The organism is Neobacillus sp. DFD-2R (assembly GCF_057747865.1).
Window position 1 is genome coordinate 1495762 of the sequence record NZ_CM173228.1, and the last position, 461373, is coordinate 1957134.

The 461373-nt window shown below is 37.6% G+C and carries 498 protein-coding genes, 1 other RNA gene, 9 pseudogenes, 3 riboswitches and 3 other annotated features (2 of these 514 cut by a window edge); of the genes and pseudogenes, 400 read left to right on the plus strand and 108 right to left on the minus strand.

What is annotated here, in order from left to right; genetic code table 11:
* A protein-coding gene (gene holA, locus AC3ANV_RS07250; RefSeq protein WP_488312962.1) for a DNA polymerase III subunit delta crosses the window boundary here: on the plus strand, window positions 1-874 show its 3' portion. Its footprint begins 143 nt before the window's first position; the window shows 874 of its 1017 coding nt (coding positions 144-1017); its start codon lies beyond the left edge, outside the window; the stop codon is at window positions 872-874.
* 77 nt (window positions 875-951) lie between these two features.
* Here holA and rpsT read toward each other — a convergent pair whose 3' ends face one another.
* Window positions 952-1212 carry a 30S ribosomal protein S20 gene (gene rpsT, locus AC3ANV_RS07255; RefSeq protein ID WP_488312963.1) on the minus strand — a complete coding sequence of 87 codons (261 nt, stop codon included), beginning with the start codon at window positions 1210-1212 and terminating at the stop codon, window positions 952-954.
* A 217-nt stretch (window positions 1213-1429) separates the two neighbouring features.
* Here rpsT and gpr point away from each other — a divergent pair, with 217 nt between their 5' ends.
* From gpr to deoC, 12 genes are all read left to right on the plus strand, one after another.
* Entirely contained in the window at window positions 1430-2554 is a 1125-nt protein-coding gene (gpr, locus tag AC3ANV_RS07260) for a GPR endopeptidase (RefSeq protein ID WP_488312964.1), read from the plus strand.
* 23 nt (window positions 2555-2577) lie between these two features.
* Complete coding sequence (locus tag AC3ANV_RS07265; protein WP_488312965.1) at window positions 2578-2898, plus strand: DUF3679 domain-containing protein; 321 nt, start codon at window positions 2578-2580, stop codon at window positions 2896-2898.
* 138 nt (window positions 2899-3036) lie between these two features.
* Entirely contained in the window at window positions 3037-4872 is a 1836-nt protein-coding gene (lepA, locus tag AC3ANV_RS07270) for a translation elongation factor 4 (RefSeq protein ID WP_488312966.1), read from the plus strand.
* An 80-nt stretch (window positions 4873-4952) separates the two neighbouring features.
* Window positions 4953-6092 carry a radical SAM family heme chaperone HemW gene (gene hemW, locus AC3ANV_RS07275; RefSeq protein WP_488312967.1) on the plus strand — a complete coding sequence of 380 codons (1140 nt, stop codon included), beginning with the start codon at window positions 4953-4955 and terminating at the stop codon, window positions 6090-6092.
* 107 nt (window positions 6093-6199) lie between these two features.
* Window positions 6200-7231, plus strand: a complete 1032-nt coding sequence (hrcA, locus tag AC3ANV_RS07280) for a heat-inducible transcriptional repressor HrcA (RefSeq protein ID WP_488312968.1) — start codon at window positions 6200-6202, stop codon at window positions 7229-7231.
* Window positions 7232-7336: 105 nt separating this feature from the next.
* On the plus strand, window positions 7337-7927 hold the full coding sequence (gene grpE / locus AC3ANV_RS07285; RefSeq protein ID WP_488312969.1) for a nucleotide exchange factor GrpE: 591 nt from the start codon (window positions 7337-7339) through the stop codon (window positions 7925-7927).
* 36 nt (window positions 7928-7963) lie between these two features.
* Window positions 7964-9796, plus strand: a complete 1833-nt coding sequence (gene dnaK, locus AC3ANV_RS07290; RefSeq protein ID WP_488312970.1) for a molecular chaperone DnaK — start codon at window positions 7964-7966, stop codon at window positions 9794-9796.
* Between the two features lie 141 nt (window positions 9797-9937).
* Entirely contained in the window at window positions 9938-11065 is a 1128-nt protein-coding gene (dnaJ, locus tag AC3ANV_RS07295; RefSeq protein ID WP_488312971.1) for a molecular chaperone DnaJ, read from the plus strand.
* Between the two features lie 18 nt (window positions 11066-11083).
* Window positions 11084-12025 (plus strand): 50S ribosomal protein L11 methyltransferase, encoded by a 942-nt coding sequence (prmA, locus tag AC3ANV_RS07300; RefSeq protein ID WP_488312972.1) that lies wholly within the window; start codon window positions 11084-11086, stop codon window positions 12023-12025.
* A gap of 106 nt (window positions 12026-12131) precedes the next feature.
* On the plus strand, window positions 12132-12881 hold the full coding sequence (locus AC3ANV_RS07305; RefSeq protein WP_488312973.1) for a 16S rRNA (uracil(1498)-N(3))-methyltransferase: 750 nt from the start codon (window positions 12132-12134) through the stop codon (window positions 12879-12881).
* Between the two features lie 6 nt (window positions 12882-12887).
* A complete protein-coding gene (gene mtaB, locus AC3ANV_RS07310; protein ID WP_488312974.1) occupies window positions 12888-14258 on the plus strand; it encodes a tRNA (N(6)-L-threonylcarbamoyladenosine(37)-C(2))-methylthiotransferase MtaB in 1371 nt (456 codons plus the stop codon).
* A gap of 160 nt (window positions 14259-14418) precedes the next feature.
* Window positions 14419-15069, plus strand: coding sequence for a deoxyribose-phosphate aldolase (gene deoC / locus AC3ANV_RS07315; RefSeq protein ID WP_488314155.1), 651 nt, complete (start codon window positions 14419-14421; stop codon window positions 15067-15069).
* Between the two features lie 41 nt (window positions 15070-15110).
* Here deoC and AC3ANV_RS07320 read toward each other — a convergent pair whose 3' ends face one another.
* Window positions 15111-16037: a Na/Pi symporter gene (locus AC3ANV_RS07320; protein WP_488312975.1), complete on the minus strand. Its 927-nt coding sequence runs from the start codon at window positions 16035-16037 to the stop codon at window positions 15111-15113.
* A gap of 227 nt (window positions 16038-16264) precedes the next feature.
* Here AC3ANV_RS07320 and rpsU point away from each other — a divergent pair, with 227 nt between their 5' ends.
* From rpsU to AC3ANV_RS07445, 25 genes are all read left to right on the plus strand, one after another.
* Window positions 16265-16438, plus strand: coding sequence for a 30S ribosomal protein S21 (gene rpsU / locus AC3ANV_RS07325; RefSeq protein ID WP_007087607.1), 174 nt, complete (start codon window positions 16265-16267; stop codon window positions 16436-16438).
* Window positions 16439-16453: 15 nt separating this feature from the next.
* Window positions 16454-16900, plus strand: a complete 447-nt coding sequence (locus AC3ANV_RS07330; RefSeq protein ID WP_488312976.1) for a GatB/YqeY domain-containing protein — start codon at window positions 16454-16456, stop codon at window positions 16898-16900.
* Window positions 16901-17329: 429 nt separating this feature from the next.
* Window positions 17330-17962 (plus strand): NfeD family protein, encoded by a 633-nt coding sequence (locus AC3ANV_RS07335; protein ID WP_488312977.1) that lies wholly within the window; start codon window positions 17330-17332, stop codon window positions 17960-17962.
* Window positions 17963-17985: 23 nt separating this feature from the next.
* Window positions 17986-18975, plus strand: a complete 990-nt coding sequence (gene floA, locus AC3ANV_RS07340; RefSeq protein WP_488312978.1) for a flotillin-like protein FloA — start codon at window positions 17986-17988, stop codon at window positions 18973-18975.
* A 41-nt stretch (window positions 18976-19016) separates the two neighbouring features.
* A complete protein-coding gene (locus tag AC3ANV_RS07345; RefSeq protein WP_488312979.1) occupies window positions 19017-19481 on the plus strand; it encodes a hypothetical protein in 465 nt (154 codons plus the stop codon).
* A gap of 95 nt (window positions 19482-19576) precedes the next feature.
* Window positions 19577-19879, plus strand: a complete 303-nt coding sequence (gene yqfC, locus AC3ANV_RS07350) for a sporulation protein YqfC (protein ID WP_488312980.1) — start codon at window positions 19577-19579, stop codon at window positions 19877-19879.
* Window positions 19876-21069: a sporulation protein YqfD gene (yqfD, locus tag AC3ANV_RS07355; protein ID WP_488312981.1), complete on the plus strand. Its 1194-nt coding sequence runs from the start codon at window positions 19876-19878 to the stop codon at window positions 21067-21069. The genes yqfC and yqfD overlap by 4 nt, the downstream gene beginning before the upstream one ends.
* The gene (locus AC3ANV_RS07360; RefSeq protein WP_488312982.1) at window positions 21066-22034 is read left to right on the plus strand and encodes a PhoH family protein; all 969 of its coding nucleotides are present in this window, start codon (window positions 21066-21068) and stop codon (window positions 22032-22034) included. The genes yqfD and AC3ANV_RS07360 overlap by 4 nt, the downstream gene beginning before the upstream one ends.
* A gap of 543 nt (window positions 22035-22577) precedes the next feature.
* Complete coding sequence (locus AC3ANV_RS07365; RefSeq protein WP_488312983.1) at window positions 22578-24749, plus strand: HD family phosphohydrolase; 2172 nt, start codon at window positions 22578-22580, stop codon at window positions 24747-24749.
* Window positions 24746-25216, plus strand: coding sequence for an rRNA maturation RNase YbeY (gene ybeY, locus AC3ANV_RS07370; RefSeq protein ID WP_488312984.1), 471 nt, complete (start codon window positions 24746-24748; stop codon window positions 25214-25216). Before AC3ANV_RS07365 ends, ybeY begins: the two co-directional genes overlap by 4 nt.
* A 79-nt stretch (window positions 25217-25295) precedes the next feature.
* Entirely contained in the window at window positions 25296-25586 is a 291-nt protein-coding gene (locus AC3ANV_RS07375) for a diacylglycerol kinase family protein (RefSeq protein ID WP_488312985.1), read from the plus strand.
* 192 nt (window positions 25587-25778) lie between these two features.
* The gene (locus AC3ANV_RS07380; protein ID WP_488312986.1) at window positions 25779-26180 is read left to right on the plus strand and encodes a cytidine deaminase; all 402 of its coding nucleotides are present in this window, start codon (window positions 25779-25781) and stop codon (window positions 26178-26180) included.
* Window positions 26170-27093, plus strand: a complete 924-nt coding sequence (gene era, locus AC3ANV_RS07385) for a GTPase Era (protein ID WP_488312987.1) — start codon at window positions 26170-26172, stop codon at window positions 27091-27093. Before AC3ANV_RS07380 ends, era begins: the two co-directional genes overlap by 11 nt.
* Window positions 27094-27252: 159 nt before the next feature.
* Window positions 27253-27396: a YqzL family protein gene (locus AC3ANV_RS07390; protein ID WP_223591330.1), complete on the plus strand. Its 144-nt coding sequence runs from the start codon at window positions 27253-27255 to the stop codon at window positions 27394-27396.
* A gap of 33 nt (window positions 27397-27429) precedes the next feature.
* Window positions 27430-28182 carry a DNA repair protein RecO gene (gene recO, locus AC3ANV_RS07395; RefSeq protein WP_488312988.1) on the plus strand — a complete coding sequence of 251 codons (753 nt, stop codon included), beginning with the start codon at window positions 27430-27432 and terminating at the stop codon, window positions 28180-28182.
* Window positions 28183-28232: 50 nt separating this feature from the next.
* Window positions 28233-28418 (plus strand) — a binding site (T-box leader).
* Window positions 28419-28611: 193 nt separating this feature from the next.
* Window positions 28612-29994, plus strand: a complete 1383-nt coding sequence (locus tag AC3ANV_RS07400) for a glycine--tRNA ligase (protein ID WP_488312989.1) — start codon at window positions 28612-28614, stop codon at window positions 29992-29994.
* A 140-nt stretch (window positions 29995-30134) separates the two neighbouring features.
* Complete coding sequence (ccpN, locus tag AC3ANV_RS07405; protein ID WP_488312990.1) at window positions 30135-30767, plus strand: transcriptional regulator CcpN; 633 nt, start codon at window positions 30135-30137, stop codon at window positions 30765-30767.
* Between the two features lie 31 nt (window positions 30768-30798).
* Window positions 30799-31608, plus strand: a complete 810-nt coding sequence (locus AC3ANV_RS07410; protein WP_488312991.1) for a pyruvate, water dikinase regulatory protein — start codon at window positions 30799-30801, stop codon at window positions 31606-31608.
* Window positions 31609-32018: 410 nt separating this feature from the next.
* Complete coding sequence (locus AC3ANV_RS07415; protein ID WP_488314156.1) at window positions 32019-32273, plus strand: DUF188 domain-containing protein; 255 nt, start codon at window positions 32019-32021, stop codon at window positions 32271-32273.
* Between the two features lie 165 nt (window positions 32274-32438).
* Window positions 32439-34247, plus strand: a complete 1809-nt coding sequence (gene dnaG, locus AC3ANV_RS07420) for a DNA primase (RefSeq protein WP_488312992.1) — start codon at window positions 32439-32441, stop codon at window positions 34245-34247.
* A gap of 43 nt (window positions 34248-34290) precedes the next feature.
* Window positions 34291-35421 (plus strand): RNA polymerase sigma factor RpoD, encoded by a 1131-nt coding sequence (rpoD, locus tag AC3ANV_RS07425; RefSeq protein ID WP_307404038.1) that lies wholly within the window; start codon window positions 34291-34293, stop codon window positions 35419-35421.
* Window positions 35422-35801: 380 nt separating this feature from the next.
* Complete coding sequence (locus AC3ANV_RS07430; RefSeq protein WP_488312993.1) at window positions 35802-36941, plus strand: acyl-CoA dehydrogenase family protein; 1140 nt, start codon at window positions 35802-35804, stop codon at window positions 36939-36941.
* A 193-nt stretch (window positions 36942-37134) separates the two neighbouring features.
* Window positions 37135-37503: a cytochrome c550 gene (cccA, locus tag AC3ANV_RS07435; RefSeq protein WP_488312994.1), complete on the plus strand. Its 369-nt coding sequence runs from the start codon at window positions 37135-37137 to the stop codon at window positions 37501-37503.
* A gap of 120 nt (window positions 37504-37623) precedes the next feature.
* Complete coding sequence (locus tag AC3ANV_RS07440; protein WP_488312995.1) at window positions 37624-38355, plus strand: tRNA (adenine(22)-N(1))-methyltransferase; 732 nt, start codon at window positions 37624-37626, stop codon at window positions 38353-38355.
* Entirely contained in the window at window positions 38333-39448 is a 1116-nt protein-coding gene (locus tag AC3ANV_RS07445) for a Nif3-like dinuclear metal center hexameric protein (RefSeq protein ID WP_488314157.1), read from the plus strand. Before AC3ANV_RS07440 ends, AC3ANV_RS07445 begins: the two co-directional genes overlap by 23 nt.
* Before the next feature lie 23 nt (window positions 39449-39471).
* Here AC3ANV_RS07445 and AC3ANV_RS07450 read toward each other — a convergent pair whose 3' ends face one another.
* Complete coding sequence (locus AC3ANV_RS07450) at window positions 39472-40410, minus strand: 4-hydroxy-3-methylbut-2-enyl diphosphate reductase (protein ID WP_488312996.1); 939 nt, start codon at window positions 40408-40410, stop codon at window positions 39472-39474.
* A 306-nt stretch (window positions 40411-40716) separates the two neighbouring features.
* A complete protein-coding gene (vrrA, locus tag AC3ANV_RS07455) occupies window positions 40717-41373 on the minus strand; it encodes a VrrA/YqfQ family protein (protein WP_488312997.1) in 657 nt (218 codons plus the stop codon).
* Window positions 41374-41637: 264 nt separating this feature from the next.
* Between vrrA and AC3ANV_RS07460 the strand changes: the two genes are divergently transcribed.
* Both AC3ANV_RS07460 and AC3ANV_RS07465 read left to right on the plus strand, forming a co-directional pair.
* Complete coding sequence (locus tag AC3ANV_RS07460) at window positions 41638-42954, plus strand: DEAD/DEAH box helicase (protein WP_488312998.1); 1317 nt, start codon at window positions 41638-41640, stop codon at window positions 42952-42954.
* Window positions 42955-42976: 22 nt separating this feature from the next.
* The gene (locus AC3ANV_RS07465; protein ID WP_488312999.1) at window positions 42977-43870 is read left to right on the plus strand and encodes a deoxyribonuclease IV; all 894 of its coding nucleotides are present in this window, start codon (window positions 42977-42979) and stop codon (window positions 43868-43870) included.
* A gap of 52 nt (window positions 43871-43922) precedes the next feature.
* Here AC3ANV_RS07465 and AC3ANV_RS07470 read toward each other — a convergent pair whose 3' ends face one another.
* A complete protein-coding gene (locus tag AC3ANV_RS07470) occupies window positions 43923-44180 on the minus strand; it encodes a DUF2624 domain-containing protein (RefSeq protein ID WP_488313000.1) in 258 nt (85 codons plus the stop codon).
* A 175-nt stretch (window positions 44181-44355) separates the two neighbouring features.
* Between AC3ANV_RS07470 and AC3ANV_RS07475 the strand changes: the two genes are divergently transcribed.
* From AC3ANV_RS07475 to zur, 3 genes are read left to right on the plus strand one after another with little or no spacing between them, the layout of a single operon-like run.
* Window positions 44356-45135, plus strand: a complete 780-nt coding sequence (locus AC3ANV_RS07475) for a metal ABC transporter ATP-binding protein (protein WP_488313001.1) — start codon at window positions 44356-44358, stop codon at window positions 45133-45135.
* Window positions 45132-45977 (plus strand): metal ABC transporter permease, encoded by an 846-nt coding sequence (locus tag AC3ANV_RS07480; RefSeq protein WP_488313002.1) that lies wholly within the window; start codon window positions 45132-45134, stop codon window positions 45975-45977. The genes AC3ANV_RS07475 and AC3ANV_RS07480 overlap by 4 nt, the downstream gene beginning before the upstream one ends.
* Window positions 45978-45988: 11 nt before the next feature.
* Complete coding sequence (zur, locus tag AC3ANV_RS07485; protein WP_488313003.1) at window positions 45989-46402, plus strand: zinc uptake transcriptional repressor Zur; 414 nt, start codon at window positions 45989-45991, stop codon at window positions 46400-46402.
* Window positions 46403-46466: 64 nt separating this feature from the next.
* Here zur and AC3ANV_RS07490 read toward each other — a convergent pair whose 3' ends face one another.
* Window positions 46467-47075 (minus strand): superoxide dismutase, encoded by a 609-nt coding sequence (locus AC3ANV_RS07490; RefSeq protein ID WP_488313004.1) that lies wholly within the window; start codon window positions 47073-47075, stop codon window positions 46467-46469.
* 373 nt (window positions 47076-47448) lie between these two features.
* On the opposite strand from AC3ANV_RS07490, the gene AC3ANV_RS07495 reads away from it, so the two are divergent.
* Entirely contained in the window at window positions 47449-48144 is a 696-nt protein-coding gene (locus AC3ANV_RS07495) for a Crp/Fnr family transcriptional regulator (protein ID WP_488313005.1), read from the plus strand.
* A gap of 35 nt (window positions 48145-48179) precedes the next feature.
* Here AC3ANV_RS07495 and AC3ANV_RS07500 read toward each other — a convergent pair whose 3' ends face one another.
* Window positions 48180-48665 (minus strand): DUF456 domain-containing protein, encoded by a 486-nt coding sequence (locus AC3ANV_RS07500; RefSeq protein ID WP_488313006.1) that lies wholly within the window; start codon window positions 48663-48665, stop codon window positions 48180-48182.
* Between the two features lie 216 nt (window positions 48666-48881).
* On the opposite strand from AC3ANV_RS07500, the gene AC3ANV_RS07505 reads away from it, so the two are divergent.
* The 3 genes from AC3ANV_RS07505 (at window position 48882) to ispG (ending at window position 51287) form a co-directional block, all read left to right on the plus strand.
* Window positions 48882-49655 carry a DUF1189 domain-containing protein gene (locus AC3ANV_RS07505; RefSeq protein ID WP_488313007.1) on the plus strand — a complete coding sequence of 258 codons (774 nt, stop codon included), beginning with the start codon at window positions 48882-48884 and terminating at the stop codon, window positions 49653-49655.
* 88 nt (window positions 49656-49743) lie between these two features.
* Window positions 49744-50073 (plus strand): hypothetical protein, encoded by a 330-nt coding sequence (locus tag AC3ANV_RS07510; RefSeq protein ID WP_488313008.1) that lies wholly within the window; start codon window positions 49744-49746, stop codon window positions 50071-50073.
* A 116-nt stretch (window positions 50074-50189) separates the two neighbouring features.
* Complete coding sequence (gene ispG / locus AC3ANV_RS07515) at window positions 50190-51287, plus strand: flavodoxin-dependent (E)-4-hydroxy-3-methylbut-2-enyl-diphosphate synthase (protein ID WP_488314158.1); 1098 nt, start codon at window positions 50190-50192, stop codon at window positions 51285-51287.
* 136 nt (window positions 51288-51423) lie between these two features.
* Here ispG and AC3ANV_RS07520 read toward each other — a convergent pair whose 3' ends face one another.
* Entirely contained in the window at window positions 51424-51795 is a 372-nt protein-coding gene (locus AC3ANV_RS07520; protein ID WP_488313009.1) for a hypothetical protein, read from the minus strand.
* Window positions 51796-51999: 204 nt separating this feature from the next.
* Here AC3ANV_RS07520 and AC3ANV_RS07525 point away from each other — a divergent pair, with 204 nt between their 5' ends.
* The 17 genes from AC3ANV_RS07525 to AC3ANV_RS07605 all read left to right on the plus strand — a co-directional run bounded on the left by AC3ANV_RS07525 (window position 52000) and on the right by AC3ANV_RS07605 (window position 68458).
* Complete coding sequence (locus tag AC3ANV_RS07525) at window positions 52000-52596, plus strand: hypothetical protein (protein ID WP_488313010.1); 597 nt, start codon at window positions 52000-52002, stop codon at window positions 52594-52596.
* 74 nt (window positions 52597-52670) lie between these two features.
* On the plus strand, window positions 52671-53888 hold the full coding sequence (locus AC3ANV_RS07530) for an MFS transporter (protein ID WP_488313011.1): 1218 nt from the start codon (window positions 52671-52673) through the stop codon (window positions 53886-53888).
* A 231-nt stretch (window positions 53889-54119) separates the two neighbouring features.
* Window positions 54120-56225: a peptidoglycan D,D-transpeptidase FtsI family protein gene (locus AC3ANV_RS07535; RefSeq protein WP_488314159.1), complete on the plus strand. Its 2106-nt coding sequence runs from the start codon at window positions 54120-54122 to the stop codon at window positions 56223-56225.
* Window positions 56226-56589: 364 nt separating this feature from the next.
* Complete coding sequence (locus tag AC3ANV_RS07540) at window positions 56590-57516, plus strand: phosphate ABC transporter substrate-binding protein (RefSeq protein ID WP_488313012.1); 927 nt, start codon at window positions 56590-56592, stop codon at window positions 57514-57516.
* Between the two features lie 84 nt (window positions 57517-57600).
* Complete coding sequence (gene pstC, locus AC3ANV_RS07545; RefSeq protein WP_488313013.1) at window positions 57601-58521, plus strand: phosphate ABC transporter permease subunit PstC; 921 nt, start codon at window positions 57601-57603, stop codon at window positions 58519-58521.
* Window positions 58521-59408, plus strand: a complete 888-nt coding sequence (gene pstA / locus AC3ANV_RS07550) for a phosphate ABC transporter permease PstA (RefSeq protein ID WP_488313014.1) — start codon at window positions 58521-58523, stop codon at window positions 59406-59408. Before pstC ends, pstA begins: the two co-directional genes overlap by 1 nt.
* A 32-nt stretch (window positions 59409-59440) precedes the next feature.
* Window positions 59441-60247 carry a phosphate ABC transporter ATP-binding protein PstB gene (pstB, locus tag AC3ANV_RS07555; protein WP_488314160.1) on the plus strand — a complete coding sequence of 269 codons (807 nt, stop codon included), beginning with the start codon at window positions 59441-59443 and terminating at the stop codon, window positions 60245-60247.
* A gap of 11 nt (window positions 60248-60258) precedes the next feature.
* The gene (pstB, locus tag AC3ANV_RS07560; RefSeq protein ID WP_488313015.1) at window positions 60259-61032 is read left to right on the plus strand and encodes a phosphate ABC transporter ATP-binding protein PstB; all 774 of its coding nucleotides are present in this window, start codon (window positions 60259-60261) and stop codon (window positions 61030-61032) included.
* Window positions 61033-61045: 13 nt separating this feature from the next.
* A complete protein-coding gene (gene phoU / locus AC3ANV_RS07565) occupies window positions 61046-61705 on the plus strand; it encodes a phosphate signaling complex protein PhoU (RefSeq protein WP_488313016.1) in 660 nt (219 codons plus the stop codon).
* Between the two features lie 225 nt (window positions 61706-61930).
* Window positions 61931-62452 (plus strand): DUF4912 domain-containing protein, encoded by a 522-nt coding sequence (locus AC3ANV_RS07570; protein ID WP_488313017.1) that lies wholly within the window; start codon window positions 61931-61933, stop codon window positions 62450-62452.
* Window positions 62445-63713, plus strand: coding sequence for a glycosyltransferase family 4 protein (locus AC3ANV_RS07575; RefSeq protein ID WP_488313018.1), 1269 nt, complete (start codon window positions 62445-62447; stop codon window positions 63711-63713). The genes AC3ANV_RS07570 and AC3ANV_RS07575 overlap by 8 nt, the downstream gene beginning before the upstream one ends.
* Before the next feature lie 161 nt (window positions 63714-63874).
* Window positions 63875-64024, plus strand: coding sequence for a 50S ribosomal protein L33 (gene rpmG, locus AC3ANV_RS07580; protein WP_015594975.1), 150 nt, complete (start codon window positions 63875-63877; stop codon window positions 64022-64024).
* Window positions 64025-64084: 60 nt separating this feature from the next.
* Window positions 64085-64651 (plus strand): 5-formyltetrahydrofolate cyclo-ligase, encoded by a 567-nt coding sequence (locus tag AC3ANV_RS07585; RefSeq protein ID WP_488313019.1) that lies wholly within the window; start codon window positions 64085-64087, stop codon window positions 64649-64651.
* The gene (locus tag AC3ANV_RS07590) at window positions 64648-65427 is read left to right on the plus strand and encodes a DUF92 domain-containing protein (RefSeq protein ID WP_488313020.1); all 780 of its coding nucleotides are present in this window, start codon (window positions 64648-64650) and stop codon (window positions 65425-65427) included. Before AC3ANV_RS07585 ends, AC3ANV_RS07590 begins: the two co-directional genes overlap by 4 nt.
* Window positions 65428-65528: 101 nt before the next feature.
* The gene (locus tag AC3ANV_RS07595) at window positions 65529-66479 is read left to right on the plus strand and encodes an L-lactate dehydrogenase (RefSeq protein ID WP_488313021.1); all 951 of its coding nucleotides are present in this window, start codon (window positions 65529-65531) and stop codon (window positions 66477-66479) included.
* Window positions 66480-66533: 54 nt separating this feature from the next.
* Window positions 66534-66734 (plus strand): hypothetical protein, encoded by a 201-nt coding sequence (locus AC3ANV_RS07600; RefSeq protein WP_488313022.1) that lies wholly within the window; start codon window positions 66534-66536, stop codon window positions 66732-66734.
* 182 nt (window positions 66735-66916) lie between these two features.
* Entirely contained in the window at window positions 66917-68458 is a 1542-nt protein-coding gene (locus AC3ANV_RS07605) for a rhomboid family intramembrane serine protease (protein ID WP_488313023.1), read from the plus strand.
* Here the strand turns inward: AC3ANV_RS07605 and AC3ANV_RS07610 are convergent.
* Window positions 68442-69320, minus strand: coding sequence for a hypothetical protein (locus AC3ANV_RS07610; protein WP_488313024.1), 879 nt, complete (start codon window positions 69318-69320; stop codon window positions 68442-68444). The two genes, AC3ANV_RS07605 and AC3ANV_RS07610, sit on opposite strands and share 17 nt — an antisense overlap.
* A gap of 190 nt (window positions 69321-69510) precedes the next feature.
* On the opposite strand from AC3ANV_RS07610, the gene AC3ANV_RS07615 reads away from it, so the two are divergent.
* The 5 genes from AC3ANV_RS07615 (at window position 69511) to AC3ANV_RS07635 (ending at window position 73652) form a co-directional block, all read left to right on the plus strand.
* A complete protein-coding gene (locus AC3ANV_RS07615; protein WP_488313025.1) occupies window positions 69511-69726 on the plus strand; it encodes a YqgQ family protein in 216 nt (71 codons plus the stop codon).
* Window positions 69727-69731: 5 nt separating this feature from the next.
* Window positions 69732-70706 (plus strand): ROK family glucokinase, encoded by a 975-nt coding sequence (locus tag AC3ANV_RS07620; RefSeq protein WP_488313026.1) that lies wholly within the window; start codon window positions 69732-69734, stop codon window positions 70704-70706.
* Window positions 70707-70814: 108 nt separating this feature from the next.
* Entirely contained in the window at window positions 70815-72002 is a 1188-nt protein-coding gene (locus AC3ANV_RS07625) for a M14 family metallopeptidase (protein ID WP_488313027.1), read from the plus strand.
* Window positions 72003-72099: 97 nt separating this feature from the next.
* Window positions 72100-73257 (plus strand): YqgU-like beta propeller domain-containing protein, encoded by a 1158-nt coding sequence (locus AC3ANV_RS07630; protein WP_488313028.1) that lies wholly within the window; start codon window positions 72100-72102, stop codon window positions 73255-73257.
* A gap of 77 nt (window positions 73258-73334) precedes the next feature.
* Window positions 73335-73652 (plus strand): MTH1187 family thiamine-binding protein, encoded by a 318-nt coding sequence (locus tag AC3ANV_RS07635; RefSeq protein ID WP_488313029.1) that lies wholly within the window; start codon window positions 73335-73337, stop codon window positions 73650-73652.
* A 43-nt stretch (window positions 73653-73695) separates the two neighbouring features.
* On the opposite strand, the gene AC3ANV_RS07640 is transcribed toward AC3ANV_RS07635, so the two are convergent.
* Complete coding sequence (locus tag AC3ANV_RS07640) at window positions 73696-73872, minus strand: DUF2759 domain-containing protein (RefSeq protein WP_488313030.1); 177 nt, start codon at window positions 73870-73872, stop codon at window positions 73696-73698.
* Window positions 73873-74085: 213 nt separating this feature from the next.
* Between AC3ANV_RS07640 and AC3ANV_RS07645 the strand changes: the two genes are divergently transcribed.
* Both AC3ANV_RS07645 and AC3ANV_RS07650 read left to right on the plus strand, forming a co-directional pair.
* On the plus strand, window positions 74086-74721 hold the full coding sequence (locus AC3ANV_RS07645) for an MBL fold metallo-hydrolase (protein WP_488313031.1): 636 nt from the start codon (window positions 74086-74088) through the stop codon (window positions 74719-74721).
* Between the two features lie 153 nt (window positions 74722-74874).
* A complete protein-coding gene (locus AC3ANV_RS07650) occupies window positions 74875-75966 on the plus strand; it encodes a class I SAM-dependent methyltransferase (RefSeq protein ID WP_488313032.1) in 1092 nt (363 codons plus the stop codon).
* 57 nt (window positions 75967-76023) lie between these two features.
* Here the strand turns inward: AC3ANV_RS07650 and AC3ANV_RS07655 are convergent, their stop codons facing one another.
* The 12 genes from AC3ANV_RS07655 to AC3ANV_RS07710 form a co-directional block, all read right to left on the minus strand.
* Window positions 76024-76281: a DUF2626 domain-containing protein gene (locus AC3ANV_RS07655; RefSeq protein WP_488313033.1), complete on the minus strand. Its 258-nt coding sequence runs from the start codon at window positions 76279-76281 to the stop codon at window positions 76024-76026.
* An 83-nt stretch (window positions 76282-76364) separates the two neighbouring features.
* Window positions 76365-77060 (minus strand): helix-turn-helix transcriptional regulator, encoded by a 696-nt coding sequence (locus AC3ANV_RS07660; protein WP_488313034.1) that lies wholly within the window; start codon window positions 77058-77060, stop codon window positions 76365-76367.
* 348 nt (window positions 77061-77408) lie between these two features.
* A complete protein-coding gene (locus AC3ANV_RS07665) occupies window positions 77409-77594 on the minus strand; it encodes a YqzE family protein (RefSeq protein WP_488313035.1) in 186 nt (61 codons plus the stop codon).
* A gap of 85 nt (window positions 77595-77679) precedes the next feature.
* Window positions 77680-78060, minus strand: a complete 381-nt coding sequence (gene comGG, locus AC3ANV_RS07670; protein WP_488313036.1) for a competence type IV pilus minor pilin ComGG — start codon at window positions 78058-78060, stop codon at window positions 77680-77682.
* Entirely contained in the window at window positions 78057-78533 is a 477-nt protein-coding gene (comGF, locus tag AC3ANV_RS07675) for a competence type IV pilus minor pilin ComGF (RefSeq protein WP_488313037.1), read from the minus strand. Before comGF ends, comGG begins: the two co-directional genes overlap by 4 nt.
* Window positions 78481-78819 (minus strand): hypothetical protein, encoded by a 339-nt coding sequence (locus AC3ANV_RS07680; protein WP_488313038.1) that lies wholly within the window; start codon window positions 78817-78819, stop codon window positions 78481-78483. The genes comGF and AC3ANV_RS07680 overlap by 53 nt, the downstream gene beginning before the upstream one ends.
* Window positions 78803-79243 (minus strand): competence type IV pilus minor pilin ComGD, encoded by a 441-nt coding sequence (gene comGD / locus AC3ANV_RS07685; RefSeq protein ID WP_488313039.1) that lies wholly within the window; start codon window positions 79241-79243, stop codon window positions 78803-78805. Before comGD ends, AC3ANV_RS07680 begins: the two co-directional genes overlap by 17 nt.
* The gene (gene comGC, locus AC3ANV_RS07690; protein WP_488313040.1) at window positions 79243-79566 is read right to left on the minus strand and encodes a competence type IV pilus major pilin ComGC; all 324 of its coding nucleotides are present in this window, start codon (window positions 79564-79566) and stop codon (window positions 79243-79245) included. Before comGC ends, comGD begins: the two co-directional genes overlap by 1 nt.
* Before the next feature lie 18 nt (window positions 79567-79584).
* On the minus strand, window positions 79585-80619 hold the full coding sequence (gene comGB / locus AC3ANV_RS07695) for a competence type IV pilus assembly protein ComGB (RefSeq protein ID WP_488313041.1): 1035 nt from the start codon (window positions 80617-80619) through the stop codon (window positions 79585-79587).
* A complete protein-coding gene (gene comGA, locus AC3ANV_RS07700) occupies window positions 80603-81691 on the minus strand; it encodes a competence type IV pilus ATPase ComGA (protein ID WP_488313042.1) in 1089 nt (362 codons plus the stop codon). Before comGA ends, comGB begins: the two co-directional genes overlap by 17 nt.
* A 160-nt stretch (window positions 81692-81851) precedes the next feature.
* Entirely contained in the window at window positions 81852-82643 is a 792-nt protein-coding gene (locus AC3ANV_RS07705; protein WP_488313043.1) for a YqhG family protein, read from the minus strand.
* Window positions 82621-84309 carry a DEAD/DEAH box helicase gene (locus tag AC3ANV_RS07710; protein WP_488313044.1) on the minus strand — a complete coding sequence of 563 codons (1689 nt, stop codon included), beginning with the start codon at window positions 84307-84309 and terminating at the stop codon, window positions 82621-82623. Before AC3ANV_RS07710 ends, AC3ANV_RS07705 begins: the two co-directional genes overlap by 23 nt.
* Window positions 84310-84466: 157 nt before the next feature.
* A riboswitch (glycine riboswitch) is annotated at window positions 84467-84554 on the plus strand.
* A 156-nt stretch (window positions 84555-84710) separates the two neighbouring features.
* On the opposite strand from AC3ANV_RS07710, the gene gcvT reads away from it, so the two are divergent.
* Genes gcvT through gcvPB form a run of 3 tightly spaced genes read left to right on the plus strand, consistent with a single transcriptional unit; the run spans window position 84711 to window position 88635 of the window.
* Complete coding sequence (gene gcvT, locus AC3ANV_RS07715) at window positions 84711-85817, plus strand: glycine cleavage system aminomethyltransferase GcvT (protein ID WP_488313045.1); 1107 nt, start codon at window positions 84711-84713, stop codon at window positions 85815-85817.
* A gap of 18 nt (window positions 85818-85835) precedes the next feature.
* Window positions 85836-87182, plus strand: coding sequence for an aminomethyl-transferring glycine dehydrogenase subunit GcvPA (gcvPA, locus tag AC3ANV_RS07720; RefSeq protein WP_488313046.1), 1347 nt, complete (start codon window positions 85836-85838; stop codon window positions 87180-87182).
* Entirely contained in the window at window positions 87175-88635 is a 1461-nt protein-coding gene (gene gcvPB / locus AC3ANV_RS07725; RefSeq protein WP_488313047.1) for an aminomethyl-transferring glycine dehydrogenase subunit GcvPB, read from the plus strand. The genes gcvPA and gcvPB overlap by 8 nt, the downstream gene beginning before the upstream one ends.
* 114 nt (window positions 88636-88749) lie before the next feature.
* Here the strand turns inward: gcvPB and AC3ANV_RS07730 are convergent, their stop codons facing one another.
* Window positions 88750-89133: a rhodanese-like domain-containing protein gene (locus AC3ANV_RS07730; RefSeq protein ID WP_488313048.1), complete on the minus strand. Its 384-nt coding sequence runs from the start codon at window positions 89131-89133 to the stop codon at window positions 88750-88752.
* 202 nt (window positions 89134-89335) lie between these two features.
* Between AC3ANV_RS07730 and AC3ANV_RS07735 the strand changes: the two genes are divergently transcribed.
* From AC3ANV_RS07735 to AC3ANV_RS07750, 4 genes are all read left to right on the plus strand, one after another.
* Window positions 89336-90172 carry a lipoate--protein ligase family protein gene (locus AC3ANV_RS07735; protein WP_488313049.1) on the plus strand — a complete coding sequence of 279 codons (837 nt, stop codon included), beginning with the start codon at window positions 89336-89338 and terminating at the stop codon, window positions 90170-90172.
* Window positions 90173-90505: 333 nt separating this feature from the next.
* The gene (locus AC3ANV_RS07740) at window positions 90506-93064 is read left to right on the plus strand and encodes a vitamin B12-dependent ribonucleotide reductase (protein WP_488313050.1); all 2559 of its coding nucleotides are present in this window, start codon (window positions 90506-90508) and stop codon (window positions 93062-93064) included.
* 163 nt (window positions 93065-93227) lie between these two features.
* Entirely contained in the window at window positions 93228-93680 is a 453-nt protein-coding gene (locus AC3ANV_RS07745) for a C40 family peptidase (protein WP_488313051.1), read from the plus strand.
* Between the two features lie 181 nt (window positions 93681-93861).
* Window positions 93862-94746, plus strand: coding sequence for a patatin-like phospholipase family protein (locus AC3ANV_RS07750; protein WP_488314161.1), 885 nt, complete (start codon window positions 93862-93864; stop codon window positions 94744-94746).
* 13 nt (window positions 94747-94759) lie between these two features.
* Here the strand turns inward: AC3ANV_RS07750 and AC3ANV_RS07755 are convergent, their stop codons facing one another.
* Together AC3ANV_RS07755 and AC3ANV_RS07760 are read right to left on the minus strand one after the other, a co-directional pair.
* On the minus strand, window positions 94760-95152 hold the full coding sequence (locus AC3ANV_RS07755; RefSeq protein WP_488313052.1) for an SA1362 family protein: 393 nt from the start codon (window positions 95150-95152) through the stop codon (window positions 94760-94762).
* A gap of 57 nt (window positions 95153-95209) precedes the next feature.
* Entirely contained in the window at window positions 95210-96154 is a 945-nt protein-coding gene (locus AC3ANV_RS07760) for a DUF1385 domain-containing protein (RefSeq protein ID WP_488313053.1), read from the minus strand.
* Window positions 96155-96375: 221 nt separating this feature from the next.
* On the opposite strand from AC3ANV_RS07760, the gene AC3ANV_RS07765 reads away from it, so the two are divergent.
* The 16 genes from AC3ANV_RS07765 (at window position 96376) to AC3ANV_RS07840 (ending at window position 108610) form a co-directional block, all read left to right on the plus strand.
* Window positions 96376-96873, plus strand: coding sequence for a YqhR family membrane protein (locus AC3ANV_RS07765; protein ID WP_488313054.1), 498 nt, complete (start codon window positions 96376-96378; stop codon window positions 96871-96873).
* A gap of 70 nt (window positions 96874-96943) precedes the next feature.
* On the plus strand, window positions 96944-98005 hold the full coding sequence (locus tag AC3ANV_RS07770; RefSeq protein ID WP_488313055.1) for a M24 family metallopeptidase: 1062 nt from the start codon (window positions 96944-96946) through the stop codon (window positions 98003-98005).
* A 22-nt stretch (window positions 98006-98027) separates the two neighbouring features.
* The gene (efp, locus tag AC3ANV_RS07775; RefSeq protein WP_488313056.1) at window positions 98028-98585 is read left to right on the plus strand and encodes an elongation factor P; all 558 of its coding nucleotides are present in this window, start codon (window positions 98028-98030) and stop codon (window positions 98583-98585) included.
* A gap of 158 nt (window positions 98586-98743) precedes the next feature.
* On the plus strand, window positions 98744-99187 hold the full coding sequence (locus AC3ANV_RS07780) for a PCYCGC motif-containing (lipo)protein (protein WP_488313057.1): 444 nt from the start codon (window positions 98744-98746) through the stop codon (window positions 99185-99187).
* A 9-nt stretch (window positions 99188-99196) separates the two neighbouring features.
* Window positions 99197-99856, plus strand: coding sequence for a c-type cytochrome (locus tag AC3ANV_RS07785; protein ID WP_488313058.1), 660 nt, complete (start codon window positions 99197-99199; stop codon window positions 99854-99856).
* Window positions 99857-100305: 449 nt separating this feature from the next.
* The gene (locus AC3ANV_RS07790; protein WP_488313059.1) at window positions 100306-101346 is read left to right on the plus strand and encodes a hypothetical protein; all 1041 of its coding nucleotides are present in this window, start codon (window positions 100306-100308) and stop codon (window positions 101344-101346) included.
* Window positions 101347-101360: 14 nt separating this feature from the next.
* Window positions 101361-101822, plus strand: a complete 462-nt coding sequence (locus tag AC3ANV_RS07795; RefSeq protein ID WP_488313060.1) for a cytochrome c maturation protein CcmE — start codon at window positions 101361-101363, stop codon at window positions 101820-101822.
* A 26-nt stretch (window positions 101823-101848) separates the two neighbouring features.
* Window positions 101849-103834 carry a heme lyase CcmF/NrfE family subunit gene (locus AC3ANV_RS07800; RefSeq protein WP_488313061.1) on the plus strand — a complete coding sequence of 662 codons (1986 nt, stop codon included), beginning with the start codon at window positions 101849-101851 and terminating at the stop codon, window positions 103832-103834.
* A gap of 1 nt (window position 103835) precedes the next feature.
* Window positions 103836-104339 carry a cytochrome c-type biogenesis protein gene (locus AC3ANV_RS07805; protein ID WP_488313062.1) on the plus strand — a complete coding sequence of 168 codons (504 nt, stop codon included), beginning with the start codon at window positions 103836-103838 and terminating at the stop codon, window positions 104337-104339.
* A 12-nt stretch (window positions 104340-104351) separates the two neighbouring features.
* Window positions 104352-104726 carry a hypothetical protein gene (locus AC3ANV_RS07810; protein ID WP_488313063.1) on the plus strand — a complete coding sequence of 125 codons (375 nt, stop codon included), beginning with the start codon at window positions 104352-104354 and terminating at the stop codon, window positions 104724-104726.
* On the plus strand, window positions 104723-105718 hold the full coding sequence (locus AC3ANV_RS07815; protein WP_488313064.1) for a hypothetical protein: 996 nt from the start codon (window positions 104723-104725) through the stop codon (window positions 105716-105718). Before AC3ANV_RS07810 ends, AC3ANV_RS07815 begins: the two co-directional genes overlap by 4 nt.
* A 23-nt stretch (window positions 105719-105741) precedes the next feature.
* Entirely contained in the window at window positions 105742-106446 is a 705-nt protein-coding gene (gene ccmA / locus AC3ANV_RS07820) for a heme ABC exporter ATP-binding protein CcmA (protein ID WP_488313065.1), read from the plus strand.
* Window positions 106447-106448: 2 nt separating this feature from the next.
* Window positions 106449-107123: a heme exporter protein CcmB gene (locus tag AC3ANV_RS07825; protein WP_488313066.1), complete on the plus strand. Its 675-nt coding sequence runs from the start codon at window positions 106449-106451 to the stop codon at window positions 107121-107123.
* A 3-nt stretch (window positions 107124-107126) separates the two neighbouring features.
* Window positions 107127-107888 (plus strand): cytochrome c biogenesis protein, encoded by a 762-nt coding sequence (locus tag AC3ANV_RS07830; RefSeq protein WP_488313067.1) that lies wholly within the window; start codon window positions 107127-107129, stop codon window positions 107886-107888.
* Window positions 107889-107900: 12 nt separating this feature from the next.
* On the plus strand, window positions 107901-108026 hold the full coding sequence (locus AC3ANV_RS07835; protein ID WP_488313068.1) for a CcmD family protein: 126 nt from the start codon (window positions 107901-107903) through the stop codon (window positions 108024-108026).
* 77 nt (window positions 108027-108103) lie between these two features.
* Entirely contained in the window at window positions 108104-108610 is a 507-nt protein-coding gene (locus AC3ANV_RS07840) for a TlpA family protein disulfide reductase (protein ID WP_488313069.1), read from the plus strand.
* A gap of 59 nt (window positions 108611-108669) precedes the next feature.
* Here AC3ANV_RS07840 and AC3ANV_RS07845 read toward each other — a convergent pair whose 3' ends face one another.
* Window positions 108670-109341, minus strand: a complete 672-nt coding sequence (locus tag AC3ANV_RS07845; protein ID WP_488313070.1) for an SIMPL domain-containing protein — start codon at window positions 109339-109341, stop codon at window positions 108670-108672.
* A gap of 203 nt (window positions 109342-109544) precedes the next feature.
* Here AC3ANV_RS07845 and spoIIIAA point away from each other — a divergent pair, with 203 nt between their 5' ends.
* The 22 genes from spoIIIAA to spo0A all read left to right on the plus strand — a co-directional run bounded on the left by spoIIIAA (window position 109545) and on the right by spo0A (window position 129404).
* Window positions 109545-110468, plus strand: a complete 924-nt coding sequence (gene spoIIIAA, locus AC3ANV_RS07850) for a stage III sporulation protein AA (protein WP_488313071.1) — start codon at window positions 109545-109547, stop codon at window positions 110466-110468.
* Complete coding sequence (gene spoIIIAB / locus AC3ANV_RS07855) at window positions 110469-110984, plus strand: stage III sporulation protein SpoIIIAB (protein ID WP_488313072.1); 516 nt, start codon at window positions 110469-110471, stop codon at window positions 110982-110984.
* An 11-nt stretch (window positions 110985-110995) separates the two neighbouring features.
* Window positions 110996-111199, plus strand: coding sequence for a stage III sporulation protein AC (spoIIIAC, locus tag AC3ANV_RS07860; RefSeq protein ID WP_173070597.1), 204 nt, complete (start codon window positions 110996-110998; stop codon window positions 111197-111199).
* Window positions 111200-111213: 14 nt separating this feature from the next.
* Window positions 111214-111603 carry a stage III sporulation protein AD gene (gene spoIIIAD, locus AC3ANV_RS07865; RefSeq protein ID WP_488314162.1) on the plus strand — a complete coding sequence of 130 codons (390 nt, stop codon included), beginning with the start codon at window positions 111214-111216 and terminating at the stop codon, window positions 111601-111603.
* 39 nt (window positions 111604-111642) lie between these two features.
* On the plus strand, window positions 111643-112842 hold the full coding sequence (spoIIIAE, locus tag AC3ANV_RS07870; RefSeq protein WP_488313073.1) for a stage III sporulation protein AE: 1200 nt from the start codon (window positions 111643-111645) through the stop codon (window positions 112840-112842).
* Window positions 112843-112854: 12 nt separating this feature from the next.
* Entirely contained in the window at window positions 112855-113487 is a 633-nt protein-coding gene (gene spoIIIAF / locus AC3ANV_RS07875) for a stage III sporulation protein AF (protein WP_488313074.1), read from the plus strand.
* Entirely contained in the window at window positions 113480-114136 is a 657-nt protein-coding gene (gene spoIIIAG / locus AC3ANV_RS07880; RefSeq protein WP_488313075.1) for a stage III sporulation protein AG, read from the plus strand. The genes spoIIIAF and spoIIIAG overlap by 8 nt, the downstream gene beginning before the upstream one ends.
* 15 nt (window positions 114137-114151) lie before the next feature.
* Window positions 114152-114712, plus strand: coding sequence for a SpoIIIAH-like family protein (locus AC3ANV_RS07885; RefSeq protein WP_488313076.1), 561 nt, complete (start codon window positions 114152-114154; stop codon window positions 114710-114712).
* A gap of 257 nt (window positions 114713-114969) precedes the next feature.
* Window positions 114970-115476 (plus strand): acetyl-CoA carboxylase biotin carboxyl carrier protein, encoded by a 507-nt coding sequence (accB, locus tag AC3ANV_RS07890; RefSeq protein ID WP_488313077.1) that lies wholly within the window; start codon window positions 114970-114972, stop codon window positions 115474-115476.
* A 14-nt stretch (window positions 115477-115490) separates the two neighbouring features.
* Complete coding sequence (gene accC / locus AC3ANV_RS07895; protein ID WP_488313078.1) at window positions 115491-116846, plus strand: acetyl-CoA carboxylase biotin carboxylase subunit; 1356 nt, start codon at window positions 115491-115493, stop codon at window positions 116844-116846.
* Between the two features lie 18 nt (window positions 116847-116864).
* The gene (locus AC3ANV_RS07900) at window positions 116865-117272 is read left to right on the plus strand and encodes an Asp23/Gls24 family envelope stress response protein (RefSeq protein WP_488313079.1); all 408 of its coding nucleotides are present in this window, start codon (window positions 116865-116867) and stop codon (window positions 117270-117272) included.
* 266 nt (window positions 117273-117538) lie between these two features.
* Complete coding sequence (nusB, locus tag AC3ANV_RS07905; RefSeq protein WP_488313080.1) at window positions 117539-117937, plus strand: transcription antitermination factor NusB; 399 nt, start codon at window positions 117539-117541, stop codon at window positions 117935-117937.
* Between the two features lie 38 nt (window positions 117938-117975).
* Window positions 117976-118830: a bifunctional methylenetetrahydrofolate dehydrogenase/methenyltetrahydrofolate cyclohydrolase FolD gene (gene folD, locus AC3ANV_RS07910; RefSeq protein WP_488313081.1), complete on the plus strand. Its 855-nt coding sequence runs from the start codon at window positions 117976-117978 to the stop codon at window positions 118828-118830.
* Window positions 118831-119136: 306 nt separating this feature from the next.
* On the plus strand, window positions 119137-120495 hold the full coding sequence (xseA, locus tag AC3ANV_RS07915) for an exodeoxyribonuclease VII large subunit (RefSeq protein WP_488313082.1): 1359 nt from the start codon (window positions 119137-119139) through the stop codon (window positions 120493-120495).
* Window positions 120485-120718: an exodeoxyribonuclease VII small subunit gene (locus AC3ANV_RS07920; protein ID WP_488313083.1), complete on the plus strand. Its 234-nt coding sequence runs from the start codon at window positions 120485-120487 to the stop codon at window positions 120716-120718. The genes xseA and AC3ANV_RS07920 overlap by 11 nt, the downstream gene beginning before the upstream one ends.
* Window positions 120719-120720: 2 nt before the next feature.
* Window positions 120721-121614, plus strand: a complete 894-nt coding sequence (locus AC3ANV_RS07925) for a polyprenyl synthetase family protein (protein ID WP_488313084.1) — start codon at window positions 120721-120723, stop codon at window positions 121612-121614.
* Between the two features lie 195 nt (window positions 121615-121809).
* Window positions 121810-123705 carry a 1-deoxy-D-xylulose-5-phosphate synthase gene (gene dxs / locus AC3ANV_RS07930; RefSeq protein WP_488313085.1) on the plus strand — a complete coding sequence of 632 codons (1896 nt, stop codon included), beginning with the start codon at window positions 121810-121812 and terminating at the stop codon, window positions 123703-123705.
* Window positions 123706-123708: 3 nt separating this feature from the next.
* On the plus strand, window positions 123709-124548 hold the full coding sequence (locus AC3ANV_RS07935; protein ID WP_488313086.1) for a TlyA family RNA methyltransferase: 840 nt from the start codon (window positions 123709-123711) through the stop codon (window positions 124546-124548).
* Between the two features lie 131 nt (window positions 124549-124679).
* Window positions 124680-125129 carry a transcriptional regulator AhrC/ArgR gene (gene ahrC / locus AC3ANV_RS07940; protein WP_488313087.1) on the plus strand — a complete coding sequence of 150 codons (450 nt, stop codon included), beginning with the start codon at window positions 124680-124682 and terminating at the stop codon, window positions 125127-125129.
* Between the two features lie 15 nt (window positions 125130-125144).
* A complete protein-coding gene (gene recN / locus AC3ANV_RS07945; protein ID WP_488313088.1) occupies window positions 125145-126875 on the plus strand; it encodes a DNA repair protein RecN in 1731 nt (576 codons plus the stop codon).
* Window positions 126876-127022: 147 nt separating this feature from the next.
* Window positions 127023-128321 (plus strand): SpoIVB peptidase, encoded by a 1299-nt coding sequence (gene spoIVB / locus AC3ANV_RS07950; RefSeq protein ID WP_488313089.1) that lies wholly within the window; start codon window positions 127023-127025, stop codon window positions 128319-128321.
* Between the two features lie 291 nt (window positions 128322-128612).
* The gene (gene spo0A / locus AC3ANV_RS07955) at window positions 128613-129404 is read left to right on the plus strand and encodes a sporulation transcription factor Spo0A (protein ID WP_488313090.1); all 792 of its coding nucleotides are present in this window, start codon (window positions 128613-128615) and stop codon (window positions 129402-129404) included.
* Window positions 129405-129486: 82 nt separating this feature from the next.
* Here spo0A and AC3ANV_RS07960 read toward each other — a convergent pair whose 3' ends face one another.
* Window positions 129487-129624 (minus strand): YycC family protein, encoded by a 138-nt coding sequence (locus tag AC3ANV_RS07960; protein WP_488313091.1) that lies wholly within the window; start codon window positions 129622-129624, stop codon window positions 129487-129489.
* A 42-nt stretch (window positions 129625-129666) separates the two neighbouring features.
* On the opposite strand from AC3ANV_RS07960, the gene AC3ANV_RS07965 reads away from it, so the two are divergent.
* A complete protein-coding gene (locus tag AC3ANV_RS07965; RefSeq protein ID WP_488313092.1) occupies window positions 129667-130395 on the plus strand; it encodes a glycerophosphodiester phosphodiesterase in 729 nt (242 codons plus the stop codon).
* Between the two features lie 37 nt (window positions 130396-130432).
* Here the strand turns inward: AC3ANV_RS07965 and AC3ANV_RS07970 are convergent, their stop codons facing one another.
* Entirely contained in the window at window positions 130433-130705 is a 273-nt protein-coding gene (locus tag AC3ANV_RS07970; RefSeq protein WP_488313093.1) for a DUF2627 domain-containing protein, read from the minus strand.
* Between the two features lie 198 nt (window positions 130706-130903).
* Between AC3ANV_RS07970 and AC3ANV_RS07975 the strand changes: the two genes are divergently transcribed.
* The 8 genes from AC3ANV_RS07975 to AC3ANV_RS08010 all read left to right on the plus strand — a co-directional run bounded on the left by AC3ANV_RS07975 (window position 130904) and on the right by AC3ANV_RS08010 (window position 141134).
* Window positions 130904-132979 carry a sigma 54-interacting transcriptional regulator gene (locus tag AC3ANV_RS07975; protein WP_488313094.1) on the plus strand — a complete coding sequence of 692 codons (2076 nt, stop codon included), beginning with the start codon at window positions 130904-130906 and terminating at the stop codon, window positions 132977-132979.
* A 132-nt stretch (window positions 132980-133111) separates the two neighbouring features.
* Window positions 133112-134017, plus strand: a complete 906-nt coding sequence (gene yqiS / locus AC3ANV_RS07980; RefSeq protein ID WP_488313095.1) for a phosphate butyryltransferase — start codon at window positions 133112-133114, stop codon at window positions 134015-134017.
* A 28-nt stretch (window positions 134018-134045) separates the two neighbouring features.
* Window positions 134046-135149: a branched-chain amino acid dehydrogenase gene (gene bcd, locus AC3ANV_RS07985; RefSeq protein ID WP_488313096.1), complete on the plus strand. Its 1104-nt coding sequence runs from the start codon at window positions 134046-134048 to the stop codon at window positions 135147-135149.
* A 79-nt stretch (window positions 135150-135228) separates the two neighbouring features.
* Window positions 135229-136332 carry a butyrate kinase gene (gene buk / locus AC3ANV_RS07990; RefSeq protein ID WP_488313097.1) on the plus strand — a complete coding sequence of 368 codons (1104 nt, stop codon included), beginning with the start codon at window positions 135229-135231 and terminating at the stop codon, window positions 136330-136332.
* A 21-nt stretch (window positions 136333-136353) separates the two neighbouring features.
* Complete coding sequence (lpdA, locus tag AC3ANV_RS07995; RefSeq protein WP_488313098.1) at window positions 136354-137775, plus strand: dihydrolipoyl dehydrogenase; 1422 nt, start codon at window positions 136354-136356, stop codon at window positions 137773-137775.
* A 35-nt stretch (window positions 137776-137810) separates the two neighbouring features.
* Window positions 137811-138806 (plus strand): thiamine pyrophosphate-dependent dehydrogenase E1 component subunit alpha, encoded by a 996-nt coding sequence (locus tag AC3ANV_RS08000; RefSeq protein WP_488313099.1) that lies wholly within the window; start codon window positions 137811-137813, stop codon window positions 138804-138806.
* Window positions 138807-138818: 12 nt separating this feature from the next.
* Window positions 138819-139802, plus strand: coding sequence for an alpha-ketoacid dehydrogenase subunit beta (locus AC3ANV_RS08005; protein ID WP_488313100.1), 984 nt, complete (start codon window positions 138819-138821; stop codon window positions 139800-139802).
* A 15-nt stretch (window positions 139803-139817) separates the two neighbouring features.
* Window positions 139818-141134, plus strand: a complete 1317-nt coding sequence (locus tag AC3ANV_RS08010) for a dihydrolipoamide acetyltransferase family protein (protein WP_488313101.1) — start codon at window positions 139818-139820, stop codon at window positions 141132-141134.
* A gap of 224 nt (window positions 141135-141358) precedes the next feature.
* Here AC3ANV_RS08010 and AC3ANV_RS08015 read toward each other — a convergent pair whose 3' ends face one another.
* Genes AC3ANV_RS08015 through tenI form a run of 5 tightly spaced genes read right to left on the minus strand, consistent with a single transcriptional unit; the run spans window position 141359 to window position 145120 of the window.
* A complete protein-coding gene (locus AC3ANV_RS08015; protein ID WP_488313102.1) occupies window positions 141359-142378 on the minus strand; it encodes a thiazole biosynthesis adenylyltransferase ThiF in 1020 nt (339 codons plus the stop codon).
* Window positions 142375-143142: a thiazole synthase gene (locus AC3ANV_RS08020; protein ID WP_488313103.1), complete on the minus strand. Its 768-nt coding sequence runs from the start codon at window positions 143140-143142 to the stop codon at window positions 142375-142377. The genes AC3ANV_RS08015 and AC3ANV_RS08020 overlap by 4 nt, the downstream gene beginning before the upstream one ends.
* Window positions 143143-143144: 2 nt before the next feature.
* The gene (gene thiS, locus AC3ANV_RS08025) at window positions 143145-143348 is read right to left on the minus strand and encodes a sulfur carrier protein ThiS (protein ID WP_488313104.1); all 204 of its coding nucleotides are present in this window, start codon (window positions 143346-143348) and stop codon (window positions 143145-143147) included.
* 10 nt (window positions 143349-143358) lie between these two features.
* Window positions 143359-144498, minus strand: a complete 1140-nt coding sequence (gene thiO, locus AC3ANV_RS08030; RefSeq protein WP_488313105.1) for a glycine oxidase ThiO — start codon at window positions 144496-144498, stop codon at window positions 143359-143361.
* The gene (tenI, locus tag AC3ANV_RS08035; RefSeq protein ID WP_488313106.1) at window positions 144491-145120 is read right to left on the minus strand and encodes a thiazole tautomerase TenI; all 630 of its coding nucleotides are present in this window, start codon (window positions 145118-145120) and stop codon (window positions 144491-144493) included. The genes thiO and tenI overlap by 8 nt, the downstream gene beginning before the upstream one ends.
* 113 nt (window positions 145121-145233) lie before the next feature.
* A riboswitch (TPP riboswitch) is annotated at window positions 145234-145342 on the minus strand.
* 274 nt (window positions 145343-145616) lie between these two features.
* Here tenI and AC3ANV_RS08040 point away from each other — a divergent pair.
* The 6 genes from AC3ANV_RS08040 (at window position 145617) to AC3ANV_RS08065 (ending at window position 153189) form a co-directional block, all read left to right on the plus strand.
* Window positions 145617-147509: a methylmalonyl-CoA mutase family protein gene (locus AC3ANV_RS08040; protein WP_488313107.1), complete on the plus strand. Its 1893-nt coding sequence runs from the start codon at window positions 145617-145619 to the stop codon at window positions 147507-147509.
* Entirely contained in the window at window positions 147502-149700 is a 2199-nt protein-coding gene (gene scpA / locus AC3ANV_RS08045; protein ID WP_488313108.1) for a methylmalonyl-CoA mutase, read from the plus strand. The genes AC3ANV_RS08040 and scpA overlap by 8 nt, the downstream gene beginning before the upstream one ends.
* Window positions 149701-150825 carry a methylmalonyl Co-A mutase-associated GTPase MeaB gene (meaB, locus tag AC3ANV_RS08050; protein ID WP_488313109.1) on the plus strand — a complete coding sequence of 375 codons (1125 nt, stop codon included), beginning with the start codon at window positions 149701-149703 and terminating at the stop codon, window positions 150823-150825.
* 183 nt (window positions 150826-151008) lie between these two features.
* Complete coding sequence (locus tag AC3ANV_RS08055; RefSeq protein ID WP_488313110.1) at window positions 151009-151446, plus strand: BrxA/BrxB family bacilliredoxin; 438 nt, start codon at window positions 151009-151011, stop codon at window positions 151444-151446.
* A 211-nt stretch (window positions 151447-151657) separates the two neighbouring features.
* Window positions 151658-152653: an aromatic acid exporter family protein gene (locus AC3ANV_RS08060; protein WP_488313111.1), complete on the plus strand. Its 996-nt coding sequence runs from the start codon at window positions 151658-151660 to the stop codon at window positions 152651-152653.
* Window positions 152654-152676: 23 nt separating this feature from the next.
* On the plus strand, window positions 152677-153189 hold the full coding sequence (locus AC3ANV_RS08065) for a L,D-transpeptidase (RefSeq protein ID WP_488313112.1): 513 nt from the start codon (window positions 152677-152679) through the stop codon (window positions 153187-153189).
* Window positions 153190-153273: 84 nt separating this feature from the next.
* Here AC3ANV_RS08065 and prli42 read toward each other — a convergent pair whose 3' ends face one another.
* Complete coding sequence (prli42, locus tag AC3ANV_RS08070) at window positions 153274-153372, minus strand: stressosome-associated protein Prli42 (RefSeq protein WP_488313113.1); 99 nt, start codon at window positions 153370-153372, stop codon at window positions 153274-153276.
* Between the two features lie 152 nt (window positions 153373-153524).
* Between prli42 and mce the strand changes: the two genes are divergently transcribed.
* The 4 genes from mce to AC3ANV_RS08090 all read left to right on the plus strand — a co-directional run bounded on the left by mce (window position 153525) and on the right by AC3ANV_RS08090 (window position 158083).
* Window positions 153525-153947, plus strand: coding sequence for a methylmalonyl-CoA epimerase (mce, locus tag AC3ANV_RS08075; RefSeq protein WP_488313114.1), 423 nt, complete (start codon window positions 153525-153527; stop codon window positions 153945-153947).
* A complete protein-coding gene (locus tag AC3ANV_RS08080; protein WP_488313115.1) occupies window positions 153940-155490 on the plus strand; it encodes an acyl-CoA carboxylase subunit beta in 1551 nt (516 codons plus the stop codon). The genes mce and AC3ANV_RS08080 overlap by 8 nt, the downstream gene beginning before the upstream one ends.
* 119 nt (window positions 155491-155609) lie before the next feature.
* Window positions 155610-156731 (plus strand): tripeptidase T, encoded by a 1122-nt coding sequence (locus AC3ANV_RS08085; protein WP_488313116.1) that lies wholly within the window; start codon window positions 155610-155612, stop codon window positions 156729-156731.
* A gap of 77 nt (window positions 156732-156808) precedes the next feature.
* Window positions 156809-158083 (plus strand): DNA polymerase IV, encoded by a 1275-nt coding sequence (locus AC3ANV_RS08090; RefSeq protein WP_488313117.1) that lies wholly within the window; start codon window positions 156809-156811, stop codon window positions 158081-158083.
* A 39-nt stretch (window positions 158084-158122) separates the two neighbouring features.
* Here the strand turns inward: AC3ANV_RS08090 and zwf are convergent, their stop codons facing one another.
* Window positions 158123-159625, minus strand: coding sequence for a glucose-6-phosphate dehydrogenase (gene zwf, locus AC3ANV_RS08095; RefSeq protein WP_488313118.1), 1503 nt, complete (start codon window positions 159623-159625; stop codon window positions 158123-158125).
* Window positions 159626-159848: 223 nt separating this feature from the next.
* Between zwf and rnz the strand changes: the two genes are divergently transcribed.
* On the plus strand, window positions 159849-160766 hold the full coding sequence (gene rnz, locus AC3ANV_RS08100) for a ribonuclease Z (protein WP_488313119.1): 918 nt from the start codon (window positions 159849-159851) through the stop codon (window positions 160764-160766).
* 44 nt (window positions 160767-160810) lie between these two features.
* Here rnz and namA read toward each other — a convergent pair whose 3' ends face one another.
* The 3 genes from namA to proC form a co-directional block, all read right to left on the minus strand.
* On the minus strand, window positions 160811-161833 hold the full coding sequence (gene namA, locus AC3ANV_RS08105) for an NADPH dehydrogenase NamA (protein ID WP_488313120.1): 1023 nt from the start codon (window positions 161831-161833) through the stop codon (window positions 160811-160813).
* Window positions 161834-161906: 73 nt separating this feature from the next.
* Window positions 161907-163046 (minus strand): glycosyltransferase family 2 protein, encoded by a 1140-nt coding sequence (locus AC3ANV_RS08110; RefSeq protein ID WP_488313121.1) that lies wholly within the window; start codon window positions 163044-163046, stop codon window positions 161907-161909.
* A gap of 60 nt (window positions 163047-163106) precedes the next feature.
* Window positions 163107-163949, minus strand: coding sequence for a pyrroline-5-carboxylate reductase (gene proC, locus AC3ANV_RS08115; protein WP_488313122.1), 843 nt, complete (start codon window positions 163947-163949; stop codon window positions 163107-163109).
* A 488-nt stretch (window positions 163950-164437) separates the two neighbouring features.
* Here proC and AC3ANV_RS08120 point away from each other — a divergent pair, with 488 nt between their 5' ends.
* Both AC3ANV_RS08120 and AC3ANV_RS08125 read left to right on the plus strand, forming a co-directional pair.
* Complete coding sequence (locus AC3ANV_RS08120) at window positions 164438-165406, plus strand: MBL fold metallo-hydrolase (RefSeq protein ID WP_488313123.1); 969 nt, start codon at window positions 164438-164440, stop codon at window positions 165404-165406.
* A 32-nt stretch (window positions 165407-165438) separates the two neighbouring features.
* Window positions 165439-166236: an SDR family NAD(P)-dependent oxidoreductase gene (locus AC3ANV_RS08125; protein ID WP_488313124.1), complete on the plus strand. Its 798-nt coding sequence runs from the start codon at window positions 165439-165441 to the stop codon at window positions 166234-166236.
* Between the two features lie 45 nt (window positions 166237-166281).
* Here the strand turns inward: AC3ANV_RS08125 and AC3ANV_RS08130 are convergent, their stop codons facing one another.
* Window positions 166282-166473, minus strand: a complete 192-nt coding sequence (locus AC3ANV_RS08130; protein ID WP_488313125.1) for a YqzH family protein — start codon at window positions 166471-166473, stop codon at window positions 166282-166284.
* 161 nt (window positions 166474-166634) lie between these two features.
* Here AC3ANV_RS08130 and AC3ANV_RS08135 point away from each other — a divergent pair, with 161 nt between their 5' ends.
* Together AC3ANV_RS08135 and AC3ANV_RS08140 are read left to right on the plus strand one after the other, a co-directional pair.
* Complete coding sequence (locus AC3ANV_RS08135) at window positions 166635-167894, plus strand: Y-family DNA polymerase (RefSeq protein ID WP_488313126.1); 1260 nt, start codon at window positions 166635-166637, stop codon at window positions 167892-167894.
* A gap of 169 nt (window positions 167895-168063) precedes the next feature.
* Window positions 168064-168402, plus strand: a complete 339-nt coding sequence (locus tag AC3ANV_RS08140) for a YolD-like family protein (protein ID WP_488313127.1) — start codon at window positions 168064-168066, stop codon at window positions 168400-168402.
* A gap of 80 nt (window positions 168403-168482) precedes the next feature.
* Here the strand turns inward: AC3ANV_RS08140 and AC3ANV_RS08145 are convergent, their stop codons facing one another.
* Window positions 168483-168689: a CDGSH iron-sulfur domain-containing protein gene (locus AC3ANV_RS08145; protein ID WP_488313128.1), complete on the minus strand. Its 207-nt coding sequence runs from the start codon at window positions 168687-168689 to the stop codon at window positions 168483-168485.
* A 154-nt stretch (window positions 168690-168843) separates the two neighbouring features.
* Here AC3ANV_RS08145 and AC3ANV_RS08150 point away from each other — a divergent pair, with 154 nt between their 5' ends.
* Entirely contained in the window at window positions 168844-169176 is a 333-nt protein-coding gene (locus AC3ANV_RS08150; protein ID WP_488313129.1) for an iron-sulfur cluster biosynthesis family protein, read from the plus strand.
* A 21-nt stretch (window positions 169177-169197) separates the two neighbouring features.
* Here AC3ANV_RS08150 and AC3ANV_RS08155 read toward each other — a convergent pair whose 3' ends face one another.
* From AC3ANV_RS08155 to AC3ANV_RS08165, 3 genes are all read right to left on the minus strand, one after another.
* Window positions 169198-170121 (minus strand): alpha/beta hydrolase, encoded by a 924-nt coding sequence (locus AC3ANV_RS08155; RefSeq protein WP_488313130.1) that lies wholly within the window; start codon window positions 170119-170121, stop codon window positions 169198-169200.
* Window positions 170122-170232: 111 nt separating this feature from the next.
* Entirely contained in the window at window positions 170233-170376 is a 144-nt protein-coding gene (locus tag AC3ANV_RS08160; protein ID WP_488313131.1) for a hypothetical protein, read from the minus strand.
* Window positions 170377-170432: 56 nt separating this feature from the next.
* The gene (locus AC3ANV_RS08165; RefSeq protein ID WP_488313132.1) at window positions 170433-170669 is read right to left on the minus strand and encodes a hypothetical protein; all 237 of its coding nucleotides are present in this window, start codon (window positions 170667-170669) and stop codon (window positions 170433-170435) included.
* A 158-nt stretch (window positions 170670-170827) separates the two neighbouring features.
* On the opposite strand from AC3ANV_RS08165, the pseudogene AC3ANV_RS08170 reads away from it, so the two are divergent.
* The 3 genes and pseudogenes from AC3ANV_RS08170 to AC3ANV_RS08180 form a co-directional block, all read left to right on the plus strand.
* A pseudogene (locus AC3ANV_RS08170) lies at window positions 170828-170911 on the plus strand (succinyl-CoA--3-ketoacid-CoA transferase); the annotation flags it as partial.
* 23 nt (window positions 170912-170934) lie between these two features.
* Window positions 170935-171603 carry a 3-oxoacid CoA-transferase subunit B gene (locus AC3ANV_RS08175; protein ID WP_488313133.1) on the plus strand — a complete coding sequence of 223 codons (669 nt, stop codon included), beginning with the start codon at window positions 170935-170937 and terminating at the stop codon, window positions 171601-171603.
* 118 nt (window positions 171604-171721) lie between these two features.
* Entirely contained in the window at window positions 171722-171979 is a 258-nt protein-coding gene (locus tag AC3ANV_RS08180; RefSeq protein WP_488313134.1) for a YqkE family protein, read from the plus strand.
* A gap of 76 nt (window positions 171980-172055) precedes the next feature.
* Here the strand turns inward: AC3ANV_RS08180 and AC3ANV_RS08185 are convergent, their stop codons facing one another.
* The gene (locus AC3ANV_RS08185; RefSeq protein ID WP_488313135.1) at window positions 172056-172967 is read right to left on the minus strand and encodes an aldo/keto reductase; all 912 of its coding nucleotides are present in this window, start codon (window positions 172965-172967) and stop codon (window positions 172056-172058) included.
* A 65-nt stretch (window positions 172968-173032) separates the two neighbouring features.
* Window positions 173033-173164: a Z-ring formation inhibitor MciZ gene (gene mciZ, locus AC3ANV_RS08190; protein ID WP_488313136.1), complete on the minus strand. Its 132-nt coding sequence runs from the start codon at window positions 173162-173164 to the stop codon at window positions 173033-173035.
* 72 nt (window positions 173165-173236) lie between these two features.
* On the opposite strand from mciZ, the gene AC3ANV_RS08195 reads away from it, so the two are divergent.
* Together AC3ANV_RS08195 and AC3ANV_RS08200 are read left to right on the plus strand one after the other, a co-directional pair.
* On the plus strand, window positions 173237-173788 hold the full coding sequence (locus AC3ANV_RS08195; protein ID WP_488313137.1) for an NUDIX hydrolase: 552 nt from the start codon (window positions 173237-173239) through the stop codon (window positions 173786-173788).
* Complete coding sequence (locus AC3ANV_RS08200) at window positions 173785-174948, plus strand: endonuclease Q family protein (protein WP_488313138.1); 1164 nt, start codon at window positions 173785-173787, stop codon at window positions 174946-174948. The genes AC3ANV_RS08195 and AC3ANV_RS08200 overlap by 4 nt, the downstream gene beginning before the upstream one ends.
* Before the next feature lie 276 nt (window positions 174949-175224).
* On the opposite strand, the gene AC3ANV_RS08205 is transcribed toward AC3ANV_RS08200, so the two are convergent.
* Together AC3ANV_RS08205 and AC3ANV_RS08210 are read right to left on the minus strand one after the other, a co-directional pair.
* Window positions 175225-175398 carry a transposase gene (locus AC3ANV_RS08205; RefSeq protein WP_488314163.1) on the minus strand — a complete coding sequence of 58 codons (174 nt, stop codon included), beginning with the start codon at window positions 175396-175398 and terminating at the stop codon, window positions 175225-175227.
* Between the two features lie 23 nt (window positions 175399-175421).
* Window positions 175422-176030, minus strand: a pseudogene (locus AC3ANV_RS08210) (transposase); the annotation flags it as partial.
* 372 nt (window positions 176031-176402) lie between these two features.
* Between AC3ANV_RS08210 and spoIIM the strand changes: the two are divergent.
* The 17 genes from spoIIM (at window position 176403) to AC3ANV_RS08295 (ending at window position 191206) form a co-directional block, all read left to right on the plus strand.
* Window positions 176403-177050 (plus strand): stage II sporulation protein M, encoded by a 648-nt coding sequence (spoIIM, locus tag AC3ANV_RS08215; protein ID WP_488313139.1) that lies wholly within the window; start codon window positions 176403-176405, stop codon window positions 177048-177050.
* Window positions 177051-177157: 107 nt separating this feature from the next.
* Window positions 177158-177622, plus strand: a complete 465-nt coding sequence (fur, locus tag AC3ANV_RS08220; protein WP_488313140.1) for a ferric iron uptake transcriptional regulator — start codon at window positions 177158-177160, stop codon at window positions 177620-177622.
* 131 nt (window positions 177623-177753) lie between these two features.
* Window positions 177754-177981 (plus strand): YqzK family protein, encoded by a 228-nt coding sequence (locus tag AC3ANV_RS08225; RefSeq protein ID WP_488313141.1) that lies wholly within the window; start codon window positions 177754-177756, stop codon window positions 177979-177981.
* A gap of 5 nt (window positions 177982-177986) precedes the next feature.
* Window positions 177987-178880 (plus strand): site-specific tyrosine recombinase XerD, encoded by an 894-nt coding sequence (xerD, locus tag AC3ANV_RS08230; RefSeq protein ID WP_488313142.1) that lies wholly within the window; start codon window positions 177987-177989, stop codon window positions 178878-178880.
* A 221-nt stretch (window positions 178881-179101) separates the two neighbouring features.
* The gene (deoB, locus tag AC3ANV_RS08235; RefSeq protein ID WP_488313143.1) at window positions 179102-180286 is read left to right on the plus strand and encodes a phosphopentomutase; all 1185 of its coding nucleotides are present in this window, start codon (window positions 179102-179104) and stop codon (window positions 180284-180286) included.
* Window positions 180287-180453: 167 nt separating this feature from the next.
* Complete coding sequence (locus AC3ANV_RS08240; RefSeq protein WP_488313144.1) at window positions 180454-181287, plus strand: purine-nucleoside phosphorylase; 834 nt, start codon at window positions 180454-180456, stop codon at window positions 181285-181287.
* Window positions 181287-182591: a pyrimidine-nucleoside phosphorylase gene (locus AC3ANV_RS08245; protein ID WP_488313145.1), complete on the plus strand. Its 1305-nt coding sequence runs from the start codon at window positions 181287-181289 to the stop codon at window positions 182589-182591. Before AC3ANV_RS08240 ends, AC3ANV_RS08245 begins: the two co-directional genes overlap by 1 nt.
* Window positions 182592-182761: 170 nt before the next feature.
* Window positions 182762-183934 carry a D-alanyl-D-alanine carboxypeptidase family protein gene (locus AC3ANV_RS08250; protein WP_488313146.1) on the plus strand — a complete coding sequence of 391 codons (1173 nt, stop codon included), beginning with the start codon at window positions 182762-182764 and terminating at the stop codon, window positions 183932-183934.
* 139 nt (window positions 183935-184073) lie between these two features.
* Window positions 184074-184424, plus strand: a complete 351-nt coding sequence (gene spoIIAA / locus AC3ANV_RS08255; RefSeq protein ID WP_488313147.1) for an anti-sigma F factor antagonist — start codon at window positions 184074-184076, stop codon at window positions 184422-184424.
* Between the two features lies 1 nt (window position 184425).
* Window positions 184426-184866: an anti-sigma F factor gene (gene spoIIAB, locus AC3ANV_RS08260; protein ID WP_488313148.1), complete on the plus strand. Its 441-nt coding sequence runs from the start codon at window positions 184426-184428 to the stop codon at window positions 184864-184866.
* A gap of 12 nt (window positions 184867-184878) precedes the next feature.
* Window positions 184879-185637: an RNA polymerase sporulation sigma factor SigF gene (sigF, locus tag AC3ANV_RS08265; RefSeq protein ID WP_488313149.1), complete on the plus strand. Its 759-nt coding sequence runs from the start codon at window positions 184879-184881 to the stop codon at window positions 185635-185637.
* Between the two features lie 102 nt (window positions 185638-185739).
* Window positions 185740-186360, plus strand: a complete 621-nt coding sequence (locus AC3ANV_RS08270; RefSeq protein ID WP_488313150.1) for a stage V sporulation protein AA — start codon at window positions 185740-185742, stop codon at window positions 186358-186360.
* Window positions 186350-186775, plus strand: coding sequence for a stage V sporulation protein AB (locus AC3ANV_RS08275; RefSeq protein WP_488313151.1), 426 nt, complete (start codon window positions 186350-186352; stop codon window positions 186773-186775). Before AC3ANV_RS08270 ends, AC3ANV_RS08275 begins: the two co-directional genes overlap by 11 nt.
* Before the next feature lie 27 nt (window positions 186776-186802).
* A complete protein-coding gene (gene spoVAEA / locus AC3ANV_RS08280; RefSeq protein ID WP_488313152.1) occupies window positions 186803-187381 on the plus strand; it encodes a stage V sporulation protein SpoVABEA in 579 nt (192 codons plus the stop codon).
* Complete coding sequence (locus tag AC3ANV_RS08285) at window positions 187365-188855, plus strand: spore germination protein (protein WP_488313153.1); 1491 nt, start codon at window positions 187365-187367, stop codon at window positions 188853-188855. The genes spoVAEA and AC3ANV_RS08285 overlap by 17 nt, the downstream gene beginning before the upstream one ends.
* 160 nt (window positions 188856-189015) lie before the next feature.
* Complete coding sequence (gene lysA / locus AC3ANV_RS08290; RefSeq protein WP_488313154.1) at window positions 189016-190320, plus strand: diaminopimelate decarboxylase; 1305 nt, start codon at window positions 189016-189018, stop codon at window positions 190318-190320.
* A gap of 508 nt (window positions 190321-190828) precedes the next feature.
* A complete protein-coding gene (locus tag AC3ANV_RS08295) occupies window positions 190829-191206 on the plus strand; it encodes a GNAT family N-acetyltransferase (RefSeq protein ID WP_488313155.1) in 378 nt (125 codons plus the stop codon).
* Here AC3ANV_RS08295 and AC3ANV_RS08300 read toward each other — a convergent pair.
* On the minus strand, window positions 191203-191727 hold the full coding sequence (locus tag AC3ANV_RS08300) for a DUF309 domain-containing protein (protein WP_488313156.1): 525 nt from the start codon (window positions 191725-191727) through the stop codon (window positions 191203-191205). The two genes, AC3ANV_RS08295 and AC3ANV_RS08300, sit on opposite strands and share 4 nt — an antisense overlap.
* Window positions 191728-191837: 110 nt before the next feature.
* On the minus strand, window positions 191838-191933 hold the full coding sequence (locus tag AC3ANV_RS08305) for a YjcZ family sporulation protein (protein WP_488313157.1): 96 nt from the start codon (window positions 191931-191933) through the stop codon (window positions 191838-191840).
* 207 nt (window positions 191934-192140) lie between these two features.
* Between AC3ANV_RS08305 and AC3ANV_RS08310 the strand changes: the two genes are divergently transcribed.
* From AC3ANV_RS08310 to AC3ANV_RS08395, 18 genes are all read left to right on the plus strand, one after another.
* Window positions 192141-192911, plus strand: a complete 771-nt coding sequence (locus tag AC3ANV_RS08310) for a segregation/condensation protein A (protein WP_488313158.1) — start codon at window positions 192141-192143, stop codon at window positions 192909-192911.
* On the plus strand, window positions 192898-193485 hold the full coding sequence (scpB, locus tag AC3ANV_RS08315; protein WP_488313159.1) for an SMC-Scp complex subunit ScpB: 588 nt from the start codon (window positions 192898-192900) through the stop codon (window positions 193483-193485). The genes AC3ANV_RS08310 and scpB overlap by 14 nt, the downstream gene beginning before the upstream one ends.
* Window positions 193486-193592: 107 nt before the next feature.
* Window positions 193593-194012, plus strand: coding sequence for a hypothetical protein (locus AC3ANV_RS08320; RefSeq protein ID WP_488313160.1), 420 nt, complete (start codon window positions 193593-193595; stop codon window positions 194010-194012).
* Window positions 194013-194036: 24 nt separating this feature from the next.
* Window positions 194037-194525 (plus strand): YpuI family protein, encoded by a 489-nt coding sequence (locus tag AC3ANV_RS08325; RefSeq protein WP_488313161.1) that lies wholly within the window; start codon window positions 194037-194039, stop codon window positions 194523-194525.
* Window positions 194526-194675: 150 nt separating this feature from the next.
* A complete protein-coding gene (locus AC3ANV_RS08330; RefSeq protein WP_488314164.1) occupies window positions 194676-195566 on the plus strand; it encodes a superoxide dismutase in 891 nt (296 codons plus the stop codon).
* A 126-nt stretch (window positions 195567-195692) separates the two neighbouring features.
* Window positions 195693-196838 (plus strand): D-alanyl-D-alanine carboxypeptidase family protein, encoded by a 1146-nt coding sequence (locus AC3ANV_RS08335; RefSeq protein ID WP_488313162.1) that lies wholly within the window; start codon window positions 195693-195695, stop codon window positions 196836-196838.
* Entirely contained in the window at window positions 196831-197418 is a 588-nt protein-coding gene (locus AC3ANV_RS08340; protein WP_488313163.1) for a nucleoside recognition domain-containing protein, read from the plus strand. The genes AC3ANV_RS08335 and AC3ANV_RS08340 overlap by 8 nt, the downstream gene beginning before the upstream one ends.
* A 6-nt stretch (window positions 197419-197424) precedes the next feature.
* On the plus strand, window positions 197425-197961 hold the full coding sequence (locus AC3ANV_RS08345) for a spore maturation protein (protein WP_488313164.1): 537 nt from the start codon (window positions 197425-197427) through the stop codon (window positions 197959-197961).
* Window positions 197962-198209: 248 nt separating this feature from the next.
* Entirely contained in the window at window positions 198210-198947 is a 738-nt protein-coding gene (rluB, locus tag AC3ANV_RS08350; RefSeq protein WP_488313165.1) for a 23S rRNA pseudouridine(2605) synthase RluB, read from the plus strand.
* 98 nt (window positions 198948-199045) lie between these two features.
* Window positions 199046-199570: a thiol-disulfide oxidoreductase ResA gene (gene resA, locus AC3ANV_RS08355; RefSeq protein WP_488313166.1), complete on the plus strand. Its 525-nt coding sequence runs from the start codon at window positions 199046-199048 to the stop codon at window positions 199568-199570.
* 20 nt (window positions 199571-199590) lie between these two features.
* Window positions 199591-201201, plus strand: coding sequence for a cytochrome c biogenesis protein ResB (gene resB, locus AC3ANV_RS08360; protein WP_488313167.1), 1611 nt, complete (start codon window positions 199591-199593; stop codon window positions 201199-201201).
* A 12-nt stretch (window positions 201202-201213) separates the two neighbouring features.
* A complete protein-coding gene (gene ccsB, locus AC3ANV_RS08365; RefSeq protein WP_488313168.1) occupies window positions 201214-202401 on the plus strand; it encodes a c-type cytochrome biogenesis protein CcsB in 1188 nt (395 codons plus the stop codon).
* Window positions 202402-202580: 179 nt separating this feature from the next.
* On the plus strand, window positions 202581-203297 hold the full coding sequence (locus tag AC3ANV_RS08370) for a response regulator (RefSeq protein WP_488313169.1): 717 nt from the start codon (window positions 202581-202583) through the stop codon (window positions 203295-203297).
* A complete protein-coding gene (locus tag AC3ANV_RS08375; RefSeq protein WP_488313170.1) occupies window positions 203294-205078 on the plus strand; it encodes an ATP-binding protein in 1785 nt (594 codons plus the stop codon). The genes AC3ANV_RS08370 and AC3ANV_RS08375 overlap by 4 nt, the downstream gene beginning before the upstream one ends.
* A 236-nt stretch (window positions 205079-205314) precedes the next feature.
* Window positions 205315-205866, plus strand: a complete 552-nt coding sequence (sigX, locus tag AC3ANV_RS08380) for an RNA polymerase sigma factor SigX (protein ID WP_488313171.1) — start codon at window positions 205315-205317, stop codon at window positions 205864-205866.
* Window positions 205841-207034: a hypothetical protein gene (locus AC3ANV_RS08385; RefSeq protein ID WP_488313172.1), complete on the plus strand. Its 1194-nt coding sequence runs from the start codon at window positions 205841-205843 to the stop codon at window positions 207032-207034. Before sigX ends, AC3ANV_RS08385 begins: the two co-directional genes overlap by 26 nt.
* Window positions 207035-207209: 175 nt before the next feature.
* Window positions 207210-207980 (plus strand): peptidoglycan DD-metalloendopeptidase family protein, encoded by a 771-nt coding sequence (locus AC3ANV_RS08390; RefSeq protein ID WP_488313173.1) that lies wholly within the window; start codon window positions 207210-207212, stop codon window positions 207978-207980.
* A gap of 94 nt (window positions 207981-208074) precedes the next feature.
* Window positions 208075-208205, plus strand: a riboswitch (FMN riboswitch).
* A gap of 161 nt (window positions 208206-208366) precedes the next feature.
* The gene (locus AC3ANV_RS08395; RefSeq protein ID WP_488313174.1) at window positions 208367-208933 is read left to right on the plus strand and encodes an ECF transporter S component; all 567 of its coding nucleotides are present in this window, start codon (window positions 208367-208369) and stop codon (window positions 208931-208933) included.
* A gap of 108 nt (window positions 208934-209041) precedes the next feature.
* Here the strand turns inward: AC3ANV_RS08395 and AC3ANV_RS08400 are convergent, their stop codons facing one another.
* Complete coding sequence (locus AC3ANV_RS08400) at window positions 209042-209290, minus strand: ferredoxin (RefSeq protein ID WP_488313175.1); 249 nt, start codon at window positions 209288-209290, stop codon at window positions 209042-209044.
* 257 nt (window positions 209291-209547) lie between these two features.
* On the opposite strand from AC3ANV_RS08400, the gene AC3ANV_RS08405 reads away from it, so the two are divergent.
* From AC3ANV_RS08405 to AC3ANV_RS08425, 5 genes are all read left to right on the plus strand, one after another.
* Complete coding sequence (locus AC3ANV_RS08405; RefSeq protein ID WP_488313176.1) at window positions 209548-210594, plus strand: YpbB family protein; 1047 nt, start codon at window positions 209548-209550, stop codon at window positions 210592-210594.
* On the plus strand, window positions 210585-212093 hold the full coding sequence (locus AC3ANV_RS08410) for a RecQ family ATP-dependent DNA helicase (RefSeq protein ID WP_488313177.1): 1509 nt from the start codon (window positions 210585-210587) through the stop codon (window positions 212091-212093). The genes AC3ANV_RS08405 and AC3ANV_RS08410 overlap by 10 nt, the downstream gene beginning before the upstream one ends.
* Window positions 212090-212701 (plus strand): CPBP family intramembrane glutamic endopeptidase, encoded by a 612-nt coding sequence (locus AC3ANV_RS08415; RefSeq protein ID WP_488313178.1) that lies wholly within the window; start codon window positions 212090-212092, stop codon window positions 212699-212701. The genes AC3ANV_RS08410 and AC3ANV_RS08415 overlap by 4 nt, the downstream gene beginning before the upstream one ends.
* Window positions 212694-213419 (plus strand): LysM peptidoglycan-binding domain-containing protein, encoded by a 726-nt coding sequence (locus tag AC3ANV_RS08420; protein WP_488313179.1) that lies wholly within the window; start codon window positions 212694-212696, stop codon window positions 213417-213419. The genes AC3ANV_RS08415 and AC3ANV_RS08420 overlap by 8 nt, the downstream gene beginning before the upstream one ends.
* Window positions 213420-213511: 92 nt before the next feature.
* A complete protein-coding gene (locus AC3ANV_RS08425) occupies window positions 213512-213967 on the plus strand; it encodes a YpbF family protein (protein ID WP_488313180.1) in 456 nt (151 codons plus the stop codon).
* A gap of 228 nt (window positions 213968-214195) precedes the next feature.
* Here AC3ANV_RS08425 and AC3ANV_RS08430 read toward each other — a convergent pair.
* A pseudogene (locus tag AC3ANV_RS08430) lies at window positions 214196-214537 on the minus strand (manganese catalase family protein); the annotation flags it as partial.
* Between the two features lie 78 nt (window positions 214538-214615).
* Here AC3ANV_RS08430 and AC3ANV_RS08435 point away from each other — a divergent pair.
* The 14 genes from AC3ANV_RS08435 to dsdA all read left to right on the plus strand — a co-directional run bounded on the left by AC3ANV_RS08435 (window position 214616) and on the right by dsdA (window position 225367).
* Window positions 214616-215017, plus strand: a complete 402-nt coding sequence (locus AC3ANV_RS08435) for a recombinase family protein (RefSeq protein ID WP_488313181.1) — start codon at window positions 214616-214618, stop codon at window positions 215015-215017.
* Between the two features lie 168 nt (window positions 215018-215185).
* A complete protein-coding gene (locus tag AC3ANV_RS08440; protein ID WP_488313182.1) occupies window positions 215186-215479 on the plus strand; it encodes a recombinase family protein in 294 nt (97 codons plus the stop codon).
* Complete coding sequence (locus AC3ANV_RS08445; protein WP_488313183.1) at window positions 215476-215634, plus strand: recombinase zinc beta ribbon domain-containing protein; 159 nt, start codon at window positions 215476-215478, stop codon at window positions 215632-215634. The genes AC3ANV_RS08440 and AC3ANV_RS08445 overlap by 4 nt, the downstream gene beginning before the upstream one ends.
* Window positions 215609-216088, plus strand: coding sequence for a hypothetical protein (locus AC3ANV_RS08450; protein WP_488313184.1), 480 nt, complete (start codon window positions 215609-215611; stop codon window positions 216086-216088). Before AC3ANV_RS08445 ends, AC3ANV_RS08450 begins: the two co-directional genes overlap by 26 nt.
* A gap of 493 nt (window positions 216089-216581) precedes the next feature.
* Window positions 216582-217694, plus strand: coding sequence for an ABC transporter substrate-binding protein (locus tag AC3ANV_RS08455; RefSeq protein ID WP_488313185.1), 1113 nt, complete (start codon window positions 216582-216584; stop codon window positions 217692-217694).
* A complete protein-coding gene (locus tag AC3ANV_RS08460; protein ID WP_488313186.1) occupies window positions 217684-218517 on the plus strand; it encodes an alkaline phosphatase family protein in 834 nt (277 codons plus the stop codon). Before AC3ANV_RS08455 ends, AC3ANV_RS08460 begins: the two co-directional genes overlap by 11 nt.
* A gap of 179 nt (window positions 218518-218696) precedes the next feature.
* Window positions 218697-219551, plus strand: a complete 855-nt coding sequence (locus tag AC3ANV_RS08465) for an ABC transporter permease (protein ID WP_488313187.1) — start codon at window positions 218697-218699, stop codon at window positions 219549-219551.
* Window positions 219548-220420: an ABC transporter permease gene (locus AC3ANV_RS08470; RefSeq protein WP_488313188.1), complete on the plus strand. Its 873-nt coding sequence runs from the start codon at window positions 219548-219550 to the stop codon at window positions 220418-220420. Before AC3ANV_RS08465 ends, AC3ANV_RS08470 begins: the two co-directional genes overlap by 4 nt.
* Entirely contained in the window at window positions 220420-221433 is a 1014-nt protein-coding gene (locus AC3ANV_RS08475; protein WP_488313189.1) for an ABC transporter ATP-binding protein, read from the plus strand. Before AC3ANV_RS08470 ends, AC3ANV_RS08475 begins: the two co-directional genes overlap by 1 nt.
* Window positions 221434-221456: 23 nt before the next feature.
* Window positions 221457-222239, plus strand: a complete 783-nt coding sequence (locus tag AC3ANV_RS08480) for a DeoR/GlpR family DNA-binding transcription regulator (protein WP_488313190.1) — start codon at window positions 221457-221459, stop codon at window positions 222237-222239.
* A gap of 25 nt (window positions 222240-222264) precedes the next feature.
* On the plus strand, window positions 222265-223134 hold the full coding sequence (locus AC3ANV_RS08485) for a Cof-type HAD-IIB family hydrolase (protein WP_488313191.1): 870 nt from the start codon (window positions 222265-222267) through the stop codon (window positions 223132-223134).
* A gap of 73 nt (window positions 223135-223207) precedes the next feature.
* Window positions 223208-223543 (plus strand): DMT family transporter, encoded by a 336-nt coding sequence (locus tag AC3ANV_RS08490; RefSeq protein WP_488313192.1) that lies wholly within the window; start codon window positions 223208-223210, stop codon window positions 223541-223543.
* Window positions 223544-223569: 26 nt separating this feature from the next.
* A complete protein-coding gene (locus AC3ANV_RS08495) occupies window positions 223570-223890 on the plus strand; it encodes a DMT family transporter (RefSeq protein ID WP_488313193.1) in 321 nt (106 codons plus the stop codon).
* A 121-nt stretch (window positions 223891-224011) separates the two neighbouring features.
* Window positions 224012-225367, plus strand: a complete 1356-nt coding sequence (gene dsdA, locus AC3ANV_RS08500; RefSeq protein WP_488313194.1) for a D-serine ammonia-lyase — start codon at window positions 224012-224014, stop codon at window positions 225365-225367.
* 575 nt (window positions 225368-225942) lie between these two features.
* Here dsdA and cotJC read toward each other — a convergent pair.
* Genes cotJC through AC3ANV_RS08515 form a run of 3 tightly spaced genes read right to left on the minus strand, consistent with a single transcriptional unit; the run spans window position 225943 to window position 227019 of the window.
* The gene (cotJC, locus tag AC3ANV_RS08505) at window positions 225943-226512 is read right to left on the minus strand and encodes a spore coat protein CotJC (RefSeq protein WP_488313195.1); all 570 of its coding nucleotides are present in this window, start codon (window positions 226510-226512) and stop codon (window positions 225943-225945) included.
* Window positions 226513-226531: 19 nt separating this feature from the next.
* Window positions 226532-226792, minus strand: coding sequence for a spore coat protein CotJB (locus AC3ANV_RS08510; RefSeq protein ID WP_488313196.1), 261 nt, complete (start codon window positions 226790-226792; stop codon window positions 226532-226534).
* Window positions 226789-227019: a spore coat associated protein CotJA gene (locus AC3ANV_RS08515; RefSeq protein WP_488313197.1), complete on the minus strand. Its 231-nt coding sequence runs from the start codon at window positions 227017-227019 to the stop codon at window positions 226789-226791. The genes AC3ANV_RS08510 and AC3ANV_RS08515 overlap by 4 nt, the downstream gene beginning before the upstream one ends.
* Before the next feature lie 145 nt (window positions 227020-227164).
* Between AC3ANV_RS08515 and AC3ANV_RS08520 the strand changes: the two genes are divergently transcribed.
* From AC3ANV_RS08520 to fni, 14 genes are all read left to right on the plus strand, one after another.
* Window positions 227165-227797, plus strand: a complete 633-nt coding sequence (locus tag AC3ANV_RS08520) for a CBS domain-containing protein (RefSeq protein ID WP_488313198.1) — start codon at window positions 227165-227167, stop codon at window positions 227795-227797.
* Window positions 227798-227947: 150 nt separating this feature from the next.
* Window positions 227948-228733 carry a metallophosphoesterase gene (locus tag AC3ANV_RS08525; RefSeq protein ID WP_488313199.1) on the plus strand — a complete coding sequence of 262 codons (786 nt, stop codon included), beginning with the start codon at window positions 227948-227950 and terminating at the stop codon, window positions 228731-228733.
* 67 nt (window positions 228734-228800) lie between these two features.
* Complete coding sequence (locus AC3ANV_RS08530) at window positions 228801-229709, plus strand: MerR family transcriptional regulator (RefSeq protein ID WP_488313200.1); 909 nt, start codon at window positions 228801-228803, stop codon at window positions 229707-229709.
* A gap of 69 nt (window positions 229710-229778) precedes the next feature.
* Window positions 229779-230360 (plus strand): genetic competence negative regulator, encoded by a 582-nt coding sequence (locus tag AC3ANV_RS08535; protein ID WP_488313201.1) that lies wholly within the window; start codon window positions 229779-229781, stop codon window positions 230358-230360.
* A 426-nt stretch (window positions 230361-230786) separates the two neighbouring features.
* Entirely contained in the window at window positions 230787-232064 is a 1278-nt protein-coding gene (locus AC3ANV_RS08540) for a Glu/Leu/Phe/Val family dehydrogenase (protein ID WP_488313202.1), read from the plus strand.
* A 101-nt stretch (window positions 232065-232165) separates the two neighbouring features.
* Window positions 232166-233140, plus strand: coding sequence for a YpdA family putative bacillithiol disulfide reductase (locus AC3ANV_RS08545; protein WP_488313203.1), 975 nt, complete (start codon window positions 232166-232168; stop codon window positions 233138-233140).
* A gap of 83 nt (window positions 233141-233223) precedes the next feature.
* Window positions 233224-233913, plus strand: coding sequence for a glutamic-type intramembrane protease PrsW (gene prsW, locus AC3ANV_RS08550; protein ID WP_488313204.1), 690 nt, complete (start codon window positions 233224-233226; stop codon window positions 233911-233913).
* Between the two features lie 149 nt (window positions 233914-234062).
* Window positions 234063-234782, plus strand: a complete 720-nt coding sequence (gene sleB / locus AC3ANV_RS08555) for a spore cortex-lytic enzyme (RefSeq protein WP_488314165.1) — start codon at window positions 234063-234065, stop codon at window positions 234780-234782.
* A 13-nt stretch (window positions 234783-234795) separates the two neighbouring features.
* Entirely contained in the window at window positions 234796-236145 is a 1350-nt protein-coding gene (gene ypeB / locus AC3ANV_RS08560; RefSeq protein ID WP_488313205.1) for a germination protein YpeB, read from the plus strand.
* Window positions 236146-236157: 12 nt separating this feature from the next.
* Window positions 236158-236340 carry a YpfB family protein gene (locus AC3ANV_RS08565; RefSeq protein WP_488313206.1) on the plus strand — a complete coding sequence of 61 codons (183 nt, stop codon included), beginning with the start codon at window positions 236158-236160 and terminating at the stop codon, window positions 236338-236340.
* 219 nt (window positions 236341-236559) lie between these two features.
* On the plus strand, window positions 236560-237234 hold the full coding sequence (gene cmk / locus AC3ANV_RS08570; RefSeq protein WP_488313207.1) for a (d)CMP kinase: 675 nt from the start codon (window positions 236560-236562) through the stop codon (window positions 237232-237234).
* 2 nt (window positions 237235-237236) lie between these two features.
* Entirely contained in the window at window positions 237237-237818 is a 582-nt protein-coding gene (locus AC3ANV_RS08575; protein WP_488313208.1) for a lysophospholipid acyltransferase family protein, read from the plus strand.
* Between the two features lie 164 nt (window positions 237819-237982).
* Window positions 237983-239122 carry a 30S ribosomal protein S1 gene (gene rpsA, locus AC3ANV_RS08580; RefSeq protein WP_488313209.1) on the plus strand — a complete coding sequence of 380 codons (1140 nt, stop codon included), beginning with the start codon at window positions 237983-237985 and terminating at the stop codon, window positions 239120-239122.
* Between the two features lie 12 nt (window positions 239123-239134).
* A complete protein-coding gene (gene fni, locus AC3ANV_RS08585; RefSeq protein WP_488313210.1) occupies window positions 239135-240193 on the plus strand; it encodes a type 2 isopentenyl-diphosphate Delta-isomerase in 1059 nt (352 codons plus the stop codon).
* 194 nt (window positions 240194-240387) lie between these two features.
* Here fni and AC3ANV_RS08590 read toward each other — a convergent pair whose 3' ends face one another.
* A complete protein-coding gene (locus AC3ANV_RS08590; protein WP_488313211.1) occupies window positions 240388-240531 on the minus strand; it encodes a YpzI family protein in 144 nt (47 codons plus the stop codon).
* 106 nt (window positions 240532-240637) lie between these two features.
* Between AC3ANV_RS08590 and AC3ANV_RS08595 the strand changes: the two genes are divergently transcribed.
* The 29 genes from AC3ANV_RS08595 (at window position 240638) to AC3ANV_RS08735 (ending at window position 266421) form a co-directional block, all read left to right on the plus strand.
* Window positions 240638-241246, plus strand: coding sequence for a YphA family membrane protein (locus AC3ANV_RS08595; protein WP_488313212.1), 609 nt, complete (start codon window positions 240638-240640; stop codon window positions 241244-241246).
* A gap of 183 nt (window positions 241247-241429) precedes the next feature.
* A complete protein-coding gene (gene der, locus AC3ANV_RS08600; protein WP_488313213.1) occupies window positions 241430-242740 on the plus strand; it encodes a ribosome biogenesis GTPase Der in 1311 nt (436 codons plus the stop codon).
* Between the two features lie 20 nt (window positions 242741-242760).
* On the plus strand, window positions 242761-243816 hold the full coding sequence (locus tag AC3ANV_RS08605) for an NAD(P)H-dependent glycerol-3-phosphate dehydrogenase (protein ID WP_488313214.1): 1056 nt from the start codon (window positions 242761-242763) through the stop codon (window positions 243814-243816).
* 222 nt (window positions 243817-244038) lie between these two features.
* Window positions 244039-244224, plus strand: coding sequence for a DUF2768 domain-containing protein (locus AC3ANV_RS08610; protein WP_488313215.1), 186 nt, complete (start codon window positions 244039-244041; stop codon window positions 244222-244224).
* A 33-nt stretch (window positions 244225-244257) separates the two neighbouring features.
* Window positions 244258-244974, plus strand: coding sequence for a hypothetical protein (locus AC3ANV_RS08615; protein ID WP_488313216.1), 717 nt, complete (start codon window positions 244258-244260; stop codon window positions 244972-244974).
* Window positions 244975-245309: 335 nt separating this feature from the next.
* Window positions 245310-246788 carry a stage IV sporulation protein A gene (gene spoIVA, locus AC3ANV_RS08620; protein WP_307404270.1) on the plus strand — a complete coding sequence of 493 codons (1479 nt, stop codon included), beginning with the start codon at window positions 245310-245312 and terminating at the stop codon, window positions 246786-246788.
* Between the two features lie 369 nt (window positions 246789-247157).
* Entirely contained in the window at window positions 247158-247430 is a 273-nt protein-coding gene (gene hbs, locus AC3ANV_RS08625; protein ID WP_066060959.1) for a non-specific DNA-binding protein Hbs, read from the plus strand.
* A 236-nt stretch (window positions 247431-247666) separates the two neighbouring features.
* Window positions 247667-248233 (plus strand): GTP cyclohydrolase I FolE, encoded by a 567-nt coding sequence (folE, locus tag AC3ANV_RS08630; protein WP_488313217.1) that lies wholly within the window; start codon window positions 247667-247669, stop codon window positions 248231-248233.
* A 43-nt stretch (window positions 248234-248276) separates the two neighbouring features.
* Window positions 248277-248513, plus strand: coding sequence for a trp RNA-binding attenuation protein MtrB (gene mtrB / locus AC3ANV_RS08635; RefSeq protein WP_488313218.1), 237 nt, complete (start codon window positions 248277-248279; stop codon window positions 248511-248513).
* 265 nt (window positions 248514-248778) lie between these two features.
* On the plus strand, window positions 248779-249600 hold the full coding sequence (locus AC3ANV_RS08640) for a heptaprenyl diphosphate synthase component 1 (RefSeq protein WP_488313219.1): 822 nt from the start codon (window positions 248779-248781) through the stop codon (window positions 249598-249600).
* A gap of 4 nt (window positions 249601-249604) precedes the next feature.
* Window positions 249605-250309 carry a demethylmenaquinone methyltransferase gene (locus AC3ANV_RS08645; protein ID WP_488313220.1) on the plus strand — a complete coding sequence of 235 codons (705 nt, stop codon included), beginning with the start codon at window positions 249605-249607 and terminating at the stop codon, window positions 250307-250309.
* A 41-nt stretch (window positions 250310-250350) separates the two neighbouring features.
* Window positions 250351-251313 (plus strand): heptaprenyl diphosphate synthase component II, encoded by a 963-nt coding sequence (hepT, locus tag AC3ANV_RS08650; RefSeq protein ID WP_488313221.1) that lies wholly within the window; start codon window positions 250351-250353, stop codon window positions 251311-251313.
* A 106-nt stretch (window positions 251314-251419) separates the two neighbouring features.
* Window positions 251420-251866, plus strand: coding sequence for a nucleoside-diphosphate kinase (ndk, locus tag AC3ANV_RS08655; protein WP_488313222.1), 447 nt, complete (start codon window positions 251420-251422; stop codon window positions 251864-251866).
* Between the two features lie 165 nt (window positions 251867-252031).
* Window positions 252032-253204, plus strand: a complete 1173-nt coding sequence (aroC, locus tag AC3ANV_RS08660; protein ID WP_488314166.1) for a chorismate synthase — start codon at window positions 252032-252034, stop codon at window positions 253202-253204.
* Complete coding sequence (aroB, locus tag AC3ANV_RS08665) at window positions 253204-254274, plus strand: 3-dehydroquinate synthase (RefSeq protein WP_488313223.1); 1071 nt, start codon at window positions 253204-253206, stop codon at window positions 254272-254274. The genes aroC and aroB overlap by 1 nt, the downstream gene beginning before the upstream one ends.
* 17 nt (window positions 254275-254291) lie before the next feature.
* The gene (gene aroH / locus AC3ANV_RS08670; protein WP_488313224.1) at window positions 254292-254648 is read left to right on the plus strand and encodes a chorismate mutase; all 357 of its coding nucleotides are present in this window, start codon (window positions 254292-254294) and stop codon (window positions 254646-254648) included.
* Between the two features lie 61 nt (window positions 254649-254709).
* Window positions 254710-255798, plus strand: a complete 1089-nt coding sequence (hisC, locus tag AC3ANV_RS08675; RefSeq protein ID WP_488313225.1) for a histidinol-phosphate transaminase — start codon at window positions 254710-254712, stop codon at window positions 255796-255798.
* A gap of 35 nt (window positions 255799-255833) precedes the next feature.
* On the plus strand, window positions 255834-256940 hold the full coding sequence (locus tag AC3ANV_RS08680; RefSeq protein ID WP_488313226.1) for a prephenate dehydrogenase: 1107 nt from the start codon (window positions 255834-255836) through the stop codon (window positions 256938-256940).
* Between the two features lie 28 nt (window positions 256941-256968).
* Window positions 256969-258258 (plus strand): 3-phosphoshikimate 1-carboxyvinyltransferase, encoded by a 1290-nt coding sequence (aroA, locus tag AC3ANV_RS08685; RefSeq protein ID WP_488313227.1) that lies wholly within the window; start codon window positions 256969-256971, stop codon window positions 258256-258258.
* A gap of 105 nt (window positions 258259-258363) precedes the next feature.
* On the plus strand, window positions 258364-259263 hold the full coding sequence (locus AC3ANV_RS08690; protein ID WP_488313228.1) for a hypothetical protein: 900 nt from the start codon (window positions 258364-258366) through the stop codon (window positions 259261-259263).
* A 28-nt stretch (window positions 259264-259291) separates the two neighbouring features.
* Window positions 259292-260557 carry a tetratricopeptide repeat protein gene (locus AC3ANV_RS08695; RefSeq protein WP_488313229.1) on the plus strand — a complete coding sequence of 422 codons (1266 nt, stop codon included), beginning with the start codon at window positions 259292-259294 and terminating at the stop codon, window positions 260555-260557.
* Between the two features lie 33 nt (window positions 260558-260590).
* Window positions 260591-261154 (plus strand): ReoY family proteolytic degradation factor, encoded by a 564-nt coding sequence (locus AC3ANV_RS08700; RefSeq protein WP_488313230.1) that lies wholly within the window; start codon window positions 260591-260593, stop codon window positions 261152-261154.
* Between the two features lie 314 nt (window positions 261155-261468).
* Entirely contained in the window at window positions 261469-261969 is a 501-nt protein-coding gene (locus AC3ANV_RS08705) for a YpiF family protein (protein WP_488313231.1), read from the plus strand.
* Between the two features lie 126 nt (window positions 261970-262095).
* Window positions 262096-262599: a QcrA and Rieske domain-containing protein gene (locus tag AC3ANV_RS08710; protein WP_488313232.1), complete on the plus strand. Its 504-nt coding sequence runs from the start codon at window positions 262096-262098 to the stop codon at window positions 262597-262599.
* 3 nt (window positions 262600-262602) lie between these two features.
* Window positions 262603-263277 (plus strand): menaquinol-cytochrome c reductase cytochrome b subunit, encoded by a 675-nt coding sequence (gene qcrB / locus AC3ANV_RS08715; protein ID WP_307404299.1) that lies wholly within the window; start codon window positions 262603-262605, stop codon window positions 263275-263277.
* Between the two features lie 67 nt (window positions 263278-263344).
* On the plus strand, window positions 263345-264118 hold the full coding sequence (locus AC3ANV_RS08720; protein ID WP_488313233.1) for a c-type cytochrome: 774 nt from the start codon (window positions 263345-263347) through the stop codon (window positions 264116-264118).
* 90 nt (window positions 264119-264208) lie between these two features.
* On the plus strand, window positions 264209-264802 hold the full coding sequence (lhaT, locus tag AC3ANV_RS08725) for a lipoprotein heptaprenylglyceryl N-acetyltransferase LhaT (RefSeq protein ID WP_488313234.1): 594 nt from the start codon (window positions 264209-264211) through the stop codon (window positions 264800-264802).
* Window positions 264803-264882: 80 nt separating this feature from the next.
* On the plus strand, window positions 264883-265677 hold the full coding sequence (gene ypjB, locus AC3ANV_RS08730) for a sporulation protein YpjB (protein WP_488313235.1): 795 nt from the start codon (window positions 264883-264885) through the stop codon (window positions 265675-265677).
* A 60-nt stretch (window positions 265678-265737) separates the two neighbouring features.
* Window positions 265738-266421, plus strand: a complete 684-nt coding sequence (locus tag AC3ANV_RS08735; protein ID WP_488313236.1) for a zinc metallopeptidase — start codon at window positions 265738-265740, stop codon at window positions 266419-266421.
* Between the two features lie 28 nt (window positions 266422-266449).
* Here the strand turns inward: AC3ANV_RS08735 and AC3ANV_RS08740 are convergent, their stop codons facing one another.
* The gene (locus AC3ANV_RS08740) at window positions 266450-267322 is read right to left on the minus strand and encodes a YitT family protein (RefSeq protein ID WP_488313237.1); all 873 of its coding nucleotides are present in this window, start codon (window positions 267320-267322) and stop codon (window positions 266450-266452) included.
* 185 nt (window positions 267323-267507) lie between these two features.
* Here AC3ANV_RS08740 and AC3ANV_RS08745 point away from each other — a divergent pair, with 185 nt between their 5' ends.
* The 17 genes from AC3ANV_RS08745 (at window position 267508) to AC3ANV_RS08825 (ending at window position 282776) form a co-directional block, all read left to right on the plus strand.
* On the plus strand, window positions 267508-267852 hold the full coding sequence (locus AC3ANV_RS08745) for a nucleotide pyrophosphohydrolase (protein ID WP_488313238.1): 345 nt from the start codon (window positions 267508-267510) through the stop codon (window positions 267850-267852).
* Window positions 267853-267859: 7 nt separating this feature from the next.
* Entirely contained in the window at window positions 267860-268663 is an 804-nt protein-coding gene (gene dapB / locus AC3ANV_RS08750) for a 4-hydroxy-tetrahydrodipicolinate reductase (RefSeq protein ID WP_488314167.1), read from the plus strand.
* Between the two features lie 11 nt (window positions 268664-268674).
* Window positions 268675-269094 (plus strand): methylglyoxal synthase, encoded by a 420-nt coding sequence (gene mgsA / locus AC3ANV_RS08755; protein WP_488313239.1) that lies wholly within the window; start codon window positions 268675-268677, stop codon window positions 269092-269094.
* Window positions 269084-269794: a bacillithiol biosynthesis deacetylase BshB1 gene (gene bshB1, locus AC3ANV_RS08760; protein ID WP_488313240.1), complete on the plus strand. Its 711-nt coding sequence runs from the start codon at window positions 269084-269086 to the stop codon at window positions 269792-269794. Before mgsA ends, bshB1 begins: the two co-directional genes overlap by 11 nt.
* 2 nt (window positions 269795-269796) lie before the next feature.
* Complete coding sequence (gene bshA / locus AC3ANV_RS08765; RefSeq protein ID WP_488313241.1) at window positions 269797-270933, plus strand: N-acetyl-alpha-D-glucosaminyl L-malate synthase BshA; 1137 nt, start codon at window positions 269797-269799, stop codon at window positions 270931-270933.
* A gap of 1 nt (window position 270934) precedes the next feature.
* Window positions 270935-272134: a CCA tRNA nucleotidyltransferase gene (locus tag AC3ANV_RS08770; protein ID WP_488313242.1), complete on the plus strand. Its 1200-nt coding sequence runs from the start codon at window positions 270935-270937 to the stop codon at window positions 272132-272134.
* Window positions 272119-273096 (plus strand): biotin--[acetyl-CoA-carboxylase] ligase, encoded by a 978-nt coding sequence (locus tag AC3ANV_RS08775; RefSeq protein WP_488313243.1) that lies wholly within the window; start codon window positions 272119-272121, stop codon window positions 273094-273096. Before AC3ANV_RS08770 ends, AC3ANV_RS08775 begins: the two co-directional genes overlap by 16 nt.
* Before the next feature lie 244 nt (window positions 273097-273340).
* Window positions 273341-274177: a 3-methyl-2-oxobutanoate hydroxymethyltransferase gene (panB, locus tag AC3ANV_RS08780; protein ID WP_488313244.1), complete on the plus strand. Its 837-nt coding sequence runs from the start codon at window positions 273341-273343 to the stop codon at window positions 274175-274177.
* Window positions 274174-275025 carry a pantoate--beta-alanine ligase gene (panC, locus tag AC3ANV_RS08785; RefSeq protein ID WP_488313245.1) on the plus strand — a complete coding sequence of 284 codons (852 nt, stop codon included), beginning with the start codon at window positions 274174-274176 and terminating at the stop codon, window positions 275023-275025. Before panB ends, panC begins: the two co-directional genes overlap by 4 nt.
* 46 nt (window positions 275026-275071) lie before the next feature.
* Complete coding sequence (gene panD / locus AC3ANV_RS08790) at window positions 275072-275455, plus strand: aspartate 1-decarboxylase (protein ID WP_488313246.1); 384 nt, start codon at window positions 275072-275074, stop codon at window positions 275453-275455.
* Window positions 275456-275610: 155 nt separating this feature from the next.
* A complete protein-coding gene (gene dinG / locus AC3ANV_RS08795; protein ID WP_488313247.1) occupies window positions 275611-278412 on the plus strand; it encodes an ATP-dependent DNA helicase DinG in 2802 nt (933 codons plus the stop codon).
* A 390-nt stretch (window positions 278413-278802) separates the two neighbouring features.
* A complete protein-coding gene (locus AC3ANV_RS08800; RefSeq protein WP_307404335.1) occupies window positions 278803-278973 on the plus strand; it encodes a YpmA family protein in 171 nt (56 codons plus the stop codon).
* 16 nt (window positions 278974-278989) lie between these two features.
* Complete coding sequence (locus AC3ANV_RS08805) at window positions 278990-279463, plus strand: cell wall elongation regulator TseB-like domain-containing protein (RefSeq protein WP_488313248.1); 474 nt, start codon at window positions 278990-278992, stop codon at window positions 279461-279463.
* A gap of 32 nt (window positions 279464-279495) precedes the next feature.
* Window positions 279496-280683: a pyridoxal phosphate-dependent aminotransferase gene (locus tag AC3ANV_RS08810; protein ID WP_488314168.1), complete on the plus strand. Its 1188-nt coding sequence runs from the start codon at window positions 279496-279498 to the stop codon at window positions 280681-280683.
* A 131-nt stretch (window positions 280684-280814) separates the two neighbouring features.
* On the plus strand, window positions 280815-281516 hold the full coding sequence (locus AC3ANV_RS08815; RefSeq protein WP_488313249.1) for a DnaD domain protein: 702 nt from the start codon (window positions 280815-280817) through the stop codon (window positions 281514-281516).
* A 212-nt stretch (window positions 281517-281728) separates the two neighbouring features.
* Window positions 281729-282391 carry an endonuclease III gene (gene nth, locus AC3ANV_RS08820; RefSeq protein ID WP_488313250.1) on the plus strand — a complete coding sequence of 221 codons (663 nt, stop codon included), beginning with the start codon at window positions 281729-281731 and terminating at the stop codon, window positions 282389-282391.
* Window positions 282384-282776 carry a YpoC family protein gene (locus tag AC3ANV_RS08825; protein WP_488313251.1) on the plus strand — a complete coding sequence of 131 codons (393 nt, stop codon included), beginning with the start codon at window positions 282384-282386 and terminating at the stop codon, window positions 282774-282776. Before nth ends, AC3ANV_RS08825 begins: the two co-directional genes overlap by 8 nt.
* Window positions 282777-282834: 58 nt before the next feature.
* Here AC3ANV_RS08825 and AC3ANV_RS08830 read toward each other — a convergent pair whose 3' ends face one another.
* A complete protein-coding gene (locus tag AC3ANV_RS08830) occupies window positions 282835-285459 on the minus strand; it encodes a PBP1A family penicillin-binding protein (RefSeq protein ID WP_488313252.1) in 2625 nt (874 codons plus the stop codon).
* Between the two features lie 40 nt (window positions 285460-285499).
* Window positions 285500-286114, minus strand: coding sequence for a Holliday junction resolvase RecU (gene recU, locus AC3ANV_RS08835; RefSeq protein WP_488313253.1), 615 nt, complete (start codon window positions 286112-286114; stop codon window positions 285500-285502).
* Window positions 286115-286293: 179 nt separating this feature from the next.
* On the opposite strand from recU, the gene AC3ANV_RS08840 reads away from it, so the two are divergent.
* From AC3ANV_RS08840 to AC3ANV_RS08850, 3 genes are all read left to right on the plus strand, one after another.
* A complete protein-coding gene (locus AC3ANV_RS08840; protein WP_488313254.1) occupies window positions 286294-287271 on the plus strand; it encodes a DUF2515 domain-containing protein in 978 nt (325 codons plus the stop codon).
* Window positions 287272-287603: 332 nt separating this feature from the next.
* Entirely contained in the window at window positions 287604-287879 is a 276-nt protein-coding gene (locus AC3ANV_RS08845) for a hypothetical protein (RefSeq protein WP_488313255.1), read from the plus strand.
* 170 nt (window positions 287880-288049) lie between these two features.
* Entirely contained in the window at window positions 288050-288406 is a 357-nt protein-coding gene (locus tag AC3ANV_RS08850; protein WP_488313256.1) for a DUF1798 family protein, read from the plus strand.
* 37 nt (window positions 288407-288443) lie between these two features.
* Here AC3ANV_RS08850 and yppF read toward each other — a convergent pair whose 3' ends face one another.
* Window positions 288444-288656, minus strand: coding sequence for a YppF family protein (gene yppF / locus AC3ANV_RS08855; RefSeq protein WP_488313257.1), 213 nt, complete (start codon window positions 288654-288656; stop codon window positions 288444-288446).
* Between the two features lie 243 nt (window positions 288657-288899).
* Between yppF and AC3ANV_RS08860 the strand changes: the two genes are divergently transcribed.
* On the plus strand, window positions 288900-289397 hold the full coding sequence (locus tag AC3ANV_RS08860; protein WP_488314169.1) for a YppG family protein: 498 nt from the start codon (window positions 288900-288902) through the stop codon (window positions 289395-289397).
* Between the two features lie 103 nt (window positions 289398-289500).
* Here AC3ANV_RS08860 and AC3ANV_RS08865 read toward each other — a convergent pair whose 3' ends face one another.
* Window positions 289501-289983 carry an Hsp20/alpha crystallin family protein gene (locus AC3ANV_RS08865; RefSeq protein ID WP_488313258.1) on the minus strand — a complete coding sequence of 161 codons (483 nt, stop codon included), beginning with the start codon at window positions 289981-289983 and terminating at the stop codon, window positions 289501-289503.
* Window positions 289984-290169: 186 nt separating this feature from the next.
* On the opposite strand from AC3ANV_RS08865, the gene hcp reads away from it, so the two are divergent.
* Together hcp and AC3ANV_RS08875 are read left to right on the plus strand one after the other, a co-directional pair.
* Window positions 290170-291468: a hydroxylamine reductase gene (hcp, locus tag AC3ANV_RS08870; RefSeq protein WP_488313259.1), complete on the plus strand. Its 1299-nt coding sequence runs from the start codon at window positions 290170-290172 to the stop codon at window positions 291466-291468.
* Window positions 291469-292040: 572 nt separating this feature from the next.
* A pseudogene (locus tag AC3ANV_RS08875) lies at window positions 292041-292427 on the plus strand (transposase); the annotation flags it as partial.
* Window positions 292428-292957: 530 nt separating this feature from the next.
* Here the strand turns inward: AC3ANV_RS08875 and AC3ANV_RS08880 are convergent.
* The gene (locus AC3ANV_RS08880; RefSeq protein ID WP_488313260.1) at window positions 292958-293656 is read right to left on the minus strand and encodes a Crp/Fnr family transcriptional regulator; all 699 of its coding nucleotides are present in this window, start codon (window positions 293654-293656) and stop codon (window positions 292958-292960) included.
* A 232-nt stretch (window positions 293657-293888) separates the two neighbouring features.
* Here AC3ANV_RS08880 and AC3ANV_RS08885 point away from each other — a divergent pair, with 232 nt between their 5' ends.
* The 8 genes from AC3ANV_RS08885 to AC3ANV_RS08920 all read left to right on the plus strand — a co-directional run bounded on the left by AC3ANV_RS08885 (window position 293889) and on the right by AC3ANV_RS08920 (window position 303183).
* Window positions 293889-296183 carry a DEAD/DEAH box helicase gene (locus AC3ANV_RS08885; protein WP_488314170.1) on the plus strand — a complete coding sequence of 765 codons (2295 nt, stop codon included), beginning with the start codon at window positions 293889-293891 and terminating at the stop codon, window positions 296181-296183.
* The gene (locus AC3ANV_RS08890) at window positions 296183-297466 is read left to right on the plus strand and encodes a ribonuclease H-like domain-containing protein (RefSeq protein WP_488313261.1); all 1284 of its coding nucleotides are present in this window, start codon (window positions 296183-296185) and stop codon (window positions 297464-297466) included. Before AC3ANV_RS08885 ends, AC3ANV_RS08890 begins: the two co-directional genes overlap by 1 nt.
* A 459-nt stretch (window positions 297467-297925) precedes the next feature.
* Window positions 297926-298246, plus strand: coding sequence for a CotD family spore coat protein (locus AC3ANV_RS08895; protein ID WP_488313262.1), 321 nt, complete (start codon window positions 297926-297928; stop codon window positions 298244-298246).
* 118 nt (window positions 298247-298364) lie between these two features.
* Complete coding sequence (locus AC3ANV_RS08900; RefSeq protein WP_488313263.1) at window positions 298365-298925, plus strand: SLOG family protein; 561 nt, start codon at window positions 298365-298367, stop codon at window positions 298923-298925.
* 146 nt (window positions 298926-299071) lie between these two features.
* Window positions 299072-299374 carry a cell division regulator GpsB gene (gpsB, locus tag AC3ANV_RS08905; protein ID WP_307404374.1) on the plus strand — a complete coding sequence of 101 codons (303 nt, stop codon included), beginning with the start codon at window positions 299072-299074 and terminating at the stop codon, window positions 299372-299374.
* An 80-nt stretch (window positions 299375-299454) separates the two neighbouring features.
* Window positions 299455-299855: RNase P RNA component class B (gene rnpB, locus AC3ANV_RS08910), an RNA gene on the plus strand.
* A 149-nt stretch (window positions 299856-300004) separates the two neighbouring features.
* Window positions 300005-301153 carry a THUMP domain-containing class I SAM-dependent RNA methyltransferase gene (locus tag AC3ANV_RS08915; RefSeq protein WP_488313264.1) on the plus strand — a complete coding sequence of 383 codons (1149 nt, stop codon included), beginning with the start codon at window positions 300005-300007 and terminating at the stop codon, window positions 301151-301153.
* 104 nt (window positions 301154-301257) lie between these two features.
* Entirely contained in the window at window positions 301258-303183 is a 1926-nt protein-coding gene (locus AC3ANV_RS08920) for an ATP-dependent DNA helicase (protein ID WP_488313265.1), read from the plus strand.
* Window positions 303184-303244: 61 nt separating this feature from the next.
* Here AC3ANV_RS08920 and AC3ANV_RS08925 read toward each other — a convergent pair whose 3' ends face one another.
* Genes AC3ANV_RS08925 through AC3ANV_RS08945 form a run of 5 tightly spaced genes read right to left on the minus strand, consistent with a single transcriptional unit; the run spans window position 303245 to window position 306025 of the window.
* Window positions 303245-303544, minus strand: a complete 300-nt coding sequence (locus AC3ANV_RS08925) for a metal-sulfur cluster assembly factor (protein WP_488313266.1) — start codon at window positions 303542-303544, stop codon at window positions 303245-303247.
* A gap of 13 nt (window positions 303545-303557) precedes the next feature.
* Window positions 303558-304802: a hypothetical protein gene (locus AC3ANV_RS08930; RefSeq protein WP_488313267.1), complete on the minus strand. Its 1245-nt coding sequence runs from the start codon at window positions 304800-304802 to the stop codon at window positions 303558-303560.
* A gap of 14 nt (window positions 304803-304816) precedes the next feature.
* A complete protein-coding gene (locus AC3ANV_RS08935; protein ID WP_488313268.1) occupies window positions 304817-305023 on the minus strand; it encodes a DUF2249 domain-containing protein in 207 nt (68 codons plus the stop codon).
* A 21-nt stretch (window positions 305024-305044) separates the two neighbouring features.
* Window positions 305045-305281, minus strand: coding sequence for a DUF2249 domain-containing protein (locus tag AC3ANV_RS08940; protein WP_488313269.1), 237 nt, complete (start codon window positions 305279-305281; stop codon window positions 305045-305047).
* A 51-nt stretch (window positions 305282-305332) separates the two neighbouring features.
* On the minus strand, window positions 305333-306025 hold the full coding sequence (locus AC3ANV_RS08945) for a Crp/Fnr family transcriptional regulator (RefSeq protein ID WP_488313270.1): 693 nt from the start codon (window positions 306023-306025) through the stop codon (window positions 305333-305335).
* A 214-nt stretch (window positions 306026-306239) separates the two neighbouring features.
* Between AC3ANV_RS08945 and AC3ANV_RS08950 the strand changes: the two genes are divergently transcribed.
* Window positions 306240-308603 (plus strand): nitric-oxide reductase large subunit, encoded by a 2364-nt coding sequence (locus tag AC3ANV_RS08950; RefSeq protein WP_488313271.1) that lies wholly within the window; start codon window positions 306240-306242, stop codon window positions 308601-308603.
* Window positions 308604-308622: 19 nt separating this feature from the next.
* Here the strand turns inward: AC3ANV_RS08950 and AC3ANV_RS08955 are convergent, their stop codons facing one another.
* Window positions 308623-308775 (minus strand): hypothetical protein, encoded by a 153-nt coding sequence (locus tag AC3ANV_RS08955; protein WP_488313272.1) that lies wholly within the window; start codon window positions 308773-308775, stop codon window positions 308623-308625.
* 130 nt (window positions 308776-308905) lie between these two features.
* Here AC3ANV_RS08955 and AC3ANV_RS08960 point away from each other — a divergent pair, with 130 nt between their 5' ends.
* Window positions 308906-309139 (plus strand): DUF2249 domain-containing protein, encoded by a 234-nt coding sequence (locus AC3ANV_RS08960; protein ID WP_488313273.1) that lies wholly within the window; start codon window positions 308906-308908, stop codon window positions 309137-309139.
* Between the two features lie 234 nt (window positions 309140-309373).
* Here AC3ANV_RS08960 and AC3ANV_RS08965 read toward each other — a convergent pair whose 3' ends face one another.
* From AC3ANV_RS08965 to AC3ANV_RS08975, 3 genes are read right to left on the minus strand one after another with little or no spacing between them, the layout of a single operon-like run.
* On the minus strand, window positions 309374-311029 hold the full coding sequence (locus AC3ANV_RS08965; protein ID WP_488313274.1) for a b(o/a)3-type cytochrome-c oxidase subunit 1: 1656 nt from the start codon (window positions 311027-311029) through the stop codon (window positions 309374-309376).
* The gene (locus AC3ANV_RS08970; protein WP_488313275.1) at window positions 311029-311505 is read right to left on the minus strand and encodes a cytochrome c oxidase subunit II; all 477 of its coding nucleotides are present in this window, start codon (window positions 311503-311505) and stop codon (window positions 311029-311031) included. The genes AC3ANV_RS08965 and AC3ANV_RS08970 overlap by 1 nt, the downstream gene beginning before the upstream one ends.
* 21 nt (window positions 311506-311526) lie before the next feature.
* Entirely contained in the window at window positions 311527-311676 is a 150-nt protein-coding gene (locus tag AC3ANV_RS08975) for a cytochrome c oxidase subunit 2A (protein WP_488313276.1), read from the minus strand.
* 353 nt (window positions 311677-312029) lie between these two features.
* Here AC3ANV_RS08975 and AC3ANV_RS08980 point away from each other — a divergent pair, with 353 nt between their 5' ends.
* From AC3ANV_RS08980 to AC3ANV_RS09005, 6 genes are all read left to right on the plus strand, one after another.
* Window positions 312030-312155: a hypothetical protein gene (locus AC3ANV_RS08980; RefSeq protein WP_488313277.1), complete on the plus strand. Its 126-nt coding sequence runs from the start codon at window positions 312030-312032 to the stop codon at window positions 312153-312155.
* A gap of 248 nt (window positions 312156-312403) precedes the next feature.
* On the plus strand, window positions 312404-313492 hold the full coding sequence (locus AC3ANV_RS08985; RefSeq protein WP_488313278.1) for a type III polyketide synthase: 1089 nt from the start codon (window positions 312404-312406) through the stop codon (window positions 313490-313492).
* The gene (locus AC3ANV_RS08990; protein ID WP_488313279.1) at window positions 313493-314074 is read left to right on the plus strand and encodes an isoprenylcysteine carboxyl methyltransferase family protein; all 582 of its coding nucleotides are present in this window, start codon (window positions 313493-313495) and stop codon (window positions 314072-314074) included.
* A 362-nt stretch (window positions 314075-314436) separates the two neighbouring features.
* Window positions 314437-318096 (plus strand): dynamin family protein, encoded by a 3660-nt coding sequence (locus AC3ANV_RS08995; protein ID WP_488313280.1) that lies wholly within the window; start codon window positions 314437-314439, stop codon window positions 318094-318096.
* A gap of 19 nt (window positions 318097-318115) precedes the next feature.
* Complete coding sequence (locus AC3ANV_RS09000) at window positions 318116-318943, plus strand: sulfurtransferase (protein ID WP_488313281.1); 828 nt, start codon at window positions 318116-318118, stop codon at window positions 318941-318943.
* A 64-nt stretch (window positions 318944-319007) separates the two neighbouring features.
* Window positions 319008-319901, plus strand: a complete 894-nt coding sequence (locus AC3ANV_RS09005) for a 5'-3' exonuclease (RefSeq protein ID WP_488313282.1) — start codon at window positions 319008-319010, stop codon at window positions 319899-319901.
* Between the two features lie 66 nt (window positions 319902-319967).
* On the opposite strand, the gene sspL is transcribed toward AC3ANV_RS09005, so the two are convergent.
* Window positions 319968-320105 carry a small, acid-soluble spore protein L gene (sspL, locus tag AC3ANV_RS09010; protein WP_488313283.1) on the minus strand — a complete coding sequence of 46 codons (138 nt, stop codon included), beginning with the start codon at window positions 320103-320105 and terminating at the stop codon, window positions 319968-319970.
* Between the two features lie 84 nt (window positions 320106-320189).
* Here sspL and AC3ANV_RS09015 point away from each other — a divergent pair, with 84 nt between their 5' ends.
* Together AC3ANV_RS09015 and AC3ANV_RS09020 are read left to right on the plus strand one after the other, a co-directional pair.
* Window positions 320190-320681 carry a divergent PAP2 family protein gene (locus tag AC3ANV_RS09015; RefSeq protein ID WP_488313284.1) on the plus strand — a complete coding sequence of 164 codons (492 nt, stop codon included), beginning with the start codon at window positions 320190-320192 and terminating at the stop codon, window positions 320679-320681.
* 28 nt (window positions 320682-320709) lie between these two features.
* Entirely contained in the window at window positions 320710-320991 is a 282-nt protein-coding gene (locus AC3ANV_RS09020; protein WP_488313285.1) for a DUF6123 family protein, read from the plus strand.
* A gap of 95 nt (window positions 320992-321086) precedes the next feature.
* On the opposite strand, the gene AC3ANV_RS09025 is transcribed toward AC3ANV_RS09020, so the two are convergent.
* The gene (locus AC3ANV_RS09025) at window positions 321087-322010 is read right to left on the minus strand and encodes a DMT family transporter (RefSeq protein ID WP_488313286.1); all 924 of its coding nucleotides are present in this window, start codon (window positions 322008-322010) and stop codon (window positions 321087-321089) included.
* Between the two features lie 5 nt (window positions 322011-322015).
* A complete protein-coding gene (locus AC3ANV_RS09030; RefSeq protein ID WP_488313287.1) occupies window positions 322016-322423 on the minus strand; it encodes a reverse transcriptase-like protein in 408 nt (135 codons plus the stop codon).
* 207 nt (window positions 322424-322630) lie between these two features.
* On the opposite strand from AC3ANV_RS09030, the gene AC3ANV_RS09035 reads away from it, so the two are divergent.
* Complete coding sequence (locus AC3ANV_RS09035) at window positions 322631-323287, plus strand: reverse transcriptase-like protein (protein WP_488313288.1); 657 nt, start codon at window positions 322631-322633, stop codon at window positions 323285-323287.
* A 21-nt stretch (window positions 323288-323308) separates the two neighbouring features.
* Window positions 323309-323494, plus strand: coding sequence for a zinc-finger domain-containing protein (locus tag AC3ANV_RS09040; protein WP_488313289.1), 186 nt, complete (start codon window positions 323309-323311; stop codon window positions 323492-323494).
* An 87-nt stretch (window positions 323495-323581) separates the two neighbouring features.
* Here AC3ANV_RS09040 and cspD read toward each other — a convergent pair whose 3' ends face one another.
* Window positions 323582-323782, minus strand: coding sequence for a cold-shock protein CspD (gene cspD / locus AC3ANV_RS09045; RefSeq protein WP_071459908.1), 201 nt, complete (start codon window positions 323780-323782; stop codon window positions 323582-323584).
* A gap of 288 nt (window positions 323783-324070) precedes the next feature.
* On the opposite strand from cspD, the gene AC3ANV_RS09050 reads away from it, so the two are divergent.
* The 3 genes from AC3ANV_RS09050 (at window position 324071) to mntR (ending at window position 327197) form a co-directional block, all read left to right on the plus strand.
* On the plus strand, window positions 324071-324358 hold the full coding sequence (locus AC3ANV_RS09050) for a hypothetical protein (protein WP_488313290.1): 288 nt from the start codon (window positions 324071-324073) through the stop codon (window positions 324356-324358).
* Window positions 324359-324492: 134 nt separating this feature from the next.
* Complete coding sequence (locus AC3ANV_RS09055; RefSeq protein ID WP_488313291.1) at window positions 324493-326655, plus strand: DNA topoisomerase III; 2163 nt, start codon at window positions 324493-324495, stop codon at window positions 326653-326655.
* Window positions 326656-326774: 119 nt separating this feature from the next.
* Window positions 326775-327197, plus strand: a complete 423-nt coding sequence (gene mntR / locus AC3ANV_RS09060; RefSeq protein WP_488313292.1) for a transcriptional regulator MntR — start codon at window positions 326775-326777, stop codon at window positions 327195-327197.
* 31 nt (window positions 327198-327228) lie between these two features.
* Here the strand turns inward: mntR and AC3ANV_RS09065 are convergent, their stop codons facing one another.
* A complete protein-coding gene (locus tag AC3ANV_RS09065) occupies window positions 327229-327441 on the minus strand; it encodes a DUF3892 domain-containing protein (RefSeq protein ID WP_488313293.1) in 213 nt (70 codons plus the stop codon).
* A 289-nt stretch (window positions 327442-327730) separates the two neighbouring features.
* Window positions 327731-328639: a homoserine O-acetyltransferase MetA gene (gene metA, locus AC3ANV_RS09070; protein ID WP_488313294.1), complete on the minus strand. Its 909-nt coding sequence runs from the start codon at window positions 328637-328639 to the stop codon at window positions 327731-327733.
* A 235-nt stretch (window positions 328640-328874) separates the two neighbouring features.
* On the opposite strand from metA, the gene AC3ANV_RS09075 reads away from it, so the two are divergent.
* The 22 genes and pseudogenes from AC3ANV_RS09075 (at window position 328875) to AC3ANV_RS09180 (ending at window position 351764) form a co-directional block, all read left to right on the plus strand.
* Window positions 328875-330557, plus strand: a complete 1683-nt coding sequence (locus AC3ANV_RS09075; protein ID WP_488313295.1) for a formate--tetrahydrofolate ligase — start codon at window positions 328875-328877, stop codon at window positions 330555-330557.
* An 18-nt stretch (window positions 330558-330575) separates the two neighbouring features.
* Window positions 330576-331115 carry a hypothetical protein gene (locus AC3ANV_RS09080; protein WP_488313296.1) on the plus strand — a complete coding sequence of 180 codons (540 nt, stop codon included), beginning with the start codon at window positions 330576-330578 and terminating at the stop codon, window positions 331113-331115.
* Window positions 331116-331448: 333 nt separating this feature from the next.
* Window positions 331449-332191, plus strand: a pseudogene (locus AC3ANV_RS09085) (transposase); the annotation flags it as partial.
* Between the two features lie 421 nt (window positions 332192-332612).
* Window positions 332613-333464 (plus strand): DegV family protein, encoded by an 852-nt coding sequence (locus AC3ANV_RS09090; protein WP_488313297.1) that lies wholly within the window; start codon window positions 332613-332615, stop codon window positions 333462-333464.
* Between the two features lie 206 nt (window positions 333465-333670).
* Window positions 333671-334321 carry an HD domain-containing protein gene (locus AC3ANV_RS09095; RefSeq protein WP_488313298.1) on the plus strand — a complete coding sequence of 217 codons (651 nt, stop codon included), beginning with the start codon at window positions 333671-333673 and terminating at the stop codon, window positions 334319-334321.
* Complete coding sequence (locus AC3ANV_RS09100; RefSeq protein ID WP_488313299.1) at window positions 334318-336207, plus strand: ABC-F family ATP-binding cassette domain-containing protein; 1890 nt, start codon at window positions 334318-334320, stop codon at window positions 336205-336207. Before AC3ANV_RS09095 ends, AC3ANV_RS09100 begins: the two co-directional genes overlap by 4 nt.
* A gap of 25 nt (window positions 336208-336232) precedes the next feature.
* Window positions 336233-337369, plus strand: a complete 1137-nt coding sequence (locus AC3ANV_RS09105) for a conserved virulence factor C family protein (protein ID WP_488313300.1) — start codon at window positions 336233-336235, stop codon at window positions 337367-337369.
* Between the two features lie 64 nt (window positions 337370-337433).
* Window positions 337434-337868 carry a BrxA/BrxB family bacilliredoxin gene (locus AC3ANV_RS09110; protein ID WP_488313301.1) on the plus strand — a complete coding sequence of 145 codons (435 nt, stop codon included), beginning with the start codon at window positions 337434-337436 and terminating at the stop codon, window positions 337866-337868.
* Window positions 337869-338317: 449 nt separating this feature from the next.
* A complete protein-coding gene (locus AC3ANV_RS09115) occupies window positions 338318-339091 on the plus strand; it encodes a class I SAM-dependent methyltransferase (RefSeq protein ID WP_488313302.1) in 774 nt (257 codons plus the stop codon).
* A 187-nt stretch (window positions 339092-339278) separates the two neighbouring features.
* Window positions 339279-339875, plus strand: coding sequence for a YpjP family protein (locus AC3ANV_RS09120; RefSeq protein ID WP_488313303.1), 597 nt, complete (start codon window positions 339279-339281; stop codon window positions 339873-339875).
* A gap of 105 nt (window positions 339876-339980) precedes the next feature.
* Window positions 339981-340562, plus strand: a complete 582-nt coding sequence (locus AC3ANV_RS09125; protein ID WP_488313304.1) for a TerD family protein — start codon at window positions 339981-339983, stop codon at window positions 340560-340562.
* 78 nt (window positions 340563-340640) lie between these two features.
* Window positions 340641-341417, plus strand: coding sequence for a TerC family protein (locus AC3ANV_RS09130; RefSeq protein WP_488313305.1), 777 nt, complete (start codon window positions 340641-340643; stop codon window positions 341415-341417).
* Between the two features lie 85 nt (window positions 341418-341502).
* Window positions 341503-342690, plus strand: coding sequence for an HpcH/HpaI aldolase/citrate lyase family protein (locus AC3ANV_RS09135; RefSeq protein ID WP_488313306.1), 1188 nt, complete (start codon window positions 341503-341505; stop codon window positions 342688-342690).
* Window positions 342641-344014, plus strand: coding sequence for a phosphoribosyltransferase family protein (locus AC3ANV_RS09140; protein ID WP_488313307.1), 1374 nt, complete (start codon window positions 342641-342643; stop codon window positions 344012-344014). The genes AC3ANV_RS09135 and AC3ANV_RS09140 overlap by 50 nt, the downstream gene beginning before the upstream one ends.
* A complete protein-coding gene (locus tag AC3ANV_RS09145) occupies window positions 344002-345135 on the plus strand; it encodes a cysteine protease StiP family protein (protein ID WP_488313308.1) in 1134 nt (377 codons plus the stop codon). Before AC3ANV_RS09140 ends, AC3ANV_RS09145 begins: the two co-directional genes overlap by 13 nt.
* On the plus strand, window positions 345119-345919 hold the full coding sequence (locus AC3ANV_RS09150; RefSeq protein ID WP_488313309.1) for an HAD family hydrolase: 801 nt from the start codon (window positions 345119-345121) through the stop codon (window positions 345917-345919). Before AC3ANV_RS09145 ends, AC3ANV_RS09150 begins: the two co-directional genes overlap by 17 nt.
* A 456-nt stretch (window positions 345920-346375) precedes the next feature.
* Window positions 346376-348013: a YceG family protein gene (locus AC3ANV_RS09155; protein ID WP_488313310.1), complete on the plus strand. Its 1638-nt coding sequence runs from the start codon at window positions 346376-346378 to the stop codon at window positions 348011-348013.
* A 3-nt stretch (window positions 348014-348016) separates the two neighbouring features.
* The gene (locus tag AC3ANV_RS09160) at window positions 348017-349117 is read left to right on the plus strand and encodes a toxic anion resistance protein (RefSeq protein WP_488313311.1); all 1101 of its coding nucleotides are present in this window, start codon (window positions 348017-348019) and stop codon (window positions 349115-349117) included.
* A 51-nt stretch (window positions 349118-349168) separates the two neighbouring features.
* Window positions 349169-349774 (plus strand): TerD family protein, encoded by a 606-nt coding sequence (locus AC3ANV_RS09165; RefSeq protein WP_488313312.1) that lies wholly within the window; start codon window positions 349169-349171, stop codon window positions 349772-349774.
* Window positions 349775-349809: 35 nt separating this feature from the next.
* Window positions 349810-350388, plus strand: coding sequence for a TerD family protein (locus AC3ANV_RS09170; RefSeq protein ID WP_488313313.1), 579 nt, complete (start codon window positions 349810-349812; stop codon window positions 350386-350388).
* Window positions 350389-350487: 99 nt separating this feature from the next.
* Window positions 350488-351282 carry a thymidylate synthase gene (locus AC3ANV_RS09175; protein ID WP_488313314.1) on the plus strand — a complete coding sequence of 265 codons (795 nt, stop codon included), beginning with the start codon at window positions 350488-350490 and terminating at the stop codon, window positions 351280-351282.
* Window positions 351279-351764, plus strand: a complete 486-nt coding sequence (locus tag AC3ANV_RS09180) for a dihydrofolate reductase (RefSeq protein WP_488313315.1) — start codon at window positions 351279-351281, stop codon at window positions 351762-351764. The genes AC3ANV_RS09175 and AC3ANV_RS09180 overlap by 4 nt, the downstream gene beginning before the upstream one ends.
* Window positions 351765-351794: 30 nt before the next feature.
* On the opposite strand, the gene AC3ANV_RS09185 is transcribed toward AC3ANV_RS09180, so the two are convergent.
* Complete coding sequence (locus AC3ANV_RS09185) at window positions 351795-352037, minus strand: hypothetical protein (protein WP_488313316.1); 243 nt, start codon at window positions 352035-352037, stop codon at window positions 351795-351797.
* A 335-nt stretch (window positions 352038-352372) separates the two neighbouring features.
* Here AC3ANV_RS09185 and tatA point away from each other — a divergent pair, with 335 nt between their 5' ends.
* The 21 genes and pseudogenes from tatA (at window position 352373) to AC3ANV_RS09290 (ending at window position 370400) form a co-directional block, all read left to right on the plus strand.
* Window positions 352373-352567 (plus strand): twin-arginine translocase TatA/TatE family subunit, encoded by a 195-nt coding sequence (gene tatA, locus AC3ANV_RS09190; RefSeq protein WP_488313317.1) that lies wholly within the window; start codon window positions 352373-352375, stop codon window positions 352565-352567.
* A 70-nt stretch (window positions 352568-352637) separates the two neighbouring features.
* A complete protein-coding gene (gene tatC / locus AC3ANV_RS09195) occupies window positions 352638-353369 on the plus strand; it encodes a twin-arginine translocase subunit TatC (protein WP_488313318.1) in 732 nt (243 codons plus the stop codon).
* Window positions 353370-353600: 231 nt separating this feature from the next.
* Window positions 353601-354672 (plus strand): annotated as a pseudogene (locus tag AC3ANV_RS09200) (hydrogenase small subunit).
* A pseudogene (locus tag AC3ANV_RS09205) lies at window positions 354665-356383 on the plus strand (nickel-dependent hydrogenase large subunit). The pseudogenes AC3ANV_RS09200 and AC3ANV_RS09205 overlap by 8 nt, the downstream one beginning before the upstream one ends.
* Window positions 356384-356394: 11 nt before the next feature.
* Complete coding sequence (cybH, locus tag AC3ANV_RS09210; RefSeq protein WP_488313319.1) at window positions 356395-357186, plus strand: Ni/Fe-hydrogenase, b-type cytochrome subunit; 792 nt, start codon at window positions 356395-356397, stop codon at window positions 357184-357186.
* A complete protein-coding gene (locus AC3ANV_RS09215) occupies window positions 357179-357658 on the plus strand; it encodes a HyaD/HybD family hydrogenase maturation endopeptidase (RefSeq protein WP_488313320.1) in 480 nt (159 codons plus the stop codon). Before cybH ends, AC3ANV_RS09215 begins: the two co-directional genes overlap by 8 nt.
* Window positions 357655-358086: a hypothetical protein gene (locus tag AC3ANV_RS09220; RefSeq protein WP_488313321.1), complete on the plus strand. Its 432-nt coding sequence runs from the start codon at window positions 357655-357657 to the stop codon at window positions 358084-358086. The genes AC3ANV_RS09215 and AC3ANV_RS09220 overlap by 4 nt, the downstream gene beginning before the upstream one ends.
* A gap of 4 nt (window positions 358087-358090) precedes the next feature.
* Complete coding sequence (locus AC3ANV_RS09225; RefSeq protein ID WP_488313322.1) at window positions 358091-358447, plus strand: hydrogenase maturation nickel metallochaperone HypA/HybF; 357 nt, start codon at window positions 358091-358093, stop codon at window positions 358445-358447.
* Window positions 358447-359106: a hydrogenase nickel incorporation protein HypB gene (gene hypB / locus AC3ANV_RS09230; RefSeq protein WP_488314171.1), complete on the plus strand. Its 660-nt coding sequence runs from the start codon at window positions 358447-358449 to the stop codon at window positions 359104-359106. The genes AC3ANV_RS09225 and hypB overlap by 1 nt, the downstream gene beginning before the upstream one ends.
* The gene (gene hypF / locus AC3ANV_RS09235) at window positions 359091-360365 is read left to right on the plus strand and encodes a carbamoyltransferase HypF (RefSeq protein WP_488313323.1); all 1275 of its coding nucleotides are present in this window, start codon (window positions 359091-359093) and stop codon (window positions 360363-360365) included. The genes hypB and hypF overlap by 16 nt, the downstream gene beginning before the upstream one ends.
* Entirely contained in the window at window positions 360254-361390 is a 1137-nt protein-coding gene (locus AC3ANV_RS09240) for a Kae1-like domain-containing protein (RefSeq protein ID WP_488313324.1), read from the plus strand. The genes hypF and AC3ANV_RS09240 overlap by 112 nt, the downstream gene beginning before the upstream one ends.
* The gene (locus AC3ANV_RS09245) at window positions 361363-361599 is read left to right on the plus strand and encodes a HypC/HybG/HupF family hydrogenase formation chaperone (RefSeq protein WP_488313325.1); all 237 of its coding nucleotides are present in this window, start codon (window positions 361363-361365) and stop codon (window positions 361597-361599) included. Before AC3ANV_RS09240 ends, AC3ANV_RS09245 begins: the two co-directional genes overlap by 28 nt.
* The gene (gene hypD, locus AC3ANV_RS09250; RefSeq protein ID WP_488313326.1) at window positions 361571-362683 is read left to right on the plus strand and encodes a hydrogenase formation protein HypD; all 1113 of its coding nucleotides are present in this window, start codon (window positions 361571-361573) and stop codon (window positions 362681-362683) included. The genes AC3ANV_RS09245 and hypD overlap by 29 nt, the downstream gene beginning before the upstream one ends.
* On the plus strand, window positions 362683-363684 hold the full coding sequence (gene hypE / locus AC3ANV_RS09255) for a hydrogenase expression/formation protein HypE (RefSeq protein WP_488313327.1): 1002 nt from the start codon (window positions 362683-362685) through the stop codon (window positions 363682-363684). Before hypD ends, hypE begins: the two co-directional genes overlap by 1 nt.
* Before the next feature lie 200 nt (window positions 363685-363884).
* On the plus strand, window positions 363885-364136 hold the full coding sequence (locus AC3ANV_RS09260; protein WP_488314172.1) for a DUF2535 family protein: 252 nt from the start codon (window positions 363885-363887) through the stop codon (window positions 364134-364136).
* A gap of 142 nt (window positions 364137-364278) precedes the next feature.
* On the plus strand, window positions 364279-365121 hold the full coding sequence (locus AC3ANV_RS09265) for a DegV family protein (RefSeq protein WP_488313328.1): 843 nt from the start codon (window positions 364279-364281) through the stop codon (window positions 365119-365121).
* A gap of 226 nt (window positions 365122-365347) precedes the next feature.
* Entirely contained in the window at window positions 365348-366865 is a 1518-nt protein-coding gene (locus AC3ANV_RS09270) for a spore germination protein (protein WP_488313329.1), read from the plus strand.
* An 11-nt stretch (window positions 366866-366876) separates the two neighbouring features.
* Window positions 366877-367998 carry a GerAB/ArcD/ProY family transporter gene (locus AC3ANV_RS09275; protein WP_488313330.1) on the plus strand — a complete coding sequence of 374 codons (1122 nt, stop codon included), beginning with the start codon at window positions 366877-366879 and terminating at the stop codon, window positions 367996-367998.
* Window positions 367982-369142 carry a Ger(x)C family spore germination protein gene (locus AC3ANV_RS09280; RefSeq protein WP_488313331.1) on the plus strand — a complete coding sequence of 387 codons (1161 nt, stop codon included), beginning with the start codon at window positions 367982-367984 and terminating at the stop codon, window positions 369140-369142. Before AC3ANV_RS09275 ends, AC3ANV_RS09280 begins: the two co-directional genes overlap by 17 nt.
* Before the next feature lie 80 nt (window positions 369143-369222).
* On the plus strand, window positions 369223-369801 hold the full coding sequence (locus AC3ANV_RS09285; protein WP_488313332.1) for an SCO family protein: 579 nt from the start codon (window positions 369223-369225) through the stop codon (window positions 369799-369801).
* 20 nt (window positions 369802-369821) lie between these two features.
* The gene (locus AC3ANV_RS09290; protein ID WP_488313333.1) at window positions 369822-370400 is read left to right on the plus strand and encodes a YpmS family protein; all 579 of its coding nucleotides are present in this window, start codon (window positions 369822-369824) and stop codon (window positions 370398-370400) included.
* A 55-nt stretch (window positions 370401-370455) separates the two neighbouring features.
* Here AC3ANV_RS09290 and AC3ANV_RS09295 read toward each other — a convergent pair whose 3' ends face one another.
* A complete protein-coding gene (locus AC3ANV_RS09295) occupies window positions 370456-371208 on the minus strand; it encodes a DUF4397 domain-containing protein (protein ID WP_488313334.1) in 753 nt (250 codons plus the stop codon).
* 158 nt (window positions 371209-371366) lie between these two features.
* Here AC3ANV_RS09295 and msrA point away from each other — a divergent pair, with 158 nt between their 5' ends.
* The 15 genes from msrA (at window position 371367) to AC3ANV_RS09370 (ending at window position 385322) form a co-directional block, all read left to right on the plus strand.
* Complete coding sequence (gene msrA / locus AC3ANV_RS09300; RefSeq protein ID WP_488313335.1) at window positions 371367-371909, plus strand: peptide-methionine (S)-S-oxide reductase MsrA; 543 nt, start codon at window positions 371367-371369, stop codon at window positions 371907-371909.
* Window positions 371899-372336, plus strand: coding sequence for a peptide-methionine (R)-S-oxide reductase MsrB (msrB, locus tag AC3ANV_RS09305; RefSeq protein WP_488313336.1), 438 nt, complete (start codon window positions 371899-371901; stop codon window positions 372334-372336). The genes msrA and msrB overlap by 11 nt, the downstream gene beginning before the upstream one ends.
* Before the next feature lie 171 nt (window positions 372337-372507).
* Window positions 372508-372657: a YjcZ family sporulation protein gene (locus tag AC3ANV_RS09310; RefSeq protein WP_488313337.1), complete on the plus strand. Its 150-nt coding sequence runs from the start codon at window positions 372508-372510 to the stop codon at window positions 372655-372657.
* Window positions 372658-372892: 235 nt separating this feature from the next.
* On the plus strand, window positions 372893-374359 hold the full coding sequence (locus AC3ANV_RS09315; protein ID WP_488313338.1) for an NAD(P)/FAD-dependent oxidoreductase: 1467 nt from the start codon (window positions 372893-372895) through the stop codon (window positions 374357-374359).
* Between the two features lie 168 nt (window positions 374360-374527).
* Window positions 374528-375874: an aspartate aminotransferase family protein gene (locus AC3ANV_RS09320; RefSeq protein WP_488313339.1), complete on the plus strand. Its 1347-nt coding sequence runs from the start codon at window positions 374528-374530 to the stop codon at window positions 375872-375874.
* Window positions 375875-376567: a CoA transferase subunit A gene (locus tag AC3ANV_RS09325; protein ID WP_488313340.1), complete on the plus strand. Its 693-nt coding sequence runs from the start codon at window positions 375875-375877 to the stop codon at window positions 376565-376567.
* Window positions 376552-377217, plus strand: a complete 666-nt coding sequence (locus tag AC3ANV_RS09330; RefSeq protein ID WP_488313341.1) for a 3-oxoacid CoA-transferase subunit B — start codon at window positions 376552-376554, stop codon at window positions 377215-377217. The genes AC3ANV_RS09325 and AC3ANV_RS09330 overlap by 16 nt, the downstream gene beginning before the upstream one ends.
* A gap of 32 nt (window positions 377218-377249) precedes the next feature.
* A complete protein-coding gene (locus tag AC3ANV_RS09335; protein WP_488313342.1) occupies window positions 377250-378518 on the plus strand; it encodes a peptidase in 1269 nt (422 codons plus the stop codon).
* A complete protein-coding gene (gabT, locus tag AC3ANV_RS09340) occupies window positions 378511-379866 on the plus strand; it encodes a 4-aminobutyrate--2-oxoglutarate transaminase (RefSeq protein ID WP_488313343.1) in 1356 nt (451 codons plus the stop codon). Before AC3ANV_RS09335 ends, gabT begins: the two co-directional genes overlap by 8 nt.
* A 107-nt stretch (window positions 379867-379973) precedes the next feature.
* On the plus strand, window positions 379974-380828 hold the full coding sequence (gene ablB / locus AC3ANV_RS09345) for a putative beta-lysine N-acetyltransferase (protein ID WP_488313344.1): 855 nt from the start codon (window positions 379974-379976) through the stop codon (window positions 380826-380828).
* 66 nt (window positions 380829-380894) lie between these two features.
* Complete coding sequence (locus tag AC3ANV_RS09350) at window positions 380895-382292, plus strand: sigma-54 interaction domain-containing protein (protein ID WP_488314173.1); 1398 nt, start codon at window positions 380895-380897, stop codon at window positions 382290-382292.
* A 142-nt stretch (window positions 382293-382434) separates the two neighbouring features.
* Window positions 382435-383871, plus strand: coding sequence for a lysine 2,3-aminomutase (kamA, locus tag AC3ANV_RS09355; RefSeq protein ID WP_488313345.1), 1437 nt, complete (start codon window positions 382435-382437; stop codon window positions 383869-383871).
* A gap of 11 nt (window positions 383872-383882) precedes the next feature.
* Window positions 383883-384167 (plus strand): YokU family protein, encoded by a 285-nt coding sequence (locus AC3ANV_RS09360; protein WP_488313346.1) that lies wholly within the window; start codon window positions 383883-383885, stop codon window positions 384165-384167.
* Between the two features lie 114 nt (window positions 384168-384281).
* Window positions 384282-384503 (plus strand): YozE family protein, encoded by a 222-nt coding sequence (locus AC3ANV_RS09365; RefSeq protein WP_488313347.1) that lies wholly within the window; start codon window positions 384282-384284, stop codon window positions 384501-384503.
* 123 nt (window positions 384504-384626) lie between these two features.
* Window positions 384627-385322 (plus strand): hypothetical protein, encoded by a 696-nt coding sequence (locus tag AC3ANV_RS09370; RefSeq protein WP_488313348.1) that lies wholly within the window; start codon window positions 384627-384629, stop codon window positions 385320-385322.
* Here the strand turns inward: AC3ANV_RS09370 and AC3ANV_RS09375 are convergent, their stop codons facing one another.
* Window positions 385323-385493, minus strand: a complete 171-nt coding sequence (locus tag AC3ANV_RS09375; RefSeq protein WP_488313349.1) for a hypothetical protein — start codon at window positions 385491-385493, stop codon at window positions 385323-385325.
* Between the two features lie 185 nt (window positions 385494-385678).
* Between AC3ANV_RS09375 and AC3ANV_RS09380 the strand changes: the two genes are divergently transcribed.
* Entirely contained in the window at window positions 385679-385852 is a 174-nt protein-coding gene (locus tag AC3ANV_RS09380; protein ID WP_488313350.1) for a YozD family protein, read from the plus strand.
* A gap of 240 nt (window positions 385853-386092) precedes the next feature.
* The gene (locus AC3ANV_RS09385; protein WP_488313351.1) at window positions 386093-386404 is read left to right on the plus strand and encodes a YodL domain-containing protein; all 312 of its coding nucleotides are present in this window, start codon (window positions 386093-386095) and stop codon (window positions 386402-386404) included.
* A 40-nt stretch (window positions 386405-386444) separates the two neighbouring features.
* Here the strand turns inward: AC3ANV_RS09385 and AC3ANV_RS09390 are convergent, their stop codons facing one another.
* The gene (locus AC3ANV_RS09390) at window positions 386445-386573 is read right to left on the minus strand and encodes a hypothetical protein (protein ID WP_488313352.1); all 129 of its coding nucleotides are present in this window, start codon (window positions 386571-386573) and stop codon (window positions 386445-386447) included.
* Between the two features lie 157 nt (window positions 386574-386730).
* On the opposite strand from AC3ANV_RS09390, the gene deoD reads away from it, so the two are divergent.
* The 8 genes and pseudogenes from deoD to AC3ANV_RS09430 all read left to right on the plus strand — a co-directional run bounded on the left by deoD (window position 386731) and on the right by AC3ANV_RS09430 (window position 396813).
* Entirely contained in the window at window positions 386731-387435 is a 705-nt protein-coding gene (gene deoD, locus AC3ANV_RS09395; protein ID WP_488313353.1) for a purine-nucleoside phosphorylase, read from the plus strand.
* Window positions 387436-387562: 127 nt separating this feature from the next.
* Window positions 387563-388375 carry a M15 family metallopeptidase gene (locus tag AC3ANV_RS09400; RefSeq protein WP_488313354.1) on the plus strand — a complete coding sequence of 271 codons (813 nt, stop codon included), beginning with the start codon at window positions 387563-387565 and terminating at the stop codon, window positions 388373-388375.
* A gap of 299 nt (window positions 388376-388674) precedes the next feature.
* Entirely contained in the window at window positions 388675-391071 is a 2397-nt protein-coding gene (locus AC3ANV_RS09405; protein ID WP_488313355.1) for a heavy metal translocating P-type ATPase, read from the plus strand.
* Window positions 391072-391199: 128 nt separating this feature from the next.
* A complete protein-coding gene (locus tag AC3ANV_RS09410) occupies window positions 391200-392681 on the plus strand; it encodes a lmo1851 family serine protease (RefSeq protein WP_488313356.1) in 1482 nt (493 codons plus the stop codon).
* A 119-nt stretch (window positions 392682-392800) separates the two neighbouring features.
* Window positions 392801-393628: an LCP family protein gene (locus AC3ANV_RS09415; RefSeq protein ID WP_488313357.1), complete on the plus strand. Its 828-nt coding sequence runs from the start codon at window positions 392801-392803 to the stop codon at window positions 393626-393628.
* 344 nt (window positions 393629-393972) lie between these two features.
* Window positions 393973-394670 (plus strand): annotated as a pseudogene (locus tag AC3ANV_RS09420) (transposase).
* 318 nt (window positions 394671-394988) lie between these two features.
* A complete protein-coding gene (locus AC3ANV_RS09425) occupies window positions 394989-395921 on the plus strand; it encodes a CobW family GTP-binding protein (RefSeq protein WP_488313358.1) in 933 nt (310 codons plus the stop codon).
* 73 nt (window positions 395922-395994) lie between these two features.
* Window positions 395995-396813: a hypothetical protein gene (locus AC3ANV_RS09430; protein ID WP_488313359.1), complete on the plus strand. Its 819-nt coding sequence runs from the start codon at window positions 395995-395997 to the stop codon at window positions 396811-396813.
* Between the two features lie 252 nt (window positions 396814-397065).
* Here AC3ANV_RS09430 and AC3ANV_RS09435 read toward each other — a convergent pair whose 3' ends face one another.
* Window positions 397066-397311, minus strand: a complete 246-nt coding sequence (locus AC3ANV_RS09435; RefSeq protein ID WP_488313360.1) for a DNA alkylation repair protein — start codon at window positions 397309-397311, stop codon at window positions 397066-397068.
* Window positions 397312-397397: 86 nt separating this feature from the next.
* On the opposite strand from AC3ANV_RS09435, the gene AC3ANV_RS09440 reads away from it, so the two are divergent.
* Entirely contained in the window at window positions 397398-397688 is a 291-nt protein-coding gene (locus AC3ANV_RS09440) for a hypothetical protein (RefSeq protein WP_488313361.1), read from the plus strand.
* Between the two features lie 43 nt (window positions 397689-397731).
* Here the strand turns inward: AC3ANV_RS09440 and AC3ANV_RS09445 are convergent, their stop codons facing one another.
* Window positions 397732-398208 carry an Hsp20/alpha crystallin family protein gene (locus AC3ANV_RS09445; protein ID WP_488313362.1) on the minus strand — a complete coding sequence of 159 codons (477 nt, stop codon included), beginning with the start codon at window positions 398206-398208 and terminating at the stop codon, window positions 397732-397734.
* 227 nt (window positions 398209-398435) lie between these two features.
* Here AC3ANV_RS09445 and AC3ANV_RS09450 point away from each other — a divergent pair, with 227 nt between their 5' ends.
* Window positions 398436-399242 carry an SDR family oxidoreductase gene (locus AC3ANV_RS09450; protein WP_488313363.1) on the plus strand — a complete coding sequence of 269 codons (807 nt, stop codon included), beginning with the start codon at window positions 398436-398438 and terminating at the stop codon, window positions 399240-399242.
* 12 nt (window positions 399243-399254) lie between these two features.
* Here AC3ANV_RS09450 and AC3ANV_RS09455 read toward each other — a convergent pair whose 3' ends face one another.
* Window positions 399255-400622, minus strand: a complete 1368-nt coding sequence (locus AC3ANV_RS09455; RefSeq protein WP_488313364.1) for an MATE family efflux transporter — start codon at window positions 400620-400622, stop codon at window positions 399255-399257.
* 136 nt (window positions 400623-400758) lie between these two features.
* On the opposite strand from AC3ANV_RS09455, the gene AC3ANV_RS09460 reads away from it, so the two are divergent.
* Together AC3ANV_RS09460 and AC3ANV_RS09465 are read left to right on the plus strand one after the other, a co-directional pair.
* Complete coding sequence (locus AC3ANV_RS09460) at window positions 400759-400920, plus strand: YflJ family protein (protein ID WP_488313365.1); 162 nt, start codon at window positions 400759-400761, stop codon at window positions 400918-400920.
* A gap of 176 nt (window positions 400921-401096) precedes the next feature.
* Window positions 401097-401255 carry a hypothetical protein gene (locus AC3ANV_RS09465; protein WP_488313366.1) on the plus strand — a complete coding sequence of 53 codons (159 nt, stop codon included), beginning with the start codon at window positions 401097-401099 and terminating at the stop codon, window positions 401253-401255.
* Window positions 401256-401375: 120 nt separating this feature from the next.
* On the opposite strand, the gene AC3ANV_RS09470 is transcribed toward AC3ANV_RS09465, so the two are convergent.
* Entirely contained in the window at window positions 401376-401936 is a 561-nt protein-coding gene (locus AC3ANV_RS09470; protein WP_488313367.1) for a GNAT family N-acetyltransferase, read from the minus strand.
* Window positions 401937-402242: 306 nt separating this feature from the next.
* Window positions 402243-403370, minus strand: coding sequence for an amidohydrolase (locus tag AC3ANV_RS09475; RefSeq protein WP_488313368.1), 1128 nt, complete (start codon window positions 403368-403370; stop codon window positions 402243-402245).
* Window positions 403371-403558: 188 nt separating this feature from the next.
* Between AC3ANV_RS09475 and AC3ANV_RS09480 the strand changes: the two genes are divergently transcribed.
* From AC3ANV_RS09480 to dapF, 4 genes are all read left to right on the plus strand, one after another.
* The gene (locus AC3ANV_RS09480) at window positions 403559-403882 is read left to right on the plus strand and encodes a DUF4870 domain-containing protein (protein ID WP_488313369.1); all 324 of its coding nucleotides are present in this window, start codon (window positions 403559-403561) and stop codon (window positions 403880-403882) included.
* A gap of 139 nt (window positions 403883-404021) precedes the next feature.
* Complete coding sequence (locus AC3ANV_RS09485; protein ID WP_488313370.1) at window positions 404022-404894, plus strand: patatin-like phospholipase family protein; 873 nt, start codon at window positions 404022-404024, stop codon at window positions 404892-404894.
* 104 nt (window positions 404895-404998) lie between these two features.
* On the plus strand, window positions 404999-405784 hold the full coding sequence (locus AC3ANV_RS09490; protein WP_488313371.1) for a hypothetical protein: 786 nt from the start codon (window positions 404999-405001) through the stop codon (window positions 405782-405784).
* A 118-nt stretch (window positions 405785-405902) separates the two neighbouring features.
* On the plus strand, window positions 405903-406886 hold the full coding sequence (dapF, locus tag AC3ANV_RS09495) for a diaminopimelate epimerase (RefSeq protein WP_488313372.1): 984 nt from the start codon (window positions 405903-405905) through the stop codon (window positions 406884-406886).
* A gap of 7 nt (window positions 406887-406893) precedes the next feature.
* Here dapF and AC3ANV_RS09500 read toward each other — a convergent pair whose 3' ends face one another.
* Complete coding sequence (locus AC3ANV_RS09500) at window positions 406894-408738, minus strand: DNA ligase D (RefSeq protein ID WP_488313373.1); 1845 nt, start codon at window positions 408736-408738, stop codon at window positions 406894-406896.
* Between the two features lie 129 nt (window positions 408739-408867).
* Between AC3ANV_RS09500 and ku the strand changes: the two genes are divergently transcribed.
* From ku to AC3ANV_RS09520, 4 genes are all read left to right on the plus strand, one after another.
* A complete protein-coding gene (gene ku, locus AC3ANV_RS09505) occupies window positions 408868-409698 on the plus strand; it encodes a non-homologous end joining protein Ku (protein WP_488313374.1) in 831 nt (276 codons plus the stop codon).
* A gap of 103 nt (window positions 409699-409801) precedes the next feature.
* Window positions 409802-410761 (plus strand): nucleoside hydrolase, encoded by a 960-nt coding sequence (locus AC3ANV_RS09510; protein ID WP_488313375.1) that lies wholly within the window; start codon window positions 409802-409804, stop codon window positions 410759-410761.
* A 216-nt stretch (window positions 410762-410977) separates the two neighbouring features.
* Window positions 410978-411178 carry a cold-shock protein gene (locus AC3ANV_RS09515; protein ID WP_488313376.1) on the plus strand — a complete coding sequence of 67 codons (201 nt, stop codon included), beginning with the start codon at window positions 410978-410980 and terminating at the stop codon, window positions 411176-411178.
* A gap of 232 nt (window positions 411179-411410) precedes the next feature.
* Window positions 411411-411614, plus strand: a complete 204-nt coding sequence (locus AC3ANV_RS09520; RefSeq protein ID WP_307404653.1) for a cold-shock protein — start codon at window positions 411411-411413, stop codon at window positions 411612-411614.
* A gap of 55 nt (window positions 411615-411669) precedes the next feature.
* Here the strand turns inward: AC3ANV_RS09520 and AC3ANV_RS09525 are convergent, their stop codons facing one another.
* Window positions 411670-411963 (minus strand): DUF6509 family protein, encoded by a 294-nt coding sequence (locus tag AC3ANV_RS09525; RefSeq protein WP_488313377.1) that lies wholly within the window; start codon window positions 411961-411963, stop codon window positions 411670-411672.
* A 278-nt stretch (window positions 411964-412241) separates the two neighbouring features.
* Here AC3ANV_RS09525 and AC3ANV_RS09530 point away from each other — a divergent pair, with 278 nt between their 5' ends.
* From AC3ANV_RS09530 to AC3ANV_RS09545, 4 genes are all read left to right on the plus strand, one after another.
* A complete protein-coding gene (locus AC3ANV_RS09530) occupies window positions 412242-412994 on the plus strand; it encodes a DeoR/GlpR family DNA-binding transcription regulator (RefSeq protein ID WP_488313378.1) in 753 nt (250 codons plus the stop codon).
* A complete protein-coding gene (pfkB, locus tag AC3ANV_RS09535) occupies window positions 412991-413905 on the plus strand; it encodes a 1-phosphofructokinase (protein ID WP_488313379.1) in 915 nt (304 codons plus the stop codon). Before AC3ANV_RS09530 ends, pfkB begins: the two co-directional genes overlap by 4 nt.
* Window positions 413906-413917: 12 nt before the next feature.
* Window positions 413918-415780 carry a PTS fructose transporter subunit IIABC gene (locus tag AC3ANV_RS09540; protein ID WP_488313380.1) on the plus strand — a complete coding sequence of 621 codons (1863 nt, stop codon included), beginning with the start codon at window positions 413918-413920 and terminating at the stop codon, window positions 415778-415780.
* A gap of 115 nt (window positions 415781-415895) precedes the next feature.
* Entirely contained in the window at window positions 415896-416696 is an 801-nt protein-coding gene (locus tag AC3ANV_RS09545; RefSeq protein ID WP_488313381.1) for a DUF2935 domain-containing protein, read from the plus strand.
* Between the two features lie 42 nt (window positions 416697-416738).
* Here the strand turns inward: AC3ANV_RS09545 and bcbE are convergent, their stop codons facing one another.
* Entirely contained in the window at window positions 416739-418013 is a 1275-nt protein-coding gene (gene bcbE, locus AC3ANV_RS09550; RefSeq protein ID WP_488313382.1) for a bacillibactin exporter BcbE, read from the minus strand.
* A gap of 225 nt (window positions 418014-418238) precedes the next feature.
* Window positions 418239-418488: a binding site (T-box leader), on the plus strand.
* 39 nt (window positions 418489-418527) lie between these two features.
* Window positions 418528-418776, plus strand: a binding site (T-box leader).
* 60 nt (window positions 418777-418836) lie between these two features.
* Here bcbE and trpE point away from each other — a divergent pair.
* The 13 genes from trpE (at window position 418837) to odhB (ending at window position 433624) form a co-directional block, all read left to right on the plus strand.
* Window positions 418837-420225 (plus strand): anthranilate synthase component I, encoded by a 1389-nt coding sequence (gene trpE / locus AC3ANV_RS09555; protein WP_488313383.1) that lies wholly within the window; start codon window positions 418837-418839, stop codon window positions 420223-420225.
* Window positions 420222-420833 (plus strand): anthranilate synthase component II, encoded by a 612-nt coding sequence (locus AC3ANV_RS09560; protein ID WP_488313384.1) that lies wholly within the window; start codon window positions 420222-420224, stop codon window positions 420831-420833. The genes trpE and AC3ANV_RS09560 overlap by 4 nt, the downstream gene beginning before the upstream one ends.
* Complete coding sequence (gene trpD, locus AC3ANV_RS09565) at window positions 420805-421830, plus strand: anthranilate phosphoribosyltransferase (RefSeq protein ID WP_488313385.1); 1026 nt, start codon at window positions 420805-420807, stop codon at window positions 421828-421830. The genes AC3ANV_RS09560 and trpD overlap by 29 nt, the downstream gene beginning before the upstream one ends.
* Before the next feature lies 1 nt (window position 421831).
* Window positions 421832-422623 (plus strand): indole-3-glycerol phosphate synthase TrpC, encoded by a 792-nt coding sequence (trpC, locus tag AC3ANV_RS09570; protein WP_488313386.1) that lies wholly within the window; start codon window positions 421832-421834, stop codon window positions 422621-422623.
* Window positions 422620-423246 carry a phosphoribosylanthranilate isomerase gene (locus AC3ANV_RS09575; protein ID WP_488313387.1) on the plus strand — a complete coding sequence of 209 codons (627 nt, stop codon included), beginning with the start codon at window positions 422620-422622 and terminating at the stop codon, window positions 423244-423246. The genes trpC and AC3ANV_RS09575 overlap by 4 nt, the downstream gene beginning before the upstream one ends.
* The gene (trpB, locus tag AC3ANV_RS09580; protein ID WP_488313388.1) at window positions 423243-424442 is read left to right on the plus strand and encodes a tryptophan synthase subunit beta; all 1200 of its coding nucleotides are present in this window, start codon (window positions 423243-423245) and stop codon (window positions 424440-424442) included. Before AC3ANV_RS09575 ends, trpB begins: the two co-directional genes overlap by 4 nt.
* A 3-nt stretch (window positions 424443-424445) precedes the next feature.
* Window positions 424446-425231 carry a tryptophan synthase subunit alpha gene (gene trpA / locus AC3ANV_RS09585; RefSeq protein ID WP_488313389.1) on the plus strand — a complete coding sequence of 262 codons (786 nt, stop codon included), beginning with the start codon at window positions 424446-424448 and terminating at the stop codon, window positions 425229-425231.
* A gap of 276 nt (window positions 425232-425507) precedes the next feature.
* Window positions 425508-426587 carry a tRNA 2-selenouridine(34) synthase MnmH gene (mnmH, locus tag AC3ANV_RS09590; RefSeq protein WP_488313390.1) on the plus strand — a complete coding sequence of 360 codons (1080 nt, stop codon included), beginning with the start codon at window positions 425508-425510 and terminating at the stop codon, window positions 426585-426587.
* 378 nt (window positions 426588-426965) lie between these two features.
* Window positions 426966-427091: a hypothetical protein gene (locus tag AC3ANV_RS09595; protein ID WP_488313391.1), complete on the plus strand. Its 126-nt coding sequence runs from the start codon at window positions 426966-426968 to the stop codon at window positions 427089-427091.
* 39 nt (window positions 427092-427130) lie between these two features.
* Entirely contained in the window at window positions 427131-427808 is a 678-nt protein-coding gene (locus AC3ANV_RS09600; RefSeq protein WP_488313392.1) for a response regulator transcription factor, read from the plus strand.
* Window positions 427805-429220 (plus strand): ATP-binding protein, encoded by a 1416-nt coding sequence (locus tag AC3ANV_RS09605; RefSeq protein ID WP_488313393.1) that lies wholly within the window; start codon window positions 427805-427807, stop codon window positions 429218-429220. The genes AC3ANV_RS09600 and AC3ANV_RS09605 overlap by 4 nt, the downstream gene beginning before the upstream one ends.
* 290 nt (window positions 429221-429510) lie before the next feature.
* On the plus strand, window positions 429511-432354 hold the full coding sequence (locus AC3ANV_RS09610; protein ID WP_488313394.1) for a 2-oxoglutarate dehydrogenase E1 component: 2844 nt from the start codon (window positions 429511-429513) through the stop codon (window positions 432352-432354).
* A complete protein-coding gene (gene odhB / locus AC3ANV_RS09615; RefSeq protein ID WP_488313395.1) occupies window positions 432347-433624 on the plus strand; it encodes a 2-oxoglutarate dehydrogenase complex dihydrolipoyllysine-residue succinyltransferase in 1278 nt (425 codons plus the stop codon). The genes AC3ANV_RS09610 and odhB overlap by 8 nt, the downstream gene beginning before the upstream one ends.
* An 85-nt stretch (window positions 433625-433709) precedes the next feature.
* Here odhB and sda read toward each other — a convergent pair whose 3' ends face one another.
* Complete coding sequence (gene sda / locus AC3ANV_RS09620) at window positions 433710-433835, minus strand: sporulation histidine kinase inhibitor Sda (RefSeq protein ID WP_370876157.1); 126 nt, start codon at window positions 433833-433835, stop codon at window positions 433710-433712.
* Between the two features lie 296 nt (window positions 433836-434131).
* Between sda and AC3ANV_RS09625 the strand changes: the two genes are divergently transcribed.
* The gene (locus tag AC3ANV_RS09625) at window positions 434132-434338 is read left to right on the plus strand and encodes a DUF6501 family protein (RefSeq protein WP_488314174.1); all 207 of its coding nucleotides are present in this window, start codon (window positions 434132-434134) and stop codon (window positions 434336-434338) included.
* Between the two features lie 48 nt (window positions 434339-434386).
* Here the strand turns inward: AC3ANV_RS09625 and AC3ANV_RS09630 are convergent, their stop codons facing one another.
* Complete coding sequence (locus AC3ANV_RS09630) at window positions 434387-434971, minus strand: YhcN/YlaJ family sporulation lipoprotein (RefSeq protein ID WP_488313396.1); 585 nt, start codon at window positions 434969-434971, stop codon at window positions 434387-434389.
* 142 nt (window positions 434972-435113) lie between these two features.
* Here AC3ANV_RS09630 and crcB (AC3ANV_RS09635) point away from each other — a divergent pair, with 142 nt between their 5' ends.
* On the plus strand, window positions 435114-435509 hold the full coding sequence (gene crcB / locus AC3ANV_RS09635) for a fluoride efflux transporter CrcB (protein WP_488313397.1): 396 nt from the start codon (window positions 435114-435116) through the stop codon (window positions 435507-435509).
* Complete coding sequence (gene crcB, locus AC3ANV_RS09640) at window positions 435506-435865, plus strand: fluoride efflux transporter CrcB (RefSeq protein ID WP_488313398.1); 360 nt, start codon at window positions 435506-435508, stop codon at window positions 435863-435865. The genes crcB (AC3ANV_RS09635) and crcB (AC3ANV_RS09640) overlap by 4 nt, the downstream gene beginning before the upstream one ends.
* 111 nt (window positions 435866-435976) lie before the next feature.
* Here crcB (AC3ANV_RS09640) and yidC read toward each other — a convergent pair whose 3' ends face one another.
* From yidC to AC3ANV_RS09670, 6 genes are all read right to left on the minus strand, one after another.
* Window positions 435977-436768 (minus strand): membrane protein insertase YidC, encoded by a 792-nt coding sequence (yidC, locus tag AC3ANV_RS09645; RefSeq protein ID WP_488313399.1) that lies wholly within the window; start codon window positions 436766-436768, stop codon window positions 435977-435979.
* 30 nt (window positions 436769-436798) lie between these two features.
* The gene (locus AC3ANV_RS09650; RefSeq protein WP_488313400.1) at window positions 436799-437089 is read right to left on the minus strand and encodes a hypothetical protein; all 291 of its coding nucleotides are present in this window, start codon (window positions 437087-437089) and stop codon (window positions 436799-436801) included.
* A 196-nt stretch (window positions 437090-437285) separates the two neighbouring features.
* The gene (gene pflA, locus AC3ANV_RS09655; protein WP_488313401.1) at window positions 437286-438038 is read right to left on the minus strand and encodes a pyruvate formate-lyase-activating protein; all 753 of its coding nucleotides are present in this window, start codon (window positions 438036-438038) and stop codon (window positions 437286-437288) included.
* Between the two features lie 194 nt (window positions 438039-438232).
* On the minus strand, window positions 438233-440458 hold the full coding sequence (pflB, locus tag AC3ANV_RS09660) for a formate C-acetyltransferase (protein WP_488313402.1): 2226 nt from the start codon (window positions 440456-440458) through the stop codon (window positions 438233-438235).
* A gap of 334 nt (window positions 440459-440792) precedes the next feature.
* Entirely contained in the window at window positions 440793-441245 is a 453-nt protein-coding gene (locus AC3ANV_RS09665) for a cupredoxin domain-containing protein (RefSeq protein ID WP_488313403.1), read from the minus strand.
* Window positions 441246-441336: 91 nt separating this feature from the next.
* On the minus strand, window positions 441337-442038 hold the full coding sequence (locus tag AC3ANV_RS09670) for a DUF421 domain-containing protein (RefSeq protein ID WP_488313404.1): 702 nt from the start codon (window positions 442036-442038) through the stop codon (window positions 441337-441339).
* A gap of 252 nt (window positions 442039-442290) precedes the next feature.
* Here AC3ANV_RS09670 and mprF point away from each other — a divergent pair, with 252 nt between their 5' ends.
* Window positions 442291-444819, plus strand: coding sequence for a bifunctional lysylphosphatidylglycerol flippase/synthetase MprF (gene mprF / locus AC3ANV_RS09675; RefSeq protein WP_488313405.1), 2529 nt, complete (start codon window positions 442291-442293; stop codon window positions 444817-444819).
* 65 nt (window positions 444820-444884) lie between these two features.
* Here mprF and modB read toward each other — a convergent pair whose 3' ends face one another.
* Window positions 444885-445559 (minus strand): molybdate ABC transporter permease subunit, encoded by a 675-nt coding sequence (modB, locus tag AC3ANV_RS09680; protein ID WP_488313406.1) that lies wholly within the window; start codon window positions 445557-445559, stop codon window positions 444885-444887.
* 231 nt (window positions 445560-445790) lie between these two features.
* On the minus strand, window positions 445791-446054 hold the full coding sequence (locus tag AC3ANV_RS09685) for a hypothetical protein (RefSeq protein ID WP_488313407.1): 264 nt from the start codon (window positions 446052-446054) through the stop codon (window positions 445791-445793).
* Between the two features lie 197 nt (window positions 446055-446251).
* Here AC3ANV_RS09685 and AC3ANV_RS09690 point away from each other — a divergent pair, with 197 nt between their 5' ends.
* Both AC3ANV_RS09690 and AC3ANV_RS09695 read left to right on the plus strand, forming a co-directional pair.
* Window positions 446252-446743: an Hsp20/alpha crystallin family protein gene (locus AC3ANV_RS09690; protein ID WP_488313408.1), complete on the plus strand. Its 492-nt coding sequence runs from the start codon at window positions 446252-446254 to the stop codon at window positions 446741-446743.
* A 90-nt stretch (window positions 446744-446833) separates the two neighbouring features.
* Window positions 446834-447262, plus strand: coding sequence for a hypothetical protein (locus AC3ANV_RS09695; protein WP_488313409.1), 429 nt, complete (start codon window positions 446834-446836; stop codon window positions 447260-447262).
* A 29-nt stretch (window positions 447263-447291) separates the two neighbouring features.
* Here the strand turns inward: AC3ANV_RS09695 and AC3ANV_RS09700 are convergent, their stop codons facing one another.
* On the minus strand, window positions 447292-447534 hold the full coding sequence (locus AC3ANV_RS09700) for a YkuS family protein (RefSeq protein ID WP_488313410.1): 243 nt from the start codon (window positions 447532-447534) through the stop codon (window positions 447292-447294).
* A gap of 100 nt (window positions 447535-447634) precedes the next feature.
* Between AC3ANV_RS09700 and AC3ANV_RS09705 the strand changes: the two genes are divergently transcribed.
* The gene (locus AC3ANV_RS09705) at window positions 447635-447775 is read left to right on the plus strand and encodes a YuzL family protein (RefSeq protein WP_488313411.1); all 141 of its coding nucleotides are present in this window, start codon (window positions 447635-447637) and stop codon (window positions 447773-447775) included.
* A gap of 36 nt (window positions 447776-447811) precedes the next feature.
* Here AC3ANV_RS09705 and AC3ANV_RS09710 read toward each other — a convergent pair whose 3' ends face one another.
* The 3 genes from AC3ANV_RS09710 to AC3ANV_RS09720 all read right to left on the minus strand — a co-directional run bounded on the left by AC3ANV_RS09710 (window position 447812) and on the right by AC3ANV_RS09720 (window position 450730).
* A complete protein-coding gene (locus AC3ANV_RS09710) occupies window positions 447812-449431 on the minus strand; it encodes an ABC-F family ATP-binding cassette domain-containing protein (RefSeq protein WP_488313412.1) in 1620 nt (539 codons plus the stop codon).
* Window positions 449432-449859: 428 nt separating this feature from the next.
* The gene (locus AC3ANV_RS09715; protein WP_488313413.1) at window positions 449860-450459 is read right to left on the minus strand and encodes an SCO family protein; all 600 of its coding nucleotides are present in this window, start codon (window positions 450457-450459) and stop codon (window positions 449860-449862) included.
* A gap of 100 nt (window positions 450460-450559) precedes the next feature.
* Window positions 450560-450730, minus strand: a complete 171-nt coding sequence (locus tag AC3ANV_RS09720; protein WP_488313414.1) for a DUF1427 family protein — start codon at window positions 450728-450730, stop codon at window positions 450560-450562.
* A 287-nt stretch (window positions 450731-451017) separates the two neighbouring features.
* Here AC3ANV_RS09720 and AC3ANV_RS09725 point away from each other — a divergent pair, with 287 nt between their 5' ends.
* Window positions 451018-451314: a hypothetical protein gene (locus AC3ANV_RS09725; protein ID WP_488313415.1), complete on the plus strand. Its 297-nt coding sequence runs from the start codon at window positions 451018-451020 to the stop codon at window positions 451312-451314.
* Between the two features lie 17 nt (window positions 451315-451331).
* Window positions 451332-451625 carry a hypothetical protein gene (locus tag AC3ANV_RS09730; protein ID WP_488313416.1) on the plus strand — a complete coding sequence of 98 codons (294 nt, stop codon included), beginning with the start codon at window positions 451332-451334 and terminating at the stop codon, window positions 451623-451625.
* 214 nt (window positions 451626-451839) lie between these two features.
* Here the strand turns inward: AC3ANV_RS09730 and AC3ANV_RS09735 are convergent, their stop codons facing one another.
* A complete protein-coding gene (locus tag AC3ANV_RS09735) occupies window positions 451840-451986 on the minus strand; it encodes a hypothetical protein (RefSeq protein WP_488313417.1) in 147 nt (48 codons plus the stop codon).
* Between the two features lie 55 nt (window positions 451987-452041).
* Between AC3ANV_RS09735 and AC3ANV_RS09740 the strand changes: the two genes are divergently transcribed.
* A complete protein-coding gene (locus AC3ANV_RS09740) occupies window positions 452042-452272 on the plus strand; it encodes a cold-inducible protein YdjO-related protein (protein ID WP_488313418.1) in 231 nt (76 codons plus the stop codon).
* Between the two features lie 64 nt (window positions 452273-452336).
* Here the strand turns inward: AC3ANV_RS09740 and AC3ANV_RS09745 are convergent, their stop codons facing one another.
* From AC3ANV_RS09745 to yhfH (AC3ANV_RS09755), 3 genes are all read right to left on the minus strand, one after another.
* Window positions 452337-452522, minus strand: coding sequence for a hypothetical protein (locus AC3ANV_RS09745; RefSeq protein WP_488313419.1), 186 nt, complete (start codon window positions 452520-452522; stop codon window positions 452337-452339).
* Between the two features lie 133 nt (window positions 452523-452655).
* Window positions 452656-452790, minus strand: coding sequence for a protein YhfH (gene yhfH, locus AC3ANV_RS09750; RefSeq protein ID WP_488313420.1), 135 nt, complete (start codon window positions 452788-452790; stop codon window positions 452656-452658).
* A 180-nt stretch (window positions 452791-452970) separates the two neighbouring features.
* The gene (yhfH, locus tag AC3ANV_RS09755) at window positions 452971-453105 is read right to left on the minus strand and encodes a protein YhfH (protein WP_488313421.1); all 135 of its coding nucleotides are present in this window, start codon (window positions 453103-453105) and stop codon (window positions 452971-452973) included.
* Window positions 453106-453398: 293 nt separating this feature from the next.
* On the opposite strand from yhfH (AC3ANV_RS09755), the gene AC3ANV_RS09760 reads away from it, so the two are divergent.
* The 4 genes and pseudogenes from AC3ANV_RS09760 to AC3ANV_RS09775 all read left to right on the plus strand — a co-directional run bounded on the left by AC3ANV_RS09760 (window position 453399) and on the right by AC3ANV_RS09775 (window position 459243).
* The gene (locus tag AC3ANV_RS09760) at window positions 453399-455942 is read left to right on the plus strand and encodes a PAS domain S-box protein (protein ID WP_488313422.1); all 2544 of its coding nucleotides are present in this window, start codon (window positions 453399-453401) and stop codon (window positions 455940-455942) included.
* Window positions 455943-456134: 192 nt separating this feature from the next.
* Window positions 456135-456245: pseudogene (locus tag AC3ANV_RS09765) on the plus strand (hypothetical protein); the annotation flags it as partial.
* Window positions 456222-458192 carry a formate dehydrogenase subunit alpha gene (gene fdhF, locus AC3ANV_RS09770; protein ID WP_488314175.1) on the plus strand — a complete coding sequence of 657 codons (1971 nt, stop codon included), beginning with the start codon at window positions 456222-456224 and terminating at the stop codon, window positions 458190-458192. The pseudogene AC3ANV_RS09765 and the gene fdhF, both read left to right, overlap by 24 nt.
* Window positions 458193-458415: 223 nt before the next feature.
* Window positions 458416-459243 carry a 3D domain-containing protein gene (locus AC3ANV_RS09775; RefSeq protein WP_488313423.1) on the plus strand — a complete coding sequence of 276 codons (828 nt, stop codon included), beginning with the start codon at window positions 458416-458418 and terminating at the stop codon, window positions 459241-459243.
* Window positions 459244-459310: 67 nt separating this feature from the next.
* Here the strand turns inward: AC3ANV_RS09775 and AC3ANV_RS09780 are convergent, their stop codons facing one another.
* Window positions 459311-460612 carry a NarK family nitrate/nitrite MFS transporter gene (locus AC3ANV_RS09780; RefSeq protein WP_488313424.1) on the minus strand — a complete coding sequence of 434 codons (1302 nt, stop codon included), beginning with the start codon at window positions 460610-460612 and terminating at the stop codon, window positions 459311-459313.
* A gap of 230 nt (window positions 460613-460842) precedes the next feature.
* A protein-coding gene (locus AC3ANV_RS09785) for a nitrate/nitrite transporter (protein ID WP_488313425.1) crosses the window boundary here: on the minus strand, window positions 460843-461373 show its 3' portion. Its footprint extends 978 nt past the window's final position; only the last 531 of its 1509 coding nucleotides appear in the window; its start codon lies beyond the right edge, outside the window; it ends in the stop codon at window positions 460843-460845.

The following is a 461373-nucleotide window of genomic DNA, read 5'->3' on the forward strand; positions in this document are numbered from 1 at the left end:
TTTTTCCACTTATGATCTGGAGGAAACACCGATTGAGGTAGTATTGGAAGATGCGGAAACTTTTCCTTTTCTAGGTGAAAGAAAAGTGATTTTTTTACATAATCCATCGTTTTTAACAGCTGAAAGATCAAAAGAAAAGGTTGAACATAATTTATCAAGATTGGAAAACTATTTAAAAGAGCCTGCCCCCTATACTGTGATGGTAATTTCCGCTCCATATGAAAAGCTCGACGAACGAAAAAAAATCACCAAAGAATTAAAAAGAAATACAGTTTTAGTTGAAGCAAAAAAACTGAATGAGCCTGAACTAAAGAATTGGATTAAGGAAAGAGCAAAAGCAAACGGAATTGAATTCGAGCCCAATGCCCTTGATTTATTGCTTGCCCTTGTTGGAACAAATATGTTTATGATCTCAAGTGAAGTGGATAAGTTATCGTTATATTCTTCAGGAGAACAAAAGATTGGTATAGAACTTGTTGAAAAATTAGTGGCAAGATCACTAGAGCAAAATATTTTTACGCTAATTGAAAAAGTGGTCGGACGGAAGCTTGATGAAGCACTTCGGATTTACTTTGATTTGTTAAAGCAAAATGAGGAGCCGCTTAAGATTTTAGCGCTGCTTGCAGGCCAATTTAGGTTAATCTATCAAGTAAAAGAGCTGTCTCGTAGAGGGTATGGGCAACAACAAATTGCATCCTATCTGAAAATTCATCCATTCCGGGCAAAGCTTGCTGCGGGTCAAGCCGGTAAATTTACAGATGAAGAGTTGGCAAACTTAATGAAGCATCTTGCAGAAGCAGATTATCAGATGAAAACCGGGGGCATGAATAAGTCTTTATTGGTTGAAATGTTATTATTTCGATTAAAACGGTAAAGAGCTTGCCGATTGACGAACCCCTTAAAGCGAAAAAAAACGATTCCATTGAGGAATCGTTTTTTTTGTGCGCTTTATTATAGCGAGTTAGCTTTTTTCATTAGACGTGATTTTTTACGAGCAGCAGCGTTTTTGTGGATAAGACCTTTAGCAGCAGCCTTGTCTAATTTACTTGCAGCAGTTGCTAATACTTCATTAGCAGCAGCACCGTCGTTATTTGAAATAGCAGCTTCTACTTTTTTCACAGCAGTACGCATTGCAGATTTCGCAGTTGTATTTTGAGCATTACGAGCTTCGCTTGTTTTTACACGCTTAATAGCAGATTTAATGTTAGGCATTACTTTCACCTCCTACAAAGAATCGAGACTATATGAACTCGACTTAACATTCATTAACAATAATTCAGAACAAGAGATATTTTATCAAACGTGCTACTCTTTTGCAATAGTTGTTTGTAAAGGATAGAAATTATCAATTGCATGTTTTACAGAGATTAGGGAAAAATAGGAAATAGTTTCTATTTTTTAAGGAATTATGGATGGGAGCGTTGCGAATATGAAGGAATCAGTCGATTTAAGTAAATACTCTGTGCGTACAGATTTAGCTATTGAAGCAAGAGAGATGGTACTTGCAGGCAGGGGGGATACGGTCCAGCAAGAAGAAAACCTATCCCAAATTGAAGGAGTCATAATAAAAGAAAAAGATGTTGATGATATCAAAATTTCTTTAGTGGAAGTAACGAAAGAGGGGGAACAACAATTAGGGAAAAAAGCAGGTAGATATTTAACAGTTGAAGTGCAAGGAATCCGTGGGCAGGATACCGATCTCCAACAAAAAGTAGAGAAGGTTTTTGCAAATGAATTCTCTCATTTTTTGGAAGGGACCGGAATTAAGAAAACTGATTCTTGTCTGGTGGTCGGGCTCGGAAATTGGAATGTTACTCCGGATGCACTTGGACCGATGGTTTGTGAAAATTTATTAATCACCCGTCATTTATTTCAGCTGCAACCTGAAAATGTGGAAGAAGGCTATCGTTCCGTAAGTGCCTTATCACCCGGTGTAATGGGATTAACCGGGATCGAGACAAGTGATATTATTTTTGGTGTAGTAGAAAAAACAAAGCCGGATTTTGTCATAGCAATTGATGCATTAGCATCAAGATCAATTGAAAGAGTAAATTCTACCATTCAAATTTCCGATACAGGCATTCATCCCGGCTCCGGAGTAGGTAATAAAAGAAAAGAATTAAGTAAAGAAACCTTAGGAATTCCTGTTATCGCCATTGGTGTCCCAACCGTTGTGGATGCTGTTTCAATCACGAGTGATACGATCGATTTCATCCTTAAACATTTTGGGAAAGAGATAAGAGAAGGTAATCGCCCATCAAGATCGCTTGCACCTGCCGGGATGAGTTTTGGGGAACGCCGAAAGCTTACTGACGAGGATTTGCCGGAGGAGAAGCATCGTAAAACGTTTCTGGGAATGATTGGAACCTTAACAGACGAAGAAAAACGAAAATTGATTTATGAGGTCCTATCCCCAATCGGTCATAATTTAATGGTTACACCAAAGGAAGTGGATGTCTTTATTGAAGACATGGCAAACCTTATCGCCAATGGTTTGAATTCCTCACTCCACAGTGCAGTTGATCAGGAAAATGCAGGGTATTTTACGAAATAACTTAGATAGTTAGGAGCATTTTTATGAAGATGTTTATGTTAAAAAGCATTGGAATTGCTGCTCTCATGTTTATCTCAGTTTTAGCGGGAATGCAAATGGCAAATGGCGGCATTCATAAAATGAAGGGGTATAACGATCTTCAAGATGCCATTTCCATAAAAGAGAAGGACGATAAAGTAAATAAATCCTTTTCAGGAAAAAATCCCGCAGCTCATGATTTAAAAGCAAAGCAAAAAAAACTTGAGGAAATCAGTTCTTTTAATATTTTTTCCATGTTGGGTAAGAAGCTGTCGGACGGAATATCGGGTGCATCCGAAGAACTCGTCAATCGTATAACAAAATAATCCAGCCATAGCGGAACCACGTGGTCCCGCTATTTTTATGAGTAAAAACGCTAGATTCCAGTTTTCGTTGAATCTTGATTCCCGTGCTGATATAATCAGAAATAGTGTACATGTGCGAGTATAGTAGGAGTGAACGACATGAACAGAGAAGAAAAACTCAAACGACAATCTAAAATAAGAAATTTTTCGATTATCGCCCATATTGACCATGGGAAATCAACATTGGCTGACCGTATTTTAGAAAAAACAAATGCATTATCATCCCGTGAAATGAAAGACCAGCTTTTGGATTCGATGGACCTCGAACGTGAGCGCGGGATTACGATAAAATTAAATGCAGTACAGTTAAAATACAAAGCAAAAGATGGAGAAGAATACATTTATCACTTAATTGATACACCGGGACACGTCGATTTTACCTATGAGGTTTCGCGAAGCCTTGCTGCATGCGAAGGGGCTATTTTAGTCGTAGATGCTGCACAGGGAATTGAAGCACAGACACTAGCGAATGTTTATCTTGCACTGGATAACAACCTTGAGATTTTACCGGTAATTAATAAAATTGACTTACCGAGTGCTGAGCCTGAAAGGGTCCGCAATGAAATAGAAGAAGTCATTGGACTGGATGCCTCTGAAGCTGTATTAGCCTCTGCCAAAGCAGGGATTGGGATTGAAGAAATTCTTGAACAAGTAGTAAAAACCGTCCCTGCTCCATCCGGAGACCCGGAAGCGCCGCTTAAAGCCTTAATTTTTGATTCTTTATATGATGCATATCGTGGCGTTGTCGCTTATATTCGTGTCGTCGAAGGTTCAGTAAAGGTCGGCGATAAGATAAGAATGATGGCAACAGGTAAAGAATTTGAAGTGAATGAAGTCGGTGTATTTACTCCAAAAGCAGTATTGCTTGACGAGTTAAACGTTGGTGATGTTGGCTTCTTGACCGCATCCATTAAAAATGTCGGGGATACACGTGTTGGTGATACCATTACAAATGCTAAAAATGGTGCTGATGAACCGCTCCCTGGTTACCGTAAACTAAATCCGATGGTGTATTGTGGTCTTTATCCTATTGATACGGCTAGATTTAATGACTTGCGTGAAGCCCTTGAAAAACTTCAATTAAATGATTCTGCTCTCCAATTTGAACCTGAAACCTCCCAAGCTCTTGGTTTTGGTTTCCGTTGTGGATTTTTAGGACTTCTTCATATGGAAATCATTCAGGAACGGATTGAGCGCGAATTCAAAATTGATTTAATCACAACTGCACCAAGTGTTATCTATCATGTAAAAATGACAGATGGATCAGATTTGAAGGTGGATAACCCATCTGATTTGCCGGACCCGCAAAAAATTGATCGTATTGAAGAGCCTTACGTAAAAGCGACAATGATGGCTCCAAACGATTATGTTGGAGCGATTATGGAGCTTTGTCAGCTCAAGCGCGGAATCTTTATTGATATGCAATATCAAGGTGAAAATCGAGTTAGCATCATTTATGAAATTCCATTGGCTGAAATCGTTTATGATTTCTTTGATCAATTAAAATCAAGTACACGGGGTTATGCTTCCTTCGACTATGAGTTAATTGGTTATAAACCATCTAAGCTGGTTAAAATGGATATATTGTTAAATGCAGAAAAAGTGGATGCCCTGAGCTTTATTGTTCATAATGATTTTGCATATGAGCGCGGAAAAGTAATCGTTGAAAAGCTGAAGGAACTAATTCCGAGGCAGCAATTTGAAGTTCCTGTCCAAGCTGCAATTGGTCAAAAAATTGTCGCACGTTCAACCATTAAAGCGATGCGTAAAAACGTATTAGCAAAATGTTATGGCGGGGATATTTCCCGTAAACGAAAATTATTAGAAAAGCAAAAAGAAGGTAAGAAACGGATGAAGCAAGTTGGTTCCGTTGAAGTTCCTCAGGAAGCATTCATGGCTGTCTTAAAAATGGACGATACCAATACAAAAAAATAATCTAGCGGAGGTTAGGACAAGCCTGATTATAGGCAATCTTAGCCTCTTTTTGTTACATGTTAGGAGTGTTAATATTAAAAATGATTAAAGCAGCCTATCTCCATATTCCTTTCTGTGAGCATATATGTCATTATTGCGATTTTAATAAAATGTTTCTAAAAGGGCAGCCTGTTGATGAATATTTACAAGCACTGGACCAGGAAATGAGGATGACAATAAGCCAATATCCAACAGACTATCTTGAAACGATATTTGTTGGAGGTGGGACTCCAACATCATTAAATGAACGGCAACTTAATAGGTTTTGTGAAAATATAAACAAAAATCTCCCCAAAAGTGCAAATGTAGAATTTACCTTTGAGGCAAATCCAGGGGATTTAACAAAAGGAAAATTACAAATATTAAAGGATGCAGGGGTTAATCGTATTAGTCTGGGTGTCCAAACCTTTAATGAAGACCTATTACAAAAAATCGGACGTGTTCACCGAAAGAAAGACGTATATCAATCTATTGAAGATGCAAAAAAAGTAGGGTTTAAAAATATCAGTATTGATTTAATCTTTAGTTTACCGACACAAACACTTACTGATTTTAAAGAATCTTTAACAGAGGCTTTTTCTCTTGATATTTCCCATTACTCTGCATATTCGCTAATCATCGAACCAAAAACTGTTTTTTATAATTTAATGAAAAAAGGTAAACTGTTAACTCCGGGTGAAGATATCGAGGCTTCCATGTATGAACTTTTGATGGAGGAAATGGAAAAACACGGCTTTAAACAATATGAAATAAGTAATTTTTCAAAACCGGGCTTCGAAAGTAAACATAACTTGACCTACTGGAATAACGATTTCTATTATGGCTTCGGAGCAGGGGCCCATAGTTATCTAAATGGGCTGAGACGATCTAATTCCGGTCCGCTGAAAAAATATATCGACCAAATTAACAATGGAATGTTGCCTGTTTTTGAAGAGCATGAAGTAACAAAAGCTGAACAAATGGAAGAAGAGATGTTTTTAGGATTACGGAAAACCGAAGGAGTATCAGTTTCACATTTTATTCGTAAATTTGGAAAGAATCCACTTCAATTATTTGAAAATGAGATTGTAGATTTAGTGGAAAAACAATGGTTGGAAACGAGTGAAGATAATATACATTTAACTAAAAGGGGACGTCTCCTGGGAAACGAAGTTTTTCAATCCTTTTTAGGGACAGTCTAACTTCCGTTTTTCTTAGTATGTAATGATTGACACCATCCCCCCTTTTTTGATAATTTATTAATAGAATTAGCACTCGGCTGCTATGAGTGCTAACAGAGGTGATGCATGTGTTAACAGATCGTCAATTATTGATTCTTCAGGTTGTTGTTGATGACTTTATTCGATCTGCACAACCTATCGGCTCTAGAAGTTTGTCGAAAAAAGAGGAAATATCATTCAGTTCAGCGACTATTCGCAATGAAATGGCTGACTTAGAAGAGATGGGTTTTATAGAGAAGACTCATACCTCTTCAGGGCGTGTTCCTTCGGAAAAAGGTTATCGGTATTATGTCGATCATTTGCTTTCGCCTCAAGCATTGAATCAGCAGGATATTTCAATTATCCAATCGATTTTTGCTGAGAAAATTTTTGAGTTTGAAAAAATTATTCAAAAATCGGCAAAGATTTTATCCGATCTAACTAACTATACGTCAATTGTTCTTGGACCTGCAGTTAGTATCAATAAGCTAAAACGGATACAAATCATCCCTTTAAACAAAGAAACAGCAGTGGCAATTTTTATTACTGACACAGGTCATGTGGAAAATCGTACCTTTAATTTACCTGCAACTGTAGATGTCAGTGATTTGGAGAAAACGGTGAATATCCTGAACGAACGTTTAGCAGGGGTTCCGCTGGATGAATTAAATGATAAAATCTATAAAGAAGTTGCCATGCTGCTCAGGCAGCATATCCGTAATTACGATTTAATGATGAATACCATCGCTGAATCGTTTAAAATACCGGTAAATGAAAAACTTTTCTTTGGCGGAAAAACAAATATGTTAAGCCAGCCGGAGTTTCATGATATTACAAAAATTCGTACGCTTTTAAACATGATTGACCAGGAAGAATGGTTCTATAATTTAATTAGAAAAGAATCAGCAGGTATTCATGTGAAAATTGGCAGGGAAAACAATATAAGTGCAATGGATAATTGTAGTTTAATCACAGCGACATATTCAGTCGGAGCTGAAAAGATGGGGACGATTGCCATCTTAGGTCCAACAAGAATGGAATATTCCCGCGTAATTGGTTTACTGCAGTTTTTGAGCAAGGACTTGACTTCCGTGTTAACAAAGCTGTATCAAAATAATTAGCGCTGGAAATATTGAGTATGGGTGGAATCTATTTAAGTTTCACCCCTTTCTATGAAGATTAATTTCCACTTTATTTATAGAACCCTTTAAGGGAGGTGAGTAGGTTTGACGAATGAAAAAAACAATACGATCAATGAAGAAATTGAGTCACTAAGTAATGATAATGGTGAACTTACTGAAGAAAAAGCGGTAGAATCCGTTTCTGATGAAACAGAAACACTCGAGCAAAATGAAGTAAATCCTTACGAGGAAGAAATTCAAACTCTCAAAACCAAGCTGGAAGAAGCAGATAATCGTTATTTGCGCCTTCAAGCAGACTTTGATAATTTCCGCCGCCGTACAAGATTGGACAGTGAGGCGAGCGAAAAATATAGAGCTCAAAAATTGATATCTGATTTATTGCCTGCATTAGACAATTTTGAAAGAGCATTAAAAATGGAAGCAGAAAATGAACACACTAAATCATTGCTTCAAGGTATGGAAATGGTTTATCGCGGTTTATTGGAAGCTTTGAAAAAAGAGGGTGTTGAAGCAATTGAGGCTGTAAATAAAGAGTTTGACCCTCATTTGCATCAAGCAGTTATGCAGGCTGAAGATGAAAATTACGCCTCAAACATTGTTATCGAGGAGTTCCAAAAAGGTTATATGTTGAAAGACCGAGTGATCCGTCCGTCAATGGTAAAAGTAAGTCAATAAAGAAAGATTACATATTTTTTCAAGGAGGAAAAGGCAATGAGCAAAATTATTGGTATTGACCTTGGAACAACCAACTCATGTGTGGCAGTTCTTGAAGGCGGAGAACCAAAAGTAATTCCAAATCCGGAAGGAAATCGCACAACCCCATCTGTTGTATCGTTTAAAAATGGCGAACGTCAAGTAGGGGAAGTTGCAAAGCGTCAGGCAATTACAAATCCGAACACAATTATGTCGATTAAACGTCATATGGGTACTGCTTATAAGGTAGAAGCTGAAGGGAAAAATTATACTCCGCAAGAAATTTCAGCCATTATCCTTCAATATTTAAAATCTTACGCAGAAGACTATCTTGGCGAGACTGTAACGAAAGCTGTTATTACGGTTCCTGCATACTTCAATGATGCAGAGCGTCAAGCAACCAAGGATGCAGGTAAAATTGCCGGTCTTGAAGTAGAGCGTATTATCAATGAGCCTACTGCAGCTGCTCTTGCATATGGATTAGATAAAACCGAACAAGATCAAACAATCCTTGTTTACGACCTTGGCGGTGGTACGTTTGACGTATCAATCCTTGAACTTGGAGATGGCGTTTTTGAAGTAAAATCTACTGCTGGTGATAACCGTCTTGGTGGAGATGATTTTGACCAAGTCATTATTGATTATTTAGTAGACCAATTCAAAAAAGAAAATGGCATAGATCTTTCTCAAGATAAAATGGCATTACAGCGTTTAAAGGATGCAGCTGAAAAAGCAAAAAAAGATCTATCAGGTGTAATGTCAACTCAAATTTCTTTACCGTTTATCACAGCAGGAGCAGCAGGTCCGCTTCATCTGGAAGTCACTTTATCAAGAGCAAAATTCGACGAAATTTCAGCGCATCTTGTTGAACGGACAATGGGTCCGACCCGTCAGGCTTTAAGTGATGCAGGATTAACTCCATCACAAATTGACAAAGTCATTCTTGTTGGCGGATCAACACGTATTCCCGCCGTTCAAGAGGCTATTAAAAAAGCTACCGGACAAGAGCCGCATCGTGGCGTAAACCCGGATGAAGTTGTGGCAATGGGTGCAGCCATTCAAGGCGGAGTAATCACCGGAGATGTTAAGGATGTCGTATTACTTGACGTAACTCCGCTTTCACTTGGAATTGAAACAATGGGCGGTGTGTTTACGAAATTAATTGATCGTAATACAACAATCCCTACATCTAAATCACAAGTATTTTCAACTGCTGCAGATAACCAAACGGCTGTTGATATCCATGTTCTTCAAGGTGAACGCCCAATGGCAGCAAACAATAAAACACTTGGACGCTTCCAATTAAGTGATATTCCACCGGCTCCACGTGGGATTCCGCAAATTGAAGTAAACTTTGATATTGATAAAAACGGTATTGTAAATGTCCGTGCAAAAGATTTGGGAACAAATAAAGAACAGCAAATTACCATTAAATCTTCTACTGGTCTTTCTGATGAAGAAATTCAAAAAATGGTCAGAGAAGCGGAAGAAAATGCTGAAGCAGATAAACAGCGTAAGGAAGAAGTGGAGCTTCGTAATGAAGCAGATCAACTTGTCTTTACAACAGAAAAAACCTTAAAAGATCTTGAAGGAAAAGCGGATGCCGCTGAAGTAGCAAAAGCGAATGAAGCAAAAGATGCCTTAAAAGAAGCAATTGAGAAAAACGATCTTGCTGAAATTCGTGCTAAAAAAGATGCTTTACAGGAAATTGTTCAGGCTTTGACGGTAAAGCTTTATGAAGAAGCAGCGAAGCAAGCACAGGCTGCAGGTGGCCAAGAGGGCGCAACCGGTGCCGGCAAAGACGACAATGTTGTGGATGCAGAATTCGAAGAAGTAAAAGACGATAAATAATCGGCTGAAGAGCAAGAAAAAGTCAAAGTCAGTCATTCTGCTTTGGCTTTTTCTTTGCATTATGGGCAATGTTTTTTATTGCAATATACTTCACAAAGATGTTAAAATAATCTTTATGTGACAGATTCGGGAGTGGTAATCATGAGTAAACGGGATTACTATGAGGTGCTGGGGGTAAGTAAGGGCGCTTCAAAGGATGAGATTAAAAAAGCATATCGTAAGCTCTCTAAACAGTATCATCCGGATATTAATAAAGAGCCGGATGCTGCTGATAAATTTAAGGAAATAGCTGAAGCATATGAAGTGTTAAGCGATGATCAAAAAAAGGCCCATTATGATCAATTCGGTCATACCGATCCAAATCAAGGCTTTGGCGGCACCGGAGATTTTGGGGGCGGCTTTGGCGGTTTTGAAGATATATTCAATACCTTCTTTGGCGGCGGCGGTTCAAGAAGACGAGATCCAAATGCGCCAAGGCAAGGTGCAGACCTTCAGTACACAATGACCGTTTCTTTTGAAGAGGCAGCGTTTGGAAAAGAAACGGATATTGAAATTCCACGGGAAGAGACCTGTAATACTTGCAGCGGTTCCGGAGCAAAGCCCGGAACGAAACCTGAGACCTGTCAGCATTGTCATGGAACAGGTCAGTTAAACGTTGAGCAAAACACTCCGTTTGGCAGAATTGTGAATCGCCGAACTTGTCATCACTGTAATGGAACAGGAAAAGAAATTAAACATAAATGTTCAACCTGCGGTGGTACAGGAAAAGTGAAGAAGCGGAAAAAAATTCATGTTAAAATTCCTGCTGGCATTGACGATGGTCAGCAATTAAGAATGGCCGGTCAAGGGGAAGCTGGAATTAACGGCGGACCGTCCGGTGATTTATATATTGTCTTCCATGTCCGTGCACATGAATTTTTTGAAAGAGATGGCGATGATATTTATTGTGAAATGCCAATCACCTTTGTTCAAGCATCATTAGGTGATGAAATAGAGGTTCCAACTTTACATGGAAAAGTTAAGCTTAAAGTCCCGGCAGGAACGCAAACAGGAACCAAATTCCGTTTGAAGGGAAAAGGTGTTCCAAATGTACGTGGATATGGAGTCGGTGATCAGCATATTCTTGTACGCATTATTACTCCAACTAAGCTGACCGATAAGCAAAAACAACTCTTACGGGAATTTGGCGATATTAGCGGTTCTGCTCCAATTGGCGAGCATGAAGAAAGTTTTTTCTCAAAAGTAAAACGTGCCTTTAAAGGCGAGTAAGGATTGGAGTTGGTAGATTTGAAGTGGTCCGAAATTAGTATCCACACAACAAATGAAGCGATCGAACCTATTTCTCATATTTTGCATGAAGCCGGGGCGAGCGGTGTAGTCATTGAAGATCCGTTTGATCTTACGAAGGAAAGAGAAGATCAATTCGGGGAAATCTACCAACTCAATCCTGATGATTATCCCGAAGAAGGGGTAATCGTAAAAGCTTATTTACCGGTTAACAGTTTTTTAGGTGAGACGGTAGATGCGATTAAAGAATCGATCAATAATTTAATTATTTATAATATTGATATCGGTATTAACAAAGTAACCATTAGTGAAGTGAACGAAGAAGAATGGGCAACGGCTTGGAAAAAATATTATAATCCTGTTAAAATCTCCGAGAAATTCACGATTGTGCCAACCTGGGAAATCTATACACCTGTCAGTAGTGATGAACTAATTATTGAATTGGATCCGGGAATGGCCTTTGGTACAGGAACACACCCGACAACTGTTATGTGTATCCAAGCACTGGAACGAACCGTGCGTCCCCGTGATCGGGTGATTGATGTAGGAACAGGGTCAGGAGTTTTAAGCATTGCAGCCGCAATGCTAGGGGCTGAAGATGTCCGAGCTTTTGATCTTGATGAAGTTGCAGTCACAACTGCTCGATTGAACATCAAGCTAAATAAAGTCAATGAAGTTGTGACCACCTCACAAAACAACCTTCTTGATGGTGTGGAGGAAAATGCAGCAGATGTCGTCGTTGCCAATATCCTAGCTGAAGTTATTTTACGCTTTACAAATGATGTTGCCCGAGTGGTTAAGCCTGGAGGATCTTTTATTGCTTCCGGAATTATTCAACAGAAAAAAGACCAGGTTAAAGATGCTTTGGTTGAAGCGGGCTTTGAAATAACTGAAACCATTTTAATGGAAGATTGGGTTGCAATTATTGCGAATAGGAAATAATGATGAAAAAGGGGTGGTTTGAACCCCTTTTTCTATTTATCTCTTTTCAAAAATAACTTCATTTTAGTAAAATAAGGAGTAAAATGCTTTTAAGAGGGTGCATCGTGTGCAACGGTACTTTGTTAACGAACGAGTAAATGATAATCGTTTTTTTATAGGCGCAGAAGACCGCCATCATATCTTAAAGGTTATGCGCATGCAAATTGGTGACCAGATCGTCTGTGTGGATTCAGAAGGGAAATCAGCTGTCTGTAATATTGCAGAAATTACCGATGAACAAGTCATTGTAGACGTTGTACAATGGAAAGATGAGCGATCAGAACTGCCGATTTCGATTACGATAGCAAGCGGCTTGCCTAAGGGAGACAAGCTTGAATGGATTATACAAAAAGGTACGGAGATGGGTGCCCATGAGTTTCTTCCCTTTTCGGCTTCACGTTCAGTTGTAAAATGGGATGAAAAAAAGGCAGCAAAGAAAATAGAGAGATGGCAAAAAATTGCCAAAGAAGCTGCTGAACAATCTCATCGAGCTTTTTTGCCTGAAGTTGTTAATCCAATTAGCTTTAAAACGTTACTAAAAAAAAGCAAGGATTATCAATATAAATTAGTTGCTTATGAAGAAGAGAGCAGAAATGGGGAAACGTCGAATTTTCCCGCTACACTACAAAAAATGAAAAAAGGTGAGTCGCTCCTTTTGGTTTTTGGACCGGAAGGTGGTTTAACCGAAGAAGAGGTTACGTTTTTAAAGGAAAATGATTTTTCGCTTTGCGGGTTAGGCCCGCGTATTTTACGAACGGAAACTGCCCCATTATATACACTTGCGGCAATTTCTTATCATTTTGAATTATTGAGGTGAAAACATATGCCAACAGTCGCGTTTCATACCCTTGGATGTAAGGTGAACCACTATGAGACTGAAGCAATCTGGCAATTATTTAAGCAGGAAGGCTACGAACGGGCTGAATTTGAATCCCTTTCAGATGTATATATTATAAATACTTGTACAGTAACAAATACCGGTGATAAAAAAAGCCGTCAGGTAATTAGGCGAGCTGTGAGGAAAAATCCGGACGCTGTTATTTGTGTAACAGGGTGTTATGCTCAAACATCTCCTGCTGAAATCATGGCAATTCCTGGTGTTGATATCGTTGTCGGAACACAGGACCGTTCGAAAATGCTTGATTATATTGAACAATATAAAAATGAACGGCAGCCGATAAATGGTGTCGGCAATATTATGAAAAACCGGGTCTACGAAGAACTTGATGTTCCGGCATTTACCGACAGAACACGTGCATCTTTAAAAATTCAAGAGGGTTGTAATAATTTCTGTACATTCTGTATCATTCCATGGGCCCGGGGATTAATGAGATCGCGTGATCCGAAAGAAGTTATTCGTCAAGCACAGCAATTAGTCGATGCAGGATATAAAGAAATTGTCTTAACCGGTATTCACACCGGCGGATATGGAGAAGACATGAAGGATTATAATCTTGCCAAGCTGCTCCGTGATTTAGAGGCGGAGGTAAAAGGTTTGGAACGCCTTCGAATTTCTTCTATTGAAGCAAGCCAAATTACTGATGAAGTAATTGAAGTCATAAAACATTCCAATATTATTGTACGTCATCTGCATATTCCTCTTCAATCCGGTTCTAACACTGTTTTGAAAAGAATGCGCCGTAAATATACAATGGAGTTTTTTGGAGAAAGACTTGAACGTCTTAAAGAAGTGCTCCCCGGACTTGCAGTTACTTCGGATGTGATTGTTGGGTTCCCCGGTGAAAGCGAAGAAGAGTTTATGGAGACCTATAATTTTATAAAGAAACATAAATTCTCTGAACTTCATGTTTTCCCATATTCAAAACGTACAGGAACACCTGCTGCCCGTATGGATGACCAAGTCGATGAGGAAGTGAAGAACGAACGAGTGCATCGTTTAATTTCTCTATCCGATCAACTGGCGAAAGAATATGCTTCTCTTTTTGAAAACGATGTTTTAGAAGTCATTCCTGAGGAAGAGTACAAAGAAAAAGCCAATACTGGTTTATATGTTGGATATACAGATAATTACTTAAAGGTTGTTTTTCCTGCAACAGAGGATATGATTGGAAAAATTGTCAAAGTGAAAATCACAAAAGCCGGTTATCCTTATAATGAAGGGCAGTTTGTAAGAATTGTGGAAGATACATTTGTTAAAGATGAGGTTTTTGTAAAAGAAGAAGCGGCAATGTAACCTTTGAAGGACCCTGATTTTGGGTCCTTTTTCTTATGCAAATTTGGGCAAGCTGTTAATTAAGCAGCAAAATTTTTTTGATTCACTTCAAGATACTTTCTGTAATCTTAGAATGGATAAGAGAGGAGCATGAAATTTGGCTACCACGAATGTTGCTGAAATGATTGACCATACCTTATTAAAACCTGATGCAACGAAGAAGCAAATTGAAACGCTTTGCAATGAAGCACGGGAGTATAAATTTTTTTCTGTTTGTGTAAACCCTGCATGGGTCTCTACTTCAAAAGAACTATTAAAAGGCAGCGGGGTAAAGGTTTGCACAGTCATAGGATTTCCTTTAGGAGCAACAACTACAGAAACAAAAGCTTTTGAAACAAAAAATGCCATTGATCATGGGGCCGAAGAGGTCGATATGGTGATCAATATTGGTGCACTGAAGGATAAAAACAATGAATTAGTAGAAACCGATATACGCGCTGTTGTTGAAGCAGCTAAAGGCAAAGCTTTAACGAAAGTGATTATCGAAACAAGCCTTTTAACTAAAGAGGAAAAAATCAGAGCCTGCGAGCTTTCGGTAAAAGCAGGAGCTGATTATGTGAAAACATCAACCGGATTCTCTGCGGGAGGAGCAACTGTAGAGGATATTGAGTTAATGAGGAAAACAGTTGGACCTGACATTGGGGTAAAAGCATCGGGTGGGGTAAGAAGTACAGAAGATGCTCAAAATATGATTCAAGCAGGTGCGACAAGAATTGGCGCAAGTTCAGGTGTGGCCATACTAAATGGACTGACAGTAACTACAAATTATTAATAAAAATAAGACGGCTTTGGCCGTCTTGTTTGCACTATATTTTAAGATTTTTTTCCATGAAGGAATAAAATCATCTCTCCAAATTTCGTTGCAAAGGGTAATATCAGCAATGATGTTGCGACATTAAAGATGACACTGATATGTGCCAGTTGAACATCCTTATGGCTGGCTAGGAGAGCAGCGTGATCGGTTAAAATCGGAATAAGCGGTATAAAAAGCAATACCCCAAATACGTTAAGCCAAACATGCGCATATGCGGCAAGTCTGGACTCCTTTCCACCGCCTATGGAGGCAATGATGGCCGTAATACATGTGCCAATATTTGCACCTAGCATAATCGCAATTCCCGCATTTAGCTGCAATAGTCCGGCCGTTAAAAATCCCATGGCTATTCCTGTCATGGCCGTACTGGACTGGATAATGGCTGTAATAATTGTACCTGTTAATAGACTATAGAAAATACTGTCATTAATAGATAGGATAAATTTATTTATAAAGGGAAGAGTTGTTAATGGATGTGCCAAAATCTCGAATCCCTTCATCGCGGTAAAAACTGAGGCTATTCCAAATAAAAGCATTCCAATACTTCTTGCCTTTTTGTTTTTAAATAAAATAAGCAATGCTCCTCCGGTTGCCAGTGGAACAAGAATGGAGTCCAGGTTGAAGGTAATTAATTCTGTCTTAAACGTAGTCCCAATATTTGTCCCTAAAATGATCCCTATTGATTGAGGAAAGGTCATGATTTTGGCTGAAATCAATCCTATGGTAATTACCATCACAGCTGTGCTGCTTTGTAATAGTGCAGTAATGAATGTACCTGTTACCATTCCTTTTAAGGGTGAACTTGTCAGTTTGATCAGCCATAATCGCAATTTATCTGCTGACAGATTGAATAATCCAAATCTAATAATTGTCATACCGAAAATAAATAATAAAATGCAGAGCACAAATAATAAAATGTAAAGCATATCTTAGGCCTCCTCGATTCATTCTATGGTCAGGAAGGAAAGGACATGCCACAATTCAAGGGAAAATAAGACTTCTATATGAATAAATTACATTTTTATGAATAAAAATTTGAAAAGCTTGCTTTAACTATTCGAATTACAGTTGACCTTGTATCAAGGTTATATTATAATTGCAAGGTACATGGATTGAATGTAAGTGTGTTGTGTTTCGGAGGGAGGGAAAGAGAATGTCTAAAACCGTCGTTCGTAAAAACGAATCGCTTGAAGATGCTCTTCGTCGCTTCAAACGTACAGTATCAAAAACTGGTACTTTGCAAGAGGCAAGAAAGCGCGAATTCTACGAAAAGCCAAGTGTAAAACGTAAGAAAAAGTCTGAAGCAGCAAGAAAACGTAAGTTTTAAGAGAGGGTGTAATTTATGAGTCTTCTCGAGCGTTTAAATAATGACATGAAACAAGCGATGAAAAACAAGGAAAAAGACAAACTCTCCGTAATTCGGATGGTAAAAGCTTCGTTGCAAAATGAAGCGATTAAGCTCGGCACGAAAGAGCTTTCCGAAAATGATGAGTTAACAGTCCTTTCTCGCGAAGTAAAACAACGCAAAGACTCCCTCCATGAATTTGATAAAGCAGGTCGTGAAGACTTGGTTGATAAATTGCGTACAGAATTGACTTATGTTGAACTGTACTTACCGAAACAGCTTTCCGAAGAAGAGTTGACAGAAATCGTGAAAGAAACGGTCTCTGAAATCGGTGCAACATCAAAAGCGGATATGGGAAAAGTGATGGCTGCGTTGATGCCGAAGGTAAAAGGCAAAGCAGATGGGTCACTTGTTAATAAACTTGTACAACAACACCTTTCATAAGTATTCTGACATCAAGGCCGTAAGCATTTATGCTTACGGTTTTTATTTTAGATTAAAAAAATATATGTTGAACTTCGATTACTGTCCGGCTCCCGGCGATTCGTGTTTCCTTTATCTCATACGGTGCGCTCCAGTCCTGTCGTGCGCTAAACGGGCGCCTTTGCTTTTCTACATAAGAAAGTATAAATTTTGACTTTGAGAATTGTCTAGCTCCGGCGCCCAGCGGCTAGTGTACTTCGCTCACCTCCTTACGATAAGTCAACATCGAATCGTAAAAAACACGATTCGTGTTTCCTTTATCTCATACGGTGCGCTCCAGTCCATACGCCGCTAACCGGGCGCCTTTGCTTTTCTACAAAAAAGGTGAAACTTTATTGAATATTAAACGTACATATTAACGTCAGGTAAAAGATAGAAGGGGGGGTTTGTATGGTTGAATTTCTTACTGACCCGATTGTAGTGACCGTGCTTTTGACAATTGCCGGAGTCGGTATCGTAATTGAGCTTTTTTCTCCTAAATTTGGAGTGCCGGGATTTATTGGAGTAATTGCATTACTGTTATTTTTTTATGGACATTTTCAATCAGGTATGGCCGGATATGGAACACTCCTACTGTTTGGAGCAGGTATCCTTCTTATTTTTCTGGAGTTTTTTTTACCGGGTGCGATTTCAGGAACAATTGGAACAGCATTATTAATTTTGAGTCTTTTTATAGCGGGAGGGAATGCCCTGCAAATGGGGGTATCTATACTAATCTCTCTTTTCTTTACGATTTTAGCATTCTTTATGATGATCAAAGTTTTTGACAAGAAGTTAATTCTCTTCAATAAAATGGTTTTATTTGATTCAGCCCGGAAAGAAGATGGTTATGTTTCGAATATTAATCGTACTGACCTTTTGGACAAAGAAGGAATAGCTTTAACCATTTTACGGCCTGCAGGGACGGTTATTATTAATTCTGAACGGATTGATGCTGTGAGTGAAGGCGGGTTCATTGATCAAAACGCCAAGGTGAAGGTAATTAAGGTTGAAGGTGCCCGCATTGTTGTAAGAGAGATATAATTATTTTGGAGGAGGTTTTGGAGTTGGTAACAAGTGGAACCATTTTTATAATTGCGATTGTAATTGTTGTTTTAATCTTTTTAGGAATATTATTATCCTTTGTTCCGGTAATGCTTTGGATATCTGCCCTTGCCGCAGGTGTTCGTGTAAGTATTTTTACCTTAGTTGGAATGAGGCTGCGCAGGGTTACCCCAAGCAAAGTCATAAACCCGCTTATTAAGGCCCATAAAGCCGGCTTAAATGTAACAACCAATCAGCTGGAAAGTCATTATCTGGCAGGCGGGAATGTGGACCGTGTTGTGAATGCGCTTATTGCTGCCCATCGAGCAAATATTGAATTATCATTTGAACGCGGTGCGGCAATAGATCTCGCCGGACGCGATGTGTTGCAAGCGGTGCAAATGAGTGTAAATCCTAAAGTAATTGAGACACCATTTATACCGGGTGTTGCAATGAATGGTATTGAAGTGAAGGTAAAAGCAAGAATTACCGTACGTGCAAACATTGAGCGTCTCGTCGGCGGTGCAGGTGAGGAAACAGTTATTGCCCGTGTCGGTGAAGGAGTTGTGTCTACGATTGGTTCAGCGGACAGCCATTTCAAAGTACTGGAAAAGCCTGATTTAATTTCGCAAACAGTGCTATCAAAGGGGCTTGATGCAGGTACTGCATTTGAGATTCTTTCGATTGACATAGCTGATGTCGATGTTGGTAAAAACATCGGTGCTGAATTACAAACTGAACAGGCCGAAGCAGATAAGAAGATCGCACAAGCTAAAGCTGAAGAGCGCAGAGCTATGGCCGTTGCCCAAGAACAGGAAATGAAAGCAAAAGTACAAGAAATGAGAGCGAAGGTAGTAGAAGCTGAAGCAGAAGTTCCACTGGCAATGGCTGAAGCCCTTAAGTCCGGAAATATTGGTGTTATGGACTATATGAATATAAAAAATATTTCCGCTGATACAGACATGCGGGACTCAATTGGGAAGATAACAGGTGAGAAGAAGGACGATAAGTAACAACCACCATTCGGATATTTTTGAAAAAAGGAGGGTGGAAATTGAATACGTTAATTTTCATGATTATCGTTGGAATTCTCTCAACCATATATAGTAAAGCAAAAGGGAATAAGGGAACAGCCAAAAATAATCCATTTTCAGTCAATAATATAGATGATCTTCGGGAGAGGTTTAATAATAAAAAAACGACTAATCCTCCAAGACAAAAAAGCCCGATTCCATCTGTGAAATCAGAAAATCAGCCAGGTAATTTGGAAAGTATTGAAAAAAAATATTTAAAAATAAAACAAGTGTCTGAAGGCAATCCAGCTGATATGTCCACTCCTCTTCGTCCTGAACTAAAACAAATGGAACAAGTAAAAAAGACTTTCAACGATAGAAAAGAAGAAGAGGGTACGGTATTTTTAGAAAGTCCGGATGCCAAAATATTGGTCAATGGGATTATCTGGGCAGAAATCCTCGGAGAACCACGCTCGAAAAAGCCTTATTTTGTAAAAAATAAATAAATCCTTTTTAAATAAACAAGGATGTAAAAAGGAAAAAGATGTGCTAGAACCCCCTTTTATTTCATAAATATGAGATGAAAGGGGGTTCTTTTTTTATGGCAAAAACATTGGGCCAACGCGTCCGGAGCTGGATGGCAAAAAAAATGGATCTTCCTCAAGATGTCATGATGGATTTACCCCGTATAACGATGATAGGGCAGATTCATATATACATTGAAAATCATAGAGGTTTATTGGCCTTTACGGATAAAGAACTGCGCTTGTTGTTAAAACAAGGGCAGTTATTAATAAAAGGCAATGCATTCGTAATAAAGACAATTTTACCTGAAGAAATTTTACTGGAAGGCAAAATAGATCAGGTCATTTATATAAATGAAAATTCGGGAGGAACAAAATGAAAAACCAGTGGATCGAATTTTTATATGGCAGGGTAATAGTCAAGGTATCAGGAAGGGGAATTGAACGATTTTTAAATATTCTTACCAGAAATGGCCTCCATATTTGGAATGTAAGACGGCATGGTACCGAAACAGTTACATTCAAAATGAGGCTTCAGGATGCAAAGAACATTAGGCATTTCGCACGGAAAAGCGAATGCTCGATATCATTTTTACAGCGAAGCGGTATGCCGTTCTTAATAAAACGGTTGTTAAAAAACAGTGGATTTTTAGCAGGGGCAGCCGTTTTCTTACTAATCATTTTGTTTTTATCGAATGTCATTTGGGGAATTGAAATAAAAGGAGCAAAACCTGCAACAGAGTATCAAATCCGTAAAGAATTGGATAAGATGGGCGTTAAAATTGGTAAAGTGCAGTTTTTTGTCGACAATGTTGAAGGCATTCAGAGGAAGCTGACTAATAGCATTGGTGCACTAACCTGGGTTGGCGTGGAATTAAGAGGGACAACCTATCACTTTCAAGTAGTTGAAAAAAATGAACCGAAAAAACCTGAGCTATTATCACCTAGGAATCTAGTAGCAAAAAAGAAAGCCACAATAGTGAGGATGGATATTGATGAAGGCCAACAAGTTGTTAGTAAAAATGATCAAGTTCAACGGGGGCAATTACTCGTTTCCGGAGAAATAGGGCAGGAAGGGAATACAGAACTTGTACCGGCAAAAGGTGAAGTTTGGGGAGAAACATGGTATAAGAGCCATGTTGAGCTGCCGCTCCAAACAAATTTTAAAGTATTCAACGGGAAGGAAGAACAAAAATATTTCATTGAAATAGGTAAATTTGATTTACCGATATGGGGATTTGGAAAATCAAAATTTAAGGAATCTGAAACAGAAAAGAACGTTCACAAAATTCATTTTTTAAAATGGGAACTGCCCATTTCCTACGTTAACAAAACCATTCGTGAACGTGAAGAGATAACCCGTACCTATACAAATCAAGAGGCAGAACAAATAGCGCTTGAGATGGCTAAAAAAGAAATAAAAAGCCATTTAGATGAAGATGCTATCATTAAAGATGAAAAGATTTTACACAAAGCAATTGAAAATGGTAAAGTTATACTAGATATCCATTTTAAGATAATCGAAAATATTGCTGTCGGACAACCGATATCCAAGGAGACTCATGAATGACAGAAGAGCTAAAAACAATAAATGTACAACTGGAAAACCCTGCAGAAGCGATTTCTCTTTTAGGGAATTCGGATTCGAATATAAAAATTATTGAACAAGAACTGGATGTATCTATTGTCACTAGAGGTGAATCTGTTAGTTTGTCAGGTGATAAAGATCATGTAGAAATGGCAAGTCAAATTCTAAATAACCTAATTTTCTTAATCCGCAGAGGTGTAAATATTAGCCAGCGGGACGTTTTGTATGCAATTCAAATGGCTCAAAAAGGAACTCTCGAATATTTTGTTAATTTGTACGATGAGGAAATTGCCAAAAATGTAAAAGGGAAAACGATTCGTATTAAGACCCTTGGTCAAAGACAATATGTGATGGCAATCAAAAAAAATGACCTTGTCTTTGGAATTGGGCCAGCCGGAACAGGTAAAACCTATCTCGCTGTCGTAATGGCTGTTAATGCCCTTAAAAATGGTCAGGTCAATCGAATAATTTTAACAAGACCTGCTGTAGAAGCCGGTGAAAGTCTTGGATTTCTTCCAGGGGATTTAAAAGAGAAGGTCGACCCTTACCTTCGGCCACTGTATGATGCACTTCATGATATTCTGGGTACCGAACATACCCAGCGATTAATTGAACGCGGGACGATTGAAATTGCTCCGCTTGCTTATATGAGGGGCAGAACATTAGACGATGCTTTCGTTATTTTAGACGAAGCGCAGAATACAACTCATGCTCAAATGAAAATGTTTTTAACCCGGCTCGGGTTTGGTTCGAAAATGGTCATTACAGGCGACCAAACACAGGTGGATTTACCGAAAGGCGTAAAATCAGGTTTAATTGTGGCGGAGGAAATACTCCTGGACGTAAAGGGGATTTCGTTTGTGTTCTTAGAGCAAAGTGACGTTGTTCGCCATCCGCTCGTCGGTAGAATCATCGAAGCATACGGTAAGAAGACTGATCAAAAATAAAACTATGCAAGTAAAAGGATAAACCTTTAATTTGGTTTATCTTTTTTATTTTGGCTATGTTAAAGCTCAATGTTGATTTAGCTCCCTATGTTGATTGAAGCGGAAGGCACGAGACTCCTCGAAAATGCTATCGAATTTTCTTCGTGCGGTGAGTATTCGTGGAAGCCTATTCAAAGTCCTGCGGGAAAAGCAGGTCAAGGGAGACCCCGCAGGCGCTTAGCGCCGAAGAGGCTCCCGACCGCCCGCGGAAAGCGAGTGCCTGGAGCAGAAATCAACAAGCAAATTTAACAGAGTCTTTATTTTAAAAAAATGTGTATAATGAATCTTCTTTTAGCAGGTGAAAAGTCTCGGGAAAACTGTTATCATTTTACATAAAGTAAATTGTCAATAAAAATCTATTTTAAAACAAGGATTTTCTACAATTTCTACCTAAATGCAGTTTCTGTGAAAAAATTTATTTCGGGTTTGGATAGAAAGACCCGTCTAATGTCTAAGTGCCGCAATAATGGTATATTGCTTGTTAAGGGCCGTGGAGGGATTTAATTGGAAAAACTGCAGCAGCACTTCATTCAAATACGGAAGCTCCTTGATATTACTTTTTTTCGAGTATTATCTTTTCTTGTTTTAGGAATTGTCCTTTATGCTGCCATGTTTAGTAATGTAAAACCTGAAAAACTGGATTTGAATTTGTTTTCGATTGCTCAAAAAACAATTCGCTCACCCGGGACAGTCGAAGATAAACAAAGTACTGAAAAAAAGCGAAAAGAAGCTTTGGATCAGGTTCAAGATGTATATACCTTAAAAAAGGAGTATACTCAAAATCGAGTTGACTTAATTACCTCTATATTTGATTCAGCTTCTGAAGTGAATGAAGAAATTAAAGAGGAAATGAAGAAACAATCTGAAGCTTCTGCGGATAAATCTACAAAAGTTGCGGAACCAAGTGTTCCTGAAAAAGTAATAAAGTTAAAAGCAAAATTGACCCCGAGTGTGACCAAGGATCTTTCTGATCAGGTTTTTTCAGGAATCGTCCAAGCTGGAAAGGAAGATTTGTCAATCGCAAAAGATTTAACGGTGACAGCGATTAACAATGTAATGGCCAAAAGAATTTCTGCAGATGATGTTGAAAATGCTAAAAAAAGAGTAGAAGAAGAATTAAAATATTCTACTTTGAATGATGACTTAAAAAGTGCGGCAATTGAATTGGGAAGATATGCAGTTATTCAGAATGAATTTTATGACCCGGTAGCTACAGAGGAATTACGCCAGCAAGCAGCGGAAAGTGTCGAGCCGGTTAAGATTCTACAGGGGCAAATAATCGTTGAAGAAGGAGCATTAATTAACCGGGAAATTTATCGCCAGCTAAAGCTTGTCGGATTACTGGCCAATGAAAAATCTTTTAAGCCTTTTATTGGATTAGCATTTTTCATCATCCTTATTCTTTCAGCGATCTATTATTATTTTTATCAAATGAAAACAGACCCGGAAAAAAGGCAAACCAATCTACTCTTGTTCGGGATTATTTTCATTCTGGCTATTTTTTCCTTAAAGATAGTTAGCTTGCTACAAATATTTAATTATTCCGGTATTGGCTATCTGTTTCCTGCTGCCATGGGCGGCATGCTAATCAAGATATTAATTGATGAAAAGCTTGCGGTGCTCATGTCTATCATTTTGGCAGTCTGTGGTAGCGTTGTTTTTAATGAAGGGATTACGGGTACCTTTAATTTTTCGGAAGGGATCTATATTCTTTTCAGTGCGTTAGCGGGTATTCTTTTTTTAAGTAATCAAAATCAAAGGTCAAAAATTTTACAGGCCGGATCATTTGCAGCCGCGGTTAATCTCCTTACGATTTGGACCTTAATGCTTTTGCCTAATGGACAATTTTCCGGTCTCGAATATGGTTATTATTTTTTAACTGCCATTGTTTCCGGTATTGCTTCTGCAGTTTTAACGATTGGATTATTGCCATTCTTTGAGGCAAGCTTTGGAATTCTATCAACCATGAGGCTTATCGAACTATCGAATCCAAACCACCCGCTTCTAAGGAAGATTTTAATGGAGGCACCCGGTACTTACCATCATAGCGTGATGGTAGCTAACTTGGCAGAGTCCGCATGTGAAGCCATTGGGGCAAACGGGCTTTTGGCGAGAGTTGGAAGCTATTATCATGATATTGGAAAAACGAGACGCCCTAACTTTTTTATCGAAAATCAAATGCACCTTGATAATCCGCATGACCGTCTGCCGCCGGAAAAAAGTGCGAACATTATCATTGACCATGTGATAGAAGGCTCTACTATTTTGAAGAAATATCATATGCCAAAGGAACTGATTGAAATTGCCGAACAGCATCATGGAACAACCCTTCTTAAATTTTTTTACCATAAGGCTCTTCAGAATGGAACCGAAACAAAGGAAGAAGATTTTCGTTATCCGGGTCCTAAGGCACAGTCAAAGGAGTCTGCAATTGTTGGTATTGCAGATAGTGTCGAGGCAGCAGTGCGTTCGTTGACAACACCAACACCGGAGTTAATTGAGTCACTGGTTAAAAAAATCGTTGCGGATCGGCTTCAGGATGGACAATTGAATGAATGTGACCTAACATTAAAGGAACTTGAAACAGTGTCCCACACTCTATGTGAAACATTAAAGGGGATTTTCCACTCAAGGATCGAATATCCAGAATTGACGAAGAAGGTGAAACAAGCTTGAATTTAATGATAGATTTTTTAGATGAAACCAATGAAGTATCAGAAGAACAAATCCATGAAATAGAAAGTTTATTAAACTTTGCAGCAAAAAAAGAGAAGGTTGAAGAACAAAGCGAAGTTTCCGTTACATTTGTTTCTAACGAACGAATTCAGGAGATAAACAGTGAATATCGCCACAAAGATAATCCTACTGATGTCATCTCATTTGCAATGGAAGAATTGGGTGAAGGGGAAGTCGAATTAATAGGCGTTGAGATGCCTCGTGTTTTAGGAGATATTATTATTTCGGTTCCAAAAGCGAAGGAACAGGCGGAAGAATTTGGTCATTCCTTTTTACGTGAACTTGGTTTTCTATCGGTGCATGGTTTTTTACACCTTTTAGGCTATGACCATATGACCGAGGCTGACGAAAAAGTGATGTTCACCCTGCAGAAGGACATTCTAAACGAATATGGGCTCACACGGTAAACGAAAAGCCATTTCATTGTTGGAATCCTTCTCTTTTGCAATCAATGGCATCCGAACTGCAATCATAGCTGAAAGGAATATGAGAATACATCTATTTAGTTCTGTCATCGTAATCGGTTGTTCCATTTTTTTCTCAATATCGACGACTGAATGGCTTATTGTCCTAATACTGATTGGCGGTATGTTTGCCTTAGAATTAGTAAATTCAGGAATAGAGCGTGTAGTCGATCTGGTAACAGAGGAATACCACCCGTTTGCGAAACAGGCTAAGGATTTGGCTGCCGGTGCGGTCTTTATCTATGCAGTCGTTTCAGTAGTGATTGGGATTGTTATTTTTTTGCCGTATATTTTAAAAATGTTTGCAGATTAGTGTGTTTTAGAAGAAATTTGAAATGGGTTTATCATTCCGTTAAAATGATTTATCAAGAAGAATTACAAGTTGATTTAATTTATGAGAAAATTCAAAATTTTTATTACATTTTAGCTATAAGTAATGTTTTTATCTTCTTTTTGAGGTAAAATATAGATAACAGCAGATACCTGCTGGAAGGGAAGAATACGTTTGAACATTGATCAATTAATTGAAGAAGCAAAATCAGCAAGAGAAAAAGCCTATGTTCCATATTCTAAATTTGGAGTAGGAGCAGCCATTTTAACAAAAGATGGAAAAGTATATCGAGGATGTAATATAGAAAATGCAGCTTATAGTATGTGTAATTGTGCTGAAAGAACTGCCATTTTTAAAGCATATTCAGAAGGTGATCGAGATTTTCAACTTCTTGCAGTCGTTGCCGATACAGACCGCCCTTGCTCTCCATGCGGTGCTTGCCGCCAAGTAATTTCCGAATTATGTCCTAAAGATATGAAAGTGGTTTTAACTAATCTTAAAGGGGAAATAAAGGAATTTACTGTTGAAGAATTATTGCCAGGGGCTTTTTCACCGGAGGATCTCCATGCTAAATAATTGGGACGACAACAAGGGCTACAAATCAGGGTTTATTTCTATAATAGGAAGACCAAATGTAGGAAAATCGACATTTCTTAATCGGGTCATTGGCCAAAAAATTGCCATCATGAGCGATAAACCTCAAACTACACGTAATAAAATTCAAGGTGTTTTGACATTAGAAAATACCCAAATGATTTTTATTGATACACCGGGTATCCATAAACCAAAACATAAATTAGGCGATTTTATGATGAAAGTGGCACAAAACACGTTAAAAGAAGTGGATTTAATCTTATTTATGGTTAACGCTGCAGAAGGATTTGGACGCGGTGAAGAATTTATTCTTGAAAAATTCCAAACGGTAAACACACCTATCTTTCTTGTAATCAATAAAATTGATCAAATCCACCCTGATGATTTATTACCGATTATTGATTCATATAAAGAAAAATATCCTTTTAAAGAGGTTGTTCCAATATCTGCACTTGAAGGGAATAATGTCGACCGCCTTTTGGAACAAATTAAAACGTACCTGCCGGAAGGACCGCAATATTATCCTGCTGATCAGGTTACCGATCACCCTGAAAGGTTTATCATTACAGAATTAATTCGAGAAAAGGCACTGCATTTAACAAGGGAAGAAATTCCTCACTCTTTGGCTGTTGTTCTTGATAAAATCGAGAGACCTGAGGGGAAGGATATTATCAATGTGATGGCGACTGTCATTGTTGAAAGAGATTCACAAAAAGGAATTATTATTGGAAAAAAAGGCAGTATGCTTAAGGAAATAGGGATGCGTGCCCGTGTGGATATAGAAAATCTCCTAGGGTCTAAAGTTTTCCTTGAGCTTTGGGTAAAAGTCCAGAAGGATTGGCGAAATAAAATGTCCCAGCTTCGCGATTTCGGCTTTAATGAAGATGAATATTGATTAATAACCCTATCTAAAATATTTCACTATTTATAAAAATATGCATGGACAACATTAACAAATTTTTCGTCTTATGATTTTGGAAAGACAGGCTATGATAATTGTAAGGTTTGGGATTTTTAAAAAGGCTAGTCTAAATAATGAAAGGTGGGGTTTTCGATGATGGATTTTACGTGGAAAGTATTTACCCAGACAGGTAATATTGACACATATCTTCTCTTTAAAGAGCTTGAGAAGGAAAACCAAGAAATACCCGGAAATCTGAATGAAGAGCTAGCACAAATAGATTTTCCCGTTTCATAAGTATGTCTTTAGCCTGCACAGGATGTGATTTAAATGCTTCAAAAATGTGAAGGCATCGTTATTAGAACAACAGATTATGGTGAAACAAATAAAATTGTTACTTTCTATACACGGGAATGGGGGAAGATTGGCGTAATGGCAAGAGGCGCTAAAAAGCCCAATAGCCGCCTTTCCTCCATTACCCAGCTGTTTACTCACGGATATTTTCTTGTACAAAAAGGAACAGGCCTGGGAAGCCTGCAGCAGGGGGAAATTATAACCTCTATGCGTTCCATAGGCGAAGACATCTTTTTAACGGGTTATGCCAGTTATATTGTCGAATTAACGGATAAATGTACAGAAGATAAAAAACCAAACCCTTTTCATTTTGAATTACTTTATCAAACATTAAATTATATGAACGACGGCTTTGATCCGGAAGTATTGATGAATATTTATGAAATGAAAATGCTAAATGTTATGGGTATGTATCCAATATTAAATCAATGTTCCGTTTGCGGCAGTACAGACGGACTTTTTTCTTTTTCCATTAGAGAAGGCGGTATAATCTGTCACCGTTGTCTTGAAAAAGACCCGTACCATTTGAAAATATCACAATCAACTGTAAAACTATTACGGCTATTTTATTATTTTGATCTTTCAAGGTTAGGGAATATTTCAGTAAAAGAAGAAACAAAGGCTGAGTTAAAAAAAGTAATCTCAGCCTATTACGATGAATATTCAGGGTTATACTTAAAAACGAAGAAATTTCTCAGTTCGATGGATCAATTTAAAAATCTCTTATAGAAGACTTGTTGACAATTTTTCAAGTTTTCGTTAATATCTTTTTAATAAGAATAGTTGCTGTGACGGAAAATAGTACTTAGCACTCTCTATAAAAGCGAACCTAGGGCGGTGGAAGCTAGGGTATAGGGAACTAAGGAAGGCATTCCTGAGCAATCATGTGTTTATTTACACATTTTAAAGAGGCTGCTTTTGAAGCAGCAAATAGGGTGGAACCGCGGGTAACTCTCGTCCCTATGCTTACTAAGCATAGAGACGGGAGTTTTTTATTTAATAGCGGAAACGCCTTCGGAACAAGTACAGCGTGTTCCTGCGATGTTTATACTAAGGAACTTTTCTTAGTGGTTAGCCCCGACAAGCTTATTCGGGAAGAAAACAGGCTAGGCGCTGGAGCTGGAGCTGGATATTTTATCTTAAAAGGAGCGAGTAATAATGAATGTAACGATGGAGCAAATTGTTTCCCATGCAAAGCACAGAGGCTTTATTTTTCCAGGTTCAGAAATTTACGGGGGTCTTGCCAACACATGGGATTATGGCCCATTAGGTGTCGAATTTAAAAATAATATTAAACAAGCTTGGTGGAAAAAATTTGTTCAGGAATCCCCTTATAATGTTGGGTTAGATGCCAGTATCTTAATGAACCCAAGAACATGGGAAGCTTCCGGACATATCGGAAATTTCAATGACCCGATGATTGATTGTAAAAATTGTAAAGCACGCCATCGTGCTGATAAATTAATTGAAAATGCTCTTGAGGAAAAGGGCATTGAGATGATTGTCGATGGATTGCCATTTGAAAAAATGGAGGAATTAGTAAAAGAGCATAATATTGCTTGTCCGGATTGTGGCAGTCATGATTTCACAGGCATTCGCCAATTTAATTTAATGTTTAAAACATTTCAAGGTGTAACGGAAACAAGCACGAATGAGATCTTCCTTCGTCCTGAAACCGCCCAAGGTATTTTTGTTAATTTTAAGAATGTACAGCGTACCATGAGAAAGAAATTACCTTTTGGAATTGCACAAATCGGAAAAAGCTTTCGTAATGAAATTACACCAGGTAATTTTACTTTCCGTACAAGAGAGTTCGAACAAATGGAATTAGAATTTTTCTGTAAGCCGGGTGATGAATTGGAATGGTTTGATTATTGGAAGCAATTTGCTGAAAAATGGCTACTTTCATTAGGCCTTAATCGTGAAAATCTAAGACTTCGTGACCATTCAGAAGATGAACTTTCCCACTACAGTAATGCTACCACCGATTTTGAATTTAAATTTCCGTTTGGATGGGGAGAACTATGGGGGGTTGCATCGAGAACAGATTATGATTTGAAACAGCATATGCAATTTTCCGGTGAAGACTTCAATTATCTTGATCCGGAAACAAATGAAAGGTATATCCCTTACTGTATCGAACCATCATTGGGTGCTGACCGAGTGACTCTAGCCTTTTTAATTAATGCCTATGATGAAGAGCAGTTGGAGGATGGCACTTCTAGAACAGTTATGCATTTCCATCCTGCTTTAGCACCATTCAAAGCAGCGGTATTACCATTATCAAAAAAATTGTCTGATGAAGCAAAAGAGGTATTCACCACATTATCAAAACATTTCTTAGTTGATTATGATGAAGCAGGCTCTATCGGTAAACGTTATCGCCGCCATGATGAAATAGGTACTCCGTTCTGTATTACTTATGATTTTGATTCGAAGGAAGACCAAATGGTTACCGTCCGAGATCGTGATACGATGGAACAAAAACGAATCCCAATCACAGATCTTGTAAGCTTTATTCAAGAGAAGATTAACTTTTAAGAAAAAGGTGCGGAAAATCCCGCACCTTTTTCATAAGCGAAGTTCCGCCCCTTTTCCACAAAAAATAATTAGTATATAATATTGTTATTAAAGTATAACGTTTTCGTACGTGAAAGGTCTATACATAAAGGTTTGATAAGGTGGTGAGGGCAATAGAACTGACTAAGCGCCAGGAACTAATTTTGCAAATCGTTAAGGACAATGGTCCGATCACGGGAGAGCATATTGCAGATCAATTAAGCTTAACTCGGGCTACACTCAGACCCGATTTGGCGATTTTAACGATGGCAGGATATTTAGACGCTAGACCTCGGGTGGGGTATTTCTATACAGGAAAATCCGGGACTCAGCTTCTAACTGAAAATCTTCAAAAAATTTATGTAAAAGATTACCAATCAATTCCTGTTGTGGTTAATGAAAATGTTTCAGTATATGACGCTATCTGTACAATGTTCCTTGAAGATGTGGGAACATTATTTGTTGTAGACCAGCATTCCCTTTTAGTTGGGGTTTTGTCACGTAAGGATTTGCTAAGAGCAAGTATTGGCAAACAAGAGCTTACGACTATTCCTGTCAATATTATTATGACAAGGATGCCGAATATTACGATGTGTGAAAGGGAAGATTTGTTAATTGACATTGCGAAGAAATTAATTGATAAGCAAATTGATTCCTTACCGATTGTTAGGAAAGCAGATAAAGGGTACGAAGTGATCGGCAGAATTACCAAAACGAACATTACAAAAGCCTTTGTTGCACTTGGGAATGAATAACATAATATTTAAAAGGAGTTGTTAAGGGAGAATGAGTTTGCCGATTATATATGTCGTATCTGACTCTGTAGGGGAAACTGCTGAACTTGTGACAAAAGCGGCAATTAGCCAGTTTAATGGTTCAGGAATGACATTAAAAAGGTTCCCATATGTTGAAGACAAAGAACATATTGATGAAGTATTATCACTTGTTACGATGGACAAGGCAATGGTGGCTTACACACTGGTGAAGCCCGAAATGCGGGAATATATGAAAGAACAGGCAAATCAAGAGGGAATTCAAGCTGTGGATTTAATTGGCCCTGTAATGGATCAAATTCAAATATACAGTGGGAAAACACCTTTATGTGAGCCGGGGCTTGTTAGAAAACTGGATGAAGATTATTTTAAAAAAGTGGAAGCAATTGAATTTGCGGTAAAATATGATGATGGGCGTGATCCAAGAGGAATTTTAAAAGCAGATATTGTTTTAATAGGGGTTTCAAGGACATCTAAAACACCTTTATCACAATACCTGGCCCATAAACGTTTAAAAGTTGCCAATGTTCCTCTTGTACCGGAAGTGGACCCGCCTGAAGAACTATACAAGGTTCCGGTAGAAAAATGCTTCGGTTTGAAAATAAGCCCCGAAAAGTTAAATAATATTAGACGCGAACGGTTAATATCATTAGGGTTAAATGACCAAGCCAGTTATGCAAACATCGAACGGATTAAAGAAGAATTAACCTTCTTTGATAAAGTGGTAAGTAAAATTAATTGCCCAGTTATTGACGTAACGAATAAGGCGGTAGAAGAAACCGCAAATGTTATCCTTAATTACATTCAGAAAAGAAGAGCATAGCACATAATCATTGGATTATGTGTTTCTTTTTTGAAAGGCTATGTTAAAGCTCAATTTTGATTTTGCTTACTATGTTGATTGGAGCGGAAATCAACGGGCAAGTTTAATATCGCCTAAAAAAAGTTATAGCAAAATTAAAATGAATATACTATAATAAAAAATTGTGATAAAAATGAATCTTTTAGGTTTAGACTTGCATGTGAACGAATAAACTATTTATTGTTAGATGTCAAGGGAACCTAGTGAAAAAAATTCGACATAAATCCTTTTTATAAAAGTTAACGGTTAAAGAAGGAATATGTGGAGTGATGTAGAATTATTACTTATATTAAAGGCATTCCGACTATTTTTGTCGATACAGACTCCTGCACGGTAAAGAGGAGATTGTCGAAAGTGCTTCCGAATTTTCCATTAAAGTTCTATTTGTCCCTTCCTACCATCATCATGTAAGTAAGGAGAATACATATGTAACTTGGAAATATGTTGAGTCATGGAAGGAAGCTGCAGACATGTTCATTATGAACCATACCGTGAATGGAGATATTGTTATTACACAAAATATTGGACTTGCTACTACCTTTTTGCCTAAGGGTGTTCATCTTTTATCTCCAAGGGGGATTTTATTTGAGGAAAAAGAAATCCAAACTGCCCTTGATTTACGGTAGTTAAAGCCAAAGCGAGAAAAAGACGCGTATATGGAAAAGGACCAAAACCCTTTCATTCAGAAGATCGGGCAAAATTTATGATGGCATTAACAAAAATTTTGTCGAAATTTGCAGGGATTTAGTAATATTTGTTGAATACCTTTTAGTATAATTGGAGTTGTTTTCATGGCAGACCGTATTGCCGAAGAAAAAATTAATCAAATTCGTCAGGCTGTTGATATCGTCGAAATAATCAGCGATTATGTTCAACTGAAAAAACAGGGGCGAAATTACTTCGGATTATGTCCTTTCCATGGAGAAAATACCCCATCATTTTCCGTATCGCCCGATAAACAAATTTTCCATTGCTTTGGTTGCGGCGCTGGCGGAAATGCTTTCTCATTTTTAATTGAGCTTGAGGGGATCTCATTTCAGGAAGCTGCCATTAAACTGGCTACCAGGGCAAATATTGATCTTCAATTGAATTTCTCTACAGTTGGTAAAGAAAAAACAGTTTCCAAAGAGCTTCAAACCATGCTTGATGCACATGAGCTTTTACGTAAATTTTACCACCACTTACTGGTAAATACAAAAGAAGGTCAACATGCATTAGAGTATCTGCTTGAAAGAGGTTTTACTCGAGAATCTATTGATAAGTTTCAAATTGGTTATTCCTTGAATTCCTGGGATTTTGTTTGTAAGTTTCTTTTAAAAAGGGAATTTGCACCTGAATGGATTGAAAAAGCCGGATTGATTATTAAGCGTGAAAAGGATGGGACCTATTTTGACCGATTCAGGGATCGAATCATGTTTCCGATTTTTGATCGAAATGGAAATACGATTGCATTTTCCGGGAGATCACTTGGGGCCGAAGAGCCCAAATATTTAAATAGTCCCGAAACAGCAATCTTTAATAAAAGTAAAATTTTATACAATTTTCATTTAGCTAAACCCCATATGCGAAAAATGCAGCAAGCTGTTTTATTTGAAGGGTTTGCCGATGTAATCGCTGCAGCCAGATCCGGAGTGGAAAATGGGATTGCCACGATGGGGACATCATTGACGGAAGAGCATATTAACCTTTTAAGGCAAAACGTCCAATCCGTAATCATCTGTTATGATTCCGATAAAGCCGGGATTGAAGCTGCATATCGTGCAGGAAATCTTCTTGCAGATGCAGAAATTCAATTAAAAGTGGCTATGATGCCCAATGAACAGGATCCCGATGAATACATCAAAGTAAATGGTCCTGAAAAATTCCGCAACGAAGTAATTGGTGCCAGTTTAACCTGGATGTCTTTCAAATTTCTTTATTTTCGCAGAGGAAAAAACCTGCAGCTTGAAGGAGATCGTCTAGCGTATATCGAAGAAATACTGAAGGAAATCAGCAAATTGACAAAAGCTGTTGAAAAAGACCATTATCTCAGACAGCTTGCTTCTGAATTTTCACTTTCATTGGATGCGTTAAAACAGCAGCAAAAACAAATTTTCTTTGCTGACAAAAGAAAGTCCAATGGAAAAAATCAAACGGAAAATAGACCCTTGCAAAATTTTAGGCAAGTGAATGAATTAAAGCCTGCTCATTTTACAGCTGAGAGGCGTTTAATTGCCCATATGTTGAAAAATCGCGATGTGGCTTACAAAGTCCGGGATTTATTGAAAGGCAATACGTTTAATATTGATGAACATCAGGCAATAATTACCTATCTATTTGGATTTTACGAGGATCATTTTAATCCTGATTCCAGCGCGTTTTTAACCTATATTCAAGATGACAATCTTAGAAGGATGGTTGCCAACATAGAAATGATGTCCATTAATGAAGAGCTAAGCAACCAAGAATTAACTGATTATATCAAACAGGTGTTGAATTATCAAAAATTGTTAAAGATAAAAGAAAAAGAAGTGGAAGAAAAAGAAGCAGAACGTCAAAAGAATTATTCGAAAGCTGCTGCAATTGCAATGGAAATCCTTCAATTGCGTAAATCTCTATAGATGCCATTATGTAGTTTCTTTTATTCTGGAAGGAGGGGGACCTATGGCTGCTGAAAAATCAGCCCGTTCAAAAGAGGCCGAGAATGAATTGACCTTTGAACAAGTGAAAGACCAGTTAACAGAACTGGGTAAAAAAGTCGGCGTCCTTGCCTATGATGATGTTGCCGAAAAATTGGCAAATTTTGATTTAGAATCTGAGCAAATGGATGAATTTTTAGAATTTTTAGGTGATCAAGGAATAGAATTGGTAGGAGAAAATGAAGACGAAGATCCTGACATCAAAAAATTATCAAAAGAAGATGACGATGAATTTGATCTAAATGATCTAAGCGTTCCTCCCGGAGTTAAAATAAATGATCCGGTTCGTATGTACTTGAAAGAAATTGGCCGTGTTGATTTGCTTTCTGCTGAAGAGGAAATTAAACTGGCTAACCGTATTGAAGAAGGGGATGAAGAGGCAAAACGGCGCCTCGCTGAAGCAAACCTCCGCCTTGTAGTAAGTATTGCAAAGAGGTATGTAGGCCGTGGAATGCTATTTCTTGATCTCATTCAAGAAGGAAATATGGGACTTATTAAAGCAGTTGAAAAGTTTGATTACCGTAAAGGATTTAAGTTTAGTACGTATGCGACATGGTGGATACGCCAAGCGATCACAAGGGCAATCGCAGATCAGGCAAGAACCATCCGTATTCCTGTGCATATGGTTGAAACGATTAATAAACTGATCAGGGTTCAGCGTCAATTACTACAGGACCTTGGCCGCGAACCAACGCCGGAAGAAATCGGTGAAGATATGGATTTAACCCCGGATAAGGTGCGGGAAATTTTAAAAATCGCCCAGGAGCCGGTATCTCTTGAAACACCGATTGGTGAAGAAGATGATTCCCATCTTGGGGATTTCATTGAAGATCAGGATGCAACATCCCCGTCAGAGCATGCGGCTTATGAATTATTAAAAGAGCAGCTCGAAGATGTTCTGGATACATTAACAGACCGGGAAGAAAATGTTCTTCGATTACGGTTTGGTTTGGATGATGGACGTACGCGAACCCTTGAAGAAGTTGGAAAAGTTTTTGGGGTTACACGTGAGCGAATCCGCCAAATAGAAGCAAAAGCATTGCGGAAATTGCGCCACCCAAGCCGCAGTAAACGACTTAAAGACTTTTTAGAATAAAATATAATCCTTCAAAAGTTTACTCCTTAAAGGAGTAAACTTTTTTTGTCGTTTAAGAAACTATAAAATAATTTGGTGTGGATAATTTGAAAAAGTTATCTGAATCCGGCTCCACGCCTTTTGTTCCTTTAATGGGCCAAAAAATGAAAACGCTTTTTGTATTTGTCATTTATTTTACTGAATTGTCTTTCATTTTGCAAATGTACTTCAAAAATCTTTGCTCCCCGCCGCCCGCGGAAAGCGAGTGTCTGGAGCGGAAATCAACAGGCAGTTTAACAAAGCCTATTTTAAAAAAAATATTAATATTAAGAAATTAAGGCAATCCCTTATATAATAAATTAGAAGAAAGCGTATACAAAGTTTGTTTGAGGGGGATAAAAATGAATTTTGATTTAACTTCTGAACAAGAAATGATAAAACGGACTATTCGCGAGTTTGCCGACAAAGAAGTCGCACCTGGTGCGGTGGAGCGGGATCGAAATAAACAATTTCCTTTAGCCATATTTAAAAAGCTTGCAGAAATGGGCATAATGGGTCTTCCTTTCCCTGAAGAATATGGTGGAGGAGGCGCAGACACAATAAGCTTCGCAATTGTCACTGAAGAACTTAGCCGTGCTTGCGGTTCGACAGGAATTACGTATTCTGCTCATATTTCGTTAGGTGGAGCTCCAATTAATTTGTTTGGAACGGATGAGCAGAAGATTAAATATTTAACGCCAATTTGCACGGGTGAGTCATTTGGTGCCTTTGGGCTAACAGAACCAAATGCAGGGTCTGATGCCGGTGGGACAAGAACCTTCGCTAAAGAAGAAAACGGTGAGTTTATCATTAACGGCAATAAGTGTTTTATTACAAACGCGAGTTTCGCAAACCATTTAGCTCTTACTGCTGTAACCGATGTGAGAGATGGGAAAAAGGAAATAAGTGCAATTATCGTACCAACAAACGTAAAAGGGTTTACTATTATTGACAATTATGAAAAAATGGGCTTAAATTCCTCCAATACGACTGAGCTTGTTTTAGAAGATGTTAGAGTACCGGTTGATCATTTGTTAGGAAAGCGTGGAGAGGGCTTTAAACAATTTTTAATGACACTTGATGGCGGACGTATCGGCATTGGAGCAATGGCGGTAGGTATTGCTCAGGGAGCTTATGATAAGGCGCTTCACTATGCGAAGGAAAGAAAGCAGTTCGGCAAATCTATTTCTTCTTTTCAAGCAATTCAATTCAAGCTTGCTGATATGGCGATGAAAATTGAATTAGCCCGAAATATGGTATATAAGGCAGCATGGTTAAAGGATAAGGGAAGATCGTTTTCTAAAGAGGCAGTGATGTGTAAACTTTATGCCTCAGAAATTTGTATGGAAATTACCAATCAGGCGGTACAAATTCATGGTGGATATGGCTATATGAAGGAGTATCATGTCGAAAGAATGATGCGCGATGCGAAATTATTAGAAATCGGCGAAGGGACATCCGAGGTTCAAAGAATGGTAATCGCAAGAATTATTGGTTGTTAAAAAGAAAATAGGGAAAATTAACAAGAGGTTGATGATGATAAATTCATAATTCAGTCTCTTGTATTTTTTTTTACAAACTTTTTGGACAAAGTAAGTTTAGGTCTTTTCCTTCTGTCGATTTTCAAGTAAAATAATAGTTGTTTGTAAACGTTCTATAATTTAACAGTTGTACTTACATAAGGGAGGTTATATTATGAATCGAAATCCGGTCATTCCTTTCGTACTTATTATGGTTTTTGGTATCGCTCTAATGTTCTTTCTATCCTTTAAAGGCCTCGGTGATGCGAAAGAGGTAGCCAAGGATAAAGGCGGTTCAAGCAGCGAAAAAACGGAAACGGTTGCTTCAGCTAAACCTGAGGAGATTTATAAGTCAACTTGTATTGGCTGCCATGGCGATCAGTATCAAGGGGTTGTAGGACCATCCTTACATGGTGTTGGTAAAAAGTTTACTAAGGATCAAATTAAGGGCTTCATCACCAAAGGAAAAGGCAATATGCCTCCAGGTCTTGTTCCGGAAGCACAAGCAGATGCAATGGCCGCATGGGTCTCAAAAATTCAATAATTTGTTCCTAATAAAAAAGGTCCTTTGCATCTGTAAAGGACTTTTTTTATACTATAAGGAATGAACATCTATCATAATGATAGTGAGAAGTACTATACATAGAAGCGTGGTGGGGATTTTTTGAATACTGATAAATTATCGTTCCGTTTGGCAACAGTCGCCAAATATGTTCCTAAAAATGCGAAACTTGCCGATATTGGCTCTGATCATGCTTATTTGCCTTGTTTTCTTGCAAAGAAAGCAGGAATACCGTTTGCCATTGCAGGTGAAGTTGCAGTTGGCCCTTTTCAGTCGGCCGAAAGAAATGTTTTGTCCCAAGGATTATCCGGAGTTATTTCCGTCCGCATGGGTGACGGTTTGGATGTCCTCAAGCAGGATGAGATTGATTGTATTACGGTTGCAGGAATGGGTGGCGCGTTAATAGCCGACATTTTAGAAAGAGGTAAGGATAAGCTTACATCTGTTAAACGACTTGTACTTCAGCCAAATATAAGTGCGATTTCAATCCGAAAATGGTTTTTAGAAAACAACTGGGAGCTTGTTGCTGAAGAAATCATGGAGGAAGATGAAAAAATTTATGAAATTTTAGTAGCTGAAAAAGGGGAGCCTAAGAAGCCTTATAACCCTGGAAAGGTCGAACAGGGACTTTTATTAGGACCATTTTTGGTTCAACGTCAAAATCAAATCTTTAAGAAAAAATGGCTCTTTGAAAAGAATAATTGGCAAAGAATAGTTTCTCAGCTTGAAGGTGCTGCACCAACGACTGAAACAATCAAAAAAAAGGAAGAGCTTCTAGATAAAATAAAGCTGGTAGAGGAGGCGTTAAATGGTGAAGAAAGCGAACGGTTATGAAATCATTCAACTGTTTGAACAGTTTTCTCCTAAAGGATTGGCAATGGAAGGGGATAAGATAGGCTTACAAATAGGCCGTCTAAACAAAAAAATTGATCGGGTCATGATTGCACTTGATGTACTAGAGGAAGTTATTGACGAAGCAATTGAAAAAAAAGTTCAGCTCATCATTGCTCACCACCCGCCAATCTTTCGACCGTTAAAAAATGTAATCACAGATACGGTACAGGGCAGAATGATTGAGAAATTATTAAAACATGATATTTCAGTTTATGCAGCACACACTAACCTTGATGTTGCCAAAGGAGGGGTTAATGATTTACTTGCTGATGCACTTGGATTAGTAAACACAGAGGTCCTAGTACCTACATATGAAACAAAGCTCAAGAAAATCGTCATTTTCGTTCCAGCCAGTCATGCTGATGATATTAGACAAGTATTAGGAAAAGCTGGAGCAGGATTTATCGGTAATTATAGCCATTGTTCTTTTTCAACCGATGGAATGGGAAGATTTTTACCGGGAGAAAACTCGAATCCATATAATGGGGGTAAAGGACGTTTAGAAGCAGTCGAAGAAGTTCGGATTGAGTCAATTGTTCCTGAATCTTTACTTAAAAAGGCTATAACCGCAATGGTAAAAGCGCATCCATATGAAGAGGTTGCATATGATGTATACCCCGTTGAAAATAAAGGAGAAATTCTTGGTCTTGGCAGAATAGGGACAATCCCAGCGTTGACATTGGGCGAATTTGCGGAAAAAGTAAAAACAGCTCTTGAAGTTGATAATGTTCGAGTTGTCGGCGATTTAACCTCTATCGTTAAAAAAGTAGCTGTTTTAGGCGGGGATGGTAATAAATATTTCACACACGCTAAATATAAAGGAGCCGATGTGTACGTCACAGGGGATATATACTATCACACTGCACATGACGCTATGATGGAAGGGCTGAACATGATTGATCCCGGACATAATGTTGAAAAGGTCATGAAAAATGGGCTAACAGCAATACTTAAAAAAATGTGCCTGGAATCCGGATATGAGATAGAGATTTTTCCTTCAGAAGTGAATACTGATCCTTTTCAATATGTATAAAAAAACCGGTCCAAGACCGGTTTTTAATTTTTTACTTTTGGCAGGATTTTATTTAAGGGCACATTTTTTCTGCGGTCCCATGTTGCTTTATTATTTGGATCAAATTGTTCTAGGAAGGTAATAACTTCTTTAGTAATTGGTGTTGGTGTTGACGCACCGGCTGTTACTGCAACATTTTTGGCATCTTTAATCCAGTCGATTTCCAGTTCTGTGATATCAGCAATACGATAAGCCTTTGTTCCGGCAATTTCTTCGGAAACCTGTGCTAATCGATTGGAATTATTACTTTTGGGATCGCCGACCACAATCGTCACATCTGCTTCAGTTGCCTGTTCGGCAACTGCTTCCTGCCGAATTTGGGTTGCATGGCAAATTTCATTATAAACTTCAACATGCGGATATTTTTCCTGCACCTTCTTCATCGTATCCGCAACATCCCATTGACTCATGGTTGTTTGATTTGTGACAATGAGCTTTTCAGCATCAATCTTCAATGCTTCAACGTCAGCAGGAGTTTCCACGAGATGTACAGACTCCGGTGCTACACCGACTGCGCCTTCAGGCTCCGGATGGCCCTTTTTACCGATATAAATGATTTGGTATCCTTGTGTTGCTTTTTCGTGAATGATATCATGGGTTCTTGTTACGTCAGGGCAGGTCGCATCAATTGTCACCAGCCCTTTTTTCTTGGCAAGCTCCCGTACTTCAGGTGAAATACCATGAGCTGTAAAAATAACTGTTCCGGATTCTACTTTTTCAAGTATTTCCTTTCTGTTGCTTCCGTCAAGGGTGATAATTCCTTCTTCAGCAAAGGCATCGGTAACATGTTTATTGTGGACAATCATCCCTAAAATATAGATAGGACGAGGTAATGATTTATCTAAGGCAGCATTCCTTGCGACGACCATTGCATCGACAACACCGTAACAATATCCCCGTGGTGAAATTTTTATTATTTGCATACAAAGCCTCCATAAAAACAAATAACTAATAGTCTATGTATTGATTATATAAAACTAATAGATATAATACAAAGATACATTTTTTCCTTTTATTTTTAGGCTCTGTTAAATTTGCCTTTTGATTTCCGCTCCAGGCACTCGCTTTCCGCGGTCGGTCGGGAGCCTCCTCAAGCATTAAGCCTGCGGGGTCTCCCTTGACCTGCTTTTCCCACAGGAGTCTCGCGCCTTCCGCTCCAATCAACAATGAGCTTTAACATAGCCTTTTAAATATAAAAGAATGCTGTCACCAGCATCCTCCCCGAAATTTTAAATATATAGTTTAGGTACAGAAGAACCTTTCAGTGTACCGGATGCTTTGCTAGTTGTATTTTCTTTATTTCCGGACTGTTTATTTTTAGAAGAAACTTTTTCTTTTGATTCTACTTCCGAAGTCTCAGCTACTACTTCTGTTTTCTTAGCAGTATCATTCGTTGATTCATCAGTACTATCAGGTGCATTTTTTAAGCCACGGTACAATTTCCACATTGCAGGAAGATTTTTTACAATCGGACCATATTGTTGTATCATCGGGCCAATGGATTGAGCTGTTTTTAAAACTTGTTGGGTATTGTTTAGCATACTGGTAAGTCCGCCAGGATTACTCAACGATTGAAGTAATCCACCACCACCGCTTGTAGCAGTTCTTCCTGCTCCTTGCATAGCTCCCAGCCCTCTAACACCTGCAGCTTGATTTCCCCTTCCAAGAAGTTTTGAAAGTAAACCACCACCGCCTCTGCCCATTTGCCCACGTCCACCCATCATTGGGTTTCTCCCTCCAAGCAAATTGGAACCTGCCCCCATCATTGGGTTTCTGCCCCCGAACGGATTCATCATGGGTCCTCTTCCTCCAAATGGATTCGAACCGGGTCCCATCATTTGCGGTCCCATTCCCCCTTGCATCGGGATTCTTGGTCTTGGCTGCATAATTCTAGCCTCCTTTCGATTATACCTCATGCTTTAAAGTATGCATTTACCCTATTTTGGTTTAGGTCTTCTACACAGGACGAAGACTAAATTTTAATGATTAAAAGTTGCGGGAAAGTAAAAGATGATAATAAAAGAATAGATGGGTGGAGATTTGTCTTAAACTTATATATAATTACATGATGGAAATAAAAGTGGAAGCTCTTGCTAAAGGAAGAAAACCACTCCAAATACAGAAGATATTTAAAATTAAGGAGCAAATTCATGCAAGTAAATCGATTTGAGCGTTTTAAATTTCAACCTTTTATTATAGAAGCCATTAAAGAGTTCGGTTTTTATGAGCCGACAGAAATTCAGGAGCGAATGATCCCATTAGTTTTAAAAAAGGAAAGCGCGATAGGTCAATCGCAAACAGGAACAGGGAAAACACTTGCTTTTGTCCTTCCCATTCTTGAGAAAATTGATCCAAAACGCCAAGAAGTACAAGCGGTCATCACTGCCCCGACAAGGGAATTGGCCTCTCAAATCTATCACCAAATTTTAAAGGTGACAGAACATTGCAGTCCCGACAGTACAATCATGACCAGATGTTACATCGGCGGTACGGACAAGCAGCGCACGATTGAAAAATTAAAGGTTCAGCCGCATATTGTTGTTGGAACTCCCGGAAGAATTAAAGACCTTATGATTGATCAGGCACTTTTCATTCATACATCAGAAATCCTCGTTGTTGATGAAGCGGATATGATGCTGGATATGGGATTTATTGAAGATTTGGACCAAGTGGCTGCTAAAATGCCCGAAAACCTTCAAATGCTGGTTTTCTCTGCGACCATTCCTGAAAAACTTAAACCATTTCTTAAAAAATATATGGAAAATCCAAAAACGATTCAGATTGAATCAAAAAGAAAAACAGCTGAAAATTTACAACACTATCTTTTACCATCAAGGCATCGAAATAAAAAACAGCTTGTCCACGATGCCCTTATTCATTATAACCCCTACTTAGCCATTGTTTTTACGAACACCAAAAAAATGGCCGAGGAAGTGGCGAACTTTTTAATTGCCCAAGGTTTAAAGGTAGGACGTGTTCATGGGGATTTAACCCCGCGTGAGCGTAGAAAAATGATGAAACAAATTCAGGATTTGGAATTTCAATATATTGTTGCAACAGATTTGGCCTCTAGAGGAATTGACATTGAAGGAGTCAGCCATATCATTAACTACGAATTACCCTCTGACTTAGACTTTTACATCCACCGGGTTGGAAGAACGGCAAGAGCAGGGAATTCCGGTATCGCCCTTACAATCTATGATCTTTCCGATGAGGACGCTTTAAATCGATTGGAAAAGATGGGCATTCAATTCAAAACCGTGGATCTTAAAAAAGAGGGATTTGTGGAATTAGAAGATCGAAATAGACGGAAGAGCAGAGTAAAACAAGAGGATGCGGCAGATAAAGCAGCGAAATCGATGGTTCGTAAACCATCTAAAGTAAAACCGGGCTATAAAAAGAAAATGCAATGGGAAATGGATAAAATTAAGAAACGGCAAAGAAAAATAGATCAGAGAAAGAAATAATCAGAGAGGGGAGAGAGAGGGTATGTTAAAAATAGGGTCGCATGTTTCCATGAGCGGTAAGAAAATGCTGCTTGCCGCCAGTGAGGAAGCAGTTTCATATGGTGCTAATACCTTTATGGTTTATACCGGAGCGCCTCAAAACACAAGAAGGAAAAAAATTGAGGACTTGAACATTGAAGCAGGAAGAAGGCATATGGAGGAGAATGGGATTTCAGAAATCATTGTCCATGCTCCCTATATCATAAATATCGGGAATACCGTCAATCCGGATACATTCGAATTAGGGATTCGCTTCCTTCGGAGTGAAATCGAAAGGACTGAGGCAATTGGTGCCAAGCAAATAGTTCTTCATCCCGGTGCACATGTTGGTGAAGGTACAGAAGCAGGAATTAAGAAAATCATTGAAGGCTTAAATGAAGTTCTAACCGGGAAAGAACAATTGCAAATTGCACTAGAAACAATGGCCGGCAAGGGCTCGGAATGCGGAAAATCATTTGAAGAATTAGCAATGATCATCGATGGTGTAAACTATAGTGACAAGCTTTCCGTTTGTTTTGATACCTGTCATACTCATGATGCCGGTTATAATATTGTTGAGGATTTCGACGGGGTATTAAATGAATTTGATAAAATTATTGGCTTGGAAAAATTAAAGGTTTTGCATATCAATGACAGTAAAAACGCTATCGGTATGAGAAAAGACCGTCATGAAAATATCGGGTTTGGCCATATAGGCTTTAAGGCACTCAACTATATTGTTCATCATCCGCAGTTATCAAGTGTGCCAAAAATCCTAGAAACACCATATGTTGGCGAAGATAAAAACGATAAAAAACCGCCATACAAACATGAAATTGACATGCTTCGTGAACAGAAGTTTAATGAGAATCTGCTTGATTTAATTATCCAGTCGTAAAAATAAAAGCAAAAAGCTGTGCACGGGATGCGCAGCTTTTTGCTTTATTGATTCATGATTTTGTAAATTGCATAAATAATTTATTTACCTCACGAGCTGTTTCAGGACCTGCTGATTTGGCAATTTCTTTTACTAATGCGGCCCTTTGACTATCATCAAAAATATTAACATTCTTCCCTCTTAAATAACCGGCAATCTTATTTGCCTGCAGCCGATTTAAAGAGATATTAAATTGTTGGGCATACTTTAGCAGTTCATCCGCGGTTATCGTATTAATTTTATGATTAATGATGTTTTCAAAAATCTTCACCGTCATCACTCCTCCATCTTAATGTATGAAGGAGCATTTAGAATGTGACCAAAGAATAAAATAAATTAGATTATAGAATCCTAGTTTAACCATCAGACTTTACATATAGGGTGAGCTTATTGTATACTACTTGAAGTTAAATCGGAATGATTCTTAAAATTAAAGGTGTGAGTATATGACTTCACAATCAATTATAGATTTACAGCAAGTTTTCTACAGATATGAAAAGGATATCGTCCTTGAAAATATCAATCTTTCAATTCCGGATGGTTCTTTCTTAGCTATTGTTGGACCGAATGGATCAGGCAAATCGACACTATTAAAATTAATTTTAGGGCTATTAAAGCCGCAAAAGGGTGAAATATTTCTATTTGGGCAGGAACTGAATAAATTTAAAGATTGGCAAATGGTTGGATATGTATCACAAAAGGCAAATTCATTCAACACCGGCTTCCCTGCGACAGTTTTTGAAGTAGTTTCAAGCGGTTTAACTAAAAAGCTGGGAATGTTTCGATTCTTTAAAAAGGAACATAAACAAAAAGTAATGGAAGCTCTTGAGGCTGTTGGAATGGAAAAGTATAGCGGCAGGAACATTGGGGAGCTCTCCGGTGGACAACAGCAAAGAGTTTTTATTGCCCGAGCCCTTGTTAGTGAACCAAAGCTATTAATTCTTGATGAGCCGACTGTCGGGGTAGATGCAGAGAATGTTAATGCATTTTACCAAATGCTTGCTGATTTAAATAAAAGTCGAGGTATTACCCTTTTATTGGTAACGCATGACATTGGAACCGTCTCAGATAAGGTTACACATGTTGCATGCTTAAATAAACATTTGCATTTTCATGGTGAAACGAAAGAATTTGAACAGTTTAGCACTGACGGTGTGTCCGAATTTTATGGACATGGAGTCCACTTGCTTGCCCACCACCATGACCACGGAGGCGTTTTAAATTGATCCAGGGATTTTTTCATTATGAATTTTTACAAAATGCCTTCTTAACGGGAATTATGATTGGGATTCTGGCACCATTATTAGGCGTTTTTATCGTAGTCAGAAGACTGTCTTTAATTGCGGATGCATTAAGCCATGTCACCCTTGCAGGTATTGCTGCCAGTCTCCTTATTGAAAAAAATTTCGCGGTAATGGCCGGCTTAAATCCGCTTTATTTAGGGATGGCTTTCTCCGTTGGGGGCTCATTGTTTATTGAAAAACTTAGGGGAGTTTATAAACACTATCAAGAATTGGCCATTCCAATTATATTATCAAGCGGCATTGGCCTGGGTGTTATTTTTATTTCACTTGCAAATGGTTTCAATACCGATTTGTTTAGTTATTTATTTGGCAGTGTTTCTGCCGTTAGTCGTACAGATCTATGGGTGATATTCACGATTAGTATTGCCGTTATCTTCGTTATTTTTTTATTGTACAAGGAGCTCTTCCTATTGTCATTTGATGAAGAACATGCGAAAGCATCCGGAATTGCAGCCAAGAGTATTCATTTTATTTTTATAGTCATAGTTGCCCTTGTTATTGCCGCATCGATGAGAATTGTTGGAATCCTGCTGGTATCCTCGTTAATGACTTTGCCGGTTGCTGCAAGTATCCGTATTGCAAAAGGCTTTAAACAAACAATCCTTTTATCCGTCATTTTTGGTGAAGTGTCTGTGCTTGGCGGTCTTTTTACCGCGTATTATTTAAACCTGGCTCCCGGTGGAACGATTGTTATGATTGCAGTTGTTATTTTAATTATTGCCATTTTTTACAAAAAAATATCGATTAAAAACCAGGTTGAATAGGGGGTGTTCATGTGAACGTTGATGAGGCCATTCAATATTTAAAAGAAAAAGGCTTTAAACATACAGGAAAAAGGGAAGAAATTCTCCAATTGTTTGCGGATAATGATAAATATTTGACAGCAAAGGATGTTTTGGATCAACTAAAGGATAATTATCCCGGGCTGAGCTTTGATACCATTTATCGAAACCTTTCTCTATTTGTTAACATGGGGATCCTGGAAATGACGGAATTATCGGGAGAAAAGCATTTCCGTATTACATGTTCACGTCATAATCATCATCATCATTTTATTTGTCTTGATTGCGGTAAAACAAAAGAAATTGAAACCTGTCCGATGAATGGTTTAAGTGAAGATTTAAAGGGATATGATATTTCAGGCCATAAATTTGAAATATATGGGCGTTGTCCCGAATGCACGTTATAAAATGTTACTGAACATAAAAAAACGCCCATTGGGCGTTTTTTTATGTTCAGAATATAGAGTGTTATTATTTTGCTTGACTATAGCGTTTTGAAACTTCGTCCCAATTAACAACGTTCCAGAAAGTGTTGATGTAGTCAGGGCGTTTGTTTTGGAATTTTAAGTAGTAAGCATGCTCCCAAACATCAAGGCCAAGGATAGGAGTTTTTCCTTCCATTAATGGAGAGTCTTGGTTAGGAGTGCTGGAAACTTCTAATTCACCGTTGTTCACAGATAACCATGCCCAACCGGATCCGAAACGAGTAGTCGCTGCTTTTGCAAACTCTTCTTTGAAGCTTTCGAAGCTGCCAAATTTGCTGCTGATTGCGTCAGCTAATTCACCGGTTGGTGCGCCGCCGCCATTTGGAGAAAGAATTTGCCAGAATAAAGAATGGTTAGCATGACCGCCGCCATTGTTACGAACAGCTGTACGCGCAGCTTCAGGAACTGCATCTAAGTTTGAAATGACTTCTTCAACAGATTTAGAAAGTAATTCTTCATTACCTGCTAATGCATTGTTTAAGTTTGTCACATATGTGTTGTGGTGTCGGGTGTGGTGAATATTCATTGTTTCTTTGTCAATGTGTGGTTCTAATGCGTCTTCTGCATAAGGTAATTGTGGTAATTCAAATGCCATGATAATTCCTCCTATGTATACCTTTGTATTTTTTGGCTTTAGTTAGTCTCCAAATCGCAAAGATTTTTTGAATATTTCTAAAGCTTTGTAGCCTAAGAGTATCAAATTTGGGAAAGCGTTTCAAATAAAATGCTTGATACCAACATAAATACAATACCCATGGAGTGGAATTTTATTCATTGAAGCAAGATAAAATATTTTATTCAATTCCCTCCAATAACTTTCGAAATATTGTCAAATTCACTTAAATGGCATTCTGTCAACGATATTTGTCATAATCACATTCTTTCGCCTCCAAAGCAGGTTAAACCTCTATTGACATGTTGTTTATAATTCATTTTAATCAAATTGGAAGGGTAAAGGAGTGGGGAATATGCAGAAAAGTAGCTTTTCTATATATAGTTTACTAGTACAATTTTTTCAAGAAAAAGAGCAGGTTCAAAAAATAAAGTCAGGGACCGTTCTCTTTCAAGAAAAGGATTCTGTTGAGTATGTATATCTACTACTCAAAGGAAGTCTTGCACTTGGACGGGTCCATTTGCGTGGAAAAGACTTTATCCTGAAGATTTTAAATGATCGGGAATTAGTTGTAGAATATCAGCTTTTAAAACAAAATCCTTATTACCATTTTTACGCAAAAGCACTGTCAGACTGTGAACTGCTTCCTATTAAAAAAGACCAATTTGAAGAATTTGTTTTAAATGATCCTGAGGCAATGAATGCACTTGTTTTCTGGCTCAGCACCGGTTATTTAAAAGCACAAATGAAATGCCAGGATTTAATCATGAATGGAAAAAAAGGCGGCCTGTATTCGATTTTAATCCGTCTCTGTAATTCCTATGGGATTATGACGGAAGATGGAATACTTATCGATCTGCCGTTAACTCATCAGGAATTAGCCAACCTGACATATGGAACAAGGGAAGTTATACAGCGATCATTAAAAGAACTTCGCGAAAAAGATATTATCTCCTATGATCTGCAAAAATTCACAGTGAAAAAATTAAGCTATTTAAAAGAAGAAGTGGACTGCCAAAACTGTGCTTATGAAATTTGCGGCTTAAATTAAAAAAACGAGGCTGACTCACAGGAGCAGCCTCATTTCTATTTATGCACAACAATGAAGAAGTAACCGATCATAAATGCTTGTATGATGGTTTTCGTAATCACGCTGCTAATAAAACCTATGACCGATCCAAAGCCGATTTTTAAGCTGTCTTTTAGGCTTCTTTTATTCACCAATAATTCTGCAGAAATAGCACCAATAAAAGGTCCAATCAATATACCCAAAAACGGAATAACAAAAGGTCCGATTAAGATTCCTATCGTACTTCCCCATACACCGGCTTTTGAGCCACCATATTTCTTAATTCCGATAATATTTGCAATATAATCCGCTAAAAACAAAAGAATAATTAATAATCCCTGAATCAACCAAAAAAGTAAGCTAAACGGTTTAAAATTAAAAAAGACTCCATATAAAATAAAACCTGCTAATAAAAATAAAACACTTGGGATAATCGGATAAAACAACCCAACGAATGCAACAACAAACAAAATGATGATGATTGACCAATAAATAATAGCCATCTTTTCCCTCCTTTTTGCCCTCAATATTACCCGTCTGCAAATAGTTAGGCATCATTTTAATATTTAACAATAAACCATTCGCATCAAATATTAAAGATGTAAACAACGATAATCTCTAAATAATGGTTAAAATGCAAAGAGTTTCATGGTCAATTCTTGTATCTACCCCTTTCAAAAGCTACAATAGAATGGTGAATAAGAATAAGGGTGGTCAATATGAATATTTTCAAGCAATTTTTTAAAAGTATATACTCTCCAAAGGATATTGCCTTATTTCGTTTTCAAGGTATCGGAAAAACGATCTTGTATGTATTTTTCCTTACCTTCATCTCGATTTTACCGTCAATAGTAGACTTGAGTACTTCTTTAACTACGGGTATTAATACTGCTAAAGCAGTCATACATGATGAAATACCGTCTTTTTCAATAACAAATGGCCATCTTACTTCTTCTGCAAAAGTGCCAATCAATATCCATCAGGATAATTTCACAATTATACTTGATCCCACCGGCACGATAGCTGAAAAAGATGTTCAAGATGAACAGAATGCTTTTGCACTTTTGAATAATAAATTTGTCTTAGCAGCAGGCGGAAAGATACAAACCTATCCTTATTCCATGCTGGAAGGCATACCTGTAACAAAAAATGATTTTTTAAAATTCATTGATACACTGGAAGGAATTAAAGGGATAATTATCCCGGTCATATCGTTATTCCTTTATCTATTTTCAAGTGCATCTAACTTTATTGAAATTTCCGTATTGGCCTTAATCGGTTTAGCGATTAAAAATCTTTCAGGCAGAAAATTAAACTACCGTCAATTATGGAGAATGGCTGCATACAGTGAAACACTTCCTACATTATTTTTTACCATTATGTCGGCAATCAAAACAACTGTTCCGAACAGCTTTCTTATTAACTGGTTTGTCGTAATCATTGTTTTATATTTAGCGATAAATGAAATTCCTAAACCTAAAAAAGCGCAATAAAAAGCATCCGTTTTGGATGTTTTTTTGTTCTATTAAAAGGTGGACAAGCATACGAATGTACAAACTTTCCTTTTTGGGGGCTTGTACAATGAAAAAATTATTTGGCTTGTTATTTGCAATATTAATCATATATGTCATCTACATTGATTTAACTGTTGGCACACTGCCGACCACAACTCAAAAGGTTGAGGCTGAAACGAAAAACACTTCACAGTCAGTTACAGGGCTGCCATCATTCGCAGCAAAAGTCGAACCGGGTGAAACTGTCATCTCGATTGTGGAACACCATATAAAAAAAGCTCTTCCTGTATCAATTGATGATTTGATCCATGACTTTCGAACGCTTAATCCCGGGAAAACCCCTGAGAAAATTCAAATTGGATCTACCTATCAATTCCCGGATTACTCTAAGAAATAAGGCTTTAATCCTCTTTCTTGTCAAAATTAGTTGAAGACTGCTAAAATGGAATCGTATTGTTATTAATCCTTTTTATTCGAATTCCATTTTAAAGGAGCGAATTCCACGTGAGTGAAATTATACATCGCACGAAAACCCGTCCGATTAAGGTTGGAAATTTAACGATTGGCGGGAATAATGAAATCATCATCCAAAGCATGACCACAACAAAGACTCATGACGTAGAAGCGACAGTTGCCGAAATTAAACGTCTTGAAGAAGCAGGCTGCCAAATCGTCCGAGTGGCATGTCCGGATGAACGGGCTGCAAATGCAATCTCTGAAATCAAAAAAAGAATCAATATCCCGCTTGTTGTTGATATTCATTTTGATTATAAATTAGCGTTAAAGGCTATTGAAGGCGGAGCAGACAAAATCCGTATTAATCCAGGTAATATTGGAAAGCGTGAAAAGGTCGAAGCGGTGGTAAAAGCTGCAAAGGAACGTGGCATCCCAATTCGTATCGGGGTCAATGCCGGTTCACTTGAAAAAAGAATCATTGAAAAATACGGCTATCCAACTGCAGATGGAATGGTAGAGAGTGCTCTTCATCACATCAAAATTCTTGAGGATTTGGATTTTCACGATATTATCGTTTCCATGAAGGCTTCAGATGTAAATTTAGCCATTGAAGCATATGATAAGGCGTCTCGTGCTTTTGATTATCCATTGCATTTAGGTATTACTGAATCGGGAACACTTTTTTCGGGTACCGTCAAAAGTGCTGCAGGTTTAGGTGCCATTATTAGCAAAGGAATCGGAAATACAATCCGTATCTCCTTAAGTGCTGACCCTGTTGAAGAAGTAAAGGTTGCAAGAGAGCTTCTCAAGGTTTTTGGCCTTTCTTCCAATGCAGCAACGTTAATTTCTTGTCCGACCTGTGGAAGAATTGAAATCGATTTAATTAGCATTGCAAATGAAGTCGAAGAGTATATTCAAAACATTAAAGCTCCAATAAAGGTTTCTGTATTGGGATGTGCCGTTAATGGTCCCGGTGAAGCCAGGGAGGCAGATATTGGAATTGCAGGCGCCCGCGGTGAAGGCTTATTATTCCGTAAAGGGGAAATTGTCCGAAAGGTACCTGAAGCGCAAATGGTGGAAGAATTGAAAAAAGAAATCGACCAAATTGCCGAGGAATACTTTCAGAAAAAAGCGGCTGAAGAAATGAAAGCGTAGGCGCCCGTTTAGTGAAATACACTGGTCGCCGGGTGCCGGAGCCGGATAGTCATCGAAGTTCAATATTTTATAATCTCTAAAGAGGCTGACCTTAAAAAGGTCAGCCTCTCTGTTTTTGCTCCTTTTGCTGATATGGTTAAAAGAATGGAAGGATAAAGATGCCGATAACGATCGATACGGCACCAATGCCTATTGCCCACGCTCCAAGCCCTTCGGCTCCGCGACGACGGGCAACAAATCCTAACACAATACCTGCTGCACCAAAAAGAATGGGGAATACAAACAGAGATAAAATCGATAGTGCTAAAGCAACATACCCGGTGCCTGTTCCACCTTCTGTTCTTCCCCTAATGTCATCATAGCCCCTTCTTCGAACGATAGGAACAGGAGCAGCTATTTCTGCCGCTGTTTCTTCCCTAAACTCTGAAGGGTCATTAGGGATGTCATCGCCAATGTATGCACTTTGGCGATAATCACGCACATCTCTGTCTCTCTCTTGGTCTGCCATCGTGATCCCTCACTTTCAGTTATAGGAGCATTTATTATTGTTTGATGAGTCTCTTGTTTTTAATATGTTAATGTTTGTCTAAAATAGGTTTTTGTTTCATTTTCCGAAAAAAATTTTTTTTAACATTATTTTTAGTAAAGTAAGGTGCTTGTCTTTGGTAAAATATAATTAAATAGCAGATAGCAATACGAAGGTGAGACTATAATGAAAAAAAGATTTGGAATCGACATTGATGGTACTGTAACAACCCCCGATGCGATATTACCCTTTTTAAATAAAGCTTTTGGATTGAATGTCACATTGGCAGATGTTAAACAATACGATTTAAATCCGGTTGTCAACGTATCTGAAGAGGAATTCGCAAAATGGTTTGTCGAAAACGAACCGATAATCTATCAGGGGTCGCCGCTTGCACTGGGCGCAGAGACTGTTTTAAATACCTGGAAAAATCAGCATGAGTTATTTTTTATCAGCGCCCGTGGTCCCCATTTGCTTGATAATACTATAAAATGGTTTATTGATAAGGGGTTAACCTTTCATCATATTGAATTAATTGGTACGCACGATAAAATAGAATCAGTAAAAAGGCACCAAGTAGAAATTTTTTTCGAGGATAAACATGATAATGCGGTAATGATTCACGAAGAATGTCAAATTCCCGTTATTTTATTTGATACTCCTTATAATCAAGAACCAATCCCGGCCGGAGTCATCAGGGTAAATAACTGGAAAGAGGCCTTTATTTGGGTTGAACGATGGTTAAAAACCATGAGCGAAAAACCGCTTTTATCGGGAGTGTAACAAATCGCTTCTGAAAAATGAATAAGAAAAACTTGCTTGTTAAAGACTACCCTTATGAAAAAGGGGAGTTTTTTATGGCAAAAAAATTCAAGATTTTAGGTGAAGTAGAATTAACAAAAGATCTATCATTACTGTTAATCATTGGCGGTTTATATTCTTTAAGTGTGGCACTCTCGAACACATTTGTTAATATTTATTTATGGAAACAAACTGGAGCTTTCGCGGATTTAGCATTGTATAACCTCTCGATTGTTGTTTTACAGCCGTTAACCTTTATTTTAGCCGGCAGATGGGCCAAAAAAATCGACAGGGTGATTGTTTTACGAATTGGTGTCATCTTTTTGGCTCTATTTTACTTAACAGTCTTGCTGACTGGAAGACACGCTTCTACCTATTTACTTTTATTAGGCAGCCTGTTAGGAATCGGTTACGGCTTTTATTGGCTGGCCTATAACGTCTTAACCTTTGAAATAACCGAACCTGAAACAAGAGATTTTTTTAATGGCTTTTTAGGTATTCTATCTTCTACAGGTGGAATGATTGGACCGATAGCTGCAGGGATCATTATTACACGGTTTGAGAAGTTCGCAGGTTATTCAATTGTGTTTGGCATATCATTAGCCCTGTTCGGCCTTGCCGTTATTTTAAGTTTTTCTTTGAAGCCTAGACCTGCCCATGGGAAATATTGCTTTAAAAGGATTTTGGAAGAAAGAAAATTAAATGAAAATTGGCGTCTCGTTACGAATGCCCATTTTTTTCAGGGCTTAAGAGAAGGGACGTTTTTATTTATCATTTCTGTCTTTGTCTTCATCTCAACAGGAAGTGAGATGGCTTTAGGAACATTCGGGCTCATAAACTCAGGTATTTCATTCCTTGCTTACTATGTTGCATCCAGAATGATCAAAAAAAGAAATCGAAAAAAGGCCATTTTATTTGGTGGTGTGATTCTCTATTTAGCCATCCTGTTAATTGTCTGGGATATGAATTTTGTTAAACTTTTAATGTATGCCGGACTAATTGCTATTGCATATCCCATTTTGCTTGTCCCTTATATATCAACTACATACGATGTGATTGGAACAGGCTGGAATGCAGCCGAAATGAGAATAGAGTATATTGTCGTTCGCGAAATTTTCTTAAATGTTGGCAGGATTGTTTCAATATTATGCTTTTTGGCTGCGATTACTTGGTTTAATGAAGAAAAAAGCATACCTATCTTACTATTGTTTTTAGGTGCAGGTCATACATGTATTTACTTTTTCATAAAAAGAGTTCATCTGCCTACTGCATAGCTCGATGAGTAATAAAAATTACTCATCGTTTTTTTATGCAATTCTTTATAAGGTAAAAAATCCTTACGCATTTGATGATGTTGTTGTAAATTGGTAAGGGTTCTTCGTAGTAAAATTGTGCATTTTCTTATAAAATAGAGAGTATTATGTTGAGCATTTAAAAGGAAGTGTGAGATAGCTTTGAATAATAAAAAGAAAAAAAAGAAGACACATGTCCCATTTCGGTTAAACATGTTATTCTTTGTTGTATTTTTGCTGTTTTCGATTTTAATCCTAAAACTTGGTGTGGTTCAGATTGTTTATGGGGATGATTATAAACGCGAGCTCCAACGGACGGATGCGGTAACTACAAGTAATCCGGTCCCCCGTGGGAAAATGTTTGACCGAAATGGCAAGGTTATTGTTGATAATACCCCATTGAACGCCATTACCTATACCAAAAGCCAAAATACCAGTCAACAGGATATGCTAAATACCGCAGAGCATTTATCCAACTTAATCACAGTAGATACATCCAAACTACGTGATCGTGATTATGTTGATTTTTGGATTTTAAAAAATCCTAAAAAAGCAAAAAATTTAATTACTAAAAAAGAATGGACTCAATACTACGCAAAAAAATTGGATGACAAACAAATTTATAAATTACAGTTAAAAAGAATTAAAATTACACATGATGAAACTAACAAAATTTTGGTTACAAAGATTGAAGATTATCCTTTTTCTAACCATGATCGTAATATACTTGGCATTTTAAAACAATTTAACAACGGTTATGCATTAACACCACAAATCGTCAAAAATAAAGACGTAACACCTGAAGAATATGCTGTAGTCAGTGAAAATCTGGATAATCTCTCCGGAGTCGATACGACAACGGATTGGGAAAGAAATTATCTGTTTGGTGATACGTTAAAAACAGTTTTAGGTGATGTTAGTTCTTCGGAACAGGGTTTGCCGAAAGAACAGCTTGATGAATTCTTGGCCCGCGGTTACAGCCGAAATGAACGTGTAGGGAAGAGTTATATCGAACAGGAATATGAAGACGTTCTACAAGGGCAAAAAGCAAAAGTAAAAAATATAACGGATAAATCAGGAAAAGTCATTTCTACGGAAACCGTTTCTGATGGGCAAAGAGGGAAAGACCTAGTTTTAACTATTGATATGGATCTCCAGCAGCAAGTGGAGAAAATAATTGAAGATGAACTTTGGAAAACGAAACAAAAACCGAATACAGGTCTTTTAGATCGGGCGTTTGTTGTTTTAATGGATCCTCATACAGGTGAAATTTTAACGATGGCAGGTAAACAAATTGTTAAAAATCCGGCTACGGGAAAAGCTGAAATGAAAGATTTCGCTCTTGGAAACATCACAACCTCTTATAATGTTGGTTCGGCTGTAAAAGGTGCGACGGTCTTAACAGGCTATGAAACAGGCGCAATTCATCCAGGATCGACTCAGCTGGATGAACCGCTATTAATTAAAGGCACGCCTATGAAGAAATCTTATAAAACCTTTGGAGTTATCAATGACTTAAGAGCACTTCAAGTTTCTTCAAACGTTTATATGTGGAAAACGGTTATTGCTATGGCTGGCGGGCATTATGTCAGAAATGAACCATTGGATCTAAATTTATCTAAAACCTTTAATACGATGCGTCAATCCTTCAGTCAGTTTGGTCTGGGAGCGAGAACTGGAATTGATTTACCGAATGAAACAATAGGCTTCCAAGGAGCAGAACAAAAACCGGGGTTACTGCTTGACCTTGCAATTGGCCAATATGATACGTATACAACAATGCAGCTGGCCCAGTATGTTTCGACGATTGCAAATGGCGGTTATCGTGTTCAACCGCATATTGTAAAGGAAATTCGTGACCCGGAAATGGATAATAATCAATTAGGCCCGATTGTTGAAGAAATTCAACCGAAAATTCTAAATCGAATTGATGCGAAAGATGATTGGATAACACGCGTTCAAACCGGTTTTAGAATGGTTATGCAGCCGGGTGGAACAGCATATAGTTACTTCCAAGGTGTTAATTATAGTCCTGCAGGGAAAACCGGTACTGCCCAAGCTTTTGATCATGGTAAACCGGTTATGAACTTAAGCCTTATAAGCTTTGCGCCAGCGGATAATCCTGAAGTGGCACTTGCTGTCCTTGTCCCATCTGCTTATCAGGGAGCAACCGGTCCAAGTCCAAACGATGAAATTGGCCGACAAGTTTTGGATGCCTATTTCAATTTAAAAATACAACGTCAGCAACAAAATCAAAATGCTGCATCAACAGCTCAGAATAGTGGAAATCAAGCGGCAAATCAACAAGCCGGCCATTAACAAAGGCTATTTTCGCATAGATTGTTGTTTTTCGTATAAGTTCAACAACCCGTTTAATTTAGAAGCTTCGTGGCATCTTTTCGTAAGAACATTTGCGAAAATTGCCTAGAAACTTAGTAAATGAGCTTTATTAAGTTTCAAAAGCAATAAAGTTTACGAAAAGAGCCTTAACAAAAAAAACTTGTCTCATTAGAGACAAGTTTTTTTTGGTTTTGAGCATATTAACAATAGTATCGGTTTACAAAACAACAATACTTATTTACAAAACCTTTACATTGCGTTAAAACCAGGTTTACAGTCAAGCGTTATTCTAAAACATGTAAGGCAGAGCACACAACCAAATTTCGTAGGGGGAATTAAAGAAATGAAGAGTTTGAAAAAGTTAAGCCTGATCCCAATACTTGCAGCATTAATGGTAGTTATGGCTGCTTGCGGAGGGGCAACATCCACTGACAAATCGAATCAAACTGCAAAGAATGATACAACAAAAACTACTCAAACAAAAGAACTTTCAGGTTCATTAGTTATATCCGGTTCTTCTGCAATGCAACCATTAGTAGCAGCTGCAGCAGAAGAATTTATGAATAAAAATCCAAAGGTTTCGATCCAAGTAAATGCGGGCGGATCCGGTACAGGTTTATCCCAGGTTTCTCAAGGTGCAGTTCAAATTGGTAACTCTGACCTATTTGCTGAAGAAAAAAATATTCCTGCAGGCCAACTTGTCGACCATAAAGTTGCAGTTGTTGGTATGACAGCAGCGGTAAATCCAAAGGTTGGTATTAAAGATATTAAAAAAGATGATCTTATTAAAGTCTTCACAGGAAAAATTACTAACTGGAAAGAGCTTGGCGGTCCTGATCAAAAAATCACTTTAGTAAATCGTCCGGATTCTTCAGGTACACGTGCAGTATTCAATAAATTTGCACTTGGTGGTGCGAAGCCGGCTGAAGGAATTACAGAAGATTCATCAAATACAGTTAAAAAGATTATTAATGAAACTCCAGGTGCAATTGGTTACCTTGCATTCTCATACCTAACTGATAACACAGTAACAGCACTTTCAATCGATGGTGTAGAGCCAACTGCTGAAAATGTACAAACTGGTAAATTCCCGGTTTGGGCTTACGAACACTCTTATACAAAGGGTGAGCCAAACGAAGTGGCAAAAGCATTCCTTGACTATTTAATGAGCGATGAGGTACAAACCGGTATCTTAACTAAACAAGGTTACCTTCCTGTAACACAAATGAAAGTAGAACGCGATGCTACAGGTAAAGTAACAAACAAGTAAAAAATAAGATTGAAGAATTAAACAGGGTAAATGCGTAGCTGCATTTACCCTATTACGACGTAATATAGGGGTGTTTTATTTTTTATGGAAAAAGTGGCTCCGGCAAAAGAAAGATTATTAAAATCCGAGAAAAATTGGATGAATGGGGAAGTAAGAGGAAAAGTACTAATTTATTTATGTGCAGTAATTATGATTACAGCAACTATTGCGATAACGATTTTCCTTAGCACAAGGGGTTTGCAGTCATTTATTAAAAATGGTGTAAGTCTTATTGAATTCTTAACCAGTAAGCTTTGGAATCCGACAGACCAAGCAAAACCACAATATGGGGCATTGCCATTTATTTTTGGTTCTTTTGGCGTAACATTTCTTTCTGCGTTGATTGCAGCTCCTCTTGGTATTGGCGGAGCTATCTTCATGACAGAAATTGCTCCTTCATGGGGGAGGAAAATTTTACAACCGGTTATTGAGCTTCTTGTTGGTATTCCATCTGTTGTTTATGGATTCATCGGGCTTACAGTATTGGTTCCGTTTATTCGCGGGCATTTTGGCGGACTTGGATTTAGTTTACTTTCAGGTATGATTGTCCTTTCTATCATGATATTACCGACAATTACAACAATTGCCACAGATGCGATGAGTTCACTTCCAAAAACACTTCGGGAAGGTTCCTATGCATTGGGGGCAACTCGTTGGCAAACTATTAGGAAAGTACTTGTTCCCGCGGCCCTGCCGTCATTATTGACGGCAGTTGTCCTCGGTATGGCGAGAGCATTTGGAGAAGCTTTAGCAGTTCAAATGGTAATCGGTAACGTAAAAAACATGCCGCATAGCATTCTGGACGCATCAGCAACACTAACAACAATTATTACACTTAATATGGGCAACACGACATTCGGAAGTCCTGAAAATAATATCCTTTGGTCTATGGGTTTATTGCTTTTAATTATGTCTTTCGCCTTTATTCTTTTGATCCGGTACCTTTCAGCTAGGAGGAAAATTTAATGAACTCGAGAGTAGCCGATCGAATAGCGACTGGCGTATTTATAGCCATTGCTCTTGTTATTATTTCAATTTTACTGGGTTTATTTTCTTTTATTTTAATTCACGGTGTTCAGCATATATCAATTAAATTCTTAACCTCTCCTTCAAGTAATTTATTGGCGGGCGGGGGAATCCGGGATCAATTATTTAATTCGTTTTATGTTCTTTTTATTACGATGCTCATTACCGTCCCTCTTGGTGTTGGCGGAGGCATCTATATGGCTGAATACGCCAGGCCCGGAAAAGTAACCAATTTTATTCGTTCATGTATAGAGGTACTGGCTTCACTGCCTTCGATTGTTATCGGGATGTTCGGTCTCTTAATGTTTGTTACGTTAACAGGCTGGGGATATACCATTTTGGGAGGAGCACTTGCACTTACAGTTTTTAACCTTCCAGTAATGGTTCGGGTTAGTGAAGATGCCATTCGTTCCGTACCACGAGATCAAAAGGAGGCAAGTCTTGCTCTTGGAATCACGCATTGGCATACAATCAAAACGATTTTACTGCCAAGTGCATTCCCCACTATTTTAACAGGTGCCATCCTTGCAGCCGGACGAGTGTTCGGTGAGGCTGCTGCGTTGTTGTTCACAGCCGGCCTATCAACACCAAGGTTAGATTATTCTGATTGGAATCCTTTTTCGTCAACATCGCCATTAAATATTTTTCGTCCTGCCGAAACCTTGGCAGTTCATATATGGTCCGTTAACACACAAGGGTTAATCCCGGATGTTGCAGACGTATCAAATGGAGCTGCAGCTGTTTTAGTCATATCGGTTTTAATTTTTAATTTATTGGCAAGATGGATTGGCAGCCTGATTCATAAAAAAATTACGGCTACTAAATAAAGAATAGGTGAGAATAGATGGTGAATGCTATTATGGATAGACAATCAGAGATACAAACAACACAATTCAACGCCCAATTGCCTAAAGAACATATTTTACAGGTTAATAACTTAGAAATATTTTACGGGGAAAAACGTGCTGTTAATGGAATTTCATTGGATATCGAAAAAAACTCTGTAACAGCTCTTATTGGTCCCTCAGGGTGTGGGAAATCAACATTTTTACGCAGTATCAATAGAATGAATGATCTCATTCCGGGAGCCAGGGCTGAAGGAGAGATTATGTACGAAGGACTCAATATCTTATCCAATAAAATAAATGTAGTCGCTTTAAGAAAAGAAATTGGTATGGTTTTTCAAAAGCCTAACCCTTTTCCAAAATCCATTTATGAAAATATTACCCATGCATTAAAATTTGCCGGCCTTAGAAAGAAAAGTCAGCTTGATGAAATCGTAGAGGTTAGCTTGCAAAAGGCTGCATTGTGGGATGAAGTAAAGGACCGACTGCATAAATCGGCTCTTTCGCTATCAGGTGGACAGCAGCAACGTCTTTGCATAGCGCGAACGATTGCCATGAAACCGACAGTTATGCTCCTAGATGAACCTTCTTCTGCACTAGATCCCATTTCTAATGCCAAAGTTGAAGAATTGATTGTTGAGTTAAAAAAGGATTATTCAATCGTAATTGTAACGCATAACATGCAGCAGGCCTCCCGGATTTCAGATAAAACAGCCTTCTTTTTAAGTGGGGATGTTATTGAATACAACGTGACTGAAAAGATTTTTACCAATCCTGCTGTAAAAAAGACGGAAGAATATATCTCAGGAAGGTTCGGATAGGGGGAAAGGAAATGTCAGTAATTACTGCTCATAGAAATGTATTTCAAATAAATGACTTAAATTTATGGTATGGTGAGCATCATGCATTAAAGAGCATTAACTTTCCAATTATCAAGAAAGAAGTAACGGCGATTATCGGACCATCCGGCTGTGGAAAGTCAACTTTTATTAAAACTCTGAACCTGATGATTAATATGGTTCCAAATGTAAGGATGACCGGTGAAATTAATTTCAATGACCAAAATATTTTAAACGAAAAAATGGATCTTGTAGAGCTTCGCAAAAATGTTGGGATGGTGTTTCAAAAGGGAAACCCCTTTCCGCAATCAATCTATGATAATGTAGCGTATGGACCAAGGATTCACGGAATAAAAAAGAAAAAACATTTAGATGAGCTTGTCATTAAATCATTAATGGATGTAGCCTTATGGGAGGAAGTAAAGGACCGATTACATGCCCCGGCTTTAGGACTTTCAGGCGGACAGCAGCAAAGGCTTTGCATTGCAAGAGCGCTTGCCACCAAACCTGATGTGTTATTAATGGATGAGCCAACTTCTGCTCTTGACCCAATTTCTACATTAAAAATAGAAGAGCTAATTTTAGAATTGAAAGAAAAATATACGATAGTTATTGTGACCCACAACATGCAACAAGCGTCGAGGGTATCCGATAAAACAGCTTTCTTTTTAATGGGTGAATTAATTGAGCTCGATTCGACCTCCAAGATTTTCTCCCGGCCATCAGACAAACGTACCGAAGACTATATTTCAGGAAGATTTGGTTAATAGGGGTGCTAACATGAATACGAGATCAAATTTTGACAGTAATTTATTGCAACTAAAAGAAATGCTTTTAGAAATGGCCCGTAAATCGGAAGCTTCGATTAAAGAAGCGATAGCTGCATTAATTAATCAGGATATTGAAAAAGCTGAGCTTATTATAAATGGTGATGATGAAATTGATCAATTAGAACATGACATCAATGATAAAGCAATCGTGCTGATTGCAAAAGAGGCACCGGTCGCAAGGGACCTGAGAAAAATTATTGTGGCTTTAAAAATTTCATCTGAAGTGGAACGAATTGGGGATTTGGCTGTTAATATTGCTAAATCGGCTATTCATATTGGCAATGAAAAACATATTAAAGAAATCGTTGATATTCCGAAGATGATGGACATGGCCCTGGAAATGCTCTCGGAATCATTAACTGCTTTTTATTCTGAAGACACTGAACTTGCACAAAGATGTGCTGCAAAAGATGATCAAGTCGATGAGATGTACGGAAGATTAATCCGGGAGCTAATGGGGTATATTCAGCAGTATCCGAACAGTATAAATCAGATTACCCAATTGGCATTTGTTGCAAGATATATTGAAAGACTTGCTGACCATACAACGAATATTTCTGAGAACGTCATTTTCCTTGTTACAGGAAAACGCTATGATTTAAATGCATAATGAAAAAAGATGGAGCTGTTGCTTCATCTTTTTTCATAGCATTAAATAAAGTTTTTGATACGGGCGCTTCCGCTTTTCTTATTGTCGAGGACAAGCCATAAACCGACAATTTGTGTTCATTGTGCATGGACCATTCCGGTGTTAACATAAAATTAGCAACCTGTATGAATGATAAAGTATTTTTTGCACATATTGATTTATTTACAGATAGGAGGATTAGCTGTTATGAGTGAATCTGCGAAAAAACAAACTTCACTTGATTATGTACCAGTAAAGGGCGAGCTGCAAATGAAGCTTGTATCACCTCGAAAAATCATTCTATTCTGGGAAGTTTCTAAAATACCTGTAAAAGTAATCCAACTATTTTTTAACTGCCACCTTGAACAACTCATGCAAGTTGTAAGGATATATGATGTTACTGAAATTATCTTTAATGGCAAGAATGCACATCATTTTCATGAAATTGTCGTTCCTTATAAAAATGGACATTGGTTTATTAAAGGTTTGGTTTCAAATCGAAGTTATGTTGCAGAATTAGGAGTGAAAATGACAGCTAACGATTTTTTCCCTATTCTTCGGTCGAATACCCTTCAAACCCCTATGATGAAAATATCCAATGTAAATGAAATGAATCACGAACTATTACGATTTCAGCAAATTGAAAACCGTCCGCCAAAATGGATTGACCACGTAAGTACCTACAGTTATTATGGGGACCAAAAAACGATGGAGGCAAAAGATGAGTAAACCATTTTCACAACATGGAGAACTAGAACAGAATCCCGGCTCCGGTTGGCATTTGAAAATTCTAATGCTTTGTTGGGAGTATCCCCCCAACATTGTTGGCGGGCTATCAAGACATGTAAATGGATTATCTGTTCAATTGGCAAAAATGGGACATGAAGTACATGTCCTTACAGCGGGAAATGGAGATCTACCCTCATTTGAAAGAATGGATGAAGTATTTGTTCACCGCGTCAAACCATTAAACGAACTAGATAATCAATTCTTTTCCTGGATTGGCGGTCTTAATTTAGCGTTTGTTTTCAAAGCTGAAAAAATGGCAGAAGAAATTGGGTTTGATTTGATTCATGCTCATGATTGGCTGGTCGGAACTGCTGCTATTGTTTTAAAGGAAATGTTGTCTATCCCTTTATTAACAACGATACACGCTACAGAATATGGAAGGAATAACGGTATCCATACCAGTATGCAGCAATTTATTCATGATAAAGAGTATCAGCTTGTTGTTAAATCCGATCAAATAATTGTTTGCAGTGACTATATGAAGGATGAAATATTTACTGTTTTCAAAGTGTCAAAAAAAATTATTACCGTTATTCCAAACGGAATTGAGCCAATAACAATTGATCTGGAACCATTAAAAATATTCCCTTTTCTCAGTAATAAAAAATTTATTTTTTCTATAGGAAGAATTGTCCAAGAGAAAGGGTTTGAAACCATTATTGCTGCCGCATTGATTGTCAAAGAAAAAAATCCGGACATTTTTTTCGTTATTGCCGGAAAAGGACCGATGCTCGAAACCTATCGGCGTCTAGTAATTGAAAAAGAAGTAGAAAGCGTAATCTCATTTATTGGGTATATTAACGAAGAACAACGAAATGCTCTTATGCTAAAAAGTGAAATTGCTGTATTTCCAAGCTTGTATGAACCGTTCGGAATTGTTGCATTAGAGTCCATGGTCCTTGGAAAACCTACAATAGTTTCTAATACCGGAGGGTTAAAAGGGATTGTGAAACATTTGCAGACAGGATTATTAATGGAGCCCGGAGATCCTAAAAGCTTACTTGAGCAAATAGAATTTCTGATTCAAAATCCTAAGGATGCAAAAGAATTAGGCAGAAGAGGAATGCAGATTGTGAAAAGTTTGTATGGCTGGAAACGAATCGCAGCTGAAACAAGTAGAATCATGGAAGACACTCTTTTAGACAGACGGGTAAATGATGGTGAAAAAGCAGAAAAAAATGAATCACCAAATAATATATAACAAAAAAATTGAATAACCGGTGTATCAGTGGTCCGAACAAAAACGAAGTTATTTCCTTGGATCAAGCACTTTTAAAAAACAACTAGCATTTCCTTTTAAAAAATGATATTATAGAAAAGTCGTATGATTGAACTAGCTAAATGGTTTGGAGGGAAATAAACATGCGTGTGAATATTACATTAGCTTGCACTGAGTGTGGAGATCGTAACTATATTTCAACAAAAAATAAACGTAATAACCCTGATCGTCTTGAGCTTAAGAAATATTGCCCAAGAGAAAAGCGTACAACAGCACATCGTGAAACAAAATAAGCAGTAGGGCTTCCTGCTGCTTTTTTTGTTGTCTAAAAACAGAAATAAGGGGGTTTCCAAATGAATGACAAAACCACTCTTCGTAACCGGATGAAAGAAACACTGGCAAAGCTATCGAAACCATTATATGAAGACTATTCCTATAAAATTGCAACGAAATTATATGATGAATTAGCTTGGAAACAGGCAAAGGTTGTTGGAATTACAGTTTCAAAAGCTCCTGAAGCAGATACATATCAAATTATCAGGAAAGCATGGGAATTAGGAAAACAGGTAGTAGTTCCAAAATGTTATCCTAAAGAGAAAAAATTATCATTCCGTACATTATCGGAATTTTCCCAACTGGAGTCGGTTTTTTATGGCTTATTGGAACCGATTGTAAAGGAAACATGTGAAGTTGAGCCCGGTCAGATTGATCTTTTAATTGTACCGGGCCTTGTCTACACAAAAGAAGGCTATCGAATTGGCTTTGGCGGCGGGTATTATGATCGCTTTTTAAAGGATTTCACCGGCGAAACGATTTCCTTAGCTTTTACGGACCAAATAGTTTCACACTTTCTTGTAGAGGAACATGATATCCCTGTTTCGAAAATTATAACAAACGATGTGGTTCTAAAGACAAAATGACTGAAAGTATCTTGATTTTTACGGTAATAATTTTTACCGGTATAGCAGGTCTGTTACTTCGTTCATTGACTGTGTCAGGTACCCTTGCAGCTGTAATTGTGGGATTGGCTGTTTTTATAGGATTTGGTGCAAAAGGCCTTTTTCTGCTTGGGGTTTTTTTTGCGACCTCGAGTTTATGGTCTAAATACAAAAGTACATATAAAAAAGCAATAGAGGAAAAATTAGTAAAAGGATCAACGAGAGACTGGCGTCAGGTTTTCGCTAATGGCGGTTCGGCGGCACTATTAGGTATTATTTTTTATTTTCAACATAGCCAAATATGGTTGATTGGATTTGCAGTTTGTCTGGCCAGTGCCAATTCGGATACATGGGCCTCGGAAATTGGCTCGTTAAGCAGGAGAAATCCGATAAGTATTCGCACTTTTAAGCGGACAGAAAGAGGAACATCAGGTGCTATCAGTTTATTAGGAAGTGCAGCAGCTCTTTCAGGCTCATTATTAATTGCCTTAAGCAGCTCTTGGTTATTTCATTTGGATTTATACTTTAGTTTCATAGTGTTTCTTTTTGGTTTTATTGGTAATTTCATTGATACGTTGTTCGGTGCTTTTTATCAGCTATTATTTGTGTGCAGTCAATGTGGAATCGAAACAGAGAAAAAAATTCATTGTAAAATGCCGACAACTCGGATAAAAGGTCTGCATTTTGTTGATAATGATATGGTTAACTTTTTTTCCGGATTACTCGCAGCTGTTTTTGCAATGATGGTAATCAATTAACCAACTATTTAACTTGTTTTTATGCCAAGCATAAAGTGAACATGAAGTAACATATAGTGAAAATATTAAATATCAGCTAATCCCACAAGGAGGAAAACGATATGTTAAACCGGGTTAATCGAGTTGCTCTAATCGGAACAGGCTTTGTTGGTTCTAGCTATGCTTTTGCCCTATTGAATCAAGGGATTACAGAAGAGCTGGTTTTAATTGATATCAATAAAGAAAAATCAGAAGGGGACGCAATGGATTTAAATCATGGACTTCCATTTGCACCATCCCGGACGAAAATTTGGTTTGGCAGCTATGCGGATTGTGATCAAGCAGACCTAGTTGTTATTACTGCAGGGGCAAACCAAAAGCCTGGGGAAACACGACTTGACCTGGTAGAGAAGAACACGAAAATTTTTAAAGGAATCGTAGATGAGATTATGTCTAGTGGATTTGATGGGATTTTCCTGGTTGCAACAAATCCGGTAGATATCTTAACCTATGCAGTATGGAAATTTTCCGGTCTGCCAAAAGAGCGTGTAATTGGTTCAGGCACAATTTTAGATACTGCTCGCTTTCGCTTTTTACTTGGGGATTATTTTGATGTCGATACCCGTAATGTACATGCTTATATTATTGGAGAACATGGTGACACTGAGCTTCCTGTATGGAGCCATGCGGATATAGCTGGTACATCCATTTCTGAGTGGACGAAGAACAAAAATGGTTTTAACCAAGAAGACCTTGATCAGATTTTCCTAAATGTCCGTGATGCAGCCTACCATATAATTGAACGGAAAGGTGCTACGTATTATGGTATTGCGATGGGGCTGGTCAGATTAACAAAAGCTATTTTGCGTAATGAAAACTCTGTTCTAACCGTTTCTGCCTATCTAGCGGGTGAATATGGGCAAAAGGATATTTTCATTGGAGTCCCGGCAGTGGTGAACCGTACTGGAATAAGAGAAGTGGTAGAGTTTGAATTAAATGAAGAAGAAAAAGAAAAATTCACCCACTCTGTTCAAGTATTAAAGAAAACGATGGAGTCAGTGTTTAATAAATAATTTGTGGAATTGGGATAATTATTACCTATTCATAGCAGACTATGGATAGGAGGGATGATGATGTCACGCATGTTAACATCCATTTTTATGATTGGTTCAATTGGCTATTTTGCTTTTCGTTACCGATACCGGATCATCAATGTTTTGCTTGGATCCGGTTGGATGCGCCGTATTGCTGTTGGTTCAATAATGAGCATGCCGGGTGTAAAAAGAAAGATGATGCAGTCAGTATTTGGAGGACCATCTGAGTGGTGAAAACCGCAGATGGTTTTTACTTTGTCCAAAAGTTATTTACGTAAAATAAAAGCGCTAAGTCGTTAAATAAAAGTAACGTTATGAAATCGTTTATAATGAAGAATTAAGGTTAAACTGTGTAAACCAATTACCGTAATAATATACGGAGAAATAGTATTTTTTATAGAAAGTGTGGGGGGAACTTGAATAGTAGAGAGGAATTCGTTTTTTGGAGGTTGGCTTATTTTTTTATTTCTGACCATGGTTATCGGATTGTTCAATTATTTGAGAATCAAAAAGAATTATGGTTGGAAAAGTTGGAGAATAAGAAGGCACCAATTGTAAGATTGCTGCTTCATGATATCGATTGGAGCAATTCAATGCAAAGAGATATCGAGCTAACGGCTGCAAATGGGGAAAGAATTCGCAGACAAATTGGCCGTAGGGAAATAAATGTTGTGAATGTTTACATTAGTGAATTTCCACCTGTTGACGAATACGAATATCGCCTTGAAAAGCCATATATTTTTCCGGAAGGAAATAAAACGAGTGTTAGCTCCTTTTTATTAGCAAAGGGTATATATGAAAACGGTTTTGAAAGCCTGTCAAATCGATTAGAGAGAGAGGTATTCTTTCCAATAGAAAACGAACCAAAGGTTCAGGATGTCGAGTCAATAAAAAAAGAAGCTTTAGAGCACGCCATGATAAAAGCAAGATCGGAAAGGGCGGTTCTTGCAAATGGGAAACCATTTTTCACTTATCTTTTCATGATTATTCAAGTAGCAGTTTTTTTCTGGCTTGAGATGCATGGGGGAAGCACCAATAATTTCACTTTAATTAAATATGGGGCAAAATTTAATCCCTTAATCTACAATGGCGAATGGTGGCGGTTTATTACCCCTATTTTTCTCCATATCGGTTTTTTGCATTTAGCTACGAATACTTTGGCATTGTACTTTCTGGGAGAGGCAGTTGAAAGAATTTACGGTAATGTACGTTTTCCGTTTATTTATTTGTTTGCAGGAATTATAGGAGTTATTGCCAGTTTTTTATTTAGTCCAAACATATCTGCGGGAGCAAGCGGTGCAATTTTTGGTTGCTTAGGGGCTTTGCTTTATTTTGGTGTTATCTATCCGAAACTTTTCTTTCGTACTATAGGGATTAATTTAATAGTCATCTTAATAGTAAATCTTGTATTTGACTTTTCGGCTACAGGTATCGATAATGCAGGTCATTTAGGCGGTCTGGCAGGTGGCTTTCTCGCGGCTGGAATGGTCCACTTTCCAAAGCAGAAAAAGCCATTACTTCAATTGTTATTTTTCGTCTTATCTGTTTCGATTTTGTGGGGCTCTTTATTTTATGGCTTTAGCAGCACAGTAGGGTCACAGGATGAAAGCTCAAACTTATTGCTGGCTGAAGACTATATTAAACAAAGTAATTATGAACAGGCCTACAATGTTTTAAATAACTATTTAAAGAAAGCAAACCACCCCTCAGAGAAGGTGTATTTTCTTCTATCCTTTGCTGAAATAAAAAAAGGTTTGTTTCCCGATGCTAAAACGCATTTACAAAAGGCTATCCAACTTGACCCTAATTTTGATGAAGCCTATTATAATCTAGCAATTATTTATCTTAATGAAAAGGATATCGCTAATGCCAAAATAAACGCTGAAAAGGCAGCTGAATTAAAGCCGAAGGAAAAAAGATACTCGGATTTAGTGAGTAGAATTAATCAAAATCTTTAATCCTCTGGCGAAGGAGAATAGATTCACCATTTGCTGCTTCTGTCAACACCAATAAATGAGTTTTATCATTTGCCAATAAGATTAAAGGGATGGTGCTGCCGATTGGACTTATAATCGAGCCATCCGCTTTTTTTATTCCGAGGAAATAATTTTTATATAATCCCTCCCATAAATTACCGATTATCCTGGCGGTTTCAGCACTTGTAAAACCTGGTAGGGCATTCTTTGCCTTCTCGTTAAAAAGATTCAAAGGAAATGCCTGATAATTATTTAATGGGATCGAAAAATGTCGGATTCCTTTATTCCAACTGAACTGGAGAAGCATTCTTTTATTTTCATCTAAACGTTGTTTCCATTTACTTTCTTCATTAGACAGAGGGCTTCGAAAGGAACTATGCTTGCTTGGACCAGAGGGAATTACATATAAATAATCTTTTGACATCGACTGTGAACTAAATATTTGATCTCCTTTTTCATGTAACTCGGCATAATGAAAGGTGATTGCCTCGAATACGGCACTCTGCACGTTAACAACTTGTTTTTCTTGTTTTAAATTAGCTGTGTTTTGTTTCCAATCTCTAAGCTCCCCAACTAACCTGCCATTAGAAAACAATAATCCTGCATCCTGTCTTAAATAAGCGATACGATCAAGAGTTGATTTTATTGTCCAAAGCAAAGTATAAGGTTCAGCTGTTTTTTGGTCTATTAGTATTAAGGATGTATTTGTTATTTTGTATGTAACCTTTGGATCGATAGGAAAGTATGTAATGCTTTCTTGAATGTTTGGATTTTTATGTTCGTATAATACTGCGGATGTAAAAATTAATAGGAATAAACTAAGAATAATATATATTCTCTTCATTAACACTCATCCTTCCATGCCTAAAAAAACGATGTGTTTAACCTACTATTTTTTATATGGGGTTTCCCTGCAAGAAATGCCAAAAAAGTAGACTAGTTGTAAGATTTTCTTGAGGAGATTTTGGCCATGAGTTATACTTTTTCTTATATAGTTATTTGTTTTTTTCGATAATTTTTTTAAGGGGATCGTAATGAAAACGATTTTTGAAATTCAACAATATTTAAAAAAATTTGGCACGATCATTTATATTGGAGATAGAGTTGCAGACTTGGAATTAATGGAATCAGAAATTAATGAGCTGTATCAATCACAGCTTATTGAACCAAGAGAATACCAAACCGCACTTTTAATCCTAAGGCAAGAAATTCAACTTCAAAAAGAAAAAAGTCCAAGAAAAGATAGGTGATTCATGTGGGAGAGCAGTTGATTGTTGGCGTAGACCTTGGTGGGACAACCACAAAATTAGCTTTTATTAATATGGGTGGGGAAATTATCTATAATTGGGAAATACCAACCGATAATTCCAATGAAGGGCAAAATATTACGAAAAACATTGCAAACGCGATTAATGAAAAACTGGAGGCCCTTTCCTTCTCGAAAGATAATTTAATCGGAATAGGTATGGGTGCACCCGGTCCTGTTAATTACGAAACCGGTGTGATATTAAATGTTGTCAACTTAGGATGGAAGGATAACTTTCCATTAAAGGCAAGTCTGGAAGCAGCAACCTCCCTTCCTGCTGCTATTGAAAACGATGCTAATTGTGCAGCATTGGGTGAGATGTGGAAAGGGGCCGGAAATGGGGCAAAGGATCTTGTTTGTGTAACACTAGGTACAGGTGTAGGCGGCGGGGTTATTGCAAATGGGAATATTGTACAAGGTGTTAACGGTGCAGCCGGAGAAATTGGTCATATTACGTCCATTCCCGATGGAGGAGCAGCTTGCAATTGTGGTAAAACCGGCTGCCTTGAAACGGTTTCTTCTGCAACAGGGATTGTCCGTTTAGCTATGGTTGAGCTAAAAAAAGGTGAAAAAGCAGGAGCATTAGCCCGGAAGCTTAATGAAAATGGAACGATTTCTGCTAAGGATGTGTTCGATTCTGCCCGTGATGGTGATAGTTTGGCAATTAAAGTATTGGATGAGGTTTCCTTTCACTTAGGTTTCGCTTTAGCTAACATTGCAAACACACTTAATCCTGAAAAAATAGTTCTTGGCGGTGGTGTTTCAAAGGCAGGGCCGATTTTATTAGATTCTGTAAAGGAAAATTTTGCGAAATTTGCCTTTACTTCTGTAAGGGAATCGACCAAGCTGGCTCTTGCGACTTTAGGAAATGATGCCGGTGTTATTGGTGCCGCATGGCTCATTAAAAATAAGTTAAATAAATAGTAGTGTATTTCTGTATAAAACCTGCAAATGAAGCAGGTTTTTTTATTTGACAAAATCATCTTTTTTTCAGTTATGTCATAAAATTTTTATGACGGGAGGAATGAGAAAATGGAGGTTCTTGCACGTTCCGGAGACTCGTTATGGTATTACAGTAGTTTATTTATGATACCACTGAATCTCATAATCGCTTCAAACCCTGATGTAAATCCATCTAATATAAAAATTTCAGAAAAAGTAGCCATTCCTGGCTATCAATCGATTCCATATACAATTAAGAATGGAGATACAATTTTTAAAATCGCGGCATCGAAAGGATTAGCTTCCGATGCTTTAATGTTGCTAAACCAGGAGCTAATCCCCAATCAATTAACATCCGGAGAAATAATCCATTTGCCAAATAGAGTCATTCATCCAATCATAAGCACATTTTCTCCTTGGGATTTTAAAAAACTTAGTGAAATAATTAATGACCTAAATAAGATTTATCCTTTTATTACCGTTTCAAAAATTGGAAAAAGTGTATTAGGTAGCCCGATTCAAGAAATTCGTATTGGAAATGGCACGAAAAAGGTACATATGAATGCTTCTTTCCATGCGAACGAATGGATTACAACAATGGTATTAATGGTTCTCTTGAATAAATATTTACTTTCACTAACGAATGGAAGCCTAATGAGAGGTTTGAATAGCATTAATCTATTTGAAAATGTTGAGTTATCGATTGTTCCGATGGTAAATCCTGATGGAGTGGATCTTGTGCTAAATGGACCTTCATTAAACATTAAGGAAGAGGTTTTGAAAATCAATGAAGGCAGCGATAAGTTTATTCATTGGAAAGCAAATATTAGAGGAGTAGATTTGAATAAACAATACCCGGCCAACTGGGAGATTGCCAGCCGGAAAAAGCGGCCAATGTCACCGGCTCCGAGGGACTATCCCGGGAGTGCGCCTTTAACGGAACCGGAAGCCATTGCTATGGCAGATTTGGCAAAGAGGAATTTATTTGATTGTATTTTGGCCTTTCATACCCAAGGAGAGGAGTTTTATTGGGGCTATGAGGGGCATGAACCACCTGAATCAGAGTATTTAGCAAATGAGTTTGAACGTATAAGCGGCTATCAGTCTGTTCGGTACGTTAACAGTCATGCGGGTTATAAGGATTGGTATATTCAAGAGTTTAAGCGTCCGGGTTTTACGTTAGAGCTTGGCAGGGGAATTAATCCTTTACCACTTTCGCAATTTCCCGAAATTCTTAAAAGAGTGGAAGGGATTTTTATTGCTGCCTTGTCCATTTAATAATATCATCCTATTTGATTTATAATTTTGAAATAATTGTAACATTTAATTATAAAAAACGTTCTAATATATAAGATTAATTAGGAGGAGGGCAGTAATGGTTGTCTCGGAAGAAGAAAAAGTACCGAAATTTCTTTGTGTTATAATATTATTTTCTGTTTTGGTTTTCTTTTTAGGTGCTTGCTCGAATCAATTGCATTCGAAGCCTATATCTTCTACAAAGAATGAAAAGAGAAAGGCCCCACTTACTTCATCAGAAGGTGAAAATTGGAAATTGCCGATTTCCATTCCGGAAGGTGAATTTTATAAGATCAGTGGGTGGATTTCCGAGAACCAAGTCCTTTATATTACTAAACACAAACAAACTTCAAATGTCTACAGATATAATCTTTTATCCGGGAAAAGCGAATTAGTCTATAAAAGTGAGTATCCAATTGTAACTGTGCAAGTCAGTCCTTCTAAAAAGTATATTTTGATTCAGTCATCTTCTACTTCAAATGAAGGATTAGTGACCATCATTGATACTAAGGGATCCGAGATATGGAAGCAATCAATGGCAGCTTATGAGCTGGCCTTTGAATGGAATCCTTATAACGATTCTGAAATCCTTGTCTCTAAGTTTAATGAGGATTGGACCTATAAAATGCTGTTAGTAGACCTTAAAGGCAGCCCAAAAGCAACAGATATTACTTTACCGCAACCTTTTAATAAGTGGATCGACAAGGAGACAATTGCCTATATTAATTGGGACAATAATAAGCCATCCTTATTTGCCCCGCTTATGATGAAGAAATTAGGTGATAATAAGGAAAAAACAATCTCTCCTGCTGTCTTTCAATTTGCTGCATTTCGTCATTTGCTCTTGACGATTACTGCTAACCAGCAGGATCAATCAAAGGCAATTTATTCTTTTTATGATAAAGAAAAAAGACCTATCACCACGTTTACGGTACCTCAACTAACAAAGTACTCAGATTGGTTAGTTCCCTTTAATGACTATAATGACAAAAAGCAAGAATTTATTTCCTTTCGCCCGTTGAAAAATACGGAGGTTGATTCCTATACGGAAGGCTTTCAGCTAGTTTCTTATGATTTAAAGAAGGGAAGCAGCAAATTAATTTTAGCCGGGCTGAAAAATGAACCTATCAATTTTTCTCCTTCCGGTGAAGCCAGTTTATATGGAAACAGCTTTGAAAAAATCATTGATTTAAAAGCAAAAAAAATCTACGAGGTAATAAAGAATGCTCCAAAATGAGTCATTCTTTTTTTCTTTTCCATTAAGTATGTTAAAATCTTTTTGTCATGCAAAATTTTGAATAGAAGGTGGATTAAATGGCAATTGTTGATGTTACGGTCATCCCGCTTGGTACCGAAACACCCAGTGTTAGCAAGTATGTTGCAAGTGTTCATAAGGTTTTACAACGATATGAAGCAGATGGGAAAATTCATTTTCAATTAACGCCAATGAATACGATTATTGAAGGGGACCTACCCGTTTTATTTGAAGTCATCCAAGCGATGCATGAGGTACCATTCTCAGAAGGAATTCAGCGGGTCGCTACAACGATACGAATTGACGACCGCAGAGATGTTAAAAGAAGCATGGATTACAAAGTAGACAGGGTAAAGAGCCTGTTACATGAAAGTTGAATTGCAGACAAAAAGACTGCCCTAGGGCAGTCTTTTGTGATTCTTAGTGTGTTCCGGTAGGAATTCCATGATATAAAACGGTCATTACAGTAAACCAGCCAAAAACGAAGAATGAAGCAGCTCCCCAAAATGCACCCAAGAAATTTTTGCTTTTTAGTTGCTTAAATGCTCCATAAGCAGCAAGTAGGGTTATTAGAGTAAAAATAATAACTAATCCCATAAATAAAGCCCCCTTTATTAGATAATACGCAGGCAATTTGCCTAACATTTCAAAGAAAGTTATGTAGGAATATTATGTACATTCGTCTCTTATTTTATATTTTTTTAAATCATTTGTCGAGGTGAAAAAGTTACTTCAATGTAATAGCAGATTTTCTCTATTCGTAATATAGTGTAAAATAAGCCTATGCAATGTTCAAATGGAGGAATAAAAATGAAATGGTCTCAAATTCCCTTAGGAGTTCTTCAAACAAATTGTTACATAATCGAAAACACGGATCAAACCTGTTTAATTTTTGACCCCGGAAGTGAAGGAAAAAAGCTAATCAACTGGTTGACGAAGAGAAATCTAAAGCCTGTTGCGATCTTTTTAACTCATGCTCATTTTGACCATATTGGAGCAGTTGATGAAGTTAGGGATAAATATAAAATTCCTGTTTATATTCATGAAGAGGAAGAAAATTGGTTAGTGGATCCTAAGTTAAATGGCTCCAAATTTTTTACGATACAGAATAATATTCAAGCAAGACCTGCCGAATTTATTTTGAAAAAGGAAGAAGTAATGAAACTCGGTGATTTTGAGTTTTTTGTCTATGAAACACCGGGTCATTCTCCTGGAAGTGTTTCATATTATTTTGAAAAGGACGGGTTTGTTGTTTCCGGTGATGCGTTATTTAAAAACAGTATTGGTCGAACCGATCTTCCGGGTGGAAACCAATCACAGCTGTTAAAAAGCATACATGAGAAGCTTTTATTTTTACCGGAAGAAACGGAAGTATTATCAGGCCATGGACCAATTACCACCATTGGCGAAGAGATGGATAGCAATCCATTCCTAAATGGATTTTAATGAAATAAAAGAAAAAACCTTCTCATCTAGAGAAGGTTTTTTCTGGGGGATGTTCTATTCATTATAATTGGGAGGGGATATAGTTAAGCTACTAACTTTACAATATAATAAAGTTTTTACTGTGTCAATAGTGTTAAATAGAAAGGAGCCAATATGCTTACTTATTTAAAGGGTTTAATTTCGAACTCACCGACCAAGTTACTTACATATGCAGAATACATAGCAACAGCACTTTATCATCCTGAATTAGGCTTTTATATGAATAATAATCAGAAAATTGGACGGCTTGGTGATTTTATCACCACTAGTAATATTTCGGATGTCTACGGCAGAATGATTGCGAAATGGTTTTCAAGGATTTGTGCAAAAAAGGGACTCGCTCCCGTATTCTGCGAAATAGGAGCGGGCAATGGGCGCTTTGCAAAGGCTTTTTTAGAGGAATGGCATGATTCCATTAATACTCCATTACAATATGTTATCGTGGAAACCAGTCCGTTTCATCGGAAATTACAAACAGAATTATTAAAGCCTGATTATCCTATTGTTCAGGTAGAAAGTCTTGAGGAAATCAGTTCTTTTGAAGGAATGATTTTTTCAAATGAACTTTTCGATGCCTTACCGGTAAATGTTATTGAAAAAGAAAACGGACATTTGTTTGAAATTATGATCGGAATGGAAAATGACGTATTGTTTGAGGAAAAGGTTCCCTTAGTAAATCCGGAAATTCTTAGGTTTTTACGGGAATGTAAAATTGAATTAAATGAAAAACAGCGGGTAGAAATTCCGTTATTGATGGAGAAGATGCTGCAAGATATATCACATGTCTTAGCCAAAGGACTTGTGGTTACAGCTGATTATGGTTATACAATTGAAGAATGGATGGAGCCTGCAAGAGCAAGGGGAAGCCTTAGAGGATATTATCAACACAAGATGATTGAGGATGTCCTGAAGAATCCAGGGGAAATAGACATTACATCGCATATTCATTTTGATTATCTCATTCAAAAGGGCGAACAAGTTGATTTAAAAGGGCTGACGAAACTAAGGCAGGATGAGTTTTTATTAAAAACGGGTATTCTTCAGGAACTGGAAAACCATTATGACCCGAATCCGTTTTCAGAGGTTAGCAAACGGAACCGTGCCATCCGAAGTTTGATTATGCCATCCGGAATCAGTTCATATTTTCATGTTGTTATTCAACAAAAAGGATTTAAGATGACAAACAATGATTTGTTTGAATACTAAAAGAAAAAACGCCAGAGACACTCTGGCGTTTTAACGTACAAAATTTGCTTCTTATTGTCACAATGGTCCAACAGGTCCCATAGTTCCAAGAGGCATCATAAAAGTTGTCCAATAAGTGAAGCCTGCGAAAAAAATGGTTAAATACGCTGCGAAAATGTACATATACATACGCTCGGACAGTTTAAGATAGCTAAGCAGAACAAAGAATCCAGTTTGAGCTAAGAAAAGCAATGCTGTTTTATCCAAATGACCAAGATAAAACATTACAGTAAAAATACCCGTCCAGAAACCCAAAACTCTAAACATACGATCCATATGTATCCCTCCTTTTACCACATGATACCATCATTACAATATTATAAGGTAAAAGTAATAGTAATGTAAATAATGGTTTCAGATTAGTTTGTAACCAGTGCTTGATAGGAACAAGTATCGCATCCGGAAATGATGTTTTCTTTCTCAATTAGTTCTACAGAATCAAAAAGAGCTTCAAACATGCCTTTTAAAAACTCTTGATGCATGCTGCAAACTGATTCGTGATCCACTGCTACTTCTTTAAATGGACAATTAAAGATTTGGAAATAGATTTTTGTCTTTTCACCATTCGTTTCAAATTCCGGATAAAAACCGGCTAAGGTTGCAGCAGTTTTTAATATGTTTAGCTTTTGGTCAAATTCTAATGCACCACTAAGCGATCTTTTTGCCATTTCCTGTTCAATAATTTCAGAACCAAAACGCTTACCTGTTTGAAATAACGCTTTCCTGCCCGCTTCTCCCAGTGACATCATTGTTTGAATGGCAACCTTTGATAAAAGCATATAGTCGCGGAACGGAAAATGCAGTTGAATGACATCATCGGATAAACGATATAATCTGCTCGGTCTACCGCCTTTACCGGTTTTTTTTGTTTCCGATGCTAACATATTAACATCTTCAAGCTTTGATAAATGAAGTCTCGCTACATTTGGATGAATATTAAAATTGTCGGCAACCTCTTGGACGGTTACTTCCTGATGGCGTTTCGTAATGTATTGATAAATGTAGTACCGTGTTGGATCTGACAAAACGTTTGTTATCTTTAATGTTTGTTCCATATTGGCTCACCTCGGCTCCCCATAATTTATTCCAATTATAATACAGCCCTAATTGCATGGGAATGAGGTTAACAATGTTAACACTATATGTTTAGAAAATGTTCACAATTACCATCTTGGTAGTGGAAAATGATTATACAAATTATAAACAAATCATATACACGTTGTATGTCAATTACTAATTTTCAGGTGATATATATCTACCGTGTAAAAGTTAATATTTAAAATGTCAATGGGTAAGTTTTAATTTTTTTCTTTTGAATAGGTTAATTGGATGCTTTTTGTTTTTGATCTTGTAAATATTAAATAAAGGAAAGAAAAAAGAAGCAGGCTGAGTTATCTGCTTCTTTATCCCTTTTTCCTATTCTTAATTTCAGTATAGACGACATAGGGGAGAATCCCGAACCAACGATACCAAAAAGCTGCTTTTGCTTGCTTTCGTTCTATACGGTGTCTTTTCCGTTCATCCTTTGGCTGATCGGCATATTTAACGAGAGTTTGGGTCATGTATTTTACATAATCATTTGTTTTCATGGACACACCTGCCTTTTTGTTTCATCTTCAAGTATGTCCAAAAATAAAAATTCCAATCAGCTTTAATTCTGTGAAAAACGCATCATTAGTTCATTTCCACCCATTTAATCATCCTTTTAAGCTTAGTATCAAAATAGCCCCGTCCAATCACCGTTTCACCTGTATTTAGGCGCAGGGTGAAATTAATTTTTTGTGAGGTTCCAATGGGAGTCTCTGCCTGATAATCCATGGCCCCATAAGCATACTTATAGGTTCCCCTGATTTGAATACCTGTAGATTGGTACATAGATTCAATCTTTTTTACTGTAGTTAGATAATAATAATCCTGTTGTAAAATGATCGCTTTTTCATGAGCCATTTTCTTTTCCGTTAGTAACCGGTCAACTTGAAAGGAGAAAAATAATAGAAAAAGTATTAATATACATAATGTAAGCGGATAGGTAAATCCTTTTTCGTTTTTTCTCATGACGCTGGATTCCAATTGATTAAGGAATAGATAACGACTGAGTATTCTTTCCCCCAGAGGTCCTTAACCGTAACTTTTACAGCATTGTTCAAAATCGTAAAAGTAAATTCTGAAACATTTTGCAGTAAGGTTTCATTACCTGTATAATTCACACGCCTGCGCAGGTTATTTCCGTATTTTTCATAAAGAACGGTATCCGGGGCTTCTGTTAATACCAATCGGCCTGACACAACTTCAGCACGAGTACTCATCCGAATTTCTTTTTTTATTTGGCTGCAAAAAACCTCCCACTCCATTCCTTGTATTCTCGGCTGTGAATTTTTATTGTTTAACATAATTTGAAGAGTAGGGGTTATAAAAAAAACGATTATCGTAAAGACCGAGAAAGAAAAAAGAGCTTCAATGAGCGTAAAACCTTGTTCATTCCGGCATTGCGCATAATTCTGTTTTCGAATAGGACGAATTTTTTTCAACTTTTACGCACGCCTCCTTTTGTCCAAGGACTGAAGAATCTCTCCAATAGATTTTGAATTCTATTCCATTAAGAAATTTGGAGTAACTTGTGAAAGATTGTCCATCGATTAATTTTGCTTGAAGCTCCTCATACAAAAGTTGGCTGCTATAATTATCCACTTCTAATTGCCTGAATTGATTGGTCATATCCATTAACAACGGCATTAGAAACAGTCCCATTAAAAACCAAGCAGACAATGACAAAAGGAGTTCGAGCAAAAAGAATCCTTTATTCTTCGATAACATAAAACCGTCCCTTTCCAATCAATACGGTAAACCGATAATTCTTTTTACTGGATTTGATATAAAATGAACCAAATTTGTTCACATTTCCGTCCGGGAGGAATTTAAAAAATAAAGGAAGGGAACCACCATAGACAGTCATATTGGTTGAATAATTTCTCTCGATTATATTGGGAAGATCAGAGCGCATATAAATATTGTACTTATTTTGATCGGACATAAAAATAACGGTGACTTCATGTTGGTGGGAGATAGCGTATTGCTGTGCATAAAGTAAGTCCGTTTGAAGCTGGGATAAGAAAGCTTCATCGTCGATCGTTGAGTATTGCGGTTTAAGGGTGAAGGCTGTTATCGAGGAAATTATAATAAAGACAGAAAGTACGAGCAACGATTCAATTAATGTAAATCCCTCCTGCATGTTTTTCATTATGGAGCAGTTGTTTTTGCTACAGCTGTTACAGTTCCATCGGAATCGATTGTTATTTCTGTTTTACCATTTGGACATCCTTTAGCATCCTCCCTTAAATAACCTTCCGTTACAAGTTCATCTACACTTGTAGGAACTCGTTTCTTTTCCATCTCAAACGATTGCTCTTGTGCCTGGACCATTTTTACGAACGCCTGACAGCCTTTATCGTTAATATTAGCACTGTGTTTTGTAATATTTGGAATCGTAATGATTAATAGGACGGAAATAATCAGCATGACAATCATCATTTCAATAAGTGTAAAACCTTTTTCATTTTTCATTTTTTTAACCTCCATTTTTTAAATTCCATCCATTAGATGGAACATAGGTAATAATATTGCCAAATACATCGAGACAACGAGGAATGCGATAAAAAGGTACAGAATAGGCTGAATAAATTTGGAACTCTTTTCAATTTTTTCCTCCATATTGACAACACAATGTTGACTGAAAAAAAGTAATTCCTGTTCAAGTTTTCCATTTTCTTGACCGTGTTTGACAATGACGGAAAATTCTTTTTCAAAAAAAGAGAAAGTGGATAAAATAGTCTCAAGTTTTTCCCCGGAAACGAGTTTTAGTTTTATTTCCTTTCCAAGCTGGCTATAAAATGGCTGCTTAAGATTTTTTTCAAAGAGAAGTAAGGACTCAGAAACCGAAATACCTCCGGATAACAGGAAACTCAGTTGAACGGAAAAATAGTGGGTAAATAACAATTTGAGGATCCTTCCTGCAATTGGAATACGAACAAGATGGGACCGTTGCTTCAGAATTGAAAGCTTTCGAAAAACTAGAAAGTAGTAGATTGCGATGAATAAAAGAATGATAAAGAGAAAACCAATTGCCAAAGGGAAATATTGCCCAAAAATATAAATGACTTTTGTGAAAAAATTTGCTTCCAGGCCCATTGATTTAAAAAGAATTGTAAACCTTGGCAACAATGTATTTTCAACGAAAATAAATAAAAAGCCCGTAATAAAAATGAGTACCAGCGGATATTGCAGTAATTTTAAAAGTTTTCGAACATCTTTATCCTTTATTAGAGCTAATCCACTCCCTTCTAACAGTGCTTCCGCAAAACTGCCATGCTGTTCTGCAAAATAGACATAACCGATTAAGTCTTTGTGGAAACCAAGATTTTCTAAAGTCTCATGAAACGGCAATCCTTTTCTTAATTCAATTAAACACTCATATAACTCCTCCTTTCGATTGGAAGGCAAATGAAGGGATATGGATTCGATCGCTTCAGCAATCGGATATCCCCTTGCCAGTAATTCACCTGTTCTCTTCAAAAAAGTCGCTTGTTCATTCACAGACCATTTATGTCGTCGTTTCATGATCATACACCAGGCGTTCGTATTCAGACTCTTTAATATATCCGAGCGCTATTCCCTTTTTAATAACCTCTTTTATTGTCCTGTAGCGTGATTCAACATTTACACCCTTTGCCGCTTTCATGGCTGCACTCAAGTTTCTCCCTGATAAGAGTTCAAACACACTGGCCCTTTTCCATCGTCCATATGAATAACAATAAGGTGAACAATCATCTTTGCAAAAAGGGCATGTTAGTTCTACTAAACGTTGCGCTGTTACCGCAATTAGTGTTTGTTCCACTTCAAGCCAATTTACTCCAAATTCATGGAGTCGATAAACTGCGCCCTTTGCATCCCTTGTATGCATCGTAGAAAGCACCAAATGCCCCGTAAGCGCCGCACGAACAGCAATCTTCGCTGTCTCAGCATCTCTGATTTCTCCAACCATAATAATGTCAGGGTCATGGCGGAGAATGGCTTTTAGACCTGCTGCATACGTTACACCTGCTTTTTCATTTACTTGTACCTGTAAGACCGAATCATAGTTTTTTTCGATGGGATCTTCGAGAGTAATGACATTGCGATGAAAAAGGTGCGCAGTCTCATTTAATAAGGAGTAAAGTGTAGTCGTTTTTCCGCTTCCGGTTGGACCTGTGAAAATAATTAAGCCATGAGCGTGTTTAAGAAGTGCAAGGAGTTTTCTTGTCATAGAAGGGAATAAGGAAAGCTGATGAAAAGGGATCTGTTCTTGTTGGGGTAAAAGCCGAATAACAAGGCTCTCTCTGTTGTTCGAAGGAAGTGTTGAAAGTCTAAGTCCCATCAATTGTCCGTCTACTTCACAAACAATGGCTCCGTTCTGAGGGCGTCTTCTTTCCCCGATATCCATATTGGCAGTGAATTTAAAATGTGAAATCAATCGGTCGCATTCATCTTTTGGAAGGGTTAATCGAGGAATTAATTTGTTGGTTAAGCGAATTTGTACAAGCGTATCTTTCTTTCTCGGAACAATGTGAATATCTGTTGCCTGGTTTCTCGTGGCATCTGTGATGATCCTGTTTGCTAAAATTTCAATTGAACTAACAATGAGTAACACCACCTTTTTATTTTGTCTTGAATGTAATTCGACAATGTTCTATGTTTTCCTGCTATATTTTTAAAAAAAATAAACTTTTTTCAGCACCAAAAACATCCTTAATTTCCGGAGGAAAAGTTAAAGTAAACCGGAAATTAAGGATGTTTTTTGGGGGTTAACTAGGTTATATCGCCTTATCCGTCAAATAAAACAACCCGCCATTAATAAAAGAAATATGAATTTTTGGCTCATACTGCTCTTGGAGTGCCTTTTTTTCTGTTTCATAGCTTTCATTTTGTTCTTCTACTTCCTCATAAAAATGATCCAAGAGCTGTAAATCCTGATCCCATCGCTTTCTTGCTTCCTCTGCCCACGTATGGTCATCGGCTGCGATTACGGATTTAAGATAATTTTCGATTCTCGACATTCCACTTTTCGGCTTCACCAATGGCGATAAGGTAAAAGAATAATCAGGGATTTTCGGTGTTAAAGGAATCTGTAGTAACCGATCATGAAAATTTTCGACCATTTGTCCATTTATAAGCTGTAAGCCGATGGATTTAAAAATATCCCGCTTACGGTCACATTGATAGGATATTTTTACATTCATACAGAGCCATGGCAGCATGGGCGTTTGAAAATTAAAATGTCGGTGATTTTCGTATAAACGGATAAACCCTGCTAAATTTTTCGTTGATTCAAAAATCTGATGCAGCCTTGGGGAACCAAAGTAAATGGTTTCACCCTTTATATTTTCAGGGGCCATATCCCGGTTTGTAATGAAAGTCAGCCTCATTGGGTTAGGGATACCGCCTGTTTTCTCTAAATAGTGCCAGTAAAAAGGGCGGTTCATTAGCTCTTTATCAAGCTCAATGGTTAATTGTACGGTCAAAAACCCGCTTCCATTTTCAACTATTTCACATTCGTTGGCTTGAAAATAGCGGATAAGAAAATTATGAATTTCCTGCTGCTGCATGTGAATCTCCTTCCTTTATGTCCTTTGCAAATTCAATCATCGATGTTAAGTTGTCCATTTTTATTCTCATTTCACCCTCGGTACAGGATTGCCCGAAGATATCTATTAAGTGATCCTCGATATTACCAAATTCTAATTTGGTTAAGATGTCATCAAGTTCACCGATGACATGCTCAAATAATTCAATTTTTTCATATAAAAGCTTTAATATATGTTCTTCGACGGTGTTTTTTATTGCAAAATTATAGATCATTACATCTTTTTCCTGGCCGAGACGGTGAATCCTTCCGATTCGCTGTTCAAGCCTCATTGGATTCCATGGCAAGTCAAAATTAATAATGTGATTACAAAATTGGAGGTTAATCCCTTCTCCGCCTGCTTCAGTTGCAATTAACACCTGAGCATGTTTTTGAAAGAGCTCCCTCATCCAATCTTTTTTTCCGCGTTTAAAACCTCCGCGAAATGGGACAGAGGAGATACCGTGTTGTTTTAAAAACCATTGGAGATACAGCTGGGTTGCGCGATATTCTGTAAAAATAATGACCTTATCATTGACTTTTTGGATCAATTCAAGGGCTTTTTCTGCTTTTGAATTTTGCTGAACAGCTTCCACCTTTGAAATTAAAAATTGAATTTGCTCTTCGAATGGACGGGAGGGATTTTCCTTTTTCTGTAACATGTTTTTAAGTGTATAAAAAACAGCTTCCCTGCTGCTGCATGCTTCTCTTTGTAATGTCATGACAGAAAAGGCACTGGACTGGACCCAATCTCCTTCGCTTCTCAGTTCGGTAACAGCTTCATATAATTCTTTTTCTTGCGCTGTAAATTCAATCGGAATCGTTTCGACATGCCGTTTTGTCCATTCAATTCCTGTGTCGGCTCTCCGATTACGAATCATTACCTTGTTCACTAATTCCTTAAGATGCTCATCGTCATTTAATGACCGGGAATCACGTTTATATTTTTCAAAAAAGGCCGTTTCACTTCCCAAATGACCCGGTTTTAAAAGCGAGACAAGGTTGAAAATTTCCTCGATTCGGTTTTGAATAGGGGTTGCAGTTAACAATAAACAAAATTTCTTTTTCAAGTTTTGAACAAATTCATAGTTTTTCGTTTTATTATTTTTCAGCTTATGTGCCTCATCAATGATTATGAGGTCATAGTTTTGATTATAAATAATATCCCGATGCGGATTTCGTTTCGCTGTGTCGATAGATGAAACAACTACATCGCATTGGTCCCATACATAGCTTTTTCTTTGGGTAATGGCCGGAATGAAAAATTTACTATTAAGTTCTATTGCCCATTGAGTAACCAAGGATGCCGGAACAAGTATTAATACTTTTTTTACAAGTCCGCGAATCATGTATTCTTTTAAAATTAATCCTGCTTCAATTGTTTTTCCAAGCCCTACTTCATCCGCAAGAATGGCTTTACCGTTCATGTTTTCAATTACTTGCTTTGCTGTTTCGAGCTGGTGGGGAAGAGGGGTTAAATGCGGTAGATGACTTGGCGCCTGCAAGCCTTCAAATTCAGGGATCACAAGATGTTTTTCCACCCCGATTGCTAGTTTAAAAAGCTCCCAATTTCCCCAAGGACCATCTTGGTCAATTCGATGTAAAAAATCTTCCTGCCAAGAGGAATCAAATTCAATTTGAACCGACATGGTTTTCAGCTCCTTTTTGTGCATAAAATATATTGCTCAAAATATCGTTTTAATGGTAGGATGATAATAGCTTTGAAAGTTTTAAATATTGTAAAAAAGTAATTTATTTTAGTGGTATAATTTAGTATTACCTTATTGGAAAATTTTATAAATGCGAATGACAACAAGGGGAGAGACTACCTTTGTAGCGCCGAAGGAGCAAGCAGAATTGTGAATCTCTCAGGCAAAAGAACTCTTGTTTGACGCAGCTCTGGAGAGTGCTACCTATAGTGTGTAGCCACCAAAGGGGAAAGCCGTTTTCGGTAAACTTTCAGGTGCAAGGACAGAGACCTTCTACATTTCTTAGGGAGGTTTCTGTCCTTTTTTATTTTTAAAAAATAGCTGAAAAAGGGGAATTATTCATGCCGGAATTAAAACGTACTTCACTATTTAATGTTTATAAGGAATTCGGAGGAAAGACAATTGATTTTGGAGGTTGGGAACTTCCTGTCCAATTCTCAAGCATTAAAGAAGAACATGAAGCTGTCCGCACTAAGGCTGGTTTGTTTGATGTATCCCACATGGGTGAGGTGGAAGTAAAGGGGACCGACAGCTTAAATTACTTGCAAAAGATGATGACAAATGATGTTTCCAAATTAAAAAATGGCGGAGCACAGTACACTGCGATGTGCTATGAAAACGGCGGTACAGTAGATGATTTGCTCGTTTACAAACTCGAAGACAATCATTATCTGCTTGTTATTAACGCTTCGAATATTGAAAAAGATTACAAATGGCTCGAATCCCATTTAGCCGGTGATGTAAGGATTGAAAACTTATCTGAAAAAACGGCACAGTTAGCTATTCAAGGACCACTGGCTGAAAAAGTACTGCAAAAGCTTGTGGAGGGTTCCGATTTAAGTGAAATCGGCTTTTTCAAATTCCAACAAGCAATCAAATTAGCGGACAAAACAGCACTTGTTTCAAGAACAGGTTATACCGGTGAGGATGGCTTTGAAATTTATTGCAATTCTAATGATGCGGTTGAACTTTGGCGGGCTATTTTAAAAGCAGGTGAAACGGAAGGGGTTTTACCTTGCGGATTAGGGGCAAGGGACACTCTTCGCTTTGAAGCGAATTTAGCCCTATACGGTCAAGAATTATCACCTGAAATCTCCCCGCTTGAGGCAGGTATCGGTTTTGCAGTGAAATTAAATAAAGAATCAGATTTTATTGGAAAAGAAGTATTACTGACTCAAAAAATGAACGGAACACCAAGAAAAATAGTTGGGATCGAAATGATTGACCGGGGAATTCCTCGCCACGGATATCCCGTTTATAAAGGGGAAGAACAAATAGGGGAAGTAACCACCGGTACTCAATCGCTTACCTTAAAGAAAAATATTGGTCTTGCCTTGATTACATCAGAGTTCACGGGGCTTGATACGGAAGTAGAAGTTGAAATTCGCGGCAAACGATTAAAAGCTAAAGTAGTTCCAACACCTTTTTACAAAAGAGATAAGAAATAACAGAAGGGAGCTAGATTAATGAGACATCGTTATTTACCTATGACTGAAGAAGATAAGAAGGCTATGCTTGATACGATTGGTGTTTCCTCCATTGATGAACTGTTCAGTGATATCCCAGAAAAAGTAAAGTTCAAGGGTGAGTACAATCTTAAAGCAGCAAAATCTGAAACTGCTTTAATGAAGGAACTATTTAAGATGGCTAATCGTAATGCTGACCTAAAAAGAAATATATCTTTTCTTGGTGCAGGAGTTTATGACCACTACATGCCTGTTATCGTGGACCATGTTATTTCCCGCTCCGAGTTTTATACAGCCTATACACCATACCAACCGGAAATTTCACAAGGGGAGCTGCAAGCGATTTTTGAATTCCAAAGCATGATTTGTGAATTAACGGGAATGGATGTTGCCAACTCCTCTATGTATGATGGCGGAACGGCTCTAGCAGAAGCAGCCATGTTAAGTGCAGGACATACAAAACGGAAAAAAATTATTGTCTCAAGCGCAGTCCATCCGGAATCTCGCGATGTCCTTAGAACCTATGCAAAGGGACAATACCTCGAAGTAATTGAAGTCCCGGTTAAAGATGGTATTACAGATTTAGAGGCTTTAAAAGCATTAGCGAATGAGGAAGTTGCTGCTGTCATCGTTCAATATCCAAACTTTTTTGGCAGGATTGAGCCACTAAAAGAGCTTGAAGAAATCATTCATGAACATAAATCGATGTTTGTCGTTTCGAGCAATCCATTATCACTTGGCGTGTTAACACCACCTGGGAAATTTGGTGCGGACATCGTTATTGGTGATGCCCAGCCTTTTGGAATCCCAACTGCATTTGGCGGTCCACACTGCGGATATTTTGCAGTAACAACCAAGTTAATGAGGAAGGTTCCGGGCCGTCTTGTCGGGCAGACTACAGATGAACAGGGACGCCTCGGTTTTGTTCTAACTCTTCAAGCACGCGAACAGCATATCCGTCGCGATAAGGCGACATCAAATATTTGTTCAAACCAGGCATTGAATGCACTTGCTGCCTCAGTTGCAATGACTGCTCTCGGTAAAAAAGGCGTTCGTGAAATGGCTTCAGCAAATTTACAGAAGTCTCACTATGCAAAAACTGCATTTAAAGAAAATGGGGTAGAAGTTGTTTTTGATGGCCCTTCCTTTAATGAATTTGTAATTAACCTAAACAAATCTGTAAAGGAAATTAATCAAAAGCTATTACAAAAAGGGATCATTGGCGGTTATGATTTAGGACGTGACTATCCTGAACTATCTAATCATATGTTGATTGCGGTAACAGAACAAAGGACGAAGGAAGAAATTGATACTCTAGTGAAAGAATTGGGGGATTCTAATGCATAATCAAGACCAGGCACTCATTTTTGAACTTAGTACACCAGGACGAATCGGATACAGCCTTCCTGAAATGGATATTCCCGAATTAGAGCTTGGCAGCCTTCTTCCTGAAGGGTATTTACGTGTGGAAGAGCCTGAGCTTCCTGAAGTCTCTGAACTTGATATTATGCGTCACTATACGGCTCTTTCGAAAAGGAATCATGGTGTTGATTCAGGATTTTATCCACTTGGTTCTTGTACGATGAAGTACAATCCGAAAATTAATGAAAATGTGGCCCGCTTTAATGGATTTGCACATGTGCACCCGCTTCAAGATGAAAGCTCTGTCCAAGGGGCTCTAGAGCTTTTATATGACTTACAGCAGCATTTAATTGAGATTACCGGAATGGATGAAGTGACTCTTCAGCCGGCAGCAGGTGCACATGGTGAGTGGACAGGATTAATGATGATTCGAGCCTATCATGAAGCAAAGGGTGATCTAAAACGTACGAAGGTAATCGTACCCGATTCCGCGCATGGTACAAACCCTGCTTCAGCAACAATTGCAGGCCTGGAAACGATTACCGTAAAATCAAATGAAAACGGGCTTGTTGATCTTGAGGATTTAAAAAGAGTTGTCGGTGAAGATACTGCGGCCTTAATGTTAACGAATCCGAATACTCTCGGGCTTTTCGAAGAAAACATTCTTGAAATGGCTGAAATTGTTCACAGTGTAGGTGGAAAGCTTTATTATGATGGAGCTAACTTAAATGCTGTTCTTTCGAAGGCTCGTCCAGGGGACATGGGATTTGACGTTGTTCACTTAAATCTTCATAAAACATTCACAGGTCCTCACGGTGGAGGCGGTCCCGGTTCAGGTCCGGTTGGTGTAAAAGCAGACTTAATTCCGTTCTTACCAAAGCCGGTTATCGCCAAACGCGGTGAAGAGTACGTGTTTGATTATGACCGCCCACAATCAATTGGCCGTGTTAAGCCTTATTACGGTAACTTTGGCATTAATGTTCGTGCCTACACCTATATTCGTTCAATGGGTCCTGATGGCTTAAAAGCAGTAACGGAATATGCCGTATTAAATGCAAATTATATGATGAGAAGGCTTGCTGAACATTATGATTTGCCATTTGATAAGCATTGTAAGCATGAATTTGTTTTGAGCGGCAGACGTCAAAAAAAATTAGGCGTCCGAACGTTGGATATTGCCAAGCGTCTGCTTGACTTTGGGTACCATCCGCCAACCATTTACTTTCCATTAAATGTGGAAGAATGTATCATGATTGAGCCAACTGAAACAGAATCGAAAGAAACACTCGATTCATTTGTCGATATCATGATTCAGATTGCAAAAGAAGCGGAAGAGAATCCGGAAATCGTGCAAGAAGCACCGCATACGACTGTAGTTGGACGTATGGACGAAACTACTGCGGCAAGAAAGCCGATTTTACGGTATCAAAAAGCTTAACATTAAAAAAAGGGTCAGATTAGGAAAATCTAATCTGACTTCTTTTAACAGGTGAAACTTTAACAAAAAAAGGGCTTCTGCTTTTAAAACAGAAGACCTTACCGGATGGATACACTATTTCTTTGTTTTAACCTTTCCTGACCAGCCTTTAAAGCCGCCATGGAGCTGTGTTAGGTCTTTGTACCCTTTACGGTTTAAAAATTGTGCTGCACGTGCGCTGCGCATGCCGCTTTGGCAATATAAATAAACAGGCATATCGGAACGGATTTCCTTCATTCGCATTTTCATTTGTGACATGGGAATATTACGTGCTCCTAAAATATGCCCGGCCTCAAACTCATTTGGTTCACGGACATCAATTAACTGGGCCTTTCGGTACCCGGCACGAAACTCTTCTTCTTTAACTGTTTTTACAATTCTTTTTTGATAAAAATAAGTGAAAACAGAATAGATTACTACTACACCGACAATGAATAATAGAGGATAAAGTGAATTCAACTTCTTATTGCTCCTTTCAAGCTATGCTGCACTAGTTTTTATTATATAAGAAACCATTAAAGAGTAAAGATGAATAGCAAAAATTCTTTTCAGTTTGGCCTAATTTATTATACCGGAAACAGTTTGTTTTGAATTCATATCAGAATTTGGTAGACTTTAATTCGAATAAATTTATTAAACAATATACGAATGAGGGTTACATATGAAAAAAGAAGTCTGGCGTTTTATTGATACAGGTAATGGTTCACCATCTTTCAATATGGCTTTGGATGAAGCATTGTTAGATTGGCATAGCGAAGGGAAAATTCCTCCTGTGATTCGTTTCTACGGATGGGATCCTGCAACCTTATCAGTCGGTTATTTTCAAAAGGTGGAAAAGGAAATTAATATGGATGCGGTTAAAGCCCACCGGCTTGGTTTTGTTAGAAGACCAACAGGTGGCCGCGGTGTGCTTCATGAGCATGAATTAACCTATAGTGTTATTGTGTCTGAAGATCATCCTGAAATGCCGAAATCCGTTACAGAGGCTTATCGTGTAATATCCGAAGGGATTTTAAAGGGATTTCATCAACTGGGCCTTGAAGCTTATTTTGCTGTTCCGAAAACAGATGAAGAACGCAATGCATTGAAAAACCCACGTTCTGCCGTATGTTTTGACGCCCCCAGCTGGTATGAACTAGTTGTCGAAGGTCGTAAGGTAGCCGGCAGTGCCCAAACGAGGCAAAAGGGTGTAATATTACAGCACGGTTCGATATTATTAGATTTGGATGAGGAGAAGCTGTTTAGCTTATTTAAATATCCAAATGAAAGAGTAAAGGATCGGATGAAGAAAGCATTTAAGAGTAAGGCAGTTTCTATCAATGAAATTAGTCCGCGAAGGATTACGCTGGAGGAAGCAAAAGAAGCTTTTTATAAAGGCTTTGCAGAGGGACTGAATATTGAACTTGAGCCATATCAATTAACCGAGGAAGAAATGGCATACGTTCAAAAAATTGCAAAAGAACGATATGAAAATGATGAATGGAATTTTAAAAGATAGAAAGCGGCGTCTTGCCGCTTTTTCTATTTGTTGTAATTTCTCTATGCTATAATTCCTATTCTTTAAAAGAGCAACCTGTGAAAATTGTTGAAATTTCTTGTTTTTTGCCGAAAACAAGTAGAAAGCTTTCATTTACTCTTAATTCTATTTTCTTTTAAGTTTGACAAAATTTTTATTTTTTGAATTAAACACAATATATAGTGGTGTCGAAAATATTTTCGGTACTATATGTTGAATTGTGCTAACGAAATATGATAACTTATGTTTATCAAGTCAACTAGATATAAATTCTAGCAAAAAGATATAGATTTTATTTTTTAAGGAGTTGTTCTCATGTCTGTAGTTTTTAGACAACAAATGAATATCGATTTTGAAAGGTTGAATGAGGATATCCACTTATTTCCCCAGGTACACCCAGTTACCCCGGATATGAAAATTACTCACAAGGGTGTCTCACGTTTAGTAATGCTTGACCGCTACACCTTTAAAGACACTGAAAAGATTACCCTCACAAATGGCGACTTTGTTGTTCTTACAATTAAAGAAGATCCAAAATTTCCGGCACGCGGCCTTGGATACATCAAAGAAATAGACTGGGAAAATAAAAGGGCTAAGGTTTTAGTTGAAGAAGAATTTAGAGGAGTACTTGATGACTCAGAAGAAGCGACTACAGGAATGATTGTTCGTTCGCTTGATGTGATTGAAAAGCCTTTAGAGCTGTTTTACGAGCAAATAGCCAAACGAAATGCCACTGGTCTTGCTTCGGTTGAAACAACAGAGGAAAAACGGAGAGAGTGGTTTGAAAAGTTCTATCAGGAACTTGTTAACATGAACTTTATTCCTGCCGGCAGAGTCTTGTATGGTGCCGGGGCAGGTACTGACGTTACATTTTTTAACTGTTACGTGATGCCGTTTGTACCGGACTCCCGGGAAGGAATTTCGGATCACCGTAAACAGGTTATGGAAATTATGAGCCGCGGCGGCGGCGTTGGAACAAATGGTTCCACACTAAGACCTCGTAACACGCTTGCAAGAGGAGTAAACGGAAAATCATCGGGATCGGTATCATGGCTGGATGATATTGCGAAATTGACACATCTTGTTGAGCAGGGGGGGTCGCGCCGGGGTGCTCAAATGATCATGTTAGCGGATTGGCATCCGGATATTATTGAATTTATTATTTCAAAAATGCAGAATCCTAGAATTCTCCGTTTCTTAATTGAAAATACAAATGATGAAACGATTAAAAAGCATGCTAAGGACAAGTTGAAGTTCACACCTTTAACATTACAAGAAACTGCAATGTATCAAGGTATTGTAAATTATAAAAACATCCCGGGTTTTGGTGGCTTTGATGAGAAAATCATTGCCGGTGCGGAAGAAAAATTAGAAGTCGGCGGTAATTTCTCCGTTCATAATTCAGAGTTTCTTACAGGTGCGAACATTTCCGTATGCCTAACAAAAGAATTTATGGAAGCGGTCGAAGCTGACAGTGAATATGAACTTCGTTTTCCATATGTCGAAAGCTATGATCAAGAGGAAATGAAAATATACAATCAAGAGTGGCATAATATTGGTGATGTTCGCGAGTGGGAAAAACTTGGCCACAAAGTGCGTGTGTATAAAAAGATTAGGGCAAAAGAACTTTGGAATCTAATCAACATATGCGCTACCTACTCTGCTGAACCGGGTATATTTTTTATCGACAATGCAAACGACATGACCAACGCTAAAGCTTACGGTCAAAAAGTTGTTGCAACAAATCCATGTGGGGAGCAGCCTCTCGCTCCATTTTCAGTCTGTAACCTTGCTGCCGTGAATCTCGCTGAGATGGCTGATAAGGAAACCAAGACAGTTGATTTTGAAAAACTAAAGAAAACTGTGGCAGTCGGGGTCAGAATGCAGGACAATGTAATTAATGCAACCCCGTATTTCCTTGAAGAAAACAAAAAGCAAGCCCTTGGTGAGCGCCGGGTAGGCCTTGGGGTAATGGGTTTACACGACCTACTTATCTACTGTGAAACAGAGTATGGCTCACCGGAAGGTAATAATCTTGTTGATAAAGTTTTTGAAATAATTGCTACGACTGCTTATAAAACATCTGTAGAATTAGCCAAAGAAAAAGGCAGCTTCCCATTCTTAACAGGGGAAACACCTGAAGAAACTAATCGCTTAAGACAGGCTTTTATCAATACAGGATTTTTGAAAAAAATGCCTGAAGATGTTCGTCAATCGATTTTAAAAAATGGAATAAGGAATTCTCATTTGTTAACTGTTGCTCCCACTGGATCCACTGGGACAATGGTTGGGGTTTCCACCGGATTAGAGCCTTATTTCTCATTCTCTTATTTCCGTAGCGGACGTCTTGGTAAATTCATTGAGGTAAATGCGGATATCGTTCAAGAATACCTGGAAAAACACCCGGAAGCAGATGCAAATAATCTTCCAAACTGGTTTGTTACGGCGATGGAACTGGCACCTCAAGCACATGCTGATGTTCAATGTGTCATTCAGCGTTGGATTGACAGCTCCATAAGTAAAACCGTCAATGCACCTAAAGGATACAGCGTTGAACAGGTGGAAAAAGTTTATGAGCGCCTGTACCGTGGCGGTGCGAAAGGTGGAACCGTCTATGTAGACGGATCTCGTGATTCCCAAGTATTAACGCTCAAGGCAGAAGAGAACACTGTTGACGATACAGTTACCAAGAAAGAAAAGCATAAACAACACGTTGTCCTTGTCGATACAATCAGTGACCTTCGCTCAACAGATGTAACAATCGGATCAGAAGTCGGTAATACATGTCCTGTCTGCCGTAAAGGGAAAGTAAAAGAAATCGGCGGCTGTAATACCTGTACAAATTGTAATGCACAATTAAAGTGTGGTTTATAAAAGACTCCAAAAAGGATGGGAAACTTTTCCCATCCTTTTTATTGGTGTCGCAAAATTATTTTAGTATAATTTTGTAACAGAATTGTAATCTCCCTGTGACGCCTATGTTAATCTTTTTTTGTATAGTTAGTGTATCAAATCACGCCAGGGAGGAATAACAATCATGCTAAAGAAATTCATCGTAGCTCTTACTATCATTGCTTCTTTAAGCTCTTTGTTTACTACTATGGGTGATAAAGCTGAAGCGGCATATAATTATCATGAAAAAGCAATTTCGGTTGCAAAAGCACATCTTGGTGTTCCCTATCGTTGGGGCGGAATAACACCGCGAGGCTTTGATTGTTCAGGTCTTGTAAAATATTCATACGGTAAGGCGGGGAAAACATTACCTCGTACAGCTGCTCAAATGTTTTATACAAAAGGCTATCGAGTACATTCCTTACATGCCGGGGACTTAATGTTCTTTGCACCAAATAAGGCGAGCAAACCTACACATGTTGCTATGTATATCGGAGCAGGTAAAATGATTATGGCTTCCTCTTCAAGGGGTGTAATGATCACATACACGAACAATAAATATTGGAAGCCTAGATATATCGGAGCAAAACGTATTTAACAAGTTGAATAATCGGAGGAAAGAGCATCGGAATCGATGCTCTTTTTTTTGCTTTAAAAAATAAAACAATTAAATATTACACATAAAAATTTAATTTTAGTTTTCTGTTTGTCCCCTGTACTATTTTTTCTGGCAGCCGCTTAAAGATGTAAAAATGAATACATCGTTGGGAGTGGCAGCCATGAATATAGACGGTGTTTTTTCCGGAGGGGGCATAAAAGGTTTTGCCCTAATTGGAGCCTACGAAGAAATTGAAAAGAGAGGTCTACAATTTGTAAGGGTTGCCGGAACAAGTGCAGGCTCCATTTTGGCTGCATTAATAGCCGCCGGATATACCAGTAATGAAATTTATCAATTGCTTGATGAATTGGACATCTCAAAAATACTTGATACCAGGAAAACAATTATTCCTTTGCCGTTTGCAAAATGGTTGCTCCTTTATTGGAAGTTAGGGCTGTATAAAGGAAATCAATTTGAAAAATGGATAAAGGAAAAGCTGGAAGCTAAAGGAATACGGACCTTTTCAGATTTGCCGTCACAATCACTAAGAGTGGTTGCTTCAGATATATCTAATGGACGGTTAATCGTTCTTCCGGACGACCTGGGGAAATACGGTATTTCACCAAGTTCCTTTTCTGTTGCGAAAGCCATTAGAATAAGCTGCAGTATCCCTTACTTTTTTGAACCGGTTAAAATGAGGTCAATTGATGGTATAGATGTTCTCGTAGATGGCGGTGTACTCAGCAATTTTCCAATGTGGCTTTTTGATCAGGATAATATTCAAAAAATAAGACCTGTACTTGGCATCAAGTTAAGTTCTAGTGAATATGAGCATAAAAAGCATAAAATACAAAACGCTATTCAATTGTTTGGAGCATTGTTTGAAACCATGAAGGATGCTCATGATTCACGCTATATTTCCAAAAAGCATGCCAAAAATATTATATTTATACCAGTTGAAGGAGTTTTTCCTATTGAGTTTAATTTAACAGAAGAAAAGAAGCGTCAATTGTTTGATATCGGTAAAGAACATGCAAAACAATTTTTAAAAACATGGGGCTATTAAAAAAATCGAGCGTTTAAAATGACGCTCGATTTTTCTTTTTCCCCTTCTTTCCGTCGATAACGGTTAAATGCGCAGGAGATTTCTTTTTTGTCTTTGTGCTTTTCTTTAATGATGTCAGGGTCCCAAGAGGAGAGCTCTTTACTTGAGAGTCTCCACTTTTTAGCTGCAAACGTTTTTTTGATTTTTTAGCGGCTTTAAGAAATGCCCGCTGCTCTTTTTTCTGGGGGTTAGAGGATGAAAACCTCCGAACAAGCAAATAAATACCTAAACCGGCCAATGTAATGACAGCTATTCCCTGAATAAAACCGGCAGGATCAGCGGTAAATGAGCTGTAAACGCCCAATAATGCAAGGATGATAAGTCCTCCAATAATTATAAAAGATGTCCGATTTTTCAAGAAAGCCACCTCCCTAAGAGCATCTTAAGCATTTTTTAAATCTTTTAAACACTTATAAACTAAAGATTAGACAATTTCTTCCGATTCTATTTGATCTTCCGTTTCTTTTTCCATTTTTAACAATTCTTTAAAGGAAAGAATTGCCACCTCTACTTGATCATTAGTCGGTTCCTTTGTCGTGATTAGTTGAAGCCAGAGGCCGGGGAGTCCTAAATACTTTAAAACGGGAATATCCCTCAGCTTATTTGTAACCTGCAATACTTCAAATGCAATCCCTAAAACAACAGGTATTAACAACAGACGGTCAACAATTCGGAGCCACAATGGCGACGTAGGGACAAATAAGTATACAAAAACACCAACCACGACTGTAAAAAGGATGAAACTACTGCCGCAGCGGTAATGGAGGCGGGAATGTGCCTGAACATTTTCAACTGTAAGTTCTGCACCGTTTTCAAAGGTATTAATAACTTTATGCTCAGCTCCATGATATTGAAACACCCTTTTTATTAAAGGTGTGAGAGATACAAAATATATATAGCAGAGAAGGAGTGAAAGCTTAAAAAAGCCTTCCACTAAAACCTGTGCTACATCAGTTGGAAAAATAGGTTTTGTTAGTTCCGCTAAGAATACAGGGATTAAAGTGAAAGCGAATTTTCCAAATAAAAATGAAATAACGCCCATTGCGGCTACGCCTAGGTATAGCGTTAATTTTGAGACTTCTTTTTCCTTCAGTGTATGATCTTCTTTTGGATCAACATCATATCTCTCGGTAGAAAAATTTAAATGCTTAGAGCCGTTTGCACTCGCTTCTATTATGGCAATAATCCCACGTAGGAAAGGGACTTTTTTCAGTGTTGAAAAATATGGATTTGCTTTGCGGGGCAAATGTAAGTAATCAACAGAGCAATCCTTTCTTCGAATCGCGGTCACATAATGATGCTTTCCGCCAAACATTACTCCTTCGACAACCGCCTGGCCTCCATAAACGGGTTTTTGAGAATTAGACATGTAAGTTAACACCAACCTATAACAAAGTTGCACATCAGTAGAAATTGATAAAACTGTATGTACTTATTTTTATTCTACTCGAAATACGAAAAAACCTCTAGGAATGACATAATCTTTCCATTTTTATTTGGTTAATTTTTTTGCATGCAAGTGTATGTTACCTAAAGGGCATAATAAAATTGGATTACATATGGTTTGCATTATATAAGGAGGTACATTTTATGAATAACGAACAAAAAAAGACAGATTATCCTAAATCGATGCCTTTTTTAGCCATGGTATTTTGGACAGGTTTATTTGGCGGCCTTTTTTGGGGAACTTTGGGATTTTTTGCTTACTTTCTAAATTTTACAGAGATATCTCCCAATGTTATCCTGGAACCGTGGGCTCTGGGAAATTGGAAACATGGATGGCTGGGTACATTGATATCTATAATAATAATGGGGATTTTTTCAGTACCTGCAGCATTTATTTATTATGCTGTCCTCAAAAGGTTTAAGGGCATATGGGTTGGGCTTGGATTCGGGATAGTGTTATTTCTGCTTGTGTTCTTTGTATTGAATCCACTTTTTCCAGGGATGAAACCATTTTTCGATTTAAGTCTGGATACCATTATCACTTCTCTTTGTTTATATATCGTATATGGAATCTTCATTGGTTATTCCATCAATTATGAGTATCAAAATAATAAAGTTGAAGATAAAGAAGCTGCAACCTAATTCTCCTAAACGATGTGTTATGATAAAATGTTTTTGGTCCCATTGGATTTGATAAGGAGAGTGGAAACGAATGAGTAAATTAGAAAGATTAAGAGCTGTCTTTTCAAAACTTGGAATAGACGGTATTCTTATAACTAGTCCATATAATCGCCGGTATATGTCTAATTTTACGGGAACAGCAGGAGTGGTGTTAATTAGTGCAGAAAAAGCACTATTTATTACGGATTTTCGCTACATAGAACAAGCTTCAAAGCAATGTCAAGGATACGAAATTGTTAAGATTTCCGGAACAATCCCTGAAGAAGTTGCAAAACAGTCAAAAAAACTAGGGATTCAAAAACTCGGCTTTGAAGAAGATTATTTAACATATTCTTCCTTCAAGACCTATGAGAAAGAAGTTGAAGCAGGACTTGTACCAATTTCAGGTGTAATTGAAAAGTTACGCTTGATTAAGACTGATGCAGAGATTAAGATATTAAAGGAAGCAGCGGATATTGCTGATGCTGCATTTAAGCATATTTTAGACTTCATTCGCCCTGGGAAGACTGAGCTTGAGGTATCGAATGAACTGGAGTTCTTTATGAGAAGAGCAGGAGCAACATCTTCATCTTTTGATACGATCGTTGCATCAGGCCATCGCTCTGCACTCCCTCATGGGGTGGCAAGTGATAAAGTAATTGAGGCCGGAGATTTCGTCACGCTCGATTATGGTGCCTATTACAAGGGCTATGTTTCCGATATTACCAGGACAGTTGCTGTTGGACAGCCCGATGCAAAGCTGAAGGAGATTTATGAAATTGTCCTTGAAGCGCAGTATAGAGGCATGGATGGAATTAAACCGGGAATAACAGGTAAGGAAGCAGATGCATTAACAAGAGACTACATAACGGAAAAAGGTTATGGTGAATACTTTGGTCATTCGACAGGACATGGTATTGGATTGGAAGTTCATGAAGGTCCCGCCCTTTCAGTGAAATCCGATCTTGTATTAGAGCCTGGAATGATCGTAACTTGCGAACCGGGTATTTATATTCCGGGTCTCGGCGGTGTTCGTATTGAGGACGATACCCTATTAACGAATGATGGAAACGCGGCTCTTACTCATTCAACAAAAGAACTTATAATTTTGTAAATAGACTTAGGAGGATAAATGAATGATTTCTGTTAACGATTTCCGGACAGGATTAACAATTGAAGTAGATGGAAGCCTTTGGCGTGTAATGGATTTCCAACACGTAAAACCAGGAAAGGGTGCTGCTTTCGTTCGTTCAAAGCTTCGTAATCTTCGAAATGGAGCAATTCAGGAAAAAACTTTCCGTGCCGGTGAGAAAGTAGAGAAAGCACAAATAGATAACCGCAAAATGCAATATCTTTATGCAAGCGGTGACCAACACGTGTTTATGGATATGGAATCCTACGAGCAGGTTGAACTTCCTGCAACAAGTATTGAATATGAATTGAAATTTTTAAAGGAAAACATGGAAGTTCATATTATGATGTATAACCATGAAACTCTTGGAGTTGAATTACCAAACACAGTTGAGCTTGAGGTAACTGAAACTGAACCTGGAATTAAAGGTGACACAGCATCAGGTGGTACAAAACCAGCGACACTTGAAACAGGTTTAATTGTTCAAGTACCATTCTTCATCAACCAAGGCGACAAGCTAATCATTAATACAACTGAAGCTTCTTACGTATCACGCGCATAAATAATGTAAAAAACCTTAGCCGTTATGGCTAAGGTTTTTTTGTTGGAATCCACTATTTTTAATACTTCACGAAATAGTAATAATTAGGAGCCTATTAGCGATTTGGATTTTGCTAAAATGAACCTAGAAAATAATATAAAAGGAAGAGGTGAACAATAATGAAACGAAGGGCTTCTCTTTTGTTCATATGCATTCTTTTAGTGGGAATTGCAGCCGGATGCAGCACCACAAAAGTTAAGTGGACGCTTGATAAAAAACATCAACCCTTTCCCGATTATGTTTTGAACTCATCTGCAAAAGTTCGAGAAACTTATATTATGGCATCCAAATATCCTAAGGTTGTAGCATCAGTTCCATGCTATTGCGGTTGTGTAGTCGAAGGTCATAAAAATAACATGAATTGCTTTATTCAAAAAATGGGAAAAAATAATGCTGTTGAGCAATGGGACTCACATGGTATTTCTTGTGATATTTGTATAAATATTGCACAGGACGCGGTGCAAATGCATCTTGATGGAAAAAATCCAAAGGAAATTTACCATTTAATCACTGAAAAATATAAAGACATGGGGGACCCAACTCCAACACCGGAACCAAAGTAGGGATAGTCCATGAAGAAAATATTAATTGGATGCTACATTTTCATCATTATTGGCATTATCGTTATAATCAGTACGAGTCATAGTATTAATAATAAAGATTCATATGCCTATACTGCCGGTGAAAGGGTATATAACCAGGAGTGTCTTGTCTGTCACGGAGAAACAGGTAAAGGCGAAGGATCAAAAGCCGGGACTGCAATAAATAATCAGCTTTTTTTAAGCGCTGTATCTGATAAAGACCTGTATAACTATGTGAAATATGGCAGGGACGGTACCGCTATGCCCGCGTATGGCCAAAGACTGTCCGAAAAAGAATTAAATAATCTTATAGGTTTTATTAGGAATTGGCAAACGAAGGAAATAAATATTGATGCGCCAAAAACGATTTCCGGTGACCCGGAAAACGGAAAAAAACTTTATATTGTCTATTGCCATAGCTGTCATGGCGAAACTGCTGAGGGTAAAAATAAAATGGGACCGGCCCTCTCCAATGCACAATATTTAAAATATACAACGGATCGGCAAATCTGGATTGGGGTTACTTATGGACGTGAAGACACAAGAATGGGGCCGTCATTGAAGGGTCTAGAAGGAGCAAGACAGATAAAAAAGAATGATATTTCTGACATTGTCAGTTATATTCGTTCATTACAAAAAAAGGAAAAATAGATTCAAACTTACAAGCATTGTAAAAAATAAGACTAGTCAAATAAAAAACCTGCACCCAGCCATTGGATGCAGGTTTTTTGTTGTTTTTTATTTGATGCGGATGACGAAACCAGTCTGATTGACCAAAATTAACAAAATGTTCATTTTCACTCCTGCTGATAAAAAAGAATAAGGATTATATTACTGATTAGATAGTTATGTACAAGGAAATATGTAGTGAGTTATTGATACTATTTTCCTATCTTTTCACAAATTATCTACCAAAATAATCAATTGTGAACATTTTGTGGTGTTTTTTTGACGAAAACACAACGATTTTTCTCCTTTAACAAAATGTTCAAGAGTCAATCAACTTAACGGGTTCGTGAACGATTATATTTATTTCTAAGAGGGCTATAGTAAAAATTAGTATTTTTTAGCGGCAGGTTTCCATGTCAAGGAGGATTAATATGCTTAAAAAGAAATTGTTGGTTTTTGTTGTTCTTACAGCTTTTTTATCCAGCTTATGTTTTCAAAAAGCAAGTGCTGAAACTCCATTTAAAGCAGAAAAATTTCCGTTTAAAGAAATGCAGATTCAGGTAATGCCGGAGTTTGATTATCCTGATAATTGGCCGCAAGGCACACCTTCTTTGCTAGTAGGAATGTATGGAACGATTACTAACAATAGCGGTCAAGATTATGATGGGAAGATTGAAATTCCAATGCCGGCAATGGAAAAAGATTTTCAAGCTAATCTAGTAGCAGAATTTCCTTCAGCGGATAAACCGGAAGTTCAAAGACCCTACGATATTGACAAAGAAATCGGAAATATATCCTGGAAACCGGCTAAGTCCATTAAAAATAACGAGACTTATAAATTTGTCATCGAATACTATGTGAATTCAATTCAAGTAAAAGATAAAAAAAGCTTTACATATTCATTTACAAACCAAGCAGAGATTGACCAACTAAATGTAATCTTTTATGCGCCGATGAATGCAAAAGAAATTCAACTCGAGCCAAAAGCACAGAACAACACTAAAAGCGAATACGGGGAAGAACTTTATTACTATCAATATCAAAACGTAAAGAAAGGGGAAAAGCTCAATTACTCTTTTTCTTATAAAAAGGACGGAACAGAATCTACAATGGATGCTATTAACAAGCAACAGCCGCCAAATGATAGTAGCCATGCAGGTGTAAAAAATGGGACTTCAAAAAGTCAACCATCAAACGATAATTCAAAAAGTCCAATTATTGGTATTGGCGGTGCCATAATTATTGGGATCGCGATTATCATCGCAGGTGTCTTTGTTTTCTTAGGGTTAAAAGGTAAAAAACCGCTGCCATCTAAGACTAAAAAAACAAATAAACACCAACCAAAAAAGGTAACCGTAAAAAAAGAGGGTAAATCAGCAAATGCTGAAGAAAAGAAAGAGCTCCGCAAAAAATTATTAACGGGAAAAATTGATCAAGAAACGTATGAAGAAGAAATGAAAAAATTAATTTAAATGGGGTGAAGGATATGAAAAAAAATACGATTGTAATGCTCTGTGGTTTCATTATTGCCGGGGCCATTGTTTTCTTGCTGATGGCGGCAACTCCCGGGTCAAGTGGAATTGAATTAACCTTGAAGCAGTTAATTGCAACACAGGATCAACATAAAAATGATTTTGTTACAGTTGAAGGAAATATCATTGAGAAATCTATTAAATGGAATCCGGATAAAATAGAATTGAAATTTGATATAAAAGACAGCGAAGGAAATGTTTTACATACAGTTTATAACGGACCAAAACCGGATAATTTCTCAGAAGGGGTTATCGCCATTTTGCAAGGATCGCCAACAACGAAGGATCACTTTAAAGCTGAATCAGTTAAGACCAGATGCCCATCAAAATATGAAGGTAAAGATGTGAAGGATATGAAGAACTACGACCCTAAAACACATAAAGAAAAGACGACTATGCCGCCAAAAGGAAACTAAGAGGCAATCTATAAGAGGGTGACGAGATGTATTTATTTGCTAACGCAACAATTTATATAGGCTTAGCCGTTGCAATTTATTCGCTCCTGGTGATGACTTACGGGATCAGTACGAAGAAGCAAAAATATGTAAACAGTGGCAAAGGTGGAATGATTGCACTTTTTGTTTGTGCAGCCTTAGCGATGCTTTCATTGTTTTATCTTTTAGCAACATCACAATTTCAATACCAGTATGTAACGGATTATACAAGCAGTGAGCTTCCAATTATTTATAAATTTACAGCCCTTTGGGCAGGGAATGCCGGTTCATTGCTTTTATGGACATTTTTCCTAACGCTATACGCAATTATGGTTGCTTTTTCAAGAAAAATGAAAGGAAACCCGATGGTTCCGTATATAGCTGCTATTCTTCTAGCCAATGCGGTTTTCTTCTTTTTCATTCTTGGCTTTGTGGCAAAACCATTTGCAGTTTTAAGCAGCGTTCCTGCTGAAGGCAGAGGCCTAAATCCAATGCTCCAAAACCCCGGGATGATTATACACCCCGTCACGTTATATCTTGGATATGTGGGTCTTTCAGTGCCATTTGCTTTTGCAATGGCCGCACTAATTTTGAAAAACGTTGATGATTTTTGGATTAAAATGACTAGACGATGGACAATTGTTGCTTGGTTATTTTTAAGTCTTGGTAATATCTTTGGTGCCCAATGGGCTTATGTAGAACTTGGATGGGGAGGATACTGGGCATGGGATCCAGTTGAAAATGCCTCATTTATGCCTTGGTTAACAGCTACAGCATTCTTGCACTCCGTTATGATACAAGAACGGAAAAATATGTTGAAGATATGGAATATCAGCTTAATTATTGTTTCTTACGCACTCACCTTATTTGGTACCTTCCTTGTACGAAGCGGTGTTCTAACATCTGTTCATGCATTCGCTAATTCGAATTTAGGATTATACTTCTTAATATTCATGGGTGTTGCGGTAATTGGCTCACTATATGTTGTAATGAGCCGGTATAACCTGCTTAAACGAAGCGCAGGAGAGTTCCAGTCGTTTATTTCAAAAGAAAGCAGTTTTTTATTCAACAATCTTTTACTAGTAGGGGCTGCATTTGCTGTATTCTGGGGTACAATTTTTCCACTTGTTTCTGAGGCTGTTCGCGGCACGAAAGTAACTGTTGGGATTCCATTCTTTAATACTGTAGAAGCACCTATACTCTTATCGATGATGTTTGTTATGGCTGTATGTCCAATGCTTGCCTGGCAGCGATCAACCTTAAAAAATCTTAAGAAAAACTTCTTAATTCCAGCCATTCTGGCTGTCGCTGGTATGGTGTTGATGGTTGTTCTTGGAATCCAAAAAGCATGGGCGGTAATTGGATATGGAGTTATTATTCTATTATTTATCACTCATTTCTTAGAGTTTTATAGAGGCGTAAAGGCAAGAAGAAAAATGACCGGCGAAAGCGCATTCAATGCTTTGTACCGATTAATGGTTAAAAATCGCCGTCGATATGGCGGCTACTTAGTTCACCTTGGGATTGCATTTATAACAATGGGAATTATTGGTTCACAAAACTATGACCTGCAAACAATGAAAACGGTTAGTTTAGGTCAATCAATCGATATTGGCGCATATCGGATTAATTATGAGCGCCTTGATCAGAAAAAAGAAGGTACAAATGACATCGTTTATGCTGATGTAACCGTTTTTAAAGATGGTAAACGAATTGGCTCCTATGAACCTAAAAAAATATTTTACGGGAACACAGATGCTGAGCCATCATCAGAAGTAGCGATCATCTCATCGTTGAAAGAGGATTTATACATTGTATTGAGTGCTTGGGAAAATGATGGAAAGGCAACATTTGTTGTGAAAGTAAATCCAATGATGGACTGGTTATGGATTGGTTCTTTCATGATTGTTATCGGTTCACTTTTTGCAGTCTGGAAAGGAAAATATCAAAATATCACTCCAAGATACACAGGAGTAAGCAAAGAGGTGTCTTGACGTGAAGAGTAAATTTTATTTTGGGCTGCTCATGATCGCGTTTATTTTTCAAGCTTCATTCTTTTCGGTAGAAGCTAAGCAAATTGACTATAAATCTGCGGAATTCAAAGCAGTTGCTTCTCAATTTAATTGTACATGCGGATGTGGACAGGATCATTACGAATGTGATCCTAATACATGCAGCCTGACGAAGTCTTTTAAACAGGACCTGGTTTCGATGATGAATAAGGGCTGGGATAAGAACAAAATTCGCGATTACTACGTCAATATTTATGGGGAAGAGATTTTGACAGCTCCTGAAAAAAGCGGATTTAGCTTAACGGCATGGGTTCTGCCATTTGTAGTATTAGGACTTGCAGCTGCTTCGTTGTTCTTTGTCATTCGTAAATGGGTAAAGAAGAAAGGAATAGATGAAATTACGCTGGACGATGAAATCTCCAAGGATGTGGTAGAAGGCGAAATCCTTTCTTCCATGATTGATGAAGAACGTAAAAAGTATCTTTAGGATGTGAACAAAATGCATGATATTTCAATTATTTCAATGATTTTTACAGCTGTTCTTGCGCTCTTGTGCCTATTTCTTATCCTGATACCTTTTTTTAAGTGGGATTCGTATTTAAATTTTAGTAGTAAGGGTCAAGATTTAGTTGGGACTAAAGAGGCTCTCTTGACAACTCTTAATGAATTAGAGTTCGAGTACAAAATGGATAAAATATCATCTGCAGACTATAAAAATCTTAAGAAACAATATGAGTCGCAAGTGGCGCTCATGATGAAGGAAGATGAGCAGATGGGAGATGCTCATGTTGATAAAGATTTATTGGCTGATGTGGAACGGGAAATTGAAGAGCAAATGCGTGAGCTTTTAAAGAAAAAGGGGGAAGGAAAGTGATCAGGAAAATCATCCTTCTTTTCCTTGGACTGATGTTGCTAATCCCGATAAACGAATCAGCAGCTTCTAATTCAAAGGTTACAATTGATATGAACTACCTGGTTGTTACCACAGCAGAGGATGGTTCAACCAATATTTCGACCATGGCGGACTATACGAATACAGGTTCAGAAGAATATAAAGGCGACGGAAATGACGAAGGTGTTTTAAAGGTATCCCTGCCTGCTGATGCTACAAACCTTTCTATTTTAGATAGTAAGATTGCGTTTAAAAAGACAGATACAGGGTTTATTACAACCGAGCCTATTCCGGGAAATAAAAGCGTTGGCTTGCAATACAGCTATAGAATATCAATGGGGAAAGTTATTAATCTCAAATTCGATTATCCTGTCCAAATTATGCAGGTGCTCGTTCCGGATGGAATGGGGAGTGTAGAGTTTAAGGGAGTAGAATCTTCCAATCAAGGACTCTATAATTTTGACAACAAAAATTATTGGGAGTATAGCGTCGAAGGTATTCATGTAAACAAACCCTTTACTCTTGAGTATAACAAAGACAAACTGCCCGCAGCTGAAAATACGAAAAAAACAGATACAACAAGCGATAGTGCAAAGAGTGGATCTGTTACAAGGTCAGCACCGGCTTTCCATAACCCCGGACATATACGGATGTGGGAACAATCACCATTGCACAGCTTCAATCCACATATCTTCTTGATTGTCTTGTTAGCTATGATTATTTCCGGAATTTCTTATTATGCTTACTTTAGAAGGAAAGCAAAATTGGAAGAAGAAAGAATTGAAGCAGACAAAGATGAAAAAGCGTTTAAGCTTCTTATAGCAAAACAAAAAGCGATTATGGATAAAATCATCGAGTTGGAAGAGACACTGGGTAATGGTGAATTGACGGAAAATGAATATCATGCAAAGCTCGATGCTTATAAACACCATCTAGTGCAAGTGAAATTGAAATTAAGGAAATTTATCGAATAAAGCCGGGAAGGGAGGGACTGCAGATGATTGAAATAAAAAGGCTTATTAAACAAGCAGACAATAAGTTAATTTTACGTGGTATCGACCTCTCAATTAAAAAAGGAGAAACGGTAGCCATTCTAGGGCCAAACGGTGCAGGAAAAAGCACTCTTTTGAAGGTGCTTGCAAGCCTTATTAAGCCCACATCCGGTCTAGTTAAGATTAATGGTATGGATTTAAAAAAAGAGCACCTAAAAATAAAAAAAAAATTAGGTTATTTACCCCATTCCAGCTTACTGTATGATCATTATTCTCCATTAGAAAACCTTGTTTTCTTTGGAAATGTATATGGAATTACTAATGTTGAAAAAAGAGCAGTTGAGCTTGTTAAAGAAGTAGGCTTATCCTTCTTTTTAAATGAACCCGTAAAGAATTTTTCACGCGGAATGATTCAAAGAATCGCCATTGCGCGCGCCATAATTCATGAACCGGAGGTTTTGTTATTAGATGAACCTCATACAGGATTGGATCAAGGCGCGATTGCAATTTTAAACAATGTAATCCTTACCATGAAGGAAAAAGGCACAACGACCTTAATGGTTACCCATGATTTCAAACAAGCGGCTGAAATCTGTGACCGAATCATTATTGTGAAAAATGGAAAGATTGTTGATGATTTTAATATTGAAGACCGTGATTTAGGTTATGTTTCTGAAAAATATCAGTTACAAACGGAGGGAGTATCATAACAATGCTTAGAACAGCCCTCTTACTGGCCAAGAAAGATTTATTATCAGAACTTAAAACGAAACAAATTTTAGTAACGATGATTATTTTTGCCGGGCTGGTTATATTGGTGTTCAGTTTTGCCTTTGATCCTGCTAACAATACCACAAGAGCAGTTATACCTGGGGTAATTTGGGTCATCATTGTATTCTCGGGTATTTTAGGGCTTAATCGCTCATTTATATCGGAGCAACGAAATGAAACGATGCAAGGATTATTGGTAGCGCCTATGGATGCATCCAGCATCTTTTTAGGTAAGTTTATGGCCAATTTCGCAATGATATTAATAGTAGAAATTGTTTCAATACCGTTTTTATTCTTATTATTTAATTTCCAAGTTCTTGGCGGTATTCAGTATTTCATTTTAGTACTATTTATCGGGAGCTTTGGCTTTATCGGGATCGGTACGTTTTTAGCAGCCCTGGCCGCTAATTCTAAAAGCAGTGAAATGCTTCTTCCGTTACTACTATTTCCGATCACAAGCCCTATCTTAATTGGAGTTGTCCAGGCGACCAGGATCATTTTAACGAATATAGAAAAATTATCAAGTGCATTGGCGTGGGTTCAATTGGTCACTGCCTATGATGTGATCTTTTTTGTTCTTTGTTTTTTATTAATTGAATATGTGCTGGAGGTTTAGGAGATGAGTATGAATCTCGAACGAGAGCAAGCTGCGTTACCTATTTTGGAATCCGAACAAACAAATGCTCCAAGACAAACAAAAATATTGTTTGGTGCGACCGTAGTCGCCATAATGGCGGCTATTTACCTAATCTTTATGTATGCACACATTGAGAAAACGATGGGTGTTGTCCAAAAAATCTTTTATATTCATGTCAGCTCTGCATGGTGTGCATTTTTAGCATTCTTTGTAACATTTATCTACAGTATTTTATATCTAGTAAATCGGAAAAGAATTTTTGACACCTATGCTTTTGTGTCTGCAGAAATAGGTGTAGTCTTTACTACTATTGTATTAACAACAGGTCCTATCTGGGCGAAATCCTCCTGGAATACATGGTGGGTATGGGAACCGCGGTTAATTACGACTCTTATCCTTTGGTTCATCTATATGGCTTATATTATGATTCGTCAGATGGATGGAGTTTGGGATAAAAAGGCAAGACTTGCAGCTGTATTTGGAATTCTCGGTTTTGCTGACGTTCCAATTGTATTCTTTGCCATTCGTTGGTGGCAAACTAAATTCCATCCAATCGTATTTGGTAAAGGTGTTTCTCAGACAGGCGGCGGAATTGAAGGGAACATGATGGTTGCCCTGTTAGCGACCATTGTTGCATTAACGCTACTATATACTTATTTCCTTCAAAAAGGAGTTTCTTTTGAAAATATGAGAATTAAAGTAGATCAGTATAAAGAAAAACTGCGCGAAAGCTTGGAAAAATAGGGGGAGATTATAATGGGATTCGTTTATGGAGCTTATTCAGTTGCTTGGTTAGTGATTTTTGGCTATCTATTAATCATTGGAAAGCGTCATACAAAGCTAAAAAAGGAAATTGAATTCTTAAAACAACTGGAAAAATAAACAATCGAAATAGGCCTGTTTATTATTAAAAGGTCTTGTTACTGGTCTTGTTACTTCATGTGTCAGGAGGTACTACGATGAATTTACGAGTTGTTAGATTACTCGTGTTAGTTCTATTGGTCGGAATGTTTAGTTTTTTTGCCTACAGTTTAGTTAGTAAGGCTAAACATACGGATGTTGGTGATAAAGCTTATAATTTTAAACTCCCAAACCTGGACGGCAGCAATACAAAGCTCTCGGATTTTAAAGGCCAAGTGGTTGTGATAAATTATTATGCAACCTGGTGTGCACCATGTAAGGATGAAGCACCTGAGCTGGAGTCATTTGGAAAAGATTACGGAGATAAATACAAGCTAATTATGATCAACAGAGGTGAAACGAAGGATCGGGTAAAACAATTCCTTAAGAAGTATAATACTCCTGCAACTTATTTATTTGATTATAATGCCAAAGTTTCAAAATTGTTTAATGTTACCGGGCAGCCGGAAACCTTTGTTGTTGATAAGCAAGGTGTAATTAGAGTGCATTATAATGGACCGCTTACTGAAATGCAGCTATATAATTATGCAAAAAAATATGAATAAATAAATGTATAGAAAAAGGATTGAGCCCGGCATAAATGGTTCAATCCTTTTTCTATAGGTTAAAAGGCTGCTCTATAATGAAACTCTGCAGTAACACTTGCTTTGACGAGAATCTGCCCTGGCTCAAATTGAGTCGAGCTAATCCCTTTGACGAATGTTCCGGGTTGATGATAAATGGGTTGAACGTTATAGCCCCCTTCCATAACCAAAGTTGGAGTTGGAATTAACGTGACGTTTAGCGTTTTTGCGATTGTTTTTGCTTTTTCAATTGCATTATTTAATGAGAGTGCTAATGCCTGTTGGTAAAAGGTATCTTTGTTTTTAGCTGTAAATTGAACATTTGCGACATAGTTTACTCCGTTCTGAACCGCTGTATCAACGATTTTTCCAATCATTGATAGATCTTCTATTTTAACTTGCAAAATATGGGTTACTTTATACCCTCTAAAAATTTGTTTCCCTTGTTCAAAATCATAATCTGATTCAATTCGGTAATCAAATGTTTGCAAATGATCTTTTGCTATCCCCAGTGATAAAAGAGAATTAATCACCTTTGTCACTTCAAGAGAATTCTGTTGCTGTGCTGAAATCAGTTCTTTTTTCTCCGAAATCACCCCAAGGTTTACTGAAGCGGAGTCAGGTTTAATCGCTAATTCCGCTTCACCACTTACTTTGATTAATTGACCCTTACGAGGCTGTCCATTTGGGCTGTGCGGCTGGAATCCATACACTTTTCATTTCTCCCTCCATACATCTTTCTTAATATAGAATACGGCTCTATTGGAAGAAATGTTCTTAAATATTAGTTCTATTAATAATAAAAAAATAGAATAAATACATATTTTGAAAGAGTTGAAGGAATTGAAAGTCATATTGTGTCAAGATAGGCATACATTTTAAATAATGAGACAAGCAACAACAAGGAGGAAGCTTTGTGGAAACCATTTTAAACTTTTTGCCCAAAAATATTGCCGCCCTAATCGAACAAATCCCTCCTAATCAAAAAGATGAGTTAGAAGAAATTCGAATACGGATTAATCGACCGATTGAGATAACGTTAAAGGGGGCTCCCAGGTTCTTATCTTATATTATTCAACCTGAGGATGCTTTCAATTTAATGAATAAAATAAGCCATTTCTCCATTTATACTCTTGAGGAAGAACTCAAGCAAGGGTTTATCACCGTTTCCGGAGGTCATCGGATTGGGCTTGCAGGCAAGGTCATTCTTGAGGCGGGCAAGGTCAAAGCAATTCGGGATGTTTCTTCTTTTAATATCCGTATTGCCAGAGAAAAGGTTGGAATTGCCGAACCAATTATCCCATTTGTTTTTAAAGGCATTTGGCTGCATACAATGGTGATCGGACCGCCGCAAACGGGGAAAACAACACTTTTGCGTGATCTCGCAAGAATCATTTCAACGGGGAACATGAAAAACGGGATACAGGCAAGTAAAGTCGGCATTGTGGATGAGCGTTCTGAAATTGCAGGATGTGTAAATGGTGTACCTCAATTAACCTTTGGACATCGGCTGGATGTACTTGATGCATGCCCTAAGGCGGAGGGGATGATGATGATGATTCGCTCAATGAGCCCTGATGTTTTGATTGTCGATGAAATTGGCCGAAAAGAAGATGCTGAAGCAATACAAGAGGCTGTACATGCAGGAATTAAGCTCATAATGACTACACATGGGACCAGCTTTGAGGAAATAAGGAATAGACCTTCTTTAAAAGAAATTCTAGACCAACAAATTTTTGAGCGATTTGTTGTTTTAAGCAGGAAAGCAGGACCTGGAACCATCACACGGATTTTGGATGAAAATGGTAAAGAAATGAATCATAAAGTGAGTGTGACATAAATGATTAAGATTATAGGTGCCATATTTATTATTGTCGCAACCACTTGGACAGGCTTTGAGGCATCACGGCACTTAAGTGAACGGCCAAGACAACTTAGACAGTTAAGATCAGCCTTACAATCACTTGAAGCTGAAATCATGTATGGACATACTCCGTTACATGAAGCGGCAAGAAGGTTAGCAGCCCAGCTTTCAAAGCCCCTTTCATGGTTTTTTGAAGCCTTTGCCAAGAAATTAACCGATTCAGAAACAACAGTAAAAGATGCCTGGGAAAATAGTTTAAAAGAGGTTTGGAAGTTAACAGCTTTAAAGCAAGGAGAATTTGAAATCATGAAACAATTTGGAGAAACCCTTGGCCGGCATGATCGCTTTTCCCAACAAAAACAAATCATGCTGACTTTAACTCATCTTGAAAGAGAAGAAGCCGACGCTATTGATCGACAGGCAAAGTACGAAAAAATGGTAAAGAGTCTCGGGTTCCTATCAGGTTTGTTATTGATCATTTTATTATTTTAGGGGGAAATTGAATGGGCTTAGATGTGGATATTATATTTAAAATAGCCGGGGTGGGAATTGTAGTGGCGTTTTTGCATACGGTCCTTGATCAGGTCGGGAAAAAAGAATACGCACAATGGGTCACATTATTTGGGTTTATTTATATATTGTTTCAAGTTGCCTCAATTGTTGATGATCTCTTCCAAAAAATAAAATCAGTATTCTTGTTTCAATAAAGGGGGGCTCTGCCATTGAAATCATTAAAGTAGTCGGTTTGGCACTTATTGGCACCTTTCTCGCGCTAATTGTTAAGGAGCAAAAACCAAATATTGCTTTTCTCTTGATTGTTTTTGTTGGCTGTACCATCTTTCTTTTTTTAGTAGATAAAATTTCTGAAATTATTAATATGCTGGAAAAATTAGCTGTGAATGCAAATGTGAATATGGTCTATGTCGAAACCATTCTTAAAATAATTGGAATTGCCTATATTGCTGAATTTGCCGCACAAATTACAAAGGATGCAGGGCAGGGGGCGATTGCTTCAAAAATCGAATTGGCAGGTAAAATACTGATACTCGCCATGGCCATACCTATTTTAACCGTTATGATTGAAACCATCATCAAATTGATTCCAAACTAAAAACAGATAACCTTTTTTAAGAAGAGGTGGAGAAAAGAAATGAAGCACAGGCTGCAGATTATTCCTATTATTATTCTCTTATTCTTTTTTTTTAATATTCCAATGGTACAAGCTGCTGAAAATACTAAGGACTCCTCTTCGCCTCTGTCACCGCAGCAATTGGTAGATGCCCAGCTTAAAACAATGGATTTAACTGATTTAAAGCAATTTTGGGCTGATGTCAATAATAAGTATGGGGGTTACCTTCCTGAGAGCCAAAAGGGAAGCTTGTATGACTTTATCAAGGGAGAGAAAAAGTTTTCTTTAAAAGAGTGGGGACAAGGGATATTAAAATTTGCTTTTCAGGAGTTTGTTGCAAATGGGAAATTGCTTGGCTCGCTGATTATGTTAACGATTTTCAGTATGTTCCTTCAATCTATGCAAAATGCGTTTGAAAAAAGCACGATTAGTAAGGTTGCCTATTCAATCGTCTATATGGTACTGGTGATAATTGCTCTTAATAGTTTCCATGTGGCTATAAGTTATACAAATGAAGCGATTGGGTCGATGATATCATTCGTGCTCGCACTTATTCCGCTTTTGCTCGCTTTAATTGCAGCTTCCGGCGGACTGGTCTCAGCAGCTTTCTTCCACCCGGTAATTTTATTTCTAATGAATATAAGCGGTTTATTTATGCAGTATATTATTTTGCCTCTCCTTTTCTTAGCTGCACTGCTCAGCATTGTAAGTACCATGTCAGAACAATATAAAGTGACCCAGCTGGCACAGCTCCTGAGAAACTGGAGTATCGGGTTAATGGGGCTTTTTCTAACAGTATTCCTGGGTGTCATTTCGGTCCAGGGGGCGTCAGCTGCCGTAACGGATGGTGTAACCATAAGGACAGCTAAATTCATTACCGGTAATTTCATCCCGGTTATTGGAAGGGTATTTACGGACGCGACAGATACGGTCGTTAGTGCATCTGCCCTTTTAAAAAATACAGTCGGTATTGCAGGGGTGGCGATCCTTTTAATCATAGTGGCTTTTCCGGCGATAAAAATATTAATGATTGCCTTTATTTATAAATTTGCAGCCGCTATCCTGCAGCCATTAGGCGGCGGCCCGGTTATTACGTGTTTGGATATTATAAGCAAGAGTGTCATTTATGTATTTGCAGCACTTGGAATCGTGTCGCTGATGTTTTTTCTAAGTATAACCGTGATTGTTGCCGCAGGAAATTTGACAATGATGATGCGATAGGGGTGAGAGAAAATGGATTTTTTGAAAGAGTGGGTAACAAATATTATCCTTTTTATTCTGCTTGCAACTGTCATTGATATGCTCCTTCCAAATACAAGTATGCAAAAATATACGAAAATGGTTACTGGCTTACTTTTGATAGCTATTATTCTCACCCCAATTTATAAATTAATATCTAAGGATTTTGAATCGACACTGGCTTCTATCCCTTCTTTTCAAGCACCGGGCGAAAAAAACATGAAAAATTCAATAGATTTAAAGAAAAAAGAAATACAAGCCTCCCAACATGCATATATTTTAGAACAAATGGCTGTCCAGCTGAAAAAGAGTGCTGAGGAGGAGTTGATGAAAAAATACGGATTACAAATAGCGAAAATAGATATTTCTACTAACGAAAAAAGTGACCAAGCATTCCCTGATAACCTCCAAAAGGTTTCGGTTCTTTTGAAACAACCGGATAATAAAGTGAAAGCAGTAGAAGCAATAAAACCAATCGTCATTAACACAGATACACCTCCTCCATCACAAGCATCAACAACAGAAAAAACGGAAAAAATCGCAGCATTTCTATCGGGAAAATGGAATGTAACAGAGAAAACAGTTGAAGTCTCGATTGAAGGGGGGATAGACAAGAAAAATGGATAAAAACCAAGGGCCTATTTCATGGTTAAAAAAATTATTAATAAAGGAAAACAAACCCGATAAAAAAACAGGAAAATATCACTACTTGATTCTTGTGCTGTGCATTGGGGCTGCCTGCATGCTCGTGGGAAATATGCTCTTTAAAACAGATTCAACTGCTTCTGTTATACCAACCTTAAAAAACCAACAAGCTAATTCCAGTGATGTACCGGCATTTGGAATGAAAAATAACTCTAGTAATAAGACAATTGCTGATTATGAACAAGAATATGAGAACCAGCTTAAGAAAGCAATTGAGGATATGTTGGGTGTTAACAATGTAACAGTAGTTGTTAACATTGATTCAACCGATAAACAAGTTCTTGAAAAAAATAAGAATACTAAATCGCAAACAACGGAGGAAACAGACCAAAGTGGTGGACATCGTAAAGTACAAGACTCTTCTTCAGATGAACAGGTGGTTATTACCCGTAGTGGTGATAAAGAGGTTCCTATTGTATTAGAAACAAAAAAACCCGAAATTCGAGGTGTATTGATTGTTGCTAAAGGTGCTGAAAATATACAGGTTAAACAGATGATTGTTGAAGCGGTAACAAGGGCTTTAGATGTACCAAGTTATAAAGTTGCCGTTACGCCTATGTTTAAAAAATAGAAGGGGGATTATATAATGCTATTGAAAAAACAAACAGTATGGTTATTAACAATGTTAAGTTTAGTAGTTGTATTATCGGTTTATTACATTACTTCTCCGGAGCAAAAAAGTAATGATTTAGCAGCAGTTAAACAAAATGCCAAAGATCAAATAGATCAGCAGCAAACCAAGTCAAAAACGGTTGCCAAGGATGGAAAAACAACGGTTTCTCAAGTAGCCGGTGATGATGAGTTTACAGCCCTTCGTATGAAACTTGAAGATCAGCGCAGTGAACAGAAAGCGGATTTAACTGCAATTGTAGCATCTACTGACATTCCTGCAGATCAACGAAGCAAAGCAATGGATCAAATGCAAAAATTAAGTCAAACGGCCCAAAAAGAAGAAATTCTTGAAACCTTGATTAAAACAATGGGCTATGAAGATGCACTTGTAAGAGCAGATGGAGAACAAGTAAGAGTCACAGTAAAATCTAAGAAACAGCCAACGCCATCAGCAGCCAATGAAATTATTCAAAAGGTCAAAAAAGAAATTGGTGAAACCAATTACGTTGCAGTTGAATTTCAGCCTTCCAAATAATAAGCTTATAAATGAAAGTGGAAAAAAGGAAAGCTCAGCTTTCCTTTTTTTGTTTAATGGCTGATAAAACTGGAGAAAATAAACATTTGAGAGTGAATTGAAAGCTTCAAAATTCACATTTTATACAAAAACTATTAAGATAAAAGAAGAAGCCCAATCAAAAAATGCTTGCGATTTATAGGATTGAACTTTTACAATGTATTATCGTATAGTATTAGTAGCTAGTCACAATTAAGTAGTACAAGGAGTGTTACTCAATGTTAAAAGTACAAGAAATTCGCGAATTGATAAAATTAGTTGACCAGTCCAGTATCGATGAATTTGTATACGAAAACGAAGGTTCAAAAATTAAAATGAAGAAGAATGCTATTTCAACTGTGACAGCTTTCCAACCGGCTGCAGTGGAGGTAGTTCCTGCTGTACAAACAGTTCCGGTACAAGCTAGCGCACCTGTTACGCAGGTGCAGGAAACAAAACAGGAAGTAGCAAAAGTAGAAACTAATAATCAGGTAGATACAGCTAATTTACACAAAATTACTTCTCCAATGGTTGGGACCTTCTATGCTTCACCAACTCCGGATACTGATGTGTATGTAAAAGCAGGCTCTCAAGTATCAAAGGATTCAATCGTTTGTATTGTTGAAGCAATGAAATTATTTAATGAAATTGAAGCAGAAGTAAATGGTGAAATTGTTGAAGTACTTGTTAAAAATGGACAATTAGTAGAATACGGGCAGCCTTTATTTTTAGTAAAGCCTGAATAAGGAGCGATAACAGGATGATAAAAAAACTGTTAATTGCAAACAGAGGAGAAATTGCAGTCAGGATTATTCGAGCTTGCAGGGAAATGGGCATTGAATCTGTTGCCGTATTTTCCGAGGCTGATCGTGAAGCCCTGCATGTACAGCTTGCGGATGAGGCATATTGCATTGGACCTACTTCATCAAAAGACAGTTATTTAAATTTCACAAATATTATAAGTGTTGCTATACTGACAGCCTGCGATGCCATACACCCCGGTTATGGTTTCCTCGCAGAGAACGCTGACTTCGCAGAGCTTTGCCGTGAATGTAATATTACATTTGTTGGTCCAAGTCCTGAAGCAATCACAAAAATGGGGACAAAGGACATCGCTAGAGAAACGATGCGTGAAGCAGGCGTTCCTATCGTACCGGGATCTACGGGAATCATTAATGATATTGATGAGGCATTAGAATTAGCAGGTAAAATTCAGTACCCGGTCATTATCAAAGCAACGGCAGGCGGAGGAGGCAAAGGAATCCGTGTTGCTAAAAATGAACAGGAATTAATAAAAGGAATCAATATAACACAGCAGGAAGCATTAACGGCATTTGGAAATCCCGGTGTATACATAGAGAAGTATATTGAGGATTTCCGACATGTTGAAATTCAGGTGCTTGCGGACTCCTATGGAAACACGATCCATTTAGGGGAGCGCGATTGCTCCATTCAACGCAGACTTCAGAAGCTTCTTGAAGAAACACCTTCACCGGCCTTAGATGGGGAAATTCGTGAAGAAATGGGAAATGCTGCCGTAAAAGCAGCAAAAGCAGTTGATTATTCAGGTGCTGGCACGGTAGAATTTATATATGACTACCGAAATCGTAAATTTTATTTTATGGAAATGAACACGCGGATTCAGGTGGAGCATCCTGTAACTGAATTGGTCACTGGTATTGACCTTGTTAAAGAGCAAATTCGTGTTGCTTCCGGTGAAAGATTAACGCTAAATCAAAAGGATGTTACGTTTACAGGATGGGCAATTGAGTGTAGAATCAATGCTGAAAATCCAGAAAAGAACTTCATGCCATCAGCAGGAAAGATTCATATGTATTTGCCGCCAGGTGGATTAGGAGTACGAATCGATTCTGCAGCATATCCGGGATATATAATTCCGCCTTACTATGATTCCATGATTGCGAAAGTCATCACATACGGCAATAGCAGAGAAGAAGCAATATCAAGAATGAAGCGTGCACTAAGTGAATTTGTTATCGAAGGCATTCATACAACCATTCCGTTTCATTTGAAACTGCTGGAACATGAAAAATTCGTTGAAGGACAATTCAATACGAAGTTTCTTGAATTGCATGATGTGATGAAGTCTATTTAAAATCTGGAGGTGTTCTTTATGAGCGAGTACAGTGTCTTGGAAATGGATCAAGGAAATAATGGTCTTGGAAAAGTAGAAATTGCCCCGGAAGTTATTGAAGTAATTGCCGGTATTGCAGCGTCCGAAGTGGAAGGTGTAGCGGGCATGCGCGGTAATTTTGCAACTGGTGTGGTGGAACGATTAGGGAAAAAGAACCATGGTAAGGGCGTTAAAGTAGAATTAACAGAGTCAGGAATTAAAGTTGATGTATACTGCTTAATGAAATTCGGTGTCTCTATTCCAAGTGTTGCAGGAAGAATACAGGATAACATTCGTCAAGCATTGCTCAATATGACAGCATTGGATGCTGAAGAAGTGAACATACACGTGGTGGGCATACAATTTGAAAATCAGAAACATGAACCGGAAATTGAACAAGAACTATAAAATGTAAAAACCAAAGGATGTATCTCCTTTGGTTTTCTTATTTCCTTATAATAAAATAGTAACTTAACAAGAAAAAAATATCGTTTGTACAGTGCGAATCATTTTTAGTTATGCTATTATCTTTTTATGTGCAAAACAATAAGACTACTTTAAAATTTTCCGTCAAATCCGGAATTAAACGTAAGTTTATACTCGACAAATGCCCATCATCATGTACGAAAAATAGACAAAATTAATTTATTATCTCTAAAGGAGTTAACGGTATAATGAAAAGAAGAACCGCAAGGGAAAAAGCGTTACAGGCACTTTTTCAAATCGATGTTAGTAATACCGAACCATCTTCAGCAATTGAACATGTTCTAGAAGGAGAGGCAGGCGACGAATATCTAACAATGCTCGTTACAGGAGTAGTCGAACAAAAAAATGATATTGATCTGCTGATTAAAGAAAATCTTGAAAAATGGTCAATTGATCGTTTGGCAACCGTTGATAGAAACTTGCTAAGAATAGCTGTTTATGAATTAAAATTCGCGCAAAATGATGTTCCGGAAAATGTTATTTTAGATGAAGCTATTGAAATAGCTAAAATATACGGCGACGACCAATCCAGCCGGTTTATAAATGGTGTTCTTTCAAAGATAAAACAAAAACTTATTAATGATTAATTAACTTATAATATCTTTTATCAATAGGAGGAAGCGAAATGTCTGCGATCATAATTGATGGTAAAAAAATAGCGGCTAAAAAAAGACTTGAAATTGCTCAAGATGTTCAAAAATTAAAGGATACAGGTGTTACCCCCGGCTTAGCCGTTATACTGGTTGGAAATAACCAAGCATCAAGAACCTATGTAAACAGTAAAGAAAAGACTTGCCGTGAACTTGGAATGAATTCCATATTAATTGAATATCCAGAGACGGTTTCGGAAGAAGAACTGCTTGGGAAAATCGAAGAACTGAATGGAGATCGAAATATCCATGGGATTTTAGTTCAACTTCCGATCCCAAAACATATTGATGAGACAAAAGTAATTGAAACAATTTCCCCATTAAAAGATGTTGATGGCTTTCATCCAATTAATATTGGAAGAATGATGACGGGGCAGGATGCATTTTTACCATGTACTCCTTATGGTGTTATGGTGCTTTTGGAAGAATCAGGAATTTCAATCGAGGGTAAAAATGTGGTTATAGTTGGGAGAAGCAATATTGTCGGCAAGCCTTCAGGACAATTATTTCTTAATCAAAATGCAACCGTAACATATTGTCATTCAAAAACACAGGATTTAAAGGTACATACTGCCCAAGCGGATATTATTGTTGCTGCCGTAGGGATAGCGAATTTTATTAAAGCTGATCATATAAAACCCGGTGCTGTCGTTATTGATGTGGGAATAAATCGAAATGAAGCAGGTAAACTTTGTGGTGACGTTGATTACCAAGAAGTGAGTGAGAAAGCAGGCTATATAACTCCGGTTCCCGGAGGGGTAGGTCCAATGACCATAACGATGCTTATGTACAATACTTTAAAATCGGCCAAGAATGGTGCATGCTTGTAAATTATTTTTTATCTTATGTAAGTTGGAAATTGTCCTTATCTCTTATTGTTATTTAAGTCCTTTCCCGTGGATGGCGGACAAAAAAAGGAACTAAATATATAATGGATAAGGACAGTTTTTATTGTTTTGTCCTATCATAAAAAGTTAATGTTATGAACTTTGAGGGGTGTCTAGCTTCAGCGCCTTGGGGCTCGAGGTCATAAGCCAATCCGGCAAGAAGGTTAAAGAGCAACCTTCTAGCCGGCTCGTCTTATGCTTGTCACCCCTGGGCAAGGCGCTTCCGCTTTTCTATAGAGGAGTATTTTTATGCAGGAGCAAAGGTATTTATCAATAAACGCACTAACAAAGTATATAAAAAGAAAATTTGATGCGGATCCTCATTTGCATAATATTCATGTAAGAGGGGAAATTTCGAATTTTAAACAGCACTCAAGCGGGCATATGTATTTTACCTTAAAGGATGAAAAAGCACGGATTCTTGCCGTGATGTTTTCCAGCCAATCAAGGTCTATGAAATTTTCGCCTGAAAATGGGATGAAGGTAATAGTTAAGGGTGATATCACAGTTTACGAACCGGGCGGTCAATATCAAATTTACATAAAAGAAATGCAGCCTGACGGAATTGGAGAATTATTTTTAGCTTACGAGCAATTGAAACAAAGGCTGGAATTGGAAGGATTATTTGCCCCTGAAAATAAAAAGCTTATTCCACTATATCCTAAAACCGTGGGTGTTATAACCTCTCCAACCGGAGCTGCCATTAGAGATATTATTACAACCATTAAAAGGCGATTTCCGATTGTCAATATTCTTGTTTTCCCTGCACTGGTACAAGGCGATAATGCTGCACAATCGATTGCCGGGGCGATTGAAAAAGCCAATCAGATGACAGGTATCGATGTGTTAATTGTCGGACGCGGGGGAGGCTCGATTGAAGAGCTTTGGGCATTCAACGAAGAACTGGTTGCTAGAGCTATTTTTAACTCAAACATTCCTATAATCTCAGCGGTCGGCCATGAAACAGATTTTACAATTGCTGATTTTGTTGCAGATTTGCGTGCTCCAACTCCTACCGGCGCGGCTGAACTTGCTGTGCCGCATATTGAGGAATTAATGGAGAGAGTGTTACAGCGCAAAACCCGTTTGCTTCGGGCAATGAACGAAAAGTTTCGCTTTGATAAAGAGCGTTTAAATCGTGCTAAAAAATCATATGCTTTTCGATATCCTCATCGTCTTTATGAACAGAAGCTTGAACAAGTCGATAAATTAACGGAACTGCTCGTACGTGGTGCTTCAAGGCTTACATTGCTGAAAAGGGGACAGCAGGAAAACCTAAATAAAAGGCTATTACGGAATCATCCTAGTGAAGCTTTAGGTGAAGCAAAAAATCGCTTTGTGAGGTCACAAAAAGATATTCATCGTGTGATGAAGCAAATCCTTTTAAAGAAACAAACGGAATTTGACTCGTGTCTTTCAACCTTACAGGCCTTGAGTCCTTTAAAAATTATGGAACGCGGGTATAGTCTTGTGTACAAAGATGAAAACCGGCTAGTAAAAAGTATTAAACAAATAAAAATGAATGAATCGGTACAAATTCAATTAACCGATGGAAACCTTTTCTGTAAAGTGGAAACAATAAAGGAGAATGAAAAGGATGGAAACTGAAAAAAATTTAACATTTGAAGATGCAATGAATAAGCTTGAACAAATTGTGGATAGGCTGGAAGAAGGAGATGTCCCATTAGAGGAAGCAATCGCTTTCTATAAAGAAGGGATGGAACTTTCCAAGATTTGTCATAATAAATTAAAAAGTGTTGAAAATCAACTAACACAAATCATTACAGAGGATGGACGAACGGAAAGTTTTTCAATTGAAGAGGAGGAATAGACTTGGAAACCGGGTTGCTGAATGCGTTTGCCCACGAATATAAACTGCTGCTTGAAGCAGAGCTTCGGACTCTGGTGGATAAGCTTAATGCTCCTCCTGTGATTAAAGATGCGATGCACTATTCCCTTGGAGCAGGTGGAAAACGGATTCGTCCGTTATTGTTATTTGCGACTTTGGATGCATTTGGGATCGATCCTAAGAGAGGATTACTTGCTGCATCAGCCATTGAGATGATCCATACTTATTCTTTAATCCACGATGACCTTCCAAGTATGGATGACGATGACCTGAGAAGAGGAAGGCCGACCAATCACAAAGTGTTTGGTGAAGCAGTTGCCATCCTTGCCGGGGATGCTTTATTAACCTATAGCTTTGAAGTAATGGGGAAAATTCCGAACGAATATGCTTCATCTGAAACAAAACTAAGACTTGTTATTGAGCTGGCAAAAGCAGCCGGAACGGAAGGAATGGTTGGGGGTCAAGTTGCTGATATGGAAGGTGAAGAAAAGACACTTTCACTTGAAGAGCTTGAGTATATACATATTCATAAAACAGGAAAGCTTTTAGGATATAGTGTATTAGCAGGGGCAATGATTGCTGAAGCAAGCCAAAAACAACTTGAAGACCTATCGGCATTTGCACACCATCTAGGTCTCGCTTTTCAAATACAGGATGATATTCTTGATTTGGAAGGAAATCAAGACTTAATTGGTAAGCCTGTTGGAAGTGATGCTGTAAATCATAAAAGTACCTATCCGCAATTGTTATCAATGGAAGGTGCAAAAAAAGCTTTACGTAATCAAATAAACTTATCCAAAAGTTATTTAAATCATTCAGGCTTAAATACCAACCTGCTGATGGAAATAACCGATTTAGTTGCATCGAGAGACCACTAAATATCGGCATTTGAGGCTTTTTTCTAAATGTGTTATAATAGTTTTCAATGAGAAAACGTTGTCAATGCCGTTATCACTTTCGTGTTAGCGGCTATTTTTTAATAATCAAACTGATGTTAGCTTCTTCCAAACACATCAGATTCTTAATTGTTACAAAATGTAGATAGAAAAAGTATGAAAGTGAGTGGTCCAAAAATGGATCTGTTATCAATAAAAGACCCGTCCTTTTTAAAAGGGATGTCAAATAAAGAATTGGAGGTTTTAAGTCAAGAGATACGCCGATTCTTGATTGAAAAGCTGTCTGTTACCGGAGGCCATATTGGACCGAATTTAGGAGTAGTCGAATTAACAATTGCTTTACATAAATGTTTTGAAAGCCCTAAGGATAAAATTATTTGGGATGTCGGACATCAGTCGTATGTCCATAAAATCTTAACCGGTAGAGCCTGTGATTTTGATACATTGCGCCAATTTAAAGGCTTATGCGGATTCCCAAAACGTATTGAAAGCACACATGATGTATGGGAAACAGGGCATAGTTCAACCTCTCTATCAGCTGCAATGGGAATGGCTATTGCCAGGGATTTGAAAAAAGAGAAATCATTTGTCGTTCCTGTAATTGGCGATGGAGCTTTAACAGGCGGGATGGCATTAGAAGCATTGAATCACATAGGCCACGAGAAAAAAGATATGATCGTTATACTCAATGATAACGAAATGTCCATTGCACCAAATGTGGGCGCCTTGCACAATATTCTTGGTCAGTTACGAACTGCAGGAAAATATCAGTGGGTAAAAGATGAGTTAGAAATACTATTAAAGAAAGTTCCTGCAGTTGGAGGAGTGCTGGCTGCCACTGCAGAGAGGATAAAAGATAGTCTTAAATATTTACTAGTATCCGGGATGTTTTTTGAAGAATTGGGCTTTACTTATTTAGGGCCAATTGATGGACATAATTTTGAAGATTTATTCGATAATTTAAGCTATGCTAAAAAAACACCCGGTCCTGTACTCCTTCATGTTATCACAAAGAAGGGTAAAGGATACTCTCCTGCGGAAACCGACAAAACAGGTACATGGCACGGAACCGGCCCATATAAAATGGATACAGGTACGTTCGTAAAGCCGGCTAAAACTCCACCGCCGGCATGGAGCAGCCTTGTTAGTGAAACAGTACGAAAGCTTGCGAGAGATGATGACCGTATTGTGGCGATTACGCCTGCGATGCCGGTCGGTTCTAAACTTGAAGGCTTTGCAAGTGAATTTCCTGAGCGAATGTATGATGTCGGTATTGCCGAACAACATGCCGCTACAGTGGCAGCCGGTTTGGCAACTCAAAATATGAAGCCATTTTTAGCAATCTACTCAACATTTTTACAACGTGCCTATGACCAGGTGGTACATGATATTTGCCGCCAAAATCTAAATGTTTTTATCGGAATTGACCGGGCAGGGTTAGTAGGTGCAGACGGTGAGACTCACCAAGGTGTATTCGATATTGCCTTTTTAAGGCATGTGCCAAATATAGTTATCATGATGCCTAAGGATGAAAATGAAGGGCAGCACATGGTTAATACAGCTTTAAATTATGATGAAGGTCCAATTGCCATGAGATTTCCGCGCGGTAATGGAATTGGCGTTCCATTGGATGCAGAGCTTCATAAAATCCCAATTGGAACATGGGAAATTATCAGGGATGGTGAAGATGCTGCTATTTTAACCTTTGGAACAACGATTCCAATGGCTATGGAAGCTGCTCTGATTCTTGAAAAGCAAGGCATATCCGTTAAAGTGATTAATGCACGCTTCATTAAGCCTTTAGATGAAAAAATGCTTACAACTCTTTTTGCAAAAAACATTCCATTATTAACGATTGAGGAAGCAGTATTGCATGGCGGGTTTGGAAGTTCAGTACTTGAATTTGCTCATGATAATGGGTACTACAGCACGGTAATTGACAGAATAGGAATTCCTGACAAATTTATAGAGCATGGAGATGTCGGATCCTTACTTGAAGAGATAGGTTTAACGACTCAAGAAGCAGTCAAAAGACTTACTATACTTGCACGGAAAAAACAACAAAGGGCCTAATACATGAAGAATAAAGAACGATTAGATGTTTTACTAGTTGAAAGAGGTTTAGCAGAAACACGCGAAAAAGCTAAAAGAGCAGTTATGGCCGGTCTTGTTTATACAAATGAAGAACGGCTGGATAAACCCGGAGAAAAAGTAAAATCGGATATACCCCTCTCAATAAAGGGAAACATCCTTCCATATGTAAGCCGTGGGGGATTAAAGCTTGAGAAAGCACTAAAAGTTTTTGATGTTACTATAAAGGATAAGGTGTTACTTGATATCGGGGCCTCGACAGGCGGATTTACTGATTGTGCCCTGCAAAATGGTGCGAAAATGTCTTATGCCTTAGATGTAGGCTATAATCAACTTGCATGGAAACTTCGTCAGGATGAACGGGTTGTTGTAATGGAAAGGACTAATTTCCGCTATGTTACTCCTTCTGATTTAATCCGGGAAATGCCGAATTTTGCAAGCATTGATGTATCTTTTATCTCGTTAACCCTAATTCTGCCTGTTTTAAAGACACTTCTAGTACCCGGAAGTGATATCATTGCACTTGTGAAGCCGCAATTTGAGGCCGGAAGAGAGCAGGTTGGTAAAAAGGGAATTGTCAGGGATGAAAAAGTACATTTACAGGTATTAAATAAAATTATTGATTTTTCCATTCATCAAGGATATTATGTGAAAAATTTGTCCTATTCGCCAATCACCGGCGGAGATGGAAACATTGAATTCCTTCTTCACCTAAAATGGGAAAACCTTCAGGAAACAGGGGTAAATGAATTGCCCGTCACCCCTTTGGACGTTGTAATGGAATCCCACCAAGAATTTAAAACGAAACAAAAGACAGAAGGATAGGCCAGTGCTTATCCTTTTATTGTTCACAGAGAAGAATATGTACATCTTTGTTAAAATCGGCTAACATAGGTGTAGAAGCGACATTTTAGTACAAAATACATAGTGGTTTTGAATGTTTATGGGGTGAAAAAATGAATAAAGGTCAACGGCATATTAAAATACGGGAAATTATTACTAATAATGATATTGAAACTCAAGATGAGTTAGTAGATGAGTTAAAAAATGCAGGGTATAATGTAACACAGGCTACTGTTTCCCGTGACATTAAAGAATTGCATCTAGTAAAAGTGCCTTTAATTGATGGCAGGTACAAATACAGTTTGCCTGCAGATCAAAGATTTAATCCATTACAAAAGCTAAAGAGATCGTTAATGGATGCCTTCGTTCGAATTGATTCCGCAGGGCATCTGCTTGTTATGAAATGTTTACCGGGAAATGCAATGGCGATTGGTGCCCTAATAGATAATCTTGATTGGGATGAAATTTTAGGAACCATCTGTGGTGATGATACACTATTGATCATTTGCAGAACACAGGAAGATACAGAAACCATCACAAACCGATTCCTTGATATGCTTTAACTGGGGGAATGTTTTTTGTTATCCGAACTATCGATAAAAAATTTCGCCATTATTGAAGCCCTTTCCATTTCTTTTGAGAAGGGTTTAACGGTATTAACCGGAGAAACCGGAGCAGGAAAATCGATTATTATTGACGCAATTCATTTATTGGTCGGCGGGAGAGGATCGTCTGAATTTGTCCGTCATGGCGAAGAAAAAGCTGAAATTGAAGGTTTATTTCAAATTGACGATCCTAATCACCCTTGCTTTGGAAGAGCATTGGAATTTGGGATTGAAATTGAAGAAGGTATGGTCGTATTACGGCGTGATATTTCAAAAACAGGAAAAAGTGTTTGCAGAATTAATGGAAAGCTAGTGACAATTTCAACTCTTCGTGAATTTGGTTCGACACTGGTTGATATACATGGTCAACATGAGCATCAAGAATTAATGGATGAGTCGAAGCATTTAATGCTCCTGGACCAATTTGGCTTTGAGGAAATTTCCTTTTCCCAAGAAGAATACTTAGAAGTTTTCCATCGTTATGATCAAACCTTATACAAGCTTAAATCTCTAAGTGAGAACGAGCAACAAACTGCTCATCGCCTTGATTTAATTCAGTTTCAACTTGATGAAATCCAAAAAGCAAATTTAAAACCCAATGAAGATGAAGAGCTTTTTGAGGAAAAAAGAAAGCTTGGGAATTTTGAAAGGGTATTTGAAGCCCTTCAATCAAGCTATACAGCCTTAAATGGAGAACAAAAAGGGTTAGACTGGATCAGCATGGTAATGGGTCACCTTGAAGATGCAGCATCGCTTGATACTGCATATAAAGGTCTATTTGAGTCCGTTTCGAATAGTTATTATCAATTGGAGGATGCTGTGCATTCCTTGAGAAATGAATTAGACGTATTGGAATATGATCCACAACGATTAAATGAAATTGAAGAAAGATTAAATGAAATTAACCAATTAAAACGAAAATACGGCAAAACCATTGATGAAATTTTGATATATGCAGCTAAAATTGAAGAAGAAATTGAAACATTGCAAAATAAAGAAACACATATTAATGACTTGGAAAAAGAATTAGCTTCGATAAAAAAAGATTTAGTCCTTGAAGCGAAGCAATTAACTGAACTGCGTAAAAAATGGGCGGAAAAACTAACAAGATTAATACATAAAGAATTAAAAGAATTGTATATGGCTAAAACTGTTTTTGAAATTCGAATTGAGTCAGATTTGCAGCATTTCACAAAAAATGGGGTAGATCAAATTGAATTTTATATATCAACCAACCCTGGAGAACCGTTAAAGCCATTGTCAAAAGTTGCATCTGGAGGAGAATTATCCAGAATTATGTTGGCATTAAAAAGTATCTTTTCTAAACATCAAGGTGTCACTTCGATTATTTTCGATGAAGTTGATACGGGTGTAAGTGGAAGAGTTGCCCAAGCAATTGCCGAAAAAATCTATAAAGTGGCCAGAGGTTCACAGGTTTTATGTATTTCCCATTTGCCTCAAGTAGCTGCTATGGCAGATACTCATTTGTTCATTTCCAAGGTCACAAAAGCAGGAAGAACAAAAACCTCCGTCTCTCCATTAAAGGTGGAAGAAAAGATTAAAGAAATAGGCAGAATGATTTCAGGTGTCGAAATTACTGACCTTACAAAAAAACATGCAGAGGAATTATTGTACTTAGCTGCAGAAAATAAGAAAAGAGGAAGCGTCCGTTTAGTACCGGAGCTAGACAGTAATCACATTTAAAAGCTAAAATTTCTATATTTTTTATAAAAATTGAAATGCTATCCATTCTGGGTAGCTTTTTTATATCAGTGCAAGTTATAAATGACTGTGAAGGAGGCAAAATTATAGATGTAGCCATTTCAATGTAGTGAACTAGAAGCGAGGAGAGTGAAAAGTTTGAAGATAGAAATCATAAGAAAGATCATTGGTGGAATTCTCCTTGTTTCATTAATCAGTCTTATTTTTTTACAGCCTATACAACAATATCTTGATATACCAAAGACGATAACCGTCTTCGAAGGTGAAGATTTTACATTTCCAAAGGCTGCCCCGGTATCAGCCACTTTAGTTTCTCACAATTCGAGTATTGCACTTGGACAAAACACTCATTCAGTATCTGTGAAGGCAAAGGAAAAGGGCAATAATGAAATGCTGTTAGAATTTGCAGGAATTCCCGTAAAAAAAGTCGATGTTTCTGTCTTAAAGGATTTCCGTGTTATTCCAGGAGGACAATCAATCGGTGTTAAATTAAATACTGTTGGTGTCTTGGTCGTTGGTCACCATTTAGTTAATACAGATGATGGGAAAAAGTCACCCGGTGAAATTGCCGGAATAAAAATTGGAGATATTATAACTGAAATAAATGGAACTAAGATTGAAAAAATGACAGATGTAGCACCTTTTGTACAAAATGCAGGACAAAACGGTAAAGCATTAAATATGGTCATTAGCAGAGAAAGTGGAAAATTTACTACAAAACTTACCCCTTTAAAAGATACAGGGGAAAACACGTATAAACTTGGATTATATATTAGAGACTCGGCTGCAGGAATTGGGACAATGACCTTTGTCCACCCAGGGTCGAAAAAATATGGTGCTTTAGGGCATGTAATTTCAGATATGGATACTAAAAAGCCAATTGTTGTAGAAGATGGTCAAATTGTTCGCTCTACAGTAACATCAATTGAAAAAGGCAGTAACGGAGATCCGGGTGAAAAGCTGGCACGCTTCTCCTCTGATCGTGAAATTGTCGGAAATATCCAAAAAAATAGTCCGTTTGGAATCTTTGGTGAGATGAATAAAGATTTAAAAAACGGGATAATGGATAAGCCAATACCAATAGCATTATCCCATCAGGTAAAAGAAGGGCCGGCAAAGATTTTAACAGTGGTTAATGATGATCGGGTAGAAGCATTTAATATTGAAATTGTCAGTACGATCCCGCAAAAATTTCCAGCCACAAAAGGCATTGTTATTAAAGTCACTGATCCAAAGCTCCTTGAAAAAACAGGAGGTATTGTTCAAGGAATGAGCGGAAGCCCAATTATTCAGGATGGGAAGCTCGTAGGAGCAGTAACACATGTCTTTGTTAATGATCCGACCTCCGGGTACGGAGTGCACATTGAATGGATGTTAAATGAAGCGGGAATTAATATATATGATAAACCGAAGGATAAAGCTAGCTGATTTAAAATGAGGATGACCTTTGAGTCATCCTTTTTCAATTCACAAAGATTATTCGACAAATTTCAACCATATTTTGGGATTTACGCGATTTTCGTCGAAAATAAGAGGAAAATAAAGAAAAGATGAGATTTTATCACTAATTTAAGAAATAATAAAAAAATGAGAGGAATTTTTGTTGCATTGTCGAATTTCTAATTTAGAATAGAAATTAGAGTATAAAAATCACAGAATGAAAATCACATAACGAATATAGACCAGAGACCATAATTGGATTTGAGGAGGAAAATGGAGTTGAAAAAAATAAAAGTTTGTGTCGTTGATGACAATAGGGAACTTGTAGGATTATTAGAGGACTATATTTCGTCCCAAGATGATATGGAAGTTGCCGGTATAGCCCATAATGGTCAAGAATGTTTAGATATGTTAGCATCGGTTGATCCGGATGTACTTGTTTTAGATATTATTATGCCGCATCTCGATGGTTTAGCAGTGCTTGAGCGGCTTAGAGAACTAAAAAAAGGAACATTTCCGAATGTGATTATGCTTACTGCTTTCGGGCAGGAGGATGTTACTAAAAAAGCAGTTGAGCTTGGAGCATCCTATTTTATTCTAAAACCATTTGATATGGAAAATCTCGGTAACCATATTCGTCAAGTCAGCGGCAAAAGCAGTCCTGTTACGCGAAAACTTCCTTCAACAACCTATCGTCCGCAAGCAGAACAAAAGCCCAAAAATCTTGATGCCAGTATTACGAGCATTATTCATGAAATCGGGGTCCCGGCACATATTAAAGGCTATTTATACTTAAGAGAAGCTATCTCGATGGTTTACAACGATATTGAACTTTTAGGTTCTATTACAAAAGTGCTGTATCCTGACATTGCAAAAAAATATAATACCACTGCAAGCCGTGTAGAACGTGCTATCCGTCATGCCATTGAAGTTGCATGGAGTCGCGGCAATATCGATTCTATTTCATCATTGTTCGGTTACACTGTTAGTATGTCAAAAGCTAAGCCAACAAACAGTGAATTCATCGCCATGGTTGCTGATAAGCTTCGCTTAGAGCATAAAGCTTCATGAAAAGCTTAAAAAACACAATTACTCTGTTTTGGAACAGGGTAATTGTGTTTTTTTTTGCATATGATAGGAGATGAAGTTATCGTTATTTCTTCTCTTTTTCAAGCTCCATTAACTTTTGAATAAGAATATGCTGCGGCATATGCATAAGTTGTTCTATCGGCAGATTTAATTTTTCGGAAAGCTTTATAGCGGTTTCGGCTGATAATTGTAATGGTTTCATACAAATTCCTCCATTTTTTTATTTTATTTAGGAAGTGAGAACATGACACAAATTTTTGCTCACCGCGGATATTCCGCATCTTTTGCCGAAAATACGATGGGAGCTTTTGTTGAAGCAGAAAAAGCAGGAGCGGACGGAATTGAACTTGACGTTCAATTAACAAAAGACGGTGAAATTGTTGTGATACACGATGAAACAGTCGATCGGACAACAAGTGGCACAGGATTTGTAAAAGATTTTTTATTTAAAGATCTTTTAAAGCTAAATGCCAATAAAAAAGGTGTAAAGAAGGAACCTATTCCAACTTTAAAAGAAGTGCTGGAGTGGTTAAAAACAAATAAGTTAATTTGTAATATTGAGTTGAAAAATGGCCTGATTCCGTACAAAGGAATGGAAGGAAAAGTCATACAGCTCGTTCGTACCTTTGGTTTAAGTAATCGGATTATTCTCTCCTCTTTTAATCATTACAGTATTGTCTATAGTTATCGGTTAGCACCTGAAATTGAAACGGCTCCGCTTTTCATAGAAGGGCTCTACATGCCCTGGATTTATGCACAATCAATAAGGGCGAAAGGTATCCATCCCAATCACTCAGCAGTTAGTGACGAAGTAATTATAGACACAATGGAAAATGGTATAGCTGTTAGACCTTATACAGTCAATAAAGATGCAGATATGCATCGGCTCTTTAAAATTAACTGCACATCATTCATTACTGATGATCCGGTTAAAGCAATACGAATAAGAAAACAATACGAAAAGAGACCGTAAACTGACGGCCTCTTATTTTTTTCCAAAAAGCGTTTCATTAGCTTCGCCTTTGCCTTCCGCCAGTTGATGCGTTTTCTTTATCCTGAAACCGAGCCTGAACCTTATTTCTCTTTCGGTCACGATGCAAAATAAATCCTGCTACAAACCCCAGCCCGCAAATAAAAAAGATTAGTCCGGACAAAAATTGTAACCAAAGAAAAGAGAATGGTGCTTGAAGAATACCGAACGTCATATCACGCATTAATTTAATGCCTAGAGCAGCTAAAAAACCCGGTATTAATAGTATGATTAGGGCAATGATACGCTTCATAATTAAATCCTTCCGACTTGTATTGTGAAGAAAAAAATTACCTCTCACGAAGAAAATAATAGTACATAGATAAAATTTGTCAAGGCAAGCAAATAAATATACAATAGAAAATGAAAAAAATTGCATATCTTTCCAAACAATAATATGAAAAAACTTTCTTAATGGATAGTATTTGTTTTTTTGAAAGGGGCGGAAAAAATGCAAAATGTCATGATTGTTGGTGCCGGAAAGGGCGGTTCGGCGATCTTAAAGATTTTAAATGAAACTGAAGTGTTGAATGTTCATGCAGTGATTGATCGAAATTTAAATGCCCCGGGTATTTTAATAGCAAAAAAAGGTGGAATTAAAACGGGGACGGATTGGAATCCTTTCTTGTCAGAAAATATTGATATAATCATCGAAGTAACCGGTGATGACAATGTTTTTCAACAGTTGAGAGATGCAAAAAATAAAAAGACCGTTTTAATTCCCGGAAGCGTAGCATTTCTAGTGTCAAAATTAATGGAAGAAAAAGAAGAATTAATTAAAAAACAACAAAATGAATACTACCAACAGGAATTAATTTTTAATTCCACAAATGATGGGATGGTAGTTATTGACGACCATGGATTCGTTATTTTATTTAATCGGCGGGCGCAAGAAATGATAGGGGTAAAAAAAGAAGAAGCGATTGGTAAATTTGTCGCTGAAGTCATTCCAACCACCAGACTGCCGCTTATTTTAAAAACCAGGAAAATTGAGGCAAACCAAGAGATGGTTTTGAGTAATGGACGAAAAATCATAACCACTCGGATTCCTATTATTGAAGAAAATGGAAAGTTAATTGGGGCTTTTGCTGTTTTCAAAGATATAACTGAAGTAGTTAATTTGGCTGAAGAAATTACAGACTTAAAGGAAATTCAAACAATGCTTCAAGCGATTATTCAGTCAAGCGATGACGCTATTTCAGTTGTCGATGAAAATGGCAGGGGGATTTTAATTAACCCGGCTTATACCAGGATTACCGGACTATCTCAAGAACGTGTAATTGGACAACCGGCAACAGCAGATATTTCTGAGGGTGAAAGTATGCATATGAAGGTTTTGCAAACAAGAAGAGCCGTCCGTGGAGTAGCTATGAGAGTAGGTCCCAATAAGAGGGAAGTTATTGTCAACGTTGCTCCGATTATTGTTAAGGGAAAGTTAAAAGGCAGTGTCGGTGTAATCCATGATATGTCAGAGATTAAATCATTAAACAGGGAATTAAACCGAGCAAGGCAGATTATCCGTACATTGGAAGCTAAATATACTTTTGAGGATATTTTAGGGAAATCGGATGAAATGATGATAGCCATCGAACAGGCAAAGCTGGGAGCGAAAACTCCCGCAACCGTCCTCCTTCGCGGAGAATCAGGGACAGGTAAAGAACTGTTTGCCCATGCCATACATAATGCCAGCGACCGAAAATATAACAAATTTATCCGCGTTAATTGTGCAGCAATCTCTGAAACACTTTTAGAAAGTGAATTATTTGGTTATGAAGAGGGAGCATTTTCAGGTGCTAGGAGAGGCGGGAAAAGAGGGTTATTTGAGGAAGCTAATAACGGGAGTATTTTCCTGGATGAAATCGGTGAACTTTCTGCCAATACTCAGGCAAAGCTGCTTAGGGTTCTGCAAGAAAATGAAATTATCCGTGTTGGCGGAACAAAATCGGTTGCCATAAATGTTAGGGTCATCGCTGCAACACATGTCAATCTAGAAAAGGGTATTGCTAAAGGCTCCTTTAGGGAAGACTTATATTATCGTTTAAATCGCATGCCAATCCATATTCCTCCGCTTAGAAAACGAAAAGAGGAAATTCCTTTATTATGTGAAAGGCTTATTCAAAAAATAAATCGGGATTATGGCCGGAATGTTGAGGGAGTAAATCAAGCCGCATTGCTACAATTGATGGCGTACGATTGGCCGGGTAATGTAAGAGAATTAGAAAATATTCTCGGTCGAGCGATTATTTTTATGAATTATTATGAAACCTTTATCGACGTTCAGCATTTACCTGAGCTAAAGAATAAACAATTACTTCATGAATCGCTCTCTTCCCAAAAAAGTAATTCTGTTAATCCGGACCAGCCATTATCATCGATGATCGAAGAATATGAAGCGAGAATTATTCAGCAAACACTAATTCAATCGAATGGTAACAAAACCTTAACAGCTAAGAAGCTTGGTTTGTCGGTGAGGAATCTTTATTATAAACTTGAAAAATACAAACTTGAAAATAATAGCATGCAATAATCTTCATGGTGTGAAAAAAATTGCATTGAGGAATTAAGGAAAATGAAGCGCTTTCAATAAAAAAGTTTTGGCACGCTTCTTGCATATTATTGTGTTGGAGTTGCAGCTAAAAGAGAAAGGGTTGATGACAACTTGTTATTGGAATCGCTGATTGAAAGAGCAACCCGGCTAAACATTAATACGGTTGCAGTCGCTGCGGCTGAGGATGCAGACGTTATCGAAGCAGTTTTAGATGCATTGGACCGTAATCTTGCCAATTTTATATTATTTGGTGACAAAGGAAAAATTCTTGCACTTATTGAAGCTAAGGAAAACGGAAGAAAAAGCAGTAAACTATTAAAGGTTGTTCATGCGGATTCAAATACTGAAGCTGCAGAATTAGCTGTAAAGGCAGTTTATAATAAAGAAGCCACTGTTTTAATGAAGGGGAATATCCCTACTAATCTCATTTTAAAAGCAGTATTGAATAAGGAATATGGGCTCCGGACTGGTAATGTATTATCGCACGCTGCATTCTTTGAAATCCCCGGTAAGAATCGTTTTACGATTGTAACGGATGCGGGAATGAATATTCATCCGGACCTGGAACAAAAAGCACAAATCATAAAAAATACTGTTTCGCTCGCCAATGCTCTCGGTATTGAAAATCCGAAAGTGGCTCCTATAGCAGCAGTTGAAGTGGTTAATCCGGCGATGCAGGCTACCGTTGATGCTGCCGCATTAACGATGATGAACAGAAGGGGACAAATCTCCGGTTGTATCGTTGATGGTCCTCTTGGATTAGATAATGCCGTTTCTTCTTTAGCAGCTGAACATAAAGGAATCCAAAGTGAAGTTGCAGGAAAAGCCGACATTTTATTAGTACCTACCATAGAGGTTGGAAACGTACTATATAAATCTTTAGTATTCTTTGCTAAGGCAAAAGTAGGGGCAGTGATTGCCGGAGCGAAAGCTCCTATCGTGCTTACTTCCAGAGCTGATTCTGCAGAAAGTAAACTTTATTCTCTTGCTCTTGCGTTATGCTGCGTTACAAAATAGATATTCAAATTTGAGGAGGAATATAAGCATGGAAATTTTCAAGTACTTAGAACAATACGATTATGAGCAAGTGGTATTTTGTCAAGATAAACAATCTGGCTTAAAAGCAATTATCGCTATTCATGATACAACTTTAGGTCCTGCTTTGGGTGGAACTCGTATGTGGACGTATGAATCAGAAGAAGCAGCAATTGAAGATGCGTTAAGATTGGCAAAAGGAATGACATATAAAAATGCTGCGGCCGGATTGAATCTTGGTGGCGGAAAAACCGTTATTATCGGTGATCCGCGAAAAGATAAAAATGAAGAAATGTTCAGGGCATTTGGCCGATACATTCAAGGTCTTAACGGAAGATATATTACAGCTGAAGATGTAGGTACAACGGTTGCAGATATGGATTTAATCCATGAAGAAACTGATTATGTTACAGGTATCTCTCCTGCATTCGGCTCTTCAGGAAATCCTTCACCTGTAACAGCATACGGTGTTTATCTTGGTATGAAAGCAGCGGCTAAAGAGGCCTTCGGTACAGATTCACTGGAAGGAAAAGTGATTGCTGTGCAGGGTGTCGGGAATGTCGCCTACACACTCTGTCAACACTTGCACGAAGAGGGTGCACAATTAATCGTGACGGATATTAACAAAGAAGCGGTTCAGCGTGCTGTTGAAGCATTTGGTGCCCGTGCCGTTGATCCAAATGAGATTTATGGTGTGGAATGTGATATTTATGCTCCTTGTGCTCTTGGAGCAACGATCAATGATGATACAATTCCGCAACTTAAGGCTAAAGTAATTGCCGGTTCCGCAAATAATCAATTAAAAGATACACGTCATGGGGATATCATCCATGAAATGGGTATTGTTTATGCACCTGATTATGTTATTAATGCCGGTGGTGTAATCAATGTTGCTGATGAGCTTTATGGATATAATCATGAACGGGCCTTGAAAAAGGTTGAACAGCTTTATACAAGTATTGAAAAAATAATTGAAATTTCCAAGCGTGATGGTATTCCAACTTACGTGGCTGCTGACCGAATGGTAGAGGAGCGTATCGAAAGAATGCGCAATTCCCGCAGCCAGTTCCTTCAAAATGGTCATCACATTTTAAGTCGTAGAACTCACAAATAAGAAAACTTATTGAAATATTAGTACACGGCAGAGCGCTGAATGGGGAATTCAGCGTCTTTGCCTTTTGGAGGTCAATGCGTTGCAAGATAAAGGATTTCGGATTCTCATCATCAACCCTGGTTCAACTTCTACCAAGATTGGGATCTTCGATAATGAAATCTCCGTTTTTGAAAAAACAATTCGTCATGAGGCAGAAGTTATTAACTCTTTCTCGAAGATAATTGACCAATATGAATTTAGGAAAAACACTATTTTGGAAACACTGGATAAAGAAGGAATAAATATATCCAAGTTAAGTGCTGTCTGTGGACGAGGTGGATTGTTACGTCCGATTGAAGGCGGAACCTATGCTGTTAACAAAACAATGCTAGCTGACCTGCGTTCCGGATTTTCCGGACAGCACGCTTCAAATCTTGGAGGTATCATTGCATACGAAATCGCCACAGGGCTAAATATTCCTTCCTTTATTGTGGATCCCGTTGTCGTTGATGAACTCGAACCGATAGCAAGGATTTCAGGTTTCCCGCTAATTGAAAGAAAAAGTATCTTTCATGCATTAAATCAAAAAGCTGTAGCAAGAAGGGTAGCTAAAGAATTAGGAAGGAAATACAGGGAATTAAATTTGATTGTTACCCATATGGGCGGCGGAATAACCGTTGGAGTCCATAAACAAGGGAAGGTTATTGATGTAAATAACGGTCTTCACGGAGATGGACCATTTAGTCCGGAACGGGCAGGAACCGTTCCGGCAGGAGATTTAATAGCGCTTTGCTTTTCAGGTGAACATTATCGGGAAGAGATAATGAAAAGGCTTGTCGGCCAAGGAGGACTTGTTGGTTACCTCGGTACAAATGATGCGGTTGAAGTAGAAAAAAGGATAGAAGCCGGTGATGAAGAAGCTAAGCTGGTATATGATGCCATGGCCTATCAAGTGGCAAAAGAAATAGGTGCAGCAAGTGCTGTGCTATCGGGAAAAGTCGATGCCATTATATTAACAGGCGGCCTTGCATATGGAAAAGGTTTTGTTAAATCCATCACCGACAGAATTAACTGGATTGCTGATACCATCGTCCACCCCGGTGAAAATGAACTACAAGCATTAGCCGAAGGAGCTCTTAGAGTCTTACGCGGTGAAGAAGATGTAAAAGTCTATCCCGGGAATTACAAAACAGCAAAAATTTGAGGAATTTGGGAGGAAATATTAGTGGCACACGAATACGATTTGGTCATTCTTGGTGGCGGTACCGGCGGCTATGTTGCTGCCATTCGCGCTTCTCAACTTGGACTGAAAACAGCAATTGTTGAAAAGGGAAAACTTGGCGGGACATGTTTACATAAAGGCTGTATTCCCAGTAAAGCATTACTCAGAAGTGCAGAAGTTTATGCCACAGCTAAACGAAGTGAAGACTTTGGGGTTATGACAAGTGATGTTTCCGTTAATTTTGGTAAAGTTCAAGAAAGAAAAAATAAAATTATTGAAACTCTTCACAAGGGCGTCCAACATTTAATGAAGCAGGGAAAAATAGATGTTTATGAAGGAATCGGAAGAATATTAGGCCCATCAATTTTTTCTCCTATGCCCGGGACAATCTCAGTTGAAATGAATAACGGTCAGGAAAACGAGATGTTAATCCCCAAAAATGTTATAGTTGCAACCGGATCAAGACCAAGAACGCTCCCCGGTCTTGAAATTGACGGAGAGTTTGTCTTGACTTCAGACGAAGCATTATCACTTGAGGCTCTGCCAAATTCTATTATAATTGTTGGAGGCGGCGTAATCGGAATTGAATGGGCATCAATGCTTTCTGATTTTGGGGTCGAGGTTGCGGTTATAGAATATGCAGACCGTATCATACCGACAGAAGATAAAGAAATTTCAAAAGAAATGCAACGTTTAATGAAGAAAAAAGGAGTTAAACTGGTAACAAGTGCAAAAGTACTCCCTGAAACATTAGTCAAAGGCGATGAAGTAACTGTATCGGCAGAAGTAAAGGGAGAACTGAAAGAATATAAAGCTGATAAAATTCTAGTTTCGGTAGGGCGACAGGCAAATACGGAAGGAATTGGCATAGAAAACACAGATATTCAGATAGAGAAAGGTTTCATTATTACAAATGAATTTTTCCAAACCAAGGAATCCCATATCTATGCGATTGGTGATGTGATTGGCGGTTTACAATTAGCACATGTGGCATCACATGAAGGGATTGTTGCAGTGGAGCATATTGTTGGGAAAGATCCTTCCCCTTTAGATTATAACCTTATTTCCAGATGTATTTATAGCAGCCCCGAGGTTTCAAGTGTTGGTATTACAGAGGAACAGGCAAAAGAAAAAGGTTATAATGTAAAGGTTGGTAAATTTTCTTTCCGGGTGATTGGGAAAGCACTTGTTTTTGGAGAATCTGATGGTTTTGTCAAAATTGTTGCCGATTCAGAGACTAATGATATTCTAGGAGTTCATATGATTGGTCCGCATGTAACCGATATGATTTCAGAAGCAGGGCTTGCGATGGTTTTAAACGCCACACCATGGGAAGTTGCTCACACTATTCATCCACACCCAACTCTATCAGAGGCAATTGGGGAAGCCGCACTCGCAGTTGATGGAAAGGCAATTCACTCGTAAATTTTTCAAGCGGATAAATGGGAGGTATCAGATAGATGACAGAAAAGCGTCATGAAGCTATAGGGTTAAGCGATGAAAAAGTATTGGAAATGTATGAAACTATGCTTTTGGCCCGCCGCATTGATGAGCGGATGTGGTTATTGAACCGTGCAGGTAAAATACCATTTGTTATTTCATGTCAAGGGCAGGAAGCAGCACAGGTGGGAGCTGCTTTTGCTCTCGACAAAGAAAAAGATTATGTTCTTCCATATTATAGAGATATGGGTGTGGTCTTAACTTTTGGAATGACTGCCAGGGAATTAATGCTATCCGGCTTTGCAAAGGCGGAAGATCCGAATTCAGGTGGACGGCAAATGCCAGGTCACTTTGGGCAAAAGAAAAATCGAATTGTTACAGGCTCATCTCCGGTAACAACTCAAGTTCCACATGCTGTTGGTATCGCATTAGCGGGTAAAATGGAAAGAAAAGACCTTGTTACTTTTGTAACCTTTGGTGAAGGTTCTTCTAATCAGGGAGATTTCCACGAAGGGGCTAACTTTGCTGGTGTCCATAAACTACCGGTTATTTTTATGTGTGAGAATAATAAATATGCAATTTCTGTTCCGATTGAAAAACAATTGGCTTGTGAAAAGGTTTCAGATCGTGCCATTGGTTATGGTATGCCGGGAATCACGGTTGATGGAAATGATCCATTGGAGGTTTACAAAGCTGTGAAAGAAGCTGCTGATAGAGGGCGTCGCGGCGAAGGTCCAACACTGGTTGAAACAGTTTCTTACCGTCTGACTCCGCATTCTTCTGATGATGACGATCGTTCGTATCGCGCACCTGATGAGGTTGCTAAAGCCAAAACACTAGATCCGATCATTACATTTGGTTCCTATTTAAAGGAAACAGCTGTCATGAATGATGACTTGGAAAAAGAAATCAACGACCGTGTAATGAAATTGGTGAATGATGCAACCGATTATGCAGAAAATGCTCCGTATGCTGCACCGGAAGAAGCGTTGAAATATGTTTATGCGGACTTGTAAGGGGGAGGAAACATGGCGGTAATTTCTTATATTGATTCAATAACAATGGCGATCCGTGAAGAAATGGAAAGGGATCCGAAGGTTTTTGTACTTGGTGAAGACGTAGGGGTAAAAGGCGGTGTGTTTAAAGCAACACATGGCTTGTATGAACAGTTTGGAGAAGAGCGGGTTATCGATACACCATTAGCTGAATCAGCGATTGCCGGAGTTGGGATTGGCGCTGCCATGTACGGAATGCGACCGATTGCCGAAATGCAATTTGCCGATTTTATTATGCCTGCAGTTAACCAAATTATCTCTGAAGCAGCAAAAATTCGCTATCGCTCGAATAATGACTGGAACTGTCCAATTGTTATTCGTGCACCATATGGCGGTGGCGTCCATGGAGCACTTTATCATTCCCAATCGGTTGAAGCGGTATTTGCCAATCAGCCCGGATTGAAAATTGTAATGCCGTCCACTCCATATGATGCTAAAGGTTTATTAAAAGCAGCCATTCGTGATAATGACCCGGTTCTTTTCTTTGAGCATAAACGGGCATACCGTTTGATTAAAGGAGAAGTGCCAACTGACGATTACATTCTGCCAATAGGAAAAGCGGATGTTAAGCGTGAAGGTGAAGACATTACGGTCATTACATATGGGCTTTGTGTACATTTTGCCCTCCAAGCGGCAGAAAAATTAGCTAAGGATGGAATTTCAGTACACATTCTTGATTTAAGGACCGTCTATCCTCTTGATAAAGAAGCGATTATTGAAGCAGCTTCTAAAACGGGTAAGGTTTTACTTGTAACAGAGGATACAAAAGAAGGCAGCATCATGAGTGAAGTTTCGGCGATTATAGCTGAAAATTGCTTATTTGAATTAGATGCACCGATTATGCGCCTTGCAGGACCGGATGTACCGGCAATGCCGTATGCTCCTACCATGGAAAAATTCTTTATGGTGAATCCTGATAAAGTAGAAAAAGCAATGCGTGAGCTTGCGGAGTATTAATAGGAGGTTTGACCATTGGCAATTGAACAAATTAAAATGCCTCAGCTAGGCGAGAGCGTTACAGAAGGCACAATTAGTAAATGGCTTGTTTCTGTCGGAGATAAAGTGAATAAGTATGATCCCCTGGCAGAGGTCATGACCGATAAAGTAAATGCAGAGGTCCCTTCTTCCTTTACAGGTGTAATTAAAGAGCTTATTGCTGAAGAAGGAGATACATTAGCTGTTGGGGAAATCATCTGCAGTATCGAAATCGAAAGCGGTAATACTGAAGCAGCCACTGCTGTAGTTGATAACAAACAAAAGGAAGAAAAAAACATAGCAGAGGCTGTCCCTCAAGCAGACCAGGGAAATAAAGCACGATATTCTCCCGCGGTGTTAAAAATTTCACAGGAAAATGGGATTGATTTGACTCAAGTCCAAGGATCCGGAGCAGGGGGACGGATTACAAGAAAAGATTTATTGAAGCTAATCGAATCTGGAAATATTCCAGTATCGGGGCAAAAAGAAGAAACAACGAAACAACCGGCTACCCGGCAGGTTGCACAACAAGAAACAGTTCAAAATGTTTCTAATCAGCCAGTTTCAACACAAAAACAAATAGCACCAGCTGCAAATATCCCGGTTGCGGCCGGTGACATTGAGATCCCTGTTACAGGCATCCGTAAAGCGATTGCTGCCAATATGCTGCGAAGCAAGCATGAGGCACCGCATGCCTGGACGATGATCGAAGTTGACGCAACCAATTTGGTTGAATACCGAAACTCTCTTAAAGATGAGTTTAAGAAAAAAGAAGGCTTCAATTTAACGTTCTTTGCTTTCTTTGTTAAAGCCGTAGCACAGGCACTTAAGGAGTTTCCGCAAATCAATTCTATGTGGGCCGGAGAAAAAATCATCCAGAAGAAAGATATCAATATATCCATTGCAGTCGCTACCGATGATGCGCTATTCGTACCGGTTATTAAACAGGCCGATGAGAAAACTATTAAGGGAATTGCCCGCGAAATAGCTGAGCTTGCGATAAAAGTAAGAACTGGAAAGCTGAGATCTGATGATATGCAAGGTGGAACGTTTACTGTCAACAACACAGGGTCTTTTGGCTCTGTTCAATCAATGGGGATCATAAACTACCCTCAAGCTGCAATTCTACAGGTGGAATCTATTGTTAAACGTCCTGTCGTGATGAATAATGGAATGATTGCTGTTCGTGACATGGTGAACTTATGTATGTCACTTGATCACCGTGTATTAGACGGGCTTGTTTGTGGGCGTTTCTTACAACGCGTCAAAGAAATTCTTGAAAATACTTCTAAGTCAACAACTTCAATTTATTAAAAATGAAAAAAACGCTGCCCAAAGGGTAGCGTTTTTTCATACAAGATAAGAAAGAAATTTAATTCTTTGAGAATTTGTCCAGCTCCAGCACCCAGTGACTAGTGGACTTCGCTCTTCTCCCTACGATAAGTCAACATCGGATCGCTCCGCTCTCCGTGTTTCCTTGATCTCAGTCGAAGCGCTCCAGCCCATACGTCACTAAACGGGCGCTTACGCTTTTCTTATCATCCCAAATATTTATGGTAGAGGGATTTCGCTTCAGTGATATCCTTTGTTCCGTGCACTAAAACTCTTCCATCTTTAAAAATAACTAAACGATAAGGATCCATACTATAGGATAAAAGATAAGGATTCCGCTGAACCGTTCCACCTTGAACCGTAAAAACTTTTTCTAATGCTTCAAGGTCGCGTTCGATGGGAGAAGAAGGTCGAATCTGTACAGAATCTCTACCACAAAGAACAGCAGTCTTAGTTTGATTTTCAAAGGATAAATAAGGGAAAAGGTGTTCTTTTCCACATGACGGACAATTTTCATCTTTTAATCTATCTACTCGAATCGCACTATATTGATTTTTCCACAAATCAAATGAAACTAATTTGTCCCGTAATGAATCCATATCTTCTACTAAAATCTTTAATGCTTCACTTATTTGGTAGGAAATGACCATGTTTACAGCAGGACTTATGATTCCTGCTGTATCACAGGTTAACCCACCTAAAGGAACTGTTTTTAATAAACAAGCAAGGCAAGGTGTTTTTTTCGGTATAATCGTGTAGGTGATTCCGTAGCTACCTACACAGGCACCATAAATCCAAGGCACCTGATATTTTTGTGATACATCATTTATCATCATCCTAGTTTCAAAATTATCAGTTGCATCAATGATAAGATCTACTTGTTTTGCCCATTCTTCAAGTTCTAAAACGGAGGCGTCTGCAATAATTGCCTCGATCGCCACGGCTGAATTAATGGCTTCCAATCGCTTTTTTGCTGCAATTACTTTAGGTATTCGATTTATTGCATCATCTTCCGAATATAACTGTTGCCGCTGTAAATTTGACCACTCAACATAGTCACGATCAACAATTGTCAGCTTACCAATTCCGGCGCGGAGTAATGCTTCGGCATTTCCTGTCCCAAGTGCTCCGGCACCAATTATTAGTACATGTTTTTTTGCAATTTTTTTTTGTCCTTCTTTTCCAATTGGTGGAAACAATTCTTGTCGTGAATATCGATCATTCACCCAATACTCATTCCTTCCATCGGACTGCTTGCGGTAGCGTATCTCTTATTGGCAATACGGCCGGCTTCAAAGCCAAGCCTTCCCGCTTCAATTGCCAGCTTCATTGCTTTTGCCATTTTAATTGGATCTTTTGCCGCTGATACGGCTGTGTTTAATAAAACACCATCCGCGCCTAATTCCATCGCCTTGGCGGCATCAGCTGGAGAACCGATTCCGGCATCAACAATAACCGGTACTTCAGCTTGTTCAATAATAAAGCTTAAGTTCAATGGATTAATTATCCCTTGACCGGATCCGATTGGCGAAGCTCCGGGCATGACAGCATGACATCCGGCTTCTTGAAGTTTCCTAGCTAAAACGACATCATCGGAGGTATAGGGCAGTACGATAAACCCTTCCTTTACTAATTCTTCTGTAGCCTTTAGGGTTTCAATCGGATCTGGAAGTAGTGTTTTATCACAGCCAATCACTTCGACCTTTATCATATCGCAAAGGCCTGACGCTTTCGCCAATTTTGCGATACGAACGGCTTCTGCCGCCGTTTTTGCTCCGGCAGTATTTGGCAGGAGAGTATATTTATTCGTGTCCAGTTGTTCTAAAAAGTTAGGCTGACTTGGTTCAAAAATATTCATTCTTCGGATAGCAAACGTAAGGATTTCCGCTTCGGAAACCTCCACTGCTTTTTTCTGAATGTCATAGCTTGGATATTTACCTGTACCAAGTAATAAACGTGACTGAAATGATAATGAGCCAATTTTCAACATTATTAACCGCCTCCAACAAAATGTACAATTTCAATTCGATCTCGATCAGACAATCTAGTACTTTGATGTTCCATCCTTGTTAAAATCTCTCCATTTATTTCGACGACAACCACTTTATCATGAATTTGGTAATGCTTTAGTACGTCTGAAACAAATACAATATTTTCGGGTAAAAGTATATTTTCGCCGTTCAGTTGTACGTTCATATTCCACCTCCTATTGAACCGCTTTGCAATGTCTATCCAAGCGAAAAGCAGAGAGCGTTTTATCATCTGTTAAATTTCGGTCCATCAATGCAGCTACTAGTTTCCCTGTAAGAGGGCTTAGTAAAATCCCATTTCGAAAATGTCCTGCTGCAACAAACAAACCCTTCCAAATTGGATGTTCACCAATGTATGGGTTCCCATCACCGGTTTGCGGCCTAATTCCTGCCCAAACCCGCTCCCATTTTGCGTCCTTAATCTGTGGAACCAGCTGAACAGCTCTTTCTACTAATGTCGTAATTCCTCCGGCCGTTACCCTGTTATCAACTGTATTTTCCACCATTGTAGCACCGATATAAATTTCACCATTTCGTTTAGGTACTAAATAACAACGTTTATCGGAAAAAATCGTAGTGTTAATAATCGGCTTTTCAGTCATGACTGAAAAGCATTCCCCTTTGACAGGATAAACATTAATTTCCAACCCGGTTTCGTGCATTAATTTGGCAGCCCAAGCTCCTGTCGCAATGACAACCTGTTCACAATTAATTACACCTTTTGTTGTTTTTACCCCTTTGACTTGCCCGTGTTCATAAATAAATGAAAGGACTTCAGTATACTCATGAATTTCTGCGCCAAAATGTACTGCTGCTTTAGCAAATGCATATGTTAATTTAGCGGCTTGGACATGCCCATCATTTGGAAGGTACATCCCTCCGGTAACACTGGAAGATAGAGCAGGTTCCATTTCTTGTAATTCCTTTGAATCAAGCCATTTGATGCTAGGATCCCACCTCCGTTGAAACGTGACTTGTTTTTTTAATTCCAGGGCTATTTCCTCTGATTCAGCAATTTTTAACATCCCTTTATTAACAAATTCGATATCGATGCCGGCATATTCAAGCATCTCGTTCGAAATAGATGAAAACATTGCCTGGCTTTTTAAAGCTAATTGGAAAAATGGACCGTCTTTTTCGATTTCCGCTTGTGCTGCCAGCATTCCGGCAGCGGCACTGGATGCCTGACAAGCTAAACGTTCCTTCTCAAGAACAATTACTTTTCTCCCCATTTTTGCAAGTTGATATGCAATAGAGGACCCAATTATTCCTCCCCCGACAATTGCCACATCAAATGAATTTTTCACTTTACACATCTCCATCTTTTAATTCATTTTGGTAAGACCTTACAGCTGCTAATGGATCGTGGGCTTCTAATATTCCGGACATAACCGCGATGCCCTTAGCGCCGGCGGAAATTACATGTCTAGTATTCTCTGGTGTAATGCCGCCAATGGCAATGACAGGAAGGTCAAGTAGTCCTGTTAGCCTTTTAAATTCTTCTAAACCTCTAGGTAATAATCCCGGTTTTGATTTTGTAGAAAAGACGTGACCATAAAGCACATAATCAGCACCACTCTGTAATGCTTTTTGTCCTTCTTCCAAGGAGTGGATAGAACATCCGAGCAAAAGCCCGGGAAAATTTGTTTTTATAATTGAAGGATCTAAACTATGTGATGCTAATTGAACTCCTGCTGCACCTGTAACGAAGGCAACATCCACACGGTCATTAATAATAATCTTTGATAATGGTATGTTTCTTTCTGTGAAAAGCTGGACTGCTTGATAGATTTCCTGTGCAGATTTTTGTTTTTCTCGTATATGAATTGCCGTTATATATGGGTGAATCTCCATTAAAATTTCACTTAGTTTATCCATCGGCATTTTGCCATTGGATACAATATGTAGTTCTTTTAAACTATTTAAAATTTGAGTCACCCCTTTAGTAATATTCTGCTTATCCTTAAAATAAATCTGAAAAACAAAAAACCACTTTCTTTTTGTAAAGAAAGTGGTTGAAAATTTGAAATGAAAAGGCCTTCATTTGTCAAACGTCTAGTTTTCCACTTCCCTACGCTGGTATAATCCAGATCAGGTCCTTAGAGTCCCGAAGTAGTACTTCAATCTCAGCCTTTTAAAAAGGCACCCCTAGCGGATAAGCATCACATATTAATTTGTAGAATTCACCTTACATCTATAATAGTAGCGCCTTTATTGTAAATGTCAATTGATTTATTGTTCTGTGCAATAAAAATTGATAATTTCCATTAGCCGGACATCGGGCATAAAATATGTCCCCCGATTTGGCTAGCGCTTTCATCATACTTGTTGACGGTTTTCATTGCTTGAATGTTGTTTCTATTCTAAAATAAGATATAGTAATGTGTTAGAATTTTTTTGCAATTAGAAATTCTGTTGTTGGGAGGCGAGATTTATGGGTTTAAAAGAGATGAAGAATCAAACATTTCCAAGAAATCATATTGATGAATGGGAAAAAAAGGCTGAGGAATCCATCAAAGGAAAATCGGTTGAATCACTGAAATCCTCAACATATGAAAACATACTTTTGAAACCGCTTTATTTCCAAGAAGATGAAAAATCGATAGCTGCTTATCCGGGTGGTTCCGATTTTAGAAGAGGAATTTTTCCGCTTGGTTATATCACGAATAAATGGAAGGTTGCCCAGCGAATACCATATACAACAATAACAGAGTTAGAGGAAAAGCTTGAACAGGCATTAAATAGAGGTCAAACGGTTATTTCGTTTGAATTAACAAAACAGTTATTTGAAACGAATGAGCTTCTATTAAATCTATTAAAAGACTATTTTCATAAATATCCCTTCGCAATAAATGCTTGTGAAATGCAGCCGGACATATTATCAGTCTTGGTAAAACTGACAGAAAATCAATGTGATGGCTCAAGTGTGACAGGATACATAGCATCAGATCCGCTTTCAACATTTGTAATAGACGGATTTCTTCCGGAAAACGACGATATCTATTTTGCTGAATGGTCAGAAACGCTTAAGCAGGCACATAAAAAACTCCCCAATTTACAGACTGTTCTAATCAATACATCTCCATACCATAATGGGGGAGCAAATGCCGTTCAGGAGCTTGGAATTGCAGCTGCCACAGGGGTATTTTATCTTCAGCAGTTACTTGAAAACAAACTGAATCTTGAACAAGCACTATCAAAAATGATCTTTCAATTTTCAATCGGTGCCAACTTTTTTATGGAAATTGCGAAACTGCGTGCAGCCCGTATTCTTTGGGATAAAATTACGGAAGTTTACGGAGCTGAAATGGATTTTCGTGGAATGCAAATCGCTGCAGAAACTTCTACATTTACAAAAACTGTTTATGATAAGCATGTAAATATCCTCCGAGCCGGGAACGAAGCTTTTGCCGGAGTAGTAGGTGGAGTTCAATTTTTACATGTTACTGCATTTGATGAAATAATTGCTACCAGCTATTTTTCTGAAAGAATTGCTCGGAACACCCAGTTAATTTTACAGGATGAAGCCTTTTTGCAAAATGTTATTGATCCTGCAGGCGGATCATGGTATGTCGAGGAACTGACAAGGGAATTAGCAGAGAAGGGTTGGAAATTTTTCCAAGAGATTGAGGAAAATGGCGGAATGCTCGAAGCGGTTAAAAACAATTGGCTGCAAAATGCCATTGCCGGCGTGAATGAAAAAAGACAACTAGATATTTTTATTAGAAAAAATAGTATCATTGGGACAAATATTTATGTGAATCTCGAAGAAATAGGTTTTAAAAACAAACAACCAACAAGCTCTAGTTCTAAAGTTAAAGATCGAAATGAACATATAAAAATCCAACCAATCCCGCAATTGAGATTAGCGGAACCATATGAGGCTCTTAGAAAAAGAGCCGAAGCATTAAAGGAAAAAAACGGAACTCAACCGCAGCTAGGGATGATATGCTTAGGTAATCTTAAGCAGCATAAGGCAAGAGCCGATTTTATCAAGGGTTTTTTAGCAGCCGGTGGAATAATTGGGGCAGAAAGCGGTCCCGTTTTTACAGCACAATCCTGTATTGAATTTGTGAATAGCAGTCATTACCGGCATTTTTGCTTTTGCGGAGGCAATGAGCAATATGAAGAGATAGGGCACGTTATCCTATCAACTTTAAAAGCTGAATTCCCGGATAGAATTTTTTACTTGGCGGGATTACCTGATAAAGAACAACAATCCCAATGGAGTAATGAAGGCATTAAACAGTTTATCCATGTTAAAAGCAATTGCTATGAAACACTTTCTACCATTCTTTCAGATTTGGAGGTGACCATAGTTGAATAAACAAAAGCCTAATTTTCAAAACATATCATTATTTGAGAAACAACCATTCATTACAAAAGAGCAATGGAAAGAAAAAGTGGAAAAAGAAATAGACGCTTCCATTGATGATTTATTATTTGAAACCAATGAACAAATTCCCTTAAAACCGATTTATACAAATGAAGACCGGAAAGGCTTGGAGCATTTACATGATTTACCCGGACTTCCGCCATATACTCGCGGCCCGTACCCAACGATGTACGTCAACCGTCCGTGGACGGTAAGGCAGTATGCCGGATTTTCTACAGCAGAAGAAAGTAATGCATTTTACAGACGCAATTTAGCAATGGGTCAAAAGGGTCTATCGGTGGCCTTTGATTTAGCCACCCATAGAGGCTATGATTCCGACCATCCGCGTGTCGTCGGGGATGTTGGTAAAGCAGGAGTTGCGATTGATTCCATAATCGACATGAAGACGTTGTTTGATGGAATTCCATTAGATCAAATGTCAGTTTCGATGACGATGAATGGGGCAGTTCTGCCAATCCTCGCCTTTTTCATTGTGACAGCAGAAGAACAGGGAGTAAGCCGGGAAAAGCTTTCCGGGACCATTCAAAATGATATTTTAAAAGAATATATGGTCCGTAACACCTATATTTACCCGCCTGAAATGTCTATGAAGATTATTGCTGATATTTTTGAGTATACGTCCAAATACATGCCAAAATTTAATAGTATTAGTATTTCCGGTTATCATATGCAGGAAGCGGGAGCGCCTGCTGATTTAGAATTAGCCTATACACTGGCAGATGGCTTGGAATATGTTCGGACCGGTCTAAGTGCAGGCATTGATATTGATTCTTTTGCACCCCGTCTTTCCTTTTTCTGGGCAGTAGGAATGAATTACTTTATGGAAGTGGCGAAAATGCGGGCAGCCCGTTTGATTTGGGCAAAAATGATGAAATCCTTTCATCCCAAAAACGCTAAATCAATGGCACTCAGAACCCATTCACAAACATCCGGCTGGAGTTTAACCGAGCAGGATCCATTTAATAACGTGATTCGAACCTTGATTGAAGCCCACGCTGCTGCGATGGGTCATACTCAATCCTTGCATACCAATGCATTGGATGAAGCGATTGCCCTGCCAACTGATTTCTCTGCTCGAATTGCCCGGAATACACAGCTGTTCCTTCAAGAAGAATCCGGTATTACCAATGTCATTGATCCTTGGGCCGGGTCCTATTATGTTGAAAAGCTTACAGATGAATTGGTCACTCGAGCTTGGAAGCATATCGAAGAAATTGAGAGTCTCGGCGGGATGGCAAAAGCCATTGAAACAGGGCTTCCGAAAATGAAAATCGAAGAGGCTGCTGCAAGAAGGCAGGCACAAATCGATTCCGGAAAGGAAACGATTATCGGTGTCAATCGGTACCGGCTGGAAAAAGAAGAAGCCATCGATATTTTAGATATAGACAATACGGCTGTACGTTTGAAACAAATTGAAAAATTGAATGCTTTAAAATCGAGTCGTGATGAGGAAAAGGTAGAAGAGGCACTAAACGCTTTAACGAAAGCAGCTGAAACAGGTGAAAAAAATCTGTTGGAGGCGGCTGTTCAGGCTGCAAGAGTGAGAGCGACGCTTGGGGAAATTTCTGACGCGATTGAAAAAGTAGCAAGCAGACATAAAGCAGTAATCCGTTCGATAAGTGGTGTATATAGCTCAGCCTTTAGCAATGAAGAAGCGATCATCGAAGTGAAAAACATGACCGATGAATTCCTCGATAATGAGGGCAGACGACCGAGGATTTTGATTGCAAAAATGGGGCAGGATGGCCATGACCGCGGTGCGAAGGTCATTGCCACAGCATTCGCCGATTTAGGGTTTGATGTGGATATTGGTCCATTATTTCAGACACCGGAAGAAACGGCCAGACAAGCGGTTGAAAATGATGTTCATGTTATTGGAATGAGTTCACTTGCTGCCGGACATAAGACATTGCTGCCACAGCTTATTTCAGCATTGAAAAATTTGGGTCGGGACGATATTCTGGTTGTTATTGGCGGGGTTATTCCTGCCCAGGATTATCAATTTTTATACGATGAAGGAGCTTCAGCTATTTTCGGACCCGGGACGATTATCCCGGTTGCGGCACAGAAAGTAATCAAGGAAATTTATAAACAACTCGGTTATGAGGAAGTGGCACAATAAATGGACACGGATAAAAAACCGGAATGGAGCGACCCAAATGAACCTGATAAATGTTCAAGTGTTATAAGAAGAGGCCATGAGCAGGAGGGTCAATCTGCTGCACTCCAGAAAAATGTCCGTTTTCAAAAACGCAGTTCCTATGAGCCTTCTGTTGAAGAATTATATGAAGGGGTGTTATCAGGAGACAGAGGCCTTCTTGCCCGCGCTATTACACTGGTAGAAAGTAACGCAGAGCAGCATTTTCAAAAAGCACAGAACCTTCTTCAAAGGCTTTTACAACACAGCGGTAAATCAATGCGAATTGGAATTACAGGTGTTCCGGGAGCCGGGAAAAGCACCTTTATTGAAGCATTTGGTACCTACCTATGTGATCTGGGTTATCGGGTGGCAGTGCTGGCAATCGATCCAAGCTCCAGCATTAGTGGAGGGAGTATTTTAGGGGATAAAACGCGAATGGAACAGCTGGCTAGGAATCCTCGTGCTTTTATCCGTCCTTCTCCTTCAGCCGGTAAGCTAGGCGGTGTTCACCGAAAAACAAGAGAAGCCATGCTGATTTGCGAGGCTGCGGGATTTGATGTGATTTTAATCGAAACGGTTGGTGTGGGACAGAGTGAAGTCATTATCAGAGATATGGTTGACTTTTTCCTGCTGCTTGTATTAACCGGTGCCGGTGATGAATTGCAGGGAATGAAAAAAGGGATTATGGAACTGGCCGACGCCCTAATCGTTCACAAAGCAGATGGTCCCAATAAACAGAAGGCTGAACAAACAAGAAAAGAGTATAACCGGATTCTTCATTTTTTACAGCCGGCAACAAAGGGCTGGTCGACAATGGCTTATACTTGCTCTTCCCTTAACGGGGATGGTATAGAAGGAATTTGGGAGGTACTTAATGCTTTTGAAAGGAAAGGAAAAGAAACCGGAGTTTTTGAAGAAAGAAGAAAAGGACAAAAAAGAGATTGGATATACTCCATGATTACTGACCAACTCCAATATAGTTTCTTTCACCATCCGGATGTAAAACTAATGCTTCCTCAATTGGAAAATGAAGTGATGGCAGGTAAAAAAACTGTTGCATCTGCTGTCGAAACACTCTTCCATGCTTTTTTAACCGGAAAAGAATAAAGCTGCCAAGATTTTCGTGTTTCCTTTAACTCAGTCGAAGCGCTCCAGTCCTGTCGTGCGCTAAACGGGCGCTTCCGCTTTTCGTAGAATAAGAACATTTTATGAATTCAATCATCATTATTTGAAAAAAACTTATTTTTACTGTTATTATGTAGTTAAGTACTTTCCTTAAGGAGTGATTTTATGAGCATGGATTTTAATTTTTTTATGAATGATATCGTTCGTCAGGCGCGCGAAGAAATCGTGTCTGCAGGTTATAAAGAATTAACAACAGCAGCAGAAGTCGATGAAGCGCTTCAACAAAAAGGCACTACATTGGTCATGATTAATTCAGTTTGCGGTTGTGCAGGCGGTGTGGCACGTCCTGCGGCAGCATATGCCCTGCATTATGATAAGCGTCCGGATCATGTAGTAACAGTTTTTGCCGGACAGGATAAGGAAGCAACAGAAAAAGCGAGAAGCTATTTTACCGGATATCCACCTTCCTCTCCTTCCTTTGCTTTATTGAAAGATGGTAAGATTTGTTCAATGGTTGAAAGACACCAAATTGAAGGCTACGACCCGGCAACAGTTGTATCAAAACTGCAAAAAGAATTTGATCAATTTTGTGAAGAAGTATAACATAATAGAGTCTAAAAAGAGCTAATCCTTGAAATTAGAGATTAGCCCTTTTTTTATGATCATTTACCATTAGCTGCGGTAGAGAATTTTATGATGGGATTCGGAGGGCATAGGCTTTCTTGCAAAAAATGCTTCAAAAGGGATATGCTATGGGAAAGGATGGTCAATGGGATCATCTTTTTCACTTTTAACAGTTTTAGGGAGAATGTCAATGAAATTTCGTATTGGGTACCGGACAACCAAAACAGCAGTAGGCACTGCTATTTCGATATTAATTGCTCAGCAGCTTGGATTACATAACTTTGCCTCAGCAGGAATTTTAACGATTTTATGCATCCAAGTGACAAAAAGAAGATCATTTAGAACAGCATGGGATCGATTTCTAGCATGTGTTTTAGCAATGCCGTTTTCAGGTATCTTTTTTGAAGGAATCGCTTATCACCCGATTGTGATTGGAGTTATGCTATTTTTCTTTATACCAACGCTTGTTATGCTAAAGGCTAAAGATGGAATTGTTACGAGCAGTGTTATTATTCTACATGTATATATGGCTCATAATATATCGATAGACATCTTTCTAAATGAGCTTGGCGTTATTATCACAGGTATAGGTGTAGCTCTCCTGATGAATCTGTATATGCCAAGCGTGGAAAGAAAACTAAATGATTTTCAAAATAAAATAGAAGAAAACTTTAGAATTATATTTTGTGAAATAGTCCGCTATTTGAAGACAGGTGATAGTAACTGGGACGGGAAAGAGATTACTGAATGTGTCCGTTTGCTTAATGAAGCTAAAACACTTGCCATTCGGGATGTAGAAAATCACTTTTTAAGGGAAGAAAATCATTATTATCATTATTTTACAATGAGAGAAAAACAATTTGAAATCATTGAGCGGATATTGCCAATTGTTACCTCAATAACCGGGACAGTAAAGCAAGGAAAGATGATTGCTAAATTTCTCGAAGAATTGTCTGAAAATATCCACCCGGGAAATACAGCATATATTTATATTGAAAAAATAAGGAAAATGAAAGAAGAATTTGAAGAAATGGAGCTCCCAAAATCAAGAGAAGAATTTGAAACACGGGCCGGTTTATTGCAACTAGTGAATGAAATGAATAACTACCTCATTATAAAAAGTTCATTTAAAGATATAAAAAAACCTGATAAAATGAATGAACAAAAGAAAATTGAAGCAAACTAGGGAGAAAAAGGCAGGTGGTTTTTTTGATAAAAATCTTATCGCCTATCCTGATTGCTTTTTTCATTTCACCTCTTTGGCCCCTTGGTCCCAATCCCTTGCCGGGAGCCCCTTTTGTTATTGTTAACAAGAGCAATAACGAAATGGCCTATATTGAAGATAACAAAGTCCAAACGGTTGTAAGTGTTGGAACCGGAAAAACACAAGAACTTACACCGGAGGGACTTTTTACCATCACAGTGAAAGCCAAGAATCCCTACTCTCGCCGAAATGATATTCCCGGCGGAGATCCAAAAAATCCGCTTGGCGCAAGATGGATTGGCTTCGATGCAAAAGGGACCGATGGGAGGATATACGGAATTCATGGGACCAATCAACCGGCTTCTATTGGGAAATATGTATCACAGGGTTGTATCCGCACACAGAACGAAGTCATTTCATCACTGTTTCCATTAATCCCATTAGGAACGAAGATTCTGGTTATTACTTCAAAAGAGTCTTTTGAAAAGCTTGGAAAAGAGATCGGCGCCATAAAATAAGGGCACTTGCGCTAGGCAAGATTTAAATTCTGATTTTATTAGTAAAAGGGACTGTGCAAAGAAACAGTCCCTTTTTATATGTTTTTATTTAATAAATTGACCTATTCCAATTAGGAGGGTTGAGGCAAGCATAGCAAAAAGCATTAAAAAAACAATGATTTTTCGATTTTTCCGATTAGACAATATGAGTTCCTCCCTTAATGTAAGTAGCTTTATTTATATTTTACATGGAAAAGCCTAAATGAACAACTGCTCAATACATGAAGGATTTATGAATTTTTTATCGAATAAGATTAATGTCGAATTTATTTTAATATTGGAACAGAGGGGAAAACATGATTAAAAAAGTCGACCATATTGGAATTGCAGTTCGATCAATTACGGAAACGCTTCCATTTTATACGGAAGTATTAAGGCTTCCTTTTTTAGGAATGGAGGAAGTGGAAAGTGAGCAGATACGAGTAGCCTTTCTTCAGGCCGGTGAAACCAAACTTGAACTGCTTGAGCCTTTATCTGAGGAAAGTTCTGTTGCGAAATTTATTGAAAAACGCGGTGAAGGCATGCACCATATTGCATTAGGTGTAGAATCCATCGAAGTGCGAATAAAGGAGATAAAAGAAAAAGGAATTCGCATGATTCAAGATCAGCCAAAGCTGGGAGCCGGAGGGGCACATGTTGCCTTTATGCATCCAAAATCAGCTTCAGGTGTTTTATATGAGCTATGTGAAAAGAAAGGGAAGAAGGGGTACCATGAGTGACATCTATGAAAAAATAAATGAGTTATATGATAAACGCAGAGAAGTTGAACTTGGCGGCGGTGATGAGAAAATTGAAAAACAGCATGAAAAAGGAAAATTAACGGCAAGAGAGAGGATTGACTTATTAGTCGATAAAGGTACATTTATTGAATTAAATCCTTTCATTGAACATAGAACCAATGACTTTGGCCTTGATGAACAAAAAGGACCCGGCGATGGCGTTGTCACAGGTTATGGGAAAGTAAATGGAAGACCTATCTATCTTTTTTCTCAGGACTTTACAGTTTTTGGCGGTGCTTTAGGGGAAATGCATGCCAAAAAAATTGCCAATGTGATGGATTTAGCCGCTAAAAATGGAGCACCGTTCGTCGGCTTGAACGACTCCGGCGGTGCACGCATTCAAGAGGGGGTTGTCTCACTCGATGGCTATGGCCATATTTTTTATCGAAATGCCATTTATTCAGGTGTGATTCCACAAATATCCGTTATTATGGGTCCATGTGCAGGGGGAGCTGTCTATTCTCCAGCGATTACGGATTTTGTGTTTATGGTGGAAAAAACAAGCCAAATGTTTATAACCGGCCCTAAAGTAATTGAAACGGTCACGGGCGAGAAAATTTCTGCAGAAGATCTGGGCGGTGCCAATGTGCATAACACGATTAGTGGAAATGCCCATTTTCAATCAGCAACGGAAGCAGAAGCATTAAAGCAGGTTCGTAAACTGCTAAGCTATCTTCCCCAAAATAATGAGGAAAAGCCTCCTAGGGTAGAGACTCCGGTTGAAGATGATTATCGTCCGGATTTAACAGAAGCGATTCCTTTTGATGCCGTTCGCCCATATGATGTCCGCAATGTTATTGACCATGTTACAGATAAAGATTCCTTTATGGAAGTTCAGAAAGACTTCGCTAAGAATATTGTCGTTGGTTTTGCCCGAATAAAAGGAGAGCCGGTAGGGCTAGTCTGCAATCAACCTAAGGTGATGGCCGGCGGTTTGGATATTGATTCCTCCGATAAGGCTGCACGCTTTATTCGCTTATGCGACTCTTTTAATATTCCAATTATTACGTTTGAAGATGTAACGGGCTTTTTCCCGGGGGTTAAACAAGAACTGGGGGGAATCATCCGTCACGGTGCCAAAATTTTATTTGCTTATTCAGAGGCAACAGTTCCGAAGTTGACGATTATTTTAAGAAAAGCCTACGGCGGTGCTTATGTAGCCTTAAATAGTAAGTCAATCGGTGCTGATCTTGTTTTCGCGTGGCCTAATGCGGAAATTGCTGTTATGGGTCCACAAGGTGCAGCCAATATTATTTTTGCAAAGGATATTCAAAATAGCGAGAACCCGGAATTGTTGAGACAGCAGAAAATTGAAGAATATCGTGATAAATTTGCCAATCCATATGTGGCGGCCAGCAGAGGAATGGTGGATGATGTCATCGACCCAAGAGAAACGAGGATAAAAATTATTCAGGCCTTAGAAATGCTGAGGAATAAAAAAGAGTCGAGGCCTTATAAAAAGCATGGAAATATCCCACTTTAAAGTTGAATCTCTTTTCTTATGAAAATGAGAAAGACTGCAAACATCTTTCATTTGATGATAGGAAGTGGAAAAGGTATACTGAAATAGTGAATAGAGTACATATTATGGAGGTTCGACAGATGATTAATCAGGAACGTCTTTTGAATGAATTTTTGGAACTGGTACAAATTGACTCAGAAACAAAATTTGAAACTGAAATTGCAAAAGTATTAAAGCAAAAGTTTACTGATTTAGGTCTTGAAGTATTCGAAGATGATACAACTGCCAAAACAGGCCATGGTGCAGGGAACTTAGTCTGCACACTTGCTGCAACGAAAGAAGGGGTAGATCCAATTTATTTTACTTCCCATATGGATACCGTTGTTCCGGGTAAAGGCGTAAAGCCATCCATTAAAGACGGCTATGTGGTTACTGATGGTACGACCATTTTAGGTGCCGATGATAAAGCAGGCTTGGCTGTTATGTTGGAAACAATCCGCGTGCTAAAAGAGCAAAATATCGAGCATGGATTGATCCAATTTGTGATCACTGTTGGGGAAGAATCCGGTCTCGTAGGTGCCAAAGCGCTTGATTCTTCATTAATGAAGGCGAAATATGGTTATGCACTGGATAGTGATGGTTTAGTTGGTAACATTGTTGTAGCTGCACCGACTCAAGCAAAAGTGAAAGCAGTGATTTACGGAAAAACAGCACATGCAGGTGTTGCGCCGGAAAAAGGTGTTTCTGCTATCACCATTGCGGCAAAATCAATTGCTAAAATGCCGTTAGGAAGAATTGATGAAGAAACAACAGCTAACATTGGCCGGTTCGAAGGCGGTACACAAACCAACATCGTTTGTGACCGTGTTGATATTTTAGCTGAAGCCCGTTCCCTTATCCCTGAAAAGATGCAGGCACAGGTTCAGAAAATGAAAGATGCATTTGAAACTGTTGCTGAGGAAATGGGCGGAAGAGCAGAAGTCAATGTTGAAGTTATGTATCCCGGTTTCAAATTTGGTGAAGGCGACCTAGTTGTAGAACTAGCCCGTAAAGCAGCGGCAAAAATCGGCCGCAGCTGTGAATTACAGCATAGCGGCGGAGGAAGTGATGCCAATGTTTTTGCCGGCTTTAATATTCCAACTGTAAACCTTGCTGTTGGTTATGAGGAAATCCATACAACAAACGAGCGTATGCCAATTGAGGAATTAAACAAGCTTGCAGAAATGACGATTGCCATTATCAGTGAAGTGACAAATCAATAATTGGATTTAAAGGAGAGCCATTGGTTCTCCTTTTTGTTATACTATTGTTGAAATGCTTTAAGGATGGAAGTGCCGACATGAAGGAAATGTATCCGAAAAATGGAAGAGTCATTTTACATGTTGATATGAATAGCTTTTACGCCTCCGTAGAAATGGCTTATGACCCTGCGCTTAAGGGTAAACCATTAGCTATTGCCGGGAATGTGGAAGAGAGAAAAGGAATAATTGTTACCTGCAGCTATGAAGCCAGAAAATTTGGTGTGAAAACTACGATGCCGCTTTGGGAAGCAAAAAAGCTTTGTCCGCAGTTAATTGTAAAAACGCCTAATTTTGAGCGCTATCGTGCAGCGTCAATTGGCATGTTTGAAATTCTAAGAAACTATACAGAGCTGGTTGAGCCGGTTTCCATTGATGAGGGTTATATGGATATTTCTGAATGCTACGAGTTTGGCAGCCCGATTGAAATAGCGGAGAGTATTCAAAAAAGAATCCTGGAACAGCTTGATTTGCCTTGCAGCATCGGTATTGCACCTAATAAATTTTTAGCCAAGATGGCATCTGATATGAAAAAGCCAATGGGGATTACAGTGTTACGTAAACGCGACATCCCTACAGTTCTTTGGCCATTAAATACAAACGAAATGCACGGTGTCGGGAAAAAAACTGCAGAAAAGCTAACAACTATTGGAATAAATACCATCAGTGATTTAGCAAAAGGGAATGAGATTCAGCTTAAAGCTTTGTTAGGCATTAATGGAATCCGTATCAAAGAGCGGTCAAATGGAATCGATAACAGGCCTGTTGATCCGGAATCAGTCGCAGATTTTAAAAGTATCGGAAATTCAACCACCCTTCCTAAAGATGCCAGTAACCAACAAGAGCTATTCCGTGTATTGGAATCATTAGCCGAAACCGTTTCAGTAAGACTAAAACGTAAAAATGTTCTAGCATCTACATTAGGAATAACGATTCGCTATAAAGATCGGAAAACGATTACGAGAAGTAAAAAACTTGCCAATCCTATTAATCATAAAGATGACATTACGACATTCGCAAAGAAGCTATTTCTTAAATCTTGGAATGGTGATGCCGTACGGTTGTTAGGGGTTACAGGCTATGATTTAGTCGAGCATGATATGGCCTATAAGCAGCTCGATTTATTTTCGTTTGAAAAAGATGCTAAAAAAGAACCATTACTTAATACCCTTTCCAATCTTCGTGAAAAATACGGCAAGAATGTCATTGATAAGGCAGGAATGCATAAGGTTGACCCGGCTCATAATGTAGGAACAGGGACTAGCTTCAATAAAGATTTTCTTCGCTCCTTCCCTAACAGAGATAAAGAAGAATAAAAAAGCTCCTCTTTGATTAACAAAGATGGAGCTTTTTTATTATTTACAAATATCTACATCTAAATCCGTTACAGGCCACCAGAAGTAACCGTCTTTTTCCAGAAGCTCATCTGCCGCTTTCGGCCCCATTGTTCCTGATTGGTAGTTTGGAAAGCTATCTGCAGCTTTTGTATTATGCCAAACTTCAGAAATTTTATCGACAAAGTTCCAGGAATAAGCAACTTCGTCCCAATGGGTGAAATTCGTTGCATCCCCGCGCATACAATCGTATAGGAGCTTTTCATAACCTTCAGGGGTGTTCATGGCATGGATACCTGTATTGGCAAAGCTTAGTTTTACCTCTTGTGCATCCAGGTGCCCCCCTGCTTTTTTAGCATTTAAATGAAGGGTGATTCCTTCCTCCGGCTGGATATGGATGACAAGCAGATTTGGATTCAACATTTTTTCTGTTTGATAGTATAAGTTCATGGGAATATCTTTAAATTGAACGACAATTTTTGTCGACTTGGTTGTCATTCTCTTTCCTGTTCGAATATAGAAAGGAACACCGGCCCAACGGAAATTATCGATCATTATTTTTCCCGCGACGAACGTTTCCGTATTGGATTCTTTGTCTACCATCGGTTCATCGCGATACTTAGGAACCTGTTCTTCTGCAATTGTACCTTCTCCATATTGTCCGCGAACAAAGTAATCTTTCACTTGCTCACCTTCAACAGTTCGCAATGCCCGAAAAACCCTTACTTTTTCTGAACGAATTTCATCCGTTGTTAACTTGATTGGGGGTTCCATTGCCAGTAATGCAACCATTTGCATCATATGGTTTTGCAGCATATCCCGTAAGGCACCGCTTGTTTCATAATAACGGCCTCGTTCTTCTACTCCAAGCGTTTCACTGGATGTTATCTGAATATTGGAAATATATCGGTTATTCCATAACGGTTCGAAGATGGCATTAGCAAAACGTATTACCTCAATGTTTCGGACCATTTCTTTACCCAAATAATGGTCGATACGATAAACTTCGCTTTCAGAGAATGCGGTTCGTATTTGATTATTTAATTTTTTGGCAGATTCTAAATCATGTCCGAATGGTTTTTCAATTACAAGTCGTTTATAACCTTTTACATCCGTTAACCCGTCTGATTTTAAATGTAATGCGATAGGGCCAAAAAATTCAGGCGCCATTGCGAGATAGAAGATGCGGTTGCCTTCAAGGCAATAATGATCATCAATTTGATCAGCTAGTTTTTTTAACGCGGCGTAAGAGTTTGAATCTGCCACATCATGTGAATGGTAGGAAAAATGCGAAATAAATTCATCAATATTATTATCTTTTTTTAATGCAGATAAAACGGAGTCTTTCACTGATTGTTGAAACTCTTCGTTTGAAATTGATCTTCTTGCAACACCAATTACAGCAAACTGTTTGTTCAATCTACCTTTTTCGAATAAACGGTAAAGGGAAGGAAACAATTTTCGTTTTGCTAAATCCCCGGTTGCCCCAAATATCATGATTAATGAAGCCATACTTTGTTCCATGCTTTTTAGACCTCTTTTCTTGTATCTTTTATGTATTTGTGAAAAACGTAGCATACCTATCAAGTATTAAATTTTATCGGTTTCCTTTAGATTTCGCAAATATAATGCAATGCATGTATCAAAAAAATTCTCAATAAAAAGAAAAAATCAACGGGAAAGCAATCGAATTTTATTTGTGATATAGTAATAAATATCGAATGAACGGTGAAAAGAGGTATACTTAATGGATATTTTTTTCTTAGGTACGGGTGCCGGGATGCCGGCAAAGCTTCGCAATGTCACATCCATTGCGCTGAAATTGCTGGAGGAGCGGGGGGAGGTCTGGTTATTCGATGCAGGGGAGGCAACACAGCACCAAATTTTACATACATCGATTAAACCGAGGCGGATTGAAAAAATATTTATTACTCATCTTCATGGTGACCATATATATGGATTGCCCGGTTTGTTATCAAGCCGTTCGTTTCAAGGCGGGGAGTCTAAAGTCACGGTATATGGGCCGAAGGGCATTAAGGAATATATCAATGTCAGCCTCTCTATCAGCCAAACGTATTTAAAGTACCCTTTAAATATTATTGAAATTGAGGAAGGTATTATTTTTGAGGATGAACAGTTTACGGTCGAAACGCTTCCTTTAGACCATGGTATTCCATCCTACGGATATCGGATAGTAGAGAAGGACAGACCAGGTACACTCCTTGCTGATAAGCTTATTGAAGCAGGGATTCGACCGGGACCCATTTTTAAAAAAATAAAAAACGGAGAAACGGTTACGCTTGAAGACGGCAGAACGATCGAGCCGGCAGGCTTTCTTGGCCCTGCGGAAAAGGGCAGAATTGTGACGATTCTTGGAGACACAAGATATTGCGAAAACGCCATAACGCTTGCAAAAAATGCAGATATATTGGTTCATGAAGCAACTTTTTCAAAAGGGGAAGAAAGACTTGCCTTTGATTATTTTCATGCAACGACCCATCAGGCCGCAGAAATTGCCAGACAGGCTAATTGTAAACAGCTTTGCCTGACCCATATTAGCTCACGTTATGACCGGAATGCTTGGAGAGAATTGGTGGAAGAAGCGAGAGAAGTATTTTCGAATACGGAAATCGCTGAGGACTTTAAAGAGATTACTATCCGTTAAAATGAAAAAGCACTACCCTTAGGTAAGTGCTTTTTTCTATTTTTTTAAAAATTCCAGCCACGCTCATATTGTTTTGGCCCTTCAATGGTTACACCAAGCTCTTTTGCCGCTATACGCGGCCAGTAGGGATTGCGCAGTAATTCACGGGCTAGAATGATTAGATCGGCTCTTTCATTCTGTAAAATTTCTTCTGCGTGTTTTGGAGTGGTAATTAGTCCTACCGCACCGGTTGGGATATCAGCGCCATTCCTAATTGTTTCGGAGTATTTTACTTGATAGCCCGGGTAAGTATGAATATGTGCCGGTACAACTGCGCCGGAGCTGACATCGATTAAGTCAACGCCTTGCTCCTTCATCCATATGCTGAACGGAACATAATCATCTGCTGTTAATCCTTCATCGTGATAATCATTGGCGGAAATTCTTACAAACAGTGGACCGTCCCAAACCGTTTTAACGGCTTCAATGACTTCACGGAGGAAACGGTAACGGTTTTCAGCCGAGCCGCCATATTCATCCGTTCTTTTATTGGAAAGAGGAGATAGGAATTCATTAATCAGATAACCATGGGCACCGTGAATTTCAATCACATCAAAACCGGCCATTGCAGCCCGTTCCGCTCCTTTTTTAAATGCCTCTACTGTTTCTTCGATATCCGTTTTGGTCATTTCTTTTGGTGTTTTCATTTTTTCATTGAAAGCCAAGGCGGAAGGTGCAATGATTTCGCCTTCTAAAACAGCTTTTCTACCTGCATGTGCAAGCTGGATTCCAATCTTAGCGCCGTGCTCTTTAACAAGCCCGACGAGTTCTTTAAATCCCTCGGTATGATCATCACTCCAGATACCTAAATCCTGCGGAGAGATTCTGCCTTGAGGTGTAACGGCAGTTGCTTCAACAATTATCAGTCCCACTTGTCCGACTGCTCTCGTTGTATAATGGGTTCGGTGCCAGTTCTGCAGGTGGCCATCTTCTGTGTGGCTTGAATACATGCACATTGGCGCCATCACGATTCTATTTTTTAACGTTACACCCTTAATGGTATAGGGAGAAAATAATTTTGCTTGCATGTTGAGCCCTCCTAATCTTTTACATAACAACCATAGTATAGCAAAAGGCTCACATTTTATTGAAATAACCTGCTTATTCTTTTTCTCTTAACTCACTTAACCGGTATGTTGTGCCTCGCCATACAATGCCTCCCCGCTTAAAGGTCAGGAAGCTTGCACGTATAATTGCATAGATAAACAGTAAAGCAGTGACAGGAAATACAAAAAACATAATAGGGGAGAATCGGGTCATTCTTTTGACGATCATCACGTAAAGGATTCCACTGCCCAAAATATTCCCCAAACTCAGTAGTGCGATTGTTCTGTTTGATGAAAAAACTGTCACAAAGGGGAGAACATGTGTGAGAAAGACCCCGAAAATAGCGAAAAGTACCATGCTGATTCGATAATTTAATCCTGCAAATGTATTCTTTTCAAGTCCGACAAATGCTTCTTTCAAACTGCCATACCATTCCACTTCCATCAGCCTGAGCGCTGTAACAATTCTTTGCCGGTATCCGGCCTTTTTCATTCTCATTCCCAGCTGTAAATCATCATCGGGGCGCATTTTTATTTTTTCGTGTGTCCCGAATGCTTCATAGGCTTGTTTAGAAACGAGGTTAAACGCGCCAATGCCCGTACCGGTTTTGGACTTTGGATTATTCGCCAGCCAGGGGCGCTTAAAATAGGAAAATCCGAATAAGAAAAACGCGACAAACGATTTCAGCCAAAATTCCTTGGCATTTAAATTAGGTGCTGCCGTTAAATGGTCGAGGCGGTGTTTATTAAAGTAATGGAGTGCTTTTGCAAATGCCTCTTGCTCATATTTAACATCAGCATCAGTAAATAATATCCATTTACCGTTAGCGTGCAGACTGCCTGAATATAAGGCGTAATTTTTGCCCAGCCATCCCTTCGGCAAAGCATTTATATGAAAAACTTTTACTCTCTGATCTTCTTTTTTTAACTCATCGATAATTTGACCGGTTGTATCTGTTGAACGGTCATTTACAAGGATCCATTCCACGTGTGTATAGGTCTGTCTAAGCTGACTGTGGATACTTGCTCTAATTTGCTTCTCTTCATTTCTTGCTGCAACGATAACCGATAAAAGCGGTCCATTCCCCAAGGAATCTTCCGTATCCAAAGCATCTAATTTTCTTAACCCAAACAGGGCATCTGCAAGAAAAACAATCCAAGCCAGAATTCCTATCGAGTATAAAACGGTTAACATGTCCAAACACTTCCCAGCCCTTTTTTTACAGTTTAAAGGAAAAGGGGCCAAACATCCAATCTATGAAGGCTGTTCTGCAGCAAGCTGTGAGCATAATGCGTCGCCCATTTTTTTTGATTGGGCAGTAGCAGCTTTGATACATGCAATAAACGCTTCCTGAACGCCTTTTTCTTCCAGAACCTTAATCCCTGCCTCGGTCGTGCCGCCTGGACTTGTTACGTCGCGTCGCAATTGCTCTGATGTTTTTGTTGATTTCTTCACCATCTCTGCTGCCCCAATTAACGTCTGGACAATCAGTTCTTGTGCCATTTCCTTTTCAAGTCCTACTTCAACTGCGCTATTTTCCATCGCTTCAATCAGATAATAAATATAAGCCGGCCCGCTGCCGGAAAGGCCAGTTACCGCGTCAAGCTGTTCTTCTTCAACAAAGGTGGTTAAACCGACGGTGCCGAAAAGTTTTTTCGTTCTCTTGATTTGTTCCTCAGAGACTCGGGTGTTCACGGCAACGGCTGTGGCTGATTTTCCTACCGTTGCTGACGTGTTAGGCATGGCTCTTACAATCGCAAGAGGTTTTTTCGCTAATGTCTCGATTGCATTCATGGATACACCTGCTAATACAGAAATCACGAGCATATGCTCCGTTAAGTGTTCGCGAACTTGAGTGATGGCTGAAGCTGCATCCTTTGGTTTCATTGCTAAGACCACGATGTCAGCCCCTTCAAAGAGTTTGTTCAAATCATAGGTGCTTTTGACGCCATATCGCTCGCGAATAGAGGATAATCTTTCCTCATTACTATTGTTTGTAACCCAAATATTTTTCTTATCGATTAAATCATTTTCGACAATTCCTGAAATAAATGCTTCTGCCATTGATCCTGCGCCTACAATCGCTATTTTGTTCATGAATAACTCCCCCTTATGGTTTTAAATACAAAAAGACCCTTCATCCATAAAGGACGAAAGGTCTATCTTCCGCGGTACCACCTTCATTTACCCCAATAAAAAAACAATTTTAAAAAGGGTTCACTCAACTCCGATAACGTCGGGATTACGTTAGGTTTTCCTAAGTGCTCATAAGGTAGGTTCAATGATCAAGAGGGCGGTGAAGACTCTCAGCCTTTGGACTTCACTCTCTTTTTGCCATTTTTCATTTACTGGCCTTACTCATCGCTTTTTCGAATTAAATTTTAATAGTGATTATGCTGGAAACATAGCCTCTTTGTCAAGGGGTAAATTTGCTGAATTTTTTATTTTTTCTAAAAATTATGCAAAAATAATGACATTTGGCCTATAAATCGGTACACTTTATTATATATATTAAATGACGCATATTTTTTACATAAAGCGAATTAAATATCTTTATACAACAATAACGTTAAGGGGTTTTTAAAATGACAGAATGGAAAAACGGAATTGCCAAAATCACTTTACCGACTCCTTTTCCGGTCGGAGATGTAAATGTGTATTTAATTAAGGGGGAGCGTTTAACGCTTGTTGATGCGGGGCCGAAAACGGAGGAATCCTGGAATTCATTGACAGCTCAAATGGCCGATTTAAATTTGAGTCCTTCTGACATTGAGCAAGTGGTTCTTACTCACCATCACCCTGACCATGCGGGAATGCTTGATTTTTTTTCTGACTCGTTAGAGGTGTACGGACACCCGTTGAATGAACGATGGATCCATCCGACAGAAGCTTTTCTTCAGGAACAAGAGAATTTTTTCCGTGCGCTTTTTCATGAGTTGGGTCTGCCTGAGGAATATTTACCGCTGCTTTCTTTGTTAAGAAAATCACTGAAGTATTCCTGCAACCGTTCACTGACAGGGCAGCTTCTTGAAGGGATGAGACCGCCCGGACTCAGTGAATGGCAGGTAATTGAAACACCCGGCCACGCTCAAAGCCAAATTGCTCTGTTCCGCGAAGCGGACGGAATTTTAATTGGCGGTGATCTTATTCTTGCCCATATTTCACCGAATCCCTTACTTGAACCGGCTGCACCGGGTGAGAGGGAAAGGCCGAAGCCGCAGCTGCAGCATAATCACTCGATGAAAAAACTGCTTTCTTATCCGATTTCATTCGTATACACGGGGCACGGCGAGGAGGTCTATCAGTTAGCTGACCTGATTGAAAAAAGGCTAACCCGTCAGCACGAGCGGGCCATGACGGTCCATCATTGGCTGAAAGAAGAGCAACTCACCGTTTTTGAAATCTGCAAACGTCTTTTTCCGGCCGTCTATCAGCGTGAATTGATGCTAACGATGTCGGAAACAGTCGCCCAACTTGACTATTTATCATCTATCGGAGAAATTAGTAGTAATAATGATCAACCCGTTCTCTATCAGGCTACGTCTGAAGGCTAATGGAACCGGGTTTAAGCCAGAGAGGTGATAGGATGGGTAGAGAACATTTAAAAGGTAAAAATATCATCATTACCGGGGCATCCGGAGGAATTGGAGCGGAAATTGCTAAGCTTTGTGCGGCTGGCGGCGCCAATCTTGTGTTGCTTGCGCGGAGCATTGATAAACTTCAATTGCTGCAAGGGGAGCTGCAGCAAAGCTTTCATGTTAAAGTAGATGTGTTTCAGCTTGATGTGTCTGATACTGAACAAGTCCGGAAAGTCTTCGGTGAGATCTTTGCGTCGGCCGGCTATATAGATATCCTTGTGAATAATGCGGGCTTTGGCGTTTTTCGGGAAGCCCATGAAGCAACAATCGACGAAATTAAAGGGATGTTTAACGTGAATGTGGTCGGGTTAATAGCATGCACCAGCATGGTATTGCCGAAGATGCGCGAAAGGCGCTTTGGCCATATTATTAATATTGCCTCCCAGGCGGGGAAAATTGCCACGCCAAAATCGAGTGTGTATTCTGCCAGCAAACACGCCGTTCTTGGATACACGAATTCGCTTAGGATGGAGCTGGCCGATTACAATGTACAGGTTACATCTGTGAATCCAGGGCCGATTGCTACCAATTTTTTTGAAATAGCCGATGAAAAAGGCACGTATGTAAAAAATGTTCAAAAATTCATGCTTAAGCCTGAATATGTGGCACAGAAGGTCGTTGATTCCATGCTCACGAAAACAAGGGAGATTAATTTGCCGCGGTGGATGAACCTGGGGAGTATTGTCTATGTTCTTTTCCCGAGGGCTTTTGAACGAATTGGTAAACGGATTTTAAATCAGAAATAGTTTGTTACTCAAGCCTCTTTTTCAGAGGCTTTTTATTTTTTAAAATCATCCTGTTAAAAACTCATATACCGTATCATTCACTACCTCATATAAATCTGCAGTCGGTTCTGCTTCCTTTGTTTGGAAAATCCGATTGGTCAGCTCCTCTAAATCTTTTTCACCGATAGGCATGGAATCAGATTCATAATATTGTTTCAAACAATTTTTAATCATTTTGGTAATCAGCTTTTTCTCCATGAGAGCACCTCACACCGATTATACCGCATTTTTCTGTATTTTCCACATTGGAAAAAAGGCAAAAAATTTCCATTGAATACGAACGCATATTCGCTTAAGATAGTGAGTATACTGATATAGAACTGTTGTTCGCTAAAATGTATTTTGTTGGAGGGAAAAGTATGGTCGATTACAGCACCGCACCGCAAAATAAAATTTTATGTGTCGACATGAAGAGCTTCTATGCAAGCTGTTCGGCTGTCATGCTTGGCCTGGATCCTTTGAATTGTTATTTAGCTGTTTGCGGCAACAAAGAACGACAGGGAAGCATCGTGCTTGCTGCTTCGCCGCGTCTGAAAAAAGAATTTGGCATCAAAACCGGTTCGCGGATGTTTGAAATCCCAAACGACCCAAGGATTAAAATTGTCGAGCCGAGTATGGCAACTTATTTGCGCATTTCCACCGAAATTACCCGTGTTTTTAACCGTTATGTTCCAAAAGACGCACTCCATACCTATAGTGTGGATGAAAGCTTCATTAAAGTCGACGGTGTCATTCATTTGTGGGGGGATGCTGCAACCATCGCCCAAAAAATAAAGGATGATATTGAGCGGGAATTTCAGCTGCCTTGTGCGGTCGGGATTGGTCCCAACATGCTAATGGCAAAGCTTTGCCTCGATCTTGAGGCGAAGAAACATGGAATTGCCGAATGGACGTATGAGGATGTACAGACAAAGCTTTGGAATGTTTCACCGCTCAGGGAAATGTGGGGGATCGGTAGACGTGTCGAAAAAACATTAAACGGAATGGGAATCTTCACTGTTGGCCAGTTGGCCCGATATGATTTAGAACAATTGGAAAAGAAATTCGGGATCATGGGGAACCAGCTTTATTATCATGCCTGGGGAATCGATTTTTCAGAGCCGGGTGCCCCGATTATCCAGGGGCAAATCAGCTTTGGAAAAAGTCAAATTCTCCTCAGGGATTACAAAGAGGAAGAGGAAATTAAGCATGTTATTTTAGAAATGTGTGAGGATGTTGCGCGACGGGCAAGAACACATCAAAAGGCGGGAAGAACGATTAGTCTTGGAATCGGCTACAGCCAGGATGAATTTGGCGGGGGCTTTCACCGCGCGCGGACCATCAAGCAGCCAACGAATGTAACGATGGACCTTTACCGTGTTTGTCTCGAATTATTTCATGAGCATTATAACGGAAAAACGGTAAGGCAAATTTCGCTTGCGATTGGAAACATGGTTGATGACCGCGAGCTTCAGCTTGATCTTTTTGACATAGGTGCCTATAAAAGGCGGGAGCTTGGCTATGTGGTGGATTCCGTCCGCAGGCGCTTTGGTTCAGGTGCCTTGCTGCGCGCTGTTTCTTATACGGCAGCAGGAACCGCCAAGCATCGGGCAACGCTGGTTGGCGGACATAAAATGTAAAAGAAAAGCGGGAGCGCCCGTTTAGCGAAGTAAACTAGCCGCTGGGCGCTCCTCCGAAAATCTTACGATTTTCATCGTGCGATGTATCGCTTCTGAAGCTTACTCTTATGGAGCTAGACAGCTATCAAATTTTAAACTAAATTCTAAGTATTAGAAAGAAGGGAGACGGATGATTCGTGACCGCGGGAGAATCAAATGGACGTCGATGATGCTTCCTGAGCATGTGAAATTACTTAGGGACTGGGTAAAGGAAGACCGCTACGAAGAGAAAAAAGAAATGGATGAACAGCAGCTGGAGCTAATGAACGACACTTTATCTGAAGCAATTGAATTTGATCAATTTGTTGCGATTACGCATTATAGGAATCGAAATTATGAAATCGTGATAGGAAAAATTCATTACTGGGATGAAACAGCCGGGAAGCTCCATGTTGTCGACCGGTTTGAGGAGGTACACCGCATTCCAATCGGTGCGATCGCTGACATCAGGCTAGCCGCTGGGCGCTGAAGCTAGACAATTCTCAAAGCCAAAATTTATACTTTTTTATCCTTTAAAAAAAGAGCAGCATCAAAGCTGCCCTTAAAATCTTATTCTTCTTTGGGAACCCGTACTTGAGATTCAAATTTGCCTTTATGGGAGCCGTCGCAAAAAGGTTTATTATTAGATAAACCGCAGCGGCAAAGGGAAAAGGAGGGCTTTGTTGTATAGACATTGCCTTCTCCATCCAACAATTCAACATCACCGGTAATTCTTAGTGAACCGTTATCGTTTACTTTAATTTGAACATTAGACATTTCCAACACCCCTTTAATAAATATTCAGCGTCTCTCTTGAGATTAACTGGAAATAGAGGAAAATGCAACCCATGAACTGTGATAAGCAAAAAAATAAGAATACGAAAAAAACATATGATAAAATCATCATATGCAAAGAGAGGGGGTTTTTCACGTGGAAATAGTAATAACAGAGGCGGCAGCTGAAAAAATACGCAAGAGAACAGAAGGCCGGGAAGGCTTTTTAAAACTAAAATACGATACGGACGGCTGCGGCTGTGCCGTAAACGGTGTAGCAGCATTGTGGTTCGTGTCAGAAATAGAAGATACCGATATCGCTATTGAAACAAATGACAGAACCATTTATGTAGAAAAATCAAAGACTGTTTTCTTTGATGAGCAAATGAAAATTGATTTTTCTGATAGCTCAAATTGTTTTCAATTAAAAAGCCCGCAGCAAATCTTAAATGGGCACATGAGCCTAGTGATCACAGAAAAAACAGACTGAACCTATTTGGACAGTCTGTTTTTAGCTGGACAAGGATTCGTGAAAAACATATTTTTGTAAAAATTCATCAATAACCCGTTCATAATCGGCACGGTTTTCGTTGAAAGATTGGGCATGGCGGCCGTTTGCTGCAAGATAAAGCATTTTCGGCGCCTTTGCTTGCGCAAATAAGTCTTCACTCATCGTTGGTAAAATAAAGTCATCCTTCTGACTGTGAATGAACAGAATGGGATGTTTAATATTTTCAATAACCGAAATCGGTGAAACATGGCGGATAGAATATTTGTCACGGAAGCGCAAGAAAACATCCGCAAGCGGAAGTAAAAGTCTAGGTGCAATCTTCATTTCTTTTTTTAGGCGATAGGCCAGTTGATCTCTAAAGTCAGAAAAAGGACAGTCCGCAATATAAAAATCAGCTCCATCCTCAAGTATTCCTGCATACAGCAGCATAGTTGCCGCCCCCATTGATTCACCGTGAATTCCAAGTTTAAGATTGGGCCCCATTTCTTTTTTCAGCCAGTCGACGACTGACCTTAGATCGAATTTTTCATAATGACCGTAACTTGTTGTTTTCCCTCCGGATTCACCGTGGCGCCGATGGTCATAAATTAAGGCATTAAAGCCGCGATCTAAGAAAAGATTCATATATTTAATCGAATTAATTTTCGTTTCGGTTACACCGTGAGAAATGATAATATAGCGGTTTGACCGATGCGGTTCAACGAGAAGGGCTTTGATGGTGTAGCCAAAAGTCGAAGAAATGGCAATTTCCCGCTTTGGAAGTGACGCAAATTCATCGGGCTTATATCTGCCGGCTTCCTTTTCCCGTTTTAAAATAAACGTTTCATCCTTTTTTTTCATATACATCAGCCGGTTAGTAAAATAAATACCGAGGACCAACCAGAAAAACAATAAAATAAATAAAGCCCGAAATGTCTTTTTCAAAAGGCGGCACCTCCTTCAGTTTCTATAAAATATGTCGTCATCGAACTGAATTTTCTTATAACATGAAAAAAGCCGCTGACACCATGAGCGGCTTTCATGTAAAAAGTAGGATTACGACTGCTCCGAATTCTGTCGCTTCGTTGGGTGGATTGCTTTTTCAAGTTCTTCTGCAGCAATCATCCTCTTACCCGTACCTGCAGAATCTGCATAATTTTTTCCTTGTTGGCTGAATCCTTTATCCCGTTTTTGGCTCATGGTCAGTCTCCCTTCGAAGTGGTTACACCTAATAAGATGCATTAATACAAGACTGATTATTCATAACTAAGCCTAAACAGGTTGGGAATGAAGCCGATAATACCCGCTATCAATTTGTCTTGATGCATTGGGCCGAACGATTTCAATAGCGTTAACGAGCCTATTAAGGTCAACACCGGTATGAATCCCCATTCGTTCAAGCATACAGTAGGAGCGAACAATTTTTCATTTTGCAAACTATCCCGAGCGCCCACTTCAATAATCGTTACTTTTTTAGGCAAATTTAACATCATTTTCTCCCCCAAATATTCATACTTTCATTGTAGAGGTGGTAATTTCAAAAAATCAAGAATAAATGAAATTTTGACAAAATTAGAGGGTTTTTAAAGTTTACAGCAGAAGTAGTAAAAATATTCTGAAAGCGTTTCCTTTATGACGGATAAATATGGCCATTCATACACCAAGTGTATATATTCAATCGATCATTGAAGGAAAACAGGAAAAACGAATTGAGAGAATGACAGTCAGAAATTAGAGATGGTAGGAAGGAGAGAGAATATGGAAAATGAGAAGGCCACTGTAAGAGAGAGAATTGCGATCAGAGCGGAAAAGGAAATAGAAAATGGCTTTTATGTAAACCTGGGGATTGGCATGCCGACCCTTGTAGCTAATTATATATCGGGTAATAAGCAGGTGGTCCTTCAATCAGAGAATGGGCTTCTTGGAATTGGACCTTACCCGAAAGAAGAAGAGGTAGATCCTGACTTAATCAATGCCGGTAAAGAGACAGTCACAGCCATTAGCGGTGCAGCCTATTTTGACAGTGCCGAATCGTTTGCCATGATACGCGGAGGACATATTAATTTGGCTATCCTGGGAGGAATGGAAGTATCGGAAACCGGTGATCTGGCAAACTGGATGATTCCCGGAAAAATGATAAAAGGTATGGGCGGAGCAATGGACCTTGTTCACGGAGCCCGGAAAATTATTGTGATCATGGAGCATGTCAATAAAGCAGGTGAATCGAAAATATTAAAGCAATGCACCCTTCCGTTAACAGGCAAGGGAGTGGTGGACCGTATTATTACAGAGCGCGCCGTAATGGATGTTTCCGAATCAGGGTTAAGGCTGGTAGAAGTGGCAAAAGGATATACAGTTAAGGATGTCATTAATTCGACAGAAGCAAACTTAAATGTTGATGACAACGTGATACTTGGCGCTTATTAAAAAGGAAAAGCAGGCTGCGCATAGGAACAGCCTGTTTTTTGTTGGAGTTTATAATATAAGCACAAGCAGGTGAAATGGTATAATGTTTATAGAATTGGTATTAAAGGAGTAGACAAAAATGAAAAAACATTCTAAACAAAAAAATCAAGCAGCCAAACCGAAAAAAGATGAATCAGCGGTAACGCTTAAAGATATGATTAATCCTGATTTAATGAAGCAGCTAAAAGAACAACAGGAGCAGCTTAAAGCAGCGGAAGAGAAAAGAAAAGAAGAAGAAGAGCAAAGAAAAAGAGAAGAGCGGAGGTTAAAAGAAAAGAACAAATCATTTGAAGAGCTATTAAACGAGAGCGGGATGAACTGGAAGGAATTCAAGTAGGTGACTGCCCGAAAAGTAGAGGTTATCCCTTATCGAAAAGAACGGGAAAAGGAGAGTCTTGGGTGACTCTCCTTTTTCAACGGTGCTCATTATAGGTGGCAGCCTTTGATAGTTCCTTAATAACCGCAATTTCTTCGGCAGTCAGTGATTGACTTCGAACCGCATCGGCGCTGCTCCTAATTTGTTCGGGACTGCTGGCACCAGCTATTACAGAAGCTACAGCCGGGTTTGCCAGATTATATTGAAGAGCAACTTCTGTTAATGAGCGGTTAACTGCCATTTTTTCCTTCAACAGTGGAAGTACTTCACATAATTCTTTCCGGCTATAATCCAAGTAGCCTTTTTCAGAAGCTTTTTCAAGCATCCGATCACTAAGCATACCCTTTGCAAGTGATCCGCGGGTCACTGCGCTAATTCCATTATCATGAAGAAGCGTTAATGCCCCTTCCTCGGGACGACGGTCTAAAATACTGTATTGCATCATCACTGACACGATACCGGACTTTTTTGCATATTCGCGAATCACGTTAGGTCGAATCGACGAAATACCATAATAGCGAATATAGCCTTCTTCGATTAATTCCTCAAACGCTTCAATCGTTTCATCAATCGGGTCCTCAATTGTACCGCCATGCAGCTGGTAAAGATCAATATAATCAGTTCCAAGACGCTTCAGGCTGTTTTTTACCGCTTCTTTGATGTATGCCTTTGATGGGTCCCATGACCATCCGACCTGATCGCTATTTCGGCGATTACCGACTTTTGTGGCAATAATAACCTTTTCTCGCACATCCTTTAAGGCTTGTCCCAAAATTCTTTCATTTTCACCCAAATCGTATAAATCGGCCGTATCAAAATAATTGATGCCTTCTTCAAGGGCAGCTTCTATAATTAGCCGTGCAGTTTTTTCCTCCGTACCAATTGACATACAGCCAAGACCTAATTCAGAAACCAATAAATCCGAGCTTCCGAGCTTTCTTTTTTTCAAAAAAATCACCCCGTTCTTTTTCTTCAATTTTAGTAAAGAACGGGAAATACTACAAACAGTAGACCTTATTTTTGTGTAATATTTTGAATCCACTCGCAAACGGTGACATAATCCCGGTTATATGCTTTAAGTTTTTGCAGTATTTCCCATCCTTTCCCAACGAGGATAATTCCATTTTCATGGACGTATACCTTCATACCATACCCCTCCAAATAAAGTATGGTAAAATGTATGAGAATTACATATCGAATTAGAACAGGAGTGGCATAATGAGCAGTCTTGAAGAAAAAACGCTCCATAGCGAAGAAATTTTTTCCGGAAAAGTAATCAGTCTCTACCTGGAGGATGTTGAACTTCCAAATGGTAATCATTCAAAAAGAGAAATAATCAAGCATCCGGGTGCCGTGGCTATTTTAGCAGTCACCGATGACAATAAAATTGTAATGGTCGAACAATATCGCAAAGCATTAGAAAGGACTATCGTGGAAATCCCTGCCGGTAAGCTGGAAAAAGGAGAAGAGCCGGCCCTTTGTGCCAGACGTGAATTAGAGGAAGAAACAGGCTATGTGTGCGAGAGTCTTGAACTGTTAACCTCTTTTTATACCTCACCGGGATTTGCTGACGAAATTGTTCATGTTTTTTTAGCAAAAGGTTTATCAAAAAAAGAAAACCCTGCTGCACTTGACGAAGACGAATTTGTAAATCTTGAAGAATTAACACTTGCTGAAGCAATTCAATATGTAAAAGACCAAAAAATCTTTGATGCTAAAACAGTCTATGCGGTCCAATTCCTTCAGCTTCAAGAGGCGTTAGAAAAATGAACCGCTATTATGTTGATTTACATATACATATTGGGAGGACTTGGACAGGCAAGCCGGTCAAAATAACCGGTGCCAAATCCTTAACGTTTACGAATATCATTGAACATGCAGGGCATGAAAAAGGCTTGAATATGGTGGGGATTATCGATAGCCATTCACCTGAAGTGATTCTTGAAATGGAAAATCTCATTCAAAGAGGAGAAATTTATGAGCATCCTGCCGGTGGTTTGGTATTTGGCGATTTAACCGTCATTCCCGGTTCGGAATTAGAAATTTATGATGAACAATCGGGCGGCCCGATCCATCTTCTTTGCTATTTTCCAACCCTGGCCATTATGAAGGAGTTCTCAACATGGCTCTCGGGTCATTTGAAAAATGTTCAGTTAAGCTCTCAACGGGTGTACGTGACAGGTCTTATTCTGCAAAGAAAGGTAAAAGACCTGGGCGGATTATTTATCCCTGCCCATGTTTTTACACCGTTTAAAAGCCTGTATGGAAAAGGGGTCCATCAATCATTAACCGAAGTTTTAGACCCAAATTTAATTGATGGAATTGAGTTGGGATTAAGCTCCGATACCAATATGGCAGACCAATTAAAAGAATTACACGATTATACCTTTGTTACCAATTCCGATGCCCATTCATTAGCTAAAATTGCCCGTGAATACCAAGTGATTGCCATGAAGGAACCAACCTTTAGGGAATTACAAAAGGCATTAAAAGGAGAAGAGGGCAGAAAAATTATCGCCAACTATGGTCTTGATCCGTTGCTGGGAAAATACCATAAGACGGTTTGTGCGGAATGTTTAAATTCCGTTAATCAAGATGCCCAAATTTGTAACCTTTGCGGCAGTCCTAAGATTATTAAAGGGGTGGCCGATCGGATTCTTGAATTGAAAACCTCTGAAAGCAGTCCGGTAGATCGCCCGCCTTATGTTCATCAAGTACCACTGGAATTTATTCCTGGCTTAGGGCCCAAATTACTCGAAAAACTTGTCAATCATTTTGGATCGGAAATGGCAATTTTACATGAAGTTCCTTATAATGCTTTAAAAGAGGTGGTACCGGATAAAATTGCCGATCTCATCTTGAAAGCCAGGGAAGGGAAAGTTAACCTAGCTGCGGGCGGCGGAGGAAAATACGGAAAAATTGCAGATTAATCTATTGCTCAAAAAACCCGGCAGCCAAGCTGCCGGGTTTTTCTCAGATTGTCGAGAAAGGGTATTTTTCTCGGCAATTTTTTATTTTGTCAGAATCTAAATACCAAATTTATTGATTCTCCCTGCTAATGGCCTGTTGATTTCCGCTCCGGGCACTCGCTTTCCGCGGGGAGGTCCTGGAGCCTCCTCGGCGCTTTTGGCGCCTGCGGGGTCTCCAGTGACCTCTCTATCCCGCAGGAGTCGAGTGCCCTCCGCTCCAATCAACAGGGAGGCAAATCAACCTAAAGTATTGCAACACACTTTTTCTAACTTTGCTAAGTGTATTGCAATCTTTTTTATATTTTGGCAGGCTGCAGTTAGAAGAGCCTGTTCACTTGCATTCTTCAATCCCCGTAACCGGCAGTAGCGAAGCCCATGCAGCTCTTTTGAGTCTGCGAAGCTTCGCTCAATTTTTTCCTTTCTAAATTCCTTACTCGAATTTCCTTAGTCTCTTTCACTTCCTCCTTTTCTTTTAATGGCTTTTTTCCGTGTTCAATTCTATCCTCTTCTAATGCCTTGTTTAAGTCATCAAAATATTCTCGAGTATCCGCTTCCACTTCTTGTTTTGTATACTTATTTTTATTTGCATTTGCCTTTAAATGAGTTGAATCCGTAAATAAAACACGACCGACCACCATCTTGTGATTCATTGCAAGAAGAACAATCTCATCAAAAATCTCCTGAAAAATATTTGTATCCTTAAAACGGTGTTGACGATTCCAGTTAATCGTAGAGTGATGAGGTACTGGATCCTTGAATTTTAGACCTAAAAACCAGCGGTAGGCAACGTTTGTTCTAATTTTCCTTTCTAGTTGACGTTCAGAACGAATGCCGTAAATATAACAAAAAAACATCATTTTAAAAAGAATAAGAGGATCAGTAGGGCGCCCATATTCATCGCTGTAATAAGGACGGACCTTTTCAAGAAGAAACAAAAAATTAATATATTTATCAATCAAACGAAGAAGATGGTCATCAGGTACCAATTCATCAATAGAAACAAATTCATATTCACTTTGTCTAGACTCTTTTGACTTAAACATTGAATTCTTCACTTGTTTTTTTTATTTATTAGTTGAACTGAAGGTCTGTATTGAAAACACTCTGTTGATTGGAGCGGAAGGCACGAAGACTCCTGCGGGAGTACGGGGCAGGGGAGACCCCGCAGGAGCGAAGCGACGAGGAGGCTTCCCTGCACGCCCGCGGAAAGCGAAGTGCCTGGAGCTCCAATCAACAGACATGTTGAAACCGATATACTAATAACATTATAAAATTAACGCGGTGAATTGTTAAAGTAATTGAATAAAATAATTGGCTGCCGAGGGTTTTTCTATTATCTATTAAAAATTTGGTCATAGAAAAACTAGAAAGGCATAAGATGTATTAACTGATTTACCTAATAGGAGGAAACGCAGATGAAGAAACGATTGTACCAGTCCGATGCCGCCAGTTATTTCCGTGAGCATTCCTCGATATTTTTATTTATTGTCATTTTATTTTTAATGGGAGTTATTTTCGGTGCAATAGTAGTAAATAGCATGAGCATTCCTCAAAAAGAAGATTTATTCTACTATTTATCACAATTTTTTGGTCAGGTCTCCAATGGAAAAGTAGCAGAAGACAGCGATTTATTTTTTCAAAGCTTTTTTGATAACAGTAAATTTATTGGCTTGATGTGGATACTGGGGATTTCCATTATTGGTTTACCTGTAATTCTCATTCTTCTATTTTTAAAAGGGATGGTGGTCGGGTTTACCGTGGGATTTTTGGTTAGTCAAATGGGGTGGAAAGGTTTTATGCTCGCATTTGTTTCGATCCTGCCGCAAAATTTAATTACTATTCCCGTTTTTATCATGATGGCCGCATTATCAGTTATTTTTTCAATGAGAATGATTAAAAAACAGTTTATGAAAAAATACGGACAACCGATTATGCCATTTTTTAAGCGATACATTGTCGCCCTCTTAGCAGCTGTAATCTTTATCTCAGTTGCATCAGGGATTGAAGCATATCTATCTCCATGGCTGATGAAAACAATTATTCATTCAGTTAGTTTAAAATAATTATTATTTTATATAAAATATAAATTCTTATTTATAATAATTTTATTTTGAATCTCTTTTGCCATCTGTTATAATGAGAATCATAGTGGCGAGGGAGGGACTTCGGGATGGAAACTAGAATTGAGAGAATAAAAAAACAGTTGCATTCATCAAGCTATAAGCTTACACCCCAACGAGAAGCAACCGTTCGCGTTTTGCTGGAAAATGAAGAGGATCATTTAAGTGCAGAAGATGTGTACCTCCTCGTTAAAGAAAAATCGCCTGAAATCGGTTTAGCAACTGTTTATCGAACGTTGGAATTGCTAACTGAATTAAAAATTGTCGATAAAATTAATTTTGGTGATGGTGTATCAAGGTATGACCTCCGTCAAGAAGGAGCGGCCCATTTTCACCATCATCTTGTATGTATTGAATGCGGTGCAGTGGATGAGATTCAAGAAGACCTATTAGAAGATGTTGAGGCTGTTGTTGAGCGTAGATGGAAATTTAAAATTAAAGATCATCGCCTAACCTTTCATGGCATTTGTTACCGATGTCAAGATAAGGCGACGATTGAAGAAAAAGCTGAATAAAAAATGGGAAGTCCTTTTTACTGAAAAGGGCTTTTTTGTTTTTCTCCCCCATTTTGCGTGTATACAGGTATAAAACTTGTACAAAATGGCATACCTTTTACTAGACTATCACGGTTTGGGGGAGGTAAAACATGTTCTCTTTTTTTAAAGCGGCAATGCAAACATTAAAGGTTTTTATCATATTCACAGGATGCACGATTCTCTTCTATTATGGTATCATGTTGGTAAGTGAGGAATACCAAAATTATCATCGCTATGATGCACCGGAAGGGGCTGCATTAAAGGTTTCTAATGCAGTAAAAGAAGAGAATTCTTCCATGTTAGATCGGCTAATCTTGTTTTATTTAAATGGGGAGTAAAAACGATGGAAGATCACTTAAATGACTTTAAACATTTCTTAATTGTGGAAAAAGGTCTTGCGAATAATACTATCATGTCTTATGAGCGGGATTTAAAAAGCTATATTCGTTATTTAAAAAATGTTGAATCAATCCGCACTCTCAATGACGTGCAGCGAGTTCATATTGTCCATTTTCTCGGTTTTTTAAAAGAGCAGGGAAAATCATCGAAGACACTTGCAAGACATATTGCATCTGTACGGGCATTACATCAGTTTTTATTAAGGGATAAAGCAACAGACCAAGATCCGACTGTTCATATTGAAACACCTAGGTTAGAAAGGACTTTACCTAAGGTTCTAAGTCTGCAGGAAGTAGAAATTCTCCTGGATGCACCAAAGCTGCATGATCATTTCGGTTTAAGAGACAAAGCAATGCTGGAACTTCTATATGCGACAGGTATTCGTGTCAGTGAACTGATTGGACTTGATATAGACAATGTGCATTTAACCATGGGCTTTGTCCGTTGTATAGGGAAGGGAAATAAAGAGCGAATTATTCCTATCGGCAGAACAGCATCTGAGGCGATAAAACACTATTTAGATTATGGCAGATCCCATTTTGCTTTAAAAAAGCATAAAGATGACGCCCTATTTTTAAACCATCAAGGTAAAAGATTAACACGCCAGGGATTTTGGAAAATTTTAAAAAAGTTAACAAAAGAAGCTGGAATCGAAAAAGAATTAACTCCACATACACTAAGGCATTCTTTTGCCACTCATCTATTGGAAAATGGTGCTGATTTAAGAGCAGTGCAGGAAATGCTCGGTCATGCTGATATCTCTACAACACAAATCTATACACATGTTACGAAAACAAGATTAAAGGATGTTTATAGTAAATTCCATCCACGAGCTTAATAAATTTGTAGTTTCTAGGAAATTATGAAAATGTCAAAAACCCGCCAAAATTAATGGCGGTTTTTTCTTGTAATTTCTAAAACTTTTAGTAAAATAAAGATGTCAGACTTCTGACGAATAAATATAAAATCATGGTTATTCCTATTTAAAAAGGGCAACATATGGTTGTGAAATCTTTTGAAAATATTGCAAACGTTTCCATTGAAAAGGAGGAAGAACGAATGGCAAATCATACATATAAACGGATATTTATTATTGTTATGGACTCTGTTGGAATTGGTGAGGCTCCTGATGCTGGAAAATTCGGTGACAAAGGAGCAGACACATTCGGCCATATTGCAGAAAGAATGAATGGGCTGAACATGCCGAACATGGGGAAGTTGGGCTTAAGCAATATTAGGGAAATAAAGGGAATCGAAAAAGCAGAAACTCCATTAGCTTTTTATACAAAAATGATGGAGGCTTCAAACGGTAAAGATACGATGACCGGACATTGGGAAATTATGGGTTTGAATATTAAAACTCCTTTCAAAGTTTTCCCTGAGGGGTTTCCGGAGGAGCTCATTTCTGAATTAGAAACACGTACAGGAAGAAAAATTATAGGTAATAAACCTGCGAGTGGAACAGAAATTTTGGATGAGCTTGGTGAGGAGCATATGAAAACGGGATCACTAATTGTCTATACTTCCGCTGATTCTGTCCTTCAGATTGCTGCACATGAAGAAATTATCCCAATCGAGGAACAATACAAGATTTGTAAGATGGCGCGGGAGTTGACACTTGATGAAAAATACATGGTTGGCCGTGTCATTGCCAGACCATTTTTGGGCCAACCGGGTAATTTTAAACGAACTGCAAACCGTCATGACTATGCATTAAAACCTTTTGACCGTACGGTTATGAGTGAATTGAAGGATGCCGGCTTCGATGTGATTGCAATCGGGAAAATTTCCGACATCTATGATGGGGAAGGCGTAACCAAATCTTTACGGACTGTTTCCAATATGGACGGAATGGATAAGTTGGTAGAAACTTTTGATATGGACTTTACCGGAATTAGCTTTGTAAATCTCGTTGATTTTGATGCACTTTACGGACATCGCCGTGATCCCGAAGGATACGGTAAAGCCCTTGAAGAATATGATGCTCGTTTACCTGAGGTTTTTGCAAAAATGAAAGAAGACGACCTGTTAATGATTACAGCTGACCACGGGAATGATCCTGTTGCACCAGGAACAGACCATACACGTGAATATGTACCATTGCTCGTATACTCTAAGCAGATGAAAGAAGGGAAAGAACTGCCACTTCGTGAAACTTTCGCTGACCTTGGAGCAACGGTTGCTGAAAACTTTAATGTAAAGATGCCTAACTATGGAAAAAGCTTTTTAAATGAATTGAAATAAGAAAAGCGCAAGCGTCCGTTTAGCGCACGACAGGACTGGAGCGCTTCGACTGAGATAAAGGAAACACGGAGAGCGGAGCGAGCCGATGTTGGGCTGCTTGCGTTAGACAATTCTCAAAGAAAAGATGATATTAATTTCTTTTATTATATTTATGTGGGGGTAATAACATGGATTTCGAAAAAATTCAAAATGCGGCAGGTTTTTTAAAAGGAAAATATACAAAAGTACCAAAAATTGGCTTAATACTAGGATCAGGGCTTGGAGTGTTAGCGGATGAAATTGAAAGCCCGGTAAAAATACCATACAACGAGATTCCTGATTTTCCAATTTCAACTGTTGAAGGCCATGCAGGACAGCTCGTTTTTGGCTTACTTAACGGTGTTGAAGTTGTCGCGATGCAAGGGCGCTTCCATTACTATGAAGGCTACAGTTTCGATAAGGTGACTTTCCCCGTTCGCGTAATGAAGGAATTGGGTATCGAAATGTTGATTGTAACGAATGCAGCCGGCGGTGTAAATGAAAGCTTTACCCCTGGAGATTTAATGATTATTTCCGATCATATCAATTATATGGGATCCAATCCATTAATTGGCCCGAATGACTCTCGTCTCGGAGTTCGTTTCCCTGATATGTCAGAGGCGTATACAAGAGAATTACGCGAAACAGCAAAAGAAATTGCTACCAGATTAAACATTGAAGTAAAAGAAGGAGTTTATTTTGGATTTTCGGGACCTGTCTATGAAACGCCGGCAGAGATTCGAATGGTACGGACATTGGGTGGAGATGCGGTCGGAATGTCGACAGTTCCGGAAGTAATTGTCGCACGCCATGGAGGATTAAAGGTGCTGGGGATTTCTTGCATAACTAATATGGCTGCAGGGATACTTGATCAGCCATTATCACATGAAGAGGTCATTGAAACGACTGAAAAAGTAAAATCAAACTTCCTTTCATATATAAAAGAAATTGTTAAAAATATTGGATTAAGTGGTGATAAGTAATGAGAATGGTTGACTTAATTGAGAAAAAAAGAGATGGACTCGAATTATCGACAGATGAAATTAATTTTATTATTAACGGATATACAGATGGCACGATTCCCGATTATCAAATTAGTGCTTTAACAATGGCGGTCTTTTTTAAAGGAATGACTGAAAAGGAAAGAGCCGATTTAACATTAGCAATGGTAGAATCCGGTGATCAAATAGATTTATCCGGTATTAAAGGAATTAAAGTAGATAAACACTCAACAGGCGGTGTAGGTGACACAACAACACTCGTCCTTGGCCCGCTTGTTGCAGCTGTCGGTGTACCGGTTGCTAAAATGTCCGGACGCGGTTTAGGTCATACCGGTGGGACGATAGATAAATTAGAATCGGTGAAAGGTTTTCATGTTGAAATTGAAAACGATGAGTTTATTGAACTTGTAAACAAAAACAAGATTGCCGTAATTGGTCAAAGCGGAAATTTAACCCCTGCTGATAAAAAACTTTATGCACTTAGGGATGTGACCGCGACGGTTGATAGTATTCCACTAATCGCGAGCTCCATCATGAGCAAAAAAATTGCTGCCGGTGCTGATGCTATTGTTCTCGATGTTAAAACGGGTGCAGGAGCATTCATGAAGACACTAAATGACTCAAGAGAATTGGCAAAGGCAATGGTACGGATTGGGAATAATGTTGGCAGAAGAACGATGGCCGTTATTTCCGATATGAGTCAGCCTCTTGGTTTTGCAATTGGAAACGCTCTTGAAGTAAAAGAGGCTATTGATACGTTAAAAGGGGAAGGACCTGAGGACTTAACAGAACTTTGTTTAACTCTCGGAAGCCATATGGTTTATTTGGCTGAGAAGGCCGGTTCATTAGCCGAAGCACGATCCATGCTTGAAAAAGTAATAAAAGACGGTACAGCACTGGAAAAACTAAAAGTCTTTTTAAGTTCGCAAGGCGGAGACGCTACGATTGTTGACGATCCTTCGAAAATGCCGCAGGCACAATATATCTATGAACTTGAAGCGAAAGAAGCAGGCTATGTTTCTGAAATCGTTGCGGATGAAGTTGGCACAGCAGCAATGCTTTTAGGAGCAGGCCGGGCAACGAAAGAATCAATTATTGATTTAGCCGTAGGGCTTGTATTAAGAAAAAAAATCGGCGATAAAGTAGAAAAAGGTGAATCATTAGTAACCATTTACAGCAATTTTGAAGATGTAAAAGAAGTAAAAGATAAGCTTTATGAAAATATTAAGGTATCATCAACAAAAGTCGATGCACCTATCCTAATTCATGAAGAAATAACAGAATAACAAGAAAAGCTATAGCGCCTGTCGCCTCCAGGCGCTCTGGCAAGACAATAATGATTAAAAAGTCCGGAATTTAGTCCCCGGACTTTTTTTATTTTATTCATAGGAAATAACTGTATAAAGTTGCTCGATTTGGAAAAAATGGAGGCTATAAAGAATGGAGGGTTATGCGAATGAAACGATTAATCTCTTTAATGGTGATATTCTTTTTGTTTACCAGTTTAGGTATTCCTTCTGCGTGGGCTTCAGAAAAACAAAGCACCACAGATATTGCCGGCAATGTTAAGTCAGCAATATTAATTGAACGGGATACAGGCAAGGTCCTTTATGAGAAAAATAGTCAAGAGAAGTTGCCACCGGCAAGTATGACAAAAATTATGACGATGCTGCTCATCATGGAAGCTATTGATCAGGGGAAACTAAGCTGGAATGAAAAAATTCGGACCAGCGAATATGCTGCCTCTATGGGCGGTTCACAAATATTCTTGGAACCGGGAGAAGAAATGACCACGAAGCAAATGCTTATGGGTATAGCGATTGGTTCAGGGAACGACGCTGCGGTTGCAATGGCGGAGAGAATTGCAGGCTCTGAAGATGCATTTGTCGACATGATGAATAAAAAGGCAAAACAGCTGGGGTTGAAACATACTTTCTTTAAAAATACAACAGGATTACCTGTCAGCGGCCATTTTAGTTCAGCATATGATATGGCCATAATGGCAAAGGAACTATTAAAATATGAAGACATAACGAAATTTACCGGTATGTATGAAGGATACCTGCGTGAAAATACGGATAAAAAATTCTGGCTTGTGAACACCAATAAATTGGTACGATTTTATCCTGGAGTGGATGGCTTAAAAACCGGCTTTACTGCTGAAGCCAAATACTGTTTAACAGCAACGGCCCAAAAAAATGGGATGCGTGTGATAGCTGTTGTTTTTGGTGCCCCTACTTCTAAGGAAAGAAACGCACAAGTAACAAAAATGCTTAATTATGCATTTAGTCAATATCAAACACACCCAATGTTTAAGAGAAATCAACCAATCGCTAAAGCAAACGTTAGCAAAGGAAAAGAAAAGTCTGTTGAGGCCGTAACAAGTGAACCACTTTCCTTACTAACAAAAAAAGGTGAAAAGACAGAGGATGTAAAGAAGAAAGTAATTCTTCAAAAGAATCTTAATGCCCCTATTCATAAAGGAGATAAGGTTGGAACCATCAAATTGATAAAAGATGGGAAAGTTATTCTGGAAAGTTCGTTAGTCGCTAATAAAGATGTCAAAGAAGCAGGATGGTGGACCCTGTATAAGCGTTCGTTTGGAATGTTTACAAAAGCAGGAAGCTGAATTAGCGGTGTGTAACTGTCGAATAACAAAATTTAGTCACTACTTTTAGCGAATTACGACTAGTTTTGTCCAGGTAGAAGGAAATTAACTGTCCAGCATAGAATTGACTCACTATACCAGATGAAGGAGGCTAGGAATAGTGAGTCTTAACATTGAATTGGAAATAAAACATGATGTTCTATGCATTCGCTTAAGCGGTGAATTGGATCACCATACAGCGGATGCACTTCGAGAACAAGCTGCAAATGTTATTGAAAAGAACGATATACGCCATATTGTCTTAAATCTGGAACGACTTTCTTTTATGGATAGCTCAGGATTAGGAGTTATTTTAGGAAGATACAAACAAATCAAGCAGGTGCACGGTGAAATGGTTGTATGTGCGATTTCCCCTGCAATACAAAGATTATTCGATATGTCCGGTTTATTCAAAATCATCAAAATGGAACCGACAGAAGAATTTGCATTGCAAAGATTGGGGGTGGCCTGATATGAAGAATGAAATGAATCTTCAATTCAGTGCTTTAAGTCAAAATGAATCATTTGCACGTGTCACCGTTGCGGCATTTATTGCCCAGCTTGATCCGACAATGGATGAGCTGACAGAACTTAAAACAGTTGTATCGGAAGCCGTGACCAATGCGATTATACATGGGTATGAAAATGATCCAAATGGTATTGTCTATATTCAAGTATCGATTGAGGATAGCTTAATTGATATGACAATAAAAGATGTTGGATTTGGAATTGTAGATGTGGAGGAAGCTCGTCAGCCATTATTTACAACAAAACCGGACTTAGAACGATCCGGTATGGGATTCACCATCATGGAAAATTTCATGGATGAGGTTGAGGTTCATTCACAGCCAGGTAGAGGAACCGAGGTTAGATTACGAAAGCATTTACAAACTCGCAAAATGCTTTGCAATTAAGGAGACTTGCCAATGGATGTGGAGGTCAAGAACGAAAAAAATCAAACATATTTAAAGGATCATGAAGTGAAAGAGCTTATTAAAAAGAGCCAAGAGGGAGACCAAGGGTCAAGAGATTTAATTGTTGAAAAAAATATGCGTCTCGTTTGGTCCGTTGTGCAACGCTTTCTAAACAGGGGGTATGACCCTGATGATCTTTTTCAAATTGGTTGTATCGGATTATTAAAATCGGTAGATAAATTTGATCTTTCTTATGATGTGAAATTTTCTACCTATGCTGTGCCGATGATTATCGGTGAAATCCAAAGATTTATTCGCGATGATGGAACCGTTAAGGTCAGCCGTTCCTTAAAAGAAATGGGGAACCGGATCAGAAAAGCAAAAGATGAGTTATCGAAAACATTTGGCAGAGTCCCAACTGTTAACGAAATATCAGAGTATCTCGGACTACCCCCGGAGGATGTCATCCTGGCCCAAGAAGCAAGTAGGACTCCTTCCTCAATTCATGAAACGGTCTATGAAAACGACGGAGATCCAATCACATTATTGGATCAAATCGATGACGGTAACGATGGAAAATGGTTCGATAAAATTGCTTTAAAAGAAGCGATTCGTGAATTGGATGAACGTGAAAGACTCATTGTTTATTTAAGATATTATAAAGATCAAACCCAATCTGAAGTAGCGCTCCGGCTAGGTATTTCTCAGGTTCAGGTTTCAAGGCTTGAAAAAAAGATATTGATGCAAATGAAAGACCGGATGGATCTCTGAATCCAGCCGGTCTTTTTTTTATCCATTTTTTGGTTATCATGAAAAAATCCTTTATACCCATACTATTTATACGAGGAAATCTATGTGTGGGAAGTGAATGTTTTGGAAAAAACAATCTACGTCCGCATGCGGAACCGGGTTCAGGCTCTTCCTGATGAAAAGATTTTTTTTAAGGATGTAGCACAAATCATTGCCCCGGAGGCATATCTTTCACAATTAGAAAACATGATGATCCATCATGTTTCAGAAAAAGATAAAAATATTGTCATTATTGATGTTATGAAAGTGATTGATATGGTCAATTCTTTTTTTAAGGAATTGGAAATACAAACAATTGGTCCTGCGCAAACTATTATTGAAGTGAAATTTAAGAAAAAAGGAGTTTCCATTCCTTTTTTTCTTTTAATTTGGTTTTTACTATTTTTTGGTTCAGCAATGGCCATTATGAATTTCCATGATGATGTAAGCATGAAAATTGTTCAGGAAAAATTGTATACCATCATTACCGGAGTTAAAGAACCCAAGCCATTCTTGTTTCAAATTCCCTATTCAATTGGATTAGGTCTTGGGATGATTTTATTTTTTAATCATGTATTTCAAAAGCGTATAAATGAGGAACCCAGTCCACTGGAAGTAGAAATGTTTAATTATCAACAGGATTTAGATAATTATGTAATCATTCATGAAAATAAGGAAAGTATGAAAAAGCTTGATGACGATTAAGATTCTTGGAGTAATATTTTTGGGCCTAGCAAGTGGATTGGCGGTAGGATCCGGTTTTGTTGCTTTTCTTACCGTACTCGGAGTGATTCCGAGACTGACACAGCTATCAAAAACAATGAAAATGATTCAACATTATGAATGGGCTGTAGTCATCGGGGCTCTAACCGGAGTAATGGCAAGCTTAAGGGATCCTGTTTTAGGAATCTCTGCCTATTTTTTAATTCCCCTCGGATTAACCGGCGGTATCTTTGTTGGGATGTTAGCTGCAGCCCTAACAGAGGTTTTAAATGTTTTGCCGATTCTAGCAAAAAGAATCCGATTGGATGGGAAGATTATTCTGCTGATAATGGCTATTGTATTAGGAAAAATCTTTGGATCAATTTTTCAATGGGTTTATTTTATACCTCATAAATAAGACTGCGCCATGAAAGGACATCACAGTATGAGCATTCGGAGGCGTGTTATTTTAATAACTGATGGTGATGAATATGCAAAAAGGGCAGTAGAGCATGCTGCTCATGAAGTAGGCGGTCGCTGTATTTCTATGTCACAAGGAAATCCGTCTGTTTTAACAGGTCCTGAACTTGTTCAATTAATTAAAAAGACCCCGTATGACCCTGTATTGGTCATGTTTGATGATAGTGGTTTATTAGGAGAGGGTGCAGGTGAAAAAGCATTGAAATTTGTGGCAAGCCATGAGGAAATTGAAGTTCTTGGGGTCATTGCCGTTGCTTCGAAAACAAGACAGGCAGAATGGACAAAGGTCAATGTAAGCATCGACCGGGATGGAGAGCTGACTCCGTATGGGGTTGACAAGTTCGGTATACCGGAATTGGAAATCGGAAGACTAAATGGAGATACAGTCTATTGCTTAGATGAATTAGACGTCCCTCTTATCGTAGGTATTGGTGATATTGGAAAAATGGCAAGACGTGATCACTACGAACACGGTTCACCGATTACAAGAAAAGCGGTAGAACTAATACTGGAAAGGAGCGGTTTTCATGACAAGAAAAAGTGATTACAAATGGCCAATCCCCGAATCAGTGAATGAGATTGAACATTACATGAAACAAAGGGTTGGATTAGGAATAAGCTTTGACTTAAATATTCGTAAGATAAAGGTTTTAAAAAGAGATGTCCACATATATTCTATTAGCGGATTATGTGATACTCGATTTGCGATTAAACTGATCGAAGAATTGGTTGAGGTTAATGATCATGAAAAATTATCTTCGGATGTTTTTAAGGTAATTGAAAACCGTCTTCTCAACCAATCTGTACAACCAATCAAATTACTAAACGAATTGGTCGACTTTTTACTATCCGGATTAATTGTAGTTGCCATTGATGGTGAAAGTACAGCATTTGTTATTGATGTCAGGAATTACCCCGGGCGCTCGCCGCAGGAACCGGATACAGAAAAGGTAGTCAGAGGTGCACGTGATGGTTTTGTCGAAAATATAATTCTTAATACAGCATTAATAAGGAGAAGAATAAGAGACGAACGACTTCGATACGAAATGATAAGGGTTGGAGAACGGTCGTATACAGATGTTTCTTTGGCCTATTTAGAAGATGTGGCTGACCCTGATTTAGTAAATATTCTCAGAAAAGAATTAATGGCCATTGAAATTGATGGTATTCCAATGGCTGATAAAACGATTGAAGAGTTTATTTTAAAACAGGGGTTTAATCCATTTCCACTCGTAAGATATACAGAGCGAGCAGATGTTGCTGCTGCACACATTTTAGAAGGTCATATTATTATAATTACAGATACTTCACCGAGTGTCATTATTGCACCAACCACATTCTTTCATCATGTACAGCATGCGGAGGAATTCCGTGAATCACCGGCAATGGGGACCTTTTTGCGCTGGACTCGTTTTTTAGGGGTTCTAACATCTATATTATTGCTTCCATTATGGCTGTTATTTGTATTGGAACCTTCTTTATTGCCTGAAAAACTCTCATTTATTGGACCGAATGAACAGACCAATATTCCTATCATTGTTCAAATATTTTTAGCCGATTTTGGGATCGAATTTTTAAGACTCGCTGCCATTCATACCCCAACCCCTCTTTCAACGGCAATGGGCTTAATTGCGGCGGTGTTAATCGGGCAGATTGCCATTAGTGTTGGTCTATTTGTTCCGGAAGTCATCCTGTATGTAGCAGTGTCCGGTATCGGGACATTTACTACACCTAGTTATGAGCTAAGTATAGCAAATAAAATAGCCAGATTAACCTTATTGATTTTTGTTGCAATATTCCATACACCGGGCTTTGTCATAGGGACTACTATACTGTTTATTTTTCTTGTCAATACGCGTGCGCTCAATACACCCTATTTTTGGCCTTTTCTTCCTTTCGAGCCAAAAGGATTCATGCAAATTATTTTTCGGCGAGCGATACCTGGTTCACTTCTCAGACCGAGTATTGTTCACCCAAGAAATCGGTATCGCCAACCACCTAATTCGAATGAGAAATAATTGCAGATTTTATTCTGATATGCTAAAGTAATTTTAATTAAATAAAGGAATAAAGGATTTAAAATAGGCAGTTTCTTTTTGAGATTCTGTCTATTTATTTATTATCATTTTGGTTGTTTACATCAACTGATTATGAGTTAAAACGGAGAGAGGGAAGGGAATGTATTTTTACGGGACAACAGGCGTTAATAAAAAGGGGCATTTAGAAATTGGCGGTGTTGATGCGGTTGAATTAACACGGGAATTTGGAACTCCCCTTTATGTATATGACGTAGCGTTAATGAGAGAAAGGGCAAAAGGCTTTAAAGAGGCTTTTGAACAACAACAAATAAATGCACAGGTTGCTTATGCCAGTAAAGCATTTTCGACGATTGCGATGTTACAGCTTGCTGAAGAAGAAGGGTTATCACTTGATGTCGTTTCCGGCGGTGAATTGTATACAGCAATCAAGGCAGGTTTTCCAACAGATAGAATTCACTTTCATGGTAATAATAAAAGCAGAGAAGAATTGGAAATGGCTTTAGACAACAGGATCGGCTGCATTGTAGTTGATAATTTTTATGAATTAGCACTGCTAAAAACGATTTGCAGCGAGAAAGATACAAAGGTAAACATACTATTAAGGATTACTCCCGGTATTGAAGCCCATACACATGATTATATTTTAACCGGTCAGGAAGATTCAAAATTCGGTTTTGACCTTCAAAATGGACAAGCGGAAAATGCATTACTTACGGCACTGCAATGTAATCATTTTGATCTGCTTGGACTACACTGTCATATTGGTTCGCAAATATTTGAGACAACAGGTTTTCTACTGGCAGCCAAAAAAATAGTTGAAAAAATGGCCGCATGGAAAAATGTGCATTCGTTTGAAGCGAAGGTATTAAATCTAGGTGGAGGATTTGGTATTCGCTATACGAAGGAAGATGAGCCAATTCTGCCTTCACAATACGTAACTGAAATAATTAAAGAAGTAAAGAACCTAACCCGGCAATATTCGTTGAAGATGCCGGAGATTTGGATAGAACCGGGAAGATCTCTTGTAGGTGATGCAGGTATCACTTTATACCAAGTCGGCTCATCTAAAGAAGTACCGGGTGTCAGGAAGTATTTAGCAGTCGATGGCGGAATGAGCGATAATATAAGACCCGCACTCTATCAGGCAAAGTATGAGGCTGTGCTCGCAAATAAACCGTTAGCAAAATCAAATGAAACGGTATCGATTGCCGGCAAATGCTGTGAATCAGGGGATATGCTGATATGGGATTTGCCTCTGCCTGAAACGGGAGAAGACGATATTTTGGCTGTATTTTGTACGGGTGCCTATGGATACTCAATGTCAAACAATTACAACCGATTGCCGCGGCCTGCTGTTGTTTTTGTTGAAAATGGGGAAGCAACACTTGTTGTAAAAAGAGAGACATATGAAGATATAATTCGACTTGATTTGCCATTGAAATAAGGAAGAGGCTGATCCATATTGGTCAGCCTCTTCCTTATTTTTCCTATAATTTAAAAGAAACCAATTTATAACAAATACCAATTAAATAAACATAATTACATATGGGAGTTTCATAGATTGTATTTTTATACTGAGAAAGCAAGATTTCGAAGAGAGAATGGATTAATTCAGTTATTTAGTGTAGAATGTAGGACAAGTGCGCCTCTTCAAATAATTTTCGAGGAGAGTTTTTTATGAAAAGAAGTAACTGGACTGTATTTAGTATTCTTATTGGTCTATCCCTTGTCTGGGGAGTGATCTATTGGGTATTTATTGGCCATAATCAATAGTAATATAAGGATTGATGAATAAACATTTATTATGTATGATGGTTGGTAGTGAAACATTTTATGCATTAGCTACATATACTAGATAAAATTGTTTATTAATCATTTATTTGGAAAAAATAGACTATTGCTAAACCGAGGATTATTATAGGTTTATTTAATATAATGAGGGATCGATCTATATGTTAATTCGTTATAAGAAAACATTCGAAAAAATTGCAATGGGTTTACTTTCTTTTATGCCTAGTGAAAAGGATTTAAAGAAACTCCAACTAACAATGAAGGAGTATGAAACAGCTGAGGATTGGCAGCTTTTTTTGTGGAAGGAAGAGGATATTATCGGACTTCTTGGTGTTCTTTATCATGATGATCCAAACATTTTGGAAATTCAGCATATATCGGTTAACCCTTCACACCGGTTTCAAGGGGTTGGGAAAAGAATGGTAAAATCTCTAAAGGATATGTTTCCCGATAAAAAAATAATCTCAAATGAAAATACAGCTGCATTTCTAGGAAAATGTGATGTTTGTGAGGGTCACCTATTAAAAGGCAACGATTAAAATTCGTTGCCTTTTCTTTCTATCAATGCATGCGCCCGATCTTGAATGACACTTGTCCTGTCCCGTAATTTATGACGATGAATTAAGCTTTCATTTGCTAAATTACTTTTTTGTCCCCATAAAAATCCGGATTGTTTACATTCGCTTTTGGATTCTTTAAGTAAATGCAGGTCACAAATTGGCAATTCAAAGCTTGTATAAGCTACTTCTTTTTCAATGGCGGATAACCGTTGATTTAACAACGTGATAAAAATCGTTTTATCAAAACCAAGACTTGTTAAAGCGGAAGATTGTACCCTAAAAATAGTTAACGCCTTTTCTAAAGTTCTCTTAGCACCTTTAAAATTGCCCCGGCGGTGATGATAGGCTGATACCGCTAACTGTATAAATCCTACCCAAATGGAATCTTTATTTCCCTTATCTATTCTTTTCCAGTAGTCTTCGAGTATTTCATGACATTCAAAATAATCCCTATCTCCATGAAAATGTATCAAGTACTGAATAAGCTCTTTTGGATACAAGAGATCCCCCCTCCCGAATGCTTTATGTATAGTATAGTTTAGCACATTTTAATAAAAAAAAGCCCGCCTTTATGACGGGCTTCCGAGTCCTTTTCTATAACATCTTGTTATTAATAGATCCAGGAAGCACCAACGATAATTAACAAAATGAATAGAACTACGATTAACGCAAAGCCGGCTCCAAAACCGTGTACGCCATCAGACATAATTAAAACCTCCTATAAGTTTTTGTTCTTTTCCTTGTCATCATATGTAGTGGATTTGTCCAATGTTATGGGCAATCATCATGTTTTCGAGAATAAAGCCGGTACACGGTTGATTTTACTATTGGATAACCAATATGAATCCTCTATACTATTAATAGTCCTTTTGTATTTAAGACGAATTTTTTTTAGGAAATTTGGTGAAATAAAATGCCATACCAAGTGAAAATTGATGCATTTGAAGGACCATTGGACTTACTTCTGCATTTAATTAATCGGCTTGAAATTGATATATATGATATTCCTGTTGCCCAAATAACAGAGCAATATTTAATTTACATTAAAACAATGAATGAACTGAAACTGGATGTCGCAAGTGAATTTTTAGTGATGGCTGCAACATTGCTGGCGATTAAAAGCAAGATGCTGCTGCCAAAGCATGAAGAGATTATCGATGAAGAGGATTTTGAAAATTCCTTTGAAGAAGATCCAAGGGACGAGCTTGTTGAAAAGCTAATTGAATATCGAAAATATAAAGAAGCGGCTCAGGACCTTAAATCAATGGAGGAAGAACGGGGTCTCATGTATACAAAGCCTCCTAGCGATCTTTCTGATTTTACAAAAGAAATACAACCGGACCGAACGGAATTAAATGTTTCACTCTATGATATGTTGGCTGCTTTTCAAAAATTATTACGGAGAAAGAAACTGCAAAGACCGATGGCTACAAAGATTGCCCGTCAGGAAATCTCCATTGAGAAACGAATGAATCAAATAATGGCTGAATTGAAACAGATAAAGGGTCGAAAAAGATTTGAAGATTTATTTCCATACCCTGCAAAGGAACATATCGTTGTAACGTTCTTAGCAATCTTGGAGCTAATAAAAAGAAACGAAATCGATGTTGAACAGCAAGAAAACTTTGGTGAAATCTTTGTTGAAGCTGTTAGCGAAGGAGTAGATGTGGTTGGATATAATTAATTGGAATAGCATATTGGAAAGCCTTTTATTTGCAGCAGGGGATGAAGGGCTTTCACTTAAACAATTGGCAGAGGTTTTAGAGGTTGATACCTTGATGGCGAGCGAAATCATAGAAGAATTAAGGAAAGAATATGACCGAAATGATAAACGGGGAATTATGATAGTACAGCTGGCCGGAACCTATCAGCTTGCAACTAAAAAGGAAAATGCAGCCTATCTGAAGAAGCTTGTGGATTCCCCTAATACGGCCGCTTTGTCACAGGCTGCTTTGGAAACATTAGCAATTATCGCTTATAAACAGCCAATCACTAGGGCGGAAATTGAAGAGATTCGCGGTGTTAAAACAGAAAGACCTCTGCAAACTCTGATGAGCAAAGTGCTCATTAAAGAAGTTGGACGGGCTGAAGGATCCGGAAGGGCTTATCTTTATGGAACCACAAAGGAATTCCTTGATTATTTTGGTTTAAAAAGTATTCAGGAATTGCCGCAGCTTCCCGAAAAAGTGGATGAAGAATTTGTCCAAGAGGAAGCGGACTTATTTTTTGAGAAATTTCAAGAAACGATTAACTCTTAATGTCATCTTTTTATGTTAAAATAAATTTAGTTATTAAATATAAAAATCTTTTTATTATTTAAAAGGTTATTTATTGGTTAGTTAATGGCTGAAGGAGATGGATACATTTGCTTATTAAAGAATGTATAGGGTATGAATTAGAAAAAGAAAAGTCAAATACCTCTGAAGATTTTTTCAATAGAAGTGAAGTTACTTTTATTGAGGATGGTATGGAAAAGACACTTCATGTTTTATATGTTAGATATTTTGAAGAGATTATCAATGAATTTACTCCCTTTCAGCAAAACCCTATCTGGAAAGAAGGCGAGAATGAAGTATTATTTAGGGACATCGTCGCACTTGTTTGCCTGATAAAAAACCCGGGTTTGCGGAAACGCAAACGCTTATACATTAATTCAAAACAAGAATTTGCTGCCTATTTTCAAGAAGTTGATTTTAATAAATTACCAAACATTTTCTTTTCACTTAAACAAAAGAAAAGCTTTGAACTTCGTTCACCACTTGAATTTATTTTACAGCCCAAATAAGGGAAAAATACCGGAGGTGTAAATATGGGAAATATGTTAGTAAAGACACAACTTAATGATGTTAAGGAATTTTTAAAAAAGACAAGTATTACACTGGAAGACTTTTTAAATGAAACAACCATTTCTCAAATGAACTTAGAAAATGAAGAAGATCGTAATTACTATAAATTGATCTTTTCTAATTTACGAAAGCTGGTTGTTTATAGTGAAGAAAGTTTAGATGCATGTGCTGTAATATTACAAAGCGAACCTTTTCAAAAAGCTGCAGCCGAAAAAACACTTTATCGTATTTATCACCAATGCATCGAAGAGTTTTTTTCTCCTAAGAACGATGCTTGGTTCGAAGATAGCCGATCTGCCTATACCGGAAAGAACTCAATCAAGTTCTATCGAAATGTAACTGAAAATCTTCATCAACTAGTTAAAGGACTAGAGGGTGAGTTTCAGAGAATTAGAGAAGAACTTGAATTTTATGAAACTGATTATCGTACGAAAATGATTCAATCAAAATAATTGTTTAAGGGGTGTTCCTTTGGAATTAATAAGATTCCATAGGAACATCCCTTTTTCTTATCCCGCTATCGTTCTTAATAATAATGCTCCTTCATACCATTTAGGTAGACTAAATTCTTACATTAAAGCAAAAAGGAAATGAGGGATATGATGGACCGTTTTAGCGACTATGTTAAAGAATTATTTGAATGGAATGAGCAAATGAAACAATTTCTTGAATCAGAAAAGGTGGGTGCTGATACAGAATTATGGGAGCAACTTGATGACTTTACGGAATTGATTGAAAATACAAGGCGGGAATTATCAGATGCAGAACTGCTTAAATTACAATCGAAGGCAGAGCAAATCCATGACCAAATGGAGGGGTATTTTAGAAGAAAACAAGAAATCGGAAATATTTGGGTTGTTGAAAAACATGTTCCTCCAGGTGGTCACACATTACCGGACCTTCCTTACCCCTATCAGGCATTGGAGCCTTATATTTCCGAAGAAATCATGAGGCTGCACCATGATAAGCACCATCGTTCCTATGTGGATGGCTTAAACCGAGCTGAATTAAATTTGAAGAAGGCAAGGGAGACAAGTGATTTCTCTCTAATTAAGCATTGGTCAAGAGAGCTGGCCTTTCATGGGTCCGGACATTATCTTCATACTATTTTTTGGCGAAATATGACCCCAAATGGAGGAGGAATTCCAAATGGTCTTATAAAAGGAGAAATAGATAATTATTTCGGCAGTTTTGAGGCTTTTAAAAAACATTTCTCTGAAGCTGCAAAACAAGTAGAAGGAGTCGGGTGGGCACTGCTGGTCTGGTCACCAAGAGCAAGGCATTTGGAGATTTTGCAATCTGAGAGGCATATGATCTTAACTCAATGGGATACGATCCCCCTACTTGTGTTAGATGTTTGGGAGCATGCGTATTATCTCCAATATAAAAACAATCGGGCTGAATATGTAGATAATTGGTGGAATATTGTTAATTGGAATGATGTTGAGATCCGATTTGAAAAAGCTGCTGATATTAAATGGCCGGCATTTTAAAAAAAGGGAAAATATAAAAGCAATCGGCTATGATCGATTGCTTTTGTTTTTTTCAGTACATATTGTCATATCAAATTCTGAAATGCATAAACTTGTACTAATAAAAAAGGGGACGAGGTTAATCTAATGAGAGTGATTTTGAAGCTTGTCATTTTTGCCATCATGGTCTCAATAATCATTGCTAACATTCCTCACAAGGTGAATGCTTCCGTTTCCGTTAGCGCAAAAAGTGCTATTTTAATGGAGCAAAAATCGGGTCGTATCCTTTATGAGAAAGATGCAAATACAAAAAGAAGGATCGCCAGCATTACGAAAATCATGACCGCGATTCTTGCTATAGAATCAGGAAAAATGAACCAATATGTTAAAGTAAGTGAACAAGCTACACGTGCTGAAGGTTCATCGGTCTATTTAAAGCCAGGTGAAAAAATAAAGTTAAAAGACTTGGTATATGGATTAATGCTGAGATCCGGGAATGATACAGCAGTTGCTATTGCCGAGTATGTTGGTGGAAGTGTAGAGGGCTTTTCAGTATTAATGAATCAAAAAGCGAGGGAAATCGGAATGTATAATACCCATTTTGCCAATCCCCATGGACTTGATGATTCTAAAGATCATTATTCGACCGCTTATGACATGGCTGTCCTAATGCGTTATGCGATGCAAAATAAAACATTTCGAATTATATCCGGTACGAAAGTTTATCGGTCACCGAATCCGACGGAGGCGTGGGATCGAGTTTGGAAAAATAAAAATCGCTTATTAACGAAATATCAATATAGTACAGGCGGCAAAACAGGCTATACAAAACTCGCAAAAAGAACGTTAGTCACAACGGCAACAAAAGGCGATATGAGCCTGATTGCAGTAACTTTAAATGATTCTGATGATTGGAACGATCATATTTCCATGTACGAAAGTGGATTTAAAGCTTACGATATGGCGGAGGTCCTGCCTAAGGGGAAAATTGACAACGTGAAAAATAAAAATTTTAAGGATCATTTATATCTGAAGGATTCCGTTGTTTATCCTGCAACAAACGAGGAAATGAGTTTATTCTCAGTAAAATACAAATTAAACAAGCCATCAAAAAGCTGGGGGAACAATAAAAAAATGGAGAGTATCGTTGGTAAGGCAGAAGTGTATTTGGATGGGAGAGTTGTGGAAGAAGCGCCGATTTACTATGAAAATGTTCCAGTAAAAAAGAAAGGTCTTTTTGATTTTGTAAAGGAAATCTTTTTAACCGTATTTGGTGTAAGAGCAGATGGTTAATTATATATGGGTGTTTATGACGATAGTTGGGATTGTGTTTGCTCTATTTAATGGAACAATGGAAGAAGTAAATAAAGCTATCTTTGTTGGGGCGAAGGAGGCAGTAACACTTTGTATTGGATTGATTAGTATTCTCGTATTCTGGCTGGGGATGATGCGAATTGCAGAAAAATCAGGTTTGCTGGAAAGCTTAACGAAATTATTTCGTCCGCTGGTGAAACGTTTATTTCCAGAAGTTCCAACAAACCATCCTGCAATGGGATATATTTTATCTAACATGATTGCAAATATGTTTGGTTTGGGAAATGCAGCAACTCCCCTAGGTATAAAAGCGATGGAAGAGTTAAAGCAATTGAATGGAGGGAAAAACTCAGCAAGCCGGTCAATGATCACCTTTTTGGCAATAAATACTGCGAGCATCACAATTATTCCCACAACGGTTATTGCCATTAGAATGAACTATCATTCTGCCTCTCCTACAGAAATTGTCGTACCTACTTTAATTGCCACCATCATATCGGCGATTGGGGCAATAGTAATTGATCGTTATTTTTATTATCGAAGAAGCCGAAAAGGATGAAAAGGTATGGAATTTATATCGCTTATTTCACTAGCTTTTATCCCGGTATTAATAGGTTTTATTCTGTTATATGGGACATTTAAACAAATACCTACCTATGAAAGCTTTGTCGAAGGCGGAAAAGAAGGGATTAAAATTGCGATTTCGATTATTCCCTTTCTTGTCGGAATGCTTGTGGCAATCTCCGTTTTTCGCGCATCAGGTGCATTAGATGCTTTAATGAAATGGATTCGACCATTAATGGAATCAATTGGGATGCCTGCAGAAATTGTCCCATTAGTGTTCATTAGACCAATTTCAGGTACTGCGGCACTTGGAATGACAAGCGATCTAATAGCCAACTATGGACCAGATTCCTTTATTGGAAGGCTGGCATCCGTTTTACAGGGAAGTACAGATACCACCTTATATGTAATAACCGTTTATTTTGGAGCAGTTGGGATTAAAAAAATGGGAGATGCCCTGAAAGTAGGGCTTTTGGCAGATTTAGTCGGTATTGTTGCAGCAATAGCTGTTGTTGCCTTTTTGTTTGGGGCTAAATAGATACTATAAAATGGAAAAAGGAATTAAAAAGCAAGCAGCCTGTCATTGTCAGGGGCTTGCTTTTTTAATTTTCTAGTTTAATCAATATACGTGACTTTGAAAAATGAAGAAGTTGTGTCATAATTCATAAGGATAGAAATATGAATTCGTTTCCTCGACTCATTAGGAAACATTCCTATTTTCCATAAGAGCAACTTTGGTTTTTTCATACCGAGTTTTCTTGATAATGTTACACATGAGGTGAATATATGGAAAGATTACAAAAAGTAATGGCCCGAGCAGGGATTGCTTCAAGAAGGAAATCAGAAGAATTAATTAAAGAAGGTAAAGTAAAGGTAAATGGAAAAGTTGTAAAAGAGCTTGGTATAAAGGTTTCTTCATCCGATAAGGTAGAAGTAAATGGGATTCAGATTGAAAAAGAGGAACCGGTCTATTTTCTTTTATATAAACCCCGGGGAGTCATTTCGAGTGTCAGCGACGATAAAGGCAGAAGAGTTGTGACGGATTACTTTTCTGAGCTAAATATCAGAATTTTTCCTGTCGGCCGCCTTGATTATGATACATCCGGTTTATTGTTATTGACCAATGATGGTGAATTTGCAAACTTACTGATGCATCCAAGCAATGAAATTGAAAAAGTATATGTTGCGAAGATTAAGGGAATTCCTCAAAGAGAGAACCTAAGAAAATTAGAAAAAGGGATTCGTCTTGAAGATGGAAAAACAGCACCGGCAAAAGTTAAAATGCTTTCATTGGATAAGAAAAAACAAACATCTATCATTGAAATTGTTATTCATGAAGGACGAAATCGCCAGGTTAGAAGAATGTTTGAGGCTATTGGTCACGAAGTAGTGAAATTAAAACGTGAACGTTATGGCTTTTTAACCTTGAATGGTTTATCTGCTGGAGATGCAAGAGAGCTAACACCACACGAAGTAAAACAGATAAGGGCTCTGGCGATGGAATCATCTAAAAAAAATTCATAAAAGTGTCACATTTGTTTTCTTGTATAAACACTTTGCTTGAGTTGTAAAATGATATAATTTAGACAAAATGTGTCATAAGATTTACGGGAGGGTTACTTATGAAAAAACGGCGATTAATAATGAGAACGGTAATATTATTCGTTCTTGGCGCTGCCGTTGCCTATTCACTATATGCAAATCTGACAAAAGATGATCAACAGCAGGTTGCAATCGGAAGTGTGGCTCCTGATTTCGTTTTAACAGATATGCATGGTGAAAAACATCGTCTTTCAGATTATAAAGGACAGGGAGTATTCCTGAATTTCTGGGGAACATGGTGTAAGCCTTGTGAAACAGAAATGCCTTACATAAATAATCAGTATCATCAATTTAAAGATAAAGGGGTACAGGTTCTGGCCGTTGATATAAATGAATCCAACCTTGCCGTTAATCAATTTGCACAGCGCCACAAGCTGGATTTCCCGATTATGATTGATAAAGATAAACAGGTAATGAATGTCTACGGAATTGATCCTCTTCCTGCTACTTTCCTGATTGATAAAAATGGAAAAGTAATAAAATATTATACTGGGCAACTAACAGAAGATACTATAAGGGAATTTATGGAGAAAATTAAACCTTAAGGTTGTAGGGAGTTTTTACAATGACAGATGTAAAATGTGAATGTGGGCATGTGAATCCTCATGGGACCGTATTGTGTGAAGCATGCGGAAAAATTCTGGATGAACAAGAAAAAGAAAAACAATTGCTTGATATGCGTTATGAAGGCAGTGCCCGCCGCTCACAGACATACAATAAAACATTTATTGATAAAATTTGGAATTTTTTCTCATCGGTTAAGGTAGGAGTTTGGTTGATCATCGTTACGTTGATAGCTTCAGCTGTCGGGACAATTCTACCTCAGGAAATGTACATACCTCCAACAGTGGCTGCAGACGAGTATTATCAGCAGCAGTATGGTTGGGTTGGGAAATTATATTACCAATTAGGCTTTGAAAATTTATATAGTTCCTGGTGGTATATGCTATTAATCGCAATGATTGGGGTATCTCTGGTCATTTGCAGCCTCGACAGGGTGGTACCCTTATATAAGGCGTTAAAAGCTCAAAATGTCACTAGGCATGAAGGATTTTTAAGACGTCAACGACTCTTTGGAAAAAGCCGATCTGTAAATGAGAATGATTTAGCAACCATTAAAGAGCATTTAAAGGCAAGACGCTATCATGTTCGAGAAGAAAACGGAGATTTGTTAGCCGAAAAGGGGCGTTTTTCCCGATGGGGTCCATATGTTAACCATGTAGGTTTAATTATTTTTTTATTGGGCTGTTTGCTTCGCTCCATTCCGGGAATGTATGTGGATAAGACAATGTGGCTTCGGGAAGGCGAGACTGCTGTCATTCCCGGAACGAACGAGCAATACTATCTTAAAAACGATAAATTTATTCTACAACTCTATGATAAAAACAAGGACAAAACTTTTGAGAGCGCTCTTAGTAAAGTGAATCAAGTAGCGAAAAATTACCAATCAAACGTTGTGCTTTATAAGCAAATTGGCAGGGGGCTTCCGGGCGAAAAACCGGATTTAAAAAAAGAAAAAGACTTCAAAATCCGTGTGAATCAGCCTCTTACCTTTGATGGCTATTCAGTTTTTCAGGTTGATTATAAGCTTGATGAACTCAATGCAATGACTTTTTCATTAACAAACAAAAAATCAGGCCAATCATATGGTGATCTTAAAATTAACCTTTATGATCCTAAAACTAAGTATGAATTGGGAAATGGCTATTCTGTTGAAATTCTAAGCTATTTTCCGGACTTTGAATTTTCCAAGAGCGGAGAACCAACGACTAAATCACGAATTCCAAATAATCCTGCCTTTGTTTTCCGTATGTTTTCTCCAGATAAACCTAAAGGAGAAACAAGTTTTGTTGCAATAAAGCAAACAATTGAACCATTTGGAAATAATGTATATAAAATGTCCTTTAGAGGGATTGAAACAAAAAATGTATCGGGTTTAACAATACGTAAGGATTCAACGCTTTGGGCTATTTTTTTAGGCGGTATTATTTTTATGATAGGTGTTATCCAGGGTGCTTATTGGAATCATCGCCGGATTTGGATTCAAAACAAAAACGGTGAAGTATGGGTTGCAGGCCATACAAACAAGAATTGGTACGGCTTAAAGCGTGAAATTGAAACTGTCCTATCCGATACGAAATTAAATATTCCGGAGGATCAACTTCAAAGGGATTAGGAGGAAGTTTAGTTGGTAACATTAAGTAGTAATTTATTGTTTATAGCTTTTATTCTTTATTTAGTATCCATATTATTTTATGGAGGTTCTATTAAATCAAAGAAGGAATTTGATGAAAAGAAAGGCACTAATCGTTGGGGCAAGATTGCAGTATTTTTAACGATAATCGGCTTTATTTCCCAGCTTGGCTATTTTTTTACGAGATGGATAGCAGCAGGACATGCACCGGTAAGTAATTTATTTGAATTTACGACCTTTTTTGGAATGGCCCTCGTCGGAGCATTTATTGTTATTTATTTTATTTATCAAACTGCACTTCTCGGATTGTTTACAATGCCTGTAGCTGTTTTGGTTATTGCTTATGCAAGTATGTTTCCAAGGGACATAACTCCTTTGATTCCGGCCTTACAAAGTTATTGGCTTAAAATTCATGTAACAACAGCAGCAATGGGAGAAGCAATCCTTTCCATTAGCTTTGCAGCAGGACTGATTTATCTTGTAAAGGCGATTGACCAATCGAAAGCAAGCAAAAGAACCTTTTGGCTGGAAATGGTTATGTTTGCCATGGTTACAACGCTTGGTTTTGTTCTTGTTGCTTCTTCTTTTTCAGGTATGGGTTATCATGAAAGCTTTAAATGGATTGACAAAAATAAGAATGAAGTTACTGTTGATTACACGATGCCGGCCCTTACAGGCCCACATGAGTATAAATTACAGACAAAAGGAGCCTTTCGTCCGCTCGTTGCCATGCCGGCTCTTATCAATGCCAAGAAATTAAACTCTGTAATTTGGTCTTTAATGGGTGGTTTGGTATTATATGGATTGATTCGTTTGATCTTAAGGAAGCGAATTGCAGCGGCACTTCAGCCGTTTGTCAAAAACATTAAACTCGATTTTGTTGATGAGATAAGTTATCGGTCTGTTTTAATCGGTTTTCCCGTCTTTACCTTAGGTGCACTGATTTTTGCGATGATATGGGCACAAATGGCTTGGACCAGGTTCTGGGGATGGGATCCAAAAGAAGTATGGGCATTAATTACCTTTTTATTCTATGCAGCATTTTTACATTTACGCCTTTCAAAAGGGTGGCATGGAGAAAAATCTGCATGGCTTGCCGTTATTGGTTTTACGATCATAATGTTTAATCTTGTGGCTGTAAATCTTGTTATTGCTGGCCTGCATTCATACGCTGGCTCTTAATTGAAAAGCCTTCACTTACATAGGAGTGAAGGCTTTTTTTAAAAAATCAACTATTTTAAGCAAAAATATGTGTATGATTTTAATTGTCAAATTTTTGTCACTTTTACATCGGCATTCCACCAAAAAGCATGGCAATAAATAAAACCATTCTGTAAAATAACTGCATGGGGGGATTATTAATGGAAAAAGACGTGAAAATTTTAGTAGTGGATGATGAGGAAAGAATTCGCCGTTTATTAAAAATGTATTTAGAGCGTGAAGAGTTTTCTATCGACGAAGCAGAAGATGGAAACGAAGCTTTAACTAAAGCGATTGCAAATGATTACGATGTTATTCTGCTCGACCTAATGATGCCTGGAAAAGACGGCATTGAGGTTTGCCGCGAACTAAGGGAAAAGAAAGCCACACCGATTATTATGTTAACAGCAAAAGGTGAAGAAATAAATCGTGTTCAGGGTTTTGAAGTTGGAACCGATGATTATATAGTTAAACCATTTAGTCCAAGGGAAGTGGTTTTACGTGTAAAAGCTCTCCTTCGGAGATCTTCCCAAACAAGTTACTTGCAAACGGAAACGACAACCAAGGACGTTATTGTCTTTCCACATTTAACAATTGATAACGATGCCCATAGAGTAACTGCTGACGGAAAAGAAGTTAGCTTAACACCAAAAGAATATGAATTACTCTATTTTCTTTCAAAAGCCCCGGATAAAGTATTCGACCGTGAGCAATTGCTGAAGGAAGTTTGGCATTATGAGTTTTTTGGTGATTTACGAACAGTGGATACCCATGTGAAACGACTACGCGAGAAATTAAACAAAGTGTCAGAACAAGCGGCGAGAATGATTGTTACTGTTTGGGGAGTTGGATACAAATTTGAGGTTGTTAATGAATGACCTTTTTACGAAGCGTGGTAGGTAAACTTTGGTTTACTATCTTATTGCTGGTTTCATTTGTATTGTTTATTTTAACTGTAATGCTCCTCGAATTTTTTCAAAACTACAATATTGATACAACTAAGAATACCTTAACGAATACAGCTGAAAAAATTTCACACGTGTTAGAAGAACACCCGGCTGACAAATTTTCACTCGGATTAGAAATATCATGGGAAATTATTGATAAGGTAACCAAAGTGGTCATCGTAAAAAATGATCATGAAATCTATTACTCTCCCAACACTGAAAAAACAAAAAAGTTGACGCTTGATGATATTCGTAATGACTCGGAATTATCTAAAGTATTTTACAAAAATACAACGGTAGAAAAAATATCTAACCTCGCATCGGATCAGAGTCGAGATGAAAAAAATGCTAACTATTCAATTATTGGTGTACCACTCCATCTTCCAGGTGAAAAAAATGGGGCAGTTTTCATATATCAATCATTGGCAGTTATGCAGGAAGCAACTCATTCGACCACTAAATTTATTTTACTCGTAGCCGGGGTTGCCATTATCCTAACCACTATTTTTGCCTTCTTCTTATCTACGAGGATAACCGCTCCGTTAAGAAAAATGCGGGAGGCAGCTTTTGAGGTGGCGAGGGGAAAATTCGATACGAAAGTACCAATTTTAACTCACGATGAAATTGGCGAATTAGCGACAGCCTTTAATCAGATGGGAAGGCAATTAAAATTTAATATGAATGCCCTTAGCCAAGAAAAAGAACAGCTTTCAAGTATTTTAAGCAGCATGGCAGATGGGGTAATTACTTTTAATCGCGATGGAACAATATTAATCACAAATCCTCCCGCAGATCGTTTTTTGCAGTATTGGTATTATGAAAAAGGAGGATTTGGTTCGGAATCAGAAGAAATTCCCTCACAAGTAATGGATCTTTTTCAGCAAGCAGTAGATACGGAAAAAGAGAAAATTGGGGAAATTTCCCTGCAAGGCCGACATTGGGTAATCCTTGTCAGCCCTCTATATAGCAACCGATTTATTCGTGGTGCTGTTGCAGTACTCAGGGATATGACTGAGGAAAGGCAATTAGATAAGATGAGGAACGACTTTATTGCGAATGTTTCTCATGAGCTGAGAACTCCTATATCAATGCTTCAGGGCTATAGTGAAGCAATTGTTGATGACATTGCCGAAACACAGGAAGAAAAGAAGGAAATGGCAAGAGTCATTTATGATGAATCCTTACGAATGGGGAGACTTGTAAACGAGCTCCTTGACCTTGCCAGAATGGAAGCTGGACATATGCAATTAACGGTCGAAGAAATTCAAATTTCTCCGTTTATTAATAGGATTATTTATAAATTCCAAGGGCTTGCTAAAGATCATCAGATTCTTTTAAGCGAAGTGATTGACGACGAAGTGAAAGCTATATTTTTTGACCCTGACCGGATTGAGCAAGTTCTTACAAACCTAATTGATAACGCCATTAGACATACGCCAAAGGGCGGATCCGTTAAGTTAAATGTGAGTCAAGAGGATAAAGGGATCATGATTGAAGTTTCCGATTCAGGTTCCGGTATTCCTGATGAAGATTTACCTTTTGTTTTTGAGCGCTTTTACAAAGCTGACAAAGCTAGAACAAGAGGAAGGTCAGGAACAGGTCTAGGGCTTGCAATCGTAAAAAATATTATCGAAGCTCACCGGGGCCATATATCTGTTCAAAGTAAAATCGGTCAAGGAACGACATTTACCTTCTTTCTTCCTCGAAAATAGGGGGATAAAGAATAAATGTGCCGATTGTTCTTGATACACGAGGAACATCAAAAACTCATCCGTAGATATGGATGAGTTTTTTTAGTACTATCTTTTTTTTTAATAAAAACTGGAAATAAACGGGCAGTGTTTTTCCAAAAAATGCCTTCCTTTTCGTTGGAAAAAAGTCTATATTTAAAAGGTGAAACTTTTTATACATATATGTCGACTAATTTTATGAACGGGGAGGGGAATTGATGGACTCCGTTTTCGATGAACTATATCAAAAATATCATCATGACGTTTTTCAATTTCTATTTTATATGGTTAGAAACAAAGAGCATGCAGAGGATCTTGTTCAGGAAGTATATATACGTGTATTTAAGTCATATGATCGTTTCGAAGGAAAAAGCAGTGAAAAAACATGGCTGTTTTCTATCGCTAAAAATGTTGCTATAGACTTTTTCCGTAAGCAAAAAGGCTGGAAAGAACGATTATTCGAAAAATTTGATTGGTCTACCATTCAAGTGAGGGATGAGTATCCCATACCGGAAGAAATTACAGTTCAAAAAGAGGAAATTAAGTGGGTATATAATTGTTTGGAATTATGCACAATGGATCAAAGAGCAGTTATTATTTTACGTTTTATACAAGATCTTTCAATTGCCGAGACGGCACAGGCATTGGGATGGACCGAAAGTAAAGTAAAAACAACACAGCACCGGTCTTTAAAGGCTTTAAAGAAACAAATGGAAACGCTCTATGAAAAGGAGGGATTGGATAGTGAAAAAGTCAGAGTGGAGCGATAAACAGCTCGAAGAATTACTAAGGCAAATGCCAAAAATACAAGATCATCGCAATCCTCGTGACATCTACCAAAATCTTTCTTTAAAGAAGCGAAAATTGAGAATGGTGTTTCCGGGTATTGCCACAGCTGCCGTCTTAGTTATTATACTAATATTAGGACCCAAATTAATGAGCGGACCACAATATTCCACGGATCAAGCAGGTAAAGAACAATATTCAGTTGATAAGAAGTTAAGCCTTAAAGAAAAGAGTAAAGACTTAACGAAAGCAAGTAAACAGGATTCCTCTGCAAAAATAATGGAGGATTCCGTTCCAAAAATGTCTAAACTAATGGTTTCATCTACAGGATTAAAAACAGCTGTTTATGATGAAGAAGTAGGAAATGGAAAAGTATTAACCTATTGGATACCGGACCCGCAGGCACAAATATTAATCCCTGTTTCAACAATTATTACCGATCATAAAGACAGATCGTGGTTAACTTTATTTACTGAAAAAATGGCCGGTTTAACAGAAAAAGACTGGGGATTAAGTGATTATTACCCGGTTAATGCCACATTTAAAATAAATAATAAAGAGAATAGTGTTGTTGTAGATGTTCCGGCAAATAATCCATACATGCAAGGTGAAACAAGTGCTATTAACTTTGTAAATGTTATAAAAAAGGATGTTTCATCAAATAGTCGGGTGAGAAAAATCAAGCTGTCAACAAATGGTCAACCCGGGATTCAACTTGGGCAGTTTGGTGAGACAAAGGAATTGAATTTAGAAACTGATAAAAATCATGCCTATTTATTTTATATTCCAGTTGGGAAAGATATACCCTTTTTAACGCCATCATTAAATATGTTTAAAGACATCAAGTCAGCACTGGAAGCAATGAAAACAGGCCAGCCGGAAATAGGATTAAAGGCCTCTCTTTCACCATCAATACGAATTAAAAATGCTGCCATTATACATGATACATTATTTATAACAATAGATAAAAATGTAAATATGAAAGATAACCCTAATATGATCTATTCCATCGAAGCTTTATTATTAACTGCAAAGGAATTTGGAGTAAATATGGTAAAGGTTGAAAATGCTCCAATAAATCAAGTCGGACGGTTTGATTTAACAAAAAAGATTAAAGTTCCTGTTGCTCCGAATTTGCGAAATATACAATGAGATAATTGAAAGCTGGCCAACTTTTGTTTTTGGTCAGCTTTTTTATGAATAAAAAAGTGAATACCTCCAAATTATAACAAGTATGTTTCACCGTTCTTGCTCGCCCAATAAGTTCTAAACGCAAATAGGTACACATAAGGTGGGTAGGAGAGGATATGATTCAAGGAGGAAAGGAATGCGGGACTACATAAAGAGGTTTTTAATTGCCATCATAATGGCACTTTGTATCAGTTTATTATTTTTGGGCGGTAAACATTCTGAAGCAAGTATGCCTAATGAGAACGATTTAAAGGCTGGCTGGATTTGGCCATCAGATGGAGTAATTTCGGACACATTCGGAACAAGGCATGGAAAACATAAAGGAATCGATATCGCAGGAAGATTAGATTCCCCAGTGCTTGCTGTTGATGATGGTGTGGTTGTTAAATCTTATTATTCCAATACATATGGTAATGTGGTTTTTGTTAAACACCCCAATAAGTTGGTCGCCGTTTATGCACATTTAAACAAACGTCTTGTAGCAGAAGGACAGGGAATAAAACAAGGCGATATGATTGGACAAATGGGAAGAACAGGACAAGCAACAGGTGTTCATCTCCATTTTGAAACCCATCAACTAGAATGGACATATGAAAAGAAGTACGCATTTGATCCTGAAAAACTATTGGGGAAAGCAGAGGTCGGTGAATCAGTTCAAAAAGGAGTCGCCAGTGCAGGTAATAATGTTTTAGAAGCAAGTTCACATGTTCATCCAATATCCGAAGAAGGTCCGGTTAAATCAGATAGAAAAAAATCTGCAAGTACAGGAAAAGAATATATCGTCCAAGTCGGAGATACATTAACGTCCATTGCAGAGGAAAATAATCTCACCGTAGAAAAAATTAAGAAAATAAACCGCTTAACGTCCGAGGTTATTAAGCCGAAACAAATCTTAATTGTTAAGTAATAGAAAGGCCGCAGACCAACAATGTATGCGGCTTTTAATTCTTTATTCACAAAACCGCTATTTTCCAGTATAATAAATTTGTAATTTAATATCGATCTATCTTCGGGGCAGGGTGAAATTCCCGATCGGCGGTATTAGAGTGTTCTCTTAAGCCCGCGAGCCTTTTTGGCAGGATTTGGTGTGATTCCAAAGCCGACAGTATAGTCTGGATGGGAGAAGATGGAGGTTCTGCGAACGTTCGAAAAAATTAGTTAATTGGACGTTTATTAAGCATGCCTTGTAACTCCCTCAAGTTAACATCTTGAGGTTTTTTTATTTACATTGGCAGATGGCTGTAGCTGAACCTCTCTTCCTAACTTGATGGATCAAAAAAAGGAGAGAGGAAAATGAAAAAAATGAAGGTCAAAGCTATTGTTTCAATCGGAATGCTCAGTAGTATCGCATATCTCTTAATGCTGTTAAACTTTCCACTGCCGCCATTTCCAAATTTTTTATTTATTGATTTCAGTGATATCCCGCCGCTTATCGCTGCCTTAATTTTTGGACCGGTTGCAGGAATATTAGTCGAGTTTTTCAAAAATGTCCTTAATTACTTAATGACAGGAAGTCAAACGGGAATCCCTGTTGGGCATATTGCTAATTTTCTTGCAGGAATCCTGTTTATCTTGCCAACCTATTATTTATATAACAAATTAAAAACCAAAAAGGGCATGACGGTTGCCTTAATTGTCGGGACTTTGACAATGGCGGTAATGATGAGTATCTTAAATTATTTCTTAATTCTTCCTGCCTACACGGCCCTTTTGAAATTTCCTGATATGAGAAATTTAGTAGTACCGGCGATCCTTCCGTTTAACATCGTGAAAGGTGTTATTATGTCATCAATTTTTATGTTACTGTTCATACGAATGCAAGCATGGATTAAAAAGTTATCCTTGATAAAAAACGCATAATAGAAAACAAAAGCAACCAGGTTCTACTCCCTGGTTGCTTTTGTTATAAGTAAGGATAAAGAAAAACCTTCTCCATTAAGGAGAAGGTTAGTAGCTTAACTGATTTAATTATTCGAATTTATTTGGATTACCGTCAAAAGACTCGTCAGCTACCTTAATAGAATCGGTAGGGCAACCTTCAAAAGCGTCCATCATATCATCGATTAAAACATCTGGAATTTCAACGATACCTTCATTATCGTCAAGAGTTACAAATGCGATGCCTTCATCATCGTAATCGTAGATATCCGGTGCAGCTGCACCACATGCACCACATGCAATGCAAGTCTCTTTGTCAACAATTGTGTACTTTGCCATGATTAAAAACCTCCCAATGAAATAACAAAAATTAAGCATACTCGTTTACCACGTTTATATGGAAACGCCTATCACATTTACTATTGTAAAACTGTATGGGTAACTTTTCAATAGAAAAATGCTTTTAAAAAACTGGCTGTATATTTACTTTTCCCGAATCTTCCACATTTTTAAACAACAATTGTCCTTTTTCGTGTTAAAATATAAAATAGAAAAATAGCTAATTTTGTCGATAATGCAAAAAGTGGTGGGGTGGAATGCTTTATATAGAAAATATTATTCTATATTGTATAAAACAATTGGATGGAGAAAGAACTATATACTCCATTTATCATCTGTTAAATGGAAAAAAATCTTCGCAAACCATCCAAGATGCCCATTTATTTTCACTAAAAAAATTTTTTCGCATTTTTGAATCATTAACACGTGAATCCTTTGAGAATGTAATTGAAAAAATCTTAGAAAAAAGGTTGATTAGTGAATGCGGGGTGCAACGGTTTCTGTTAACACCAACAGGTGACACTCATTTAGAAAGAAATCAATTGCCTATCTATATTAATGGATGGGAATACCAGCATGCAACAGCTTTATTTTGGGAAAGATTGTCACTTCTTGTCCAAGTCACATCCAATCTTGTTTTTCATGAAACGCAATATATTCCAATTCAAAAAAATAAAGAGGTTCATTTTTGGTTAAAATCGACTTTGAAAAATTTCCAAGTTCCAAGGAATGAAATAGGGAATTTGCTATTTTCGGAATTAATGGAATGTTTTGAGGAGGATAAAAATATTGATCCATCATTTCTGGTTTTTCGGTTAACAGGATATCAAAAGATTGGATTAACACCATTACAAATGGCCCAAAAGTTTAAAATAGATTTTATTGATTATCATATTGAATTTATAAATGTTCTCCACTTTTTGATCGGGAAGGTTGAGATAAATCAGGGACAGTTCCGATTATTACCTGAACTTTTAAAGGGACTAACACCAGATGATTCCTTGACACAATCATCACGTAAAACATGGATTCTTATGAATCAGGGTTATACAATTGAACAAATTGCAGGAAAAAGACGGTTAAAGAAAAGTACAATTGAGGATCACATAGTAGAATTCGCTTTGAACGTCGATGATTTCTCAATAGACGAATATGTAGATAACGATATGCAGAAAGAGATTTTAGAAATATCACGACAAGAGGAAACCAAACAACTAAAACGAATTAGGAATTATCTTGAAGTAGCCACTTATTTTCAAATTCGTCTCGTATTGGCGAAATATGGTGATAGACAATGGAACTAGAAAAACTTTTGAATAAACACTTTGGATACCAAGTATTTAAAACGGGCCAAAAGGAGGTTATTTCTTCAATTTTGGCTGGAAATCATACAGTGGCAATGCTGCCCACAGGGACTGGTAAATCATTATGCTACCAGCTGCCGGGTTACATCCTAAATGGACAGATTTTAATAGTTTCTCCGCTTTTATCTCTAATGCAGGACCAAGTAGAACAATTAATGAAACTTGGGGAAAAACGGGTTATTGCTTTAAATTCATTTCTTACTGAAAAAGAAAGAAAAAATGCCTTTCGAAATTTAACAAGATACAAGTTTATTTTTATTTCACCTGAAATGCTGCGGGTTCATTATATTATGAGGAAGCTTCAGGAACTTTCAATATCGTTATTTGTCGTTGATGAAGCCCATTGTATTTCACAATGGGGATATGATTTTAGACCTGATTATTCAAAATTGGGTGAAATCCGTAAATTGCTAGGAAATCCGCTAACTCTAGCCCTTACAGCAACAGCAACGAAAAAGGTGCGGGATGATATTATTCGTTCCCTTGATTTAGAAAAAATAACAAAAGTAGAATCAACGATTGATCGACCAAACATTACCTATTATGTCGAAAAAATAGCAGATTATCATGAAAAGCAAAGCCGTGTACTTGACCTTGTTTTTAAGCTAAAAAAGCCTGGTATTATCTATTTTTCAAGTAAAAAAGCAGCTGAACAGATGGCTAATCTCTTAGTGGATAATGGAATCAACGGTGCAATGGCTTATCATGGAGGCTTGGAACAAGATACGAGGATTTTAATTCAGCAGCAATTTATCAACGGTCAATTAGATGTGATTTGTGCAACAAGTGCATTTGGAATGGGGGTAAATAAAGAAAATATTCGGTTTATCATTCATTATCATATGCCGATGCAAATGGAATCTTATCTTCAGGAAATTGGAAGAGCAGGTCGGGATGGTTTGCCTAGTATTGCTATTTTTTTGTATTCTCCCGGTGATGAGCAGCTTCCAATTCAGCTTGCAGAAGGTGAAATACCTTCAGAACAGCAAATTGATTGGCTATTCTCTAAGTTTACGCAAAATCCAAACCATATTAATGGTTTTTTAGAATTAAATGATCCACTTAAAGACCATGGCGGTTTTACAGAAATTCAATGGAGAATTGTACAGGATTTCTTAAACAAACGACAAACAGAAATAATTGACCTTGGTGAAATACAAAAGGCTATAAAGTCATTTGTAAATGACAGGCTGACAGTTAAGAAAAGCAATATTTTTAGAATGAAAAATTGGATCGATGCAAATTCCTGCAAACGTGAATTTATTTTGCAATACTTTGAAGAACCAAATACTAATAAGGTATATCCATGCTGTGATTATTGCGGTCTGCATATTTCCGATTATCAAGAAACAAAAAATACAATTACTAATGCCCCTGTTGAAGAGAGATGGAAGGATTATCTTGCTAAAATTTTATTAAATAGTGGGTTGAGTGAATGAAAAATAGGTATAGGGAATTAATCAATGGATTGACGGATAAAGAATTACTTTTTCATCTGTATATGACACAAGTCATTCTAATCGTAATTTCGTTCATTTTAGGAATTCTATTATTTGATCATTTCTCATTTTTAAAAAATATCCACTGGTTAGACGTTAAAGTGGTTTCTATAGGTATACCAATGGGTGTCGCAGTTGTTATCGTTGATATGATTTTAATGATATGGCTTCCTTCATCTTTTTATGATGATGGTGGTTTGAATGAAAGGCTGTTTCGAAATAAAAATATACTTAACATTATGTTGATTGCTGTAATTGTGGCTTTTAGTGAAGAATTGCTTTTTCGGGGAATTATTCAAACAAAGGTTGGGCTGGTACTGGCCAGTATCATTTTTGCTATCATTCATTATCGATACCTTTTTAATTGGTTTTTGTTTTTAAACATCGTTTTGCTTAGTTTTTTTATCGGAATCATTTATCAGTGGACTAATAATTTAGCGGTTACGATTATTATGCATTTCGTCATTGATTTTTTATTAGGTATTTATATAAAATACCGTCCTCGATTAAACAGTGATGAAGAGCAGGAAGGGGTGCTTCATGAATAAAGAGGAACCATATCGAGATCAGGCAGATCGGTTAAAGCAACGAATTGAAAAAATAAACCAAAAGACCGAAGATGGTGAGCAATTGCCTCCTAGAAGACAATTGCACAGAAAAAAACAACCGAAAACGAAATGGAAACTTAAATATCCAGTCATCCGTTTATTAGTCTTAGTTTTTATACTTCTTCCGATCATCTATTTTAGTATCATTTCCTCTCTTCATGAGAAAAAAATAGGCGGGGCTGAAAAGGTTTCCAGTGATACAAAGAATGCAGGATATGAAACAATTAATCTTGAAGAAAACAATAGCAATAGCGCTGACAGTACAAATGACTCTGTAAAAAAAAAAGTAACGAATCAAATTGAAAACGAAAACAGTACTACAAATGGGAGTTTAGATTCCACAACACAGCCTCAAGCCGGCCCAAATAAAAAAGCTTCAGCTCCAACGGCAGAAACAAATGTGATAGTTCTTCCGATAGGGAAGGATTCAGACAAGAATAGTAGTCCTGAGACAGGAACTAATTCAAGCAAACCAATTACTTCAGCAAAAACCAAAAAAATCGTCTATCATACAGTTCAACCGCATGAGACACTTTATCATATCGCGATAGAGTACTACCATTCTCCGACAGGAATGAATATTATAAAAAATGCTAATCATCTAAAGGGCGACCAACTTGAAAAAGGACGGGTTTTGAAAATTCCTTTGATTCAATAACTAAGAGGCGGAAAACGCCTCTTTTTTTTGGCAAAAATCATATTATGAAGGACAAGTTCATATGTATTTAAGGAGAAATGGAGGGTGATAAAATGGATTCTCCAATCCTTTTGCTTGAAAATACAGACCAAGCCACTAAGCAAGCGCTTGAAAATGTGAGAAAACGAAAAGAAAAGTTTGACCGATTTAAACGACGTCACATATGGTCTATATGGGGAACAATCATAATGGCATCTATCTTCTTTGCCTATTTGTATATAACAGTGGCAAGTATTTATTCGTATTCATTTGCAGCCATGTTTTCGGCATTTGTTAATGACTCTAACAATTTCACCTTTTTAGTTTTTACTGTCGGCTTGTATGGCATGATGAATTTACTTAAGGAAAAGAAAGATAAAGCTGAAAAGGAATTTCATGAATTAAGATGTGAAATTGTCGACAGAAGTAAGGATTACTGGAAAAAAGATGAGGAATGGAAAAACCGGCATCTTGTTTTTGAAATGATGAAAAATAAATATGACATTAACCTTTATCACGAAAAAAAATAAGAAGCTAAATTATAGAACTTTGAGAATTGTCCAGCTTCAGCGCCCAGCGGCTAGTGTACTTCGCACACCTCCTTACGATAAGTCAACATCGAATCGCAAAAAACGCGATTCGTGTTTCCTTACGATAAGTCAACATCGAATCGCAAAAAACGCGATTCGTGTTTCCTTTATCTCATACGGTGCGCTCCAGTCTATACGCCGCTAAACGGGGCGCTTGCGCTTTTTTTATTAAAAGATTTTCTTTTGATCCCGTTCTTTTTTTAGTATTTCAACAGCTTCCTGGAAACGTTGAGAATGGATGATTTCACGTTCGCGTAAGAAGCGCAGACTGTCATTGATATCGTGGTCATCGCTTAAATTAATTAACCATTGATAGGTGGCTCTTGCTTTTTCTTCTACAGCTATATCTTCATACAAATTAGCAATGGGGTCTCCTTTTGCTGCGATATAGGAGGCTGTCCATGGAACTCTGGAAGCATTTTGATAGAATAAGGCACCGTCATGGTTTGCATAATGATCACCAAGACCGGCAGCCTTCATTTGCTCCGGGGTAGCATCTTTCGTTAATTTACAATTCAAGTATATTCTGCAACATCACAAAATAAGGAATATATATACGTTGTAATAAACAAAGGACGGAGAAAGAAAATGGAAAAGAAAATTTCAAAAGTTGCTGTCTACGTTCGGAAGAGTCGTGAGGAGGAGACGGAGGAAACCTTAAACCGTCAACCAGCGGTTCTTATTGACCTCTGTGAGAAAAACAACTGGAATTGGGAACTGTTCAAAGAGGTTGGTTCCAGTCAAGATCTTGAGGAACGTGAGGAACTTCAAAAAATGCTTGATAAAGTCAACTTATTTTATTATGACGCTGTTGTTGTCGCTGACCTTGACCGACTTTCAAGGAATGTCATTAACTTTGGTCAAATAAAATTGCTGTTAGTCAATGCCGGAGTTCTCGTTGTGACTCCGTCAAAGACCTTTGACTTTTCAAATGAGTCTGACGATATGTTTTCAGACTTTATGTCCGTAATAGCAAAATCAGAATACTAACAAATTAAAAAGCGTCTCGTTCGGGGAACCAGACAGTCGGTCAAGCAAGGTAATTGGTTAGGAAAGAAAAATCCAGTTGGTTATAAATATAACAAAGAGACAAAGAAACTTGAACCAAGTGAGGACGCTCCTGTCATTAAAAAAATGTTCAAGCTTTACCTTGAGGGTATGTCAACAAAGGACATTGCTTTCAAGTTTGATCATGAAAATGTTGTGACCTCTATTGGTCTCATTTGGACTCCTGCTGGAGTTTCTCGTACCCTTAATAATCCGGTTTACGCTGGTCATTCACTCTATGGAAAAACTACTCAAAAGAAAGTTAATGGAAAAAGAGTAACAAAGAAGACAAAAAAGGAGGAGCAAATTCTGGTTGAAAATACTCATGAAGCTCTTATTTTTCAGGAGGACTGGGAACAAGTTCAAGTAATTAAGGAGAAAAGGAACTCCAGACCCCCTCCTTGAAACTTGGTAAACATAAATTCTCTGGCCTCATTGTTTGCGGCATTTGTGGGGGTGTTCAATCCTTTCAGACCTCAAGAGGAAATAAAAAGAGAATTTCAAGCTGTCAAACTCGTCATTATAACGAGGATATTGTTTCAGTATTCAGTTTGTCCTAACAGAGGAGCGAACCTCTCTGATTTTGAAAAGCTTTTCTATACTGAACTGGGCCATTATGCTGATAAGCTGGAGGAATATGTTGAACTGATCAAAGGAGCCGACAAAGGGGAGGCAGTAAACCGTAAGGAGGAAATTGACACCAAAAGAAAACAAATCCAAAAACTTGAGCAGAGTGTCAAGAGGGTTCAACAAGGTTTTATAATGGAGATATTTTCCGAGTCTGAAGCTCAACAGCAAATAAAACAGCTTAAAGACCAAATTCAAGGACTTGAGGAGCAAATTGAACAACTTCGGAACCAAGAGGAGTCAAACGAGCTGGACTTTTTAGAGATAACGTTGAACAAAATTAGAAAAGTTCTCACACGAGAAGAGCAACTTTCAGAGGTTGAAGCAAATGAAATTTTGAGAGACAATATTGAAACAATTTTTTATACAAAGACTGGAAAAAATTGAAATTGAAATTGTTTGACATTGTTGACCTCGCTACATGAGGTCATTTTTTGTTTTGTTTGCCACTGTCTTTCCCTCCCCCCTGTCCGCCAATTTAAAACGTCCGGAAGACCACGTCAAAGCAATTCCTGATATCTGGAGTGAAGAACCTGTAGTTTTCATCTAAATCGGAAGAAAGCATAATTTGTTACCCAGTTAATTGTGGAAATGACTACCTGAAAAATGGAATAATGGATGAATTTATGTACATAACCCAACCTCAAAAATATTTAACCTACTCGTTAAATTGCGGTGTTCAGAAAATTTGACTTTATGGACACTTTAAAAGGCTACATTTTTTTGACTAGCCTTTATTCATAATGGAAAAATTACTTCAAATAATTAAATAAGTTTCATATAAAGTCTTAACAATGCCTTAATATAGAGTTTACATTAAGAAATTACAATGAAATAGTAAACAATCAACAAAAAACAACATTAAAAGGAGAAATTATTAATGAATCGTAAATGGAGCAAGAAATCTATTAGATCTATTCAAGCTGCAGTGTTAGGTTTAAGTTTACTAGGTTTAACAGGATGTGGAACAAAAGAAGAATCTAGTGCTCCAGTCAAAAATGACCCAAATAAGTTAACCATCGGAGAAATTGAAACAAAAGCAAAGAAAGAAGGAGAAATTAATAGTGTTGGTATGCCTGATACATGGGCAAATTGGGGACAAACTTGGGGCGAAATCAGCAAAAAATATAATTTAAAACATACTGATACAGATTTGTCCAGCGCTGAAGAAATAGCTAAGTTTGAATCCGAAAAGCAAAATGCAACAGCTGATATCGGTGATTTGGGGATTTCTTTTGCTCCAATTGCTGTACAAAAAGGATTGGCCCTTCCATATAAAACATCACATTGGGATGAAATACCTAAATGGGCGAAGGATGATAAAGGGAATTGGGTTGTTGGATACCAAGGGACGATTGCCTTTTTAACGAATAAAAATTTAGTAAAAAACCCCCCAAAATCTTGGGATGACATTTTAAAGGGAAATTACAAGGTAACAATTGGCGATGTGCAACGAGGTGCGCAGAATCAAATGGGGGTTCTTGCTGCTGCTATGGCTTACGGTGGTAGCGAATCAAATATTAAACCAGGGATTGACTTTTTTGCTAAGCTTGCCAAACAAGGCCGCCTTAGTCTAACGGATGCGAAGCCGGCTAATATTGAAAAAGGCGAAGTAGAAGTGGCAATTGTATGGGATTTCAATGCACTTAGTTATGCTACCCAAATAAATCGTAATCAATTTGACGTATGCATTCCAAAAGAAGGTTCAGTAGTAAGTGGTTATACCACCATTATTAATAAATATGCTAAACATCCATATGCTGCGATGGCGGCTAGAGAGTATATCCTAAGTGATCAAGGACAGATTAACTTGGCGAAAGGCTTTGCTCGTCCTATTCGTAATGTACAACTTCCAAGTGATATTGCAGACAAGTTACTTCCAAAAGAGGAATACAAGAATGCAACACCTGTTCAAGACCCAAAAGCATGGGAAAAAACAGCTAGTACTCTTCCACAACTATGGCAAGAAGAGGTGTTAGTAAATGTCAAATAAAGTTATAGCAATTGTTGTTGATGGCATGCGCTACGATAAGGGGTGTGAAGCACTAGGATTTATTCAACACCTAGTTGAAACGGATCAGGCGGCACTTTATAAGGTAAAGTCGGAGCTTCCTAGTCTTTCCCGTCCACTTTATGAAGTGTTACTGACAGGTACGCCCGCATCTATGAATGGGATTACGTCAAATCAAACCGTTCGTCTATCTACCGAGAAAAGTCTTTTTCATCTAACAAAAGAAAACGGCTTAATAAATGCAACGGCATCTTATTACTGGGTAAGTGAACTTTACAATCGGGCCCCATTTCATTTTATTGAGGACCGTGAGCAGGAAGATAAATCTAGGGCGATTCAATACGGAAAGTTCTATTGGGATGATGACTATCCGGACAGTCATGTGTTGATGGACGCTGAGGCTTTACGTAGAAAGTATGATCCGCACTTTCTATACATTCATCCTATGGGAGTGGATGTAAAAGGAGAAAATTATGGTTCGGAATCTAAAGAGTATCGTGAGCAAATTTTAAAAATGGGCAGCTTGTTAGCACAACTTCTACCTATTTGGATGAAAGCAGGTTACCATATTTTAATTACTTCTGATCATGGTATGAGTGAATACGGCAACCATGGTGGTATTACAAATGGTGAACGTGACGTACCTCTTTTCATCATTAGCCCGAGAATTGAAACGGGAGTCCACGAGGAAGTCATTCCGCAATTATCCTTTGCACCGCTCGTATGCGAACTTTTAGGGATTGAGCAATCCGAAAAAATGATTTCATATAGATTCCCTGGGTTGAAAGAGACGGTCGTGCTTTAAAAGTACAGGTTATCATTCATGAAATAGGATTACGAAAGAGGAGTTAAACTTTGTTATATAAGCTTTCATGTTTGCTCTAGTTTAAGAAGATCATTCCCCATATCTAATTTGAATCGATTTGGCTTTCATGCTAAATTGATTCAAATAAATTGTGAGCACATATAGAGGAGCGAAAAATCTTGCACAAAATAAAAAAACAAAATCTTTATTTATTAGCTCTTTTACTGCCATTTATCATTCTGGTTATTGGCTTTGAAATTGGGCCGTTAGCTTCCATGTTTAATAATAGCTTTTATGCAGACGATGGTATTAAGCTTTCATTGGATCAATACGTAACTATATTTAAAAGTAAATTTTACCTGCAAGGAATTCAAAACAGTGTTCTTATTTCATTTTTTTCTGCCATAACTTCAATTATTGTGGCAGTTGTTGTCGCCTATTCGTTTACAAAATTCTCAAAGAAAGCTCAAAACCGATTGCTTATGATTGCCAATATGACTTCGAATTTTGAAGGGATTCCTCTTTCTTTTTCCTATATTATTTTACTTGGAAACAATGGGCTATTTACTTTACTTTTTGCCAAACTTGGATGGAATGTGTTTTCACACTTTAATTTATATTCCTGGACAGGTTTAATTCTTGTTTATGTTTACTTTCAAATTCCTTTGGCCATTATGCTTCTTTACCCCTCTTTTCAAGGGATTAAGGCTCAATGGAAAGAAGCTGCTGCGTTATTAGGAGCTTCTAAACTGAAGTTCTGGTTTCATATTGGGTTGCCAGTTCTGTTACCTAGTATTGCAGGTATATTCAGTATCATGTTTGCGAATGCAATGGGTGCATATGCTACAGCGTATGCATTAGTCGGCAGTAACTATAATCTATTATCATTGCAAATTGCGGCTCTAGTTTCCAGTGATGTTACATTAAAACCACAGCTAGGTAGTGCATTTGGTGTACTTTTAGTTTCAACAATGATTCTAGCGATGTGGTTTAATCAACGAATGATGCGCCGTATTAGGAGGGATTTACAATGAAATCTTCATTGACTTTTCATAAAGCGGCGGTTGGATTACTCATTATCTACTTGTTAATTCCGCTATTGGGAACATTCTTATTTTCTATCTCAGATAAGTGGGACCATACTATTTTGCCAGAGTCTTTGACCATGAAATGGTACATTGCATTATTTCAAGATGAACGATTTTTCGCTGCTTTTCAACGAACCCTGTTTCTGATCGGGACGACTGTAGGACTAAGTATTCTGATCATGCTTCCAACCGTTTTTATTATAGCTGTCTATTTTCGTAAATTAGAAGGGGTGCTTCAAGCCGTAGCAATGCTCCCTTATGGCATACCTCCAATCGTTGGGGCTGTTGGGTTAATCAAGTTATATTCGAATGGACCAATTCAAATTTCAGGCACGCCGTGGATTTTGATCGGGGCTTATTTTGTGACTATTTTACCTTTCATGTATCAGGGCATTAGCAATAGTCTCCGTACCATAAATGCAGTCGAACTTGTAGATGCCGCGGAGTTATTAGGGGCTACAAAATTCCAAGCTTTTCGAACCGTAGTGTTTCCTAATATCCTATCTGGTATTTTAGTATCGATACTTTTATCCGTTGCACTTTTGTTTAGTGAGTTTTCTTTTGCAAAACTACTAGTAGGCGGGCAGTTTGAAACTTTGCAAATTTATCTTTCTGATAAACTGAATAGCAGTGGACACCTTTCAAGTGCAATTGTTATTTCGTATTATTTAGTCATTTTGTTATTAACATGGGCAATTTTAAAAATTACGTATAGAAATCCTAAGCGTCCTATTCTGTTAAACAAGAAACGTAGACTTTCGTTTTTTAAGAAACCATATTCGGAAGAAATAACTTCTTTAGAGGGTGAAAACTAATGACCTATGTAACCATTGAACAAGTTACCAAGAGATATGATAAAATGGTCGTTTTAAATAATATTTCTTTAACACTAGAAAAAGGCGAATTTGCTACACTTCTTGGGCAAAGTGGATGTGGGAAAAGTACATTATTACGTTCAATTGCCGGACTTGAAGAAGTTGATGTAGGAAATATCTTTGTAGATCAAAAAAACATTACTCACTTATCACCGCGGCAGCGTGATGTTGGTATGGTGTTTCAGGCTTATGCTCTTTTCCCGAATATGACTGTTTTTGATAACATCGCATATGGACTTAAAATGAAAAAAGAGAGAAATATTAAATCAAAAGTTCAAAACATGATTGATATGGTTGATTTAACAGGTAAGGAAGAATCTTATCCTCATCAATTATCCGGGGGACAACAACAAAGGGTTGCTCTTGCACGAGCACTTGTGATGGAACCGAAAGTGTTACTTTTGGATGAGCCATTAAGCGCATTGGATGCAAAAATCAGAAAAAATTTACAAAAGGAATTAAAAAGAATACAGAGAGAATTAGAGATCACAACTATCTTTGTTACACATGATCAAGAAGAAGCTATGACTCTGTCTGATAAAATCTTTATTATGAATGAAGGAAACATTGTACAATCCGGATCTCCTTCAGACATTTATGTTTCTCCAGTCAATACATTTGTTGCAAATTTTATTGGAAACTATAATGTTATAGATATGGATGTTTTTTATAAACTTGTTCGCACTACAGAATTGAAAGGTCACGAGGTGGCCATTCGTCCAGAAGTTTTACAATTGGTACCTGTAGGTAGCGATACCATTGCTCAACAAGATAATTGGACCGTCAAAGGTTATATTAAAGATATTTCAATGACAGGGAATATTTTAAGATACGAAGTTGAAACAGATGGTTCTATTTTCCACGTGGATTCTCTGCACCATCAAAGGGAAATACTGCAAAAAGGCACATCTGTATATATCCTTATACCGAAGAAAGAATGCATTGCTTTATAAATTATAAATCATAAGGTGATAAAATGTTCATTTTGCCAGAAGAAAGAAAGAATGAAATTTTAAATGAACTTAAAAGGACGGGAAAGGTAAAAGTCCCTGACTTAGCTAAAAAATTTAATATATCAGAGGAAACCATTCGTCGCGATTTGACGATACTCGAGGAGAAGGGATCCTTGAAAAAAGTTTACGGTGGAGCGATTGCAACAAGCTTTAAATCTGGGGAGCCTCCGTTTTCACAGCGTACTACGGTGAATCAAGCAGAGAAAATCAAAATTGGTAAAAAAGCAGCAGAACTCATTTCCGATGGCGATGTGATTGTGATAGATGTAGGTACGACCACTGTTGAGTTTGCTCATTTTATCCAAAACAGAAAGAACATTACAATTCTAACAAACTCTATTCCTGTCTCAACCGTATTAACGGAATCCCTCAATCAAAATAAATTTACAGGGGAGATTTTATTGTTGGGGGGACAAATTGATCCGAAACAACTATCTGTAAGTGGTCGTCTAACCGAACAAATGTTGAATCAATTCAACATCGATAAGGCATTCATTTCAGCAGGTGGTATTTCAATCCAAAACGGAGTAAGCAATTATCATTTAAACGAAACATTAGTTTCCCGAATCATGGTCGAAGTGTCCAAACAAATTATTCTATTAACTGATCATTCAAAATTCGGTGTTGACACATTCTGTAAGGTTTGTCCCTTAGAAAAAGTCGATATGATTGTCTGTGATCAACCATTTCCAGAATCATGGAAGAATGTTTTGGAATTAAACGAAACCAAATGGATTGAAGCATAGTAATTTATAAAAGGAGACAAACAACATGAGTTTAATTGCAATAGACCTAGATGGAACACTATTAAACCATCACAATGAAATTAGTAAAGAAAATATAAGAGCTATTCAATATGCCCAAGAAATGGGCATTGAGATAGCCATTTCGACAGGCCGTGCATATTTTGATGTTAAAAAAATTTGTGAAAAGGCCGGACTTTCTACATTTGTAATCGGCACAAACGGTGCAACCATTCATTCAAAAGATGACAAGCGGATTTCTGCAACTACTATAGATAAAAGCCATGTCCTATCTATTCTCCAATGGCTAGACGAACGTGATTATTACTTTGAAGTATTTACAGATCAAGCCATCTATTCTCTTAAAAAAAGCAGGGAAAATTTCTATAACGAGATTCAACGTCTGAAAAATGCAAATTTAGAAGCGGAAATGAAAGAATTGGTTGAAATGGCGGAAAGACAATTTGATCAGTTTGGCTATGTGTTAGTTGATAACTATCATGATATTTTAAAACAAGAGGAAGAATTTTATAATATTTTAGTATGTTCTTTTGATAAAAAGAAATTGAAAGAAGGATGGGAACAATTCCAAGCGTTTGATGAGTTTATGGTTGTTTCATCTGCTGATCATAACATTGAAATTACGAATAAAAACGCTTCAAAAGGAATTGCTCTTGAAAAATTAGCTTCGTTGACGAACTGTTCCTTGAATCGTTCAATGGCAATCGGTGACAGCAACAATGATCTATCTATGTTGAAGAGAGTTGGGTATGGTGTTGCAATGGGAAATGCGAAGGATGAGATAAAAGAAGTTTGTACGGCAACAACACTTAAGAACGATGAGAATGGTGTAGCCCATGCCATCTACCAATACCTTGAGAATCTCGTGATTAAATAATAGAAATAACCTGCTATAATGGTAGGTTATTATTTTTAACGCCGATACTGCTACCGAAGGAGAGAGCCTTTAAATGGCATGGATTTACATTATTATAGCAGGTTTTTTAGAAATAGTTTGGGTTATAGGTCTTAAATATTCACACGGATTTACAGCATTAATACCGAGTATACTAACGGTGGGAATTATCATTTTTAGCTTTATTTTATTATCAAAAGCATTACATTCCATTCCGATAGGAACAGGATATGCCATTTTTACGGGTTTGGGTACTATAGGAACTGTCGCAATTGGCGTGAATTTTTGGGGAGAGCCCATCAATTTACTAAAAGTGTTTTTTATTATTTTAATGATTATTGGAATAATTGGACTTAAAATCATTCCAATAGATAGCCATAACCCTAAATGATTTCTACAAGGTTAGGTGAATATATAATGTCGTGGTTTTTTCTACTTATCGCAGGTTTTGCTGAGATTGGCAGTGTCATAAGCCTTAAGTACGCTAAGGGATTTAAAAAATTGAAACCCTCAATAGCCTGTCTTTTTTTTGGTAGTTTAAGCTTTTATTTTCTTTCTCTTTCAATAAATTTTCTTCCTATCGGGCCTGCTTACGCGATATGGACTGGCATTGGTTCAGTAGGAAGTGTTTTGGTAGGAATGATTTTCTTTAACGAATCAAAAGATATAAAACGAATATTTCTAATCAGTTGCATTCTTATAGGAACTGTTGGTATTAAAGTAACATCTGGACTTTAAGATCTAGGACAAGTGTACATAAGTTTCTGACTTTTTAAATAGAAGTCGAATTAAAGTATGAAACAGCAAACTGGAACTTGGTTAAACCCATCTAACCGTTGCTATGAAAAGGGGAATATAGATGAGAACATATCAGATAGAAGGAAAAAGTATTGAGGATTGGAAAAAAGAATATCCTTTACTAAACGAACTAATTGCCTCAAAAGGAGTATTTTGGACAAATCCTAAAAATGAATTGTTTCAGTCAGGTATTAAAAAAACTCAGCTCAAAGTTAAAGATGTAAAAGACGCGGAAGAAAGATTAAAACGTTTTGCCCCCTACATCGCCAAAGTTTTTCCGGAAACAAGAAAGTCAAATGGAGTTATTGAATCGCCCATCGTTAAAATTCCTTCTATGAAACAACACTTAGAACAAATACATGAACTCCATTTACCAGGCGAGTTTTTATTAAAATGTGACAGCCATCTTCCTATATCTGGTTCTATTAAAGCAAGAGGCGGTATTTATGAGGTTCTTAAACACGCAGAGCAATTACTTATTGAACAACAAATGTTAACACTGCAAGATGATTATTCGATTATTGATGATGAGAAATATAGAAAATTCCTCTCACATTATTCCATTTCAGTAAGCTCGACAGGCAATTTAGGACTTAGCATTGGAATAATGAGTGCAAAAATGGGCTTTAGTGTAACGGTCCATATGTCAGCTGATGCAAAGAAATGGAAAAAAGACCTTCTTAGAAGCAAAGGAGTAACTGTTATTGAATATAAAGAAGATTACAGTAAGGCCGTAGAAGAAGGTCGAAAACATGCCAATCGAGAACCAAATTGCTACTTCATTGATGATGAAAATTCTAGCGATTTATTTTTAGGCTATGCAGTGGCTGCATCTCGATTAAAAAAACAACTAGAGGATATGAATATTACCGTAGATGAAGATCACCCGTTATTTGTTTACCTTCCATGTGGAGTAGGCGGGGGCCCAGGTGGTGTTACTTTTGGCTTAAAATTAACCTATCAAGATTATGTACATTGTTTCTTTGCAGAACCTACCCATTCGCCATGTATGTTACTTGGTTTAGTAACGGGATTGCATGATAAAATTTCTGTACAAGATTTTGGTATTGACAACCTTACAGCAGCAGATGGCCTTGCTGTAGGAAGACCATCCAGATTTGTTGGCCAAACTATCGAGCCTTTATTGAGTGGATGTTATACAGTTAGTGATGATGAAATGTATAAACTATTAAGTGCAATGATTGATACAGAAAATATTTACCTGGAGCCTTCCGCACTGGCAAGTGTATTTGGTCCAATTCAGTTATTAAGGGAGAAAAAAGGACAGGAATATTTAAAGAAACACTCCTTAGAGGACAAAATGAAAAATGCCACACACGTCATGTGGGTTACAGGAGGAAGTATGGTTCCTAAAGAAGTAATGGAAGAATATTATAAAAAAGGTCTAGAATTATAAGGTACAAATATAGGAGGATCCTTAAAGATTCCTAGAGGTCTAAATGGAATTAAGGTACAGTTCAAAAGCCGGTTAACTCATTATGTGGGAACTGGCTTTTTCAATTAAACCAAATGTATAAGGCTTTCCGTATCCTTGTTCATTGATTAAAATTAAAAACGAATAAGGTTGGATGTAAGAAGGTTTTTTTGAAAACAATTTTAAGGGGGAGTTTGTTTTTTTAGAAAAGGTTTCCATGTTTCATCGTTTAACTTAAATTTTCTTTGTATTAATAACCAGTCATTTCGATTTCACAATTATATTTTTTCGGTAGTAGTTCAGCGTATTTTATACAAGGTTACGTTCTTTCCCTTCAAAGTTCTTTCATCTTTAAACTTTCCATATATTTGCTTTCCGTCTATTTGCTTTTTATTCACTTGCGGACGTTCTTCAACAGTGACATAGAACTGAACTTTACTAGATGAGTAATTAATTCTCCTTTGCAGTTTAACAACATTTTTAAAAGGTGTCTGAAATATGATAGTAACCTATATAACGAAAAAATAGAAGCAGAAACAAACTGCTTCTAAATTTCATTAAAAGATTTTCTTCCGATCCCGTTCTTCTTTTAGTATTTCCACAGCTTCCCGGAAACGTTGAGAATGAATGATTTCACGTTCTCGTAAAAAGCGCAGACTGTCATTGATATCGGGGTCATCGCTTAAATTAATTAACCATTGATAGGTGGCTCTTGCTTTTTCTTCTGCAGCTATATCTTCATACAAATCAGCAATGGGGTCTCCTTTTGCTGCGATATAGGAGGCTGTCCATGGAACTCCGGAAGCATTTTGATAGAATAAGGCACCGTCATGGTTTGCATAGTGATCACCAAGACCGGCAGCCTTCATTTGCTCCGGGGTAGCATCTTTCGTTAATTTATATACCATTGTTGCAATCATTTCAAGGTGGGCAAACTCTTCTGTCCCAATATCCGTAAGTAATCCAATTACTTTATCAGGAATCGTGTATCTTTGATTTAAATATCGTAAGGCTGCGGCAAGTTCTCCATCTGCTCCTCCATATTGTTCGATTAAATATTTGGCCAATGTTGGATTACAAATACTGACACGAACAGGATATTGTAGTTTTTTTTCATAAACCCACATTCACATCTTACCTCCCTTTTTAAACCTGCCATGGCCATGGGGTGTCAGACCAGTTCCAAGGGTAACCGGAATAACTTTTACCATATTGCAATAACGGACCAAATTGGCTTTCGAATGCTTTTTTTAGCTGTTTTCTTTCTTTTGCATAATGGTTAAATTGGTTGATGGCCTCGACGTCATCAGGATGGGTATCTAAGTATAGAGTCAGCTCGACTAATACAAAGTCAACAGCCTGAAGTTGTTCCATCAAGTGATAGTATTCTGCAGGGACCTGTTTCATGTCGGCAGCCCCCCTTGGGCCTTTTCTTGTGCATTGAAGTATGGGTCATAAAAATCTTTCCATAATGTTCCGTATTTTAGTGCTTCTAAAGGTGAAAATTGAGGAAGATTTGGCGGTTGAAATCCGATATATAAATGAGGCGGAGTTGAAAAAGTTTTTTCTAAAATCGGCTTGCAGGGGTCAAATGGACTCGCATAAGAATGATAGGATTTATGATGTGTAAACATTGTAGCCCTCCCTAAACTCAACATCATTAAATAATATGGAAGTTTTTCTTTATTCATGACACAAATCTTTTATAAAAAAGAGGTTAATTGGGGATGTTGTTGAAGTATAATATGGAGGAAGGAATATTGCTATGGGGTGATTGTTTTGTTCGTGAAAAATATTATGATTCCTAAGCATGAATGCTTTACTGCTCAACAAGATGAAACCTTGAAAACTGCTTTAGAAAAATTAGAAACTCATCAAATTGATGGCTTGCCTGTGTTGCAAGGTGAGCTGTATATAGGGGTTGTAACAAGGTTCAACATTTATGCTAACTATTTCCTTTCTAATAAGCCAAAAGGTGACTATTTAAATTCTACATTTGTTAAAGATATTGCTACACACCAAGATAAGTTTTTAGAAGGATGGGAGCTTTTTGAAAAAACACTACTTGATTTAAAGGATTTCCCATTATTAGCTGTAGTTGATTCAAGTCGCCATTTTCTTGGTGTTGTAACACGTTCCGATGTTCTAAGTTCCTTCCAAAGTGCATTTGGCGTTAATCGCCCCGGTGTTAGAATCGCTTTTACATCTGTTGAAACAGAAGGGAGAATTGCACGGCTTTCCGAAATTGCCCATCACTTCCACGAACATATAATTTCACTTGTTACCTTCGATGAAACAGATAAACTTGTACGAAGAATTGTTATGAAGATAGAGAAAAAGGACAATATTGACCGCTTTACGAAAAAACTTGAAGAACACGGATTCCGGATTTTAAGTATACAAGAAGACTAGTAAGAATTATTTAGGGAAAGAATTTAGATCCTTCTCATACTATGTATGGGAGGGATTTTTATCTTGGCTGCTTTTTTAGTTTATGTATTCTTTATGGTATGATTTTCGTATCATATAAAGAAATAATCCGTAAAAAAGGGGAAACAAAAAATGGTTATTTTTATCCTATTGGTGTTACTTATTGGAGCCTGTCTCCTTTTATTTATGTTAAGGGAGGCATTTCTTAATAAAGTGGTTGAACTTGATATGTTTTTCAGTGATTTTCCTGATTCATTTAAAAAAGTCTCGATATTTTTTATTTCTGATATACACAGAAGGAGCATTTCGGATAAGGTGATTCAAAAAGTTAAAGGGAAGGCGGATATGGTTATTATCGGAGGGGATTTAACAGAGAAAGGAGTCCCTTTTGAAAGAGTGACAGAGAATCTGAAAAAATTAAAGAAAGTTGGCCCGGTGTATTTTGTTTGGGGCAACAATGATTATGAAGTCGACTTTCATGAATTAGATGCCATTCTTTTGGATAATGGGATAAAAGTTTTAGATAATACGTCTGTTACATTTGAATCTTCCAGAGGGGAAAAACTTTGCTTGCTGGGTGTGGATGACCTTAATCAGAAACGGGACCGGCTTGACTTAGCACTTTTAGACGCTGAAATTAATAGCTTTAAGATATTGGTAAGCCACTATCCGCGAATTACCGAAAAAATTCTCCCGGAACACAACATCCGTTTAGTTTTAAGTGGACATACCCATGGAGGTCAAATACATATTTTTGGATATAGCCCATATGAAAAAGGAAAAATAAAAAAATTAAAAAATACAACGTTATTAATTAGTAATGGCTACGGAACAACAGCGATTCCTTTAAGGCTTGGGGCTCCTGCAGAATGCCATTTAATTACACTGAAACATAATCAAACCGATCATCCTCTTTAATTTATATGTGAGTTATCATGTGTATAACTTGTAAAAGAAGTGTTTTGTAAAATCGGAGGAGAATTGAATGGAATGTCAGGAAGGAAAGTATAATATTAAAGCTGCGTCAAAAATGTTAGGGATTCAACCCGGTACACTAAGGGCGTGGGAAAGAAGATATCAAATGGTCGCCCCTATTCGGAATGAATCAGGGCATCGGCTATATACGGATGACCATATTAAAATTCTTAAATGGCTGATTAAGAAGATGAATCAAGGATTTAGTATTAGTCAGGCGGTGTCCTTACTTGAAAATAACGAGCTGTTATCTGATGGCCTTATTGCGAAAGAAGGGGATCAAATTACCGGTATGTCAGAAGAGCTTTTGGATTCGTTAATAAATTTTAATGAATTAAAAGCACAAGAAATTATTAATACATTATTTAGTCTGTTTACAATTGAAAAAGTAATGTTTGATATTTTTGTCCCCTTGCTAAAAAAAATAGGTGAGCTTTGGGAATTACGTAAAATAACTAGCGCCCATGAACATTTCGCATCTTCAATTATACGAACAAAAATTGGAATGATTTTTTACAGTTCACCGCAAAATCCATATCTTCCAAAAGCAGTTGCGGTTTGCAGCCCGGGAGAATCCCATGATATTGGTCTGTTAATGTTTTCTTTGGTTCTACGGCAAAAAGGATTTGATGTGGTTTATTTAGGGGCTGGTATTGCAGAAGAAGACTTAAATGAGGCATTAAAAAAGATTCACCCAAACTTTTTATTTATCTCCTGCACGATGAATGGAAATTTGGCAAATTTGTTGTCCCTTGTAAATAGTATCAAATTAAACTTTAAAAATCTTAAAATTGGTATTGGCGGTTATGCGATTAATACAATGAAACAGTCAGAAAAAGAGCAGTTTTCTGCTTTTATTGTTGGACAAACTTGGTCGGAATGGGAAAAGTGGTTACCTACCCGGGTCGGAATGATATAGACAATTCACCAACAGACTTCTTCGACATACACTGAAAATAAGAGTTATGTCACGGCAGGGGGCAAAAGCATGCGCTTAGAACGCTTAACAGCCAATAAAATAAAAATTTTTTTAACCTCTGATGATTTATTTGAAAGGGGACTTTCCAAGGAAGATATTTGGAAGGACTCAATTAAATGGCATCAGCTCTTTCATGATATGCTGGAAGAGGCAAGCGAGGAATTTGATGTTGATATACAGGGGTCAGTAGCAGTTGAAATTTTCTCGTTACAGGCTCAAGGAATGATTATGATTATTACGGTTGATGAAGTGACAGAAGATGAAGAGATTTTATATGATGGATTCATTGAAATGCAAGTTAGAGTTGAGGGCCTTGATGACCTCTTATATGAATTTGAAAGCTTTGAGGATATCATTGAACTTTCCAAAAGATTATTCGCAATTAATATATGCGGTGGCAGTCTATATTCAATGAACAGCCGTTATTATTTCCAACTGAATAAATTAGATCCATTAAAAATCGAGGCATCAGCCTCCTTATTATCAGAATATGGAAATCCCTCGATTCTTAGCTCTTATGTACTTGCGGAATATGGTAAAAAAATAATTGAAAATACAGCGGTGGAAACTATTCTTCATTTTTTTAAATAGGCTAATTAAGATAAAGTCCTTGCAGAGTGGCCCACCGCCCCTTTGTTTTTTATTAAGGCTCTTTTCGTAAACTTTGTTGCTTTTGAAGCTTAATAAAATTCATTTACAAAGTTTCTAGGCAATTTTCGCAAATGTTCTTACGAAAAGATGCCACGAAGCTTCTAATTATACGGGTTGATAAATTTAAACGAAAAACAACAATCTATGCGAAAATAGCCTTTATTAACTAAAAATAAGTCTCTCTTTGAAAATGAATCTTTCCTATTTTATAATTAACCTATTAGAAGGGTGATGGCAACGTTTACATAAATTGATCTAAAACATATAAAAAGTGAATATTTCATCTTGCATAAATTGTTTAAAGGTGTATACTTGTGACTGAAAGCGGACAACATTCGTAAAAGAGATTTTTTAGGAGGTTTACAAATGGTAGCCGAAAAAAGTACTGAAAAAACTAATCAAGGGGAAACAAATGATGTGTTAAAATCAACACAAACTGTTATTCATAAAGCCCTTGAGAAGTTAGGTTATCCTGAAGAAGTATACGAGCTTTTGAAAGAGCCGTTACGTATGATGACAGTGAAAATTCCAATCAGAATGGATGACGGTTCTATTAAAATATTTACTGGTTACCGTGCCCAGCATAATGATGCAGTTGGACCGACAAAAGGTGGTATTCGTTTCCATCCCGGAGTGACAGAGACAGAAGTGAAAGCCCTTTCAATATGGATGAGCTTGAAATGCGGCATTGTTGATCTTCCTTATGGCGGCGGGAAAGGCGGAATTGTTTGTGACCCGCGTGACATGTCTTTTAGAGAACTAGAAAGATTAAGCCGTGGATATGTAAGAGCGATAAGCCAAATCGTTGGACCAACGAAGGACATTCCTGCACCGGATGTATTTACAAATTCGCAAATTATGGCATGGATGATGGATGAATACAGCAGAATCGATGAATTTAATTCACCTGGATTTATAACCGGTAAGCCGCTTGTACTTGGAGGATCACATGGCCGTGAATCTGCAACAGCGAAAGGTGTAACGATCTGTATCCGCGAAGCAGCTAAAAAGCGGGGAATTAACATTGAGGGTGCAAGGGTTGTTGTACAAGGTTTTGGTAATGCCGGAAGCTATTTATCAAAATTCATGCACGACGCCGGTGCGAAAGTAATTGGTATTTCAGATGCTTATGGTGCTTTGTATGATCCAAATGGACTTGATATTGATTATCTATTAGATAGACGAGATAGTTTTGGTACTGTTACAAAATTATTTAATAATACAATTTCAAATAAAGAATTACTTGAACTTGATTGCGATATTCTTGTTCCTGCTGCGATTGAAAATCAAATTACAGCAGAAAATGCTCATAATATTCGTGCAAGCATCGTTGTTGAGGCTGCTAATGGTCCGACTACATTAGAAGGAACAGAGATTCTAACTGAGCGTGGGATTTTATTAGTACCTGACGTACTTGCATCTGCAGGAGGAGTTACCGTTTCATACTTTGAGTGGGTACAAAATAACCAAGGTTATTATTGGACAGAAGAAGAAGTTGAAGAGAAACTTGAGAAGGTAATGGTTAAATCCTTTAAGAATATTTATGACACAGCACAAACACGTCGTGTTGATATGCGCCTTGCCGCTTATATGGTTGGGGTAAGAAAAATGGCAGAAGCAAGTCGCTTTAGAGGCTGGATTTAAAAGCTTATCATTGAAACATAATAAAAAAACTCCTATCATAGCGATAGGAGTTTTTTTATTAAACATTATTTATCATGAGAGTTCTAAGGAGTGAAATTATTTTGCAAATAGAAGATATCATTATTGTCGGAGGAGGACCATGTGGTTTAGCTGCGGCCATTTCTTTAAAGGAAATTGGAAAAAATCCTCTTATTATTGAAAAAGGGAATGTTGTAAATGCAATTTACCACTATCCCACCCATCAAACATTTTTTAGTACAAGTGAAAAGTTAGAAATTGGCGAAGTACCCTTTATTACCGAAAACTATAAACCAAAACGAAATCAGGCATTGGTATATTACCGTGATGTAGTAAAAAGAAAAAAGCTGCGTATAAATGCGTTTGAAAAAGTAACAAAGGTGTTAATGCAGCAGGATGGAATTTTCCAAGTTATCACTGATAAAATTTCCTATTTTACCCGATATGTAGTAATCGCAACAGGCTATTACGATCATCCGAATTATATGAATGTTCCAGGTGAGGAGCTTCCAAAGGTTTTCCATTATTTTAAAGAAGGACATCCTTATTTTGATAAAGATGTTTGTGTAATTGGCGGAAAAAATTCAAGTGTTGATGCAGCGCTTGAGCTCGTTAAAGCAGGGGCAAGAGTAACAGTTTTATATCGAGGGAATGAATATTCACCAAGCATCAAGCCATGGATTCTTCCGGAATTTGAAGCTTTAGTACGAAATGAAACGATTGTGATGGAATTTAATGCAAATGTAAAAGAAATTACGGAAAATCAAGTGATTTTTCTTAAAGATGGAGAACAAAAGGCGATCCCTAATGATTTTGTATTTGCAATGACGGGGTACCATCCTGACCATCAATTTCTAAAAACAATGGGAATCCATATTGATGAAGAAACGGGAAGACCTATTTTTAATTCCAATACAATGGAAACAAATGTACAAAATGTTTATATTGCCGGTGTGATTGCCGCAGGCAATAATGCAAACGAAATATTTATTGAGAATGGCAGATTTCATGGCGGACAAATTGCAAAATCGATTTTAGGAAAAGAAACCAAAGAGTGAAAGGATGAGGAAAAGAATCTTTCATTTTCAATATGTACGTTACATGGTACGATTAAGAAAATGGGTAGAAAAGAGGATCTCTCATGCTGGGAATATTAACAGCCGGAATTGCCCCCGGGCTGGCTTTACTAAGTTATTTTTATTTAAAAGATGAATATGAATCAGAGCCAATATCTTTTGTTCTTAGGACATTTTTGTATGGAGCTCTCCTTGTGTTTCCGATAATGTTTATCCAGCATGTACTCATGACGGAACATTTGATTAAATCTGAAATAATGGATGCATTTCTAAGCTCAAGCTTACTTGAAGAATTTTTTAAGTGGTTCATCCTTTTTTATGCAGTTTACCAGCATGTAGAATTTGATGAACCCTTCGATGGAATTGTCTATGGTGTCGCTGTTTCACTCGGGTTTGCTACAATAGAAAATATATTTTATTTAATTGCAAATGGGATTGAGCATGCCATGACACGTGCGTTACTTCCTGTTTCCAGTCATGCTCTTTTTGGCGTAATCATGGGCTTTTATATTGGAAAGGCTAAATTTACTGACGGTAATAAAGCTAAATGGGTAATCCTTTCCTTATTATTGCCCTTTTTACTTCACGGTTTTTATGATTTTATTCTATTATCACAAGAACATTGGATTTTTATTATTTTTCTTTTTATGATTTTCCTCTGGTGGTTTGGTTTAAGAAAGGTGAAAATGGCAAAAATTCTAAGCGCAAAGCATATGAAAAAACAATATCCAGTTCAAAAAAACCTTCAATCTTAATGAAGGTTTTTTTGTTAGTACGATTAAGAATAAAATTTCCATTAAAACAAAAAATAGGTTTACTGCTAAAAAGATTTACATTTGGGGGTTACTATTCCATGAAAAAGAAAAAAATCCTACTAAAATCGCTCATACTATTCTCCGTTTGTATGATGCCTTTTTTATTTCTGCAAAGTAAGAAGGCAGATGCTTTTACCAATCAGGTAATCCAACAAGGTGCTGTTGGTAAAGATGTGATCGAACTTCAATCAAGGCTTAAATATATTGGCTATTATCATGGGAAAATTGATGGAGTCTTCGGGTGGAGCACTTATTGGGCATTAAGAAACTTTCAATATGAATTCGGTCTGCCAATTGATGGACTAGCCGGAGCCACAGCAAAAGCAAAACTGGTAAAGGCGACTAAATATAATGAACAGTTTGTAAAAAGCCAAATAAAAAATGGAAATTCTCCTGCTCCAAAGATACAGAAATCCCCGAAAAATGCAACTGCTTCAAATATTCCAAATGGTTTTTCAACTAATGATATCCAACTAATGGCAAATGCTGTTTATGGAGAATCAAGAGGAGAACCATTTACAGGTCAAGTAGCAGTGGCAGCGGTTATTCTCAATCGAATAAACAGTTCATCGTTTCCAAACACAGTTTCAGGGGTTATTTTTCAACCGGGGGCCTTTACAGCGGTCGCTGATGGGCAAATATGGCTTACACCAAATGAAACTGCGAAGAAAGCCGTTATTGATGCGATAAATGGTTGGGATCCGACAGGGGAAGCATTGTATTATTTCAATCCGGCAACTGCAACAAGCCCGTGGATTTGGGGAAGACCGCAAATCAAAAGAATTGGAAAACACATATTTTGTAAATAAAGGGGTGAAGAAATTGATAAGAGGAATGTTAATTGGTGTTCTTTCATTAGGTATTGCAGGAACGGCCTATTGGGGCTATCAAGAACACCAAGAAAAAAATGCAATTCTATTAAACGCAGAAAATAATTACCAGCGTGCATTTCATGATCTATCCTATCAGATGGATTTATTGCACGATAAAATAGGAACCACTCTAGCGATGAACTCAAGAAACTCATTGTCCCCATCCTTAGCAGAGGTTTGGAGAATCACTTCACAAGCACATAGTGATGTTGGGCAGCTGCCGTTATCATTATTACCCTTTAATAAAACTGAAGAATTCTTGTCCAGTATCGGAAACTTCAGTTATCGTACAGCAATAAGAGATTTGGATAAAACTCCTTTATCAAATCAGGAATATGGCGCATTAAAAGTTCTTTACAAGCAATCCGGTGATATCCAAAACGAACTCCGAAACGTACAGCATATGGTTCTTAAAAAGAACCTGCGGTGGATGGATGTGGAATTGGCTCTAGCATCCGGTAAAGAAATGACAGATAACACCATTATTGACGGATTTAAAACAGTTGAGAAAACCGCTTCAGGCTATGACGAAACACAGTTTGGGCCGACCTTTGCAAATATGCAAAAAAAGGATGAAAACTATAATAATGTACAAGGTAAAGTAATCTCAAGCCAAGATGCCATAAATATTGCAAAAAAATTTATAAGGTTTGACCGGAATGCCAAAGTCAAAGTAACTGAAAATGGAAAAGGTTCTGATTATGGGTTTTATAGTGTTTCATTAGAAAATAAACAAACCGGGCAAGAAGCTAGTATGGATATAACTAAAAAAGGCGGCCATCCGATTTGGTTTATCAATCAACGAGATGTAAAAAAACAAGCAATCAGCTTAAATGATGCCAGTAAGAGGGCGACAGCTTTTATAATGGGAGCAGGGTATCGTAACCTTGAATTGTTTGAAAGTACCCAATATGACAATATAGGAGTATTCAATTTTGTTACTAAAATAAACAATATTAGAGTCTATACTGAATCTATAAAAGTGAAAGTCGCACTGGATAATGGAAGTATTAATGGTTTTTCTGCTGAAGAATATTTAAAGACACACCATAATAGAACAATGCAAACACCAAAAATATCGGTAGCACAAGCACGAAACAAGGTGAATCCAAACTTTAAAGTGATGGAGGATCGGCAGGCAATTATTTTAAATGATTTAAATCAGGAAGTTTTATGCTACGAATTCCTTGGTACAATTGGTGAGGATACGTATCGAATATTTATTAATGCAGAGAGCGGAATTGAGGAAAAAGTTCAAAAGCTAAAAAATGTGGAGGCTACTTATCAGGACGTTTTATAAGGATGTGATGATATGAAGGTGGTAGAAAGGATCTTAATAAAAATCGTGATCATCCAGTTTGTCTTTCTTCTTTTAGCACAGCTTTTTTTTCATCAATTAAATATATTTCCGCAATTAGATCGGTTAACTAAATATGAAGGTGTGACTGAAAATACCTTTACTGAAATTCTCCAAACCTTTCTTGTGGACAAATAAAAGCAGGCCTTCCTGCTTTCTTTTTTTATTAAAGGCTATGTTAAATCTCATTGTTGATTTTGCTTACTATGTTGATTGGAGCGGAAATCAACAGGCAAGTTTAACATAGCCTATTAAAAAACATTTTAAAATGTTAAAAAAAAGAGGCAATCGAAAATCTTATGGTAAAATAAATTATATAAACAGATGAGACGAACACGATGTGTATTAGGAGGATTTATGGAAAAGAAATTATCAATCGCCATTGACGGTCCAGCTGCTGCCGGGAAAAGTACAGTAGCAAAAATTGTAGCAGAAAAATTATCTTACATATATATTGATACAGGTGCCATGTATCGGGCCTTGACATATAAAGCGCTAACTAATCATCTTAACCTTGAAAAGGAAGAACCGTTATTAAACACACTTTTAGCCACAGAAATAGAACTTCTTCCTTCTGAAAATGGCCAATTAGTTTATCTCGATCACCGGGATGTAACAAATGAAATCCGTTCTTCTTTAGTAACCAATTCTGTTTCAATTGTATCAAAACATCAAAAGGTACGTGAAGAAATGGTGAGAAGACAACAGGGTTTTGCAACGGAAGGCGGAGTAGTAATGGATGGAAGAGATATCGGGACCCATGTACTGCCGGGTGCAGAGGTAAAAATATTCTTACTTGCCAGTGTTGATGAAAGAGCGATCCGACGTCATACAGAAAATCTGCAAAAAGGATTCCTATCTGATTTAGAAAAATTAAAAGAAGAAATTGCCCGTAGGGATAAAATTGATTCTGAAAGAGAAGTTGCTCCATTAAAAAAAGCCGATGATGCAATAGAAATTGACACAACATCTTTGACCATTCCTGAAGTAGTAGAAAAAATTATGGGGCTTATTCACGAAAGGATTGGATGATTGTGACGTTTTATCAATTTGCAAAGTCTGTTGTTTATGGGATTTTTAAACCATGGTACAGGATAGAAGCTTTAGGTGTGGAGAATTTTCCTAAAGAAGGTGGAGTGCTTCTTTGCGCCAATCATATCTCTAATTTAGATCCTATCGTAGTAGGAATTATGATACCGAGACCTGTCCATTATATGGCAAAGGAAGAATTATTCTCTGTTCCCGTTTTCGGAAAAATCGTACGCAACTGTAATGCCTTCCCGGTTAAAAGGGGGATGAGCGATCGCGAGGCTTTAAGAAAAGGTTTAAGTGTCCTAAAGGAGGGGCATGTTTTAGGGCTTTTCCCCGAGGGCCACAGGAGTAAAACAGGTGAACTGCAAAAAGGGCTGGCGGGTGCAGGTTTTTTTGCATTAAAATCCGACGCTTACGTTGTCCCTTGTGCGATTATCGGTCCGTATAAAAGTTTCCGGAAATTAAAAGTAGTATACGGTCCTCCAATAGATATGAAAGAGATAAGGACTAAGAAAACTTCAGCAGAACAAACGACTGAATTAATTATGTCAGAAATTCATAAACTTATTAAAGAGCATCGATAGGTTGTACTTGACAAAATAAGCTATTTATAAGAAGTTTATTAAAAGAAGTTTTTTTTGAATATTCTTTAGTTTTTTAAAGTTACGTTTTATATGGGGTGTATGCGCGGCATGCACCACATCATATATTTTATTTTTAGTAGTAGTTGGATTAAGGAGGAGTACATATGTCGGAAGATATGAATCAAGTAGAAGTAAGAAGTTTTGAAATCGGTGACAATGTAATTGGACAAGTTACAAAAGTTGAAGAAAAACAGGTGCTTGTAAATATTCAGGATAGCAAACTGGATGGAATTATACCAATTAGTGAACTTTCAAGCCTCCATATTGAAAAAGCCTCAGATGTTGTAGCTGTGGGGGAGGAATTGGAGCTTGAAATTTTAAAGGTAGAAGAGGATGCTTTAATTCTTTCAAAAAGGAAAGTGGATGCTGTAAAAGCTTGGGAGAATTTAGAAAAGCAATTCCAAAGCGGTGAAGTTTTTGAAACGGAAGTAAAGGATGTAGTAAAAGGCGGGCTAGTGGTCGACCTTGGTGTTCGCGGATTTGTTCCGGCTTCTCTAGTTGAAGCTCATTTTGTCGAGGATTTTTCTGAATATAAAGGTCGCAAGCTTACTTTTAAAATTGTTGAACTTGATAAAGAGAAAAACCGTCTAATTCTGTCTCATCGTGCTGTTGTTGAGGCGGAAAAAGGAAAACAAAAACAAAATATTCTTGATTCCATACATGTTGGGCAAGTTATTGAAGGTAAAGTGCAAAGAATTACTGATTTTGGCGCTTTTGTTGATATTGGCGGCATTGACGGGCTTGTTCATATTTCACAATTATCTTATGAACACGTGAATAAACCGTCGGATGTAGTTCAAGAAGGACAAAAAGTCCAAGTGAAAATTTTAAATGTTGACCGTGATAATGAACGAATTTCTTTGTCAATTAAAGAAACTCTGCCAGGACCTTGGTCAAATCTTTCTGAAAAAGCACCAAAAGGAAGTATTTTAAACGGGACTGTGAGAAGGTTAGTATCCTACGGTGCATTTGTTGAAGTTTTCCCTGGTGTTGAAGGTTTAGTTCATATTTCTCAAATTGCTCATAAACATATTGGAACACCGCATGAAGTTTTGAAAGAAGGACAAGAAGTAAAAGTGAAAGTTCTTGAAGCAAACGAACATGATCAGCGCCTTTCATTAAGCATTAAAGAACTTCTAGAAAAAGATGCTGAAGAAAATTTTGATTACGAGCTTCCGGAAGAATCAAAAGGCTTTCAGCTTGGCGAAGTAATTGGAGATAAATTAAAGAATCTAAGAAAATAATGGTGATTTTTAGTGTCTAGATCTGAACGGAAATGGGACCATATTCGCTTTGCATTAGATAATGGGCAGGAACGCAGGTCAGCTTTCAATGATATCCAATTCATTCACCAAAGCTTACCGAATATCAATGTGTCCGATATTCGATTAGACCATTCAATTGGCGAACTTTCTTTAAGTTCGCCAATTTTTATCAATGCGATGACAGGTGGGGGCGGCGAAAAAACCTTTCAAATTAACAAAGAGCTGGCAAAAGTAGCGAATCACACTGGTTTGGCCATGGCGGTCGGCTCCCAGATGTCTGCTTTAAAAGATAAAAATGAAAGATATACGTATGAGGTTGTCCGAAAAGAGAATCCAAATGGTGTATTGATAGCCAATTTGGGAAGCGAAGCAAAGCCGGATGATGCCAAAATGGCAATTCAAATGATTGAAGCTAATGCTCTACAAATTCATCTAAATGTGATTCAAGAATTGACTATGCCTGAAGGTGATCGGGATTTTACAGGGGCTTTAAGGAGAATCGAAGCCATTGTTAAGACTGTGAATGTACCTGTAATTGTAAAAGAAGTAGGTTTTGGAATGTGCAAAGAAACAGTGGAATTACTTTCATCAGTCGGAGTTACTGCTGTCGATGTCGGCGGTTTTGGCGGTACAAATTTTGCAGAAATAGAAAATAAACGCAGGGAGAAATCATTCGCCTTTTTTAATCAATGGGGCATTCCTTCTGCTATTTCAATTATTGAAGCAGCCGTCACTTCCGAAAGGGTATCTGTTATTGGCTCGGGTGGATTCGTTTCAGCTATTGATATAGCAAAAGGATTAGCTTTAGGTGCAGATGCCATTGGCGTTGCCGGCTATTTCTTGCGAATACTTGTTGAGGATGGAATTGAAGCATTACTAGAAGAAATTAAAACAGTTCATAATGAATTATCTGTGATTATGACCGCATTAGGGGCAAAGACTATTTCTGATTTAAAAAGGGCACCGGTAATCATCTCCGGAAACACCCACCATTGGCTGGATCAACGGGGAATAAATACTAAAAGGTATAGTCAGCGCACCATAAAGTAAAAGCTCTCGCAACAAGCGAGAGCTTTTTCGCATTATAAGAAATTATAAATTTTTGACTTTGAGAATTGTCCAGCTCCAGCGCCTAGGGGCTCGGGGTCATAAGCCAATCCGTCCTGAAGGTTAAAAAGCAACCTTCAAGCCGGCTCGTCTTATGCCTGTCGCCCCTGAGCAAGGCGCTTCCGCTTTTCTTATTATCAGTCAGACTTAGAATCATTTAAAGATCTTGCTTCTTCAGGGCTTTGGAGTTTTGTTGCTCCAGGGTAATGTAATGCTTGATCACGATCAGATTCAACCTGTCTACTCGCTTTTAACTTTTTTTCTTGACGGTCTCTTCCCATTTCAACACCTCCTCTTTATAAGATGATTCACTGTGTAAAGATTATACAGGGAAGTATGAAAGTACATAAAGAATACCAATAATAGGGATAATAGGAGGTGGATAGTATGGAAGGTGCTATGTTTTATTGGATTAGTTGGGTATTTTGGGTTTATTTCACATTCATTTTAAATAAGCAAAACCCATATCGATTAAAACTTGCAGCTGCCGTTTTAACAGTCATTATTCTTTCAAATGTACATTTTATGGTTAGAAGCTTTGAAGTTTTTGCAAGTGGATTATTCTTGTTATTCCTGTCCTATCTCTTCATAGGCAAGGAAACTCGAGGTGCAATGATTTATTTTTTTATTTGTTCATTTATTGTGTCAATTGCCTATGTTACCTTCCATTTATTTGAGATTTTTGATCCTGTCTGGATTATCTTTAAAAAAGAATGGATGATGGGGATTTTCTTTGGATATTTATCTATTCTTTTGCAAAAAACATTAAAAGGAAGATTATTAATTATTGTGAGTGGTACCATGCAGGGAGAAATCTTATATGCCTACATTTTAAGTAAGTATCAATTTCCCTATTCCATCGGAGATTTTGCTTATCTTGATGTTTGTGCGTTAATTTCTGCTTTAATTGTAGGGTGGAGCAGCCTTGAAAATGCGGGACATTTCTTTCAAACTCATTTTAATTTCATTGAAAAAGGTAAGCAAAAATCTTCTTGAGTTTTCCAATATTGACAATGTTTCCATTGCAGTAGAGGATTAATATTTGTTACACTAATATAGTTAGACCCTTCTCGTAGTTTGAAGGGTTCTTTATCATTGGCATTTTTCACTTGATTTGCTTTAAGGATAAAACATAACAAGACGATTGTTCAATATATGAAAGAAAGGATGGCGATTTTAATGGTAAAACCCGTTATTGCCATTGTAGGACGGCCCAACGTCGGAAAATCGACTATTTTTAATAGGATTGTCGGTGAAAGAATTTCTATCGTTGAGGATATTCCAGGAGTAACACGTGATCGTATTTATAGTTCAGGAGAATGGTTAACACATGATTTTAATGTTATCGATACGGGTGGTATTGATATTGGAGATGAACCATTTTTAGAGCAAATTCGTCAGCAGGCAGAAGTAGCAATTGACGAAGCGGATGTCATTATCTTTTTAACAAACGGTAGGGAAGGGGTAACTGCCGCGGATGAAGAAGTGGCAAAAATTTTGTATAAATCTAAAAAACCAATTGTTTTGGGTGTAAACAAAATAGATAATCCTGAGATGAGAGAACAAATTTATGATTTTTATTCCTTGGGATTTGGTGAACCAATTCCTGTGTCCGGTTCACATGGGCTCGGTCTGGGAGATCTATTAGACGAAGCAGCAAAGTATTTTCCGAAAAATAGACAGCAGGATTACGAAGAAGATGTAATTAAGTTTTCCTTGATTGGTCGTCCCAACGTAGGTAAATCTTCATTAGTGAATGCTATTTTGGGCGAAGACCGCGTTATTGTCAGTAATATTGCTGGGACAACCCGTGATGCTGTGGATTCCCCTTATACGTATAACGGCCAGAAATATGTCATCATTGATACAGCCGGTATGAGGAAAAAGGGGAAAGTGTATGAAAGTACCGAAAAATATAGTGTGCTTCGGGCACTAAGGGCAATTGAACGCTCCGATGTCGTTTTAGTAGTAATAAATGCTGAAGAGGGAATTATTGAGCAGGACAAGAAAATTGCAGGGTATGCTCATGAAGCAGGAAGGGCAGTTGTTATTGTTGTAAATAAGTGGGATGCAATTGAAAAAGATGAAAAGACCATGAATGAACTCGAACAAAAGATTAGAGATCATTTCTTATTTCTAAGTTATGCTCCTATTGTCTTTTTATCAGCAAAGACTAAAAAGCGCATTCACACACTTCTTCCAATGATAAATGTAGCTAGTGAAAATCATTCGATGCGAGTAGAAACAAGTGTTTTAAATGATATTATAATGGATGCGGTAGCAATGAATCCGACTCCAACGGATAAGGGCAGACGCTTAAAAATTTATTATACAACTCAAGTTGCTATCAAACCACCGACCTTTGTTGTTTTTGTAAATGAACCGGAATTACTGCATTTTTCATATGAGCGCTTCTTAGAGAATCGAATTAGAGACTCTTTTGGGTTTGAAGGCACACCGATTAAAATATTCGCTAGAGAAAGAAAATAAGAGTAAGGTGGGAATGACTAATGCAACAACCGAAAGAGTCAATAGCGGTTTTAGGTGCAGGGAGCTGGGGAACAGCTCTAGCGATGGTACTTGCGGACAATGGTCATGAGGTCCGCCTATGGAGCCATAATGAAGAGCAGGTTAAAGAAATTAATCACGACCACACAAATAAAAAATATTTACCTCAAATAATTTTGCCTGAATTGATTGTTGGTTATGCTTCTTTAAATGACGCCCTAACTGGAGTAGAAACGGTCATTTTGGCTGTTCCAACGAAGGCAATACGTGAAGTACTTGGGAAAATTCGTGCAGTACAACATACACCGATAACCATTTCACATGTTAGTAAAGGGATAGAGCCGGATTCTTTGATGCGGATAACAGAAATGATTAAAGAAGAATTGCCTGAAACGATCCTACAAAGTGTTGTCGTTTTATCCGGCCCAAGTCATGCTGAGGAAGTAAGTTTACGTCAGCCAACCACTGTTACAGTTTCTTCTGAAAACATGAAGGCTGCAAGTAAAGTCCAGGATTTATTCATCAATCATAATTTCCGTGTTTATACAAACCCTGATGTCATTGGTGTTGAAATAGGCGGAGCATTAAAAAATATTATTGCCCTTGCAGCAGGAATTACAGATGGATTAGGTTTCGGAGACAATGCCAAAGCTGCATTAATGACAAGGGGCTTAGCAGAAATCGCGCGCCTGGGAACAAAAATGGGAGCTAACCCTTTAACTTTTTCAGGTTTAACGGGAATTGGCGACCTCATTGTAACTTGCACAAGCGTTCATTCCAGGAACTGGAGAGCGGGGAATCTTCTTGGTAAAGGAAAAACACTTGAGGAAGTTTTAGAGAATATGGGAATGGTAGTGGAAGGTGTTAGAACCACGAAAGCTGCTTATCAGCTAGCTAAAAAGTATGATGTCAAAATGCCAATCACCTTTGAGCTTTATGATGTTTTATTTAATGGTAAGAGCGCAAAAGATGCTGTTGATGTTCTAATGGCACGGGGAAAGACCCATGAAATGGAAGATTTAACTAATATTTTAGACGAAAGAAATATTGAAGATTAAAAATGTGCTTTTTTCATCAAAATATAGGCGTTCGATGATACGCTTTCAGTCCGGTTTGCATACAATGCAACGAAGCATGTTGGTAGTATGAAGCTGGAGAATGGGTTGTTTAGTCTCAAGCGGCTGAAGTAAAGAATTCGCCCCTCTTTACTTCAGTCTTTTTGTATGTAATTTTTTTGCACTATGATATAATTACTTTCGGTAAAAAAGGAGGAATTATGTTTGTCACCAGCTATGCTAAAGATGTGGATATCGATTGCCGGAATGGGCATGATGTTTCTTGCAATTTTAACAATTTATTTTAGCCGATTTAAATTGAACGGCATTCTTAAAGTTATAACGGCCATAATTGCCTATTTATTTATGATTATTGCCGGAATAACTCTATTTATTGTTCTTTTTACTTAATATTTGCAAATACATAAAGTTAAAGGTGATTGTATGAAGTGGAAGATGCTCAGCTGTTTTCTTGTTTTAACAGCTATTCTTTTATCGGGGTGCATGTATCCGAACGAAGAATTAGCAAAGAATCAAATACCTTATAAAGACCAAATTCAGGCAGTACAAACAGCGGTGGATTCTTTTAGGAAAGACAATGGAGGAATTCTGCCAATTAAGACAAAAGAAGCTGATACACCGATTTATCAAAAATATCCAATTGATTTTAAAAAAATCACTCCCAAGTACCTTGCTGAACCACCGGGAAATGCTTTTGAAAATGGGGGAGTTTTTCAATATGTTCTTGTCGATGTTGAAACCAAGCCAACTGTTAAACTATTTGATTTAACGATTGCAGATACCATCCGTGACATTAATTTACGGATAAAAACAAAAGGGTATCCTCCATACAAAAAAAGAATCGCGGATAATGTTTATACACTTGATTACAAACAGCTTGGGTATACTCAGCCCCCTTATGCGGTTAGCCCCTATACAAATCAAACCCTGCCTTTTGTGATTACCGGAAGTGCAGTAGTATACGTTGATTATCGTGCTGACTTATATCAGGTATTAAAGAAGTCAAACAAACCAGTGAAACCCGGCGAGGATATTCGTTCTATTCTAGTGAATGATTCCATGTTTGTTCCTGCATATTCCTTACCTTATACTTTAGATCCAAAAACAAAGGAGCCTGTTTTTTTAGAAAAAAAACAATAAACAAATAAGATAGATATTGTTTGTTCTAACCCTTTTCCTGCGAAATATAAATGTAGGAGAAGGGTTTTTTAGGCTTATAGGCAGTTAGCTTCCTATCCCAATAAGGACAACTACGGATTTAGCCATCACGGTTTGTTCCTTATCAGAAACCCTCATACGATCAAAATGTTCAGACACGATAGATACTAGCATATTCAGTGAATTTTTATTAAGGGGGTAAAAAATTTTAAAAAAAGAGTCATAACAATATAGGACAACGTCATAGACATATATTGTCCAAAAATACCTAGCGGATTATTTTATCCCACTTTACTCAATGATCGGGAGGGGATCACTTGGAAAAGGTTGATATTTTTAAAGATATTGCCGAAAGAACCGGCGGTGATATTTATTTAGGAGTTGTAGGAGCAGTTAGAACTGGTAAATCAACTTTTATTAAAAAATTTATGGAGCTTGTAGTATTACCCAATATAAACAATGAGGCAGAAAGAAGCCGTGCGCAGGATGAGCTGCCGCAAAGTGCAGCAGGAAAAACGATTATGACAACAGAACCAAAATTTGTTCCAAACCAGGCAGCAACTGTACATGTTGATGATGGTTTAAACGTGAATATTCGATTAGTCGATTGTGTAGGATATACAGTTCCCGGAGCAAAAGGTTATGAGGACGAAAATGGACCAAGAATGATTAATACTCCTTGGTATGAGGAACCGATTCCATTTCATGAAGCTGCCGAAATTGGAACGAGAAAAGTTATCCAAGAACATTCCACTATCGGTGTTGTCGTTACAACGGATGGTACTATTGGCGAAATACCAAGAAGCAACTATATCGAAGCCGAAGAAAGAGTAATTGATGAGCTAAAAGAGGTTGGTAAACCATTTATCATGGTTGTTAACAGTGCACAGCCATATCATCCAAGCACGGAAACGCTTCGTTCCAGCTTAGCGGAAAAATACGACATTCCGGTTATCGCCATGAGTGTAGAAAGCATGCGGGATAGCGATGTTCTAAATGTTCTCCGTGAAGCATTATATGAATTTCCGGTTCTTGAAGTTAATGTCAATCTCCCTAGCTGGGTAATGGTGTTAAGGGAAAATCATTGGCTTCGTGAAAGTTATCAAGAAGCAGTTAAAGATACAGTTAAAGATATCAAAAGATTACGAGATGTTGACAGAGTCGTTCAACAATTTAGCGATTTTGAATTCATTGAAAGAGCCGGTTTAGCCGGGATTGAAATGGGGCAAGGTGTTGCGGAAATTGATTTATTTGCACCGGATGAATTATATGATGATATATTAAAAGAAATTGTTGGCGTGGAAATCAGGGGTAAGGACCATCTTCTTGAACTAATGCAGGATTTTGCCCATGCAAAAGCAGAGTATGACCATATTTCAGATGCACTGAAAATGGTTAAACAAACAGGATATGGTATTGCTTCCCCTTCATTAGCAGATATGAGCCTTGAAGAACCGGAAATCATCCGCCAGGGTGCTCGATTCGGTGTTAGATTAAGAGCGGTAGCACCATCGATTCATATGATCAAGGTTGATGTTGAATCCGAATTTGCCCCAATCATCGGAACCGAAAAGCAGAGCGAAGAGCTTGTTCGTTACTTAATGCAAGACTTCGAAGATGATCCGCTTTCGATTTGGAACTCAGATATATTTGGACGTTCTTTAAGCTCCATTGTTCGTGAAGGGATTCAAGCTAAGCTTTCCTTAATGCCTGAGAATGCCAGATATAAATTAAAAGAAACACTAGAGAGAATCATTAACGAAGGATCCGGTGGTTTGATTGCCATAATCCTTTAAAGGTAAAGGCTCCCTTAGGAGTCTTTTTTTTGTTAAGTTATTAATTTCTACAATAATGAGAAGAAAATAATAGAATTTTGTCGATTGAAAGAAAAGATTCCCATTATTTCATGAAATATTCTTGATATGCTGATATGATTATGATAATCTTTTAACAGAATTACGTTATAGCGCTTAAAACCTTATGTTATAAGGTTTTTATAAAAAAAGTAGATTGATGCCTGTGATGGGATCAATTAAGGTTAATTTGGCAAAAAAACCAATAAAACCGTACTATGACGTATAGAAATTAGAAAAATTGTTTAGAAATGTAGATAAGTATTCTTATTTACGAATCTTGTGATTTTTTTTTGGGAGGAGGTGAATAGCATGAACAAGACAGAACTAATTAATGCAGTAGCTGAAGCTAGCGAGCTTTCAAAAAAGGACGCTACCAAAGCAGTTGATGCTGTTTTTGATGCGATTTTAGATGCTTTAAAAAATGGTGATAAAGTACAATTAATCGGTTTTGGAAACTTTGAAGTACGCGAACGTGCAGCTCGTAAGGGCCGCAACCCTCAAACTGGTGAGGAAATCGAAATCGGTGCAAGCAAGGTTCCTGCTTTCAAACCGGGTAAAGCGCTTAAAGACGCAGTAAAATAATTTACATAAATTTATTGCTTTAAGCGAATGCTTAGGCAAAAGGCCATGGAAAAGACCATGGCCTTTTTCTATATAGTGGAAATTACCTGCATGCAATTACCAAAACGTAAATACCTTAATTCAGGATTTTCGGTCCCCATTATCCTTTGGTCTTAGATTTTTGCTTGTTACGAAATGGTTGTGCTAATATGTATTTGTCATATATACTTGACTGATACATATTAGGAGGAATCAGCATGTCAGAAGTAAACCGTGCCCAAATCGAAGAGGCGGTACGTTTAATATTAGAAGCAATCGGAGAAAATCCCAATCGGGAAGGCCTTTTGGATACACCTAAACGAGTGGCAAAAATGTATGAAGAAGTATTTAGTGGTTTAAACGAGGACCCAAAACATCATTTTGAGACCATTTTTAGTGAAGACCATGAAGAATTAGTATTAGTTAAAGACATCCCGTTTTATTCCATGTGTGAACATCATCTGGTACCTTTCTTTGGTAAAGCACATGTCGCCTATATACCAAAAAATGGTCGGGTCACCGGGTTAAGTAAATTAGCCAGGGCTGTAGAGGCTGTTGCCAAAAGACCTCAGCTTCAAGAAAGAATTACATCTACAATTGCTGAAAGCATGATGGAAAAACTGGAGCCTCATGGTGTAATGGTCGTTGTAGAAGCTGAGCATATGTGTATGACAATGCGCGGTGTGAAAAAACCCGGCTCGAAGACGGTAACAACTGCTGTTCGCGGAACGCTAGCCAATGATGTTATTGCCCGTTCTGAAATCCTTTCTCTAATTAAGAATTAGTCATAAGTCATGGTTTAATTTTTATAGATTTTGGGGTGATAAAATGGAAAAACGCCAATCGCAAAATAGTGATTATATAGTCATAAAAGCAAATGACGATGGTGTAAGTGTCATTGGGCTAACCAGGGGAACTGATACAAGATTTCACCATTCCGAAAAGCTTGATAAAGGCGAAATCTTAATTGCCCAATTTACCGAACATACCTCTGCAATTAAAATCAGGGGAAACGCGAAGGTACTTACCAGCCTGGGTGAAATTGAAAGTGAAATAAAAAAATAGTAATGACATCTTTTAGAATCATTTCGAACTGGAGATTCTATTTTTCTTATTTCCTAACAACGGAAATGTATTAATTTTGTGAAATTCTGCCCGTAAAAAGGCTTTTATGATATAATTGTGACTGCATTGTGTGAAAAAATAGACTTTAAATACTTATTTTCCGTTTTTTTTAATAAGATTTTCACACCAATGTTAGGAAATAAGAAATACATAATGAATTAAAGAAAATACTACCATATAGACATAAACTTAAGGGGAAGCAAGGGTGATTAGTTTGCAAGACATTCGAGATAAATTTATCGATATTAAAGGGCAGGTCGAACGAAGGGTATATGATCCATACTTGCTCAAATTTATTCAGACGCCGATTATTGATGAAGATAAGCTTCTTATCCTCATTTCGATAATGGATCGCCTCGATTTGTCTTACAGTGAGATGGAGAATTATACCCTATCAACCATGCTAATTCAAATTGCCCTTGATACCCATGAACATGTTACAAATTCATCTGATGATGAAAAAGCCCGTCAATTAACCGTGTTAACTGGTGATTATTTTAGTGGGTTATATTATAAGCTGCTTGCTGATTCTGAAGATTTATTAATGATAAAAGCACTCTCTGAAGGAACTAAAGAAATCAATGAGCATAAAATAATGGTTTATCAAAAAGAATGTGACGGAACTGAAAAGCTGATGAATAGCATTAAATTGATTGAAAGTTCATTACTGTTAAAATTATCAGAATATTTCAAAGTGGATTTATGGAATGATTTTATTGCTAATCTTTTATTCTTAAAGCGATTGCTTAATGAAAAAAGTCAGTTTATCCAATCTGGAAATTCAGTATTGTTCGATGCGTTAAGAAAAATTGTTTTTCCTAAAAATGATTATAAAATAAAAGACTTATCAAATGAACAGCAAAAACATTTACTAATGATTTGTGACCGTTATATTGAATTCTCAAAGCAAATCATTGAAAAGGGAATCAATCAACTTCCTTATTTAAATGAACTACTCGAAAAAAGAATTTCATCGATTCTAACTCAACATCAGCCAATTGCGAAAACATTTGTGGAAGAAGGGTAAAAATATGCAGCAATCGAAAGAACAGCGAGTTCATAATGTGTTTGAAAAAATATCTGACAACTACGATAAAATGAACGCTGTTATCAGTTTTCAACAACACATTAAATGGCGGCAGGACACCATGAAAAGAATGAATGTACAGCCAGGTTCAAAAGCTCTTGATGTTTGTTGCGGAACAGCTGACTGGACGATTGCATTAGCCGAAGCCGTGGGTCCTGCCGGTCAAGTTATAGGGTTGGACTTTAGCCAAAACATGCTTAATGTAGGTATTGAAAAGGTCAAGGGTCTTGGATTAAATCAGGTGAATTTAATTCATGGAAATGCTATGGAACTCCCTTTTTCAGATAATAGTTTTGATTATGTAACAATTGGATTTGGTTTAAGAAATGTACCGGATTACCTCCAGGTATTAAAAGAAATGCATCGGGTAGTTAAACCAGGGGGTATTGCAGTTTGTTTGGAAACTTCTCAACCGACTTTAATTGGTTACAAACAACTGTATTATTTTTATTTTCGCTTTATTATGCCGATATTTGGTAAATTATTAGCGAAAAGCTATAATGAATATTCTTGGCTTCATGAATCTGCACGTGATTTTCCGGGAATGAAAGAATTAGCACGTATGTTTGAAAATGCAGGCTTTAAAGATGTTAAATATAAACCATATAGCGGTGGTGCAGCTGCCGTACATATTGGTGTTAAGAAATAATTGGATTACCGTAGATAGGATGAAAAGCTGGGTGAATACAAATGAAATTAAAAATGATGTATTCATTTTTGAATTCGGATATTAACATTATAGAAAAAAAGCTGGAGGAGACCATTCAGGCAGAGTCTCTTCTTTTACAGCAAGCTTCTCTTCATACATTGCAAGCAGGAGGAAAAAGAATTCGTCCTATTTTTGTATTGCTTGCAGGTAAATTTGGTCATTATGATATTGATGTAATTAAAAATGTCGCCGTCGCCTTGGAATTAATCCATATGGCCTCACTGGTCCATGACGATGTAATCGACGATGCTGATCTTCGGAGAGGACAGCCTACCGTTAAAGCGAAATGGGATAATCGGATTGCTATGTATACCGGGGATTTTATCTTTGCGCTCTCTCTTGAATTAATGACAAACATTAATAAACCTGCGGCTCATAAAATTTTAGCCAAAACGATGGTTGAAGTTACTGTTGGGGAGATTCAGCAAATAAAGGATAAGTACCGATTTGACCAAAATCTTCGTGATTATCTCCGTAGGATTAAAAGAAAAACCGCCCTGTTAATAGCTGCAAGCTGCCAATTAGGGGCAATTGCTGCTGATGTTGAGGAGTCTATTCATAAAAAACTCTACCGATTTGGCTATTATGTCGGAATGTCATTTCAAATAACGGATGATATTTTGGATTTTACTGCAACAGAAGAGCAACTCGGAAAGCCTGCAGGTAGTGACCTGCTGCAAGGAAATATTACTGCTCCTGCACTTTTCGCAATGGAAAATGCTGAAATTCGACATGAAATCGAAAAAGTTACCGAAAATATGGGGCATCAACAGATTGAAAAAATCATTTCTCTCATTAAGCAGTCAGGAGCAATTGAAAAGTCGATAGCATTAAGTGATCTTTATCTTAAAAAAGCATTAGAAATACTCGAAGACCTTCCCGTAAATAAAGCAAAAAAAACGCTACGCGATATTGCCAGGTTCATAGGACGAAGGAAATTTTAGCTTCCTTTTCCCTTTAACAGCTTGCGAAATATTCAAAAAAGTGATAACATTTTCATGGATTGTCGACAACGGCAATCATATACATAATGATTTAGGAGTGGAATTCATGGAAAAAACATATTTAATGGTTAAACCTGATGGAGTACAACGAAACCTAATTGGCGAAATCGTTTCACGATTTGAAAAAAAAGGCTTCCATTTGGTTGGTGCAAAATTAATGAGCATCCCAAAAGAACTTGCTGAAGAACATTATGGAGAACATAAAGAACGTCCTTTCTTTGGTGAATTGGTTGATTTTATTACATCCGGACCAGTGTTTGCAATGGTTTGGCAAGGAGAAAATGTTATTGCGACTGCCAGACAAATGATGGGTTCTACAAATCCAAAAGATGCTGCACCTGGAACCATTCGCGGTGATTTTGGAATAACCGTTGGTAAAAATGTTATTCACGGATCTGATTCATCTGCAAGTGCAGAGCGTGAAATCGGTTTATTCTTTAAAGAGGCTGAATTGGTTGAATATTCAAAACTTGTAAATGAATGGATTTATTAGTTTAAATTGCGGAAGCACTCGTATTGTCTTTTTACGGGTGCTTTTTGTATGCGCTAACAAATATATTTGTTATTTTCCGAATAGTTTCTGCTAGGTTTATTAGCTTGAATATGTTATATTGGAAAGAAATCCTTTAATGAGTTGAAGGGGGAAAGAGCAATGGGGATGAGGTACTTAACAGCAGGAGAATCACATGGACCACAATTAACTACAATCTTAGAAGGTTTACCTGCGGGCATGCCATTATTATCTGAAGATATAAATGAAGAGCTTTCGAGGCGGCAAAAAGGATATGGCCGTGGTCGAAGGATGCAAATTGAAAAAGATACAGTCGAGATTGTTTCCGGTGTTCGGCATGGACAAACACTTGGTTCTCCAATCGCCTTGGTGGTAAAAAACAATGACTGGAAACATTGGACAACTATTATGGGAGCAGAAGCCTTAATAGAGGGTCAAGAAGATGAAATTAAACGTAAGATAACCCGAGCACGTCCGGGCCATGCAGATTTAAATGGTGCAATAAAATATGGACACCGCGATATGAGAAATGTTCTTGAGCGCTCTTCAGCACGTGAAACTACCGTCAGAGTGGCTGCAGGTGCAGTTGCTAAAAAGCTTCTATCATTAGTCGGTGTAAGTATTGTTTCGCATGTTGTAGAAATAGGCGGAATAAAAGCAAATGTGGATAGTTCCTTATCTATAGAAACTTTAAAGGAACGAACAGAAGCATCACCTGTTCGGGTAGCAGATCCAACTATTGAACAAGCAATGATGAATGCTATCGATGAAGCAAAGAAAAATGGTGACTCTATTGGTGGAGTTGTAGAAGTAATTGCAACGGGCATGCCTGTTGGTGTTGGCAGTTACGTTCATTATGATCGAAAGCTGGATGCTAAATTAGCTGCAGCTATTGTCAGTATAAATGCATTTAAGGGAGTAGAATTCGGAATCGGCTTTGAGGCGGCAAGAAAACCAGGCAGCGAAGTCCATGATGAAATTGCTTGGGAAACGGAAAAAGGTTACTTCCGAAAAACGAATCGTCTTGGTGGATTTGAGGGTGGAATGACGACAGGCATGCCGATTGTTGTACGCGGTGTGATGAAACCAATTCCAACCTTGTATAAGCCATTAATGAGTGTCGATATTGAAACGAAAGAACCTTTTGCGGCAAGCATTGAACGTTCGGATAGCTGTGCGGTACCTGCTGCGGCTGTAGTGGCCGAAAACGTTGTCGCATGGGAGCTTGCTACAGCCCTGGTTGAACAATTTTACAGCGATCGTTTTGATACCTTCCTAGAGGAAATTAATAGGCAACGTGAATTTGCGAGGGAATTTTAATGGAAACAATCCATATTCATACAGAGTCCAAAAATTATGATGTATTTTTGGGTGAAGGTATACTAAGAACAATTCGTCCATTTTTAGCTGAACATTTTAAGAATGTAACAAAAATATTAATTATAACAGATGAAACGGTTGCTAAAATTCATCTTGAAACATTATTATCTTTTTTAAAGGAATATAATCCTGTTGTTTATACTGCCCCTGGCGGAGAAAAAGCAAAAACCTTTGACATTTATTATGCTGCATTATCAACTGCCTTAGAAAACTGTCTTGACCGCAAATCTGTTATTCTTTCATTTGGCGGCGGGGCAGTGGGTGATTTATCAGGATTTGTTGCTGCCACTTTCATGAGAGGCATTCCTTTTATACAAATTCCAACGACGATTCTCTCCCATGACAGTGCTGTTGGAGGGAAGGTGGCAATTAATCATCCTTTAGGAAAAAATATGATTGGTGCATTCCATCAGCCGGAGGCAGTTTTTTACGACACAGATTTATTAAAAACACTGCCAATACAAGAAATACGCTCAGGGTTTGCTGAGGTTATTAAGCATGGACTTATCTATGATCCTGATTTTTTTGCCTGGCTTCAAAATAATGTGTTTGATCTGAATGCATTAACAATGGAGCAGTTGTCCTATTCTTTATCGAAGGGCATAAAGATAAAAAGAGAATTTGTTGCTCAGGATGAAAAAGAAACCGGGGTCCGGGCATATTTGAATTTCGGACACACGCTTGGGCATGCAATAGAATCGGAAATGGGATATGGGAATTTTACTCATGGGGAATCGGTTTTAATCGGTATGATTTTTGCGTTGAAATTAAGTAAGGAATTGCTGGGACTTTCTTTTAATGAAAAGGAATTTGAAAAATGGGTGACTACACTCGGCTATGAAACCAGAATTCCTGCAAATCTCCCTGTTGAATCGCTTATTCGTAAAATGAAGCAGGATAAAAAATCTGTCGGTGAAGCTATTCGATTTGTGTTACTTGAACAATTGGGGAAACCAATCCTACAAGAGATATCCGATGAAGTATTAGTAGAACAACTGAAAACTTTTTAAAAACAGGGGGGATTTTCATGATCAGAGGGGTAAGGGGAGCAACCACAGTTGGTGAGAATTCTGAAGGAGAAATTCTATCAGCCACTGAAGAACTTGTAACGAAAATGATTGAAGAAAATCAAATTTTGCCGGAATCTGTCGCATCTGTTTTCATTTCAACTACTGAAGATATTAATGCCACATTCCCTGCAAAGGTATTGCGTAAATTTGAAGGCTGGACATATGTTCCTGTTATGTGTATGCAGGAATTGCCGGTTCCAAATTCCTTAACTATGTGTATTAGAATTATGATGCATTTGAATACAGAAAAATCTCAGAAAGAAATTTTTCATGTGTATTTAAGAGGCGCAAAGGTGTTAAGACCTGATTTATAAAGTGAAAAGGTCATTTAAGAAAACGGAAATTAAGAATTTTTTTTGATGGGGTGTAAAGACCATGAGATGGAAAGAACAGTTATTGACATTGACTCCATATCAACCGGGTAAATCAATTGAATCAGTCAAAAAACAATATAAACTAGATAAAATAGTGAAACTTGCATCAAACGAAAACCCCTTTGGATGTTCCGATAAAGTACTTTCAGCTCTTCAACTGAATCAACAAAGTATGCCCATTTATCCCGATGGGTATGCCGCCAATTTAAGAGACTCATTGGCTGCATCTTTACAAGTGGAGGCTGAAGAACTTATTTTTGGGAATGGGTCTGATAATCTTATTCAAATTATTTCCAGAGCACTTCTTCATCCCGATGCCAGCACGGTTATGGCGAGCCCTACCTTTTCACAATATAAACATAATGCTGTAATAGAAGGGGCAATTATTAAGGAAATTCCACTTGAGAACGGAAATCATAATTTAGATGGGATGCTTAAAGCAGTTGATGAAAAGACAAATGTCATTTGGCTATGTAGTCCGAATAATCCTACAGGTACATATATTCCGGAAGAAGCTTTGCTTTCGTTTCTAGAAAATGTCCCATCAGATATTCTTGTTGTTCTTGATGAGGCTTATTATGAATATGTAGTGGCTGATGATTACTATGATTCAATTAGCTTGACAAGGAAATATCCGAATTTAATTGTTTTGAGAACTTTCTCCAAGATATATGGTCTTGCAGCTCTAAGAATCGGATATGGGGTTGCAAATTCAGAAATAATCAAAGCACTTGAACCCGCCAGAGAGCCATTTAATGTCAACTCATTTGGGCAAGCGGCGGCTATTGCAGCGATCGAAGATTCAGAGTTCGTCCAAGCCTGTAAAGAGAAAAATCGGAAAGGGCTTGAACTTTTTTATCAGTTTTGCGAAAAACACAAACTAGAGTTTTATCCTACACAAACCAATTTTATCTTAATAGATTTCAAGGTAGATGGAGATAAAGTATTTCAATATTTACTTGAAAAAGGGTATATTGTACGATCCGGAAAAGCTTTGGGGTTCCCTACTTCAGTTAGGATTACAGTGGGCTCAGCAGAACAAAATGAAGGTTTGCTTAAGGTACTGAGTGAATTTCTTCAAAATAACTAACAAGTACAGCTCTTTGGAAAATAGGGGGAGTTTCATTGAAAGGCCGTGTTTTTGTCATTGGTTTAGGATTAATTGGCGGTTCTTTGGCCTTATGTATTAAAAAGGAACATAAAGAAGCATCAATCATCGGATATGATATTAACAGCGAACAGGCCCGTTTAGCAAAAATGCTGGGTGTCATTGATTCCATTGCTGGAACTATCCAAGACGGTGCTATAAATGCCGATTTAATCATTATTGCAGCTCCTGTAAAAGAAACAGAGGCAATTATTCAGCTGCTTTCTGAACTGTCATTAAATCCAAAGGTTATCATTACAGATACAGGAAGCACAAAAAGCAAAATTGTAGAAATGTCAATTTGTTTAAAGGGGAAAGGGTTCACCTTTATAGGCGGTCATCCAATGGCTGGATCCCATAAAAGTGGTGTTTCCGCTGCTAAAGAAATCTTATTCGAAAATGCTTTTTATCTTTTAACACCTGAAGAATATGTCGATAAAACAAGGGTGGATGAATTAATCCGTTGGTTAAATGGGACAAAAGCAAAGTTTTTAACAATAACACCCAAAAATCATGATTATCTTACCGGAATTGTCAGCCATTTTCCTCATATTATTGCCGCTTCGATAGTTCGTCAAACGGAGAAGCTGGCACAAGAGCAAAGTCTTATCCCAAGGTTAGCTGCAGGCGGTTTTCGGGATATAACGCGAATTGCTTCGAGCAGCCCCGAAATGTGGAAGGACATTTTGTTGCACAATAAAGAAATCTTGATTGAGCTTCTCAACCAATGGCAGGAAGAAATGTTTTGGGTAAAGGATTTACTGGAAAAAGAAAACAGTAGTGCGATATTCGACTATTTTCATCAAGCAAAGCAATTTCGTGATGGTTTGCCGGTAAGAGAAAAAGGGGCAATACCTGCATTTTATGATTTATTTGTGGATATCCCCGATTATCCCGGAGTCATTTCAGAAATAACGGGTTATTTAGCAAAGGAAACAATCAGCATTACAAACATTCGGATCCTTGAAACTAGAGAAGACATTAATGGAGTTCTTGTTATTAGTTTTCAAACGGAGGAAGATCGTCTGAGAGCAGAACGTTGCATTCGTTCTTATTCCAGCTATGTAACTTCCATTGGATCCTAAAATGATACTTGATAAAAAAGGTGATTTCATGGAGTCATTAAAACTACAGAAAAATGTAATAGGGTTATCAGGTGTAATTGAAATACCGGGGGATAAATCGATCTCCCATCGATCTGTCATGTTCGGTTCGATCGCATATGGAGAAACAAAGGTGACAAATTTCTTGCCCGGTGAGGATTGTTTAAGTACAATTTCGTGTTTTCGGAAGCTAGGTGTAACAATTGAGGAAAGTGAAAACGAGCTGCGCATTGTCGGGAATGGCTTTGAAGGATTAAAAGAACCTCATGAAGTATTGGATGTAGGCAACTCAGGAACGACGATTCGGTTATTACTGGGGATTTTATCCGGAAGACCTTTTTTCTCTTCCTTAATAGGTGATAGTTCAATTGGAAAAAGACCGATGACAAGGGTTACGATTCCGTTATCAGAAATGGGAGCACAAATTGATGGACGATTGAACGGAGCCTACACTCCCATTGCCATTCGCGGAGGAAATCTAACACCTCTACATTACCAACTTCCGGTAGCAAGTGCACAGGTTAAATCAGCCATCCTTTTAGCCGGCCTTCAAGCTGATGGAGTAACCACAGTTGTAGAACCTGCAGAAACAAGAGACCATACCGAAAGAATGATTCGCAAATTCGGAGGGAAAATTCAAAAAGATCATCTAACTATTAAAGTAAAAGGCGGCCAAAGGCTAAATGGAGCAAACATTCATGTTCCAGGTGATATATCATCTGCAGCCTTTTTTCTCGTCGCAGGAGCAATTGTTCCCGGAAGTGAAGTCATCCTCAAAAATGTTGGATTAAATCCCACTAGAACCGGGATTATTGATGTGATGAAAAATATGGGTGCTGCCATAGAAATTATCCCGCATGAGGGTCTTTCTTTTGAACCAACAGGTGACATTGTCATTAAAACATCCACCCTTCAAGGAACAGTTATCGAAGGGGATTTGATCCCAAAATTAATAGATGAGATCCCTATTATTGCTCTTCTGGCTACCCAGGCAGAAGGTAAAACAGTTATCAAAAATGCAGAAGAATTAAAGGTTAAAGAAACAAATCGAATCGACACTGTCGTAAATGAATTAAAAATATTGGGTGCTGAAATAGAAGCTACCGATGATGGAATGATTATTCATGGAAAGTCTAATCTTCATGGAGGAACCGTTTCAAGCCATGGTGACCATCGGATTGGAATGATGTTGGCAATTGCTTCACTTTTATGCGATGGTGAGGTAATGCTTGAAAATCCGGAGGCCATTTCTGTTTCGTATCCGAACTTCTTTTCTCATTTAGATAGCCTAATCAAGTAGAAGCTGCATGTATTGCAGCTTTTTCTTTTTTGTCCGGCGAGATTGTCATAGTTTTAAGATTTCTTACATAGCTTGTCTTTAGATAGAGAAAAAGGTGGTGTGTCAATGGTGTATATAATTGAAAATGCCAATATTCTTAAAGACAGCCAATTAACGAAAAGTTCGTTGCTGATTCAAAAAAATAGAATAGCTGCACTAAAACCGGGTTTTAATCAATATAAAATAATGAGAATGAATGCTGAAGGCTTTATTATGACCCCGACCTATTGTCTTTTAAACACAAATATCCCACTAACGGGTACATTCCAAGAATTAAAGGAATTTATAATTTATCAATTTTTAATGAATGGATGTACGACCATATTGACTTATGCCAATATTTCATACGAGAACGAATTAGCAGAAAAAATAAATGATATAAAAACATCTTTAATAAGCAGTCCGCTTGATTTTACCATTGGGGTAAAAATTCCTTTACGACTAATTAGCCAATCATTTATTAGAAAATGCAAAAAGGAAAAGGTCCCCGCTATATTCGTGGAAATTAATGATGCTGATGTACTGGAGCAAATTCCATGGGGATGGATAAAAGAAGCCTTATTTCCGTATAACAGCCTTTTAATTCCAATTATTTCTTCTTCACAAAAGAAGGAAGAGAGATGGTTATTGTCGAAATGGAAAGAGACAATGGTTAATGAAAAAATACCTGCTGTCTACGAGGAAATTATTGAAAATCAGCCTTTGTCATTATCAGTCCTAAATAAAATTGGTCTTTATCCGCAAAAAGCCAGTCTAATGCATGGTTCAGAATTGAGCTATAATTTATATTTAAATGGTAGAGAAATCAAGAATCTTGATGAAGAGAGCTTATTTCATTATCATAGTAATAGACTTGTGGTTACTGTTCATAAAGGAAAGGTTATTCGAGCGGGTGAAGAAGTTTTATTTAAACCTGGAAATGGAGATTATGTTAAGGTGCGAACCCCATCTTATTTTTCTTTATGAAGTCTAGGGGAACGAGAGGAAAGAGAATATGGATAGAGTAAATAAAATTATCAATTTGTTAGAAAACGGTCAACATAATGAGGCCATAAATGAATATAATGTTGTATTAAAAGGCGGCAGTCCTGATGAAAAATTTCTCCTTGGAGAAGAATTGTACCATTTTGGATTTTTAGAGGAAGCAAGAGCTTTGGTTGAAAACCTGCTTGAAAAATACCCTGAAGAGGGTGAACTTCTAGTTCTTCTTGGAGAAATCCTTGTTGAACTTGGTGAAGAGGAGAAAGCTATTCTCATTCTGGAAAAGATTTCAGAAGAGGATCCAAATTTTGGACAATCCTTAATGCTGCTTGCTGATTTATATCAAATCCAGGGCCTATATGAAGTTTGTGAACGAAAGCTTCTAAAAGCAAAAGTTGTTTTACCGGAAGAAGTCATTATTGATTTTGCACTAGGTGAGCTTTACAGTGAACAAGGTGAGATATCAAAGGCGATGAATGCTTATGAAGTGGTTTTAAAGGAATATAGTGAAATTGCCGGCGTGAATATCTATCAACGGATGGCCGACCTATTAAGTGCTTCAGGGGTTTTTGAGGAAGCATTAAGCTTCTATGATAAGGCACTGGATGAAAAATTAGAAATTAATACTCTATTTGGATATGCTTTTACAGCACTTCAAGCCGGATTTTATCGAACTGCGATAGAAAAGTTTAATGAATTAAAAGAGCTTGATCCGGAATATCACTCACTTTATTTACATCTTGCAAAAGCATATGAAGCGGAGGAAGAGCTTGAGAATAGCTTGATTTCTATTCAAGAGGGAATTAGACAGGATGAATTTAATAAAGAATTATTTTTCTATGGTGGAAAAATTGCCATTAAGCTAGGCAAAGTTGAAGAGGCGGAACAGTTTTTCCGGGAAGCACTTGCATTAGATCCGGGGTTTACAGAGGCTGCCCTTACTTTAAACAAGCTTTTTTTTCAACAAGAAAGATATGATGATGTCATTGATTTGATATCACAGCTTGATTTTGCGGAAGATGAAGAGCCGCAGCTTTTATGGGACTCTGCTTTAGCTTTTAATAAGCTGGAGGAATATTCAAATGCATTAGACAAATATGAAGCTGCATATACTTTTTTTAAGAATAATGAGGGTTTCTTACTTGATTACGGATATTTTTTAATAGAAGAAGGAAAAAACGACCAAGCCGCCGAAATTTTTAAACAGCTGCAAAAAAATGACCCATCAAATGAAGAGTATTTGGATTTACTTGATCGCTTAACAAATGTAGGAGATTAATAAAAAGCCGATATACAGAGGAGGGAAACTATTATGGCAACCCCTGTTTCTGTCAACGAGAAAAAGGACTTTATTCGCTGGTTTTTAAATCATTATCAATTAAAGAGAAGAGAATGTGTTTGGATCCTCAATTATTTAATGAGCCATGATCAATTAATGGAAAAGGTTCATTTTGTAGAACAAGCACAGTATTGCCCAAGAGGATTAATCATGTCTACCCATTGTGTGGATAAAGTACCATTTCGCTTTTACAAAGAAAATGTGATGACGACTGATGCTGAAAAATCTTTTCATGATATCCGCTTAAATCGGGATGAAGATATTTTTATTCAATTAAATTTTCATGCATCCAATCAAGCACATCAATATGCAGCCGTGCTTGAAGAAAATCCATTTGTTCCTAAACATCTGCAAGTGAATGAGAAGGACGGAATGATTGCAGAGCAATTATTACAAAGCAGTATTGAACGTTTTCACCGTGAAAAACTTCTACATTTAATCGACGAGGCTCTTGATAAGCAAGATCGGGAAGCTTTTCGGATCTTAACTGAACAATTAAATAAGCTAAAAATGACTGAACAAAGTGGAAGCTTGTGATTGCAAGCTTCTATTTTTTGTTGTTTCGGAAATTATAAAATAATTTGGTGTGGATAACTTGAAAAAGTTATCTGAATCCAGTTCCAGCCCCCAGCGGCTAGTGGACTTCGCTCTTCTCCCTACGATAAGTCAACACGGAAAAGCTTACGCTCTCCGTGTTGACTTTATCTCAGTGGAAGCGCTCCAGTCCCTACGGGTTAACCGGGCGCTTGCGCCTTTTGTTCATCTAAAAACGAAAATCTAAAACAATTTATCAAAATATTCTACGATATCTTTTAATGTTTCAGGAGATAATGATATTATGGAACTAGTGAATGAAAAAGGCTGGTGTAAAAATGAAATGGATACCCCAAGAAATAGAGACATATTTAAATGCGAAAGAATATGTGGATACTGCAGTTATCCCTATATATTCGGTATCATTTGGTGATGAAATGAAACAATCCGCTGCGATGGCTGAATTTATCACTTTACTGACGCTTCATTTAGAAAGGCAATTTACGGGAAGATTATTATTAATTCCTCCGTTTACATATTTAAAAAATGAAAAATGTGAGATAGTAATAAATGATTTAAAGATTTGGGAAGAAAATATAGAAAAAAGTGAGTTTAAACACATTTTTTACATAACCTCTGAAAGTGATTGGAAATTGCATGAGGAGAATCTTACAGGTTCATTAATTTGGATCCCCTCAACCCCTTTAGAGGGGATGAACGAAACTCAAAAATTGTCCATTATTGATAGTCAGGTAAAGCAGTTATTAATCCTCTTCACCAGGAAGTGGCATGAAAATGAGGAATTTTCACCCAGATGACATGTTTTTGAAATAGTATGATATTGACCTTGATTAAAGATTGATATATCATGGTTATGTCCTAGTTTTATATGTGTTTAATAATTGTCCGACGGACTTAACTTCGTAAATAGAGGGGGGATAAGCATGAGTAAGAATCGCGTTTCAAGACGTCAATTTTTAAGCTACACTTTAACGGGTGTAGGCGGATTCATGGCTGCAGGAATGTTAATGCCAATGGTTCGCTTCGCAGTTGATCCTGTTTTGAGGAAAGAAGCAGGCGGAAATTTCATACCTACAAAACAAAAGGTTTCTGATTTAACAGACCAACCGGTCAGGGTGGATTTTACCTTTAAACAAAAGGATGCTTGGTATGAGTCCGATGTTACAAATACTGCATGGGTTTATAAAGAAGGCGGCAAAATTGTTGCTCTTTCACCAATTTGTAAGCACTTAGGCTGTACGGTTAACTGGAATACGGACAAGGCACATCCAAACCAATTCTTCTGTCCATGTCACTTCGGCCGTTATGAAAAAAACGGAAAAAACATTCCGGGTACACCACCGCCGCAACCGCTGGATACATATCCGGTTCAGGAAAAAGACGGTTATCTTTACCTAGGAAAAGCTCAACCAAGGACGGAGGTGTAATCATTGTTAAACAAAATTTACGATTGGGTAGATGAACGTTTAGATATTACGCCTTTGTGGCGCGATATTGCAGACCATGAAGTTCCTGAGCATGTAAACCCCGCACATCATTTTTCCGCGTTTGTTTATTGCTTTGGCGGTCTGACGTTCTTTGTAACTGTTATTCAAATACTTTCCGGTATGTTCTTAACCATGTACTATGTACCGGATATTAAAAACGCGTGGGAATCTGTATACTATCTTCAAAATGAAGTAGCATTCGGACAAATCGTACGTGGTATGCATCACTGGGGTGCAAGTTTGGTACTGGTCATGATGTTCTTACATACTTTACGTGTCTTTTTCCAAGGTGCCTATAAAAAGCCCCGTGAACTAAACTGGGTTGTCGGAGTACTTATTTTCTTCGTCATGCTTGGCTTAGGTTTTACCGGGTACTTATTACCTTGGGATATGAAAGCGCTATTCGCAACAAAGGTAGGTTTGCAAATTGCAGAGGCGACACCATTTATTGGTTCCTACATTAAGGTTTTATTGGCTGGGCATGAGCATATTGTCGGTGCGCAAACATTAACACGTTTCTTTGCAATTCACGTTTTCTTCTTACCGGGAGTATTGCTTGGTTTAATGGGAGCACATTTCTTAATGATTCGGAAGCAAGGTATTTCCGGGCCACTATAAAAATGGTTATGATTGAAATATAAGATGATCTTTTCTTCACTTTACTGAAAAAGGAGGGGATTGCTCGATGCATAAAGGTAAAGGAATGAAGTTCGTAGGTGACTCACGTGTGTTAGCACCTGAAGCACGAAAAAAGATGATTCCGAAAGATTACTCAGAATACCCCGGTAAAACAGAGGCATTCTGGCCTAACTTCCTTTTAAAAGAATGGATGGTAGGTGCCGTATTTCTTGTCGGTTTCCTATGTTTAACAATTGCACATCCAGCTCCGCTTGAAAGGATAGCGGATCCAACTGATACAGGTTATATTCCACTGCCGGACTGGTATTTCTTATTCTTGTATCAATTACTCAAGTACTCATTTGCTTCCGGGCCATATACAGTAATTGGTGCATTGGTTATTCCGGGACTAACCTTCGGTGGATTATTATTAGCGCCGTTCCTTGATCGCGGACCGGAACGTCGTCCTTTAAAGCGCCCAATAGCCACTGCAATGATGCTGTTGGCTTTAGCTGCTACTGTATTTTTAACGTGGCAATCTGTTGCCACACATGACTGGGCAGCTGCAGAGCGTCAAGGTAAAATTGTAGCAAAGGTTGATATTGATAAATCCAATGCTGGCTACGTTGTATTTAAGAGCCAAGGTTGTATTAACTGTCACGGTGAAAACCTTCAAGGCGGTGCCGGTGCACCTTCATTAATTGGTACAGGTTTAAAAGCTGAAGAAATTGCTAAAATTGCAAAAAACGGTAGAGGCAAAATGCCTTCCGGTATCTTTAAAGGCAATGATACTCAACTTAAAAATCTCACTGAATTTATCGCAGGTCTTGGTAAAAAATAATTGAATGGTAAAAAGCTGACGGGATTTCGTCAGCTTTTTTATTAGTATTGATAAAATTTATAAGAATTCTTGATGAAAAGGGGAGTAGTAGTGAACTTGGTTTATCCTCTCTTAGCTAACCGGTCAATTTTAAAGCTTTTGTTAGTAATTAATATTGCAGGAACCATCTATGGGTATTATTGGTATGGTTGGCAGTTGAAAGAGACGCCTGCTATTTTTAAAATATTTGTTCCTGATAGTCCAACAGCAAGTTTATTTTTTGTATTTGTCCTTATCGCATTTTTACTTGGTAAAAACTGGCCGATACTGGAAGCTTTTGCAATAGTAACACTTTTTAAATATGGGATCTGGGCTGTTGTGATGAATATTCTAGTTCTTTTTGTTCAAGGTGAACTGGAGTGGGAGGGTTATATGTTAATTTTCTCCCATTTCGCTATGGCAGTTCAAGGTGTACTGTATTCTCCTTTCTACCGATTTAAGTGGTGGCATTTGATTGTTGCCGCTATATGGACGCTGCATAATGATGTAATCGATTATGTTTTTTTTATGATGCCCCGTTATCAAATGCTAGATCAATACACTCCGGAAATAGGCTATTTCACCTTTTGGCTATCGATAGTGTCTTTAGGAATCGCCTACTATTTCTGTATTCGTCCTAATCGATTTAAACTATCTATAAAATAGTATCTTTCCTATCATAAAAACTGGTCTATCCTTGTCCAACCCTTCATACATTTTATTAGTAATAAAAGGGGGGACAAGGATTGAAAATCAAATGGCTACTTTTAATTGCAATTATCATTATGCTCGCTCCCAATACTGTAAATGCACAGCAATCATCACCAATGGAGAAGCTCGATGATATTTCAGATGAGGCTCTTCAAATGGTGAAGTTTCATAGATATGATGATGCTAAGAAACTACTTGATTATTTCACTGACCAATTCACCAGTATAAAAGGGAAAGAAAAGCCATTGACGGTGGACGAGCTGAGGATTGTCAATGTGTCTCATGATGAAGCAGTGGAGGCAACGGTTAGTCCTACGATGAAATATGAGGAAAGATTAAATAAACTAACAAAATTCCGCCTTGTCATTGATGCAATTTCCACAAGCCATCAACCGTTATGGACAGAAATGAAGGATCAGGTTATGTCTGCCTTCCAACATGCAAAAGAGGCAGCATATAATGGTGATACGGCAGGTTTTCATTCAAATTTCAACTCGTTTTTATCCTTATATAATGTCATATACCCAAGTATAAAAATTGATGTTCCGGTAGAAAATATTCAAAAACTAGACGCCAGAATTAATTATATTGATGAATATCGCACCCAAGTGGTTAATAATGCCAACAGCAAACAGGAACTTGTAGGACTTGAAACAGATTTGAAAAATCTCTTTGACAATATGGATGAAGATCAGGCAGAGCCGTCCATCTGGTGGGTCATTATTTCGACTGGCAGCATTATAATCGCGACATTATCCTATGTCGGTTATAGAAAGTATCAAGGTGACAAAGATATGAAAAAAGATCGTTCCAGGGACCAAAAAGATTGACTCATGTTTTCGGCTTTACTACAATAAATAGCAACTAGAGTTTAAATGGGGGATCATGAAATGTTTTACCTTTTTTATTTTGCCATTATCATTCTGATTCCGTTATGGGCTCAAATGAAAGTGAAAAATACTTACGCCAGATATTCCCGGGTCCCCTCTTCTACCTATCGGAGAGGTGCAGAGGTTGCTAGAGAAATATTAAATTCAAATGGCTTATATCAAGTTGGTATTGAAGAACAACCGGGTAATTTAACTGACCATTATGATCCTAGATCGAAAACAGTTCGATTATCATCTGAAATCTACCATGGCCATTCTCTTGCTGCAGCAGCTATAGCTGCACATGAATGCGGTCATGCAATCCAGGACGCACAAGGATATGCATTTTTACGTTTTCGGCATGCGTTAGTTCCTGTAGCAAATCTAGGATCCAATGTTTCTTGGGTTTTAATCATGATTGGTATTTTAGCTCACATAAGCGGAATGCTCTTATTAGGGATATTCTTTATGGCAGCTGCAGTTTTGTTTCAACTTATTACGCTGCCGGTTGAATTAAATGCTTCAAATAGAGCAATGCACCAGGTTGTCTCTCTCGGACTAATCCGAAGTGTTGAAGAGAAAGAAACAAGAAAGGTTTTGAACGCTGCAGCTCTTACGTATGTAGCTGCTGCTGCCGTTGCTGTTTTAGAACTTCTTAGACTTGTCCTTATCTACACGGGAATGAATAGAAATAATAACGACTAAAAAAGAGGATGACCAATGGTCATCCTCTTTAGTCTATAATTGGCATTTTATTCTCATCAAGTGTAAAGCCTTCTCCATGAACGTCATGAACAATTGTAATGGATATGAAAGCATGAGGATCGACTGAAGTAATTAAATTTTTTAATCTGTTTAGTTCATTTTTGGCAACGACACAATATAAGACTTCACGATCATTTTTTGTATATGAACCATATCCTCTAAGTGCAGTGACTCCACGTCCCATTTCAGACATAATTTTTTCGGAAATTTGCTCGTTATTATCTGAAATAATCATTGCCCCTCTTGCTGAATATGCACCTTCCTGAATGAAATCAACCACTCTTGCAGCGACAAAGACTGCGACTAATGTGTACATCGCTTGTTTGTAATTTAAGTATGTAATCAGTGATAGGGTAATAACACACGCATCAAATAGAAACATTGTTTTTCCCATGTTCCATCCGAAGTATTTCTGGACGAGCCTAGCGATAATATCCACGCCTCCGGTTGTTCCTCCGGATCTGAAGATAATCCCTAAGCCAAAACCGGTGAATACACCTGCAAACAAGGCTGCTAATGTTAAATCACTTTTAAGAGGCATTTCAATGGTATAACGTTGAAAAATCCAAAGAAAAATCGAAACGCCAACCGTTCCGACGATTGTATATAAAAAGGAGTTTCTCCCAAGTAATTTCCATCCTATAAAAAATAAAGGAATATTTAGAATTAAGTTGGTATATGAAGGGTCCCATTTGAACAAAAAGTAAAAAAGAAGGGTAATTCCTGTGAATCCGCCTTCAGCAAGTTTATTTTGCATATTAAAGTTAACAAGGCCAAATGACATTATTGCAGAACCAATTAATATTAAAAGAATATTTTTTATCTTAAGTCCCAATATCATTCAATATTCCTCCTCTTCCATATTTTCTCTAAATCAGCGGTTTTTATTATAGCTGATTCCTTATAGAAGAGCAATTACTAGCGGAAAGTTAATTTTTAAACGAAAATATTTGTAAATCTTGATTTATTTAGCTAACATTAAATATAAAAGGTAATTGAAAAGAATAATCCTATGGGGTGATAGAAATGGCCAATGGGAAATCAATGAAAGAACTCCAGATGGAGGTAGATACATACATTAGCCAATTTAAAGAAGGGTATTTCAGTCCGTTATCGATGCTTGCAAGGCTTACTGAAGAACTCGGTGAACTTGCAAGAGAGGTAAACCATTTTTATGGTGAGAAACCAAAGAAAACGGATGAAGGACCAAAGACGATAGAAGAAGAACTTGGTGATCTTTTATTTGTCTTAATTTGCTTTGCCAATTCATTAAATATCAATCTGGAAGAAGCCCATGAATACGTAATGAATAAATTTAACACAAGGGATAAAAACCGCTGGACAAGAATTAAACCGGAAAATATGGAGTGAGTTTATGATGAATAAAGTAAAAATTATCATTGCCGGCCCACGTGGCCGAATGGGCAGCGAGGCAGTCAAACTTGTTAACAATACAGAACATTTTGAACTCGCAGCTGTTGTTGACCATAAACACGGAGGTAAACTGTTAAGTGATCTGGAAGGCTTCCATGCTATTGACAATGTATCTATTTATACGGATTTGGAAAAATGCCTGCAAACTGTTAGTGCAGATGTATTAATAGATTTAACAACGCCCGAAGTTGGAATGACACATGCAAAAACAGCACTCCAATATAATGTTCGACCAGTTGTTGGAACAACAGGGTTCACTACAAGTGATTTAGACGAATTAGAGCAAATTTGTCAGGAAAAAGAACTTGGTTGTATTATTGCTCCAAATTTTGCGATTGGGGCTGTGTTAATGATGAAATTTTCACAAATGGCAGCTAAATATTTTAATGATGTAGAAATTATTGAAATGCATCATGATCAAAAACTTGATGCCCCGTCCGGGACGGCAGTTAAAACAGCTGAAATGATTTCTTCAGTTAGAGAGTCTAAAAAACAGGGTCACCCAAATGAGAAAGAAACGCTAACCGGAGCTAGAGGTGCTGATTATACCGGCATGCATATTCATTCAGTACGATTACCGGGATTAGTGGCACACCAGCAGGTCTTGTTTGGTTCAGAAGGTCAAACATTAACGATCCGCCACGATTCCTACAACCGAGGATCTTTTATGTCAGGTGTAAAAGTAGCAGTAGAAACAGTAATGAAGATTAATACCTTTGTCTACGGTCTTGAAAATATCCTAGAATAGGAGATATAAAGATGAATATTGCCTTAATTGCCCATGATAAGAAAAAGAATGATCTTGTTCAATTTGCCACAGCTTATCAAGCTATTTTTTCAAAGCATACCTTATTTGCCACCGGAACAACAGGGTTACGTATCAGTGAGGCGACAGGCTTAAATATTACACGTTATCAATCAGGTCCACTTGGCGGTGATCAACAAATTGGGGCAATGATTGCGAAAAATAAAATGGATGCTGTTTTCTTTTTCCGCGACCCATTAACCGCCCAGCCGCACGAGCCGGATGTGACTGCACTAGTCCGTCTTTGTGATGTATATTCCATTCCGCTTGCAACCAATATGGGAACTGCGGAGTTATTAATACGAGGCTTGGAATTGGGACTAATTGAATGGAGAAATATCATCAAAGAGAATGGTGAAATAGATGGAGAATAAAAATGTTCATATTCTGGCATTTGGGGCACATGCTGATGATGTTGAAATTGGCATGGCAGGAACCATTGCCAAATTGACATCTCTTGGGAAAAGAATCGGTATATGTGATCTTACAGCTGCGGAGTTATCTTCCAATGGTACCGTAGAGCTTAGGAAAGCAGAAGCTTCTTTCGCTGCAGAAATTATGGGAGTTGCATACAGGACTTCACTTGCTTTTCCGGATCGTGGATTATTCCTGAAGGAAGAATACATTCGAAGGATTGCTGCAGTCATTAGAAAATGTAAGCCTCAAATAGTGTTTGCTCCCTATTTTGAAGACAGGCATCCCGATCATGGAAATTGTGCCCGCCTTGTTGAGGAGGCGGTTTTTTCTGCTGGAATAAGAAAGTTCAAGACAGAAAATGATGATCTGCCGCATCGTGTAGACAGATTGTATTTTTATATGATAAATGGTTTCCATAAACCGGATTTTACGATAGATATCTCGCAATTTATGGATAAAAAACTAGCGGCATTACGAGCGTATAAAAGTCAATTTGAACAAACTGAACATACTGTTGTAACACCACTTGTAAATGGTTATATTGAAACAGTAGAGGCAAGGGAAAAAATGTTTGGGAAACTAGTTGGTGTTGCTTTTGCTGAAGGTTTCAAAACAAACATTCCCATTCTTTTGGATCGTGACTTGATAGGAGAATAATCATGAAGAAACTTAAAATTGGGATTACTTGCTATCCGTCAGTTGGAGGTTCAGGTGTAGTTGCTACAGAATTAGGTAAAATGCTGGCGGAAAAGGGCCATGAAATCCATTTTATCTCATCTAGTATCCCATTTAGATTAAATCGAATATACCATAATATTTATTATCATCAGGTGGAAGTTAATCAATATTCAGTATTTCAATATCCTCCCTATGATATTGCGCTTGCAAGTAAAATAGCTGAGGTAGCGAACCGTGAAAAGTTAGATTTGCTTCATGTGCATTATGCCATCCCTCATGCAGTTTGTGCGATCTTGGCTAAGCAAATGAGCAAAAGGGATCTAAAGATTGTTACAACCTTACACGGTACCGATATTACCGTTTTAGGGTACGACCCATCACTGACAGAAGCGATAAGGTTCGGTATCGAAAAATCTGATGTTGTCACTGCAGTTTCCAATGCATTAGTTGAGCAAACCTATGAACTCATTAATCCGGATAAACGAATTGAAACAGTCTATAACTTCATTGATGAAAGAGTATATCAAAAGAGGGACGCCCAACATTTAAGAGAAGAATTCGGAATAGGTAAAGAAGAAAAAACGATTATTCATGTATCGAATTTCCGAGCGGTAAAACGGGTCCAAGATATAGTGAATACTTTTGCGAATATTTCCGCCGTGATGCCTGCAAAATTATTGTTAGTCGGGGATGGCCCGGAAATAGGCGGAATTTGTAAGCTGGTAAGGGAGCTCGGAATAGAAGATCAGGTTATATTTCTTGGGAAACAGGAAAGCCTTGAGGAGCTATATTCCATTAGTGATTTAATGTTGCTTTTATCTGAAAAAGAAAGTTTTGGACTTGTTGCCTTAGAAGCGATGGCATGTGGTGTTCCTTGTATTGGGACAAACGTTGGCGGATTACCGGAAGTTATCAATAACGGGACAACAGGATTTATTTGTGAAGTGGGAGATATAGAAAATATTTCAAAAAAAGCAATTGGTTTATTAACCGATAGCAACCTCCATAGGGAATTCTCGAATCAATCTGTTGAAACAGTAAAAAATAAATTCAAGGCGGATCGTCTTGTTGAACAATATGAACAAATATATTTTAAGCTATTGAATCAAGGTGAATAATATGCTTGAATCATTTTTAACTGCTGTGCCTGTTTTGGAAAAGTTAGAAGAAGCAGGTTTTGAGGCATATTTTGTTGGGGGAGCGGTAAGAGATTTTCTTCTCAACAAGCCGATAAGCGACGTGGATATTGCAACATCTGCAACCCCGGATGAGGTAAAAAAACTATTTCCGCAAACCGTTGATATTGGTATTGAACATGGTACAGTACTTGTATTATATCGGAAGGAATCATATGAAATAACCACATTTAGGACGGAGTCAGAATATCAGGATTTTCGAAGGCCGAAAGAGGTATCTTTTGTCCGAAGTTTATATGAAGACTTACAACGCAGGGATTTTACGATGAACGCAATTGCGATGGATCGAAATGGGAAACTTATTGATCCGTTTAATGGGCAATCAGCTATTCAGGAACGAATGATCCAAACCGTCGGACAAGCAACGGAACGCTTTAAGGAAGATGCCTTAAGAATGATGAGAGCCGTTCGTTTTGTCAGTCAACTTGGATTTGAACTTGAAAGCGAAACAGTACATGCATTGGCCCATCTTGTTCCATTGTTAGATAATATTGCGATTGAACGTAAACGAGCAGAGTTTGAAAAGCTTCTAAAAGGGAAGAATCGTAAACAAGCATTAAACCTATTAATTGAAACAGGTTTGTATTCATACTTGCCAGGTTTAAAAAACCGTAAAGAACCTTTAGAAGAGCTGCAAATTTTTGAATTTGAAGCATTAAATAAGGTTGAGATGTGGGTCCTGTTAACCTACTCTTTAACACTTAAGGAAAAGGCTATCGAAATTTTTTTAAGAAATTGGCGGCTACCTGTTAAAGAAATCAGGGACATTCAGCAAATCTTCTTTTTCCTCCTTAAAAGGCTTGAACAAGAGTGGACATTGTATGATTTATACTTAGCCGGCCGTGACACTATCAAGTCCGTAGAAAAGTTATTACAAGTGATCAAAGGCGCTAAGGATAATGAATCTATATCGAATTGGATAAATTTGTATGGAATGTTACCTATAAAAGAACGTTCTGAGATAAAAGTTACAGGAAATGATTTAATGGACTGGTTCGACCGGAAAGGCGGCCCTTGGCTTAAAGAGATGCTAGTCAAAATGGAAAAGTCCATTTTAGAAGGAAAAGTCGTTAACGATAAAAGAAAAATTAAGGAGTGGCTGATGGAGTGCAATCAGAAATAAGAAAAGAATTACTGGATGCCTTCACAAATGCCGGTGATTCCTATTTATCGGGTCAGCATTTAGCGGAATTAATTGGCTGTTCGAGGACTGCTGTTTGGAAGCATATAGAAGAATTAAGGAAGGACGGTTTTGAGTTAGAAGCTGTTCGAAGGAAAGGCTACCGCATTTTGAAAACACCGGAAAGAATAACTGCAGATGAAATCAGGCTTGGTTTGAAAACAGAGTTTATTGGGAAGAACATCCATTATGAAGAAAGTGTCGACTCTACTCAAAAGATTGCCCACCGTTTGGCGTATGAAAATGTTCCGGAAGGAACTGCAATCATTGCAGAAGAGCAGTTTTCCGGCAGAGGAAGAATGGACCGAAAATGGCATTCACCTAAATTTACCGGAATATGGATGAGTTTGATCCTTCGCCCTAATATTCCGCTAACAAAAGCACCCCAGTTGACACTGTTAACAGCTGTTTCTATCGTTCAAGCAATTGAAGAGATGACTGACCTTATTCCGGAAATTAAATGGCCAAATGACATATTAATTAATGGAAAAAAGGTAACGGGTATATTAACTGAACTTCAAGCGGAAGCTGATCGTATTCATTCGATTATTGTCGGTATTGGAATGAATGTTAATCAGAAATGGGACGATTTCCCATTAGAGCTTCAAGGGACCGCAAGTTCACTATTAATAGAAAATGGGCAACTGGTTTCCCGTGCAGATTTGATTAAGAGTATTTTCACTCATTTTGAAAAATTGTATTTGCTTTATTTGGAGGAGGGATTTTTCCCTATTAAGCTTTTATGGGAAAGCTATGCAGTTAGTATTGGTAAGTACCTAAAAGCGCGTACGATAACGAATACAATTGAAGGAAAAGCACTGGGAATTACGGATGAAGGTATTTTAAAGCTAGAAGACGAAAATGGGGTAATTCACCATATTTATTCTGCAGATATTGAATTTTAAGTGTACAAGTCTTGCACTTTTTGATAATTTTGCTATAATTCATTCCAATGGGCAGTATCCTAGTCGAACTGCACCTTTTACATTCTATGAAAATTAAAAAGGTTTCTGCCTAGATCCGTATAACGGACCGGGACAGAGGGATGAAGCATATAAAAGAGTAACAAAGATCCTCTGCCTTCAGAAGGATCTTTTTATTTGCTCTAAAAAGGTTTTATCACCTCTCCCATCATAAGGAGGGTAACGGATGAAGCAAACAAAAGATTTCTTGAAGATGAAACAAAAAAATGAAAAAATCGTCATGCTGACAGCATATGACTACCCATCTGCTAAACAGGCTGAGATAGGCGGAGTGGACCTCATTTTAGTTGGTGACTCTCTTGGAATGGTGGTACTTGGTTACGATTCAACAATTCCTGTAACGATGGAGGATATGATTCATCATACAAAAGCGGTAAAACGAGGGGCTAAAGATACATTCATTGTAGCTGATATGCCTTTTTTAACCTACCACTTATCGATTAAAGATACCTTAATTAATGCGGGCAGGCTTATTCAAGAAACAGGTGCACACGCTGTAAAACTTGAAGGTGCTGATGATGTAATTGAAAAAATAGCAGCCCTTACAAGAGCAGGCATTCCTGTTTGTGCCCATCTGGGCTTAACACCGCAATCTGTTGGAGTATTAGGCGGTTATAAAGTTCAAGGAAAAGATGCCGAGGCTGCCAAAAAATTAATTGAAGATGCAAAGAAATGTGAAGATGCAGGTGCATTTGCGGTTGTACTTGAATGTGTACCAAAACAGCTCGCGGATGAAGTGACAAATACTCTTTCAATTCCTGTTATTGGAATTGGAGCAGGGATTGAAGTGGATGGACAAGTACTTGTTTATCATGATATTTTAGGCTATGGTGTTGAGCGTGTTCCGAAATTCGTTAAACAATATACATCAATAACTCCCTTTATAATTGAATCAATCCAATCATATGTAACAGATGTTAAAAATAATCAATTTCCCGAAGACAAGCATTCTTTTACGATGAATGAACAAGAGCTCAAAGGGCTTTATGGAGGTAAGGAATGAAAGTTGTTACAACCATTAAGGACATGCAAATTGTAATTAATAAACATAAAAGGCAAGCGAAATCGATTGGCTTTGTGCCGACGATGGGATTTTTACATGAAGGCCATTTAACACTTTTAAATAAAGCTAGACAAGAAAATGACATTGTTGTTTTAAGTATATTTGTCAATCCATTGCAGTTTGGGCCCACTGAGGACTATTCCACCTACCCGCGTGATTTTGAACGGGATCGTGCATTAGCCGAATGTGAAAAAGTAGATTATCTTTTTTACCCTTCTGTCGAAGAAATGTATCCACATCCTTCTTCTGCAAAAGTTGTCGTCCACGACAGAACAGATGTATTATGCGGCAAATCGCGTCCAGGACATTTTGACGGAGTAGCAACAGTAATTACAAAGTTTTTTAATATCATGATGCCAACCAGAGCCTATTTTGGGAAAAAAGATGCCCAACAAGTAGCCGTAATAGAAGGATTAATTGCAGATTTCAATTTCCCAATCGAGCTCATACCTGTTGACATTGTCCGTGAGGAAGACGGCTTGGCGAAAAGTTCCCGTAATGTTTATCTTAGTCCTGAGGACAGAAAGGAAGCAATTGTCCTATATAAAAGCCTGATTGCCGCAAGAAATGCAATTGCTGAAGGGGAGCGAAACCGTACCAAACTCATTTCACTAATAAGCGAAATGATCACCACCGAGTCAAACGGTTCAATTGATTACGTCGAAATATTCTCCTATCCACAGCTAAAAACATTGGAAAATTTAGAGGGTTCCATTATCATTGCACTGGCAGTAAAATTTACGAAGGTACGGTTAATTGACAATATTATTTTAGAGATTAATGGATGAAATTATAAAGAATTTAAATGAATGGTACCGGGGAGGAAAGAGACAGATGTTTCGTAACATGATGAACGGCAAAATCCATCGCGCAACCGTTACAGAAGCGAATTTAAACTATGTTGGCAGTATTACCATTGATGAAGATTTATTGGACGCAGTTGGGATGACAGCAAATGAAAAGGTGCAAATCGTAAATAACAACAATGGCGCACGACTTGAGACCTATATTATTCCGGGGGAAAGAGGAAGTGGCGTCATTTGTCTAAATGGAGCAGCAGCTCGTCTCGTTCAAGAAGGTGATATCGTTATTATCATTTCCTACGTACTGATTCCGGAAGAAAAAGTACCTGCTCATAAACCTAAAGTGGCTATCATAGATGAAAATAATCGAATCAAAGAATTAATTCACGCAGAGCCTGCGCTTACAATAATGTAATCCCCGATTTTGGGGATTTTTCTTTTTTTATCACAATTTTATATAATAAATAAAATAAGATTCATCCTTTAGTGTCAAATTTGATATTGAATGGATTGTTTTCTTTTTCTTTTTAACTTTTTGTGGTACCGTTTTATGAACGAGGTGTTTGGGAAATGATAAATAAATTTGTTGTAATAGATTTAGAAACAACCGGGAATGTACCTAAAAAAGGTGATAGAATTATTCAATTTGCTGCTGTTGTTATTGAAAACGGTATAATCACTGAAAAGTTCTCTTCACTAATCAATCCAAAAAAGCCGATACCGGCTTTTATTGAAGAATTGACTGGTATAAATGATGAGATGGTAAAAGAAGCACCTTTATTTTCTGAAATTGCACCAATGGTTATTCCCTTATTGAAAGGGGCATATTTTGTTGCCCATAATGTTTTATTTGATCTTTCCTTTTTACAGGAAGAATTAATTCAGTCGGGTTTTGAAGGATTCTATGGTCCCGTTCTTGATACTGTAGAAATGGCCAGGGTTCTATATCCTACCGCGGACGGGTATAAACTTTCAGATTTAGCTGAAAAGGAAAATATACATCATGATCGTCCACACCAGGCTGATAGTGATGCCCAGGTGACGGCTGAACTATTGCTGTTATTTTTAGAGCGTTTTTCATTGCTGCCTCAAAGAACACTACGGCAGCTCTCTCAGCTATCAGGCGGCTTAAAAAGCGATTTACAGCAGCTGTTAGATGAAATACTCATCGAAAAGGGTAAAAAAATCGAACAAATCCCTGAAACCATTGAAATCTTTAAAAATCTTTCCCTTAAAAAGCAGCCGGATAATGGTGAAGCAAATGTAGATTTAGCACAATACAAGTATCCTGTTAGTGAAGATGAAAAAAGTGAAATGGTAAAACAGGGTTTTAAGTTTTTTGAAAAAAGAACCGGACAATTTTTAATGATGGATGGTGTTTTTAATTCATTTCTAAAAAACCAACATACCTTGATTGAAGCTGGAACGGGCGTAGGTAAATCGCTTGGGTATTTATTACCAATATCTTTTTTTGCTAAACAAAAAGGGCTACCCATTGTGGTTAGTACGCATACCATTCAACTTCAGGAACAAATCATCAAGAATGAGATTCCGCTTCTTGTGAAAATGCTCCCTTTTACTATCAAGTCTGTACTTTTAAAAGGGAGAAACCATTATATCAGCTTAGAAAAATTTAAGCAGAGTCTTTTGGATGAGAATGATAACTATGATACAACACTGACCAAAATGCAGATTCTTGTCTGGTTGCTAGAAACTGAAACAGGTGACAAGGATGAATTGAATCTGTCCAGCGGAGGGCTTATTTATTGGAATAAAATTAAGAATGAGCCAACCGTTTTTTTGCAAGATCAAGTATGGCATGAAAAAGACTTCTATCTGCGTGCAAAAAAAGCAGCACAAGCAGCTGATATTATCATTACCAATCATTCGCTTTTATTAAGTGACCTTTCAGGTGAAAGATCTATTTTACCTGAGTTTGATTATTGTATCATTGATGAAGGCCACCATTTTGAAAAAGTAGCTAGTCAGTTTTTTGGTCATTCATTAGACTATTTGACAACTCGGTTATTATTAGGTCAATTTGGTCTCTACGAACAAAAACTGCTCTTCTATCAGATGGAAGAGCTTCTGGCATCTATATCTGTTAAAAAAGAGAACCTTGTCCATACATTCGAATTAAATCGGATCACTACAGACCTTACGTATGAAATGGATGATTTTTTTAAATTGATTGCACTCTATGCAAAAACGAAATCGTCACATAAAAAGGGATATAGCAGAGCAAAAATTCGCTTCTCTTCTGAAGATAAAGGGAGAGAGAAAATGGCATTAGTAAATAGTGCAGAGAGGTTTGCATTTTTATTACGAGACTTACATTCAGCCATTTTTGAACGGCTGGAGTGGATAAAAAATAAAAAGGAATCCCTTTCAAATGAACAAAAGAGTCTTATTGAGGAAATCATCACATTCGTAAATGACCTGGATGGTTTACGGAACACTGTTCAAGATTGTTTTATAAAAGAAACTAACTTCGTAAAATGGATTGAAATGGATAGTCGTTCACCACAAAATGTGACCACTTTTTTGGCCCAGCCTGCAACTGTGGCGACCTCGCTTAAAGAAAAATTTTTTAAAGTAAAAAAGGGAGTTGTCATAACTTCAGCAACCTTAACAGTTAATAATTCATTTGATTATATCATTAAAGAAATTGGACTCGACCATGATACAACAAGTCAAATTTCGATTCCGTCACCATTTGACTATCAAAGTCAGGTTAAGCTTTTAATACCTGATGACTTGCCGGAGATTAATACAGTCACTTTGGAAGAATATGTAGTAGCGATAACAGAGCATATTATTACAATTGCTGAAGCGACAAAGGGAAGAATGCTTATTCTATTTACTGCTTATGATATGCTAAAAAAAACATATGAACTGATTAAGGAAAGTGGTTTTTTAAATGACTTTGCTATGATAGCCCAGGGGATTACAAGCGGAAGCAGGACCAGATTGACAAGAAATTTTCAGCGTTATGATAAGGCAATACTGCTTGGTACAAGCAGTTTTTGGGAGGGTGTGGACATTCCCGGCGAGGATTTGTCATGCCTGGTAATAGTCAGGCTTCCATTCAGCCCTCCTGATGAGCCTTTAACAGAGGCAAAATGTCAGTTAATTATGCAACAGGGGGGAAATGCCTTTTCTGATTATTCACTTCCTGAAGCAATTCTAAGGTTTAAACAAGGCTTTGGCCGTTTAATCCGAACTGAAAAGGACCGCGGAATAATGATTGTTTTCGATAAAAGAATTGTCACAACAAAATATGGAAAAGCATTTTTAAAATCAATTCCATCTGTAAAGGTAAAAAAAGGAAATATCGATGAGCTAGTTGGGTTAATCCACTCCTGGCTTTGATGAAATTTGGAAAATGACACATCCTAGCCTTGTGTAGGGGAGGTATAGGATGTGAAATTAATCATTGCAACAGCAATATTTATAAATAGTACTTAACTTGTTAAAGCAGCTCCAGCTATTTCAGGAAATATTGAGTAAAGGAAATTATCGCTTCACCTTCCAAATCCAAACAATTATCTGAAAGTATTCATTCCATTGCACTTTTTACAGTTCAATTTGATAGTAAATAAAAAATAGCAGTTACTATTTTTTATTCAAAATTAGTGTCCTTTAAAAATTTACTGTATTATTGAATGTTTCCGGGTCACTAATTCGCCGACACCTGTTATAATGATTGAGTAGCTTCTTTCAGAGACATAAAATGCTCTGAGAGATAAAGGAGGAAAATGGATGGAAAGCAAAATTGAAGTTTTATCAACAGTAAAAATCCAGCATAGTCCTGATTTATATAAAATTGTTGATGCTCTTAATCGAACATTGAAGGAAAAAGACCTTATGTTTGGACTGGCTCTGGATCAAGAAGATAAAAATAAAGCGATTTTTACCATTTATCGTACATAGAGTGAAGTGAATATAAGTGAAAAAGTGGATTATTTTTTTAGGAGTTTTAGTCATACTCATTATTGGAATATTATTTAAAGTATATGTAACAGCGGTAGCTCCCGTAAAGGCTGCAGAAATAAAAGCTGTCAATTTGGCGAAAGATAAGACTCAATTAAGTGAAGTGGATGCTTTCCACCTTTATAATGGATTAGAAACTGTTAACGTAATTGAAGGGAAAAACAAAAAAGGTGAGAAAATCATCGTTTGGATTCCCGAAAAAAGCAAGCGGGTAATTATGAAAAAAGCAAAGAGTGGTTTATCTAAAGAGGAAGCCGTACAAAAACTTTTGCAAGAACAAAAACCGAAAAAAATTATTTCAGTTCGCCTAGGTATGGAAAAAAACATTCCATTATGGGAAATTTATTATCGATCTGAAAATAATTTAATAAATTATTATTATGTTCACTTTGAAACCGGTGAATGGCTAAAGAAGATTGAAAATTTATAGTTTGGATGGAGATTGGAGGAAGAGTTATGAAAGTGAATCTAGCAAATAGGGTAATGGCGCTTTCGCCATCAACAACATTGGCGATCACCGCAAAAGCGAAGGAATTAAAAGAGCAGGGGGAAGATGTAATAGGATTAGGTGCAGGTGAGCCTGATTTTAATACACCCGGGCATATTTTAGATGCTGCAGTTCAATCAATGAATGAAGGATATACAAAGTACACTCCTTCAGCAGGGCTGCCCGCATTAAAAAAAGCAATTATCGGGAAATTACAAAGAGACCAAGATCTAAGCTATACACCAAATGAAATTATAGTTGCGAATGGTGCTAAACATGCATTATACACATTGTTTCAGGTTCTTTTAAATGATGGGGATGAAGTTATCATTCCTAGCCCGTATTGGGTCAGTTATCCTGAACAAGTCAAATTAGCAGGTGGTGTCCCTGTTTATATCGAAGGTTTAGAAACAAATCAGTTTAAAATTACACCTGAACAATTAATTAAGTCAATTACTAAGAGAACTAAGGCAGTTATTATTAATTCACCAAGTAATCCGACAGGGGTATTGTATAGTGCTGAAGAGTTATTTGAATTAGGAAAGATATGCCTTGAGGAAAATATTTTAATCGTATCAGATGAGATTTATGAAAAACTGGTATATGGTGACCATAAGCATTTCTCCATTGCCCAATTATCTCCGGAATTAAAGGAACAGACCATTATTATTAATGGGGTTTCAAAATCTCATTCCATGACCGGCTGGAGAATTGGCTACGCAGCAGGTAATAAACAAATAATTGAAGCCATGACCAATCTTGCCAGCCATAGTACTTCCAATCCGACAACTACTGCTCAATATGCAACGATTGCTGCATATAACGGAACACAAGAGCCTGTAGAAGAAATGCGTCAGGCATTTGAAAAAAGATTGGAAATTATTTATGACAAGTTAGTTTCGATTCCAGGCTTTACTTGTGTTAAACCTCAGGGTGCTTTTTATTTATATCCGAATGTAAAGAAAGCAGCAGATATAACCGGGTATAATAGTGTAGATGCTTTTGTTGAGGCACTCCTTGTTGAAGCAAAAGTAGCCGTTATTCCAGGGTCCGGATTTGGGACACCTGATAATATCCGGCTATCTTATGCAACCTCTCTCGATCAATTAGAAAAAGCAGTTTCAAGAATCCATCAATTTGTTGAATCAAAACGTCAAGTATAATGTTTTATCTTAAATGATCATTGAAAAAAGTCTGCGATGCAGACTTTTTGCTTTTCTTACCAAAGATGGTTGTCTAATATTCTTACTCGTAAAGTCTGTTCATGCTATACTTAAAAGGAGGTGTCATAAAGATGAAATTAAACATATTATCTTGGCTTCAGGAAGGAAATATTACAATTCCTGCTGTTTTATTATCTGAATACAAAAATCTGAATTTAAATGAACTTGAACTTGTTCTTTTATTAAATATCATCGCTTTTTTAGAAAAAGGAAACGAATTTCCTACTCCGGAGGAGCTTTCATCCCGTATGACAATTTCCATTTCGGACTGTAATGAAATGCTCCGAAGATTAATACAAAGAGGTTATATCGAAATAATTGACGGAAATACGAATGATGGGATTCGTTTTGAAAAGTATTCTGTAAAGCCATTATGGGAAAGACTTATTGACCAGTTCTTGATAAATAATAAAAATAGTAGAGAAATAAGCAAAAAGGCGGATGAAACGGATCTTTACACTTGTTTTGAAAAGGAATTTGGCCGTCCGCTTTCTCCTTTTGAATGTGAAACACTTGCGATGTGGATGGATGATGACCATCATGACCCTAGTATCATAAAAACTGCATTGCGGGAAGCAGTTATGTCAGGAAAATTAAATTTCCGTTATATTGATCGGATCCTATTTGAATGGAAGAAAAATGGGATTAAAACGATTGAACAAGCCAAAAATCATGGCCGAAAATTCCGTCAAAAGCAACAACCAAATCGAACCGTAAAGGAAGAGTCAAATCCATCTACTTCTGTCCCTTTTTATAATTGGTTGGAACAATAAAAGTACCTGACGAGAGAAACCATTCTCTCGTTTGTTTCATTTTTAAAAAGATAAGAAATTTTTGAATTAAGATAACTGTTTAGCTCCACAAGAGTAAGCTACGGAGCGGTACCTCGCACGAAGGAAAAGCGTTAGCATTTCCGAGGAGCGCCCAGCGACTAGTATACTTCGCTAAACGGGCGCTTACGCTTTTGAAATGGTAGGTGACTAGTTTGTTAAATAATACACAAATCCGTTTTTGCCTTGATCAAATGGGCAATATGTTTCCTGATGCCCATTGCGAATTAAATCATTCGAATCCATTTGAATTAATAATAGCCGTTTCCTTATCTGCCCAGTGTACAGATGTACTTGTTAATAAGGTTACAAAAGATTTATTTAAAAAGTATAAAACTCCTGAAGATTACTTGAATGTTCCTTTAGAAGAGCTGCAAAACGATATTCGGTCTATCGGACTTTACCGCAACAAAGCAAAAAACATTCAAAGCCTTTGTCGAATGGTACTGGAAGTATATAATGGGGAAATTCCTGCAGATCGGGATGAAATGACAAATTTACCTGGTGTGGGCAGGAAAACGGCAAATGTTGTTGCTTCCGTTGCATTTAGCGTTCCGGCAATTGCCGTTGATACACATGTTGAACGTGTAAGTAAGAGATTAGGTATTTGCCGCTGGAAAGACTCTGTACTTGAAGTAGAAAAGACTTTAATGAAAAAGATCCCAAAAGAAGACTGGTCGGTTACACATCACCGATTGATTTTTTTTGGGAGATATCATTGCAAAGCCCAAAATCCACAATGTCCTGCTTGCCCCTTATTAGATGTTTGCAGAGAAGGGAAAAAGAGGATGAAAGGAAGTGTGGCTGCTAATGGATAAGCATGTTGAATTATGTAACCGCCGGCAAAACTCAAATAAAGCAATTGTGCAGATAATTGAAGAATGGAAAAAAGTAAATGCAGTTCTTGAGGAACTGTACCGTAATCGGGATCAAACGAACATATTATTAAGTATGAAAAGGGGGATTGAACTGTTTATGCAATTCGTTTTTTGGACAAACGAGAAGCAAGTCAATCTTCAAGAGCCCATTCCGTGGAATCAAATAGAATACAAACCTGTAAATGCAGAAGAACGGTTTGCATTTATAATGTCCAGGCCAAATTTATTTCACTCGTTCCGCCAATTATCTGAGCTTATGGTTGAACAAGAAAAGCTATTTATGAAAAAAAACATTATGAAAAAAGCGTCTAATCCTAATGGTTAGACGCTTCTTTTTATCGTTTTAAGTTTTTGTGTTGTATAAGCGCTGTAAGATGTGCCGCCTAATGCGCTTTAGAGCCACCGGTAGAACCTCCACCGGTGCCACCGCTAGTACCTCCACCGGTGCCCCCGGTAGTACCCCCGGTAGCACCCCCGGTAGTACCGCCGGTAGTACCCCCGGTAGTACCACCAGTACTACCCCCGGTAGCACCGCCGGTACTACCCCCAGTAGCACCGCCAGTACCGGTTCCGGAACCACTGCCAGGGTTCGTAACAGGCGGAATTACAGTCCCGCTAGTACCTTGATTTCCGTTGCCGGTAATACCTTGGTCAGTGCTTGGCTTAGGAATTTCAATCGATACAGTTTCAGGATCACTGGTTTTATCTGTACTTTTTGCAACGATGGTAAAGGTATATTTTGCTCCCGGACTAGGATTAGGGATCGTTATAGTATTTTCAGATGTTGTAGTATGTGTTTGTCCCGTACCGCTGTCCGTTGTTACATCGAACTGAACACCGGAATTTGCGGACTTATTATAATCCCATGTAAGAGTTATTGCATTTTTGGTTTGATCATATTTTGCTGCTGCATTTGTTGGTGCATTAAGCTTATTATATTTTTGAGATACTGTAGTAGGTGCATGCCCTTTAACAGCCCACTCCGTTATAACCTCACTGTCCGGTGTATACCCGCTAGCCAATACAGGAGGCATAGAGCCTTTTTCAATTCTAACCTTTTGAACACTATTTGGAACAGTAAAGTCAGGTGTATTGATATCTTTAGAAACATAGGTCATTAAGTTTTTAAAAATATACTGCGCTATTTTCTGATTATCTCCCGGTACAATTGGTGTTGAACGGTCCTGATATCCCGTCCAGATGGATGCCGTATAATTAGTTGTATAACCGGTAAACCACGCATCAGGAACCGACTTGCTGCTTTTTATATTCCATTCCCTTAGTTCCTGGTCGGTATAGTTAGTTGTTCCTGTTTTTCCGGCAACAGGCAGACCTGGTATATTGGCTTTGGTCCCAGTACCCGGAGATTCAAGAACACTCTTCAACATATCTGTAATCATAAAAGCAGTAGAATCTTTCATTACTACTTTTGGTTCAGGTGTGTTGTCAATTACAGTACCATCACGAAGTTGAATTTTCTTGATGGCATGTGGTTTCGTGTAAAATCCGTTATTTCCAAAGGCACTATATGCACCTGCCATTTCAAGCGGAGATACTCCGGTTTTAAAGCCGCCAATGGCGTATGATTCATAAATTTCTTTTAAAGGAATTCCAAGGTTGACCGCAAAGTTTTTTGCTTTCTCCAACCCGACCTGTTGTAATGTTTGGACGGCAGGCGTATTTCGGGATAATTGCAATGCTGTTCTAATCGACATTGGACCCATGTATCTATTGTCCCAGTTACCAAATGTTTTCCCGGTTGAATACGTAACAGGTTTATCCTCAACTGTCTGATAGGTGCCCCAGTTAAGGTATTCAATCGCTGGACCATAATCGAGGATTGGTTTTATCGTCGAACCGGGTTGGCGTCTCGTGTCCACTGCGTAGTTAAATCCTCGTTTAACTTGTTGATTTCTTCCTCCGCCTATTGCACGGATTTCGCCTGTTTTCGTATCAAGCAGGGCAATCCCGGCTTGGAATTTATCATCCGGGTAATTAATTATATCTTTCGAATTAAGAAGATTGTACACATATGTTTGCGCTTTAGGGTCCACTGTTGTATAAATCGTTAACCCATCTGAAAATATATCAAAATCAGTATTTGCTTTGACTTCATCAATTACCGCATCAACAAAGGAATCATATGGCTTTTCATCAATCTTTGGTTCCTTCACTAAAGCGGATTGGACAGAAACTTTCATTGCTGCTTCCATTTCACTCTTTGTAATAAAGCCATGCTGATTCATAAGGCTTAAGACAATATTGCGTCTCTTTTCCGCCAAATCCGGGTGTAATAAGGGATTATAATTACTCGGACTTTGCGGCATCCCTGCCAGCAAGGCATATTCCGGAAGAGAAAGCTCTTTTAATGGTTTACCGAAATAGGTCTTCGCCGCTGTTGCCATTCCATAACTTTCTTGAGACATAAACACTTTGTTGACATACATTTCAAAAATTTGGTGCTTTGTATATTTTTGCTCGAGTTGATAAGAAAGCCATGCTTCTTCCACTTTTCGTCTCAATGTTTTTTGGGGTGATAAAAATGAATTTTTAACCACCTGTTGGGTGATAGTACTACCACCTTCCGCACCAAAACCATGTTGAAGATTGGCTAAAAGAGCACCTCCAAGACGAACAAAATCTATACCATGATGTTGATAAAATCGATAATCCTCTGTTGCAAGGATTGCATCTTCTAAGCCCTTTGGTATATCCTGATATGCAACGTATTCTCTATTTTTTACTCCCACTTCAGCAATCAAATGTCCATCTTTATCTAGAATCTTAGATGAAATGGGGTCCTTTAATAATTTGGGATCAAGTTTAGGAGCGTCCTTTACTAAATAGGCAAAAGTACCAACTCCGGCCAAAATACCAACGATTCCAAGTGTAATTAGGGAAAGAAATATTTTCTTCCATAAACCTCCGGATTTTTTCTTTCCGTTTTGTTTTCCCTTTGCCTGGAGTTGCTTTCGGCGCTCCTCTCTTGATTGAGATTGATCTGCCATTATAATTTCCTTCCTTTCTAACGATGACTAATAAGTGCTTTTAAGAAAAATGAAATAAGGTATCTATTATTCTAATATAGTCAATTCTTGGCTGAAATCCAAGCGGGATGTAATGCCCATTTTGTTCGATTTCTTCTTTGGTAATCGATTTTCTTCCACCGTTAATCATTCTTTCCCAAAATACTAATAGATGTTTCGCTTCCAGTAAATAAACCTGCTCATATCGGGTAAACCGAAGAATTACGAAGCAGAGGCCGCCTTGACTTAATACTTCTTCCATATGGCAAATCTGATGCCGGTGGAAATTTTTTAATGGAAAAGAAGTTGGATTTTGTGTCTCCTTCGCCTCAAAATCAATGTACTTTCCTTTGTAGACACCGTTATAGTCGGTAGTTGATGCTTGTTTAAAATAGGCTTCTTTAATAACTGCTGCACTTCTTTTAGGGTAATCTACCTGGACAATTTGGACAGGAGTCGGTTTTTTATGAATCACAGCAATTTTTCTTTCTCTGTAGTATTCATTTGTTTCATTTAAATCTTCTTCAAGTGTCATACCCCTATTGCTATAGGAATCATTTTTTTTATTTTTCACTTTGAACACTTGTTCCGCATCTTTTTGGATGTATGGTTTACCGTTTGGATAGTTAAAAATCATGATAAGCACCTCTCAAGCTATTACCTATCATACCAAATCTACGTCCTATTAGGGTGTATAAAAATAAAGGACTTACACAGTATAATTGTACAAAGATTTTCATAAGAAAACATGATTCATTTTTCGTAGAAAGAACATACTCTAAAAAACTAGTTATGATTTATTAAGGGAAGTAGAATATGAATTATCTTACAATACAGGAAATTGAGATCATCCGTCAAATTCTAAGCGAAACAAACAGGAAAAATTTAGATAATATTTCAAGAACTGACGCTTATTTTTCTTATTTTAAAAAGAATCCCGATATCATTTGGTCCTTCCTTGCAAGTATGGTTTCGAGAAATGGGGGGTGGAATATGTGTGACCTTGAAGGTTCCATTTTCCCTCAGCTATTACAACCAGTAACGAGAAAACAGCTTTTTTTAACCTATGAGCGTGCAAATTGGTTAATTTTCCATGATGTTTTTCCTCAATTATTGCTTTACCAATATTCGACGAAATTAAACAGGCCCATGTTTCATTTACTTCCATATTTCAATGTCTCAGCTTTTATTCAAAGTGAATGGAATCGTTATTGGAAGGAAAGTGATAAGTACAGACTTACTACTGCTTTAATTATAAATGAGCAAAATGTGATTCAAACTCCGGTCATTGAACATCCTGTGTATAGGAAAAAAGTCTTTCGATCCATTGCTTTTTCTTTTCAGGATTGGCTTCATTTTAGTTGTGTGTTGTTTCCTACATGTGGTGGTGAAGTTTACGGTGCTAGTGTTAATGGATTTCGATCGGTTTCTAAAAGAATTGATCTTGGAAAAAGACTTGCCAATATTCTTTTTCATCCTCGCCTTTTTCCATACTTTTTGGAGTTTGCGGAAAAAACTCCACATACAGGATCAAGAAACGATTATGAGCAATATTTTAAAATTAAAACCGCTTGGAAAACCCCAATGGTAAGGACAAGCTTTCCCGTAATTAAGCATAATCAACATACTCATCAGGATTGGAGTAAAGAAAGAAAGGTGTCAGAAAAGTGGTTGTATTTACCACCAAGACATCGCCATCCTATCCATCTGACGGATTGGTATTTTGCAAAATCAAACCAGCTTCAATTAATGCTTTCACTACATAAAGCTTTGAATCTTCAGAAATGGAAATAAAAAAGCAAGGGGAAGCCCCTTGCTTTTCCTATTCTGCTGGTCGATTTGGCCCTTCCAGCTTTTTATCGCCAAAGCCGGTTTTTTGATCTGTTACAGCACGGCCTTGTTTTTTGTTTTGATTATCCTTTTTTGGCATCATGAAACACCTCCATAAGTAGCTTGTGCGGTATTTCATTTTTCATGCGGGTTAATCATTTTGTCGAAGAGATAAATGAAAAAATGCCATATTGACACTTTCTTTGACGAATAGCTTCTAGTTTTGTCAATGCAGAAGGAAGCCTGAAAAAGAAAGAGAATTATTCCTTATAGATAAACGTGAGGAGGTTTTATAAATGAAAAAATCATTGTCCCAAAAGGAAAAGCTGCTTACGACGCTGACGGAAATTTATGATCAATTAGAAGAATTAGAGTTGGTACTCGAAGCATCTTTCTCAGACCTTCGCCTCAGTTTAAATCAAGAAGAAATGGAAAAACTAAAAATTCATGAACAAAGGCTATCGGTAATAGAACAGGAATTTGAAAATATAAACACTATAGTAACTGAAGAAGTTACTAGTTTGAATCCAAAACAGGTTTCAAGGTCCTTGAAACTTGAATTAGGATTTTAATTAACGCTAAAATAATAGAGAACTTTTTAGAGTAGCTTTGAAATATATCAATGCTACTTTTTATTTTGGCTGTGTTAAAGGCCATTGTTGATTTCGTAACTTGTTGATTGGAGCGCAAATCAACAGGCAAGTTTAACACAGCCTTTATTTTAAGAAAGGAACAAAAACAGATGTCTATAGAAATTGCCGATTTAACAGAAAAACTATTACACTATAACCGCTTATTTCTAAAGAATTATCAGGAAGCACGAGAGAAGGGGGTTAAAATGGATTTTCATGAAGTTATTAAACCTTTTGCTGATGAAGTAAAAGGGGTAAATGAAGAATGGAGAGGGTTAATGACAATCTGGCTCAAAGAGAACCCGCAAAAACATCTTCATTTGAAGCAAATCAATACTACATCTGAACATATCGAACAGCAGTCAATCCAATCCTTTTTTCCAGAAACAAGCCGTTCAAGATTTTTAAACACCAACCGAACAGTCGATTACTTTCTATTAGAAATAATAAAAGAATTACGTTTTTAAGAAAAGAGATGCTATGTAAGGCATCTCTTTTAAAGACTTATTTTGAATTTTCGATGAGGGAGTTTTCCTTAGAATTGTCAGGTATCACCGCGCCTTGTATTTCAAGTTCGCGGACAAGAAGGCGATATTCCTTTATGTCAATTTCGTTGTGAATATACGCTTTCTTAGCAAAATCCATTAATGCGTTAACGTCATCAGTGTTGTATTCCCGACTTTGAATAAATTTGCTTTTTAATTCACGAATATCCATATATAACTCCTCCTCCATCCTTTTTTTTATCGTAACACGAAAAAAAAGGATTTCTAGTTTTTAAAATATTTAAACTTTAGACAAAATTCTATTGTTTACGACATAATCGATTATTTCAAAATAATCACCAATGAGGGTAATTCATCATAAAGTGTAGTAATGAAAACGCGGAGGAGATGTTTGCCCATGTTCGGTAAAAATAGACCAAATCCCTACGTGAATTATGGATATTCGGGGCAAATGATGCACGGGGGGCCAATTAATCAGCAAAGGAATCATCAACCGATTCCATCCAATCAACCGTATCCTTTTCAAACGCCACAACCAAACTATAATTGGAACCCATATCAACAGCAAAATCCGTACTATCCACAACAATACCAACCATACGGCCAAAACTTTCAGCCTGGAACCGGTCAGCAAGCAGGGCCCTATGTAAATCAGCAATTTCAACAAAAGGATTCGCAATTTCTTTTCCAAAACCCCCTACAGCCACAGGAAGAAACGATGCAGCAAAATCAATATATGCCAATGAATGGATATCCAATGATGAATCCCTATCCAAAGCAAAATGCCATCCCTAAAAATCCAGGAGGAATGCAATCCTTTATGAACTCATTTAAGTCACAGGATGGGTCAGTGGATTTTAATAAAATGATGAATACAGCGGGCCAAATGATGAATGCGGTAAGCCAAGTATCATCGCTAGTAAAGGGCTTCGGTGGAATTTTTAAATCTTAGGAAAATAGGAAAAGACGGCGCATGCCGTCTTTTATGTTTTGTAAGGTACATTTCTCAAGGAAAAACATACCGGCATTATATTGAATGTATTCACTGACTTTTATTAATCTTCTATCTCAATAATTTTCCCTTTTTCTTGTGGAATTCGAATTTGCAATAATCCATCCCTGTAGGATGCTTTGATTTTCTTTTCGTTGATTGGTTGAGGAAGAGCTATCGTCCTAGACGATTTTTGATGAAATTGCCTCCGTCGAAATAATTGATTCTTATCATCTTCTTCGGTTAGCAGTTCATTATTTTCAACTGAGATAGTTAAATAATTTCCAACAGTATTTAAGTGAATTTGATCCCGGTTTACTCCTGGTAATTCTGCTGTAACAATGTATTCATTATTGGTTTTAACTGTTTCAACATGAAAGGATGCCCCTGAAGGAAATGGACTGTTGAAAAAATCATCTATGGATTGTAAAAACCCCCTTATCGGTTTTTCATTGAAAAAATCGTTCATTGATTTAATTAACTCACCAAACGGTTCAGGTTTGGCTTTCTTAGGGTTATTTTGATTTCCAGGAAGCATAGATGACATAGCGGTTCCCTCTCTTTCCAAAATTTCACACGATATCATATGCTTTTAGCAGAAAATAGGTGACTGTCATCTTTCGCTATTTATGAACGATTTGTTTCAACTTGATTTAATGTGATGTAAATCACATTAAAAAAGTCGCAGCCTTTGTATGCTTAAGCAGTACTTTAAGGAAAGCGAGGAAAAAAAATGTTCTGCTATCAATGTGAACAAACTCCATCAGGCGGATGTAAGGTAATTGGTGTATGTGGAAAAGACGAAACCATTGCCAGCTTACAAGACACAATTATTTTTGGTTTAAAAGGAATTGCTGCCTACCGTACACACGCCAACCAACTGGGGGTTACGGATCCTTTTGTAGATGCTACTACTCATGAAGCCCTTTATATGACATTAACTAACTCCAACTTCAATGTTCAGGAACATATCGATATGGCTATGAAAGTAGGGAAGTCAGCTGTCCGCGTAATGGAGATGCTTGATGAAGCCCATACGAAGTTATTAGGTATTCCTGAGCCAATCCGTGTCAGCCAAAATAAAATTGAAGGTAAATGTATTGTTGTTACAGGTCACAATTTATTTGCCTTAGAAGAATTATTAAAGCAAACCGAGGGTAAAGGAATCAATATTTATACACATTCGGAAATGCTCCCGGCACATGGGTATCCCGCATTAAAGAAATACTCTCATTTAAAAGGTAACATCGGGAAAGCTTGGTATGACCAACGTCGCTTATTTGAGAATTTCCCCGGTGCGATTTTAGCAACAACAAACTGTGTAATGCCAATTAAAGGTACGTATGCAGACCGTATGTTCAGCTATGAAGTTGCCGGTCTTGAGAATGTGCAAAAAATAATAAATGATGATTTTTCACCATTAATAGAAAGAGCATTAGAGCTTCCTGAAGCAGCGATTGATTCAGAAGAAACATTGCTGACCGGATTCCATCATGAAACCGTTCTAGGGTTAGCTCCGGAAGTAATTGATGCTGTGAAAGCCGGTAAAATTAAACGCTTCTTTGTAATTGCGGGCTGTGACGCACCGGGTAAGGGAGGAGAATATTACCGGGAACTTGCCACCTCATTACCTCCGGAAACGGTTATTTTAACAACATCTTGTGGGAAATTCCGCTTTAATGATGTTGATTATGGGGTTGTACCAGGTACAAATATTCCTCGTTATATTGATTTAGGACAATGCAATAACTCGGGCTCCACTGTTAAAATTGCTTTGGCACTGGCAGATGCTTTTGGTTGCGAAGTTAACGAACTCCCGGTAAGTATTGTTTTATCTTGGTTTGAACAAAAAGCGGTTGCAATTCTACTAGGTCTCTTTAGCTTAGGAATTAAGGATATCCGGATTGGGCCAAAACCGCCTGAATTTATTTCTGAAGGAGTATTACAGGTTCTTCAAGATACATTCAATCTTAAATTAATTGGAACAGCTCAAGAAGATATGGAAGAAATGCTTCAATTATCTGTAAAATAGTAAAAAAACGCAGTCATAGGCTGCGTTTTCAGGCTGTCGAAAAACCCTCGGCAGCCAATTATTTTATTCGATTACTTTAACAATCCACCGCGTTAATTTGTTATAATATTATTAGTATATTGGTTTCAACATGTCTGTTGATTGGCGCTCCAGGCACTTCGCTTTCCGCGGGCGTGCCGGGAAGCCTCCTCGTCGCTTCGCTGACGCCACTGAAAAAGTCCTTTTCTGCTAATAATGAGATTTCCTGCCAACTAAAATCCCAAAAAATTGCGTTTTTCACCATCAAAGTAGGGAGAGGAAAATGGTTTTCATCGATTTTTCAGTCAATAGTGGGGATGGTTTTTTCAGGGAATCACCTATTGCAAAATATCTTGGACTTTTTCAGTGGCCTCGCTTCGCTCCTGCGGGGTCTCCCCTGCCCCGTACCCCAGCAGGAGTCTTCGTGCCATCCGCGCCAATCAACGAGTGTTTTCAATAAAGACCTTCAGTTCAACTAATAAATAAAAAAATAAGTGGTTAATTCAATGTTTAAGCCAAAATAGTCTAGCCAAAGTGAATATGAATTTGTTTCTATTGATGAATTGGTACCTGATGGCCATCTTCTTCGTTTGATTGATAAATATATTAATTTTTCGTTTCTTCTTGAAAAGGTCCGTCCTTATTACAGCGATGATAATAATGGGCGCCCTACTGATCCTCTTATTCTTTTTAAAATGATGTTTATTGGTTATATTTACGGCATTCGTTCTGAACGTCAACTAGAAAGGGAAATTAGAACAAACGTTGCCTACCGCTGGTTTTTAGGTCTAAAATTCAAGGATCCAGTACCTCATCACTCTACGATTAGCCGGAATCGTCAACACCGTTTTAAGGATACAAATATTTTTCAGGAGATTTTTGATGAGATTGTTCTTCTTGCAATGAATCACAAGATGGTGATCGGTCGTGTTTTATTAACACGACATGTATGGGAGGAGTACAAGGAAAAGGTAAGGTTAAATCGCTTAACTAAATCGGGAAAAATGCTTTATAAATTTAGAAAGGAAAAATTGAGCGAAGCTTCGCAGACTCAAAAGAGCTGCACGGGCTTCGCTACTGCCGGTTACGGGGATTGAGGAATGCAAGTTAACAGGCTCTTCTAACTGCAGCCTGCCAAAATATAAAAAAGATTGCAATACACTTATCAAGGTTAGAAAAAGTGTGTTGCAATATTTTAGGTTGATTTGCCTCCCTGTTGATTGGAGCGGAGGGCACTAGACTCCTGTGGGATAGAGAGGTTACTGGAGACCCCGCAGGCGCCAAAAGCGCCGAGGAGGCTCCAGGACCTCCCCGCGGAAAGCGAGTGCCCGGAGCGGAAATCAACAGGCACTTTAGCAGGGAGAATCAATAAATTTGGTATTTAGATTCTGACAAAATAAAAAATTGCAGAGAAAAATACCCTTTCTCGACAATCTGAAAACGCAGCCATAGGCTGCGTTTTTTGACTATCTTATATAAGCTGGATTTCCTCCATAAGCTTTTCTATATCTAATATCATATTGCCGTCATTATCCACTTCGATTAATTCATCTTTCTTCATTTTTGTCAGAGTGCGACTAATTGTTTCTCTTGTTGTACCAATCATATTTGCAAGATCTTTATTAGTAAATTCAGATTTCAATAAAATTCTTCCATCTTCTAACTCTTTACCGTGCTTTTGGCCAATTCGAATAAGAAGTTTGATGATTTGCTCATATGTATTATTAAGGATCTGTTCTTCAAGACGGTTTTGTAAATCAACAATTTTTTCACCTAAAACTCTAAATACCTTAATGCAAAGCTCGGGGTTTTCAATCAGGACAGCTTCAAATTTGGATATAGGAACAGTGATTAATGTAGATGACTCCAGAACTTCAGCATATGCAGGGTAATCTCCTTTTCTGAAAAAGCCCACATGCGGGAACATTTCACCCTTTTTCATGATCGCTACAATTTGTTCTTTCCCATTCACATCACTTTTGTATACTTTGATTTTTCCGTTATAAATGAAATAAACATTTTCAAGCGGGTCCCCTTGAAGAAAAACATGGCTTTGTTTTTTCCAGTCCCTGACGATGGCAATGTCTGTGATTTTTGTTAATTCATAATCGTTTAATTCTCGAAAAAGGGAGAATTCAGATAAGACTTTTTTAATTTCTTCAATCTTCAATTCTTACACCACCACAAATAGATTAACTTATCCTATTGTAACAAAAAATTATCGATTACTTTAATAATTACTTATTAGTTCTATTGACTCATATGAAATAGCCACAAAATAGACAAATATTTGGTGTTTGATTGGAAAATAATTCTTGGCATTTTTGGATAAAAATATCCCGATTTTTCTTTTGTAACGAACGCTTATTCGATAAAATATATGTATTGAGGTGAGACCGATGATGAAAGTGAAAAAAAGTTTGCAGGAAATACTTGTTGATTTAAAACTAAAAGATCAATTTAATGAAAATATCATTACATGGAAGACCATTGAAGAAAAACAGGCAAAAACCGTTGTCTTGCCGGAGGACTTACACACGGTTTTAATCGATGCTCTTAAAAGTAAGGGAATCGGACAGCTTTATACCCATCAAAAAACTGCTTATGAAACAATTATGGCAGGAAGAAGTATTGTAGCTGTTACTCCTACCGCTTCCGGTAAAACACTTTGCTACAATTTACCAGTCTTACAAACGATTATAAAAAACCCTAATGCCAGAGCACTGTATATGTTCCCAACGAAGGCACTTGCTCAAGACCAAAAAAGTGAAATTAACGAAATTATCCAAACTGCGGGTGTAGATATAAATAGTTATACCTATGACGGGGATACGCCGGCAAATATTCGCCAAAAGGTAAGAAAAGCAGGTCATGTGGTTATTACGAATCCTGATATGCTGCATACAGCGATTCTTCCTCACCATACCAAATGGGTTTCACTCTTTGAAAATCTAAAATTTGTTGTCATAGACGAGCTCCATACTTACCGAGGAGTTTTTGGAAGTCATGTGGCAAATGTGATCAGAAGGTTAAAACGTATCTGCCGCTATTATGGAAGTAATCCTGTTTTTATATGCACCTCTGCTACCATTGCCAATCCTCTTGAGCTGGCAGAAACATTAACAGAAGAGGAAATGGTTTTAATTGATAATAATGGTGCCCCAAATGGAACAAAACACTTTTTATTTTACAATCCTCCGATTGTAAATAAACCTCTTAATATTAGAAGAAGTGCAACGCTAGAGGTTCGAAAAATTGCAGGAGAGCTATTAAAAAATAAAATCCAAACGATTGTTTTTGCTAGAAGCCGTGTAAGAGTGGAGATCATTCTGACGTATTTACAAGAATTGGTGAAAAATCAATTAGGGACAAAATCCATTATGGGGTATCGCGGAGGATACCTTCCGACCGAAAGAAGAAAAATTGAAAAAGGACTGCGTTCAGGTGAAATATATGGTGTAGTTAGTACGAACGCTCTCGAGCTTGGCGTGGATATCGGACAGCTTCAGGTCTGTATTATGACAGGTTATCCAGGCACGATTTCCAGTGCATGGCAGCAAGCAGGCAGGGCGGGAAGAAGGCATGGAGAGTCACTCGTTATTATGGTCGCCAGCTCCAGTCCGCTTGATCAATATATTATTCAAAACCCGGAATACTTTTTTAATAAAAGCCCGGAAACTGCCAGGATCAATCCGGATAATTTGATTATATTAATTGATCACATGAAATGTGCGGCATATGAACTGCCTTTTAAAGTTGGAGAGCAGTTTGGAAAAGTGGGAACGGAGGAATTACTGGAGTATTTGACAGAGGAACGGGTCCTTTATCAGAACGGAAACAAATGGTATTGGATGAACGATTCCTTTCCTGCTCATAATATCAGTTTAAGGTCCGCATCTCAAGAGAATGTTATCATTGTTGATCATTCAGATGTAGCAAATGTAAAAGTGATTGGTGAAATGGACCGTTTCTCAGCGATGACTCTTCTTCACGATGAAGCCATCTATTTACATCAGGGTACACAGTTTCAGGTGGAAATGCTTGATTGGGATGAAAAAAAGGCGTTCGTGAGTGAAGTGGATGTCGACTATTTTACTGATGCGAACTTAGCAATTCAGTTAAAAGTGTTGGAAGTGGACAAGCTTAAGGAAATGGCAGATGCAGAAATCGGTTATGGTGACGTAAGTGTTAGGGCAATGGCGACCATTTTTAAAAAGATCAAATTTGAAACACATGAAAATATTGGCTCAGGTCCAATCCATCTTCCTGAAGAAGAGCTTCATACGAATGCAGCATGGATCTCATTGAATCAACCATTGGCAGAAATGGGTCATGAACGATTAGAGCAAGGGCTTGTTGGGGCGGCACATGCCTTAAATCATATTGCTCCACTATTCGTAATGGCAGATCCTCAGGATATTCATGTGATTCCTCAAGTAAAGGCAGACCATAATGAAAAACCTACGATCTTTTTCTATGACCGGTATCCGGGTGGTATTGGCTTAAGTGAAAAAATCCATTCGGGGATGTCAGATGTTTTTACCGAAACCAAAAAAATGATAACCGGTTGTCAGTGCACCTCGGGATGTCCATCCTGTATTGGGACTGATTCAGTCAGCGAAACAGCGAAGAGTGACACATTAATAATTATTGAAGCCTTTTTAAAGCCTTCCAATATGAAGAGGGAAGTGCAGTAATGTCTTTAAAAAATAAATTAAATCGATTAAAACCGCATCTTTCTGTTGGCGTAAAGGAAGAAAAAATATCGAAGATTTCAGAGTCCGCCGCTATTAAGGTTCCGTTCCTTGAAAGTTGGAAAAAGGTTAACGTTTTCCCTTATGTCTTAGATCAAAATTACTGTCTAATTAGAGAAGTGAGATATCCACTCTCACAACAACATGGTCACTACCGTTTCAGTGATTTTTTAACTGCGGTTGATTTTTGGCATACTCAACCAATCAGTCATCCTCTTTCGGCAAAAGGGCATAAGGCAGAAGATTTTTTCTTTTTTGATACAGAAACAACAGGACTTGGCGGAGGGGTAGGTAATACGATTTTCTTGCTCGGGTATGCCAGTATTTTGGGGAATCAGCTTATTTTGAGGCAGCATATACTTCCAAATCCGGGCGCAGAAGTTCCTTTATATCAAAGCTTTTTGGAAAAAGTGAACTATAAAACACTCGTTACCTATAATGGGAAATCGTTTGATTGGCCTCAAGTTAAAACAAGACATACCCTTGTAAGGGAGCATGTACCAAAGCTGCCTGCATTTGGCCATTTTGATTTATTTCATGCTGCAAGAAGATTATGGAAGCATAAATTAGATCGATTAAAATTAACGATCGTTGAAAAAGAAGTTTTAGGTATAGAAAGAGTTGATGACATTCCCGGATTTTTGGCACCAATGATCTATTTTGATTTTATTGAAAGTAAACAGCCGGATGGAATGATTGGCATTCTAAAGCATAATGAAATCGATATACTATCGCTTGTTACTTTATACACCCACCTTTCCTTTCAGCTTTGTGGAATGGACATGAAACAAACACGAAAAGAGTCTTATGAGGTTGGGCGATGGTTTTCTACATTGGGGGAAAAAAATGAAGCGGAAAAAGTATTGACAAAGTTAGGAGAAGGAAGTGATTTTACTTCCTTTCAAGCGAAGCTCACGTTGGCCTATCAGCATAAAAAAGAAAAAGAATGGGAAAAAGCAAGAAGCTTGTTTGCCGATGTTGTCGATTCAGGAGACCCACAGATGATGATTGAGGCGTGTATTGAATTAGCTAAAATCCATGAACATAGATTAAAAGATATTAAGATTGCCATTAATTATTGTCAAAAAGCAATCGATATTGTCAAGTATTCTATTAAGATACCGATGCAAATATCTTTTGATATACTTGATCATAGATTGAAACGGCTTAGGCTAAAATCTGATAAAATTCAGGAGGAAGTGCAAAAATCGCCAAAAATAGTATAAATATAATAGGTTTTTGCAAATTGGATATATTGTAACAAAATATTCATATTTCTATTTAAAAAACCAGAAATTCCATATTGTTTATCATGGTTAAACAAGGTAAAATGTTAAACTGTATTGAGTAAAAAACGACTTTAAAAACAATATGGAGCTGGTAATATGTATAAGGCAATTCTGTTTTTATTTTTTATTGTCGTTTGTTTGACTGGTTTTGTTTTTACAAGCTTAAAAGATAGCTTTTATTCATTTTTATAAGATTAGAAAGTTTAAATTATACAACTTTGAGAACAGTCTAGTTACATCGACTAGCGGGTTTTCTCCACGAATAAGCAACCTTCGGGCAACTCAAGGTCGTCGTTTTCGCTTTTCTTGTAAAAATAGGTATTTTCCTTAGTACAAGAGTAGTCCTTCCTTCATAGGCTGTTAATGTAAACAGAATATTTGAAGGGAGAGCTTAATATGTATCTTGGAACCAATTTTATGCCGCCAGTCATTCATCCGACGAACCAAATTGTGAACCATACGTTCTCAACAACGGTGGTGCCACATATTCATCCAACACACGTTACAACAATCAATCATCATATGTACCAACATAAACATTACTGTACGGAAACAGCTTCATGTGCTGAAGAGGTATGTAATCAGCAAATTAACTGTTGCCCAACTCCTATGCCTTGTGGACCGTTTGGACCGGGTTATGGAGCAGTCGGCCCAGGGTTTGTACCGGGAGGACCGGGACCTGCTAATGTACCATATATGGGTCCTAGACCTTATTAAGAAAAATTGCAAGGGCTTTATTAGCCCTTGTTTTTTCTATTTGTGTTAATATATGATATGCTTTTTTTGCAATAATGTTTGTCCTATTTTTAAAAATTTTTTCTCAAGGAGAACGGACTTGAATAAAGTATTGGCCATATCGGGTTATAAACCTTTTGAATTAGGTATTTTTCAAAAAGACCATCCATCCGTTTTATTTATTAAGAAAGCAATCAAGAAAGAGCTACTTTCCATGATTGATGGCGGGATGGAATGGGTGTTGATTAGTGGTCAGCTGGGAGTGGAGCTTTGGGCTGCGGAAGCGGTATTTGAGTTGCAGTTAGAATTTCCTGAGTTAAAGCTGGCTGTCATCACGCCTTTTTTAGATCAAGAGGCAACTTGGAATGAGAACAATAAAGAATGGTATGAATCGATTCTTGCACAGGCGGATTTTATTGACTCTATAACCAAAAAAAGCTATGAAAAGCCATGGCAATTTCGAATGAAAAATCAGTTCTTTATTGAAAAAAGCAATGCTCTGCTTCTTATGTATGATCAAGAAAAAGAAGGAAGCCCTAAATACTTATACGAAATGGCTACACAATATCAAAGCCATCATCCATATCCTATCCGATTGATTACATTTTATGATTTGCAAATGATTGTTGAGGAAGAAGAATTTAAAAGGTCAGATTTCTGAATAGAATCATGAATTTCTAATATCTATTATTATAATGTGGAAGGGTTTTAGCAATTAAATTACTGAAAAATGAAAGAAAAATTGACAAAAGAACAAATTTTTGAAAAAATAATAGGTAATGATTGGCGAATACTGAGGTGATTTGAATGCTGTCTGATAAAGTAAAATTAACTGCTAAGGATATATTAGAAAAAGAGTTTAAGACTGGTGTACGTGGGTATAAACAAGAAGATGTCGATAAATTTTTAGATTTTATTATTAAAGACTATGAAACCTTTCATCAAGAAATCGAAGATCTTCAGCAAGAAAACCTTCGCTTGCGTAAGCAACTCGAAGAAACTTCTAGAAGACAACCTGTATCCCAGCCGGCAGGTACAACTAATTTTGATATTTTGAAACGTTTATCCAATCTTGAAAAGCATGTTTTTGGGAATAAACTATACGATTAACAGATTGTGCCACAGTTTCCTAATAAAAACATTGAATTAACAGCATGAAATACATATAATAATAAATGTATTCATTAATTACGTTCGGGTAATCGCTGCAAAATGCATCATGCAAATTGTAGAGGAAAGTCCATGCTCGCACGGGCTGAGATGCTCGTAGTGTTCGTGCCTAGCGAATTCATAAGCTAGGGCAGCAGGCTAAACGCCTTGTTGACGGCCGGGAAAATACCTAAGTCCGTTCAGGATATGGTATGAATACCTATAAAAGTGCCACAGTGACGTAGCCTTTTCAGAAATGAAAAGGGTGGAACGGGTAAACCCCACGAGCGAGAAACCCAAATAATGGTAGGGGCACTTTCTCTGAGGAATTGAACGAGGAGAAGGACAGATTCATCTGGATCTGTAGATAGATGATTACCACCTAAGTACGAGACACTTTGTGTCGTTTGTAGTACTATGGTACAGAACATGGCTTACAGGACGTTATTAATGGGAAAGTAAAGCGCATATATAAGCTCTCCTAATGTGGAGGGCTTTTTATATGTTTACTTTATTGTAATTGCATTTGATTCTCGTTTTTGGTTTATAATGAAAAATATACATATAAGGAAATAGGTTAAGGGTGAAAAAATGGGAAACTTTCAATTAATAGCTACCTCAGCAATGGGTCTTGAGGCATTAGTGGCAAAAGAAGTACGATCACTTGGATACGACTGTGAAGTGGAAAATGGGAAAATTACCTATACTGGAGACGAATATGCAATTGCTCGCAGTAATTTATGGCTGCGCACAGCAGACAGAATCAAAATAAAGGTTGGCGAATTTAAAGCTTTTACCTTTGATGAACTTTTTGAAAAAACAAAATCATTGCCATGGGAAAAATATTTGCCTGAAGATGCAGAGTTCCCTGTGATTGGAAAGTCCGTTAAATCAAAGCTATTCAGTGTTTCAGATTGCCAGGCAATCGTAAAAAAAGCTGTCGTCGAAAGAATGAAAAAACATTATAAAAGGAATACTTGGTTTGAAGAAACAGGGGGCTTTTATCGTATTGAAGTCGCTTTGTTAAAAGACGTTGCTACAATTACGATTGATACAAGCGGCCAAGGGCTTCATAAACGCGGCTACCGTGTGGACCAGGGTGAAGCACCGTTAAAGGAAACACTTGCAGCTGCGCTCATTATGCTTACAAATTGGAAGCCTGACAGACCTTTTATCGACCCTTTCTGTGGATCGGGAACGATTCCAATCGAAGCGGCAATGATCGGCCAAAATATCGCGCCGGGTTTTAACCGGGAATTTGTTTCAGAAAGCTGGAATTGGATTTCACCAAAGGTTTGGGATGAAGTTAGAATAGAGGCAGAGGACACCGCAAATTATGACCAGCCACTTGATATTTCAGGCTCAGATATTGACCATAGGATGGTGAAAATCGCTCAAGAAAATGCCTTTGAGGCAGGTCTTGGTGACCTAATCCATTTCAAACAAATGCAGGTGAAAGATATTTCTACTTCCCGGGAATATGGGGTTATTATCGGAAATCCGCCTTACGGAGAAAGACTAGGTGAGAAAAAAGCTGTCGAGCAAATGTACAAGGAAATGGGTCAGGCATTTAGTAAGCTTGATACTTGGTCCATTTATATCATGACATCCAATGAAGAATTTGAACAATTTTATGGAAAGCCTGCAACAAAAAAGAGAAAGCTTTTTAATGGATTTATCCGTACAGACCTCTATCAATACTGGGGGAAAAAGCCGCCGCGTCAAGATCAGGAGAAATAGAACTTACTGTTTTTTTACATTTCTATATAGTGATTGGTATATCAATTTTAATATGACAAGGTAGCGTCTACTAAAAGGCGCTATTCTTTTTTTGGAGGGTTATTATGGAAAGCCGAATGCCATTTGTCGTTTCAAAAACTGAATCATTTTACGATAAATTAAGTGAATGGATTGGCGACTTATTTTATGATATTTTACCGGAGGTAGGGTTCGAACTGAGGGATGAACAAATTTTCATGGCTTTTCAGCTTGAAAAAGCTTTTAAGGATAAGAGGGTAATGTTCGCCGAAGCAGGAGTTGGAACGGGTAAAACGATCGTATATTTACTTTACGCTATAATGTACGCAAGGTATACAAATCGTCCATCCGTGATTGCCTGTGCCGATGAAACTTTAATTGAACAACTTGTTAAAAAAGAAGGCGATATTGCGAAACTGGAAAAGGTCTTGGGACTGAAAATTGATGTTCGTTTGGCTAAATCAAGGGATCAATACTTATGTTTAAAAAAGCTGGATCAGGTAAGGAATAATGATATAAATGATGACATTGCTGATCTGTATGATGAGCTCCCTGATTTTATCCACTTTGGAGGGTCAATGCAACAGTTTGAGAGGTATGGTGATAGAAAGGATTACCCATCCTTGACAGATGAAAAATGGGGAGAGATCAGCTGGGATTCGCTTCAGGATTGTTTTTCCTGTGAAAAGCGTCATCGCTGCGGACTTACCTTGAATCGGGAATATTACCGTCATTCCGAAGATCTGATAATTTGTTCGCATGATTTTTATATGGAGCATATTTGGACAAAGGAATCAAGAAAACGTGAAGGTCAGCTTCCGCTTTTACCGGACCATTCTTCCGTTGTATTTGACGAAGGCCATCTCCTTGAATATGCGGCACAGAAAGCGCTAAGTTATCGTTTCACAGATTATACGCTTGAAACATTGCTCACAAGGCTGATGGAAAATGAAGTTCGTGAAAAAACGTTGTATACGATTGAAGAAGCCCTATTAGAAAATGAAGCTTTTTTTGATACGATTTCTAAATTCTCTACAGCCTCTCACGGCTCTGAAAAACAAATCATTACCAAGCATCCTTTGGTGATGAAATGCGGCAGGAAGCTGCTGAATAGGCTTCAAGCATTGGAAGAAGAATTGGTGTTTGAAAGTGAGTTATATGTGATAAATGAATATGAGTTAAAAATCGTTGAAGAATATTTAGAGCAAATTACATATTCTTTAACCCTTTTTCTTGAGGAATTGAATGGAATTACATGGTTTGAAGTAAGCGGAGGCGAGCGGACTCTTGTCATTATGCCAAAAATGGTCGAAGAAGTGATGAGAGAAGAGGTATTCTCACAGAAAAAACCTTTTATTTTTTCATCAGCAACCTTGTCCAATCAAAAATCGTTCGATTATATTGCTAACAGTTTAGGTGTTAAGGAATTCTTGTCCTTTTCTGTCGCATCCCCTTTTGAATATGATGAAAAAATGAAGATATATCTTCCGGAATTCTCACAGGACGAAACTGATAAAAAAATCAGCTATCTCATTCAAATGGTTCAGCAATCAGAAGGAAGAGCCCTGATTCTTTTGAACAATAAAGACGAAATACATCGATTGAAGAAAAGCATTCCGAATGAAATTATGTACCCCATTTATTTTGAAGGTGATGAAGAGATTAGTACACTTGTGTCAAAATTCCAAAATGAGGAGCATGCGACTCTATGTTCTATTCATCTTTGGGAGGGACTGGATATTCCAGGAAGATCTCTTGAAAACGTGATAATCTATTCGTTGCCATTTCCACCGAATGATCCTGTTTTTACAGCAAAAAGAAATGGAGTTGCTAACCCGTTTGAGGAAGTGGATTTACCATATATGCTTCTTCGTTTACGGCAAGGGGTAGGCAGATTAATTCGAACCGAAACAGATCGTGGATCAGTTCATATTTTATTGGACGAGGATATTGATAAGAATGTCCTTGAAAGGATTAAAAAGGTACTGCCCACTGAGGCAATTGAAAGTTAATAGAAGAAAAAAAGGTCAGCCCGGCATGTAGAAAATACATTTAGGGCTTGGCCTTTTCTTTTTATCTCCCCAATAATTTAAGTCCTTCCGGTGTCATTTTGTCAGGAGACCACACTGGAGACCAGACAAGGTTTACTTCTACATTTCTCGTTTCCTCAATGCCTTCAATACTATAGCGAACTCCGGAAGTAATACTGTCATGGAGAGGGCAGCCGGGTGTTGTTAACGTCATGGTGATGTGTACGTCAGCTTCATTACTAATTTCAACATTATAGATTAAACCAAGATCAAAGACATTAATATTTAATTCCGGATCATAGACACTTTTTAATGCGTTTAGGACTTTTTCTTTTAAATTCATGATAAACACCTCACTATTTTTTTATTACGCTTAAGATACAAAGGGCAATAATGATAAATACAACTGAAAGAACAAATTGGCCAATATTAAAGAGAATGGCTGTTTTAAATACTAAAGCACAGAAGATGATCAAAACCGCAAAAATAAGTAATGAAAATAGAGGGACAACGATTTTTTCATTCATCATCTCCTTTAACGAAGGAACAGATTGCTTGCCGATTTCCTTACTGTATTTATAGGTCCACCACAGAAACGGCACAATTTTATATAAATAGCCGACAATGCTAAGTACAATCCATAGCAATAAATACGTATAAATTAGTGGCCCAATTAGTGTTGCAAATTGGTTACTCCATAAAAGTATAAATGCTGTAAAATGAATGATATTCCCAAATCCAATTGCGGATAATGCGAAAATAAATGGCTTATCAAGCTTTTTTTTCAATCTCTTTTTAATGATAATACATATATGCCAACTAAAAATCGAAAATCCGATTAGAAGAAATAAAAATCCGATTTTTAAAGAAATTGCACTATTAATGAAAAAAGAAATTACTGTAATGACAAGACCGGATACATAAAAGCCGTATACGTATCTTGAGTGCACCATTGGAAAACCATGGGATAAAGAAAACATCGGGACCATTTTATAGGAAAATCCGAAAATTAAAAGGGTAAACCAGCCGGTTACGCCCATTAAAAGGTGGCTTTTGAAAATAGATTGATAATAGTAAGAACCCAACCCGGTTTTTAGGCAATATATTAATGTAATTCCTAGGAATATAGTAATAAACAAGCATGCCAATGCAGTACCAACAAATGCTGTAAGGATATTCGGTTTTGCTTGTTTACGTAATGTCATAAACATTTGAAATAAAAACATTAATATTCCTAAAAGGGTAAGAATTCCCGGAACGAATGCTTTTTGTGGTGCCCAATATAACATAGCTGCAAATGTTGCAATTCCTGTTGCGGTAATGAAGAATTGAATATAACCAAATCGCTCATTCCATACTTTCGTTAAAAAGGCAACAGGTATAAGCTGATACATTGAACCCATCGCCACCATTAATGCCCAGCCTAAGACAAGCAAGTGGGCGGTGGACCATATCGCCGGAATTCTAAAATTTCCATCTACTACCATTTGTCCGTTAACAAGTAACAGAATTTGCGAAATGACTAAAGCAAACATACTAAATAATATAAACGAAAATGGTAGCTTAATATTTGTTTCACTTCCTAAATTTTGAGGAAGCATGATATTTCACCTTCTTATCGGAAGATTTCAATTTTAAAACTCCCGTCGTTTTGTTGTTCTGTTCGTTGCCTAAAGCCCAGTTCTTCTAACTGTTCATAAAGAAACATCGGTCTTCTGTCATTTATAATTGTTAATACTTCTTTTTCCCCTAAGCTTTCCAATGCGGCAAGAGTTCTCATCATTGGCTGTGGCGGCTCAAGCCCGCGATTATCGATAAACATATCCCTTCACCCAACTTTCTCTTACTTTTGCTTTTTAATAAATGTAACCTTCCAGTGATTCTTCTCTAGCTCCTCTTCTTCATGTGTGAAGCCTTTCGCTTTTAAAACTGCGAATAATGGAACAGGTTTAAATGGTGCGTGAAGGACAAAGATATCATTATCGTTTAATTCCTTTATTGCCTCCATTATTTTCTGAAATGGTTCTATTTTATTTTTAAAATCCTCTCGGACATCAAGCTCAATGATTCTTTGATCCATAACAACATCTCCTTATTTTTATATAGAAAACTCTAGCTTTAATCTTCAATTTTAATAAAATAGCTCTTGTTGCAATCCTTCTCGATCGATTAAATAAAAGCCATCATCGTCCTGGTTTATATATTCTTTCTTTTTTAAATGATTAATCGTTCTGCTGACGGTTTCTCTTGATGTGCCAATCATATTAGCCAGTTCACGGTTTGTAAATTGAGTTGTCAGCTTGAACTGATTATCTTTTTTTTCACCGTTGGATTTACATAGTCTTATAAGAAGTAAAATAATTTGTTCATACGTATTATGGAGGATTTGTGACTCTAATCTTCCTTGTAAATCAACAATCTTTTCTCCTAACACTTTAAAAAGCTTAATACAAAGTTCCGGGTAGGAAATAAGAATTTCCTCAAATTTGTCAATTGGGATTACGATAAGATAAGCATCTTCCATAATCTCAGCATGTGCCGGAAAACTACCTTGCAAGAAAAATCCTGCATGGGGAAACATTTCTCCCGGTTCTAAAACCGATACGATTTGTTCCTTTCCGGATAAATCAGTTTTATAAATTTTGATTTTGCCTGTATGAATAAAAAATACTCGGTCAAGAGGGTCATCCTGCATAAAAACATACATCTTACTCTTATAAAAACGAGCCTGTGCAATCCTTATTATTGGATCCAGTTCCTCAGTTGACAACTCCTTAAATATCGGGACAACCGATAATCTTTTTACAATATCCTCTTGCTTCATTAACATCACCTTCATGTTATTAATTCTTATTTAAATACATTGTAGCAGTGATTTCACAGCGAATATGTGACCTCCATCATAGGAGAGGAATTTTATGAAAATAATTCTCAGTGGTGTGCTAAAAATCACAGGAGTTGGATGAAGAGCTTCACTTTGTGACATTCCTGTGAAAGTTACAATACGAAATGTAAAGAACAAGAGAGGATGAAAAGGCATGGAAATACAACGAGGAACACCCACGAAAAAAGTGGTAAAGGAAAACAGGAATGTACTGTTAAAATCTATTTTAATTATTACACTTTTGATAAGTTTCACTGTATTGTTAGGCGGTGGATATTGGATATTTAAAGAACAGGCACCTAGACCGGTAGAGGTTACCAACGAAAAAGGTGATGTTTTATTCACAAAAGAAACGATTATGGGCGGTCAGGCAGTTTGGCAAAAATATGATTTAATGGATTATGGTACAGTCTTAGGTCACGGATCGTATATGGGTCCGGACTATACCGCTGAATCCTTAAAGATTTACACAGAAGGAATGCAAGACTTTAGAGCAAATGAAAAATTTGGTAAAAAGTTTGCTTCATTAACGGAAGACGAAAAATCGGTTATTAAAAATAATGTAATCAAAGAAATGCGGAAAAATCGTTATGATAGCAGCAAAGATACATTGCAGCTAACAAATGCACAAGAATATGGACTCAAACAAGTAAGAGGATATTATAAAGGAATCTTTACAAAAGGTGACGGTTGGGGATTAAAGGCAAATCTAATAAAAGATACAGATATGCCAAAAGATAATCGTGCCTATGTAGCAAAAGGAGATCAAATTACCCAAATCTCTGACTTCTTCTTCTGGACTGCATGGCTTTCAAGTACTGTCCGCCAAGGGGATAAAATTACTTATACGAATAACTGGCCTTATTATGAAGATGCAGGAAACCATGTATCCTTCTCAGCAGTTTGGTGGAGCGGAGCAAGTGTAACACTATTTGTCTTAATGGTTGGAATTATCCTTTATGTTTTCTACCGATACCAGTTTAGTATGAGAGAAGCGTATAAAGAAGGGAATTTCCCACGAATTGATTTAAGGAAAATACCGGTAACGAGTTCACAGATAAAAACAGGAAAGTATTTTGTTATTGTATCGATTTTATTCTTTGTACAATGTATGTTTGGAGCATTACTCGCTCACTATTATATAGAACCGGATAGTTTCTTCGGAATGAAATGGATTCATGATATTCTTCCATTTAATATTACAAAAGGATTTCACTTGCAGCTTGCGATCTTCTGGATTGCTACAGCATGGTTAGGCATGGGAATCTATGTAGCACCACTTGTAGGAGGCTTTGAGCCAAAGAAACAAGGCTTATTGGTAGATATTTTATTCTGGGCATTGGTTGTCCTAGTTGCAGGAAGTATGGTCGGTGAGTGGCTCGGTGCAAATGGCTATTTAGGGAATAACTGGTTCTTATTAGGTAACAATGGTTGGGAATATCTTGAGCTTGGGCGTGTTTGGCAGCTTATTCTGATTGTGGGAATGTTAATCTGGCTATTTATTGTTTATCGTGGTATAAAAGCCGGACTTAAGAAAGAATCAGATAAGGGCGGACTCATCCACCTCTTGTTCTACTCTGCGATTGCTGTACCTGCGTTCTATATTTTTGCATTATTTATTAACCCGGATACAAGCTTTACCTTTGCTGATTACTGGCGTTGGTGGATTATTCATTTATGGGTAGAGGCTATTTTTGAAGTATTCGCAGTAGTTGTTATTGGATTCTTATTAGTTCAAGTAGGTTTAGTAACAAAAAAATCAACTGTCAGACAATTGTATTTCCAATTGATCCTGCTTCTTGGCAGCGGTGTAATCGGAATTGGCCACCACTATTATTATAATGGTTCAGCTGAAGTATGGCTCGGACTTGGAGCCGTTTTCTCTGCAATGGAAGTAATTCCATTAACCTTGTTAATTCTCGAAGCATATGAGCAATATAAAATGATGCGTGAGGGTGGGGGGAACTTCCCATACAAAGGTACTTTCTGGTTCTTAATTTCTGTTGCCATTTGGAACTTGGTTGGTGCAGGTGTACTTGGATTCTTAATAAATCTTCCGGCAGTCAGCTATTTTGAACATGGTCAATTCTTAACACCAACGCATGGTCACGCTTCGATGATGGGTGTTTATGGAATGTTTGCGATTGCATTACTTCTTTACTCATTAAGAAACATTGTAAAACCGGAGGCTTGGAATGATAAATGGCTAAAATTTAGCTGTATTATGTTGAATGCAGGTCTTGCCGGAATGGTGTTCTTATCGTTACTTCCTGTTGGGATAATTCAAATTAAAGACGCTTTCGATCATGGATATGCTCATTCCCGTTCAGCAGCCTTCTTACAAAAGGATATTGTGCAAACATTATTAACATGGCGTGCTGTTCCTGATTCCATTTTCTTAATCGGTGTTATTGCATTAGTGATATTCTGTGTCAAAGTTCTCTTCCATTTACGTAAACCAACACATAAAGAGAATGAAATGCTGCCAGTTAAAGATTTGTCTCTTGATGAAGAATAATAAAAAAAATCCGCAAAGGCTATTTTTGCGGATTTTCTTCAATTTTTGCCAATCCTTCATTACAATCAAAACAAAAGATTTCTTTCTCTTTTGTTAAAACACCATTAAGAAAACCTTCTAAACAATAGATTTCCTTTCCGCAACCTTTGCATGGACCAACTAATTCTTTCATTTCTATTCCCCCTAAGTAGTTCAATAAATAGTGAAAAAATCATCTTCAAGGTGTGATGATATTCACTATTGATTTGCTAATCGTTTTTTATAATAAAAGAGTAGAAAATAAATTAAAAGGAGTAAAAATAATGCAAACTTTCGCAATAACGATTAATGTACCGGATTACCCTCCACGTGAAAAACATCCGCCTATTTTAAATGGATTTGACGAGTTAAAACCCGGAGAAGTTATGCAGATTGTCAATGATCATGATCCAAGACCGCTACATTATCAATTCATGATGGAAAGAACCGAGCAATTCACTTGGGAATACCTTGAAGAAGGCCCTGAAAAGTGGCGGGTAGCCATTGCAAAAAAGTAACCCGTAATTAAAGGGTTTTTATAACCCGATTGGTCAGTTAACCCTCTAAAGCATTTTATTCTTCTATTCACTTTATTTTCCAGGGGACATCCTCTTTTCCCTATAATATTATTTTACAACAGAATTCATATTCTGTTGTTTTTTTTAGCTAAAAAGAAAGTATAATTAATTGCGCAGATTTAAATAAAAGAGGATGATTCTATGTGAATCATCCTCTTTGAATACTATTCTGTTCTACCAAGTTTTATACCCTTTGACACCTGGAGGAGCATTTTGAATAATATCAATAAACGGTATCGTGTAAGCAAATAAGATAAGTACAGCAGTGATGCCGAGCCATAATTTCCAGTTTTCAAATACCATTGGTGCTTTTTCTTCTATATTTTCTGCTTCACCCACAGGGAATTCTTCTTCTCCTTTAGGAGCAAAGAAAGCTAGATTAACGAAAATAATAATAACTAGGATAATGCCGATGAAAAGGATCGAACCGCCAACTGCTTGGGCGATTTGATATGGAATCCATTCAGCTGCTTGCTTTGCCCCACCGTAAGTGGAGAAAGCAGAACGCCGTGGAGCACCTAGAAGTCCTTCGGCATGCATCGCTCCTGACATGAAAACCATTCCGATAAACCAAACCCATGCTTGGACAATACCTAATTTATTCATTGCCTTGGTTAATTTACGTCCTGTTAAATGGGGAACAAGCCAATAAGAAATACCAAAGAACGTTAAGACTACGGATGTTGCCGCTGTTAAGTGAAAGTGACCTGTTACCCAAATGGTATTATGAACAACTTCATCCATTTGGTTTGAAGCATTAACAATCCCGCCTGCACCGGCAGGGATAAAGGATGCCATTCCGATAAACGGAACTGTAAAGCGGGCATCGTTCCATGGAAGGACTTTGAACCAGCCAAATAGCCCTGTAGCTCCTTTTGAACGTCCATTTCTCTCAAAGGTTGCAAATAATGAAAAAGCAGTCATTAATGATGGAATTACAACCATGAAGGTTAAGACAACTTGGATAAATTTCCAAGCGGGATCAATTCCAGGCTCTGTTAATTGATGGTGAAAACCAACTGGAATGGAGAAGAGCAGGAACAAAAGAAATGATAAACGAGCTAAAGGATCTGAGAAAATTTTGCCTCCTATTACTTTTGGGATCACTGCATACCAACACATATAGGCTGGAAGTAACCAGAAATAAACGAGCGGGTGTCCAAAATACCAGAATAATGTACGGCTAACTAAAACATCAACGGTAGGAACGATTCCAAGTGACCAAGGAAGCAACTGGAATAGAACAGTCGTTGCGACCCCAAGTGTTGCGACAATCCACATAACCGTATTAATGACTGCCATAAAGCTTAACAGCGGACTTAGTTTCCTGGGGTTATTCTTCCGCCATTTTGCATAAGTCATAATTTGTGCTGCACCGTCAATCCAGCTTCCCACTACAACAAATGTTAAGCCTAAGTAGAAAATCCAATGGGCCTGTAATGGCGCATAGAATGTATAAAGGACGGATGCTTTATTAAGCAATACCATTGTTGCCGCCATAGCAGTTCCTGCCAGCATAACCCAAAAACCAATCCAACCGGTACGGCGTGCTGCGGCTGAATGGGTGCCGGCTGTTCTGCTTACCGCTGCGTATTGGAATCCCATAATAAAGAAAGTTGTCAAAACAAGACCCATCATAACGCCGTGAACTGTTAAAATTTCGTAATAACCAATCCCAAGAGGGAGTTCAAATTTTCCTGATCTGACTAGGGCTTGTAATAAACCCATGAGGCCACCTAGGGCAAGTGCAGTAAAAGCCACATAAAAATGGGCCATTGAAAGCTTTGCATCCCTTGGGTCTACTTTTATTTTTGCAGTAGAGTTAACCATTATTTTACCACCTCAATCTTCGCACTCATTAAATGGTGACCGGCACCACAGTATTCATTACAAACAACTAAGTATTCTCCAGCTTTGTCGAAGGTAGTTGTATATTCGCTGACATAGCCGGGTTCCAGCATCATATTAATGTTGGTACCGGCGACTTCGAAGCCGTGAACAACATCCTTTGTTGTTGCAATAACTCTTACCTTTGCACCAAGAGGAACCTTAACTTGAGCAGGATTATAAGAGAAAGTTTGAGCAACAAATACTAATTCATAGTCCCAGTCTTTTCCTTCGACCTTGTGAAGTCCCGGTTCATTAAAAGGCTTTGTTTGATCCACCTTTGTCGGATTAATCGTAGTTAAACAGCTTGCCGGTTTATTTCCAAGATAGAATGCGCTTACACCAATTGTTGATAAGAAAAAGACCAGTGCCCCGATTCCAAATATAAGCCATATTTTTTCAAATTTATGCAAATGCATAATTTTTCCCCCTCTCTATCTTTAAAAACGTTTAAGGTATAAGAAGTAGACGCTTGCCCAAGTGACAACGATAAAAATTCCCAAAAAGAAAACGGATGCTAGTGTCCCTTTAAGAGAAGAACTGTCTTCAACTTCTGTTCTATGTTTTGTTTTCAGTTCAGCTTTTGCCATCCCCCTGCACTCCCTTCAGAAAATTGAAAAAGAATAAATTAGTTCTCTTTCATAATACAAAACAATCGTGAAAGAAAAATACGAAATTTGAAAGTTCACAAATTGTTCATTCCTTAGTTTATTACAATGTTAATGGTAATAACTTGCTATAACAGTGATTTATGTCACAAATGTCAAATGTGCAATGTGACGAAAATGTGAATTCTCACAAGCAACCTGTGATAAAAGTAGTTGAATAGGATTGGCGGATGGGAGATGGGAGGATCATAGTTTGTTTTTGTCACAATAAAGAATTTTAAAAATAAAATGAAAATATATACCCTACTTAGCTTCGGATGAGGGAGTGTATCCTTTTGGAAAAATATTATTGTGAACAATGCCGCCTTCTTTATAATGAGGAAGAGAACTGCAAAATCTGCGGGCTGCCGGCAAGTAAAAAAATTATTATAGAGGTACAAAAGCAATCGGAAAAACAATAGGTCGTTAAAACACCAGGTTTTTCATTTTTTGAGGAACTGGAAATGATTATGTAATGTACAGAATCAAAATCCGGGATATAATTTAAGAGCACAACAACAACCTTCAAAACGTTTGCTTCCCTGTGGTGGGGAAGCTTTTTTTTGTTTTTTAATAAGACAGAAAGCCTTTACATATTGCTGCAAGGAATCCGCATAATTTTTAAGTTTCTGGAAAAAATATCCTCATATACATTAAAGGAGAAATCAAGATGCCATCGATCATTTCAGTTGCTGAGGCAGTCCCTCCGTTTGAAATAAAACAAGAACAAGCTTCGGAATTTGCTCGAGAGCTGTTTTCTGAATCATTTAAGGATATCGAACGGCTCTTAAAAGCGTTTCAAAATGGACAGGTTGAAACGAGACATTTTGTCAAGAATATTGAATGGTTTAAACAGGAATACTCATTTGAAGAGAAGAATAATACCTATATTGAATCAGCGGTCGAACTGGGAAGGGAAGCAATCGAGAAGTGTTTAACTAATAACAGTTTCTTAGAAAAGTGCATTCCTTGTGAGGAGATTGACGCTATTTTTTATATCTCGACTACAGGAATTGCCACTCCCAGTATTGAAGCAAGAATCATGAATCAGCTGCCGTTTACCTCCCACACAAAACGGACACCGATTTGGGGGCTTGGATGTGCCGGCGGAGCTGTTGGATTATCGAGAGCTTATGAGTATTGTCTGGCATTTCCTCAAGCAAAAGTTCTTGTATTATCCGTTGAACTCTGTAGTTTAACCTTTCAAAGAAATGACCTTTCAAAAAGTAATCTAATCGGTACTTCTCTTTTTTCCGATGGAATTGCCTGTGCATTGGTTTGCGGTGATGCTGTAAATATTGCAGAGTTTAGAAAAAAGAGAGCCTCACCGTCTATTATTGGAACACAATCAACACTAATGCCGAATTCCCTGGATGTCATGGGGTGGGATATCAGAAATGAAGGCTTATTTGTAATATTTTCGCGTGATATTCCACATATTGTTGAAGAATGGTTAAAGCCGAATGTTAGCGGGTTTTTAGCTGACAATCATATGGAAATGGGGCAAATCGACTATTTTATTGCCCACCCGGGTGGAAAAAAGGTTTTAGATGCTTATGTAAAATCGCTTGGGCTCCCTGCATCAATGACGGACCTTTCCCTTAAAGTTCTAAAGCAGTTTGGTAACATGTCCTCAGCAACGATTTTATATGTGTTGAAACAGGTTATGGAGTTGGATATAAAAAAAGGAGCACATGGACTTGGTACAGCACTGGGACCGGGCTTTAGTTCAGAATTGCTTTTAATGAGGTGGATTTAAATGAAGGATTTCATCCCATTTCTTGCTTTCTTGGCCATTATCATTGTTCAGCGTATTATAGAACTATTTATAGCAAGACGAAACGAAAAATGGATGAAGCAACGAGGTGCAATCGAATTTGGTAGGAAGCATTATCGGTACATAGTGTGGATGCATATGTTATTTTTTATTTCTTTATGCCTTGAAAAAATTTTATTTAACAGAGAATTATCCTACATTTGGCCAGTTTTAGTTCTCATTTTTTCGATCGCGCAAATAATTAGGATTTGGGCCATTTTTTCTTTAGGTAAATATTGGAATACAAAAATTATTGTATTACCAAATGCCGGCGTTGTTAGGAAAGGGCCATACCGTTATATTAAGCATCCTAACTATTTTGTCGTATCTATAGAGCTGACCGTCGTGCCATTGCTGTTTGGAGCTTATATTACGGCTGTACTTTTTACATTTCTAAATTTCATCATGCTGTCAATCCGTATTCCGGAAGAAGAAGTAGCACTGAAGAAGTTGACTGAATATGAAGGGATATTCCAAAATTGTAATCGCTTTCTCCCAAAGTTGTTAAATAAATGTGACAGTTAACATAGTTATGTTGAAAATGATTATCACCTATGTTAAACTTTAATTAACGATGAAAATCATTCTCATTGAGAATACGGATAAGGAAGGTGTAATAAATGACTCTTGCTTTAGTTGGCGGCACGGTTATTATTTATGCATTTGTCATGAGACACGTCTTAAGGAACATATCACATTAATTAATTTAATTCCTAATTAACGCCAGGGAGCAATCTCTGGTTTTTTTTATTTAGTAGTGCTAGGTAAAAAATGTCAAAATGGATGAACACTATGAAAAAAATCACTAATATGGTTATCAAGATAGGAAAAGTTTGAAAAATCGTATAAAATAAAATTATAACTATCTTTTAAGGGGAATTAGATTCATGGTCCAAACAGCGAACCAGCAAGAAACCATTCAAACATTAAAAAGTAAAATTATTTCTATATATGAAAACATAATTGAAAATAAGGATTACGATCAGGCCGAAAAAATAAAGCAACTAGCAAAAAAAATGGAAAATGGTGAGTACACAATTGCATTTTGCGGGCATTTTTCTGCCGGGAAATCGACGATGATTAATCGTGTGATTGGTGAAAATTTATTGCCATCCAGCCCTATTCCGACCAGTGCAAATCTCGTAAAAGTAAAAAGCGGTGAAGAATATGCAAAGGTAATCTTCAAAAATGAAAAACCACGCATTTACCTGGAACCATATGATTATGAATTAGTAAAAAATTATTGCAAAGATGGAGACCAAATAGAGGAAATTGAGATCAGCCACGCTGATTCCGGATTACCCGCAAATGCGGTTATAATGGATACCCCCGGCATCGATTCTGCTGATGATGCTCATAGGATTGCCACGGAATCAGCGCTGCATCTGGCCGATCTTATTTTTTATGTAATGGATTATAACCATGTCCAAGCGGAATTAAACTTTTTATTTACAAAAGAATTAACAGAAGCAGGAAAAGAAGTCTATTTGGTCATTAACCAAATTGATAAACATAAAGATGAAGAACTGAGTTTCCAAGATTTTCAAAAGAGTGTGATGGATTCGTTTGCCTCATGGGGCGTAAAGCCAGCTCGAATCTTTTATACATCATTGAAAAATCCAAACCACCAGTTTAATGAATTTAACGGGCTGCAGGAATTTATTTTTAATAAATTGGCCGCTAAGGATCACTTATTAATGCCGTCTGTTTTTCATTCCTTAAAAAAAATAACCATGGATCATTTATATCTGTCTCGGAAAGTGGAAGAAGAAGAATTGCTTCCAATTTTAGAACCTTTAAATGAATTATCTGAAGAGGAACAAAAGGAAATAACTCAAGTCTACCGGGACCTCCGGTTGTCCCTAAAGACTATTACGGAGGAAATCGAAAAAACGCAGAAGGATTTTGATCAGGAAATTACAAAAATATTGAAGAACGCTTATTTAATGCCATTCCAAACAAGAGAATTGGCGGAGGCTTTCCTTGTATCATGTCAGCCGGAATTTAAGGTCGGATTTTTATTTTCAAAACAAAAAACGATCGAAGAAAAGAATTTAAGACTTGAACGTTTCTATCAAGATATGCTTGAGAAAACAAAATCACAGCTTGAGTGGCATTTACGCGAGTATTTGCTTTGTATCTTAAAGGAAAAAGGTCTTGACGATAACGAATTAACGGCAAAAGCTCAGGCCTTCTCGATCCAAATTTCCACCGATTTATTGGTTCATACAGTAAAGACCGGTGCCAGGGTTTCCGGTGAATATATCCTTCACTACACAGAAGATGTTGCTAATGTAATAAAAAAAATGGCAAGAGATGAGATATCTGAATTTAAAGTTTTATTATTGAAGTCATTAGGTGAAAAAACAACTAAACAAAGAGAACAGTATAATAAGGAATTTATAAGGATTGAGCAATATGTAAATGCATTAACTGAACTCAATAAATTTGAAGAGAGAATGACACTCAAAGAAAAAAGATTGGAAGCGTTACTAACACAGGTAAAAATCATCCCGGATGATCAGTATCATTTGTTTAATCAAGTAGAAGAGGAAGTGGAAGTGATTAAAGGTCAGGCTAAGGTAAGTGTGCCTAATATTGAAACTTCCATCCCTAAAGTTTCTCAGTCTTTTTCCGCTGCCAAAAGTCAAAATGGGACGGTCCAGTTGGAAAATCCCTATTTAAAACAAATGATCGATCAACTCCATAAATCATCCGGGCTAATCAATGACCTGCCAGGGTTTCAAAAGCTCAGTAAGGAACTGGAGGAAAAAGCGGAGAGATTGGAGAATAAGGGCTTTACTGTGGCGTTATTTGGTGCCTTCAGCGCGGGCAAATCTTCTTTTGCAAATGCCTTAATGGGAGAAAAAGTCCTGCCGGTATCACCGAACCCCACGACTGCAACAATTAATAAAATAAAACCGGTTACTGAAATGTATCATCACGGAACGGTTCTCGTTAAATTTAAAGAAGAAGCTGCAATGCTTGAGGATATAAACCGTTCTTTAAAAGTGTTTGATTTACAGGCAGGCAATTTTGAAGAAGCTTCTAAAACAATTGACCGGATCATGGTTGAACAAGGACAAGAAGGTGTCCCGGAGAAAACCCATTTTGCCTTTTTGCAGGCATTTAACAGAGGTTTCGACCTTTATGTAAAACATCTAGGGACAGTCTTGGAAACAGATTTAAATGAATTTAGCGATTTTGTCGCTAAAGAAGAGAAATCCTGCTTCATCGAATGGATTGAACTGTATTATGATTGTGAATTAACCCGAAAAGGAGTCACGCTCGTTGATACACCCGGTGCCGATTCCATCAATGCCCGTCATACAGGTGTAGCTTTTGAATACATTAAGAACTCGGATGCGATTTTGTTTGTAACCTATTACAACCACGCTTTTTCAAAGGCAGACAGGGAGTTTTTAATTCAACTTGGCAGGGTGAAGGATTCCTTTCAAATGGATAAAATGTTCTTTATTATTAATGCCATTGATCTTGCTGATAGTGAAGAAGAAAAAGAGACAGTTGCTGCTTATGTTAAAGAACAGCTTGTTAAATATGGCATTAGAAATCCACATCTATTTTCATTATCAAGTCTGCTGGCAATCAATGAAAAAATTCAGGCTGCAAACGAGTCTCACTCAGGAATGTTCCTATTTGAGCGTGCGTTTTACCAATTTATTTCAACTGATTTAACAGAAATGGCTATTAACGCTGCAGGAAATGAATTAAGACGTGTCCAAGAATTGGTTATAAAACTTATTCATAGTGCACAGGAAAACAAGACCATTAAAGAACAAAAAAGACTCGATATTGAAAAGCAAAAAACGATGATTGAAGGGTTTTTGGGAAAAAATGGAGTAGAAAGCTTGCAGAATCGTTTGTTCCATGAATCCGAAGAGCTTATTTTTTATATTAAACAAAGAGTATTTCTTCGTTTTAGTGATTTCTTTAAAGAGGCCTTTAATCCGGCAACGCTTCGAGATGATGGACGCAATTTGAAAAAGGCAGTACAAACGGCTCTTGATGAATTTCTGGAAAGTCTCGGTTTTGATTTCGCTCAGGAAATGAGAGCTACAACCGTTCGATTGGACAATTTTGCAGAAAAGTTACTGTCTGATTACCAAGCAGTGGTAATTCGAGGGTTACATGAAATCAATGAAGATCTTTCGTATTCTAAGTTTGAAATGGACCATGAAGGAATGATTGACTTCGATTCTGCCTTTAAAAATCTAAATAAGCAAATGTTTACCAAAGCTTTGTCCTATTTTAAAAATCCAAAAGCTTTTTTTGAAAAAAATGAAAAGAAACTTATGAGTGATGAGCTTTATAATACGTTATCATTAAAAGCAGACGAGTATTTAAGCAATGAAAAAAATCGTATGAAAAGCTATTATGCTGAAGTGCTGACGAACGAATTTAATCGGTTATTAAGCGAAATAACCAGGCAGACAGACGATTTTTACTTAAGTCTTCTTTCGGCATTAGATGGGGATATTTCTTTAGATCATTTGATTCAAATAAAGCAAAAATTAGAGGAATTTTAATAAATGAGGGGGAGCTAAAATGAAATTTGTTCTCGACAAAGAGTGGTTGCTGAAAAATTTAAACGAAAATAATGTAAGGATTGTTGACTGTCGCTTTTCACTTGCAGAACCGGAAAAAGGCAAAAAAGATTATGATATTAGCCATATTTCCGGTGCGGTTTTTTTTGATCTTGAAAAAGATTTATCGGGTGATGTCGGTGAGCATGGGGGAAGACACCCATTGCCAAACGTAGACGAGTTTGTGGGTAAGCTTGAGCAGGCCGGCATTGATGAGCATACGATTGTAGTTGCTTATGATAATGGTGAAGGCGCCTATGCGGCTCGTTTTTGGTGGCTTCTTCACTACCTTGGTCATGAGAAAGTGTACGTGCTTAATGGGGGATTTAAAGCCTGGAATGAAGCGAACTTTCCTGTTTCAGCAGAAATTCCTATCTTTGCAAGGGCAAATTTTCATGTTAACAACGATGCAGATTTATTAGCAGATATGGAAGAAGTAAAAGCTGCCGCATTAGGCGGGACGAATAACGTAATTTTGATTGATTCCCGAGAGGAAAAAAGATTTTTGGGAATTGAGGAACCGATTGATAAAAAAGCAGGGCATATTCCTGGAGCCATTAACAAGCCATGGTTCGAGGGACTTCGTCACGGCCAATATAAGGCGGTTGAAGAACAAAAACAAAGGTTTTCGGAGATTGATACTGAAAACCGGGTTATTGTTTACTGTGGTTCAGGTGTGACGGCCGTGCCGAATTTTTTAGCGTTAAAAGAGGCCGGTTTTGAAAAAGTTAAGCTCTACGTTGGAAGTTTTAGTGACTGGATTTCCTATGAAGAAAATGAAATTAACTAATTTTTTGGGCTGACTTATGTTATAATGAAAAACATGTTGTTTTTCATTTAAGGAGGACTAAAAATTGGAAAATCAAAAGCCTTCGCTCATGCTTGTAGATGGAATGGCTCTGTTATTTCGTGCTTTTTACGCTACTGCCGTTACAGGGCAATTTATGATAAATTCAAAAGGAATTCCAACCAATGGAATCCATGGCTTTGTTAAGCATTTATTTACCGCAGTATCTTCCTTTAAGCCAACACATCTTGCAGTTTGTTGGGATATGGGCAGTAAAACCTTTCGTACTGAAATTTTCTCGGATTATAAGGGAAATCGGGGAGAAGCACCTGTTGAACTTATACCGCAATTTGATTTAGTAAAAGAAGTAGTTTCTTCGTTCGATATACCAAATATCGGATTAGCAGGCTATGAAGCAGATGACTGTATTGGAACGATAGCTAATCAGGCCAAAAATGATGCCAATGTCTCAATTTTAACGGGTGATCAAGATATTCTTCAGTTACTGGAAGAGAATATTTCAGTTATTTTATTGAAAAAAGGATATGGCAATTACCTTGTTCATACACCTGAAACTTTTTTTGAAGAAAAAGGGATTAAACCTCGGCAAATGATTGATTTAAAAGCTTTAATGGGTGACCCAAGTGATAATTATCCGGGGGTAAAAGGGATTGGAGAAAAAACGGCCCTTAAGCTCTTACAGGAATTTGAGCATGTTGAAGGGATTATTTCCAATCTGGATAACCTTTCAAAATCAAATAAGACAAAAATTGAACAGGATCTGGAAATGCTTCATTTATCGAGAACATTGGCAGAAATTAAGTGCGATGTTCCCGTTAACTGCGACTTAGAAGAGGCCGGTCTTAGAATTGAAAAGGAAAAAGCATTGAATAAATTAATGGAATTAGAGCTTCGCGGTTTGCAACGAATATTGCCATTGGATGAAGCATATGTTTCATAAGTAAGGTTGTCTCAATCAGAGACAACCTTTTTTACTTTTCAATCAATATAAAATGGCAAATTATCGTTATTTTGTATTTTTCTTTTTGGCGGCATTTTCTAATTTACTCTTTGGTTCCTCAGCAAATTCGGCATCCTGTCCGTATCCTTGCGGGTTTACCCCGAGAGCTTTGACACCGCGATTTCTATTTTGGTTTTTACTCATCCATGATCACCTCCTGTGATGTTAGTATTTCCAGTGGGAATAATAAAACTCAGGCATTCGAACACTATTGGTAGAGGTGATCAAATGAACAAAGGTGTTTATTTAGCACTTTTTAGCATTGGACTGGCACAAGGAATGAAAATTCCAATTCATTATTATAAAAAGAAGGAATGGCGTCCTGAGCTATTTTTCGAAACAGGCGGTATGCCCAGCTCACATTCGGCAGGTGTATCTACGCTTACAACGTATATTGCACTACGGCAGGGATTGCCTACCTTTGATTTTGCTCTCTCACTTATTTACGGGTTAATTGTAATGTACGATGCACAAGGCATTCGCCGTCAAACTGGTGAACTAACCTTAAAAGTGAATTCATTGAATGATTTAATGGAGAAAATCCGAAAAGAGGAAACTGTGGAATTTAAACAAAATACTCCAAAAAGATTAAAAGAAATGTTGGGTCACCGGCCGGAAGAAGTAGTCGGGGGTGCATTATTAGGTGTATTAGTTGGAATTGCCGGCCATGCCTGGACAAAAAAGGATAGAAAATGGTCGAATTTTAAGTTAAGATTTTAAAGGGATGTTGTAGATTGTATGGAGAGGGATGTTTTGGTCTGTGCGGACAGTGGAAGAATTTTTGCACTACTTGCAAGGAAAAGGATTTCAATTTCAAGAGGATGCAATTGGTTTTATATACTTTGGAAAACACTATACCAATGCTCCTGATGAAATGATTAACACAGCCATTGAGCTGACATTAAAAGCACAAAAAAGCTTTGATTGCAGTTTTTATGTCTCATTGCTAGAAACATTAATGTTGAACAAGATAAAGTCAAGAAAAGATGCCATAAAATTTGTCAAAGAAAAAGAATTAATGGCAATATAGGCATAAGAAAAAACTCCCTTCTAATCCGAAAAAGGGAGTTTTTTTGGATAAGGAGAAGTCCTTACGCTGCTAAACGGGCGCTTCCGCTTTTCATATTAGCCTTCCAAGCTGTTTTTTTTTCTTAATAATAAGGGATTTTTGCCCGTTGGAAGCTCAGCAAAAACCATGCCGGCAAAGATGAGCAGACAGCCGAATAAAGCACTATAAGATAAGCGGTCATGTGCCCAAAAATAACCTGTAATCGCTGCAAAAACGGGTTCCATGGCAAAAATTAATGCAACCCTGGTAGCCGAGGTATATTTTTGAAAATTGGTTTGGACAAAAAAGGCAATCGCAGTTGCAAAAATGCTTGTAATGATTAAGGCAATTAATACATCATGTGAAAGCAAAATCTTCATATTAATTGACTTTTTCCAATTCTCAAAAAGAAAAGCAGAAACTATTGATAAAATGGCAACGGTGGTAATTTGAATGACAGTTAATAATAAGGTTGGATACTTACTGCTATATTTTCCTGTGAAAATAATTTGTAAAGCAAAACTGATCGCACAAATAAACACAAAACCATCGCCCATAGTTAAGCCTGTGACATCTGTCATTGTTAACAGAAAAAGACCAACTGTAGCAGTCAATACACCAAATACTGCATTTTTATTTGGATATTGTTTGAATAAAAATAATGAGAACAAGGGAACAAAAATAACATTTAAGCCTGTTATAAATCCCGCTTTTGAAGTTGTTGTATATAATAACCCATTGGTTTGGGTTGCATAACCAAGGAAAAGCCAAAATCCGATGAAAACTCCTGAAAAAACTAATTTGACATTCATAAGCTTTAGCTGTTTCCTCTCAAAAATAAAAAGACATATAATAAGTAAAATGGCAGCAGCTAAAAAACGAATTCCGTTAAATGAAAACGGTTCAAGCGAATCAATCGCATTTTGGACTAAAACAAAGGTAGTACCCCAAAATAATGTGACAAAAAGCAAGCTGATATCTGCAAAAATAGGTTTTTTCATGATGCCTACTGTTCCCCCAATGTATTTTTTCGGATGGCCGTTCTTGCAAGCTCATCAGCAACTTTATTTTCAATACTAGGAATCCATTTCATAAAAAACAAATCGAACTTTTTTGATAGGTCTAATGCCTTTTCCAATAAGGGAATATAGAGTTTGTTTTTAACAAATTCTTTTTCGATAGCCCTATTGACTAATTCTGAATCCGTTCGAAATGAGACCAGTGTACTTGAAAACCCTTTATCTAAACATATTTCTAATGCTTTGATCAGTGCATGATATTCTGCCTCATGATTAGACATGATTCCTAGAGGGATCGAATATTTTTCAACTGTTCCATTACCTTTAATAAAAATTCCGGCACCGCTTGGTCCTGGATTACCGGCGCTAGCTCCGTCTATATATACTTCAATCAAAATGGTATCCTCCATGTAAGTATTTACTGAAAAGTTTATCATATAATAACACTTTCATGCAGGAATAGATTAATTCTATTACTACATTAATAAACTGGGTATGATAAGAATAAATAACTAAACATAGTATAGTAAGAAAAGACGTTTAATAGTAGAGGATCCCATTACTATTTAATATCGAAATTATTTCAAGAGAGGCTGGCAAAAATGAAATATAGGCTTGAATGGAAACATCAATTAAAAGGAAGCGAAAAAATTCAGTTTTCTTCTGAATGGGTTTCTGGTGATATAGCTATCCTTGCTGGAGAAGAGCTTGAAAAGTCGGGTAAAGCAAGTGACCTGTATTTTTATGATGAAAAAGGGACATCTTGGATTTTGAAGGAAATGAAAAAGCTGCTAACGGAAATCGAGGAAGATCCTCATGAGATTATTGTTTATTTTGATGGCGGGTTTCAAAAGGAAACGAATCAAGCAGGCCTCGGTGCAGTTATTTTTTTCAAGCAAGGAAAAAAGAAATACCGAATCCGGGCCAATGAACGATTTGATGAAATGGAAACAAACAATGAAGCAGAATATGCTGCTTTTTACTATGCTTTAAATATTTTAGAGGATTTAGGAGTCCATCATCTTTCTTGTGAATTTAAAGGTGATTCACAAGTAGTATTAAAACAGTTAGAGGGTGAATGGCCTTGTTACGAAGAAACACTGAATCGCTGGCTTGATAGAATTGAGGAAAAGATAAAAGCACTCGGAATTGAACCGAAGTATACGGCCGTTTCAAGGAAAGATAACAAAGAAGCTGATAAATTGGCCACCCAAGCATTAGAGGGGAAAGAAATTTTTGCCAAAACATTAATTTTATAAGAAAACGGGGGTGCCAAACTTATGAAGAATTCAGAAAGAAGGGAATTATTAAGTCATGTTGAAAACTTAATGGGCGAATACTGTGAGGGCTGTTTTTTGCATCAGCATTTAAAAAAAGAGGGAGGCCGGAGATTGGCACACCGTTTTTGTATTTCACAATGTACGGTTGGAGAAAAGCTGCAGGAATATGGGAAAAAACTATCATAAAACCACAGTTCAAATTATGGAAAAATAAGCGAATAAAAAAGGCCAACGGACTTCGTTAGCCTTTTATTGGTTATTATAATTTTAGGATTAAAGTTTTACTACGTTAGCAGCTTGTGGTCCGCGGTTTCCTTCAACGATTTCGAAAGAAACTTCTTGGCCTTCTTCTAATGATTTAAAGCCATCACCTTGAATTGCACTAAAGTGTACGAATACATCGTCGCCGCCTTCAACTTCGATAAAACCGAAACCTTTTTCGTTGTTGAACCATTTTACTTTACCGTTTTGCATGTACTTCTTCCTCCTAAGCCTTTCAAGACACTTCTTTACGAGTGCCAAGTTAAATATTATCATGTTTCAAAGCTCGCATTATATATGCTTTGTTCATTGTTACATGACGATTTAAATATACATCAATGATTTTGGTCAGTCAAGGAATGTAAACGGTTTTTTACCCAAAATATGAAGGGTTTGTATAATTTTTTGTAAATTCTGAAATTTAACTTTGTTTTAACATAAAATTCTCACTTTCTCATAATGTTTAAATAAATATATTTACATGTAGAAGGTGGGGACAGCGTGTACCGTTTTTCAATTAAGGGTGAAGAATGGATTTTAAGATTCACACCGCAGCTGTTGCTTGTAAATGATGAAAAACAAGAAATATTGCTGTCATTAATCAATATTGCGAATGAATTATCAGCTTTTTCACATGGAGATGCATTACTCATGTTTACCCAAAAAGGTGAAGCCATTGTTATTGATGTTGAGAGAATACCCTCATTTATTTTAACAGTTTCAAATATTATTCCTGAAGAAAATTGGTATAATCAGAATGCAACTTTAAAACCACTTAAGAAAATATAAAGCCTTCTATCCCTTTCAGTCTAAACAATTGGCTGAAAGGGATTTGTTTTGTTGTTATCATTCCCTCTTTACGATTAATAATGAGAATGGGTAAAATGGAATCTGGGAAGCTTTAAAAAAGAGGAGCAATCATTATGAAATTAATTATTGCCGAAAAACCGGATCAAGGGTCTACCCTAGCTTCAATTTTTAAGCATAAAAAACAGAATGGTTTTATTGAAATTTTTCCAAATGAATTATTTAACAATGGTGCCTATGTAACTTGGGCAATAGGACATCTTTGTCAACTAGTATCGCCTGAAAAGTATCAATCCGGATGGAAGAAATGGTCGTTAGAGACATTACCGATGCTACCTGAACAATTTGAATACGAGGTAACAAAAGATAAAGCAAAGCAGTTTGCTGTCATCAAAAAACTGGTTTCGAATCCGGCGGTCACGGAAATAATTCATGCAGGTGATGCAGGAAGAGAAGGAGAATTAATTGTCCGGAATATTCTCAAGTTAATAAGATGCCGCAAACCAATGAAAAGACTGTGGATTTCTTCTTTAACACCAAATGCTATCAGAGAAGGGTTTAAAAAGCTTTTGGATGAGCAGGATACTCGAAGCCTATATTTTGAAGCCTATACGAGAGCGTGTTCTGATTGGGTCGTTGGCATGAACGCCTCAAGGCTCTATAGCCTGCTTCTTCAAAAACAGGGCTTTTCGGACGTTTTTTCAGTAGGAAGGGTACAGACACCAACCCTCGCCCTCATTGTTAAACGGGAAATGGAGATTGAGAATTTTAAATCGGAGCCGTTTTGGGAGGTCAATGCTCATTTTTTAATAAATGGCAAAAAATATAACGGAAAGTGGCAGAATGATAGAGAAACTCGAGTTAAAACCAAAGAATTAGCTGAGAAAGTGGCTGCTTTTTGTCGGGAAAAGCCTGCGGAGGTCTCAGAGGTTCTTTCGGAAAGAAAGGAATTTTTACCTCCTCTGCTTTATAATTTATCTGCCTTACAGGCAGAAGCAAATAAGCGTTTTAAATTCTCACCGAAAAAAACTCTGGATGTCCTTCAAAAACTCTACCAAAAAGGAAATGTTTCATATCCTCGTTCGGATTCTCGTTACGTAACAAAAGAAGAGGCTAATACTTTCCCGGATATTCTTAACAAGTTAAGTAAAATTAAAGATTTTGAAACATTTTTTCCATTACCGGTCAGCTCTCTTATGGAAAATAAAAGATATGTGAATGAAAAAAAGGTTACGGACCACTATGCAATTATTCCAACCGATCAAATACCGAATGTCAGCAAACTTGGGCCGGACGAACGGAAAATCTATGATTTAGTTGTAACAAGCTTAATTGCTGCCCACTATAATAAAGCAGTGGCAGAATATACTACTGTTACGACCTTGGTAGATGGACGTGCAGCATTTATTTCGAAAGGTAAGGTCCAATTAGATGAAGGATGGAGGAGAGTCCTGCAGCAGAAGGACCATGATGATGAACCATCACTCCCTCCCCTCTCAAAAGGAGAGCAGGGACTAACGAAAAAAGTAGAAGTAAAAGAAAGTCAGACACAGCCGCCCAAGCGCTATACCGAAGGTCAGCTAATAACCTTAATGAAAACGGCGGGAAGACATATCGAAGATAAAGAGCTTGAGAAAATACTGACGAGGACTGAGGGTCTTGGTACAGAAGCAACAAGGGCCGGAATTATTACCATGCTAAAGGACCGTCTTTACATTGAAGTCAATAAGAATTTAGTTTATGCGACGGCAAAAGCAAAAATACTCATCGAGGCAATTGGTCAAGAAATTCTTGCATCACCGGAAATGACTGCCAAATGGGAACAGAAGCTCAAAGAAATATCAGAAGGGTCAGCTTCCCCTAAGCATTTTATGGAACAAACACAAAAAATGGTCATGCATTTGATTTCGTCCGGAATTGGCCATTCAGCAAATTGGGCATTTTCTGAAGAGATTCGAGGAAACTTTTCGCCTGTGAAAAAGAAAACAAGGGCATTTACAAAATTGGGACCTTGCAAAAAATGTGATGGTTCGATTGTCGATAAGGGAAACTTTTATGGCTGTACGAATTTTAAAACGAATAAATGCGACTTCACCATTTCCAAAAAAATATTAGGAAAAAATATTACCCAAAAGAACATAAAATTGCTGCTTTCAGTGGGAAAAACCGACCCGATCGAGGGCTTTACGAATAATGAAAAAATCTTTAATGCAAGTCTTTACTTAGATGAAAAGGAAAAAAAAGTTAGATTTTTATTTGAAGAAGTGCATATCAAATAAATTAAAAATTTCACTTATCTTGAAGTTTTAATAAATTGAAGGTAAAGTGATAAAGTACCTTGTCACTAAAATTTATATATAGTACACTTTTAATGATTATTTTTAATGGAGGGTACGGGATGCCAACACCTAGTATGGAAGATTATATCGAACAAATTTATATTTTGATTGAAGAAAAAGGATACGCTCGAGTCTCTGATATAGCGGAAGCGTTGTCTGTTCATCCCTCCTCAGTAACAAAAATGGTTCAAAAACTAGATAAAGACGAGTATTTAGTCTATGAAAAATATAGAGGGCTTATTTTAACATCGAAAGGTAAAAAAATTGGTAAGCGATTGGTTTATAGGCATGAATTGCTTGAACAGCTACTAAAAATTATCGGTGTAAAAAATGAAAACATTTATAATGATGTAGAGGGGATTGAGCACCATTTAAGCTGGGATTCAATTGACCGTATTGGTGATCTTGTACAGTTCTTTGAAGAGGATCATTCCCGCATTGAAGCATTAAAAGACATTCAAAAACAAAATGAAAATGAATAAAAAGGAAGCACCCGGCAATGCCGGGTGCTTTTTAAAATAAGTTTGGATAATGATCAAATGATTGCTCCATGTCCGGCATTAAATAAACATGGCCATGAGTGTCTATTTTTGCTTGTACTCCATCAAGTAATCCACTTTCCGCCTCCATTAAGGCTTTTCGATAAGAAATAACCCGACCTTCAGAAGTAACAAAGCTAATAATGTCCCCAAAATGATTACGATGAATGGCTACTAATTTTTCCACTGCAATTCCTCCCTTTTACTTTTATTCTTTCTACATTGTACGAATAATAAACAAAAAGGGATTTAGGTTTTTTAATTGAGGCTCTTTTCGTAACCTTGTTGCTTTTAAATCTTAATAAAGTTCATTTACTAAGTTTCTAGGCAATTTTCGCAAATGTTCTTACGAAAAGATGCCACGAAACTTCTAATTATACGGGTGATAAACTTATACGAAAAACAACAATCTATGCGAAAATAGCCTTAATTGAAGAAAGAAAAAGGCGGGCCATAATTCGGTCCGCCTCTGCTCGCTATTCCCATATAAATGGCGTTTCCTGATAAACATAATAATTCAGCCAGTTTGAAAAGAATAAATGGCCGTGGGATCGCCAACGATTTATTGGCGGCTCGCTTGGATCATTATTAGGAAAATAGTTTTCAGGGATATGAATTTTCAGTCCTTTATTAACATCTCTTTTATATTCCTGTGCAAGCGAATCAGATTCGTATTCCAAATGTCCTGTTATCATCACATGCTTCCTGTCACGTGATGCAATTAATAAAGCCCCTGCCTCTTCTGATGCAGCTAACAGCTTTAATTCAGGATTATTTTTAATTTCCTCAATGGATATATCCGTATAACGGGAATGTGGAGCATAAAACTGATCATCAAAGCCCCGTAAAAGGATATCATTTTGTTCAAAAATCCTGTGCGAATAAATACCTGAGCATTTTCGCGTCAATTCAAATTTATCAATGTCATAATGATAGTAAAGTGAGGCCTGTGCCCCCCAACAAATATGTAATGTCGAGGTAACATTGGTTTTAGACCAGTCCATTATTTCTTTTAACTCATCCCAATATTTTACTTGCTCGAATTCTAGTAGCTCAACGGGAGCACCCGTAATGATCATGCCGTCAAATTTATGGTTTTTGATATCAGAAAAGGTTGTATAAAACTGTTCCAGATGCTGCTTACTAGTATGGGTAGATTCATAAGAGTTGGTCTTTAAAAATTTGACATTGATTTGCAGTGGCGTATTACCCAAGTGTCGTAAAAGTTGGGTTTCCGCTACTTCCTTTTCAGGCATTAAATTTAAAATCAGAATATTTAATGGTCTTATGTCTTGGCAATTTGCCCGTTCATCGTCCATGATGAAAATATTTTCCAGTTCCAGAATTTCTCGTGCCGGTAAGAGCTTAGGTATATTAATAGGCAAGTGACTATCCCCTTTTTTTCAGATTAATAAAAATAATATAATACATTTAATAGCCGTTAGGGATATTAAATTTGATATTTTTTTAAAATTCGGTCATTAACATTATAAACATAATAATAAATTCAGAAAAGGTATATAATTTGTTCATAATTAAATATCTTAACAAATTGTTGATTTGTTACAATAATTTTGGGCGTTTTTATTTTTTAAAGAAATGTGAGGGATTAAGTTGGAAATGAAGACATCAGTTAAGTCCGACATTGAAATTGCACAAGAATCAACAATGAAGCCGATTGTCGAAATTGCTAATAAGGTTGGCTTGGAAGAGGATGACCTTGAGCTTTTTGGAAAATACAAAGCGAAAATTTCAAATGAAGCTTTAGCAAAAATAAAAACAAATGATAACGGCAAAATCATTCTTGTTACTTCAATAAATCCAACACCTGCCGGAGAGGGGAAGTCTACTGTAACGGTCGGGCTAGGTGATGCCTTCAACCGCATTGGAAAAAAAGTAATGATAGCAATGCGTGAACCTTCATTAGGACCAACAATGGGAATTAAAGGCGGAGCAACCGGCGGCGGATATTCTCAAGTACTGCCTATGGAAGATATTAATTTGCATTTCACTGGCGACCTGCATGCCATTACGACTGCCAATAATGCACTTGCAGCATTAATTGATAATCATTTGCAACAAGGTAATGAGCTTCAAATTGATCAAAGGCGGATCGTATGGAAACGTGCGGTCGATTTAAATGACAGAGCACTGCGAAAAGTCATTATCGGTCTTGGCGGACCTCTTCAAGGAATTCCGAGGGAAGATGGTTTTGATATTACAGTTGCTTCAGAAATTATGGCTGTATTATGTTTGGCTTCCGATTTGAAGGATTTAAAATTACGATTATCAAGAATGGTTATTGCTTATAATTATAAAAAGAAACCAGTAACAGTTGCTGACCTTGGAGTTGAAGGTGCTTTAACACTGTTACTTAAAGAGGCGGTAAAACCGAATCTGGTCCAAACAATCGAACATACGCCTGCGCTTGTACATGGCGGCCCGTTTGCCAATATTGCTCACGGGTGTAATAGCGTAATTGCTACCCTTGCAGCCTCCAAATTAGCTGATTATGTTATTACTGAGGCAGGATTTGGTGCAGATTTAGGAGCGGAAAAGTTTTTACATATTAAATCACCAAGTGCGGGCATTAAACCTGAAGCTGTTGTCATTGTCGCAACGATCAGGGCTTTAAAAATGCATGGAGGGGTTCCAAAAGCTGAGTTATCTCAAGAAAACATTCCTGCTCTTACCCTTGGGTTTGCGAACCTGCAAAAACATATTGAGACAATTAAAAGTTTCGGTTTGCCAACAGTTGTTGCCATCAACAAATTCATTACTGACACTGATCAGGAGATAAATACCTTGCTCGAATGGTGCAAGCGAGAGAATGTCCCGGCAGCCTTAACTGAAGTTTGGGAGAAAGGTGGAGAAGGTGGAATTGAGCTGGCAGAAATGATTTTAAAGGTCATTGATAAGGAAGAAAACAAGTTTCATCCTTTATACGACATATCAGATTCGATTGATACAAAAGTCCGAACCATCGTTCGAAAGGTTTATGGGGGGAAGGATGCCGAGTTTTCTCCAAAGGCAAAAAAACAACTTCTTGAGTTTGAACAACTTGGTTGGTCCAATTTGGCTGTTTGTATGGCTAAATCGCAGTATTCCTTATCAGATGATCCAACGAAATTAGGCAGACCGGTTGATTTTACCGTCACCGTTAGGGAATTTAAACCATCCATTGGTGCCGGATTTATTGTTGCTTTGACAGGAGAGCTTATGACTATGCCAGGTCTTCCGAAAAGGCCGGCTGCTTTAAAAATGGATGTAGATGAAAACGGAAATGCAATAGGCCTGTTCTAAAGAATTGAGGTGAAACCTGTGTTTGATCCAACAGCCTTCGATAACATGAAAGTGGTTATTGAGGGTGCTTTATACGATATGGACATTATTGGAGAAATTATCATTACAGACCGAAACGACATCATGAATATGGCAAAATTGTCGCGCCGGTTCGATATTTGTTTTACACTTCCAAATAGTGAAGGGAATTCTGTTACGGCAAAAATAGAAATGGAGTCGCAGCTTATTAATTTGGCAGCGGAGCTTCTACAGGGGTCACTTACTGAAAATCAGGGAGGATGCCAGGTAAGATTGCTTTTTTTGCTTGAACACGACGATAAAAAAGAGAATTACATAAATATACAGAAAATCCTTGTGGATATTTGGGGAGAAACAAGAAAAATTAATCAATCGGTTCAATTTAATCCATTAAAGAATGAAAAAAAGAAAAAGAATGTCATAACAGTGGAATTTGATCGATTAATCAGTGAAGAGCAAATGGATGATTTGGTAGAGATGACTGAATTTATGATTACTACCTTAAAACAATTGCAATCATGCAAAAATTCAAATAAATAATTTACACAATGAGAAGAGGCTGACAAAGTCAGCCTCAGGCTGTCGAAAAACCCTCGGCAGCCAATTTTTTTATTCAATTATTTTAACAATTCACCGCGTTAATTTGTTGTGATATTATTAGTATATCGGTTTCAACATGTCTGTTGATTTGCGCTCCAGGCACTTCTCTTTCCGCGGGCGTGCCGGGAAGCCTCCTCGTCGCTTTGCTCCTGCGGGGTCTCCCCTGCCCCGTACTCCCGCAGGAGTCTTCGTGCCTTCCGCTCCAATCAACAGAGTGTTTTCAATACAGACCTTCAGTTCAACTAATAAATAAAAAAATAAGTGGAGAATTCAATGTTTAAGCCAAAAGAGTCTAGCCAAAGTGAATATGAATTTGTTTCAATTGATGAATTGGTACCTGATGACCATCTTCTTCGTTTGATTGAAAAATATATTAACTTTTCGTTTCTTCTTGAAAAGATCCGTCCTTATTACAGCGATGATAATGGGCGCCCTACTGATCCTCTTATTCTTTTTAAAATGATGTTTATTGGTTATATTTACGGCATTCGTTCTGAACGTCAACTAGAAAGGGAAATTAGAACAAACGTTGCCTACCGCTGGTTTTAGGTCTGAAATTCAAGGATCCAGTACCTCATCACTCTACGATTAGCCGGAATCGTCAACACCGTTTTAAGGATACAAATATTTTTCAGGAGATTTTTGATGAGATTGTTCTTCTTGCAATGAATCACAAGATGGTGGTCGGTCGTGTTTAATTTACGGATTCAACTCATTTAAAGGCAAATGCAAATAAAAATAAGTATACAAAACACGAAGTGGAAGCGGATACTCGAGAATATTTTGAAGACTTAAACAAGGCAATAGAAGAGGATAGAATTAAACACGGAAAAAAGCCATTTAAAGAAAAGGAGGAAGTAAAAGAGATTAAGGAAATAAGAGTCAGTACAACAGACCCTGAATGTGGTTTTATGTTCCGTGAAAATAAGCAGGAAATGTTCTGTTATCTTGATTACCGGACTACTGATATGAAATTTAACATTATTACTGATGTATTCGTTACTCCTGGAAATGTAGTTAGAAAAAGTGTGTTGCAATACTTTAGGTTGATTTGCCTCCCTGTAGATTGGAGCGGAGGGCAATCGACTCCTGCGGGATAGAGAGGTCACTGGAGACCCCGCAGGCGCCAAAAGCGCCGAGGAGGCTCCAGGACCTCCCCGCGGAAAGCGAGTGCCCGGAGCGGAAATCAACAGGCATATTAGCAGGGAGAATCAATAAATTTGGTATTTAGATTCTGACAAAATAAAAAATTGCAGAGAAAAATACCCTTTCTCGACAATCTGAGGCTGACAAAGTCAGCCTCTTCGTTTGTCCGCCACTCGGTGAGTTTTCATTATAAATTTAAAATATTTACAATATTCTAATTTGAAGTTACGATTAATTATAAGTTTTAGAATCGGAAAAGTTTTAATTCTATTTATATAAGGGGAGATGACGTTGGTAAGGACGGCGTGGGTAACGGATAGCACGGCCTATTTAGACGAAGAATTAAAAAAACATCCGGATTTATATATTGTACCTCTAACGATTTTACTTGATGATGAAGAATTTTCTGATGGTATTGATTTAACTGCAGAACAGCTATTTTTAAGATTAAAGCAGTTGAAGACCCCTCCAAAAACTTCACAGCCTTCCATGGGTGCTTTTCAAACCTTATATGAACAACTTTCTAAGGACTACGACCAAATCGTAGCCGTTCTATTGTCCGGAAAATTAAGCGGTACGGTATCCTCGAGTGAGCAAGCTGCAAAACTCGTGTCCATCCCTGTTACAACCTTTGATTCAAACATTCTTACTTATCCAATGACTGCTTTATTAAAAATGGGCATGAAATGGATGCAAGATGGAAACGGCATTGATCATGTAATTGCCCGACTCGAAACGATTCGGGCAACGAATGAAACTTATGTATTGGTTGGCAGTTTAGAACAGCTTCATCGCAGTGGCAGGATGTCAGGATTACAATTCTTTCTGGGAAGTATGTTAAATGTAAAACCCATTATTACCTTCGAAAAAGGTGCATTAAGGGTAAAAGAAAAGACAAGAAGTGAGAAAAAAGCAAAAGAGAAAATAGTTGAGTATTTACGGTTATCGTATGAAACGCATCGATTTAACGAAGTTAATATCATGTATGGATTACATGAAGAACAGGCTGTTCATTGGAGGGATGAGCTGAAGGAAAAATTTCCGCATTTGGAGTTTATTTGCTCTCCTTTAGGAGCGGTAATTGGTGTACATGCAGGGGAAAATACCCTGGGAATAAGCTGGTTTACAGGAATAATAGAGTAAATCAACTGGTAAAGAAAGTCCTTTCTTTTTCCGTGGAATTTTCGATAATTCCGCGGATTTTCTTATTTATACCTTAAAGTAGTTCCAAATAATATCCAATTAATACCGCAAAATTTATTGATATTTCCGCTAAACCGTTTCTTTGTCTTTTATTAATCTCCGTTTTTCATGTTAAAATAGCATGGATGAAAGAAGGTGCCCTTAAAATGAAACAACAAATAATTGAACAAACGGAGCTATACGTCCGTAACGATTTAGGTGAAGATGTAACCGGGCATGATTGGTATCATGTAGACCGTGTAAGAAGGAATGCTTTACACATTTGTAACCAAGAAAAGGCGGGAGACCCGTTCATTATCGAAATGGCGGCACTCCTTCATGATATATCTGATGAAAAATTAAATGAAAGTGCCATGATAGGAGAGGTAAAACTAAACGCTTTTTTACAAACTATTTCTTTATCAGCAGAAGAGCTAGATCATATCAGACAAATAATTGCTTCCATATCCTATAAGGGCGGCCGGAAAACGGTGCTCCAAACAGTTGAAGCAAAAATCGTTCAGGATGCTGACCGATTGGACGCAATCGGAGCAATAGGGATTGCCAGAGCATTTGCCTACGGCGGAAAAAAAGGACAGCTTATCTACGACCCTAAAATCAATGTCAGGGATGAAATGAGCCTTGAAGAATATCGAAAAGGAAAATCATCAAGTATCAATCATTTCTATGAAAAACTGCTTAAACTAAAAGATTTACTAAATACTGAAACAGCAAGGAAAATGGCAGAGAGCCGTCAAAAAATAATGGAGAACTATCTGTTGCAATTTTCTTATGAATGGAATGGTCAATTACAATGAAAATGCTCACAGTTGAAAATGTTTCAAAAACATATGGAGAAAAACAATTATTTAATGATATTTCCTTTACCATAGCTGAAAAAGAACGTGTTGGACTTATTGGTGTCAATGGAACCGGTAAATCCTCACTGCTGAAAATTGTCGCAGGCAGAGATTTACCTGATGACGGTAAAATTATTACCGGTAAAGACTACTCAATATCCTTTTTAGACCAACAGCCGGAGTTCGATCCCGACAAAACCGTACTGGAACAAGTTTTTATCGGAGATGCTCCGATTTTAAGGCTGATGCGTGAATATGAAAAAACACTGTTAAAGCTTCATGCTGCACCAAATGATTCAAAAGTGCAGGAAGAGCTTTTTCGATTACAAAAGCAAATGGATACGCTTGATGCATGGGATGCCAGTACAAATGCAAAATCGATTTTAATGAAATTAGGCATTGAAGCTTTTGGCGAGAAAATTGGAAATCTATCAGGCGGGCAAAAAAAACGGGTTGCTCTGGCTCAGGTATTAATTGCAGAACCTGATTTGCTTATTTTAGATGAACCGACAAACCATCTCGATTTTGATACGGTTAAATGGTTGGAAGATTATTTAAGCAGGTATAACGGCTCTATTTTGCTAGTAACGCATGATCGTTACTTTTTAGACCGGGTTGCTAACAGAATGTTTGAATTAGATGGCGGATCCCTCTATAGCTACAAAGGAAATTATGCTGCCTTCTTAGAATCAAAGGCAATTCGCGAAGAAAATGAAGCAGCTGTTTTTGAAAAAAGAAAAAATCTATTTAGAAGAGAGCTCGAGTGGATTAGACGCGGCGCAAAAGCAAGAACAACTAAGCAAAAGGCAAGGATTCAACGATTTGATGAACTTGATGAAAAGCTTTCAAGCGGGAAGTCATCCAATGAAAAGCTTGATATTACGCTAAATGGCAGCAGACTGGGTAAGCAGGTTTTTGAGCTGAAAGATGCTTCAAAGCGTTACCCGGAAAAAACAATCTTAGATCATTTTGATTTGCTAGTGAAGCCTGGAGACCGCTTTGGGATTATCGGAAGAAATGGAACAGGGAAATCCACCATATTAAATATCCTAGCTAAACGAATCCCGCTGGATGAAGGTGAATTCATCATGGGGCAAACGGTTAAAATCGCTTATTATACACAGGAAAGCGAAGATATGGATGAAAACAAGCGGATGATTGAATACATTAAAGAAACGGCGCAAATTGTGGAAACATCGGATGGAAAAACAATCTCAGCCGCCCAAATGCTTGAACGTTTTCTATTTCCTCCATATTCGCATGGGACCCCAATACGAAAACTTTCCGGAGGAGAAAAACGAAGATTATACTTATTAAAAATATTGATGAGTGCTCCGAATGTTCTTTTGTTAGACGAACCAACGAATGATCTTGACACTCAAACCTTAACCGTTCTTGAGGATTATCTCGAAGAATTCCCCGGTGTAGTCATAACTGTCTCCCATGATCGGTATTTCCTTGATAAAGTAGCCGAGCAGCTTCTTATTCTTCAGGGAGAAGGAAAAATCGATACTTTCTATGGGAATTACACGGAATACTTAGAAAAAGAGACAGAGCTTGAAACTGGCAGGACTAAAATTATCGCAAACCAGCCGTCTAAAGCGCCGGAAAAAGAAAAAAAGAAAAAAATGACCTACATGGAGAAAAAAGAGTGGGAAGAAATAGATAGCGTTATTGCTCAAACTGAAGCACGTCTTGAGGAAATAGCCTTGGAAATGGCTTCAACCGGAAGTGATTTCACTAGGGCTCAGGATCTAATGAGACAGGAAGCAGACTTTAATGAAAAGCTTGAACAATTAATTGAGCGTTGGTCTTACTTGGCCGAGCTTGCCGAAAATGAATAGAGAAAAAAGTAAGAAGGTGATCGTGTTGAAAATTAAAACAATCGAACCAACGCCCAGCCCAAATACAATGAAAATCATTTTGAATGAAGAACTCCCGATGGGAAAAAGCCATAATTATAAAAAAGAAACAGCTGCTGATGCCCCAACTGTTATCCGGACAATATTGCAAATTGAAGGGATTAAGGGTGTTTATCATGTAGCAGACTTTCTTGCTGTTGAAAGGAACGCCAAGTTTGATTGGAAGGAGTTATTACCGAAGGTCCGCCAAGCTTTTGGAGAAAAGTCTTCTGAAACTGTTAAGCTTGAGAATGTCGCAGACGAACATTTTGGGGAAATAAAAGTTGAGATTCAAATGTTTAAGGATATTCCACTTCAAGTAAAGCTTACAGATGGTTTAACAGAGAAAAGATTCGGAATGCCGGAATCCTTCTTAAAGGCAAGGGAAAAGGCCCAGCTTCCCGAAGATAATTATATTTTACTCAGAAAATGGCAGAATCAAGGTGTCCGATACGGAGACTTTGATCAAATTGGACAAGAGGTGGTTGAAGAATTAATTGCTGCCTATCCGATGGAACGCCTTGAAGCATTAGTATCAACAGCTCAATCAAATGAATCTCAACATGAGCAAAAGCCGTTACGTACCTGTAAGAAAGTAGACATTGATTCCTTGAGTAATCCTGATTGGCACGTTCGCTACCAGCTTCTCGAGCAAATGGATGATCCTGAACTAGACGATTTGCCCCTTTTAGATAAAGCCTTATTAGATGAGAAACCTTCCATTCGCAGACTTGCGACAGTGTACCTTGGAATGATTAAAGATAAAACGGTTTTACCCTATTTGTATCGGGCATTACATGATAAAAGTGTAACTGTTCGAAGGACAGCGGGAGATTGCTTGTCGGACTTGGGATTTCCCGAAGCAGCCGGTGAAATGGTCAAAGCCCTAAAGGATCAGAGCAAATTGGTCCGCTGGCGGGCGGCCATGTTTTTATACGAGGTTGGCGATAAAAAGGCGTTATCAGCTTTAAAAGCAGCAGAAAATGATGCTGAATTTGAAGTAAGCATGCAAATAAAAATGGCGATTGAAAGAATTGAAGGCGGCGAAGAAGCGAAAGGCTCCGTTTGGAAACAGATGACAGAGGCAAGGAAAGCGGAAGAGTAAATTGCAAACAGTTAATAAGTTTAGTATGCTAAAAACGGCAATAAGAGAATCGGAGGAAGATAATATGTCAAATGCATATGAAGAATATATGAAACAAATGGTTTTACCGATGCGTCAAGAGTTAACAAGAGCTGGCTTTGAGGAACTAACTACTGTTGAAGAAGTAGAGCAATTTATGGAAAATGCCAGGGGAACAACGCTTGTGGTTATAAATTCGGTTTGTGGCTGTGCTGCCGGGTTAGCACGTCCTGCTGCTACACAATCAATCCTAAACAGTGAGAAAAAACCTGACCACCTAGTGACAGTTTTTGCAGGTCAGGATAAAGAAGCAACCGCTAAAATGCGGGAGTATTTTGAAGGCTATGAGCCATCATCACCATCAATGGCATTATTGAATGACAAAAAGGTTGTTCATTTCATTCCGCGTCATGATATTGAAGGTGTTCCAATGGAAGTGGTTATGCAAAATTTAATGGCTGCCTTTGAAGCCAATTGTTAAATTAAAGAGGATGTCAAATGGCGTCCTTTTCTTTATTCAAAGGCTATGTTAAAGCTCATTGTTGATTTAGATCACTATGTTGATTGGAGCGGAAGGCGCGAGACTCCTGCGGGAAAAGCAGGTCAAGGGAGACCCCGCAGGCGCAAAGCGAGGCCACTGAAAAAGTCCAAGATATTTTGCAATAGGTGATTCCCTGAAAAAACCATCCCCACTATTGACTGAAAAATCGATGAAAACCATTTTCCTCTCCCTACTTTGATGGTGAAAAACGCAATTTTTTGGGATTTTAGTTGGCAGGAAATCTCATTATTAGCAGAAAAGGACTTTTTCAGTGGCGTCCGCAAAGCGCCGAGGAGGCTCCCGACCGCCCGCGGAAAGCGAGTGCCTGGAGCGGAAATCAACAGGCAAGTTTAACAGAGCCTATTCAAAAATTAATATAGGATGATAACATGTTTATAACAACAGCAAGCAGAACAGACCGGCAAATGATAGAAGAGGCAATAGAAATCGCTGAAAAATTGGACGTCCCTTATGTCCGGCGAAAAAAGAAATCGATAAATCATTTGCAAAACGAATTGAATAGTAATTGTCTTGTCGTTTATAAGAATCGACTGGAGTTATTTGAAAAAGGCAGTTCTTACCCATTTTTCTTCCACCCGAATTCAGCCATGTTTAGAATAAAGCGTTTGTTAAAGGGAGAACATGACCCTTTTGCGGATGCAGCAATGCTTTCTAAAGGCATGACCGTTCTGGATTGCACGCTTGGGCTAGCATCCGATTCCATTGTTGCCAGCTACCTTGTTGGAGAAAATGGGCAGGTTACAGGAATTGAAGGACAGAAATATTTAGCATATATCGTAAAAAATGGTCTCCGTTCTTGGGATTCAGGAATCCCCGTTATGAATGCAGCAATGGAAAGGGTTAGTGTTATCCATTCAAATGCTCTTGATTATTTAAGGAGCCTTCCCGATGAATCGGTGGATTGTGTTTATTTTGATCCAATGTTTGAAGAAAGTATTCTTGAGTCATATGGAATAAAGGCTTTAGTCCAATTTGCCATGCATGATGACCTGAATGAAGAAATAATTGAAGAAGCCTTGAGAGTAGCAAAATTGCGCGTTGTCCTAAAAGACCATTATCAAAGCAACCGTTTTGAAAAATTTGGCTTTCAGGCCATCCGCAGAAAATCCTCTAAATTTCATTTCGGTTTCATTGAAATATAAAAACTGGGACCTTTGTTCTCAGTTTTTTTAATCTTTCTCATTTCTAGTAATCACACTAATTTATCATAAAAAATCTTAAACTGTTTTTTCCATTTTTTAAAGAAAAGAAGTATAATATTTTTTAAGTAAAATAAAAACGGAAAATTTTAGTTGAAATAAATTCTTTGATAGAGTAGGTGTGCTTTGCATGAACAAATGGCTTCGTAAATCGTTTGTAGTGATGGTCTCCATTTTAACATTTGGTCTTGTGACGCCATCACAGTTTATAAATAATGTAAATGCCGAGAAACCGGCCGGTAATAGGGATGCCTTCGAGGTGAGCGCTTCTGAAGGCAGCTTTACATTGCAGACAGGATACCTTGAAGAATCTGCGTTTGATAAAGATAAATTTATGGAAGAATTAATAAAACAAGCTGAAGAACAGTCATATCAAAAGTTTGGGGCAAAAATTAAGCCGGTTATCGAGAATGAATTTCGTGAAGTCATAATGCCGAATATCGAAACAGCACTCGACCAAACGGCTTCCCAATTTCCTGAGGAGGATTTAAAAAACCTGGCAATTACAGAGCAGCCGGGAAAAGGACATTCAGAGAAAATCTTTAATATTAAAAATAGTGTAACGGGCAAAGATATTCTTCGTTTCCATGTTAGGAGAGATAATCCGCCACAGGCTGGATACTGGTTTAATTTTCATTATCACACCTACCATGATGAATTTCAAAGCCACCATGAGCTTGGAGCCATTTATTGGGATAAAAATACACCACCGAAATGGATGAGCTGAAAATAGAAATTTGCTAATGGATGGAAAAAAACTTTATTATTATAAATGAAACCTTTTTAACAAAAACTCGTATATAGACTATTACCTAAAATGGAGGAATGGAAAATGGCAGTAAGTTTATCAAAAGGTCAAAAAGTAGATTTAACCAAAACAAATCCAGGATTAACAAATGTTGTCGTTGGACTCGGATGGGACACGAATAAATATGATGGCGGACATGATTTTGATTTAGATTCATCTGTGTTCCTTTTAGGGGATAGTGGAAAAGTGACGACAGAATCTGATTTTGTCTTTTACAATAATCCACAGGGTGCTAATGGAGCAGTTGTACATACTGGAGATAACCGTACCGGAGCAGGTGATGGTGATGATGAACAGGTGAAAATTAATTTAACAGCGATTCCGGCGAACGTTCAACGAATTGCTTTTACTATTACCATTCATGAGGCAGAAAGCAGAAGTCAGAACTTCGGACAAGTTTCAAATGCATATGCCCGTATTTTCAATGAGGCAACAGGTGAAGAGCTTATTCGTTATGATTTAGGAGAGGATTTCTCCATTGAAACAGCACTTGTTGTTGGAGAATTGTACCGCCATAATGGCGAATGGAAGTTTAGTGCAATCGGAAGCGGCTATCAAGGCGGATTAGCAGCGTTAGCCACAGACTTTGGCTTACAGATTGGTTAAGATGTAGAATCTATGAGACCCAGCGCTTGAAGGGTCTTTTATAAATCTTTGTTTTTAAATCAGGAGGAATACATTTAAATGTCAGTTTTGCATGGAATATTAAACACATATTCACAATTTTTTGAATGGGATATGTGGGTGAAGGTTTTAACAAACCCTGTAAGCTGGGGACTGATAGGCACTCTTATTATTTTAGAAGGATTGCTTTCAGCTGATAACGCTCTTGTTTTAGCTGTTATGGTAAAGCACCTCCCGGCTAAACAACGTAAAAAAGCACTTTTCTATGGCTTATTGGGTGCATACTCTTTCCGTTTTGTTGCCATTGGGCTTGGTGTTTACTTAATCGAGCTATGGTGGGTAAAAGCAATTGGAGCCGCTTACCTTGCATGGTTATCAATTAAGTATTTTATTGATAAGAGAAAAGAAACTGACGGCGATGATGAAGAAGCAGAAGGAATGAACCAAAAGAGCTTATTGATTCGCTTATTTGGCACTTTATGGGGAACAGTAGCAGCAGTTGAGTTAATGGATATTGCCTTTTCGGTTGATAGCGTGCTTGCTGCATTTGGAGTCAGCAATGAAGTATGGGTGCTGTTAATAGGAGGTATGCTCGGTGTATTAATGATGCGTGGTGTCGCCGGTGTATTCTTAACATTAATTGACAGGGTACCTGAGTTGGAAACAACGGCCTATATCTTAATCCTTATTATTTCGATTAAGATGTTCCTAGGAGTGTTCTTTCACTATGAATTATCACCGCTTTATTTCTTTATCATCCTATTGTTTACCTTCGGTGCAACATTCATTGTGCATTTCTTAAACAAGAAAAAACATGAAAAAGAAGTCAGTAAATAATATGGTTCATACATGGATCCAGACAGGGGAGCAGACGTGAAGTCCGTCTCCCCTATTTTTTATCCTTTAAAGAGGAGTAAGGAGAATGAAATTTTTTACATACTTTGCTGATGATGAAATTGAGCAGTTATTCTATCAAAAACCGCAAAAGTTTAATAAATATTCGAATCGCGAGCTTTTATCCTACGGTTTAGGTGCCACACTCTACATGCCGGCCACACGGCCAAATATCCATCAAGATATACTTTCAAAAAAACTTGAGGGCTTAACTTCCCTTGTTATCGATCTTGAAGATGCTATAGGAGATATTGAAGTAGGAGAGGCAGAAAAATTATTGATAGAGGAATTGTTAAAGCTGTTCGGGGAATTCAATAAAAAGTTTTTAAGTATGGAAGATTTGCCATTAATGTTTATCCGGATCCGTAACCTTGAACAATTCAAACGGGTGAAAGAGCAATTGGGGGATGCCTATCAGCTGTTAACAGGAGTGGTAATGCCTAAATTTTCAGTGGAAACCGGTGAGGATCTATTAAGAGAGATCAGGAACATTCATACCGAACAAAATCCTTTTTATGCGATGCCAATCCTTGAAACATCCAAGGTTATAGAAAAAGAAACGAGAATGGAAGAATTAATGAAAATAAAGAGCATTCTGGATAGATACAGGGGCAATATTCTGAATGTTCGAATCGGGGCAACTGATTTTAGTGGATTGTACGGTATCCGTAGGAGTGCAGATACAACGGTTTACGATATTGCTGTATTAAGAGATTGTATCACAGATATTATTAATGTCTTTCAAAGGTCGAAAAGTCCATATGTGATTTCCGGTCCGGTTTGGGAATACTTTTCAGCAAAAAATAGAATGCTAATGCCACAACTCCGGGCTTCTCCTTTTCGTGAACAATACTGTGAGGAGAAGTTGAAATGGAAAGCTGAATTAATCAATCAAAATTTGGACGGATTCATAAGAGAAATTCTCATGGATATTGCCAATGGATTGATTGGAAAAACGATCATCCATCCCTCACAGATTAAAGCAGTGCAGGCACTTAATGTTATTTCTTATGAGGAATATATCGATGCTTGCGATATCGTAAAAGCTTCAACAGGTGAAAAAGGAGTTTTGAAAAGCGATTTTGGCAACAAAATGAATGAAGTCAAACCGCATTATTATTGGGCTAGAAAAATTATTGCAAAGTCTCAGCTTTACGGGGTGCTGAATGAGGGAATCTCAAATATTGACCTTATCAAAAGAGAAGTATACGTATAATATTCTTGATTCAATTAAGGTAGAAATAGAGATAAGCGAAAATCCTTATCAATTGCCCATTGAAAGGTTATTTACAATGGCAGCTAGGATTAATAAAAAACGTTCATTTTTGTTTGTAAGTAAACTATTAGGTAAACATTTGCCAATCAACCCGAAAAAAGGACTGCTGACAGCGGCGCTGCTGGCAGCAAGATATGCCGAATCGGTGAAAGGCTTAGAATGTGAGGAAAAAGAAAAACTATTATCCTTATTTTCAATCGATGAGCCTTTGTATATAAGCAAATCAATTGTCACCAAAACTGTTAAACCATTAGTTATTGGATTTGCAGAAACCGCAACAGCGCTGGGACATGCTTTTTTTGATTGCTTTGAATCTGCAGAGTATTTTCATACAACCAGGGAAGAGCTTCCGGACTGGAATCCCGAAATTACATTTGAAGAAGAGCATTCCCATGCTTCCTCACATCGATGTTATATACCAATAGAAATGATTCAACATGAACGGGAAATTATTTTAGTAGATGATGAAATAACAACAGGGAATACGGCACTAAACATAATCCAATCCATTCATGCACGATTTCCGAGACAAGAATATACTGTTGTATCGATCTTGGATTGGCGTTCCGAAGAGCACAAAAGAACATTTGCTTTACTTGAGAAAAATTTGGGGATTACGATACATGTGGTAAGTTTACTTTCAGGTAAGGTGAAGATCATACAGCAAAAGGAATTACAGGCACACGTAATTGTAAACGAAGTAAATTTTAACTTAGAGTCAAAAATTGAATGGTTACAGCTTTCTTCATTTTTTACGGCTACCACTTTTTTATCTGCAAATTCACAGGCTGAGGCACCTTTTATTCAAGAAACCGGGCGTTTTGGGATTAAAAGCATCAGCAATGAATTTATTCATCACAAAATATCAGCAGCAGCTTCATTTCTAAGGCAAAAACGTATAGGTAAAATAACTCTTTGCCTTGGAACGGGTGAATTCATGTATCTTCCGATGAAATTGGCAGCGGAGATGGGAACTGGGGTTTACTATCAATCTACTACAAGAAGTCCCATATATATCCACCATATCGATGGATACGGTGCTAAATATGGGATCACCTTTCCAAATCCCGAGGAACAAGCTATTTCCAATTTTGCTTATAATATCCCGCCCGGTTATTACGATGAACTATTTATCTTTTTTGAAAGAGAAGCAGAGTTAGAGAATTTTAAACCTTTATTGAAACAACTGGAAAAATTACAAATACGATCTATTAAAATTGTCTTTTTTGCGAAGCGATCCGAGGTGAATTTATGCGGAAAATAATCAATCACCCTGCAAAGATCGGAACCTACAGGGCAGAAGATGTCTTATTTTTATTAAAAGATTTAAGTGATTATAAGCTTGAAGATTCCACGGCCAGTCGAGAATTAAAGGTTCAATTAGGGCAGCATTATAGTGAATCATTGCCAATAGAATATCAGCCGCCGGAAAAATATATTGAACTTTTTTGGCGGACTTTAAGGGAATATAAACAAAAAGTAGCCTTATGTATAGGCATAGTTGCTGAACAAATTTACCGGCTAAAAGGTGATCAGACAATCCTTGTTTCAATGGCACGTGCAGGAACACCGGTAGGGATATTATTAAAAAGATATATAAACATGCACTACAATGTTTCAATACCGCATTATAGTATTTCGATTATTCGCGACAAAGGGATTGACGAGAATGCCCTTCAATACATTCGTACTGTTCATCCTTACGGTGACATCCAATTTGTTGATGGCTGGACAGGAAAAGGGGCCATATCCATCGAACTCTCCCAAGCCTGCCGTGAGTATGAAAAGAAATACGGCATTAAACTGGACGACACACTTGCCGTGATTGCTGACCCCGGCTATTGCACTTCTCTTTATGGTACGAGAGAGGACTTTTTAATCCCTAGTGCATGTCTAAATTCGACCGTGTCCGGGCTTGTTAGTAGGACTGTACTAAATAACTTGTACGTTAAAGAGGATGATTTTCATGGAGCTAAATTTTACAATGAACTGATTCCAAATGATGTTTCCAACCAATATATTGATTTGATAGCTGCAGAATTTCCAACTGTTTCAGCTGAAGCATCAGAAGTCTCTTTCCAAAGAAAATCTGAAAAAATTGAAGCAGACTTTTTAGGTATGAGAGATGTCAGGAAAATCCAAGCTGAATTCAAAATAGACAGTCATCATTTTATTAAGCCTGGAGTAGGTGAAACGACAAGGGTCCTTCTTAGAAGGGTGCCATGGAAAATCCTTATGCGCGATGTTACAAGTCCTTATGTCAAACATATCCTCATGCTCGCGGAAGAAAAAGGTGTTGAAATAGTGCCGTATCCTGATTTGAATTATTTGTGCTGCGGTTTAATCAGGTCGGTAAAGGATAGTCTAAATGATTATTGCATCTGATCTTGACCGCACATTGATTTATTCAGAAAGAGCCATTGAAGACCTGGGGAGATCAGAAGAATCAGAGTTAAAACCGATTGAAAAAAAGGATGGCAACTGGATTGCTTTTATGACAGAAAGGTCCTATCGCACATTAAAAAAGCTTAACAAGGCTTGTTTATTTATACCGGTCACTACTAGAACAACGGATCAATTTAAGCGATTCGTTATTTTTGAGGGAGAAATCGAACTAACCTATGCGATTACTTCTAACGGGGCCAATATCTTATATCATGGCAAACCATTGAAAGAGTGGTCAACAGAAATTTCCTTGCGGCTACAGAGAGAATCTGTAGTAAAGGAAGAAATGTTTTCCATTTTAGGCAGGGAGGGAGTTTTTTTTGATGGGCAATTGAAGCAGGCGGAGAATCTATTTTTCTATTACATATTAAATAATTTGCCACCCGCTTCTGAAATAAGGGCTATTACTGAGCTTGCATCCAAATTTGGCTGGAGAATCTCTTTACAGGGAAGAAAGTTTTATTTTATTCCCAATGTTATTAGTAAGGGGACCGCACTTGAATTTATTTGCAAGAGAGAGGGGATGGAAGCGCTTGCGGGTGCAGGCGATTCAAATCTTGATTTGGATTTTCTTCAGAATTGCCGGTATCGTTATGTGCCAAAGCATGGAGAACTTGCAAACGTGTCCGAAAATTTTAGCCTTACCTTTACCAAAAATAAAGGTCCCCTTGCAGGAGAGGAAATCTTGCACCAATTCCTAAGTTTACTATCACTAAAAGTATAGTTTTTTCAATAATCGATTGAATACAAAAAAGTATAGGCCTGAAAAAAACACATAACAAGCGAAAAAAAATAGGATACAGAATTTAACTGAGTGCAGTGCCGGAGAAAGAAGCACTGTGAAGATGAAGCTATACAAAAATAAATCAACATAGATTAGTGTTTCGGAAACCATAACCTCCATGAGGGTATTTATTTCTTCACTAACATTTTCCATCTTAGGCCTTTTATAAAAAAAACGCATTTGAGTCACCTTCTTTAATGTACGTACTCAAATATATGTTAGGACAAGGGAAAAGGTGAAAAACAAGGATAACCCTGAACCTGAAACATTTTTAGTGTTACATTCGTTTAAAAAAATGAACCATTTTCATAACTGTGATATGATGGAGGGGAAACCATACATAATTTTACTAACCAGTTTGCAAAAGCTTTCGCTTTCAGAGGGAAGGGATCATAAATGTATCCACTATTAAATCAATTGAATGTCCGTAACGTATCCCTTTCATATGAAAATTGGCTAAGTTTGTTAAATAAACCGCTAAACGAACGGCCGGAATTCTCATTGGAAAATGGAACGATTACCATCGGGCAGGTATTGGGGAAATTCCTTGGAATACCATTTGACACGGATGAGTACTATAACCAACTTTTAGATTATGTAAGTTTGCCCGAGTTAAACTTACATTTATTAAGTGAGGAGTCACTCGATAAATCAATTAATAATACTCACTTTCAATCGATTCAAAAAGTGTTGAACATCAACTATGAACAAAAGTTGTCAATTAACCGTTTTACTGCTTTTCTTGATGGAGAGAAGCTTTTATTGAAATCGGATATACCGGTAATCCATCGAAAAATAAGAGAAGCCATGATTGTTACGTTGGAAAAGTACTCGAGCCATGAAAAGGATGGATTAAAAAATCCCGATTTCAGGCGTATTCTTGTTGATCTTGTTAAATGGTCAATTAATCATCTGCAACCCGTGCTTGAAAATGCCGATCCGCAAAGGGCAATGCCCAAGTTTTTATGGTATGGTGATTTTAAGAAGAGTCATCAATATTTTTTATTTTATTTAATAAAGCTCGGATGCGATCTGGTTATTTTCCACCCGGAGGGTAAGGATATTTTAGCTGATCTAATAACAGAGCCGGTTTTTACTCATCGTTTTCAAAATAAACAGTTGGCGGAAACTTTCCCGAAAGAAAAACGTAATCGAAAAACAACAGTTGCATATCGTGCTTCCAGAGAGATTGAAACCATTCTAAATCAGGAGGGTTCCGGTCTTTACAAGCCTTGGCAACTAAGGGATTACACTCCTTCATCGATTACGTTGAAAACAACGTATGATGAACTTTTCATTCTTTGTAAGGAAATAGCCATGATTCGTCCTGATTTTGAAGTAGGGAACGGTCAGGTTAAAATTCCGTCACTGTTTGCGAAAATCCAAGGTGTCAGTAAAAATAGAAAAGAGTATTGGGACAGACTGCAAGCTTTAACAAAGTTTGAGCATAGCTTACTCATTCGGCAATTACCCTTTACAGTTGCAAATTCAAGCGACTATCGCTTCCATTACCGGAATGCATTAGGCAGTGACGGCTTATTGAATCCTGAAAAAATTATGCAATCCCACTACTGGCCCTATTCCTTATTACCATCAGGTCTGCAAAAAGGGATTGCCACAGCTATAAGGAGAATTTGTGAAAAACCTGCTTTAAGACCATTGCCGATGGAAAGCTCGGAAGAGGTAAAAATTTATTTATTTAGCCAGGCAATGTTTATGCCTAAAAATATCACTCAGTTGTTAGAGAAATTTGATTACTCACAACATGTGCCGAAATTAATTATCTACAATAATGAATTAACAGGAATGCTATCAAGATCAGATGCAGCCCTTTTGCTACTCTTAAATCATTTTGGAATTGATATCATCATTTACAATCCACCGGGTCATAATGATATCGAAAATTATCTTAATGAAAGTTTATTCGATAAACACTGGCTGGATGAGGTTGTTTTTGAATTGGAATATAAAGAGCCTTCGATTTTAAAAAAGGTACTTTTTCAAGGAATCTTAAAAAATTTAAGGGGAGATTAAAGAGTGAATCTAACACCAAATCCATCTACAGGCTTAACAGCTGCCGGAAAAGAGGACCAGCTGACTGAAACAAGAGTATCAGATATAAAGCTTGCTCTTCGCAAGGAGCCGGAAGTTCAAAACCTTGCACGTACCATAGATGAGCGTGACCAGATTCAAGTATTAGAGTTTGGTAAAGAACCTGCAGTTCAAATTTCGCGCTTTTCCGATCAAATTTTAAGTAATATGCGTACCACTAAAGTAGAGGATTCCGGCGAGCTGCTTAAACATTTGGGCCGTATTATGGATAAATTTGATGCCAAAGACTTTTCAAAACCATCCGGCGGATTTTTTGATAAGCTTTTTAAAAAGGGTGAAAAGATGGTTGAAAAACTCTTTGGCAAATATCAGACGATGGGCCAGGAAATTGATAAAGTATATGTTGAAATTTCCAAATACCAGCGTGAAATGGTCGATGCGACCAATATGCTTGAGCAGATGTATGAGCAAAACTACCAATATTATTTAACCCTTGAAAAATATGTAGTTGCCGGTGAAATGAAAGTGGAGGAACTGAAAAACAATCAGCTTCCACAGCTTGAAGCACGCGCGGCTTCAGGGGATCAACTTGCCTCGATGCAATTGGATTCCCTGAAAAATGCGATTGAGTTATTGGAACAGCGGATTTATGACTTGGAAATGGCAAAAATGGTTTCTTTACAGACAGCACCGCAAATCCGTTTATTGCAAAGAGGAAATACAAAACTAATTGGAAAAATTAACTCTGCTTTTGTAACTACTATCCCTATTTTTAAAAATGGGTTAATTCAAGCGGTTGCCGCGAAAAGGCAAAAGCTTGTTGCAGATTCCATGAGCGAGCTTGATCGCCGAACAAATGAAATGCTCTTAAAAAATGCTCAAAATATATCTCAGCAAAGCACGGATATAGCGCGCCTTGCCGGTGGACCTAGCATCAAAATTGAGACAATTGAGGAATCTTGGAATATTATCATCAAAGGCATGCAGGAAACAAAAGCCATTGAAGATGAGAACAAACGTATGCGTGAAGAGGGAACAAGACGCCTGGAGCAGTTACAAGATAATTTTAAAAAAATGAAACAATAATATTAAATATATTATTGAGGATCTACTAATTTTCATAATGGGGTGAAAGATATGGCTATTAATTTGCAAAAAGGTCAAAGAGTAGATTTAACAAAAACAAATCCCGGACTTTCTAAAGTCTTAGTAGGGTTGGGATGGGATCCCGTTCAAAGCGGCGGCGGCTTATTCGGTTCTCTATTTGGCGGTGGCAGTAATGCTAACATTGATTGTGATGCATCCGTGATTATGCTAGGTGCAAATGATAAGCTTCAAAACAATAAAGATGTGGTCTATTTTGGTAACCTGGGAAGCAATGATGGCAGTGTACAGCATTCGGGAGACAATTTGACCGGTGACGGTGATGGAGATGACGAACAAATCACTGTGGATTTAAGCAAAGTTCCATCACATATCCAAAAGCTTGTTTTCGTTGTCAATATATATGATTGTGTGAAAAGAAAACAGCACTTTGGTATGATTCGAAATGCATTTATCAGAGTTGTCAACCCTAGCAACCAACAACCATTGCTCCACTACAATTTAACAGAGGACTATAGCGGTAAAACATCTCTTGTTGCGGGTGAAATATATCGCCATGGCAATGAATGGAAGTTTGCCGCAGTGGGCAACGGTACAAATGCTGCCGGCTTAAGTGAAGTAGTCCGATCTTATAGCTAATAGGATAAATAAAAGATCGTAATGGAGTGATATTCGTGGGTATCAACTTAGCAAAAGGGCAAAGAATTGATTTAACAAAAACCAACCCCGGTTTAACAAAAGTAATAGTCGGCCTTGGCTGGGATACGAACCGTTATCATGGGGGGTATGATTTTGATCTGGATGCATCAGCTTTCTTAACTGATGCAAACGGTAAGGTGATACAGGATTCTGATTTTGTTTTTTACAATAATTTAATCCATCCATCAGGCGGTGTCGAGCATACAGGAGATAACCGCACAGGCGAAGGCGATGGAGACGATGAACAAATAAAAATTAACTTCAGTAAGGTTCCATCACACGTTCATCGTATTGCTATCACCGTAACGATCCATGATGCAGAAGTAAGAAGCCAAAATTTCGGTCAAGTCTCAAATGCATTTGCCCGAGTGGTCGATGAAGACAATGACAGTGAAATTCTTAGGTTTGACCTTGGAGAGGACTTTTCAGTTGAGACAGCCGTCGTCATTTGCGAGCTCTACCGACATAATGGTGATTGGAAATTCAACGCAGTCGGCAGCGGTTTTGCCGGTGGACTAGCTGCTCTTTGCCGTAACTTTGGATTGGAAGTTTAGTATTTAATCAGGAGGGAGCTGCCGACGTGGCGGCTTTTTCTATTTTTTTAAGTATGTTAAAATAAAAAAATATGAATGGCAGACAAGGGAGTGGCATATTTGAAGCAGTATTTAGAATTATGTGAGCATGTCTTAAAAAACGGACATCTAAAGGGTGACCGTACAGGAACAGGGACGATTAGCACGTTTGGCTATCAAATGAGATTTAATTTAGACGAAGGATTTCCGCTATTAACCACAAAAAAGCTTCATATAAAATCGATTATTTATGAATTACTTTGGTTTTTAAAGGGAGAAACGAATGTTCGATATTTGCAGGAAAATGGCGTTCGCATTTGGAATGAATGGGCTAATGAATTTGGTGAATTGGGTCCTGTCTATGGACATCAATGGCGCTCTTGGACAGGTGCTGACGGAACAACGGTCGACCAAATCAGCGAATTAATTGAGCAAATTAAAACAAACCCAAACTCTAGAAGATTGCTTGTTAATGCTTGGAATGTAGCGGAAATTGATCAAATGGCATTGCCTCCGTGTCATTGCATGTTTCAATTTTATGTAGCAGATGGAAAATTGTCATGCCAGCTGTACCAGCGCTCTGCAGATGTATTTCTCGGTGTCCCATTTAATATTGCATCCTACGCATTGCTTACGTACATGATTGCGCAGGTTTGTGATTTAAAGCCAGGGGAGTTTATCCACACGTTTGGTGATGTTCATATTTATCAAAATCATCTAGAACAAGTGAAACTGCAAATGGCTAGAGAACCGCGGAACCTGCCCACTTTAAAAATAAATTCAAACGTAAAGGATATCTATTCTTTTCATTATGAAGATTTTACATTGGAAGGATATGATCCTCATCCACATATAAAAGGAGTGGTGAGCGTATGATCTCCTTTCTAGTGGCTATGGACGAAAACAGAATTATTGGTAAGGATAATCAATTGCCGTGGAGCTTACCTGAGGATTTAAAATATTTTAAACGGGTAACAATGGGACACCCCATTATCATGGGACGTAAAACGCATGAATCAATTGGACGTGTCTTACCGGGAAGAGAAAATATTGTCATTACTCGCCAATTGAATTACCAATCAGAGGGATGTACCGTTTTTTATTCTGTACAGGAATTAGTAAAGTATTGCCGCGAGCAGGATACTGAGGTGTTTGTTATAGGCGGTGCCGAAATTTTTAATGAAACGTTTACTTATGCGGACTGTCTTTATATTACCCTTATCCATGAAAGCTTTGATGGGGATACCTACTTTCCGGAATTTGATTTAAACGAATGGGAACTTACTTCCTCTGAAACAGGAATAAAAGATGAAAAAAATCCTTACGATTATGAATTCAGGATTTATAAAAGAAAATAAAAAACAAAAAGCATCAAACGATGCTTTTTGTTATTTTAAATAGAAACCATTTACTTCATATTCTGTTAACTTTTCAAGCATGCCTCTGAATTCCAGTGGATGGCAGAATTCTTCCTCACGAAAATGCGTTTTTACCCATTGTATTAACTCATTCGGGCTATTAAAGTACTCACCGCTTCTATCACTTTTGCGGATGGTATATCTTCCGTTGTCATCGTCAATGGTAATTTCAACCGGTAGAGCTCCATCAAAACTGAACAGTGAAAACTCCATCTTGATCACATCCAATTCATTCGCTAATTCGTTTTGAATAGTATATGTTGATATAATTCAATTTATATACGAATAAAGGTATAACTGTCTAAATATTTTAAAAGTTCTTATATTTGTTTGGAGATTGACTTCATTGGATGTTATTGATAAATTGTTATAGAGATTCATTAGTGTTTTTTTATGTTCTTTTTTCAAATGCTAAACATCACTATTACCTTAATAATTGATGGATATTGTGAACTTACTATGAATTCTTTACAATAATTAACCCAAATTGATTTTTCAATAATATAATCGAAGTAGAATTATACAACAATTAAAGGGGATGTAAATCCATGTTTTCAAATATCGGCGTACCGGGGTTAATATTAATTTTAACATTAGCACTAATCATTTTTGGGCCAAAGAAATTACCTGAAATCGGCCGTGCCTTCGGACAAACGTTAAAAGAATTTAAAAAATCAACTACCGAACTGACAGAAGATGTAATGAAGGACCTTGATGACGATAAGAAAAATGTGACTAAATAAGGTGTAAGATATCCTATCTTACGCCTTTTTTCTACTGCCGGAACACCTTTGACATCGGAAGGGGAAGTAAATGGAGGATAAAGAGTTACAATTAGTTGATCATTTAGAGGAATTGCGTAAAAGAATCATTATTACTGCACTTGCATTTGTAGTCTTTTTTATCATCGGATTTATTTATGTTGATAAAATCTACAAATGGTTTGTTGGAGATATGAAATTAGTGGTTCTTGGACCCAGTGATATTATCTGGATTTATTTTATGCTCGCAACCGTTGTTGCGGTCGCGGGAACCATTCCTGTTCTTGCATTGCAAATATGGCTGTTTGTTAAACCGGCTTTAAGACCGATTGAAAGAAAAGTTACTCTTTCCTATATTCCGGCACTTTTTTTCTTATTTTTGATTGGTCTATCGTTTGGCTATTTTGTTATCTTCCCAATGGTATTGAAATTCTTGGTAAATATCGGTGGAAATATGTTTGTCACCCACTTCACGGTAGACAGATACTTTAGTTTTATCATGAATATGACCATTCCGTTTGGAGTTTTATTTGAACTCCCGGTGCTTGTTATGTTCTTAACCTCACTAGGGATTATTAATCCTTTTGTATTAGCAAAAATACGAAAATATGCTTATTTTGTTCTGATTATCATCGCAGTGGTCATCACACCGCCGGACTTTATGTCAGACTTTGTTGTCACACTTCCGCTTTTACTGCTATATGAAATCAGTATTAATTTATCAAAAATTGTTTATCGAAAAAAAATAAAGAAACAATCGGAAGAAGAACTAGTCGAAGCATAAATGAAAAATTCAAAAAATGACCTTTAGGGACTCATTCCCTAGAGGTCTTTTTTTGTAATTTAAACGTGTTTATTCACATTACCACCATAATCAATAAAAAAAATGTAAAAACACAGTTAAGGATTCTTTGTGTACTTTTTTGGAAATTCAAGACTAAGGGCCTATTTCTATTCTACAATTACCTAGAAATCAAGTTTTTTTACTTATTTTCATGTTTTGGAGGGGAAGCGGATGAAGAGACAGAAGACCGTATATGAAGCCGCGATCGAACATGGATTTACGAGAAGGGACTTTCTGAAGATGTGTACCGCATTAGCTGCAACACTTGGGCTAGAGTTTACGCAGTCAGACAAAGTCGTTAAAGCCATGGAAACAAAAACAAGAGTACCGGTTGTATGGCTGCAATTTCAAGATTGCACAGGTTGTTCCGAATCGTTTATTCGATCATCACAACCAAAGACTGAAAGCGTTTTATTACAGATGATTTCTCTTGAATATTCCGAAGTGCTTTCGGCACCATCGGGTTTCCAAGTGGAAGCATCAATGAAACAGGTGTTAAAGGATTATAAAGGTGAATATGTCCTGGCCGTAGAAGGAAGCATTCCAAGTGAGGATTCCTTCTTAACAGTTGGAGGGAAATCAGCTAAAGATACTTTCCTTGAGATGGCTGCAGGAGCAAAAGCGATTATTGCATATGGATCTTGTTCTTCCTGGGGCGGAATAGCAGCGGCACACCCAAATCCAACAGGGGCAAAGCCGGTTACCGCCTTTGTAAAAGATATACCTACTATCCTTGTTCCGGGCTGTCCGCCGATTTCGGAAGTAATGACCGGCGTAATTGCGCATATTATTACGTTTGGAATTGGATCACTTTGCTCGTCCGAAAGCTTTTTACCGCCATCGAATTCATGATAAATGTAACCGCAGAGCCTATTTTGATGCGGGGTTGTTCGTTGAATCGTTTGATGATGAAGGAGCTAAACAAGGTTATTGTCTATACAAAGTGGGCTGTAAAGGTCCTACAACCTATAACTCCTGTGCAGAAATGTGCTGGAATGGGGGAGTAAGCTATCCGATTCAATCCGGGAACCCATGTATAGGCTGTTCGGAAAAAGACTTCTGGGATAATGCGCCATTTTATACAAGAAGAGCAGTCATCCCGGGAACACAAACAACCATTAATCCGGATAGTGTAGGATTGGCCGCAATTGGTGTAACAACTGCCGGTATTGCTGTTCATGCAGCAGGAACAGTAATCAAGAAGAAGAAAGATGATCAACGAGGTGTAGATGAGAATGAGTGAACGAATAGTTGTAGACCCGATTACAAGAATTGAAGGTCATCTTCGTGTTGAAGTAGATATAGATGAAAAAGGCGTTATTAAGGATGCATTTAGTTCCGGAACAGCTGTCCGTGGACTTGAACTGATCGTAAGAGATCGTGATCCGCGAGATGTTTGGGCCTATGTTCAAAGAATATGCGGTGTATGTACAACTGTTCATGCCCTTGCATCCATTCGTTCCGTTGAGGATGCTTTAAAAATTAAGATACCAAGAAATGCTCATTTAATTCGTGACATCATGAACGAAGCTCTGTTTGTACATGACCATGTAGTCCACTTCTATCATTTGCACGCATTAGACTGGGTTGACGTAGTTAGCGCATTAAAAGCTAATCCTGCTGAAACATAAAAAATTGCCCAATCGATTTCAAGCTGTCCGAAATCATCTCCCGGATATTTTACTGAAGTCCAAAACAAAGTGAAAAAGCTGGTTGAAAGCGGGCAACTGGGTATTTTTGCAAATGGCTATTGGGGACATAAAGCATATAAGCTTCTACCTGAACTCAATTTACTGGCTGTTGCTCACTATTTGGAAGCATTGGATTGGCAAAAGGAAATTGTGAAAATCCACACCATTTTCGGAGGCAAAAACCCGCATCCTCATTATGTAGTCGGTGGAATGGCTACTCCGCTCGATATTGACAGTGATAATGGTGTACATGCTGAAAGATTGATGCATGTTTCACAGTTGATCGATCAAGCAAGGGAATTTGTTACTCAAGTATATATTCCGGATTTATTTGCCATTGGCTCCTTCTACAAGGACTGGACATATGGCGGCGGTTTAAATAACTATCTATGCTATGGTGATTTCTCTACAGGAGATATCTATGATCCTAAGCTTTATCGGATGCCGAGAGGGAGTATCTTGAATGGGAATTTAAATGAGGTCTTGGACGTTGATTTGAAAAACCCTGAACATGTAAAAGAATTTATTGACCGCTCCTGGTATACCTATGATGGAAAACAAGGCGGAGGGAAGCCTCCATTTGAAGGAGAAACAACCTTTAATTACACCGGTCCAAAGGCACCGTTTAAAACTTTGGATACGGATAAGCAGTATAGCTGGCTAAAAGCGCCGCGTTGGAAAGAGCATCCAATGGAAACAGGCCCGCTTGCAAGGATGATTGTCGGCTATGCCGCAGGAAAAGAAGAGATTGTCCATATTGTGGATGATACCCTTAAAAAGCTTGGCCTTCCTATATCAGCATTGCAATCAGCTCTTGGCCGGACTGTTGCCCGCGGACTTGAAACCGTGTTAATATCCGGCTGGCTAAGAAATGATATGGATGAACTTCTTAAGAATGTAAAGAGCGGCAACCAAGTAACGTTTGATCGTTCAAAATGGGAACCGGGCACCTGGCCGAAGAGTGCAAAAGGTGTAGGCTGGATGGAAGCGCCAAGAGGGGCACTCGGACATTGGATTGATATTGAAGATGGAAAAACGAAAAACTATCAAGCCATTGTTCCATCAACATGGAATGCTTCATCACGCGACCATAACAACAAAATTGGCGCCTATGAGGCTGCTCTAAAGGGAACCCCAATGGTAAATAAGAAACAACCGCTTGAAATTATGCGAATTATCCATTCTTTTGACCCTTGTCTTGCTTGTGCTGTTCACTTAACTGATTTGGAAACCAATCAAACAACGGAAATCCGTTTAGGTTAGGAGTGGGACAAATGGCTGCGCCAAACTTACCGACTGAATGTCCGAAACCGGTACCTGATAAACCGGCGGTCAACAGCGAAGTATCGTTTCACCCGGAAAGACCGATTGTTTTTAACCCGCTTAATGATGGTGTAAAAGTTTATGTTTGGCAATTACCGGTTAGGATTTTCCACTGGGTGAATATGTTGGCAATCTTTCTATTAATGGGAACCGGGATTTATATTGGAAAACCGTTTGCTGCGGCAATTATTCCTGAAGAGGCCTATTATTCCAATCTAATGGGCTGGATGAGATACATTCACTTTTTTGCAGCTTTTCTGTTTACCGCCAATCTTTTGTTCCGTCTGTACTGGGTATTAAAAGGAAATAAGTTTGCAACATCGAATCCATTCCGAGGAATTTTTTGGAAAGAGATTTTCGAAACCGTCAAATTCTATTTATTTTTGAAAAATAAAAAACCTCATTATATCGGTCATAACCCGTTAGCACAGTTAAGCTATTGGATTTTTATCGGCCTTGGATCATTGATCGTGATGCTGACAGGATTCTATATGTACTTTGAACCGCAGCAGGATTCCTTCTGGGCAAAACTGTTTGGCTTGGTACCCTACCTGTTCGGAGGAGATAGCTACACGCTTCGTTCCTGGCATCATCTTGCTGCCTGGGGCTTTATGCTCTTTATCGTCATTCATGTATACATGGCCTTCCGGGACGATTATCTTGAACGGAATGGATCTGTGTCATCAATGATTACAGGATATAAAACAGAGCCAAAAAAGGTTGTAGGTGGCAAACATGAGTAACAAACAAAAAATCACCATTTTAGGTATTGGCAACACTCTCTTTTCAGATGAGGGTGTTGGCATTCACCTTTTACCGATATTGGAAAATGCATTAAAAGACTATGAAAATATTGAGATAATTGAGGGCTTGACTGACGGCATGAGATTACTTGGACCTGTTGAGGATGCGGAAAACCTTATTATTATTGATGCAATTAATGCAGGTAAGGAAGGCGGGACGATTATCGCATTGGAAGGAGAAGAAATTCCTGCTTATTTCGGGGTCAAAATGTCCATTCACCAGCTGGGGTTCCAGGAAGTATTATTTGCAGCAAAAATGAGGGAGCGCTACCCTAAGCAGATTATGATGTTTGGTATGCAGCCAACCTCGCTGGAATTAGGGGTCGGGTTAACGGACACCAATCGGAAAAAGTTGGGTGACCTTGCGAAAGCAGTGATAAACCAAGTGATTTATTGGAGATCTGTGTCATGAGACGGCTCGATTTTTTGAAAGAATTAGGCAATAGTTTGTTCGAGACAGTTAAAGCAGTCTATGAACCTTTTATTAAAGAGGACATAGAAAAGGTGGAAGATGTTGCTGATATGGCACTCGGTATCACCTGGCATCCATTAATGAAAAAAACAGAGGCTTCAGCAGAACTGGAAATGAAATTTATTAGAGGAAAACCAATTATAGTGGCACGTTATGGATCGAACATGCAGGTAATGGATGGAGTATGTCCTGAATGTTCGAATATTATTATTCTAACAACACTATATTTAAGTGGCAAATGTTTGAATTGTGAGAAAGAATACAATTTTATAACACAAACAGGTAATTTTCAGCCTGAGCCATTAAGGTTGAAATTAAAGGATGAGATGTATTATATCGGGTTATCAACGGCAGAAAAAAGCGGGTGATTGTATGCATGAAATGTCATTAATGGGGGATATACTTCAGCTGGTTCATGAGGATGCAGCAGCAAGAGGTGTCGAAAAAATTGAAAAAATTGAGTTAATAGTTGGTGAAATTTCAAATGCAATGCCGGAAGCATTACATATGGCTTTTGATATTTTTCGTGATCAAAATTTGCATTTTTTTACGGTAAACGCCCAATTAATCATTCATTTAGAAGAAGCGAAGGCCTTATGTGTCCTGTGCGGGATTGAATACCTGCCCGATCAAAAAATTGCGCTCTGTCCAAGCTGTAAGGTCCCATCCGGCAAGGTATTGAAAGGGGAAACATTTCAGGTATTATCATACGAAGGGAGTAATCGATGATGAAAGTAACTTTAAGAACAGATGTATTAACTAACAATAATAAGGCTGCAGAGTTCAATAGAGAGCTTTTCGAAAGCACGAAAACTTTGGTGATTAACCTAATGAGTTCTCCTGGCGCAGGAAAAACCACCCTATTAGAGGAAACAGTCAGGGCCTTATCCGAAAAATATCGGATAGCCGTTATTGAAGGAGACTTGGCGACGGAAAGGGATGCTGACCGGATTCGGGCAATGGGAGCAAAAGCTGTTCAGATTAACACACATGGCGGTTGCCATCTTGATGCAAGAATGGTTGCAGCTGCATTAGCTGAATTTGATTTTGATAATATTGATTTATTGTTTATTGAAAATGTCGGCAACCTCGTCTGTCCTTCCGGATACGACCTTGGACAGCAGCATAAAGTTGCCGTCCTAAGTATACCTGAAGGTAATGATAAGATTCCAAAATATCCGCAAATGTTTATGCGAACCGAACTTGTTCTGTTAAATAAAATTGATTTGCTCCCATACCTTGATTTTAATGTGGAAGAGGCTCGAAAGGATCTATCGCAAATTAATCCGCTCTCAACATTACTGCCGCTTTCAGCACGAACGCAGGAAGGGCTCCATGAATGGTTTTCCTGGGTTGAAGGGGCCTGCAAAAAATGCTTACAGCTGTAAAAATTGCAGTAAGAGGCAGGGTACAGGGAGTCGGATTTCGTCCGTTTGTCTTTCAGCTAGCTGATATTCACGGATTAAATGGTACTGTCCAAAATAATATGGACGGAGTCAAAATTCACCTGGAAGGGGAATCGGAGCAGGTTCAGGCCTTTCTATCAGACTTGAAAAATAAGGCACCGCGACTTTCGAAAATCAATGAGATTCTTGTTCATGAAACAGATATTCAGGGGTTAGTGAACTTTACCATTATTGCCAGTGAACGGATCGGCACATCGCTGCTTGTCATTCCGATTGATTCAGCCGTTTGTGATGATTGTCTGAATGAGATGAATGATCCCGGTGATTTTCGCTACCATTATCCGTTTATCAACTGTACGCAATGCGGTCCGCGATACACGATCATTAAAGAATTGCCATATGACAGATCTTATACATCGATGAATACCTTTCCGATGTGTGAGGACTGCCGGAGGGAATATGAAGACCCTGTAAATTGGAGGCATCATGCTCAACCGATTGCGTGTCCAAAATGCGGACCGCAAGTCCGCTTGCTTGATATTAACAATTTAGAAGTAGCTTATGAGAATCCGATAGAAGAAACAATTAAGCTATTAAAAGCAGGGGAAATCGTTGCCATTAAAGGGCTTGGCGATTATCACATTTGCTGTAGTGCCGGCAATCCACAAGCGGTCACTACCTTAAGAAAAAGAAAAAAACGGCCTATAAGGCCGCTAGCTGTTATGGCAGCTTCCATTTTAGCAGCTGAACAAATTGCTATCGTTAATCGTGCCGAGAGAGAGCTGTTAAAAAGCCCTGAATCACCAATCGTAGTGCTGAAAAAACTGGAACGGTCCCGGCTTGCAGCAAATGTGGCTCCCGGTATGAACACAATCGGTGTGATGCTTCCATATACACCGCTCCATCATTTACTATTAGCGGACCCAGAGCTTCCGTGCCTTGTGATGACAAGTGCCAATCCTTCAGGAATGCCGATTTTATATAATGACGACGAAGCTTTTCACTATCTGAATGGAATTGCTGATTATTACCTGGTTCATAACCGTGAGATTCTACATCCGGTAGATGATTCGGTAATACAAATCAATACCGGGAAGGAAGATCAAGGGGATATGTCCCCGATCCTTTTATGGCAGATGCGGATGTCACAGGTATTATTGCTTTTGGCGGTCAGCAAAAAACAACCTTTACGATTGGGCGAAATGAACAGTTTTTTGTCGGACCGTATATTGGTGATTTAGAAAATATAGAAACCATCAATCATTATCAGCATGAATTGGAGCATCTTTTAAAATGGATTGATACTCCAAAATCTGTGGCAGTCATTGATGCTCACCCGGACTATCATGTTCGGAAACTAGTAAAAGAATACAAATTTACTGAAGTCATTGAAGTTCAGCATCACCATGCCCATATGGCTGCCTGTATGGATGAACATCGGATTTCCGGTAAAGCATTTGGAATTATATTGGATGGAACAGGCTATGGCCTTGACGGTAATATTTGGGGCTTTGAAGTCTTCCATGGAGATGCGCTCGAATTTGAACGCATGGCCCATTTGCACTATACCCCCCTTCCCGGAAGTGAAAAATGCATACAGGAACCATGGCGAAATGCGACTGCGATGCTTATTTCACTGCACGGTGAACAAGGAGTAGTACTGGCTAAAACCATATTTGCTGATAAAGCTTCTGAGATTGAAATTATAAAAATAATGATTGAAAAAAAGATTAATACTGTCTATGCAGGAACATGCGGCAGGCTGTTCGATGCGGTAAGTGCTTTATGTGGTGTAACAAAAGTGTCCAGTTATAACGGGGAGGCATCAATTCAATTGGCGGAACTTGTCGATGAACAAGTCATTTTTGAGCCATACGCCTTTGATGTAAATGATAGGGATAATCTTTTAACAATTGATTTCTCTATCATGATTAAAGAGATTGCGGCAGAGGTTGCAGCAGGTAAAAATGCAGTGAAAATAGCCGGCCGCTTTCATGAGACGATAGTACAGGCAATTATAGCATCGATGGAACAAATACAAACTTTTATTCCTGATGCCCGGAAGTCAGTTGTTTTATCGGGAGGAAGCTTCCATAATCGTTATTTGAGAAAAAGAATAACGGACGAATTAGCAAAAAGAAAGTTTACCGTTTATGTACCTGAAAAGGTTCCATGCAATGACGGGGGATTATCATACGGGCAGTTAGTGGTTGCGGCTGCAAAAAGGAGGGCTAAAAAATGTGCGTTGGCGTACCAGCAAAGGTAGTAAAAAAAATGGAATATAGTGCCGTTGTCGATGTGATGGGCTCACAAACCACGGTGGGAACCATTTTTGTCCCGGAAGTAGAGCTTGGGGATTATGTCATTGTTCATGCAGGTCAGGCTATAAGTATTGTCGTTGAAGCCTATGCAAGAGAAAGTGTTGCAGAATGGAGGAAGCTGATTCATGCTCGAAACTCTGAAACAGTCAACTAATCCGGAAATTTGCTGGCCTATGGTAGAAGCTGTAATTGAAAAAGCAAAAGAATTTCAGCAAAAATTCGGACGTAAGCCTGCCTTTATGGAGGTTTGCGGCTCACATACAATGTCGCTGGCAAGAACGGGTGTGAAGCAATGCTTGAAGGATGAGGTGAACCTTATTTCAGGGCCGGGATGCCCTGTTTGTGTAACGGATCAACATTCGATAGATGCAATGATTGCCTTGGCTGAAGCTGAAAATCGGATCATTTGTACCTTTGGCGATATGATGAGGGTACCCGGGTCCACCAAAACCTTGCTCGATTCAAAAATTACCGGAAAAGATATTCGAGTGTTATACGCCCCTGTTGACGCCGTTAAGGTCGCGAAAGAAAATCCTGACAAAGAAGTCATCTTTCTAGGTATTGGCTTCGAAACAACCATTCCAATCCTGACCCTTATGGTTGGAGAAGCTGAGAAACTCGATATAAAAAACTTTTCAATTTGGATGACAACGAAGCTCGTCGAACCTGTCCTTCGTTATTTATTGGATGCCGGCGAAGTCCATCTGGACGGATTTTTACTTCCCGGTCATGTCTCGATAGTATTGGGTGAAGATTCCTATAAGTATTTAGTTGATGAATATAAGATTTCCGGTGTTATCACCGGATTTGAAACAGCAGAATTGCTCTCAGGGATCTACAAATCGATTGATCTGGCATTAAACGGGCAGGTCGTCATTGTTAATAATCATCCTTCTATAGTCACTAAAACAGGAAATCAGGTCATCCATCGGTGGATGGATAACTATTTGATCCCATGTGATGAAGCATGGCGCGGGATTGGTGTGATTCCGGGCAGCGGCCTGGATTTAAAACCGGCGTATGACCGGTTTAATGCGAAGAAAAGGTTTACGGTGGAAGTCACTGAGCCAAGGAAAACAAAGTGTCGCTGCGGCGAAGTTATCAGAGGGTTGATTTCCCCGGAGGAATGCTCACTGTTCGGTAAAGCCTGTCACCCGATGAATCCGATTGGCCCGTGTATGGTATCGGCGGAAGGCAGCTGTTCGGCTTACTATCAATACATGAGGGAGAGCTTTTAATGGATCAGTATATCAGCTTAGCACATGGTGATGGCGGCGAATTAAGCCATCGGTTAATTCTCGATGTGTTTATTGAAGCATTTGATGATGGTAATTCAGCCTTATTTGATGCAGCTGCGTTAACGATTCCAGGCGGCCAAATTGCTGTTACAACGGACTCATTTGTGATTAAACCTATCTTTTTCCCCGGGGGCTCAATTGGAAAATTAGCTATAGCAGGTACAGTCAACGACTTGGCTGTCAGCGGCGCCAAGCCCGTATACTTAACATGCGGATTTGTGATTGAAGAAGGCTTTCCAATTTCAGACTTAAAGAAAATTGTGACGGATATGGCAAATGAAGCAAGAAAAACTGGAGTTACCATCGTCGCCGGGGATACGAAAGTGGTGGAACGAGGCAGTGCCGATGGTGTCTACATTAATACGACCGGAATTGGAATCTATGAGCCAAAGGTCTGCTGCAGTCTTGAGTTTGAAGAGGGAGATGCCATCATTGTATCAGGCACAATTGGCGATCATGGAATAGCCGTTCTTGCAGCCAGAGGAGAGTTAGGGATTACAGTACCAATAACAAGCGATTGTGCTTCTTTAAATCGTATGTTAGGTCAAGTTCTTCACCAAACAAAAGGAGTGCGGATCATGCGTGATCCAACAAGGGGAGGACTTGCAACGACCCTTGTGGAAATTGCTGAAGATTTTCAGTTAACGATGAAAATCAATGAACTCGATCTTCCCGTCAAAGAAGAGGTTCATGGTGTTTGTGATCTTTTAGGCTTTGATCCGCTTTACCTGGCTAACGAAGGAAAAGCGATTATCATCGTTGCCGATAAAGAAAAAGAAAAAGTGATTGGCATTTTACGAGAATTTTCGGAAGGCTGGGCTGCCGTTATCATTGGCTCTATCATTGGGAAACAAAAAGGCCGGCTGTTATTAGAAACGCCGCTTGGATCTAAACGATTACTTACAAGATTATCGGGGACGATGTTTCCGAGAATCTGTTAAAAAGTAGAGGCTGACTCAAAGCATTTGACTGGAAAACAGGTCAATCCGATTGGCCTGTTTTTTTATTTCTCTAGGATATTTTCTGAATTTTTTCTGTGAAAAATTTATAAATATTTTTTTGATACAGGCATAATTAGACACATTTCGAGGTGTAGGTGATGTATAATATTATCAAACGGGTGAAAAAGAGGATTGATATTTTGTTATTCAAAAGCCTAGAGTTCAAAAATGATGTTGGACAGAAGGTTAAAGTCATGGATATTCCTGTATTGGAGGAAGATAGCACTTATAAATTTATGATCCAAGTCCGTTTGCAGACGTTTGTAACGTCCATTTATGGGGAGCGAAGCCCGAAAAAATGCTACTCCTTTAAAGACTATTTGAAAAAGGTCATGAAATGGCCGGATTATGAACAGCTATTTAAAGTTGGAGAATTAAAGAATAATGCGTAAATCTTTTATGAGCATCGGGAAACCGATGCTCTTTTATTGTTATTAAAAATGATATATATGTATCATGAAAAGAGAGGATTATATTTCCTTCACTAGGTGAAACATGTATAATTCAAGGAAGTATTGGTAGGGATGTGAAGGAATGAGCAAAATTAAAATTGTTACTGATTCAACATTGGACATGTCTCAAGAAATGATTCAAAAATTAGACATTGTTGTTGTGCCATTGTCCGTGACGATAAATGGAGAAACGTATTTAGACCGGGTGGAATTAGATCCGGCCGAATTTATTGTAAATATGAGGAAATCACCCGAATTGCCAAAAAGTTCCCAACCATCAGCCGGTTCCTTCCTGGAAGTGTATGACCGCCTTGGAGAAGAAGGGTACGAAGTATTGTCCATTCATATGACCGGTAAAATGAGTGGAACCGTTCGATCTGCTGAGAGTGCTGCCCATATGACGAAAACGAAAGTAACCGTTATTGATTCAAGTTTTATTTCTAAAGCCCTTGCCTTTCAAGTTAAAGAAGCTTCAGAATTGGCGAAACAAGGTAAAAGCATGGAAGATATCCTTGAACGTTTAGACACTGTCCGCAATCATACGAAATTGTATATTATGGTGGATACATTAGAGAACCTTGTAAAGGGGGGACGAATCGGAAAAGGAAAAGCATTTATCGGCTCGCTTTTAAACATTAAACCAATTGCCTCCCTTGAAGGGGCTGAATATACTCCTGTAACAAAGGTACGCAGCCATTCTCAGGTAGTAAAATTTTTTACAAAACAATTTGCGGAAGATATAAAGGGAAAAACGATTCGCGGTGTCGGAATCGTCCACGCAGAAGCATATGAGCTTTCTTTAAAAATTAAAGAAAGTATTATCGATTTAACAGGATACGAGGATATCGAGATTGATTATACTGGCCCAACGGTCAGTACCCACACAGGACCGGGTGCCCTTGCCTTAATGTATTATTTTGAATAAAATCATGAACCACTTAACTAAAGGCTGACTCAAATTGAGTCAGCCTTATCTTTTTGTATTTTCATACTTAACAGTAGATTCCTATTAATAATATAGATAATTATTGAGAAATTTGCCTAATTATTAAGGAATTATACATAAATATGGGAGCCAACCGTTTTTATTTTGGGTAAAATTTGTCTCTTCTGGTAATGATAAAAAAAACGAAATCCTGAAGGTGTTGCCTTTGTTCAAGCGAAAATCAGGAATAAACCAAAACGAAGAGCAGAAAGCACATAGCTTGAAAATCGAGGAATTAAAGGAACAATTAAAAACAGTTCTGAATGCAAGTTCCGATTTGAATTTCAGGACCTTGAAAAAGGACGAAAAGAGAATCCTGTTCAGTTTCCTTGCTAGTGTAATCGATAAAAATGCAATAGATGATTTTGTTATAAGAACCATTCAAAATCACGATGAAGTGGATTGGAGTATTGAAAATCTTGTTCAAATACTTCCGATAGCCCAACTATCAGCTGCGAATCAATTGCAAGAGATAACCTCCTCATTAATAGAAGGCAATGTTTATATTTATGTTGAAGGTGATCCATGCGGACTTCTTGCAAATGTTAGTAAAACTGTTGAAAGGTCATTGGAAAAGGCAGAAACGGAATCCCTCGTTTATGGGCCTAAAATTTCTTTCACTGAATCACTTAATAGCAATTTAAATATTCTTAGAAACAATATTAAAGACTCCAATTTGTGTATGGAGGATGTAGTTATTGGAAAGAGGGGAAAAGCGAAAGGTAAAATCGTTTATATTAAAGATATTGCTGATGAAGAAAACGTGAATACGTTTAGACAAAGAATAAATGATTTAAAGGTCGATCAAATTGCGGACACCACCGTCCTTGGTCAATTGGTAGAAAGTAATAGTTGGACCGTATTTCCCCAATTGATGACAACGGAATTACCTGACAGGGTTACCGGTGCTTTATTGAAGGGGAAGGTCGCTGTCCTTATGGACCGGAGTCCGGACGCCTTATACGGTCCAACCCCTTTTTTTAGCTTTTTTGAAACAACCGAAGATGTTTATATGCGTTGGAATATGGGTTTTTTCTTACGGATGCTGCGGTTATCGGCCATTTTTTTATCTGTATTACTTACCCCTGCCTATGTTGCTGTTGTAACGTATCATTATGAAGTAATACCTTCTCCTTTGCTCGTCACATTAGGTCAATCAAGGTCAAATGTCCCGTTTCCGCCGGTTTTTGAAGCACTTCTACTAGAGTTTATTATTGAACTATTAAGAGAAGCCGGTGCGAGGCTTCCTACGAAAGTCGGTCAGACGATGGGTATCGTAGGCGGTATTGTAATTGGCCAAGCTGCTGTTGATGCCGGTTTTACTAGCAACATCTTAATTATTATCATTGCCCTTAGTGCTCTTGGATCATTTACTTCTCCCAGCTACATAATGGGGACGGCAATACGTATCATCCGATTTCCAATTATCATTCTGGCAGGAATCTGGGGAGGAATCGGAATCATGATTGCATTCTGCTTCTTCCTGATTCACCTCTTAAAACTAGAAACATTGGGTGGCCCTTATTTTATGCCTGTCTATCCTATAAGATTAAAAGATTTAGGATACAGTGTATTCCGATTTCCATTGCAATACCTATCATTTCGGCCTGAAACAAACCGCCCGACTGATGAGCATAGATATCCTGTTCAACAATCAAAAGAAAAAAAGGATGTAGATGAATAGGAGCGATTATTATGAAGGTGAATTTACATCCTAAGGAAGGATTATTATTTAATACTTTTCTTATCATGTTTATTATTCATAAAACACAAACAGGTGTTGGGATTGTAGGGCTGCCACGTATCGTTTATTTATATGCAAAGCATGATGCTTGGATCTCCGTCTTTTTAGCAGGTATATCCACAGGCGTAGTTTTATGTTTCATAATCTTAATGCTAAATCAATATGATAGTGCCGATTTATATGGAATTCACTTTGACGTATTCGGGAAAATAATTGGTAATGCGCTCAATATTGTCTATATGCTATACATGTGTGCTACATTTTTTGTGATTTTGATGAATTACATCGAAATTGTCCAAGTATGGATTTTCCCAGATTTACCAACCTGGCAAATAGCCATGGTTTTGATATTATTATCTGTTTATGCAGTTCTAGGAGGAATCCGGGTCATAGTCGGTTTTACTTTCCTAGCCGTTATAGGAACACTTTGGCTTGTTTTTTTGTTATTGATACCTGTGAAATATTCCGATCCTACACATTTGTTTCCAATCTGGACTGTTGATTTAAAACATCTTGTCACAGGAATGTATAAATCCTCGCTTTCCATGATGGGATTTGAAGTGATAATGTTCATATATCCATATGTGAAAAATAAAAAGAAAATTTTTCTATTTGCCCAAATAGGCAATCTTTATACGACAGTCCTTTTTACAATCGTGACAATCATTACTACTACTTTTTTTGCTGAAGAAAGCCTGGCTCGAACGATTTGGCCTGTATTATCAATGTTCAAAATTATTCGACTGCCAAACCTTGAAAGGTTTGAATTTATTGCCGTGTCATTTTGGATGCTTATTGTTTTGCCCAATATGTGCACCTATTTGTGGGCAGCATCAAAAGGATTTTCGAGGGTAATGAATCGAAAACAAAAAAAAGGAATTTGGATTATTGTACTCCTTGTGTGGGGAGGGACATTTTTTATTAAAGCTAGATATCAAATGAATGAAATGACAGATATCATCGCTAAAATTGGTTTTTTTGCTGCCTTCTGCTACCCTGTTTTGCTCTCCATTATTGTTTTGGTGAAAAAAAAGTTTATGAGGAGGAAAAAAGCAAGTGTGCAGGCTTCTTAAATGGACTATATCTGTAATTCTTATCTTATCTATGGTTATAATTGCAGGTTGTGTTCAACGAAAACAATTGGAGGAACTTGGCCTTATAACAGCTGTTGGTTACGACATGGAGAAGCAAAATCGAATTAAAGGAACAATTGTCGTCCATAAATTTGATCCGGTGGCGCAAAACATGACAAAAGTGATAACAGATACAGCTAGAACAGGCAGGGGACTAAGGCAGGTGCAAAATCTGGAATCCAATCAAAAACTAGTCACAGGTCAGCTTCGTGCCGTTGTTTACAGTAGAAAACTGGCAAAAAAAGGAATTATTCAGCTTGTAGATGCATTAAACAGGGATGCAACGGTCGGAAACATGGTCTATTTAACTGTTGCAGAAGGTACAGCTTCTTCAATTATGAAAATTGATTTAAAAAATCCTTCAACAATCAACCTTGGAACCTACTTGTATAATTTAATAAAACAAAATGTAGAGGGGGAACAGATTTTATCTCCCACACTTCAAGAATTTAATCACTATTTTTATGATATTGGTAAAGACCCTGTTCTTCCAATACTAAAAGTCAAAGGAAAAGATGTCATTATTTCAGGTATGGCTCTTTTTAAGGATGATCAGATGATAGAGGAACTAAAACCCGAAGAATTATTCTATTTAAAAATTCTTATTGATAAGTATAAAGCAGGAACTCAGGAAATTGGTTTTAATCGCAACCGTTTTAAAAAGATCATTTTAAAATATAGTGAGCATAAACAAAGAAAGGTTTACAATAAATTATTTATTTCTATTGATAATATTCGAAGTAAATCAAAGATTAAATTATTAGATGAAAAAAATCTCCGTTTTAAAATCGATGTTAATTTAGACTCAAGGTTAATGGAAACAACCGAACCTTTAGATTTTGGAAATCCCGCTGCAATAAAGTTGATTGAAAGGGAAATAAATAAAGCAGTAAAAAAGAATATTGAGGAATTAATTTATCGTCTGCAGAAAATAGATGCTGATCCAATTGGCTTTGGAAATGAATACGAAGCTCATAAAAGGGGAAATCGCATTTCTAAAGGTGAATGGAGAAAAAAATATAAACACGCTACTTTTGATGTAGAGGTGAAAAACACAATCGTCCGAACAGGGGTCATTGATTAGAAATCCCTTTACTTTCTTCTTTTTCATAACTTTGTTAAAATATTCACGGAATGGAAAAGAAAAAGGTAGCGGGTGATAGGATGAAGTTCCGGTATTGGGTATTATTATTCGTCATAAGTATTTGTGTTTTATCGGCTTGTGGACAAAAAGAGATTAAGAATGAAGTGAATTGGCCGGTTAGGGATTTTACGGCAACAAATCAAAATAATCAATCATTTGGATTGAAGGATTTAAAAGGAAAAATTTGGGTATCTGATTTTATGTTTACGAGCTGTACGGATGTTTGTTTGCCAATGACGGCGAACTTAACCAAACTGCAAAAAAAGGTTAAGGATGAGGGCTTGAAAAATGTCGAGTTCGTTTCTTTTAGTGTGGATCCGACGGTAGATACTCCTCAAGTTTTAACAAAATTTGCGAATCAGTTCCAAGTCGATTTTAAAAATTGGACGTTTTTAACAGGGTACTCTCAAGAATTTATTGAAAACTTTGCATTGAAGGATTACAAAGCACTGGTGAAAAAACCGGAAACGGGTAATCAAGTCATTCATGGAACCTCTATTTATTTAGTGGGACAAGATGGCAAGATTAAAAAATCGTATAGCGGATTGAATGATATCCCATTCGATGAAATTATGAATGATATTAAAGCACTCCAATAGTAAAAGGAGAGTTAGCTTTTATGAAAAATAAATGGAAAAGGTTATCCCTTTTTTTATTAGGAATAGACCTTTTAGTAGTTGTTAGCATTATATCCTTGATTATGATTCCATCGACTACTAATGAGAGGATTAGCAGAAAAGAACCAACAGGTGATAATGTTTCCTTTCATGTCAAATCAAATAAAAATGATCTAAATCAGATTATTAATTATTATTTAAAAAAAGAAACTGCCGATTCTCCAATAGATTATCATGTCCATTTGGGAAATGAAGTGGAATTATACGGGGTTTTGCCGATCTTAAGTGAAACCTTGAATATGAAGCTTACCTTTGAACCGGAAGCACTATCAAACGGTGACTTGGTGTTAAAGCAAAAAGCGCTTTCAATCGGCAGTCTGCACTTGCCTGTTTCCTATGTACTGCAATATATCAGTGAAAATTATAAGCTCCCTGAAGGAGTCATTATTCAGCCGAATGATAAGCTAATTTATATTAATATGCAGCAATTGAAACTGAAAAGTGATCTTATAATTAAGGTAAACAAGTTTGATTTGAAAAAGGATGATATTGCTTTTACGATTTTAGTTCCAGTAAAATAAGGTGCCGTTTTGGCACCTTATTTTTAGCGAGTATATCCCAGTCGCGGCTTGATTCTCAATCTCTTAAAATAATCGCTTCAAGTTCCGGTTTATCTTGGGTTAAGCCTAGAAAAACAACGGTGTAGGCTTCATTTGCCTTAAATTGAACTTTAGGCAATGGGAGGATGATATTTCTCGTTCCTGCTTCTCTTGTTTCAAGATCTACGGTCATTGGGGTTAGCCCTAGATATTCTGTAGACTGCTTGTAAGAGACATTTGGGAATATAACGTCACGGTCCTTCACAGCAATATCCATTACCGGTGAATCTTGGGATAAATGAATAAATCGAACCTTTGCCTCATTCGCAGGTACTTCAGGTTGATTCGGGTATACGAGCAGTCGCATTTTTTTACTATGATCAATGGTTGCTAATGTATACGATTTTCCGGATTCAACACTAATACTTTTGTTTAAGACGCTATCTACCATATTTCCAGATGGATAAATATCAATATGATACTTCCCGGCTTTTAGAGCAAGAAAATGACTAACGTGCTTAAATGGTAAGTCTTTTATCATCCGACTTCCATTAATATATATATCAACGTTTATGGCATCGTGGGAAGTATGGAGAACTCGGATCCTCGCTTCTTCCTGAATGGGCGAAGCATTAACTCGCATCCAATTATTCGCTTTATTCATGTATTTAAAGTGTTTAAGATAGTAATGCATGTGTAAATTTGGGTTTGAGTATTTATAAAATTCAGCTAACATATCGTACATTGCAGCTTTTTGAAGATAATCAGAATAAGTTCTTTTTTCCGACATACCATCTGCTCCTATTCTCTGGTTTACATCATAATCTATTCACATTTGTTTAGGTAGGTGTCTAATAAAAACTGCCTCAAATTGGAATTTACTAATTTTATTTTTATGAAATGATTCTGTATACTAGAATTAAAATTGAAGGAATTTGAGGTGGGAATATGGAAAAAAATGAACGATTAGCAACCTTTGCAGGCGGCTGTTTTTGGTGTATGGTTAAGCCGTTTGATGAGCAGCCGGGGATTATAAAGGTTGTTTCCGGATATACAGGCGGAACAATAGAAAATCCAACGTACCAGCAGGTTTGTTCCGATACAACCGGCCATTTTGAAGCAGTCCAAATTACATATGATCCGGAAGTTTTCCCCTATGAAAAATTACTCGACTTATTTTGGCAGCAAATTGATCCAACCGATCCCGGCGGACAATTTCATGATCGCGGTCAGTCCTATCAAACCGCAATATTTTACCATGATGAAACTCAAAAAAGGTTAGCAGAAGAATCAAAACAAAGATTACAAGAAAGCGGTAGGTTTAACAAACCGATTGTTACGCCCATTTTGCCTGCAAAGACCTTTTATCCTGCAGAGGAGTATCACCAACACTACTATAAGAAAAATCGCGCCCATTATGAGTCATATCATGTAGGATCGGGCAGGGCCGGTTTTATTCAAAAGCATTGGAGGGGAGAATATGAACAATAAAGATTTATCTAAGTTAAAAAAGGAACTAACACCGATACAGTATGAGGTGACACAAAACAATGCAACAGAGCCTCCGTTTAAAAATGAATTTTGGAATGAAAATCGGGAAGGAATTTACGTGGACATTGTTTCAGGTAAACCTTTATTTAGTTCCTTGGATAAATTTGATGCAGGATGCGGCTGGCCAAGTTTTACAAAGCCGATTCAAAAGGAAGAGGTGATTGAAAAAGAGGATTTCAGTCATTTTATGATTCGGACAGAAGTAAGGAGCAAAACGGCCGATTCTCATCTTGGGCATGTGTTTACTGACGGTCCACAGCCAACGGGCTTACGTTATTGTATAAATTCCGCAGCACTCAGGTTTATATCAAAAGAAAAGCTTAAAGAGGAAGGCTATGGAGAATTTCTCAGTCTTTTTGAAAAATAAAAATCATAAATAAAAGCCGCGGAGAGCGGCTTTTTTTATGTATATTAGGTATATTTTCAAAAACATACGTAATCATTATTCAAAATCCGGGCGAATGCACATACGGGTCAAGTACCCACTTCATAAAGTGAAATAGTAAGGAAACAAATTCTCAAGGAGTGAATGTGAATTATGCATTATGGATATGGATATGATGGCTTTTGCGGTTACCCGGCTTATCCTGCTGTAGGATATGGAGTAGGTTTTGGTTTTGGCGGGTTTGCGCTAATTGTGGTGTTGTTTATTTTATTAATTATTATTGGGGCAAGTTGGAGTTTTTAAAATCTAAAATACAACCGGCTGACTTTGGAAACTTTTCACTAGTCAGTCCTTTTTTTTGGGGGAAATATATTTAATAATAATATGTATACTATTATTTGTTTTTTCTGATATTTACGCAAAATCCGAACGTTATAGAGTATTTTATTTATATAGTTCGTTTTTTTATTGACGAAAGCGATAATGTCTGATATATTTACCAATGGTTAAGAAAAATCGCCTTGGAGGTAATTGGACAATGAATACGAAATATGATGTGATTGTAGTAGGAGCGGGACCTGCGGGAATTTTTACCTGCTATGAACTTACGCTAAAAATGCCGAACGCAAAGGTTTTATTAGTGGATAAAGGACATGATATTTATCGGAGAAATTGTCCAATTTTACAAAAGAAAATTGAAAAATGTCCTCCGGCAGCGGGGAAAAAAGAATTTGCAGGATGTTTACCTGCTTGTTCGATCACGAATGGCTTCGGTGGAGCAGGAGCCTATTCGGATGGAAAATTTAATATTACAAGTGAATTTGGCGGATGGATGACGGATTATTTATCAGATTCCCAAGTCATCGATTTAATTCGCTACGTAGATGAAATTAATTTGAGGCACGGTGCGACTGAAAGCATTACTGACCCTTTAACGGATAAAGTAAAGGACATTGAACGTCGGGGTTATGCTGCAGGACTAAAGCTGTTGCGAGCTCAAGTTAGACATCTTGGAACCGAACAAAATCTTGAAATTTTAAAAAGCATATTTGAATATTTAAAGACCAAAATTGAGATGGTATTTAAAACGGAAGTTGAGGATGTTTTAACGGAAAAAACTCCCGATGGTTATCGTATAAAAGGGATTAAAGTAAAAGGCGACAAGAATATCTTTGCAGACAAAGTGGTTATTACACCGGGAAGAGATGGGTCAACATGGCTATCGGGAATATTAAAATCCCGCCGTCTGCAAATGATTAGTAACCAAGTTGACATTGGTGTTAGAGTTGAAACCTCCAATGTTGTCATGCAGGAAATAAACGAGCATTTATATGAAGGGAAATTTGTTTTTAATACATCTGTTGGGACAAGGGTGCGAACTTTTTGTAGTAATCCTTCAGGACATGTTGTGGTCGAAAATCATTCCGGGACTATGTTGGCAAACGGGCATGCATACAAGGATCCTAAGCTTGGAAGTCCAAACACGAATTTCGCTTTACTTGTTTCACATACTTTTTCGGAGCCATTTGATAAGCCGAATGAATATGCTCACGAGATTTCCCGGCTTGCCAACAGTCTTTCAAATGGCGGCTTAATAGTCCAAAAATACGGTGATATTCTAAAAGGACGCAGATCGACGGAAAAACGGATTAAGGAAGGTTTTATTGAACCGACTTTAAAAGAAGCTGTTCCGGGTGACCTTGGATTAGCCCTACCATATAATACATTAAAAAGCTTAGTTGAAATGACAGAGGCGCTTGATAAGGTTACTCCCGGAATTGCCTCCGAGCATACATTGTTTTATGGTGTGGAAGCGAAGTTTTACTCAGCTAGACCGAAGTTAAATGATCGTTTTGAATCCGAAATCAACGGATTGTATGTCGGTGGTGACGGTGCCGGAATTACCCGTGGTCTTGCCCAAGCAGGAGCATGCGGTGTCTGGATTGCCAGGGATATTATCCAAAAAATAACAACTGAACGAAAACAAGAAACAGTTATGGCTTAAGCCCGCAAATTTTTGCGGGTCTTTTTTATATTATCAAAATTTATATCATCTTAACTTTGAGAATTGTCTAGCTCCGGCGCTTTTTTTATTTAAAAGAACGAAAGAAACAAAAAACGTTTCATACAATTTACTAATGGCCGGACTTATATAGATAAGGAAGTGTGTAAAATGGAACAATCTTTTTTAATTAAACCTATGCTCGATGAAATATACCCTGTTATCGATTATGGTAAAGGGGTCTATTTATATGATATGGAAGGAAAAAAATACGTTGATGCTGCATCAGGCGCAGTTACGGCTAATATTGGCCACGGGGTGCAGGAGATTATTGAAGCAATGAACGAACAGGCAAAAAAGGTCTCTTTCGTGTATCGCTCGCAATTTACAAGTGAAGCAGCGGAAAAGTTAGCAAATAAAATTGCCGAAATGACACCGGGTGATCTCAATTGGTGTTTTTTTGTCAACAGTGGCTCCGAAGCGACTGAAACTGCGATGAAAATGGCAATTCAATACTGGCAGGAAAAAGGAATCCAAACAAAAACAAAGGTGTTATCGAGATGGGTTAGTTACCATGGAATCACATTGGGAGCACTTTCAATGTCCGGCCATCCAGGCAGAAGGGCGAGGTTTACACCGCTTTTAGAGGATTTTCCCGCCATTCATCCCCCATATTGCTATCGCTGCCCATACAATCTTGAAGCCCCTTCCTGCGGAAATTTATGTGCTCACGAGTTAGAAACTGCGATTAACCGTATCGGGTCTGATAAAATTGCCGCTTTTATTGCTGAACCAGTAATTGGGGCGGCAGGAGGGGCGATTACACCACCGAAGGATTATTTTAAAGTAATCAAAAAAATCTGTGAGAATCATGACATCCTGTTTATAGCTGATGAGGTTATGACTGGGTTTGGGCGGACGGGCACGATGCTTGCATGTGAGCAGTGGGGGATCATCCCGGATATCGTTGCCTTAGGCAAAGGGATGGGTGCCGGGTATGCCCCAATTGCCGCTGCTCTTGCAAGTGAAAAAGTTATGGAGCCGATTTTAGCAGGGTCTAAATCTGTTATGAGCGGCCATACCTTAAGTGCCAATCCCCAATCATGTGCCGTTTCCTTAGCCGTACTGGATTACTTAGAAAAAAACGAGATAATGAAAGAAGTAGAATGCAAGGGTGTTTACCTGCGTAACCAGCTTGAAAAACTAAAGCAGCAATTTTCGTTTATCGGTGATGTTCGCGGAAAGGGATTGTTGCTCGGAATAGAATTTGTCGGGGACCATGACAGCAAAACTCCATTTCCTAGAAAGGCAGCGATAACTCAAAAAATAGTAGCAATCGCAAAGGAAAAGGGGTTGCTTGTTTATCCTGCCTGTGCGGGGATTGACGGTGTTAATGGTGACTCGATTATTATATCCCCTCCATTAACCATTACCAAACGGGAGATTGAAGAATTGGCTTTACTCTTACAAGAAACATTCGAAGCCTTCTCGTCTTATCTTCAGGATGGGGGAGTGTAAATGGAGAACCCTTTTGGAAAAATTACCACTTTAGAAAAAGTTTTGCCGTTTTTTCATGACAAAATGACCTTAATGTTCGGAGGCTTCGGTGGTGTTGGATCCCCACCGACATTAATTGATGGAATACTGGAAAAAGGAATTTGTGAAATCACGCTCATCGGAAATGATACTGGTTTTCCGCATATTGGCATTGGTAAATTAGTGAGTCAAGGAAGAGCTATAAAGGTAATTGCCTCGCATATTGGTTCAAACCCTATCGCAGGGCAGTTAATGCATGACGGAAAGCTTGAAGTAGAGTTTTCGCCACAAGGGATATTAGCTGAAAGAATTAGGGCAGGGGGTGTCGGGCTGCCGGCGATTTTATCTGATATCGGGATGGGCAATGAGCTGGTTGCAAAGAACAAACCGCATTTTCAACTTAATGGAAAGGAATATCTGATTGAAACAGCCTTAACGTCTGAGGTGTCAATTGTTTATGCCAAGAAGGCAGATGCATTTGGAAATTTAATTTACGATAAAAGTGCCCGTAATACCAATCCTCTTGTTGCAATGGCAGGTGATTTAACCATTGCAGAGGTAGAAGAAATTGTTCCAATTGGAGGTCTCAACCCCGAAGAAATCATGACCCCTGGAGTATTCGTTGACTATATTATTCCTTCTAAGGGGGTGAATTGGAAATGGGCATGGGAGTAGATATACGTAATCAATTGGCAAGGAGAGCAGCAGAAGAAATACACAATGGAATGGTCGTAAATCTCGGCATTGGCATCCCTTCCCTTGTTCCTAACCATTTATCAAAGGAAATAATGGTTATGTTTCATGCGGAAAACGGAATTACAGGAATGGGACCAAGTCCCGAGAAAGGGGAAGAAGATGAAAATTTATGCAATGCCGGGGGTTTTCCTGTAACGCTAAACAGCGGTGGTTCTTACTGTGACAGTGCAGTCGCGTTTGGAATGATTCGCCGGGGAAGAGTGGATATTACCATTTTAGGTTCACTCCAAGTCAGCCAAAAGGGGGATCTTGCAAATTGGATTGTCCCTGGGAAGAAAGTTCCCGGAATGGGCGGAGCAATGGAATTGGCGCAAAAAGCAAAAAAGGTCATTGTCTTAATGAACCACTGTGATAAAGAAGGGAATTCGAAAATTGTCCCATCCTGTACATTGCCGTTAACAACAAAATCCTGTGTGGATCTCATAGTGACAGAGCTGGCTGTTTTTCAAGTTACAACACATGGTTTATTTTTGACTGAACTATTTGCTCCATATGATCTTTCAGATGTAGTAAAGAAAACGGATTGTGATTTTATAATTAGTGAAAATATTCGGCGAATACCTTATTAATACTTCCGGTATGCCCTAAAGGAGTGGATCGTTTGAAGAAAAAGGAAATTCACATCAAACAGTGGCTGAAGGAGAATCGGGCTAGAGGGGCTAGACTATTACAAATACTTGTAAGGGAAAACAGTACACGAGGAAATGAAAGCAGTGCACAGGCGATTATCATAGAAAAATGCCGACAGCTTGGCTTAACACTTGATATTTGGGAAATTGACAGAGATGAGCTTAAGGAACACCCTGCTTTTTGCTGTGACCGTCAAAGCTTTGAAGGGAACCCTAATTTGGTAGCAGTTTTAAAAGGCTCAGGTGGTGGAAAATCGATTATATTAAATGGTCATATTGATGTTGTCCCTGTTGGTGACGAAAAAAATTGGAAGCATGACCCATTTAGCGGCTCGATTGAGTGCGGTAAGCTTTACGGACGTGGTGCAACGGATATGAAAGGCGGGAGCGTGGCGCTTCTTATGGCGATTGAATCGTTGATTGCAACGGGCGTAAAGCTTAAAGGTGATGTTATTTTTCAAAGTGTCATTGAGGAAGAAAGCGGTGGTGCCGGGACACTTGCTGCTGTTTTACGGGGTTATCGGGCAGATGGAGCCATTATACCCGAACCGACCAATCTGAAAATTTTCCCGAAACAACAGGGCTCTATGTGGTTTAGAATTACGGTTAAAGGCAGGGCCGCACATGGTGGAACAAGGTATGAAGGCGTTAGTGCCATCGAAAAATCACTGCTGGTCATCGAGAGATTACAACAATTAGAAAAAGATAGAAATGCGACGATAACTGACCCCCTCTTTGAAAAAATCCCAATTCCGATTCCTATTAATATTGGAAAAATAACAAGCGGTGAATGGCCATCCTCGGTTCCTGACAGGACGATTATTGAAGGAAGAATGGGGGTATCTCCGGAAGAAACAATTGAAGCTGCACAAAAGGAAATGACGGACTGCTTGCTGGAACTCAATGCGAAGGATGAATGGTTAAAGGAAAATCCGCTTCAAATAGAATGGTTTGGGGGAAGATGGCTTCCTGGAAATCTCGAAACCACCCACCCATTAATGAATGAACTTTCAAAGAGTTTCATAGAAATTATCGGGGAAGCCCCTATAATTGAGGCCAGCCCCTGGGGTACTGATGGCGGTATTCTCTCTAATGTCGGAAATACCCCCGTTGTTGTCTTTGGACCGGGAATCACAGCAACGGCTCATGATGCAAATGAGCATATTGATCTTGAAGATTTGTTTATTTCAAGTGAGATTATTGCTCTTACCTTAATGAAATGGTGTGAAGTGGATGAGTAAGAAAAAGGAAGACCAAAAAGGGTTCATCCAACTAAGAACAGAAATTCCGGGTCCAAAGGCAAAAGAGCTGCTTGAAAGGAAATATAAGAGTATCCCAAAGGGACCGTTTAATACAATTCAAACCTTTGCTGTAAAAGGCGAGGGTGCCCTGGTCACAGATATCGACGGTAACACATTTATTGACTTTGCAGGCGCCATCGGTTCACTAAACGTAGGACATTGCCCGCCCGGTGTAGTGGCAGCACTTCACCGCCAGATTGATGCCTATCTCCATCCTTGTTTTCATGTAATGATGTATGAGCCATATATTGAGCTGGCAGAAACATTAAATCGCATTACTCCCGGAAGCCATAAGAAAAAAACATTCTTTTTAAACAGCGGGGCCGAGGCTGTCGAAAATGCGGTTAAAATAGCAAGAAAATATACAGGAAGAAAAGCAGTTATTTCATTTGAAAGAGGTTTTCATGGACGTACGTATATGGCTATGTCTTTAACCAGCAAGGTGAAACCGTATAAATATGAGTTTGGTCCATTTGTACCGGAGACGTATAAATGGCCATATCCTTATTATTATCGCTCCGAATTTGAAACTCCTGAACAATTGGATGATGCCATTTTACAACGATTTGAGACCTTTTTCCAGAGCGAGGTTCCCCCGGAAGAAATTGCTGCTGTTATTATGGAGCCTGTTCAAGGGGAAGGCGGGTTTGTGATTCCATCCCGACGATTTGTAAAGGGTGTAAAATCACTTTGCGAAAATCATGGGATCCTGTTTATTGCCGATGAAGTACAAACAGGATTTGGCAGAACAGGGAAAATGTTTGCAATTGAACATTTTGATATCGTACCGGACCTATTGACCATGTCAAAATCGATTGCTGCCGGACTTCCAATTAGTGCGGTAACGGGGCGTTCAGAAATAATGGATGCTCCCAACATTGGCGAAATTGGGGGCACATACGGCGGCAGCCCGCTTGGCTGTGTTGCGGCACTTGAAGTTGTGAAAGCACTTGAAGAAGGTAACCTTTTAGACCGTGCCCAAACAATCGGAAAAGTTTTTCAAGAACGCTTTAAAAGCCTTAAAACGATTTATCCGCAAATCGGTGAAGTTCGCCAGATTGGTGCAATGTGTGCTATTGAATTTATCAAGGATACTGATTCCAAAACACCTCATAAAGAGCTTGTCCAAAAAATTATCCAAACGGCACATCAAAAGGGGCTTATGATTATGTCTGCCGGTTTATATGGCAATGTAATTCGTCTTTTAACCCCTCTTGTTATCACTGACGAACAGTTTCAAGAAGGCCTTGATGTATTGGAAAAAGCCATCACCGAATGCTGCCAATAGACGACAAGTATATAAGATAATAAGTAATTCTGTTATGCTTTAAGACTGATTTATACAAAATGTCCGGTCGTTCTTCGGCCGGACATTTTTTAAAAGGAGATGAGTCCATGAATCAAACCGCATCTTCCATTATTTTTGAAGAAAGTAATTTTTTCCTGGAAGTTTATTTGGATCCTTTTAATAAAAGAATCCGTGTAGATGATTTTCGGGGCAATACGAAATTGCTATTAGAAAAAACAGAGGAGCTTGTTAAGCAACATCAAGCCGAAAAACTAATTATAAAGTCGAGGACCGAAGATTTCCTGTTTTTATTTGAAAGAGGCTTTCAGCCCGAAGCTGTAGTTGACCGTTATTTCCTTGGCTCGGATGCCCATTTTTTTTCGAAATTTTATACACCCGATCGGAAAAAAAGTAACCATTGGATCACCGAGGATGGGATGATTGATAGCATCTATCAATTGGACACTACCCTTGAAAAGGTATATCCGCCAAAAGAGTATGAATTGAAAAAAGCAGATGAAAACTGTGCTGAAAAGCTAACTGAGCTCTATAGGAAAGTTTTTCAAATCTATCCTACACCATTACACGATCCGGAATATGTGAAAAAGACAATGAAGGATGGGACAATTTACTATGTATTTTTTCATGAAGGAGAAATCGTGAGTGCTGCTTCTGCTGAAATTAATCACTTTTATAAAAATGCAGAATTAACGGACTGTGCCACCCTTTCGGAGCATCGCAAATATGGACTGATGAAAATCATCCTTCATGAGCTTGAAGGTGAATTGAAGAAAAAAGGAGTTTTTTGTGCCTATTCTATTGCCAGGTCGTTATCCTTTGGCATGAATGCTGTGTTATTTCAACTCCATTTTCAGTATCGCGGGAGATTAATGAATAATTGCTTTATCTTTGATAAACTTGAAAATATGAACATGTGGGTGAAGAATCTGGCAAACTGCTAAAAATTCGGCTTATCCTGACAATTTTTCGGCACCTTCTCATATATTTATTGGGGGAAGGTGAAAACAGTGGTCCAATTAACCGCTTTAACAAATGAAGTTCTTACGGCCATCCTTAAAAGCATTGATGAGGGAATCCATGTCGTTAATACGGATGGGATAACGATTTATTATAATAAAGTGGCTGCCAGACATGATGGTATGGATGTGAAGGAAGTACAAGGAAAACATTTACTAGCCGCATTTCCATCCTTAACGGAGGAATCAAGCACCTTGTTAAAGGTGATTAAAACAGGCAATCCCATTTATAATCAGACACAGGTCTATGTGAATTTGCATGGAACAAGAATAGATACTATGAATACGACACTACCTATTTTTCTTGAAAAAAAAATTATTGGTGCGGTGGAAATTGCCAAAGACTATTCCCGATTGAAGCTGCTTGCGGAAAGATTGTTAGATCTGCAGAGGGGCTTAAACAAAAGCAGTACGAAGAAGACTTTCAAGCAAGTAAACTTCACATTAAACGATTTACTGACCGTTAATCCTAGTTTTAATAGTTTGAAGGAGGAAGCCAGGAAACTTTCAAAATCAGATTCTCCAATTTTAGTATACGGTGAAAGCGGAACTGGGAAAGAATTATTGGTTCAAGGGATTCACCATGAATCGCTCAGAGGTGAAGGGCCGTTTATTGCCCAAAATTGTGCGGCTATCCCTGAAGCATTACTCGAAAGTATTCTTTTTGGCACCGCTAAAGGGAGCTACACGGGTGCAATTGAGAGAAAAGGACTTTTTGAGCTGGCAGATGAGGGAACCCTTTTCCTGGATGAACTACACACGATGCCTATTGAATTGCAGGCTAAGCTTTTGCGGGTATTAGAGGATGGGATGGTCCGGAGAGTTGGAAGTTCGCAAAATATTTCCGTAAATGTAAGAGTCATTGCCGCAATGAATGAGCATCCGAGTAAGGCGCTTAAAGAAAAAAAGCTTCGTTCGGACCTTTATTACCGTTTAAATGTATTTACTTTTTCGCTGCTGCCGCTGAGAGAACGACGGGAGGATATACTCTTTTTAACAAATAATTATATTCAAGTTTTTAATCAGAAATTGAACAAAAACATACAGGGGATCGAGAGTGTATTGGAGCGTTTCTTTATGACCTATCAATGGCCGGGGAATGTTCGGGAACTGAAGCATACGATTGAATATATGATGAATGTTTGCGAGGGGACGCTGCTCGGAGAAAAGGATTTACCCATTATGTTAAGACAGCAATCGACGCCATTAAAAAGTAACGGTAACAACATTGGGAATCTTTCTTTAAGAAAAAATATCGAGGGATTAGAGAATCGATTAATAAGAGAAGCCTTGGCTGCAACTAATGGGAATATTCTACAAGCTGCAAAGCTTTTAGAGATTCCACGGCAAACTCTGCAATATAAACTAAAAAAGACCATGGAAGAATGAGCTGCCGATATTTCGGCACTTTTTTATTTAATTCTATATAAATTGATTAATATGATTAAATAAATATGTTTCCTATCCTGTTTTTATGGAGTTGGCATGAAAATTGCATATTATTTTATAAAGCAGGTTAGGAGGAATTTCAATGAAACCATTTTTATATAAGCCGAAGAGGCATTGGAAAGAAATTGAACTTTGGAAGGACGTCACAGATGAACAGTGGAACGACTGGCTTTGGCAGCTAACCAATACGATTCGATCATTAGAGGATTTAAAAAAAGTTATTCACTTAACACCTGACGAAGAAGAAGGGGTAAGAATTTCAACCAAAACGATCCCTTTAAATATTACTCCATATTATGCTTCTCTAATGAATCCGGATGACCCGCGATGCCCAATCCGTATGCAATCTGTTCCCGTTTCAAAGGAAATCCATAAAACGAAATATGATCTTGAAGATCCTTTGTATGAAGATGAAGATTCACCGGTACCCGGCTTGACACATCGCTATCCTGACAGGGTTCTGTTTCTAGTGACCAATCAATGCTCGATGTATTGCCGGTATTGTACAAGAAGACGGTTTTCAGGGCAAATCGGCATGGGGGTACCGAAAAAGCAGCTTGATGCTGCCATTTCGTATATCAGACAAACACCACAGGTTCGTGATGTGCTGATTTCAGGCGGTGATGGGCTTTTAATAAATGATAATATTTTGGAATATATATTGAAAAATTTGCGAGAAATTGACCATGTTGAAATTATTCGTATTGGCACGAGGGCACCTGTCGTATTCCCGCAAAGAATTACCGAAAACCTTTGTAATATTTTGAAAAAGTATCATCCAATTTGGTTGAATACTCATTTTAATACCTCAATTGAAATTACGGAGGAATCGAAAAAAGCTTGTGAAATGCTCGCCAATTCCGGTGTGCCGGTTGGCAACCAATCCGTTATTCTTGCCGGAATCAATGACAGTGTGCCAATCATGAAAAAACTGATGCATGATCTCGTGAAAATTCGTGTGCGTCCATATTATATTTATCAATGTGACTTATCTGAGGGAATTGGGCATTTTCGCGCACCCGTATCAAAAGGTCTTGAAATTATTGAAGGACTTAGAGGACATACTTCGGGCTATGCAATACCGACATTTGTCGTTGACGCTCCGGGTGGCGGGGGAAAAATTGCCTTGCAGCCGAATTATTTAATTTCACAAAGTCCAAACAAGGTAATTTTACGCAACTTTGAAGGAGTAATAACCTCGTATCCGGAACCGGAAAATTATATACCGGGCAGGGCAGAAGGCTATTTTCAAGAGGTGTACAATGATTTAGAAGAAAAAAGATCTTTTGCGGGAATTGCCGGGATTATGAATGATCAACAGTTTAATCTCGTTCCGGAAGGCTTATCAAGATTAAATCGGCGTAATGAATATAACCAAGACCCCGCACACAGTTCCTTGAAGGATAAACGGGGTAAAAGGGATGAGATGAAGGAAAAGAAGTTTCAGGCATTAGCTCAAAAGGAACAAGGAAGTAATAGTGAAAATACCAATAATACAGCTGAACCGACGATGGATTAGGGGAGGGTTACATGAATAAAGAATGCGAATGGTGCAGGAGTACAAATTTAAATAGTATATCTGCCTCTGTTTTTTGGGAATTGCCCGATGGTACAAGAGCAATTGAAATTACTGAAACCCCCACATTTTCCTGCAATGACTGTAACATGTCTTATCAAAGTGAAAAGACGGTAAAAGAGATTGAGGATCAATTATTTTTAATCAATTGTAAAATGATTGGAAAAACGATTACCTTTAATGAATTAATGAAAATCCCTAGATTATTAAAGAAAAATTATTTTGATTTTTCTTCATAAATTCAACAGTCTGGATACAGGCTGTTTTTTCTTTTGATTGCTAGACGTTAAAGGTTGAATCCGTTATATTGTTCATAAGAAAAATATAACGTGGGAAAGAAAGGCGTTTTTTTTATGAGTAAATCATTTTATCATTTTTTAATGAAATATAGGCACCCGGCTCCTAAAGATGCTATTAGCTCCTTTGCCAACCATGCCTATTTAGATCACAGTTTTCCTAAAACATCTGATGATTATCACGAGGTTAGTTCCTATCTGGAATTGAATGGACATTATTTGGATTCGATGAATGTATTCGATGAGGCCTGGCAGCAATACGTTTTATGGGAAGGATAATAAGTTAAATCGCCTTTTACCCAAGGGCGATTTTCTTTTTTTAATACATGCGCGTGCATAGCAAACAGTGCATATACTATTGTAATCAAAATTCACGGCTCAACACCTGAGAGGATGGAGGATATGGAAAAAAGGAAAAAACCGAAGTATAAGATCGGTGATACGGTCGTGATTACGATGTATGGGACAGTTGGAAAAATAACAGATATTAAGTGGCTTGATGGAAAGTATGTGTACGAAGTAAATAAAAGTGATGGTCTATTTGTTGAAAGCGGGCTTCAGCTGCTTTCAGAATATGAAGGAACGGTAATGGAGCAGGAACAAATTGATATAGAATATAAATTTTTTTTCGGGGATTTAGTTCAAGTGAGTGGTTATGGGTCAGATCTGTTTAAAGTGGTTGGTTTTCGAACTGAAATTTGGCGCTATAAAGAAGATGCTTGGGAAGATGTCATATATGAGCTATCGAGAGTAAGCGATGGAGAATGGCTTGAAGCAGGCGAAGAAGAGCTTACTCTTGTCGCAGATGCTGAAAGTGCGGACACATTCATCCAAAAATTGGGCCTCCTATACTTAATTAATAAGCAGGAAAAAACAGTAACAACACAAAAATCTCAGAACATAGTAAGAAAAGCAGAATTCGAAGAAATTGAACGAAAAAAAGAAAAAAAAGAGTTAATAGACAATTTATTGGATATATTTAATGATTACCGGATCCTTTATGAATTATTTCATGATCAAGAATACTATCAAGTAATGAGAGTGGTCCTTAGAAAATTAGAGAATCTTGTAAATAATGATGGCAAAAGCCATGTATAGCTAAAGTCTGGTGACTTCAAATAATAAATATAAAATAAATGGGATTCCTGCCCATTTTATCAGAAAAAATAGTGAGTCTGTTACCTTCTCAAATAAACGGAGGGTGATTCCATCCTCCTGATTAACATCTTCAATAAATGCCTCAAGTCTCAACTTTAAATTTAACATCATATCACCTCATCAAGTTCTTTTCATTCATCCTATGCTTGTCCAAATCAAAAAAGACATGTTTTTTACATTAAGGTGATTTTTTATTCTTCAAGGTTTTCATTTAGAATACTAAACGGTAGCTTTTCAAAGTTAATAGCATGAAAAAGCCTGATTCATCATACATTCTGTAAAAAGGGGGCGATGCTATGGGAGAAATTGAAGTATTTATTGATACGGAAGAGATTGCCGAATTTTTCTTTCATGAGCTTGTAAAAAGGGGATACGTTCCTTCTGAAGAGGAGCTGGAAGAACTCGCAGATATCACCTTCGAATATCTCATTGAGAAAAGTATTATCGATGAGGAAATCCAAGATGAATAAAAACGTGTACAGTAGGAGAGGATGACAAACTCTTCTTTTATAATAGAATAAAAAGAAAAAACGAGCTTGAAGTGCTCGTTTTTTAATTGGAAAAAGGTTGACTGGTTTTAATTAACTAAATTTTAATTATTTTCTGTAAATTTTATGAATCGACAAAAATAGAACAATTTCGACAAAGGAATTAACATAGTGTTTCTCTAATTATTTAATTAAGAATTTTATTCTAATGATTGGAGGGATATGATGATCAAAGTGTTAACTAAAAAAGCATGTAGTCAATATGATGTGACGATCTTTCAAACTCCAAAGTACCGTGAATATAAAGGATATAAGGTGGTTTATCGCACATCTGTCCCGGCAAATAGCCGTGAAAATTGTCTGCAGGAAACCTTTAGCCGGTTTAATGTCACCGACCGGATACCTGAAAATTATAAAGGGAGATTTCTTTCAACAGGGGATATTGTTCTAATTGATGAAGGCCGTGGGGGCCAATATTACTATCAATTAAAGCCTGGCGGTTGGTACCAAATTAATCGAATCCTTCTTCGATAGTCCACTACAGTAAAAAACCTAAGGAGTCCCTTAGGTTTTCTTAGCTTTTTCTACCACCTGTCGCATTGTGTTCTTTTGCGTGGGCCTCGTGTTCTGCAACGATTGCCTCTGCAGGAATATGATTATTCTTCTTCGGAGCATTAATCCGACTTCGATGCTTTTTTCCCATTATTTTTTTCCCCCCTTTGGATAATCTAAAAATAGCTTTCCACAAAACGAAAAATTCATTACTGTTTCCATGAAAGGTTTTTCAATGGTATTTGATTGTGATATAGTGACAATGGTAGAATTGATTACTTTTCTTACCGATGAATGGAGGATTATATATGAGTGTTCATATTGCTGCTAAAGAAAATGAAATTGCCGAAACGGTATTGCTTCCCGGAGACCCGCTTCGCGCAAAATATATTGCTGAAACCTTTTTAGAAAATCCAAAATGCTATAACGAAGTTCGAAATATGTTTGGTTTTACAGGTACATATAAAGGAAAAAGAATTTCTGTTCAAGGGACAGGAATGGGAGTCCCATCTATTTCTATCTATATAAATGAATTAATGAATAGCTACAATGTCCAAAATCTCATTCGCGTTGGTACATGCGGTGCCATTCAAAAAGATGTAAGAGTTCGCGATGTAATCTTAGCAATGACTAGTTCAACTGACTCCAATATGAATCGCCTTACCTTTGGGGGAGTTGACTATGCTCCTTCAGCAAACTTTGATTTACTGAAAAAGGCCTATGATGCAGGTTTGGAGAAAGGTCTTAATTTAAAAGTAGGAAATGTTTTTACGGCTGATTCGTTCTATAACGATAATGCGGACCTTGAAAAATGGGCTAGATATCAAATATTGGCCATAGAAATGGAAACTACCGCGCTTTATACATTAGCCGCAAAATTCGGAAGAAGAGCTCTTTCGGTACTAACCGTTAGTGACCACATTCTAACAGGTGAAGAAACCACCGCTGAAGAAAGACAATTAACATTTAATGATATGATTGAAGTTGCATTGGAAGCAGCAATTAAGGAATAGTTCCCTTTTAGGCAAACTCAACACATTGAGTTAGCCTCTTTTTCGTATGTCTTTTGTAACTTGACCTTTTAAATAAAAATCGTTATAGTGCATAAGTGATATACGAATGAATAGATAGGTGAGTATAATGAGACTTAAAAATTTAGCGTTAATTATTGGATCTGTTTTTCTTGTTACAGGATGCAGTCAAATGGATTCTTTTTTAAAAAAGGTTCCATTATTAAGTAAGGATAATCAAGAACAAAAAGTAGTGAAAACGAACAAAGCAAACCAAAAATTCAAAGGTAAAAATGATCTTAATTTGCAGGCAATATTTTTTAATGAGGTTAAACATGTCGATGGAAAAAATGTTATTCAAAACCCTACAAATATATTGGCATTAATTAATAAACAATATTTACTTCCGGCTAATTACATTCCCGCTGATCTTGTTCATCCGGATGTTGCTTTTTCTTTTGGTGATTTAAAACAAGAAAAGAGTTATATGAGGAAAGAGGCTGCGGATGCATTAGCGGAAATGTTTACTGATGCAAAAAAATCAGGGATTGAGCTTTATGCCGTTTCCGGCTACCGTTCATATAGCCGGCAAAAGACCCTATTTGATGCCGAGATTAATCAAGTCGGGAAACAAAAAGCGGTACAAGCTGTAGCCATACCCGGTTCAAGTGAGCATCAGTCCGGTTTAGCTATGGATATAGCAAGTAAGTCAACCGATTTAAATTTAACAGAGGGTTTTGCCGAAACGATTGAAGGTAAATGGTTAGCAGAAAATGCTCATCGCTTTGGTTTTATATTAAGATATCCAAAAGGTAAAGAAGCAATCACGAATTATGAATATGAACCATGGCATTTCCGCTATGTCGGGGAGAAAGCGGCCACGGTCATCTATCAGCACGATTGGACGTTAGAAGAATACTTTAAAGAAGTGAAAAAAATTTAAATGTGAGAAAGGGGCCAAAATACCCCTTTTTTTTTATGGGATAAAGGAGCAGACGTACTTGATGGAGAATTTAATATACGAATGGATTTTTGTAAAATGTATATACGCAGAAAAAGTATATAGTAATAAAAAAAGAAGCTTTTAAAAGAAAATACAAAAGTAAAATGTTAAAGGTGTGACAAAAATCATCGAAAATAGTCGGAATGTGCGCAAAAATAATAGTATTGGTTAAAATTTTAAAAGATTCCATTGACGATGTATAGGGTGCGGGGGTATTGTATTTATAAGAGGTGGTTTACATGAAAGAGCAGCTTAAATTAGATATTACAGGGATGACCTGTGCAGCGTGCTCAACTCGAATCGAAAAAGTCCTGAACAAAATGGATGGGGTAGTGGCTAATGTTAATTTGGCAATGGAAAGTGCGTCCATTCTATATGAAACAAATTCAGTATCCAGTGAGGATATTATCAACAAAATTGAAAACCTCGGCTATGGAGTCCGTTTTGATAAAGTGGAACTCGATGTCATCGGTATGACCTGTGCAGCGTGCTCTACTAGAATTGAAAAATCATTGACTAAGATAAACGGAATTTCTGAGGCAACCGTTAATTTAGCAACGGAAACAGCAGCAATTAAGTATAACAATAAGGAAGTATCGATTGATGAAATAATTGAGAGAATCCAAAAGCTTGGATATGATGCAAATGAAAAGGTCTCAAGTGTTACGAAGGCACATTATAAAGAAGAAGAGCTAAAAAGCAAGAAGAGAAAGTTTTTCCTTTCGGTGTTTTTTTCTTTTCCACTTTTGTATACAATGCTTGCACATTTGCCATGGAATTTTGGATTGCCGATGCCTCATATCCTGATGAATCCATGGTTTCAATTATTGCTTGCATCAATGGTGCAGTTCTTTATTGGCGGGCAATTTTATATAAGTGCTTTTAAGGCCTTGAAAAACTATAGTGCAAATATGGATGTCCTTGTTGCAATAGGTACTTCGGCTGCCTATTTTTACAGCCTCTCAGAAGGTATAAAAACCATTGGAAATGATAGCTACATGCCGCATTTGTATTTTGAAACGAGTGCTGTACTCATTACATTAATTCTCTTAGGGAAATTATTTGAAACAATGGCTAAAGGTAGAACCACAATTGCTATTTCTAAATTGCTCAGCCTTCAGGCAAAAGTAGCTACTGTAATTAGAGACGGAAAAGAATTTCAAATAACCGTAGAAGAAGTGAAGGTATATGATCATTTAGTAGTTAAACCCGGTGAGAAAATTCCTGTTGATGGAGAAATTCTATCCGGCAGATCTTCGATTGACGAATCTATGATAACAGGTGAATCAATTCCGGTTGAGAAATCCAGTGGGGATTCTGTTATTGGTTCAACGATAAATAAAAACGGAACACTTACAATGAAAGCAACCAAGGTGGGGAAAGATACCGCCCTTGCCGGAATTATTAAGATTGTTGAAGAGGCACAGGGCAGTAAGGCGCCAATCCAGCGAATTGCGGATACTATTTCAGGTTATTTTGTTCCTGTTGTTGTTGCCATTTCCTTTGTAACCTTTTTGATTTGGTATTTAATCGTTAATCCGGGAGATTTTCCTACAGCATTAGAAACAGCGATAGCAGTTCTTGTTATTGCTTGTCCATGTGCCTTAGGGCTTGCCACACCAACTTCGATTATGGTTGGTACCGGTAAGGGGGCAGAAATGGGAATCTTGTTTAAGGGTGGGGAGCATTTAGAAACAGCCCATAAAATCGACACGATTCTACTTGACAAGACCGGTACTATAACAAAAGGGAAGCCGACAGTTACCAATTTTATAGCGTATCATGATGAGAAAAAGGTTCTTCAATATCTTGTCTCAGCTGAAAAATCCTCAGAACATCCCCTGGCGGACGCTATTGTGCAATTTGGGAAAGAAAGAAGAACGAGTACACTTCCTGTTAAACGCTTTTCGGCGATTCCCGGATATGGTATTGAAGCAAAAATTGGCGACGAAGAAATATTTGTTGGTACTCCAAAGCTAATGGATTTAAAACAAATAGCTTATTCCGATTATTTAAAAGATATGCTTCAATTTGAAAATGAGGGGAAAACAGCTATGTATATTGCCATTAATGGAACAATTATGGGAATTGTAGCTGTGGCCGATACGGTTAAAGAGACAGCAAAAATAGCGGTTGGTCAATTAAAACAATTGGGAATCGAAGTCTATATGCTGACTGGGGATAATGAGCGTACAGCAAAGGCAATTGCCAATCAAGTGGGTATAACCAATATTATTGCCGAGGTTCTACCGGATGAAAAAGCAAATCAAGTAAAAGAGTTTCAACTAAAAGGGAGAAAAGTAGCAATGGTAGGAGATGGAATTAATGATGCCCCTGCACTGGCTCTTGCGGATATAGGAATTGCCATAGGGACGGGTACAGATGTGGCGATTGAGGCTGCCGATATAACCATTCTTGGGGGCGAGCTAATCCTGATACCAAAAGCAATAGGCTTAAGTAAAAAAACCATGTATAACATACGGCAAAATCTTTTCTGGGCACTCATTTACAATGCGGCAGGCATCCCGATTGCTGCCTTAGGTTTGTTAGCACCCTGGGTGGCGGGTGCGGCAATGGCATTTAGTTCGGTATCAGTGGTAACGAACTCGCTTCGTTTAAAGAGAGTAAAGATATAGAAAATTGACGGCAATGCCTTCCGGGTATTGTCGTTTATTTTTTTTTCGACAAAATAACTAACTTTTCTTTGTTAATTTTATAAAAAAGATGTTATTCTAATCATTAAGGGTTATTTTTTGAAAGGTTAATGAAAGTGGTGAATGCTTTGGACGAAGAGAAAATTGAACAAGAGCAGCTAACAGAAAACAAATCAGGCTACATACGATTAAAGAGATTTCACTTTATCATGCTATTGTTTTTCGTTGTTTTTCTATCTGCTGGGATAACTACATTTGCCCTTGCTTTTGGAAAAGAAAAAGTTGTAACTGTCGGTACGGATCGAACAGAATTTAAAAAACTTTATACTGCCTACGATACATTAAAAAGTGGATATTACAAGGGTTTAAATCAAAACAAACTCATTAACGGTGCAATAGACGGGATGGTAAAGTCTCTAGACGATCCATACTCAGTTTATATGAGTAATGCTGAAGCAAAAAGTTTTAATAACAGCATATCTTCTTCATTTGAAGGGATTGGAGCAGAAATTCAGGAAAAGGATGGCCATATTGTCATTGTTTCCCCAATCAAAGGTTCACCTGCGGAAAAAGCAGGTCTAAAACCAAATGATATTATTGTTGCTGTAAATGGAAAAAATCTTCAAGGTATGAACTCTACACAAGCGGTCACATTAATTAGAGGAAAAAAAGGAACAAAGGTTGATTTAACGATTCAGCGGCCAGGTACGGCAGCACAGGTAAACATGCCAATTATCCGGGATGAAATACCAATCGAAACAGTTTACGGTGAGATGGTTGGTGATGGCATTGCCAAAGTACAAATTACCAGTTTTTCTACTAACACATCAAAAGAGCTTGTTAAGACTTTAAACGATCTGCAAAAACAGGGAATGAAAGGGTTAGTTTTAGACTTACGCCAAAATCCGGGCGGTTTATTGGACCAAGCAGTAAGCATTTCCAGTATGTTTGTACCAAAGGGGAAAGTAATTGTAAAAGAACAAGACCGAAATGGAAAGATTACGGAAATTCCTTCAGAAAATAAGGGGAACCCGAGTCTCCCTCTAGTGGTATTGATTGATAAAGGAAGTGCCAGTGCTTCGGAAATTCTTTCAGCTGCAGTGAAGGAATCAGCAGGCGTTCCATTGATCGGTGAAAAGTCATTTGGAAAAGGAACGGTACAGACTGTTCAGGATTTCTCAGATGGATCTAATCTAAAGTTAACAATTGCAAAATGGTTGACACCAAATGGAAATTGGATTCATAAAAAAGGTATACAACCGGATTATGCCGTCGCCCTTCCGGATTATGCGTCCTTGTCGATTATTAATCCCGATAAGGCGTTGTCGCTTTCTAATGCTTCGACGGATGTTCAAACAGCTCAGAAAATGCTTAAAGCTATTGGGTATGATCCGGGCCGTGAAGACGGATTTTTCGATGAGAAAACAAAGGCAGCAGTAGTTGCTTTCCAGACGGCACAAAAACTGCCTGCTGATGGTGTTTTAAAAGGTAATGCAACCTTAAAATTAATGGATCTTTTACGTGAGAAGATTAAGACGAATGATACACAACTGCAAAAAGCAATTGAAGTGCTAAAAGGAAGAATGAAATAAATTACTAATTGAGGCGGCCAATTTTTGTGGCAGCCTCAATTTTTTATAATCCTCCCTGTATATTTGTCATCATACTATCCAACAATGGAAATTAACATAATGGAATTGGTGGTGTTCAAATGAGGAAATTATGCATTGCTGTAATTGTAATGTCCTTTTTTGGCTTTGGACCTTTAAAGTCTTTTTTTCACTCTGTAATGAATACGAATGGAATAAACTCTGCAAGTGAAACAATCATTCAAAAAATGAAAAATTCAACACATTTGATTCCTCAGGGTAATAGTAAACAGACAGAGAATTTTTTAATTACAGAAAAAAGCACGGACAAAAAGTACTCCATAAATGAAAAAGCAATGGTCCTGAGATATGATTCAGAAAAACATAAGATAATGGTCGGTTCTATATTGTTACCTGAAAATATAGTGGTTGAAAATTCCGGAAATAAAGATTATTTTGATACTATGAAAAAAGCTGTGGAAAAAGAGTATAAGGTGTCAATCGATCATTATTTCACTCTTGATACTGCCGGACTCGCACGAATCATTGATCTCCTAGCACCGAAAGGTATTATATTGACTGAAAATACCGGCAATAAAAGCAGTGTAACTGTGGATAAAAAAATAAATGGGAATGAATTAGTATCAGTCATTAATAATGGAAAACCTGAGGAAATAAATGCTGTATTTTCAGCCTTAAAAAATCAAATTAAATCAAAACAATCAGCTGAAAAACTAGTTACATTAGCCCCGTCAATCCTTAATGATGCGATAAAAAGTGTAAACACTGATTTAGGAAAAGGGCAGTTGATGGAATTAGGATTATCAGCCATGATGAACCCTATAACTACGATTGAATCTTTTCAATTTGCAGGACAGGGTCAAAAGGTAAAGGCAAACCCGGTAAATTCAATTGTAGATGAAAAAGGACCGTTACCGGTCATTAATTGAACTAAAAATGCTTTACACAAAAAAGCGGATGAGAGTATCATCCGCTCAGGCTGCCGAAAAACCTTCGGCAGCCTCTTGTTTATTTATTTGCTTTAACAATTCACCGCGTTAATTTGTTATAATATTATTGGTATATAGGCTTTTAAACAGGTCTGTTGATTGGCGCTCCAGGCACTTCGCTTTCCGCGGGCGTGCAGGGGAGCCTCCTCGTCGCTTCGCTCCTGCGGGGTCTCCCCTGCCCCGTACTCCCGCAGGAGTCTTCGTGCCATCCGCGCCAATCAACGAGTGTTTTCAATAAAGGCCTTCAGTTCAACTAATAAATAAAAAAATAAGTGGTTAATTCAATGTTTAAGCCAAAAGAGTCTAGCCAAAGTGAATATGAATTTGTTTCTATTGATGAATTGGTACCTGATGGCCATCTTCTTCGTTTGATTGATAAATATATTAATTTTTCGTTTCTTCTTGAAAAGGTCCGTCCTTATTACAGCGATGATAATAATGGGCGCCCTACTGATCCTCTTATTCTTTTTAAAATGATGTTTATTGGTTATATTTACGGCATTCGTTCTGAACGTCAACTAGAAAGGGAAATTAGAACAAACGTTGCCTACCGCTGGTTTTTAGGACTGAAATTCAAGGATCCAGTACCTCATCACTCTACGATTAGCCGGAATCGTCAACACCGTTTTAAGGATACAAATATTTTTCAGGAGATTTTTGATGAGATTGTTCTTCTTGCAATGAATCACAAGATGGTGATCGGTCGTGTTTTATTAACACGACATGTATGGGAGGAGCACAAGGAAAAGGTAAGGTTAAATCGCTTAACTAAATCGGGAAAAATGCTTTATAAATTTAGAAATGAAAAATTGAGCGAAGCTTCGCAGACTCAAAAGAGCTGCACGGGCTTCGCTACTGCCGGTTACGGGGATTGAGGAATGCAAGTTAACAGGCTCTTCTAACTGCAGCCTGCCAAAATATAAAAAAGATTGCAATACACTTATCAAGGTTAGAAAAAGTGTGTTGCAATACTTTAGGTTGATTTGCCTCCCTGTTGATTGGAGCGGAGGGCACTCGACTCCTGCGGGATAGAGAGGTCACTGGAGACCCCGCAGGCGCCAGGACCTCCCCGCGGAAAGCGAGTGCCCGGAGCGGAAATCAACAGGCACTTTAGCAGGGAGAATCAATAAATTTGGTATTTAGATTCTGACAAAATAAAAAATTGCAGAGAAAAATACCCTTTCTCGACAATCTGAGCGGATGAGAGAATCATCCGCTTTTTATATGTTGGAGATGAAATTGACAAATGTTTTAAGCTATAATAGAAGCATTGTAAAAAGGATTGTGAAGGGAAATGAATATGAATAAAGCAGAGGTTTATATTTTATCAGGTTTTTTGGGGAGCGGGAAAACAACTTTATTAAAACAATTGCTTGAGGATGAGCGTCGTTTAGGAAGAAAAGCAGCGGTAATGATGAATGAATTAGGAAAAATCTCGATAGATTCAGATTCAGTTACAAATGATGATGTAGCCTTAAAAGAACTGTTAGGCGGATGTATTTGCTGCTCCCTTCAGGACAAGCTCGAGACACAGCTTCAAGGGTTATTGGTAGAAGAAAAACCAGAGGTTATTTACATTGAAACAACAGGTGCTGCGCACCCTGTAGAAGTATTAGATGCAATTCTCTCACCGTTGTTTGCTGACAGGTTATTAATAAAGGGCATTTTAACTACTGTTGATGGTTTACGATGGATGGACAGAAAAAATCTTAGTCCACAGCTGCAGCAACTCATACTCGAACAAGTAAGACATGCAGATCTAATTTTAATAAACAAAATGAATGAGTTAAGTGAGTCAGAACAGGCAAGGATCACCTATGAAATACAATCAATTAATTCCGAAGCAAAATGCCTTCTTACCAACTATTCACAGATTGCGATTGACCAATTAAGAAAGCTGACTGTTTCATTTGATAGACAAACAGAAATAGTACAACAAAAAAAGAAATTAAACTTAACAACTTTTGTCTATCAATTTCACAAAGCAATTAGCCATTCAATGTTTGAAGAGTTTTTAAAATGTTTGCCCGATACTATTTATCGGATTAAGGGCTATGTACAGTTTGATCATTCTAGTTACCCAACGCTTTTTCAATTTTCTTATGGAATGCCGATTTATATGCAAGAGTATATGAAGTTACCTCTAAACCTAGTTTTCATCGGTGAAAATATTTATTGGGATCAAATTGAGATACAGCTCGAAAAGCTTGAATTTGAATCTAAAATCAATTGAAAAAATGAATGATATTTTCCTCTTCAGGTAACTCTTTTAATGTAGCCTTAAATTACTTGGAGAGGAGGATTTGATGAAAAAGGCAACAGTTTTAATTGTATTTATACTAATCCTCCTTCATGGAATTTACGTTAAAGCAGCTTCTGATATTAGCTATAAGATTGAGATGCCGCCGTGGAAAGAAGTTGATCATTTAGTACCAAGATATGCTAAATTCACCGTTCTGGATATTGAAACAGGGAAGCAATTCAAGGTGCAAAGACGGGCAGGTAGTCATCATGCAGATGTACAGCCCTTGACTGCAAAAGATACGGCAATTATGAAAAAGATTTACGGAGGAAAATGGAGCTGGAAGCGCCGAGCCATCATCGTGATCCATAAAGATCAATGGATTGCAGCATCGATGCATGGCATGCCGCATGGGGCGGGTGCCCTAGAAAATAATTTTCCAGGTCATTTTTGTATTCATTTTTATGGCAGTACCACTCATCGGACAAATTCGATGGACTTGTCGCATATGCTTATGGTTTTGAAAGCAGCTGGAAAGTTGGATGATTATTTAGGAAAAGCCAATCCATACGAGGTCATAACTGCCTATATTGCAGGACTCAAGCAGCAGGATTCAAGAATTCCCTCCTTAGCATCACTTCAACGGATTAAATGGAAGCCAATCTTAGCACAAATTGATAATGTAAAGATATCAAGAATGCCTCTTTTACCTGCTGAGGATTTAACAGAAGAAATTAATTTAGACGTTCCAATTGAGATTGATTGGTACATAAAAAACAAAGGCAGACAAATATTCAAAGGAGAAATTCATTTAGTCCGATTTTCACCTATTGACGCTTGGAAAGTGGATTCCAAACGGTTTTTGAAAGAAAATAATCTTTAATAATAAGGCTATATTAAAGCTCATTGTTGATTTTGCTCACTATGTTGATTGGAGCGGAAGGCGCGAGACTCCTGCGGGAAAAGCAGGTCAAGGGAGACCCCACAGGCTTAATGCTTGAGGAGGCTCCCGACCGCCCGCGGAAAGCGAGTGCCTGGAGCGGAAATCAACAGGCAAGTTTAACAGAGCCAATAATAAAAAGCTAAACACCTTTATTAATGGATAACCCAAAAATAAAGGTGTTTATTGTGAAATTTACAAAGGTTGCTCACCAAATTTAATAAATGTTCTTTCATCCTCTATTAATCCGCAAGCACCACATTGTACTCGGTAATCAGGTCCATTATAGGCAAGGTGAAACGGTTCTAAATTATTTTCACCGTATTCGCGGACGACATCACCGGATTGTGGATCGAGCTTTACTGAATGCGCAACCTGTTGAATAATATTAAATCGACTTCGATTGGTTTTGCAATTTGGGCATCGGTATGGGGTGGACATTTAAATTTCTCCTTTCAATAAATGGTTTTAAACTATTTTTTGCAATTATATGAAAAGATATGTAATATTCACAAAGGGTGAGAAATATGTCAGTGTATTTTGATTCATTGCTTGCAGAGTATCGTACAATTTGGAACAATCGTGCTCTAGTAACGGTAGGAAATAAAAGTGAAGAAATCTTAAAGGAAACAATAAAAAGAGAATTGCTAGATGAAAATTCACATCCAAGAATCCGAAAAAATCGTTATGAAAAATATTATACTGCTGTCAAAAGAGTTGTAAATTCTCCTTTATCACAAGAAGTGAAATTACAATTAATTGAAGTACATAATGAAATAATGGAAGGGTTAGTCTTGGACGAAAAAGGAAGAGGCTAAGCGGTGATAAAAGCCAGCTTAAAAAATACAAAAAAAATGACGTTTACATTATTTCTGTAACGTCAATTTGTGAAAATTGCATATCCACATTTTTGGGGATTTTTACTTCAAGAATGCCATCTTTGAAATTGGCAGATGCACCTTTCTTTTTTACAATTGCTGGGAGAGTAATTGTATGTTTATCTTCAGCCTGCGGAATATGCTCAACAATCAACTGATTCGATGTATGATAGATACGAAGCTGTTTCAGCCATTCGTCACTTTTAATGGGAATCCTTACGAAAACAAAGTCATGGGTTTCAAAGGCAGATGAATTTAATACATCGGTTGTAGGGTGCTGCTGTGAAAGTGGGGATTGAAAGCCGCTAAACAGTTCTTGAGGATTCATCATGCCTCTCATATTTCCAGGCATCATTTTTCCCATTAAATCTTGTACATAGCCTTCAATTTGATCAGGCTTCATTTTTTGCATTACATCCTTCATATCTTTAGAAAAAGGAAACATATTCCACGGAAACATAATTTTCCATCCTTTCAATGGATAAAAGTTGCTTAATATGGTTTGCAAATTTCGCAATTTGGTCCTATTGATACCCATAATATGCAAATGACCTTTCATTCGTTATTAAAACCTACTTCAGCTCTTTTTTTGAATAGTAGTAACGTTAATCGCTAAAAGTTGCATATATAAATAAATCTTTTTAACATAGAGTAAAGGAAGAAATAAAAAATTGAGAGGTATTGTGCGTGAACAAAAAAACTGCTTTGATCACAGGAGGAGCCTCTGGTATTGGAAAAATAACCGCTTACAAGCTTGCAGAAAAAGGATACCAACTTGTCATCAACTTTCGAAAAAGTGAATCAGAGGCGATATCTTTAGCAAAGCATTTGAACGAAGTCTATGGGATAAACGTAATTACTATCCAAGGAGATGTGGCTGACAAGGATGATTGTATTCGATTAATCAACCAGTCACTTTCGGTATTTTCCACCATTGATGTATTGATACACAATGCAGGGCCATATGTACATGAAAGAAAAAATTTAACGGAATACTCTTTTGAAGAATGGAACTATTTAATATCCGGAAATTTATCTGCTGTTTTTTACTTAACAAAGTTGGTTATTCCTTTGATGAGAAAGCAGAAATGGGGGAGAATTATAACCATGGGCTTTGATCGGGTTGAAACAGCCCCCGGCTGGATTCATCGTTCAGCATTTGCGGCAGCAAAGACAGGGCTTGCTTCCCTTACAAGGACAATTGCAATGGAGGAAGCGGAAAATGGGATTACAGCAAATATGGTTTGCCCAGGGGATATAGTAAATGAGTGGAAAGAAAAAAATATTGCAGATTCTTTACATTCCGGTGATGAGATGGCACCGGTGGGCAGACCTGGAACCGGAGAAGATATTGCAAGAGTGGTATCGTTTCTTATTGATGATAATTCCAGTTTTATAACAGGAAGCATCATTCCCGTAACAGGCGGGATGAATGTGTTGAATAAGGTTTATAAAGTAAAAATGGATGAAGAACCAAAGTATAAAAAATCCTGATTCTTTAAAGAATCAGGATTTTTTATACTTTACTGGTTGATATTTGGTCTTTTGTACCCATATTAGCCTGCTTAATAGACAAATCGCTCCAACAGCGAGACCGGCAATGAGGCCAATCCAGTACCCGAAAGCGCCTAGTTCAGTATGAACGGCCATTAAATACCCTAATGGAAGTCCAATTATCCAATAGGATACCAATGAAGCTAAGAAGGTAATATTTACGTCTTTATAACCTCTAAGGGCTCCTTGAACAGGGGCTTGAATTGCATCAGATAGTTGAAAAAATAAAGCATATACCAAAAATTGGCCGGTTAGTTTTAAAACAACTGGATCAGCAGTATAAATGCCGGCTATTTTAGATCGGAACAAAAGTAAAATGAGTCCACAAAAACATGCAAGTAAAATGGCAATCCCTAGTCCGATCCAGCTATATTCTTTCGCATCATGATACCTTTGTGCCCCTACTTCAAATCCTACTAGGATGGTTAACGCCATTGAAATGCTAAGCGGAAGCATATATAAAAATGATGCAAAATTTAATGCAGCCTGATGACTCGCAATTGTATTTGTATCAAAGGTACTCATTAATAAAGTAACAGCCGCAAAAATGCTTGTTTCAAAAAAGATTGCGAAACCAATCGGAACTCCAATTTTTAGTATTTCCTTCCATTTTGAGAACGAAACACGATAAAAAGTCTTAAAAATAGCAAAATTAGTAAATGGACGATTTGTACAAATAATAAAAATAGTAATAATGGTAATAATCCAGTATGTTATGGCTGTAGCGAAACCTGATCCTACTCCTCCTAATTCAGGAAAACCAAATTTTCCAAAGATAAGAAAGTAGTTGAAAATGATATTTATTGGTAATGAGGTTATGGTAATCATCATGGTAACTCGTGTTTTTCCAAGTGCATCGATAAATGATCGTAAAACATTATAGGTAAAGAGAGGAATCATCCCAAAACTTAAGGCGACCAGATAGTTATGAGCAACCTTCCGAACATGTTCCTCCAGGTTCATGCCATTTAAAAGGGGATCAAGTAACAATGATCCGATCCCAATAACTAATATAGCCATGACGATGGATAGGAACAGCCCTTGAATAACAGAAAAGGCTACTTTATCTTGTTTTTTAGCCCCGATTAACTGGGCTACAATAGGAGTAACGGCGAGTAAAATTCCGCTTAATCCAGTAAAAACCGGCACCCACAACGAAGAGCCAATTGCCACTCCGGCTAAATCAGAGGGACTATAATGCCCTGACATTGTAACATCGAAGAAATTCATTGAAAAAAGTCCTATCTGGGTAATTAATATTGGAATAAGTATATTAATAAGTTGTCTTAGCTTTTGTTTTTTTGTATGTGTTTGATTCAAGTTTTTTTCCCCATTTTCATTAGTTTCACGAAAAATAATTATAACACGGAAAGCGTTTTTTTGGCGTAATAAAAGGAATATAAAAACAGTCCTTTCATAAATTGTAGAACAAGCAATTTTGGAAGGGGATAAAGCAATGGCCTATCAGGGATCAAAAGGTTGGTATATTCAACAATTAAAGCATGCGGGAATTACCAAACATCCGATTGAGCATCGAAAAATAGAGCTTTATAAAACGTATATTGTACGAAACTTATATTTGGAGATAGTTTTTAAACAAAAAAATACACAAGATTAACCGTTGAACAAGGACCCTGCCGCTACTTAAAGGGTCTTTATTAAGTTTGATTTTTAATGCTGTTCACAAACTATACAAACTGCTTTTACAATTTTTCGAACTATTTGATATCGTGGAATGAAAATATCTTCTTTTGTGGATAATAGAAGTAATCATCAATGAAAGGAGCAAAGAAAATGAGTTTTAACATGAACCGCATTAATCCAAATCAAACCCAAGTGTTTTTTCATGATGGCCGCTTTGAAACGTTAACGAATGAGGAGTTAGATGATTTTTTGCTCCAAATGGGTATTAGTGAAATTAATGTAACAATCGAACAAAATGTAACGGATTAATATTTTTTAAACACGATTACTTGGCACTTATCCAGCTAAGTCATTTTAATTAAAGGGGATTTTTCTAGTGCTCAAAAGGCAAAAATAAAAAGCTGACTCATGTGAGTCAGCTTTTTATTTTTATGCTTCCAACAATTGTGAAGAATCAGTTTGTAATGTCCCGGACCTCATAAGGTGGAATGTATATTGGTCTTTTGGAATTTCATATAAATCGTAAACATCACCATTTGCGTTTAATTGCTCAAAAATGGATTTTCTTGTTTCGTTTGCCTTTACTACGTATGGAAGTTTTTCAGCAGCCTTGATGGAGCGAATGTTTACTTTTCGAATCCGCATAAAAACAGTTTCTATACCCATTTCGTAAAAAAGCTCTTGAAAAAAGGCATCTTTAGCAGGGCTATTATAGCCTTTACCGTGAAACGGTTTTCCAAGCCAAGTGCCTAAGAATCCTGCATTATTTTCAATATCAAACAGATTAATCGTACCGATCGGCGCTCCCCATTCATCAAGAATAGTCCTTGAAATTAATTCGCCGCGCTCTTCTGCTTCAATCGTTTGCTTGGTAATAAACAAGAATTCTTCATATGATGCAGCTTTTTGACGTACAAAAGGGAAGACATCAGGATGCGTCATTAATTCGTACAATGCGTGGCTGTCATGAAGATCACGTTTCTTGAGCATGCATTTCCCTCCAATTAGGGCAATCCGATCCCATGTCTAAAGAAGCGGCCCACCCTCGAAATTTTTTATTTAAGATACTAAAAAATTTCGGGGTGGGAATCGAACCCACTAGAACCAGTTTACTGGTGGCGCACCATTTGCCTTCCCTATTTCATTTTTTTTGTTGCCTTTTATATGTTTAAAAACCTCCAAGGTTTTCAATTCTAAAACAGTCTTTCTTAGAGTATGATACTAAAAATAATGCAAAAAAGGAATAGATTTTTGCATTATTTTCATGAACATTATATGGCAATTTTCTACATTATTCTATGATTCAGAATAGACCATTTCTCCGCCAATCATGGTCCATTTAGGCTTTGCTAAATAATGAAAAGGATGGTGGCTCCATAACACTAAATCAGCATCTTTTCCTTCTTCAATACTTCCAAGACGATCATCAATTCTTAAGTTCCTTGCAGGATGAATTGTAATCCCCTCTAATGCTTTTTGTTCTGGTAGGCCTTCCCTGACAGCAATAGCTGCACAAATATTCAAGTATTGAATCGGAGTATATGGATGATCCGTTGTAATCGACACTTCGACACCATGATTTGATAGTTCTTGATAGGTTTTCCACGTCTTATTTTTTAATTCGACCTTTGATCTTCGTGTCAATGTGGGGCCGACTGAAACTTTAAGATTTAAGTCTGCTAACTCACCAGCGATTAAATGTCCCTCTGTGCAATGCTCAATTCGTAAATCAAGATTAAATTCCTCTGCGAAACGAATTGCTGAAATAATATCGTCTGCCCGATGTGCATGAATCCGTACAGGAATTTCTTTTTTTAGTGCCATTATAATGGGAGCAATCCGTAGATCTTCCGGGTTATCAGCATGAATGGCATTATAGAAGGCTTCCCGAAGCATTCCCATAATGCCCATTCTTGTAATCGAATCACTATTGCCATGGCTGTGAATTCTTTTGGGATTTTCTCCTAAAGCAATTTTTAGTCCTGCTACCTCTTGGACAATCATACGTTTTATATTCTTCCCGGTTGTCTTTATAACGGAAGTGGTTCCACCAATGACATTAGCACTCCCGGGCATTATATGGGCTGTTGTAATGCCACTTTTGACAGCATCAGTAAAGGCAGGGTCCAAGGGATATGCTCCATCAATAGCCCGGATATGCGGGGTTAAAGCTTCAGCTGTTTCATTTGCATCATTCCCGGCCCAACCGGTGCCCTCATCATAAAGCCCCAAATGTGTATGGACATCAATAAAGCCGGGCAGCAGGTAATGCTCTCCGCAATTAATCATTTTTACATTTTTTTCTGTGGCGAGATTAACACCGACCTTGGCAATTTTTCCGTTATCAATTAATACATCCCCGTATTTAATCGGTTCTGATGTAATTGGGTAAATTGTTGCATTTTTTAAAAGTATTTTCGTCATATTAAACCTTTCTTTATGCTAATAATAGTATTTTTTCTATTTTATCAAGAGCTATGCGGAAGGGAAAGTGGATAGCTATTGCATTTTTCATTTAATTTTAACGTAATTTTCATAAATGATGAAACCTTTTATAAAGAGAAGCGTAATTATTAAGGTAGAATATATCATTTTCCAATGGGGGAAGAACAATGGTTAAAAATGAAGAAAGGATGCTTGCGGCTGCTATCTATGTCCTTGGTATATTTACTCCTGTATTAGGACCGCTTATTATTTGGCTGTTAAAAAAGGAAGAGTCATCTTTCATTGATTACCATGGAAAAGAGTACTTTAACTTTATGATTTCTTATTTTATTTATACCGTCATAAGCGGAATTTTAACGATTGTCATAATCGGAATCATCGGTTTATGGTTATTCCCGATAATGGCATTTGTTTTTACAATTATTGCAGCAATCAAAGCCTATGATGGTCAAGAATATCGATTTCCATGGATTTTCAGATTCATTCAATAACAGGTTGATTATTTGATTGGATTCCATCGGAGATTAATTGGCGGGATAGTTAGGCGTTTGATTTTGCGAATAATAGAAGATGCAATATAATGAGTCCATAAGCGATTAAAGCAAGGATTTACAGAGAGGAAGAAGGAATGTGTTAAATCAAGTCGGTTTGGTTTTAGAAGGAGGGGGAATGCGCGGTGTTTATACTGCGGGTGTCCTGGAATACTTTTTAGAACAACAATTATTTTTTCCGTATGTAATCGGAGTGTCCGCTGGTGCATGTAATGCTGCCTCGTATTTGTCAAAGCAAAAAGGAAGAAATAAAACCGTTACGATTCAATATGCTTCCGACCCAAGATATATTTCTTGGAGAAATTATTTTAAAAATCGGCAATTTTTTGGAATGGACTTTATTTTTGATGAGATTCCAAATCAACATGTTCCCTACCATTATGATGTTTTTTATAGCAGTCCGTCTGAATTTGTTGTGGGTACGACGGATTGTCTAACGGGGGAGCCGGTGTATTATAAAAAGCAACAATATGGGAAAGACCTATTAAAGGTACTAAGGGCTTCGAGTTCTTTACCGTTTATTGCACCTGAAATACGATATAAAGATAAGATTTTGCTTGATGGAGGAATTAGTGATCCTATCCCAATCAAAAAAGCACAGCAGGATGGTTTTACGAAAAATATCGTGATCCTAACTAGAAACCGGGGTTACGAGAAAAAGTCATCGAAATTTCATTTTCTTGTCGACCGAAAATATCCTGAATATAAGGGACTGCAAAAAGCTTTAAGAAATCGCTATCGAATTTATAATGATACAGTTGCATACCTAGAGAATGAAGAAAAGGAAGGAAATGTTTTTATCATTCGCCCTATTAAACCATTAAAGGTTGGAAGAATGGAACGAAGCCCGCAAAGATTAGAAGAATTGTATAATCAGGGCTACGAGGATGCAAAGTCCTCGGTTAATAACATTTTAAATTGGGTAAATACACTCGAAGAGGCTGGAGAATAGTCTCTTCTTTTATTTTTTTAATAGGTTTATCCGGAAAATCCTATCATTATTTAGAGATTTGAATAATAGACTGATACAAGAGGATGTGATAAGGAGTTTTCTGGATGAAAATACATGAATATTACCGGGATACCGCCAATATAAGCTTAAATGGGAGTATAGTTGCATTAGTTCCAACGATCATGATTGTCGGAGGAAATATTTCATTTTTCCAAAATAAAGAAATCATGTTATTAACAATACCTTTTATCGTGTACAGTCTAATAGGTTTTCAAATTTATTTATTTAGACTCAAGCAGTCAATTGTTATTGGAAAAAATATGAGCAAATCTAAAAGCCTCTATTTATCGCTATTTGATGCTAAGCAACTATTAGTGGTCTATTTAAATACTCAAAATCCACGCTTACTTCTTTATTTTCCGGATGGCCATCAAGCCGGTGAAATCAAAAAATACCGCGAAAAAGGCTTCAATATCCTTGGACTATCAAAAATGTTTGCTCTCTATAATTTTCAAGGCAAAGTAATGGCGGTTTTTAAGGTGAAGGGAAAAAATTATTTAAAAATTGATATTTATGACCGGAACAATGTCTATATGGGTTCCTTTGAAAAAAAGAAGGTAGCTTGGAGGAAGCCAAAAAAAGAATTGCATGATGCATCAGGAAGATTCATTGGTGCGGTAGAAGGGTCATTATTTTTTATGGATGAACATCTCTTAGATAATTCGAATAAGCAGGTAGGGAGGCTTCGCCGTGGGTGGATGCCATTAGAGTGGAGCCCTATTTTTCCGGAACCAAATACCCCGGTACTTTCATTTTGGGAGGGGCTATCAGAAGAGGACAAGCTTGTCAGAATGTCATTATTAATCAATGAATACTTTATTGAACGGTAATAAGTCATCAATTTTAATAAATGTGAATATACTATCCTCAATGAATACGGGTTTCTTTCATTCTTGTTGTTTGATAGAATAGGTATTAAATTGTCACTCTATTTTGGAGGTTTTAACAGTGCAAATCGATTTTATCAAAGGTCATGGGTCAGGTAATGATTTTCTTCTGATTGATGAAATTTCTAATTCCTATTCTTTTTCGGAAGATGAAAGAGCATCGTTAGCAAGATTGTTATGTAATCGGGATACCGAATTAGGAGCAGATGGGATCCTTTTTGTCATGAAAAGCAATCGTGCTGATGGAAGAATGCGTGTATTTAATGCTGATGGTTCAGAAGCTTCCATGTGCGGAAACGGTCTTCGCCTGGTTGCCAGATATATTTGTGAGATGCTTCAACTAAATGAAGCAGTAATTGAAACCATGAAAGCTGATTTAAAGGTAAGTAAACAAGCGGATTTATATCCAAATGTAGTCACCTATCAAGTGGAAATTTCTCCGGTTTCGTTTAAGTTAAATGACCTGCCGCTAAAATTAAATCAGGCTACATTACAAAATGAAAAAATACAAGAGTTATCAACGGAGTTAAGTTTTACTGCGATTGCGGTACCAAATCCGCATTTGATAGCGATTGTGGAAACAGAAGTTTTCCAAACTGATATTCAGAAGAAGCTAAGTGAAAAAGTAAATGGACCAAATGAATTGTTTCCTGATGGTGTGAATGTCAGCTTTGTTAAAGCAATCAATGCAGGTAATATATATGTGAGAACATTTGAGCGGGGCGTTGGGTTTACGAATGCATGCGGAACAGCGATGTCAGCTTCATCATTAGTCACTTATTTACAAGAATTAAATCATTCTGAGTCAGTAATTAATGTTTATAATAATGGCGGCAAAGTACAATGTGTTGTTCACGATTTTAATGGCAATTACACGATCGATCTCATTGGAAATGCTACGTATCTTTATCAAGCTGCTGTTAATGTTGATCTCAATGGCGAAACTTTTTCGTTAGTTTCCAAAAATGATTATATGGAACAGCCAGCGTATGAAAGGCTTCAAGAAGGTGCACAGCAATTTTTACAGCAAACAATGAAAGGATAAGGGCCCCTTATCCTTTTTTTGCTGAACCCTGTTTTAAAAATTCGAGTACTGGCGTAAATCGTTGAATTTCTTTCGTTTGAAAGTAATGATGAAATGGATTGCCATTTTTTCGAATTCGATTTAAGGCATTTTCCATATTAAACGATACAAGTTCAAGTTTATCGTCTACTTCCTCCCAAAATAACGGTGTTGCCACACCCGCATGTTCGTTCCCCCTCATCGAATATGGAGCAACAATGGTTTTTCCTTCCCCATGCTGTACATAGTCAACATACAGTCGATTACCACGGTTTTTTTTCATCCTTTCTATCGTAAATGACTGGGGGTCTCTGGAAATTAAATATTCAGCAATAAAGCTGGTAAACAATCTTGTATCATTATATGTGTAAGTATTCTCCGGTAATGGCAGGTATATCTGTAAGCCTTTATTTCCTGACGTTTTTATAAAACTGATAAGCTGTAATTGATCAAGGACCTCTTTAATATATAAAGCTGCTTTAATTGCCAAGTGAAACGCATCTTTGGACGGAGGGTCTAAATCAAAGACAATCTCACTTGGCCCCCTACTGTTAATGGTGTGGAAGGGAATATGAAATTCAATTGCTAATTGATTCCCAAGCCAGATCAGCGTTTTTAGATCATTGCAAACAATATAGTCTATACCTTCATTTCTATGAGTTTGAACAAAATCAGGAGCATAATCCGGGCAATTCTTCTGATAAAAAGCTTCCCCAAACATCCCATGAGGGTAACGGATAACGGTTAATAAACGATTTTTTAAAAATGGCAGGATGTAGGGTGAAGCTTCCCGCAAATAAAGGATATAATCAGCCTTATGTATTTCGAGTTTTTCCCAAAGAGGTTTATCCGGATGGGTTATTTCTAAATTTTTAGGTAAATTTTTTTGTTGAAAAATAAATCTCTCATACGTACATTCCAAGGGGTCTACCTCAAATTGAAAGCGATTAAAATGCGGCTCCCTCAGCTGATTTTCGTATAGCTCCAGATATTTCACTTCAAGACAAATAGCAGGTAAAACATAAATGAATTGTGAATCCTCACGCTGCATATTTTGTTTAATGATTTGTTGAAGTGCCTGTTTTTCTTCCGGTTTAAAACCGAACAGTACCTGACCAATTGGATGAATCATTTTGTTATTGTAAACTCCTAAATAGAAATAGCCATTGGTTTTGTCGTATGAAGTAACAAAGCAACTTACATATTTCCAATTTTTATACTTTAACCATTGGGTTGAACGTTTTCTTTCCTCCCATAGGCTATTTTTATATTTTGCGACAATACCCTCACCGTCATAAAGAACAATCTTTTCCCATAAATCATTAAAATCCGAATACGCTTTAACAAGCTGTAGTAATTGATGTTCATGTGGTTCAACCTCCAGCCCTAAACCAATTTTCTGAAACAGCTTCATAAGCTCATTTTTTCGTTTTTGGAAGTTTGTGGAATAAAGAGGCTTGCCAGCTAGCGTTAATACGTCGAAGACCATTAAACAACAAGGAGATTTCCTTGCTTGCTCGCTTATTTTTTTCCCGGACTTCAACCTTCCTCGAACCTGGATGGCCGAAAAATTCCCCTTATAGGGATTTTCAAGTGAAACAAGTTCACCGTCAAGTCGAAGTGGCAGATATGACTTAAATACTTCCTCAAATGTGAGTAAGAACTCTTTAATTTCAGGAAATTGCGGTAATAATGGTTTACCGTTTCTACTTGTTAATTCCATTCCTTGGACATTCCAATCCAAGATGGCTCGAAATCCATCGTATTTCACCTCATAGTACCAATCGGAATGAATAGGAAGTTCAAAAGTTAGACTTGGCAGCATTGGTTTCATTACTGGATTGTCCCTTCTTTTTTCTTATTTTGTATTAATGTGTTGAGAATCATCCGTTTCCAGTAGTTTTTAGGAATGTGATCATCGTTGAAACGTAAAATAAAAAGAAAAAGATTGGAGAAATTACTTATGCATACGATGTGGAAAGGCAGCATTAGCTTTGGGCTTGTTAACATACCCATTAAGCTTCATACTGCAACAGAGGATAAGGACATTAAACTCCGTACCCTTCATAACAAATGTCATGCGCCAATAAAATATGAAAAGGTTTGCTCTGTTTGTGAGGAGGAAGTCAAATCCGAGGACATTGTGAAAGCTTATGAATATACAAAGGGAAAATTTGTTGTCCTTGATAATGATGACTTGGAAAAATTACGGAAAGAAAACGAAGAAAAGGCTGTAGAAATAATTGACTTTGTAAAAATGGAACAAATTGATCCCATCTACTTTGATCGGAGCTACTATATGTCTCCGCATGAAGGGGGAGGGAAAGCGTATTCATTATTACGTAAAGCATTACAGGAAACGCAGAAAGTCGGGCTTGCTAAAATTATTATCCGGTCAAAGGAGCAGCTTGCCGTCATCCGTGTATATGAAAATACATTGGTTATGGAAACAATTCATTATCCGGATGAGGTCAGAAGTGCAGGAGATGTGCCGGGTGTCCCTTCCGAAGATAAAGTCACGAAAAAAGAACTTGATACCGCTATTTTACTTATTGATCAATTAACATCTCAGTTTGAACCTGAAAAATATACGGACGAATATCGGACAGCTCTATTGGAATTAATTGAATCGAAACGAACTGGTAAAGAAACGGTGACTCCTGCAACAAAAGAAGTAGCATCAAACGTCACCGACTTAATGGCAGCATTGCAGGCATCAATTGATCGGACAAAACCAAAAAAGGCTTCGGCACCAAGAAAGAAAGCCGCAACAAGAGTGAAAAAGGAAGCATAATAAAGGTAGATAATACCGGCTCGTGTTTAATGCGGGTCGGGGTCTTTATTTTACATAAAAAGGAATAGAATAAATAAGTAGCAATTTTTAAAGGGGGAAAAAAATGGTCAATGTGCTTATGTTTGCCGATCCCGGAATAGATGATTCCTTTGCGATAATGTATGCCTTACTAAATCCGAAAATAAACCTTGTTGGTATTGTCAGTGGTTATGGAAATACACCCAAAGAGAAATCGATAAAAAATACAGCATACTTATTAAATCTGGGTCGTAGAGATGATATTCCGATTATTGCCGGTAGTGCAGGCCCCTTATTAGGTGAACCAATCCAATATTATCCGGAAATTCATGGGAAAGAAGGATTAGGCCCTATCAAACCACCGGAAAATTTAGCAAATGTTAAAGTGTATGATTTTAACAAAGTCCTTGAAATTGTTACACAATATAAAAATAACCTGGTTATTGTTTCTGTCGGCAGATTGACTGAGTTGGCATTGATGTATATTTTATATGGAAATGATGCCTTAAAGGACGTAAACGCATTTTATATTATGGGCGGTGCTTTTTTAGTGCCGGGAAATATTACAGCTGAAGCTGAAGCAAACTTTTATACCGATCCTGTAGCTGCAAATACGGTAATGGAAAAAGGAAGGAATATCTTTTTACATCCTTTAAATATAACCAATAAAGCCATCATCACGCCGGATATCATTGATTATTTGGGAGAAAACAGCCCAACCCCTTTCAGGCCTCTGCTAAAACCGGCCTTTGATTATTATTTTAAGGCTTATCAAAAAATTGTACCCGGTATTAAAGGTGCGCCTATGCATGATGTTGTTCCCCTAATGGCATTAATCGATCCAAATTTAGTAAAATATATTTCACGACGTGTTCGGGTAGAGGAATTTGGTACCGCAAAAGGAAAAAGTATTGCCGATTTTCGTCCAAAACCCGATAAAGAAAAAACGGAAGATTTAGATTATATTGGTATGGAAGCAGATATCCAAAGATTTGTTGTAGAATTTATGGAGATTTTCCTTCGGGGAAATCTGTATAAATATTAACTACTATTATATCAAGCGTTTAAAAGATAATTGACTTAAGGTCTAATGTGAGATAAAATAAAAATACGCTTTTAAGTTCGTTAAATATTTATTTGGATCAAGTAGCCGTAACTGCACGAAATAGTGGGGGATGTCTATTGCCCAATGTGCATTTACGGTTTTTATTTTTAAATGTACAATAAACTTAAAGTGAACTATTAGTTGGAGGTACTATCCATGAAAAACGGTAAAGTTAAATGGTTTAATGCAGAAAAAGGTTTCGGTTTTATTGAATCTGAAGGCGGCCAAGACGTGTTTGTTCACTTCTCAGCAATCCAATCAGAAGGCTTCAAAACTTTAGAAGAAGGCCAATCAGTTTCTTTTGAAATTGTTGAAGGCGCTCGTGGACCGCAAGCAGCTAACGTAAAAGCAGTTTAATTTACTAAAATAAAAGGTGATGCAATTATAAGGGCATCACCTTTTTATCTATATTTTAATATAAAGATAGTTCAAAAGGTTATATGTCAGTAGGAAAAAGCATATATATTAAATGGTGCATAAATTCCATTTGCTCTTTGCCTTCTTAACTTGGTTAACAATAATTTTATTAGCCTTTAAAGAAGCAAAGTGTTCAAAAACAGTCATGCAATAAGTACAAGGGGTGATCGTTTTGGCGTTTGGAAGAAGAAATGATGAAGAAGTAAAATTGGAAGAAACAAAAATTTGGGTATGCAATTCAGATAATTGCAAATGCTGGATTCGCGATAATTTTAAAAGCAGTGACGTGCCCCTGTGTCCTATTTGTAAAAGTGAAATGAGCCTTACGACTAAAGAATTGCAAGTAATTCATAATCATAGTAAGAACTTCATGTGATTAAAAAATAGAAAAATTTATGCATTAAAAAAGCAGGTTTTGAACCTGCTTTTTTTTATTCGATAATATTCTCCTGACAATAAGAAAGGACCTGTTCCTCTTCCTCTTCTTCGAGAGCGAAATCTAAAACTTGTTCGCTTCCTCTTTCATAAAAATGATAATTCGTAATCCTTGTCTGATTCTCCTCAATGACGAAAATAACTTTTAACCCAATACCTTTATCAGAATAAAGTTCATCCTCTTCATCCACTTCAAGTTCAAGGAAAAATTCATATCTGTCACCAGTCAACAAGCCAAATGGATCTTCTAGTTTTTCAACAGAATGTCCGGTAATGTTCAAGTGTATCATCCTTTGCTTTATGTAGTCCTTATTATTATACACATTTTTTGAAAAGAACGAATGCCGGATAGTATTTCCCGGGGTTTGTGATTTTTGACCATGTCATTAATTAGCACTTTTATATTTGGAAAAACAATTTACTAAGTATGTATGTTTAAATTTGTGACAAAAAATCGAAAACAATCAAAAGCAATCATTTTTTTGAAAGTTTTTGAAAGAAAATGATTGATTTTTGCAATCGTTTTCAGTAAGATATAATCAAGATACAAATTCAAGGTGGTGATGACTTGTTAACACCGGAACGTCATCGAATCATTTTACAGTTATTAAAAGAAAAAAGTATAGTGAAAATCCAGGAAATAGTTGATTTAACCAATACATCGGAATCAACGATACGCCGTGATTTATCACAACTTGAAGAAGAAAAATATTTAAAAAGGATTCATGGAGGTGCCTCAAGGCTTCAAGGGAAATTACAAGAACCGAGTATGATTGAGAAATCTTCCAAAAACCTTCAAGAAAAACGGCTTATAGCCGAGTATGCTGCGAGTTTGGTAGAAAAAGGTGATTGCATATATCTTGATGCAGGTTCAACGGTTACTGAAATGACTGAATTTTTAAACGTAAAAGAGATTGTTGTTGTGACAAACGGATTAATGCATTTAACTTCCTTATTAAATAAAGGAATAGAGACTTTTTTAATCGGCGGTTTTGCAAAGCCGAATACAAATGCAACAATCGGTAGAGGCGCATTAGAAGGTCTTGAGCTTTATCGATTTGATAAATGCTTTATGGGGGTAAATGGAATTCATCCTCAATTTGGTTTTACAACCCCAGACCAGGAAGAAGCAATGGTGAAACAAAAGGCAATGTCTCTTTCTAGGGAAGTATATGTTTTAGCAGATGACACAAAGTTTTCTGAAATTTCTTTTGCGAAAATAGCCAATATTGAGGAGGCTGCAATTATCACAAACGAAATAGAAGAAGATACTGAGAAACAATATATAAAAAGAACAACAATAAAGGTCGTGACAGCGTGATTTATACATTAACATTAAACCCTTCGGTTGATTATATTGTTCAACTTGAAAGTTTTGAGCTAGGCGATTTAAATCGGACCATATCGGAAACAAAATATCCGGGCGGTAAAGGCATTAATGTTTCAAGAGTATTAAGTGAACTGGGTGTTACGAGTATTGCACTTGGATTTAACGGCGGTTTTACAGGGAAATACATCGAAGACTATCTCCATAATGAAAAAATCGAAACAGATTTTATTAAGGTAAAAGATGATACACGAATTAATATCAAACTTAAAACGGGCCAAGAGACTGAAATAAATGCAAAAGGTCCGAACATTACGGAAGAAGACTTTCAGTTGTTAATGGAGAAAATTAGTCAATTATCTAAGAATGATCTGTTAGTTTTAGCAGGGAGCATTCCTTCAACATTACCTGAAACAACATATGAAGAACTCGTGAAAATTTGTAAGGAAAACGGAGTGGAGTTTGTTTGTGATGCTGAAGGCGACCTTCTCAAAAAAGTTCTTGCCTATAATCCTTTCCTAATTAAACCTAACCATCACGAACTCGGAGAATTATTTAACACAACTATATCCAGTTGTGAGGAAGTTATTCCTTATGGGAAAAAGCTCATCGAAATGGGAGCAAAAAATGTAATTGTTTCCCTTGCAGATAAAGGTGCAGTATTGATTAATGCAAATATGTCCTTAATTGCGGAAGTTCCAAAAGGCCGCGTGAAAAATTCAGTTGGTGCAGGGGACTCAGTAGTGGCAGGCTTCTTGGCCGCATACCAGAAAAGCAATAATGTGAAAGAGGCTTTTCAACAAAGTGTTGCTGCAGGAAGTGCTACTGCATTTTCACTTGGTTTATGTACAAAGGAAAAGATAGAGGAAATAGTTTCGAAAGTTTATATTAAAGAAATTTTATAAGGGGAGAAACATATGAAAATTACTGAACTGCTAACAAAGAGTACAATACTTTTAAATGTAGAGGGCAGGAAAAAAGAGGGAGCAATCGATCAACTTGTTGATGTGTTAGTAAATGCTAAAAAAATAACCAACCGTGCTGAATTTAAGGCAGCAATACTAAAGCGCGAAGAACAGAGTACAACAGGTATCGGAGAGGGAATTGCCATTCCTCATGCCAAAACAAAAGTAGTCAAAGAAGCGGCAATCGCATTTGGTAAATCAGTTGCCGGTATCGATTACCAGTCATTGGATGGACAGCCTGCACATTTGTTCTTTATGATCGCTGCTCCTGAAGGGGCCAATAATACACACTTAGAAGCCTTAGCTCGTCTTTCCGGGCTTTTAATGAAACAAGAAGTCCGCGATCAATTAATGGCAGCAACAACTGCCGATGAAATTATTAAGGTTATTAACATCCACGATCAAGAAGACGAAGAAGTACAAGACGTTTCAAACAAAAAGAACGCAATTGTAGCTGTTACCGGATGCCCTACCGGCATTGCGCACACCTATATGGCAGCGGATTCATTAAAAGCAAAGGCTGCTGAAATGGGTGTGGATATCAAGGTTGAAACAAACGGCTCTGGCGGTGCAAAAAATGTTCTGACCAAAGAGGAAATTGAAAATGCAGTAGCAGTAATTATTGCTGCAGATATTAACGTTGAAATGGAAAGATTTAAAGGAAAGCATGTTATTCAAGCGGCAGTTGCCGATGGAATCCGCAAGCCGAAGCAATTAATTGATAGAGCCTTAATCCAGGATGCTCCAGTTTATGCAGGCGGCAGCAAAAATGAATCAGGTACAGATCAAAAAGGTAGAACTGGCTTTTACAAGCACTTAATGAATGGTGTTTCAAATATGCTTCCATTTGTCGTTGGCGGCGGTATCTTAATTGCAATTTGCTTTATGTTTGGTTATAACTCTTTTAAACCCGGTGACCCAACCTACAACAAGATTTCTGAAGCACTGATGACAATTGGCGGAGGAAACGCCTTTGGTTTGATTGTTCCTGTTCTTGCAGGATTCATCGCTTTAAGTATTGCTGACCGTCCGGGTTTTGCGCCGGGTATGGTTGGCGGTATGATGGCCGCCAGTAGCGGGGCGGGGTTCCTTGGAGGAATGATAGCAGGTTTCCTTGCAGGTTATGTAGTTGTTCTTTTGAAGAAAGTATTTGCGAACCTTCCTCAATCATTGGAAGGAATTAAAAGTATTTTGATTTATCCTCTTTTAGGAATAGGCATTACCGGATTTATTATGCTCTTTGCTGTGGATAAACCTGTTGGTATGTTAAATAAGGCTATAGCTCATTGGTTAACTAGTTTAGGAACAGGAAATGCGGTATTATTAGGAATTATCTTAGGACTTATGATGGCATTTGATATGGGTGGCCCAATAAATAAAGCAGCCTATGTGTTTGGTACAGGTCTATTGTCAAGCGGAGTATATGAGCCTATGGCAGCTATTATGGCTGCAGGAATGGTACCTCCTTTAGCCATTGCAATTTCTACAACATTATTTAAGAATAAATTTAATAAACAGGATAAAGATGCAGGTAAGGCTTGTTATATCATGGGATTATCCTTTATAACCGAAGGAGCAATACCTTTTGCAGCAGCTGATCCACTACGTGTCATTCCTGCAAATATGATTGGTGCTGCAATTGCCGGGGCATTATCAATGGCTTTCGGTATCGGTCTAAGAGCGCCTCATGGTGGAATTTTCGTAGTGCCGCTTGTTGAACACGGTGCCCTTAAGTATGCACTAGCAATTTTAATTGGATCCGTAGTGTCTGCATTATTAATTGGATTCTTGAAAAAACCTGTAAAATCAGCATAATAAAAAACAGCCGGTGAACAAATGTTTACCGGTTGTTTTTTTATTTAGACATAACAAAAGTTGAAAAAGAATAAATATCAAAGTGGTATAGGTATTTTTTAATAGGAGGAAAACTATGAATGAATTTGAGAAAACTGCAAGATTTGAGCATCGTTTTTGGTTGCAAATCTTAGGCGACCATTCACGTTTTATCCATGATGCTTTAGCACCTGCTGAAAAAAAAGAAATCGATACAGCAGCTGAGTTTATTCAATTATTTGACAACCTTCTTGGTAAAGCTAAGTCAAATGATATTGCCCGGTTGACAACAGCTGCTGAAGGGGCAGCTGTGAAATTTCGCGATTATAAGTTAAATTTGATAAAAAGGCATCTTACAGGCCGTATTAAGATTCATCTTTCTCCATCATTTATTAATCATATGGTTAATGAATTAGAAGAATATTTACGAATATTAAAGCATTTTTCCTTACAGCAAATTCCGCCAATCTATCATGAGCTTCATCATCATCTTATTTGGTTGTTAGATGCTGCCGGGCATGCCAGTGCTATTTCAGTGAATTTAGACAGTGTTGAAAAAAGATTAAAAGAAAAAAGTGACCTTTATACAAAACATTTCCAAGACTTTTATTTAAAAGCTGTGGAAATGGCCGGATTTTTAAGAACAAAATTAAACACTTTTCCGGCAGTCCAAAAAATGAATTCAGATGCAACATTAGAAATAAAACTTTTTCAAAATTTCCTTCACGAAATAGAAGAATTGGAGCTTAGTGCCCAAACTTTGGGTACATTTTCTCCATTAATGGCAGATCATATGTTACGTGAAGAATGTTATTACCTGATGAAGCTAGCTGAAGCGACAAATGTTGAGAAACCAAATTGTGATCCAACGAAGCCTCGTCAAGAGAAAGGGAGTTAACAAATAAGCGCAAAGGACTTTATCCCTTGCGTTTTTTACTATCTAACTTTGTGTACTCGGTTTGATTGCTATTAAGGCAACAATAGCCGCAATTATACTAAGACTACTTAATAAAATAAATATCCAATGGTTTGAATGCTTCATTAACACCGCTATAATCGGAGGGCCTGCAGCTACACCAATAAATCTCATCGAACTGTAAATGGATGTAATAGTTCCCCTTTCTTTTTTTTCGATCCCCTCCGTAATTAAGGCATCTAGACATGGAAGTCCAACTCCAATTCCGATTCCGCTAATTAAAAACATGCTAATCATAAACCATAATTTTATCGAAAACCATAAAGCGGCGATAGAAAGAGATGCAGCAACGATACCGCCGAATGTCAGCCATTTCATTAATACTTTATTTTTCTTAATAATTTTTCCGCTTATAAAAGATGATAAACAGAGTGCACCAAGAGGTAATGCTAAAAAGAATCCTTTTTTTATATCCTTGATTCCATATTCTTTTTCAAATATTTCCGAAAGGTAAAACAAAATTCCAAACAGGATGAGCATCAGGGTACCGCCAATAAAAAAAATGGCATACAACCAATGCCCTTTTTCAGTAAATGTTGCCTTCACAGTTATAAAAAATTGCTTGAAAGGAATCGGGTCTTCGGTGTTTTTTGGACATTTGACTAAAAAAAGCATTAAAAATACAGAAATGGTACAGAAAACAGGAAATGAGAAAAATGGTAAAAACCAGATAAACCCTGCTAAAAAAGCACCTAATATCGGACTTAATACCTTTCCAAAGGTATTGGATGTTTCTATTAGACCCAGGCAACTGCTTATATCATCATCATTTTTAAACATGTCTCCTACCAATGGCATAACGATTGGAGCGGCTCCTGCAGCTCCAACTCCTTGCAAGGACCGACCGGCAAGGATAATCCAATAGGAATTATCCATTTTCCAAGCAGCCCATCCGGATATTAGTCCGCCGATTCCTGCAATAATCAGACTTGGTATAATTACTTTTTTTCTGCCAATATGGTCTGATAAATAGCCTGCTATTGGTATTAAAAAGATGGCTACAATTGAATAAACCGTAATGATCATACTAGTTTGAAATGAGGATATAGATAATTTTTTTTCCATGGAAGGTAAAACAGGGATTAACATCGAATTCCCTAATGTCATAACCAATGGAATGGAAGATAGGGATACAATGGCCCACTTTTGCTTAGACACTTCTCCGGACTTCTTTTGTCCTGCAGAAGATGAACTACTCTTAGTTGCCCGTGGCTGGCAAATATGTTCAATGTTTTCCATTAACTTTCTATCCCGCCTTCGTTATGTGCTAAAGTTAATATTAGCGTTCTTTCCAAAAAAAATTAAGGAACCCGAAAACTTTTTACTGGAAATAAAGGAGAAGTCATCATAAACAAGCCTAAAATAATATTTCGTTAAATTATGTATTTATTTAGAAAACTTTTTTAATTAATCTCTTGACATTAACCTTTAGTGTATAATAATATAGAAAACAATAAAGATAATGTATCGGCATTGATGAAGAGTAGTAGCTTTTACGGATTCTCTAGAGAGCTGATGGTGGGTGCGAATCAGTGTAGACGTATTAGTGAATGGACTTCTGAGCCTCCAAACCGAACCGCAAAACTGTGCAGTAGGCTTTGGCGAAAATCTCATCGTTACATGAGACAGATATTTAAGCTTATTGCTTTGATATCGGTAAAGTGAGCTGAATTTCAGCTAATGAAGGTGGCACCACGGGTCTTCCGTCCTTTTTGGATGGAGGGCTCTTTTTGTTTTTCCGAAAGTTTATAATGGTAAATCAATGAGCAAGAGTAGTACACATTTTTTATTCTTTTCCAGAGAGCCGGGGAAGGTGTGAGCCGGTAAGAATGGATTTGTGGAATGGACTTGCGAGTGGCAGTTTGAACATTTAGTAGGGCTGCCCGGAATTCCACCGTTAAAAGGATAGGATATCGGACTTTGTCCTGTATCTGAAAGAGGAAGCAGAATACTTTTCTGCTTCAAATGGAGGTGGCACCGCGGCTTTTGAATCGCCCTCTATGCGCATAGATTTTTTTATGCGTATAGAGGGCGATTTTTTTATTTTGGAAGGAGTGGAAAGATGAAAACACAGGTTAATTATTTCAGTAAAGAATTAAGAGGCGACACGTTAACCCCAATTTCAATTTTGCAAAAAATAAACGGTAACAAAAAATTCCTGCTCGAAAGCTCACATAAGTATAATGACTCCGGCCGATACTCCTTTATCGGCGCAGATCCGGCTTTCGAACTAATCTCAACCGGAGATCGAAACGAGATCATTAAACGAAATGGAGAAAAACAGAATCTGAATGGTAATCCGCTTGAAGTATTAAAAAAACTTTTGCCTGAACGGAAATTTGACCAGCTTCCATTCCCTTTTTTATCAGGTGCAGTTGGTTATGTCGGTTATGATATCGTTCGCCAGTTTGAAGATATTGGCGAAATTTTGGAAAATGGATTGGAAATGCCGGATGTACATCTAATGTTTTATGAAGAAATCATTGTATTTGACCACCTTCAAGAAAAAGTAATTGTTTGTGGGATTCCACTTTTAGACGATAGTAAGGATTCAGTAATTGAAAATAGAATTCAACAACTGGTTGATGAATTGAAGCTTCCTGATTTATATCTTGAAGAAGAGCCTTTTTCCTTTACGGGTTTTGAAACAGAAACATCAAAGGAAGCTTTTATCAAAAATGTAGAAATCGCAAAGGAGCATATAAGGGCTGGAGATATTTTTCAAGTAGTACTGTCAAGAAGGATGAAATCATCATTTCAGGGTCCGCCTTTGTCGCTTTATCGTAAGCATCGTGCTAATAACCCGACACCCTATATGTTTTATATTGAATTTGAAGGATATACTGTGATCGGCTCATCCCCGGAGAGCTTAATTAAAACCAGGGGGAAACAGGTAATTGCAAATCCAATTGCGGGAACGAAAAAAAGAGGTAATACGAATACCGAGGATCAAATGATTGAAAAAGAATTGTTAGCAGATGAAAAGGAACTCGCGGAACATAAAATGCTTGTAGATTTGGGCAGAAATGATCTTGGCAGAGTTTGTGAATTTGGAACTGTACATGTAGATAAGTATATGAAGGTTGAAAAATTTCGGCATGTCATGCATCTAGTTTCCGAGATAAGCGGTCAGCTAAAACCTGATCATTCTTCATTGGATGCTCTTGCAGCCTGTCTGCCGGCTGGTACCGTATCAGGAGCTCCAAAAATAAGGGCAATGGAAATTATCAATACATTAGAAAAATCCAAGCGCGGTCTTTATTCAGGTGCAGTTGGTTATGTATCTGCCAATGGAAATATGGATTTTGCCCTTGCGATCCGAACCATGATTTTAAAAGAGGAAACCGCCTATATCCAAGCCGGTGCCGGTATTGTTTACGATTCTAATCCCGAGTCTGAATTCGAAGAAACAGTAAATAAATTAAAAAGCTTTTTGGAGGGTGAAAAATGATACTGCTAATCGACAATTTTGATTCTTTTACATTCAATCTTTATCAGTATTTAGGGGAGTTAGGCGAAGAAGTAACTGTATATAGAAACAATCAATTAAGTATGGAAGACATTAAAGAATTAAACCCGGAGGCAATTATTCTTTCACCGGGACCCGGAAGACCTGAAGATGCAGGTATATGTATTGAATTAATTCAAAGCTTTTATAAATCAATTCCAATCTTAGGAATTTGTCTCGGACATCAGGCAATCGGTTCAGCATTCGGGGGTGTTATTAAACGGGCCGGACAAATAAAGCACGGAAAAACATCCTTTATCAACCATTCCAGCACGGGAGTATTTCAATATCTGACTTCGCCACTGGAAATTATGCGGTATCATTCTTTAGTAATTGATAAAAATAGTCTCCCTCCGGAATTCGAATGTGTAGCCACGGCAATGGATGATCAGGAGATAATGGCAATTAGGCATCGGTTTTTCCCGGTTTACGGGCTGCAGTTCCATCCTGAATCAATAGGGACTCCAAACGGGAAACAAATTCTAAAGAATTTTTTACACGAAATAGAAGGGAAGAAAAATAATGAGAAATTTATTGCTCCGGTTAGCTGAACAGGAATCATTCTCCGAGAAGCAAATGGAGGAAGCCATTCAATTGATTTTAAGTGATGAAATTTCTGAATCTGAAATTGCCGCCTTTTTAATGGGTCTGAAATCTAAAGGAGAAACAGTTGAAGAAATTGTCGGTATTGTAAAAGCACTTAAAGATAATACCCTTACTTTTAATAAGAAATTTCCGAATGTTCTTGATAATTGCGGTACAGGGGGCGACGGCTCCTCTAGCTTTAATGTCAGTACGACCTCTGCTTTTGTTATCGCCGGGGCAGGTATCCCGGTTGCAAAACATGGGAATAGAAGTATTTCAAGTAAAACCGGAAGTGCAGACGTACTTGAGTATTTAGGAATTAATTTGAATTTATCTGCTGAGAGGACAGAGGAGGTACTTCAGGAAATCGGCATCGCTTTTCTTTTTGCTCCAAATGTCCATCCAAAGCTTAAGAAAGTGGTGGCTGTTAGAAGACAATTAAAAATACCAACAATCTTTAATTTCATTGGGCCGCTTACAAATCCAATTGATTTGGATTACCAGCTTCTTGGAGTATATCGCAGGGATTTACTAAACGTTTTTGCAGAAGTACTGCAAAAGCTGGGGCGAAAACGGGCAACCGTATTAAATGGTGCGGGTTTTATGGATGAAGCTTCCCTGCAAGGTGAAAACCATTTAACCATTTTAGAGGACGGGATGATAAATAATCATTCCTTTTATCCCGAAGAAGTGGGTTTGCCGGAATATGATAACAGCTGCATTAAAGGCGGAGATTCCAAGGAAAATGCTGAAATTTTGGTTAATGTCCTCAAAGGAGAAACGGGTGCTTATAGAGACACTGTTTTACTTAATGCGGGAATTGGAATTTTTACAGCCGGCAAGGCAGACTCCATTAAGGCCGGGGTCAGTGTCGCAAAGGAAATCATTGACTCTGGAGCGGCCTATGGAAAATTGTTAAGATTAATTGAAAAAACTCGGATTGGTCAAAGAGAGGCGATATAAAATGGAAACGATTTTGGATCGTATCATCCAACAAAAGAAAAAAGAGGTTGTCAGTTTTCGTGAGAACAATAAAACGATACAACCAACTGCAATTCGGAAAAGATCATTTCTTCGGCACTTAGAAAAAACGGATGAAATTTCGATTATTGCCGAATTTAAACGTGCTTCTCCTTCAAAAGGAATTATTAATAACGGCATTGAGCCAACGGTACAAGCAAAATTTTATGAAAATTATGGGGCGTCAGCTATCTCTGTATTAACAGACCAAACATTTTTTAAAGGCTCATTTTCCGATTTACGGGCTGTAAGGGAAGTGGTAAACCTGCCGATACTTTGCAAAGATTTTATTATTGACCCCATTCAAATTGAACTAGCTTCACTCAATGGTGCTGATATGATTTTATTAATTGCTGCAGCATTAGAAGAATCCAAAATCGTTGAGCTCTATCAATTTGCGAGAAATCTGGGATTGGAAGTTCTTGTTGAGGTTCATAATCAGGAGGAGCTGGAAAAGGCGCTTCAAACAGGTGCAAGGCTAATTGGAGTAAATAATAGAGATTTAAAGACATTTCAGGTCTCCCTGGATGTAACAGAAAAATTAGCTCCATTAGTTAAAAATTCCGGTGCTTTTTTGATTAGTGAAAGCGGGATTCATGTTCAGGAAGATGTTGATCGAGTCAGAAAAGCCGGTGCAAATGGAATCTTGGTAGGTGAAGCGTTGATGAAAAGTCCGGACGTAAAACAGTCTTTTCTAGATTTTCGCTTGCCGCTTGTTGGAGGATCAAAAAAATGAAGGTAAAGATTTGCGGAATCACCGATACGGCAACGGGGATAGCAGCAGTTGAATATGGTGCAGATGCAATTGGTCTTGTGTTTGCTGAAAGTAAGAGAAGAATTACCCCTGAAAGAGCAAAAGAAATCGTAGAAAATCTGCCGGAATATGTCTTGAAGATAGGCGTGTTCGTTAATGAAACAAAAGAACAAATTGAGAAAATTGCTGCCTATGTAGGACTTACCCATATTCAGTTACATGGTGATGAACCGGCTTCCTTTAGCAGGTCCCTTTCTTTACCTGTAATAAAAGCATTAAGTTTACAAAATCGTGATTGCTTAGAAGAGGTAAGCAACTATCCTTGTGAATTTTTGTTGCTGGATGGTCCGAAGGGTAAGTACAGGGGGGGGAATGGAACAGCTTTTGATTGGAGCTCCATTAATTCCCAAGAATTTAAGGGAAAAAAGGTAATCCTAGCAGGGGGATTAAGTGAAGAGAATGTTGAAGAGGGCATTCGATTAATTGATCCATTTATGGTTGATGTAAGCAGCGGGGTAGAAACCGAAGGCAGAAAGGACCTTAGAAAAATTCAATCATTTATCAAAAAAGCAAAAGGCAAACTAATTGGAGGGAAAATGGCATGAACACATATACATTACCAAATGAAAAAGGCCATTTCGGTATATTTGGCGGAAGATTTGTACCGGAAACATTAATGAAAGCTGTAACTGAACTACAACAGGCCTATGACATTGCCAAGAAAGACCCGGATTTTCAAGCTGAGATTCAGAGATTGCTAAAAGAATATGTTGGCAGGGAAACGCCGCTTTATTTTGCAGAAAACCTCACAAAGTATGCAGGTGGAGCTAAAATTTATTTAAAAAGAGAAGATTTAAACCATACCGGTGCGCATAAGATCAACAATGCAATTGGTCAAGCACTGCTTGCAGTAAGAATGGGAAAAAGAAAAATTGTAGCCGAAACAGGAGCAGGGCAGCACGGTGTCGCAACTGCAACTGTATGTGCATTACTTAATCTCGATTGTATTATTTTTATGGGGGAAGAAGATATCAAAAGACAGGCATTAAACGTCTTTCGGATGGAATTGCTTGGTGCAAAGGTCGTCAGTGTGACTTCCGGAAGCGCAACGTTAAAAGATGCAGTTAACGAAGCGTTCAGGTACTGGGTGGCAAATGTAGATGATACCAACTACTTGCTAGGCTCTGTTATGGGGCCGCATCCGTTCCCTGTAATGGTAAGGGATTTTCAAAGTGTAATTGGAAAAGAAACAAAAGAACAATACCTGGCAAGAGAAGGAGGGCTCCCGGAAGCTGTTGTTGCCTGTATTGGAGGTGGCAGCAATGCGATGGGAATGTTTCACGCCTTTATAGAAGATAAAGAGGTTAAGCTTTATGGGGTGGAAGCAGCGGGGCAGGGCATTGATACCGATTTCCATGCAGCATCATTAACAAAAGGAAAACCCGGTGTTTTACATGGTTCATTAATGTATCTGCTGCAAAATCAGGATGGACAAATTCAAGAGGCCCATTCGATTTCAGCAGGGCTTGATTATCCGGGGGTAGGACCAGAACATAGCTATTTAAAAGACATTGGCCGAGCAACTTATACCTCGATTACAGATCAAGAGGCACTGGATGCCTTTCAGCTTTTATCGAAGCAGGAAGGAATCATACCAGCCCTTGAAAGTGCGCATGCAGTGGCCTTTGCTGTTAAGCTTGCTGCCGAAATGCAGGAAACTGAAAGTATCGTTATTTGTTTGTCTGGACGTGGTGATAAGGATGTAGATGCTGTAAAAGCTAGGTTAAAAGAGGAGAGATAAGTGATGAACCGAATTGAAAAGACATTTTCAAACCTAAAAAAAGAGAGCAGAAAGGCATTTGTTCCGTATATTATGGCTGGTGATGGCGGGATGGAATGTCTTGTTGAACGTCTAGCCATACTGGAAAAATTCGGAGCAACTGCAATCGAAGTAGGAGTTCCTTTTTCTGATCCCGCAGCAGACGGACCAACGATTCAGGCGGCAGGGATAAGAGCCTTGGAAAACGGAACGACCTTAAGAGTAATTATCGAAGAACTTGCTAAAGCAAGAGAGCTGGTATCTGTCCCCATCCTATTAATGACCTACTTAAATCCAATTTATGCCTATGGAATTGATGAGTTTGTGAAAGATATTAGTAAGGCTGGGGTAGACGGCTGTATTATTCCGGATCTGCCAATTGAGGAGGAGGATATTATTGCACCAAGACTCAATCAAGCAAAGGTTGAATTAATCCGCCTCGTAACGCTGACAACTCCTATAGAACGGATCAAAACGATTGCTAGTAAAGGAAAAGGATTTTTATACACTGTAACGGTAAAAGGAATCACTGGAACTAGAAATGAGTACGACAATGACTTGAATCAATTCTTAAAAAAGGTAAAAGAGATAAGTCCTATTCCTGTTTTAGCCGGTTTCGGTATATCGAATAGAAGCCAAATAAAAGAATTAACGGAGTTTTCTGATGGAGTCATCGTAGGGAGTAAGATTGTGGATTTATTTGAAAATAATAATCTGGAAGAAATGGAAAAACTTCTATCTGTTTTTCAAAATGAATCAAAATTAGTATAGTTAAAACGTCTACTCTTATTATGGGGTAGACGTTTTTACATTATGAAAAAGATGCTTTATGCTTACATTTTTAATGTATTCTTGATTGCAATGTTTAACTATAATATAATGTGTTTATACTAATAAAGTCATTTTCTTTTCATTTAAGAGTGTAAAAGAGTTTTTTAAGATTATATCTTTTAACCTATTGAAACTTCCAGTATTGGAAGTTTTGTTTGTTTTTGGAGGTTGTTTACTCGTAAAAAGACTTTATTATTGATGAGGAGTATAGTTAAAATGAAGGAAATTACTGTTGAAGAACTTCTAACTTTAAAGCAACCAATTATCATTGATATACGCTCACCCATCGAGTTTAAAGATGGGGCAATTCCCGGAGCAATTAATATCCCGTTATTTTCAGACGAAGAACGGCAAGAAATAGGGACTATTTATAAGCATGAAGGGCCTGCCAAAGCAAAATGGAGGGCAATGGAAGTGGTTTCGCCGAAGATTCCTTTTTTGCTTAAGACGATGAAAAAAGCATCATCAGATGGAAGTGAATTAATTATTCACTGTTGGCGTGGCGGAATGCGTAGTAAAGCAGTTGTTACCTTTTTAGAATTTGCAGGAATTTTTGCATCTCGTTTAGAAGGTGGGTATAAAGCGTACCGCCAATATATTCTTAAAGAAATTCCTTCAATGTTTCCCGAAAGTGCTGTTGTTTTACATGGACTAACAGGTGTTGGTAAAACTGAAGTAATAAAATATATGAAAGAAATGGGCTTTCCAATCTTAGATCTTGAAGAGATGGCAGGCCATCGAGGTTCTATTTTCGGAACCATTGGTCTAGGGGAGGGTCACAATCAAAAAGTGTTTGATTCTCTTTTATATAAAGGACTTAAGGAAATAAAAGGCACACCATATTTTATAATGGAAGCTGAAAGTAAGCGAATCGGAAAAGCCGTGCAGCCTGAAGTATTATTGAATAAAAAAATGCAAGGACTTAATATTCATCTCCATACACCAGTTGAACAAAGGATTAAACATTTAGTTTCCGAATATGTATTACCATATGAAAAAGAACCTTGGTATCATGAAAAAATCGCTGATGGGATTGAAAAGGTCCTGAGATGGGTAAAAAATGAAGAAATTAAGAAAAAGCTTATTGAAACATTAGAAGACCGAAATTACCGGGAAATGATTCGAATCCTGCTTGAACAGTATTACGACCCGCGGTACGACTATAAGCGACAAGAATATAATGGCGAGTTTATTGAAATTTTTGCAGAGGAACCCAAGATTGCAGCAGAAAAAATTGCTCATGAATTAAATAAATTATCGTTTTTTTCAGATAAAACCTTTGAAAATAAATTCTAATCCAATTTTAATGTTATTTTCATTAATCCTTTTCTCACTTCCTGTATGATGTATATGTATGGATAAATAAAGGGAATTTATTACTATTGGTCGGCTAACTTGATTTCGTTTTGCTTAAGCTGTCTCACATCTGCTGCTAAGACACAGCATAACCAAAACGAAAGTTCCCACGTAAGCACATGCATCTTGCATGTGTTTTTTTTAAATCCATTTGACTATAAAAAATTTACTTTTTAAGGAAATTCTCATTTTCTTTTCATGTAGGTTTTAAAAATTGGAGTTACGATATAATTACTTATCAGTTTAAAAGTACAAAGCATTTCCATTCCAACCAGACAATGCTGACGTTAAAAAAAAGTCAATGAGGAGGAATGAAACATGTGGGTACGTTTATTAATTGTAGGATTCTTTTCTCTAAGTGCACTTTCACTTATGTCCTACCAATCGATTGAAATAATCCATGCTGTTATGAATTTTCTTCAGGATAAACATCAGTTAAAATAATAGTTATATTTTCAAATTTTAAATGTGAGCGTGACTTAAATGGCAAAGATATTAATTATAGAAGATGAAAAGAACTTAGCGAGATTTATAGAACTTGAATTAAAATATGAAGGCTATGAAATTAATGTCTGCTCTGATGGACGCAGCGGATTACAATTAGCTCTTTCTGAAAATTGGGATGCAATCCTGCTTGATCTGATGTTGCCGGAATTAAATGGAATGGAAGTGTGCCGAAGGATAAGGCAAACCAATAAAACAATCCCAATCATCATGATTACAGCGAGGGATAGTGTATTAGACCGAGTTTCCGGGCTGGATAGCGGGGCGGATGATTATATTATTAAGCCTTTTGCAATAGAAGAGTTATTGGCAAGGCTTAGGTCATTGCTGCGCAGGGTTACGGCACTTACTACAAGTGGAATGACCACTTATACATTTAAAGATCTTACTGTTGAAGTAGAGTCGTGTGTTGTTAAAAAAGGTGAAAAAGTAATTAGTCTTACAAAGCGGGAATATGACCTACTGTTAATTTTTATGAGCAATATTAACATTGTTTTGACAAGGGAAGTTCTTTTAAATAAGGTATGGGGCTACAATACAGGTGTAGAAACAAATGTTGTTGATGTCTATGTCCGGTACTTAAGAAACAAAATTGATGATCAAAATGAAGGAAGTTATATTCAAACAGTACGCGGCACAGGATATGTAATGAGATGAAACAGATTTTTCGGTTAAGTTTTAATAATCTTCCATGGCAAACAAAATTGGTGCTCAGTGGATCAACTGCGATATTTTTTACCTTCTTCTTATTTAGTTTTTTAGAATATCACACGGTAGCCAACTGGATGTTGAAACGCGAAGAGGTTGCTGTAAATAGAACAATAACAGATATAGCGACTTATTATAAAGATAGAGCAAGCTCTCTCACCAATAATGACATTGAGAACAGTAAAAATTTTTTACGGAAAATGAATGATAAAGATCAACTCATACGGGTTTATGATCAAACAGGGAAAATCCTTGTGCTTGATAAAAATGGAGAATTTTCAGTTCTGGAGCCAACTCCCGTAAAAGAAAGAATTACGGAAAAAGTTTCGGAAGAAGGAAACGAAGCAATTGTTGCGAGATACCCCATTAAAGTGCAAAACTTTACCGGGACACTTGAAATTGTCCGCCAATTAAATAATTATCATAAAATGATGGATCGCCTCTTTTGGGTTATGACGGTGTTTGGCATTGCAGCCATCCTTTTAAGTGCAATAAGCGGATTTATTCTTGCAAAACAGTTATTAAAACCTGTAAGAGATTTAGCGAGTGCTATGAAGAAGATAAAAGAAAACGGCTTTCAAGAACGGATGGAGGTCTATAAGCAAAAAGATGAATTGACTGAGCTTACAAATGTCTTTAATGAAATGATGGATGAAATTGAAAAGTCCTTTTTACAGCAAAAACAATTTGTTGAGGATGCCTCACACGAATTGAGGACTCCTCTATCCATTCTTGAGGGGCATCTTTCGCTCTTAAACCGTTGGGGAAAAAAAGATCCTTTGATCTTAGATGAGTCATTGGAAGCATCACTCCAAGAGCTTTCGAGATTAAAAAAGCTTATTATTGAATTGCTTGAACTAACAAGGGCGGAGAATCCGAGAATATTAAGCGGAGAGAAAGCAAATCTCCTTATTATTTTACAAAAATTGGTGAAAAATCTTGAATTGATCCATCCGGATTTTCTATTTACAGTGGAATTATCTCAACATTTTCCTCAAATTGCCATGTCAGAACAACATTTACAGCAAATTTTGATTATCTTATTAGATAATTCGATAAAATATTCACAAGAAAATAAAACCATTGTTATTTCTGCGAAACAGAAGGAGAATACCGTTTTATTAACTGTATCGGACCGGGGGATCGGTATACCAACTGAGCATATTCCGGAAGTATTTAATCGGTTTTATCGAATTGATAAGGCGAGGAGCCGTGAAAACGGAGGTACAGGTTTAGGATTATCCATTGCCAAACGGCTAATTGAAAAAAATAACGGAACCATCTCAATTGAGAGTAAAGAAGGAGTTGGAACAAAGGTTAACATCGTTTTACCGACCATTACAGAAAAGAGAAAATTCTAAATTATTACACGATTGAATAAATATATTTGAAGGCAGTACCGTCATTCAAAAATGTCTAAAATTATTTTATAAATACTTCCTAAGGCCGGCAATTGATCTCCGGCCTTTTTTCTATCTTATAAGTCCACCATGGATTTATTCATTAAATCATTAGTTAATTTAGTACACTAAAACCATTCATTACGTAAAAATATAATGATTTATAAGTTTTTCGATGCTTTTTTAAATGAAATGGCAATAGTAATAAAGATGATGAATCAATGTACAAATGAATTAAGGGGGATTGATGAATGAACAGGCCAAATTTAAATAAAAAAGCTTTCTTGGAAAGTTTTTTTGGCCCCAATCTTGGCTATGTAATCGAACAATTTGAAAGGTATCAGGAAAATCCGGATATGGTAGAATCTGACCTAAGAGTCCTTTTTGAGGAAATGGATGATACAGATTTCAATCAATCTATTGGCACAATACAACCTGTTTCGGAACCAAATATGGTACAAATGGAAAAAATATTAGAAGCTGTAAAACTTGCAGAAAATATTCGTTCTTACGGACATCTTGCGGCAGCTATCTATCCACTCGGAAATGACCGACCTCCGGTAGAAAATATTGAACCCGGCAATTATGGCCTTACTACCGGTGACTTAAAAGCAATACCTGCAGAAATACTTTGTAAAAATGCTCCATCGTCCGTTCGAACAGCCTTTGATGCGTATATTTATTTAAAAGAAATCTATACAAAATCGATTGCTTATGAATTTCACCATGTTCATAACATCGAGGAGAAAAATTGGTTACTTGAAATGATAGAAAAAGGAAGTTTCACTTCTACTCTAACAAAGGATAAAAAGGTCTCCATTTTAAACAGGCTAATTGAAATTGAAGAATTTGAAAAGTATCTGCACAAGACATTTGTCGGTCAGAAGCGTTTTTCGATTGAAGGTCTTGATGTAATGGTTCCAATCATCGATGAGATTATTTCCGAAGCGGTTCATGATGGTGCAGAATATATCAATATTGGTATGGCTCACAGGGGAAGGCTGAATGTACTTGCACATGTGCTGGGTAAGCCATACGAAATGATCTTTGCAGAATTTCAACATGCACCTAATAAGGAACTTGTCCCTTCAGAAGGTTCAATTGGAATTAATTTTGGCTGGACTGGGGATGTCAAATACCACTTAGGATTAAACCGGCAAATAAAAAGTGAAAATATTATTAAGGCGAAGCTATCACTTGCCAATAATCCGAGCCATCTTGAATTTGTTGGTGCAGTAGTTGAAGGATTCACACGTGCGGCCCAGGACAAACGTGAACAACCCGGATACGCAAAAGAAAATAGCAATTCCGCACTAGCCATATTAATTCATGGTGATGCAGCTTTTCCAGGTGAAGGCATTGTGGCGGAAACATTAAATTTAAGCCGATTAAAAGGATATCGAACGGGTGGAACGATACACATTATTTCCAATAATACAATTGGATTTACAACAGAGTCAGAAGATTCACGGTCGACACGATACGCCAGCGACCTTGCCAAGGGGTTTGAAATTCCAATCCTTCATGTTAATGCCGATGATCCGGAAGCGTGTATTGCAGCAGCTTTTTTAGCAGCTGAATACCGCTCTGTTTTTCAAAAGGATTTTCTAATTGATTTAGTCGGATATCGCAGGTTTGGCCATAATGAAATGGATGAACCCATGACCACCAGCCCGCAAATGTATAAACTTATTCAAAAACATCCAACTGTTAAAGAATTATATTCGGCTAGCTTAAAAAAACAAGGAATTATCGATGATGGTGATTTAGCCGAAATGGAAAAAGTGATCCGTGAAAAACTCGATAATGCATATGAAAAGGTTTCAAGGAATAAAAAGGATGAAAAGATAAAAATTCCTGAACCACCTGTGTTCAATAGGGATCAGACAACGGTCGTAACGAGAGTCCCGATTGAAACATTACAAACATTAAATAATGAAATAATCCAATATCCAAAAGATTTTAAAGTTTTTACTAAGCTTGAAAGAATATTAAAGAGAAGGGCCGAAGCTTTTGAGGTAAATGGGAGAGTGGAGTGGGCACTGGCAGAAGTACTAGCTTTTGCTACAATTTTAGCGGATGGTACACCCATTCGATTAACGGGACAAGACTCTGAAAGAGGAACTTTTGCCCATCGAAATCTCGTGCTGCATGATACCGACACGGGAAAAACATTCTCTCCTCTGCATCATTTAAGGACAGCTAAAGCATCCTTTGCCATCTATAATAGCCCGTTAACAGAAACAGCCGTTGTTGGCTTTGAATATGGTTACAATATTTTTGCTCCTGAAACATTGGTTATTTGGGAGGCGCAGTATGGTGACTTTGCAAATGTAGCCCAAGTTATATTTGATCAATTCATCGCAGCAGGAAGGGCAAAGTGGGGGCAAAAATCCGGACTTGTTCTATTGCTTCCACATGGATATGAGGGGCAAGGACCGGAACATTCAAGCGGCAGGATAGAAAGATTTTTGCAATTAGGTGCGGAAAATAACTGGACAGTTGCAAATCTTACTAGTGCTGCACAATACTTTCATATTTTAAGGCGTCAAGCAGCGACTCTTACTAAGGAAGCAGTGAAGCCGCTTGTCATTATGTCACCTAAGAGTCTGTTGCGAAATCCGCTTGTTTCTTCATCAAGCACTGAATTAAGTGATGGGGAATTTATGCCGGTAATTGAACAATTTTCAGGGGCAGAAGAAAAGGTTGATCGGCTTGTTTTATGTACAGGAAAAATAGCGATCGATATTGCAGAGCATGTAAACAATGGAAACGATTATAGTTGGCTTCAAGTTTTAAGGGTAGAAGAAATTTATCCGTTTCCAATTGAATTACTGCAAAATATTGTAAACAAATATGAAAACATAAAAGAAATTTTCTGGGTTCAAGAGGAACCCAAAAATATGGGGGCATGGAATTTCGTCGAACCCCGTATCAATGAAATTGCACCTAGTGGTATAAGGGTTAAATACATCGGCCGCCGCCGTCGCTCCAGCCCGGCTGAAGGCGATCCAAATGTTCATAAGCTGGACCAATCTAAAATTCTTCAAGCAGCATTAACAAGGGTAGAAGAAGGAGGATTAAATCATGGCTGAAATAAAAGTACCGGAATTAGCTGAGTCGATTACTGAAGGTACAATTGCTAAATGGCTTAAAAATATAGGAGAATCGATTGAGAAAGGTGACTATCTTGTAGAGTTAGAAACAGATAAAGTAAATATAGAAATTATTTCAGATTACTCAGGAACAATTAAAGAACAGAAATTTGTAGAAGGAGATACGGTAAAAGTTGGTGAAACTATTGCCATTGTCGATGAAACCGTGTCTCAAACAGTGACAGCGTCTGAGGTAAAGCAAGAGCCCGTAAAGGTTCCAGGTCCACAAATTGAGAAAACTACTCCGGAAGCCCCGACTGTTTCTAATGGAGAAAATAAATCTAAACCGGTAAGCCCAACAACAGGAACTGTTGAACAAAATCAACGGCCAATTGCTTCCCCTGCTGCCCGTAAACTTGCCAGAGAAAAAGGACTGAATTTAAATGATGTGCCTACAATTGACCCGCTTGGAAGAGTACGCAAGCAAGATGTTTCATCCTATAAACCTGAGACCAATAGCCAATCTAATGAAACAATTGCTGTAAAGGTAAATAATCAGGAAAGTACAAAACCAATAATTCGCGAACGAATGTCAAGACGCAGGCAAACTATTGCTAAGCGTTTGGTGGAAGTTCAGCAAACGGCTGCAATGCTTACAACCTTTAATGAAGTAGATATGACGGCAATTATGGATTTGAGAAAGAGGAGAAAGGATAAGTTTTTTGAAGAAAATGAAGTCCGTCTTGGTTTTATGTCATTTTTCACTAAAGCAGTTGTGGCAGCCTTGAAAAAATTCCCCTATTTAAATGCAGAAATTCAGGGTGACGACCTGTTAATTAAAAAATTTTACGATATAGGTGTTGCAGTAGCTGCAGAAGAAGGGCTCGTGGTACCGGTGGTTAGAGATGCTGAACGAAAGTCATTTGCCGAAATTGAGTCAGACATTTCTCAACTTGCAGAGAAAGCGAGAACTAATAAATTATCTTTAAAGGATTTACAGGGAGGAACCTTTACCATTACAAATGGAGGAGTATTTGGGTCTTTGCTTTCGACACCAATATTAAATGGACCGCAGGTTGGAATCCTTGGAATGCATAAAATTCAACTTCGACCTGTCGCTATTGATAAAGAGAGAATGGAAAATAGATCGATGATGTATATTGCCCTATCCTATGACCACCGGATCGTGGACGGGAAAGAGGCAGTTAGTTTTCTCGCAAAAGTGAAGGAATTACTTGAGGACCCTGAAAGTCTTCTTCTTGAAGGATAAATAAGCTCAACAACTCTAAAAATGAGGTTATTTGATTAAATTGAAAGACCGCCGAAAAAATCGGCGGTTTTTTAGATAATTGAAGTTAACGCTTCTTAAACGGTTTTAATCCACGACGTAAAATTTCATCTTTTAAAATCTTAATCCATTCCTTTTCCTTCCCAGATTTTATTGCATCCCGATACGAAACAACCAACTGCTCGTTACTCATAATTTTCAATTTAGAATGCCTCCTTGGAAAAACGGATTGAATATTCTGTTTTTTTATTGTAATCGTTTTTTTTTAGTTTGAAAAGTCCCAAATCTCATCATTTTTCAAAAAAAATCTATTTCTGATTAAATTAGGAAGTTAAAATCAAAAAATATTTTACAACGATTTTTTAATGGATATGTGGAACCTATAGAAAATGTTTTATTTCATTACGTCGTCCATGAATTAGTTGCACTTACTTGTTTTCATTGATTATACTAAGAAGTGGGACAATGAAGGAAAGGAAGTATGCCAACATGATTCACTTATCATGGCGAGATCGTGAAACACTCAAAAAAGTTAAATGTGTTCACACAGATGCGAAAAAATATCTTGTAAATAATGCTTTAACGGCGGGGAAATTCTATGATGTCAAAAATGAAACAGAAGAATTTTATTACATCATTGACAATACCGGAAAAGTCGGAGGCTTTTATAAAGAGTATTTTGAAGACGCTGAATAAAAGGATTAAAAAATGCTTGGCATTATGCCAAGCATTTTTATTTCGATCTTACTTTGCTTTTGGGAAAACTCTGCGAATCGTTTCGGTAAATTGATTAAAGAAACCTGAAACGGGTTTGCCATTGCGGATGTCACTTGCATAGGTGTTCATACGATCATAAAAATCAGGGTTTTCTGATACAAACACATTGTCGATATCAGGGTCCACGGATTTTACTCTTCGTGAAATTTTATTTTCAATTTTTTTAGTCCATTCATTTCGGGATGAAGAGGACAGCTTGACTGCCACATAGGCATTATTCTCTGTTACAATGACATTGGCTGTGTCCACTTCTTTCAGGTCCGCCACTCTATCGGCTACTTCATCGGCAACTCTTATTTTTGATCGATTATCATACGTATTTCTTCCATTTGTAATATTGTTGTTGTAGTTATTTACGTTCCTGCCAAGTTGAACATCAGTATTATCAACACCTGTTATTGGAGCACCATTAGGATTATAATTAACCCTTGTTGGCTGTGTCACATTTCGATCTCGATAGGCGACCTTGTCATTATTCACATTATTCCGTGCACACCCTGATATATAAAGGCTAAATACTAGGGCTGAAATTAAAAATAAACTCTTTTTCATGTTGTTCTAACACTCCTTTTTCTAAGTTGTACAAGGATAGGTTTCCAATTAAAAAAAAATATATTCCAAATGAATTGATTATCTTGAAAAGTTCAGTATGGTAAAATGAAATAATGGAAAATTGTATATAGAGGTGTTTGATTTGGTATATATATTTGTTGGCATTGGCGGTGTTGCAGGAAGTTTGCTCCGTTTTTTCTTGTCCTTATTGGCAGGTGATATATGGGGGAAGGGATTTCCAATTGGAACGCTTCTAATAAATTTAACAGGTGCTTTCCTGCTTGGCTGGTTTACAGGCAAATATGTTCTTCCCAAAAAGCTCCACCCATATTTTTTAACTGCTTTTTCCACCGGCTTTATTGGTTCTTATACCACTTTTTCAACATTTTGTTTGGAAACCATAAACTTGCTTAAGATGGGAGATTACTTTAATGGGGTTGTCTATGTTCTTCTCAGTTTGGTTGGCGGCCTTTTATTTGTCAGTGTAGGAAAAAAATTAGGACAATCCGGTAAAAAAGTAGCGGGGAAAAGAATATGAATGAAATAATATTTGTTTCAATCGGCGGTTTTTTTGGGGCGATTAGCAGGTTTATTATAAGTAAAAGAATTCAAAATCGAAATAAATCGGCTTTTCCTGCAGGCACCTTAATAGTAAATTTAATTGGGGCATTTCTGTTAGGTATTTTAATTGGGATCCAAATAATGGGACATCTTTATGCCCTGCTTGGAATCGGGTTTATGGGGGCTTTTACAACCTTTTCTACTTTTAAGCTTGAAGCGGATAGGCTGAGAAAATTGAAAAAAAATAAGTTGTTTTATGCCTATTTAGCTATAAGCTATATTGCAGGCATCTTCCTTGCATTTTGCGGTATTATGCTGGGAAAAATGGTGTAAAAAAAAGAAGCATCGCAGTGATGCTTCTTTTTTAGCTAATAGGAAAATAGAAGTGCAACTACGCCTCTGTCTTCGGCCTGAGGGGCTCGCCAATCGGTGAGTTTTATACCGTTATTTTTGCTTTACCGGTACGTCAGCAGTTTTTTTGCTTTGATAAAGATTTCTGCTTATCATCGTTTGAATGATTAAGAATGATCCACCAACAACCCAATAAAGAGGGAGGGCGGCCGGAGCTTTAAGTGAGAACATAACAATCATTAATGGTGAGAGCAACCCCATATATTTCATTTGTTCCTGCTGTTGAGTCGGCATATTGGATTGAGAAACTTTAAATTGGAAATAATAAATCAATCCGGCAATGATGGTTATCACAATATCAGGATGGCCAAGGCTAAACCATAAAAAATGATGAGCTGCAATTTCTTTTGAACCACGAATAGCGTAGTAAAAGCCCGTTAAAATCGGCATTTGAATGAGAATTGGCAGACAGCCCATATTGAGAGGATTTACCCCGTGCTTTTGATAAAGTCCCATCATCTCTGCTTGAAGTTCCTGTTTCTTTTTCGCGTCTTTTTCTGTTTTCATTTTCTTTTGTATAGCATCCATCTCAGGCTTTAGAACATCCATTTTTTCTTTCATTGCCATTTGATTTTTATATTGTCTTAACATAAATGGCATCAAGGCTAATCTGATCAAGAGTGTAATGATAATGATGGACAGGCCATAATTTCCGTTAAAAAAGTCAGCTACAGTATGAATAGAAACAGCAAAAGGATTCACTACATAATGAGTGAAGAAGTTTGGATTTTTACTATTCTGAGCTTGAGTTGAACATGCAGATAGCAATAAAGTTGTTAAGGCTAAAAGTAAGATTACTGTAAGTGAAGAACGTTTTGTTTTCATATTTCCTCCTAGAAATGATGTAAGTAAATATTATTGTATAAGGAAGAAAACAGGTTCTTCTGGGTCATCCTGTGAACTTTCTTTTCTACGAATATATTTTACGATTCTAATCAAGATAAAATTTCGATTCAAACGACTTTTTTTCTTATAGAAAAACAAGGGGTGAATAATTTTTGTATTCGCAGGTTCGGAGACTGAATCAATAAATGAGTATTCCACACTCCAAGCCCACAGGAATTTCAGCGTAATTCCTAAATAAATACTGACATAGAGAGCGGCTAATGCATTTATATCCGAATGATCAATAAGAATTTGAAACAAAAATTTTCACCTCACTTTTTTAACCAATGATAAGAGTATAAAGGAGAATAGCCAAATAATCAATTTAATCTATTGGAAAAAAGCAGATTAAATAGACGAACGATTTTATTTGTCTAGTAAAATCCTCCATCAGCCCTTCGCTTTGAAAACCGAAAACAAAAAGCTGCTCCGGTAGGGCAGCATTTTTGTACAGTTCCTATTTTAATACTTGCGGTTTATTCCACTTATCAGTTAACATTTTATAAGCGAAGGCTACACTTTCTTTTCTCGGGGGGGCAATTTGCTTTAAAGGGTATTCATGACCGAGTGCTTCCCATTTATAGACCCCAAGTTTATGATAGGGGAGGATTTCAATTTTTTGGACATTCTTAAGTGATCCGATGAATTCACCAAGTTTTTGCAGGTCTTCATCATCGTCTGTAATTGTCGGAACAAGGACATGTCGAATCCAAACAGGTACATTTCGATCAGATAAAAATTTTGCGAATTCCAGAATATGGTCATTTGCCATTCCTGTTAACTGAATATGTTTTTTTCGATTGATATGTTTTAAATCCAGTAAAATTAAATCAGTGTATTGCAATAAATCCTCAAGCTGCTCTATAAATAGTTTGGAGTGGGAGAAACAGCCGCCGGATGAGTCAATTGTGGTATGAATCCCTTTCTTTTTACATTCTTTGAATAGTTCCGTAAGAAAAGGAATTTGTAATAAAGGTTCACCGCCGCTTACCGTTATCCCGCCCCCGGATGCCTGAATGAAGGGAAGGTAGGAAATAAAATCATCCATAATCTCCGAAACGGACATTTGTTTACCACTGCCGATCTCCCACGTATCAGCGTTATGGCAAAATTGACAGCGTAATAAACACCCTTGTGTAAAAATGATATAACGTATACCGGGCCCGTCAACTGTCCCTAATGTTTCGATTGAATGTATATTTCCGTTCATAATGGTGCTCCCCTTTCATTTTGAAACTTTGAGAATTGTCCAGCTCCAGCGCCCAGCGACTAGTGTACTTCGCTCTTCTCCCTACGATAAGTCAATATCGAATCGCCAAAAACGCGATTCGTGTTTCCATTATCTCAGTCGAAGCGCTCCAAGTCCATACGTCGCTAAACGGGCGCCTCTGCTTTTCTTACTATTTACATAGATTCATGGAATGTACGATTTATAACATCCAGTTGTTGTTCTTTAGTTAATTTAATAAAGTTTACTGCGTATCCGGATACACGAATTGTTAATTGTGGATATTGTTCCGGATGTTCCATTGCGTCTATTAGTGTTTCTCGATTAAAGACGTTTACATTTAGATGATGTCCGGTTTTAATTGCATAGCCATCTAAAATAGAAACTAGATTACGAACCTGTGATTCTTCCTCTTTTCCCAATGCTTTCGGGACAATAGAGAAGGTATTGGAAATTCCGTCCATTGCAGAACTGTATGGCAATTTAGCCACAGAAGATAGGGAAGCTAAAGTACCTTTTGTATCACGTCCATGCATTGGGTTTGCACCCGGTGCAAATGGTTCACCTGCACGTCGTCCATCAGGAGTATTACCGGTTTTCTTTCCGTAAACAACGTTTGAAGTGATTGTTAAAATTGACATCGTATGAACAGAATCACGGTAGGTTTGGTGTTTACGAAGTTTTTTCATAAAGCGTTCAACAATTTCCACGGCGATGCTGTCAACACGGTCATCGTTATTTCCATATTTAGGGAAGTTGCCGTTTGTTTCAAAATCTACGGCAAGGCCATTTTCATCGCGGATAACTTTTACTTCTCCATATTTAATTGCGCTTAATGAGTCTGCTACAACACTTAAACCGGCAATACCTGTTGCCATTGTGCGGAGAATTTTTGTATCATGCAACGCCATTTCGATTCTTTCATAGCTGTATTTATCATGCATGTAATGAATGACGTTTAAGGTATTAATGTATAGTCCTGCCAGCCATTCCATCATTTGATCGAATTTTTCCATTACTTCTTCATAATTCAACACTTCAGAAGTGATTGGTTGATATTGCGGTCCAACCTGAATTTTTAATTTTTCATCCACACCGCCGTTGATGGAGTATAGAAGAGCTTTCGCTAAGTTCGCACGGGCTCCAAAGAACTGCATTTGCTTCCCGATTTCCATTGCCGATACACAGCAGGCAATTCCGTAGTCATCACCATATTCAGGGCGCATAATATCATCATTTTCGTATTGAATAGAGCTTGTTTTAATTGACATTTTTGCACAATATTTTTTAAAGTTTTCAGGAAGCTGCGGTGACCATAAAACAGTTAAGTTTGGTTCCGGTGCAGGTCCTAAATTATCAAGGGTATGAAGGAAACGGAAAGAGTTCTTCGTAACAAGTGAACGTCCGTCCATAGCCATACCGCCAATGGATTCTGTTACCCAAGTAGGGTCACCGCTGAATAATTCATTATAATCCGGTGTCCGGGCAAATTTTACAAGACGAAGCTTCATAATAAAATGGTCAACAATTTCTTGAGCTTCTTCTTCAGTTAATGTTCCGTCTTGTAAATCCCTTTCAATGTAAATATCTAAGAAAGATGAAACGCGTCCAAGGCTCATTGCAGCACCGTTTTGTTCCTTAATAGCTGCTAAATAACCGAAGTATACCCATTGGAAGGCTTCAACAGCATTTTTTGCAGGCTGGCTAATGTCAAACCCATAGCTTCTTGCCATTTCCTTAAGTTCTTTCAATGCTCTGATTTGCTCAGCAATTTCCTCGCGAAGACGCATATTATCTTCTGTCATTACTTTGCTTGTATTCTTTTGCTCCTTTTGCTTTTCCTGAATTAAGAAATCAACACCGTATAATGCAACACGACGGTAATCCCCGATAATACGGCCGCGACCATATGCATCAGGAAGTCCTGTAATAATAGCTGCCTTACGGGCAAGCATCATTTCATCTGTATAGGCATCGAATACACCTTGGTTATGGGTTTTACGGAACTCCGTAAAAATTCTTTCGATTTCAGGGCTTAGTTGGTAACCGTAAGCTTCACATGCTGCTTTTGCCATCCGAATTCCGCCGAAAGGCTGCATAGAACGATTAAATGGTTTATCGGTTTGAACACCAACAACTTTTTCAAGTTCTTCATTTAAATAACCCGGGCCATGTGATGTAATAGTTGAAACCGTTTCAGTATCCATATCAAGGACCCCGCCGTTTTCACGTTCCTGTTTTGTTAAGTTCATTACTTGTTCCCAAAGTTTATTAGTTGAGTCTGTAGCACCTTGTAAAAAGCTGTCGTCTCCTTCATAAGGAGTAAAGTTTTTCAAAATAAAATCGCGAACGTTAACTTCTTTTGTCCATGTTCCTTTAATGAATCCTTGCCATTTTTCCATAATCATTCACCTCAAATTAGTTTTAAAAATATATAACAGTTTTGATGTGTTTATCTTACCTTCAGTGTAACAGTTTTAAAGTGATAAAAGTCACGTAAATTGAGGTAAAATTGTTAAGATATTGTGAAGTATGGTTTTTTTGAAGATTTTTCGGTTGAAAAGTGAATGTTTTATGAACGTTTATAATCTGAAATTCAAATCTGTACTATAAAATTATGAATAAAATTTAAAACTGTTATATAAGAAAAAATCAATAATAACCAAGTGTTAATGGTAAATATCGATTGAACCCCTCTGTAATAATAATAAAAAAAGCAGGGAGAAAATCTCCTGCTTAATTAACAACAATATCAGCGATCATTGGTCCATTATGTTTCCTGTCTGCATGAAGCTCGCAGATCAGCCGGTACGTACCGGCTTTCTCGAATTGAAGTGGAACAACTGTTTCTTGCCCTTTTTTCACTGTTCCTTTTATCTTCGTTCCTTCAATATAAAAGGGATGCTCTTCACCGTTTATCCCAGTTATATATAAATTAACTTTTTCTCCTTTTTTAATAAAGATGGTGCCCGGATCCCAACGATATGCCTCCATTTGTTTCCCGTTTTTCATAGTGCTTTTAAATTCGACTGTTACTATATGAATCTCACGGATTTGATTATTTTCCTCATGATTAAATACTGCCGTATCCCCGGCTCTTAATAAAAACCAAGCCGTAATTGTTACAAGCATAAATCCTATCGCTAAAAAGAATAAGAAAGTCTCTTTTTTTAACACCAAAAACTTCATTGCATTGCCCCCTTGTATATTTGTCCTATTTCATGTTTATGCCAAGAGGGCGGTAAAACTTGTCTCTTTTTTTATTACCTTCCAAAGAAAATTAGCTAGTGGGGGTATCAATATGATCATTAAACTGGTCTATATATAATTGGCCGCTTGTCGAAATGACGGCATAGTTGATATCTTTAACCAATAAGTTCCTCTTATTAATTTCCTTTTCAATCCATGAACGGTTATACTTCTCCGTGAAATTTTCGGTAATTATATCTCCTTCCATAATAATTTCAATCGGATATTTTAGTACTTGGCTTGAAATTATAGCTAAGTCTTTTTTTAGAACTCCCTGATATTCTTCCTTTTTTAAAACGGAAAGCTTTCCATTAACCTCTAAAATCGCATAGCTGACTACGTCGATGTTAAATATTCCTAGTTCCCTTAACTGTTGATTCAAATTATCAAGCGTATATTTATGTTTTTTCATGCTATCTTCTAAAAGTATGCCATTTTCAATAATCACGGTTGGTTTCCCGGCGAACAGTTTTCTAAGTCTTACACTTCTATAGGAGATTGTTGCAAGAATAAAATAAATCAAGATAAGTGTGAAAAATGACAATAGTAATGGGATAAATTTTAAATGTAGGTCAAAACCCATATTTGCAGTAAAGGAACCAAGGGTAATCGAGAGAGCGAAGGTAAAGTAATTTTTATGTGTCCCGATTTGTTTCCCAAAGTGGTAAGCAACCATTAATAAAAGAACTATGGCAATCGTCGTTCTGCCTATAGAGATAATTACAGCTTCCATGAATCAATCATCCTAACAAGAAAATAATTTATCAAACACCTAGTTTATTTTCTCTAAAATTGATTAATCTATTCTTTCAAATTACCTTTAGGATGCAATAGGTATATAGTTATGGTTGAACCTTTAATAAAATGTCAACAATAGCAATGATGAAGTGTCAATGAAGTATAATGATAAAGGAATAATTTTCTTTGTTTTTCCTGTTGAAACGTTTATAGTTAAATAAGTAATAAAAAATAGGTGGTTATTTTGTTGGGGATTAAAAAGGAAAAATTATTAAATGCAGCAAAATTTATTTTTCCTCTTCTTCTATTGATTTTCACAATCATTGAAATGAGGAAATTTACCAAAGACCTAAATATACATTTACTTAAGCATGAACTAAGTCAACTGGATTTTGGGACTTTAATACTTATTTTGGTTATTACCTTTGCTGCTGTGTTACCAATGCTGTTATATGATGTGATATTAGTTCAGATCTTAAAATTTCGTCTCCCAAAAAGGGAATTGTTAGAGCAAGCATTTATAGCAAACTCTTTCTCTAATTTAATTGGCTTTGGCGGGTTGATTGGGGCCATGTTAAGGACCTATTTTTATCATAAGCTTGAACAGGATAAACGAAGGCTGCTGGGTGGTATTGCATCTGTTTCTCTTTTCTACTTAACGGGGATATCTGTACTTTCATGGTTTGTTATTATCGGATACCATCATTTTCCATTGTTTCTTGACACAAGATGGATTTATTTTGCTGTTCTTGTCGTTGGTTTGTATTTACCTGCATTTATTTTTATACATATTATTAAGAACAAAAAGGATAATGAAACTCTTATTACAGTTGAGGCAGGATTAAAGCTTGTCATCGTTTCTATTGTGGAATGGTCAGCAGTATTTATAGCCATCTGGTTCTTAAGTAAGCTGCTCGGAATATCTATTACATTTGCAAATCTATTCCCTGTATATATTGTTGCAGCTTGTGCTGGAATTATCAGTATGATTCCAGGGGGACTTGGATCTTTTGATTTAATTTTTATTTGGGGAATGCATGAATTGCATATTCCGGAAGAGAAAGTACTCGTCCTTCTGTTATTTTATCGATGCGGTTATTATATTTTGCCATTTTTAGTCAGTGTTATTCTATTCGTAAAACTATATTGGGAGAAATGGAATAAATCATGGAGCAATCTGCCTAAGGCGATTGTTCAAGGATTTAGTCATGTTGTCTTAACAGTCCTTGTTTTTTTATCAGGATTAATTCTTCTTTTATCAGCAAGTGTCCCGGGAATCATGTCAAGACTTAGAATAGCACAGGAAATTTTATCTTTTCCAATCATTAATATATCACATCAGCTATCGGTTGCTGCGGGATTTTTGCTGTTAGGTTTATCACGAGGAATTGAGTATAGTGTAAAAAGGACCTATGATTTAACTATGCTTGCGTTGATCCTCGCAGCATTATTCTCTATTTTTAAAGGGATTGATTATGAAGAAGCCATTTTTTTAATTTTTGTTGCTCTCCTCCTTAAGATGTCCAAGGGACAATTCTACAGGGAAAGCTATGTCCTTACATGGGGGAAAACGATTTTTGATGTCACCATTATTCTTATCATTACATTTATGTACATATTAATTGGATATTTAAATTTACCAAGTGCTAGATTAACAATACCGAAGAAGTTCTTACCATATGTAATTGTAGATTACCGCGATTTATTTAGCAGTGCACTTATTGGCTTATTGATTGCATTTTTAATCATTTTTATCGGCTATTTGGTTAGTAAACCAAAAAGTTGGAAGTTTTTGAAGTCAATTGGCCAGGAAAAAGAAATAAAAGAACATTTAATGAAGTATCATGGAAAAGTTTTGTCCCATTTAGTTTTTTTACATGACAAATATATTTTTTGGAATAGTAAGAAAAATATACTGATTATATTTCAACAATATGCAGATAAACTAGTCATTCTTGGTGATCCAATTGGCGAAAAAAGTGAATTATCTAATGCAATTGAAGAATTTCAGGAAATATCGGACTTACATGGATTTACACCCGTTTTTTATCAAGTTAGTGATGAGATGCTACCATTCCTGCACGGGAACGGTTTTGCCTTTTTTAAATTAGGGGAAGAAGCCTTTGTTGACCTAAGAGACTTTTCTCTTGCCAGGAATAAAATAAAATCATTAAATACATTGAAAAATAAATTCTTAAAGGAAAACTACCAATTTGAAATGAAGGAACCACCATTTACAGGGGAGCTATTGGACGAATTAAAAGAGATTTCTGATGATTGGCTACAAGGAAGAAGAGAAAAAGGTTTTTCACTGGGCTTTTTTGATGGTACTTACTTGAATAAAGCCCCGATAGCGATTATTAAAAATGATAAAAATCAAATTTTGGGATTTACGAGTATTATGTATGTATATGATGAACATAACACAATCTCTATTGATTTAATGAGGTTTAAGCCGGAGGCACCGGAAGGCACAATGGACTTTCTTTTTATCTCATTATTTGATTGGGCAAAACAAAAGAACTACGGACGTTTTAATATTGGGATGTCACCACTTGCTAATGTAGGCCTGTCGAGATTTTCCTTTTTAAGTGAAAAAATAGCTGCGCAAATTTTTTTAAATGGCCACTTTATCTATCATTTTCACGGATTAAGGAAATTTAAAGAAGAATATGCTGATATTTGGGAGTCGAATTATTTGGCTTATCGTAAAAAATCGTCCTTACCATTTACAATGGCGCAAATTGCTTTATTGATTTCACGAAAGAGAACATAAATTTTAATAACAATATCTCAGAATAATGGTCTATTAAATAGAAAAGCCATGGAAAGGTAAACTTTTCATGGCTTTTCCATTTTTGATATGTTTGTAAGCAGTAGCATAAGGAATGAAATAAGAACCATAGAGAGGGCTAAAAGCCAAGCTAAATTCATATTTCCGGATTCCATTGCAATATAAATCGCTGTTGGGGCAGTTTGTGTTTTTCCTGGTATATTACCGGCAAACATGAAAGTAGCACCGAATTCACCAAGTGCCCGTGCAAAGCTTAAAACGGTTCCGGCAACAATCGATCGGGCAGAGAGTGGAAGCGTCACAAATAAAAAAACATTTCTTTCATTGCAACCATCAACACGTGCCGCTTCTTCAATATCTTTATCAACTGATTGAAATCCTATTTTAAGCGTTTGATACATTAAAGGAAAGGCAACAATGGTTGAAGCAATAATAGCCGCCCATGAAGTAAACATAATGGAAGCAGAAAATAGGTCTTCAATAACTATACCAACCGGACTGTTTCTGCCAAAAAAGAAAATCAATAAAAATCCAATGACTGTCGGTGGTAAAACGATTGGCAAAATCAGGAAGGTTTCTATAAGCATCTTGCCTCTGAAATTCCTTTTTGAGAATAATCTCCCAAAAAGAATCCCAAAAATAAACACGATGACCACTGAGACAGATGCGATTTTTAAAGACAATAAAATGGGCGACCAGAATTCATTTTGAAACAAGCTCATCAATCCAATACTTTAAAACCGTATTTTTCAAAAATTGTTCTAGCAGTCTTACTTTGCAAATAATGATAGAAAAGTATAGCCTCTTCATACAATATTTCCTCTCCGTCATTCAATAGTAAACTTCTTCAATTATTATAGCTAACAGATGACAATCATCAAAGTATTACTTCACAAAAAAAAACTGCCTAAAAGCAGTTTTTACGTGTAATGCTTATTCAACTTCAAAGTCTTTTACTCGCATTCTTTATCAATGTTACTTGGGGAGGACTCAAATGTACTTGGGGAATCAATTTGATCCCTGTCGTCTACAAAACTCCTTGTACCCAAGAAATCACTTTTATCCCCAAAATTTTGACCGAAGCCTTGGTTTTTTTTATCAGAATTATGCCAATCTGCAAGTAGGTTTTGGCCAATATTTACGGCTGATGCATTTTCAAAGGAATTAATTTTAATCATGAATATATTAATATTAATATATGGAACTGGAGCGGGCAATTTTATCTCCTCCTTATACTTGCTAATAAATATATGCTTTAACTGAAGGTTTATGTAGCGGGTTAATTAATTGGATTAAAATAGGGTTTACTTCAGTATCATGAATGTAGCAAATCATTTCAGTAATAAACAAAAATTAACATATCGATGAGACGGTTTACTTTCCTTATTGTATCAGGATTAAGGAGTTGGATTGGATGGATATGGAGAAATTAAAACAATGGATGGAAATCGCTCAACAAATGCATGGCGGGGATTTCTGGAAAAATGTTTTTGAGCAAGATTTCACCAAACAATTTATGAATGATCAACAACCCTTTAAATCTAATTTCAATGGTTTTGAAGAGAAATCATTTGGCGAAGAAAAAAATACTCGAACTTTCCCAATGATCGATATATTAGAAGGGGATCAAGAAGTACTGGTATTAATTGAACTTCCGGGAGTAAAGAAAGAAAATATGGAATTGGGGCTAAATGGTAATATTCTAACTATAAAAGGTACAGCCCTCCCAATCCATGATCAATTAAAGCTTGCCTATTCAGAAAGGTTTTATGGTGAATTCAAAAGGCAGGTTAAATTACCTGATACAATAAGCCCTAAAGATTTAAATGCGAAATTCTGGAATGGGATTTTGTTTGTCAGCTATCAACGTAAATTGGAGAAAGGGGAAATCATTACAATTGACTAGCTAGCTTTAACCTTTTTTTATATTTGGACATGTTCAGCAAACTTCACCATATATATCATAATAAGGTAATAATAAGGGAGCGTTTATGGCATGTCATTAAAAGATTTATTCCTCATATTCAGGAAAAATGATTATGAAAAGGATTTAACTAAAAAATTGTCTTCCTTAGAATCTAATATAGAGGAATTGAAAAAATCTTTGTTAGCCTTTCAAGAACAGAAGCAACAGCAGATGGCAGTAAAGACTAATGATCCGCCCATTATTATTGAAAAAATAAATATTGAGAAAATTATTTTAGATAAATACGAGCTTAATAATAATTTCGGTCAGCTAGGAATAAAAGAATTAAAAGGAAAATTAAATATTGGCGCGACATACGGAAGTGATTTCACTCCGGAAATGAATGCAGAAGAAAATAAGGAGATAAGGAGAAAAGAAAAAAGTAAGTCTCCTTCCCCTGAAATGAGCCCTAAAGTAAACATCCATGCTAAAAAAGACGAAGAAATGAAAAAAGACTAAAGCTAAATTCTTTAGTCTTTCAAAAAGCTTTATTGAAGCCTGCTTTCTACCTGTTGGCATACTTCATCAGCGGACATTCCATTCGCATCAATGACCGCACCTTTTGTTACGGTTTCCTGCATACCCATCATGTTTGAATCAAGCCCGGTAACAACACAGCAATCACAATTTTGAGCGTCTGACTCCTGTTTTAATTCCACTACATCATAACCTTTTTCACGAAGAGCTTGTTGAATATTTGTAAGGGATTGTTCTACTCCAACTTTTGCCATACAAAACACCTCCTCCTCTAATTTATCTTGCCTAGTTTTGTCATAAATATTCCGTATAAGTGTTGTTAATCTTCCAAAAGCTATAACAGGAGGTGTAGACATGGGAAAACGAAGTAAACGTAAAGCTGACCCTTCGACGATAGGGCTTAATTCCAGTCAAGTAGAAGGTCAAGGAACAACCACAACTGAAACTGGTTCAAGAGAAGAACCATCATCACGTCGTAAGCAAAAAATTACTTAAAAAAACGGGCACCCTTTGCGGGTGCCCTCATTTGTATTATTGATACATTTTAGCAATTTGTTTTTGTAAATCAGTATTCTCAAGATATTCATCATAGCTCATCTGTTTATCTACTAAACCATTTGGTGTTAATTCGAAAATCCGATTCGCAATTGTTTGAATAAACTGATGGTCATGTGATGAGAAAAGGAGAGATCCTTTAAAGTTAATCAATCCATTGTTCAATGCAGTAATGGATTCCAAATCAAGGTGGTTTGTTGGCTCGTCAAGCAGTAGTACGTTTGCTCCATTCAGCATCATTTTAGAGAGCATACAGCGAACCTTTTCTCCTCCTGAAAGGACGCTTGCTTTCTTTAATACTTCTTCTCCGGAAAATAACATTCTGCCTAAAAACCCACGTAAAAAACTTTCGCTTTCATCTTTTGGAGAAAACTGACGAAGCCAATCCACTAGATTTAAATCGCTGTTTTCAAAATACTCAGAGTTGTCCTTAGGAAAATAAGCTTGTGAAGTGGTGATTCCCCATTTATATGTTCCGCTGTCTGCTTCCAGCTCACCCATTAATATTTTAAAAAGAGTAGTTTTTGCAATCTCGTTTGTGCCAACGAGTGCAATTTTATCTCCTTTGTTTACAAAAAAGCTAATATTATCAAGAACCTTTACCCCATCAATGGATTTCGTTAATCCTTCAACCCTGAGCAAATCATTTCCAATCTCACGGTCCGGTGTAAATCCAACAAAGGGATAACGGCGGGAAGAGGGCCTGATGTCATCAAGAGTAATTTTGTCTAATAACTTCTTACGGGATGTTGCTTGTTTTGATTTAGAGGCATTCGCACTAAATCGAGCAATAAAGGCTTGTAATTCTTTTATTTTTTCTTCTTTCTTTTTATTAGCATCTGAAGCCATCCTCACAGCTAACTGACTTGATTCATACCAGAAATCATAGTTCCCTACATAGACTTGAATTTTTCCGAAATCTAAATCTGCGATATGCGTACAAACTTTGTTAAGGAAATGACGGTCATGGGATACCACAATAACTGTATTTTCAAAATTAATTAAGAATTCTTCAAGCCATTGAATGGCCTTAATATCCAAGTGGTTTGTCGGCTCGTCAAGAAGTAAAACATCAGGTCTGCCGAACAAGGCCTGTGCGAGCAGAACCTTTACCTTTTCAGAACCTGATAAATCAGCCATTTTTTTATAGTGAAGGTCTTCTTCAATTCCAAGGCCTTTTAATAAAATAGCTGCTTCAGGCTCGGCTTCCCATCCGTTCAACTCAGCAAATTCGCCTTCAAGTTCAGCTGCTTTCATCCCATCTTCATCAGTGAAGTTTTCCTTCATGTAAATCGCATCTTTTTCCTGCATGACTTGATAAAGTCTGGTGTGTCCCATTATGACAGTTTTTAAAACTTCATATTCTTCATATTCAAAATGGTTTTGTTTAAGCACAGCCAACCGTTCATTTGGACCAAGCTGAACATTCCCGGTTTGTGCCTCAATTTCTCCGGATAATATTTTTAAAAAGGTAGACTTCCCTGCACCGTTGGCTCCGATAAGACCATAGCAATTTCCTGGAGTAAATTTAATATTAACATCTTCAAATAGTTTTCGGTCACCATATCTTAAACTTACATTACTTACAGTAATCATAATTGAAATCCTCCAAAACAAAATATCTACTAATTATATCATCAAAGTAAACGAAGCGCGAATTCTTTTTCAGTAATTCCCTAAATATGGATAAAACAAAACATAATCTAAATGTTTTGTTGTAAAGAACGGGTACACCTAAATTTTGCATGAAAAATTTTCTAAAAAAATTTGTTTGTTTTCACACTTTATTCATATTTTTGTTGTAGAATTGTTTTAAGAAGTAATCAAAGAAGGTGAGAAGTATGGCAAAAAAACAGCTTTCAGAACTAGTAAACAAGTTAAAAAAAGCTGGTATAAAAGTAAGTTTAACAAAACCAAAGTCCAATTACCTTTTATCCTTACAGCAAATAAAAAATTTTCCTTCATCCGTGAATTAAATAAGCAATAAAAGCGATTAATCCAGTGGACTAACCGCTTTTTTTATATTATTTAATTTTCTCAATGATTTTGTTATAAACTTCTTGTTTGTTGAATTCCTTACCCATTGGGAACTTGGCAATAAATTTATTATTTTTATCCACTAAATACGTATATGTTGAATGAATGAATTGACCATTACCAGGGTCTTTGTATTGAAATTGTAATGAATTAGCAATTTCCTGGATTTTCTTTTGGTCCGTTTTGATATTTTGCTTCTCTCCTGTTAAGAACATCCAGTGTCCGTCATCCTTAATGCCAAACCCTTTCATATACCCTTTTAAAACTTCAGGAGTGTCCCGGTAAGGGTCAATAGAAATGGTAATAAATTCTATATCTTTTCCGAATACGCCATTTTTAACTAAATCCTTTTTCAAAAGGTTCATTTTTTGAGTGGTTGTAGGACAAATATCAGGGCAATGTGTATAGATAAACTCTACAAGTTTTAATTTCTCATGATCTTGCCCTAGTTTGTATGAATAACCATTTTGGTTTACTAAAGTTTTTGTTGGTATTGTTGCATTTGCATCTCGAATAAGAAAGAAAGATATTCCCGCTGCAATCCCAAAGAATACAGCAAGACTACATATAAGATAGATCTTTTTCATAACGAATCCCTCCTATCAATAAGATAAAGAAGTTTTCATAAAAAAGATATGGATATTTTGTGAACAAAAGCAAAGCCTTCCGATAGGAAGGCTTTCATCTTTATTTCGAAAATATTCCCATAATCCAGCTTGCAATGACTCCACCAAAGTAGACTCCGAATACACCTAATACCGCAGAAAAGACCGGTGGAGCCGGGAGAGGTAATTTTAACAATTTAAAAAGGATGCCAACAGCAATTCCCGCTATTACACTTAAAACTAATTCTTTCATTCGTTTCCCCCGTTTCCAAAGGTTAAAATTCCTTCTTTTTTAAGTATGGTGTTTTTTTTTCTCCTTATTCTTTCCCGTTAACGAAAAAGACATTAGAAAAATCAGTAATGAATTCAGCAGAATGGTGAATCAAAAGCTACTCATTAAAGAATGAAATGGATGAAAAAATGATTGCTTTACTGGATTCCCTTATTATTGTGGATTCCATCCATAATGAAGATGAAATGAATAAACTTCTAGCAAATACGAATGATAAATTAAGGAAGTAATGGAAAAAGGTGATGTTAATGGTAGAGGGAAAATTATTACGTTTTGCTGCACCGGCATTATATCAGAGAATGGTTGAAACGTTTTCAACCTATCATATTCATCCTTATGATGTTCAAGCCACTATCTTTAAAAAAGAGGATGGATTTGATGTCATATTAATGTTTTCAAATGATTTCTCACAGTCTGTATCTACCTTTCTCCATAATGAACAGGTGGATCTACCGGATGAAGATGTGACGCGTTTCTTTGAAGAGGCTGCAGATAAATGTAAGTCCACTCTAATTGCAGATTATTTTAAAATGATAAAGCTATAAAAGGAGCTGGAATACCATTGTTTTCATTTGAAACAGAAGCGCTGCTCGTCGATGATAGAGAAGATTTAATTGCAGTAATACAAATGCGATTCGGAAATATACCAAGTGAATTCATAAAAGAAATCTATGAAATTGATGACATGAATATGTTGCAACGTCTCATACTATCAGCTGCAAATGCGGCTAATTGGAATGTTTTTTTGGAGGAATTTAAAGCTGGCAGGGATTCGTTTCGACTAGTAGGGGAAAATTTTAACCCCCTAAGAGACCTTTTAAACGAAAGGGATGGCTTTGATGGAAAAGAAGCATAATAATTTGCTGCATGCATTCTCTTTAACATCTTTTTCGGGGGGAACGCATTAATGATGGATGGACAAAGGATGAAAAGGAAATTACAAATAGCGGAAATTCCATTGGTGTATCGATAAAAAGGAGGGATGAAGATGGAAGCTGTATTTTGGTGGACCATTTTTCCAAATGGAAGATAATTAGTAGTTAAGTAAATTAAAAAGGAATAGCACCCCGCTATTCCTTTTGTTGTTTGTTCATGGCATATTTTTCTGCGAGCAATTGCTTTACTTCGTTATAGCTTAAACCTGACCGGCTATTTAATCTTTTGACTTCATCAATATCTGTTCCTACAACCGTAATATTTTTTTGATTTGGATTCATTGGAGCCTGACACCTCCTATTTATTAAAAAGTAAAAATGCTGGAAATGAAAAGGGATGTTTTGGTGCATACTAGTACTAGTTAAAAAGGAGGCGGTTCCTATTTTTTATGGTAAAAGGGCTAAGGAAGAAGAAATTGAAACAATTTTAGTGGATACTGAAATTTATTCCTGTATCGATGATTCATGTATTGGCTGGATGAGAAAAGATTTTGTAGCTGATGATTTTTTATGCCCAATGTGCGGCAATGAAATGGAACAGCAAATGCGAGAGCTTCCAAAAATCTAATTTGAATTGTGTTCAGAAAGACTGTCTGGTATTAAAGTTGACAGTCTTTTTCTTTACTTAACCATTATAAGTTTTCGTTCTGTTGGCGAATTTCATCACCGGCGATAATTGTATTTGCCTCTTCAAGATATTTATGTTCATCCACTGAATCACCTGCAACATTTTTTAGATTTGGAAAAACGGCTCCATTATTTATTGTAATTTGTTGTTCTTTTGGTGCAGTCGTAAGATAATCCTCTTTTTTTGCCATTCCCTTCAGCTCCTTTATTTAAGGTTGTGCTTTTAGGGAAGGCTTTATCCTCATCATTTTCTTAACATAAAGGAATTTATTGTAATAAACAAAAAGAGGCTGACTCATATATGGAGAGTTCAGCCTCGATAATTTATTCCTCTTTTTTAGAAAGACAGCGATCACATTCCATTAAGTAAGATTCAGCTTGTTCCTCCATATGTTGACCACATTCAGGACATTCTTTCTTTGGCAAATTACGGAAAAATTCAACCGGACTCATTAACATTAGTACCACTCCTTTTTTAATACAGTTTATTTTTAATTAACCTGTTATAGTACAATATAAACAAAAAAAAGAAAATTGTGTAGACTTATTTTAAAAAAATTTTAACTTATTAAAAAAATAATCCTTTTATCATAGTTCATATTTCAATTAATAAATATGGAGAGTTCACCCTCGAGATATCTATACCTCTTTTTTAGAAAGACAGCGATCACATTCCATTAAGTAAGATTCAGCTTGTTCCTCCATATGTTGACCACATTCAGGACATTCCTTCTTTGGCAAATTACGGAAAAATTCAACTGGACTCATTAACATTAGTACCACTCCTTTTTTAATACAGTTTATTTTTAATTAACCTGTTGTAGTACAGTATAAACAAAAAAAAGAAAATTGTGTAGACTTTTTTTAAAAAAATTTTAACTTATTAAAAAAATGATACTTTTATCATAGTTTATATTTCAATCAATAAATGTGGTATTGTTAAACTAACATGATTAAACCTCCTTTTAAGATAATCGGAATCTAATTTTTTAGTGCTTCCATAATTTAAAACTTTACATTACAATCATAGTAGAAATAGAGAGTGAATCATGGGGGGATGCTTGTAAATGCATGAAATGATTGGGACGTTTCACCCTTATATTATCGTGATTGCTATTGGTTTAACAATCGTAGCTTCATATACAGCACTTGATATGTTTACCTTAATAAGGTCTTCAAACCAGAATAAAAGACTTTTATTCCTAGGTGGTACTTTTACTTTAGGAATAGGGATTTGGATTATGAATTTTCTCGGCATTCTTGCCGGAGATCTAAGTCGGTTTTCAAGTTATCAAATTCCACTCACGATTCTTTCCATATTAATTGGTATTGCATTTTCGGGAATGGCTTTTGTCTCTTTTTTTGGTAAAATAATCCATTTTTATCAGTTAGTGATAGGAAGTATATTTTTAACGATTGCAGTTATTGCAATCCATATTATTGATATCTTTGCAATGAACCTAACGATTAAATATAATGTATCTCTATTTATTTTTTCAGGATTATTAATTTTTGGTTCATTTTTATTTTCATTATGGATGGTGTTTTCCTCGAAAAGCTTTACAAAGGGGAATCAAGTTTGGCTCAAGCCAATTAGTGCAATCATTATGTCAGGTGCTATCGTCGAAGGGCATTTTCTATTAAGGCGGGCATCCAACTTATTTTCCGCTAATATTGACTATAAAACTGTCAGCCATGAAGATACTTTTATCATATACTTGGTATTATTTATCTCGATTTTAATTATTGGCGGTTTAATTGCATCCAGTACATTAATTAGTAAACAATTGGCTACAACTGATACGAATTTGAAGGATATTAAAGCGGCTCTTGATGCATCGGCTATTGTAGCAATTACTGACAAGCAAGGGACTATTTTATATGTAAATGATAAGTTCGAAGAAATTTCAAAATATAAAAAAGATGAAATATTGGGACAGAATCACCGAATATTAAATTCAGGCTACCACTCAAAAGAGTTCTTTCAGGACCTGTGGAGGACGATTCACACCGGACAAATTTGGAGAGGAGAAATTCGTAATAAAGCTAAGGATGGTTCATTCTACTGGGTCGATACAACTATCGTACCTTTCTTAAATAAGAAAGGTAAACCCTTTCAATATATTGCGATTCGTTCCGATATAACTAAACGAAAGGAAGCGGAAGGGAATCTTTTTGACTCACTTAAAGAAATTCGTGATATTAAATTTGCTCTTGATCAATCTTCTATAGTCGCGATAACAGATGAAAAAGGGAAAATCACTAGTGTTAATGATAAATTTTGTGAAATTTCTAAATATAAACGCGACGAATTAATTGGTCAAGACCACCGGTTATTAAATTCAGGATATCATTCAAAGGAATACTTTAAAGAACTTTGGAAAACAATTGGTCTTGGGAAGGTTTGGAAGGGTGAAATTTGCAACCGTGCAAAGGATGGGACACTTTATTGGGTAGATACAACGATTGTTCCATTTTTAAACGGTAATGGAAAACCCTATCAATATGTTGCAATTCGAACAGATATAAGTGATCGAAAACTGGCAGAAGAAAATTTAATAGCAACCATTAAGGATAATACGGATATCAGATTTGCTCTAGACCAATCCTCGATTGTGGCCTTTACCGATTCAAAAGGGAAAATAACCAGTGTGAACGATAAATTTTGTGAGATTTCCAAGTACAATCGAGATGAAATTATTGGAAAAGATCATAATATCTTAAATTCCGGTTTCCATTCGAAGGAGTTTTTCAAAAATTTATGGAAAACAATTGGCGAAGGAAATGTATGGAAAGGTGAAATTAGAAATAAAGCAAAGGATGGGACCTTTTACTGGGTAGATACAACCATCGTCCCATTCTTAAATCAAGAAAGCAGGCCTTATCAATATCTTGCGATTCGCAATGACATAACCGAACGGAAAAAAACAGAAGAGGTCCTCCATCGCCAGGATAAGCTAGCAGCAGTTGGGCAATTAGCTGCAGGTGTGGCACATGAAATTCGCAATCCGCTAACTTCAATGAGAGGATACGCAGAGTTCTTACAGCTAGATGAACAAGATCCCGAACGGTTGGAGTTTCTTGGCATCATCCTCGATGAAATAGAAAGGGTAAATACAATCGTAGAGGATTTTATGGTATTAGCAAAACCAAAGGCTGTCGAATTAGAAGAAAAAAATGTGGTTCCTGTTATCAAAAATGTGGTCTCACTGCTTGAATTTGAAGCAAGAAAGAAAAATGTTCGCTTAACTTTTGATTGTAATCGGGAAATTATCCAAATTGAGTGTGATGAAAACCGCTTAAAGCAAGTTTTTTTAAATTTCATTAAAAATGGAATTGAAGCGATGCCGAACGGCGGTGAATTACATGTAAAAACAATCATTCATGACAATAATGTCCAAATTTCCATTCAGGATACCGGTGTTGGAATTCCTAAAGAAAAATTAAAGAATCTTGGGGAGCCATTTTACACCACGAAGAAAAATGGCAATGGCTTAGGTTTAATGGTTAGCTTTAAAATTATAGAAAGCCATAATGGTAAGGTATTTGTTGAAAGTGAACCGAATAAAGGAACAACCTTTAATATTTTGCTACCTGCGAAAATAGCTTAATAAAACATGTTGAAGAACGGGAAATGTTTTCCCGTTCTTTTGTTAGATATATCCAATTAAATATTTCTTATCAGATTAATTAATAAATTTCAAAAAATGGACATATATTTTGTGAAAAAAGAAATCCACATGCCTTTTGAATAGACTACTATATGTTTATATAGGTATTAATGTTTTTTAGGGGGGAAGGTTATGGGAGAAGAAAATTTTGTAAAAACTATTTGCGGGTATTGTGGAACCGGTTGCGGATTAGTGGTAGAAGTTGAGAATAACAGAATTATGAAAATACGAGGCGATAAAGATGCTCCTGTTAATAAAGGACAAACCTGCGTAAAAGGTGCTTTTGCATACGAGTATGTCCATGCAAAAAATAGATTATCTTCTCCACTTATCCGTAAAGCCGGTTCGCTCGTGGAATCTACATGGGAAGAGGCGTATCAATTTATTTCAGATAAATTAACTGCGATTAAAACAACATGGGGTCCAAATGCCATATCCATGTTTGCGTGTGCAAGAACGACAAATGAATCCAATTTTATTACGCAAAAATTCATGAGGACTGTAATTAACAGTAATAATATTGATGGTTGTAACCGAACGTGACACGCACCAAGCGTTGCCGGTCTGGCAACTGTTTTTGGAAGCGGTTTCCCAACCAATACACTTGAAGACTTTGACAAAGCGGAAGTATTACTGCTAATGGGATCAAATACAACAGATGCGCATCCGATTATTGCTAATCGAATTAAAAAGGCGGCAAAATCCGGACTAAAGGTCATTGTCATTGATCCAAGAAAAATTGATATGGTAAAAGTAGCTCATCGTCACCTGCAAATAAACGTGGGTTCAGATATAGCCCTTATTAATTCCTTTATCAGAGTCATTCTGAAGGAAGGCTTATATAACTCTGAATTTATCAAACAATTTACGATTGATTTCGAAATGCTGGCAAAAAAAGTTGAGACGTATACACCTGAATATGCTGCGGAAATAACAGGTTTATCGCCGGAGGATATTGTTGCTACTGCGAGGGAATATGCTTGTTCAAGCGGATCCATGATTGCTTATACACTTGGAATCACCGAACATCATTGTGGAGTAAACAATGTATTTGATATTGCGAATCTTGCATTATTAACAGGCAATATAGGAAAACAAGGTACAGGTATAATGCCTCTTAGAGGACAAAATAATGTTCAAGGTGCCGGAGATATGGGATGCTTACCTAACCAGCTTGCAGGAGCTATGAGTCTTACCAATGATGAATATAGAGGCAGGTATGAAAAAGAATGGAATGTTGTTCTTAATCCGGAAGCAGGTGATACTCAAACGAGAACATTTGATCGACTTGATGCGGGACAACTAAGAGCACTATATGTTATTGGTGAAAATCCACTTCTTGCAGATGTTCACATGAATCATACAAAAAAATTATTAGAAAAGCTTGATTTGTTGGTGGTACAGGATATCTTTTTAACAGAAACAGCGCAAATGGCTGATGTCGTCCTTCCTGCCCGTTCGTGGGGTGAGGTTGATGGGACTTACACTAATACTGACAGAAGAATTCAAAGAGTTCGCAAAGCTATTGAAGCGCATCCAAATACAAAGGAAGACTGGGAAATTCTTTGTGAATTATCAACTATTATGGGTTATCCAATGAATTATAACAGCAGCAATGAAATCTGGGATGAAGTAAGAAGATTGGCTTGGGAAATGTACGGAGGTATTTCGTATGAAAGACTTGATAAAGAGTATAGTGTTCATTATCCATGCCCTGACGTAAATCATCCGGGTACCTTGATTATGCATGAAAGGTTTCACCAACAGGAATCTCATAGTAGAAAGGCACCTTTTGTACCTGTAGATTATACTCCTCCATTGGAACAACCTGATGCAGAATATCCATTTACACTTACAACAGGAAGACGATATGAATCTTATAATACACATTCCCAGACACGCCACTACGCCGCAGGTGTCAAATTAAAACAAACAGAAGAGACAGTTGATATTCATCCGGATGATGCGCTTGTCCTAGGAATAACGGATGGAGAAGTGGTTCAGGTCCGTTCTCGCAGAGGAGAACTAAGGGTAAAAGCAAAGATAACGGAACAAGTAGTTCCGGGTCTAGTGTTTATGAGTTTTCACTGGAGTGAAACCCCAACAAATGTATTAACTTTAAATGAATTCGACCCTATTTCCGGAACAGCAGAATATAAGGCATGTGCTGTTGCGATTTCCCGAATATAAATAATTTAGAAGAAAAAGCGCGGATGAAAAATCTGCGCTTTTCAATTTGCAAGACCTTTGATATCTCTTTTTTGTATTTTTAATTTTCAGTTTACTTAGAAATGCTATTGTAATATAACTGCCACGGATGTAAACGAATTAACATCTCCCTGTTCTTTGTTTCAGAAAATTCCATGTTATGATAATCACAAGTTAGCTACGAAAGAACATGGGAGGTAAACAAATGATAAATAAGATTAAAACATTCATAGCAGTTGCTGCACTCTCAGGAACTGTAGGTGCTAATGTACAAGCTGCAGACATAACGGTAAAAAAAGGGGACACCCTTTGGGATCTATCACAAGTACATAATACATCTGTAGAAAATATCCAAAAGTGGAATCATCTCTCTACTGATCTTATTCACCCAGGTGATGTATTATCGATTGCAACTGAAAAACATTATTCCGTTAAACAGGATGATACATTATGGGATATTGCCATGGATAATCATATAACTGTTGAACAAATCAAGGAATGGAATAAATTATCTACCGATCTTATCCATCCGGGTTTAAATCTTATCATCTATGATGGTTTAAACACGACCAATAAAGCCGATACAGAAAAACAAGCACAGCAAAGCAAACAAGCAGCATCTGTATCAAGCGTAACTAAAGTTGAACCAACTGCAAAGGCTGAAAACACACCAAAACCGGCAGAGCAAGTAACAAAGGAAAGTGCACCTGCTGTTAAACCAGTGGTAAAACCAACATCAGTAAGTAGGGAAATCACAGTTAAAGCAACAGCGTATACTGCTTCATGCGGCGGATGTTCAGGTATTACGGCAACAGGAATTAATATAAAAGCTAATCCAAATGCTAAGGTCATCTCAGTTGATCCATCTGTTATACCACTCGGCAGTAAAGTTTATGTTGAAGGTTATGGTGAGGCAATCGCGGCAGATACAGGTGGGGCCATTAAAGGAAATAGAATTGATGTTTTTATTCCATCACATCAAGATGCAATTAATTTTGGAACAAAACAATTAAAAGTAAAAATATTAAACTAAGCTGCCGTTACGGCTGCTTTTTGTGTACAAATATAAAAAAGGCCGGTAAATCCGACCTTTTTTCAAATTAACTGACCTGTTTAGCAAGTGTTTTAACCGCTGCACTTTTTCTTTGATAAAAGAACCAGTTTACTGCGAAAGAGATTACATAAAATCCGATAAAGAAGTAGAATGCTGTGACGGGTGTTCCAGTTGCTTTTACAGACCAGCCAAATAGCTTAGGGATAAAGAATGATCCATATGCTGCAAATGCTGCTGAGAATCCAATGACCGGTGCAGCTTCTTTAGGTATGAAGATGTTAGGGATCATCTGGAATGTAGAACCTGACCCAATACCCGATGCAAGGAAAAGAACCAAGAAGGAAGCTAAGAATCCTGCAAATTGTTTTGCATTTAAGAAGTAGATAACACCTACAGCTCCAATCGCCATAATTACTAGTACATAAGCTGTTACTCTAGCACCGCCAAGTTTATCCGAAATCCAACCACCTACAGGTCTAGCTGCTGCAGCAACTAAAGCGCCAAGGAAGGCAAGAGATAAGTGTTCAGGAAATTGAGATTTTAATAAAAGCGGAAATGCCGCAGAATATCCAATGAAAGAACCGAATGTTGCTACATAAAGAATTGTCATAATCCAAGTATGTTTACGTTTAACGATAACAAATTGATTAGTTACTGATTGTTTCGCGTTAGGCACATTATCCATTCCAAAAATCGCTAAAACAGTTATGATGATGATAGGTAACACCCAAACAAATGCTGCATTTTGCAACCATACATGCTGCCCATTTGCTAAAACCTGTTTGCCGCCAACAAAAGCAAATGCTCCGGAAGTTATAACTAAAGGTGTGATAAATTGTACGACCGATACACCCATATTACCTAAACCACCATTAATTCCAAGGGCAGTACCTTTTTCCCTTTTCGGGAAGAAAAAGCTAATATTAGCAGAAGAAGAAGAGAAGTTTCCTCCGCCAAGTCCACAAAGTGCTGCAAGTAAAAGCATAATTGAGAATGGAGTATTAGGATTTTGAACGGCAAATCCGATTCCAATTGCCGGGATTGATAAGATTGCAGTGGAAATTACTGTCCAGTTCTTGCCTCCGATTGAACCTACGGCAAAGGTATATATAAATCGAAGTGTAGCTCCAACAAGACCAGGTATGGCTGCAAGTGTAAATAATTGTTCATCTGTAAAATGAAAGCCAATATCATTTAATCTAACAGCAACTACTGACCAGATTTGCCAAACGATAAAAGCTAACATTAATGATGGAACTGAGATCCACAGATTCCTTTTTGCATGTTTCTTTCCTTCTGTATTCCAGAATTTTTCATCCTCCGGATTCCAATATTTAATTCGTGCCATTTTTATTTCCCCCTATATTAATTTTTAAAGTTAAGGTTTGAATGTGTTGTTTATGTTGCTACTATAAACCACATATAGTGTGTTTTTTTGTGACGTACGTCACAAAAATGGTGAACGAACTGTGAACTCATTTTATTTGACAAAAAGTTGTAATAATTAGCATCTAAGTTAATTTGAGTGAAAAATAGAAAGAGGATGACCCTTTTTTGAGTCATCCTCTTTCCATCTTTTTATCGTTTATCTCGCATAAAGTTGTTTTCTTCATTAAACATACCGACGAAATTTTTGGTTTCTCCTGCTTCATCTTTGATTGCTGTGATCGTTAACCATTCTTTATAAATTTCATTGTTTTTCCTTTTGTTCCAAATGAACCCTTCCCAAAAGCCAGTAGTTTTCAAATGATACCACATTTTCTTGTAAAATTCGATATCGTGTTCTCCTGATTGCAGAACACTCGGAGTTTTTCCTACTACCTCATCTTGCTTATACCCTGTAATTCTTGTAAATGCAGGGTTAACTCTTTGGATAATTCCGTTAATATCCGTGACAACGATACCATCTACAGCTGTGTCAACGATTTTTGTAGAAATATCCAATTTATCCTGATAATAGAGCCAAAAAACCAAAATAAAGCTTGATAAAGAAAACTCGGACAGTGACATAAATCCAATTGCATAATGCCCCGTAAAATTAAATAGTATCGTTAAAATTAATGGCGGGAAAAATCCTCCAAGTCCTCCCATAGCGGCCACAATCCCATT

Bases quoted from the DNA above. Each gene is read 5' to 3' on its own strand.
- AC3ANV_RS07610 (WP_488313024.1), bottom strand. From the start codon at position 69,320: ATGAAGAGAATATATATTATTCTTAGTTTATTCCTATTAATTTTTACA.
- AC3ANV_RS08020 (WP_488313103.1), bottom strand. From the start codon at position 143,142: ATGTTGAAAATTGGCTCATTATCATTTCAGTCACGTTTATTACTTGGT.
- rpsA (WP_488313209.1), top strand. From the start codon at position 237,983: ATGTCGGAAGATATGAATCAAGTAGAAGTAAGAAGTTTTGAAATCGGT.
- AC3ANV_RS09475 (WP_488313368.1), bottom strand. From the start codon at position 403,370: ATGACGAAAATACTTTTAAAAAATGCAACAATTTACCCAATTACATCA.
- AC3ANV_RS09120 (WP_488313303.1), top strand. From the start codon at position 339,279: ATGAACAAATGGCTTCGTAAATCGTTTGTAGTGATGGTCTCCATTTTA.
- dapB (WP_488314167.1), top strand. From the start codon at position 267,860: ATGAATAAAGTAAAAATTATCATTGCCGGCCCACGTGGCCGAATGGGC.
- AC3ANV_RS09245 (WP_488313325.1), top strand. From the start codon at position 361,363: ATGTGCGTTGGCGTACCAGCAAAGGTAGTAAAAAAAATGGAATATAGT.
- mnmH (WP_488313390.1), top strand. From the start codon at position 425,508: ATGAAGGAAATTACTGTTGAAGAACTTCTAACTTTAAAGCAACCAATT.
- AC3ANV_RS08225 (WP_488313141.1), top strand. From the start codon at position 177,754: ATGTTCTCTTTTTTTAAAGCGGCAATGCAAACATTAAAGGTTTTTATC.
- era (WP_488312987.1), top strand. From the start codon at position 26,170: ATGCTAAATAATTGGGACGACAACAAGGGCTACAAATCAGGGTTTATT.
- AC3ANV_RS08890 (WP_488313261.1), top strand. From the start codon at position 296,183: ATGTCTTTAAAAAATAAATTAAATCGATTAAAACCGCATCTTTCTGTT.
- AC3ANV_RS07460 (WP_488312998.1), top strand. From the start codon at position 41,638: ATGCAAGTAAATCGATTTGAGCGTTTTAAATTTCAACCTTTTATTATA.
- yidC (WP_488313399.1), bottom strand. From the start codon at position 436,768: ATGAAAACAAAACGTTCTTCACTTACAGTAATCTTACTTTTAGCCTTA.
- AC3ANV_RS08800 (WP_307404335.1), top strand. From the start codon at position 278,803: ATGGAAAGCAAAATTGAAGTTTTATCAACAGTAAAAATCCAGCATAGT.
- panD (WP_488313246.1), top strand. From the start codon at position 275,072: ATGTTTCGTAACATGATGAACGGCAAAATCCATCGCGCAACCGTTACA.
- recO (WP_488312988.1), top strand. From the start codon at position 27,430: ATGCTTCAAAAATGTGAAGGCATCGTTATTAGAACAACAGATTATGGT.
- AC3ANV_RS07840 (WP_488313069.1), top strand. From the start codon at position 108,104: ATGAATTTACGAGTTGTTAGATTACTCGTGTTAGTTCTATTGGTCGGA.
- AC3ANV_RS08325 (WP_488313161.1), top strand. From the start codon at position 194,037: ATGGGAAATATGTTAGTAAAGACACAACTTAATGATGTTAAGGAATTT.
- AC3ANV_RS08285 (WP_488313153.1), top strand. From the start codon at position 187,365: ATGACAAGAAAAAGTGATTACAAATGGCCAATCCCCGAATCAGTGAAT.
- AC3ANV_RS08425 (WP_488313180.1), top strand. From the start codon at position 213,512: ATGGATTCTCCAATCCTTTTGCTTGAAAATACAGACCAAGCCACTAAG.
- AC3ANV_RS07530 (WP_488313011.1), top strand. From the start codon at position 52,671: ATGGCAAAAAAATTCAAGATTTTAGGTGAAGTAGAATTAACAAAAGAT.
- tatC (WP_488313318.1), top strand. From the start codon at position 352,638: ATGGAGGATAAAGAGTTACAATTAGTTGATCATTTAGAGGAATTGCGT.
- AC3ANV_RS09490 (WP_488313371.1), top strand. From the start codon at position 404,999: ATGAAAATACATGAATATTACCGGGATACCGCCAATATAAGCTTAAAT.
- hypD (WP_488313326.1), top strand. From the start codon at position 361,571: ATGCTCGAAACTCTGAAACAGTCAACTAATCCGGAAATTTGCTGGCCT.
- yhfH (WP_488313421.1), bottom strand. From the start codon at position 453,105: ATGTTAATGAGTCCAGTTGAATTTTTCCGTAATTTGCCAAAGAAGGAA.
- AC3ANV_RS09320 (WP_488313339.1), top strand. From the start codon at position 374,528: ATGGAACAATCTTTTTTAATTAAACCTATGCTCGATGAAATATACCCT.
- AC3ANV_RS09380 (WP_488313350.1), top strand. From the start codon at position 385,679: ATGGGAGAAATTGAAGTATTTATTGATACGGAAGAGATTGCCGAATTT.
- AC3ANV_RS09165 (WP_488313312.1), top strand. From the start codon at position 349,169: ATGGCTATTAATTTGCAAAAAGGTCAAAGAGTAGATTTAACAAAAACA.
- AC3ANV_RS07510 (WP_488313008.1), top strand. From the start codon at position 49,744: ATGAAAAAATTATTTGGCTTGTTATTTGCAATATTAATCATATATGTC.
- AC3ANV_RS09040 (WP_488313289.1), top strand. From the start codon at position 323,309: ATGAAGAATTCAGAAAGAAGGGAATTATTAAGTCATGTTGAAAACTTA.
- hemW (WP_488312967.1), top strand. From the start codon at position 4,953: ATGATTAAAGCAGCCTATCTCCATATTCCTTTCTGTGAGCATATATGT.
- AC3ANV_RS09145 (WP_488313308.1), top strand. From the start codon at position 344,002: ATGCGGAAAATAATCAATCACCCTGCAAAGATCGGAACCTACAGGGCA.
- yppF (WP_488313257.1), bottom strand. From the start codon at position 288,656: ATGGATATTCGTGAATTAAAAAGCAAATTTATTCAAAGTCGGGAATAC.
- AC3ANV_RS07265 (WP_488312965.1), top strand. From the start codon at position 2,578: ATGAAGATGTTTATGTTAAAAAGCATTGGAATTGCTGCTCTCATGTTT.
- lysA (WP_488313154.1), top strand. From the start codon at position 189,016: ATGTATTTTTACGGGACAACAGGCGTTAATAAAAAGGGGCATTTAGAA.
- dinG (WP_488313247.1), top strand. From the start codon at position 275,611: ATGATAAATAAATTTGTTGTAATAGATTTAGAAACAACCGGGAATGTA.
- resA (WP_488313166.1), top strand. From the start codon at position 199,046: ATGAAAAAACGGCGATTAATAATGAGAACGGTAATATTATTCGTTCTT.
- AC3ANV_RS08510 (WP_488313196.1), bottom strand. From the start codon at position 226,792: ATGAAACAGGTCCCTGCAGAATACTATCACTTGATGGAACAACTTCAG.
- thiS (WP_488313104.1), bottom strand. From the start codon at position 143,348: ATGAACGTACAACTGAACGGCGAAAATATACTTTTACCCGAAAATATT.
- spoIIIAC (WP_173070597.1), top strand. From the start codon at position 110,996: ATGGGCTTAGATGTGGATATTATATTTAAAATAGCCGGGGTGGGAATT.
- AC3ANV_RS09115 (WP_488313302.1), top strand. From the start codon at position 338,318: ATGTTTATAACAACAGCAAGCAGAACAGACCGGCAAATGATAGAAGAG.
- hisC (WP_488313225.1), top strand. From the start codon at position 254,710: ATGAGATGGAAAGAACAGTTATTGACATTGACTCCATATCAACCGGGT.
- AC3ANV_RS08440 (WP_488313182.1), top strand. From the start codon at position 215,186: ATGTCAACAAAGGACATTGCTTTCAAGTTTGATCATGAAAATGTTGTG.
- ndk (WP_488313222.1), top strand. From the start codon at position 251,420: ATGGAAAAAACATATTTAATGGTTAAACCTGATGGAGTACAACGAAAC.
- AC3ANV_RS08615 (WP_488313216.1), top strand. From the start codon at position 244,258: ATGAAGTGGAAGATGCTCAGCTGTTTTCTTGTTTTAACAGCTATTCTT.
- AC3ANV_RS09600 (WP_488313392.1), top strand. From the start codon at position 427,131: ATGGCAAAGATATTAATTATAGAAGATGAAAAGAACTTAGCGAGATTT.
- pstC (WP_488313013.1), top strand. From the start codon at position 57,601: ATGGAAAAAGTGGCTCCGGCAAAAGAAAGATTATTAAAATCCGAGAAA.
- AC3ANV_RS09710 (WP_488313412.1), bottom strand. From the start codon at position 449,431: ATGATTACTGTAAGTAATGTAAGTTTAAGATATGGTGACCGAAAACTA.
- AC3ANV_RS08710 (WP_488313232.1), top strand. From the start codon at position 262,096: ATGAGTAAGAATCGCGTTTCAAGACGTCAATTTTTAAGCTACACTTTA.
- AC3ANV_RS09135 (WP_488313306.1), top strand. From the start codon at position 341,503: ATGAAATTTTTTACATACTTTGCTGATGATGAAATTGAGCAGTTATTC.
- comGB (WP_488313041.1), bottom strand. From the start codon at position 80,619: ATGAAACGACGACATAAATGGTCTGTGAATGAACAAGCGACTTTTTTG.
- AC3ANV_RS09125 (WP_488313304.1), top strand. From the start codon at position 339,981: ATGGCAGTAAGTTTATCAAAAGGTCAAAAAGTAGATTTAACCAAAACA.
- AC3ANV_RS09665 (WP_488313403.1), bottom strand. From the start codon at position 441,245: ATGAAGTTTTTGGTGTTAAAAAAAGAGACTTTCTTATTCTTTTTAGCG.
- AC3ANV_RS07475 (WP_488313001.1), top strand. From the start codon at position 44,356: ATGACTTCACAATCAATTATAGATTTACAGCAAGTTTTCTACAGATAT.
- namA (WP_488313120.1), bottom strand. From the start codon at position 161,833: ATGCAAGCAAAATTATTTTCTCCCTATACCATTAAGGGTGTAACGTTA.
- AC3ANV_RS07505 (WP_488313007.1), top strand. From the start codon at position 48,882: ATGAATATTTTCAAGCAATTTTTTAAAAGTATATACTCTCCAAAGGAT.
- AC3ANV_RS08080 (WP_488313115.1), top strand. From the start codon at position 153,940: ATGAGTGACATCTATGAAAAAATAAATGAGTTATATGATAAACGCAGA.
- odhB (WP_488313395.1), top strand. From the start codon at position 432,347: ATGGCTGAAATAAAAGTACCGGAATTAGCTGAGTCGATTACTGAAGGT.
- AC3ANV_RS08940 (WP_488313269.1), bottom strand. From the start codon at position 305,281: ATGGATCAAAGAATCATTGAGCTTGATGTCCGAGAGGATTTTAAAAAT.
- thiO (WP_488313105.1), bottom strand. From the start codon at position 144,498: ATGTGTAAAGTGAAAAATTCATTTGATGTGGCAATTGTCGGGGGAGGA.
- proC (WP_488313122.1), bottom strand. From the start codon at position 163,949: ATGAACAAAATAGCGATTGTAGGCGCAGGATCAATGGCAGAAGCATTT.
- AC3ANV_RS08480 (WP_488313190.1), top strand. From the start codon at position 221,457: ATGTTCATTTTGCCAGAAGAAAGAAAGAATGAAATTTTAAATGAACTT.
- hcp (WP_488313259.1), top strand. From the start codon at position 290,170: ATGTTCTGCTATCAATGTGAACAAACTCCATCAGGCGGATGTAAGGTA.
- AC3ANV_RS07635 (WP_488313029.1), top strand. From the start codon at position 73,335: ATGGCAATTGTTGATGTTACGGTCATCCCGCTTGGTACCGAAACACCC.
- AC3ANV_RS07625 (WP_488313027.1), top strand. From the start codon at position 70,815: ATGGAGGTTCTTGCACGTTCCGGAGACTCGTTATGGTATTACAGTAGT.
- AC3ANV_RS08705 (WP_488313231.1), top strand. From the start codon at position 261,469: ATGAAAAAGGCTGGTGTAAAAATGAAATGGATACCCCAAGAAATAGAG.
- AC3ANV_RS09370 (WP_488313348.1), top strand. From the start codon at position 384,627: ATGGAAAAAAGGAAAAAACCGAAGTATAAGATCGGTGATACGGTCGTG.
- AC3ANV_RS08825 (WP_488313251.1), top strand. From the start codon at position 282,384: ATGGATAAGCATGTTGAATTATGTAACCGCCGGCAAAACTCAAATAAA.
- AC3ANV_RS09780 (WP_488313424.1), bottom strand. From the start codon at position 460,612: ATGGCACGAATTAAATATTGGAATCCGGAGGATGAAAAATTCTGGAAT.
- AC3ANV_RS08945 (WP_488313270.1), bottom strand. From the start codon at position 306,025: ATGAAGCAAGAGGATATTGTAAAAAGATTATCGGTTGTCCCGATATTT.
- bcd (WP_488313096.1), top strand. From the start codon at position 134,046: ATGGAAATTTTCAAGTACTTAGAACAATACGATTATGAGCAAGTGGTA.
- crcB (WP_488313398.1), top strand. From the start codon at position 435,506: ATGAATGAAATAATATTTGTTTCAATCGGCGGTTTTTTTGGGGCGATT.
- AC3ANV_RS07495 (WP_488313005.1), top strand. From the start codon at position 47,449: ATGCAGAAAAGTAGCTTTTCTATATATAGTTTACTAGTACAATTTTTT.
- AC3ANV_RS09285 (WP_488313332.1), top strand. From the start codon at position 369,223: ATGAAGTTCCGGTATTGGGTATTATTATTCGTCATAAGTATTTGTGTT.
- nusB (WP_488313080.1), top strand. From the start codon at position 117,539: ATGAAAAGAAGAACCGCAAGGGAAAAAGCGTTACAGGCACTTTTTCAA.
- AC3ANV_RS07450 (WP_488312996.1), bottom strand. From the start codon at position 40,410: ATGCAAATAATAAAAATTTCACCACGGGGATATTGTTACGGTGTTGTC.
- AC3ANV_RS09465 (WP_488313366.1), top strand. From the start codon at position 401,097: ATGAGTTTTAACATGAACCGCATTAATCCAAATCAAACCCAAGTGTTT.
- AC3ANV_RS08375 (WP_488313170.1), top strand. From the start codon at position 203,294: ATGACCTTTTTACGAAGCGTGGTAGGTAAACTTTGGTTTACTATCTTA.
- hepT (WP_488313221.1), top strand. From the start codon at position 250,351: ATGAAATTAAAAATGATGTATTCATTTTTGAATTCGGATATTAACATT.
- AC3ANV_RS09725 (WP_488313415.1), top strand. From the start codon at position 451,018: ATGGTAGAGGGAAAATTATTACGTTTTGCTGCACCGGCATTATATCAG.
- AC3ANV_RS07760 (WP_488313053.1), bottom strand. From the start codon at position 96,154: ATGTCTAATTCTCAAAAACCCGTTTATGGAGGCCAGGCGGTTGTCGAA.
- pflA (WP_488313401.1), bottom strand. From the start codon at position 438,038: ATGAACGGAAATATACATTCAATCGAAACATTAGGGACAGTTGACGGG.
- mtaB (WP_488312974.1), top strand. From the start codon at position 12,888: ATGCCAACAGTCGCGTTTCATACCCTTGGATGTAAGGTGAACCACTAT.
- AC3ANV_RS08415 (WP_488313178.1), top strand. From the start codon at position 212,090: ATGAAAAATAGGTATAGGGAATTAATCAATGGATTGACGGATAAAGAA.
- AC3ANV_RS07975 (WP_488313094.1), top strand. From the start codon at position 130,904: ATGCAAAATGTCATGATTGTTGGTGCCGGAAAGGGCGGTTCGGCGATC.
- AC3ANV_RS08130 (WP_488313125.1), bottom strand. From the start codon at position 166,473: ATGGAGAAAAAGCTGATTACCAAAATGATTAAAAATTGTTTGAAACAA.
- AC3ANV_RS09075 (WP_488313295.1), top strand. From the start codon at position 328,875: ATGAAGACATCAGTTAAGTCCGACATTGAAATTGCACAAGAATCAACA.
- AC3ANV_RS07795 (WP_488313060.1), top strand. From the start codon at position 101,361: ATGAAAAAAAATACGATTGTAATGCTCTGTGGTTTCATTATTGCCGGG.
- AC3ANV_RS08535 (WP_488313201.1), top strand. From the start codon at position 229,779: ATGCGCTTAGAACGCTTAACAGCCAATAAAATAAAAATTTTTTTAACC.
- aroH (WP_488313224.1), top strand. From the start codon at position 254,292: ATGATCAGAGGGGTAAGGGGAGCAACCACAGTTGGTGAGAATTCTGAA.
- msrB (WP_488313336.1), top strand. From the start codon at position 371,899: ATGAACAATAAAGATTTATCTAAGTTAAAAAAGGAACTAACACCGATA.
- AC3ANV_RS08530 (WP_488313200.1), top strand. From the start codon at position 228,801: ATGGAATGTCAGGAAGGAAAGTATAATATTAAAGCTGCGTCAAAAATG.
- AC3ANV_RS09215 (WP_488313320.1), top strand. From the start codon at position 357,179: ATGAGTAACAAACAAAAAATCACCATTTTAGGTATTGGCAACACTCTC.
- gpr (WP_488312964.1), top strand. From the start codon at position 1,430: ATGAAGGAATCAGTCGATTTAAGTAAATACTCTGTGCGTACAGATTTA.
- meaB (WP_488313109.1), top strand. From the start codon at position 149,701: ATGGACACGGATAAAAAACCGGAATGGAGCGACCCAAATGAACCTGAT.
- AC3ANV_RS08735 (WP_488313236.1), top strand. From the start codon at position 265,738: ATGTTTTACCTTTTTTATTTTGCCATTATCATTCTGATTCCGTTATGG.
- dnaK (WP_488312970.1), top strand. From the start codon at position 7,964: ATGAGCAAAATTATTGGTATTGACCTTGGAACAACCAACTCATGTGTG.
- AC3ANV_RS09705 (WP_488313411.1), top strand. From the start codon at position 447,635: ATGGGAAAACGAAGTAAACGTAAAGCTGACCCTTCGACGATAGGGCTT.
- AC3ANV_RS08090 (WP_488313117.1), top strand. From the start codon at position 156,809: ATGAAGGAAATGTATCCGAAAAATGGAAGAGTCATTTTACATGTTGAT.
- AC3ANV_RS09690 (WP_488313408.1), top strand. From the start codon at position 446,252: ATGGATATGGAGAAATTAAAACAATGGATGGAAATCGCTCAACAAATG.
- phoU (WP_488313016.1), top strand. From the start codon at position 61,046: ATGAATACGAGATCAAATTTTGACAGTAATTTATTGCAACTAAAAGAA.
- bcbE (WP_488313382.1), bottom strand. From the start codon at position 418,013: ATGGAAAACATTGAACATATTTGCCAGCCACGGGCAACTAAGAGTAGT.
- yqfC (WP_488312980.1), top strand. From the start codon at position 19,577: ATGGCAAAAACATTGGGCCAACGCGTCCGGAGCTGGATGGCAAAAAAA.
- AC3ANV_RS07970 (WP_488313093.1), bottom strand. From the start codon at position 130,705: ATGAAGCGTATCATTGCCCTAATCATACTATTAATACCGGGTTTTTTA.
- sda (WP_370876157.1), bottom strand. From the start codon at position 433,835: ATGAGTAACGAGCAGTTGGTTGTTTCGTATCGGGATGCAATAAAATCT.
- AC3ANV_RS07430 (WP_488312993.1), top strand. From the start codon at position 35,802: ATGAATTTTGATTTAACTTCTGAACAAGAAATGATAAAACGGACTATT.
- AC3ANV_RS09695 (WP_488313409.1), top strand. From the start codon at position 446,834: ATGTCATTAAAAGATTTATTCCTCATATTCAGGAAAAATGATTATGAA.
- AC3ANV_RS07965 (WP_488313092.1), top strand. From the start codon at position 129,667: ATGACACAAATTTTTGCTCACCGCGGATATTCCGCATCTTTTGCCGAA.
- AC3ANV_RS08335 (WP_488313162.1), top strand. From the start codon at position 195,693: ATGAGAGTGATTTTGAAGCTTGTCATTTTTGCCATCATGGTCTCAATA.
- AC3ANV_RS09760 (WP_488313422.1), top strand. From the start codon at position 453,399: ATGCATGAAATGATTGGGACGTTTCACCCTTATATTATCGTGATTGCT.
- aroC (WP_488314166.1), top strand. From the start codon at position 252,032: ATGAGGTACTTAACAGCAGGAGAATCACATGGACCACAATTAACTACA.
- AC3ANV_RS08195 (WP_488313137.1), top strand. From the start codon at position 173,237: ATGAGCAGTCTTGAAGAAAAAACGCTCCATAGCGAAGAAATTTTTTCC.
- AC3ANV_RS09220 (WP_488313321.1), top strand. From the start codon at position 357,655: ATGAGACGGCTCGATTTTTTGAAAGAATTAGGCAATAGTTTGTTCGAG.
- cybH (WP_488313319.1), top strand. From the start codon at position 356,395: ATGGCTGCGCCAAACTTACCGACTGAATGTCCGAAACCGGTACCTGAT.
- AC3ANV_RS07400 (WP_488312989.1), top strand. From the start codon at position 28,612: ATGAATGTAACGATGGAGCAAATTGTTTCCCATGCAAAGCACAGAGGC.
- AC3ANV_RS07595 (WP_488313021.1), top strand. From the start codon at position 65,529: ATGTTAAACCGGGTTAATCGAGTTGCTCTAATCGGAACAGGCTTTGTT.
- AC3ANV_RS08160 (WP_488313131.1), bottom strand. From the start codon at position 170,376: ATGAGCCAAAAACGGGATAAAGGATTCAGCCAACAAGGAAAAAATTAT.
- AC3ANV_RS08885 (WP_488314170.1), top strand. From the start codon at position 293,889: ATGAAAGTGAAAAAAAGTTTGCAGGAAATACTTGTTGATTTAAAACTA.
- AC3ANV_RS09225 (WP_488313322.1), top strand. From the start codon at position 358,091: ATGCATGAAATGTCATTAATGGGGGATATACTTCAGCTGGTTCATGAG.
- mce (WP_488313114.1), top strand. From the start codon at position 153,525: ATGATTAAAAAAGTCGACCATATTGGAATTGCAGTTCGATCAATTACG.
- AC3ANV_RS08470 (WP_488313188.1), top strand. From the start codon at position 219,548: ATGAAATCTTCATTGACTTTTCATAAAGCGGCGGTTGGATTACTCATT.
- AC3ANV_RS08915 (WP_488313264.1), top strand. From the start codon at position 300,005: ATGGGAAACTTTCAATTAATAGCTACCTCAGCAATGGGTCTTGAGGCA.
- AC3ANV_RS07375 (WP_488312985.1), top strand. From the start codon at position 25,296: ATGAGAATACATCTATTTAGTTCTGTCATCGTAATCGGTTGTTCCATT.
- AC3ANV_RS09310 (WP_488313337.1), top strand. From the start codon at position 372,508: ATGCATTATGGATATGGATATGATGGCTTTTGCGGTTACCCGGCTTAT.
- AC3ANV_RS08005 (WP_488313100.1), top strand. From the start codon at position 138,819: ATGGCGGTAATTTCTTATATTGATTCAATAACAATGGCGATCCGTGAA.
- xerD (WP_488313142.1), top strand. From the start codon at position 177,987: ATGGAAGATCACTTAAATGACTTTAAACATTTCTTAATTGTGGAAAAA.
- lepA (WP_488312966.1), top strand. From the start codon at position 3,037: ATGAACAGAGAAGAAAAACTCAAACGACAATCTAAAATAAGAAATTTT.
- AC3ANV_RS08390 (WP_488313173.1), top strand. From the start codon at position 207,210: ATGCGGGACTACATAAAGAGGTTTTTAATTGCCATCATAATGGCACTT.
- AC3ANV_RS09700 (WP_488313410.1), bottom strand. From the start codon at position 447,534: ATGGCAAAAGTTGGAGTAGAACAATCCCTTACAAATATTCAACAAGCT.
- AC3ANV_RS08985 (WP_488313278.1), top strand. From the start codon at position 312,404: ATGCCATCGATCATTTCAGTTGCTGAGGCAGTCCCTCCGTTTGAAATA.
- rpsU (WP_007087607.1), top strand. From the start codon at position 16,265: ATGTCTAAAACCGTCGTTCGTAAAAACGAATCGCTTGAAGATGCTCTT.
- AC3ANV_RS07410 (WP_488312991.1), top strand. From the start codon at position 30,799: ATGAGTTTGCCGATTATATATGTCGTATCTGACTCTGTAGGGGAAACT.
- AC3ANV_RS08860 (WP_488314169.1), top strand. From the start codon at position 288,900: ATGCACGGGGGGCCAATTAATCAGCAAAGGAATCATCAACCGATTCCA.
- AC3ANV_RS08740 (WP_488313237.1), bottom strand. From the start codon at position 267,322: ATGATATTGGGACTTAAGATAAAAAATATTCTTTTAATATTAATTGGT.
- AC3ANV_RS09055 (WP_488313291.1), top strand. From the start codon at position 324,493: ATGAAATTAATTATTGCCGAAAAACCGGATCAAGGGTCTACCCTAGCT.
- AC3ANV_RS08605 (WP_488313214.1), top strand. From the start codon at position 242,761: ATGCAACAACCGAAAGAGTCAATAGCGGTTTTAGGTGCAGGGAGCTGG.
- cspD (WP_071459908.1), bottom strand. From the start codon at position 323,782: ATGCAAAACGGTAAAGTAAAATGGTTCAACAACGAAAAAGGTTTCGGT.
- AC3ANV_RS07665 (WP_488313035.1), bottom strand. From the start codon at position 77,594: ATGAAAACAAATGATTATGTAAAATACATGACCCAAACTCTCGTTAAA.
- AC3ANV_RS08275 (WP_488313151.1), top strand. From the start codon at position 186,350: ATGACGATTAAGATTCTTGGAGTAATATTTTTGGGCCTAGCAAGTGGA.
- dnaJ (WP_488312971.1), top strand. From the start codon at position 9,938: ATGAGTAAACGGGATTACTATGAGGTGCTGGGGGTAAGTAAGGGCGCT.
- pstB (WP_488313015.1), top strand. From the start codon at position 60,259: ATGTCAGTAATTACTGCTCATAGAAATGTATTTCAAATAAATGACTTA.
- fur (WP_488313140.1), top strand. From the start codon at position 177,158: ATGGAAACTAGAATTGAGAGAATAAAAAAACAGTTGCATTCATCAAGC.
- trpE (WP_488313383.1), top strand. From the start codon at position 418,837: ATGAAAACACAGGTTAATTATTTCAGTAAAGAATTAAGAGGCGACACG.
- efp (WP_488313056.1), top strand. From the start codon at position 98,028: ATGATTTCTGTTAACGATTTCCGGACAGGATTAACAATTGAAGTAGAT.
- AC3ANV_RS07780 (WP_488313057.1), top strand. From the start codon at position 98,744: ATGAAACGAAGGGCTTCTCTTTTGTTCATATGCATTCTTTTAGTGGGA.
- rpmG (WP_015594975.1), top strand. From the start codon at position 63,875: ATGCGTGTGAATATTACATTAGCTTGCACTGAGTGTGGAGATCGTAAC.
- AC3ANV_RS09425 (WP_488313358.1), top strand. From the start codon at position 394,989: ATGAATAAAGCAGAGGTTTATATTTTATCAGGTTTTTTGGGGAGCGGG.
- AC3ANV_RS09510 (WP_488313375.1), top strand. From the start codon at position 409,802: ATGGTCAATGTGCTTATGTTTGCCGATCCCGGAATAGATGATTCCTTT.
- AC3ANV_RS08345 (WP_488313164.1), top strand. From the start codon at position 197,425: ATGGAATTTATATCGCTTATTTCACTAGCTTTTATCCCGGTATTAATA.
- resB (WP_488313167.1), top strand. From the start codon at position 199,591: ATGACAGATGTAAAATGTGAATGTGGGCATGTGAATCCTCATGGGACC.
- AC3ANV_RS07645 (WP_488313031.1), top strand. From the start codon at position 74,086: ATGAAATGGTCTCAAATTCCCTTAGGAGTTCTTCAAACAAATTGTTAC.
- AC3ANV_RS09020 (WP_488313285.1), top strand. From the start codon at position 320,710: ATGTTTTGGTCTGTGCGGACAGTGGAAGAATTTTTGCACTACTTGCAA.
- AC3ANV_RS08460 (WP_488313186.1), top strand. From the start codon at position 217,684: ATGTCAAATAAAGTTATAGCAATTGTTGTTGATGGCATGCGCTACGAT.
- xseA (WP_488313082.1), top strand. From the start codon at position 119,137: ATGCAGGAGCAAAGGTATTTATCAATAAACGCACTAACAAAGTATATA.
- deoC (WP_488314155.1), top strand. From the start codon at position 14,419: ATGATTGACCATACCTTATTAAAACCTGATGCAACGAAGAAGCAAATT.
- AC3ANV_RS09150 (WP_488313309.1), top strand. From the start codon at position 345,119: ATGATTATTGCATCTGATCTTGACCGCACATTGATTTATTCAGAAAGA.
- AC3ANV_RS07540 (WP_488313012.1), top strand. From the start codon at position 56,590: ATGAAGAGTTTGAAAAAGTTAAGCCTGATCCCAATACTTGCAGCATTA.
- AC3ANV_RS08395 (WP_488313174.1), top strand. From the start codon at position 208,367: ATGAAAAAAATGAAGGTCAAAGCTATTGTTTCAATCGGAATGCTCAGT.
- AC3ANV_RS09405 (WP_488313355.1), top strand. From the start codon at position 388,675: ATGAAAGAGCAGCTTAAATTAGATATTACAGGGATGACCTGTGCAGCG.
- AC3ANV_RS08085 (WP_488313116.1), top strand. From the start codon at position 155,610: ATGATTAATCAGGAACGTCTTTTGAATGAATTTTTGGAACTGGTACAA.
- AC3ANV_RS08400 (WP_488313175.1), bottom strand. From the start codon at position 209,290: ATGGCAAAGTACACAATTGTTGACAAAGAGACTTGCATTGCATGTGGT.
- AC3ANV_RS09100 (WP_488313299.1), top strand. From the start codon at position 334,318: ATGAAAATGCTCACAGTTGAAAATGTTTCAAAAACATATGGAGAAAAA.
- AC3ANV_RS08055 (WP_488313110.1), top strand. From the start codon at position 151,009: ATGAGCATGGATTTTAATTTTTTTATGAATGATATCGTTCGTCAGGCG.
- AC3ANV_RS08770 (WP_488313242.1), top strand. From the start codon at position 270,935: ATGCTTGAATCATTTTTAACTGCTGTGCCTGTTTTGGAAAAGTTAGAA.
- AC3ANV_RS09735 (WP_488313417.1), bottom strand. From the start codon at position 451,986: ATGAATCCAAATCAAAAAAATATTACGGTTGTAGGAACAGATATTGAT.
- AC3ANV_RS08745 (WP_488313238.1), top strand. From the start codon at position 267,508: ATGGCCAATGGGAAATCAATGAAAGAACTCCAGATGGAGGTAGATACA.
- AC3ANV_RS08250 (WP_488313146.1), top strand. From the start codon at position 182,762: ATGAAACGATTAATCTCTTTAATGGTGATATTCTTTTTGTTTACCAGT.
- trpA (WP_488313389.1), top strand. From the start codon at position 424,446: ATGAACCGAATTGAAAAGACATTTTCAAACCTAAAAAAAGAGAGCAGA.
- AC3ANV_RS08515 (WP_488313197.1), bottom strand. From the start codon at position 227,019: ATGTTTACACATCATAAATCCTATCATTCTTATGCGAGTCCATTTGAC.
- trpB (WP_488313388.1), top strand. From the start codon at position 423,243: ATGAACACATATACATTACCAAATGAAAAAGGCCATTTCGGTATATTT.
- AC3ANV_RS07535 (WP_488314159.1), top strand. From the start codon at position 54,120: ATGTTATTCTTTGTTGTATTTTTGCTGTTTTCGATTTTAATCCTAAAA.
- AC3ANV_RS07800 (WP_488313061.1), top strand. From the start codon at position 101,849: ATGTATTTATTTGCTAACGCAACAATTTATATAGGCTTAGCCGTTGCA.
- AC3ANV_RS07330 (WP_488312976.1), top strand. From the start codon at position 16,454: ATGAGTCTTCTCGAGCGTTTAAATAATGACATGAAACAAGCGATGAAA.
- AC3ANV_RS07705 (WP_488313043.1), bottom strand. From the start codon at position 82,643: ATGCAGCAGCAGGAAATTCATAATTTTCTTATCCGCTATTTTCAAGCC.
- AC3ANV_RS09290 (WP_488313333.1), top strand. From the start codon at position 369,822: ATGAAAAATAAATGGAAAAGGTTATCCCTTTTTTTATTAGGAATAGAC.
- AC3ANV_RS09375 (WP_488313349.1), bottom strand. From the start codon at position 385,493: ATGATGTTAAATTTAAAGTTGAGACTTGAGGCATTTATTGAAGATGTT.
- AC3ANV_RS08435 (WP_488313181.1), top strand. From the start codon at position 214,616: ATGGAAAAGAAAATTTCAAAAGTTGCTGTCTACGTTCGGAAGAGTCGT.
- AC3ANV_RS08495 (WP_488313193.1), top strand. From the start codon at position 223,570: ATGTCGTGGTTTTTTCTACTTATCGCAGGTTTTGCTGAGATTGGCAGT.
- AC3ANV_RS08370 (WP_488313169.1), top strand. From the start codon at position 202,581: ATGGAAAAAGACGTGAAAATTTTAGTAGTGGATGATGAGGAAAGAATT.
- AC3ANV_RS08930 (WP_488313267.1), bottom strand. From the start codon at position 304,802: ATGCTTCCTCAAAATTTAGGAAGTGAAACAAATATTAAGCTACCATTT.
- AC3ANV_RS07790 (WP_488313059.1), top strand. From the start codon at position 100,306: ATGCTTAAAAAGAAATTGTTGGTTTTTGTTGTTCTTACAGCTTTTTTA.
- AC3ANV_RS07585 (WP_488313019.1), top strand. From the start codon at position 64,085: ATGAATGACAAAACCACTCTTCGTAACCGGATGAAAGAAACACTGGCA.
- dxs (WP_488313085.1), top strand. From the start codon at position 121,810: ATGGATCTGTTATCAATAAAAGACCCGTCCTTTTTAAAAGGGATGTCA.
- sleB (WP_488314165.1), top strand. From the start codon at position 234,063: ATGATGCCTTTTTTATTTCTGCAAAGTAAGAAGGCAGATGCTTTTACC.
- AC3ANV_RS09180 (WP_488313315.1), top strand. From the start codon at position 351,279: ATGATCTCCTTTCTAGTGGCTATGGACGAAAACAGAATTATTGGTAAG.
- AC3ANV_RS07935 (WP_488313086.1), top strand. From the start codon at position 123,709: ATGAAGAATAAAGAACGATTAGATGTTTTACTAGTTGAAAGAGGTTTA.
- ku (WP_488313374.1), top strand. From the start codon at position 408,868: ATGCATACGATGTGGAAAGGCAGCATTAGCTTTGGGCTTGTTAACATA.
- comGD (WP_488313039.1), bottom strand. From the start codon at position 79,243: ATGAAAAACATGCAGGAGGGATTTACATTAATTGAATCGTTGCTCGTA.
- tatA (WP_488313317.1), top strand. From the start codon at position 352,373: ATGTTTTCAAATATCGGCGTACCGGGGTTAATATTAATTTTAACATTA.
- AC3ANV_RS08895 (WP_488313262.1), top strand. From the start codon at position 297,926: ATGTATCTTGGAACCAATTTTATGCCGCCAGTCATTCATCCGACGAAC.
- AC3ANV_RS09545 (WP_488313381.1), top strand. From the start codon at position 415,896: ATGAATGAATTTGAGAAAACTGCAAGATTTGAGCATCGTTTTTGGTTG.
- AC3ANV_RS08310 (WP_488313158.1), top strand. From the start codon at position 192,141: ATGCCATACCAAGTGAAAATTGATGCATTTGAAGGACCATTGGACTTA.
- AC3ANV_RS09385 (WP_488313351.1), top strand. From the start codon at position 386,093: ATGATGATCAAAGTGTTAACTAAAAAAGCATGTAGTCAATATGATGTG.
- AC3ANV_RS08975 (WP_488313276.1), bottom strand. From the start codon at position 311,676: ATGGCAAAAGCTGAACTGAAAACAAAACATAGAACAGAAGTTGAAGAC.
- yqfD (WP_488312981.1), top strand. From the start codon at position 19,876: ATGAAAAACCAGTGGATCGAATTTTTATATGGCAGGGTAATAGTCAAG.
- AC3ANV_RS09715 (WP_488313413.1), bottom strand. From the start codon at position 450,459: ATGAAAAAGATCTATCTTATATGTAGTCTTGCTGTATTCTTTGGGATT.
- AC3ANV_RS09415 (WP_488313357.1), top strand. From the start codon at position 392,801: ATGAGGAAATTATGCATTGCTGTAATTGTAATGTCCTTTTTTGGCTTT.
- AC3ANV_RS07600 (WP_488313022.1), top strand. From the start codon at position 66,534: ATGATGATGTCACGCATGTTAACATCCATTTTTATGATTGGTTCAATT.
- spoIIAB (WP_488313148.1), top strand. From the start codon at position 184,426: ATGAAGAATGAAATGAATCTTCAATTCAGTGCTTTAAGTCAAAATGAA.
- AC3ANV_RS08040 (WP_488313107.1), top strand. From the start codon at position 145,617: ATGGGTTTAAAAGAGATGAAGAATCAAACATTTCCAAGAAATCATATT.
- AC3ANV_RS09295 (WP_488313334.1), bottom strand. From the start codon at position 371,208: ATGTCGGAAAAAAGAACTTATTCTGATTATCTTCAAAAAGCTGCAATG.
- AC3ANV_RS07750 (WP_488314161.1), top strand. From the start codon at position 93,862: ATGAATATAGACGGTGTTTTTTCCGGAGGGGGCATAAAAGGTTTTGCC.
- AC3ANV_RS09095 (WP_488313298.1), top strand. From the start codon at position 333,671: ATGAAACAACAAATAATTGAACAAACGGAGCTATACGTCCGTAACGAT.
- AC3ANV_RS07960 (WP_488313091.1), bottom strand. From the start codon at position 129,624: ATGAAACCATTACAATTATCAGCCGAAACCGCTATAAAGCTTTCCGAA.
- AC3ANV_RS07490 (WP_488313004.1), bottom strand. From the start codon at position 47,075: ATGGCATTTGAATTACCACAATTACCTTATGCAGAAGACGCATTAGAA.
- AC3ANV_RS07830 (WP_488313067.1), top strand. From the start codon at position 107,127: ATGAGTATGAATCTCGAACGAGAGCAAGCTGCGTTACCTATTTTGGAA.
- AC3ANV_RS07575 (WP_488313018.1), top strand. From the start codon at position 62,445: ATGAGTAAACCATTTTCACAACATGGAGAACTAGAACAGAATCCCGGC.
- AC3ANV_RS07520 (WP_488313009.1), bottom strand. From the start codon at position 51,795: ATGGCAGACCAAGAGAGAGACAGAGATGTGCGTGATTATCGCCAAAGT.
- vrrA (WP_488312997.1), bottom strand. From the start codon at position 41,373: ATGCAGCCAAGACCAAGAATCCCGATGCAAGGGGGAATGGGACCGCAA.
- AC3ANV_RS09130 (WP_488313305.1), top strand. From the start codon at position 340,641: ATGTCAGTTTTGCATGGAATATTAAACACATATTCACAATTTTTTGAA.
- AC3ANV_RS09315 (WP_488313338.1), top strand. From the start codon at position 372,893: ATGAATACGAAATATGATGTGATTGTAGTAGGAGCGGGACCTGCGGGA.
- AC3ANV_RS07570 (WP_488313017.1), top strand. From the start codon at position 61,931: ATGAGTGAATCTGCGAAAAAACAAACTTCACTTGATTATGTACCAGTA.
- AC3ANV_RS09435 (WP_488313360.1), bottom strand. From the start codon at position 397,311: ATGTCCACCCCATACCGATGCCCAAATTGCAAAACCAATCGAAGTCGA.
- rluB (WP_488313165.1), top strand. From the start codon at position 198,210: ATGGAAAGATTACAAAAAGTAATGGCCCGAGCAGGGATTGCTTCAAGA.
- AC3ANV_RS08840 (WP_488313254.1), top strand. From the start codon at position 286,294: ATGAATTATCTTACAATACAGGAAATTGAGATCATCCGTCAAATTCTA.
- AC3ANV_RS09240 (WP_488313324.1), top strand. From the start codon at position 360,254: ATGGCAGATGCGGATGTCACAGGTATTATTGCTTTTGGCGGTCAGCAA.
- AC3ANV_RS08525 (WP_488313199.1), top strand. From the start codon at position 227,948: ATGGTTATTTTTATCCTATTGGTGTTACTTATTGGAGCCTGTCTCCTT.
- AC3ANV_RS08110 (WP_488313121.1), bottom strand. From the start codon at position 163,046: ATGTTAACCGTTTTATACTCGATAGGAATTCTGGCTTGGATTGTTTTT.
- cotJC (WP_488313195.1), bottom strand. From the start codon at position 226,512: ATGTGGGTTTATGAAAAAAAACTACAATATCCTGTTCGTGTCAGTATT.
- aroB (WP_488313223.1), top strand. From the start codon at position 253,204: ATGGAAACAATCCATATTCATACAGAGTCCAAAAATTATGATGTATTT.
- modB (WP_488313406.1), bottom strand. From the start codon at position 445,559: ATGAGCTTGTTTCAAAATGAATTCTGGTCGCCCATTTTATTGTCTTTA.
- AC3ANV_RS08935 (WP_488313268.1), bottom strand. From the start codon at position 305,023: ATGTTTATCGATAATCGCGGGCTTGAGCCGCCACAGCCAATGATGAGA.
- AC3ANV_RS07680 (WP_488313038.1), bottom strand. From the start codon at position 78,819: ATGTTATCGAAGAATAAAGGATTCTTTTTGCTCGAACTCCTTTTGTCA.
- AC3ANV_RS07630 (WP_488313028.1), top strand. From the start codon at position 72,100: ATGGTTGTCTCGGAAGAAGAAAAAGTACCGAAATTTCTTTGTGTTATA.
- accC (WP_488313078.1), top strand. From the start codon at position 115,491: ATGATAAAAAAACTGTTAATTGCAAACAGAGGAGAAATTGCAGTCAGG.
- gpsB (WP_307404374.1), top strand. From the start codon at position 299,072: ATGCTGTCTGATAAAGTAAAATTAACTGCTAAGGATATATTAGAAAAA.
- hypF (WP_488313323.1), top strand. From the start codon at position 359,091: ATGCTTACAGCTGTAAAAATTGCAGTAAGAGGCAGGGTACAGGGAGTC.
- folE (WP_488313217.1), top strand. From the start codon at position 247,667: ATGTCAGAAGTAAACCGTGCCCAAATCGAAGAGGCGGTACGTTTAATA.
- AC3ANV_RS07615 (WP_488313025.1), top strand. From the start codon at position 69,511: ATGAAAACGATTTTTGAAATTCAACAATATTTAAAAAAATTTGGCACG.
- AC3ANV_RS08145 (WP_488313128.1), bottom strand. From the start codon at position 168,689: ATGTCTAATGTTCAAATTAAAGTAAACGATAACGGTTCACTAAGAATT.
- spoVAEA (WP_488313152.1), top strand. From the start codon at position 186,803: ATGAGCATTCGGAGGCGTGTTATTTTAATAACTGATGGTGATGAATAT.
- AC3ANV_RS07885 (WP_488313076.1), top strand. From the start codon at position 114,152: ATGCTATTGAAAAAACAAACAGTATGGTTATTAACAATGTTAAGTTTA.
- AC3ANV_RS08060 (WP_488313111.1), top strand. From the start codon at position 151,658: ATGAAATTTCGTATTGGGTACCGGACAACCAAAACAGCAGTAGGCACT.
- AC3ANV_RS08305 (WP_488313157.1), bottom strand. From the start codon at position 191,933: ATGTCTGATGGCGTACACGGTTTTGGAGCCGGCTTTGCGTTAATCGTA.
- AC3ANV_RS09560 (WP_488313384.1), top strand. From the start codon at position 420,222: ATGATACTGCTAATCGACAATTTTGATTCTTTTACATTCAATCTTTAT.
- AC3ANV_RS09275 (WP_488313330.1), top strand. From the start codon at position 366,877: ATGAAGGTGAATTTACATCCTAAGGAAGGATTATTATTTAATACTTTT.
- AC3ANV_RS09470 (WP_488313367.1), bottom strand. From the start codon at position 401,936: ATGCTCAAGAAACGTGATCTTCATGACAGCCACGCATTGTACGAATTA.
- gabT (WP_488313343.1), top strand. From the start codon at position 378,511: ATGAGTAAGAAAAAGGAAGACCAAAAAGGGTTCATCCAACTAAGAACA.
- spoIIIAF (WP_488313074.1), top strand. From the start codon at position 112,855: ATGGATTTTTTGAAAGAGTGGGTAACAAATATTATCCTTTTTATTCTG.
- AC3ANV_RS08720 (WP_488313233.1), top strand. From the start codon at position 263,345: ATGCATAAAGGTAAAGGAATGAAGTTCGTAGGTGACTCACGTGTGTTA.
- mtrB (WP_488313218.1), top strand. From the start codon at position 248,277: ATGGAAAAACGCCAATCGCAAAATAGTGATTATATAGTCATAAAAGCA.
- AC3ANV_RS08920 (WP_488313265.1), top strand. From the start codon at position 301,258: ATGGAAAGCCGAATGCCATTTGTCGTTTCAAAAACTGAATCATTTTAC.
- AC3ANV_RS08830 (WP_488313252.1), bottom strand. From the start codon at position 285,459: ATGGCAGATCAATCTCAATCAAGAGAGGAGCGCCGAAAGCAACTCCAG.
- AC3ANV_RS09460 (WP_488313365.1), top strand. From the start codon at position 400,759: ATGGCCTATCAGGGATCAAAAGGTTGGTATATTCAACAATTAAAGCAT.
- AC3ANV_RS07810 (WP_488313063.1), top strand. From the start codon at position 104,352: ATGCATGATATTTCAATTATTTCAATGATTTTTACAGCTGTTCTTGCG.
- AC3ANV_RS08125 (WP_488313124.1), top strand. From the start codon at position 165,439: ATGGGTAGAGAACATTTAAAAGGTAAAAATATCATCATTACCGGGGCA.
- AC3ANV_RS09540 (WP_488313380.1), top strand. From the start codon at position 413,918: ATGAAAATTACTGAACTGCTAACAAAGAGTACAATACTTTTAAATGTA.
- AC3ANV_RS08925 (WP_488313266.1), bottom strand. From the start codon at position 303,544: ATGAATTTAAAAGAAAAAGTCCTAAACGCATTAAAAAGTGTCTATGAT.
- recU (WP_488313253.1), bottom strand. From the start codon at position 286,114: ATGATTTTTAACTATCCAAACGGTAAACCATACATCCAAAAAGATGCG.
- AC3ANV_RS08565 (WP_488313206.1), top strand. From the start codon at position 236,158: ATGAAGGTGGTAGAAAGGATCTTAATAAAAATCGTGATCATCCAGTTT.
- AC3ANV_RS08955 (WP_488313272.1), bottom strand. From the start codon at position 308,775: ATGAAAGAATTAGTTGGTCCATGCAAAGGTTGCGGAAAGGAAATCTAT.
- AC3ANV_RS08165 (WP_488313132.1), bottom strand. From the start codon at position 170,669: ATGATGTTAAATTTGCCTAAAAAAGTAACGATTATTGAAGTGGGCGCT.
- pstB (WP_488314160.1), top strand. From the start codon at position 59,441: ATGGATAGACAATCAGAGATACAAACAACACAATTCAACGCCCAATTG.
- trpC (WP_488313386.1), top strand. From the start codon at position 421,832: ATGGAAACGATTTTGGATCGTATCATCCAACAAAAGAAAAAAGAGGTT.
- trpD (WP_488313385.1), top strand. From the start codon at position 420,805: ATGAGAAATTTATTGCTCCGGTTAGCTGAACAGGAATCATTCTCCGAG.
- spoIIM (WP_488313139.1), top strand. From the start codon at position 176,403: ATGAAGAAACGATTGTACCAGTCCGATGCCGCCAGTTATTTCCGTGAG.
- AC3ANV_RS09500 (WP_488313373.1), bottom strand. From the start codon at position 408,738: ATGAAACCAATGCTGCCAAGTCTAACTTTTGAACTTCCTATTCATTCC.
- mciZ (WP_488313136.1), bottom strand. From the start codon at position 173,164: ATGAAGGTATACGTCCATGAAAATGGAATTATCCTCGTTGGGAAAGGA.
- comGG (WP_488313036.1), bottom strand. From the start codon at position 78,060: ATGAGAAAAAACGAAAAAGGATTTACCTATCCGCTTACATTATGTATA.
- AC3ANV_RS09515 (WP_488313376.1), top strand. From the start codon at position 410,978: ATGAAAAACGGTAAAGTTAAATGGTTTAATGCAGAAAAAGGTTTCGGT.
- msrA (WP_488313335.1), top strand. From the start codon at position 371,367: ATGGAAAAAAATGAACGATTAGCAACCTTTGCAGGCGGCTGTTTTTGG.
- AC3ANV_RS09480 (WP_488313369.1), top strand. From the start codon at position 403,559: ATGGTTAAAAATGAAGAAAGGATGCTTGCGGCTGCTATCTATGTCCTT.
- AC3ANV_RS09605 (WP_488313393.1), top strand. From the start codon at position 427,805: ATGAAACAGATTTTTCGGTTAAGTTTTAATAATCTTCCATGGCAAACA.
- sigX (WP_488313171.1), top strand. From the start codon at position 205,315: ATGGACTCCGTTTTCGATGAACTATATCAAAAATATCATCATGACGTT.
- AC3ANV_RS07740 (WP_488313050.1), top strand. From the start codon at position 90,506: ATGTCTGTAGTTTTTAGACAACAAATGAATATCGATTTTGAAAGGTTG.
- AC3ANV_RS07465 (WP_488312999.1), top strand. From the start codon at position 42,977: ATGTTAAAAATAGGGTCGCATGTTTCCATGAGCGGTAAGAAAATGCTG.
- AC3ANV_RS07765 (WP_488313054.1), top strand. From the start codon at position 96,376: ATGAATAACGAACAAAAAAAGACAGATTATCCTAAATCGATGCCTTTT.
- AC3ANV_RS07785 (WP_488313058.1), top strand. From the start codon at position 99,197: ATGAAGAAAATATTAATTGGATGCTACATTTTCATCATTATTGGCATT.
- AC3ANV_RS08960 (WP_488313273.1), top strand. From the start codon at position 308,906: ATGCAAACTTTCGCAATAACGATTAATGTACCGGATTACCCTCCACGT.
- AC3ANV_RS08455 (WP_488313185.1), top strand. From the start codon at position 216,582: ATGAATCGTAAATGGAGCAAGAAATCTATTAGATCTATTCAAGCTGCA.
- AC3ANV_RS08645 (WP_488313220.1), top strand. From the start codon at position 249,605: ATGCAGCAATCGAAAGAACAGCGAGTTCATAATGTGTTTGAAAAAATA.
- AC3ANV_RS08200 (WP_488313138.1), top strand. From the start codon at position 173,785: ATGAACCGCTATTATGTTGATTTACATATACATATTGGGAGGACTTGG.
- hypE (WP_488313327.1), top strand. From the start codon at position 362,683: ATGGATCAGTATATCAGCTTAGCACATGGTGATGGCGGCGAATTAAGC.
- ccmA (WP_488313065.1), top strand. From the start codon at position 105,742: ATGATTGAAATAAAAAGGCTTATTAAACAAGCAGACAATAAGTTAATT.
- gcvPA (WP_488313046.1), top strand. From the start codon at position 85,836: ATGAGACATCGTTATTTACCTATGACTGAAGAAGATAAGAAGGCTATG.
- AC3ANV_RS08340 (WP_488313163.1), top strand. From the start codon at position 196,831: ATGGTTAATTATATATGGGTGTTTATGACGATAGTTGGGATTGTGTTT.
- AC3ANV_RS07500 (WP_488313006.1), bottom strand. From the start codon at position 48,665: ATGGCTATTATTTATTGGTCAATCATCATCATTTTGTTTGTTGTTGCA.
- AC3ANV_RS07770 (WP_488313055.1), top strand. From the start codon at position 96,944: ATGAGTAAATTAGAAAGATTAAGAGCTGTCTTTTCAAAACTTGGAATA.
- ablB (WP_488313344.1), top strand. From the start codon at position 379,974: ATGAATCAAACCGCATCTTCCATTATTTTTGAAGAAAGTAATTTTTTC.
- AC3ANV_RS08865 (WP_488313258.1), bottom strand. From the start codon at position 289,983: ATGTCATCTATGCTTCCTGGAAATCAAAATAACCCTAAGAAAGCCAAA.
- zwf (WP_488313118.1), bottom strand. From the start codon at position 159,625: ATGGAACAAAGTATGGCTTCATTAATCATGATATTTGGGGCAACCGGG.
- AC3ANV_RS07650 (WP_488313032.1), top strand. From the start codon at position 74,875: ATGCTTACTTATTTAAAGGGTTTAATTTCGAACTCACCGACCAAGTTA.
- AC3ANV_RS09110 (WP_488313301.1), top strand. From the start codon at position 337,434: ATGTCAAATGCATATGAAGAATATATGAAACAAATGGTTTTACCGATG.
- AC3ANV_RS07660 (WP_488313034.1), bottom strand. From the start codon at position 77,060: ATGGAACAAACATTAAAGATAACAAACGTTTTGTCAGATCCAACACGG.
- AC3ANV_RS08815 (WP_488313249.1), top strand. From the start codon at position 280,815: ATGAAATTAAACATATTATCTTGGCTTCAGGAAGGAAATATTACAATT.
- AC3ANV_RS08970 (WP_488313275.1), bottom strand. From the start codon at position 311,505: ATGCATTTGCATAAATTTGAAAAAATATGGCTTATATTTGGAATCGGG.
- AC3ANV_RS09775 (WP_488313423.1), top strand. From the start codon at position 458,416: ATGATAAATAAGATTAAAACATTCATAGCAGTTGCTGCACTCTCAGGA.
- AC3ANV_RS08695 (WP_488313229.1), top strand. From the start codon at position 259,292: ATGGATAGAGTAAATAAAATTATCAATTTGTTAGAAAACGGTCAACAT.
- bshB1 (WP_488313240.1), top strand. From the start codon at position 269,084: ATGGAGAATAAAAATGTTCATATTCTGGCATTTGGGGCACATGCTGAT.
- AC3ANV_RS08180 (WP_488313134.1), top strand. From the start codon at position 171,722: ATGAAAAAACATTCTAAACAAAAAAATCAAGCAGCCAAACCGAAAAAA.
- AC3ANV_RS09325 (WP_488313340.1), top strand. From the start codon at position 375,875: ATGGAGAACCCTTTTGGAAAAATTACCACTTTAGAAAAAGTTTTGCCG.
- AC3ANV_RS09185 (WP_488313316.1), bottom strand. From the start codon at position 352,037: ATGGAGTTTTCACTGTTCAGTTTTGATGGAGCTCTACCGGTTGAAATT.
- ahrC (WP_488313087.1), top strand. From the start codon at position 124,680: ATGAATAAAGGTCAACGGCATATTAAAATACGGGAAATTATTACTAAT.
- deoD (WP_488313353.1), top strand. From the start codon at position 386,731: ATGAGTGTTCATATTGCTGCTAAAGAAAATGAAATTGCCGAAACGGTA.
- hbs (WP_066060959.1), top strand. From the start codon at position 247,158: ATGAACAAGACAGAACTAATTAATGCAGTAGCTGAAGCTAGCGAGCTT.
- dnaG (WP_488312992.1), top strand. From the start codon at position 32,439: ATGGCAGACCGTATTGCCGAAGAAAAAATTAATCAAATTCGTCAGGCT.
- AC3ANV_RS07320 (WP_488312975.1), bottom strand. From the start codon at position 16,037: ATGCTTTACATTTTATTATTTGTGCTCTGCATTTTATTATTTATTTTC.
- AC3ANV_RS09000 (WP_488313281.1), top strand. From the start codon at position 318,116: ATGAAATTTGTTCTCGACAAAGAGTGGTTGCTGAAAAATTTAAACGAA.
- AC3ANV_RS08330 (WP_488314164.1), top strand. From the start codon at position 194,676: ATGGACCGTTTTAGCGACTATGTTAAAGAATTATTTGAATGGAATGAG.
- AC3ANV_RS09745 (WP_488313419.1), bottom strand. From the start codon at position 452,522: ATGGCAAAAAAAGAGGATTATCTTACGACTGCACCAAAAGAACAACAA.
- AC3ANV_RS09360 (WP_488313346.1), top strand. From the start codon at position 383,883: ATGAATAAAGAATGCGAATGGTGCAGGAGTACAAATTTAAATAGTATA.
- AC3ANV_RS09430 (WP_488313359.1), top strand. From the start codon at position 395,995: ATGAAAAAGGCAACAGTTTTAATTGTATTTATACTAATCCTCCTTCAT.
- kamA (WP_488313345.1), top strand. From the start codon at position 382,435: ATGAAACCATTTTTATATAAGCCGAAGAGGCATTGGAAAGAAATTGAA.
- aroA (WP_488313227.1), top strand. From the start codon at position 256,969: ATGGAGTCATTAAAACTACAGAAAAATGTAATAGGGTTATCAGGTGTA.
- AC3ANV_RS08240 (WP_488313144.1), top strand. From the start codon at position 180,454: ATGGATTTCGAAAAAATTCAAAATGCGGCAGGTTTTTTAAAAGGAAAA.
- AC3ANV_RS08295 (WP_488313155.1), top strand. From the start codon at position 190,829: ATGTTAATTCGTTATAAGAAAACATTCGAAAAAATTGCAATGGGTTTA.
- AC3ANV_RS09445 (WP_488313362.1), bottom strand. From the start codon at position 398,208: ATGTTTCCGTGGAATATGTTTCCTTTTTCTAAAGATATGAAGGATGTA.
- AC3ANV_RS07390 (WP_223591330.1), top strand. From the start codon at position 27,253: ATGATGGATTTTACGTGGAAAGTATTTACCCAGACAGGTAATATTGAC.
- AC3ANV_RS08485 (WP_488313191.1), top strand. From the start codon at position 222,265: ATGAGTTTAATTGCAATAGACCTAGATGGAACACTATTAAACCATCAC.
- spoIIIAB (WP_488313072.1), top strand. From the start codon at position 110,469: ATGATTAAGATTATAGGTGCCATATTTATTATTGTCGCAACCACTTGG.
- AC3ANV_RS08475 (WP_488313189.1), top strand. From the start codon at position 220,420: ATGACCTATGTAACCATTGAACAAGTTACCAAGAGATATGATAAAATG.
- AC3ANV_RS09140 (WP_488313307.1), top strand. From the start codon at position 342,641: ATGAGGGAATCTCAAATATTGACCTTATCAAAAGAGAAGTATACGTAT.
- AC3ANV_RS08595 (WP_488313212.1), top strand. From the start codon at position 240,638: ATGGAAGGTGCTATGTTTTATTGGATTAGTTGGGTATTTTGGGTTTAT.
- AC3ANV_RS07710 (WP_488313044.1), bottom strand. From the start codon at position 84,309: ATGTCGGTTCAAATTGAATTTGATTCCTCTTGGCAGGAAGATTTTTTA.
- AC3ANV_RS08140 (WP_488313127.1), top strand. From the start codon at position 168,064: ATGATTCGTGACCGCGGGAGAATCAAATGGACGTCGATGATGCTTCCT.
- AC3ANV_RS09595 (WP_488313391.1), top strand. From the start codon at position 426,966: ATGTGGGTACGTTTATTAATTGTAGGATTCTTTTCTCTAAGTGCACTT.
- accB (WP_488313077.1), top strand. From the start codon at position 114,970: ATGTTAAAAGTACAAGAAATTCGCGAATTGATAAAATTAGTTGACCAG.
- AC3ANV_RS09265 (WP_488313328.1), top strand. From the start codon at position 364,279: ATGAGCAAAATTAAAATTGTTACTGATTCAACATTGGACATGTCTCAA.
- AC3ANV_RS09155 (WP_488313310.1), top strand. From the start codon at position 346,376: ATGTATCCACTATTAAATCAATTGAATGTCCGTAACGTATCCCTTTCA.
- AC3ANV_RS09575 (WP_488313387.1), top strand. From the start codon at position 422,620: ATGAAGGTAAAGATTTGCGGAATCACCGATACGGCAACGGGGATAGCA.
- AC3ANV_RS07900 (WP_488313079.1), top strand. From the start codon at position 116,865: ATGAGCGAGTACAGTGTCTTGGAAATGGATCAAGGAAATAATGGTCTT.
- panB (WP_488313244.1), top strand. From the start codon at position 273,341: ATGAAGCAAACAAAAGATTTCTTGAAGATGAAACAAAAAAATGAAAAA.
- AC3ANV_RS08135 (WP_488313126.1), top strand. From the start codon at position 166,635: ATGGTCGATTACAGCACCGCACCGCAAAATAAAATTTTATGTGTCGAC.
- AC3ANV_RS07335 (WP_488312977.1), top strand. From the start codon at position 17,330: ATGGTTGAATTTCTTACTGACCCGATTGTAGTGACCGTGCTTTTGACA.
- AC3ANV_RS09740 (WP_488313418.1), top strand. From the start codon at position 452,042: ATGTTTTGGTGCATACTAGTACTAGTTAAAAAGGAGGCGGTTCCTATT.
- AC3ANV_RS08995 (WP_488313280.1), top strand. From the start codon at position 314,437: ATGGTCCAAACAGCGAACCAGCAAGAAACCATTCAAACATTAAAAAGT.
- spoIIIAG (WP_488313075.1), top strand. From the start codon at position 113,480: ATGGATAAAAACCAAGGGCCTATTTCATGGTTAAAAAAATTATTAATA.
- AC3ANV_RS09610 (WP_488313394.1), top strand. From the start codon at position 429,511: ATGAACAGGCCAAATTTAAATAAAAAAGCTTTCTTGGAAAGTTTTTTT.
- AC3ANV_RS07590 (WP_488313020.1), top strand. From the start codon at position 64,648: ATGACTGAAAGTATCTTGATTTTTACGGTAATAATTTTTACCGGTATA.
- AC3ANV_RS08490 (WP_488313192.1), top strand. From the start codon at position 223,208: ATGGCATGGATTTACATTATTATAGCAGGTTTTTTAGAAATAGTTTGG.
- AC3ANV_RS07640 (WP_488313030.1), bottom strand. From the start codon at position 73,872: ATGGGATTAGTTATTATTTTTACTCTAATAACCCTACTTGCTGCTTAT.
- sigF (WP_488313149.1), top strand. From the start codon at position 184,879: ATGGATGTGGAGGTCAAGAACGAAAAAAATCAAACATATTTAAAGGAT.
- AC3ANV_RS09400 (WP_488313354.1), top strand. From the start codon at position 387,563: ATGAGACTTAAAAATTTAGCGTTAATTATTGGATCTGTTTTTCTTGTT.
- AC3ANV_RS09390 (WP_488313352.1), bottom strand. From the start codon at position 386,573: ATGGGAAAAAAGCATCGAAGTCGGATTAATGCTCCGAAGAAGAATAAT.
- AC3ANV_RS08845 (WP_488313255.1), top strand. From the start codon at position 287,604: ATGAAAAAATCATTGTCCCAAAAGGAAAAGCTGCTTACGACGCTGACG.
- AC3ANV_RS08405 (WP_488313176.1), top strand. From the start codon at position 209,548: ATGCTTTATATAGAAAATATTATTCTATATTGTATAAAACAATTGGAT.
- AC3ANV_RS07825 (WP_488313066.1), top strand. From the start codon at position 106,449: ATGCTTAGAACAGCCCTCTTACTGGCCAAGAAAGATTTATTATCAGAA.
- cccA (WP_488312994.1), top strand. From the start codon at position 37,135: ATGAATCGAAATCCGGTCATTCCTTTCGTACTTATTATGGTTTTTGGT.
- rpsT (WP_488312963.1), bottom strand. From the start codon at position 1,212: ATGCCTAACATTAAATCTGCTATTAAGCGTGTAAAAACAAGCGAAGCT.
- AC3ANV_RS09525 (WP_488313377.1), bottom strand. From the start codon at position 411,963: ATGATACACTTGAACATTACCGGACATTCTGTTGAAAAACTAGAAGAT.
- AC3ANV_RS08950 (WP_488313271.1), top strand. From the start codon at position 306,240: ATGGAAATACAACGAGGAACACCCACGAAAAAAGTGGTAAAGGAAAAC.
- AC3ANV_RS07360 (WP_488312982.1), top strand. From the start codon at position 21,066: ATGACAGAAGAGCTAAAAACAATAAATGTACAACTGGAAAACCCTGCA.
- AC3ANV_RS08700 (WP_488313230.1), top strand. From the start codon at position 260,591: ATGGCAACCCCTGTTTCTGTCAACGAGAAAAAGGACTTTATTCGCTGG.
- prsW (WP_488313204.1), top strand. From the start codon at position 233,224: ATGCTGGGAATATTAACAGCCGGAATTGCCCCCGGGCTGGCTTTACTA.
- hypB (WP_488314171.1), top strand. From the start codon at position 358,447: ATGAAAGTAACTTTAAGAACAGATGTATTAACTAACAATAATAAGGCT.
- AC3ANV_RS09410 (WP_488313356.1), top strand. From the start codon at position 391,200: ATGAAAGTGGTGAATGCTTTGGACGAAGAGAAAATTGAACAAGAGCAG.
- sspL (WP_488313283.1), bottom strand. From the start codon at position 320,105: ATGAGTAAAAACCAAAATAGAAATCGCGGTGTCAAAGCTCTCGGGGTA.
- AC3ANV_RS07525 (WP_488313010.1), top strand. From the start codon at position 52,000: ATGAAAAAAAGATTTGGAATCGACATTGATGGTACTGTAACAACCCCC.
- AC3ANV_RS09025 (WP_488313286.1), bottom strand. From the start codon at position 322,010: ATGAAAAAACCTATTTTTGCAGATATCAGCTTGCTTTTTGTCACATTA.
- AC3ANV_RS09440 (WP_488313361.1), top strand. From the start codon at position 397,398: ATGTCAGTGTATTTTGATTCATTGCTTGCAGAGTATCGTACAATTTGG.
- rnz (WP_488313119.1), top strand. From the start codon at position 159,849: ATGGATATTTTTTTCTTAGGTACGGGTGCCGGGATGCCGGCAAAGCTT.
- AC3ANV_RS08850 (WP_488313256.1), top strand. From the start codon at position 288,050: ATGTCTATAGAAATTGCCGATTTAACAGAAAAACTATTACACTATAAC.
- gcvPB (WP_488313047.1), top strand. From the start codon at position 87,175: ATGCATAATCAAGACCAGGCACTCATTTTTGAACTTAGTACACCAGGA.
- cmk (WP_488313207.1), top strand. From the start codon at position 236,560: ATGGAAAAGAAATTATCAATCGCCATTGACGGTCCAGCTGCTGCCGGG.
- AC3ANV_RS07735 (WP_488313049.1), top strand. From the start codon at position 89,336: ATGAAAAAAGAAGTCTGGCGTTTTATTGATACAGGTAATGGTTCACCA.
- AC3ANV_RS09035 (WP_488313288.1), top strand. From the start codon at position 322,631: ATGAAATATAGGCTTGAATGGAAACATCAATTAAAAGGAAGCGAAAAA.
- pstA (WP_488313014.1), top strand. From the start codon at position 58,521: ATGAACTCGAGAGTAGCCGATCGAATAGCGACTGGCGTATTTATAGCC.
- yhfH (WP_488313420.1), bottom strand. From the start codon at position 452,790: ATGTTAATGAGTCCGGTTGAATTTTTCCGTAATTTGCCAAAGAAAGAA.
- AC3ANV_RS08965 (WP_488313274.1), bottom strand. From the start codon at position 311,029: ATGGTTAACTCTACTGCAAAAATAAAAGTAGACCCAAGGGATGCAAAG.
- AC3ANV_RS08990 (WP_488313279.1), top strand. From the start codon at position 313,493: ATGAAGGATTTCATCCCATTTCTTGCTTTCTTGGCCATTATCATTGTT.
- AC3ANV_RS08540 (WP_488313202.1), top strand. From the start codon at position 230,787: ATGGTAGCCGAAAAAAGTACTGAAAAAACTAATCAAGGGGAAACAAAT.
- AC3ANV_RS09330 (WP_488313341.1), top strand. From the start codon at position 376,552: ATGGGCATGGGAGTAGATATACGTAATCAATTGGCAAGGAGAGCAGCA.
- AC3ANV_RS09720 (WP_488313414.1), bottom strand. From the start codon at position 450,730: ATGAAAGAATTAGTTTTAAGTGTAATAGCGGGAATTGCTGTTGGCATC.
- folD (WP_488313081.1), top strand. From the start codon at position 117,976: ATGTCTGCGATCATAATTGATGGTAAAAAAATAGCGGCTAAAAAAAGA.
- der (WP_488313213.1), top strand. From the start codon at position 241,430: ATGGTAAAACCCGTTATTGCCATTGTAGGACGGCCCAACGTCGGAAAA.
- dsdA (WP_488313194.1), top strand. From the start codon at position 224,012: ATGAGAACATATCAGATAGAAGGAAAAAGTATTGAGGATTGGAAAAAA.
- rpoD (WP_307404038.1), top strand. From the start codon at position 34,291: ATGGCTGCTGAAAAATCAGCCCGTTCAAAAGAGGCCGAGAATGAATTG.
- AC3ANV_RS08175 (WP_488313133.1), top strand. From the start codon at position 170,935: ATGGAAAATGAGAAGGCCACTGTAAGAGAGAGAATTGCGATCAGAGCG.
- gcvT (WP_488313045.1), top strand. From the start codon at position 84,711: ATGCCGGAATTAAAACGTACTTCACTATTTAATGTTTATAAGGAATTC.
- pflB (WP_488313402.1), bottom strand. From the start codon at position 440,458: ATGGAAAAATGGCAAGGATTCATTAAAGGAACATGGACAAAAGAAGTT.
- AC3ANV_RS09365 (WP_488313347.1), top strand. From the start codon at position 384,282: ATGAGTAAATCATTTTATCATTTTTTAATGAAATATAGGCACCCGGCT.
- spoIIIAE (WP_488313073.1), top strand. From the start codon at position 111,643: ATGAAGCACAGGCTGCAGATTATTCCTATTATTATTCTCTTATTCTTT.
- bshA (WP_488313241.1), top strand. From the start codon at position 269,797: ATGAAGAAACTTAAAATTGGGATTACTTGCTATCCGTCAGTTGGAGGT.
- AC3ANV_RS08000 (WP_488313099.1), top strand. From the start codon at position 137,811: ATGACAGAAAAGCGTCATGAAGCTATAGGGTTAAGCGATGAAAAAGTA.
- panC (WP_488313245.1), top strand. From the start codon at position 274,174: ATGAAAGTTGTTACAACCATTAAGGACATGCAAATTGTAATTAATAAA.
- mntR (WP_488313292.1), top strand. From the start codon at position 326,775: ATGCCAACACCTAGTATGGAAGATTATATCGAACAAATTTATATTTTG.
- AC3ANV_RS08590 (WP_488313211.1), bottom strand. From the start codon at position 240,531: ATGGGAAGAGACCGTCAAGAAAAAAAGTTAAAAGCGAGTAGACAGGTT.
- AC3ANV_RS08420 (WP_488313179.1), top strand. From the start codon at position 212,694: ATGAATAAAGAGGAACCATATCGAGATCAGGCAGATCGGTTAAAGCAA.
- AC3ANV_RS09670 (WP_488313404.1), bottom strand. From the start codon at position 442,038: ATGGAAGCTGTAATTATCTCTATAGGCAGAACGACGATTGCCATAGTT.
- AC3ANV_RS09625 (WP_488314174.1), top strand. From the start codon at position 434,132: ATGATTCACTTATCATGGCGAGATCGTGAAACACTCAAAAAAGTTAAA.
- AC3ANV_RS08120 (WP_488313123.1), top strand. From the start codon at position 164,438: ATGACAGAATGGAAAAACGGAATTGCCAAAATCACTTTACCGACTCCT.
- AC3ANV_RS07920 (WP_488313083.1), top strand. From the start codon at position 120,485: ATGGAAACTGAAAAAAATTTAACATTTGAAGATGCAATGAATAAGCTT.
- comGC (WP_488313040.1), bottom strand. From the start codon at position 79,566: ATGAAAAATGAAAAAGGTTTTACACTTATTGAAATGATGATTGTCATG.
- AC3ANV_RS08245 (WP_488313145.1), top strand. From the start codon at position 181,287: ATGAGAATGGTTGACTTAATTGAGAAAAAAAGAGATGGACTCGAATTA.
- AC3ANV_RS07745 (WP_488313051.1), top strand. From the start codon at position 93,228: ATGCTAAAGAAATTCATCGTAGCTCTTACTATCATTGCTTCTTTAAGC.
- AC3ANV_RS08690 (WP_488313228.1), top strand. From the start codon at position 258,364: ATGGTGTATATAATTGAAAATGCCAATATTCTTAAAGACAGCCAATTA.
- AC3ANV_RS09015 (WP_488313284.1), top strand. From the start codon at position 320,190: ATGAACAAAGGTGTTTATTTAGCACTTTTTAGCATTGGACTGGCACAA.
- AC3ANV_RS08410 (WP_488313177.1), top strand. From the start codon at position 210,585: ATGGAACTAGAAAAACTTTTGAATAAACACTTTGGATACCAAGTATTT.
- AC3ANV_RS09630 (WP_488313396.1), bottom strand. From the start codon at position 434,971: ATGAAAAAGAGTTTATTTTTAATTTCAGCCCTAGTATTTAGCCTTTAT.
- AC3ANV_RS07835 (WP_488313068.1), top strand. From the start codon at position 107,901: ATGGGATTCGTTTATGGAGCTTATTCAGTTGCTTGGTTAGTGATTTTT.
- deoB (WP_488313143.1), top strand. From the start codon at position 179,102: ATGGCAAATCATACATATAAACGGATATTTATTATTGTTATGGACTCT.
- mgsA (WP_488313239.1), top strand. From the start codon at position 268,675: ATGAATATTGCCTTAATTGCCCATGATAAGAAAAAGAATGATCTTGTT.
- AC3ANV_RS07655 (WP_488313033.1), bottom strand. From the start codon at position 76,281: ATGGATCGTATGTTTAGAGTTTTGGGTTTCTGGACGGGTATTTTTACT.